At 59.9% G+C, this 405,609-nt stretch carries 329 protein-coding genes, 3 tRNA genes, 1 rRNA gene and 6 pseudogenes (1 of these 339 cut by a window edge); 163 read left to right on the top strand and 176 right to left on the bottom strand.

Annotated elements, in window-relative coordinates; genetic code table 11:
- The 8 genes from J4D25_RS12485 to glnE all read right to left on the bottom strand — a co-directional run.
- On the bottom strand, nt 1-777 hold the 5' portion of the coding sequence (locus J4D25_RS12485) for a lipopolysaccharide kinase InaA family protein (protein WP_057712285.1). It extends 675 nt beyond the left edge of the window; only the first 777 of its 1,452 coding nucleotides appear in the window; its start codon is at nt 775-777; its stop codon lies beyond the left edge, outside the window.
- On the bottom strand, nt 777-1,529 hold the full coding sequence (locus tag J4D25_RS12490) for a lipopolysaccharide kinase InaA family protein (protein WP_057712286.1): 753 nt from the start codon (nt 1,527-1,529) through the stop codon (nt 777-779). The genes J4D25_RS12485 and J4D25_RS12490 overlap by 1 nt, the downstream gene beginning before the upstream one ends.
- Nucleotides 1,526-2,260 (bottom strand): lipopolysaccharide kinase InaA family protein, encoded by a 735-nt coding sequence (locus J4D25_RS12495; RefSeq protein ID WP_057712287.1) that lies wholly within the window; start codon nt 2,258-2,260, stop codon nt 1,526-1,528. The genes J4D25_RS12490 and J4D25_RS12495 overlap by 4 nt, the downstream gene beginning before the upstream one ends.
- On the bottom strand, nt 2,260-3,066 hold the full coding sequence (gene rfaP / locus J4D25_RS12500) for a lipopolysaccharide core heptose(I) kinase RfaP (protein WP_057712288.1): 807 nt from the start codon (nt 3,064-3,066) through the stop codon (nt 2,260-2,262). The genes J4D25_RS12495 and rfaP overlap by 1 nt, the downstream gene beginning before the upstream one ends.
- Nucleotides 3,067-4,188, bottom strand: a complete 1,122-nt coding sequence (locus tag J4D25_RS12505) for a glycosyltransferase family 4 protein (protein ID WP_057712289.1) — start codon at nt 4,186-4,188, stop codon at nt 3,067-3,069.
- Complete coding sequence (gene waaC, locus J4D25_RS12510; protein ID WP_057712290.1) at nt 4,188-5,249, bottom strand: lipopolysaccharide heptosyltransferase I; 1,062 nt, start codon at nt 5,247-5,249, stop codon at nt 4,188-4,190. Before waaC ends, J4D25_RS12505 begins: the two co-directional genes overlap by 1 nt.
- Before the next feature lies 1 nt (nt 5,250).
- Nucleotides 5,251-6,285, bottom strand: a complete 1,035-nt coding sequence (waaF, locus tag J4D25_RS12515; protein ID WP_057712291.1) for a lipopolysaccharide heptosyltransferase II — start codon at nt 6,283-6,285, stop codon at nt 5,251-5,253.
- A gap of 216 nt (nt 6,286-6,501) precedes the next feature.
- The gene (gene glnE / locus J4D25_RS12520; protein WP_057712292.1) at nt 6,502-9,441 is read right to left on the bottom strand and encodes a bifunctional [glutamate--ammonia ligase]-adenylyl-L-tyrosine phosphorylase/[glutamate--ammonia-ligase] adenylyltransferase; all 2,940 of its coding nucleotides are present in this window, start codon (nt 9,439-9,441) and stop codon (nt 6,502-6,504) included.
- A 383-nt stretch (nt 9,442-9,824) separates the two neighbouring features.
- On the opposite strand from glnE, the gene aceE reads away from it, so the two are divergent.
- The 5 genes from aceE to msrA all read left to right on the top strand — a co-directional run bounded on the left by aceE (nt 9,825) and on the right by msrA (nt 19,914).
- Nucleotides 9,825-12,470: a pyruvate dehydrogenase (acetyl-transferring), homodimeric type gene (gene aceE / locus J4D25_RS12525; RefSeq protein ID WP_057712293.1), complete on the top strand. Its 2,646-nt coding sequence runs from the start codon at nt 9,825-9,827 to the stop codon at nt 12,468-12,470.
- 11 nt (nt 12,471-12,481) lie between these two features.
- On the top strand, nt 12,482-14,443 hold the full coding sequence (gene aceF, locus J4D25_RS12530; protein ID WP_057712294.1) for a dihydrolipoyllysine-residue acetyltransferase: 1,962 nt from the start codon (nt 12,482-12,484) through the stop codon (nt 14,441-14,443).
- A gap of 275 nt (nt 14,444-14,718) precedes the next feature.
- Complete coding sequence (locus J4D25_RS12535) at nt 14,719-16,113, top strand: alkaline phosphatase D family protein (protein ID WP_057712295.1); 1,395 nt, start codon at nt 14,719-14,721, stop codon at nt 16,111-16,113.
- A 234-nt stretch (nt 16,114-16,347) separates the two neighbouring features.
- Nucleotides 16,348-19,041: a bifunctional diguanylate cyclase/phosphodiesterase gene (locus J4D25_RS12540; RefSeq protein ID WP_057712296.1), complete on the top strand. Its 2,694-nt coding sequence runs from the start codon at nt 16,348-16,350 to the stop codon at nt 19,039-19,041.
- 222 nt (nt 19,042-19,263) lie between these two features.
- The gene (gene msrA, locus J4D25_RS12545; RefSeq protein WP_057712297.1) at nt 19,264-19,914 is read left to right on the top strand and encodes a peptide-methionine (S)-S-oxide reductase MsrA; all 651 of its coding nucleotides are present in this window, start codon (nt 19,264-19,266) and stop codon (nt 19,912-19,914) included.
- Nucleotides 19,915-20,023: 109 nt separating this feature from the next.
- Here the strand turns inward: msrA and J4D25_RS12550 are convergent, their stop codons facing one another.
- From J4D25_RS12550 to putP, 3 genes are all read right to left on the bottom strand, one after another.
- Entirely contained in the window at nt 20,024-20,863 is an 840-nt protein-coding gene (locus J4D25_RS12550; protein ID WP_057712298.1) for a 23S rRNA (adenine(2030)-N(6))-methyltransferase RlmJ, read from the bottom strand.
- 243 nt (nt 20,864-21,106) lie between these two features.
- Nucleotides 21,107-21,343: a hypothetical protein gene (locus J4D25_RS12555; protein ID WP_057712299.1), complete on the bottom strand. Its 237-nt coding sequence runs from the start codon at nt 21,341-21,343 to the stop codon at nt 21,107-21,109.
- Nucleotides 21,344-21,770: 427 nt separating this feature from the next.
- Nucleotides 21,771-23,255 (bottom strand): sodium/proline symporter PutP, encoded by a 1,485-nt coding sequence (gene putP / locus J4D25_RS12560; protein ID WP_057712300.1) that lies wholly within the window; start codon nt 23,253-23,255, stop codon nt 21,771-21,773.
- A 461-nt stretch (nt 23,256-23,716) separates the two neighbouring features.
- Between putP and putA the strand changes: the two genes are divergently transcribed.
- Nucleotides 23,717-27,667: a trifunctional transcriptional regulator/proline dehydrogenase/L-glutamate gamma-semialdehyde dehydrogenase gene (gene putA / locus J4D25_RS12565; protein ID WP_057712301.1), complete on the top strand. Its 3,951-nt coding sequence runs from the start codon at nt 23,717-23,719 to the stop codon at nt 27,665-27,667.
- Nucleotides 27,668-27,924: 257 nt separating this feature from the next.
- Nucleotides 27,925-29,727, top strand: coding sequence for an acyl-CoA dehydrogenase (locus J4D25_RS12570; protein WP_057712302.1), 1,803 nt, complete (start codon nt 27,925-27,927; stop codon nt 29,725-29,727).
- A gap of 142 nt (nt 29,728-29,869) precedes the next feature.
- Here J4D25_RS12570 and J4D25_RS27285 read toward each other — a convergent pair whose 3' ends face one another.
- The 4 genes and pseudogenes from J4D25_RS27285 to J4D25_RS12585 form a co-directional block, all read right to left on the bottom strand.
- Nucleotides 29,870-30,715, bottom strand: coding sequence for a methyl-accepting chemotaxis protein (locus J4D25_RS27285; RefSeq protein ID WP_373423038.1), 846 nt, complete (start codon nt 30,713-30,715; stop codon nt 29,870-29,872).
- 18 nt (nt 30,716-30,733) lie between these two features.
- A pseudogene (locus J4D25_RS27290) lies at nt 30,734-31,807 on the bottom strand (cache domain-containing protein); the annotation flags it as partial.
- 100 nt (nt 31,808-31,907) lie between these two features.
- Entirely contained in the window at nt 31,908-32,210 is a 303-nt protein-coding gene (locus J4D25_RS12580) for a cell division protein ZapA (protein ID WP_057712304.1), read from the bottom strand.
- Entirely contained in the window at nt 32,207-32,437 is a 231-nt protein-coding gene (locus J4D25_RS12585; RefSeq protein ID WP_057712305.1) for a hypothetical protein, read from the bottom strand. The genes J4D25_RS12580 and J4D25_RS12585 overlap by 4 nt, the downstream gene beginning before the upstream one ends.
- Before the next feature lie 401 nt (nt 32,438-32,838).
- Here J4D25_RS12585 and J4D25_RS27295 point away from each other — a divergent pair.
- From J4D25_RS27295 to trxC, 6 genes and pseudogenes are all read left to right on the top strand, one after another.
- A pseudogene (locus J4D25_RS27295) lies at nt 32,839-33,594 on the top strand (MCP four helix bundle domain-containing protein); the annotation flags it as partial.
- Nucleotides 33,586-34,449 carry a methyl-accepting chemotaxis protein gene (locus J4D25_RS27300; RefSeq protein ID WP_371318461.1) on the top strand — a complete coding sequence of 288 codons (864 nt, stop codon included), beginning with the start codon at nt 33,586-33,588 and terminating at the stop codon, nt 34,447-34,449. The pseudogene J4D25_RS27295 and the gene J4D25_RS27300, both read left to right, overlap by 9 nt.
- 180 nt (nt 34,450-34,629) lie before the next feature.
- Complete coding sequence (locus J4D25_RS12595; RefSeq protein WP_057712307.1) at nt 34,630-36,372, top strand: potassium/proton antiporter; 1,743 nt, start codon at nt 34,630-34,632, stop codon at nt 36,370-36,372.
- Nucleotides 36,373-36,406: 34 nt separating this feature from the next.
- The gene (gene mscK / locus J4D25_RS12600; RefSeq protein ID WP_057712308.1) at nt 36,407-39,775 is read left to right on the top strand and encodes a mechanosensitive channel MscK; all 3,369 of its coding nucleotides are present in this window, start codon (nt 36,407-36,409) and stop codon (nt 39,773-39,775) included.
- Nucleotides 39,776-39,823: 48 nt separating this feature from the next.
- On the top strand, nt 39,824-41,287 hold the full coding sequence (selO, locus tag J4D25_RS12605) for a protein adenylyltransferase SelO (RefSeq protein ID WP_057712309.1): 1,464 nt from the start codon (nt 39,824-39,826) through the stop codon (nt 41,285-41,287).
- Between the two features lie 73 nt (nt 41,288-41,360).
- Nucleotides 41,361-41,795, top strand: a complete 435-nt coding sequence (gene trxC, locus J4D25_RS12610; protein ID WP_057712310.1) for a thioredoxin TrxC — start codon at nt 41,361-41,363, stop codon at nt 41,793-41,795.
- 129 nt (nt 41,796-41,924) lie between these two features.
- Here trxC and J4D25_RS12615 read toward each other — a convergent pair whose 3' ends face one another.
- Nucleotides 41,925-42,695 carry a ParA family protein gene (locus tag J4D25_RS12615; RefSeq protein WP_015093167.1) on the bottom strand — a complete coding sequence of 257 codons (771 nt, stop codon included), beginning with the start codon at nt 42,693-42,695 and terminating at the stop codon, nt 41,925-41,927.
- 355 nt (nt 42,696-43,050) lie between these two features.
- Between J4D25_RS12615 and J4D25_RS12620 the strand changes: the two genes are divergently transcribed.
- Genes J4D25_RS12620 through J4D25_RS12715 form a run of 20 tightly spaced genes read left to right on the top strand, consistent with a single transcriptional unit; the run spans nt 43,051 to nt 61,263 of the window.
- Nucleotides 43,051-43,776 (top strand): beta-ketoacyl synthase chain length factor, encoded by a 726-nt coding sequence (locus J4D25_RS12620; protein ID WP_057712311.1) that lies wholly within the window; start codon nt 43,051-43,053, stop codon nt 43,774-43,776.
- On the top strand, nt 43,752-44,564 hold the full coding sequence (locus J4D25_RS12625; RefSeq protein WP_057712312.1) for a 1-acyl-sn-glycerol-3-phosphate acyltransferase: 813 nt from the start codon (nt 43,752-43,754) through the stop codon (nt 44,562-44,564). Before J4D25_RS12620 ends, J4D25_RS12625 begins: the two co-directional genes overlap by 25 nt.
- A complete protein-coding gene (locus J4D25_RS12630) occupies nt 44,542-44,817 on the top strand; it encodes a phosphopantetheine-binding protein (protein ID WP_057712313.1) in 276 nt (91 codons plus the stop codon). Before J4D25_RS12625 ends, J4D25_RS12630 begins: the two co-directional genes overlap by 23 nt.
- 9 nt (nt 44,818-44,826) lie before the next feature.
- Nucleotides 44,827-45,081 carry an acyl carrier protein gene (locus J4D25_RS12635; protein ID WP_007992314.1) on the top strand — a complete coding sequence of 85 codons (255 nt, stop codon included), beginning with the start codon at nt 44,827-44,829 and terminating at the stop codon, nt 45,079-45,081.
- Nucleotides 45,078-45,623 carry a hypothetical protein gene (locus J4D25_RS12640; RefSeq protein WP_057712314.1) on the top strand — a complete coding sequence of 182 codons (546 nt, stop codon included), beginning with the start codon at nt 45,078-45,080 and terminating at the stop codon, nt 45,621-45,623. The genes J4D25_RS12635 and J4D25_RS12640 overlap by 4 nt, the downstream gene beginning before the upstream one ends.
- Nucleotides 45,620-47,299, top strand: coding sequence for an acyl-CoA synthetase family protein (locus J4D25_RS12645; RefSeq protein WP_057712315.1), 1,680 nt, complete (start codon nt 45,620-45,622; stop codon nt 47,297-47,299). The genes J4D25_RS12640 and J4D25_RS12645 overlap by 4 nt, the downstream gene beginning before the upstream one ends.
- Nucleotides 47,292-48,026: a glycosyltransferase family 2 protein gene (locus tag J4D25_RS12650; protein ID WP_057712316.1), complete on the top strand. Its 735-nt coding sequence runs from the start codon at nt 47,292-47,294 to the stop codon at nt 48,024-48,026. The genes J4D25_RS12645 and J4D25_RS12650 overlap by 8 nt, the downstream gene beginning before the upstream one ends.
- Nucleotides 48,023-48,964 carry a glycosyl transferase gene (locus tag J4D25_RS12655; protein ID WP_057712317.1) on the top strand — a complete coding sequence of 314 codons (942 nt, stop codon included), beginning with the start codon at nt 48,023-48,025 and terminating at the stop codon, nt 48,962-48,964. The genes J4D25_RS12650 and J4D25_RS12655 overlap by 4 nt, the downstream gene beginning before the upstream one ends.
- Nucleotides 48,945-50,489, top strand: coding sequence for a histidine ammonia-lyase (gene hutH / locus J4D25_RS12660; RefSeq protein WP_057712318.1), 1,545 nt, complete (start codon nt 48,945-48,947; stop codon nt 50,487-50,489). The genes J4D25_RS12655 and hutH (J4D25_RS12660) overlap by 20 nt, the downstream gene beginning before the upstream one ends.
- Nucleotides 50,482-50,907, top strand: a complete 426-nt coding sequence (locus tag J4D25_RS12665; protein WP_057712319.1) for a thioesterase family protein — start codon at nt 50,482-50,484, stop codon at nt 50,905-50,907. The genes hutH (J4D25_RS12660) and J4D25_RS12665 overlap by 8 nt, the downstream gene beginning before the upstream one ends.
- Nucleotides 50,904-51,608 carry an outer membrane lipoprotein carrier protein LolA gene (locus J4D25_RS12670; RefSeq protein ID WP_057712320.1) on the top strand — a complete coding sequence of 235 codons (705 nt, stop codon included), beginning with the start codon at nt 50,904-50,906 and terminating at the stop codon, nt 51,606-51,608. Before J4D25_RS12665 ends, J4D25_RS12670 begins: the two co-directional genes overlap by 4 nt.
- Nucleotides 51,592-53,931, top strand: a complete 2,340-nt coding sequence (locus tag J4D25_RS12675) for an MMPL family transporter (protein ID WP_057712321.1) — start codon at nt 51,592-51,594, stop codon at nt 53,929-53,931. Before J4D25_RS12670 ends, J4D25_RS12675 begins: the two co-directional genes overlap by 17 nt.
- A complete protein-coding gene (locus tag J4D25_RS12680) occupies nt 53,928-55,088 on the top strand; it encodes a hypothetical protein (protein ID WP_057712322.1) in 1,161 nt (386 codons plus the stop codon). The genes J4D25_RS12675 and J4D25_RS12680 overlap by 4 nt, the downstream gene beginning before the upstream one ends.
- Entirely contained in the window at nt 55,075-56,322 is a 1,248-nt protein-coding gene (locus J4D25_RS12685) for an NAD(P)/FAD-dependent oxidoreductase (protein WP_057712323.1), read from the top strand. The genes J4D25_RS12680 and J4D25_RS12685 overlap by 14 nt, the downstream gene beginning before the upstream one ends.
- Complete coding sequence (locus tag J4D25_RS12690) at nt 56,319-57,044, top strand: class I SAM-dependent methyltransferase (RefSeq protein ID WP_057712324.1); 726 nt, start codon at nt 56,319-56,321, stop codon at nt 57,042-57,044. Before J4D25_RS12685 ends, J4D25_RS12690 begins: the two co-directional genes overlap by 4 nt.
- A complete protein-coding gene (locus tag J4D25_RS12695; RefSeq protein WP_079246681.1) occupies nt 57,044-57,661 on the top strand; it encodes a hypothetical protein in 618 nt (205 codons plus the stop codon). Before J4D25_RS12690 ends, J4D25_RS12695 begins: the two co-directional genes overlap by 1 nt.
- Nucleotides 57,658-58,854, top strand: a complete 1,197-nt coding sequence (locus tag J4D25_RS12700; protein ID WP_057712325.1) for a beta-ketoacyl-[acyl-carrier-protein] synthase family protein — start codon at nt 57,658-57,660, stop codon at nt 58,852-58,854. The genes J4D25_RS12695 and J4D25_RS12700 overlap by 4 nt, the downstream gene beginning before the upstream one ends.
- Nucleotides 58,851-59,309 carry a hotdog family protein gene (locus tag J4D25_RS12705; protein ID WP_057712326.1) on the top strand — a complete coding sequence of 153 codons (459 nt, stop codon included), beginning with the start codon at nt 58,851-58,853 and terminating at the stop codon, nt 59,307-59,309. Before J4D25_RS12700 ends, J4D25_RS12705 begins: the two co-directional genes overlap by 4 nt.
- Entirely contained in the window at nt 59,309-60,037 is a 729-nt protein-coding gene (fabG, locus tag J4D25_RS12710; protein ID WP_057712327.1) for a 3-oxoacyl-ACP reductase FabG, read from the top strand. Before J4D25_RS12705 ends, fabG begins: the two co-directional genes overlap by 1 nt.
- A complete protein-coding gene (locus J4D25_RS12715; RefSeq protein WP_057712328.1) occupies nt 60,037-61,263 on the top strand; it encodes a beta-ketoacyl-ACP synthase in 1,227 nt (408 codons plus the stop codon). The genes fabG and J4D25_RS12715 overlap by 1 nt, the downstream gene beginning before the upstream one ends.
- Nucleotides 61,264-61,384: 121 nt before the next feature.
- Here the strand turns inward: J4D25_RS12715 and J4D25_RS12720 are convergent, their stop codons facing one another.
- From J4D25_RS12720 to J4D25_RS12730, 3 genes are all read right to left on the bottom strand, one after another.
- The gene (locus J4D25_RS12720; protein ID WP_057712329.1) at nt 61,385-61,648 is read right to left on the bottom strand and encodes a DUF6124 family protein; all 264 of its coding nucleotides are present in this window, start codon (nt 61,646-61,648) and stop codon (nt 61,385-61,387) included.
- A gap of 680 nt (nt 61,649-62,328) precedes the next feature.
- A complete protein-coding gene (locus J4D25_RS12725) occupies nt 62,329-62,712 on the bottom strand; it encodes a type II toxin-antitoxin system PemK/MazF family toxin (protein ID WP_057712330.1) in 384 nt (127 codons plus the stop codon).
- Between the two features lie 98 nt (nt 62,713-62,810).
- Nucleotides 62,811-63,713 carry a LysR family transcriptional regulator gene (locus J4D25_RS12730; protein WP_057712331.1) on the bottom strand — a complete coding sequence of 301 codons (903 nt, stop codon included), beginning with the start codon at nt 63,711-63,713 and terminating at the stop codon, nt 62,811-62,813.
- A 118-nt stretch (nt 63,714-63,831) separates the two neighbouring features.
- Between J4D25_RS12730 and J4D25_RS12735 the strand changes: the two genes are divergently transcribed.
- On the top strand, nt 63,832-65,112 hold the full coding sequence (locus J4D25_RS12735) for an MFS transporter (protein WP_057712332.1): 1,281 nt from the start codon (nt 63,832-63,834) through the stop codon (nt 65,110-65,112).
- On the opposite strand, the gene gspM is transcribed toward J4D25_RS12735, so the two are convergent.
- The 24 genes from gspM to J4D25_RS12855 form a co-directional block, all read right to left on the bottom strand.
- Nucleotides 65,105-65,536, bottom strand: coding sequence for a type II secretion system protein GspM (gene gspM / locus J4D25_RS12740; RefSeq protein WP_057712333.1), 432 nt, complete (start codon nt 65,534-65,536; stop codon nt 65,105-65,107). The two genes, J4D25_RS12735 and gspM, sit on opposite strands and share 8 nt — an antisense overlap.
- Nucleotides 65,533-66,639 carry a type II secretion system protein GspL gene (gene gspL, locus J4D25_RS12745; protein WP_057712334.1) on the bottom strand — a complete coding sequence of 369 codons (1,107 nt, stop codon included), beginning with the start codon at nt 66,637-66,639 and terminating at the stop codon, nt 65,533-65,535. Before gspL ends, gspM begins: the two co-directional genes overlap by 4 nt.
- Nucleotides 66,636-67,487 (bottom strand): type II secretion system protein GspK, encoded by an 852-nt coding sequence (locus tag J4D25_RS12750; protein ID WP_057712335.1) that lies wholly within the window; start codon nt 67,485-67,487, stop codon nt 66,636-66,638. The genes gspL and J4D25_RS12750 overlap by 4 nt, the downstream gene beginning before the upstream one ends.
- The gene (locus J4D25_RS12755) at nt 67,484-68,026 is read right to left on the bottom strand and encodes a type II secretion system protein GspJ (protein ID WP_057712336.1); all 543 of its coding nucleotides are present in this window, start codon (nt 68,024-68,026) and stop codon (nt 67,484-67,486) included. The genes J4D25_RS12750 and J4D25_RS12755 overlap by 4 nt, the downstream gene beginning before the upstream one ends.
- The gene (gene gspI, locus J4D25_RS12760) at nt 68,019-68,402 is read right to left on the bottom strand and encodes a type II secretion system minor pseudopilin GspI (RefSeq protein WP_057712337.1); all 384 of its coding nucleotides are present in this window, start codon (nt 68,400-68,402) and stop codon (nt 68,019-68,021) included. The genes J4D25_RS12755 and gspI overlap by 8 nt, the downstream gene beginning before the upstream one ends.
- Entirely contained in the window at nt 68,395-68,862 is a 468-nt protein-coding gene (gspH, locus tag J4D25_RS12765; RefSeq protein ID WP_079246682.1) for a type II secretion system minor pseudopilin GspH, read from the bottom strand. Before gspH ends, gspI begins: the two co-directional genes overlap by 8 nt.
- A gap of 3 nt (nt 68,863-68,865) precedes the next feature.
- Nucleotides 68,866-69,321, bottom strand: a complete 456-nt coding sequence (gene gspG, locus J4D25_RS12770) for a type II secretion system major pseudopilin GspG (protein ID WP_057712339.1) — start codon at nt 69,319-69,321, stop codon at nt 68,866-68,868.
- A gap of 3 nt (nt 69,322-69,324) precedes the next feature.
- The gene (gene gspF / locus J4D25_RS12775; protein ID WP_057712340.1) at nt 69,325-70,530 is read right to left on the bottom strand and encodes a type II secretion system inner membrane protein GspF; all 1,206 of its coding nucleotides are present in this window, start codon (nt 70,528-70,530) and stop codon (nt 69,325-69,327) included.
- Between the two features lie 3 nt (nt 70,531-70,533).
- Nucleotides 70,534-72,006, bottom strand: coding sequence for a type II secretion system ATPase GspE (gene gspE, locus J4D25_RS12780; protein ID WP_057712341.1), 1,473 nt, complete (start codon nt 72,004-72,006; stop codon nt 70,534-70,536).
- A gap of 4 nt (nt 72,007-72,010) precedes the next feature.
- Nucleotides 72,011-73,930: a type II secretion system secretin GspD gene (gspD, locus tag J4D25_RS12785; protein ID WP_057712342.1), complete on the bottom strand. Its 1,920-nt coding sequence runs from the start codon at nt 73,928-73,930 to the stop codon at nt 72,011-72,013.
- Nucleotides 73,931-73,938: 8 nt separating this feature from the next.
- Nucleotides 73,939-74,481, bottom strand: a complete 543-nt coding sequence (locus J4D25_RS12790; RefSeq protein ID WP_057712343.1) for a hypothetical protein — start codon at nt 74,479-74,481, stop codon at nt 73,939-73,941.
- Between the two features lie 4 nt (nt 74,482-74,485).
- The gene (locus tag J4D25_RS12795) at nt 74,486-75,034 is read right to left on the bottom strand and encodes a cytochrome b (protein ID WP_057712344.1); all 549 of its coding nucleotides are present in this window, start codon (nt 75,032-75,034) and stop codon (nt 74,486-74,488) included.
- 77 nt (nt 75,035-75,111) lie between these two features.
- Nucleotides 75,112-76,578 carry an N-acetylglucosamine-binding protein GbpA gene (gene gbpA, locus J4D25_RS12800; RefSeq protein ID WP_057712345.1) on the bottom strand — a complete coding sequence of 489 codons (1,467 nt, stop codon included), beginning with the start codon at nt 76,576-76,578 and terminating at the stop codon, nt 75,112-75,114.
- 290 nt (nt 76,579-76,868) lie between these two features.
- Nucleotides 76,869-77,936: a uroporphyrinogen decarboxylase gene (gene hemE / locus J4D25_RS12805; protein ID WP_057712346.1), complete on the bottom strand. Its 1,068-nt coding sequence runs from the start codon at nt 77,934-77,936 to the stop codon at nt 76,869-76,871.
- A gap of 253 nt (nt 77,937-78,189) precedes the next feature.
- Complete coding sequence (locus J4D25_RS12810; RefSeq protein ID WP_007997363.1) at nt 78,190-79,608, bottom strand: FAD-dependent oxidoreductase; 1,419 nt, start codon at nt 79,606-79,608, stop codon at nt 78,190-78,192.
- A 32-nt stretch (nt 79,609-79,640) separates the two neighbouring features.
- Nucleotides 79,641-84,086 carry a glutamate synthase large subunit gene (gltB, locus tag J4D25_RS12815; protein WP_057712347.1) on the bottom strand — a complete coding sequence of 1,482 codons (4,446 nt, stop codon included), beginning with the start codon at nt 84,084-84,086 and terminating at the stop codon, nt 79,641-79,643.
- 349 nt (nt 84,087-84,435) lie between these two features.
- On the bottom strand, nt 84,436-86,037 hold the full coding sequence (locus J4D25_RS12820; RefSeq protein ID WP_057712348.1) for an AAA family ATPase: 1,602 nt from the start codon (nt 86,035-86,037) through the stop codon (nt 84,436-84,438).
- A gap of 10 nt (nt 86,038-86,047) precedes the next feature.
- Nucleotides 86,048-87,148 carry a 3-dehydroquinate synthase gene (aroB, locus tag J4D25_RS12825; protein ID WP_057712349.1) on the bottom strand — a complete coding sequence of 367 codons (1,101 nt, stop codon included), beginning with the start codon at nt 87,146-87,148 and terminating at the stop codon, nt 86,048-86,050.
- A 151-nt stretch (nt 87,149-87,299) separates the two neighbouring features.
- Nucleotides 87,300-87,818, bottom strand: a complete 519-nt coding sequence (gene aroK, locus J4D25_RS12830; RefSeq protein ID WP_057712350.1) for a shikimate kinase AroK — start codon at nt 87,816-87,818, stop codon at nt 87,300-87,302.
- A gap of 4 nt (nt 87,819-87,822) precedes the next feature.
- Nucleotides 87,823-89,892: a type IV pilus secretin PilQ gene (pilQ, locus tag J4D25_RS12835; RefSeq protein WP_057712351.1), complete on the bottom strand. Its 2,070-nt coding sequence runs from the start codon at nt 89,890-89,892 to the stop codon at nt 87,823-87,825.
- 13 nt (nt 89,893-89,905) lie between these two features.
- The gene (locus J4D25_RS12840) at nt 89,906-90,433 is read right to left on the bottom strand and encodes a pilus assembly protein PilP (protein WP_057712352.1); all 528 of its coding nucleotides are present in this window, start codon (nt 90,431-90,433) and stop codon (nt 89,906-89,908) included.
- Nucleotides 90,430-91,053, bottom strand: coding sequence for a type 4a pilus biogenesis protein PilO (locus tag J4D25_RS12845; protein ID WP_057712353.1), 624 nt, complete (start codon nt 91,051-91,053; stop codon nt 90,430-90,432). The genes J4D25_RS12840 and J4D25_RS12845 overlap by 4 nt, the downstream gene beginning before the upstream one ends.
- Entirely contained in the window at nt 91,050-91,616 is a 567-nt protein-coding gene (locus tag J4D25_RS12850; protein ID WP_057712354.1) for a PilN domain-containing protein, read from the bottom strand. Before J4D25_RS12850 ends, J4D25_RS12845 begins: the two co-directional genes overlap by 4 nt.
- Entirely contained in the window at nt 91,616-92,680 is a 1,065-nt protein-coding gene (locus tag J4D25_RS12855; protein ID WP_057712355.1) for a pilus assembly protein PilM, read from the bottom strand. The genes J4D25_RS12850 and J4D25_RS12855 overlap by 1 nt, the downstream gene beginning before the upstream one ends.
- A 217-nt stretch (nt 92,681-92,897) precedes the next feature.
- Here J4D25_RS12855 and J4D25_RS12860 point away from each other — a divergent pair, with 217 nt between their 5' ends.
- Nucleotides 92,898-95,336: a penicillin-binding protein 1A gene (locus J4D25_RS12860; RefSeq protein WP_373423039.1), complete on the top strand. Its 2,439-nt coding sequence runs from the start codon at nt 92,898-92,900 to the stop codon at nt 95,334-95,336.
- Nucleotides 95,337-95,566: 230 nt separating this feature from the next.
- Here J4D25_RS12860 and J4D25_RS12865 read toward each other — a convergent pair whose 3' ends face one another.
- The 3 genes from J4D25_RS12865 to rpmE all read right to left on the bottom strand — a co-directional run bounded on the left by J4D25_RS12865 (nt 95,567) and on the right by rpmE (nt 98,061).
- Nucleotides 95,567-96,835 carry a malic enzyme-like NAD(P)-binding protein gene (locus J4D25_RS12865; protein ID WP_008047852.1) on the bottom strand — a complete coding sequence of 423 codons (1,269 nt, stop codon included), beginning with the start codon at nt 96,833-96,835 and terminating at the stop codon, nt 95,567-95,569.
- A 183-nt stretch (nt 96,836-97,018) separates the two neighbouring features.
- Nucleotides 97,019-97,807: a thermonuclease family protein gene (locus tag J4D25_RS12870; protein ID WP_057712357.1), complete on the bottom strand. Its 789-nt coding sequence runs from the start codon at nt 97,805-97,807 to the stop codon at nt 97,019-97,021.
- A gap of 35 nt (nt 97,808-97,842) precedes the next feature.
- Nucleotides 97,843-98,061, bottom strand: coding sequence for a 50S ribosomal protein L31 (gene rpmE, locus J4D25_RS12875; RefSeq protein ID WP_008047849.1), 219 nt, complete (start codon nt 98,059-98,061; stop codon nt 97,843-97,845).
- Nucleotides 98,062-98,350: 289 nt separating this feature from the next.
- Between rpmE and J4D25_RS12880 the strand changes: the two genes are divergently transcribed.
- The 10 genes from J4D25_RS12880 (at nt 98,351) to J4D25_RS12925 (ending at nt 111,494) form a co-directional block, all read left to right on the top strand.
- Entirely contained in the window at nt 98,351-100,570 is a 2,220-nt protein-coding gene (locus tag J4D25_RS12880) for a primosomal protein N' (protein ID WP_057716529.1), read from the top strand.
- Nucleotides 100,571-100,821: 251 nt separating this feature from the next.
- Nucleotides 100,822-102,558: an arginine--tRNA ligase gene (gene argS, locus J4D25_RS12885; protein ID WP_057712358.1), complete on the top strand. Its 1,737-nt coding sequence runs from the start codon at nt 100,822-100,824 to the stop codon at nt 102,556-102,558.
- 1 nt (nt 102,559) lies between these two features.
- Entirely contained in the window at nt 102,560-103,273 is a 714-nt protein-coding gene (locus J4D25_RS12890) for an SPOR domain-containing protein (protein ID WP_057712359.1), read from the top strand.
- Nucleotides 103,274-103,557: 284 nt separating this feature from the next.
- Nucleotides 103,558-104,088 (top strand): ATP-dependent protease subunit HslV, encoded by a 531-nt coding sequence (gene hslV, locus J4D25_RS12895; protein WP_007975582.1) that lies wholly within the window; start codon nt 103,558-103,560, stop codon nt 104,086-104,088.
- A gap of 54 nt (nt 104,089-104,142) precedes the next feature.
- Entirely contained in the window at nt 104,143-105,480 is a 1,338-nt protein-coding gene (hslU, locus tag J4D25_RS12900) for an HslU--HslV peptidase ATPase subunit (protein WP_057712360.1), read from the top strand.
- Nucleotides 105,481-105,693: 213 nt separating this feature from the next.
- Complete coding sequence (locus tag J4D25_RS12905) at nt 105,694-106,065, top strand: gamma-butyrobetaine hydroxylase-like domain-containing protein (RefSeq protein WP_057712361.1); 372 nt, start codon at nt 105,694-105,696, stop codon at nt 106,063-106,065.
- Between the two features lie 259 nt (nt 106,066-106,324).
- Nucleotides 106,325-108,004, top strand: coding sequence for a class II poly(R)-hydroxyalkanoic acid synthase (phaC, locus tag J4D25_RS12910; RefSeq protein WP_057712362.1), 1,680 nt, complete (start codon nt 106,325-106,327; stop codon nt 108,002-108,004).
- A 157-nt stretch (nt 108,005-108,161) separates the two neighbouring features.
- Complete coding sequence (phaZ, locus tag J4D25_RS12915; protein ID WP_057712363.1) at nt 108,162-109,016, top strand: poly(3-hydroxyalkanoate) depolymerase; 855 nt, start codon at nt 108,162-108,164, stop codon at nt 109,014-109,016.
- Nucleotides 109,017-109,131: 115 nt separating this feature from the next.
- Nucleotides 109,132-110,814, top strand: a complete 1,683-nt coding sequence (phaC, locus tag J4D25_RS12920; protein WP_057712364.1) for a class II poly(R)-hydroxyalkanoic acid synthase — start codon at nt 109,132-109,134, stop codon at nt 110,812-110,814.
- A gap of 59 nt (nt 110,815-110,873) precedes the next feature.
- Entirely contained in the window at nt 110,874-111,494 is a 621-nt protein-coding gene (locus J4D25_RS12925; RefSeq protein WP_057712365.1) for a TetR/AcrR family transcriptional regulator, read from the top strand.
- A 192-nt stretch (nt 111,495-111,686) separates the two neighbouring features.
- Here the strand turns inward: J4D25_RS12925 and J4D25_RS12930 are convergent, their stop codons facing one another.
- From J4D25_RS12930 to J4D25_RS12940, 3 genes are all read right to left on the bottom strand, one after another.
- A complete protein-coding gene (locus J4D25_RS12930) occupies nt 111,687-112,523 on the bottom strand; it encodes a phasin family protein (protein ID WP_057712366.1) in 837 nt (278 codons plus the stop codon).
- A gap of 10 nt (nt 112,524-112,533) precedes the next feature.
- Nucleotides 112,534-112,956: a phasin family protein gene (locus J4D25_RS12935; RefSeq protein WP_057712367.1), complete on the bottom strand. Its 423-nt coding sequence runs from the start codon at nt 112,954-112,956 to the stop codon at nt 112,534-112,536.
- A 245-nt stretch (nt 112,957-113,201) separates the two neighbouring features.
- Nucleotides 113,202-113,477: a polyhydroxyalkanoic acid system family protein gene (locus tag J4D25_RS12940; protein WP_015093124.1), complete on the bottom strand. Its 276-nt coding sequence runs from the start codon at nt 113,475-113,477 to the stop codon at nt 113,202-113,204.
- A 155-nt stretch (nt 113,478-113,632) separates the two neighbouring features.
- Here J4D25_RS12940 and ubiE point away from each other — a divergent pair, with 155 nt between their 5' ends.
- The 12 genes and pseudogenes from ubiE (at nt 113,633) to J4D25_RS12995 (ending at nt 124,630) form a co-directional block, all read left to right on the top strand.
- On the top strand, nt 113,633-114,403 hold the full coding sequence (ubiE, locus tag J4D25_RS12945; protein WP_007975568.1) for a bifunctional demethylmenaquinone methyltransferase/2-methoxy-6-polyprenyl-1,4-benzoquinol methylase UbiE: 771 nt from the start codon (nt 113,633-113,635) through the stop codon (nt 114,401-114,403).
- Nucleotides 114,403-115,026, top strand: coding sequence for an SCP2 domain-containing protein (locus J4D25_RS12950; protein WP_057712368.1), 624 nt, complete (start codon nt 114,403-114,405; stop codon nt 115,024-115,026). Before ubiE ends, J4D25_RS12950 begins: the two co-directional genes overlap by 1 nt.
- Entirely contained in the window at nt 115,023-116,627 is a 1,605-nt protein-coding gene (gene ubiB, locus J4D25_RS12955; protein WP_057712369.1) for a ubiquinone biosynthesis regulatory protein kinase UbiB, read from the top strand. Before J4D25_RS12950 ends, ubiB begins: the two co-directional genes overlap by 4 nt.
- A gap of 81 nt (nt 116,628-116,708) precedes the next feature.
- Nucleotides 116,709-117,110: a phosphoribosyl-AMP cyclohydrolase gene (gene hisI / locus J4D25_RS12960; protein WP_007989281.1), complete on the top strand. Its 402-nt coding sequence runs from the start codon at nt 116,709-116,711 to the stop codon at nt 117,108-117,110.
- Nucleotides 117,103-117,435, top strand: a complete 333-nt coding sequence (locus J4D25_RS12965) for a phosphoribosyl-ATP diphosphatase (protein ID WP_007975564.1) — start codon at nt 117,103-117,105, stop codon at nt 117,433-117,435. The genes hisI and J4D25_RS12965 overlap by 8 nt, the downstream gene beginning before the upstream one ends.
- A gap of 25 nt (nt 117,436-117,460) precedes the next feature.
- Nucleotides 117,461-117,733: a twin-arginine translocase TatA/TatE family subunit gene (locus J4D25_RS12970; RefSeq protein ID WP_057712370.1), complete on the top strand. Its 273-nt coding sequence runs from the start codon at nt 117,461-117,463 to the stop codon at nt 117,731-117,733.
- Nucleotides 117,734-117,743: 10 nt separating this feature from the next.
- The gene (tatB, locus tag J4D25_RS12975; RefSeq protein ID WP_057712371.1) at nt 117,744-118,187 is read left to right on the top strand and encodes a Sec-independent protein translocase protein TatB; all 444 of its coding nucleotides are present in this window, start codon (nt 117,744-117,746) and stop codon (nt 118,185-118,187) included.
- Complete coding sequence (gene tatC, locus J4D25_RS12980) at nt 118,184-118,978, top strand: twin-arginine translocase subunit TatC (protein ID WP_057712372.1); 795 nt, start codon at nt 118,184-118,186, stop codon at nt 118,976-118,978. The genes tatB and tatC overlap by 4 nt, the downstream gene beginning before the upstream one ends.
- The gene (locus tag J4D25_RS12985; RefSeq protein ID WP_057712373.1) at nt 118,975-119,682 is read left to right on the top strand and encodes a 16S rRNA (uracil(1498)-N(3))-methyltransferase; all 708 of its coding nucleotides are present in this window, start codon (nt 118,975-118,977) and stop codon (nt 119,680-119,682) included. The genes tatC and J4D25_RS12985 overlap by 4 nt, the downstream gene beginning before the upstream one ends.
- 222 nt (nt 119,683-119,904) lie before the next feature.
- A pseudogene (locus J4D25_RS27305) lies at nt 119,905-120,966 on the top strand (methyl-accepting chemotaxis protein); the annotation flags it as partial.
- A gap of 141 nt (nt 120,967-121,107) precedes the next feature.
- A complete protein-coding gene (locus J4D25_RS27310) occupies nt 121,108-121,821 on the top strand; it encodes a methyl-accepting chemotaxis protein (RefSeq protein WP_373423040.1) in 714 nt (237 codons plus the stop codon).
- 217 nt (nt 121,822-122,038) lie between these two features.
- Complete coding sequence (locus J4D25_RS12995) at nt 122,039-124,630, top strand: fibronectin type III domain-containing protein (RefSeq protein ID WP_057712375.1); 2,592 nt, start codon at nt 122,039-122,041, stop codon at nt 124,628-124,630.
- A gap of 311 nt (nt 124,631-124,941) precedes the next feature.
- On the opposite strand, the gene mdoH is transcribed toward J4D25_RS12995, so the two are convergent.
- The 18 genes from mdoH to hutC all read right to left on the bottom strand — a co-directional run bounded on the left by mdoH (nt 124,942) and on the right by hutC (nt 148,199).
- The gene (gene mdoH / locus J4D25_RS13000) at nt 124,942-127,512 is read right to left on the bottom strand and encodes a glucans biosynthesis glucosyltransferase MdoH (RefSeq protein WP_057712376.1); all 2,571 of its coding nucleotides are present in this window, start codon (nt 127,510-127,512) and stop codon (nt 124,942-124,944) included.
- Nucleotides 127,505-129,319 (bottom strand): glucan biosynthesis protein G, encoded by a 1,815-nt coding sequence (locus J4D25_RS13005; protein ID WP_057712377.1) that lies wholly within the window; start codon nt 129,317-129,319, stop codon nt 127,505-127,507. Before J4D25_RS13005 ends, mdoH begins: the two co-directional genes overlap by 8 nt.
- Before the next feature lie 321 nt (nt 129,320-129,640).
- The gene (dtd, locus tag J4D25_RS13010) at nt 129,641-130,078 is read right to left on the bottom strand and encodes a D-aminoacyl-tRNA deacylase (protein ID WP_057712378.1); all 438 of its coding nucleotides are present in this window, start codon (nt 130,076-130,078) and stop codon (nt 129,641-129,643) included.
- Nucleotides 130,075-131,046 carry a prolyl aminopeptidase gene (pip, locus tag J4D25_RS13015; protein ID WP_057712379.1) on the bottom strand — a complete coding sequence of 324 codons (972 nt, stop codon included), beginning with the start codon at nt 131,044-131,046 and terminating at the stop codon, nt 130,075-130,077. Before pip ends, dtd begins: the two co-directional genes overlap by 4 nt.
- Nucleotides 131,047-131,150: 104 nt before the next feature.
- The gene (locus tag J4D25_RS13020) at nt 131,151-132,068 is read right to left on the bottom strand and encodes an alpha/beta hydrolase (protein ID WP_057712380.1); all 918 of its coding nucleotides are present in this window, start codon (nt 132,066-132,068) and stop codon (nt 131,151-131,153) included.
- 161 nt (nt 132,069-132,229) lie between these two features.
- Nucleotides 132,230-133,186, bottom strand: coding sequence for a choline ABC transporter substrate-binding protein (locus J4D25_RS13025; protein ID WP_057712381.1), 957 nt, complete (start codon nt 133,184-133,186; stop codon nt 132,230-132,232).
- 264 nt (nt 133,187-133,450) lie between these two features.
- The gene (gene hutG, locus J4D25_RS13030; RefSeq protein ID WP_057712382.1) at nt 133,451-134,254 is read right to left on the bottom strand and encodes an N-formylglutamate deformylase; all 804 of its coding nucleotides are present in this window, start codon (nt 134,252-134,254) and stop codon (nt 133,451-133,453) included.
- Between the two features lie 10 nt (nt 134,255-134,264).
- Nucleotides 134,265-135,470 (bottom strand): imidazolonepropionase, encoded by a 1,206-nt coding sequence (gene hutI, locus J4D25_RS13035; RefSeq protein ID WP_057712383.1) that lies wholly within the window; start codon nt 135,468-135,470, stop codon nt 134,265-134,267.
- A 17-nt stretch (nt 135,471-135,487) separates the two neighbouring features.
- Nucleotides 135,488-136,894 carry an amino acid permease gene (locus J4D25_RS13040; protein WP_057712384.1) on the bottom strand — a complete coding sequence of 469 codons (1,407 nt, stop codon included), beginning with the start codon at nt 136,892-136,894 and terminating at the stop codon, nt 135,488-135,490.
- Between the two features lie 109 nt (nt 136,895-137,003).
- Complete coding sequence (gene hutH / locus J4D25_RS13045; protein WP_057712385.1) at nt 137,004-138,536, bottom strand: histidine ammonia-lyase; 1,533 nt, start codon at nt 138,534-138,536, stop codon at nt 137,004-137,006.
- Between the two features lie 119 nt (nt 138,537-138,655).
- Nucleotides 138,656-140,179, bottom strand: coding sequence for a histidine ammonia-lyase (gene hutH, locus J4D25_RS13050; RefSeq protein ID WP_057712386.1), 1,524 nt, complete (start codon nt 140,177-140,179; stop codon nt 138,656-138,658).
- Between the two features lie 150 nt (nt 140,180-140,329).
- Nucleotides 140,330-141,160: a glycine betaine/L-proline ABC transporter ATP-binding protein gene (locus J4D25_RS13055; protein WP_052961897.1), complete on the bottom strand. Its 831-nt coding sequence runs from the start codon at nt 141,158-141,160 to the stop codon at nt 140,330-140,332.
- Nucleotides 141,157-142,008, bottom strand: a complete 852-nt coding sequence (locus J4D25_RS13060; RefSeq protein WP_057712387.1) for a proline/glycine betaine ABC transporter permease — start codon at nt 142,006-142,008, stop codon at nt 141,157-141,159. Before J4D25_RS13060 ends, J4D25_RS13055 begins: the two co-directional genes overlap by 4 nt.
- A 70-nt stretch (nt 142,009-142,078) precedes the next feature.
- Nucleotides 142,079-143,047, bottom strand: a complete 969-nt coding sequence (locus J4D25_RS13065; protein WP_057712388.1) for an ABC transporter substrate-binding protein — start codon at nt 143,045-143,047, stop codon at nt 142,079-142,081.
- Nucleotides 143,048-143,116: 69 nt separating this feature from the next.
- Nucleotides 143,117-144,586 carry a cytosine permease gene (locus tag J4D25_RS13070; protein WP_057712389.1) on the bottom strand — a complete coding sequence of 490 codons (1,470 nt, stop codon included), beginning with the start codon at nt 144,584-144,586 and terminating at the stop codon, nt 143,117-143,119.
- A 157-nt stretch (nt 144,587-144,743) separates the two neighbouring features.
- Nucleotides 144,744-146,426 carry a urocanate hydratase gene (hutU, locus tag J4D25_RS13075; protein ID WP_057712390.1) on the bottom strand — a complete coding sequence of 561 codons (1,683 nt, stop codon included), beginning with the start codon at nt 146,424-146,426 and terminating at the stop codon, nt 144,744-144,746.
- A 496-nt stretch (nt 146,427-146,922) separates the two neighbouring features.
- Nucleotides 146,923-147,492 (bottom strand): HutD family protein, encoded by a 570-nt coding sequence (locus J4D25_RS13080; RefSeq protein WP_057712391.1) that lies wholly within the window; start codon nt 147,490-147,492, stop codon nt 146,923-146,925.
- Nucleotides 147,489-148,199 carry a histidine utilization repressor gene (hutC, locus tag J4D25_RS13085; RefSeq protein WP_173677901.1) on the bottom strand — a complete coding sequence of 237 codons (711 nt, stop codon included), beginning with the start codon at nt 148,197-148,199 and terminating at the stop codon, nt 147,489-147,491. The genes J4D25_RS13080 and hutC overlap by 4 nt, the downstream gene beginning before the upstream one ends.
- Before the next feature lie 146 nt (nt 148,200-148,345).
- Between hutC and J4D25_RS13090 the strand changes: the two genes are divergently transcribed.
- Nucleotides 148,346-149,710, top strand: coding sequence for a formimidoylglutamate deiminase (locus J4D25_RS13090; protein ID WP_057712392.1), 1,365 nt, complete (start codon nt 148,346-148,348; stop codon nt 149,708-149,710).
- A 114-nt stretch (nt 149,711-149,824) separates the two neighbouring features.
- Here J4D25_RS13090 and J4D25_RS13095 read toward each other — a convergent pair whose 3' ends face one another.
- Both J4D25_RS13095 and J4D25_RS13100 read right to left on the bottom strand, forming a co-directional pair.
- Entirely contained in the window at nt 149,825-150,394 is a 570-nt protein-coding gene (locus J4D25_RS13095; protein WP_057712393.1) for a lipocalin family protein, read from the bottom strand.
- Between the two features lie 30 nt (nt 150,395-150,424).
- Nucleotides 150,425-150,679, bottom strand: a complete 255-nt coding sequence (locus J4D25_RS13100) for a hypothetical protein (RefSeq protein WP_007975531.1) — start codon at nt 150,677-150,679, stop codon at nt 150,425-150,427.
- A gap of 293 nt (nt 150,680-150,972) precedes the next feature.
- Here J4D25_RS13100 and J4D25_RS27315 point away from each other — a divergent pair.
- Both J4D25_RS27315 and J4D25_RS27320 read left to right on the top strand, forming a co-directional pair.
- Nucleotides 150,973-151,995 (top strand): annotated as a pseudogene (locus J4D25_RS27315) (cache domain-containing protein); the annotation flags it as partial.
- A gap of 93 nt (nt 151,996-152,088) precedes the next feature.
- On the top strand, nt 152,089-152,853 hold the full coding sequence (locus J4D25_RS27320; protein WP_371318464.1) for a methyl-accepting chemotaxis protein: 765 nt from the start codon (nt 152,089-152,091) through the stop codon (nt 152,851-152,853).
- Nucleotides 152,854-152,967: 114 nt separating this feature from the next.
- Here the strand turns inward: J4D25_RS27320 and J4D25_RS13110 are convergent, their stop codons facing one another.
- From J4D25_RS13110 to J4D25_RS13130, 5 genes are all read right to left on the bottom strand, one after another.
- Entirely contained in the window at nt 152,968-153,570 is a 603-nt protein-coding gene (locus J4D25_RS13110; RefSeq protein WP_057712395.1) for a DUF924 family protein, read from the bottom strand.
- Nucleotides 153,571-153,573: 3 nt separating this feature from the next.
- Nucleotides 153,574-154,584 (bottom strand): class 1 fructose-bisphosphatase, encoded by a 1,011-nt coding sequence (locus J4D25_RS13115; protein WP_007975526.1) that lies wholly within the window; start codon nt 154,582-154,584, stop codon nt 153,574-153,576.
- A 261-nt stretch (nt 154,585-154,845) separates the two neighbouring features.
- A complete protein-coding gene (locus tag J4D25_RS13120) occupies nt 154,846-156,219 on the bottom strand; it encodes a DUF3999 domain-containing protein (protein ID WP_057712396.1) in 1,374 nt (457 codons plus the stop codon).
- Nucleotides 156,216-159,422: a DUF2339 domain-containing protein gene (locus J4D25_RS13125; protein WP_057712397.1), complete on the bottom strand. Its 3,207-nt coding sequence runs from the start codon at nt 159,420-159,422 to the stop codon at nt 156,216-156,218. The genes J4D25_RS13120 and J4D25_RS13125 overlap by 4 nt, the downstream gene beginning before the upstream one ends.
- A 290-nt stretch (nt 159,423-159,712) precedes the next feature.
- A complete protein-coding gene (locus J4D25_RS13130) occupies nt 159,713-162,163 on the bottom strand; it encodes a glycogen/starch/alpha-glucan phosphorylase (protein WP_057712398.1) in 2,451 nt (816 codons plus the stop codon).
- Between the two features lie 255 nt (nt 162,164-162,418).
- Between J4D25_RS13130 and J4D25_RS13135 the strand changes: the two genes are divergently transcribed.
- Nucleotides 162,419-162,856, top strand: a complete 438-nt coding sequence (locus tag J4D25_RS13135) for a YkgJ family cysteine cluster protein (RefSeq protein WP_007970630.1) — start codon at nt 162,419-162,421, stop codon at nt 162,854-162,856.
- Nucleotides 162,857-163,075: 219 nt separating this feature from the next.
- Here J4D25_RS13135 and typA read toward each other — a convergent pair whose 3' ends face one another.
- Together typA and thiI are read right to left on the bottom strand one after the other, a co-directional pair.
- Entirely contained in the window at nt 163,076-164,896 is a 1,821-nt protein-coding gene (typA, locus tag J4D25_RS13140; protein WP_057712399.1) for a translational GTPase TypA, read from the bottom strand.
- Nucleotides 164,897-165,035: 139 nt separating this feature from the next.
- Nucleotides 165,036-166,490 carry a tRNA uracil 4-sulfurtransferase ThiI gene (gene thiI, locus J4D25_RS13145; protein ID WP_057712400.1) on the bottom strand — a complete coding sequence of 485 codons (1,455 nt, stop codon included), beginning with the start codon at nt 166,488-166,490 and terminating at the stop codon, nt 165,036-165,038.
- A 328-nt stretch (nt 166,491-166,818) separates the two neighbouring features.
- On the opposite strand from thiI, the gene glnA reads away from it, so the two are divergent.
- The 6 genes from glnA to ntrC all read left to right on the top strand — a co-directional run bounded on the left by glnA (nt 166,819) and on the right by ntrC (nt 172,730).
- Nucleotides 166,819-168,225 carry a type I glutamate--ammonia ligase gene (glnA, locus tag J4D25_RS13150; protein WP_008002929.1) on the top strand — a complete coding sequence of 469 codons (1,407 nt, stop codon included), beginning with the start codon at nt 166,819-166,821 and terminating at the stop codon, nt 168,223-168,225.
- A 178-nt stretch (nt 168,226-168,403) separates the two neighbouring features.
- Entirely contained in the window at nt 168,404-168,826 is a 423-nt protein-coding gene (locus tag J4D25_RS13155; RefSeq protein WP_057712401.1) for a cupin domain-containing protein, read from the top strand.
- Nucleotides 168,827-168,851: 25 nt separating this feature from the next.
- On the top strand, nt 168,852-169,367 hold the full coding sequence (locus J4D25_RS13160; protein ID WP_057712402.1) for a DUF4124 domain-containing protein: 516 nt from the start codon (nt 168,852-168,854) through the stop codon (nt 169,365-169,367).
- Nucleotides 169,364-169,984, top strand: a complete 621-nt coding sequence (locus tag J4D25_RS13165; RefSeq protein WP_057712403.1) for a DUF4124 domain-containing protein — start codon at nt 169,364-169,366, stop codon at nt 169,982-169,984. Before J4D25_RS13160 ends, J4D25_RS13165 begins: the two co-directional genes overlap by 4 nt.
- A gap of 227 nt (nt 169,985-170,211) precedes the next feature.
- On the top strand, nt 170,212-171,297 hold the full coding sequence (gene glnL, locus J4D25_RS13170) for a nitrogen regulation protein NR(II) (protein WP_057712404.1): 1,086 nt from the start codon (nt 170,212-170,214) through the stop codon (nt 171,295-171,297).
- On the top strand, nt 171,294-172,730 hold the full coding sequence (gene ntrC / locus J4D25_RS13175) for a nitrogen regulation protein NR(I) (protein WP_046040882.1): 1,437 nt from the start codon (nt 171,294-171,296) through the stop codon (nt 172,728-172,730). Before glnL ends, ntrC begins: the two co-directional genes overlap by 4 nt.
- Nucleotides 172,731-173,286: 556 nt before the next feature.
- Here ntrC and J4D25_RS13180 read toward each other — a convergent pair.
- On the bottom strand, nt 173,287-173,727 hold the full coding sequence (locus J4D25_RS13180; protein ID WP_057712405.1) for a hypothetical protein: 441 nt from the start codon (nt 173,725-173,727) through the stop codon (nt 173,287-173,289).
- Between J4D25_RS13180 and trmL the strand changes: the two genes are divergently transcribed.
- Entirely contained in the window at nt 173,726-174,181 is a 456-nt protein-coding gene (gene trmL, locus J4D25_RS13185; RefSeq protein WP_057712406.1) for a tRNA (uridine(34)/cytosine(34)/5-carboxymethylaminomethyluridine(34)-2'-O)-methyltransferase TrmL, read from the top strand. The two genes, J4D25_RS13180 and trmL, sit on opposite strands and share 2 nt — an antisense overlap.
- A 116-nt stretch (nt 174,182-174,297) precedes the next feature.
- Here trmL and secB read toward each other — a convergent pair whose 3' ends face one another.
- Genes secB through J4D25_RS13200 form a run of 3 tightly spaced genes read right to left on the bottom strand, consistent with a single transcriptional unit; the run spans nt 174,298 to nt 175,509 of the window.
- On the bottom strand, nt 174,298-174,783 hold the full coding sequence (secB, locus tag J4D25_RS13190) for a protein-export chaperone SecB (protein WP_057397192.1): 486 nt from the start codon (nt 174,781-174,783) through the stop codon (nt 174,298-174,300).
- A 56-nt stretch (nt 174,784-174,839) separates the two neighbouring features.
- Nucleotides 174,840-175,094 (bottom strand): glutaredoxin 3, encoded by a 255-nt coding sequence (grxC, locus tag J4D25_RS13195; RefSeq protein WP_008047737.1) that lies wholly within the window; start codon nt 175,092-175,094, stop codon nt 174,840-174,842.
- Between the two features lies 1 nt (nt 175,095).
- Nucleotides 175,096-175,509, bottom strand: a complete 414-nt coding sequence (locus J4D25_RS13200; RefSeq protein ID WP_008047735.1) for a rhodanese-like domain-containing protein — start codon at nt 175,507-175,509, stop codon at nt 175,096-175,098.
- Nucleotides 175,510-175,662: 153 nt separating this feature from the next.
- Here J4D25_RS13200 and gpmI point away from each other — a divergent pair, with 153 nt between their 5' ends.
- From gpmI to J4D25_RS13220, 4 genes are all read left to right on the top strand, one after another.
- Nucleotides 175,663-177,192 carry a 2,3-bisphosphoglycerate-independent phosphoglycerate mutase gene (gene gpmI, locus J4D25_RS13205; RefSeq protein ID WP_057712407.1) on the top strand — a complete coding sequence of 510 codons (1,530 nt, stop codon included), beginning with the start codon at nt 175,663-175,665 and terminating at the stop codon, nt 177,190-177,192.
- 253 nt (nt 177,193-177,445) lie between these two features.
- Entirely contained in the window at nt 177,446-178,741 is a 1,296-nt protein-coding gene (locus tag J4D25_RS13210) for a murein hydrolase activator EnvC (protein ID WP_057712408.1), read from the top strand.
- A 34-nt stretch (nt 178,742-178,775) separates the two neighbouring features.
- Nucleotides 178,776-180,095, top strand: coding sequence for a S41 family peptidase (locus J4D25_RS13215; protein ID WP_057712409.1), 1,320 nt, complete (start codon nt 178,776-178,778; stop codon nt 180,093-180,095).
- A 1-nt stretch (nt 180,096) separates the two neighbouring features.
- Nucleotides 180,097-180,873, top strand: a complete 777-nt coding sequence (locus J4D25_RS13220) for a divergent polysaccharide deacetylase family protein (RefSeq protein ID WP_057712410.1) — start codon at nt 180,097-180,099, stop codon at nt 180,871-180,873.
- 148 nt (nt 180,874-181,021) lie between these two features.
- Here J4D25_RS13220 and J4D25_RS13225 read toward each other — a convergent pair whose 3' ends face one another.
- The 7 genes from J4D25_RS13225 to J4D25_RS13255 all read right to left on the bottom strand — a co-directional run bounded on the left by J4D25_RS13225 (nt 181,022) and on the right by J4D25_RS13255 (nt 186,838).
- Nucleotides 181,022-181,777, bottom strand: a complete 756-nt coding sequence (locus J4D25_RS13225) for an ABC transporter substrate-binding protein (RefSeq protein ID WP_057712411.1) — start codon at nt 181,775-181,777, stop codon at nt 181,022-181,024.
- Between the two features lie 78 nt (nt 181,778-181,855).
- Nucleotides 181,856-182,626 (bottom strand): imidazole glycerol phosphate synthase subunit HisF, encoded by a 771-nt coding sequence (hisF, locus tag J4D25_RS13230; protein ID WP_007972752.1) that lies wholly within the window; start codon nt 182,624-182,626, stop codon nt 181,856-181,858.
- 9 nt (nt 182,627-182,635) lie between these two features.
- Nucleotides 182,636-183,373 carry a 1-(5-phosphoribosyl)-5-[(5-phosphoribosylamino)methylideneamino]imidazole-4-carboxamide isomerase gene (hisA, locus tag J4D25_RS13235; RefSeq protein ID WP_027617356.1) on the bottom strand — a complete coding sequence of 246 codons (738 nt, stop codon included), beginning with the start codon at nt 183,371-183,373 and terminating at the stop codon, nt 182,636-182,638.
- Nucleotides 183,374-183,415: 42 nt separating this feature from the next.
- Nucleotides 183,416-183,673, bottom strand: a complete 258-nt coding sequence (locus J4D25_RS13240; protein ID WP_007989200.1) for a DUF2164 domain-containing protein — start codon at nt 183,671-183,673, stop codon at nt 183,416-183,418.
- On the bottom strand, nt 183,674-184,312 hold the full coding sequence (hisH, locus tag J4D25_RS13245; protein WP_057712412.1) for an imidazole glycerol phosphate synthase subunit HisH: 639 nt from the start codon (nt 184,310-184,312) through the stop codon (nt 183,674-183,676).
- Complete coding sequence (gene hisB / locus J4D25_RS13250) at nt 184,312-184,905, bottom strand: imidazoleglycerol-phosphate dehydratase HisB (protein WP_003218037.1); 594 nt, start codon at nt 184,903-184,905, stop codon at nt 184,312-184,314. The genes hisH and hisB overlap by 1 nt, the downstream gene beginning before the upstream one ends.
- 268 nt (nt 184,906-185,173) lie before the next feature.
- Entirely contained in the window at nt 185,174-186,838 is a 1,665-nt protein-coding gene (locus J4D25_RS13255; RefSeq protein ID WP_057712413.1) for an OFA family MFS transporter, read from the bottom strand.
- Between the two features lie 229 nt (nt 186,839-187,067).
- Here J4D25_RS13255 and J4D25_RS13260 point away from each other — a divergent pair, with 229 nt between their 5' ends.
- The 7 genes from J4D25_RS13260 (at nt 187,068) to J4D25_RS13290 (ending at nt 193,570) form a co-directional block, all read left to right on the top strand.
- Nucleotides 187,068-187,472: an acetyl-CoA sensor PanZ family protein gene (locus J4D25_RS13260; RefSeq protein ID WP_057712414.1), complete on the top strand. Its 405-nt coding sequence runs from the start codon at nt 187,068-187,070 to the stop codon at nt 187,470-187,472.
- Nucleotides 187,473-187,550: 78 nt separating this feature from the next.
- Nucleotides 187,551-189,782, top strand: a complete 2,232-nt coding sequence (locus J4D25_RS13265) for an AsmA family protein (RefSeq protein ID WP_057712415.1) — start codon at nt 187,551-187,553, stop codon at nt 189,780-189,782.
- Nucleotides 189,779-190,846: an A/G-specific adenine glycosylase gene (gene mutY, locus J4D25_RS13270; RefSeq protein WP_057712416.1), complete on the top strand. Its 1,068-nt coding sequence runs from the start codon at nt 189,779-189,781 to the stop codon at nt 190,844-190,846. The genes J4D25_RS13265 and mutY overlap by 4 nt, the downstream gene beginning before the upstream one ends.
- On the top strand, nt 190,843-191,115 hold the full coding sequence (locus tag J4D25_RS13275) for an oxidative damage protection protein (RefSeq protein ID WP_057397205.1): 273 nt from the start codon (nt 190,843-190,845) through the stop codon (nt 191,113-191,115). Before mutY ends, J4D25_RS13275 begins: the two co-directional genes overlap by 4 nt.
- A 103-nt stretch (nt 191,116-191,218) precedes the next feature.
- Nucleotides 191,219-191,294 (top strand) — tRNA-Phe (locus tag J4D25_RS13280).
- A gap of 318 nt (nt 191,295-191,612) precedes the next feature.
- Nucleotides 191,613-192,692, top strand: coding sequence for a hypothetical protein (locus J4D25_RS13285; RefSeq protein ID WP_057712417.1), 1,080 nt, complete (start codon nt 191,613-191,615; stop codon nt 192,690-192,692).
- A gap of 71 nt (nt 192,693-192,763) precedes the next feature.
- Complete coding sequence (locus tag J4D25_RS13290) at nt 192,764-193,570, top strand: TSUP family transporter (RefSeq protein WP_057712418.1); 807 nt, start codon at nt 192,764-192,766, stop codon at nt 193,568-193,570.
- A 30-nt stretch (nt 193,571-193,600) separates the two neighbouring features.
- Here the strand turns inward: J4D25_RS13290 and J4D25_RS13295 are convergent, their stop codons facing one another.
- Nucleotides 193,601-194,050, bottom strand: coding sequence for a hypothetical protein (locus tag J4D25_RS13295; RefSeq protein ID WP_057712419.1), 450 nt, complete (start codon nt 194,048-194,050; stop codon nt 193,601-193,603).
- A 253-nt stretch (nt 194,051-194,303) separates the two neighbouring features.
- Here J4D25_RS13295 and J4D25_RS13300 point away from each other — a divergent pair, with 253 nt between their 5' ends.
- From J4D25_RS13300 to J4D25_RS13315, 4 genes are all read left to right on the top strand, one after another.
- Complete coding sequence (locus tag J4D25_RS13300) at nt 194,304-195,362, top strand: YhcG family protein (RefSeq protein ID WP_057712420.1); 1,059 nt, start codon at nt 194,304-194,306, stop codon at nt 195,360-195,362.
- A gap of 68 nt (nt 195,363-195,430) precedes the next feature.
- Nucleotides 195,431-196,405, top strand: a complete 975-nt coding sequence (locus J4D25_RS13305) for an alpha/beta fold hydrolase (RefSeq protein ID WP_057712421.1) — start codon at nt 195,431-195,433, stop codon at nt 196,403-196,405.
- A gap of 38 nt (nt 196,406-196,443) precedes the next feature.
- On the top strand, nt 196,444-196,866 hold the full coding sequence (locus J4D25_RS13310) for a hypothetical protein (RefSeq protein WP_057712422.1): 423 nt from the start codon (nt 196,444-196,446) through the stop codon (nt 196,864-196,866).
- A 6-nt stretch (nt 196,867-196,872) separates the two neighbouring features.
- Complete coding sequence (locus tag J4D25_RS13315) at nt 196,873-197,325, top strand: hypothetical protein (protein ID WP_057712423.1); 453 nt, start codon at nt 196,873-196,875, stop codon at nt 197,323-197,325.
- A 71-nt stretch (nt 197,326-197,396) separates the two neighbouring features.
- On the opposite strand, the gene gabP is transcribed toward J4D25_RS13315, so the two are convergent.
- The gene (gene gabP, locus J4D25_RS13320) at nt 197,397-198,788 is read right to left on the bottom strand and encodes a GABA permease (RefSeq protein WP_057712424.1); all 1,392 of its coding nucleotides are present in this window, start codon (nt 198,786-198,788) and stop codon (nt 197,397-197,399) included.
- Between the two features lie 564 nt (nt 198,789-199,352).
- On the opposite strand from gabP, the gene J4D25_RS13325 reads away from it, so the two are divergent.
- From J4D25_RS13325 to J4D25_RS13385, 13 genes are all read left to right on the top strand, one after another.
- Nucleotides 199,353-200,126 carry an ABC transporter ATP-binding protein gene (locus tag J4D25_RS13325; protein ID WP_007972784.1) on the top strand — a complete coding sequence of 258 codons (774 nt, stop codon included), beginning with the start codon at nt 199,353-199,355 and terminating at the stop codon, nt 200,124-200,126.
- A gap of 13 nt (nt 200,127-200,139) precedes the next feature.
- Nucleotides 200,140-200,889, top strand: a complete 750-nt coding sequence (locus J4D25_RS13330; protein WP_015093061.1) for an ABC transporter substrate-binding protein — start codon at nt 200,140-200,142, stop codon at nt 200,887-200,889.
- Nucleotides 200,890-200,961: 72 nt separating this feature from the next.
- Entirely contained in the window at nt 200,962-201,657 is a 696-nt protein-coding gene (locus J4D25_RS13335; RefSeq protein ID WP_057712425.1) for an ABC transporter permease, read from the top strand.
- Entirely contained in the window at nt 201,654-202,343 is a 690-nt protein-coding gene (locus J4D25_RS13340; RefSeq protein WP_057712426.1) for an ABC transporter permease, read from the top strand. Before J4D25_RS13335 ends, J4D25_RS13340 begins: the two co-directional genes overlap by 4 nt.
- Entirely contained in the window at nt 202,324-203,553 is a 1,230-nt protein-coding gene (locus J4D25_RS13345) for a methyltransferase (RefSeq protein ID WP_057712427.1), read from the top strand. Before J4D25_RS13340 ends, J4D25_RS13345 begins: the two co-directional genes overlap by 20 nt.
- 343 nt (nt 203,554-203,896) lie before the next feature.
- Nucleotides 203,897-204,721 carry an FkbM family methyltransferase gene (locus J4D25_RS13350; RefSeq protein WP_057712428.1) on the top strand — a complete coding sequence of 275 codons (825 nt, stop codon included), beginning with the start codon at nt 203,897-203,899 and terminating at the stop codon, nt 204,719-204,721.
- Between the two features lie 78 nt (nt 204,722-204,799).
- Nucleotides 204,800-204,875 (top strand) — tRNA-Thr (locus J4D25_RS13355).
- A 274-nt stretch (nt 204,876-205,149) separates the two neighbouring features.
- Complete coding sequence (locus J4D25_RS13360) at nt 205,150-206,187, top strand: Abi family protein (RefSeq protein WP_057712429.1); 1,038 nt, start codon at nt 205,150-205,152, stop codon at nt 206,185-206,187.
- Nucleotides 206,188-206,314: 127 nt separating this feature from the next.
- Nucleotides 206,315-206,731: a hypothetical protein gene (locus J4D25_RS13365; RefSeq protein WP_057712430.1), complete on the top strand. Its 417-nt coding sequence runs from the start codon at nt 206,315-206,317 to the stop codon at nt 206,729-206,731.
- Nucleotides 206,732-207,537: 806 nt separating this feature from the next.
- The gene (locus tag J4D25_RS13370; RefSeq protein ID WP_057712431.1) at nt 207,538-208,320 is read left to right on the top strand and encodes a transporter substrate-binding domain-containing protein; all 783 of its coding nucleotides are present in this window, start codon (nt 207,538-207,540) and stop codon (nt 208,318-208,320) included.
- 55 nt (nt 208,321-208,375) lie between these two features.
- Complete coding sequence (locus J4D25_RS13375) at nt 208,376-209,104, top strand: ABC transporter permease (protein WP_057712432.1); 729 nt, start codon at nt 208,376-208,378, stop codon at nt 209,102-209,104.
- Nucleotides 209,101-209,811, top strand: coding sequence for an ABC transporter permease (locus J4D25_RS13380; RefSeq protein WP_057712433.1), 711 nt, complete (start codon nt 209,101-209,103; stop codon nt 209,809-209,811). The genes J4D25_RS13375 and J4D25_RS13380 overlap by 4 nt, the downstream gene beginning before the upstream one ends.
- Nucleotides 209,812-209,827: 16 nt before the next feature.
- Nucleotides 209,828-210,592 (top strand): ABC transporter ATP-binding protein, encoded by a 765-nt coding sequence (locus J4D25_RS13385; protein ID WP_057712434.1) that lies wholly within the window; start codon nt 209,828-209,830, stop codon nt 210,590-210,592.
- A gap of 91 nt (nt 210,593-210,683) precedes the next feature.
- On the opposite strand, the gene J4D25_RS13390 is transcribed toward J4D25_RS13385, so the two are convergent.
- The 8 genes from J4D25_RS13390 to J4D25_RS13430 all read right to left on the bottom strand — a co-directional run bounded on the left by J4D25_RS13390 (nt 210,684) and on the right by J4D25_RS13430 (nt 216,743).
- On the bottom strand, nt 210,684-211,313 hold the full coding sequence (locus J4D25_RS13390; RefSeq protein WP_057712435.1) for a LysE family translocator: 630 nt from the start codon (nt 211,311-211,313) through the stop codon (nt 210,684-210,686).
- Between the two features lie 528 nt (nt 211,314-211,841).
- Complete coding sequence (locus J4D25_RS13400; protein WP_057712436.1) at nt 211,842-212,552, bottom strand: SDR family NAD(P)-dependent oxidoreductase; 711 nt, start codon at nt 212,550-212,552, stop codon at nt 211,842-211,844.
- A gap of 43 nt (nt 212,553-212,595) precedes the next feature.
- Nucleotides 212,596-213,252 (bottom strand): DsbA family oxidoreductase, encoded by a 657-nt coding sequence (locus J4D25_RS13405; RefSeq protein ID WP_057712437.1) that lies wholly within the window; start codon nt 213,250-213,252, stop codon nt 212,596-212,598.
- A complete protein-coding gene (locus J4D25_RS13410; protein ID WP_008003165.1) occupies nt 213,249-213,470 on the bottom strand; it encodes a 4-oxalocrotonate tautomerase family protein in 222 nt (73 codons plus the stop codon). Before J4D25_RS13410 ends, J4D25_RS13405 begins: the two co-directional genes overlap by 4 nt.
- Nucleotides 213,471-213,688: 218 nt before the next feature.
- A complete protein-coding gene (locus tag J4D25_RS13415) occupies nt 213,689-213,973 on the bottom strand; it encodes a DNA-binding transcriptional regulator (RefSeq protein WP_057399227.1) in 285 nt (94 codons plus the stop codon).
- Nucleotides 213,963-214,280 (bottom strand): hypothetical protein, encoded by a 318-nt coding sequence (locus tag J4D25_RS13420; RefSeq protein ID WP_046040827.1) that lies wholly within the window; start codon nt 214,278-214,280, stop codon nt 213,963-213,965. Before J4D25_RS13420 ends, J4D25_RS13415 begins: the two co-directional genes overlap by 11 nt.
- A gap of 243 nt (nt 214,281-214,523) precedes the next feature.
- A complete protein-coding gene (locus J4D25_RS13425; RefSeq protein WP_057712438.1) occupies nt 214,524-215,810 on the bottom strand; it encodes an OprD family porin in 1,287 nt (428 codons plus the stop codon).
- A gap of 261 nt (nt 215,811-216,071) precedes the next feature.
- Complete coding sequence (locus J4D25_RS13430) at nt 216,072-216,743, bottom strand: DsbA family protein (RefSeq protein WP_057712439.1); 672 nt, start codon at nt 216,741-216,743, stop codon at nt 216,072-216,074.
- Nucleotides 216,744-217,006: 263 nt separating this feature from the next.
- Here J4D25_RS13430 and J4D25_RS13435 point away from each other — a divergent pair, with 263 nt between their 5' ends.
- The gene (locus J4D25_RS13435) at nt 217,007-219,100 is read left to right on the top strand and encodes a TonB-dependent siderophore receptor (RefSeq protein WP_057712440.1); all 2,094 of its coding nucleotides are present in this window, start codon (nt 217,007-217,009) and stop codon (nt 219,098-219,100) included.
- Nucleotides 219,101-219,329: 229 nt separating this feature from the next.
- On the opposite strand, the gene J4D25_RS13440 is transcribed toward J4D25_RS13435, so the two are convergent.
- From J4D25_RS13440 to J4D25_RS13450, 3 genes are all read right to left on the bottom strand, one after another.
- On the bottom strand, nt 219,330-219,542 hold the full coding sequence (locus J4D25_RS13440) for a hypothetical protein (RefSeq protein WP_057712441.1): 213 nt from the start codon (nt 219,540-219,542) through the stop codon (nt 219,330-219,332).
- 242 nt (nt 219,543-219,784) lie between these two features.
- On the bottom strand, nt 219,785-220,891 hold the full coding sequence (aguA, locus tag J4D25_RS13445; RefSeq protein WP_057712442.1) for an agmatine deiminase: 1,107 nt from the start codon (nt 220,889-220,891) through the stop codon (nt 219,785-219,787).
- A 275-nt stretch (nt 220,892-221,166) separates the two neighbouring features.
- A complete protein-coding gene (locus J4D25_RS13450; protein ID WP_057712443.1) occupies nt 221,167-224,079 on the bottom strand; it encodes an aminotransferase in 2,913 nt (970 codons plus the stop codon).
- A gap of 191 nt (nt 224,080-224,270) precedes the next feature.
- Between J4D25_RS13450 and rfbC the strand changes: the two genes are divergently transcribed.
- From rfbC to J4D25_RS13470, 4 genes are all read left to right on the top strand, one after another.
- Entirely contained in the window at nt 224,271-224,816 is a 546-nt protein-coding gene (gene rfbC, locus J4D25_RS13455; protein WP_057712444.1) for a dTDP-4-dehydrorhamnose 3,5-epimerase, read from the top strand.
- Between the two features lie 106 nt (nt 224,817-224,922).
- Nucleotides 224,923-226,731 carry an ATP-binding protein gene (locus J4D25_RS13460; protein ID WP_057716530.1) on the top strand — a complete coding sequence of 603 codons (1,809 nt, stop codon included), beginning with the start codon at nt 224,923-224,925 and terminating at the stop codon, nt 226,729-226,731.
- Nucleotides 226,728-228,122 (top strand): sigma-54 dependent transcriptional regulator, encoded by a 1,395-nt coding sequence (locus J4D25_RS13465; RefSeq protein WP_057712445.1) that lies wholly within the window; start codon nt 226,728-226,730, stop codon nt 228,120-228,122. Before J4D25_RS13460 ends, J4D25_RS13465 begins: the two co-directional genes overlap by 4 nt.
- A gap of 40 nt (nt 228,123-228,162) precedes the next feature.
- Nucleotides 228,163-228,618, top strand: coding sequence for a YiiD C-terminal domain-containing protein (locus tag J4D25_RS13470; RefSeq protein ID WP_008003181.1), 456 nt, complete (start codon nt 228,163-228,165; stop codon nt 228,616-228,618).
- Between the two features lie 164 nt (nt 228,619-228,782).
- Here J4D25_RS13470 and cysQ read toward each other — a convergent pair whose 3' ends face one another.
- Nucleotides 228,783-229,610, bottom strand: coding sequence for a 3'(2'),5'-bisphosphate nucleotidase CysQ (cysQ, locus tag J4D25_RS13475; RefSeq protein ID WP_057712446.1), 828 nt, complete (start codon nt 229,608-229,610; stop codon nt 228,783-228,785).
- Nucleotides 229,607-230,173, bottom strand: coding sequence for an ADP compounds hydrolase NudE (gene nudE, locus J4D25_RS13480; protein WP_057712447.1), 567 nt, complete (start codon nt 230,171-230,173; stop codon nt 229,607-229,609). The genes cysQ and nudE overlap by 4 nt, the downstream gene beginning before the upstream one ends.
- Nucleotides 230,174-230,261: 88 nt before the next feature.
- Between nudE and yrfG the strand changes: the two genes are divergently transcribed.
- Nucleotides 230,262-230,924, top strand: coding sequence for a GMP/IMP nucleotidase (gene yrfG, locus J4D25_RS13485; protein WP_057712448.1), 663 nt, complete (start codon nt 230,262-230,264; stop codon nt 230,922-230,924).
- A gap of 127 nt (nt 230,925-231,051) precedes the next feature.
- Here the strand turns inward: yrfG and lysM are convergent, their stop codons facing one another.
- A complete protein-coding gene (gene lysM / locus J4D25_RS13490) occupies nt 231,052-231,492 on the bottom strand; it encodes a peptidoglycan-binding protein LysM (RefSeq protein WP_057712449.1) in 441 nt (146 codons plus the stop codon).
- Nucleotides 231,493-231,620: 128 nt separating this feature from the next.
- Here lysM and J4D25_RS13495 point away from each other — a divergent pair, with 128 nt between their 5' ends.
- The 4 genes from J4D25_RS13495 to J4D25_RS13510 all read left to right on the top strand — a co-directional run bounded on the left by J4D25_RS13495 (nt 231,621) and on the right by J4D25_RS13510 (nt 236,631).
- On the top strand, nt 231,621-232,508 hold the full coding sequence (locus tag J4D25_RS13495) for a LysR family transcriptional regulator (RefSeq protein ID WP_057712450.1): 888 nt from the start codon (nt 231,621-231,623) through the stop codon (nt 232,506-232,508).
- Nucleotides 232,509-232,600: 92 nt separating this feature from the next.
- Nucleotides 232,601-233,440 carry a formate dehydrogenase accessory sulfurtransferase FdhD gene (fdhD, locus tag J4D25_RS13500; protein ID WP_057712451.1) on the top strand — a complete coding sequence of 280 codons (840 nt, stop codon included), beginning with the start codon at nt 232,601-232,603 and terminating at the stop codon, nt 233,438-233,440.
- The gene (locus J4D25_RS13505; RefSeq protein ID WP_057712452.1) at nt 233,437-235,785 is read left to right on the top strand and encodes an FdhF/YdeP family oxidoreductase; all 2,349 of its coding nucleotides are present in this window, start codon (nt 233,437-233,439) and stop codon (nt 235,783-235,785) included. The genes fdhD and J4D25_RS13505 overlap by 4 nt, the downstream gene beginning before the upstream one ends.
- Before the next feature lie 354 nt (nt 235,786-236,139).
- The gene (locus J4D25_RS13510; RefSeq protein WP_057712453.1) at nt 236,140-236,631 is read left to right on the top strand and encodes a glycine zipper domain-containing protein; all 492 of its coding nucleotides are present in this window, start codon (nt 236,140-236,142) and stop codon (nt 236,629-236,631) included.
- Between the two features lie 66 nt (nt 236,632-236,697).
- Here J4D25_RS13510 and J4D25_RS13515 read toward each other — a convergent pair whose 3' ends face one another.
- From J4D25_RS13515 to J4D25_RS13525, 3 genes are all read right to left on the bottom strand, one after another.
- Nucleotides 236,698-237,120: a thioesterase family protein gene (locus tag J4D25_RS13515; protein WP_057712454.1), complete on the bottom strand. Its 423-nt coding sequence runs from the start codon at nt 237,118-237,120 to the stop codon at nt 236,698-236,700.
- A gap of 175 nt (nt 237,121-237,295) precedes the next feature.
- On the bottom strand, nt 237,296-238,522 hold the full coding sequence (locus tag J4D25_RS13520) for a 3-hydroxyacyl-CoA dehydrogenase (RefSeq protein WP_057712455.1): 1,227 nt from the start codon (nt 238,520-238,522) through the stop codon (nt 237,296-237,298).
- Between the two features lie 229 nt (nt 238,523-238,751).
- Nucleotides 238,752-240,686: an ATP-dependent DNA helicase RecQ gene (locus tag J4D25_RS13525; RefSeq protein ID WP_057712456.1), complete on the bottom strand. Its 1,935-nt coding sequence runs from the start codon at nt 240,684-240,686 to the stop codon at nt 238,752-238,754.
- A 448-nt stretch (nt 240,687-241,134) separates the two neighbouring features.
- Here J4D25_RS13525 and J4D25_RS13530 point away from each other — a divergent pair, with 448 nt between their 5' ends.
- The 6 genes and pseudogenes from J4D25_RS13530 to J4D25_RS13555 all read left to right on the top strand — a co-directional run bounded on the left by J4D25_RS13530 (nt 241,135) and on the right by J4D25_RS13555 (nt 247,660).
- On the top strand, nt 241,135-241,425 hold the full coding sequence (locus tag J4D25_RS13530) for a hypothetical protein (protein ID WP_057712457.1): 291 nt from the start codon (nt 241,135-241,137) through the stop codon (nt 241,423-241,425).
- Between the two features lie 433 nt (nt 241,426-241,858).
- Entirely contained in the window at nt 241,859-242,158 is a 300-nt protein-coding gene (locus J4D25_RS13535; RefSeq protein WP_057712458.1) for a hypothetical protein, read from the top strand.
- An 84-nt stretch (nt 242,159-242,242) separates the two neighbouring features.
- A pseudogene (locus J4D25_RS27325) lies at nt 242,243-242,546 on the top strand (helix-turn-helix domain-containing protein).
- A gap of 854 nt (nt 242,547-243,400) precedes the next feature.
- Entirely contained in the window at nt 243,401-244,666 is a 1,266-nt protein-coding gene (locus J4D25_RS13545; protein ID WP_057712460.1) for an ABC-three component system protein, read from the top strand.
- The gene (locus J4D25_RS13550; RefSeq protein ID WP_057712461.1) at nt 244,659-245,342 is read left to right on the top strand and encodes an ABC-three component system middle component 1; all 684 of its coding nucleotides are present in this window, start codon (nt 244,659-244,661) and stop codon (nt 245,340-245,342) included. Before J4D25_RS13545 ends, J4D25_RS13550 begins: the two co-directional genes overlap by 8 nt.
- A gap of 2 nt (nt 245,343-245,344) precedes the next feature.
- Nucleotides 245,345-247,660 carry an AAA family ATPase gene (locus J4D25_RS13555; protein ID WP_057712462.1) on the top strand — a complete coding sequence of 772 codons (2,316 nt, stop codon included), beginning with the start codon at nt 245,345-245,347 and terminating at the stop codon, nt 247,658-247,660.
- A gap of 59 nt (nt 247,661-247,719) precedes the next feature.
- Here the strand turns inward: J4D25_RS13555 and J4D25_RS13560 are convergent, their stop codons facing one another.
- The 3 genes from J4D25_RS13560 to J4D25_RS13570 form a co-directional block, all read right to left on the bottom strand.
- Nucleotides 247,720-249,261 carry a phosphoenolpyruvate carboxykinase gene (locus J4D25_RS13560; protein WP_057712463.1) on the bottom strand — a complete coding sequence of 514 codons (1,542 nt, stop codon included), beginning with the start codon at nt 249,259-249,261 and terminating at the stop codon, nt 247,720-247,722.
- Between the two features lie 180 nt (nt 249,262-249,441).
- Complete coding sequence (gene hslO / locus J4D25_RS13565) at nt 249,442-250,344, bottom strand: Hsp33 family molecular chaperone HslO (protein ID WP_057712464.1); 903 nt, start codon at nt 250,342-250,344, stop codon at nt 249,442-249,444.
- A 445-nt stretch (nt 250,345-250,789) separates the two neighbouring features.
- Nucleotides 250,790-251,197 carry an RNA-binding S4 domain-containing protein gene (locus tag J4D25_RS13570; protein WP_057712465.1) on the bottom strand — a complete coding sequence of 136 codons (408 nt, stop codon included), beginning with the start codon at nt 251,195-251,197 and terminating at the stop codon, nt 250,790-250,792.
- 234 nt (nt 251,198-251,431) lie between these two features.
- Between J4D25_RS13570 and J4D25_RS13575 the strand changes: the two genes are divergently transcribed.
- The gene (locus J4D25_RS13575) at nt 251,432-251,893 is read left to right on the top strand and encodes an ATP-dependent zinc protease (RefSeq protein WP_080925313.1); all 462 of its coding nucleotides are present in this window, start codon (nt 251,432-251,434) and stop codon (nt 251,891-251,893) included.
- A complete protein-coding gene (gene rimK, locus J4D25_RS13580; protein ID WP_007972871.1) occupies nt 251,890-252,795 on the top strand; it encodes a 30S ribosomal protein S6--L-glutamate ligase in 906 nt (301 codons plus the stop codon). Before J4D25_RS13575 ends, rimK begins: the two co-directional genes overlap by 4 nt.
- Nucleotides 252,796-252,925: 130 nt before the next feature.
- On the opposite strand, the gene J4D25_RS13585 is transcribed toward rimK, so the two are convergent.
- Both J4D25_RS13585 and ompR read right to left on the bottom strand, forming a co-directional pair.
- A complete protein-coding gene (locus J4D25_RS13585; RefSeq protein ID WP_057712466.1) occupies nt 252,926-254,239 on the bottom strand; it encodes an ATP-binding protein in 1,314 nt (437 codons plus the stop codon).
- 115 nt (nt 254,240-254,354) lie between these two features.
- Nucleotides 254,355-255,095 carry a two-component system response regulator OmpR gene (gene ompR, locus J4D25_RS13590; protein ID WP_007983158.1) on the bottom strand — a complete coding sequence of 247 codons (741 nt, stop codon included), beginning with the start codon at nt 255,093-255,095 and terminating at the stop codon, nt 254,355-254,357.
- A 361-nt stretch (nt 255,096-255,456) separates the two neighbouring features.
- Between ompR and J4D25_RS13595 the strand changes: the two genes are divergently transcribed.
- From J4D25_RS13595 to tauD, 7 genes are all read left to right on the top strand, one after another.
- A complete protein-coding gene (locus tag J4D25_RS13595) occupies nt 255,457-257,781 on the top strand; it encodes a Tex family protein (RefSeq protein ID WP_057712467.1) in 2,325 nt (774 codons plus the stop codon).
- The gene (locus J4D25_RS13600) at nt 257,781-258,164 is read left to right on the top strand and encodes a PaaI family thioesterase (RefSeq protein ID WP_007972875.1); all 384 of its coding nucleotides are present in this window, start codon (nt 257,781-257,783) and stop codon (nt 258,162-258,164) included. The genes J4D25_RS13595 and J4D25_RS13600 overlap by 1 nt, the downstream gene beginning before the upstream one ends.
- A 234-nt stretch (nt 258,165-258,398) precedes the next feature.
- Complete coding sequence (gene gshA, locus J4D25_RS13605; RefSeq protein WP_057712468.1) at nt 258,399-259,982, top strand: glutamate--cysteine ligase; 1,584 nt, start codon at nt 258,399-258,401, stop codon at nt 259,980-259,982.
- Between the two features lie 247 nt (nt 259,983-260,229).
- Nucleotides 260,230-261,207 (top strand): taurine ABC transporter substrate-binding protein, encoded by a 978-nt coding sequence (gene tauA, locus J4D25_RS13610; RefSeq protein WP_057712469.1) that lies wholly within the window; start codon nt 260,230-260,232, stop codon nt 261,205-261,207.
- Nucleotides 261,208-261,222: 15 nt separating this feature from the next.
- Nucleotides 261,223-262,017 carry a taurine ABC transporter ATP-binding subunit gene (gene tauB / locus J4D25_RS13615; protein ID WP_057712470.1) on the top strand — a complete coding sequence of 265 codons (795 nt, stop codon included), beginning with the start codon at nt 261,223-261,225 and terminating at the stop codon, nt 262,015-262,017.
- Nucleotides 262,014-262,847: a taurine ABC transporter permease TauC gene (tauC, locus tag J4D25_RS13620; RefSeq protein ID WP_057712471.1), complete on the top strand. Its 834-nt coding sequence runs from the start codon at nt 262,014-262,016 to the stop codon at nt 262,845-262,847. Before tauB ends, tauC begins: the two co-directional genes overlap by 4 nt.
- 145 nt (nt 262,848-262,992) lie before the next feature.
- On the top strand, nt 262,993-263,835 hold the full coding sequence (tauD, locus tag J4D25_RS13625) for a taurine dioxygenase (RefSeq protein ID WP_057712472.1): 843 nt from the start codon (nt 262,993-262,995) through the stop codon (nt 263,833-263,835).
- 146 nt (nt 263,836-263,981) lie between these two features.
- Here the strand turns inward: tauD and mgrA are convergent, their stop codons facing one another.
- Entirely contained in the window at nt 263,982-265,019 is a 1,038-nt protein-coding gene (mgrA, locus tag J4D25_RS13630) for an L-glyceraldehyde 3-phosphate reductase (protein WP_057712473.1), read from the bottom strand.
- Between the two features lie 133 nt (nt 265,020-265,152).
- The gene (locus J4D25_RS13635; protein ID WP_057712474.1) at nt 265,153-266,043 is read right to left on the bottom strand and encodes a LysR family transcriptional regulator; all 891 of its coding nucleotides are present in this window, start codon (nt 266,041-266,043) and stop codon (nt 265,153-265,155) included.
- 120 nt (nt 266,044-266,163) lie between these two features.
- Here J4D25_RS13635 and J4D25_RS13640 point away from each other — a divergent pair, with 120 nt between their 5' ends.
- Both J4D25_RS13640 and J4D25_RS13645 read left to right on the top strand, forming a co-directional pair.
- Nucleotides 266,164-266,904 carry an SDR family oxidoreductase gene (locus J4D25_RS13640; protein ID WP_057712475.1) on the top strand — a complete coding sequence of 247 codons (741 nt, stop codon included), beginning with the start codon at nt 266,164-266,166 and terminating at the stop codon, nt 266,902-266,904.
- A gap of 166 nt (nt 266,905-267,070) precedes the next feature.
- Nucleotides 267,071-267,331: a hypothetical protein gene (locus J4D25_RS13645; RefSeq protein ID WP_057712476.1), complete on the top strand. Its 261-nt coding sequence runs from the start codon at nt 267,071-267,073 to the stop codon at nt 267,329-267,331.
- Between the two features lie 9 nt (nt 267,332-267,340).
- Here the strand turns inward: J4D25_RS13645 and betT are convergent, their stop codons facing one another.
- Nucleotides 267,341-269,296 carry a choline transporter BetT gene (gene betT / locus J4D25_RS13650; RefSeq protein ID WP_191626061.1) on the bottom strand — a complete coding sequence of 652 codons (1,956 nt, stop codon included), beginning with the start codon at nt 269,294-269,296 and terminating at the stop codon, nt 267,341-267,343.
- 375 nt (nt 269,297-269,671) lie between these two features.
- Nucleotides 269,672-270,598 (bottom strand): serine O-acetyltransferase EpsC, encoded by a 927-nt coding sequence (gene epsC / locus J4D25_RS13655; RefSeq protein ID WP_057712478.1) that lies wholly within the window; start codon nt 270,596-270,598, stop codon nt 269,672-269,674.
- A gap of 190 nt (nt 270,599-270,788) precedes the next feature.
- On the opposite strand from epsC, the gene J4D25_RS13660 reads away from it, so the two are divergent.
- The 13 genes from J4D25_RS13660 to J4D25_RS13720 all read left to right on the top strand — a co-directional run bounded on the left by J4D25_RS13660 (nt 270,789) and on the right by J4D25_RS13720 (nt 283,915).
- Nucleotides 270,789-271,781 (top strand): D-cysteine desulfhydrase, encoded by a 993-nt coding sequence (locus tag J4D25_RS13660; RefSeq protein ID WP_057712479.1) that lies wholly within the window; start codon nt 270,789-270,791, stop codon nt 271,779-271,781.
- Nucleotides 271,782-272,083: 302 nt separating this feature from the next.
- Nucleotides 272,084-272,884: a cystine ABC transporter substrate-binding protein gene (gene tcyJ, locus J4D25_RS13665; RefSeq protein ID WP_057712480.1), complete on the top strand. Its 801-nt coding sequence runs from the start codon at nt 272,084-272,086 to the stop codon at nt 272,882-272,884.
- Nucleotides 272,884-273,549 (top strand): cystine ABC transporter permease, encoded by a 666-nt coding sequence (gene tcyL, locus J4D25_RS13670; RefSeq protein WP_007983131.1) that lies wholly within the window; start codon nt 272,884-272,886, stop codon nt 273,547-273,549. The genes tcyJ and tcyL overlap by 1 nt, the downstream gene beginning before the upstream one ends.
- Nucleotides 273,550-273,553: 4 nt before the next feature.
- Nucleotides 273,554-274,309 carry an L-cystine ABC transporter ATP-binding protein TcyN gene (tcyN, locus tag J4D25_RS13675; RefSeq protein ID WP_057712481.1) on the top strand — a complete coding sequence of 252 codons (756 nt, stop codon included), beginning with the start codon at nt 273,554-273,556 and terminating at the stop codon, nt 274,307-274,309.
- 483 nt (nt 274,310-274,792) lie between these two features.
- Nucleotides 274,793-275,557, top strand: coding sequence for a hypothetical protein (locus J4D25_RS13680; protein WP_057712482.1), 765 nt, complete (start codon nt 274,793-274,795; stop codon nt 275,555-275,557).
- A gap of 232 nt (nt 275,558-275,789) precedes the next feature.
- Nucleotides 275,790-277,022, top strand: coding sequence for an SfnB family sulfur acquisition oxidoreductase (locus tag J4D25_RS13685; protein ID WP_057712483.1), 1,233 nt, complete (start codon nt 275,790-275,792; stop codon nt 277,020-277,022).
- A gap of 23 nt (nt 277,023-277,045) precedes the next feature.
- Nucleotides 277,046-278,239 carry an SfnB family sulfur acquisition oxidoreductase gene (locus J4D25_RS13690; RefSeq protein WP_057712484.1) on the top strand — a complete coding sequence of 398 codons (1,194 nt, stop codon included), beginning with the start codon at nt 277,046-277,048 and terminating at the stop codon, nt 278,237-278,239.
- Nucleotides 278,239-279,597: an LLM class flavin-dependent oxidoreductase gene (locus J4D25_RS13695; RefSeq protein WP_057712485.1), complete on the top strand. Its 1,359-nt coding sequence runs from the start codon at nt 278,239-278,241 to the stop codon at nt 279,595-279,597. Before J4D25_RS13690 ends, J4D25_RS13695 begins: the two co-directional genes overlap by 1 nt.
- 129 nt (nt 279,598-279,726) lie before the next feature.
- A complete protein-coding gene (locus J4D25_RS13700) occupies nt 279,727-280,536 on the top strand; it encodes a MetQ/NlpA family ABC transporter substrate-binding protein (protein WP_057712486.1) in 810 nt (269 codons plus the stop codon).
- Nucleotides 280,537-280,538: 2 nt separating this feature from the next.
- Nucleotides 280,539-281,660, top strand: a complete 1,122-nt coding sequence (locus J4D25_RS13705) for a methionine ABC transporter ATP-binding protein (RefSeq protein WP_057712487.1) — start codon at nt 280,539-280,541, stop codon at nt 281,658-281,660.
- The gene (locus J4D25_RS13710; RefSeq protein ID WP_057712488.1) at nt 281,650-282,294 is read left to right on the top strand and encodes a methionine ABC transporter permease; all 645 of its coding nucleotides are present in this window, start codon (nt 281,650-281,652) and stop codon (nt 282,292-282,294) included. The genes J4D25_RS13705 and J4D25_RS13710 overlap by 11 nt, the downstream gene beginning before the upstream one ends.
- A gap of 467 nt (nt 282,295-282,761) precedes the next feature.
- Nucleotides 282,762-283,100: a DUF6124 family protein gene (locus J4D25_RS13715; protein WP_057712489.1), complete on the top strand. Its 339-nt coding sequence runs from the start codon at nt 282,762-282,764 to the stop codon at nt 283,098-283,100.
- A 185-nt stretch (nt 283,101-283,285) separates the two neighbouring features.
- A complete protein-coding gene (locus J4D25_RS13720) occupies nt 283,286-283,915 on the top strand; it encodes a bifunctional 2-polyprenyl-6-hydroxyphenol methylase/3-demethylubiquinol 3-O-methyltransferase UbiG (protein WP_057716531.1) in 630 nt (209 codons plus the stop codon).
- A 99-nt stretch (nt 283,916-284,014) separates the two neighbouring features.
- Here J4D25_RS13720 and J4D25_RS13725 read toward each other — a convergent pair whose 3' ends face one another.
- From J4D25_RS13725 to J4D25_RS13735, 3 genes are read right to left on the bottom strand one after another with little or no spacing between them, the layout of a single operon-like run.
- Entirely contained in the window at nt 284,015-287,065 is a 3,051-nt protein-coding gene (locus tag J4D25_RS13725) for an efflux RND transporter permease subunit (protein ID WP_057712490.1), read from the bottom strand.
- Entirely contained in the window at nt 287,062-288,126 is a 1,065-nt protein-coding gene (locus J4D25_RS13730; protein ID WP_057712491.1) for an efflux RND transporter periplasmic adaptor subunit, read from the bottom strand. The genes J4D25_RS13725 and J4D25_RS13730 overlap by 4 nt, the downstream gene beginning before the upstream one ends.
- Nucleotides 288,123-289,226 carry an efflux RND transporter periplasmic adaptor subunit gene (locus J4D25_RS13735; RefSeq protein ID WP_057712492.1) on the bottom strand — a complete coding sequence of 368 codons (1,104 nt, stop codon included), beginning with the start codon at nt 289,224-289,226 and terminating at the stop codon, nt 288,123-288,125. Before J4D25_RS13735 ends, J4D25_RS13730 begins: the two co-directional genes overlap by 4 nt.
- Before the next feature lie 177 nt (nt 289,227-289,403).
- Here J4D25_RS13735 and J4D25_RS13740 point away from each other — a divergent pair, with 177 nt between their 5' ends.
- A complete protein-coding gene (locus J4D25_RS13740) occupies nt 289,404-290,600 on the top strand; it encodes an AAA family ATPase (protein WP_057712493.1) in 1,197 nt (398 codons plus the stop codon).
- Between the two features lie 26 nt (nt 290,601-290,626).
- Here J4D25_RS13740 and J4D25_RS13745 read toward each other — a convergent pair whose 3' ends face one another.
- From J4D25_RS13745 to J4D25_RS13795, 11 genes are all read right to left on the bottom strand, one after another.
- Nucleotides 290,627-291,763, bottom strand: coding sequence for an RHS repeat-associated core domain-containing protein (locus J4D25_RS13745; protein ID WP_079246685.1), 1,137 nt, complete (start codon nt 291,761-291,763; stop codon nt 290,627-290,629).
- Nucleotides 291,764-292,293: 530 nt separating this feature from the next.
- Nucleotides 292,294-293,076, bottom strand: coding sequence for a MetQ/NlpA family ABC transporter substrate-binding protein (locus J4D25_RS13750; RefSeq protein WP_007972924.1), 783 nt, complete (start codon nt 293,074-293,076; stop codon nt 292,294-292,296).
- 178 nt (nt 293,077-293,254) lie between these two features.
- A complete protein-coding gene (locus J4D25_RS13755) occupies nt 293,255-297,949 on the bottom strand; it encodes an RHS repeat domain-containing protein (protein ID WP_198530226.1) in 4,695 nt (1,564 codons plus the stop codon).
- A gap of 44 nt (nt 297,950-297,993) precedes the next feature.
- Nucleotides 297,994-299,040 carry a hypothetical protein gene (locus J4D25_RS13760; RefSeq protein ID WP_131726840.1) on the bottom strand — a complete coding sequence of 349 codons (1,047 nt, stop codon included), beginning with the start codon at nt 299,038-299,040 and terminating at the stop codon, nt 297,994-297,996.
- A 214-nt stretch (nt 299,041-299,254) separates the two neighbouring features.
- On the bottom strand, nt 299,255-300,181 hold the full coding sequence (locus tag J4D25_RS13765; protein ID WP_057712498.1) for a sigma 54-interacting transcriptional regulator: 927 nt from the start codon (nt 300,179-300,181) through the stop codon (nt 299,255-299,257).
- A gap of 55 nt (nt 300,182-300,236) precedes the next feature.
- On the bottom strand, nt 300,237-300,818 hold the full coding sequence (locus J4D25_RS13770) for an alpha/beta hydrolase (protein WP_008045411.1): 582 nt from the start codon (nt 300,816-300,818) through the stop codon (nt 300,237-300,239).
- A gap of 290 nt (nt 300,819-301,108) precedes the next feature.
- The gene (locus J4D25_RS13775; RefSeq protein ID WP_008045412.1) at nt 301,109-301,510 is read right to left on the bottom strand and encodes a biopolymer transporter ExbD; all 402 of its coding nucleotides are present in this window, start codon (nt 301,508-301,510) and stop codon (nt 301,109-301,111) included.
- Between the two features lies 1 nt (nt 301,511).
- Nucleotides 301,512-302,237, bottom strand: a complete 726-nt coding sequence (locus J4D25_RS13780) for a MotA/TolQ/ExbB proton channel family protein (protein WP_057712499.1) — start codon at nt 302,235-302,237, stop codon at nt 301,512-301,514.
- A 44-nt stretch (nt 302,238-302,281) separates the two neighbouring features.
- Nucleotides 302,282-303,091: an energy transducer TonB gene (locus J4D25_RS13785; RefSeq protein WP_057712500.1), complete on the bottom strand. Its 810-nt coding sequence runs from the start codon at nt 303,089-303,091 to the stop codon at nt 302,282-302,284.
- A gap of 259 nt (nt 303,092-303,350) precedes the next feature.
- Nucleotides 303,351-305,711 carry a TonB-dependent receptor gene (locus J4D25_RS13790; protein WP_057712501.1) on the bottom strand — a complete coding sequence of 787 codons (2,361 nt, stop codon included), beginning with the start codon at nt 305,709-305,711 and terminating at the stop codon, nt 303,351-303,353.
- A gap of 134 nt (nt 305,712-305,845) precedes the next feature.
- Nucleotides 305,846-306,766, bottom strand: a complete 921-nt coding sequence (locus J4D25_RS13795; protein WP_057712502.1) for a TauD/TfdA family dioxygenase — start codon at nt 306,764-306,766, stop codon at nt 305,846-305,848.
- Nucleotides 306,767-306,949: 183 nt separating this feature from the next.
- Between J4D25_RS13795 and J4D25_RS13800 the strand changes: the two genes are divergently transcribed.
- A complete protein-coding gene (locus J4D25_RS13800) occupies nt 306,950-307,870 on the top strand; it encodes a LysR family transcriptional regulator (RefSeq protein WP_057712503.1) in 921 nt (306 codons plus the stop codon).
- A gap of 106 nt (nt 307,871-307,976) precedes the next feature.
- On the opposite strand, the gene J4D25_RS13805 is transcribed toward J4D25_RS13800, so the two are convergent.
- Nucleotides 307,977-308,990, bottom strand: a complete 1,014-nt coding sequence (locus J4D25_RS13805; protein ID WP_057712504.1) for an ABC transporter substrate-binding protein — start codon at nt 308,988-308,990, stop codon at nt 307,977-307,979.
- Between the two features lie 401 nt (nt 308,991-309,391).
- Between J4D25_RS13805 and J4D25_RS13810 the strand changes: the two genes are divergently transcribed.
- The 3 genes from J4D25_RS13810 to J4D25_RS13820 are packed head-to-tail and all read left to right on the top strand — an operon-like array spanning nt 309,392 to nt 313,428.
- Nucleotides 309,392-310,990, top strand: coding sequence for an ABC transporter permease (locus J4D25_RS13810; RefSeq protein WP_057712505.1), 1,599 nt, complete (start codon nt 309,392-309,394; stop codon nt 310,988-310,990).
- The gene (locus J4D25_RS13815; protein ID WP_057712506.1) at nt 310,987-311,802 is read left to right on the top strand and encodes an ABC transporter ATP-binding protein; all 816 of its coding nucleotides are present in this window, start codon (nt 310,987-310,989) and stop codon (nt 311,800-311,802) included. The genes J4D25_RS13810 and J4D25_RS13815 overlap by 4 nt, the downstream gene beginning before the upstream one ends.
- Before the next feature lie 15 nt (nt 311,803-311,817).
- Nucleotides 311,818-313,428: an arylsulfatase gene (locus J4D25_RS13820; protein ID WP_057712507.1), complete on the top strand. Its 1,611-nt coding sequence runs from the start codon at nt 311,818-311,820 to the stop codon at nt 313,426-313,428.
- A 130-nt stretch (nt 313,429-313,558) separates the two neighbouring features.
- Here J4D25_RS13820 and J4D25_RS13825 read toward each other — a convergent pair whose 3' ends face one another.
- The gene (locus J4D25_RS13825) at nt 313,559-314,632 is read right to left on the bottom strand and encodes a fatty acid desaturase (RefSeq protein ID WP_057712508.1); all 1,074 of its coding nucleotides are present in this window, start codon (nt 314,630-314,632) and stop codon (nt 313,559-313,561) included.
- A gap of 100 nt (nt 314,633-314,732) precedes the next feature.
- Here J4D25_RS13825 and J4D25_RS13830 point away from each other — a divergent pair, with 100 nt between their 5' ends.
- Nucleotides 314,733-315,737 carry an AraC family transcriptional regulator gene (locus J4D25_RS13830; RefSeq protein ID WP_057712509.1) on the top strand — a complete coding sequence of 335 codons (1,005 nt, stop codon included), beginning with the start codon at nt 314,733-314,735 and terminating at the stop codon, nt 315,735-315,737.
- A gap of 123 nt (nt 315,738-315,860) precedes the next feature.
- Here J4D25_RS13830 and J4D25_RS13835 read toward each other — a convergent pair whose 3' ends face one another.
- The gene (locus J4D25_RS13835; RefSeq protein WP_057712510.1) at nt 315,861-316,547 is read right to left on the bottom strand and encodes a Crp/Fnr family transcriptional regulator; all 687 of its coding nucleotides are present in this window, start codon (nt 316,545-316,547) and stop codon (nt 315,861-315,863) included.
- Between the two features lie 83 nt (nt 316,548-316,630).
- Here J4D25_RS13835 and J4D25_RS13840 point away from each other — a divergent pair, with 83 nt between their 5' ends.
- Nucleotides 316,631-317,155 carry a DUF962 domain-containing protein gene (locus J4D25_RS13840; RefSeq protein WP_057712511.1) on the top strand — a complete coding sequence of 175 codons (525 nt, stop codon included), beginning with the start codon at nt 316,631-316,633 and terminating at the stop codon, nt 317,153-317,155.
- Nucleotides 317,156-317,245: 90 nt separating this feature from the next.
- Here the strand turns inward: J4D25_RS13840 and J4D25_RS13845 are convergent, their stop codons facing one another.
- From J4D25_RS13845 to oscA, 5 genes are all read right to left on the bottom strand, one after another.
- Nucleotides 317,246-318,235 carry a sulfate/molybdate ABC transporter ATP-binding protein gene (locus J4D25_RS13845; RefSeq protein WP_057712512.1) on the bottom strand — a complete coding sequence of 330 codons (990 nt, stop codon included), beginning with the start codon at nt 318,233-318,235 and terminating at the stop codon, nt 317,246-317,248.
- Nucleotides 318,236-318,238: 3 nt separating this feature from the next.
- Nucleotides 318,239-319,108 carry a sulfate ABC transporter permease subunit CysW gene (gene cysW / locus J4D25_RS13850; protein WP_007972954.1) on the bottom strand — a complete coding sequence of 290 codons (870 nt, stop codon included), beginning with the start codon at nt 319,106-319,108 and terminating at the stop codon, nt 318,239-318,241.
- Between the two features lie 12 nt (nt 319,109-319,120).
- On the bottom strand, nt 319,121-319,939 hold the full coding sequence (cysT, locus tag J4D25_RS13855; RefSeq protein ID WP_007972956.1) for a sulfate ABC transporter permease subunit CysT: 819 nt from the start codon (nt 319,937-319,939) through the stop codon (nt 319,121-319,123).
- 69 nt (nt 319,940-320,008) lie between these two features.
- Complete coding sequence (locus tag J4D25_RS13860; RefSeq protein ID WP_057712513.1) at nt 320,009-321,022, bottom strand: sulfate ABC transporter substrate-binding protein; 1,014 nt, start codon at nt 321,020-321,022, stop codon at nt 320,009-320,011.
- Nucleotides 321,023-321,090: 68 nt separating this feature from the next.
- A complete protein-coding gene (gene oscA, locus J4D25_RS13865; protein WP_056726967.1) occupies nt 321,091-321,273 on the bottom strand; it encodes a sulfur starvation response protein OscA in 183 nt (60 codons plus the stop codon).
- 266 nt (nt 321,274-321,539) lie between these two features.
- Here oscA and J4D25_RS26995 point away from each other — a divergent pair, with 266 nt between their 5' ends.
- Nucleotides 321,540-321,845, top strand: a complete 306-nt coding sequence (locus J4D25_RS26995; protein WP_008047186.1) for an IS3 family transposase — start codon at nt 321,540-321,542, stop codon at nt 321,843-321,845.
- Complete coding sequence (locus J4D25_RS13870) at nt 321,842-322,678, top strand: IS3 family transposase (protein WP_057716268.1); 837 nt, start codon at nt 321,842-321,844, stop codon at nt 322,676-322,678. Before J4D25_RS26995 ends, J4D25_RS13870 begins: the two co-directional genes overlap by 4 nt.
- A gap of 127 nt (nt 322,679-322,805) precedes the next feature.
- On the opposite strand, the gene dibA is transcribed toward J4D25_RS13870, so the two are convergent.
- On the bottom strand, nt 322,806-324,725 hold the full coding sequence (dibA, locus tag J4D25_RS13875) for a phosphodiesterase DibA (RefSeq protein ID WP_057712515.1): 1,920 nt from the start codon (nt 324,723-324,725) through the stop codon (nt 322,806-322,808).
- Between the two features lie 146 nt (nt 324,726-324,871).
- On the opposite strand from dibA, the gene desA reads away from it, so the two are divergent.
- Both desA and J4D25_RS13885 read left to right on the top strand, forming a co-directional pair.
- Nucleotides 324,872-326,056 (top strand): delta-9 fatty acid desaturase DesA, encoded by a 1,185-nt coding sequence (desA, locus tag J4D25_RS13880; protein ID WP_057712516.1) that lies wholly within the window; start codon nt 324,872-324,874, stop codon nt 326,054-326,056.
- A gap of 202 nt (nt 326,057-326,258) precedes the next feature.
- Nucleotides 326,259-327,248 (top strand): sensor domain-containing diguanylate cyclase, encoded by a 990-nt coding sequence (locus J4D25_RS13885; protein WP_057712517.1) that lies wholly within the window; start codon nt 326,259-326,261, stop codon nt 327,246-327,248.
- A 125-nt stretch (nt 327,249-327,373) separates the two neighbouring features.
- On the opposite strand, the gene J4D25_RS13890 is transcribed toward J4D25_RS13885, so the two are convergent.
- The 3 genes from J4D25_RS13890 to gabD all read right to left on the bottom strand — a co-directional run bounded on the left by J4D25_RS13890 (nt 327,374) and on the right by gabD (nt 331,629).
- Nucleotides 327,374-328,588: a response regulator gene (locus J4D25_RS13890; RefSeq protein WP_057712518.1), complete on the bottom strand. Its 1,215-nt coding sequence runs from the start codon at nt 328,586-328,588 to the stop codon at nt 327,374-327,376.
- 136 nt (nt 328,589-328,724) lie between these two features.
- Nucleotides 328,725-330,002, bottom strand: coding sequence for a 4-aminobutyrate--2-oxoglutarate transaminase (gene gabT, locus J4D25_RS13895; protein ID WP_057712519.1), 1,278 nt, complete (start codon nt 330,000-330,002; stop codon nt 328,725-328,727).
- Nucleotides 330,003-330,186: 184 nt separating this feature from the next.
- Nucleotides 330,187-331,629, bottom strand: coding sequence for an NADP-dependent succinate-semialdehyde dehydrogenase (gene gabD, locus J4D25_RS13900; RefSeq protein ID WP_057712520.1), 1,443 nt, complete (start codon nt 331,627-331,629; stop codon nt 330,187-330,189).
- A 348-nt stretch (nt 331,630-331,977) separates the two neighbouring features.
- On the opposite strand from gabD, the gene J4D25_RS13905 reads away from it, so the two are divergent.
- The 3 genes from J4D25_RS13905 (at nt 331,978) to J4D25_RS13915 (ending at nt 336,283) form a co-directional block, all read left to right on the top strand.
- Nucleotides 331,978-332,054 (top strand) — tRNA-Arg (locus tag J4D25_RS13905).
- Nucleotides 332,055-332,868: 814 nt separating this feature from the next.
- The gene (locus J4D25_RS13910) at nt 332,869-333,135 is read left to right on the top strand and encodes a DUF3077 domain-containing protein (RefSeq protein WP_057712522.1); all 267 of its coding nucleotides are present in this window, start codon (nt 332,869-332,871) and stop codon (nt 333,133-333,135) included.
- A gap of 496 nt (nt 333,136-333,631) precedes the next feature.
- A complete protein-coding gene (locus tag J4D25_RS13915; protein WP_057712523.1) occupies nt 333,632-336,283 on the top strand; it encodes an AAA family ATPase in 2,652 nt (883 codons plus the stop codon).
- Between the two features lie 233 nt (nt 336,284-336,516).
- On the opposite strand, the gene J4D25_RS13920 is transcribed toward J4D25_RS13915, so the two are convergent.
- Nucleotides 336,517-336,807, bottom strand: coding sequence for a hypothetical protein (locus J4D25_RS13920; protein WP_223508440.1), 291 nt, complete (start codon nt 336,805-336,807; stop codon nt 336,517-336,519).
- A gap of 36 nt (nt 336,808-336,843) precedes the next feature.
- Nucleotides 336,844-337,404, bottom strand: a pseudogene (locus tag J4D25_RS13925) (YbhB/YbcL family Raf kinase inhibitor-like protein).
- 139 nt (nt 337,405-337,543) lie between these two features.
- On the opposite strand from J4D25_RS13925, the gene J4D25_RS13930 reads away from it, so the two are divergent.
- Nucleotides 337,544-339,073: an FAD-dependent oxidoreductase gene (locus tag J4D25_RS13930; protein WP_057712524.1), complete on the top strand. Its 1,530-nt coding sequence runs from the start codon at nt 337,544-337,546 to the stop codon at nt 339,071-339,073.
- Between the two features lie 71 nt (nt 339,074-339,144).
- On the opposite strand, the gene J4D25_RS13935 is transcribed toward J4D25_RS13930, so the two are convergent.
- The 11 genes from J4D25_RS13935 to J4D25_RS13985 form a co-directional block, all read right to left on the bottom strand.
- Nucleotides 339,145-340,650 (bottom strand): YdgA family protein, encoded by a 1,506-nt coding sequence (locus J4D25_RS13935; protein ID WP_057712525.1) that lies wholly within the window; start codon nt 340,648-340,650, stop codon nt 339,145-339,147.
- Between the two features lie 294 nt (nt 340,651-340,944).
- The gene (locus J4D25_RS13940; protein WP_057712526.1) at nt 340,945-341,580 is read right to left on the bottom strand and encodes a hypothetical protein; all 636 of its coding nucleotides are present in this window, start codon (nt 341,578-341,580) and stop codon (nt 340,945-340,947) included.
- Between the two features lie 94 nt (nt 341,581-341,674).
- Nucleotides 341,675-343,123 carry an efflux transporter outer membrane subunit gene (locus J4D25_RS13945; protein WP_057712527.1) on the bottom strand — a complete coding sequence of 483 codons (1,449 nt, stop codon included), beginning with the start codon at nt 343,121-343,123 and terminating at the stop codon, nt 341,675-341,677.
- Nucleotides 343,120-344,007 (bottom strand): HlyD family secretion protein, encoded by an 888-nt coding sequence (locus tag J4D25_RS13950; RefSeq protein ID WP_057712528.1) that lies wholly within the window; start codon nt 344,005-344,007, stop codon nt 343,120-343,122. Before J4D25_RS13950 ends, J4D25_RS13945 begins: the two co-directional genes overlap by 4 nt.
- On the bottom strand, nt 344,004-344,213 hold the full coding sequence (locus J4D25_RS13955; protein ID WP_007987399.1) for a DUF1656 domain-containing protein: 210 nt from the start codon (nt 344,211-344,213) through the stop codon (nt 344,004-344,006). The genes J4D25_RS13950 and J4D25_RS13955 overlap by 4 nt, the downstream gene beginning before the upstream one ends.
- A complete protein-coding gene (locus J4D25_RS13960) occupies nt 344,210-346,282 on the bottom strand; it encodes an FUSC family protein (RefSeq protein ID WP_057712529.1) in 2,073 nt (690 codons plus the stop codon). Before J4D25_RS13960 ends, J4D25_RS13955 begins: the two co-directional genes overlap by 4 nt.
- Complete coding sequence (locus J4D25_RS13965) at nt 346,279-346,707, bottom strand: MarR family winged helix-turn-helix transcriptional regulator (protein WP_046040691.1); 429 nt, start codon at nt 346,705-346,707, stop codon at nt 346,279-346,281. Before J4D25_RS13965 ends, J4D25_RS13960 begins: the two co-directional genes overlap by 4 nt.
- 132 nt (nt 346,708-346,839) lie before the next feature.
- Nucleotides 346,840-347,121, bottom strand: coding sequence for a type II toxin-antitoxin system RelE/ParE family toxin (locus J4D25_RS13970; RefSeq protein WP_057399135.1), 282 nt, complete (start codon nt 347,119-347,121; stop codon nt 346,840-346,842).
- On the bottom strand, nt 347,111-347,356 hold the full coding sequence (locus tag J4D25_RS13975) for a type II toxin-antitoxin system Phd/YefM family antitoxin (protein WP_079246689.1): 246 nt from the start codon (nt 347,354-347,356) through the stop codon (nt 347,111-347,113). Before J4D25_RS13975 ends, J4D25_RS13970 begins: the two co-directional genes overlap by 11 nt.
- An 82-nt stretch (nt 347,357-347,438) precedes the next feature.
- The gene (locus J4D25_RS13980; protein WP_015092958.1) at nt 347,439-347,684 is read right to left on the bottom strand and encodes a DUF2789 domain-containing protein; all 246 of its coding nucleotides are present in this window, start codon (nt 347,682-347,684) and stop codon (nt 347,439-347,441) included.
- Between the two features lie 130 nt (nt 347,685-347,814).
- Complete coding sequence (locus J4D25_RS13985) at nt 347,815-348,276, bottom strand: aminoacyl-tRNA deacylase (protein WP_007975646.1); 462 nt, start codon at nt 348,274-348,276, stop codon at nt 347,815-347,817.
- Between the two features lie 199 nt (nt 348,277-348,475).
- On the opposite strand from J4D25_RS13985, the gene J4D25_RS13990 reads away from it, so the two are divergent.
- Both J4D25_RS13990 and J4D25_RS13995 read left to right on the top strand, forming a co-directional pair.
- Entirely contained in the window at nt 348,476-349,009 is a 534-nt protein-coding gene (locus J4D25_RS13990; RefSeq protein WP_057712531.1) for an NfeD family protein, read from the top strand.
- A 2-nt stretch (nt 349,010-349,011) separates the two neighbouring features.
- Nucleotides 349,012-349,770, top strand: a complete 759-nt coding sequence (locus J4D25_RS13995) for a slipin family protein (RefSeq protein WP_057399130.1) — start codon at nt 349,012-349,014, stop codon at nt 349,768-349,770.
- A gap of 12 nt (nt 349,771-349,782) precedes the next feature.
- Here the strand turns inward: J4D25_RS13995 and cysC are convergent, their stop codons facing one another.
- The 4 genes from cysC to J4D25_RS14015 all read right to left on the bottom strand — a co-directional run bounded on the left by cysC (nt 349,783) and on the right by J4D25_RS14015 (nt 361,037).
- Nucleotides 349,783-350,388 (bottom strand): adenylyl-sulfate kinase, encoded by a 606-nt coding sequence (gene cysC / locus J4D25_RS14000; protein ID WP_057712532.1) that lies wholly within the window; start codon nt 350,386-350,388, stop codon nt 349,783-349,785.
- The gene (locus J4D25_RS14005; protein ID WP_057712533.1) at nt 350,372-351,886 is read right to left on the bottom strand and encodes a TolC family protein; all 1,515 of its coding nucleotides are present in this window, start codon (nt 351,884-351,886) and stop codon (nt 350,372-350,374) included. Before J4D25_RS14005 ends, cysC begins: the two co-directional genes overlap by 17 nt.
- 44 nt (nt 351,887-351,930) lie before the next feature.
- The gene (locus J4D25_RS14010) at nt 351,931-360,069 is read right to left on the bottom strand and encodes an Ig-like domain-containing protein (protein ID WP_373423031.1); all 8,139 of its coding nucleotides are present in this window, start codon (nt 360,067-360,069) and stop codon (nt 351,931-351,933) included.
- Between the two features lie 131 nt (nt 360,070-360,200).
- A complete protein-coding gene (locus J4D25_RS14015) occupies nt 360,201-361,037 on the bottom strand; it encodes a sulfotransferase (RefSeq protein ID WP_373423032.1) in 837 nt (278 codons plus the stop codon).
- 316 nt (nt 361,038-361,353) lie between these two features.
- Here J4D25_RS14015 and J4D25_RS14020 point away from each other — a divergent pair, with 316 nt between their 5' ends.
- Both J4D25_RS14020 and J4D25_RS14025 read left to right on the top strand, forming a co-directional pair.
- The gene (locus tag J4D25_RS14020; RefSeq protein ID WP_057712536.1) at nt 361,354-361,941 is read left to right on the top strand and encodes a phage tail protein; all 588 of its coding nucleotides are present in this window, start codon (nt 361,354-361,356) and stop codon (nt 361,939-361,941) included.
- Between the two features lie 54 nt (nt 361,942-361,995).
- A complete protein-coding gene (locus J4D25_RS14025; protein ID WP_057712537.1) occupies nt 361,996-362,307 on the top strand; it encodes a hypothetical protein in 312 nt (103 codons plus the stop codon).
- Nucleotides 362,308-362,330: 23 nt separating this feature from the next.
- Here the strand turns inward: J4D25_RS14025 and J4D25_RS14030 are convergent, their stop codons facing one another.
- From J4D25_RS14030 to J4D25_RS14065, 8 genes are all read right to left on the bottom strand, one after another.
- On the bottom strand, nt 362,331-362,828 hold the full coding sequence (locus J4D25_RS14030; RefSeq protein ID WP_057712538.1) for a GNAT family N-acetyltransferase: 498 nt from the start codon (nt 362,826-362,828) through the stop codon (nt 362,331-362,333).
- An 11-nt stretch (nt 362,829-362,839) separates the two neighbouring features.
- Nucleotides 362,840-364,936 carry an efflux RND transporter periplasmic adaptor subunit gene (locus J4D25_RS14035; RefSeq protein WP_057712539.1) on the bottom strand — a complete coding sequence of 699 codons (2,097 nt, stop codon included), beginning with the start codon at nt 364,934-364,936 and terminating at the stop codon, nt 362,840-362,842.
- The gene (locus J4D25_RS14040; RefSeq protein ID WP_057712540.1) at nt 364,937-366,256 is read right to left on the bottom strand and encodes an efflux RND transporter periplasmic adaptor subunit; all 1,320 of its coding nucleotides are present in this window, start codon (nt 366,254-366,256) and stop codon (nt 364,937-364,939) included.
- Nucleotides 366,253-367,032 (bottom strand): efflux RND transporter periplasmic adaptor subunit, encoded by a 780-nt coding sequence (locus tag J4D25_RS14045; RefSeq protein WP_057712541.1) that lies wholly within the window; start codon nt 367,030-367,032, stop codon nt 366,253-366,255. Before J4D25_RS14045 ends, J4D25_RS14040 begins: the two co-directional genes overlap by 4 nt.
- 79 nt (nt 367,033-367,111) lie before the next feature.
- The gene (locus J4D25_RS14050; RefSeq protein WP_057712542.1) at nt 367,112-368,689 is read right to left on the bottom strand and encodes an efflux transporter outer membrane subunit; all 1,578 of its coding nucleotides are present in this window, start codon (nt 368,687-368,689) and stop codon (nt 367,112-367,114) included.
- The gene (locus J4D25_RS14055) at nt 368,686-369,750 is read right to left on the bottom strand and encodes an HlyD family secretion protein (protein ID WP_057712543.1); all 1,065 of its coding nucleotides are present in this window, start codon (nt 369,748-369,750) and stop codon (nt 368,686-368,688) included. Before J4D25_RS14055 ends, J4D25_RS14050 begins: the two co-directional genes overlap by 4 nt.
- 26 nt (nt 369,751-369,776) lie before the next feature.
- Nucleotides 369,777-371,309 (bottom strand): MFS transporter, encoded by a 1,533-nt coding sequence (locus tag J4D25_RS14060; RefSeq protein WP_057712544.1) that lies wholly within the window; start codon nt 371,307-371,309, stop codon nt 369,777-369,779.
- Between the two features lie 207 nt (nt 371,310-371,516).
- On the bottom strand, nt 371,517-372,446 hold the full coding sequence (locus J4D25_RS14065) for a LysR family transcriptional regulator (RefSeq protein ID WP_057712545.1): 930 nt from the start codon (nt 372,444-372,446) through the stop codon (nt 371,517-371,519).
- A 242-nt stretch (nt 372,447-372,688) separates the two neighbouring features.
- On the opposite strand from J4D25_RS14065, the gene J4D25_RS14070 reads away from it, so the two are divergent.
- On the top strand, nt 372,689-373,699 hold the full coding sequence (locus J4D25_RS14070) for an RHS repeat-associated core domain-containing protein (protein ID WP_079246691.1): 1,011 nt from the start codon (nt 372,689-372,691) through the stop codon (nt 373,697-373,699).
- A 25-nt stretch (nt 373,700-373,724) separates the two neighbouring features.
- Here J4D25_RS14070 and J4D25_RS14075 read toward each other — a convergent pair whose 3' ends face one another.
- The 7 genes from J4D25_RS14075 to J4D25_RS14105 form a co-directional block, all read right to left on the bottom strand.
- The gene (locus J4D25_RS14075) at nt 373,725-374,591 is read right to left on the bottom strand and encodes an ABC transporter permease (protein WP_057712547.1); all 867 of its coding nucleotides are present in this window, start codon (nt 374,589-374,591) and stop codon (nt 373,725-373,727) included.
- 21 nt (nt 374,592-374,612) lie between these two features.
- On the bottom strand, nt 374,613-375,473 hold the full coding sequence (locus J4D25_RS14080) for an ABC transporter ATP-binding protein (RefSeq protein WP_057712548.1): 861 nt from the start codon (nt 375,471-375,473) through the stop codon (nt 374,613-374,615).
- Nucleotides 375,474-375,478: 5 nt separating this feature from the next.
- Entirely contained in the window at nt 375,479-376,504 is a 1,026-nt protein-coding gene (locus tag J4D25_RS14085; RefSeq protein ID WP_057712549.1) for an ABC transporter substrate-binding protein, read from the bottom strand.
- A gap of 18 nt (nt 376,505-376,522) precedes the next feature.
- Nucleotides 376,523-377,410 carry a TauD/TfdA family dioxygenase gene (locus tag J4D25_RS14090; RefSeq protein WP_057712550.1) on the bottom strand — a complete coding sequence of 296 codons (888 nt, stop codon included), beginning with the start codon at nt 377,408-377,410 and terminating at the stop codon, nt 376,523-376,525.
- A gap of 371 nt (nt 377,411-377,781) precedes the next feature.
- Nucleotides 377,782-379,146, bottom strand: a complete 1,365-nt coding sequence (locus J4D25_RS14095) for an HlyD family type I secretion periplasmic adaptor subunit (RefSeq protein WP_057712551.1) — start codon at nt 379,144-379,146, stop codon at nt 377,782-377,784.
- Entirely contained in the window at nt 379,136-381,292 is a 2,157-nt protein-coding gene (locus tag J4D25_RS14100; protein ID WP_057712552.1) for a type I secretion system permease/ATPase, read from the bottom strand. Before J4D25_RS14100 ends, J4D25_RS14095 begins: the two co-directional genes overlap by 11 nt.
- 42 nt (nt 381,293-381,334) lie before the next feature.
- Entirely contained in the window at nt 381,335-382,687 is a 1,353-nt protein-coding gene (locus J4D25_RS14105; RefSeq protein WP_057712553.1) for a TolC family outer membrane protein, read from the bottom strand.
- 361 nt (nt 382,688-383,048) lie between these two features.
- On the opposite strand from J4D25_RS14105, the gene J4D25_RS14110 reads away from it, so the two are divergent.
- A complete protein-coding gene (locus J4D25_RS14110) occupies nt 383,049-394,874 on the top strand; it encodes a retention module-containing protein (protein WP_207253305.1) in 11,826 nt (3,941 codons plus the stop codon).
- A gap of 146 nt (nt 394,875-395,020) precedes the next feature.
- The gene (locus J4D25_RS14115; protein WP_008022183.1) at nt 395,021-395,359 is read left to right on the top strand and encodes a hypothetical protein; all 339 of its coding nucleotides are present in this window, start codon (nt 395,021-395,023) and stop codon (nt 395,357-395,359) included.
- Nucleotides 395,360-395,415: 56 nt separating this feature from the next.
- Here J4D25_RS14115 and lapD read toward each other — a convergent pair whose 3' ends face one another.
- Together lapD and lapG are read right to left on the bottom strand one after the other, a co-directional pair.
- Complete coding sequence (gene lapD / locus J4D25_RS14120) at nt 395,416-397,362, bottom strand: cyclic di-GMP receptor LapD (protein WP_057712559.1); 1,947 nt, start codon at nt 397,360-397,362, stop codon at nt 395,416-395,418.
- Between the two features lie 14 nt (nt 397,363-397,376).
- On the bottom strand, nt 397,377-398,069 hold the full coding sequence (gene lapG, locus J4D25_RS14125) for a cysteine protease LapG (protein ID WP_057712560.1): 693 nt from the start codon (nt 398,067-398,069) through the stop codon (nt 397,377-397,379).
- 196 nt (nt 398,070-398,265) lie between these two features.
- Between lapG and J4D25_RS14130 the strand changes: the two genes are divergently transcribed.
- The 5 genes from J4D25_RS14130 (at nt 398,266) to J4D25_RS14150 (ending at nt 405,328) form a co-directional block, all read left to right on the top strand.
- A complete protein-coding gene (locus tag J4D25_RS14130) occupies nt 398,266-398,976 on the top strand; it encodes a GntR family transcriptional regulator (protein ID WP_057712561.1) in 711 nt (236 codons plus the stop codon).
- Nucleotides 398,977-399,702: 726 nt separating this feature from the next.
- A complete protein-coding gene (locus tag J4D25_RS14135; RefSeq protein ID WP_057712562.1) occupies nt 399,703-400,479 on the top strand; it encodes a DUF3050 domain-containing protein in 777 nt (258 codons plus the stop codon).
- Complete coding sequence (locus J4D25_RS14140; RefSeq protein ID WP_057712563.1) at nt 400,476-401,405, top strand: diiron oxygenase; 930 nt, start codon at nt 400,476-400,478, stop codon at nt 401,403-401,405. The genes J4D25_RS14135 and J4D25_RS14140 overlap by 4 nt, the downstream gene beginning before the upstream one ends.
- A 13-nt stretch (nt 401,406-401,418) precedes the next feature.
- Nucleotides 401,419-404,838 carry a non-ribosomal peptide synthetase gene (locus J4D25_RS14145; protein WP_057712564.1) on the top strand — a complete coding sequence of 1,140 codons (3,420 nt, stop codon included), beginning with the start codon at nt 401,419-401,421 and terminating at the stop codon, nt 404,836-404,838.
- Nucleotides 404,839-404,860: 22 nt separating this feature from the next.
- Complete coding sequence (locus J4D25_RS14150) at nt 404,861-405,328, top strand: SRPBCC family protein (RefSeq protein WP_057712565.1); 468 nt, start codon at nt 404,861-404,863, stop codon at nt 405,326-405,328.
- Between the two features lie 105 nt (nt 405,329-405,433).
- On the opposite strand, the gene rrf is transcribed toward J4D25_RS14150, so the two are convergent.
- Nucleotides 405,434-405,549: ribosomal RNA gene (gene rrf / locus J4D25_RS14155) — 5S ribosomal RNA — on the bottom strand.
- Between the last annotated feature and the right edge of the window lie 60 nt (nt 405,550-405,609).

A 405,609-nucleotide genomic window follows, 5' to 3' on the forward strand; every position in this document is an offset into this window, starting at 1 on the left:
TCCGCGCTGGACGCTGAACAGCGTGCACTCGCGGCCGACCTTGATCAGGAAGTCCTTGAGGCGCCAACTGCGGACCTTGTCGATCTGCTTCTGCAACGCCTCCATGGGTAAGGCGTGTTCGCCGTTGCTAAGCAGGTAATACACCAGCAACTCTTCAATGAAGGGTTCAATCGACTTCGGCAACTGGGCGAAGAACACCCCGAGGTTTTCCAGGACCTTCTGCCGGGACAGCGGCTGGCCAGGTGTCTCGCAGCAGATACCTGCGCCATCGATCAGGTACAGGCGACCGCCCTGGCGCAGCAAATTGTCCAGGTGCAGGTCTTCCTGCCACAGGCCCTTGCGATGCATCTGGCCGATCGCGCCCAACGCCTCGGCCAGCACCGCCCCTTGCCCATCGGACAGTACGGGCTGCTGCTCCACCTGTTTCCAGGTGTCGCCCAGGCTTTCGGCATGCTCAAGGAAATCAAACAGCAGCCAGCCACCCTCGCCGTCCTTCAGGCCATCGGCCAACAGCTGCGGCGTGGTCAGCCCCTGGGCAGAGAGCAGGCGCACGCCATCCAGTTCGCGCTGAAAATGCCGTGCAGCCTTGCTGCCGACCAGCAATTTGGCCAACACCGGCCGGCCACGCCAGACGCCGGCACCGACATAACGCTGCCCCGGCAACACCCGCAACAGGCTCAGCAGTTGCAGCTCGGCGGGGCCGGCGGCGTCGGCCAACGAAACGCTCAGCGGCAAAACGGGAGTGCGGCCTGCGGTCTTCAGTTCGGATAAACGCATCAGCGCGGCCTCTTTTGGCTACGCCGCGCAGTCAATCGCTGCAGCCAGCTATCGATCAGCGAGCTGTCCTGCGGCTGATCCAGATAGGCGGCCAGCAATTGTCGCAGTTGCGACTCGCCCCACTCGGGCGCACGGCGCGTCAGCGGCTCCAGGTCCTTGATTCGGTCACGCTGCCCGTACAGCAGCGGCCGGGTCTTTTCCAGGTCGATCAATTGAGCCTGATAGCCGTTGCCGGTGGCGCGCATGAAAATGTGCTTGGGATAGAAACACCCATGCACCTGGCGTGCGGCGTGCAGCTGCCGGGCCAGTTCGCCACTGGCCTTGAGGATTTCCGAGTGCTGCTCAGGGCTCAATTGAGTCCAGCGCTGCAACAGCGAGTCGAGGTCGTCCCAACCGTCCAGCGCACGGGTCAGCAGGATCGCGCGGACCTCGCCATTGACCTTGCGCTCCCCGTAGAACACCGCTTCGAGCGCCGGAATGCCCATCTTCCGGTAACGGGAGATGTTGCGAAACTCGCGAGCGAAACTCGGCTCGCCGAACGGTGCGCGCAAGGTGCGGGTCAGGTAGTTGCTTTGACGCTTGAGGTAGAAACCATGACCTTCCAGATCCAGCCGAAACACGCTGCTCCAGCCGCCGCCAACGGTGTTGGGTTCGTCCACCGCATCGAGCTGTTTGGTCCAGAGTGCCTCGAACGTGCCGAGGCCATGGCGCTCAAGCAGCGCACGGTCTTCAGCAGCCAGAAAGTCAGTCATTCGCGTCCCTCGAAAAATCTCACCACGTGCCGGATGCGTTTTTTGTCCGCAGCGTTGAGCCGGGTCCGGTTGCGGTATTGCAGGTAAAAGCGCAGGCGCTGTGTAGCCGACAATTGATATTTGGCGACCTTGTCCAGGCACGCCAGATCCTTGGTAATACGGTACTTGAGCCAGAAACCGCGCCAGAAATCGCCGTTGGGGCAATCGATCAAAAACACTCGAGCCTGATCGTCGATCAGTAGGTTGCGCCACTTCAAATCATTATGGGTGAAGCGGTGGTCGTGCATGGTCCGGGTGTATTGGGCCAGCTGACGACTGACGGTATCGACCCAGGCGCGGTCCGACAGCTTCGGGTCGTGGCGCTCGGCCAGTGCCGACAAGTCCTCGGTACCCGGCAGCTCCCGGGTAATCATCGCGCCGCGAGCGTAGGCCGCACCGCGCCGCTCCAGCCCCCAGGCCACCACTTCGGCAGTGGGGATACCCCACTTGGCAAAGCGCTTGAGGTTCTGCCATTCCATCTTCACCCGAGGCTTGCCCAGGTAACGTCGCAAGCCTTTGCCGGCGCCCACATACCGTTTGACGTAATAGTTGACGCCATGGCGCTCGACACGGATGACCTCCGAGAGCGCGTCACGGGTCAAACGCTCGCCTTGCAGCGCAAACACAGCCTCGAGGCTGCCGAAGTCATCGGCCAGCTCGCTGTAGGCCGGTTCCAGCTTCCAACCCGACATCAGAGCGCATCCCCGTATCGCTGTTTACGCTCGTAGAGCTTGTTGGCCTTGCCGTCGAGCCATGCCAGCAAAGCTGCCTCTTCACACAGGATCTGTCGTATCGGTTGCTGGAAATAGCCTTTGAGGAAACGCAGCTTGTCGCGGCGGGTCAGGCCGATGTCCAGCGCGGAAAAGTACAGGGCAGCCAGGTCCTTGTTGCGCCAGCGCAAGGTGATCGCCGGGCGGGTCTGGGCACGGTGCAAGTCGATCACCGAAAGTTTGAAGTCGTCGGCGGTCACCGGTTTGTCGGTGTGCAGCAGGAAATGGCAGATGTAGCAGTCGCGGTGGTTGACCCCGGCGCGGTGCATCATGCCGGTCATGCGCGCGACTTCGGCGATCAGTGCGCGCTTGAGTTTTGGCTCCGGTGGCTGCCGGGTCCAGTTGATGCTGAAATCTTCCAGGCTGACCGTCGGCGCCAGCTCTTCGGTGACGATGAACGAATGTTGATCGGCCGGGTTACGGCCCTTCTCGCCATACGCGACGGCGGTCATGGTCGGCACGCCGACTTCCTGCAGGCGCTGAATCGCCTTCCACTCCTGACCGGCACCCAGTACAGGAAGCTTGGCCGTCAGCAGGTTCTTGAATATTTCGCCCCAGCCGATGCCACGGTGGATTTTCACAAAAAAACCGTTGCCGTCGACTTCCGTGCGTAATGTCCGGCGTGCTTCCAGCTCGCGGTACACCTCGCCCTTGAGCCCCTCGACTTCGGCGAACGGGTCGCGTCCGGCCCAGAGGCTCTTGAACGGTTCAGCCAGCATCAACTTCATTTAAGCGTGCTCCGCCAGAATCACATCCGCCGCGTGCTGCGGCATGCTGTAGAGGTCGGCCGTTTCGGCGAAGGCCAGACCATTGCGGCTCCAGGCCGCCCTTGCTTGAGCGTCGTTCAACATGCCGGTCAGGTACTGCGTCAGCTGTGCCTGATCGAACGGTTCGTCCAGCACCAGGCCAGCATCGGCCTCGGCGATGTAATGGGCGTAACCGCACACCGCGCTCACCAGCACCGGCAAGCCGGCCACCAGGGCTTCGAGCAGCACGGTGCCGGTATTCTCGTTGTACGCCGGGTGGATCAACAGATCGGCACCCAACAGGAAACGCGGAATGTCACTGCGCCCTTTGAGGAACGTGACGTTGTCGCCCAGCCCCAAGGTCGCGCTCTGCATCTGGAATAACTTGGGGTCATCCTGGCCAATTACAAACAGCCGGGTGCGCTTCCTCAAATCGGCAGGTAATGCCGCCAGTGCCTTGAGGCTGCGATCGACACCCTTGGTCTTGAACCCGGAGCCGATCTGCACCAGCAGCAGTTCATCGTCCTTGAGATTGAATTCAGCGCGGAACCCGGCACGAATTTCATCGGCATCGGCCGGCCGACGACGATCCTGGGCGATACCCGGTGGCAGCAGGTGAAAGCGTTCCAGCGGCGTGTCGTAATGCTTGATGAACAGCGGTTGCTGGACCTCGGAAATCATCAGCACTTCGGTCTTCGCCTCTTTGGCGAACACCGCCCGCTCGTATTCGGCGAAGTGGCGATAGCGGCCCCAGCGGCGATACAGCGAGTTACGCAGGTTCTGCGCCTTGTCTTCGAAACAGCCGTCGGCGGCGTAGTAGACGTCCAGGCCCGGCATCTTGTTGAAGCCGATCAGGCGGTCGACCGGGCGCTTGGCCAGGTCCGCTTCCATCCATTCGCTGAGCTTTTCGTTGCGCCGATGGTTGAAGAACGCCTTGACCGGCGCCACCAGCACTTCGAAACCCGGCGGTACGTCACCTTCCCAAATCAGCGTGTAGACGCGAATCTGATGGCCGCGCTTCTGGCACTCCAGGGCGATTCGCATGAAATCGCGCTGTAAGCCGCCAAATGGAAAATACTTGTACAAGACAAATGCCAATTGCATCAGCGCAGCTCCTCAGCCATTAACAACGTGCTCAGTCGGCTCGCGACACGCTCGGGATTCAGACGCGTGAAGCACAACGGCCACTCGCGTTTCAGGTCAAACTGACGGGCATCTTCAGCCGTCGGTTGATAAGTGCATTTCTTTTGCAGGCACGGCGCACAAGGGAAGTCGCTGGCCAGGTGAATCTGCACCTTGCCATAGGCGCCGGTCAGGCCCGGATTGGTCGGGCCGAACAGCGACAGCGTCGGCACATCCAGCGCGGCGGCCAGATGACCCAGACCGGTGTCCACCGCCACGCAGGCCTGTGCGCCCGCCAGTACCTTGCCGACACCGGCCAGGTTCAGTTTGGGCAACACTTCGGCGTGTTTGAAACCGGCTGCGATGCGCTCGGCCCGGGCTTTCTCCAGCGCATTGCCCCACGGCAGTTTCACCCCTACGCCCAGGTAGCCGACCCGTTCGGTCAGCTCGCGCCAATAGGCTTCGGGCCAGTGTTTGGTGTCCCAGGTGGTGCCATGCAGAAACACCACGTACGGATTCTTGCGCGGCAATTCCACCAGGCGCTCGATATTCAGGCCGTAGTCACCCAGGCCTTTGGGCAAGTCATAGCCCAACGCGATGGCGAACAACTGACGCACTCGCTCCACCGCGTGCTGCCCGCGGGCAACGGCCAGGCGTCGATCGTAAAAGCGCGCAGCGATGGGCTCGCGTGCAGAGCTTTTATCGAGACCGGCCACCGGCGCCTTGACGTAACGGGTCAGCCAGGCGCTTTTCAGCAAGCCCTGGGCGTCGATCACCAAGTCATATTTCGTGGCGCGAACGCTTTGCTTGAAGCGCTTCCACTCACCGCTCTTGATGGTCTGCCAGATGTTTTTGCGCCAGCGACGTATCGCCACCGGAATCACCTTGCCCACCGCCGGATGCCAGGTCGGGATCTCGGCAAAGCCTTCTTCCACCACCCAGTCGAATTTGATGCCGGGGATCGCCCGCGCCGCGTCGGTCAACGCCGGCAACGCATGAATGACGTCGCCCAGCGAAGAAGTCTTGATCAACAGAACCCGCAAGCTATTTGACCTCGACCGGAGTGCCTTGCAACCGCTGCAGGGCTTCGTTCACCGCTTGCGGCATGAGTTGGCGCAAGCAGTTGTAATGGCCGAAACGGCAGGTGCGGTCGAAGCATGGACTGCACTCGATGCCCAGGCGAACGACTTCGACGTGCTCGGCCAACGGTGGCGTGAAACCTGGCGACGTCGAGCCGTAGACTGCCACCAATGGGCGATTCAGCGCGGCGGCAACGTGCATCAGGCCGGAGTCGTTGGACACCACCGCATCGGAGCAGGACATCAGGTCGATGGCTTCGGCCAGCGAGGTGCCGCCGCTGAGGTTGACCGATTCTTCACGCAGGCCGGGAATCAGCCGCGCGCGGATGTCTTCGCCCACGGCGTGGTCGTTTTTCGAACCGAACAGCCAGACTTGCCAGCCTTCGCGGATCTTCGCTTCGGCAACCTTGGCGTAATGTTCGGACGGCCAACGCTTGGACTCACCAAACTCGGCGCCGGGGCACAGGGCCAACACCGGGCGGTCGAGGGTCAGGCCGAACTTGGCAAGCGCCGCTTCGCGGGTAACCGGGTCGATCTGCAGGCTCGGACGTGGATACGGCTTTGGCAACTCAAAGCCCGGCTCATAAGCCAGGGCCATGAAGCGCTCGATCATCAGCGGATAACGATCCTTGTCCAGCGTGCGCACGTCATTGAGCAGGCCATAGCGAAACTCGCCACGCCAGCCGGTGCGCTTCGGGATGCCGGCAAAGAACGGCACCAGCGCCGACTTCAGGGAATTGGGTAACAGGATCGCCTGGTCGTACTGGCCAGCCAGGGATTTGCCGATGCGCCGACGCGTTGCCAGTTCCAGGACACCGTGACCGAGCGGAAAGCTCAAGGCCTGGCGAACTTCGGGCATGCGCTCAAGAATCGGCCGGCTCCACTCGGGGGCCAGCACGTCGATTTCGCATTGCGGGTGGCGTTGTTTCAGACACTGGAAAAGTGTCTGCGCCATCACCATGTCACCGACCCAACTGGGCCCAACGATCAGAATTTTCATGTGGTTTCCATAAACGAACCGGGGAGGCCTACGCCTCCCCGCCTCGAAAATTCTACAGAACAACGCAAATCTACTGTAGGAGCGAGCTTGCTCCGGGCGGCGATCCGACGATGAACCTGAAACCCCTCAGGGTGTCAGGCTCGCCGCGTTATCGTTAACGACCATCGCGAGCAAGCCCGCTCCTACAGGGAATATTGGCGTATCAAATATCCCGTTTCAGCTTAGCCCCAGCTCACGCCAGATCCGCATAACCTGCCGCCGTTCGTCCGCAAACTGATCGCCCGGGATCACCCCGGGGTCCTTCTGCAAGGCCTGCCGGTGGGCAGCGGAACGGTACGCTTTATACGCTTCACGCAACAGGCTGGCATCTTCGACGGGCATCAGCCCTTCATGCTCCAGCTCTTCCAGAATGCGGATGTTGTCCGTCCAGCGTAGCAATGGCGGGTGTGTTTCGGACCACGCCAGGGCCGCGTATTGCACCATAAATTCAATATCGACGATACCTCCGGCGTCCTGCTTGATATCGAACGGCGCCGTGGTTTCGAAGGCATTTGCCCCGGTGCCGGCCGCGGTGCTCTTGCTGCCGAGGTTATCGCGCATCTTGGCACGCATCTCGCTGACTTCCTGGCGCAGGGTCGGCAGATCACGTGTTTTACCCAATATCGCGGCACGGACTTTCTCGAAGGCCTGGCCGACATCCTGACTGCCCACCAACACCCGCGCGCGCACCAATGCCTGATGCTCCCAGGTCCAGGCCTCGTTTTCCTGATAGCGGGCAAACGCGCCCAGGGAACTCACCAGCAAGCCCGACGCCCCGGACGGTCGCAGACGCATGTCCACTTCATACAACTGCCCGGAGTTGGTCTGCGCCGTCAGCAAGTGAATGATCCGTTGCCCCAATCGGGTGAAAAATTGCGCGCCATCGATGGGTTTGATGCCATCGGTTTCAGCCTGCGGATCGCCGTCGTGGATGAATACCAGGTCCAGGTCCGAACCATGCCCGAGTTCCAGGCCGCCGACTTTCCCATAACCGACAATGATGAAGCCGGGATCGCACAAGGTGCCATCGGTGCGCAGCGGCGTGCCGTACTTGGCCACGGTTTGCCGCCAGGCCAGTGCCAGCACCTGCTCCAGGATCGCCTCGGCGAGCCAGGTCAGGTAATCGCTGACTTTCATCAGCGGCAGGCTGCCGGCGATTTCCGAGGCGGCCACTCGCAAGCGGTGCGCCAGCTTGAAATGGCGCAGAGCTTCCATTTGCTGTTCGAGGTCGTCCTCGGGAATCCGTGTCAGGCGCTCGCGTAACTCTGCCGCCAGTTCTGGCGCCAGTGGCGGTTTGAACAGCCGGCCTTCGTTGAGCAATTCGTCGAGCAGCAGCGGGAAGCGGGTGATTTGCTCGGCGATCCACGGGCTCGCCGCGCACAGCGTCAGCAAACGCCGCAACGCACTGGGGTTCTCGGTCAACAGCACCAGGTACGCGGAACGACGGGCCACGGCTTCGACCAGCGGCAGCACCCGTTCCAGTACCAGGTCCGGATTGTCATGTTCCACGGCCTGTGCCAGCAAACGCGGAATAAAAGCATCGAGACGCTCGCGACCCAGACGCTGCATCGCCCTCAATTGCGGGCTGCCGCGCAAGCCGGCCAGGGCTTTCAAGGCTTTTGGGGCATCCTTGAAACCACCCTCTTCCAGTTGACGGCAGGCGGCCTCATCGTCCTGGGCCTCTTCCCACAGCGGCAACCACTCACCGCCGACCACCACTTCGCTTTCGGCGCCCTGCTCTTCGTCGGGATCGGCGATCACCTGCCCGAAGTGCCAGGCCACTCGGCCGCGCCAATACATCAGTTGTTCGTGGAACGCCGTCCAGTTCGCGAAGCCCAGCATAAAGGCAATGCGCGCCTGATCCTGTTCGCCATCGGGCAACATTTGCGTCTGGCGATCGGCAATCGCCTGAATCGCGTGTTCGGTGTAACGCAGGAATTCGTAACCTTCACGCAGCTCGCTGATCACGTTCGGCGGCAGGTACCCCTGACCTTCCAGCGTGCTCAATACCTTTAATAGTGGGCGCTGCTGCAAGCTCAGATCGCGGCCGCCGTGGATCAACTGGAACGCCTGGGCAATAAACTCGACTTCGCGAATACCGCCGGAACCGAGCTTGATGTTGTCGGCCATGCCCTTGCGCCGCACTTCCTGCTGGATCAGCTGCTTCATGGTGCGCAGCGCTTCGATGGCCGAGAAGTCCAGGTAACGCCGGTAAACGAATGGCCGCAGCATCTCTTGCAGTTGCGCGCCGGCTACTTGATCCCCGGCCACCACCCGCGACTTGATCATCGCGTAGCGTTCCCAGTCGCGCCCCTGGTCCTGGTAATACTGCTCCAGCGCGTTGAAGCTCAGCACCAGCGCGCCCGCCGAACCGTAGGGACGCAAACGCATGTCGACGCGAAATACAAAGCCGTCGACGGTCATCGGGTCCAGGGCCTTGATCAGCCGCTGACCCAGACGGATGAAGAACTCCTGGTTATCCAGCGGGCGTTTGACGCCAACTGTTTCGCCACCCTCGGGATAGGCAAAAATCAGGTCGATGTCCGATGACAGGTTCAGCTCCACGGCACCGAGCTTGCCCATGCCGAGAATGACCATCTGCTGCGGCTCGCCGCTGCGCCGCCCGGTCGGCACGCCGAACTGCTGGCAATGCCGCACGTACAACCATTGATAGGCCTGATCGATGCTGGCATCGGCCATGTCCGAAAGGTCGCGGCAGGTCTGGATCAAATCGGCCTGGCGGGTCAGGTCGCGCCAGATGATCCGCACCTGATGGCGTGCACGCTGGCGGCGCAAGGCGCGGCCAAGCTGATCATCGGTCTCGGCCACGTTCGCGGCGGCCGCGATCTGCCCGCACAACTCACCGGGAGCGAAGCCGCGGTCCAGTTCGCCGGACTGCACCAGCCCCAGCAACATCAAAGGGTCACGAACACACTGTTCAATCACGAAATCGCTGGCGGCGGTGACGCGGGAAAATTGCGCCCAGCGTTCCGGCGTCCAGGCGGACAGCCCGTGGTCATCGTCCAGAGCGGCGACGGCAGCCCGGAACGACTGCTCGGCACGGGTGACAAACGGCAGGAGAATGGCGGGCAGTTCGGCAAGCGAAGGGAGGCTCATGGTCTATCCTTGATCGGCGTGCAACGGGCTGCATGTAGTGGTTTTCGAAAACCCACTACCTGAGGGAGCGTCGAACAAAAGTTAGAAATAGCTGAAATTTCTTTTATTTTGGCAGCCAGCATCAAGCTTTTACCTTTTGTAGTTGGAAAAAGACCAACCTTAACGATTATTCTCACAACGCAGCCGGGGGCCACAAGCCGCTCTTCTGTAGTTTTACTACTCGTATATACATTAGACGGGCTGAAATGCCGGATGATTTGTAGTAAAACTACACGCCGCCGGAACAACCTGTCGGCAATCCAAGAATTCATAACGTCTGCCCACAAGGCCAGTCGCTAACTCAGGCAACCGATTCTGGTAGCCTTTCCGCCCTGGAGCAAGCCATGCAAGACCTCGATCCCGTCGAAACCCAGGAATGGCTGGACGCCCTGGAATCGGTTCTCGACAAAGAAGGCGAAGACCGTGCTCACTATTTGATGACCCGTATGGGTGAACTGGCGACCCGCAGCGGTTCGCAGTTGCCTTACGCCATCACCACGCCTTACCGCAACACCATCCCGGTAACCCACGAAGCACGCATGCCTGGCGACCTGTTCATGGAACGCCGCATTCGCTCGCTGGTACGCTGGAACGCGATGGCCATGGTAATGCGTACGAACCTGAAGGATTCTGACCTCGGCGGTCACATCTCCAGCTTCGCCTCCAGTGCGACCCTGTATGACATCGGCTTCAACTACTTCTTCCAGGCCCCGACCGAAGAACACGGCGGCGACCTGATCTACTTCCAGGGCCACACCTCGCCAGGCGTTTACGCCCGCGCATTCATGGAAGGCCGCATCACCGAAGACCAGATGAACAACTTCCGCCAGGAAGTCGACGGTCAGGGCCTGTCGTCCTACCCGCACCCTTGGCTGATGCCTGACTTCTGGCAGTTCCCGACCGTATCCATGGGTCTGGGCCCGATCCAGGCGATCTACCAGGCACGCTTCATGAAGTACCTGGAGCACCGCGGCTTCATCCAGCCAGGCAAACAGAAAGTCTGGTGCTTCCTGGGCGACGGCGAGTGCGACGAGCCGGAATCCCTGGGCGCTATCTCCCTGGCCGGCCGCGAGAAGCTGGACAACCTGATCTTCGTCATCAACTGCAACCTGCAGCGCCTCGACGGCCCGGTTCGCGGCAACGGCAAGATCATTCAGGAACTCGAAGGCGTGTTCCGCGGTGCTCAGTGGAACGTGACCAAAGTCATCTGGGGCCGTTTCTGGGACCCACTGCTGGCCAAGGACGTCGACGGCATCCTGCAACGCCGCATGGACGAAGTCATCGACGGCGAGTACCAGAACTACAAAGCCAAAGACGGCGCGTTCGTACGTGAACACTTCTTCAACACGCCAGAACTCAAGGCGATGGTCGAAGATCTGTCCGACGACGAGATCTGGAAACTCAACCGTGGCGGCCACGACCCGTACAAGGTCTACGCGGCGTACCACGAAGCGGTCAACCACAAAGAACAACCGACCGTCATCCTGGCCAAGACCATCAAGGGTTATGGCACCGGTGCCGGCGAAGCGAAGAACACTGCGCACAACACCAAGAAAGTCGACGTCGACAGCCTGAAGTTGTTCCGCGACCGCTTCGACATCCCGGTCAAGGACGATGAACTGGAAAACCTGCCATTCTTCAAACCGGAAGAAGGCAGCGCCGAAGCCCGTTACCTGAGCGAGCGCCGTACCGCACTGGGCGGCTTCGTACCTCAGCGTCGCGCCAAGAGCTTCAACATCCCGACCCCGCCACTGGAAACCCTCAAGGCGATCCTGGACGGCTCGGGCGACCGCGAAATCTCCACCACCATGGCCTTCGTGCGGATCCTCGCGCAACTGGTCAAGGACAAGGAAATCGGTCCACGCATCGTACCGATCATCCCGGACGAAGCCCGTACCTTCGGTATGGAAGGCATGTTCCGTCAGCTGGGCATCTACTCCTCCGTCGGCCAGCTCTACGAGCCAGTCGATAAAGACCAGGTGATGTTCTACAAGGAAGACCAGAAGGGCCAGATCCTCGAAGAAGGCATCAACGAAGCGGGCGCCATGAGCTCCTTCATCGCTGCCGGTACTTCGTACTCCAGCCACAACCAGCCGATGCTGCCGTTCTACATCTTCTACTCGATGTTCGGCTTCCAGCGTATCGGCGACCTGGCCTGGGCCGCTGGCGACAGCCGCACCCGTGGCTTCCTGATCGGCGGCACCGCCGGCCGTACCACCCTGAACGGTGAAGGCCTGCAACACGAAGACGGTCACAGCCACCTGCTGGCCGCAACCATCCCGAACTGCCGCACCTACGATCCAACCTACGGCTACGAGCTGGCGGTGATCATTCAGGACGGCATGAAGAAGATGACCGAAGAGCAACAGGACGTCTTCTACTACATCACCGTGATGAACGAGTCGTACCAGCAGCCAGCCATGCCGGCCGGTGCCGAAGAAGGCATCAAGAAAGGCATGTACCTGCTCGAGGAAGACAACCGCGAAGCGGCGCACCACGTTCAGCTGATGGGCTCTGGCACCATCCTGCGTGAAGTCCGTGAAGCAGCGAAGATCCTGCGTGAACAGTTCAACGTCGGCGCCGACGTGTGGAGCGTTACCAGCTTCAACGAACTGCGTCGCGACGGCCTGGCCGTTGAGCGCACCAACCGTCTGCACCCTGGCCAGAAGCCTAAGCTGAGCTATGTGGAAGAGTGCCTGAACGGCCGTCAAGGTCCGGTCATTGCCTCTACCGACTACATGAAACTGTTCGCCGAGCAGATCCGTCAGTGGGTACCGTCCAAGGAATTCAAAGTCCTGGGCACCGACGGTTTCGGCCGCAGCGACAGCCGCAAGAAACTGCGTCATTTCTTCGAAGTCGACCGTCATTTCGTGGTGTTGGCAGCCCTGGAAGCACTGGCTGACCGTGGCGATATCGAACCTAAAGTGGTGGCTGAAGCCATCGCCAAGTTCGGGATCGACCCGGAAAAACGCAACCCACTGGACTGCTGAGGAGAGATTCTGTGAGCGAACTCATTCGCGTACCTGACATCGGCAGCGGTGAAGGTGAAGTAATTGAACTGTTTGTGAAGGTCGGCGACCGTATCGAAGCCGACCAGAGCATCCTGACACTTGAGTCGGACAAGGCGAGCATGGAAGTGCCTGCGCCGAAGGCCGGTATCATCAAGAGCCTGAAAGTGAAGCTGGGCGATCGCCTGAAAGAAGGCGACGAACTGCTGGAGCTGGAAGTCGAAGGTGCCGCTGCTGCGGCCCCTGCGGCTGCCGCACCGGCGGCCAAGGCTGAAGCCAAACCGGCTGCTGCACCTGCCGCCGCTCCTGCTCCTGCTGCGCCGGCCGCTGCCAGCGTTCAGCAAGTGCACGTGCCGGACATCGGTTCGTCGGGCAAGGCCCAGATCATCGAGATCCAGGTCAAGGTCGGCGACACCGTCGCGGCTGATCAGTCGCTGATCACCCTGGAATCCGACAAGGCGAGCATGGAAATCCCGTCGCCTGCCGCTGGCGTGGTCAAGGCCATCAGCGTCAAGCTCAACGACGAAGTCGGCACCGGCGACCTGATCCTGGATCTGGAAGTGGCGGGTGCTGCTGCACCGGCTGCTGCTCCGGCCCAGGCTGCCGCTCCGGCACCCGCCGCTGCACCTGCTGCTGCCGCAGCCCCGGCCGCTCCAGTGGCCGACAGCGTTCAGGACATCCATGTTCCGGACATCGGTTCGGCGGGCAAGGCCAAGATCATCGAAGTCCTGGTCAAGGCCGGCGACACCGTTGTTGCCGACCAGTCGCTGATCACCCTGGAATCCGACAAGGCGAGCATGGAAATCCCGTCGCCAGCCGCTGGCGTGGTGGAAAGCGTTTCCATCAAGCTCGACGACGAAGTCGGAACCGGCGACCTGATCCTGAAACTGAAAGTCAAAGGCGCCGCTCCTGCTGCACCTGTTGCTGCGACCGCACCTGCCGCTGCTGCTCCGAGCGCTCCAGCTCCAGCCGCTGCTGCTCCGGCTGCCGCTGCTCCTGCTGCTGCCCCGGTTGCTGCTCCAGCCAAGCCTGGTGCAAAAGTTCACGCCGGCCCTGCCGTGCGTCAACTGGCCCGCGAATTCGGCGTCGAGCTGAGCGCCGTTGGCGCCAGCGGCCCGCACGGTCGCATCCTGAAGGAAGACGTGCAGGTTTACGTCAAAGCCATGATGCAGAAGGCCAAGGAAGCACCGGCCGCTGCTGCTGGCGCAAGCGGTGGCGCGGGCATCCCGCCGATTCCGGTCGTGGACTTCAGCCGCTTCGGTGAAATCGAAGAAGTGCCGATGACCCGCCTGATGCAGGTCGGCGCCGCCAACCTGCATCGCAGCTGGCTGAACGTACCGCACGTGACGCAATTCGACTCGGCGGATATCACCGAGCTCGAAGCGTTCCGTGTTGCCCAGAAAGCCGTTGCAGAGAAGGCCGGCGTCAAGCTGACCATCCTGCCGTTGCTGCTCAAGACCTGCGCGCACCTGCTCAAGGAACTGCCGGACTTCAACAGCTCGCTGGCGCCAAGCGGCAAAGCGATCATCCGCAAGAAATACGTGAACATCGGCTTCGCCGTCGACACCCCGGATGGCCTGCTGGTACCGGTCATCAAGAACGTCGACCAGAAGAGCCTGCTGCAATTGGCCGCCGAGGCTGCTTCCCTGGCTGAAAAAGCCCGGACCAAGAAGCTCTCGTCGGACGAGATGCAAGGCGCCTGCTTCACCATTTCCAGCCTCGGCCACATTGGCGGCACCGGCTTCACGCCGATCGTCAACGCGCCGGAAGTGGCGATCCTCGGTGTTTCCAAGGCAACCATCCAGCCAGTCTGGGACGGCAAAGCCTTCCAGCCGAAACTGATGCTGCCGCTGTCGCTGTCCTACGATCACCGTGTGATCAACGGCGCTGCTGCTGCACGCTTCACCAAGCGTCTGAGCGATCTGCTGGGCGACATCCGCACCATGCTCCTGTAACACCGACCGGCCCTCCTTCTCCGGAGGGCCTGTTGCGTTCCACGTTTCCGAGCGCCACGCTCGTACCTCAACCCCGCCAATTTGGCGGGGCTTTTTTTTGCCTGAAGTTATTACTTAAAACGTCTTCCTACATTTGTGGCTGATACCGCCCACAACTCGAGTCCATTTCTGCCAGATATTTTTTCGGGCCAAATAACTAGTCTTGGCTGGAAGACTACTTATTACATCCGAAACAACCATCTGACTAATTCATTAGCAGCCGAATGGACTCAAACATGTTCAAACCCACTGTCGGCCCGATTATTGGCCACACCACAACTAATCACGCCCGTATTTTTTTACGCGGCGAACACAACAAAGACACCTTGGCATTTGCTGGCATTCGCTATAGACGACAAGGTGAAGATCACTGGTCAAAAGGTAACTTTGCGAAACTCGAACCCGAGCACGACATGTGCGAAGTTATCGTGCTGAACAACCTGTCCGCCGACTCCGACTATGAATATCAGGCCGGGTGGTTCAGCCTGACCAGCCCGTCGCACACCGTCGACACGGTGAAGGAACTGCCGCTGCAATGGTCGCGGCAGGTTTATCACTTGCGTACCCGTTCCAGCCAGGCCAACCAGCCAAGGGCCTACATTGTCGGCTCTTGCCGATACCTGCGCATGACCGCAGGCATAGCATCCGCCCCTCACTTGGGCGACAGAGTCTTTGCTTCAATTTCACGTTTGGTGGAGCAAGGCACTCCTCCCGTCAGCGCGCTGGTGATGACGGGGGACCAAATCTATGTCGATGACTTGAACATTATCGCCCCTGATCGGGAACTCAAGGAAATCCTCCATAAATATCGCGTGGCGTTTTCGCAGATAAATATCGCCAGGTTAATGTCCAATCTGCCCACTTACATGATCCTTGACGACCATGAAATAGAGGACAACTGGCCCGCCAACAAGAGCAAGTCCGATGAGTACTTATATGCAAACGCAATCAGGGCCTATGAGTTGTATCAGGCCAGTCATAGTCCTGCCCATGCACTAACTGATGATGGACTGACAAATAAACGACTGGACAAATACTGGTATCAATTTACTGAAGGTGATATCGAATGGTTTGTTACCGACAGTCGGACCCGACGCAATCTGTCGGCCACTGACCGACGCATTCTCGACGCAGCCCAGGAACAAGCCTTGTGCGACTGGCTGATCCACAGCCCGGCACGGGTCAAATTCGTGGTCACCAGTGTCATGTTCTACCCTGACCGCAAACGCACGGATGATGACGCTTGGCAGGCCTTTCCAGAACAACGGCTACGGTTGCTGGAGACCATTCGCACACACCGCATCAAGAATGTCTTCTTCATTTCCGGCGATGTCCACGGCTCGCTGACCAGTCGGCTGAGCCACAGCGAGGATGCGGACTTCGAGGTCCACACCATCGTCTCGTCACCGCTGTGCAACAGCAAAATGCTGCCCTATGCCACGACGGCCACATTCGTCCTCGATCACCCCCTGGTCCGCACCGCCGCAGGCGACTATCGACATGAACTGACCAGCAAGGTGATCAGCCAGGATAATTTTGCACACCTGGTCGTCGATGCAGGGCAGCTTCAGGTGAATTTCCACGACCGGGAGGGCAAGCATTTGCAGTCCATTGGCATCCCGATTCGCTGACCCGGAAGCAGATCGCAGTCACTGGCAATACTTGCAAAACTGCGATTTTTCAGCGACTGGCAATACTTTTTGCCACCGACTGAAGAAAACTTGTCGTCTGCCGACATATTCTTATAGCACTTGGCCTTCATCTCTCTTGTCAGTCGGTGTCGCAATGATGCAACCTTGCCGCAGGCAACAGTAAAGAGGGCGAGAGCCCAGCGCGTTCAGCATATTCGAAGCGAGTTTCCCTCCATGAAAAGCCAGCCCGATGCCGCCAGCCGTATGGTGGCCGAGGTAGTGACGCAGTTGCCTGTGCCCTCGCGGCTCGGCATGCTGCGTTTCGAACGGCTTAATGAACCCAGCTGGGCGCTGCTGTTTCTCGATCCCAATTGCGAACGCCAGTTCGGCCTGCCAGCCGTGGAACTGTGTGCGCTGGTGGGCTCGCCCTACGCCAGCCTGATGGAGCCGCTAGCGCGCTATCAACTGCACGACGCAGTCCAGCAACAGCTGACTGAAAGCCCGCACTACCTGATCCGCTATACCCTGCACACCGCCGCTGGCTCCCTGACTTTGCTGGAGCTGGGCGAAGCCTACAAACAACACAATCGACACCTGTTGCGCGGCTACCTGCTGGTCATCGACGGCCTGTTCGAGGATGACCCGCTGCAACCGGCCATGGACCTTGAAACCCAGAACTCGCGCCTGCAAATCGCCCTGGAACTCAATCAGCGTGCCCAGCAGGAGCAACTGCTGCATCTGGAGCGGGTGCGAGCCCAGCAGGATCTGATCCTGCTGCTCACCCGTCAACGCTACAGCAGCAACAACTCCTTGCGCGAAGCCGCCGAGCTGATCACCCGCAGCGCCTGCGACATCTACGAAATCGACAGTGCCAGCCTGTGGCACCTCGAAGGCTCGATGCTGGTGCCGATCTCGGCCTATCACCGCACGAATCAGGAATACCTGCTGCCGCAACCGATCGACGTCAGTCTTTTCCCCGATTACCTCGACGCCCTGCACACCGGCCGTGCCATCGACGCCCATAACGCCATGCGCGACCCACGCACCCGGGAGATGGCCGAAAGCCTGCGCCCGCGGGACGTCAACGCAATGCTCGACGCCAGTATCCGCGTCGATGGCCAGGTGGTCGGCGTTTTGTGCCTGGAGCAAACCGGGGCAACCCGCGCCTGGCAGTCGGATGAAATCGCGTTCGCCGGAGAACTGGCGGACCAGTTTGCCCAGGTCATCAGCAACCACAACCGGCGAACCGCCACCAGCGCCCTGCACCTGTTCCAGCGCGCGGTCGAACAAAGTGCCAACGCCTTTTTGCTGGTCAACTGCGATGGCGTGGTGGAATACGTCAACCCGAGCTTCACCGCGATCACCCAATATTCCACCGAAGAAGTGCATGGTCAGCGGCTGTCAGAACTACCGGCCCTGGAGAACCTCAGCGAACTGCTGTTCGATGCACCTTCGGCGCTGGCCAAGAGCAACAGTTGGCAAGGTGAATTCAAGAGCCGCCGGAAAAACCTCGAACCCTACTGGGGCCAATTGTCGATCTCCAAGGTTTACGGCGACAACCGCGAGCTGACCCACTACATCGGCATCTACGAAGACATCACCCAGACCAAGCTCGCCCAACAACGTATCGAGCGCCTGGCCTACACCGACAACCTGACCAACCTCGGCAACCGCCCGGCGTTCATCCGCAACCTCGATGAACGCTTCGCCCGGGACAGCGACGCGCCGATCAGCCTGTTGCTGGTGGACATCGACAACTTCAAGCGGATCAACGACAGCCTCGGCCACCAGACCGGCGACAAACTGCTGATCAGCCTGGCCCGGCGCCTGCGCAACAGCCTGATCCCGAGCGGCAGCCTGGCGCGATTCGCCAGTAACGAATTCGCCGTGTTGCTGGACAACAGCGACCTCACGACGGGCCAGCAAGTGGCCAACCAGTTGCTGGCGACCCTCGACAAACCGATGTTCGTCGACAACCAGTTGATCAGCGTCACCGGCTCCGTGGGCCTGGCCTGTGCGCCACTGCACGGGCGCGACCCGCAAACCCTGATGCGCAATGCCGGGCTGGCGCTGCACAAGGCCAAGGCCAACGGCAAACATCAGGTGCAGGTGTTCACCGAAGCGCTGAACGCCGAGGCCAGCTACAAGCTGTTCGTCGAAAACAACCTGCGCCGCGCCCTGACCCAGAACGAACTCGACGTGTTCTACCAGCCCAAGCTGTGCCTGCGCAGCGGTCGCCTGCTGGGGATGGAAGCCCTGCTGCGCTGGGACCATCCGGAAAAAGGCATGATCCGCCCGGATCAGTTCATCAGCGTCGCCGAGGAAACCGGGCTGATCATTCCGATCGGCAAATGGATCGCACGCCAGGCCTGCCGCATGAGCAAAGCGCTGACCGCCGCCGACCTGGGCAACCTGCAAGTGGCGATCAACCTGTCGCCCAAGCAGTTTTCCGACCCGGACCTGGTGGCCTCCATTGCCAACATCCTCAAGGAAGAAGCCCTGCCGGCTCATTTGCTGGAGCTGGAGCTGACCGAAGGCCTGCTGCTGGAGGCTACCGAAGACACCCACTTGCAGCTCGACCAGCTCAAGCGCCTGGGCCTGACCCTGGCCATGGACGACTTCGGCACCGGTTACTCGTCGCTCAGTTACTTGAAAAAATTCCCCATCGACATCATCAAGATCGATCGAAGCTTTATCCACGAAATCCCGGACAACCAGGACGACATGGAAATCACCTCCGCGGTGATCGCCATGGCCCACAACCTGAAACTCAAGGTCGTGGCTGAAGGCATCGAAACCGCCGAGCAGTTGTCGTTCCTGCGTCGTCATCGCTGCGACGTCGGCCAGGGCTACCTGTTCGACCGTCCGATCCCGGGCAATGAGCTGATCGACAAGCTCAAACGCTACCCGCGTGGCCCAATCGCCTGACAGACACAGAACCTGTGGCAGACATAAACTCTGAGGCAGGCAAAAAAAAGCCTGTGGGAGCGAGCTTGCTCGCGATAGCGGTGGACCAGTCATCCCCCCATGACACCGACACACCGCTATCGCGAGCAGACTCACCCCTACAGGGGTAGTGCGTATCGGGCAGGTATTGGGCACACTGACAGTCTGTTTATTTACAACCCAACCTGACTGAGAGGACTGATCATGGTTCTGCGCTCGGAAATTCTGGTGAACAAAAACGTGCTCCCTACTAAAGAACAAGCTCTGCCTGGCCGCGAAACCGCGATGACCCTGCCTGAAAAGCACTTTGTATTTAAAGACACCCCCTTGCTCGGCCCGTTCTTCGAAGATGTCGACTTCGCGATCTTCGGCCTCGGCTGCTTTTGGGGCGCGGAACGCCGCTTCTGGCAGCGTGAAGGCGTGGTCAGTACCGTGGTCGGCTACGCCGGCGGTTTCACACCGAACCCGACCTACGAAGAAGTCTGCTCGGGCCTGACCGGTCACGCCGAAGTGGTGCTGGTGGTGTATGACAAGGCCAAGGTCAGCTACGAAGAACTGCTGGCGATGTTCTGGGAACTGCACAACCCGACGCAAGGCATGCGCCAGGGCAATGACATCGGCACCCAGTACCGTTCGGTGATCTACGCCACTAGCCCGGAACAACTGGACGCGGCGCTCAAGAGCAAGGAAACCTACCAGGCCGAGCTGTCCAAGGCCGGTCTCGGTGAAATCAGCACCGAAATCGACCAGGCCCCGACCGTCTACTTTGCCGAGACGTATCACCAGCAATACCTGGCGAAAAACCCGGAAGGCTATTGCGGCATCGGCGGCACAGGCGTGACCTGCCCGATCTGACAACTGACTGTAGGAGCGAGCCCGCTCGCGAAAAACCAAAGGACGCCGCTGGGCATCCGGTTTACGCGTTAACGTTCACGACCTTCGCGAGCAAGCTCGCTCCTACAGATCAACTCTCGGCAATCAACCAATCCATCCGCCACCCACCCTGGGTCTGCCCAAGCTTCTCGGACAACCAAGGCAGCAGCTCACGCAATTCTTCCTCCAGCCCCCACGGCGGATTGGCGATCGCCAGCCCGGACCCGTTCAGGCTGTTGGGCGTATCCAATGGATGCACCAGCAACTCCACCCGCAACAACTTCGGCGCACCGGTACCGGCCAGGTCCTGATAGAAGCGGCGCAGCGCGCGCTGATCCTTCACCGGGTACCAGATTGCCGCCACTGTCTGACGCATCCGGCCAATCGCTTCCTTCAACGACGCGGCACAGCGCTGCATCTCGTCGAGCTTCTCGAACGGCGGATCGATCAACATCACCGCACGCTTCTCCGGCACCGGCAGCAAGGCCCGCGACACATGCCAGCCCTCACCCAAGTGAACCTTGACCCGACGATCACCGGCCATGTTGTCCTTGAGCAAAACGCCGTCTTCCGGATGTTTCTCGTTGAGCAACACACGGTCCTGAGGGCGGGTCAGACGCCGCGCCAGCTCCGGCGACCCCGGGTAATAGCGCAACTGGCCATCCGGGTTCATCTCGTGCAGCACCTGCATGTAATCAGCGGTCAGGATCGGCAGATCCGGCTGATCCCACAAACGCGCAATGCCTTCCAGGTACTCACCGGTACGATTGGCCTGATCACCCTGAAGGTCATACAGACCGATGCCGGCGTGGGTATCGAGATAGGCAAACGGCTGCTCCTTGCGCGACATCAGGGCGATGAGGCGGGTCAAGGTCAGGTGTTTGAACACATCGGCGTGATTGCCGGCATGGAAGGCGTGACGATAATTCATGGCTGCTCCTGCGAAGGCCGGGAAGTTTACCTTTTACCGGCCGGCAAGTCAGGGGTTGGCGGCTGAGCGGGTCAGTTGAGGCACTGCACACCCTTGTGGCGAGGGGGCTTGCCCCCGTTCGACTGCGAAGCAGTCGCAAGACCAAACCCTTCGGTGAATCTGACAAAACTGAAATGCCAGTTTCTTGGGGCCGCTCCGCGTCCCAACGGAGGCAAGCCCCCTCACCACAAAAACCGCTCGACGCTACTGCGAAGGCCGCGCCCTTAACTGCCGCCCAACCACATCCAGCACATCACAGCCATCGCGCAACGTAATTGCGCAGAGCAAGGCGAAATCGCTGAGGATGAAGGACTCGCACTCGATCGAGCCGCGCATGGACAGGGTGGGCATATCGGTGCAGTTGCTGGTCAATGCCATGAAGCGGTTGTCGGGATGGGGGATCGGCTTTTCGTAGGGCGGATCGGGGTGAATTGTTTTCACTTTCTAACCTCTGGTAGAAGTGGGGCTACCATCGGCCTTCCTACAGGCTTGGGTGGCAGCCATACGCGGGGTAGGAATATCGAGACCAGAGAACTCGACCACGCCGAAGCGTGCCCGCGCACAGCCGCCGCAACAGATCTTACGGGCGCACGTTAGTGGCCGCAAATCAGGTGTCGACGTCAAAGCGTTTCTGGTCTTAACGGGTTCCTACACCCCACCACTGAGTTGTCAGTGGCTACCGAAGACTATCGATGGATCTCCGGTCGCACCAGTTCATGAAAACCGCTACTTTTTGAAGGAAACGTCCGAGGACCCTGCCCGGAAAATTCGCACCACGGATATCGGAGAAGCAAAAAAAACGGCCCGCACTGTTAAAGCTGCGAGCCGTTCTTTTATCAGAGGCGGGAAGAGTTCAACCCATCACTCATCACTTGTTCAAACGATAGTCCGCCTCAGCAGCAGCAAAACGCTGGAACATGCCGGCAGTCGGCGTGCCCATTTTGCTGACGAAGTAGATCGCCAGGCTGGCGAAGATGAAACCAGGGATGATTTCGTACAGGCCCAGCAGTTCGAAGTGTTTCCAGACGATCACGGTGATCGCGCCGACCAGGATACCGGCCAGTGCGCCGTTGCGGGTCATGTCTTTCCAGATCACGGAGATCAGCACGACCGGACCGAATGCGGCACCGAAACCGGCCCAGGCGTAGCTCACCAGACCCAGTACACGGTTTTCCGGGTTGGACGCCAGGGCGATCGCCACCAGGGCAACCAACAACACCATGGCACGGCCGACCCAGACCAGTTCCAGCTGCGAAGCGGATTTACGCAGGAAGGTCTTGTAGAAGTCTTCGGTCAGGGCGCTCGAGCACACCAGCAACTGGCAACTCAGGGTGCTCATGACGGCAGCCAGAATGGCCGACAGCAGGATACCCGCGATCCATGGGTTGAACAGGATCTTGGCCAGTTCGATGAACACACGCTCGTGGTTCTCGGTGACTGCGCCAGCCACGTCCGGGTGCGCCGAGAAGTAGGCGATACCGAAGAAGCCGACTGCCACGGTGCCGCCCAGGCACAGGATCATCCAGGTCATGGAAATGCGACGGGCGTTGGCGATCGATTTAACCGAATCGGCAGCCATGAAACGCGCCAGGATATGCGGCTGGCCGAAGTAGCCCAGACCCCAACCCATCAGCGAGATGATGCCGATGAAGGTGGTGCCCTTGAGCATGTCGAAGTTGCTTGGATCTTGCGCTTCGATGGCCAGGAAAGTGGTGTCGACGCCGCCGGTGGCCAGCAACACGATAACCGGCGTCAGGATCAACGCAAAGATCATCAGGGTGGCTTGTACGGTATCGGTCCAGCTCACGGCCAGGAAACCACCGATAAAGGTGTAGGCAATCGTCGCCGCAGCACCGGCCCACAGCGCAGTCTCGTAGGACATGCCGAAGGTGCTTTCGAACAGACGGGCGCCGGCCACGATGCCGGAAGCACAGTAGATGGTGAAGAACACCAGGATCACGACCGCGGAGATGATCCGCAGCAGGCCGCTTTTGTCTTCGAAACGGCTGGCGAAGTAGTCCGGCAGGGTCAGTGCATCACCGTTGTGCTCGGTCTGCACACGCAGACGGCCGGCGACGAACAGCCAGTTCAGGTAGGCGCCGACGATCAGGCCGATGGCGATCCAGCTTTCGGACAGACCGGACATGTAGATCGCGCCGGGCAAGCCCATCAACAACCAGCCGCTCATGTCGGAGGCACCGGCGGACAGTGCGGTCACGACGCTGCCCAGGCTACGACCGCCCAGAATGTAGTCGGAAAGGTTGTTGGTGGAGCGATAGGCCATCAAGCCGATCAGCACCATTGCTGCGATGTAGATCACGAACGTGATCAGGGTTGGATTGCTTACGCTCATTAAGTTACGCCCTGGCTTTGTTTTTATGTAGCTGCGGCTGGTGAACCGCTCGCAAACGCATACGTTTGACAGACGATCCGGGTTCCCGCGCATTTATGACTGATGTTTCCCCAGGAAAGCCATCAGCCGGAGCACCCGGGTTTCGACCGGGTTGCACCTTGGGCGCGAATGCTATTCAACAAAGCAAATAAGGTGCAACCAGTTTCTTGAGAATAAGTTGCACCCAGTCGGAAATAAATTTCAAACCCGGTTTTTTGCTCCTTTTCGGAGCAAGAACTCGGGCCAACCACCCTAAAAAGCACCAAGCAAAGGCAGCACCGCCGTACCAGAATTTATTTCCTGACGAGCTGCGTAATATTCCGACAAAAAAAGGGTTGCACCCGGTTGCACCTCAACAGTCGCACGGCTAATCTTGCCGCCAGCTGATGCCACGCAGTCGTGGCAAACATGAGGATAAAAACATGGCTACCACCACCCTTGGGGTCAAACTTGACGACCCGACCCGCGAACGCCTCAAGGCCGCCGCGACCTCGATTGATCGCACGCCGCACTGGCTGATCAAGCAGGCAATCTTCAATTACCTGGAAAAACTCGAGGGTGGTGCAACCCTGTCCGAGCTGAACGGTTCGACCAAGGATTCCGACGACTCCGTCGACGCGCCTCTGGATCACGCCCACCAGTGTTTCCTCGAATTCGCCGAAAGCATCCTGCCGCAATCGGTACTGCGCGCCTCGATCACCGCCGCCTACCGTCGCCCTGAGCCGGAAGTCGTGCCGATGCTGATCGAGCAGGCTCGCCTGCCGGCACCGATGGCCGAAGCCACCAACAAACTCGCCGCCTCGATTGCTGAAAAACTGCGCAACCAGAAGAGCGCTGGCGGCCGTGCCGGCATCGTCCAGGGCCTGTTGCAGGAGTTCTCCCTGTCGTCCCAGGAAGGTGTGGCGCTGATGTGCCTGGCCGAAGCGCTGCTGCGCATCCCGGACAAAGGCACCCGCGACGCCCTGATCCGCGACAAGATCAGCACCGGCAACTGGCAGCCGCACCTGGGCAACAGCCCGTCGCTGTTCGTCAACGCCGCCACCTGGGGCCTGCTGCTGACCGGCAAACTGGTGTCGACCCACAACGAGGCTGGTTTGACGTCGTCCCTGAGCCGCATTATCGGCAAGAGCGGCGAGCCGATGATCCGCAAAGGCGTCGACATGGCCATGCGCCTGATGGGCGAGCAGTTCGTGACCGGCGAGACCATCGCCGAAGCCCTGGCCAACGCCAGCAAGTTCGAAACCAAAGGTTTCCGTTATTCCTACGACATGCTGGGTGAAGCCGCACTCACCGAGCACGACGCGCAGAAGTACCTGGCCTCGTACGAACAAGCCATCCACTCGATCGGCAAAGCCTCCCACGGTCGCGGGATTTATGAAGGCCCGGGCATCTCGATCAAGCTGTCCGCCCTGCACCCGCGTTACAGCCGCGCCCAGTACGAGCGCGTGATGGACGAGCTGTACCCGCGCCTGCTGTCGCTGACCCTGCTGGCCAAGCAATATGACATCGGCCTGAACATCGACGCCGAAGAGGCCGATCGCCTGGAGCTGTCACTGGATCTGCTCGAGCGCCTGTGCTTCGAGCCGCAACTGACTGGCTGGAACGGCATTGGTTTCGTGATCCAGGCTTACCAGAAGCGTTGCCCGTACGTGATCGACTACGTGATCGACCTGGCTCGCCGCAGCCGTCATCGCCTGATGATCCGCCTGGTAAAAGGCGCGTACTGGGACAGCGAAATCAAACGCGCCCAGGTCGAAGGCCTGGAAGGCTACCCGGTCTACACCCGCAAGGTGTACACCGACGTGTCCTACATCGCTTGCGCCCGCAAGCTGCTGTCGGTACCGGAAGTCATCTACCCGCAGTTCGCCACGCACAACGCCCACACCCTGTCGGCCATTTATCACATCGCCGGTCAGAACTATTACCCGGGCCAGTACGAGTTCCAGTGCCTGCACGGCATGGGTGAACCGCTGTACGAACAGGTTGTAGGCAAAGTTTCCGAAGGCAAGCTGAACCGTCCGTGCCGCGTGTACGCTCCAGTCGGCACCCACGAAACCCTGCTGGCCTACCTGGTGCGTCGCCTGCTGGAAAACGGCGCGAACACTTCGTTCGTCAACCGTATTGCCGACCAGTCGATTTCGATCCAGGAACTGGTGGCCGATCCGGTAGCCAGCATCGAGCAAATGGCGACCGTGGAAGGTGGTTTCGGCCTGCCGCACCCGCGCATTCCGCTGCCGCGTGACCTGTATGGTTCCGAGCGCGCCAACTCCAGCGGCATCGACATGGCCAACGAACATCGTTTGGCATCCCTGTCCTGCGCGCTTCTCGCAACCGCACACAACCACTGGAAAGCGGCGCCGATGCTCGGTTGCGCTTCCAGCAGCGAAGCCCCGGCACCGGTCTTGAACCCGTCCGATCTGCGTGACGTGGTCGGTCATGTGCAGGAAGCGACCGTCGAAGACGTCGACAACGCGATCCAGTGCGCCCTCAACGCTGCACCGATCTGGCAGGCCACGCCGCCCGCCGAGCGCGCCGCGATCCTGGAACGTGCCGCCGATCTGATGGAAGCCGAAATCCAGCCGCTGATGGGCCTGCTGGCCCGCGAAGCCGGCAAGACCTTCGCCAACGCCATCGCCGAAGTGCGTGAAGCCGTGGATTTCCTGCGTTATTACGCGGTGCAGGCACGCAACGATTTCACCAATGACGCTCACCGTCCGTTGGGCCCAGTCGTATGCATCAGCCCGTGGAACTTCCCGCTGGCGATCTTCAGTGGTCAGGTGGCTGCTGCATTGGCCGCCGGTAACCCGGTACTGGCCAAGCCTGCGGAACAAACGCCGCTGGTCGCCGCTCAGGCCGTGCGCCTGATGCTCGAAGCCGGCATCCCGGAAGGCGTGCTGCAACTGCTGCCGGGCCGTGGCGAAACCGTCGGTGCCGGCCTGGTCGGCGACGATCGCGTCAAAGGCGTGATGTTCACCGGCTCCACCGAAGTCGCGCGCTTGCTGCAACGCAACATCGCCGGCCGCCTGGACAGCCAGGGTCGTCCGATTCCGCTGATCGCCGAAACCGGTGGCCAGAACGCGATGATCGTCGACTCCTCGGCACTGACCGAACAGGTTGTGATCGACGTGGTGTCCTCGGCGTTCGACAGCGCCGGCCAGCGCTGCTCGGCTCTGCGTGTACTGTGCTTGCAGGAAGATTCCGCCGACCGCGTCATCGAAATGCTCAAGGGCGCGATGGCTGAAAGCCGTCTCGGCAACCCTGAGCGTCTGTCCGTGGACATCGGCCCGGTGATCGACGCCGAAGCCAAGGCTGGCATCGAGAAGCACATCCAGGCCATGCGCGACAAAGGTCGCAGCGTGTACCAGGTGGCCATCGCCGACGCCGAAGAAGTCAAACGCGGCACCTTCGTGATACCGACACTGATCGAACTGGAAAGCTTCGACGAACTGCAGCGGGAGATCTTCGGCCCGGTGCTGCACGTGGTTCGCTACAAGCGCAAGGACATCGATCAACTGATCGGTCAGATCAACGCTTCCGGCTACGGCCTGACCCTGGGCGTGCACACCCGCATCGACGAGACCATTGCCAAGGTGATCGACAACGTCAACGCCGGTAACGTCTACGTCAACCGCAACATTGTTGGCGCAGTAGTAGGCGTGCAGCCATTCGGCGGCGAAGGCCTGTCGGGTACCGGCCCGAAAGCCGGCGGCCCGCTGTACCTGTACCGCCTGCTGTCGACCCGCCCTGCGGATGCGATCGAACAATCCTTCGCTCGTGGCGATGCTGCCGCGGCACCGGACGTTCGTCTGCGCGATGCCATGAGCAAGCCGCTGACCGCCTTGAAAGCCTGGGCCGACAACCACAAGTTCGCCGACCTGAGCACCCTGTGCGTGCAGTTCGCCGCGCAATCGCAAAGCGGTATCACCCGCCTCCTGGCCGGCCCGACCGGCGAACGCAACAGCTATGCGATCCTGCCACGGGAACACGTGCTGTGCCTGGCGGAAGTCGAAGGCGACCTGCTGACGCAACTGGCGGCGGTATTGGCTGTCGGCGGTTCGGCGGTATGGCCGGAAGCTGACATGACCAAAGCCTTGTTCGCACGCCTGCCGAAGGACATTCAGGCGCGCATCAAGCTGGTTTCCGACTGGAACAAGGACGAAGTGGTGTTTGATGCGGTTCTGCATCACGGCCATTCCGACCAGTTGCGTGCGGTGTGCCAGCAGATTGCCAAGCGTGCCGGCGCCATCGTCGGTGTGCAGGGCCTGTCGCAGGGCGAAACCAACATTGCGCTGGAGCGCCTGGTGATTGAGCGTGCATTGAGCGTCAACACCGCTGCGGCGGGTGGTAATGCCAGTTTGATGACCATCGGCTAAAACCGATAAGCCGGGCTGCCGCATTGGCCGCCCGGTATGCAATCCCCCTGTGGGAGCGAGCTTGCTCGCGATAGCGATCCATCAGTCACCTTCCATATTGACTGATCTGCCGCCATCGCGAGCAAGCTCGCTCCCACAGTTGTTTTGTAGTGCCTGCTAAGGCTCTGCTCTGCCCCACCATCACGCTCATCAATCATGCTATTCAGCATAAATTCACAAGCCTAGACTCGGTCCACTCCAACAAAAGGTAGGCCGCCATGTCCGAGACGTTGCTCAGTTCCCGTAATCTGGCTTTCGAGCTGTATGAAGTCCTTGATGCCGAGGGCCTGACCCAGCGTGAGCGTTTCGCCGAGCACAACCGCGAAACCTTCGATGCCGCCATTGGCACCGCCCGCAACATCGCCGAGAAGTTCTTCGCCCCGCACAACCGCAAGGGCGACGAGAACGAGCCGCGCTACGAGAACGGTCAGGCGATTCTGATTCCGGAAGTGAAACTGGCGGTAGACGCCTTCCTCGAAGCCGGCTTCCTCAACGCCGCGCGCAGTTTCGACGCTGGCGGCATGCAGCTTCCTACGCTGCTGTCCCAGGCCTGCTTCGCGCACTTTCAATCGGCCAATGCTGCTTCGACGTCCTATCCGTTCCTGACCATGGGCGCGGCGAACCTGATCGAGAGCTTCGGCACTGAAGAGCAGAAGCGCCGCTTCCTGCAACCGATGATCGATGGCCGTTTCTTCGGCACCATGGCCCTGACCGAACCCCACGCGGGTTCGTCGCTGTCGGATATTCGTACACGCGCAGAACCTGCGTCCGACGGCACCTATCGCCTCAAGGGCAACAAGATTTTCATCTCTGGCGGCGATCATCCGCTGTCGGAAAACATCGTGCACATGGTGCTGGCCAAGCTGCCGGACGCACCGGCCGGGGTGAAGGGCATTTCGCTGTTTATCGTGCCCAAGTTCCTGGTTAACGATGATGGCAGCCTGGGCAAGCGCAATGACGTGCTGCTGGCCGGGTTGTTCCACAAGATGGGCTGGCGCGGCACCACCTCCACCGCACTGAATTTCGGCGATAACGGCGAGTGTGTCGGCTATCTGGTGGGCAAGCCGCACCATGGCTTGAGTTACATGTTCCAGATGATGAACGAGGCCCGGATCGGCGTCGGCATGGGCGCGGTGATGCTTGGTTACGCCGGCTATCTGTACTCGCTGGAATACGCCCGCGAGCGTCCGCAGGGCCGCGTGCCAGACAGCAAGGACCCGAACACTGCACCGGTGGCGATCATTCAGCATGCCGACGTGAAACGCATGCTGTTGACGCAAAAGGCTTACGTCGAAGGCTCGTTTGACTTGGGTCTCTATGCGGCGCGACTGTTCGATGACACCACCACGCTTGCGACCGAAGCCGAACGCAAACAGGCCCATGAACTGCTGGATTTACTGACACCGATCGTCAAATCCTGGCCATCGGAGTTCTGCCTGAAGGCCAACGAACTGGCGATCCAGATCCTCGGCGGCCACGGTTATACCCGTGAGTACCCGGTGGAGCAGTACTACCGCGACAACCGCCTGAACCCGATCCACGAAGGCACCCACGGTATTCAGTCGCTGGACCTTTTGGGCCGCAAACTGGCGCAGAACGGCGGCGCGGGGCTCAAGCAACTGATCCGCCTGATCGCCGACACTGGCGAGCGAGCACAGGCGTTTGATTCATTGACGCCGCTGCGCGAGCCGCTGGAAAAACTGGTGGCACGCCTGCAAACCGTGACCATCGGCCTCCTGACTGATCTGGCCCAAGGCAAGGTCAACAGCAGCCTGGCGAACTCGGCGCTGTACCTGAAAGTGTTTGGTCACACGGTGATCGGCTGGCGCTGGCTGGAACAGGCGATCCGCGCAGAAGAAGGCCTGGTGAAGGGGAATGCGGCGGATGTCAGCTTCTATAAAGGCAAGCTGCAGGCGGCGCGCTACTTCCTGACGTGGGAAGTGCCGGGTTGCCATCATGAGCTGGCAATTCTTGAGGCTCGGGATGATGTGTGCCTGGGCATGCAGAATGAGTGGTTCTGATCCAACCTTTGTGGTGTAGCTGAAAACCAATCGCGAGCAAGCTCGCTCCCACAGGAATCCCTGTTGGCCACAAATCTTGTGTTCAACACACAAACCCTGTGGGAGCGAGCTTGCTCGCGATGGCGTCAGTACTATCAATACATCAACTCAGCTTGAACCCCCCCATCTGCCGCGCCAAATCATCCGCCAACCGCTGCAACGTCTGGCAATCATCCCGACAAGCCCTGACCTCCCCCGCCGTCGCCCGCGCCAGGTCGGAGATGCCCTGAACGTTCCGGTTGATCTCATCGGTCACCGCCGATTGCTCTTCCGTCGCCGTCGCCACCTGATGGTTCATGTCGCTGATGCGTTCCACTTGCCCGGTAATCGCGGTCAACGACGCCCCGGTACGCTGGCTGGACTCGACACCCGTGCCGGTCGCGGCTTGCCCGGAATGCATCGACGACACCGCATTCTCCGCACCCTGCTTGAGGCTGCCGATCATCTGCTGGATTTCATCGGTAGATGCCTGCGTACGCCGCGCCAAAGTCCGCACTTCATCGGCCACCACGGCAAACCCGCGCCCCATGTCCCCGGCTCGCGCAGCTTCGATAGCGGCGTTGAGCGCCAGCAGGTTGGTCTGCTCGGAAATCCCCCGAATCACCGCCAGCACCTGGTCGATCGACGCCACTTGATGGGCCAGTTCACCCACCGCTGTGGCCGCGACGCCGATTTCGTCAGACATGCTTTCGATATGGCGGATCGAGCCACCCACCACTTCCCGTGCCTGCATTGCCTCATCCCGAGCCGTTTGTGATGCGAGCGCCGCATTACCGGCGTTATGGGCGATTTCCTGAACGGTCAGGCCCATTTCATGGACAGCGGTTGCCACCATGTCGGTCATTTCCTGTTGGCGGCCGGAGCGCTCAGCGGTGTTATCCACCACCCGCGCAACCTGACCGACAGCGGTGCGCAGTCGCTCGCTGGTGGTCAGCACCTCGCCGATCATGTCGCGCTGACTGTCGAGGAACCGATTGAAGCCACGCGCCAGATCGCCCAGCTCATCGGCGCGACTGGAATCTAACCGCTGGGTCAAATCTCCACCACCGCTACCAATGGCAACCAATGCCGCTGTTACCTGACGAATCGGGCGTACCAGCCCACGGGCCAGCACCACCACCAGCAACAGACACACAATCGCCACCGCCAGGCCGATACCGCTGCTCATCCACATGGCGCGCCGGGCTTCGGCGTAGATCTGCGATTGCGGCACTTCGGCCACCAGCGTCCAGCCGAGATCGCGCAAAGGCAGACTCAACGCGAGAAAGTCTTCGCCATCACGCTGGAAGCTGCTGTTGGTGGCAGTTTTTTGACCCATGACCGCTTGCGCGGCTGACTCGCCAATCTGTTCGGCCAAGGTGCGCTTGCCGCTGAATTGCGCCTCGGGATGAACCTGGATCAAACCGTCGGAACGCACGAGATAGACCTTGCCGCGCTCACCGAAGCTGAAGTTGTGGATCAGCTCCGACAGCTCTTTCATGCTCAGGCCAAGCCCGGCAACGCCCACGACTTTACCGGCCTGCTCGACTTTGAGGTCGATGAACAGCGCCAATTCTCCGGTGGCCGTGTCGTTGTCGATATTGAGGGTGCGCGGCTGGTTGCTGTCGAGGAACGAGTAGAACCAGGCGTCTTTGGGATTGGAACGACTGAGGGTGCGGTCCAGGCCTTTTTCGGTAATGTAATGGCTGGACGCGGTGCCGATGATCAGCGCGGTAAAGGCTTTGTGCTCGGCACGAATGCCTTCCAGATACTGCGCGAAGCTGGCGGTCTTGGCGCTGTCCTCACCCCCGGCCAGCCAGTCGCGCACCATGCTGTTGCTGGCGATGTCCTTGGCGGCGGTAAGGGGTTGGACGAGAATCCGCTCGATGTCGTTGCGCATCGCTTCGATGCTCGACGGCAAGGCTTGCTCGACCAGATAGCTCTGGGCGAGGCGGTTGACCACCAGGGTATAAATGCCAACCACGATCAGGATACTGACCAGCAGGGCGGTGCCCATGCTCAGGATCAACTGCCATTGAATACTGCGTCGCCAGAACTGCATGGAGCACCCCCAAAGAATAAGAGGCTGAAACACTGCAACAGCCGTGCCGATTGTATACAAGCCAATCGACAATTTATTCTTTGGTTGTGCGCAAAGCCGATCAGGCCTGATTGATCGTCTTGGAAATCACTTCAACCGTGGCGCTGACTTGCTCTTGGTAACGGTCAAGGTCGAGCTTGTGCTGCTTCTGCATTTCGATCTGCTGGGAGCACAGATTCATCGCCGCCAGCACCAGCAATCGGTCACCGATCAGCGTCGGGTACTTCCTCTTGGTTTCGGCCAGGGCTGCCTTCAACATCATCGCGGCGTCCAGCAGGGTCTGTTCTTCCCCGGCCGGTGCCTTGATCGAATAGTCCTCCCCCAGGATCGAGACGACTTTTACCCCTGCGGCGTTGTAACTCATGCGCTGACAGGGCCTGCGCTGACGCGCTCAACCAGGGCCTGGATGCGAGCCGCCGTGGCGCCTTGCTTCTCTTCCTGCTCCATCAGGCTCAGTTGCAGGCTTTCGTTTTCATCCTTGGCCTGGGCCAGTTCTGTGGTCAGGGTCTGGTTGGTGCCGAGCAACGTCTGGTTCTGTTGCACCAGGTCACTGACCAGTTGTTCCAATTGGCTTAGGGATGCTTCCAACATTTTGATTTTCCGGGCTTTTTCAAAGGGCGCGTACGATAAAGAAAAGTCACCCTGGATGCCAGGGTTATACAGGCGCAAAGCCTTGATTTTGCTGACGAGTGACCTTTCTCGCGAACTGTAGAGACTGTGATAGCCCGATCTGGTTCCTGCACTTCGTCGCCCGCCTATGTAGGAGCGAGCTTGTTCGCGATGGATGTGAACAATATCGCGCCCTGTCTGAATGATTGCGTTGCCCATGCGTTTTTCGCGAGCGGGCTCGCTCCTACAAGGTAACCACCCGGTCGCAGTAAAAACGCGCAAGGACTCAAGACTTCAGTCCGGCGACCGATAAGCCATCCATACAGCAGCCTCAGCCCCGCACGGATGCGCTCTTTTCGGTGATTGCCATGTCCCTTCGTAATATGAATATCGCCCCTCGGGCGTTCCTCAGCTTTGCCCTGATTGGCGGCTTGATGATGGTTCTGGGGGTGTTTGCCTTGAATCAGATGAGCAAGATCCGTGGCGCGGCCGAGAACATCACCAACAACAGTGTGCCGAGCATCAAGAGCCTGGACGACTTCACCCAACTCACCTTGCGCCTGCGCGTGCTGTCCTATCGCTTGCTGGTGAACCGCGAGCCTGATGTGCAGCAGAAAACCATGGAACTGCTGGAGACGCGCAACCAGCAGATTCGCACCGCCCAGGCAACCTACGAAAAGCTGATCGCCAGCCCGCAGGAACGTGCGACCTACGATCAATACGTACAGCTGCTGGGTCAATACCGCCAGATCGAAGACCGGATGAAGACCCTGTCGCGCAACAATCAGGTCGATGAATTGCGCAGCCTGCTCAACACCGATTTGCTCAACAACTCCGAAGCGGTCAACGCGGTGTTAAACAAACTGCTGGAGATCAACACCCAGCAGAGCCACGACACCAACCAGCAGTCGGCGGATCAATACGATTCGGCGTTCAACCTGGTAATCACCCTGTTGGTGATCGCCACCGCCTTGACGCTGCTGCTCGCCTGGTTGCTGACCAACAGCATCACCCAACCGATCGCCAATGCCCTGGGCGCCGCCGAACAGATTGCCGAAGGCAACCTGACGCGCCCGATCACCGTTGACGGCCAGGATGAAGCCGGCCGTTTGCTGCTGGCCATGTCGAAGATGCAGGAAAAACTGCGCGACACACTGCAGCGCATTTCCGGCTCGGCCACGCAACTTGCATCCGCTGCCGAAGAACTCAACAGCGTCACCGACGAAAGCGCCCGTGGCCTGACCCGGCAGAACAACGAAATCGAACAGGCTGCCACCGCAGTCAACGAAATGACCAGCGCCGTGGAAGAAGTCGCGCGTAACGCGGTCAGCACATCCGAGGCCTCGAAGAACGCCACCACATCTGCCGGTGACGGCCGCGACCTGGTGCAGGAAACCGTCAGCGCCATCGAACGCATGAGCGCCGACGTGCAGAGCACCGCGACCCTGATCGGCGACCTGGCCAACGAGTCCCGTGACATCGGCAAGGTACTGGATGTGATCCGTGGCCTGGCCGACCAGACCAACCTGCTGGCCTTGAACGCCGCCATCGAGGCCGCGCGCGCCGGTGAGGCCGGTCGTGGTTTTGCGGTGGTGGCCGACGAGGTACGTGCCCTGGCTCACCGCACCCAGCAGTCGACCAGCGAGATCGAACGCATGATCGGCAGCATCCAGAGCGGCACCGAGCACGCGGTGGATTCGATGCGCAACAGCACCGAACGCGCCGAATCGACCCTGAACATCGCCCGCGGCGCCGGGATGTCGCTGGACACCATCAACAGCGCCATCGTCGAAATCAACGAGCGCAACCTGGTGATCGCCAGCGCCGCTGAAGAACAGGCACAGGTGGCCCGTGAGGTGGATCGCAACCTGGTTAACATCCGTGACCTGTCGGTGCAGTCGGCCACCGGGGCGAATCAGACGAGTGCGGCGAGCAATGAACTGTCGCGCCTGGCGGTGGACCTGAACACCCTGGTTGGGCGGTTTAGCCTTTAACGAGCACCGCTGACTCTGTGGCGAGGGGGCAAGCCCCCTCGCCACAATGATTTCACCCGGCGTGAAGAATCGCCTGCAAAAAGCTTTTTGACAGCATCACATTTCAACAGGTTAGAATCGCTGGCACGCAGACTGCATGGTCAGTTTGCGCCCGCCTTTCAGCTTTCTGGAGTACTGCCTTTGAATGCGACGACCATCAACAGCCTGTTCTTGATCGGCGCGTTGCTGGTAGGTGCGAGCATTCTGGTGAGCTCACTTTCGTCCCGTCTCGGCATCCCGATTCTGGTGATCATCCTGGCCGTCGGCATGGCGGCCGGTGTCGATGGCGCCGGCATTCTTTTTGATAACTACCCCACGGCTTATCTGGTGGGCAACCTCGCGTTGGCGGTGATCCTGCTCGACGGCGGCCTGCGCACCCGGGTGTCGAGTTTCCGCGTGGCGTTATGGCCGGCGCTGTCGCTGGCGACGGTCGGGGTGTTGATTACCACCGGGCTGACCGGCATGGCGGCCGCGTGGCTGTTCGACTTGAACCTGATTCAAGGCCTGCTGATCGGCGCCATCGTCGGTTCTACCGACGCCGCCGCAGTGTTCTCGCTGCTTGGCGGCAAGGGCCTGAACGAACGGGTAACCGCCAGCCTCGAGATCGAATCCGGCAGCAACGACCCGATGGCAGTGTTTCTCACCGTCACCCTGATCGACATGCTTGCCAGCGGCCAGACCGGCCTGCACTGGAGCCTGCTGACCCACTTGCTGCGCGAATTCGGCATCGGCGGAGTCATCGGCCTGGGCGGTGGCTGGCTCATGCTGCAACTGGTCAATCGCATCAACCTGGCCACCGGCCTGTATCCGATCCTGGTGATTGCCGGCGGCCTGGTGGTGTTTGCGCTGACCAACGCCCTGCACGGCAGTGGCTTCCTGGCGGTATACATCTGCGGCCTGGTGATCGGCAACCGTCCGGTGCGCAGCCGCCACGGCATCCTGCACATGCTCGACGGCATGGCCTGGCTGGCGCAGATCGGCATGTTCCTGGTGCTGGGGCTGCTGGTGACGCCCCACGACCTGCTGCCTATCGCCTTGCCGGCACTGGCCCTGGCGCTGTGGATGATTCTGTTTGCCCGGCCACTGTCGGTGATAGTTGGCCTGCTGCCGTTCAAGGCGTTCCATGGTCGCGAGAAGGCATTCATCTCCTGGGTCGGCTTGCGCGGCGCGGTTCCGATCATTCTCGCGGTGTTCCCGCTGATGGCCGGCCTGCCCAACGCTCAGCTCTACTTCAACCTCGCGTTCTTTATCGTGCTGGTGTCGCTGCTGGTTCAGGGTACGAGCCTGCCGTGGGTCGCCAAGCTGCTGAAGGTGACGGTGCCCCCGGAGCCTGCACCCATCTCCCGCTCGGCCCTGGAAGTGCACGTCACCAGCGAGTGGGAACTGTTCGTCTATCGCCTGGGCGCGGAAAAATGGTGCATCGGTTCGCCCCTTCGCGAGCTGAATATGCCCGAAGGCACCCGTATCGCCGCCCTGTTTCGTGGCCAACAATTGCTCCATCCGTCGGGTAGTACAGTGCTGGAAGTCGATGATTTGTTGTGTGTTATCGGCCATGAACACAACCTGCCGGCCCTCGGAAAACTCTTCAGCCAGGCGCCACAACGGGGCCTCGATCTGCGCTTCTTCGGCGACTTCGTACTCGAAGGAGACGCCCAGCTGGCCGCGGTTGCGGCCCTCTATGGCCTGAAGGTCGAAGGCATCGATCCGGACATGTCCCTGGGCCACTTCATTGCCCAGAAGGTTGGCGGCGCGCCGGTGGTGGGTGACCAGGTGGAATGGAACAACACCATTTGGACCGTGGCCGTCATGGACGGGAACAAGATCGGTAAAGTGGGCGTCAGATTCCCCGAAGGAAGTCGCCCGGGTCCCGGACTCTTCCTCTAAACTGCTTCCACTATCACTTGCTTGACCGGTCTTTATGCCTAATCTGCGCTCCATTTTCGCCGTCGCCCTGCTGGGCTTGAGTCTCTCTGTCAGCACCCTTGGTTTATCGCAAGCGGCGCAAGCGGCCGAACCGCCTTCCAGCGAAGCCGTGCAAGCGAGCCTGGACAAGATCGCCGACCGCAAACTGCCGGAAGCCGATCTGAAGGCCCTGCAATCGGTCCTGCAAGGTACGCTGAGCCAGCTCAACAACAAGCGTGACTACGAGCAGAAGCTGGTCGCGCTCAAGCAGCAATTGAGCAATGCGCCCAAACAGACCATCGAGAACCAGCGTGAACTGACCCGCCTCAAGGCCAGTGCCGTGGTGCCGGTGGCGCAGCGTTTCGCCAAGGAACCGATCCAGCAGCTTGAACAATTGCTCACCGAGCGCTCCACCCAGCAAAGCGACCTGCAAAAGGCCCTGGCCGATGCCAACAGCCTGATCATCACCGCCCAGACCCGCCCCGAGCGCGCCCAGGCGGAGATATCCAGCAGCCAGACGCGCATTCAGCAGATAAATACCACCCTCAAGAACGGCAAGGACGCTGGCAAGACCCTGAGCGCCGAGCAGCGCGACCAGCTCAATGCCGAGTTGGCGGCGCTGAACGCCCTGATCCCGCTGCGGCGCCAGGAACTGGCCGGCAATACCCAATTGCAAGACCTCGGCAACAGCCAGCATGACCTGTTGTCGGAGCGATCCGACCGCCTGGATAAGGAAATCCAGGAACTGCAAACCCTGATCAACCAGAAGCGTCTGGCGCTGTCCCAGGAAACGGTCACCCAGCAATCCATCGAAGCGCAGAAGGCCGGCGGCAGCAGCCTTTTGGCCACCGAAAGCGCGGCCAACCTGAAGCTCTCGGACTACCTGCTCAAGAGCACCGACCGCCTCAACGAAGTCACCCAGCAGAACCTGCAGACCAAGCAGCAGCTGGACAGCCTGACCCAGAGCGATGCGGCCCTGGACGAGCAAATCAACGTGCTCAAAGGCAGCCTGCTGCTCTCGAAGATTCTCTACAAACAGAAACAGGCGCTGCCGCGCCTGCGGCTCGACCGCAACCTGGCCGATCAGATCGCCGACATTCGCCTGTATCAGTTCGAAGTCAGCCAGCAACGGGAATTGCTGAGCAATCCGACCACCTACGTCGAAAACCTGCTGTCGACCCAACCCCCCGAGCAAGTCACGGCGCAGTTGCGCAAAAGCCTGATGGAACTGGCCACCACCCGCGCCGACCTGCTGGAGCGACTGAACCGCGAACTGAGCGCGGTGCTCAATGAATCCATCACCCTGCAACTGAACCAGAAGCAATTGCTCAGCACCGCGCAAAGCCTGCGGGCGACCCTCGATGAACAGATGTTCTGGATTCCCAGCAACAAGCCGCTGGACCTGGAGTGGATTCACAGTGTGCCGGATCGCCTCCAGCGGCAAGTCGATACGCTGCCGGTACTTTCAAGCCTGAGCGAACTGACCGACGGCCTGACCCAGCGCCCGCTGCTGTTCCTGCCACTGGCCTTGCTGATCGGCGCACTGCTGTGGCGGCGCAAGAGTCTATACGCGCGACTGAACAAGGTTCACCAGGACATCGGTCACTTCAAACGCGATAGCCAGTGGCATACGCCGCAGGCAATTCTGATCAACATTCTCCTGGCGATGCCGGTTTCACTGGGCCTCGCATTGTGCGGGCTGGCCCTGCAAATCGACGCCCGTGGGCAGAACGCCAATATGGGCGCGGCGCTGCTGCAAATGGCCGGGGCCTGGCTGGTGTTCTACACCGCCTACCGGATCCTCGCGCCGGGTGGCGTGGCAGAACTGCATTTCCGCTGGGAAAAGCCCCAGGTGGAATTCCTGCGCAGATGGATCCGCCGCCTCGGCATCGTGGTCATGGCACTGGTGACCGTAGTCGCCGTTGCCGAACTGCAACCGGCGGCACTGGCCGATGACGTGCTCGGCATGCCGGTGGTGCTGATCTGCTACGCCTTGATGACCTTGCTGCTCAGCCGCCTGCTCATCAGCAGCCCGACCCACGAAAACGCTTCGCTGTTCCGCAAACTGGTGGGGATCCTGTTCACCGCCCTGCCCATCGCGTTGTTCGTGGCGGTGTGTTTCGGCTACTACTACACCGCGCTGAAACTCAGCGACCGCTTGATCAACACCCTGTACCTGCTGATGTTCTGGCTGGTGATCGAAGCCACCTTTGTGCGCGGCCTCAGTGTGGCGGCCCGGCGCCTGGCCTACCAGCGCGCCTTGGCCAAACGGCTGGCCGCCAAAGAGGCCGGCGATGGTGAAGCCGTGATCGAAGAACCGACGATGGACATCGAGAAGGTCAACGAACAGTCCCTGCGCCTGATCCGCCTGGCGCTGCTCGGCGGCTTCATGGCGGCACTGTATTGGGTCTGGGCCGACCTGATCACGGTGTTCTCGTATCTGGACAACGTCACCCTCTACGAATACACCAGCGGTACCGGCGCCAACATGAGCATGGTGCCGATCAGCATCGGCGACATGCTCGGCGCACTGATCATCATCGGCATCACCTTCGCCCTGGCGCGCAACCTGCCGGGCTTGCTCGAAGTGTTCGTGCTGTCGAAGCTCAACCTTGCCCAGGGCAGCGCCTACGCGACCACCACGTTGCTGTCCTACGTGATCGCCGGCGTCGGTTTTGTCTCGACGCTATCGACCCTCGGCGTAAGCTGGGACAAGTTGCAATGGCTGGTGGCAGCGTTGTCGGTCGGCCTCGGTTTCGGCATGCAGGAGATCTTCGCCAACTTCATTTCCGGCATCATGATCCTGTTCGAACGTCCGGTGCGGATCGGTGACACCATCACCATCGGCAACCTGTCGGGCACCGTGAGCAAGATCCGCATCCGCGCCACGACCATCACCGACTTCGATCGCAAGGACATCATCGTCCCGAACAAGACGTTCATTACCGGGCAACTGATCAACTGGTCGCTGACCGACACCATCACCCGGGTGACCCTCAAGCTCGGCGTCGACTACGGCTCGGACCTGGACCTGGTGAAAGAGCTGTTGCTCAAGGCCGCGCGCGAAAACCCGCGCGTGCTGAAAGACCCGGAGCCCCACGTGTACTTCCTGAATTTCGGCGAAAGCACCCTCGACCACGAGTTGCGCATGCACGTGCGCGACCTCGGCGACCGCAACCCGGTGCTCGACGAGGTCAACCGCTTCATCAACCGCGAGTTCAAGAAGCAGCACATCAACATCTCGTTCCGGCAGATGGAGGTCTACCTCAAGAACCTGCACGGCCAGGAATACAAGATGGTGCCGATCGAGCCGGAAGCGAAAACCATCGTGCCGATCGTCGACGGCAAGTCGTCGCAACAACCGCCGGCCGCCAAACTCGACTAACCAGCCATTCCCCAGCAGAATGCTCGGACATTCTGCTGGAGCCGGCCCTTGAAAGCCCTCGACGAACTCACTTTCGATAATCGCTTCGACCGCCTGGGCGATGCGTTTTCCGCCCATGTGCTGCCCGAGCCCATCGATAATCCACGCCTGGTCGTGGCCAGCCCCGCCGCCATGGCGCTGCTGGACCTCGACCCGAGCGTGGCCGAAACCCCGGAGTTCGCCGAACTGTTCAGCGGCCACAAGCTCTGGGCCGACGCAATCCCAAGGGCGATGGTCTATTCCGGACATCAGTTCGGTTCCTACAACCCGCAATTGGGCGACGGTCGCGGCCTGTTGCTCGGCGAGGTGTACAACGAGGCCGGCGAACACTGGGACCTGCACCTCAAGGGCGCCGGCCAGACGCCATTTTCACGCATGGGTGATGGCCGGGCGGTACTGCGCTCGTCGATCCGCGAATTCCTCGCCTCCGAAGCCCTGAACGCACTGAATATCCCGACCACCCGCGCCTTGTGCGTAATCGGCTCCGACACCCCGGTGTGGCGCGAAAAGCAGGAACGCGCAGCCATGATCCTGCGCCTGGCGCCGAGCCATGTGCGCTTCGGCCACTTCGAATATTTCTACTACACCAAGCGCCCCGAGCAACAGAAAGAGCTGGGTGATCACGTGTTGGCCATGCACTTCCCGCAGTGCCTGGAACAACCGGAGCCGTACCTGGCGATGTTCCGCGAAGTGGTGGAGCGCAACGCCGAACTGATCGCCAAATGGCAGGCCTATGGCTTCTGCCACGGGGTGATGAACACCGACAACATGTCGATCCTGGGCATCACCTTCGATTTCGGCCCATTCGCGTTCCTCGATGACTTCGACGCCAATTTCATCTGCAATCACTCAGATGACCAGGGCCGTTACTCCTTCAGCAACCAGGTGCCGATTGGCCAGTGGAACCTCAGCGCCCTGGCCCAGGCCCTGACACCGTTCATCAGCGTCGAGGCCCTGCGCGAAACCCTCGGCCTGTACCTGCCACTGTTCCAGGCCCATTACCTGGACCTGATGCGCCGCCGCCTCGGCCTGACCACCGCCGAGGATGACGACCAGAAACTGCTGGAGAACCTGCTACAACTGATGCAAAACAGCGGCGTCGACTACAGCCTGTTTTTCCGCCGTTTGGGTGATCAAGCGCCGGAACAGGCCATCACCCGCTTGCGTGAAGACTTCGTCGACCTCAAGGGCTTTGACGCCTGGGGCGAGCTCTACGTCGCCAGGGGTTCCCGTGAAGGCACGCTTGATCAAGAGCAGCGTCGCCAGCGGATGCACGCGGTCAACCCGTTGTACATCCTGCGCAACTACCTGGCGCAAAACGCCATCGATGCAGCGCAGAACGGCGACTACTCGGAAGTCCGTCGACTGCACGCGGTGCTGAGCAATCCGTTCGAGGAACAACCGGGGATGGAAAGCTACGCCGAGCGGCCACCGGAATGGGGCAAGCATCTGGAGATCAGTTGTTCATCGTGAGGCACTGCACGATTGAAAATCTGGAGTCATGTCTCCAGATATGGATCATTCGCTTTCGATTGGACGATTTGTCATGACCGACCCACTCCTCATCCCCTGCCCTCACTGCAACGGCCTCAACCGCATCCCGGCCGAGCGCCTCAACGACCACCCGAAATGCGGGCGCTGCAAGGCCGAAGTCCTGTTGAGCAAACCGTTTGAATTGAAGCAAGGCGACTACACCAGCCAGATCAAGGGCGATCTGCCGCTGCTGGTGGATGTGTGGGCGGACTGGTGCGGGCCGTGCAAGTCGTTCGCACCGGTGTTCGAGCAGGCAGCCGGGCAACTGGCGGGCAAGTGTCGCCTGGCCAAGCTGGACAGCGAGGCGAACCAGCAGTTGTCGGCGCAGTTGGGGATTCGCTCGATTCCGAGCCTGATCCTGTTCAAGAACGGCCGGGAAGTCGCCCGGCAGAGCGGGGCGTTCCCGTTACAGCAACTGATGAGCTGGTTGCGTAGTCAAGGCATCTGAAACAACACGGAACCATGTGGGAGCGAGCTTGCTCGCGAAGGCGGGCTGACATTCAAAAGAGGTGTCGCCTGATACACCGCTTTCGCGAGCAAGCCCGCTCCCACAGGGGTTCTGTGTTATCCGCCAGAATCAGGCGTTTTCCAGCAGGTTGTGCAGCTCGACAAACTGCTGGGTCAGCTTGTGCCGCGGGTCGAGATGGATCAGCGGCGTATTGGCCTGGTGGGATTCACGCATGCGTACCGAGCTGGCCAGGTACACCGGCAGCACCGGCAGGCCTTCGGCGATCAGCTCATCGAGAATTTGCTGGGGCAGGCTGGCGCGGGCCTGGAACTGGTTGACGACGATGCCTTCGACTTCCAGACCTTCGTTATGGTCGTCCTTCAACTCTTCGATTTCCGCCATCAGGCCGTACAGTGCCTGGCGTGAAAAACTGTCGCAATCGAAGGGAATCAGCACACGATCGGCGGCAATCAACGCTGAAACCGCATAAAAATTCAGTGCGGGCGGGGTATCGAGGTAAATCCGGTCGTAGTCTTCGCTCAGCTCTTCAAGCAACTTACGCAGCTTGTTGATCTTGTGCTTGGCTTCAAGCTTTGGCTGCAAGTCCGCCAGCTCGGCGGTGGCGGTAATGACATGGAGGTTATCGAACGGGGTTTCGTAGATGTCGACCTGATTCTTTTTGGAGAACGGCCCGGAAGACAGCGTCTGCTTGAAGAAATCGGCGATACCCATCGGAATATCGCTACCGGTGAGCCCCGTCAGGTACTGAGTGGAGTTGGCCTGGGCATCGAGGTCCACCAACAGGGTGCGAAAACCCTCGCTGGCACTGACCGCCGCCAGATTGCAGGCAATGCTGGATTTGCCAACGCCACCTTTCTGATTGAACACCACGCGCCGCATGTCAAAACCTCCGTGTATCAAAGAATGACCGAGTGTAGTGGTCCACGGTATGGCTACGCTACCTCACCAGTGCAAGGACTACACAGTCAGTTGCCTTCTCTTGCATGAAAAGCCCTGAGCGGCCCGGCGGTTCGACGCCAGAACCGACAGACGGGGTAATAATTCTGTGAATAGTTGCCAATCATTCAATTTTTGCGAACCAGCCGCTTCATCTTCTGAGCAAAATGTAACCAGCATTTGCTACACGTTCCCGGCACCGGGATAATGCGCGCCACTCGGCGCCAAACGCCACGCAGGGTAAATCTCGGCCCTCGGCCACTCCCCCGCGTCAAGTAAGCCCGTGAGGGTGGGATGAATGTCTGTGATCAACTTCAACATCGCCCAATGGCGCGCCTGGGCCCCGGGGCTTGATAGCGTGTCCGATTGGCAGGCCTGGTGCCGACAACCGGTCGTGCTGCCGGACAGCGATGCCGCTCCCGACGTTTCCTTTCTGCCGGCCATGCAGCGTCGACGGCTCAGCCGTCTGGCGCGCATGGCATTCAGTGTCGGCTGGCCTTTGGCCGAAGGTCGGCAGGATCTGCCATTGGTCTTTGTTTCCCGTCACGGCGAAACGCCCCGCACCGTCGATATTCTCAGTGATCTGGCCGCCGACCAGCCGCTGTCGCCGACCCGGTTCAGCTTGTCGGTGCATAACGCGATCATTGGCTTGTGGTCGATCATGCGGGGTGAAACCAGCGAAATGACCGCCCTGGCCGCCGCAGGCGATGGCCTGGAACACGGCATGCTTGAAGCTGCCACGCTGCTGGCTGAAGGCGCTCGCGCGGTACTGCTGGTGGTCACCGAAGAGAAGCCACCCGAGGCTTACTCGACCTGGATCGACGACGTGCCGTTCCCTTATGCCGTCGGCTTGCTGATCACACCCGGTACCGACTGGCAGTTGTCCCTGAACAGCCCCTCGGATGCGTTGTCCAAACCCCGCTGGCCTCACGCGCTGAATCTGCTGTGTGCGCTGCTCGGCCAGCAAACCACCTGCCAACATGCCTGGAAAAATCGTGTATGGACCTGGCAACGCAACCCATGACCGAGAAAAACCGCGACGCCTATTACTGGCGTTTGCTGGCCACCGCCGCGAGCTTCGCCCTGTTCGGGCTGGGCGGGCTGTGCCTGCGCCTGGTGATTTTCCCTGTACTGAACTGGCTGCCAGGCGACGCCCGGACCCATCGGCTGCGGGCCCGGCAAACGGTCAGCCGCTGTTTCTGGATTTTTGTGCGTTTCATGGCCCGTACCGGGGTACTGACCTATAACATTGAGGGTGCGGAGAAACTCGGTCGCCCCGGGCAAATGATCATTGCCAATCACCCATCGCTGATCGACGTGGTGTTTCTGATCGGCCTGGTGCGTCACGCCAACTGCGTGGTCAAGCAAAGCCTCTGGGAAAACCCTTTCACCCGCGGGCCGCTGCGCTGCACCGAATACATCAGCAACGACGGCAGCATGGACATGCTCGACGCGGCTGCCGACGCGCTGAAAGACGGTCAGACCCTGATCATTTTCCCGGAAGGTACGCGCACTCAGCCCGGCCAGCCGCCGGCCTTTCATCGGGGCGGCGCGGCAATCGCCCTGCGTGGTGCGAAAATCCTCACCCCGGTCATTATCAAGGTCAGCCCGACCACATTGACCAAGGCCGAACCCTGGTATCGCATCCCCAAGCGGCGCGTGCACTTCAGTTTCCGGGTCGGGGCCGATATAGACCCAAAGACCTTCGCCACGCAGGGGCCGGCTCCGCAGGCCTCGCGCAAGCTCAACGATTATTTGCATTCTTACTTCATCAAGGAGCTCGCCGAAGATGAGCGATCTGAACACCCCTAGCCTGGTGCTGGAAATCAAAGAACTGATCATCGACGCCCTGGGCCTCGAAGACATCAGCGCCCAAGACATCGGCAACGAGCAGACGCTGTTCGGCGAAGGCCTGGGCCTGGACTCGGTGGACGCCCTGGAACTGGGCCTGGCCATCCAGAAAAAGTACGGCATCAAAATCGACGCCGATGCCAAGGACACACGCAACCACTTCAGTAACGTGGCGAGCCTTGCGGCGTTCGTCAGCGCAAAACAGGCAGCTTGAGACCGGACCATGCAAACTCGTGACGACATTTTCAACACCCTGCGCGATGCCTTGGTCGAGCTTTTCGAACTGGACCCTGAGCGTGTGAGCCTGGAATCCAACCTGTATCAGGACCTGGAAATCGACAGCATCGACGCGGTCGACCTGATTGATCACATCAAACGTCAGACCGGCAAGAAAATCGCTGCCGAAGAATTCAAATCGGTGCGTACCGTCAGTGACGTGGTCGAGGCGGTCTACCGTCTGGTTCAACCCGCCGCATGAATCGACTGATTGGCCTCGGCCTGCTGCTGGTAGGCCTTTTGTATCCCTTTGCGGTGTATTTCGGCATGGAGCATTTCGCCCCGTGGCAGTTCGGGCTGTTGCTGGGCGGGCTGTGGCTGGCCCGGGCGCTGACCGGCAAACGACGGCCTGGCAGCCTGTGGATGGCCACGGTGGCCATTGTGTTCTGCCTGTTGCTGGCACTGTTCGACAGCCCGGCGCTGTTGCGCTGGTATCCGGTGTTGATCAGCAGCTTCATGTTGGTGCTGTTCGGATCGAGCCTGACATTCGGCCCACCGATCGTTGAACGCCTGGCCCGGGTACGCGAGCCGCAATTGCCGGCCGAGGGCATTCGCTATACCCGTCAGGTGACCATCGCCTGGAGCGTTTTTTTTCTTTGCAACGGTTTGTGTGCCGCCGCCCTGACCCTCTGGGCGCCGCTGAGCTGGTGGACGCTGTACACCGGCCTGATTTCCTACGGATTGATAGGCCTGATGTTTGCCATTGAATGGCTCATACGAATAAGGGTACGAGGCCACCCATGAATTGGATAAAACTTGAGCACCTGCTGCTCAAGGCTCAGCCGGAGCGCGCCGTAACCACTGCTCCGGCACTGGATCACGCCCGACTGTGCGAACAGGCGCTGCGCCTGGCCGCCGGCCTGCAAGCCCGGGGTGTCCGGCAGATGGCCGTGCACCTTGAGGATGCCGCCGACCTGGCGATTGCCCTGTTCGGCGCCTGGCGTGCCGGGGTCAGTGTGCTGCTGCCGTCCGACCTGCAACCGCAGACCCGCCAACGCTGGTCAGGTGATGTTGATCTGTGGCTGAGCGATCAGCCCGACGATGCGCACCTTGGCGACCTCCAACAACCGCCGCTTAGTGCCGCCGCGCTGGACCTGGATAACTGCCGACTCAGCCTGTGCACATCCGGCTCCAGCGGCGAACCCAAGCGCATCGAAAAAAACCTGCGCCAACTGGCCAATGAAGTCGAAGCCCTGGAGCAGCTGTGGGGCGCCGACCTGGGCCCGGCGTGCATCATTGGCAGCGTCGCCACCCAGCACATCTACGGCCTGCTGTTTCGGGTGCTTTGGCCACTGTGCGCCGGGCGCCCGTTCCTGCGTCGGCAGTTGGCCTTTCCGGAAGACCTGCAACGCGCCAGCCGCGAATACCCGGCCTTCACCTGGGTGGCCAGCCCGGCGCTGCTCAAGCGCATGGGCGACAACCTCGACTGGCCGGCCTTGAGCGCCGTACGCCGGGTGTTTTCCTCCGGCGGCGCATTGCCGGTCGAGGCCGCACAGAGCCTGCATGAGCGTCTGGGGCAATGGCCAACGGAAATCTTCGGCAGCTCGGAAACCGGCGGCATCGCCTGGCGTCAGGGCGCGGAACTGTGGCGCCCCTTTGCCGATGTCACGCTGACACAAGACAGTGAAGGTGCGCTGCTGATCGCTTCGCCCTACTTACCCGTCGGTCAAATCGAACACACGGCCGATTCAGCGCGCATCGCCATCGATGGTCGCTTCGAATTGCTCGGGCGACTGGACCGGATCGTCAAACTGGAAGAAAAACGCATCTCGCTGCCGATGCTGGAACAGGCGCTGACGACCCATGAATGGGTCATCGAAGCTCGGCTCGGCGTCGTTCAGGAAAACCGCGCCTCCCTGGGGGCGCTGTTGGTGCTGAGCGAGGCCGGTTTGCATGTGCTGCGCAATCACGGTCGACGCAGCCTCACCGAGCAATTGCGCCAGCACCTGAGCCAACACTGCGAAGCCCTGGCCCTGCCAAGACGCTGGCGCCTGCTGCGACAACTGCCACTGAACGCTCAGGGCAAACTGCCCCAGGCCGACGTCGACGCCCTGCTGTTGGCGCCGCGCCCCAAAGCGCCCGAGGTGCTGCAGCAAGTCGAAAGCAATGGCGAGTGGAGCCTGCAACTGGCCGTGCCACCGGACCTGGCCTATTTCAGCGGTCATTTCCCCAAGGCGCCGGTGTTGCCTGGCGTGGTGCAGGTGGACTGGGCGCTGAGCCTGGGCCAGCAACTGATGATCCTGCCGAAAAAATTCGCCGGCATGGAAGTCTTGAAGTTCCAGCAACTGGTGCGCCCGGGCGACGAAATCCAGCTGCATCTGCGCTACGACCCGGCGCGCGGCAAATTGTATTTCGCCTATCGCAACGAAACCGCCACCTGCTCAAGCGGGCGGATCTTGCTGGAGGCGGAGCATGCATAGCCCCTGCGCCGTCGTCCCCGTGTACAACCACGAAAGCGCCATCACCACGGTGGTCGATGCCCTGATCGCCAGCAACCTGCCGTGCATTCTGGTGGACGATGCCAGCAGCCCGAGCTGCGCCCGGGTGCTGGATCGCCTGGCCCAGCGTGAAATGGTTTACCTGATCCGGCTGGCCGAAAACCAGGGCAAGGGTGGCGCGGTCATGACCGGTTTGCGCGAAGCTTCGCGCCTGGGTTTCAGCCATGCCTTGCAGGTGGATGCAGATGGCCAGCACGATTTGCAGGACGTCAGGCGTTTCATCGAACAATCACGCCGCTACCCACGAGCGTTGATTTGCGGCTATCCGCAATATGACGCCAGCGTGCCGAAAGGCCGTTTGTATGCGCGCTACCTGACTCACGTCATGGTCTGGATCAACACCCTGTCATTGCAGATTCGCGACTCCATGTGCGGTTTCCGGGTTTACCCATTGCCGCCGGTCCTGGCGGTGATCGAGTCAGCGAAAATCGGCAAGCGCATGGACTTCGACTCGGACATCCTGGTGCGCCTGACCTGGCGCAATCAGCCGATGCAATGGCTGCAAACCAAAGTCCATTACCCGCTGGACGGCGTTTCGCATTTTCGGATGTTCCACGACAACGTCCTGATTTCCAGCATGCACACGCGGCTGTTCTTCGGCATGTTGCTGCGCGCGCCAGTGATCCTCTGGCGACGGTGGCGGGCATGAGTTCAGACAAGCAGCATTGGGCCGACCGCGAAGAACGGGGCAGTTTCTGGCTGATGAAGCTCACCGCGTTCGGTGCCAAAGTGCTGGGCCGTCGAGTACTGAGCCCAGTGTTGTACGGCATCGTGTTGTACTTTTTTTTGTTCGGCCGCAGCGCCCGACACAGCGCCTGGCAATACCAGCAACGCCTGGCCGACTGGAGCGGTCGCAGCGAATTGCGCCCGAGCCACTGGCGGGTGTTCGGCCAGTTCATGGCTTTCGCCGATTCCATGCTCGACAAACTCGACGTATGGAACGGCAAGCTGAGCATCGAACAAATCGAAATCATCGACCCGGCGCTGCTGCGCGACCAGTTGCGCGGCGCCCGCGGGCAGATGCTGGTGGGCGCGCACCTGGGCAATCTGGAAGTCTGCCGTGCACTGGCGGAGCTCGGCGAGAAAGTCACGATGAACGTGCTGGTGCACACCAAGCACGCCGAACAGTTCAACCGTTTGCTGGGCGAAGCCGGGGCGACCAATTTGCGCCTGATCCAGGTCAGCGAACTGGACCCCGGGATCATGCTGCAACTGAGCGAGCGCCTGGAGCGCGGCGAGTGGCTGGCGATTGCCGGCGACCGCGTGCCATTGCATGGCGGACGCTGCGCGACCGTGGACTTCCTCGGTCATCCGGCCAGGTTCCCCCAGGGCCCGTGGCTGCTGGCCGGCCTGCTGAAATGCCCGGTCAACCTGCTGCTGTGTTTGAAAAAGCCCGACGGCGACTATCGACTGACCATTGAACCCTTCGCTGACGCAATCACCTGGAAGCGCAGCGACCGTGAACAGGTCATTCATCAGTGGGCCTCCCGCTACGCCGAACGCTTGGGTCACTATTGCCTCGAAGCGCCCCAACAATGGTTCAACTTTTACCCTTTCTGGAAGACCGATGACGACGCCAACGCTTGAGCCGGTAACCTTCGGCGAACGCCCTTTGCGCATTGAAGATGTGCTGGCACTGGCCAACCGCAAGGTGCCGACGCAGTTGCAAAGCGACCCTGCCTACCGCGAGCGCATCGCCAAGGGCGCTCGTTTTCTGGACTCTCTGCTGGACAAGGAAGGCGTGATCTACGGCGTAACCACCGGTTATGGCGATTCCTGCGTGGTCGCGGTGCCGCTGCATCACGTCGAGGCGCTGCCCCGTCACCTGTACACCTTCCACGGCTGCGGCCTGGGCAAACTGCTCGACGCCCAGGCCACCCGCGCGGTACTGGCAGCGCGGTTGCAGTCGTTGTGCCACGGTGTTTCCGGGGTGCGCGTGGAGCTGCTGGAGCGCCTGCAGGCGTTCCTTGAACACGACATCCTGCCGCTGATTCCGGAGGAAGGTTCGGTGGGCGCCAGTGGTGACCTGACGCCGCTTTCGTACGTTGCCGCCACGCTGTCCGGCGAACGCGAGGTGATGTTCCGCGGCGAGCGTCGGCAGGCTGCCGATGTGCACCGCGAACTCGGCTGGCAGCCACTGGTGTTGCGTCCAAAAGAAGCCCTGGCGCTGATGAACGGCACCGCGGTGATGACCGGTCTGGCCTGCCTGGCGTACGCCCGCGCCGATTACCTGCTGCATCTGGCCACGCGCATCACCGCGCTGAACGTGGTCGCCCTGCAAGGCAACCCGGAGCACTTCGACGAGCGCCTGTTCGCGACCAAGCCACACCCGGGGCAGATGCAGGTCGCCGCGTGGTTGCGCAAAGACCTGGCCATCGACGCGCCGACCGCGCCACTGCATCGCCTGCAAGACCGTTATTCCCTGCGCTGCGCGCCCCATGTGCTGGGCGTACTGGCCGACAGCCTGAACTGGCTGCGTTCGTTCATCGAGATCGAGCTCAACAGCGCCAACGACAACCCGATCATCGACGCCGAGGCCGAGCGCGTGCTGCACGGTGGGCACTTCTACGGCGGGCACATCGCGTTCGCCATGGACAGCCTGAAAAACCTCGTGGCCAACGTCGCCGACCTGCTGGATCGGCAACTCGCGCTGCTGGTGGACGAGCGCTACAACCATGGCTTGCCGAGCAACCTGTCGGGCGCCACGGCCGACCGCGCCATGCTCAACCACGGCTTCAAGGCGGTGCAGATCGGCACCAGCGCCTGGACTGCCGAAGCGCTGAAGAACACCATGCCGGCCAGCGTCTTCTCGCGCTCCACCGAATGCCACAACCAGGACAAAGTGAGCATGGGCACCATCGCCGCCCGGGATGCGATCCGCGTGCTGGAACTCACCGAACAGGTGGCGGCCGCTACACTGCTGGCGGCCAATCAGGGCGTCTGGCTGCGCGGCCAGGCCGAAGATGCACGACCCCTGCCACCCGCGTTGGCCGCCATGCATGAAGCCTTGGCCAAGGACTTCCCACCGGTCATCGAAGACCGCGCGCTGGAAGGCGAATTGCGCCTGTGCCTGCAACGCATCGCCGAACAACACTGGAGGCTGCATGCGTAGCAAGGGATTTCTCTACACCGACACGGAAATCGTCGTACCGTTCTTTGACGTCGACAGCATGCACGTGGTCTGGCACGGCCATTACGTCAAATACCTGGAAGTCGCCCGCTGTGCGCTGCTGGACAAGATCGGCCACAACTACACGGCGATGAACGAATCCGGCTATGCGTGGCCGGTGATCGACCTGCAATTGCGCTACGTGCGCGGGGCGGTGTTCGGTCAGAAACTCAACGTGCGCGCCAACCTAGTGGAGTGGGAGAACCGCTTGAAGATCAACTACCTGATCAGCGACCTGCAAACCGGTGAGCGTCTGACCCGGGCCATGTCGGTGCAGGTCGCCGTCGACATTGCCAGCCGCGAGATGCAACTGGCCTCGCCGAAGGTCTTCACCGACGCTGTTGAGAAGGCCCTGCCATGATGTTCTGCCATCCCCGTTCCCCTGTAGGAGCGAGCCTGCTCGCGATGGTCGTTAACGATAACGCTGGGTATCTGACACCCCGTGGCGCCCTCAGGTTTTTCGCGAGCAAGCTCGCTCCTACAGTGTTCTGCGTGCTACTGGGCATTCCAGGGCTGGCCAGCGCCTTCGATCTGAAACAGCTCAGCGATCAACTGGCCAGACCCGAGGTGATCCACGGCAATTTCATCCAGGAAAAACACCTGCGCGCCCTGCCCCAGCCGCTGACCAGCAAGGGCACGTTCGTGCTGGCAAAAAACCACGGCCTGTTATGGCTGTTGAAAACGCCCTTGCAACAGGACTACCGCATCACCGCCAAAGGCATTGCCCGACGTGACGGCAGTGTTTGGCAAATGCTGCCGGGCAAAAGCGCCGGTGCCGAGCAGAACCGTTTGTTCCTCGCCGTGCTACAAGGCGATAGCAGTGGCCTGCAACGGGATTTCGAGCTGTCCCTGAGCGGCGACGCGCAGAACTGGAAGCTCACGCTGCTGCCACGCTCGATGCTGCTCAAGCAGGTGTTCAACCAGATCAACATTACCGGCGCAGAACTGGTACACAGCATCGAACTGCTCGAGACCCAGGGCGACAGCACGTTGTTGCGCATGCAGGACAGCACCAGCACCCAACCGTTAAGCGACGCGGAGCAGCATGACTTTGCCGAGTGAACGGTGGTTGCCACGGCTGTTTCTGATCCTGCTGCTGGCAGTACTGGCGCTCGCCGGTTGGCAATGGCGTGACGGCGCGCCGCTGTCGGCCAACCTGATGGATCTGGTGCCCGGCACAGCGCCCGATGCCCTGGAACTGCGCGCCGAACAACGCATGCAAGAACCCCTGAACCGCGAAATGCTGGTGCTGGTCGGCCACAGCGATCGCCAGCAGGCCGTCGCCATGGCGCAGACACTCGGCGAGCAATGGCAGGCCAGCGGCTTGTTCGAAAAGGTCCAGTGGACCCTGCAAGCCGACTTGCCGGCGCTGCGCACGCAGTTGCTGCAAGGTCGCCTGGCGATGCTCCAGGCGGCGGACCGACAACTTCTGATCGAGCACCCCGACACTTTTATCCAGCAGCGGGTGCAGGCGTTGTTCGACCCGTTCAACGGTTACAGCCTGGTGCCGAGCCAGGACGACTGGCTGGGCCTGACCGGGCGCATCCAGAACAGCCAGCCGCAACGTGGTTCGGTGCAACTGGACATCGGTAGCGGCGCTCTGGTCGCCGATGCCGATGGCAAGAGCTGGGTGCTGCTGCGCGCGCGCACCACCGGCAACGCCTTCGACATGAACCTGCCGCTGCAAGTGGCCGACCTGCTCAAGCACAGCCGCGAAGAAGCCGCCCGGCACGACGTGCAACTGCTCGCCGCCAGCGGCCTGTTGTACGCAGCCAGCGGGCAGCAGCAGGCCGCCCGGGAGATGACCTGGGTCGGCGGCGGTGCCACCGTGGGGATTTTGTTGCTGCTGCTGTTGGCCTTCCGGCGCTGGCGCGTTTTGCTGGCCTTCGTGCCGGTGCTGGTGGGCATGCTCTTCGGTGCGGTGGCCTGCGTTGCGTTGTTCGGCCATATGCACGTGATGACCCTAGTGCTGGGTTCGAGCCTGATTGGTGTCGCGGTCGACTACCCCCTGCATTACCTGTCCAAGAGCTGGAGCCTCAAACCCTGGCGCAGCTGGCCAGCCCTGCGCCTGACCCTGCCGGGCTTGACCCTGAGCCTGATCACCAGCGGCATCGGTTACCTGGCCCTGGCCTGGACCCCCTTCCCGGCGCTGACCCAGATTGCCGCGTTCTCTGCCGCAGGGTTGCTCGGCGCCTATTTGTCCGCCGTGTGCCTGCTGCCGGCATTGCTCAAGGGCGTAGACCTGCGCCCGGCGCACTGGCCATTGCGCGTTTGCGAGTTTTTGCTGGGTTGTCGTGAAGCGCTGCTCAAACAGCTGAAAACGCCAGTCTTGCTGGCGCTGCTGGTCGCCTTTTGCGTGGGCGGCCTGTTGCAGCTGAGCAGCAAAAACGACATCCGCCAGTGGATCAGCGCACCGCAACAATTGACCGACGAAGCCCAGGCCATTGCCCGAATCACCGGCTATCAACCCACCAGCCAGTTCTTCCTGATACGCGCCGCCAATCAGCAGCAACTGCTCGAACGCCAGACCGCTCTGAGAGAACGACTGGATCAATTGACAGGCCTGGAAAAGCTCCAGGGTTATCTGTCGCTCAATCAACTGGTCAGCCCGCCGAACGAACAGCAACAGGTGCGCGCAGCGTTGAGCAAACTGTCTTCGTTCTGGCAACCCTTGCTCGAAGTCGGCGTACCGGTCGAGGCGCTGCAAGCCGAGCTGACGAAGCTTCAGGCATTGCCGACCGTGGACATCGAAGCAGCGCTCAGCGGCCCGTTGGCAGAACCCTACCGGGCCCTGTGGCTGGGGCCGACCGAAGACGGCGTGGCGGCAATGGTCAGCCTGCAAGGCATCAACAACACGGCCCTGCTGCGGCTCCAGGGCGAGGATTTACCCGGCGTGACACTGGTGGATCGACTGGGCGAGTTGAACAACGTCTTCGCGGCCACCCAAATCAGTGCCGCGGAACTGAAACTCGCCTCCTGCGTGTTGATCGTGCTGGTGCTGATCCTGCCGTTCGGCCTGGGCGGTGCGTTGCGCATCGTATCCCTGCCCCTGCTGGCGGCGTTGTGCAGCCTGGCCAGCCTCGGCTGGCTAGGGCAGCCGCTGACCCTGTTCAGCCTGTTCGGCCTGCTGCTGGTGACGGCGATCAGCGTCGATTACGCGATCCTGATGCGCGAACAGGTCGGCGGCGCAGCCGTGAGCCTGCTGGGCACCCTGCTGGCGGCATTGACCACTTGGCTGTCGTTCGGCCTGCTGGCGGTATCGAGCACCCCGGCGGTGAGCAACTTCGGACTGTCGGTGAGCCTGGGCCTGATCTTCAGCTTCCTGCTCGCACCGTGGGCCGGTCGCCAGGTGCATGAGCCCACGGCCGTGGAGCGGGCAACATGATGGTCGTTCTGTTCTGGGCGATGGCACTGGTGTTGTTCGCCTTGGCGACCCGTGTCGGCCGGCATTTCGGCCTGATTCCCATCGTCAGCCAGTTGTTGCTGGCGACCCTCGGCTTGCCGCTGTTGATGTATTTCTGGATCGAGCCCCAATGGCAATTGAGCGGTGCGCAGCTGGTGTCGCCGGGCTGGCTGAAGCACCTCTACAGCCTGAGCTTTGCCCTGTTGCTGGGCTACATCCTCAGCGATGTGATCGACCTGCAACTGGATCGCCAAAGCCTGAAAATCGCCCTGCCCAGCTTTTGCATTCCGTTTGCCTGCGGCCTGGCCACGGCCGTCTGGTTGTTGCCGCCGCAACCGTGGATCAGTTCGCTGGCCGTCGGCCTGTTGTTCGCCATCACCGCGATTCCGGTGTTGTACCTGTACCTGCGGCACATCGATTACCCGCCCGCCGCCACCCGGCGACTGGTGCAAACCGCGATCCTCATCGACCTCGCCTGCTGGACCCTGTTCGGTATCGCCCAGGGCAGCCTGCACCTGAGCAGCCTGTTGCTGCCCCTGGCCGGCGCGTGCCTCCCGGTGCTGCTGCGGCTGCTGGGCCTGCGCCAGACGTGGCTCTACAGCCTGAGCTTTTTCGCCCTGCTGGTCGTCGCCGAACACTTCAAGCTCAATGCGCTGATTTTCGGCATCGGCTATGTATTGATCATGGCCGCGCTGAAAGCCCCGCTGGTCCTGCCGTTGCCGGCCATGTGGATGAGCCGCTTGCAGACGTACATCGCCATCCCGCTGATCCTCACGTTCGGCATCGTGCAGATCAACGTGCACAGCGCGATGGACAGCCTCGGCTGGATGCAACTGGTCGCCCTGCTGCTGTTGCCGATGCTGAGCAAACTGCTGGGCAACTGGCTCGGCCTCGGCTGGGCCGGGGCCTCGTTCCAGGGTGCCAGCCGCTGGCGGGAAAGTGTGCTGCTGAACATCCGTGGCTTGAGCGAGATCGTTTTTCTCAACCTGCTGCTGCAACAGCAACTCATCAGCCCGCCGCTGTACTTTGCCCTGATGCTGATGGGCCTGATCGCTACACTGCTGCCAGCCCTGACCGGCATGCATCGTATCCCCCTGAAAGCCGCTGTCCCCGCAAGGAGCCCCCATGCCAACCGTTGAGATGGAATGCCGCCAGGTCGTGATCATCGGCGCCGGACCTTCCGGCGCCATCGCCGCCGCGTTGCTCAAGCGCAAGGGACACGATGTGCTGGTGATCGAGCGGCAGCATTTTCCACGGTTTTCCATCGGTGAAAGCCTGTTGGCCCATTGCCTGGATTTCGTCGAAGAAGCGGGCATGCTCGACGCCGTCAACGCCGCCGGCTTCCAGCTGAAAACCGGTGCCGCGTTTGCCTGGGGCGAGCGCTACAGCGCCTTCGATTTCGGCGAGACGTTCAGCCACGGCAAATCGACGACGTTTCAGGTCCAGCGCGCCGATTTCGATAAGCTGCTGGCCGATCAGGCCGCGCTGCAAGGCGTGGAGATCCGCTATGGCGAAACAATCGTCAGCGTCGACATTGCCCCGGGGAAACCGCAGCTCGGCGTGCGCCGCGAAGACGGTAGCGAGTACCGCATCGAGGCTGACTTCCTGCTCGATGCGAGCGGTTACGGCCGCGTGCTGCCGCGCTTGCTCGACCTCGAGGCGCCGTCGAACTTCCCGGTGCGCCGAGCCGTGTTCACTCACGTCGAAGACCGTATCGACCTCCCGGCCTTCGACCGCAGCAAGATCCTGGTGACCACTCATCCGACCCAGCGCGATGTGTGGTTCTGGACCATCCCGTTCAGCAACGGGCGCTGCTCGGTCGGCGTGGTCGCCGCAGAGGAGCGTTTCGCAGGCCGCAGCGACAATCTGGACGAGTGCCTGCGCGGCTTTATCGCCGAGACGCCAAGCCTGGCCCGCGTGTTGCAAAATGCGCAGTGGGACACCGAGGCGCGAACCATCGGCGGTTACTCGGCCAACGTCAAAACCCTGCACGGCCCGGGCTTCGCGCTGCTGGGCAATGCCGCGGAATTCCTCGACCCGGTGTTTTCCTCCGGCGTGACCATCGCCATGCGTTCGGCGAGCATGGCCGCTGGGGTATTGCACCGTCAGCTGCAAGGCGAAGCCGTCGACTGGCAAACCGAGTTCGCCGAACCGCTCAAGCGCGGCGTCGACACGTTCCGCTGCTATGTCGAAGGCTGGTACGCGGGGACATTCCAGGACGTGATTTTCCATGAGAGCAGCTCACCGGAAATCCGCGGGATGATCAGTTCCATTCTTGCCGGATATGCCTGGGACCGACGCAATCCGTTCGTCAGCGAAGCCAGGCGCCGGTTGAAGGCGATTTCGGAGTTCTGTGCAAGGGATGCGTCATGAACTACTTGAGCGACAACTACGTCGAAGAAACCCGTTTCGGTTTGTGGTTCCTGCGCAGCCAGATCTGGCAACACTATGTACTGCGGTTGGCGATCAACGACTTGCACAACCTGTTCAGCGAAGCGCTGCCTGTCAGCCCGGTGCTGCTGGATGCCGGTTGCGGCCAGGGCAAGTCATTCCCGCTGCTGCGCCAGGCCTTTGCGCCCGGTCGTCTGATTGGCGTCGATGCTGATCCACAAAGCCTGATCCAGAGCCGCGAAGAAGCGGCCCGCCAGGGCATGGAAGTGGAGTTGATCGGCGGCGACTGCGCCAGCCTGAACCTGCCGGACGCCAGTATCGACCTGCTGTTCTGTCACCAGACCTTCCATCACCTGGTGGAGCAGGAACAGGCACTGGCGGAGTTCTACCGCGTACTCAAACCCGGCGGTTATCTGCTGTTCGCCGAATCCACCGAGGCTTACATTGATACCTGGGTGATCCGCTGGTTGTTTCGCCACCCCATGCACGTGCAGAAAAGCGCTGCGCAGTACCTGCAAATGATTCGTCGCCAGGGTTTCGAATTTACCGCGCAAAACGTGTCTTATCCGTATCTGTGGTGGAGTCGCGCCAAGGATTTCGGCCTGCTCGAATACTTGGGTGTGTGCAAGCCAAAACCCTTTGGCCAACGGGAAGAAACCCTGGTCAATGTGGTGGCGCGCAAACCGTTTGAAGGAACTGAGTGATGTTCATTGCCAACCGCTTGAAACACCAAACCTGTGGGAGCGAGCTCGCTCGCGATAGCGGTGGGTCAGTCAATATCAATGTTGAATGTATCGCCGCCATCGCGAGCAAGCTCGCTCCCACAGGGGTAACCGGCGTTATGCGATTTCTGTTACTTGCCGTAGCCCTGCTTTTGAGCGCCTGCGCCGGCCGGGCGCCACTGCCCGAGAAAAACCCGGATCTGCCGTTGCCGCTGCAATTGCACATCCAGCGCGGGCTGGCCGACGAACGCCAGGACTGGGTGCTGGTGATCCAGCGTGAAGAGACGGGTATTCGCTGGTCGATGATGGACCTGTTGGGCATTCCCCAGGCCCGCCAGAAATTGATCGATAAAACCTGGGAGTCCGATGGTTTCCTGCCGCCCAATCCGCAAGCCCGGGAACTGTTCGCGGCGCTACTGTTTGCGCTGACGCCGCAAGAAGAACTGGCGGCCAACTATCCCGGTGCCTGGCAGTACGGCAGACAACGGTCCCTGCCCGAGCGCTGGGACATTCGCTACGCACAACCGCAGAATTTTGAATTGAAGCTACCGCATGGTCCGAGCTATCAAGTCACGCCCCTGAGCGGTGAAACGCCATGACGGCTTACCTCAATGCCCTCGGACTGGTCTGCGCACTGGGCCGCGACAAACAGGAAGTCGCCCGCAACCTGTTTGCCGGCGACTGCGGCGGCATGCGCGAACAAACCGGGTGGGTGCCGCAACGCACACTGCCGGTCGGTGCGGTCCTGGGCAAACTGGCAAGCATTCCGGCCGACATGTCGCGCCATCACAGTCGCAACAATCAGTTGTTGCTGGAGGCCACGCTGCAGATCCGCGCGGACATCGACAGCGCGATCCAGACCTACGGCCGCGACCGCATCGGTGTCGTGCTGGGCACCAGCACCTCGGGTATCGACGAGGCCAGCCAGGGCCTGGCGCATTACCTGCGTGAAAAGCAGTTCCCTGCCGAGTACGACTATCAGCAACAGGAACTCGGGGCGCCGGCGAACTTCCTCGCCGAGTGGCTGCAATTGAGCGGGCCGACCTATGTCATTTCCACGGCCTGCACCTCCAGCGCCCGGGCCTTGATGAGCGCCCAGCGCCTGTTGGACCTTGGCATGTGCGACGCGGTGCTGTGTGGCGGTGTCGACACCTTGTGCAAGCTGACACTCAACGGTTTCTCGGCGCTCGAAGCGGTCTCGGAACAACGCTGCAATCCGTTTTCGGTGAACCGCAATGGCATCAACATTGGCGAAGCGGCGGTGCTGTTCCTGATGACCAGACGTGCAGCCGACAGCCAGGCGATTGCCTTGCTCGGCAGCGGCGCCAGTTCCGATGCGCATCACATCTCCGCCCCGGAGCCGAGCGGCCGTGGCGCCCTGCAAGCGATGCGCAAAGCCCTGGGCCGCGCCAACCTGCAACCGGAGCAGATCGCTTATCTGAACCTGCACGGCACCGCCACCCAGCACAACGACGCCATGGAAAGCCAGGCCGTGGCGACCCTGTTCCCGGCCGGCGTACCCTGTTCGTCGAGCAAACCCATGACCGGTCACACCCTCGGTGCCGCCGGGGCGCTGGAGGCGGCGTTCTGCTGGTTGAGCCTGAGCCCGGACAATCGCGAGCATGCCCTGCCGCCCCACGTCTGGGACGGACAGCCCGATCCCGAATTGCCGCCGCTGCAATGGGTGACCCCGACCACTCGCCTGACGTCCATTGCACCCCGCTATCTGATGAGCAATTCCTTTGCCTTCGGTGGCAACAACGTCAGCCTGATTATCGGAGACGCCCCATGATTGACTGGCCGATCGCCGAACTGCTGCCCCACGCGGGTGACATGATTCTTATCGATCAGATCCTGGCGTTCGATGAAGAGCAGATTCACACGCGCCTGACCGTCAAGCCCGATGGCCTGTTCAACCTCCCCGACGGCAGCCTGCCGGCCTGGGTCGGCATCGAACTGATGGCCCAGAGCGTGGCCGCCTTCGCCGGTTGCCATGCGCGCCAGCGCGGTGATGAGGTGGAATTGGGCTTCCTGCTCGGCAGCCGAAAATTCGAATGCAACGTCGAAAGTTTTCCGGCCGGCACCGAGTTGACCATCCACGGTATTCGCTCCCTGGAAGACGATAACGGCATGGGCGTGTTCGAATGCCACATCAACGCCCCCGGCATTCACGTTACCGCCCGTCTGAATGTGTTCCGCCCACCCCAGGCCGCTCAATATCTCCATGAACCCGAAGGAGTCCAGTGATGACTGAATCCGTACTGGTCACCGGTTCCAGCCGTGGCATCGGCCGCGCCATCGCCTTGCGCCTGGCCCAGGCCGGGCACGACATCGTGTTGCATTGCCGCAGCGGCCTGGCGGACGCCGAAGCCGTCAAGGCCGAAGTCGAGGCCTTGGGCCGTCGTGCGCGCATCCTGCAGTTCGACGTGGCCGACCGCGCCCGTTGCAAGGAAATTCTCGAAGCCGACGTGGAGGCCCACGGCGCCTATTACGGTGTGGTACTCAATGCCGGCCTGACCCGTGACGGTGCCTTTCCGGCCTTGAGCGAGGAAGACTGGGATGTGGTGATGCGCACCAACCTCGACGGTTTCTACAACGTGCTGCACCCGGTGATGATGCCGATGATCCGTCGTCGCGCCGCCGGGCGGATTGTCTGCATCACCTCGGTGTCGGGTTTGATCGGCAACCGTGGCCAGGTCAACTACAGTGCTTCCAAGGCCGGCTTGATCGGCGCGGCCAAGGCATTGGCGATCGAGTTGGGCAAGCGCAAAATCACCGTTAACTGTGTCGCACCCGGCCTGATCGACACAGCCATGCTCGACGAGAATGTGCCGGTGGAAGAACTGATGAAAATGATCCCCGCACAACGCATGGGCACCCCTGAAGAGGTGGCCGGCGCGGTGAATTTCCTGATGTCGGCGGAAGCCTCGTACATCACCCGGCAGGTTCTGGCCGTCAACGGAGGCCTGTGCTGATGAAGCGCGTCGTCGTCACCGGCATGGCCGGTATCACCTCACTGGGCAGCGACTGGGACACCATCGCCGGCAACTTCGCAGCCAACCGCAGCGGCATCCGCCGGATGGACGAGTGGGATCGTTTTACAGAACTCAACACGCGCCTGGCTGGCCCCATCGATGACTTCAAGGTGCCGAGCCACTGGACCCGCAAGCAACTGCGCAGCATGGGCCGGGTTTCGCGGCTTGCCGTGGGTGCGGCGGAGATGGCGCTGGCCGACGCCGGCCTGTTGGGCGACGAATCGATCAAGGACGGGCGCATGGGCATCGCCTGTGGCTCCTCCACCGGCAGCACCGACGAGATCAAGGCGTTCGGCAACATGCTGCTCAACTCAGTGGCCGAAGGCCTGAACGCCAACTCCTACGTGCGGATGATGCCGCACACCACCGCGGCCAATATCAGCATCTTCTTCGGCCTCACCGGTCGCCTGATTCCCACCTCCAGCGCCTGCACCAGCGGCAGCCAGGGCATCGGCTATGCCTACGAGGCGATCAAGTTCGGGCGCCTGCCGCTGATGCTCGCTGGCGGTGCCGAGGAACTGTGCCCGACCGAAGCCATGGTCTTCGACGCGCTCTACGCCACCAGCCTGAAGAACGACACCCCGCAACGCAGCCCGCGCCCCTACGACACCGCACGCGACGGCCTGGTGATCGGCGAAGGCGGCGGTATGCTGGTGCTCGAGGAACTGGAACACGCCCTGGCCCGTGGCGCACACATCCATGCCGAGATCGTCGGTTTCGGCAGCAACGCCGACGGCCAGCACACCACCCGTCCCGAACAAATCACCATGCGCCGGGCCATGGAACTGGCCCTGGAAGACGCCGGGCTGAAACCTTCGGACATCGGCTACGTCAACGGCCACGGCACCGCCACCGAACAGGGCGACATCGCCGAAACCCTGGCCACCAGTAGCCTGTTCGGCGAACACATGCCGATCAGCTCGCAGAAAAGCTTCCTCGGCCACACCCTCGGCGCCTGCGGTGCGCTGGAGTCGTGGTTCAGCATTGAAATGATGAACCGCGACCTGTACGCCCACACCTTCAACCTCGACGAAGTCGACCCGCACTGCGGCAAGCTCGACTACCTGCGCGGCGAGTTTCGGCAGATGAGCAACCGGTACGTGATGAACAACAACTTTGCGTTTGGCGGGGTTAATACGTCGCTGATTTTCAAGCGCTGGCCATAACCTGAAATATTTCCCCTGTAGGAGCGAGCCTGCTCGCGAAAAACGTCCGGGCAACGCGTTCATTCAGGCTGCCCGCGTTATCGTTAACGTCCATCGCGAGCAGGCTCGCTCCTACAGAGGTTTACGGTGGGTCGAGGTTATCCAGCACCCGATTCACCGCCAGCTCCCCCAGCATGATCGACTGCTGAATTCCCAACAGTGTGTGCCCCTCCGGCCCCTTCAGGTTTCTGGCGAAGTCGCTGGCCATGATATTGGCTGATGCCAGCGACACGCAGGCGTATTCCAGCAGGGTGTGGTTGTCGATATCGGGGGCGATGAGAAAAATTGGGCTGGGCTGATGTGGCGCGTCCGGATCGGTATCCGGTGGCTTTGGCGTATTGGTCATGATTCAGCGTCCTGAAAAAGAAGGGTGGCAGCTGTACGCAGGTTAGTAGACCGGTCCACATCAATCCGGCGCACCCGAAGGCGCCCTGCGCACAGCTACCGTCAAGGGCAGGTATAGAGATACCTGCCTATCAGGAGCGCCAATGCGCTAGATATGGAAAGCGGGCTACTAAACCCGACCACTGACAATCAGTGACGCGAATCAAGTTAGCGATGCCCCTCAAAGCGCACAAGCCGGCGGATTCTGGAGTAGTTGTAGGTAACGCCGCAAGGCGCTGTAGCCTGTCGGAAGCACTTCAGAAAAGTCCCACAAACAGTGGTGAAGCTTCTGATCTTCTGTAGGAGCGAGCTCGCTCGCGATGGTCGTTAACGATGACACGTGTTTCCTAGATGCACGCGGCGCTCTTTAGTCCATCGCGAGCAGGCTCGCTCCTACAGTGACTCACCTTCCTCGGATTCAACGTTTTCAGAAACACCAGAAACGACAAAGGGCGCCTTTCGGCGCCCCTTCACAAACAGGTCGGCTTGTCATCGCCCTGTACCTGCCTGGCTCTGCGATGGCTGGTTGCCCAGGATCCTCAGAGTCTCACAAGCCCCTTTCGGGAACATTGGCAGTATTGCCCGAATGGGCATCGTAGACAACAGGTGGCAACTCGCCTGTCTGTGTCAATTTCGTTGCCATCACAGTCCCAGCGCCCTGCGCACCGCGACTTTGATTGCGTGGAACTCATCTGTTTCAAGCTGTGAAATGACGTAAACACGATTTCCCCTTCGATCTCGACTCTTGATTCGGTCAAGCCTGGAGAGACTCACTGTCGCGACCATATCGCATTTTGCCCAACAGGTCGGGGACGCTCCTTGTAAATAACTGGGTAGCTCCAAATGGTGTTCAAGAATACAGTCCGGAGCGGTGGTACTCAGCGGCACGACCGTAACCAACAAGCTGTTGGTCCTGTGTTTGCGAATCACAATGACCGGTCTGATCTTGACCATTTCAGGAATCTCATAGCCCCTGAAATCACAAATCAGCACGCTGCCTTCCTTTGGTTGATATAGAAGTGGCATCCATGGCACTCGGCTAAAAAGATCGATTCTGCGCAAGTTTCCGGAAAACCACTAAGCTCGATCCATTACTTTAAATGTCCTGCGTAATGATCAGTTTCTCACGCCACCACGCCTTCAACCTTCCTCGTCAACAACTCCACAAACGCCCGCGCCATCGGCGACTTCTGATCCTTGCGCTGCACCAGCCACACCGCCGACACCGCCGCCGGATCCAGCAGCGGTCGATAGACCACGCCATCAATGCGCATCCGCTGATAAGACGCCGGCAGCACCGACACACCAAGCCCCGCCGCCACCAGCCCGATGATGGTCATCGCCTCGCCGGCCTCCTGGGCGAAGTGCGGGCTGAAGCCGGAGTCCCGGGCCAGGCTGAGCAACTGCGCATACAGGCCACTGCCGTAGCTGCGTGGAAAAAACACAAAGGGCTCAAGCGCCAGGGCAGACAGGAACAAGCCCTCCTCGCTGCCCTCGACCAGCGGATGCTTGGAACTGAGCACCGCGACCAACGGTTCGCGCATCAGCTCGACCACGCTGAGGCAGTCCGGCAGCCCGAGCGGGCGCATGATCCCGACTTCAATCGACTCGTCCACCAGCGCATCGGCCACCTGGGTGCTGCTCATTTCCCGCAGATTCAGGTGCACCGCCGGGAAGCGCTGGCGGAAAGAGAAAATCGCCTGGGGAATGGTCGAGTTGAAGGGTGCCGACGAGGTGAAGCCGATTTTCAGCTCACCCAACTCGCCCAGTTGCGCCCGTCGCGCGACATCCGCCGCTTTGTCGACCTGCGCCAGCACCAGCCGCGCCTCTTCCAGAAACAGCCGACCGGCCTCGCTCAGCTCGACCCGACGATTGGTACGTTCGAACAACCGGGCGCCGACTTCCTGTTCCAGCGCCTGAATTTGCTGGCTCAGCGGTGGTTGGGAGATACCCAGCACTTGTGCGGCGCGGCCGAAATGCAGTTCTTCGGCGACGGCGATGAAGTAGCGCAGATGACGCAATTCCATGGAACCCCCATTAGGTCGTAAAAGCTATCAAACAGGTCGAACAATATATTGGATTGAATCATTAGCCAGCTATATGCTTTTTTCACTGCCTGACCGGCTGCGCCCTCCGAGGTCCCACGTGAAAACTGCTGTCGCCCCACTCGCCCATGAAGTTTCACCTTCAGCGCCGGACGCTATCGCCGCTGAACTGGCGGAGATCTACATCGAAAAAGGCACCCCGGCCTTCATGCGCACGGTGCTGGCGTTGTTCTGCGGCGGCTTTGCGACTTTCGCCCTGCTCTACTGCGTGCAGCCGATGATGCCGCTGCTGTCCGACGAGTATTCCATCAACGCGGCGCAAAGCAGCCTGATCCTGTCTATCGCCACCGGCATGCTTGCCATCGGCCTGCTGATCACTGGCCCGATTTCCGACCGTATCGGACGTAAACCGGTGATGGTGGCAGCACTGTTCGCCGCTGCGCTGTGCACCATGGCCAGTGCGATGATGCCGAGCTGGCACGGTGTGCTGCTGATGCGTGCGCTGATCGGATTGTCGTTGAGCGGTCTGGCGGCGGTCGCCATGACCTACCTGAGCGAAGAGATCCACCCACAGCACATCGGCCTCGCCATGGGTTTGTACATCGGTGGCAACGCGATTGGCGGGATGAGCGGACGCTTGATCACCGGGGTATTGATCGACTTCGTCAGCTGGCACACGGCGATGCTGGTGATCGGTGGCCTGGCGCTGATTGCCGCGGCGGTGTTCTGGAAAATCCTCCCCGAATCGCGCAACTTCCGCGCCCGCTCACTGCACCCGCGCAGCCTGCTCGACGGTTTCACCATGCACTTTCGCGACGCCGGCCTGCCGCTGCTGTTTCTAGAAGCCTTTGTGCTGATGGGCGCGTTCGTCACGCTGTTCAACTACATCGGCTACCGCCTGCTGGCCGCGCCGTACCACATGGAACAGGCCTTCGTCGGGTTGCTGTCGGTGGTGTACCTGTCCGGCATCTACAGCTCAGCGAAAATCGGCTCGCTGGCCGACCAACTCGGCCGCCGCAAAGTGCTCTGGAGCACCATCGCGCTGATGATCGGTGGTCTCGCCCTGACGATGTTTACGCCATTGCCGCTGGTGATCATCGGCATGCTGATCTTTACCTTCGGCTTCTTCGGCGCCCACTCGGTGGCCAGCAGCTGGATCGGCCGCCGCGCCACCAGGGCCAAGGGGCAAGCATCGTCCTTGTACCTGTTCAGCTACTACGCCGGGGGAAGCATCGCCGGTACGGTGGGTGGCGTGTTCTGGCACCTGGGCGGCTGGAACGGGATCGGGTTGTTCATCGGCACGCTGCTGGTGATTGCGCTGCTGATCGCGTTGAAGCTGGCGAAGTTGCCGTTGTTACCGCAGAACACCTCGGCTACTTGAGCACCACCCGCGCCTCGAGGGCATCGTCACGCTTCTCCAGCGTCAGGGATTGTAGCGCGACGCCATCGCGCTCGATCCCATCGAGCCACTGCATCAAGGGTTGCGCGTTGCCATTGAGGGTCACGCGCAGCAGATCGCTTTCACTCTCCATCTGACGGATTTCCAGCCCCGCCGCCGTGGCGCTTTCGCTGATACGCAGTGACAGCGGTTGATCGGTGTCGACGGGGACATGGCTGCGCGGTAACGCCCGTTGCAGTTGCGCGGCCAGCACCGCCTGCTGTTGATGCTGTCGCTCGACTGTTTCCAGCCGCTGCCGGGTCGGTTGCCAGATCAGGCTGAAAGCCACAACCGCCAACAAAAAAGTCCCCGATACCTGCAACAGCCGCTGTTCGCGCACGGAAATGCGCCGCCATGCCTGCTTCATGCCTCGTCCTCCACGGTGAGGGTGGCGTGCACCCGGTCAGCGGCTTTGTTCGCGCTATCGAGCTTCACGGGCATGCCTTGTTGTCGTCCGCGCTCCCGCAACTGCTCCAGCTCGGTAAAGCCGCTGGCGGTCAGCTGGATTTTCCAGCCTTCGCCTGCTCGAAACTCGACGCGCTGGACCTCGACCGGGCTGGCGCCAATCACCTGCTCAATCAACCGGACCAGCCCGGCAATGCGGGTGTTTTGCGATTCGACAGGCTGGCTTTGCAGGGCCTTGAGTTGCGCGGCCATGTCGACGATGCGGCTTTGCTCCGGGTAGAGCGTCTTGAATCGCAGTTCATTCTGGACTGCGAGGCGGCTGGCTTCGCTGTCGAGGAAGCGAATCCGCGTTTCGCTGGCACCCCAGGTCAACAGCGCCAGCATCAACAGCGCCCACCCGCCGGCACGCCAGGGTAGACGCTTGCCCCGTGGGGCGAATGCGCCTTGCAGCAGGTTGATGGCCCGGGTCGGGCGCTGAGTCAGGCATTGGTCGATGACGGCGGGGGACTCACGCTCATCCAGCCATTGCATGTCGTTGGGCAATGACTGAGTGAGCAACTTCAGGTCGTCTTGCGACATCGCCAGGCGCGCCGACAGGCCTGCACCCAACAACCAGCGCCCGAACCACCAGGCGCCGCACGGCTGATCGCCGGACAACAGATCGGCATCGACGAACACCCCGCGCACCTCAATACCCGCCTCGCGCAGCAAGTCGAGCACGGCGGCCAACCGTTCGCGGCCAATGACCATGACCGGGTAGCAGCCGTCACGATCACGAGCGCCAACGCTCAGATGCACAACTTCCAGCGCTTCACTCAGTTGATCTTCCACGGCGTAGGCCATGGCCTGGGCTTCGGGCTTGCGTCGCGAAAGCCATGGCTCGCTGCGAACCCAACTACACAGTTCCATGGGCAGCAGCACATCAACCGCCTGCCCCTGCAATGCCGAGGCCGCCTGATTCAGTGGCATCGGCTGACGTTGACAGGTTGGCGACCACAGGACGCAGGGCCAGAGGCCGGATGGCGCGTCCTGCCCCTCGGCGGTCAGGTAAAGCCAAGTGTTCATCGCGGTCTCTCGTGGCTACTCATGGGAAGAAAACGTCGTTGCAGCACCGTCAGCTGTCGAGCCTTGGGGTCGTGCCCGACATCCGTGGCCAGGTGCAGTTCGCGCCCGTCCCGGGTCACCTGCACCCTTATCCGATACCAGCGGCTTTGGGTACCAAGCCCGTGATTGCTCAGGCCCTGCCCGGAGAGCAACGGGTCCTGGGTAAACGCCTGGACGCTCGCCCAGGGCGTGGTTGCCGCCTGACGCGCCAGCGCATCGGCGGTCGCGGCGTCCACTTCGCCGAGTGTTCTCAACAGCAGCGCCGGCGCGGTGTTGATGTTCAAGGCGGTGTCGGTGGGCAGCAGTGCCACCCAGGGTTCCAGCCGCTGCAGCAGGCGAGCGTCAATGCCAGGCAGCAAGCGCAGCTGGCTCAGTTCCCCCAGCGGCCCGACCTGGCTCAGTTGCAGAGGAGGCAGTTCAAGCAGTTCGAGCAGGCGCGCCCAACGGTTGAGGGTGACCTGATCCACCTGCCCCTGGCGTAACAACGCATTGAGATTGAAGCGCCCGGCGAGATCATCGATATCGATTCGGATCTGCGCATCTTCAACGTCGAAACCTGGCGCCATGGCCGTCCAGCCTTGAAACCGCTCGACGGGTTTTTCCGCGTCCTGTAACGCGTCGCGCAACAGCAACAACGCCCAGGTTTCCCCGTCCGATGCGAGCTGCCGCAGCTGCATCTGCAGCAACTGTTGCCCACTGCTTTGCAGCGAAAGGTGATGGCTGCGCAACAAGCCGCCGGTGATCAGCAGCGCCAGGCTCATGACCAGCAATACACTGATCAACGCAATGCCGCGTTGGCGCCCGTTCATGGCAATGCACCCGGCATCGGCAACACCCGACGAATCGATTTGAAGCGCCCGGCCGAGATTTGCACCTCCAGCGCCATGAGCGCCTTCGTATCCTGCCCGGCCGACCATTGAGCGACCCAGCCGGACTGGCTGTCGAACAGACGCCAGCGCAACTCACGAACACCTTCGAGCAGTCGTTGCCGTTGCACGAACTCCGTACCTTCGCCCTGGCTTTCGCGCCACAGCACGCTGCCTTCGAGTCGATAGGTCAGTATCTGGCGCTCACTGCGCGGTTGGTCCAGAGGATTGCGCCAGTGACTGCGCTGGAACTGAAAAAGCGGCGGTGCGAGCACCATCGGCTGCGCAGTGACGTGCAGCAGATCCCGCTCGATCACCGCCATCGCGCGTTGCAGGTTCCTCAGCTCTCGCTCGTGGGCCGCCGTGCCCTGTTGCACTCGCAGCACGCTATCGAACAAGCCCCAACTGGCCAGCCCCAGCACGGCGAAGATGGCCATGGCGATGACCAGCTCCAGCAAGGTGAACCCACGCTGCCTACTCATGGCTCGCGGGTATCCAGCCGCTGGCACGATACAACGCGTGCGCACTGTTCGCCGGGCTGACCTGAATGTCGACCTGGAGTAAACGCAGATCGCGGGTGACGCTGATGTGCTGTTGCAGCACCCAGTCGCGCTGATCCATGGACACGACCTGTTGTTGCTGGCCGGCCGTCAGGCCGGATTGCAGGCGTAGCTCGTTCAACCGGTTATCCGCCAGCCACGCCGCGAACAGCCGTGTCTCGACGGCGTTGCGCTGCTTCACCGCATATTGACTGGCCGACAGCACGGCTGCCGCCAGTGTCGCGAAGACCGCCAGGGCCACCATGATTTCCAGCAGCGTGAAGCCGCCCATGGACGACAAGGATGACCGGCTAGCCATCGATCGCCACCTCGCCGATGCCATCGCCGGACAGGCTCAACCAAGTCCTGTTGCCGGACTCGAATGTCAGCGTGAAGGCACTGGTTTCATCGTTGCTGAGCAACAGCAACTGCGGCGGGCCTTCTTCAGCGTCCAGCCCTACCGCATAGCCGTCCTGCTGCAAACGTACTCGCACGCTCAGGGGCCAGTCAGTCAGTTCCTTCACCGGCTCCCACCCACGAACTCCCAGATGCATCAGCCGGTAGCCACGGGCACTCAGCCGCAGGCCATATTCCTGGCCTTCGAACACCGCACGCTCACGCAACTGATGAATCACCTGAACCATCGCTTCGGCTTCCTGCCTGACCTCGCGCGCGGGACTGCCCCCACCGGCAAAGCTCACCATGCCCAGCAAGACGCCAACCACGACAATCACGATCATCAGCTCCAATAACGTAAACCCCCGACAGCGGTAGCCCACGGATCAATGGCCCCAATTGCCGATTTCGGCTGCAAACCCTTCGCCGCCCGCTACGCCATCGGCGCCCAGGGAATACAGGTCGTAAGTGCCGTCTACCGACCGCACACCCGGGTTGAGGTACTGATAAGGCGTATTCCACGGGTCGACCGGCATGCTCTTGAGGTAGCCCTGAGGGTTCCAGCCACGCGCCACGGGCAGTCCGGAGGGGCGCTTGACCAGCGCTTCCAGGCCTTGCTGAGTCGATGGGTAATGGGCGTTGTCGAGGCGATACATTTCCAGGGCTGTGGCGATGGCCTGGATATCGATTCTGGCGGCAGTGACCTTGGCTTGATCGGGGCGGCTCATGAATTGTGGCACCACGATAGCCCCCAGCACGCCGATGATGACTACCACCACCATGATTTCGATCAGGGTAAAACCGCGTTGCGCGCGGGAAAGGTTTTTGCGGACAGGTTGCATGGATCAATTCACCAATTGGTTGAGGCTGAGAATCGGGAGCAGGATGGCCATGACGATCAGCAGCACGACGCCGCCCATCAACACCAGCATGGCCGGCTCGAAGAGGCCCACCACCAGCGCAATGCGCGCGGCGAGGCTGTTTTCCTGTTGTTCGGCGGCCCGGGCCAGCATGCGGTCGAGTTCGCCGGCACGTTCGCCGCTGGCGATCATGTGCAGCATCATCGGCGGGATGTCACCGCTCAGCTCCAGGCCACGGGTCAGCGTTGCGCCTTCGCGGACCGAGCGGGCGACATCGACCATCCGCGCGCGGATGCTCAGGTTGCCGATGACCGCGGCAGCAATTTCCAGGGCGTCCACCAACGGCACGGCACTTTTGCCGAGGATTGCCAGGGTGCTGGCAAACCGTGCGGCTTCCATGGCACGCAGCACTTCACCGAGGACTGGCGCATTCAGCACCCAACGATGCCAGCGCAGGCGCCACTGCGGCTGCTGCCAGCTCCAGCGCCACAGGCCGAACAGCGTCGCCAGCACGCTCATCAACAACAGGAAATGGTTGCGCAGGCCGTTGCTCACGCCAATCAGCGCCCGGGTCAGCCAGGGCAACGGCTGGCCGCTGTCGACGAAGATCTTCACCACATCCGGTACCACATAACCAAGCAGAAAACCGACGATTGCCAAGCTGGCCAACATCAGGATCAACGGGTACACCAGGGCCATCTGGATCTTTTGCCGCGAGGCCTGGCGGGCCTGGGTGTAGGCCGCCAGTTGCTCCAGCACATGGCCCAGATGCCCCGAGCGTTCCCCGGCGGCCACGGTGGCGCGGAACAACTCGGGGAAGGCCCTGGGAAACTGCCCCAATGCCGAGGCCAGTGCGTGGCCTTCCATCACCCGGCTCCTGACCGCCCAGAGCAAGCTCGCAACCTTGCGCTTCGAGCTCTGCTTCGCCACCGCATCGAGCGCTTCCTCCAGGGGCAGTCCGGCCTGAACCAGCGTTGACAGTTGCAACGTCAACAACGCCAGATCAGCAGCACTCAGGCGTCCACCTCGCGACTGCTGACCCGCACCGCCGCCCCTGACCTCGGTCAAGACACGCGGCCACAAACCACGTTCACGCAACAACTGTCGCCCATGGCGGGGCCCATCGGCCTCCAGCCGTCCCTTGCAGGATCGTCCCTGGGCATCGCGGGCGCGGTAGTCGAAGGTCGGCACCGGTCAGTTCTCCTGGGTCACACGCAGCAACTCATCGAGACTGGTCAACCCTTCCAGCACCCGCTGGCGCCCGTCCTGGAACAGGCTGCGCGAGACCTTGCGCGTTTCGTCGACGAGGATTTGCTCGCTGGCGCCCTGATGGATCAGCGCCGAGACGGCGGGTGTGACGCTGATCAGTTCATAAATCCCGATGCGTCCGCGATAACCGTGCTGGCACTGTTCACAGCCCGAGGCCTTGAACAGGGTGTGCGGCGTGCTCGTGTCGAGCCCAAGACGCTGGCAGGCCGCCGCATCGGCGAGGTACGAAACCTTGCAATGGGGGCACAAGGTGCGCAACAGACGCTGGGCCAGAACGCCCACCAGCGAGGACGCCAGCAGATAGGCATCGACGCCCATGTCTACCAGCCGCGTGACCGCGCCGGCCGCGCTGTTGGTGTGCAAAGTCGAGAGCACCAGATGCCCGGTCAAGGACGCCTGGACAGCGATTTCGGCGGTTTCGCGGTCACGGATTTCGCCAACCATCACCACGTCCGGGTCCTGGCGCAAAATCGCCCGCAGGCCCCGGGCGAAGGTCATGTCGACCTTCGGATTGACCGGCATCTGGCCGACACCCGGCAGGTGGTATTCGATCGGGTCTTCGACCGTGAGGATGTTGCGGGTCTGGTCGTTCAGGCTGCTCAGGGCGGCGTACAGGCTGGTGGTCTTTCCGGAACCGGTCGGCCCGGTCACCAGCACAATACCGTGGGGCTTGCCCAACAGATGGCGCAGGGCCGCGAGGATATCGTCCGGCATGCCCAGCCGGTGCAGGTCCAGGCGTCCGGCCTGCTTGTCGAGCAAACGCAGCACCACCCGTTCACCGTGGGCCGAAGGCAGCGTCGAGACCCGCACATCGACTTCATGCCCGGCCAGGCGCAAGGCCATTCGCCCATCCTGGGGTACGCGTTTTTCCGCGATGTCCAGGCGCGCCATGACCTTGATCCGCGACACCAGCAGTGTCGCCAGTTCGCGCTTGGGCCTGAGCATTTCACGCAGTTGGCCATCCACCCGCATACGCACCGACAGGTACTGTTCGAAGGTTTCCAGGTGCACATCCGAGGCATGCTCACGCACCGCTTCACCGAGCAACGCGTTGATCAGGCGAATGATCGGCGCATCGCCCTGTTGCTCCAGCAGGTCGGCGGTTTGCGGGACCTGATCGACCAGGCTGAGCAAGTCCAGTTCTTCGTCCAGCCCTTGGGCAACTTGCTCCACCGCACTGCGCCCCTCGCGATAGGCCGCCGCCAGGCGCAAGGCGTACTCATCGGCCCCGACGATTTGAAACGGCAACGCCCGTCCGCACACCCGGCGCGCTTCCGCCAATGCGGTGAGCGGCGCATCACTACGCAGGGCAAGGCGCAGGTCGTCGCCGTCATGCTCCAGCAACACGCCAAAACGCCGGGCGAAGCCGAAGGGCAATTGCTCGCAGAGTTCGCTCATGGAATCACTGCGCCTTGCCGCGCAAATCGAACACTGGCGCGTCGGTGGCCGGTTCGAACAACCCGCGCGCCTCGGACGGCAGCAACAACGAGTTGTTTTCCCCCGCCCCTGATTTGCTCAAGTCACGCAGCGCGTTGTAACGCTGCTGGCTGACCTGGGACAGGTCTTCCTTACTGCGCACGATGGTCGGGCGCAAGAACACCATCAGGTTGCTTTTGGTCTGGGTGTCGCGACTCCAGCGGAAGATCGCGCCGAGGTAGGGAATGTCACGCAGCAGCGGCACGCCGCTTTTCTGGGTACGCACGCTGTCCCTGATCAGGCCGCCGATCACGATGATTTCGCCATCGTCGGCGAGGATGGTGCTCTTGAGCGCTCGCTTGTTGGTGATCAGGTCCGAGGAATCAATGCCCGACACCGAAGGCGCGATGTCCGACACCTCCTGCTCGACCTCCAGGCGTAACGTCGAGCCTTCGTTGATGTAAGGCTTGATCTTCAGGCTGATGCCGACGTCCTTGCGCTCGACGGTGGTGAACGGATTCTCCGCGCCGTTGCTGTTGGTGGCATAGGAGCCGGTCTTGAACGGCACGTTCTGGCCGACGATGATTTCGGCTTCCTGATTGTCCAGGGTCAACAGGCTTGGCGTGGACAGCAGGTTGCTGTGGGTGTTGCTGGCCAGGGCCGAAACCAGCGCACCGAAGCGGTCGCCGCCCAGTTGCAGGATCGCCCCTTCCGGCGCCGATCTTTTCTCGTCGAACTTCAACCCGCCGATGATCGGAATGTCGGTGCCGGGAAAGTTGATGAAGCCCTTGGCGTCACCCGTGTTGAGGTTCCACTGCACACCGACGGCCTCGGCGATGTCGCCGGAGATTTCGACGATGGCGGCATGGATCAACACCTGGGCCCGTGGCTGGTCCAGCTGACGCACGATGTTTTCGATGGTCCGCACCTGCGCGGGTTCGGCGATCAGCACCAGCGCGTTCTGGCTTTCGTCGGCCTTGATCATGAAGGCTGCACCGCCAGACGTGTCCTTGGCGCTGCCGACGGCGGAAGTCTGCTTTCTGCCCTGCCCCATCGACTCCAGAATCTCGGCCAACTGCTTGGCATCGCTGTGACGCAGGCGAATCACCCGGGCATTGTCGAGGGTCGTGGTGGCCGGCGTATCGAGACCTCGGGCCAGCTCGATCAAGCGCTGGCGGACGACCGGCGGACCGATGAAAATCAGGCGATTGGTCCTGGTGTCGGCCAGCACCTGTATGGCTGACTCGGCATTGCGCTTGCCCATGGAGGCCTCGATCACCGGCGCGACATCGCCCGCCAAGGCATGCTTGAGCTGGACCACCACGTGCAGGTTGTTCTGTCCGGAGTCCAGTTCGCGGATCACCCGGGCGATGCGCTTAACATTGGCGGCCGTATCGGTCAGCACCAACGCGTTGGCCGACACCGAGGGGCCGACATAACCATTGGCAGAGACCAATGGCCGCACCAACCCGGCAATATCGGTGGCGCTACCGGTGTTCAACGCGATGACCTCGGTCACGAACTGCGACGCCGTGGTGGTTTTTACCGTGCCCTGGCCGGCCCGGGTCTTGGCCTCGGCGACCGGGGTGATGAGGATCCGGTCGCCCTCATCGATCACCGTAAAGTTGTGAGCGTCGAGCACCGAATAGAACAACCGGCGCACCCCTTCACGATCGAGGGCCTGCCGGGACATGACGGTGATTCGACCGGAGACTTTGGGGTCCAGTACCACGGTGGTCCCGAGAATGTTGGAGATCTCTTCGACGATGTCGCGCAGCTCTGCGTTGTTCATCGCCAGTTGCCATTTTTCTTCCTCGGCCTGAAGTGTGCCGTGGGAAAGCGTTAGCGCCATGGCGGCGAAAAAAAGCACCGGTCGCAGTGCGCGTGCACCGAGAAAGCTATTCATGAAATTGATCACTCTGTCGGCCCGGCAAGCGGGCTAAAAAAACGCGGAGAAAGGTTCGGCACTTGCGGCTTGCCGTGGGGGGCGAGCCGTTGCAGGAAACCCGTGACGGGAGGCTGGAGCGTCAACAGTTCCTCTCGGCCCTTGCTCCACAACACCGCGTGATCGGGCTCAACGCGACGCAAGATGCTGCCACCGGGCAAGCGCTCGCCGACCTGGTAGATGCGCGCGCCTTGCGAGTCAGCCAGCAACACCCGGGACAAGCCGTGAGTGACGACGAAGCTTGCCTTCAAGGTCAGCGGTTCCGCGCTCGGCAGCAATTCGGCACCCGTCGTCAGACCGAGCACCGTTGCAACCGCCGTTGCGTCGAGCGCTTGACGGGGTGCGGGAGCGGTTCGCGAGGTTTCGACCGGTGCCGGCAGCACCAACTGTTCGCGATAGCCCCACTCCTGCCAGCCCAGGAACGCCCCATAGGCCAGCGGCACAACCAGCAGGCTCGCCTTGCTCAAAAGCAAGGCAAGTCCGGTCAAGCGTTCGCGCGAAAACATCACCATGGCCTCACTCAAGTCGCCCGGACCCAGGCTTGCCACACAGGCGCAAAGACATCCGTTGCAGCACCCGGTGGTTGCAGGCCTCATGCACGATGACGGCGCCGATGTGCGCGACCAGCAGCAGCGACAGCACCACACATACCCACGTGTGAACCGTGACGAACAGAGCGATCAGTTGTGGATCGCTTAACGGCTGACCGATCTCGATCACCCCGAATACATCGATCGGGCGATCCATCATCAACACGCCGGTCACCAGAACGGCACCGACGAAGAGGTAAATCAATGCGTGGGCAAACAATGCGAGCACTTCGACAAGCGACAACGACTTCATGCCCGAAAAACGGGTATGAGTGAAAAACAGAAACAGGCGCCACAGGTAAAACGGTATGAACACTGTCGTCAGCGAAACATTGAAGAACGCAACCGACTCCTTGATGTGCGCTGACACCTCGAAACCGGCCACAAGAAAACCAGACAGCAAGGTCCACAGGATCACCGCGGCAGACAACCAATGCAGCAGCACGCGCTGTCTGGAATAACCCGAAACAGTCATTTTCAACTCGATCAACGTCAGAAGAATAAAGCTTCAGGCGATCGGCTACCGATCGCCTGAAGTGCTACAAGGGGGACTTACAACTTGTTCCACGCCATGTGCCAGTGAGCACCGACACCTGGTTCAAAACCGTTGGCTGTGGGGCTGTACTGCTTGCAGTAACCCGACTCGGGGAATGGCTTGCACTCAAAGACTTCGTTGGTCTTCGGTTGCAGAACCTTGGTACCGGCGGTGTAGTCGCCGAGGCCTTCAGGGAACACGAAATCGTATTCGACGCCGGCGCCTTCGCCAGTCAGTTGGGTGGTCTGAGTGTCCTGACGGGTGGTGCGGCCATCCAGGGTGGTGCCGACCAGGGTCAGGGTGTGCGCACCCGGGTTGCTGCGTACATCCATGGACAGCCAGGTGGAGCCACTGGCCACTTGTGCCGACGTGGTGCCTACCGGTTTGTTGTTCTGGTCGAGCAAGGTCGCTTCGACGTTCATCGGACGGTTCGAGATCATGCTGAACTCGACCTTTGCCCGGCCTTTATCCAGAACGTATTCGGCTTGCTGCGAGGCCACCGACATGCGCGCTGCGGTGTCTTCCTTCATGTCCAGTTGCACTTCGTAGCGGGTTACACCGCTTTCTTTTTGTGCGTACAGCGTGTTGTTGCCCCGGATCGGCTCGATGTTGCCGTTTTCATCACGAATACCGGCGCGGATGAGCTTGTGGGTCGCGTTGATTTTTTCCGCCAGCTTGAAGGACCAGTCTTGCGGCGAGCCTTCCTCAGCGTTGTCGATGCTGATTTCGACGCTGTAATCCGGGTTCTCGCCATTGGCGGAGAATGCGCGGGCCTTGACCTTGTCGCCGACCAGCAGCTCGGTCGCGGCGGAAATACTGCCTACGGAAGACCAGCCACCCGGTAGCGCCGGTTCAGCGAGAATGTTCACGTCGGCGGCGTTATAAAACGCTGCATCGGTATCACCGACGGTCCAGATCGCCAGGATGACATGCTGGCCGGATTTATCTGCCGGGATAGTGCAGTTGTGCTTGTCGCTGTTAGACGGCATTTTATTGCCGCCATCGACGGTGCAGAACGGGGTACTTTCGAAGGTGGCGCGCTTGAGCGATTCGTTCGGATTCCAGCCGTTGCGGCTGATGAAGTACTCGTGTTTGGTGGCCGGATGAACTGCCTTGTAATGCCATTGGAAATCAATGTTGCGATCCTTGATTTCTGTCAGGTGCCAGCGAGTGGCGGACTGCGCATCCATGGCAGAGAACAGCGAGTGACCACCGCTGGCGATCTTGCCATCGACCGGTCCCTGCAAGGGAGCACCGCCGACGCCGGCCGGAAAGCCCTTGAAGGTTTCACCAACACTCTGCGGCTCGTACTGGGCGCCACCGCAGTTAGTGTTCAAGCCTTTCTGGCAAGCCAGCGCGCGCGAAGGCGGCACTTCCAGATAGCCATGGGCGGAAACGGTTTGAGAGGCCAGCATTGCCGATAACAGGATCATCGATGAAGTGCAGGCGGTTAAGGCACTTCTCTTTTCAAACTTGATTTTCATGATGTATTCCAGACTGCTTATCGAAAACAGGGCGCCTTGTGGGCGCCCCTGTTCGCTTCGTGATTGTTCGGCGATACGCCGGACAAGGGCCTGGAACCTTACGGGGATGGAAGAAAATTCTATGTAGGAGTAATCGCCGCACGAGGCAGGAACAGTCTCTCCATTCCTCGGTCCGACAAAGAAAGAAAACATTCTTACAACAAGTGATGCTTTATCGATTGAGCTTTTGAACGGCACAAAAAAACCTGTCCGGCACGAGGCGGGACAGGCTTTGTCGAAACGGGCAATCGCTATTCGTGATACTGCGCCGACAGCTCATGTACCGCGCGCAGGAACGCGCCAGCATGTTCCGGATCGACTTCCGGCGTGATGCCATGGCCGAGGTTGAACACGTGGCCGCTGCCTTTGCCGTAGCTGGCCAGGATACGTCCGACTTCCGCGCGAATCGCTTCCGGCTTGGCGTAGAGCACGGTCGGGTCCATGTTGCCTTGCAGTGCGACCTTGTCGCCGACACGGGCGCGGGCGCTGCCGATGTCGCAGGTCCAGTCCAGGCCCAGTGCATCAGCACCGGCGTCGGCGATGCTTTCCAGCCACAGACCGCCGCTCTTGGTGAACAGGATCACCGGCACCTTGCGGCCTTCGTGCTCGCGGATCAAGCCGCTGACGATTTTCTTCATGTAGGCCAGGGAGAACTCCTGGTACGCCGCCGCCGAGAGGGCGCCGCCCCAGCTGTCGAAGATCTGCACCGCTTGCGCACCGGCCATGATCTGGCCGTTGAGGTAGCTGGTGACCGTCTGCGCGAGCTTGTCCAGCAGCAGGTGCAGGGCTTGCGGATTGTCGTAGAGCATGGTTTTAGTCTTGCGGTAGTCTTTCGACGAACCGCCTTCGACCATGTAGGTGGCCAGTGTCCATGGGCTGCCGGAGAAGCCGATCAGCGGCACACGGCCGTTCAGTTCGCGGCGGATGGTGCTGACCGCGTCCATCACATAGCCAAGGTCTTTGTGCGGATCAGGAATCGGCAGGGCCTCGATGTCGGCCAGGGTGCTGACGACTTTCTTGAAGCGCGGACCTTCACCGGTTTCGAAGTACAGGCCCTGGCCCATGGCATCGGGGATGGTCAGGATGTCGGAGAAGAGAATCGCCGCGTCCAGTTGTGGATAGCGGTCGAGCGGCTGCATCGTGACTTCGCAAGCGAACGCCGGGTTCATGCACAGGCTCATGAAATCACCGGCCTTGGCACGGCTGGCGCGGTATTCAGGCAGGTAGCGACCGGCCTGACGCATCATCCACACGGGGGTGACGTCTACGGGTTGCTTGAGCAGGGCGCGCAGGAAACGGTCGTTCTTCAGGGCAGTCATGTCGGCATCCGGAAAAAAAGTGAGGGCATTTTCTCAGAGCCGGGCGCAAAAGGCACGGTTGCAGGTCAGCCTTTTGTCTATCGGGTCAATTTGTCGCAATGTAAACGCGGTATTCGTTACACCACGAAACAACTGTGGGAGCGAGCTTGCTCGCGATGGCGGTGTCACATTCAACATTTCTGTCGACTGATCCACCGCTATCGCGAGCAAGCTCGCTCCCACAGGGGGTATTACATTGAGTTCTGGGCCGGGGTCAGACGCCCAGGTAATCCAGGATCCCTTCAGCCGCATTGCGGCCTTCGAAGATCGCCGTCACTACCAGGTCAGAACCGCGAACCATGTCGCCACCGGCGAAGATTTTCGGATTGCTGGTCTGGTGCTTGTACTGACCTTGCTCAGGCGCCACCACGCGGCCCTGGCTGTCGGTCTGGATTTCGAACTGTTCGAACCACGGCGCCGGGCTCGGACGGAAACCGAAGGCGATAACCACGGCGTCGGCCGGGATGATCTCTTCGGAGCCCGGGATCGGCTCGGGGCTGCGACGGCCACGGGCATCCGGCTCGCCGAGACGGGTCTCGACCACCTTCACGCCTTCGACCTTGTCTTCACCGACAATGGCGATCGGCTGGCGGTTGTAGAGGAACTTCACGCCTTCTTCCTTGGCGTTCTTCACCTCTTTGCGCGAGCCCGGCATGTTCGCTTCGTCACGACGATAGGCGCAGGTCACCGACTTGGCGCCCTGACGAATCGAAGTACGGTTGCAGTCCATCGCCGTGTCGCCGCCGCCGAGTACCACAACCTTCTTGCCTTTCATGTCGACGAAATCTTCCGGCGACTTTTCAAAGCCAAGGTTGCGGTTGACGTTGGCGATCAGGAAGTCCAGCGCGTCGTACACGCCCGGCAGGTCTTCACCGGCAAAACCGCCCTTCATGTAGGTGTAGGTGCCCATGCCCATGAATACGGCATCGTATTCTTCGAGCAGTTGCTCCATGGTCACGTCCTTGCCCACCTCGGTGTTGAGGCGGAACTCGATGCCCATGCCGCTGAAAACTTCGCGACGATTGCTCAGCACGGTCTTTTCCAGCTTGAACTCGGGGATACCGAAGGTCAGCAGACCGCCGATTTCCGGGTTCTTGTCGAACACCACCGGGGTCACGCCACCGCGCACCAGCACGTCGGCACAGCCCAGGCCCGCCGGGCCCGCACCGATGATCGCGACACGCTTGCCGGTCGGCTTGACCTTGGACATGTCCGGGCGCCAGCCCATGGCGAACGCGGTGTCGGTGATGTACTTCTCCACCGAACCGATGGTCACCGCGCCGAAGCCGTCGTTGAGGGTGCAGGCACCCTCGCACAGACGGTCCTGCGGGCACACCCGGCCGCAGACTTCCGGCAGGGTGTTGGTCTGGTGCGACAGCTCGGCGGCCTGGAGGATGTTGCCCTCGGCCACCAGTTTCAGCCAGTTGGGAATGAAGTTGTGCACCGGGCACTTCCATTCGCAATACGGGTTACCGCAACCCAGGCAGCGGTGGGCCTGGTCGGCCGACTGCTGGGGTTTGAAGGGTTCGTAGATTTCCACGAACTCTTTCTTGCGTTGACGCAACAGTTTCTTCTTCGGATCCTTGCGCCCGACCTCGATGAACTGGAAGTCATTATTCAGACGTTCAGCCATTTTAAAACCTCATCAAACTCTTCAGGCGCATATCACTGCGGGTTGGCACGGGTGCTGGAAAGCAACGTTTTCAAGCTGGCAGCCTTCGGCTTGACCAACCAGAAACGGCGCAGGTAATCATCGAGGTTCTCGGCGAGTTCACGACCCCACTCGCTGTCGGTTTCCTCGACGTACTCGTTCAGCACGCGTTGCAGGTGGCTACGGTAGGCTTCCATCGCCTCGCCGCTGATCCGCTGGATTTCCACCAGTTCGTGGTTGACCCGGTCAACGAAGGTGTTGTCCTGGTCGAGCACGTAGGCGAAACCGCCGGTCATGCCAGAGCCGAAGTTGTAACCGGTCTTGCCCAATACGCAGACGAAACCACCGGTCATGTACTCGCAGCAGTGATCGCCAGTGCCTTCCACGACGGTGTGGGCACCGGAGTTACGCACGGCGAAACGCTCGCCCGCGGTGCCGGCGGCAAACAGCTTGCCGCCAGTGGCACCGTACAGGCAGGTGTTGCCGATGATGGCACTGTCCTGGGTGCGGTAGACACTGCCCTTCGGCGGAACGATCACCAGCTTGCCGCCGGTCATGCCCTTGCCGACGTAGTCGTTGGCATCGCCTTCAAGGTACATGTGCAGGCCGCCGGCGTTCCACACGCCGAAGCTCTGCCCGGCCGTGCCTTTGAAGCGGAACGTGACCGGCGCGTTGGCCATGCCCTGGTTGCCGTGCTTGCGCGCGATTTCGCCGGAGATCCGCGCGCCGATGGAACGGTCGCAGTTGCAGATATCCAGGGCGAATTCAGCGCCGCTCAAGTCGTTGATCGCCGAGGTGGCCATGTCGACCATTTTCTCGGCCAGCAGGCCCTTGTCGAACGGCGGGTTGCGTTCAACGCCACAGAACTGCGGCTTGTCCGCCGGCACGTGGTCGCTGCCCAGCAACGGGGTCAGGTCCAGGTGATGCTGCTTGGCGGTCTGGCCTTCGAGGACTTCCAGCAGATCGGTACGGCCGATCAGCTCTTCGAGGGAGCGCACGCCCAGCTTGGCCAGCCACTCACGGGTTTCTTCGGCGACGTAGGTGAAGAAATTCACCACCATGTCGACGGTACCGATGTAGTGATCCTTGCGCAGCTTCTCGTTCTGGGTCGCGACGCCGGTGGCGCAGTTGTTCAGGTGGCAGATGCGCAGGTATTTGCAGCCCAGGGCGATCATTGGCGCAGTGCCGAAGCCGAAGCTTTCAGCGCCGAGGATTGCCGCCTTGATCACGTCGAGGCCGGTTTTCAGGCCGCCGTCGGTCTGCACCCGCACTTTGCCGCGCAGGTCGTTGCCACGCAGGGTCTGGTGGGTTTCGGCCAGGCCGAGCTCCCACGGAGCGCCCGCATATTTGATCGAGGTCAGCGGCGATGCACCGGTACCGCCATCGTAGCCGGAGATGGTGATCAGGTCCGCATAGGCCTTGGCCACACCGGCGGCGATGGTACCAACGCCGGCTTCTGCTACCAGCTTCACCGAGACCAGCGCCTGCGGGTTGACTTGTTTCAGGTCGAAAATCAGCTGCGACAAGTCTTCGATCGAGTAGATGTCGTGGTGCGGCGGCGGCGAAATCAGGGTCACGCCTGGCACTGCGTAACGCAGCTTGGCGATCAGGCCGTTGACCTTGCCACCTGGCAGTTGACCGCCCTCGCCTGGCTTGGCGCCCTGGGCGACCTTGATCTGCAGCACTTCGGCATTGACCAGGTATTCCGGGGTTACACCGAAACGGCCGGTCGCCACCTGCTTGATTTTCGAGCTCTTGATGGTGCCGTAGCGCGCCGGGTCTTCGCCGCCTTCGCCGGAGTTGGAACGCGCACCGAGGCGGTTCATGGCTTCGGCCAGGGCTTCGTGAGCTTCCGGCGACAGGGCGCCCAGCGAGATACCGGCGGAGTCGAAGCGCTTGAGCACCGACTCCAGCGGTTCGATTTCGCTCATATCCAGTGGAGTGTCGAGGGTTTTGACTTTCAGCAGGTCGCGGATCATCGACACCGGACGGTTGTCCACCAGCGACGTGTATTCCTTGAACTTGCTGTAGTCGCCCTGCTGCACAGCGGCTTGCAGGGTGTTGACCACATCCGGGTTGTAGGCGTGGTACTCGCCACCGTGGACGAACTTCAGCAAACCACCCTGCTGGATCGGCTTGCGCGGGCTCCAGGCTTCGGTGGCCAGGGCTTTCTGCTCGGCTTCGATGTCGACGAAACGCGCACCCTTGATGCGGCTCGGCACGCCCTTGAAGCTCAGGTTGCAGACTTCCTCGGACAGGCCGATCGCTTCGAACAGTTGTGCTCCGCGATAGGAGGTGATGGTCGAGATGCCCATCTTCGACAGGATCTTGAGCAGGCCCTTGGTGATGCCTTTACGGTAGTTCTTGAACACCTCATAGAGGTCGCCCAGCACTTCACCGGTACGGATCAGGTCGCCCAGCACTTCGTAGGCCAGGAACGGGTAAACGGCAGAGGCGCCGAAACCGATCAACACGGCGAAGTGGTGCGGATCGCGAGCGGTCGCGGTTTCCACCAGGATGTTGGAATCGCAACGCAGGCCTTTTTCGGTCAGACGGTGGTGCACCGCGCCGGTAGCCAGAGAGGCGTGGATCGGCAACTTGCCCGGGGCGATGTGACGGTCACTCAGCACGACCTGGGTACGACCGGCGCGCACGGCTTCTTCAGCCTGATCGGCCACGTTGCGGATCGCCGCTTCGAGGCCGACGCTTTCGTCGTAGTTGAGGTCGATGATCGCGCGCTCGAAGCCCGGACGATCGAGGTTCATCAGCGAGCGCCACTTGGCCGGGGAAATGACCGGCGAGCTGAGGATCACGCGCGAAGCGTGTTCCGGCGACTCCTGGAAGATGTTGCGCTCGGCACCGAGGCAGATTTCCAGCGACATGACGATGGCTTCGCGCAGCGGGTCGATCGGCGGGTTGGTGACCTGCGCGAACTGCTGGCGGAAATAGTCGTACGGCGTGCGCACGCGCTGGGACAGCACGGCCATCGGCGTATCGTCGCCCATCGAGCCCACGGCTTCGTAGCCTTGCTCGCCGAGCGGACGCAGCACCTGGTCGCGCTCTTCGAACGTGACCTGGTACATCTTCATGTATTGCTTGAGCTGATCGACGTCGTAGAACGCCGAACCGTGGTCGTTGTCTTCCATGGTCGCCTGGATGCGCAGGGCATTCTTGCGCAGCCATTGCTTGTACGGGTGACGGGACTTCAGGCGGTTGTCGATCGCATCGGTGTCGAGGATCTGACCGGTTTCGGTGTCCACGGCAAAGATCTGGCCCGGGCCCACACGGCCCTTGGCGATCACGTCTTCAGGCTGGTAGTTCCAGACACCGATTTCCGAGGCCAGGGTGATGAAACCGTTCTTGGTGGTGACCCAACGCGCCGGACGCAGACCGTTACGGTCGAGCAGGCACACCGCGTAGCGACCGTCGGTCATTACCACGCCGGCCGGGCCGTCCCACGGTTCCATGTGCATCGAGTTGTATTCGTAGAACGCACGCAGGTCCGGGTCCATGGTCTCGACGTTCTGCCACGCAGGCGGAATGATCATCCGCACGCCACGGAACAGGTCGATGCCACCGGTGACCATCAACTCCAGCATGTTGTCCATGCTCGAGGAGTCGGAGCCGACGCGGTTGACCAGCGGGCCGAGTTCTTCCAGGTCCATCAAGTCGTTGGTGAACTTGGTGCGACGGGCCACGGCCCAGTTGCGGTTGCCGGTGATGGTATTGATCTCGCCGTTGTGCGCCAGGAAGCGGAACGGTTGAGCCAGTGGCCATTTCGGCAAGGTGTTGGTGGAGAAGCGCTGGTGGAACACGCAAATCGAGGTTTGCAGGCGCTCATCGCTCAGGTCCGGATAGAAGGCGGTCAAGTCCGCCGGCATCATCAGGCCTTTGTAAATGATGGTCTTGTGGGAAAAGCTGCAGACGTAGTGGTCGGTGTCGGCGGCATTGGCCACGGACGAGCGACGACGGGAGGTGAACAGCTTGACGGCCATGTCCTGATCGCTCAGGCCTTCACCACCGATGAACACTTGCTCGATCTGCGGCAGGCGCTCAAGGGCGAGGCGACCGAGGACGCTGGTGTCGATCGGCACTTTGCGCCAGCCAACCAGTTGCAGACCGGCGGCCAGGATCTCGCGGTTCATGTTCTCGCGAGCGGCTTCGGCCTTGACCGGATCCTGGTTGAAGAAAACCATGCCCACAGCGTATTGCTTGGGCATTTCGACGCCGAAGGTTTCCTGGGCGATGGCTCGCAGGAACACGTCCGGCTTTTGAATCAGCAGACCGCAACCGTCACCGGTCTTGCCGTCGGCATTAATCCCACCGCGGTGGGTCATGCAGGTCAGGGCCTCGATGGCCGTTTGCAAAAGGGTATGACTGGGCTCGCCCTGCATATGGGCAATCAGGCCGAAACCGCAGTTATCCTTGAATTCATCTGGTTGGTACAGACCTGCTTTCATAGACACTTTCTCACCAGGCTGCTTCTCGCGAAGCAAATTTCTTTTCAATTCAACCACTTACCAACCGCGCCGAACGTACGCCAGCTTTGCGGGGGCAAAAGGGAGGTCATTGTACACACCGACACAGAGGCTCACAAATTTGACGACGAAATGTCGCAAATCTATGTCGCATTTGTGAAAGGTTTAAAGCGATCTGCTGTGCTAGTCAAAACTTTTTTTAATTCTGACCGCAACGACTCAAAGACTACTGTGACGCAGACACCACAAGGCACGCAGCCCGGAAGGTTGCGCGCACTTGTAGAAATTTTGAGGTGCTTGGAGAGGCGGCCTGGGTAAGGCCGCCGAATCTTCAGCGAGTTGTTGCCAGTTCCTGTTGGACGCTGGCGACAGTGCGAGGCCAAGGTTTACCAGCCTGAACCTTCGCTGGCAAGGCCTTGATGGCGGAAACGGCTGCATCACGATTGGCGAAGTTGCCGTAGGTGATCACGTAGAGCGGCTTGCCATTGAGGACTTTCTTGAAATAACGGTACTCGCCGCCCTGCTCCTTGACGAAGCTTTGTGCGGCAGTTTCGGAGCTGGTGCCGAGGATTTGCACCACGTAGTTACCCGGTGCCTGACCGGCATACCAGGTGCCGCCAGCGGCCTTGGCCGCCGGAGCCGGTTTCTCGGCAGGCTTGGCCGCCGCGGCAACGGCTGGCTTGGCTGGCGCTGGTGCAGGCTTGGCCACTGGAGCAGGCGCTGGTACAGGCGCTGGCTTGGCGGTGGCGACCTGAGTCGGCGCAGGCGTCGGCTTGGCCGCTGGTGTCGGCGAAGGGCCGGCAGGAACGCCCACAGGCGGCGCAGTGGTGGTCACGGTCGGCGGAGTGGCGCTGGAGCCTTCAACCGGCACCCCGTCGTCACCTTCGGTAATGCCACCTGCCGCTTCAGCCAGCGGACCGCGCATCACCGGTTGCGAGTTACCGACCAACGGCAACGGCATCGGCTGCGTGTTGCCAGCGAATTCTACGGCCGGAGCGCCGCCATTCGCTGTTGGCTGACCCTGGCCAAGCGGCAGTTGCGCCTGTTCATTGGCCGGCGCACCGGCGGTCGGTGCCTTGTTGCGACCTGGAATCAACCAGGCGGCAGCTACCGCGACCACGACCACGGCGGAAATCGCCAACACGTGTTTCTTCGGCATATTGAACCCCATTTTTGGACGCTTGACCGCTGAGCGGCTGGCGATCATGGCTTCGATCATTGCATCGCGGGCGACCTGATTGATGCTGCCAGGCCAACCTTCGGAGCTTTCGTGAATATCAGAGATCTGATCCGCGGTGAAAAGTTCGATACCGCGACCAGCGCCTTCGAGCCTCTGCTCCAGATATTCGCGGGTTTCCTCTTCGGTGTAGGGCTGCAACTCGATGACGTGGAAACGCTCTTCCTCGAGATGCAAAGCCTCAAGCTGAGCAATCAGCGAGGTCTCACCGAACAGGAACACATGCGGGCGGCCTTCCGGCGCACCGGCAGCCAGGACCATCAGAGCCTCAAGGGCGGACTCGTCGAGTTGTTCGGCGTCATCGACCAGCAGATAGACTTCTTGCCCGGTCAGTGCAAGCTGCACCACCTGGGCCAGAATAGCGTCGCCATCAGCCTGGCCGACGTTCAACGCCTGGGCTACCTGACGCAATACCCCGGCCGCATCGCCGGCGCCGCGGGCAGAAACCACCACGCTTTGTACCGATTGCTTGTTGGTGCTGGCGACCAGAGCCTGACGCAACAGGGTCTTGCCACTGCCTTCTGGGCCAGTGACCACCAGCAGCAACTGACTGTAACGGGCCAGGTGATGCAGTTGTCCCAGCACGGGTTTGCGCTGGGCCGGGAAAAATTTGAAGCCAGGCACCCGTGGAGCAAAAGGGTCATGACTCAACTGGTAATGGCCGAGGAAGGCCTCGTCGGCATGCAAACTAGTCATTGTGTTCTTATTAACCTTTAAGCTGAGCCAGGGCGCGGTAGTCTGCCCCCAGCGTGGCCTGTAGAACCTCTTTCGGATAATCGTCGGTCACCACCGCTTCACCCATGTGGCGCAGCAGCACCAGGCGTAAACGACCGTCGATCACTTTTTTGTCAATGGACATATGTTCGAGGAAATCGGCTTCTGTCATTTCTTCCGGCGGAACGACCGGCAGCCCCGCACGCTGGAACAGACGAATGCCGCGATCGCGCTCCTGCTCGCTGATCCAGCCGAGGCGCGCGGACATTTCCAGCGCCATTACGGTGCCGGCAGCCACAGCCTCACCATGAAGCCACACACCATAGCCCATGTGGGTTTCAATGGCGTGGCCAAAAGTGTGGCCCAGGTTCAGGGTGGCACGCACGCCTGTCTCTTTCTCGTCGGCACCGACCACTGCCGCCTTGGCCGCACAGGAACGCTCGATGGCATAGGTCAGGGCTTGCTGGTCCAGATTACGCAGGCGATCGACGTTGTCTTCGAGCCAGGTCAGGAACGGCTCATCGCAGATCAGCCCGTACTTGATGACTTCGGCCAGCCCGGCGGACAGCTCGCGCGCCGGCAGGGTATTGAGGCTGGCGGTATCGATCAGCACCACGTTCGGCTGATAGAAGGCGCCGACCATGTTCTTGCCCAGCGGATGGTTGATCCCGGTCTTGCCGCCCACCGAGGAGTCGACCTGCGACAGCAGCGTGGTCGGAACCTGGATGAAATCGACGCCGCGCTGGTAGCAGGCGGCTGCAAAACCGGCCATGTCACCGATCACACCGCCGCCAAGGGCGATCACCGTGGTGCGGCGGTCATGCCGGGCGGTCAGCAGACCGTCGAAAATCAGTTGCAGGGTTTCCCAGGTCTTGAAGGCTTCGCCGTCGGGCAGTACCACGGATATCACCGAGAACTGGGCCAGGCTGCGGGTCAGACGCTCGAGATAGAGCGGCGCAACAGTCTCGTTGGAGATGATCGCTACTTGCCGTCCGCGAATGTGCGGGGCCAGCAGCTCGGGCTGATCCAACAAACCTTCGCCAATATGAATCGGGTAGCTGCGCTCGCCTAGATCGACCTTGAGTGTCTGCATGTGTCCCCACAGTGAAGATGGAATCAGGCGTACTGCCTTGAGTTAACGAATATCCACGGCCTCTGCTGGTGTGACGCCGTTCGGTAGCCATCCGCCACAACCTCGAACGGTCATGGCGGGACGCCGAGGATAGCGCATTTCGCGCGGCGCTTTAACGGGGTGGCAACTGCTGCAGACGCTCTAGAATGTCGAGTACGACCATTCGTGGCGGCCGCTCATCGGTTTCGACCACCAGGTCGGCAATTTCCCGATAAAGCGGATCGCGGATCGCCAGCAGATCCCGCAGGGTCTTGGCCGGATCGGCGGTGCGCAGCAATGGCCGATTGCGGTCGCGGGACGTGCGGCCGACCTGCTGCTCGACTGACGCATGCAGATAAACCACCCGCCCACCGGCATGCAGTGCCCGACGATTGGCTTCGCGCATGACCGCGCCCCCGCCTGTCGCCAGCACCACACCGTCGCAATCGCACAGCTCGGCAATCATTGCCTGCTCGCGATCACGAAAACCCGGTTCGCCTTCCTTATCGAAGATCCAAGGGATATTGGCGCCCGTGCGCAATTCAATTTCCTTATCGGAATCTTTGAATGGCAGGCGCAGCTCTTTGGCCAGCAACCGGCCGATGGTGCTTTTTCCAGCACCCATCGGTCCAACAAGAATCAAATTTCGCACAGAATCAATGACTCACAGCAATCGCCCGATTATTCATGATACGCGGAGTGAGGAATACCAACAGCTCGGATTTTTTCTCCGAAACCACATCACGCCGGAAAAGGCGGCCAAGATACGGCACATCGCCAAGAAATGGCACCTTATCTACAACCTTGCTCTGAGTATTTGAGAAAACACCACCAATGACGATGGTCTCGCCATCGTTGACCAGGACCTTGGCGTTGACTTCGTTTTTCTTGATGGGGGGTACATCCTGAACCTTGTTCAGGTAGTCCGGTTCGTCCTTGGTCACCTTGACTTCCATGATGATCCGGTTGTCGGGCGTGATCTGCGGCGTCACTTCCAGCGACAGCGAAGCCTCCTTGAACGACACCGAAGTCGCGCCACTGGAGCTGGCTTCCTGATAGGGAATTTCCGTGCCCTTGAGGATTTTGGCGGTTTCCTTGTCGGACGTGACCACCTTGGGCTGGGAGACGATTTCCCCGTTGCCGGTTTTCTCCATGGCCGTCAGCTCCAGGTCCAGCAAGACGTTATCGGTGATGAAGGCGATGCCGATTCCCGAGGTGTTGTTGGCTACGCCCATGTCGACGAACGGTGAGTTGGTGCTGGTACTGCCGGGCGTGCCAATGGTCGATGACCCATTGAGTCCATTGCTGACGCCGGAGGTGTTCCAGTTGCCCTTGTTCTGTATCGAACCACCCCAGCGCACCCCGAGGCTTTTGTCATAGTCGACGTTGGCTTCGACAATGCGCGCCTCGATCATCACCTGACGCACAGGGATATCCAGCTGCGTGACGATCCTGCGCAGCTCATCCAGCCGGTCCTGGGTCTGGTAGGCAATGATGTTGTTGGTGCGCTCATCGACGGTGATTGATCCCCGTTCGTCGGGTTTTGCTTCGGCACTGGTCACCGACTGGAAGAGCTTGGCGATATCCGCCGCCTTGGCGTAATTGACCTGCAACAGCTCCCGACGCAACGGCGCCAGATCGGCAATCTGCTTCTGCGATTCGAGCTCCTGACGCTCACGGGCAGCAATTTCATCAGCCGGCGCAACCAGTAGGACATTGCCGACCTTGCGCTTGTCCAGCCCCTTGGTTTTCAGCACCAGATCCAGCGCCTGATCCCACGGCACGTTCTGCAAGCGCAGGGTAATTCCCCCCTGGACCGTGTCGCTGGCCACCAGATTGAGGTTGGTGAAATCGGCGATCAGTTGCAGCACCGAGCGCACATCGATGTCCTGGAAGTTCAGCGATAGCTTCTCGCCACTGTAGGCCTGTTGCCCGGCATTGCGTTTTTGCAGTTCGTCGACCGTCGCCGGGCGAACGCTGACCGTGAGCTTATTGTCAGTCTGATAGGTCGAGTAATCGAACGTGCCGCCGGGCTCAATGCTGATGGTGGCTCGATCGCCGCTCGCGCTGGCATTGACGAACTGCACGGGCGTGGCGAAATCCTTCACGTCCAGACGCACGCGCAATCGCTCGGGCAATAAGGTCTTGGCAAATCCGACGATGATCCTGCCTTCGCGCTCTTGTATGTCGGGCGCAATCGATGGATCCGACAAGTCGATCACCACGTTGCCTTCGCCCTGGGTCCCCCTCTGGAAATCCACACCCCGAATGGCCTTGCCCGCCGTCGCGACGGCTCGTGCCGGAACCGGCGTTGCTGCGGCCGCTGGCCTGGATGTCGACGGTTTGACTCCCTGCCCGACTACAACCAGCAGATTGTTACCTTCTATTCGCGAGTCGTACGGGGCCGGCTGGGTCAGGTTGATGATCAATCGCGTACGGTCCCGGGCTTCCACCACCGTCGCACTTCGGGCATTTCCACTGCCCAGATCGTGAGTCTTGCTCGCCAGCTGACTGGCGACACCCGGCAAATCCAGGGCAATCCGGGCTGGCGAATCCGTCGTGTAGCCGTGGGGCACCGGGGGCGGCGCATCGAACGACAACTTCAACTCGACACGGTCATCCGGCAGCGCTGCGACATCCAGCGCCTTGAGATTGGCCGCTTGTACCATCGGCGACAACAACGCTATCCATAGCGAAAGGCCGACGGTGGAAAGAATCCTGTTCATTATTGGAGTTCCACTATGAGTGCTCTTTCAAAGGGATGGTCCGGGGACGCTCCAGCCACGCACCCTGACCATCAGGGACAATTTCAACCATTTCGACTTGAGAGCCACTGATCGCAACGATCCGTCCGTGGTTACGCCCCAGGTAATCGCCGACTTTCAGCCGGTGCACCCCACCCGCCCCGCGCAGCAGGGCATAGGAGCCCGTTGCATTGGAAAGGGTGCCGACCATTTCAAACTGCTCGATGTTGAAGCCTTCGAGGTATTGCTTGACCCGACCCGGGTCGGGTTTGACGTTACCCGAACCCCGCCGCCGGGCCGCCAGATCAGTGCTGATCTGCGGCGAAAACGGGCTGCGCAGATTCGCCGCGTTGTAAGTGAATGCAGGGTAAGACTGGAATACTGGCGTTGGTTCAATCTTCCCCGGCCCGTGCAGGCGCATTTCGTTCATGTACGCGTCCAGATCGGTGTAGTCATCCCCCCCGCCACAACCGGACAGGGCAGACAGCAACACCACCACCGAAAAACAACGTGCCGGGCTCATTGATGCTGCCCCTTGTCGTTGTAGCGGTAAGTCTTGGCGAGGATGGTCAAGCGCAGTTTCGGACCACCCTCAGGGCTAACAGGAGCAAGATCGAAATCGTGCAAGGTAACGATTCGCGGCAACCCGGCCACACCACTGACGAAGGTGGCCAGGTCGTGGTAATCCCCGGTGACCGTGATCTGGATCGGCAGCTCGATGTAGAACGGCTGGGCCACCTCCGGCAGCAACTTGATCTCTTCGAACTCCAGGCCACTGCCGAGGCCCGTACGCGTGATGTCTTCGAGCAAGCCGGGCACTTCGGTATCGCTGGGCAGTTGCCGCAACAGCACGACGAAGGTGTTCTCCATCTCTTTCAACTGCCGGGTATAGAGATCCAGGTTCGCCGCCATGCGGGCCTTGCTGGCGAACTGCTCCTTGAGTGTCGACTCTTCCTCGCGATTGAGATCGAGCTGGCTCACAAGGTCGCGGGTGGAAAAGTTATAGCTAAAGGCCAGCACCAGAAGCACAAGCAAAGCAGTCACCAGACACTTGATCGCCGGCGGCCAGGCGCCCATGTTGCTGGTATCCAGATCATTGATGTCGATCTTGCGCAGCCCTTCGAACCATTCGGACAGACTCATTTGCCCCCCTCCGGTGTTGCGGGTTGAGTCTGGCGGACGGTCAACTGGAAGACGTTTGCCTGCTCCAACTGGCCGGCAGCCGTGGCCTTGACTTCGCTCAGGCTCGGCGCCTCGAACCAGTCTGATGCCTCGAGGTTGCGCATCAATTCTGAAACGCGGTTGTTGGATTGCGCGGCACCGGTGATGGACAAAGTCTTTGCGGTCATTCTCACTTCGGTGAAATACACGCCGTTGGGCAGGGCTCGCGCCAACTGGTCAAATATTCGCCCGCTGATTTGGCGATTGCCTTGCAGGCCCTGGATGACACCCATGCGCTCGACCAATTGCTGACGGCGCGCCTTGAGATCATTGATCTGGCTGATTCGCTCATCGACCACGGCGACTTGCTTGCCGATGTAATTGTTACGGGCGACTTGCTGGTCGATGGCACCGCTAATGACCTGGTTCGCAACCAGCACCGCACCCATCGCGCCCACCATTGCCGCCACCAGGACCAGCAGGAAGCGCTTGCGGCGGACTTCACGCCGCTCCTCGCGCCAGGGTAAAAGGTTGATCCGTGCCATCAGTCGAAGCTCCTGAGGGCCAGACCGCAGGCGATCATCAACGCCGGGGCATCACTCGCCAGGGCAGCGCCATTGACCTTGCTGCCCAGAGTCATTTCGCAAAACGGGTTCGCGACCTGGGTCGGGGTGCCCAATTGCTGCTCGATCAAACGGTCCAGCCCCGGGATCGACGCCGTACCGCCGGCCAGCAGGACATGGTCGACGGCGCTGTACTGGCCGGAAGCAAGGAAGAAGTGCAACGAGCGCGACACCTGCTGCACCAGCGCCTCTCGAAATGGCTGCAAGACCTCAGCGGCATAGTCATCCGGCAACCCGCCCTTCTTTTGCGCCAGCCCCGCCTGCTCCAGCGTCAGGCCGTAGCGACGCTGGATTTCCTCGGTCAGTTGCCGACCGCCGAACAGTTGTTCGCGGGTGTAGATAATCCGCCCGTTGTGCAGCACGCTCAGGGTGGTCATGGTGGCGCCGATGTCCACCACTGCGACCGTCAAAGGTTTCTCGGAAACCGCGAGTCGACTGGCCAGAAGTTCGAATGAACGCTCCAGCGCGTAGGCCTCGACATCGACCACGCGGGCGGTCAGCCCCGCCAGGGCCAGGGCGGCCTCGCGGACTTCGACGTTTTCCTTGCGACAAGCGGCGAGCAGCACGTTGACGCGCTCGGGATTACGCCCGGAGGTGCCCTGGACTTCAAAGTCGATCGCGACTTCGTCCAGGGGATAAGGAATGTACTGGTCAGCTTCGATTTTCAGCTGGCTTTCCATTTCGTCTTCGCAAAGACCGGCATCCATCTCGATGGTCTTGGTGATCACCGCTGAGCCCGCCACGGCCACGGCCACGTTCTTGAGGGCGGTTCTGGCCTTGGCCAGCGCGCGAGTGAGGGCCAGCCCCACACCTTCGAGCTCGGCGATATTCTTTTCGATCACCGCGCCGACCGGCAATGGCTCGACCGCATAGGCCTCGACCCGGTAGCGCTCACCCTGACGGCTCAACTCAAGAAGTTTCACCGAGGTGGAACTGATGTCGATTCCCAGCAGCGTATTGGATTTTTTCTTGAAGAGTCCTGGCACTACCAATTCCCTATGACTTTCCGTGAGTTACGGACTCTGCAATGTCCATTGCGTTCAATCCACCCGTCTTGACAGCAGCGCCAGCCACGCTCCCGATCAGAAAAATGCTTATAATGCCCAGCGTTTTTTTCCGCTTTTGCTCAAGCGCGGGTCGTTCTCGTTTAGCCTGAACCCTGTTGCCCAATTCATTTTTTACCCTGGATATCCAATAGCCTTGATTCGTCTGCTGAAGTTTTTCGGTTGGTCCATCGTCGCGGTTTTCTGCGGACTCCTTCTGGGTCTGAGCGGGGCGTACCTTTACCTTAGTCCCGGACTACCGTCCGTGGAGGCGCTGAGAAGCATCCAGTTGCAGATCCCTTTGCGGGTCTACAGCAGCGATAACAAGTTGATCGCAGAATTTGGCGAAATGCGCCGTACACCGATCCGTTTCGCCGACATTCCCCCCAATTTCATCAATGCGTTACTAAGTGCTGAAGACGACAATTTCGCCAACCACTACGGCGTCGATCCGAGCAGCCTGATGCGTGCCGCGACCCAACTGGTCAAAAGCGGACACATCCAGTCCGGCGGCAGCACGATCACCATGCAGGTGGCGAAGAACTTCTTCCTGACCAGCGAACGCAGCTTTTCACGCAAGACCACCGAGATCCTGCTGGCCCTGCAGATCGAACAGCAGCTGACCAAGGACGAGATCCTCGAGCTGTACGTCAACAAGATCTATCTGGGTAACCGCGCCTACGGCATCGAGGCGGCGGCGCAGGTCTATTACGGCAAATCGATTCGCGATGTCAGCCTGGCGCAGATGGCGATGATCGCCGGCCTGCCCAAGGCGCCGTCGCGCTTCAACCCGCTGGCCAACCCGGCGCGCAGCAAGGAGCGTCGCGACTGGATCCTGGGGCGCATGTACAAGCTCGGAAAAATCAGCGAGGCCGACTACACCGCTGCAGTCAACGAGCCACTAAACGCCAGCTATCACGTGCCGACCCCGGAAGTGAACGCCCCGTACATCGCCGAAATGGCCCGTGCCGAAATGGTCGGGCGTTACGGTAGCGACGCGTATACCGAAGGCTTCCGCGTCACGACCACGGTACCGAGCGACCTCCAGGAGCTGGCCAACACCGCGGTCCACGAAGGCCTGATGACCTACGACCAGCGTCACGGCTATCGCGGGCCAGAGTCGCGGCTGCCGGGCAAGACCCGCGAGGCCTGGGCAACCGAGCTGACCAAACAACGCATCATCAGCGGCCTGGAACCGGCCATCGTGACCCAGGTCGACAAGACCGGCCTGCAGGTACTGACCCGCACCGGCCAGGAACACGTGAACTGGGACACCATGAAGTGGGCCCGGCCGTTCCTGAACACCAACAGCATGGGCGCCAACCCGAAACAACCCTCGGACGTGGCCCAGGTCGGCGATCTGATTCGCGTGCAGCGTCAGCCGGACAATTCGCTGAAGTTCAGCCAGATCCCGCAGGCCCAGGGCGCTCTGGTGTCCCTGGACCCACAGAACGGCGCCATTCGTTCGCTGGTGGGCGGCTTCGCCTTCGAACAGAGCAACTACAACCGCGCATTGCAGGCCAAGCGCCAGCCGGGCTCGAGCTTCAAACCGTTCGTCTACGCCGCAGCACTGGATAGCGGCTACACCGCCTCCAGCCTGGTGAACGACGCACCGATCGTGTTCGTCGACGAGTACCTGGACAAGGTCTGGCGCCCGAAGAACGACACCAACACCTTCCTCGGCCCGATTCGCCTGCGTGAAGCGCTGTACAAGTCGCGCAACCTGGTGTCGATCCGCTTGCTGCAAGCGATGGGCGTCGGCAAGACCATCGACTACATCACGCGCTTCGGCTTCAACAAACAGGACCTGCCACCCAACCTGTCCCTGGCGCTGGGCACTGCGACCCTGACGCCAATGGAAATCGCCACCGGCTGGAGCGCCTTCGCCAACGGCGGCTACAAGATCACCCCGTACATCATCGACAAGATCGAAAGCCGCAACGGCGACACGCTGTTCGTCGCCAACCCGCCGAGCGTGCCTCAGGGCGGCGCTGCCAGCGATGGCATTGCCGTGCCAACCGCCCAAGCCTTCACGGTCAACGCAACGCCGGGCGAGGCACCGGGCACTACGCCGACACCACAAGCACCCGCCGTGGCCGAACGCATCGTTGATGGGCGCACCACGTACATCCTCAACAGCATGCTTGAGGATGTGATCAAGCTCGGCACCGGTCGCCGCGCGCTCGCCCTGGGCCGCCCTGACATTGCCGGCAAGACCGGTACGACCAACGAATCCAAGGACGCCTGGTTCTCCGGCTACAACGCCGATTACGTGACGACCGTGTGGACCGGCTTCGATCAACCGGAAAGCCTGGGTCGCAAGGAATTCGGCGGCACCGTCGCGCTGCCGATCTGGATGAACTACATGGGCGCCGCGCTCAAAGGCAAACCACCGCATACTCAACCGGAGCCCGAAGGCATCCTCAGCCTGCGAGTCGATCCGATCAGCGGTCGCGCGGCCAGCCCGGGCACCCCGGGGGCCTACTTTGAACTGTTCAAGGTCGAAGATACGCCACCGTCCGGGAACGAACTGGGCAACGGTCTGGCACCTGGCAGCCCACTGCCGGCAGATGAAGCGGCGCCGATCGATTTGTTCTGATTGCAGGACCAACATAAAGCCCCGCTCTTCTGTAGAAGGCGGGGCTTTTTTGCATCCGGGTTTTCTGGCATATCGCCATCGCGAGCAAGCTCGCTCCCACAGGGGTACGCATTCCAATGTGGGAGCGGGCTTGCTCGCGAAGAGGCCATTAGAAACCCCACAAAACCTTCAGGCACAAAAAAGCCCCGACTCTCACAAGCCGGGGCTTTTCGTTGAAGCGCTACAACGGCTTAGCCGTTGAACACGTCATCCACGCTTTTGAGCGGGTAGTTCTTCGGATACGGCAGGGTCGCCACGCCGGTCTCGATGGCAGCTTTGGCCACGGCATCGGAGATCAGGGTGATCAGACGGGCATCCATTGGCTTCGGAATGATGTACTCACGACCGAATTCCAGCTTGATGCCGCCGTAGGCGTCGCACACTTCCTGGGGTACCGGCAGCTTGGCCAGTTCACGCAGGGCGTTGGCCGCAGCCACTTTCATTTCTTCGTTGATGCGCTTGGCGCGAACGTCCAGGGCACCGCGGAAGATGAACGGGAAGCCCAGTACGTTGTTGACCTGGTTCGGGTAGTCGGAACGACCGGTGGCCATGATCACGTCGCTACGGGTAGCGTGCGCCAGCTCCGGGGAGATTTCCGGATCAGGGTTCGAGCAGGCGAACACGATCGGGTTAGGCGCCATCGACAGCAGGCCTTCAGCACTCAGCAGGTTCGGGCCGGACAGACCAACGAACACATCAGCGCCTTGCAGGGCGTCAGCCAGGGTGCGCTTGTCGGTCGCGTGAGCGAACACAGCCTTGTACTGGTTCAGGTCGTCACGGCCGGAGTGGATCACGCCGGTGCGGTCGACCATGTAGATGTTTTCGATGTTGGCGCCCATGCTTACCAGCAACTTCATGCAGGAGATGGCGGCAGCGCCGGCACCCAGGCAGACGATCTTGGCTTCCGGCAGGGTTTTGCCAGCGATTTCCAGGGCGTTGATCATGCCGGCGGCGGTCACGATAGCGGTGCCGTGCTGGTCATCGTGGAATACCGGAATATCGCACTGCTCGATCAGAGCGCGCTCGATTTCAAAGCACTCTGGTGCCTTGATGTCTTCCAGGTTGATGCCACCGAAGGTGATGGAGATGCGCTTGACGGTGTCGATGAAGGCTTGCGGGCTTTCGGAGTCGACTTCGATGTCGAAAACGTCGATGCCGGCGAAGCGCTTGAACAGTACGCCTTTGCCTTCCATCACTGGCTTGGAAGCCAATGGGCCGAGGTTACCCAGACCGAGAATCGCGGTGCCATCGGAAATGACTGCAACCAGGTTGCCTTTGCCGGTGTACTTGTAGGCCAGTTCAGGATCGCGGGCGATCTCGCGTACTGGTTCGGCTACGCCCGGGCTGTAGGCCAGCGACAGGTCGCGAGCGGTAGCAGTGGCCTTGGTGAGCTCGACACTCAGCTTCCCTGGACGAGGATTGGCGTGATATTCGAGAGCGGCAGTTTTCAGATCAGACATTTTGGCATTCCGCTTTTTACTGTTGGACAGACTGGTCAGCGAGGATACGCGCCTCGCAAAGTCCCCACAAGACTGACTGGTCACCCCTGTCAAGCGCCCGGCCCTACGACTTTGGGCCAAGAGCCACGGCAGACAAGGGTTAGACTGTTCACAATCAGCGCAAAAAATGTCTACAATTTTTTATCACTGCACGACTTGAAACATCGCCGGGTCGGTCAAGGGCAACATCCAGCGCGCCTGACCTTCTTTCAGTCCGCCACGTCGCGAACGATCCAGCACCCAACCGCGCGCCTCGATCTGCTTGCCTTCGAGCCTTTCCAGCAAGGCCGTATCAAACCGCCCCAGCAGATTGGGTGCAACGCGCAATACAACCGAATCCTGTAACTCGATCCAAACCCCGCCACGATTGCGTTGAACCTTGCTCACACGACCGCTGAGCACGGCGAAACCGGAAGTGCTGATCTGCTCCGCCTTCAGTACAGGCGACTGGCGCCACACACCGAGCCCGGCCTGTCGAGCGCTGGTTTCTGCAGCTTGCTGACAGGCGACCAGATCGACATTTGGCGCCACGGCCACCTGAAAACCCAGGCCTTCGGCGAGCATTTGCGCTTCGAGGTTGACGCCATTGGCACCGTAGACATGAGCCAGGGTGCGGCCGTAATGGTCCTTGCCTTCTTTGCCAGGCAGCAAATCAACCTGCCCGTCGCTAGCCGCCACCAGGGCTTCGAGTCGCTTGCGCGCGACCACGGCGAACGGTTCGTCGGAACGGCCATTCTTGCCCAGCTCCGGCGTGTTCAAGCCGATCATGCGCACACTGCGGCCATCGCTCAGGCGCAGGGTGTCGCCATCCACCACCCGCTGCACCGCGACGGGCGCCAGGCCGCTGGGTGCCGGGCAAAATGCCTGGGCGCCGGATAGCCAAATCGCGGACATAAAAAAGGCGCCCGCGAGGGACGCCTTTTTCATCAGCATGGAAAAACCGGATCGGCTTCCCAAGTTGATTGGCCTTAGGCCTTTTTCGCGCCGAAAGCACCGAAACGGTCGGCGAAGCGCTGTACGCGGCCGCCAGTGTCCAGAGTCTTCTGCTTACCGGTGTAGAACGGGTGGCATTCGTTGCAAACGTCGATCGCCAGGGCTTTGCCGAAGGTCGAACGGGTTTCGAACTTGTTGCCGCAGCTGCAGGTAACAGCAACTGCTGGGTATTCTGGATGGATATCAGCTTTCATGGTGTCTTCCTCAGGCTAGCGTGCCGCCACCCAACACTATTGTTGAATACCGCACGTAATTAGGCCGCGGATTCTACCAGACAATGCCAATCACGCAAGCTGTCCCTGAGACCGACCGTCTGCTAGGCTCCCGGCCCAATACGCGATCCCTGTGGGAGCGAGCTTGCTCGCGATGAGGGTGTGTCATTCGGCATATGCGTTGCCTGACACGGCGCTATCGCGAGCAAGCTCGCTCCCACAGGGGGACATGCAACCCCGCTTTTATCTTCCGCTGATCGAGATCCCCCGCGTGCCCGACGCCATTTTGCGCCTCGCCCTGCCTTCGCCGCTGCGCCGCCTGTTCGACTACCGCGCTCCGGCTGGCGTTCTGCGCGCCCAGTTGCACCCCGGCATGCGCCTGCGGGTACCGTTCGGCCGACGGGAAATGATCGGTATTCTGGTGGAAGTCACCGACACCAGCGAAGTGCCGGTCGAGAAACTCAAGCCGGCCCTGGCCCTGCTCGACGCTACGCCACCGCTGCCGCCTGCGCTGTTCAAGCTGTGCCTGTGGACATCCCAGTATTACCAGCACAGCCTCGGCGACACCTTGAGCTGGGCGCTGCCGGTTTTGCTGCGCCAGGGTGAATTAGCCGAAGCACGCCAGGAGCGCTTCTGGTCCGCCGCGCCGGGGGCCAGCCTCGACGATCCGCGCATCGCCCGCGCCCCGCGCCAGCGTGAAGCCCTGGCCACGCTGGCCCAACATCCCCATGGCGTCGCCCATCAATTGCTGAGCAAACTGATGCTGAGCAAGGACAGCCTGGATTTGCTGCTGGCCAAGGACCTGGTGCAGGTCGAGATCCGCCGGCACGCCCCGGGCGCACGCCACGAACACTGGCTGGCGCAACCGGAACTCCCCCTAAACCCGGAGCAGCGCGCCGCCTATGAGGCGATTCGCGCCGGCTTCGACAGTTATCACGCGTTCCTGCTGGCCGGCGTCACCGGCAGCGGCAAGACCGAAGTCTATCTGCAGTTGATCCGCGAAACCCTCGAGGCCGGCAAGCAGGCGCTGGTGCTGATCCCGGAAATCAACCTCGGCCCGCAGACCCAGGCGCGCTTCGAACAGCGTTTCAATGCCCGTATCGCGCTGATCCATTCGGCGGTCAATGACCGCGAACGCCTCGAGGCCTGGCTGGCCGCGCGGGACGGTGAGGCCGACATCATTATCGGCACCCGCTCGGCCCTGTTCACACCGATGAAGAACCCCGGCCTGATCATCATCGACGAAGAGCACGACGGCTCCTATAAACAGCAGGAAGGTTTGCGCTACCACGCCCGTGATCTGGCATTGGTGCGGGCGCGACAGGAAAACATCCCGATTGTCCTCGGTTCCGCCACCCCTTCGCTGGAAAGCCTGCACAACGCCTACACCGGCCGCTACGGGCTACTGCGCTTGAACGAGCGAGCCGGCGGCGCCAAACAGCCGCGCTTCCTGCGTCTGGACGTGAAAAGCCGCCCGCTGGACAGCGGCATTTCCGGGCCGATGCAACAAGCCATTGGCCAGACTCTGGCCGCCGGACAGCAAGTCCTGGTGTTCCTCAACCGCCGCGGCTTCGCCCCGACCCTGCTGTGTCATGACTGTGGCTGGATGTCCGAGTGCCAGCGCTGTGACGCGCGAATGACCGTGCACCAGCGTTACGGCGAGTTGCGCTGCCACCATTGCGGCTACGTCGAACGCGTGCCGCGCCAGTGCCCGAAGTGCAACAAGGTCGATCTGCGCCCCGTTGGCGCCGGCACCGAACGGGCCGAGGAGCGCCTGGCGATTCTGTTCCCGGACTATCCGGTGCTGCGGGTCGACCGCGACAGCACATCGCGCAAGGATGCGATGAACCAGTTGTTCGCGACCATTCAAAAAGGCCAGCCGTGCATCCTGATCGGCACGCAGATGCTTGCCAAAGGTCACCACTTTCCACGGGTGACGCTGGTGTCGATCCTCGACGCCGACGGCGGCCTGTTCTCCGGCGACTTCCGCGCCAGCGAGCGCATGGCTCAATTGATCGTGCAGGTCGCCGGCCGCGCAGGTCGCGCCGAAGAGCCGGGCAAGGTGATTATCCAGACGCACCTGGCCGACCATCCACTGCTGGTGCAATTGACCGAGCAAGGCTATTTCGCCTTTGCCGAACAGGCCTTGAGCGAACGCCGCGCGGCCGGTCTGCCGCCGTTTGCGCACCTGGCGCTGCTGCGGGCCGAGGCGCATAAACCGGGTCAGGCCGAAGGCTTCCTGGATGAGGCTTGCAGCGAGGCGGAGCGATTGCTGGCCGAGCAGAATCTGACCGGGATCGAATTATTGGGACCGGTCCCGGCACCGATGGAGCGCCGGGCCGGGCGTTACCGTGCGCAACTGTTGGTACAGGCTACGGCGCGAGCACCCTTGCATCGATTGCTGGCCAGTTGGTTGCTGGTGCTGGAGCAGATGCCGAGCGGGCGGGCGGTGCGTTGGTCCTTGGATGTTGATCCGGTCGATTTGTATTAATTTGGAGATTGCCATCGCGAGCAAGCTCGCTCCCACAGTGGTTCTCTGGTGGAACTAAATTTTGTATCCACCTCAAAACCTGTGGGAGCGGCGGTGCGACGATTCGACTTGCTCGCGATGGGGCCCTAATTGTCACCACACATCCACATCCTGCCTGCTAAGGTTGGCAAGCCCGTCTTCGCAACGGATAATGCCCAGTTTTTCCACCAGCGCATGATGCGCCGCCGCGCCTGCGGTCGAAAGAGAAGACCATGAAAGACACCATTCGCCAGCTGATCCAACAAGCCATCACCCAACTCGTCAACGAAGGTGTGTTGCCTGAAGGCCTGTCGCCGGCGATCCAGGTGGAAAACTCCCGCGACAAGAAGAACGGCGATTTCGCCAGCAACATCGCCATGATGCTGGCCAAGCCCGCCGGCATGAAGCCCCGCGACCTGGCGGAAAAAATCATCGCCGCCCTGCCGGCTGACGAAAATGTCGCCAAGACCGAAATCGCCGGCCCGGGCTTCCTGAACTTCTTCCAGAACACCGACGCCCTGGCCTCGCGCCTGGACGCGGCCCTGGCCGACACCCACATCGGCGTACGCAAGGCCGGCCCGGTGCAGCGCACCGTGGTCGACCTGTCGGCACCGAACCTGGCCAAGGAGATGCACGTCGGTCACCTGCGCTCGACCATCATCGGCGACGGCGTGGCCCGCGTGCTGGAGTTCCTCGGCGACACCGTGATCCGTCAGAACCACGTCGGCGACTGGGGCACCCAGTTCGGCATGCTGATGGCTTACCTGCAGGAAAACCCGATCACCAGCGACGAGCTGTCGGACCTGGAGAACTTCTACCGTGCCGCCAAGCAACGCTTCGACGAATCCGAAGAGTTCGCCGACCGTGCCCGTGGCCTGGTGGTCAAGTTGCAGGCCGGCGACGCCGATTGCCTGGCCCTGTGGACCAAGTTCAAGGACATCTCGCTGTCCCACTGCCAGAAGATCTACGAACTGCTCAACGTTAAACTGACCATGGCCGACGTGATGGGCGAAAGCGCCTACAACGACGACCTGATCAACGTGGTCAACGACTTGAAGGCCGCAGGCATGCTGGTCGAGAGCAACGGCGCCCAGTGCGTGTTCCTCGACGAGTTCAAGAACGCCGACGGCGACCCGCTGCCGGTGATCATCGTCAAGGCTGACGGCGGCTACCTCTACGCCACCACCGACCTGGCGGCCGTGCGCTACCGCAGCGGCAAGCTCAAGGCCGATCGTGCACTGTACTTCGTCGACCAGCGTCAGGCCCTGCACTTCCAGCAAGTGTTCGCCGTGGCGCACAAGGCCGGTTTCGTGACCCATCCGATGGAAATGGAACACATGGGCTTCGGCACCATGAACGGCGCGGACGGTCGTCCGTTCAAAACCCGTGATGGCGGCACCGTGAAGCTGATCGACCTGCTGACCGAAGCCCAGGAACGCGCCTACACCCTAGTGAAAGACAAGAACCCGGAGCTGGCCGAAGCCGAGTTGCGCAACATCGCCAAGGTGGTGGGCATCGGCGCAGTGAAGTACGCCGACCTGTCCAAGCATCGCACCAGTGACTACAGCTTCAACTTCGACCTGATGCTCAACTTCGAAGGCAACACCGCGCCGTACCTGCTGTACGCCTACACCCGCGTGGCCGGTGTGTTCCGCAAGCTCGGCAAGGACTTCAGTGAAGTCGACGGCCAGATCGTCCTCGAAGCGGCACACGAACATGAACTGGCGGCGAAGCTCGCGCAGTTTGGCGAAATCCTGAACAACGTGTCCGAAAAAGGCACCCCGCACATCCTTTGCACTTACCTGTACGACGTCGCCGGCCTGTTCTCCAGCTTCTACGAGAACTGCCCGATCCTCGCCGCCGATACCCCGGCACAAATGCAGAGCCGCCTGCGCCTCGCCGCGCTGACCGGACGCACCCTCAAGCAAGGCCTGGAACTCTTGGGCCTGGAAACTCTGGAGCGTATGTAAGTTGGCTGCCAAGAAAAAACCTGCACCCAAGCGTGGCGCCAGCCGTTACCAAGCTCCTGCAAAGCAACCGATTCCGGGTTGGTTGTGGATGGTCATCGGCCTCACGGTCGGTGCGTTCCTTGTGTTTTTGATGAAACTGGAGCCGGGCAAGGGCAGCGACACGGTCAAGCGTGAAAAGGTCGAGCAACAGCAACAGCAGAAAGCCAGCAAGATCGCCGAGGCCAACAAGACCCCGCCGAGCCCGACGCAACCGGTGAAGCCGAAGTACGACTTCTACACCTTGCTGCCGGAATCGGAAGTCATCGTGCCGCCGGATGCCGTGCCGGAAAAAACCCTGCCGACGCCGCAAGTGCCTGCCATCCCGACCACGCCGGTCACCCCGGCCGAAGCGGCGAAGATCGACACCGCACGGGCCCAGGCTGCCTTGGCCGGGATTACTCCGCCTCCTGCACCACCGGTCAAGGCTGCGCCTGTGACGAAGTTTTTCCTGCAGGCTGGCTCGTTCCGCAAAGAGACTGATGCGGACAAGGTGCGGGCGCAGATCATCCTGCTGGGCCAGGCCGTGGCGGTTGAGTCCGGCACGGTGAAAGACGAAACCTGGTATCGGGTTCTGGTCGGGCCGTTCAGCAACCGCGAGCAACTGACCACCGCGCAGAAACAATTGGCGGGCGCAGGCTTCAGCAATTTGTTGTTACAACAACGCCAGAGCCGCTGATCCCTCCCTGTGGGCACCTTGCTTGAGGTTGCCCACAAACCCTGTGGCGAGGGGGCTTGCCCCCGCTGGGGTGCGAAGCGCCCCCAAACCCGGACACCACGTTGCTTCACAAATCCGGGATACCGGTTTTGCGGCCGCTGCGCGACCGAACGGGGGCGAGCCCCCTCACCACAGTTATTGCACGCCATTCGTCCCCCGCCGCTTCCTTCAGTTGAAATCCTCTCCACCACCCCCATATGAATGGGCATAAGGCATTTTCGCCCCGCTGCGTGGAGACTCTTCCCTTGACCACCATCGTTTCAGTTCGCCGCCACGGCAAAGTCGTCATGGGCGGCGACGGCCAGGTTTCCCTTGGTAATACCGTGATGAAAGGCAACGCGAAAAAAGTTCGCCGCCTGTACCACGGTCAGGTCATCGCCGGTTTTGCCGGTGCCACCGCCGACGCCTTTACCCTCTTCGAACGTTTCGAAGGCCAGCTTGAAAAACACCAGGGTCACCTGGTGCGCGCCGCGGTCGAACTCGCCAAAGAATGGCGCACCGACCGTTCCCTGAGCCGTCTTGAAGCCATGCTCGCGGTTGCCAACAAGGACGCCTCCCTGATCATCACCGGCAACGGCGATGTGGTTGAGCCCGAAGACGGCCTGATTGCCATGGGTTCCGGTGGCGCCTACGCCCAGGCCGCGGCCAGCGCGCTGCTGAAAAAGACCGACCTGTCAGCCCGGGAAATCGTCGAAACCGCCCTCGGTATCGCCGGCGACATCTGTGTATTCACCAACCACACCCAGACCATTGAGGAGCAGGACTGCGCCGAGTAAGCCCGTGCAGCCATCGCACCACGGCTCATTCTTGCTTGAGGTCCACTGAATATTATGTCCATGACTCCCCGTGAAATCGTCCACGAACTCAACCGCCACATCATCGGCCAGGACGATGCCAAGCGCGCCGTCGCCATTGCCCTGCGCAACCGCTGGCGCCGCATGCAACTGCCTGAAGAGCTGCGCGTTGAAGTAACGCCAAAGAACATCCTGATGATTGGCCCGACCGGTGTCGGTAAAACCGAGATCGCCCGTCGCCTGGCCAAACTGGCCAATGCGCCGTTCATCAAGGTCGAAGCGACCAAGTTCACTGAAGTCGGCTATGTCGGCCGCGACGTCGAATCGATCATTCGTGACCTGGCCGATGCCGCGATCAAGCTGCTGCGTGAACAGGAAATCGTCAAGGTTCGCCACCGCGCCGAAGACGCCGCCGAAGAGCGCATCCTCGATGCATTGCTGCCACCGGCGCGCATGGGCTTCAGCAGCGACGACGCCCCGACTGCCGATTCCAACACCCGCCAGCTGTTCCGCAAGCGCCTGCGTGAAGGTCAGCTGGATGACAAGGAGATCGAAATCGAGGTCGCCGAAATGGCCGGCGTCGATATCTCCGCGCCACCGGGCATGGAAGAAATGACCAACCAGTTGCAAAGCCTGTTTGCCAACATGGGCAAGGGCAAGAAGAAAGCCCGCAAGCTCAAGGTCAAGGAAGCGCTCAAGCTGGTGCGCGACGAAGAAGCCGGTCGCCTGGTCAACGATGAAGAGTTGAAGGCCAAGGCCCTGGAAGCGGTCGAGCAGCACGGTATCGTGTTCATCGACGAAATCGACAAGGTCGCCAAGCGTGGCAATTCCGGTGGCGTCGATGTGTCCCGCGAAGGCGTGCAGCGCGACCTGCTGCCGCTGATCGAAGGCTGCACCGTCAACACCAAGCTGGGCATGGTCAAGACCGACCACATCCTGTTCATTGCTTCGGGTGCGTTCCACCTGAGCAAGCCGAGCGACCTGGTGCCCGAGCTGCAAGGTCGTCTGCCGATCCGTGTCGAACTCAAGGCCCTGACCCCTGAGGATTTCGAACGCATCCTCAGCGAGCCTCACGCTTCGCTCACCGAGCAATACTGCGCTCTGCTGAAAACCGAAGGCCTGGGCATCGAGTTCCAGCCGAGCGGCATCAAGCGCATCGCGGAGATCGCCTGGCAGGTCAACGAGAAAACCGAAAACATCGGTGCCCGTCGCCTGCACACCCTGCTCGAGCGCCTGCTCGAAGAGGTGTCGTTCAGCGCCGGCGACCTGGCCAGCGCCCATGACGACAAGGTGATCCAGATCGACGCCGACTACGTCAACAGCCACCTGGGTGAATTGGCACAGAACGAAGACCTGTCCCGTTATATCCTGTAAGCCATACTTACAGCGATAGAGATCCTGTGGGAGCGAGCCTGTGGCGAGGGGGCTTGCCCCCGTTGGGGCGCGAAGCGCACCTAAAACCAGCCACCGCGATCCTGAATCAGAATGCGGTGATCGGTTTTACGACTGCTTCGCAGTCGAACGGGGGCAAGCCCCCTCGCCACAGGCTCGCTCCCACAAGGTTCTGCACAAGACGGACATCTGGCCATGATCCCCACCGACATCAAGCTGCACAAAGCCTCGAAAACCCTGACGCTCAAATACGCGTCCGGCGAGGAGTACACCCTGCCCGCCGAGTTCTTGCGCGTGCACTCTCCTTCCGCCGAGGTCCAGGGCCACGGCAAACCCATCCTGCAATTTGGCAAGATCAACGTAGGACTGACCAAGGTAGAACCCGCCGGTCAGTACGCACTGAAATTGACCTTCGATGACGGCCACGACAGCGGCTTGTTCACCTGGGAATATCTGTACGAGCTGGGGCGACGTTATGACGCACTCTGGGAAGATTATCTGGCCGAGCTAAAAGCCGCCGGAAAAACCCGCGATCCGAACGAATCCGTCGTCAGGCTGATGCTCTAATCCGAGCCTCTTGCTCTTTAGAGGGCATTTTCTAATTTCATCTGTTTGAATGCTCCGCTCCAGGGCCGCCGATTGGCCTGCTTGCGAAAAAAATTAAACTCGGGTAACCAATGGAACTGGCAAGTTCCCTGCAGTGCTCTCTGCATTAAAAAAGCAGCGATGCAGTATTAACGGTCACCCCGAGCAGTAGTACCTGGCATTGGCTGTGTGACTACACAGCAGGACCCGGTACTCGTCTCAGGACAATGGAGCGTCGTAGATGAGTAACAAGAATAACGATGACTTGAAGAGTCAAGCCTCGGAAAACACCTTGGGGCTAAATCCTGTCGTTGGACTGCGTGGAAAGGATCTACTGGCTTCTGCTCGAATGGTGCTCAGGCAGGCCATCAAGCAACCGATACACAGCGCCAGGCATGTCGCTCATTTCGGCCTTGAACTCAAGAACGTGCTGCTCGGCAAATCCGAGCTGCTGCCGACCAGCGATGACCGTCGCTTCGCGGATCCGGCCTGGAGCCAGAACCCGCTCTACAAACGTTATCTGCAAACCTACCTGGCGTGGCGCAAGGAACTCCACGACTGGATCGACGACAGTAACCTGCCGGCCAAGGACGTCAGCCGCGGGCACTTCGTGATCAACCTCATGACCGAGGCCTTCGCCCCGACCAACACGGCGGCCAACCCGGCGGCGGTCAAGCGCTTCTTCGAAACCGGCGGCAAGAGCCTGCTCGATGGCCTCTCGCACCTGGCCAAGGACCTGGTGCATAACGGCGGCATGCCGAGCCAGGTCAACATGGGTGCATTCGAGGTCGGCAAGACCCTTGGTGTGACCGAGGGCGCGGTGGTCTTTCGCAACGACGTGCTGGAGCTGATCCAGTACAAGCCGATCACCGAGCAGGTGCATGAACGCCCACTGCTGGTGGTACCGCCGCAGATCAACAAGTTCTACGTTTTCGACCTGAGCCCGGAAAAGAGCCTGGCGCGGTTCTGCCTGCGCAACAACATGCAGACCTTCATCGTCAGCTGGCGCAACCCGACCAAGGAGCAGCGCGAGTGGGGCCTGTCGACCTACATCGAAGCGCTCAAGGAAGCGGTTGATGTGGTCACCGCCATCACCGGCAGCAAAGACGTGAACATGCTCGGTGCCTGCTCCGGCGGCATCACCTGCACCGCGCTGCTGGGCCACTACGCGGCAATCGGCGAGAACAAGGTCAACGCCCTGACCCTGCTGGTCAGCGTGCTCGACACCACCCTGGACAGCGACGTGGCCCTGTTCGTCGACGAGCAAACCCTGGAAGCCGCCAAGCGCCAGTCGTACCAGGCCGGTGTACTCGAAGGCCGCGACATGGCGAAAGTCTTCGCCTGGATGCGCCCCAACGACCTGATCTGGAACTACTGGGTCAACAACTACCTGTTGGGCAACGAGCCGCCGGTATTCGACATTCTGTTCTGGAACAACGACACCACCCGGTTGCCCGCCGCGTTCCATGGCGACCTGATCGAGATGTTCAAAAGTAACCCGTTGACCCGTGCCGATGCACTGGAAGTGTGCGGTACGCCGATCGATCTGAAGAAGGTCACCGCCGACATCTTCTCGCTGGCCGGTACCAGCGACCACATTACCCCGTGGCGCTCCTGCTACAAGTCGGCGCAACTGTTCGGGGGCAACGTTGAATTCGTGCTGTCCAGCAGCGGACACATCCAGAGCATTCTGAACCCGCCGGGCAATCCGAAATCGCGCTACATGACCAGCACTGAAATGCCCGCCAATGCCGATGACTGGCAGGAAGAGTCGACCAAGCACGCCGACTCCTGGTGGCTGCACTGGCAGGCGTGGCAGGCACAGCGTTCGGGCAACCTGAAAAAAGCTCCGCTGAAATTGGGCAACAAGGCCTATCCCGCGGGTGAAGCCGCGCCAGGCACCTATGTGCATGAGCGCTAACTGACACACCTCGACTTCCCTGTGGGAGCGAGCTTGCTCGCGATGACGGTGGCAGGTTTGGCATATGCGCTGACTGACACTCCGCTATCGCGAGCAAGCTCGCTCCCACAAAGGGGTCAAGGAAGAATTTGAGAAAGCGACCCACAGGGCCAGAAGCATGCCGCAACCCTTCATATTCCGTACCGTCGATCTGGATGGCCAGACGCTCCGCACGGCGGTACGCCCCGGCAAGCCTCACTTGACGCCCCTGCTGATTTTCAACGGCATCGGCGCCAACCTGGAGCTGGTGTTCCCGTTCATCGCGGCACTGGACCCGGACCTGGAAGTCATCGCCTTCGACGTACCCGGCGTCGGCGGTTCGTCGACACCAAACCGGCCGTATCGCTTTCCGAGCCTTGCGAAGCTCACGGCGCGGATGCTCGACTATCTCGACTACGGGCAGGTCAACGTCATCGGCGTGTCCTGGGGGGGCGCCCTGGCCCAACAGTTCGCCTACGACTATCCGGAGCGCTGCAAGAAACTCGTGCTGGCGGCAACGGCGGCGGGTGCGGTGATGGTACCGGGCAAGCCGAAAGTGCTGTGGATGATGGCCAGCCCGCGACGCTACATCCAACCGTCCCACGTGATTCGCATTGCGCCGATGATCTACGGCGGCGCTTTCCGTCGCGACCCGACGCTGGCCGCGAGCCATGCGGCCAAGGTGCGTTCAGCGGGCAAGCTCGGATACTACTGGCAGCTGTTCGCCGGCCTCGGCTGGACCAGCATCCACTGGTTGCACAAGATCCGCCAGCCGACCCTGGTACTGGCCGGCGACGATGACCCGCTGATCCCGTTGGTCAACATGCGCTTGCTGGCCTGGCGGATCCCCAACGCCCAGTTGCACATCATCGATGACGGGCATTTGTTCCTGATTACCCGGGCCGAAGCGGTGGCCCCGATCATCATGAAATTCCTGGAAGAGGAGCGCCAGCGCGCGGTGATGCATCCGCGTCCGGCGCCATTGGGCAGCTAAACCGCTGCATCAGCGGCCGGCAGGACGCCACGCCGCGCAACAACCCGTTACAGCGTCTATGGTGTTCTGGTTCGGTGTGTTTGTTTTTAGCCTGAAGACGAAGGAGTGTTGACTCATGCGCGAGAAACCAGCGAGGGATTCCTTACCGACTCCCGCCGCGTTCATCAATGCACAGAGTGCGATTACCGGCCTGCGCGGTCGGGATCTGTTATCGACCCTGCGTAGTGTGGCCGCCCATGGCTTGCGCAATCCGGTGCACAGTGCCCGACATGCCCTCAAACTCGGCGGCCAGCTTGGTCGTGTGCTGCTGGGCGAAACCCTGCACCCGACCAACCCGCAGGACGCTCGCTTCACCGATCCGGCATGGAGCCTCAACCCGTTTTATCGGCGCAGCCTGCAGGCCTATCTTAGCTGGCAGAAACAGGTCAAGAGCTGGATCGACGAGAGCGACATGAGCCCGGACGACCGCGCCCGCGCCCACTTTGCGTTCACCTTGCTCAACGACGCCGTATCACCCTCCAACACCCTGCTCAATCCACTGGCGGTCAAGGAGCTCTTCAATTCCGGCGGTAACAGCCTGGTGCGTGGCATCAGCCATTTGGTGGACGATCTGCTGCACAACGACGGCCTGCCCCGGCAAGTCACCAAGCAAGCATTCGAGGTTGGCAAGACGGTCGCCACCTCCACCGGAGCCGTGGTGTTTCGCAACGAACTGCTGGAGTTGATCCAGTACAAACCGATGAGCGAAAAGCAGTATTCCAAGCCCCTGCTGGTGGTGCCGCCGCAAATCAACAAGTACTACATTTTCGACCTGAGCCCCCACAACAGCTTCGTCCAGTACGCGCTGAAAAACGGCCTGCAAACCTTCATGATCAGCTGGCGCAACCCGGATGTGCGTCACCGCGAATGGGGGCTGTCGACCTACGTGGAAGCGGTAGAAGAGGCCATGAATGTCTGCCGAGCGATCACCGGCGCACGGGAGGTCAACCTGATGGGCGCTTGCGCCGGCGGTCTGACCATTGCCGCGCTGCAAGGACACCTGCAGGCCAAACGGCAGCTGCGCAGGGTGTCCAGCGCAACTTACCTGGTGAGCCTGCTCGACAGTCAGATGGACAGCCCCGCGACGCTGTTCGCCGACGAACAGACTCTGGAAGCCGCCAAACGCCGCTCCTATCAGAAAGGTGTATTGGACGGCCGTGACATGGCCAAGGTCTTCGCCTGGATGCGCCCCAACGATTTGATCTGGAGCTACTTCGTCAACAACTACCTGTTGGGCAAGGAGCCACCGGCGTTCGACATTCTCTACTGGAACAACGACAACACGCGCCTGCCGGCCGCCCTGCATGGTGACCTGCTGGACTTTTTCAAGCACAACCCGCTGACTCATCCGGGCGGCCTGGAAGTGTGTGGCACGCCGATCGACTTGCAGAAGGTCACCGTCGACAGCTTCAGCGTCGCCGGCATCAACGATCACATCACGCCGTGGGACGCGGTGTATCGCTCGACGCTGTTGCTCGGTGGCGAGCGGCGCTTCGTGCTGTCCAACAGCGGCCATGTGCAGAGCATCCTCAACCCGCCGAGCAACCCGAAAGCCAACTACGTCGAGAACGGCAAATTCAGCAGCGACCCACGGGCCTGGTACTACGACGCCAAGCGTGTCGATGGCAGTTGGTGGACCCAATGGCTTGGCTGGATTCAGGAACGCTCCGGTGCGCAGAAGGAAACCCACATGGCGCTCGGCAACCAGAACTATCCACCGATGGAGGCAGCACCCGGTACTTACGTGCGCGTGCGCTGACGTTCAACGAGCCACGGCCACTGTCGGCCGTGGCAAGACCCGATCATTAAGAAGACTGGATGAAAACCCGCGACCGGATCCTGGAATGTGCCCTGCAGTTGTTCAATCAGAAGGGCGAACCGAATGTCTCCACCATGGAAGTTGCCAATGAGATGGGCATCAGCCCGGGCAACCTCTACTACCACTTCCACGGCAAGGAGCCTCTGATTCTCGGGCTGTTCGAGCGTTTCCAGGGCGAACTGGCCCCCTTGCTCGATCCACCGGCCGATGCCGAACTGGCACCCGAAGAATACTGGCTGTTCCTGCACCTGATCGTCGAACGCCTGTCCCACTACCGGTTCCTGTTCCAGGATCTGTCGAACCTCGCCGGGCGCCTGCCGAAACTGGCCAAGGGCATTCGCAACCTGCTCAATGCACTCAAGCGCACACTGGCGTCGCTGCTGGCACGGTTGAAGGCGCAAGGGCTGCTGGTCAGCGATACCCAGGCACTGGGGCAACTGGTGGAGCAGATCACCATGACGTTGCTTTTCTCACTGGACTATCAGCGGATTCTTGATCGTCAGGGCGAAGTGCGATTGGTGGTTTACCAGATCATGATGCTGGTGGCGCCGCACCTGCTGCCATCGATGAAGGCTGCGACCGAACAGATGGCGATGGAGTACCTGGAAGACCACGAATAACCCTGACACCCACCAACCCTGTGGGAGCGAGCTTGCTCGCGATGGCGGCGGATCAGCCAACATCAATGTTGAATGTGATGGCCTCATCGCGAGCAAGCTCGCTCCCACATTGGGCTTGTGTCGGTCAGAGATTCGCACACAAACAAAAACGCCCGACCTTCACAGGCCGGGCGTTTTCTTGAGCCCTGAAAATCAGGACTGACTGGTTGGCGTCGATGGAGCTGGCGCGACAGTCGGGGTGACCGCAGGGGTCGGTGCGGTAGCGGAGTTCGATGCGCTGACCGGAGCTGCCGGCGTTGCCGGTTTGGCAGCTGCCACTGCTGGTTTTGGCGCGGCGGCCTTTGGAGCTGCCGGCTTTTTCACCGCTGGTTTTTTCGCCGCAGCGGGTTTGGCCGCTGCAGTTTTCGCTGCAGGCTTGGCGGCCGGTTTAGCCGCTGGTTTGGCGGTGGCTTTTGCAGCCACCGGCTTGGCTGCAGGTTTGGCTGCGGCCGGTTTGGCGGCTGCAGTTTTAGCCGCAGGCTTGGCAGCAGGTTTAGCCGCTGCTTTTGCCAGTGGCTTGGCTGCGGTTTTGGCAGCAGGTTTGGCTGCCGCGGTTTTCGCCGCAACAGGCGCAACCTTGGCACCGGTCAGTTTTTCGATTTGCTTGGTCAGGGTTTCGACCTTGCTGTGCAGTGCCTTGACCTCGTTGCGGCTCGGTACGCCCAGACGCGAAATGGCGCTGTTCAGACGCTTGTCGAAAGCACCTTCCAGCTCATCCCACTTGCCCAGTGCGCGATCTTTCACGCCGCTGATGCGCGACTTGGCCGAAGAAGCGGAGTCCTTGGCGGCGTCGACAGTCTTGCCAACAGCGCTCTTGGTGAGCTTCTCGGCTTTCTCGCCGTCCTTAACCAATGCATCGAAGAGTTTGCTGCCGTCAGTGTCGATCTTCGAGTACACGCCTAAACCAGCCAGCCAGATTTTTCGGGAGTAATCTTCAACCTTCCCGATCCACGAGCTGCCTTCTTTTTCGGTTTTCTTTTTAACAGCCATCCCGTTCTCCTTAAGATTTACGCGCGACACGTTCGAGCAATGCCGTCAGCTCATCGAGCTTAGCAGAGAGTGTCTCAACGTCATGTTTAGACGGAATACCGATACGATTCAAGGTACTTGCGACACGCGTGTCGAACGCCTTCTCGACCTTGTCGAGTTGAACCTCGACCTTGCCTTTGAAAGTGCTGACTTCACTCTTGGCTTCATCGATCTCGGCATTGGCCGCTTCGAGCTTCTCAGCGACTACCTTTTTGCCTTTCTTTTCAACAACCTGACCAGCCTTGATCAGCTCCTGAAAGTACTCGCTGCCCTCTTGGCCGACCTTGGCGTAGGCACCCAGGCCTGCCAGCCAGATCTTGCGGGCATAGGATTTGACGTCGCCCAGCGTGCCGGTCGACGGGTCGATTTTTTTCTTCAAAATAACTTTGGCCATGGTGCACCTCACGCGCAGAAGGTTTGAGGAACTGCCCGGGAAAGTGTCGGGCTCTGGCACAAAGTAGGGAGAAAAATTAGAAACGGCACCCTAACAAATGACATAAACCTTTGAGAGCGCCACACAAAAAACTGTGGGAGCGAGCTTGCTCGCGATAGCGATTCATCAGTCAAAATTAATGTCGACTGACACTGCGCCATCGCGAGCAAGCTCGCTCCCACAGGGGATCTCAATACAGCTGGAGATCAGACCAACGCTTTATCCAGCGCCTTTTCGATTTCCGCTTTGATCATGCCGCTCATGGCCGACATCATCAGGCCCAGTTCCACGTCGACCTTGATCGAATCTTCACTGACATGCACCGCACCCTTCACACCCGAGCGCTTGAGGTTGAGGGTGTCGCCGGACCACTGCGGCTCCAGGCCATACTGATCGGAAAGTTTCTGCGCCAGCTTGTCGGCCTTCTCGCGAGCCGCTTCCTTACCCAGGCCATGGGCACGTTCAACACTAATACGGGCCATCAAATGACTCCTGCTTTATGGATGCTTTCCCGAGGCATCTTGACCTCTGCTGCGTCAAAACGTCCCGATGGTTGCCCATCTTACCTTCAGCCTTGCCAAGACAAAGCATGCCTTGGGGATTAGAATGTCGCGCATTCTCTTTTGGTGACAGCGATATGACTGATCAGCGCAAAGGCAGCGATGCCGAACCCACCACTCACTTCGGCTTCAAAAACGTTCCGGAAAGCCAGAAAGCGGAAAAAGTCGCTGAGGTTTTCCACTCGGTAGCCGCCAAGTACGACCTGATGAACGACCTTCTGTCGGGCGGCATGCACCGTCTGTGGAAGCGTTTCGCGATCGAACTGTCGGGCGTTCGTGCCGGTAACCGCGTGCTCGACATCGCCGGCGGCACTGGCGACCTGACCAGAAAATTCTCGCACCTGGTAGGCCCGACCGGCCAGGTCGTGTTGGCCGACATCAACGAATCCATGCTCAAGGTCGGTCGTGACCGCCTCCTGGACCTCGGTGTGGCCGGCAACGTCGAATTCGTCCAGGCCGACGCGGAAAAACTGCCGTTCCCGGACAACCATTTCGACTGCGTGACCATCGCCTTCGGCCTGCGCAACGTGACCCACAAGGAAGATGCCCTGCGCTCGATGCTGCGCGTGCTCAAGCCGGGCGGCCGCTTGTTGGTACTGGAGTTCTCCAAGCCGACCAACGCACTGATGTCCAAGGCCTACGATGCTTACTCGTTCGCCTTCATGCCGCTGATGGGCAAGCTGATCACCAACGACTCGGAAAGCTATCGCTACCTGGCCGAATCGATCCGCATGCACCCGAACCAGGAAACCCTGAAGTCGATGATGGTCGAGGCCGGTTTCGACCGCGTGACCTATCACAACATGACCGCAGGCATCGTTGCCCTGCACCGCGGCATCAAGCCCTGATGTTGCTCGCCGGCCTGCTCGCCAGCGTTGAACTCGGCCTGAACCGGGTGCTGCGTCTCGACAGCACGGCGCTGCCGCGGCTGGCGCATTTGACCGGCAAAGTGATTGCCGTCGATTGCCGCAGCCCGGTGCTGCAACTGTTCATCCTGCCTAGCGACGAAGGTCTGATGCTCGCCTCCCAGTGGGAAACCGGCGCCGACTGCACCTTGCGTGCACCGGCCTCGAGCCTGTTGAAACTGGCGATGAGCAAGGACAAGACCTCGGTCCTGCACGCCCCTGAAGTCGAACTCGACGGCGACAGCGGCGTGCTGCTGGAACTGGCGGCGATCCTCCAGGACCTGGAACTGGATTGGGAGTACGAACTCTCGCGCTGGCTGGGACCTGTGGCCACGCAACTGGTCGGCGGTCACCTGCGCAGCCGCGCCCGCTGGTATCAGCAAGGGTTCGCCAGCCTCAACCAGAACCTGGGCGAATACCTGGCCGAAGAATCGCGCACCCTCGTCGGCCAGCGCGAAGCCGAAGCCCGATTCAGTGAACTGGACCAGATCAAGCTCGATCTGGAACGTCTCGAGGCGCGTTTCGAGCGCCTTTCCCGATCCCTCGACCCAAGCGATAACGCATGAAGCTGCTTGCCGTCCGCCGTCTGTTGCGCATCCAGCGCGTCGTGATCCGCTACCGCCTCGATGACCTGCTGTTCGCCCTGCCGCTGCCCTGGTTCTTGCGGGCGCTGCGTTACGCCTTGCCGTGGCGCTGGTTCCCGCGCAAAACCCTGGACCTGAGCCGTGGCGCGCGCTTGCGCCTGGCGTTGCAGGACCTGGGGCCGATCTTCATCAAGTTCGGGCAGATCCTGTCCACTCGCCGCGACCTGTTGCCCGAGGACATCGCCGATGAACTGATGAAGCTGCAGGACCGCGTACCGCCATTCGACTCGCAAGTGTCGGTCAAGCTGATCGAAGAACAGCTGGGCAAGAAAATCAGCGAAGTCTTCAGCCGTTTCGACGTCGAACCGCTGGCCTCGGCCTCGGTGGCGCAGGTGCACGCCGCGCAACTGAAAACCGGTGAAGAAGTGGTGGTCAAGGTGATCCGCCCGGGCCTCAAACCGGTGATTGCCCAGGACCTGGCGTGGCTGTTCATCCTCGCCCGCGCCGCCGAAAAACTCTCGGCCGATGCGCGCCTGCTGCACCCGGTGGACGTGGTCAGCGATTATGAAAAAACCATCTACGACGAACTCGACCTGCTGCGCGAGGCGGCCAACGCCAGCCAGTTGAAGCGCAACTTCGACGGTTCGCCGCTGCTGTACGTACCGCAAGTCTATTGGGACTGGTGCCGGCCGAAAGTGCTGGTGATGGAACGCATCTACGGTATTCAGGTTACCGATCTGGCGACTCTGGCCGACCAGCGCACGGACATGAAAATGCTCGCCGAGCGTGGCGTGGAGATTTTCTTCACCCAGGTGTTCCGCGACAGTTTCTTCCACGCCGACATGCACCCCGGCAACATTTTCGTCAGCACCGTGAATCCGTGGAGCCCGCAGTACATTGCGATCGACTGCGGCATCGTCGGCAGCCTTACCCCGGAAGACCAGGATTACCTGGCACGCAACCTGTTCGCCTTCTTCAAGCGCGATTACCGTCGCGTGGCGCAGTTGCACATCGATTCGGGCTGGGTGCCGGCGGAAACCAAGCTCAACGAATTCGAAGCGGCGATCCGTACCGTGTGCGAGCCGATCTTCGAAAAACCGTTAAAAGATATTTCCTTCGGTCAGGTGCTGATGCGCCTGTTCCAGACTGCGCGCCGCTTCAACATGGAAGTGCAGCCACAGCTGGTCCTGCTGCAAAAAACCCTGTTGAACATCGAAGGCCTGGGCCGCCAGCTGTACCCGGACCTCGATCTATGGAACACCGCTCAGCCATTCCTCGAACGCTGGATGCGCGAGCGGGTCAGCCCCAAAGCCCTGCTCGGCAACGTGCACAGCCAATTCGAACAGATCCCGCACCTGGCCAACATGGCCCGCGACCTGCTCGAACGCATGTCCCAACCCCACGCCTACGACCCGCCGCCACCGTGGCGTCGACGCCGTGACGACTGGTTCCTGCGCCTGCTCGGTACGGCCCATCTGGCCGGTGGCGCCGTCCTTGCCGCTGGCGGACCGCTGAACCAGTTGGCCTATTGGCCGGCGGGAATCATGATGGCGGTCGGTTTGTATCTGGTCGTGCGCCGATAGCCAGTTGTGTGAACGACTGGCACACTGTTTGAACGCCTGAGCTCGGCTATTGAAGTGTCGAGCCCGCTGTCGGAGTCGAAGATGAAAAACTGGCTGGACGAGATCAAGTGGGACGCTGACGGCCTGGTGCCGGCCATTGCCCAGGATCACAAGACCGGGCGCGTCCTGATGATGGCCTGGATGAACCGCGAAGCACTGGAACTGACCGCTGCCGAGAACCGTGCCATTTACTGGTCACGTTCCCGTGGCAAGCTGTGGCGCAAGGGCGAAGAGTCCGGCCATGTGCAAACCCTGCACGAGATGCGCCTGGACTGCGACGCCGACGTCATCATCCTGATGGTCGAGCAGATCGGCGACATCGCCTGTCATACCGGCCGCCAGAGCTGCTTCTACCGCGTCTATGAGAACGGCGACTGGACAACCGTCGACCCGGTCCTGAAAGATCCGCACGCCATCTATTCCGCAGGGCACAAACATGAGTGACACTCTCACCCGCCTCGCCGAGGTACTGGAGGAGCGCAAAGGCGCCGCCGCCGACAGCTCGTATGTCGCCAGCCTGTACCACAAGGGCTTGAACAAGATTCTGGAAAAAGTCGGCGAAGAGTCGGTCGAAACCATCATCGCCGCCAAGGACGCCGCCGTCAGCGGCGACTGCAGCGATGTGATCTACGAAACCGCCGACCTGTGGTTCCACAGCATGGTCATGCTCGCCCAATTGGGGCAGCATCCACAGGCTGTACTCGATGAACTGGACCGTCGTTTCGGTCTCTCCGGACACGCCGAGAAAGCCTCGCGCCCGTCCGCCTGAATAACTATTAGAGAGGAGCAGCAGCATGGGCATTTTTGACTGGAAACACTGGGTCGTCATCCTGGTTGTCGTGGTACTGGTGTTCGGCACCAAGAAACTGAAAAACCTCGGCACTGACGTCGGCGAGTCGATCAAGGGCTTCCGCAAAGCCATGAACGACGATGAAAAACCGGCCGACCCGAACGCGACCCCGGCCCAACCGGTTCCTCCGGTTCAGCCACAGGCATCCGTGAACCAGCCGCACACCATCGACGTGCAGGCACAGAAAGTCGAAGAGCCGATCCGCAAAGACGTGTGAGCACTGACTAATGTTTGGTATCAGCTTCTCTGAACTGCTGCTCGTCGGCCTCGTCGCCCTGCTGGTGCTGGGTCCCGAGCGCTTGCCGGGCGCTGCGCGCACCGCCGGCCTGTGGGTCGGGCGCCTGAAGCGCAGCTTCAACGCAATCAAACAGGAAGTTGAACGTGAAATCGGTGCCGACGAGATTCGTCGGCAACTGCACAACGAGCACATCCTGTCGCTTGAGCAGGAGGCGCGGAAAATCTTCACGCCGACCCAGCAGGAGCCGACGCCGGTGGAACATGTGGGTACGCAGACGATTCTTGCGCCTGCCGCGGCTGTCGACCCGACACCTGCTCCGATGGCGGAACCTGCGCCTGTTGTGACAGCGATGCCGGTTGAACCCGTTGCTCCAGCCGCCGCGCCGACAACGCCAGCGCCCAATGACACCACTTTGCCGCCGCGAGCCCCATGAGCGATCTCCCTGAAAACGACCAGCACATGCCGCTGGTTTCGCACCTCACCGAGTTGCGTACCCGTCTGCTGCGCTGCGTAGCGGCGATCTTCATCATCTTTGCCGGGCTGTTTGCCTTTACCCAGCAGATCTACACCTTCGTCTCCACGCCGCTGCGCGCGTACCTGCCCGCTGGCGCGACGATGATTGCCACTGACGTGTCGTCGCCGTTCCTGACGCCACTGAAGCTGACGATGATGGTCTCGCTGTTCCTGGCCATTCCGGTGATCCTGCACCAGATCTGGGGTTTCATCGCCCCCGGCCTGTACAAGCATGAAAAGCGCATCGCCGTGCCCTTGCTGGTCTCCAGCATCTTTCTGTTCTACGCCGGCATGGCTTTCGCCTATTTCCTGGTGTTCCCGCTGATCTTCAAATTCTTCGCTGCCGCCACCCCGGCCGGCGTGGAAATGATGACCGACATCACTAGCTACCTCGATTTCGTCATGACGTTGTTCTTCGCCTTTGGCGTAGCGTTCGAGATTCCGGTGGCCGTGGTGCTGCTGGTGTGGATCGGCGTGGTCGATGTCAAATACCTGAAGAAAATCCGTCCGTACGTGATCATCGGCTGCTTCGTGGTCGGCATGATCCTGACACCACCGGACATCTTCTCGCAGACCCTGCTGGCCGTTCCGATGTGGCTGTTGTTCGAGATCGGCATCCTGTTCGGCAGCCTGATCAGCAAGCGCGGCGACCATCCGGAAGACCAACCGGCTGACGATCACAACGACCAGCCGCCAGCGACCCAAGCGTGAACCTGCTGCTCCTCGAAGAGGCCGATTTCATTGCGGCCGACCGCGCGATCCTGCGTGATCGCCGGTTGACCCACATGCAGGAAGTCCACCGCTGCGAAGTCGGTGACAGCATGCGCGTCGGGCGAATCGGCGGTTTGATGGGGTCGGCCGAAGTGCTGCGTCTGGACGCCGACGAAGCGGAATTGCGCGTCACCCTCGACCAGCAACCACCGGCCAAGCTGCCATTGACCCTGGTATTGGCCCTGCCACGGCCCAAGATGCTGCGCAGGGTGTTCCAGACCGTGGCGGCCATGGGTGTGCCACGGGTCGTGCTGGTCAACAGCTATCGCGTCGAGAAGAGCTTCTGGCAGACCCCGTTCCTGGAGCCAGAGGCGATTCGCGAGCAGTTAATCCTCGGCCTGGAACAGGCGCGGGACAGCGTGTTGCCGGAAGTCGTGATCGAGAAGCGCTTCAAGCCCTTCGTCGAAGACCGTCTGCCCGCGATCACCGAAGGCACCCTCGGCCTGGTGGGGCATCCGGGCAATTACCCGCCCTGCCCTCGCGCACTCAGCGAACCGGTGACCCTGGCCATCGGCCCCGAGGGTGGCTGGATTCCCTACGAGATCGACCTGCTGGGCAAATCCGGCCTGCAACCGGTGCAACTGGGCGAGCGCATCCTGCGGGTCGAAACCGCCGTGACCGCGTTGCTGGCACGCCTCTTTTAAATCCAGACACTGTCCCTGTGGGAGCGAGCTTGCTCGCGATAGCGGAGTAACAGTCGACATCCGTGTTGCCTGAAACAACGCCATCGCGAGCAAGCTCGCTCCCACAGGTCAACATTTGCCACAGATGATCACTTGCCCGTACATCGGGAGCCACCTACAGAATCCAGCCCTCCTGCCGATAAAGCCCCCATAAAACCATTGTTTGGTCCGGGGAGTTTCAGCATGTACCAATGGCTAGCCGAGAATCTGGGAAACGTCAGCGTCAAACGCAAGCTGGGGATCGGCTTCGGTCTGGTGCTGCTGCTGACCCTGCTGATCACCTTCACCGGCTGGAGCGGCCTGAGCGGCGTGACCAGCCGCGGCGATAAACTGGGGTTCATCGCCAGTCTCAACGACCTGACCAAGGACCTGCGCATTGCACGCCTGGATTACGAGATGCGTCGCGGCGAACAAGGTCCCGGCGCCGTCAACGATCTGTTAGGCAAACTCGAAAGCGGCCTGCAGACCGCCCGCGGCCTGATCGAGCAACCGGCCGATACGGCCATGGCGGATCAACAACTGGCCGCTGTCGCCGAATACCGCCGCGCCTTCAACGACATGACCCAGGCCGGCGCCCAGCGTGAAGACGCCCGCAGAAAGCTCGGCGCCACTGCCGACAATGCCGTGGCCCGCGTCGCCGAAGTGGAAAAATCCATGCTGCAAGGTGACAGCGTAGCGGCGTTCAACAGCGTGATCGACCTGAGCAAACTGATCCAGCAGGCGCGCTTCCAGGTTCGCGGCTACACCTACAGCGGCAAGAGCGAAGCCGAACAGCCAGCCCTCGACGCGATCGAAAACGCCCTGAAGAACCTCGAGAGCCTGCCGACCAAACTGCCTGAAGAACACATCGCCAACCTGCAACAGGCAACTGACTCGCTGAGGGCCTATCGCGCCGCCGTCAGCCAGTTCCGCGACTCCCAGGTGACCAGCGCCAAGGCCCTGGCACGCATGTCCACCCAAGGCGACATCCTGTTGGACATGAGCCAGAAACTCACCATCTCGCAAACCGTCGTGCGTGACACCGACGCCGCTCATGCCAAGAACATGCTGACCCTCGCCACCGTGCTGGCCATCGCCTTCGGCCTGCTGGCCGCCTGGGCGATCACCCGGCAGATCATCATTCCATTGAACCAGACCCTGATCGTGGCCCAGCGCGTCGCCAGTGGCGACCTGACCCACAACCTGACGTCGCAGCGCCGCGACGAACTCGGCCAGTTGCAGCGGGCCATGCAAAGCATGACCCAAGGGCTGCGCGAACTGATCGGCGGCATCAGCGATGGCGTTACGCAGATCGCCAGCGCCGCTGAAGAGCTGTCTGCCGTCACCGAGCAGACCAGCGCCGGGGTCAACAGTCAGAAGGTCGAAACCGATCAGGTCGCAACCGCCATGAACGAAATGGCCGCCACCGTGCAGGAAGTGGCGCGCAACGCCGAAGAAGCCTCCGAAGCCGCCGTCGCCGCCGATCAGCAGGCCCGGGAGGGCGACAAAGTCGTCGGCGAAGCCATCGCCCAGATCGAACGCCTGGCCGCGGAAGTCGGTCACTCCACCGAGGCCATGGGCGAACTCAAACGCGAAAGCGACAAGATCGGCAGCGTGCTCGACGTCATCAAGTCCGTGGCCCAGCAAACCAACCTGCTGGCGCTCAACGCGGCGATTGAAGCCGCCCGCGCCGGTGAAGCCGGGCGTGGTTTTGCCGTGGTGGCAGACGAAGTCCGCAGCCTGGCCCAGCGCACCCAGAAGTCCACCGAAGAGATCGAAGAGCTGATCGTCGGCCTGCAAAACGGCACCCAGCAAGTGGCGACCATCATGGACAACAGCCGCACCCTGACCGACAGCAGCGTCGAACTGACCCGCCGTGCCGGCGGTTCACTGGAAAGCATCACCCGCACGGTGTCGGCGATCCAGGCGATGAACCAGCAGATCGCCGCGGCTGCCGAACAGCAAAGCGCCGTGGCGGAGGAGATCAACCGCAGCGTGCTGAATGTGCGGGATGTGTCGGATCAGACCTTGGCAGCCAGTGAGGAGACGGCAGCGTCCAGCGTTGAGCTGGCGCGGTTGGGGACGCATTTGCAGATGTTGGTGGGGCGGTTCAAGGTTTGAGGTGAGCACGAAGCCCCCCGTAGATGAAAAAAGGCCGGTATCTCACATGCCGGCCGACCTGCGACTTCCAGCCCGAACAAAAGCATTAAGAAATTAATGACTTAAGCTTTAACACCAATACATTAGCTATGTCCGTACTACTATCAGTTCTGATAGTTATGTAAATTTTTTAAACAGCGCACTATTTAGCTCCTGCCCATTTTTCAGGAGCACAACCATGAGCAATGACCTGATCGACACTTCTGACACCTCAGAAACACCAACGCCTAACGACATCGTCCCCTACACCAACTACAGCCGCTGGATGACTGATATCGCTTCAGAGATCGCATTGCTCAAGCTGCACCAATTGGCAATTCCTGGCTCACACAACTCTGGCGCCGACAGAGCCGGGATGATCCCTATTGGAAAAGAATGGGCTGCCAATCAGGATAACACCTTCCCGCAGCAACTCGCCGCTGGGGCACGCTATCTTGACTTGCGCCTCTACGACAGTAGTTATAAAAAAACCATCGGCAATAAGTTTCCAACCTATAAATTCATTGAAATATTCGAATTCAAACACGGTCTTTCTGCAGGAAGACGCCTGGAACATTTAGTGCGTGATGTAAAAAACTTCGTGACCGCCAACCCTGGCGAAATTGTGATTCTTGACTTTTACAAATATGACCGAGGTAGAAATTACGCTTATAACAGCCTTCAACGCTGCTTACCGTACTTTACGCCAATCAAGGGGCTTTTGATTCCACCATCAGCCAGTGACTCCAACATTTACACCATCCGCAGTCAACACCCTGGGCGCAGCATTATTCTACACTTTCCCCATAACAACCCGAATGGCAACTGGCAAAGTGAATGGATCCAAAGAGAGCAGATATGGCAATCCTTTAACCGCCAATGGAGAGATGATGCCACGCCCGAAAACATAGAATCACTCGTTATCGACTCAATGGCTTCACCACCAACAATTCCTTATTGGATACTGGACGCATCCGTTTACGGCGTCGGCGGCCCCATGTACTTGAATAAAAATCACTCTATTCGGATAGAAACATTCAAAGAGGGTCATCTAAATGCCAAAATACTCCAGGTCGACTTCATTGAAAGGCCAGATACAAAGATTTCCGTTACCGACAACTGCATCGCCCTGAACAGGAGAAGAGCAAGGGACAATACGAAGCCGAGCGCCCCCTCCAACTTTAATGTCATTGCAAAAAACGAGACAGTGGTCGACGGACAATTTCAGAATACTCTACAGTTCAAATGGAATCCGGCAATCGATGACTTGGGCGTGCGTGAATATCACATCTATCGTAATGACGCGCATTTCGCGACAACCAGTCACGCCACTTACGAGCACCAAAATTTTGCCCTAAAGAATTACACCTTCAAAGTTAAAGCCATCGACAACCTAGATAATCACTCAGACTTTTCTCCGGCATTTGATCTTGTTCAAGACACTATACCGCCAACCATACCGGGACAAATTTTTGTTACCAGATTTGCGAGCTATAGCTGCATCATAAGCTGGGGCCACTCAATCGACGCAGCGGGAATACAAAGCTACGAACTATATCTAAACGGGACTCTCAAAGATATCATTCCATATAGAGACAGCCCTTATGCTTCCGTAACTTATGTCGACATCAACCTACACCAGCAGAACGAAGTTAAAATACGCGCCAAAGACAATAATGGATTTTATTCTGAATACACAACCAGCACACTTTACCCAAACCCCGTCTTATCAAACCCGACACACTACATAGTTGGGTACGACGAGGTAACGGAGAAATATGAAATCAAGGTCGTGTGGAACGTAACTGAACACGCCATTTTTTTCCCTGACCTCTCGTACGAAGCCGATGATACGGGTCAACCTTACTATCCAATTTCGGGAGAAGGGCCGTCTTTTAGCTACCAGGTCAGTGAAGGCCAATACATATCACATAGATGCCGCATGATAAATTCTGGAGAGTTTGACAGAGGTACTCCTTACGACTTTTATTTTTCCGGAATACGTCCAGAACCAGAGACCAACTTGACTATCACCTCTCGCACTCAATCAGGCACTTCCCTCTCCTGGACTCCGTCGACCAGCACGAATCTTAAAAATTATGCAATTTCGCTAAACGAGGAGCCGCCTATTCTCGTTGCAAGCGCTGAGACTACTTATGTATTTCAAGAGCTGCCACTAAACGAAAGCTACACGGTTGAAATGTGGGCCATTAATATATACGGCGCCTGCTCTATAACTGAATCGATCACAATTGAGCCTGTTGATGGTACGTCACCCGGCGCGCCCCGTAACTTCCGATTTACACCCTTTACCCCTAACATAGACTGGGATCCACCCTCTGGAACCGTGACCGGGTACAAAATCGTTGTAACCGACTCTCAGGGATGGTCAGACCATTACACTACCGACACCACAAGTCTAAAACCAACACTGCGAGCACTCGTTTCTTATCACGTTAGAATTACCGCTCAGAATAATGCAGGTGAATCACCGCCATTGACAGCGAACATCCCAGCGATACGTCCGCTCGCGCCAGGAAGACCAGCTAATTTCCGTTATCAACAGGCGCCTTTTTTTCCTGTTACCCTTCATTGGGATAAACCAACCGGAAATATCAGCTGGTACAAGATAATGTTGAGAGGTCCCGGTGGTGGTGAATGGGACTTTCAGACACCAGAGCCCAAGCTTAGTACGTATTTAATTCCAAGTGCCCGGTACGAAGTACGGATCATCGCGCACAACGACATAAGCGGATCGCCACCCTTATTCGCTGAACTAACCACATTGTAAGTGGTTTTATGTCAATACAACTAACACGGCATCTCACAAGCATGAAACTCAAACCGACACCGTGATTCGCTTACAAAACCTGCTTCAAAAACGCCTGCGGAGTTCTTCGGTGCCTCGAAGAACTCCGCAGGCGTGCCCTCCCCCAAGAATGTCCTTATCAAAGCCTAACTGCACCTGAAGCTTGGCGTCGTACAGATCGTTTCTGATCTTCGATGATCCGTTCCAACGCTCCGTATCTTTCGATACGGAGCGTTTTTAGGCTCTGCGTAGATTGCTAGGTTTTCACACAGTCTGTTTCGCGGTTTTTTTCATTACGCCAACTGAGGCTGTACGCTCAACGGCTTGAGCGGCAACAACGGTGCATGGGGGTCGGCCTTCACCGATTTGCGCCACGCGCCCAGCCACTCTGGATGGCCTTCGTTCCAGACCTGCTCATGCAGGCGGGCCAATGCCACCGGGTCGCTCAACAACTGCACACGCTCGTTGTTGGTCAGGCCTTCCGGTCCGACCTTCATAGCGTGGCGTACCCGCTCCACCCGCAGCCATTCAATTGGCTCGGCCTCGCGGTGACGGGAAGTCGCCAGCGAGCACGCCAGGGCGTTCTGCTGTGGATCGACCACCGAACGGACGAAGCCGTCGCTCAGCGCGTGCCAGCGGTTTTCGTGGGTGTACTGGTCGGTCGCCAGCAGTGCCTGCGGCGGATTGTATTCCTCAGGGATCAGGAACAGGTTCTCGTCACGGGACTTCAGGCCCAGGCCGACACGGCTGGAGATCACCGACACCGGGATCGACAGCATCAGCGAACCGACGATCGGCACCAGCCACCACAGGAAGCTCGGGTTCAGCCAGATCACCAGCAAGGCCCAGAAGAAGCCCAGCAAGGTTTGCGGACCGTGGCGCTTGACCGCCTCGCTCCATGGTGTGGAGTCGTCGTCACGCTGCGGGGAATTCCACGTTGCGGCCCAGCCGAGGAACGCGGCGAGGACGAAACGGGTGTGGAAGATCATCCGTACCGGCGCCAGCAGCATGGAGAACAGCATCTCCAGGAGCATCGACAGGGTCACCTTGAACTTGCCGCCGAACTCTTTCGCACCCTTGGCCCAGATCAGGATGATGCTCAACAGCTTCGGCAGGAACAGCAGCACGATGGTGGTCGAGAACAGCGCGATCGCCTTGTCCGGATGCCATTGTGGCCACAGCGGATAGAGCTGACGCGGCTCAAGGAAGTATTGCGGTTCCATCAGCGTGTTGACCGCCAGCAGCGCGGTCGACAGCACCAGGAAGAAGAACCACAACGGCGCCGACAGGTAGGACATCACGCCGGTCAGGAACACCGCGCGGTGCACCGGGTGCATGCCCTTGACCAGGAACAGGCGGAAGTTCATCAGGTTGCCATGGCACCAGCGACGGTCGCGCTTGAGTTCGTCCAGCAGGTTCGGCGGCAGTTCTTCATAGCTGCCCGGCAAATCGTAGGCAATCCACACGCCCCAGCCGGCACGACGCATGAGCGCGGCTTCGACGAAGTCGTGGGACAGAATCGCACCGGCGAATGCGCCTTTACCGGGCAATGGCGCCAGGGCGCAGTGCTCGATGAACGGCTTCATGCGGATGATCGCGTTGTGGCCCCAGTAGTGCGATTCGCCCAACTGCCAGAAGTGCAGGCCGGCAGTGAACAGCGGACCGTACACGCGGGTGGCGAACTGCTGCATGCGAGCATAAAGGGTGTCCATGCCCGACGCACGCGGCGCGGTCTGGATGATCCCGGCGTCCGGCGTGGCTTCCATCAGGCGTACCAGACTGGTCAGGCACTCACCGCTCATCACGGAGTCGGCGTCGAGTACGACCATGTACTTGTAGTCACCGCCCCAACGACGGCAGAAGTCGTCGAGGTTGCCGCTTTTACGTTTTACGCGACGACGGCGGCGGCGATAGAAAATCTTGCCGAAGCCCCCGGCTTCGCGGCAGACATCAAGCCAGGCCTGTTGCTCGGCGACGCAGATATCGGCGTCGTTACTGTCGCTGAGGACGAAGAAGTCGAAGCGGTCCAGGTCACCCGTGGCTGCAACCGACTCGAAGGTCGCCCGCAGGCCGGCGAATACCCGTGGCACGTCTTCGTTGCAGATCGGCATCACCAGCGCGGTGCGCGCATCCTTTGGAATCGGCTCGTTACCAGCACTTTTACCGGAGATGCGGTATTTATCGTGCCCGGTTAGCAACTCGAGAAAGCCCATCAGCGCGGTCCAGAAACCGGCCGAAACCCAGCAGAACAGGATCCCGAACAGGATCAGGATGCTGGTCTGCAATGCATATGGCAGCACTTGGGTGGCGGTTTGCAGTAACGGTTGGTGCAAGACTTCGTCGAGGTCGACGAATGACCAGCCCTGGTAAGGCATGAGGCCTTTCATGAACCAGCCGGCGACGATGGTCTGACCGAGCATCAGTACCAGCAGAATGTAGCGGCGGATCGAACCGACGGTGCGCCAGCGCGCGGCCGGCAGCACGTTCTCGTCTTTCGGCGGCTTCGGCGGATTGGTGCGACCGGTCAGACGCCGCCAGCCGCGCACCAGAATATTGGTGCGCCACGGCTCCGGCACGACCTTGGTCCGACGAATCGGTGGGGTCGCCTTAAGGCAGACGCGACCGCTGGCGTCGAGCACCAGCATTTCGGCGTCCTGCAATTCTTCGGCAGTGCTCAGGGTCAAGCGCTTGCCGACCGAAGCCTGGGCGGCCTCGGCTGGCGCGTCGAAAGTCGAGGACGACAGACGCTCATGCAGTTCACTGAAAGACCTGCAGCCCGCGAGTTCCGCGCGCTGCTGGTCGGTCATCGGCAGATGCGCCAGATACTCGGAAAGAGTTTCTGGCCGTACTTGAGAGTTACTCATCGGCAGGCAACTGATAGCTCCAGGTCTCGGTCAGGACTTCTTCAGTCGGGGCCGATTCCGGTGTGGCTGGGGCCGCGTCGGCAGCGACAGGCTGCTTGGCGTCTTTATTGGCCTTGTCCTTGGCATCTGCAACAGGCTTGGCTTCGGCCTGCTTGGCCTCCGCTTGCCTGGCTTCCTTGTCCGCTTTCTCTTGTTGCTTGGCGGCAACCTTGTCGGCCTTGGCAACCGACGAGTTCGACGACGGAATAGAAGTCTTGGCCAGGTCCGCCGGCACGATGTTCTGCACCAGCGCGGCACGCATCTCCGTGGACTTGCTCGGATCCTTGATCTTCAACCGCAAGGTCAGGCGCCAGCCTTTGGTTTCAGGATTATAGCGAACGCTGTTTTCCACCAGCTCGGCGTTGTCGCCGACGCTGACCTGGCTGCGAACGTCCGCTTCGGCCGGCAAAGCCGCCAGGGACGGGCCTTCAAAGTCCACCAGGTAGGCAACGCTGCCGTCCGGCTGACGAATCAGGTTGGACTGTTTGACGTCACCAGTGGAGCGCAGGGTCTGTTTGACCCAGGCGCTGTCCGGCGCGTGAATCGAGGCTTCATCCATGGTCCAGTGCATACGATAAGCGACATCGAGCGGCTGGCCAGGTTCCGGCAATTTTTCCGGATTCCAGAAAGCAACGATGTTGTCGTTGGTTTCATCGGCGGTCGGAATCTCGACCAGGTCGACCGTGCCCTTGCCCCAGTCACCCTTCGGCTCGATCCAGGCGCTTGGGCGCTTGTCGTAGCGGTCGTCGAGGTCTTCGTAGTGGCTGAAGTCGCGGCCACGTTGCAGCAGACCGAAGCCACGCGGGTTTTCAACGCTGAAGTTGCTCACGGCCAGGTGCTTCGGATTGTTCAGCGGACGCCAGATCCACTCGCCGTTGCCGGCATGGATCGCCAGGCCGCTGGAATCGTGCAGCTCGCGACGGTAGTTCAGTACTTTCGACGGTTGGTTGGCGCCGAACAGGAACATGCTGGTCAACGGGGCGATGCCCAGTTTGCCGACCTTGTCACGCAGGAACATCTGCGCTTTGACGTCGACGATGGTGTCGCTGCCCGGACGCAGGGTCAGGCGGTAGGCACCGGTGGCACGAGGGGAATCCAGCAGGGCGAAGATCACCAGGTGCTTGTCGCCCGGCTTGGGCTGCTGAATCCAGAACTCGCGGAAACGCGGGAATTCTTCGCCGGACGGCAATGCGGTATCAAGCGCCATGCCGCGAGCGGACAAACCATAGACATGACCCTTGCCGACGACGCGGAAGTAGCTCGCGCCAAGCATGGTCATGATTTCGTCTTGCTTGTCGGCCTTGTTGATCGGGTACAGCACACGGAAACCGGCATAACCCAGTTGTTCGGTGGCCTTTGGATCGAACTTCATATCGCCGAAGTCGAAACGACTCGGATCGTATTTGATCTCTTCGACGGTGTTCGCGGTGATTTCGTTGATTTTCACCGGCGTATCGAAATGCATGCCCTGGTGATAGAAGGACAGCTTGAACGGCGTCTTCTGGTCAGCCCACTCGGCTTTTTCCGTCAGAAAACGAATTTTCTGATAGTCCGCGAATTTCATGTCGCGGAACTCGTTCGGCAGGTTACTGCGCGGCGCTTCGAATTTCTGCGCGGCCAGTTCTTTTGCCTTGACCGATACATCATCCAGACTGAATGCCCAAAGCTGACCGGCGCTGAGCAGGCAGAGCAGTGCAGAGCCCGCTACCAGGGCGCTGCGTAACCGTTTGGCAGACAATTTTGGTGCGTTACAGGGACTAACAATCACGAGCAACCCTCGCCGAAAACAGATCAAAAAACCAACGGCCAGTTAAAGGGCCTGCACGGTGTACGGTATGAAAAAACCGCCCTTGCAAACCACTCTTGCCAAGTTGGCGAGCATTGTTCCGACTCCGCTGTGGCGAAATGATTCCCCAATCGGATCCGGACAAGTCTCTACCTAAGTCAAAATGGACCAACGAACGCTGATCCCCGTAGCGCGGGATTATCTAGTAGGCCGCGTTACAACGCATCAGGGGTAACAAAGTATTTATCGCGAAAAACCCCTGTTTTCAGTCGAAATGAGCGTAAAAACTTGTTTCAAGCGCTTTCAGGTCTGTAACAGGAAGGTTACCGGGCCATCATTGACCAGGTGCACCTGCATATCCGCGCCGAATCTACCTGATGCCACAGTGCCATGCACCTGTTTCGCTTTGCTTAATAGATAGTCGAACAGCTCCTCGCCCAACGCCGGAGGGGCCGCGGTCGAGAAACTCGGACGCAGCCCGTTTTTTGTATCGGCAGCCAGGGTGAACTGAGAGACCAGCAGCAGCCCACCGCCCACATCCGCCAAGGACAGATTCATCTTGCCCTCAGCGTCACTGAATACCCGATAGTTAAGCAGCTTATTAAGGAGTTTGTCAGCGCTGGCCCGCGTATCGTCGGGCTCGACGGCTACCAGGACCAGCAATCCCTGATCGACGGCACCCACGATCTCGCCCGCGACCTCGACCCGCGCGCCGCGTACCCGCTGCAGCAGGCCCTTCATGCTTCTTCAGGCGGCAGGTCGAGCAGACGCCGGGCCATCTGATTGGCGGCGCGTACCAGTGCGTCGGTGATGCCAGGCTCGGAAGCGGCATGACCGGCATCGCGGATGACCTGCAGTTCGCTGTTCGGCCAGGCTTGATGCAATTCCCAGGCGTTATCCAGCGGGCAGATCACGTCGTAGCGACCATGAATGATCACGCCGGGCAAATGGGCGATCTTGCCCATGTCGCGAATCAGCTGATTCTGCTCCAGGAAGGCGTGGTTGCTGAAGTAGTGGCATTCGATGCGGGCAATCGACAACGCACGTTGAGGCTCGGAGAAACGGTCGACTACCAGAGGGTTAGGGCGCAGGGTCGCGGTGCGGCCCTCCCAGGTCGACCAGGCCTTGGCCGCGTGCATCTGGGCGATCTGGTCGTTGCCGACCAGGCGTTTGTGGAACGCAGCGAGCAAATCGTCGCGCTCGTCCAGCGGGATCGGCGCGATGTAGTCCTGCCAGTAATCGGGGAACAGGCGGCTGGCGCCGGCCTGATAGAACCATTCGATTTCCTGCGGACGGCAGAGAAAGATCCCCCGCAGGATCAGGCCGTGTACCCGCTCAGGATGGGTTTGCGCGTAGGCCAGCGCCAGGGTCGAACCCCAGGAGCCACCAAACAGCACCCATTTGTCGATGCCCAGATGCTGGCGAATCCGCTCGAGGTCGGCGACCAGGTCCCAGGTGGTGTTGTTTTCCAGGCTGGCGTGGGGGGTCGAGCGACCACAACCGCGCTGGTCGAAGGTGACGATGCGATAAAGATTTGGATCGAAGTAGCACCGACTCTGGGCATCACATCCGGCACCGGGGCCGCCGTGGATGAACACCACCGGCAAACCTTCCGGTGAACCGCTTTCGTCGACATACAGCGTGTGGGTCTCGTCGACGGCCAGATCGTGCCGGGCGTGGGGTTTGATCTGCGGGTACAAAGTCTGCATTGCGCACTCCGTAAGGGGTCGAGGTCATCCCTGGGGGGACTTCTATTATTCTGCCGTTGGGCATCATAAACCCGAATTACGTCAATGAGCATGCCCGTGCGAAGTCAGAGTTTTTCCGCAAGATAACCAAACAGGGTTTCGTACAGCGCATCGACCTCGGGCACCTGCCCGCGGGCCCGTAAACAGCCATGGACCAAACCCTCGCCGACGTACAATGTGGCAGCAACGCCGGCAGTACTCAGTCGCTTGGCATACAGCACACCGTCATCACGCAACGGGTCCAATTGCGCCACGGCGATCCATGCCGGTGGCAGTCTGCTGAAATCCGTGGCGAGCAATGGCATGGCGTAGGCATTCGGATGGCGGGTGCCCTGCAGGTAAAGCGAGTGATAGCAATCGACGTCACTGCTGCTGAGTAACGGCGCGTCGATGCACTCACTGCGCGACGGCAGCCGGTGATCGCCGCCCAACCCCGGATAGATCAGGACCTGCGCGCACGGCACCGGCTCGCCGGCATCGCGCAGCGCCAGGCACAACGCTGCCGCGAGGTTGCCACCGGCGCTGTCGCCGGCCACCAGCGTACGCGCAGGGTCAAGTTTAAACGGCCCGGTACGCAGTGCTCGCCAGACTTTGAGGCAATCGTCGAAGGCCGCCGGAAACGGATGTTCCGGCGCCAGACGGTAATCGACGGCGATCACCAACACGCCGAGGGTCGAGGCCAGTTCCGCGCAAATGAAGTCGTGGGAATCCAGATCCCCCACCAGCCAGCCACCGCCATGTAGATAGACGATGCACGGCACGCCACCAGCAGAAGGTGAAACCGGCGGCTGATACGAACGAACGGCAACCCCCGCCAACTCGAAATCGACCACATACAACCCGGCGGGACGCGGCGGCGTGAATGCCCGGCACATCTCGCTGTAGGCCTGGCGCAGACCGTCGGGGCTGCCGTCAGTGCTGTTGAAACTGACGGTTTTCTCGACGAAAGCCGTCATCTGCTCGGAAAGTGGATAAGGAGCCATAAGACTGGTGCAAGCCTGTTCAGGTTTTTAAGACGTACTTATGACCTGTGGGAGCGAGCTTGCTCGCGATTGCGAACTGACAGGCAACATAGATGTTGAATGTGAGGGCGCCATCGCGAGCAAGCTCGCTCCCACAGGTTTTGCAAACATCTGGAAAGGTGTCAGTTCTTCAGACTGGCCTGAACCGTGGCCACGCCATCCTTGCCATCAAGACTGCTGACACCCGCCAGCCAGCGCTGGAGATCTTCCGGATGCTCGCGCAGCCATTTTTTCGCGACATCCTGAGCCGTTTGGCGCTCCATGATCGGCACCATCAACTGGCTTTCCTGGGCGGCGGTGAAGGTCAGGTTTTCCAGCAGTCGATTGACGTTCGGGCAGCGCTTGGCGTAATCCGGCGCGGTTACGGTGGAAACGGTCGCTGCACCTTCATTCGGGCCGTACACGTCTTCGCTGCCGGTCAGGTAGGCGATCTTCATGTTGATGTTCATCGGGTGTGGAGTCCAACCGACGAACACCACGAACTCCTTGCGATTCACGGCGCGCTGTACGGCGGCGAGCATGCCGGCTTCACCGGACTCGATCAGTTTGAAATCCTTCAGGCCGAAGTGATTGGTTTCGATCATGGTCTTGATCGTGGTGTTGGCGCCGCTGCCCGGCTCGATCCCGTAGATCTTGCCGCCAAGCTGATCCTTGAATCTGGCGATGTCGGAGAAGGTCTTCAGGCCCGCCGCTGCTACATAGTCAGGGACTGCAAGGGTGGCCTGGGCATCGGCCAGGCTCGGCTTGTCCATGACTTTGACTTGATTGGCGGCCAGGAACGGCGCGATGTTTTTGTCCATCGCCGGTTTCCAGTAACCAAGGAAAATGTCCAGGCGCTTGTCGCGGATCCCGGCGAAGATGATTTGCTGAACGGCGCTGGTCTGTTTGCTTTCGTAGCCGAGGCCATTGAGCAACACGTCGGCCATGCCGCTGGTGGCGATCACATCGGTCCAGTTGACCACGCCCATGCGCACTGTTTTGCAGGAGGCGTCGTCCGCGGCCAGGGCGCCGGTGCTCAGGAGAGCCGTGCCGCAGAGGATTGAGAGACAGCGGGCGAACAAACCTTTGGTGCTTGTCATAGAGAGCATCTCGTGCGGCAGCGATTATTGTGAGGTCGGTGTCTTTGTGCACCGTGGCCAGAACATTACGCAGCAGACGAGCGGTAAAAGCGACCTGTGGCGACCGTGTTTTGCACGGTGGCGACTGTTACGTCGCGCTTTCAAAATGAACACTTACCTGTGGGAGCGAGCTTGCTCGCGATGGCGGTGGATCAGTCGACATAGATGTAACAGACAGACCGCTATCGCGAGCAAGCTCGCTCCCACAGGGTTACGCGTCAGGCTTTAGCGCTTGTAGTGTTTTTCACCCCAGGCCAGCAAGCCTTGCAGCAACTCCTTGAGCACCAACCGCGTCGGTTCCGCCAGATCCGGGCGATAGCGGAACGGCTCGAACTCTTCCATGTAGGTGCACTGCCCCAACTCCAGTTGCACCGCGTGGATGTTCTCGGCCGGATTACCGTAATGGCGGGTGATGTGCCCGCCCTTGAAGCGCCCGTTGAGTACGTGGGTGTAGTTGTCGTGAAGCGCGCAGATCGCTTCCAGTCGGGTCGCAAGCTGTGGATCGCAACTGGCGCCGTTGAAGGTGCCGAGGTTGAAGTCCGGCAACTTGCCGTCGAACAGGTGCGGGATGATCGAGCGGATCGAGTGCGCATCGAACAGCAGCGCATAGCCGAACTCGGCCTTCAGTCGCGCCAGTTCCTGCTGCAAGGTGCTGTGGTATGGCGTCCAGATCTGCTCCAGATAGGTCGCGCGCTCTTCTTTCGAAGGCTCCAGCCCTTCGCGGAACAACGGAATGCCGTCGAACAGCGTCGCCGGGTACAGGCCGGTGGTCGCGCCCACGTACAAAGGCTTGTCGTCGGACGGTCGGTTAAGGTCGATGACGAACCGCGAGTACTCGGCCGCCAGGGTGCTTGCACCCAGTTCCGCGGCGAAGTCGTATAGCTGCGGGATGTGCCAGTCGGTGTCCGGCAGGCTTTTCGCGTCAGGGATCAACCCGGCTTCGACCGCAGGCGTCAGGCGCACACCAGCGTGGGGCATGCTGATCAGCAGCGGTACGCGGCCTTGTTTGAAGTTCAGAACCTTATCCACAACAGATCTCCTACAGACTTGATTCGACGCCGTGGCGCACGACGCGTTTTTCCAGGTCGCCGCCCAGCCAGTAACACAGGTCGGCCGGACGATCGATTTGCCAGGCGACAAAATCCGCGACCTTGCCGACCTCCAGCGAACCATGAGTATCGGCCATGCCCAGCGCGGTGGCGGCATGAATCGTCGCGCCGGCCAGGGCTTCTTCCGGGGTCATGCGGAAGCAGGTGCAAGCCATGTTCAGCATCAGGCGCAACGACAGCGCCGGTGAGGTGCCCGGGTTGAGGTCGCTGGCGATGGCGATTTTCACGCCGTGTTTGCGCAGGGCTTCCATCGGTGGCAATTGGGTTTCACGCAGGAAGTAAAAGGCGCCGGGCAACAGCACCGCGACCGTACCGGACTTGGCCATGGCGATGGCGTCGTCCTCGGTCATGAACTCCAGGTGATCGGCGGACAACGCGTGGTAACGCGCCGCCAGGCTCGAGCCATGCAGCGACGACAACTGCTCGGCGTGCAGCTTCACTGGCAGGCCCAGTGCCTGGGCGGTAATGAACACCCGCTCGACCTGCGCCGGGGAGAACGCCAGGTACTCGCAAAACGCATCCACGGCGTCGACCAGCCCTTCGGCAGCCAGGGCCGGGAGCATGTCGGCGCAGATGTGATCGATATAGTCGTCAGCGCGATCCTTGTACTCCGGCGGCAAGGCGTGAGCCGCCAGGCAGGTGCTGCGCACGCTGACCGGCAGTTCGGCGCCGAGGCGACGGGCCACACGCAGCATCTTGCGCTCGTTGGCCAGGTCCAGGCCGTAGCCGGACTTGATTTCGATGCTGGTAACGCCATCACGCATCAGGCTTTTCAGGCGCTTGGCGGCACTGGCGAACAGTTCATCTTCACTGGCTGCGCGGGTGGCGCGCACGGTGCTGGCGATGCCGCCACCGCTGGCGGCGATATCCGCGTAGCTGACGCCTTGCAGGCGCTGTTCGAATTCACCGCTGCGGTTACCGCCGAACACCGTGTGAGTGTGGCAGTCGATCAGGCCCGGCGTGACCCAGGCCCCGTTCAAATCATTGACGGCCGGGTACTCGCCCGCCGGCAACTCACCGCGCGGGCCGATCCACTCAATGTGCGCTCCTGACGTCACGATGGCCGCATCCTCGATGATCGAGTAGACGCCTTGTGCCATGGTTGCGACGTGACAGTGTTGCCAGAGAGTTTTCATCCTTGGCCTCCATTAGGTTATCGATGGGAAAAATTAGGATCCTGCGTCACCAGGGCTGCCTGGCCCGCCGCCGGTTTCACCCACGTCAGGTAAGCCAGCACCAGCAACACGATCCAGACCACGCCGACGATCAGCGCTGCCTGGGTGTCCGGGAAATAGCCCAGCACGCCGAAAATGAACAGCATGAAGGCAATCGCCGCCGCCGGCGCATAAGGCCAGAGCGGTACCGGGAACTTCAGTTGTGCAACCTGCTCGGCGCTCATGGACCGGCGCATGGCCACTTGGGTCACCAGAATCATCAACCAGACCCACACCGTGGCAAAGGTCGCGACGGAAGCGATCAGCAGGAACACGTTTTCCGGGATCAGGTAGTTCAGCAACACGCCCAGCAACAGCGCGGCACTCATCACCACCACCGTCATCCATGGCACGCCATTGCGCGACAGGCGGGCGAAGCCTTTGGGTGCATGCCCTTGCTGGGCCAGACCGAACATCATGCGGCCAGCGCCGAAGATGTCACTGTTGATCGCCGAAATCGCCGCCGTGATCACCACGATGTTGAGGATGGTGGCCGCCGAGCTGATCCCCAGCTTGTCGAAAATCTGCACGAACGGGCTGCCCTGGCTGCCGATCTGCTGCCATGGAAAGATCGACATCAGCACCAGCATCGTCAGCACATAGAACAGCAGGATCCGCAACGGTACAGCATTGATCGCCCGGGGCAGCACGTGCTGCGGGTCTTTGGCTTCACCTGCCGTTACACCGATGATTTCAATACCGCCAAACGCAAACATCACCACCGCGAACGAAGCAATCAGACCGCCCATGCCATTGGGCATGAAGCCGCCGTGGCTCCAGAGGTTGCTGATGTCGGTCGCTTGGCCGGGGGCCGAGCTGATGCCGAACCACATGATGCCGAAACCACCCAGGATCATCGCGACGATGGCGGCGACCTTGAGCAGCGACAGCCAGAACTCCATTTCACCGAAGACTTTGACGTTGCACAGGTTCAGGCCGCCAACGATGGAAACGACACCCAGCACCCAGATCCAGCGGGAAACCTCCGGAAACCAGAAGCCCATGTAGATACCGAATGCAGTGACATCGGCCATGCCGACGATGACCATTTCGAATGCGTAGGTCCAACCGAGGATGAAGCCCGCCATCGGCCCCAGGTAGGTGCTGGCGTACTGGCCGAAAGAGCCGGCCACCGGGTTGTGCACCGCCATCTCACCGAGGGCGCGCATGACCATGAACACCGCCGCGCCACCGATCAGGTAAGCGAGCAGCACCGCAGGACCGGCCATTTGAATGGCCGAGGCAGAACCATAAAACAGCCCGGTGCCGATTGCCGACCCCAGCGCCATGAAGCGAATATGTCGGGCAGAGAGCCCGCGTTTCAAACCTTTTTCTGGCTGTTGCATTTCTCGTCCCTAATTATTGTTATCCGACGCAAAATCGAATCGCGAGCGAGTTCGCTCCCACATTGGGTGGCATGCACCTGTGGGAGCGAGCCTGCTCGCGAAGGGGCAATTACAGGCTAGGCAGCAACTTCGCCGAAACCAGCTCGTTCAGGCAACGGGAAGCCAGCAACTCGCTCGCAGCGTTGATATCCGGTGCAAAGAAGCGGTCCTTCTCATAGAACGGCACTTCGTTACGCAGAATGGCACGGGCTTTTTCCAGTTTTGGCGAAGTCTTCAGACCATTGCGCAGGTCCAGGCCCTGGACTGCCGCCAGCCATTCCACCGCGAGAATCCCACGGGTGTTTTCGGCCATTTCCCACAGGCGCTTGCCAGCCGCCGGAGCCATCGACACGTGGTCTTCCTGGTTGGCGGAAGTCGGCAGGCTGTCCACCGAATGCGGATGGGACAACGCCTTGTTCTCGCTGGCCAATGCCGCCGCGGTCACCTGGGCGATCATGAAGCCGGAGTTCACACCGCCGTTGGCCACCAGGAACGGCGGCAGTTGCGACATGTGCTTGTCCATCATCAGCGAGATACGGCGCTCGCTCAGGGAACCGATTTCAGCGATGGCCAATGCCATGTTGTCAGCGGCCATGGCAACCGGCTCGGCGTGGAAGTTGCCACCGGAGATCACGTCACCTTCAGCGGCGAAAACCAACGGGTTGTCGGAAACGGCGTTGGATTCGATCGCCAATACTTCGGCCGCTTGACGGAACTGGGTCAGGCAGGCACCCATGACTTGTGGCTGGCAACGCAGGGAGTACGGGTCTTGTACCTTCTCGCAGTTTTCATGGGAGTCGGAGACTTCGCTGCGCTCGCCCAGCAGATCGCGATAAGCGGCGGCGGCGTCGATCTGGCCTTTCTGGCCACGGGCAGCATGGATACGGGCGTCGAACGGCGAACGCGAGCCCAGGACCGCTTCAACGGTCAGGCCGCCCAGTGCCAGGGCACCAGCAAACAGGTCTTCACCTTCGAACAGGCCACGCAGGGCAAATGCGGTGGACACCTGAGTGCCGTTGAGCAGTGCCAGGCCTTCTTTCGCGGCGAGGGTCAGCGGGGTCAGACCAGCAACTTTCAGCGCTTCGGTGGCTTCCATCCACTCGCCCTTGTAGCGAGCCTTGCCTTCACCCAGCAGCACCAGCGACATGTGGGCCAGAGGCGCCAGGTCACCGGAAGCACCGACCGAGCCTTTCAATGGAATGTGCGGGTAAACCTCGGCATTGATCAGGGCGATCAGCGCGTCGATCACCACACGACGGATGCCAGAGAAACCACGGCTCAGGCTGTTGACCTTGAGCACCATGATCAGACGCACCAGCTCATCGCTGATCGGCTGGCCGACACCGGCGGCGTGGGACAGCACCAGCGAGCGCTGCAGGTTTTCCAGGTCTTCGCTGGCAATGCGGGTCGAGGCCAGCAGGCCGAAACCGGTGTTGATACCGTAGGCGGTGCGGTTCTCGGCGAGGATCTGTTCCACGCAGGCAACGCTGGCTTCGATCTGGGCCGAGGCGCTGTTGTCGAGGGTCAGTTTCACCGGCTGCTGATAGACGTCACGCAGTTGGGCGAGGGTCAGTTGGCCGGGAATCAGATTTAGCGCAGTCATTTTTGTGCTCCTTTTGAGAGTTAGCTATTAACTAACCAGACGCTCCGGAGATGTCCGTTGTCCGTCGCTTCCCCCTTTTTGAGGGGGTGGCGCCTTGGCACGCTGGTTTTATAGGGAAATCAATTCAGATTCGGTAAGGTTTTTTGCAGCAAAACAGGGTCTTTCAGAACACTGGCAGCGGCGGCAATGTCTGGTGCCAGCCAACGGTCCTGGTCGTAGGCAGGAACTCGCTCACGCAGCAGACGCCAAGCGGTATCGGTGCCCGCACCAAAGCGTTGTTCCTTCAAGAATTCAAACGCCTGGGCCGCCAGCAAATACTCGATGGCGAGGATCTGCGTGCAGTTTTCCAGCGCGCGATGCAGCTTCAGCGCAGCGTTGGTGCCCAGGCTCAGGTGATCCTCCTGAAGACCGGAAGTGACGTAATTGTCGAGGACTGCCGGTTGCGCCAGTTGACGGTTCTCCGCGCACAGCGAAGCGGCCACGTATTGCACGATCATCATCCCGGAGTTCACGCCCGGGTTGGCCACCAGGAAAGCCGGCAGGCCGCTGACGTGCGGGTTGATCAAACGGTCTAGACGACGCTCGGCGATGGAGCCGATTTCCGCCATGGCGATCGCCAGCAGGTCCGCCGCCATTGCCACGGACTGGCCATGAGGGTTGGCCTGGGACACCACGCGGTAATTGTCCGCTGTGCCCAGCACCAGCGGGTTGTCGGTGGCGCCGTTGAGCTCGGTTTCGATCTGTTTGATCGCGTGCACCAGTTGATCGCGCGCAGCACCGTGCACCTGCGGGATCGAGCGAATGCTCAGGGCATCCTGGGTGCGAATGCCTTTGCTCTGGGCGATCACTTCGCTGCCGTCGAGCAAGGCCCGAAGGTTGATCCCGACCTGTTGCATGCCCGGGTGCGGCTTGAGCGCGATGATCTCCGCGTCGAACGCATCGATCTGCCCGCGCTGGGCTTCGAAGCTCATGGCGCCGATCACGTCGGCCCATTCCAGCAGGCGCGTGGCATCGGCAATCGCCAGGCAGCTCAGGCCGCTCATGCACGGCGTACCGTTGACCAGGCACAAACCGTCCTTGGCACCGAGCTTGACTGGTTGCAGACCTTCTTCGGCCAGCGCTTGCTGCGCGGAAACGATCTGCCCGCGATAGCTGACATTGCCCACGCCCAGCAGCGCGATGCCGATGTGCGCCATGTGAGTCAGATAACCCACCGAACCCTGGGACGGCACCTGCGGGGTGATGCCCCGGTTGAGCAACGCCAGCAGCGCTTCGACGACCTGACGGTGCAGGCCGGATTTGCCGTGGCTGTAGTTGACGATGGCCGCGCACATGATCGAGCGGGTCTGCTCGTCGGTCAGCGGTACACCCACGCCGCAAGCGTGGCTGAGCAAGGTGTTGCGCGACAACTGGCTGAGTTGTTCGTCCTGCAGCGAAACGTTGCACAGCGCGCCCAGGCCGGTGTTGATGCCGTAGGCACGTTCGCCGCTGGTGACGATGCGCTGGACGATGGCCTGTGCGTTTTCGATGCGCGCCCAGATCGGTGCCGACAGTTCAAGCTGTGCGCCATGACGAGCAACGGCGACCACATCCTGCCAACTGACCTGCGACTCGGTGATAACGATTTTTTCAGCCTGGGACATCTTCAACCTCTGCGTACAAACCTGAATATTGATGCATCTTTACCGGCCTCATCGCGAGCAAGCTCGCTCCCACAGGTTTTGTGAACACCGGGGATCCACTGTGGGAGCGAGCTTGCTCGCGATGGGGCCAGCACAGCCGGCACAAACCTTTTAAACCACCGCCGCCCGACGCTGCACAAAGCGGTCGACATACTCATCCGCCGGCGAATGCAGGATCTCTCTTGGCGTGCCGACCTGGATCAGGCGGCCGTCCTTGAGAATCGCGATGCGGTTGCCGATGCGCACAGCCTCGTCGAGGTCGTGGGTGATGAAGACGATGGTCTTGTGCAGGGTCTTTTGCAGTTCCAGCAACTGGTCCTGCATCTCCGCGCGGATCAGCGGGTCGAGGGCGCTGAACGCTTCGTCCATCAGGATGATGTCAGTGTCCGCCGCCAGGGCGCGGGCCAGGCCCACACGCTGACGCATGCCGCCGGATAGCTGGTGCGGGTATTTGTTTTCGTAGCCCTTGAGGCCCACGGTGTTGATCCAGTGCAGCGCACGCTCAGCGCACATGGCTTTGCTTTCGCCACGGATTTTCAGGCCGTAGGCGACGTTGTCCAGCACACTCTTGTGCGGCAACAGGCCAAAGCTCTGGAACACCATGCTGATCTTGCGCCGACGAAATTCGCGCAGGGCTTCCATGTCGTATTGCAGGATGTCCACGCCGTCCACCAGGATCGCGCCGCTGGTCGGGTCGATCAGGCGGTTGAAGTGGCGCACCAGGGTCGACTTGCCTGAGCCCGACAGGCCCATGATCACGAAGATCTCGCCGCTGCCGATGCTCAGCGACAGGTCGTTCACGCCGACCACGCAGCCGGTTTCGGCCAGGACCTGGTCCTTGGTCTTGCCCTGGCCGATCATGGCCAGCGCATCCTTGGAACGGTTGCCGAAAATCTTGAAGACGTTCTTGACTTCGATCTTGCTCACGGTTGCGTTGTTCATTTGCTCACCTCATGCCGTGCGCGACCGTACGCCTGTGTAATGCGGTCGATCACCACAGCCAGAATCACGATCGCCAGACCGGCTTCAAGGCCACGCCCGACGTTGAGGGTCTGAATCCCTACCAGCACGTCTTCACCCAGGCCACGGGCACCGATCATCGAGGCGATCACCACCATCGACAGGGCCATCATGGTGGTCTGGTTGATCCCGGCCATGATGCTCGGCAGGGCCAGTGGCAGTTGCACGCCGAACAGTTGCTGCCAGCGGTTGGCACCGAAGGCGTTGATCGCTTCCATCACTTCGCCGTCAACCTGGCGAATGCCCAGATCGGTCAGACGGATCAGCGGTGGTGCGGCGTAGATCACCGTGGCGAAAATCGCCGGGACCTTGCCCAGGCCAAACAGCATCAGAACCGGGATCAGGTACACGAAGCTCGGCATGGTCTGCATGATGTCCAGCAACGGCATCAGCACCGAACGCAGGCGGTTGCTGCGCGCCGAGAGAATGCCCAGCGGAATGCCGATCAACACCGAAATGATCGTCGCCACCATCATCAGCGCCAGGGTCTGCATCAGCTTGTCCCAGAGGCCGACCGCCCCCACCAGGAACAGCAAACCAACGATGACGGCAGTGGTCACGACCTTGCGGGTCGCGTGCCAGGCTACACCGGCCACGATGGCCAGCATCAGCCACCAGGGTGCAGCACGCAGCAGGCCTTCAAGATTGACGATGGCCCACAGCAAGGTGTCGGAGATGCTGCGGAAAACGTCGCCGTAGTTGGTAACCAGCGAATCGACCCAACCGTTGACCCAGTCGGCGATGGAAAAGGTAAAGCTTTCGGGAAACATAAGAGACTCTCAATCAAGGGGTTGCGATCAAGCGTCCGACTGCCGTTGCCGACAGCCGGAGAAGCCCAACCTACAAGGCCGCGTCGATTTTCTTGGCTGCGTCTTCGCTCACCCATGCGTGCCAGACTTCAGGATGTTCCTTCAGGAAGATCTTGGCCAGTTTTGGTGATTCGATCCGCTCTTTGGTCATGCGCCCAAGGTTCTGGTTCAGCAGGTCGATTGGCACGTTGACCTTTTCCAGCACGGCCACCAGTTCAGGCGCTTCGTCGTGGAACGTCTTGGACAAGCCGACCTTGATGGTCACTGTCTTGTTCACGCCTGGTTTCTCTTCGAGTTTCACCGCGTCGATCTGGCCCATCAAAGGCGTTGGCGACCAGTAGTAGAACAGGATCGGCTCGCCACGCTTGTAGCTCGACAGCACAGCGGCATCCAGCGCCGGGCCGGTGCCTGGGCGGAAGTTGGTGTAGGTGCTTTCCAGGCCGTAGCTTTTCAGCATTTCGCTGTTGTCCAGCTCACAGGTCCAGCCGGCCGGGCAGTTGTAGAAACGGCCCTTGGAAGGCTCTTCGGCGTCCTTGAACACCGCCGAGTATTTGCCCAGGTCAGCAATGTTTTTCAGGTCCGGAGCCTTGGCTTCCAGCTTACGCTTGGCGTCGCCTTCGATCACGTAGCGCGGCACGTACCAGCCTTCGATCGCGCCAACAACCGGGGCGCCGACACCGACGACTTTGCCGGCCTTCTCGGCCTTGTTCCAGACTTCGCTGCGGCCGACCCACTCTTCGGCAAACACTTGAATGTCGTTGCTGCTCAGGGCGTTTTCCATGGTGATGGAGTTGCCCGGCAGGCTGTCGGTCTTGCAGTCGTAGCCTTTCTCCAACACGACTTGCATCACGTCGGTCAGCAGCATGGCGCTTTCCCAGTTCAAACCGGCGAACTTCACCGGTTTGCCCGACTCGCACCAACCCGCCGCCTGAGTGGCGCCAGCGCTGGCCAGCAGGCCCATGGATAGCAATGCGGTCAGCAGGGTCTTGTTCGATTTCATTGTTATGACGCTCCTAATCATGAATTGGCTTACGGCAGTCAAGAGGCATCCAGCCCTGTCCACGTCCAATCAGGCCTGCGCCGCAGCGCGACCGACATTCAGCTTTTGTTCGGTGATCGCGCCCTGCTCGACCGGCAGGATCAAACGATCAGGCACTGTGCCGTGCCATTTTTTTGCACACAGGTAATACAGGGCGGCGGGAAGCACCAGGCCGATGACCCAGGAAATATCCACATCACCCAGGGCCGCCACCAGCGGACCGGTATAGAACTTAGTGGAGATGAACGGCAGCTGCACCAGCACACCGAACACATAGACGCTGATACCGAGGAGGTTCCAACGACCGTAGCGACCATTCGGATCGGCCAGAGCCGGTACGTCATAGCGCTCGCGGGTGATGCAGTAGTAGTCCACCAGATTGATCGCGCTCCAGGGGGTAAAGAACGCTAGCAAGAACAGGATGAAAGACTTGAACGCGCCGAGGAACGAGTGCTGACCGAGCAACGCCATCAGAGTCGCAGCACCGACGATGACCAGCACGAAGACCAGACGCTGCAAGTGCGTCACCTTCAGGTCACCACGGAAACCGCTGATGATGGTCGCAATGCACATGAAGCTACCGTAGGAGTTCAGCGTGGAGATGGTGACCTTGCCGAACGCGATGCTGAAGTACAGCAGCGCAGCAGTGGCACCGGTACCGCCCAGACCAACGATGTAGGCCACTTCGTGACCGGCGAATTGCCCGTTGGCCGAAGCGGCAGCGAACACGCCGAGGACCATCGCCACCTGTGCGCCAATGACCGAACCCGCACCTGCGGCGAAAAAGGTTTTCACCGAGGAGATATTGCTCGGCAGGTAGCGTGAGTAGTCAGCCACGTAAGGGCCGAACGCGATCTGCCAGGACGCCGCGAGCGACACCGCCAGCAGGAAGCTGCTCCAGCTGAAGTGACGGATTTGCAGGAGAGCGCCGACGTCGGTCTGGCTCATCAGGCGCCAGAACAGATAAACGAAGGCAATCACACCGATGACGCTGGCAACTCGGCCGATCCAATGGATCACCCGATAACCGAGCACCGTGACCAGCACGATGACACTGGCAAAAATGAGGATACCGACGCTGTCGCTGACGCCAAACAACTGGCCCAGCGCCTGGCCGGATAACACGGTTCCCGTTGCAGTGAAGCCCAGGTACATCAAGCAGACCAGCACGATCGGGATGGCCGCGCCGTACACGCCGAACTGTACCCGGCTGGAAATCATCTGCGGCAGGCCAAGCTTCGGGCCTTGCGCCGCATGCAGCGCCATTACGCCACCGCCGAGCAGTTGGCCGATCAACAGACCGATCAACGACCAGAACACATCACCGCCAAGCACCACCGCCAATGCACCAGTGACAATCGCGGTGATTTGCAGGTTGGCACCCATCCACAGGGTGAACTGGCTAAACAGACGACCGTGTCTTTCCGCTTCCGGGATGTAGTCGATCGAACGCTTCTCGATCAACGGTTTGTTGCCTGCACGTTCGCTGTTAACAGCCATGATTCAACCTCTGTGGATTGTTATAGGTATATCGGTTGTCGGTGTTGGCTTCTGTGGGAGCGAGCTTGCTCGCGATAGCAGTTTTACAGTCAACGAAGAGGTTGAATGTGCCGCCCTCATCGCGAGCAAGCTCGCTCCCACATAAAGCCGTACAGCGTTATTTGCCGGTAATCATCGGCAGGTTCAGCCCTTGTTCCTTGGCGCAGTCGATGGCGATCTGGTAACCGGCATCGGCGTGACGCATGACGCCAGTGGCCGGGTCGTTGTGCAGCACGCGAGCGATACGCTCGGCCGCTTCGTCAGTACCGTCGCAGACAATCACCATGCCCGAATGCTGGGAGAAGCCCATGCCGACGCCGCCGCCGTGGTGCAGGGACACCCAGGTCGCGCCGCTCGCGGTGTTGAGCAGAGCGTTGAGCAGTGGCCAGTCGGAAACGGCGTCGGAACCGTCCTGCATCGATTCGGTTTCGCGGTTCGGGCTCGATACCGAACCGGAGTCCAGGTGGTCGCGGCCGATCACGATTGGCGCGGACAACTCGCCGCTACGGACCATTTCGTTGAACGCCAGACCCAGCTTGGCGCGCAGGCCCAGGCCAACCCAGCAGATACGTGCCGGTAGACCCTGGAAGCTGATGCGCTCGCGGGCCATGTCCAGCCAGTTGTGCAGGTGGGCGTCGTCCGGGATCAGTTCCTTGACCTTGGCGTCGGTCTTGTAGATGTCTTCAGCGTTGCCCGACAGTGCAGCCCAACGGAACGGGCCGATGCCACGGCAGAACAGCGGACGGATGTAGGCCGGTACGAAGCCCGGGAAGTCGAATGCGTTTTCCACGCCTTCTTCTTGCGCCATCTGACGGATGTTGTTGCCGTAGTCGAAGGTCGGGATGCCTTGCTTCTGGAAGTCGAGCATCGCTTTAACGTGCACGGCCATCGATTGCTTGGCGGCTTTGATCACGGCAGCAGGTTCGGTCTTGGCGCGAGCGCGGTATTCGTCCCAGGTCCAGCCGGCTGGCAGGTAGCCATTGAGCGGGTCGTGGGCGCTGGTCTGGTCGGTGACCATGTCCGGGCGCACGCCGCGCTTGACCAGTTCAGGCAGGATTTCAGCCGCGTTGCCCAGCAGCGCGATGGAAATCGCTTTGCCTTCGGCGGTGTATTTGGCGATGCGGGCCAGTGCGTCGTCGAGGTCTTTGGCTTGCTCGTCGACGTAGCGGCTTTTCAGACGGAAATCGATGCTGACCTGCTGGCATTCGATGTTCAGCGAGCAAGCGCCAGCCAGGGTTGCAGCCAGAGGCTGAGCACCACCCATGCCGCCCAGGCCAGCGGTCAGTACCCACTTGCCGGTCAGGTTGTCGTTGTAGTGCTGGCGACCAGCTTCAACGAAGGTTTCGTAGGTGCCCTGGACGATGCCCTGGCTGCCGATGTAGATCCAGCTGCCGGCGGTCATCTGGCCGTACATGGCCAGGCCTTTGGCGTCCAGTTCGTTGAAGTGTTCCCAGCTCGCCCAGTGAGGAACCAGGTTGGAGTTGGCGATCAGTACGCGCGGGGCGTTGCTGTGGGTCTTGAACACGCCGACCGGCTTGCCGGATTGCACCAGCAGGGTCTCGTCGTCGTTCAGGTTGGTCAGGCTTTCGACGATCTTGTCGTAGCATTCCCAGTTACGTGCAGCGCGACCGATACCACCGTAAACCACCAGTTCTTTAGGGTTCTCGGCGACTTCCGGGTCGAGGTTGTTCATCAGCATGCGCAGCGGCGCTTCAGTCAGCCAGCTCTTGGCGGTCAGCTTGTTACCGCGTGCGGCACGGATTTCGACGTCGCGAAACTTGGTACGTTTATTCTCGGTCACGAAAAGAACTCCTCAGCAATCAATCCAAACCAACCCAGGCAGTGGGCGAGCAAGCCAATGGGCATCAGTGCACACCGGCGAATCAGTGGACGATGGTTGAGTCTTCGTGACTCATACGCATACGTCTTTACTTGTACATACAAGCATATGCAATCAAGCGGCCAACTTGTTGGATGAGCATTCAAGAAAAGTTCGGAAACAGCTGGAGAGCCCTTGGAACAAGGGTTTTGGCGTAGATGAAATTTTTCGAGGGGATTTTTTGGAGGATAGGCGGATTGTTACTTGAGCGTGGTTTTGCGCCACGCTGGGGCATTCGGTAACAAGTTGGTGCGCGGACGGAAACGGTCTGAGGGGTAGCACAACATCGCGGGCAAACATGGCCCCTGCAGGAGCCGAGCTTGCTCGCGATGGTCGTGAACGATAACGCGTAGAACCAGATGCCCAGCGGCGAATTTGGGTTATTCGCGAGCGAGCTCGCTCCTACAGGGATGGTGTATCAGCGTGCGACGAGTTCGATCACGCAGCAGGCGCCATTGCTGGAGACTTCCAGCAATCCGGTGTTACCGACCAGTTGCAGGCAATCATGGCGACCCAGTTGCGAAGCGCTGGTACCGACCTTCACTTCAAGCGCATCGCTGATACTGAAGACCAGCACAGTCCCCGCCTCACTGAAAAACCGCTGCTCGCCCGACAACCACTGCAACCGCGCGGCGTAACGCAGCGGTGCGTAAATGAGGTTGAAATCGCGAATCGCACCGCCGAGCAATGTGCAGGAAACCTTGCTTTCACCGCTGAAGGCAAATGGGTCCAGCGGTAACAGTGGCCGAGTATCCTGGCCATCCACCGTCAGGCTCATGCCGTCGCCCTGCAAAACAGTGATCACTCGCTCGTAACCGGCGAAGGTGGAAAACCCGCCCGATTCGCCAATGTCGGCAATCGACAGGCGCCAGCCAAAGCCATCCAGACCGGTGCCGGCATCGCGGGTGATTTCTTCGGTGCTGCCGCCGCCGTTTTTCCACGGCATGCGCGGGTAATCCTTGGCGCGTAAAACCTTTAACTGATTCATTTATGGAACCGACCTTCCAGACGATGACGGGAACCGGGGTGGATCAAGCGAGCGGCGGTCACCGGCTGACGGCCGGACCAGGTGCGGCGACGGATCAGCAGGCACGGCTCGCCCTTTTCAATCTGCAGCAACTTGCACTCGGACGACTCGGCCAGGATCGCCTCGACCACGTGCTCGCCTTCGGTCAGCGGCGCGACCTGGTTCAGGTAGGCGTAGGGCGTTTGCAGGGTGAAGTCCTGCTTGAGGTAGTCCGGCGCCACCAGCGCATTGACGAAACGGTCTTCGATTTGCACCGGAATATCGTTTTCGAAATGCACGATCAGCGAGTGGAACACCTTCTGCCCTTCGCGCATGTCCAGGGCCAGGGCGCGCTCGGAGCCGGCGGCCTCTTCTTCAAGGGTGATGACCTTGCAGGTGTGGCGATGACCGCGAGAGGCGATTTCGTCGGCGATGTTGTGCACTTCAAATAGGGCAGACTGGCTTTTCGGCTCGGCGACGAACGTGCCGACGCCTTGCATGCGCACCAGCAGGCCATCGGCGGTCATCTCGCGCAGGGCGCGGTTGATGGTCATGCGGCTGAAGCCCAACTGGCTGACCAGTTCGCTTTCCGACGGCACACGATAGTGCGGCGGCCAGTTTCCACTGTCGATTTGCTGGGTGATCATTTGTTTGACGCGGGCGTACAGGGGCGCCGGACTGTCGCCCATGTTCGCGGCCAACGGAGAGACTGGAGGCGGAGTCGGCACGGTTAATCCTTGGTCGTTTAGTAGATGTCGCTAGCTTGCCGGAGTTTACCGGGCAGGCAAACGTCTGTATATGTATATACAAATAACACACGATGGGGTGCTGAACCATGTCCGCCTTCTTTGCCGAACGCGCGCTGCTGCCTAGTGGATGGGCCAACAATGTACGTCTTGAGGTCAGCGCCGACGGCGTTTTGACCCATATCCAGGCCGATTCCAACGCAGATGGCGCCGAACGGCTAAGCGGTCCGCTGCTGCCGGGTATGCCGAATTTACACTCCCACGCCTTCCAGCGGGCCATGGCCGGGCTGGCGGAAGTGGCGGGAAATCCGAACGACAGTTTCTGGACCTGGCGCGACCTGATGTATCGCCTCGTCGGAAAAATCAGCCCGGAACAACTCGGCGTCATCGCCCGTCAGCTGTACATCGAAATGCTCAAGGCCGGTTACACATCGGTGGCGGAATTTCATTACGTACACCATGACATCAGTGGCCAGCCTTACGCGGACCCGGCCGAACTGGCCCTGCGTATCAGCCAGGCCGCAGGTTCCGCGGGTATCGGCCTGACCCTGCTGCCGGTGCTCTACAGCCACTCCGGTTTCGGCGGCCAGACTCCGAACGAAGGTCAGCGTCGCTTCATCAACAGCACCGAAAATTACCTCAAGCTGCAATCGCGCCTGCAACCGCTCCTGGCGCAGCAGCCGGCGCAGGCCCTGGGCCTGTGTTTCCACTCGCTGCGCGCGGTCACGCCGCAACAGATCAGCGAAGTGCTGGCCGCCAGCGACAAACAATGCCCGGTGCACATCCACATCGCCGAGCAGCAGAAGGAAGTCGACGACTGCCTGACCTGGAGCGGTCGTCGTCCGCTGCAATGGCTGTACGAAAACGTCGAAGTCGACCAGCGCTGGTGCCTGGTCCACGCGACCCACGCCAACCCGGAAGAAGTCACGTCGATGGCCAGGAGCCGCGCCATCGCCGGCCTGTGCCTGACCACCGAAGCGAACCTGGGCGACGGGATTTTCCCGGCGGTGGATTTCCTCGCCCAGGGCGGCCGCATGGGCATCGGTTCCGACAGCCATGTGTCGTTGAGCGTGGTGGAAGAATTGCGCTGGCTGGAATACGGCCAGCGTCTGCGTGATCAGCGGCGTAATCGTTTGTACGGCGCAGATCAGCCAATGGTCGGCCGCACGCTGTTTGATGCCGCGCTGGATGGTGGTGCCCAGGCGCTGGGTCAGCCGATTGGCGCCCTGGAAGTCGGCAAGCGCGCAGATTGGCTGGTGCTGGACGGCAACGATCCGTATCTGGCGACAGCCAATGGCGACGGGATTCTTAATCGCTGGCTGTTTGCCGGTGGCGATCGTCAGGTGCGGGACGTGTTGGTGAACGGCCAGTGGGTTGTGCGGGATGGACGGCATGCTGATGAGGAAGAAAGCAATCGCGCCTTCACTCAAGTCCTGCGCGAACTCCTGGGCTGACACAAAACAACTGTGGGAGCGAGCTTGCTCGCGATAGGGCCATCAGATTCAACATTGATGTTGTCTGACAGTCCGCTATCGCGAGCAAGCTCGCTCCCACAGTGTTATCTGTAATCAGTTGGACGTCTCGGCCATCTGCTTTTCCGAGGCCCGCCAGATCAGCCGCGTGGTGTCGTACCCCTGCTGACGTGCCTTGCTCAGCAACTCCTCACGCACCACACCGTTCACGGTCGGCGTGCGCGACAACAGCCACAGATACTTGCGGCTCGGGTCACCGACGATGGCGGTCTTGTAGTCATCGCTGACGTACAGCACCCAGTATTCGCCCTTCGCCGAACCCGGAATCAGCCTGGAAAACCAGGTATCGAACTCGACCCACAGCTTGTCGCTCTTGCCGGGCACCTGTGGATAAGCCGTGCCCTTGACCTCTTCCCATTGCCACTGCGCCGTCAGGCAGCGGTTCAGCACTGCGAGGTTGCCGTCGGGCTTGAGCGTGTAATGGGCTTCGGACTGCGCGCAGTCGCGCTGGAAGTACATCGGCATACGAGCCAGCTCGTACCAGGTGCCCTGGTAGCGCTTGAGGTTGACGCTATTGACCGTCTTGGGGGCCAATGGGTCCTGGCCAGACGTGGCACAGCCGGCCAACACCAGGCCGGCAAAAAGGATGATCAATAACCGCTTCATTATTTTTCTCCCGTGGGCGATCGCCCCGGTTTACTTCAGGCCTTGGCCGGAAAACATCAGCACTTTGTCACCGGCGAACTGCACGCTGATAAAGCTGTTCTTGTCGCCCCAGGTGCAGCTGGACATGCCGAGCGCGCCTGAACAATCGGCGGGTTTGCCCAACAGGGTCTCCACATCGGCCTTGGCCATGCCGGCGGAGAGCTTCGAGTAGTTTTCCTGATTGACCTTGCTGCAGGCAGCGAGCAATACGCAGAATGAAAGCAGGGCGATGGAACGCAACGACATGGTGAAACTCCGGGGGCGTAGGGGATTGGCATGGCTGCCAAGCTGAAGCTTAGAAGAGAAAACCCCTGTCAGGTTCCCTGCCCGGCAGGCTATTTATCGGGCCACTCGTCTACCTTTTGCCGAAAATCAGCCACTTTGCCTGTTTACCGGGCATTTCGTCGTTTTTCAGAGAATTCGCCTAATCTTTGGCGCCGCTCAGTCGACATAAATGCAACGCAAAGCCACGTCAGTGGCATTTGCTCCCCCATTTTGTAGAACAGCCCCTCTGCGGTAGCTCACCCATGACCAGAAACATGAAGTTCAGCCACAAGATATTGCTGGCTGCCGCCCTCGTGGTGGCCGTCGCATTCGCTTGTTTCATCCTGTTCAACGACTATCGCCAACGCGAAACCTTGCGCAACAGTACCGAAGCCTCGATGCAGGAACTCGGCAGCCTGACCACCAGCAACATCCAGACCTGGCTGGAAAGCCGCATGCAATTGCTGCAGTCGATGGCCCAACAGATCAACGCCGACGGCAATGCTCCCGCTGGCCTGAAACGAATCATCGACCTGCCCGCCTACACCGGCAACTTCCAGCTGAGTTACTTCGGTGGCGCCGACGGCGTGATGTTCTCGGTCCCGGCGGGCAACCGCGCGGCGGACTACGATCCGCGCGCCCGTGGCTGGTACAAGGCGGCCAATAGTGCGCAACAGACCATCGTCACCGAACCCTACATCGCCGCCTCCTCTGGCAAGCTGGTGATCACAGTCGCCACCCCGGTGCAGCACCTGGGCCAGATGATCGGTGTCGCCGGCGCCGACATCGACCTGTCCAGCGTCAGCGCGATCATCAACTCGCTGAACTTCGGCGGTCACGGCCATGCGTTCATCGTCGGTGCCGACGGCAAGATCCTGATTCACCCGGACAGTAAGCTGGTGCTCAAGAACCTGACCGAGGCCTACCCCAACGGCGCGCCGAAAGTCAGCCCGGGCATGAAGGAAGTCGAGATCGACGGCAAGCGTCAGTTCATCTCTTTCACCCACGTCAACGGCGTGCCATCGGCGGACTGGTACGTAGCGCTGGTGCTCGACCAGGAAACCGCGTTCTCGATGCTCAGCGAATTCCGCACCTCGGCGATCATCGCCATGGTCATTGCGGTGGTGATCATCATCGCCCTACTGGGCATGCTGATCAGCCTGTTGATGCAACCGTTGCTGACCATGGGTCGCGCTATGCATGACATCGCCGAAGGCGAAGGTGACTTGACCAAGCGCCTGACCATTCACGGCCACGACGAATTCGGCGCGCTGGGGCTGTCGTTCAACCGTTTCGTCGAGCGCATCCATACCTCGATCATCGAAGTATCCTCGGCCACCGGCCAGGTCAACGAAGTGGCGCTGCGGGTAGTCGCCGCCTCGAACTCGTCGATGTTCAATTCCGACCAGCAAGCCTCGCGCACCAGCAGCGTGGCCGCTGCGATCAACCAGCTCGGTGCCGCCGCCCAGGAAATCGCCCAGAACGCCGCCCTCGCCTCGCAACATTCCAGCGATGCCCGCAGCCTGGCCGAAGACGGTCAACAGGTGGTGGATAAAACCATCGCGGCGATGCAGCAACTGTCGGCCAAGATCAGCGACTCGTGCGGCAACATCGAGACCCTCAACAGCAACACGGTCAACATCGGGCAGATCCTGGAAGTGATCACCAGCATTTCCCAGCAAACCAACTTGCTGGCGCTCAACGCCGCCATTGAAGCGGCCCGCGCTGGCGAGGCCGGCCGTGGTTTTGCCGTGGTGGCCGATGAGGTGCGCAATCTCGCTCACCGCACCCAGGACTCGGCGCAGCAAGTGCAGACGATGATCGAAGAGCTGCAAGTCGGTGCCCGGGCAGCGGTGGGCATCATGACCGACAGCCAGCGCCAGAGCGAAAGCAGCGTCGGCATCGCCAACCAGGCGGGCGAACGTCTGGGCAGCGTGACCCAGCGCATCGGGGAGATCGATGGCATGAACCAGTCGGTGGCCACCGCGACCGAGGAACAGACCGCCGTGGTGGAGTCGATCAACGTCGACATCACCGAAATCAACACGCTGAACCAGGAAGGCGTGGAGAACCTGCAGTCGACCTTGCGTGCGTGTGCCGATCTTGAGCAGCAGGCGGCGCGGTTGAAGCAGCTGGTGGGTAGTTTCAGGATCTGAGGCAACCTCACCGGCCTCATCGCGAGCAAGCTCGCTCCCACAGGGATCTTTGTCGCACTGGAGATCTACTGTGGGAGCGAGCTTGCTCGCGATGGCGGCATCAGCAACAAAAAACTAGAACCTGGAGCCCGGCTTTGAGAGAAACGCCAACTCCTCAGCCGTAGACTCCCGCCCCAACACCGCATTGCGATGGGGAAACCGCCCAAACTGCGCAATTACCCTCTGATGCCGCTCGGCGTAATCCAGGTAATCGGCAAACAGCGTTCGGTCACCTTCAGGCTGCTGCGCCACCAGTTCGATATAGCGCGAGACACCTTCGTTTTGCACCGCGAGGTTTTCGCTGTGCTCGAACACCAGATAGATGAACACCCGCTGAATCGGCTGCAACTGCCGATCGAAATCCGCCGCAATACCTTGGGCTACCAATTTCTGTGCGCGGGAATCGCCGGAGAATGCTTTGGGAGTATCGCGAAAGATCATTCGCGGGATTTGATCGAGCAGCAGCACCAGGGCCAGCCAACCTTCGGGACATTGCATCCACTCGGTCAATCCGCCGGCCAGTGCCTGCTCGGCCTGGCCCCCGAAACGCTCGCGCGCTTCGAGGTCCTGGCTGTCGCGCTTGCCAAACCACAACTTGCCCTTCTGCGCCGCCACTTCCTTCGCTGACCCGAAACTTCCGAACCACCAATCAAGCAACGGCTGCCAGGGCGCGGTCATGGTTTATTCCTTGTGGTAAGCCGTAACGCGGGCAACTTCTTCTTTCGAACCGAGGAACACCGCAACACGCTGGTGCAGGCCTTCCGGCTGGATGTCGAGGATGCGCTGGTGGCCGTCGGTGGACGCGCCGCCTGCCTGTTCCACCAGGAACGACATCGGGTTGGCTTCGTACATCAGGCGCAGTTTGCCCGGCTTCGACGGCTCGCGGCTGTCGCGTGGGTACATGAACAGACCGCCACGGGTCAGGATGCGGTGCACGTCAGCCACCATCGCGGCAACCCAACGCATGTTGTAGTTCTTTTTCAGCGGGCCTTCATCGCCGGCCAGCAATTCGCTGACGTAGCGCTGTACCGGTGCTTCCCAGTGACGCTGGTTGGAAGCGTTGATGGCGAATTCCTGGGTGGCTTCAGGAATGGTGATGTTTTCGTGAGTCAGTACGAAGCTGCCCATTTCACGGTCCAGGGTGAAGCCTTTCACGCCGTCGCCCAGGGTCAGGATCAGCATGGTCTGCGGGCCGTAGATCGCGTAACCGGCGGCCACTTGCTGGGTGCCTGGCTGCAGGAAAGCCTTTTCATTCAAGGGCTCGTTCTGGCTCAAGTATTCGTTCGGGCAACGCAGTACCGAGAAGATGGTGCCGACCGGGGCGTTGATGTCGATGTTCGACGAACCGTCCAGCGGGTCGAATACCAGCAGGTACGCGCCTTTCGGGTATTTGCCCGGGATCTGGTAGGCGTTATCCATTTCTTCGGACGCCATGCCGGCCAGGTGACCGCCCCATTCGTTGGCTTCGAGCAGGATCTCGTTGGAGATCACGTCGAGCTTTTTCTGCACTTCGCCCTGGACGTTTTCAGTGCCCATGCTGCCCAGAACGCCACCCAGGGCGCCTTTGGACACGGCGTGGTTGATCTCCTTGCAGGCACGCGCCACCACTTCGATCAGGAAGCGCAGATCGGCAGGAGTGTTGTTGCTGCGGGTCTGCTCAATCAAATAGCGACTCAAGGTAACGCGGGACATGGAAGGCTCCGGTGGAATGGGGGGGCTAAAAACCCGCGCAGTTTAACGCGAGTCGGGGCGCATTTCCTCCTATCAGACGTGATCGGCCAAAGAGAGTTCATGTGCGGGGATGAGCGTAGTAGGAAATGGACTGGATGTGAGCCTGGGAACTGCGGTCATTTCGGTATTTTTCAGTGACTGAACGAACGCTTTCGCGAGCAGGCTCGCCCCCACAGGGGGTGGGAGCGAGCCTGCTCGCGATTGGGTGCGCAGCATCCATTGTCAGGATTTGACAGAGGGCTTTCGCAGCAAACTGAACGCCATCGCCGCCAGGAACAGGACACTGAGCAACAACACCGCCCACAAGCCGAACTTCTTCCAAGGGATGTCCGTCGTCGCCAGCGTTTTCTCTGTCGATGCATTCGAAACCACCGCCCCGACATCCACAATGGCCCTGCCCAAGGTCGCGAGCTTCGCCGGGCTGTAATCCGGAATCAGCGTCGACAGCGGCAAGTTCGCCGCCTTCGCCGTCGAATTCCCCACGACCAGCGTGTAAGGCCCAGGCCCGCGCGCCAGGAACACCAGTTGTGTGGCACGCACGGCATACTTCAGCGTCGGCGCCCGATCACCCAGGCCGCCACCGCGTTCGTCCACGGTCAGCTTCAATTGCTGGACGATCTGCCCGGACAACTGCAATTCGTTTTGCACCACATCCTGACCGTTCTGGGCCAGGCGATAGAGCAAACCGCTGCCCAACGACTGCCAAGGCAGACTGCTGTCGCGACGGCCGGCCAGGCTCACTGGCGCCAGGCTGTTGGGCTGGCTCAACTCGACCTGCACCCGCTCGACATTCAGCCCCATCGGCAACTGCCAGGTGTATTCACCCGCCTTCACGCTGCTGCCGGTCAACCCTTGGGACCAGACCAACGGCAGCGGCAGGCTGCGGGTACTGGCGCTCTGTAGTTGTGCCGAAGTCAGTGTCGGTGCCGAATGCGGCGTGATCCACAGTAACCGCAGGTAGCGTGCCGACTGGCCCGGCAGGTTGACTTCATGCTGTTCGACCCGCTCGTCGGAAAAGGTCAGACGCGCCACCTGCCCTTCGCCCCAGGACTGCCAATGCTGCAAATCGTTGCTGGCTTCGATGGTGAAACGCTGGAAGCCGTCGCGCTCGCTGCTCCAGTCCAGAACCAACTGCTGCAACGGCGCCTTGATAGCCGAAGCGTCGAGCAACCAGCCGCGCAGCTCTTCCTCACCCGCCTCCAACTGACTGGAGGGCTGCACCTCGACCAATGTGCCGTTGGTGCTCGATTGCACCCGCACGCTCGGCGCGGTTTCAGTGGCGTCCACCGAGTTGTACAGCGGAAACCATTTCACCTCGGTCAAGGTGCGCGCTTCATTGCTCCGCGCCGATTCCCGGGCCAAGGCATAAGCCTGAACTTCGCCCGCCGCATTGAACACACGCACATCGCTCAGGTCGGCCTGCCGTGCGTTCAGTTGTACGTTCAGGGGCAGCTCAAGGCGATACCAGGGCCCTTCGCCCGTCACCGACAAAGGCACTTGGGTGGTGAAGTCCGCCGGTTTTTCCTGGGCAACCGCCGACAACACTACGCCCATGGCAACAGCGCCCAACCAACCCAGGTTCAGCTTCTGACTCAAGACGACACTCCTTCGGATTCCGGGACCGGTTTCTCGACATCCGGCACAGCTTCGGCACGCTTGGGCGGCAGCGGGGCGAAATAGCCCACCACCAGCAGCAACACGCCGACACCGATAAACGACACGATCCGCGCCAGCCCGCCGCGATTACTCAATTCGACAAAGAACAGCTTAGCCACGACCACACCTATCAAGGCGGCGCCGATCAACCAGACTTCGCGGTGGCGACGCAAATGGCCACCGATCATCAGGCTCAGGGCCATCAAGGTCCAGACGATGGACAACCCGGCTTGCACCCGCATCGACGCCAACAACAGATCCAGCTCGAACGGCACCCCGCTCCAATGGTGTGCCGTACGCATTACCAATGCCGTAAAGAACACGAACAGCGAGGCACCTGCGACCCCTTGCGTGGCGATGGCGGCGTAATCCTTGTACAGCGCCAGTTGTGTCATGGCGCTGCGGGACCAGACATAGATGCCGAACAGCGCGAACAACAGGCCCAGCTCCAGCGGGTTGATCAATGGCACGTAGGGCAGTGGCTCGGCGTTGCCGTCACTGGCGACATTCGCCAGCCAGAACCAGCCGAGCATCAGCAACGCCAGCGGCGCGGCGGCGTATACACGGTATTCCCTCGAGTACGCCGCCACCGGCCACGGCCACGCGCGAGGCGCCGCCATCAGAACCAGATACAGACTTGGCAGAATCGCCCAACCCAACCAGCGCCAAGCGTTGTATTGCTCGGACAACACCAGCAAGCCATAACGCAGCTCCAGCGCCAGCACCCCCATCAACAGCCAACAGCCGAGCACATGGGCGACACTCGTCACGCGTGCTGGCAGCATGGGCGCCAGGCGTCGCAGGGACATGAAATGCACCACGAACACGGCGGCCCACGCCAGCCAGCCGACGTTGGCCGCCGGGTGGTAACGCGAGTGCCAGGCCGCCAGCAGCACCAGCGCCGCCGCGGGAATCAACACCGTACCGAGCACCCCCAGTGACGGCCATTTCAGGCGCAGCGCCAACACCGTCCACAGCGCAACACTCACAGCTGCGATGCTCAACAACAAAGTCGCCTGCATCGGCAGCGACGCAAAATGCAGCACTTCGATGACCCAGGCCAACGCCCACCAGCCTGCGCCCCACACCAGCAACGCCTGGGACAATCGCAACAGGCTCAGCCCTTCGAATGCTTCGGGCGAATGCCCCATCTGCAAACGCCAGGCCCCGACCATCGCTGCCAGCCCCAACACCAGCGGCGCCCAGAATCCGGCATGAGCCAGGGGACTCAGCCCTTCACTGAACAGCGGCCCCGTCGCCAGGAACAGTGCACCACCCAACAGTTGCACAGCGAGCGCGGTGAACACGAATGTGCGCGATGGCAGGCGCAAGCCAACCAACAACGTCAACGCCCCGGCCAAGGCCCAACTGATCACCGTGCCGTGGCTGAAGAAAAACAACGGCGCCAGCAAATAGAGAAACGCCAGCCCGAGGCACGCCAGGACTGGCAGACCTTTTAGCTCCCAAGGCCTGATCTGCTCCGGCAAGGCTTTACGCAACTGGTAGAAGCTGAACAACAACGCAACGCCCAGTAACAGTGCGCCTAGCGGTACACCACCGAGCAGGCTGCTCTCGCTGTTGTGCAGCTCGCTGAGAAACACCAGCGCCGAGCCCAGTTGCAGGAGCAAGGCAAACGCCCGGGCCAGGGGCCTTTGCTGGCGAAGGCCGAGCCAGAAGATCCCCGCGCCCTCCACCGCCCACGCCGCTGTCGTCCAGCGTGCATCGAGCCCCAGCGGAATCGCCAGGCTGGTGAAGATCACGCCCAAGGCCAGGCAGGTTTCCCCCAGCAACAGCGTGCGCCCGTCCATCAGCCAACGGGCAAGTCCCATGTAAATCATGCCCAGCGCCAATGCACTGAACGCCGCAGCGAACTCCAGATGCTGCACCAGTGCGAACTGCAAGCCGAAACCCACCAGCGGCGGACCGAACAGCAGCGTGCCGTCGACGTAGTCGCCCTTGCGCGCCGACCATTGCAGCAGCGATTCGCGACTGCTCTCTGCCGGTGCATCGCTCATTTCCAGCAGCCTGCGCCGGGCGAACAGCAGACCAATGGCCAGGTACATCAGGAAAAACAAAATCAGAAACGGCTCGGTGCTCCACAACTGCTCCGGCGAGTAGGAACGCAGGCCCCAGGCGAAACCGATGCCGAAGGTGCCGCTGAACCCGATGACATTCAACAGCCGCCAGGCCTTGAACCAGGCGATGGCGAAGATGCCGGCGTTGAGCAGGGCAAAGTAGCTGAACAGCGCGACGTGGCTGCCGGCGCCGGTGGAGGCCAGCAGCGGCGCGGCGAATCCGCCCAGTGCGGCAGCGGCGGCCAACCCCAGGGAGTCCTGGGTAATGGCGAGAATCGCCGAACAGACTGTCACCGCCACCAGCAGGCCAAACCCCGCTGTGGGATCGAGCAGCGGATGCAGGCGCATCGCGGCAAACACCGTCAGGTACAACACTGCGATCCCGGCCCCTTGCAGGATCAACGCATAACTGCTGTTGCGCGCCCGTAACCACCAGCCCAGCCCGAGCAACCCCAAGGCTGCCGCCGCAACGCCTGCGTACCGCAACTCAACCGGCACCACCACGCCTTCGGTGGCATAGCGCAGCAAAAAGGCCAGGCCGAGGAACAACAGCACCACGCCGACCCGCAACACGGTATTGCCGCCGAACAACCAGGCTCGGGCACGGCTGATGGCGCGATCGATAAGGTTCGGGCCGCGCGGAGGGACAGGTGGTTGTGCCTGACGAGCGATCGGCTCGGGCTTCCAGGCATCGGCGGGCTGCGAACGGTTGGTTTCGGTGGCCGCTGCGGCGATCGGCTCGAGTTCGGGCGGCAGCTCCCAGACCAACTCCGGGGCTGCGGCAGGTGCTTCATCGAGGATGGTTTCAGGTGAGACAAGTGGCTCGCGGGTTTCCGGCGCCTTGACGCCCGATGCTTCGAGCAGCGCCAGCCGTTGCTCGACCGCCTGCAGCGCTACCTGCGCCTGTTCCAGCAAACGCTGCTGCTCGACTGCCTGCGAGTCCATGCGAGCCATGCGAAGGGCCTGGCCGATACCCAATCCGAATAACGCGCCCAGCAGCGCATCGCTGAATGACTCGTCGAGTATCCAGCCGAGCACCAGCCCTATCAGCATGAACATCCATTGCATGGTCGATATCCCTAAGCGGCCCCATCATGAGGCAAGTCCAAGCGGTACAGTGTCTGATCAGTCTAGTGCGAAAACACCACAACCCCCTGTAGGAGCGAGCTTGCTCGCGATGAGGCCATAACATTCAGCATTAATGTTGAATGTCAGTGCGCTATCGCGAGCAAGCTCGCTCCCACAAGGGATTGTGGTGTGTTCAGAATCTGATCAACCCTGCCGCCCGGTAATCCAGCGCCTAGTATATCGACCCCGCCCGTCAACAACCGGGCCTTGCTCGCAGTTCTGGCTGAAAACTACTCCAGTGCCTTCCAGATTTCCGTGGCGTACTCTCGAATGGTCCGGTCCGACGAGAACCAGCCCATCCGCGCCGTGTTCAACACCGCCGAGCGCCACCACTCCTTCGAATCGTGCCAATGGGCTTCGACGCGCATCTGGGCGTGCCAGTAGGAATCGAAGTCGGCGCAGACCATGAAGCGGTCGTAGTCCACCAGCGAATCGATCAATCCGGCGTAACGGGACGGATCGTCCGGCGAGAACACCCCACCACGAATCGCTTGCAGCACATCGTTCAGACGATGGGACGCGGCGATATCCGGCACCGCGCTGAACTCATGATTCTGTTTGCGCGCCTCCACCTGCTGCGCGCTGAGACCAAAGATAAACATGTGCTCGGTGCCGATGCGCTCGCTCATTTCCACGTTGGCCCCATCCAGGGTACCGATAGTCAGCGCGCCGTTCAGTCCGAATTTCATGTTGCTGGTGCCAGAGGCTTCGAACCCGGCGGTGGAGATCTGCTCGGACAAATCCGCCGCCGGAATGATGCTCTCCGCCAGGCTGACGTTGTAGTTGGGCAGGAACACCACTTTGAGCAAGCCGCGCACGGTCGGGTCGTTGTTCACCACCCGGGCGATGTCGTTGGTCAGCTTGATGATCAGTTTGGCCTGGTGATAGCTCGCGGCTGCCTTGCCGGCGAAGATTTTCACCCGCGGCACCCAGTCGATTTCAGGCTCCGCGCGAATCGCCTGGTACAACGCCACGGTGTGCATCAGGTTGAGCAACTGGCGTTTGTACTCGTGGATTCGCTTGACCTGCACGTCGAACATCGCCGCCGGGTTGACCGCCACGCCCAGTCGCTCATGAATCAGGTACGCCAGGGCTTTCTTGCTGTGCAGGCGTTGCTCGGCAAACGCCTTGCGGAATGCACTTTTCTCAGCGAACGGTTCAAGGGCGAGCAAACGCTCTTCCGGGTTGTCCAGCACCTCGGGGCCAAGGGCATCGACCAGCATCGAAGTCAGCTCGGGGTTGGCCTGATACAACCAGCGGCGGAAGGTGATGCCGTTGGTTTTGTTGTTGATCCGCTCCGGGTAGAGTTTGTGCAGTTCGGAGAACACCGTTTGACGCATCAGCTGCGTATGTAGCCCGGACACACCGTTGATGCTGTGGGACCCGAGAAACGCCAGGTTGCCCATGCGCACCCGGCGACCGTTGTCTTCCTCGATCAGCGACACCGCGCGCAGTACGTCGAAGTCGTGAATGCCTTTGGCCCGCAGGGAGTCGATGTGGTGGGCGTTGATCAGGTAAATGATCTGCATGTGCCGCGGCAACATGCGTTCCATCAAGCCGACCGGCCAGGTTTCCAGCGCTTCGGGCAGCAATGTGTGGTTGGTATAGGACAGCGTATCGACGGTGACCTGCCACGCGGCATCCCACGCCACGTCATACACGTCGACCAGTTGCCGCATCAGTTCAGCCACGGCAATCGAGGGGTGAGTGTCGTTGAGCTGGATAGAGGCGTGATCGCCCAGGGTCAGTACCGAGGTGTGCATGTTGCGATGGCGGCGCAGCAGATCCTGCAACGAGGCGGCGACGAAGAAGTACTCTTGGCGCAGGCGCAACTCCTGGCCGGCCTCGGTGCTGTCCGCCGGGTACAGCACCCGGGAGATGCTTTCGGCCCGGGCCACTTCGGCCACGGCGCCCAGGTGGTCGCCGGCGTTGAAACGCTCCAGGTGCAGATCTTCCATCGCCCGGGCACGCCACAGGCGCAGCGTGTTGACGCTCGCCCCGCGCCAGCCGACCACCGGCGTGTCGTAGGCAATCGCCCGCACGGTTTCCGCCGGGGACCAGACTTGTCGGGATTTGCCGGTGTCGTCGGTCAGGGTCTCGACACCGCCGCCGAAACCGATGGTGTAAGCCACTTCCGGCCGCTCGAACTCCCACGGGTTGCCGAAATCCAGCCAGTGTTCGGTCTGCTCCTGCTGCCAGCCATCGACAATCGCCTGGCGGAACAACCCGTGCTCATAGCGGATGCCGTAGCCATGACCGGCGATGCCGAGGGTCGACATGCTTTCCAGGAAACACGCCGCCAGACGCCCGAGGCCGCCGTTGCCCAGGGCCGCATCGGGCTCCAGCATGCGAATGCGCTCAAGGTCGACGCCGAGTTCGGTCAGGGCTTCGCGGGCCACGTCGAGCAGGCCGAGATTGCTCAGGCTGTCGAACAACAGCCGACCGATGAGAAATTCCAGGGAGAGGTAATAGACGCGCTTCTGACCTTTGCGGTAGATCTGCCGCGTGTGGTCCATCCAGTGCTCGACCATGTGATCCCGCGCGGCCAGGGCAATGGCTTCGAACCAGTCGTGGTCGAAGGCGTGATCCGGGTCTTTACCCACTGCATAAGTGAGTTTGGTCAAGACGGCGTCGCGGAATGCGGCCACCTCTGCTTCGCGAACAAGTGGTTCTTGAGTCATCGATAGGACCTCGAGCGAGCTTGGAGTTGTCTGAGCCTAGACGGTCTGACAGGCGGTAGAGGCTCTGGTTCGGCAGTTTTTCCTGTAGGGGCGAATCGGGTCGGCAATACATTGTCGTGTACCTGATTCAATGCAGGGGCCGTGCCGGATTAGCGGTTTATTGGTCGGCCGTGAAAAAATCTGGCGAAAGGTTGTTCAAAAATCCACCAGTCCCGGTATGATCGCGCGCCCTGATGCACACGCTGGTAACAAACGATGATGAAGCCGAACCTGATCGCTGCCGCAGAGATCGACCGCCTCGATACCTGGGCCAAGTACTCTGCCCCGATGTGCGGCTCGTGCATGTCCAGCTGCTGCACCCTGCCCGTCGAGGTCAAGATCAAGGATCTGATCCGCATCGGCGTGGTCGATGAATTCGAGCTGGGTGATCCGCCGAAGAACATCGCCAAGCGCCTGCAAAAGGAAGGCTTGGTCGAACGCTTCAATCAGAAATCAGGAATCTTTACCCTCCAGCGCATGAGCAACAACGATTGCCTGTACCTGGATCGTAAGAGCCGTCTGTGCACTATTTATGATAAGCGCCCGGATACTTGCCGCAATCACCCGAAAATCGGCCCGCGGCCAGGGTATTGCGCGTACAAGCCAAAAGAAGTGGAGCGCGAGCGGAATTCGCGGTCGATTGAGCGGTTCTGATATTTCCTGAAACCCGTGGCGGCTGATCGGCCGCCATCGCGAGCAAGCTCGCTCCCACAGGGGTTCTGTGGTGTTCACACAATTTGTGGTTCACCTCGAACACTGTGGGAGCGAGCTTGCTCGCGATGAGGCCGGCACAAACACCGCACAAACCGCAGACAAACAAAAACGCCCCCGGTCTCTCGACCGGGGGCGTTTTCGTTCAGCCGGGGCTAAATCTTATGCCTTGGCTTTCTTGGCAGCGCGGGTACGCTCGCTTTCGTCCAGGATCTTCTTGCGAAGACGGATGGACTTAGGAGTTACTTCACACAGCTCGTCGTCCTGGATGAATTCCAGAGCCTGTTCCAGGGTGAAGCGAACAGGTGGAACCAGAGCGATGGTTTCGTCTTTACCCGAAGCACGCATGTTGTCGAGCTTCTTGCCCTTGGTAGGGTTAACGCCCAGGTCGTTGTCACGGCTGTTCAGACCAACGATCTGACCGTTGTAGATTTCCTGACCGTGTTCTACGAACAGCTTGCCACGCGCCTGCAGGGTTTCCAGGGAGTAGGTCAGTGCCTTGCCGGTTTCAACCGAAACCAGAACGCCGTTCTGACGGCCGGACATGTCGCCGGACTTCATCACGTCGTAACGGTCGAAGATCGAGGTCAGGATGCCAGCACCGTTGGTCAGGGTCAGGAACTGGTTACGGAAACCGATCAGACCGCGAGCAGGGATGTTGTATTCCAGACGTACACGGCCCTTGCCATCCGGCACCATGTTGGTCAGGTCGCCCTTACGCAGGCCCATCTCTTCCATCACCTTGCCCTGGGATTCTTCCGGCAGGTCGATGGTGACGTTTTCGAACGGTTCGTGCTTCACGCCGTCAACCAGACGGATGATCACTTCCGGACGGCCTACAGCCATTTCGAAGCCTTCGCGACGCATGGTTTCGATCAGTACCGAGAGGTGCAGTTCGCCACGGCCGGAAACCTTGAACTTGTCAGCCGAGTCGCCTTCTTCAACGCGCAGTGCAACGTTGTACAGCAGCTCTTTGTCCAGACGTTCCTTGATGTTACGGGAAGTCACGAACTTGCCTTCTTTACCGCAGAATGGCGAGTCGTTTACCTGGAAGGTCATGGAAACGGTTGGCTCGTCGACGGTCAGCGGCTTCATCGCTTCGACCGTGTCCGGGTGGCACAGGGTGTCGGAGATGAACAGCGAGTCCATACCGCTGATGCACACGATATCGCCTGCTGCAGCTTCTTCAACGTCGATGCGGTGCAGACCGTGGTGACCCATCAGCTTCAGGATACGACCGTTACGCTTCTTGCCGTCGGCACCGATAGCCACAACCGGGGTGTTCGGCTTGACGCGACCACGAGCGATACGGCCAACACCGATAACACCCAGGAAGCTGTTGTAGTCCAGTGCGGAGATCTGCATCTGGAACGGACCTTCACGGTCAACAGCCGGCGCCGGTACGTTGTCGACGATCGACTGGTACAGCGGGGTCATGTCTTCAGCCATTTCGGTGTGGTCCAGACCGGCAATACCGTTCAGGGCCGAGGCGTAGACGACTTTGAAGTCCAGCTGTTCTTCGGTGGCACCCAGGTTGTCGAACAGGTCGAAGATCTGGTCCAGAACCCAGTCCGGACGCGCGCCTGGACGGTCAACCTTGTTGATGCACACGATCGGACGCAGGCCGGCTTCGAAAGCCTTCTTGGTCACGAAACGGGTTTGCGGCATAGGGCCGTCTTGAGCGTCAACCAGCAGCAGAACGGAGTCGACCATCGACATTACGCGTTCAACTTCGCCGCCGAAGTCGGCGTGGCCCGGGGTGTCCACGATGTTGATGTGGTAGCCGTTCCAGTTGATGGCGGTGTTTTTCGCCAGAATGGTAATACCGCGCTCTTTCTCCTGGTCGTTGGAGTCCATCACGCGCTCGTCGTTGAGCTCGTTGCGCTCCAGGGTGCCGGATTGACGCAGGAGTTTGTCTACCAGGGTGGTCTTACCATGGTCAACGTGGGCAATGATGGCGATGTTGCGTAGATTTTCGATCACTTGTGTATCTCGATCAGAGGATTCGGTGTGCTGACAAGTCTTGGCAGCGATTAACAGTAGCGTCCGTGAAAGCCGTTACAGCTTGACGGTGGCATCGGGGGGCCGGTGACGCAGGCCACAGGCAAACAGCCCCGGGCACTTAGCTCGGTCGATAAACGCGCACATTGGCATGCCCCTCACTGAGCAAATGGTGGGCATGCAGGCGACTCATCACGCCTTTGTCGCAATACAGCAGGTACTGGCGAGTAGGGTCCAGTTCCTTGAAACGAGCGTTCACTGCATAAAACGGCATCGTTTGTACCTCGATGCCAGCGAGATCCAGCGGGTCGTCTTCAGCGGCATCCGGGTGACGGATGTCGATGACGATCTGACCGGCCAGCGCTTCGCTGACTTCTTCAATCTGCAAGTCCTGGCCCAGTTCATCGATCACGCGATCGATCGGCACCAGCTTGGCGTTTTCGAGCGCACGCTCGAGTACCGCCATATCGAATTCTTTCTCTTCATGCTCGACGCGATAGCGCTTGGCCGCGGTCTTCGGATTGACCGAGATGACGCCGCAGTATTCCGGCATGTGCCGGGCGAAATCGGCGGTGCCGATTTCGATTGCCGTGTCGATAATGTCCTGCTTGTGACTGGCGATCAGCGGGCGCAGTACCAGCTTTTCGGTCACGCAGTCGATCACTGACAGGTTCGGCAGCGTCTGGCTCGACACCTGGGAGATCGCCTCACCGGTGACCAGTGCGTCGATGTGCAGTCGATCGGCAATTTGGGAGGAAGCGCGCAACATCATACGCTTCAATACTACGCCCATATGACTGTTATCGACTTTGCCGAGAATTTCGCCCAGCACTTCTTCGAACGGCACACTGACAAATAGCACGCGCTGGGAGCTGCCGTACTTCTTCCAGATGAAATGCGCGACTTCCATGACGCCCAGTTCGTGGGCACGTCCGCCCAGATTGAAGAAGCAGAAATGCGCCATCAGGCCGCGGCGCATGATCTGGTAGGCCGCCACGGTGGAGTCGAAGCCACCGGACATCAGCACCAGGGTCTGCTCCAGCGCGCCCAGCGGATATCCGCCGATGCCGTTGTGCTGGCTGTGGATCACGAACAACCGTTGGTCGCGAACTTCGATCCGGACTTCGATTTCCGGCGCTTTCAGGTCGATCCCGGCTGCGCCGCACTCGCGACGCAGCTTGCTGCCGACGTATTTTTCGACGTCCATCGAGCTGAACGTGTGCTTGCCCGCACGCTTGCAGCGCACCGAGAAAATTTTCCCGGCCAGCGCATCGCCGTAGTGCTGCCTGCACTTTTCGGTGATGTCGTCGAAGTCGCCCAGCGGGTACTCGTCGATCTGCAGAAAGTGCGCGATGCCCGGCATGCAGGTCAGGCGTTCACCCATCTCTTTCAAGGCTTTCGGGTCGGTAACACGGGTTTCCAGCTCGAGATTGTCCCACACGCCGTTCACCACCACGGCCGGGTCCAGATCACGGAGCACGGCGCGGATGTTTTTGGCCAACTGGCGGATAAATTTCGTCCGGACAGGTCGACTCTTGATGGTGATCTCGGGGAAGACTTTTACGATTAATTTCATGGAAACAGCGCGCGCATGGCCTGCCGAAAAAGGGGGGCGCGGATTATAGCGGAAATTGCTCAAGGTTTAACCAGTTAATGTGCAGAAGGTTTTGCATGCACCAAAACAGGTCACTTATTGGATATGGCGCCACATTACAGGGCGAGCTTTTCTGCTTTAAAGGGCAAAACGCCCTCTCAAGCGTGATTTTGGGGCAAAAAATCCATGCTAGGGCACTGGCATGCAATTTGCTCCCTTGTGAGGCAGGTTGCCTTGGCAGAGTATTCGCGCCGGCATCACAAACATTTAAGGGCATCCACTACCAGCCCTAATACACCCGGAGGACACTATGTCGAAGTCGGTTCAACTCATCAAAGATCATGACGTCAAGTGGATTGATCTGCGCTTCACGGACACCAAAGGCACTCAGCACCACGTGACCATGCCGGCTCGCGATGCGCTGGATGACGACTTCTTCGAAGTCGGCAAAATGTTCGACGGCTCCTCCATCGCCGGCTGGAAAGGCATCGAAGCCTCCGACATGATCCTGATGCCGGACGACTCCACCGCTGTTCTGGATCCGTTCACCGAAGAACCGACCCTGATCCTGGTCTGCGACATCATCGAGCCTTCGAGCATGCAAGGCTACGACCGCGACCCACGTGCGATCGCCAAGCGCGCCGAAGAGCACCTGAAAGCCACCGCTATCGGTGACACCGTATACGCAGGTCCTGAGCCAGAGTTCTTCATCTTCGACCAGGTGAAGTTCAAGTCCGACATTTCCGGCTCCATGTTCAAGATCTACTCTGAACAAGGTTCGTGGATGTCCGACCAGGACATCGAAGGCGGCAACAAAGGCCACCGTCCAGGCGTCAAAGGCGGCTATTTCCCGGTTCCGCCGTTCGACCACGACCACGAAATCCGTACCTCCATGTGCAACGCACTGGAAGAAATGGGCCTGACCGTCGAAGTTCACCACCACGAAGTGGCGACTGCCGGCCAGAACGAAATCGGCGTCAAGTTCAACACCCTGGTGAAGAAAGCCGACGAAACCCAAACCCTGAAGTACGTCGTGCACAACGTTGCCGATGCCTACGGCCGCACCGCGACCTTCATGCCTAAGCCTCTGTACGGCGACAACGGCTCGGGTATGCACGTACACATGTCCATCTGGAAAGATGGCAAGAACACCTTCGCTGGCGAAGGCTATGCCGGCCTGTCCGACACCGCCCTGTACTTCATCGGCGGCATCATCAAGCACGGTAAGGCCCTGAACGGCTTCACCAACCCGGCGACCAACTCCTACAAGCGTCTGGTTCCAGGCTTCGAAGCTCCAGTGATGCTGGCCTACTCGGCTCGCAACCGTTCCGCTTCGATCCGTATTCCTTACGTGTCGAGCCCGAAAGCCCGCCGTATCGAAGCACGCTTCCCGGATCCGGCTGCCAACCCGTACCTGTGCTTCGCCGCACTGTTGATGGCTGGCCTGGACGGCATCCAGAACAAGATCCACCCTGGCGACGCCGCTGACAAAAACCTGTACGACCTGCCGCCTGAAGAGGCCAAAGAGATCCCACAAGTTTGCGGCAGCCTGAAAGAAGCCCTGGAAGAGCTGGACAAAGGTCGTGCGTTCCTGACCAAAGGCGGCGTTTTCAGCGACGACTTCATCGACGCTTACATCGCCCTGAAAAGCGAAGAAGAAATCAAGGTACGTACCTTCGTACACCCACTGGAATACGAGCTGTACTACAGCTGCTGATCCGGTAGCGCCGCGGCACGCGGCGTGACAAAAAGAGGCCTCCTTCGGGAGGCCTTTTTTGTAGGCAACTTCCGACAATAAAGTTAGACATCTCTTCGGGCACACACAGCATCGTCCGGCATCAACCCATCTGAATGACTCGTAGGCTGTTCTCTACCTGCAATCAACGGATGGAATGATGAAAATTTTCCCACTCAAGACGCTACTGGCCGCTCTCACCGCCCTCGCCCTTCTAGGCTGCACCACAAATTCCCCATCGACAGACATCGAACGGGAAATCCTGCTTCAAAGCAGCAAGTCGTGGGATGGCACACCTTACATTCGCTACCCGGATGCCGTGCCCGAGCTGACAGTGCTCAAGCTCACGATACCTGCCAATACCAAACTCCCCTGGCACACCCATCCCATTCCCAACGCGGGCTACATCCTCTCAGGCGAGCTAATGATCGAGGACAGGAACAGCGGCCAGACCAGACGCGTCAAACAAGGCGAAGCACTGGCCGAAATGGTCAATATCACTCATCGCGGAGTCACCGGCGATGAACCGGTAGAACTTGTTGTGTTCTATGCTGGCAGCGAAGGTATTCCATTGGCGGAGTAGTCTTTGCTTCACACAGGGAGTCCGAATGCGGCCACTTTTATTACTTCTACTGCTGTCCTTCATTTCTCCTGTGATGGCCCAAATCTACAAATACACCGATGCCGCCGGCAATACCGCCTACAGCAATCAACCGCCCGATGGCGTTGACGCCCGGGCGGTTGATTTGCCACCGATCAACAGCATCGAGCGTCAACCGCCCGTCGATCCTGCACAACCTCTGGCAGGCAATAACACCGAGCCGACCCACCGAGCCTACGAAAAACTGGAACTCACCGGCCTGCCCACCACAGAAGCGTTACGTGCCAACAATGGCACCTTCACGATTAACGTACTGATCAAACCGCGCCTGCAAGCCACCCACCTGTTACGTCTGCTGCTGGACGGTCAGCCCTACGGCCAGCCAGGCAATGTGCCGATCCTGCAACTGGTGAACATCGATCGCGGCGAACACCGCCTCGCCGTGCAAGTGATCGATGGCGAAAACGTTGTGCAGCAGAGCCCTGCGGTGACATTCACCGTACAGCGGGTGCACAAACCTTGAAGGTCTGGCTACTGATTGCCTGCCTGATCGCCCAGCCCGCCTCGGCAGAGGTCTTCATGTATGTCGATGTTCAGGGCAACCGGGTTTTCACCGACCAGCCAAAACCCGGCGACGCCCGGCGTGTACCGCTGACAAAGAGCAATCGAATAGCGGCCAACCCCACCAGCGTAGGACCGTTGATCGCCGAGGGCAGTCCTGAAGTACAGGCGCTGTTCCACTATGAGGTGCTGCGTATCCTGATCCCGGAACCCGACGCAACCATCCGCAGCAACACTGGCGAAGTCATTGTCAGCGCCACCAACGAACCGGCCCTGCAACCCGGTCACCACTACCGGTTGCTGCTCGACGGCCAGCCCACCGCCGAACCTGGCCTGAGCCCGGTGTTCCCGCTGAGCAACATCGATCGCGGCAGCCATACCCTGTCCGTGGAAATCCTCGACGAACAGGGGCGCATCGTCGAACGCACCGCCAACCAACCTTTCCACATGCAGCGCACGTCTCTCGCCCAGAAGCGCAGGATCAAACCCTGCACTCTCGAAGACTACGGCCAGCGGCCGGAATGCCCGCTCAGCGACAGACCAGGCGAAGAAAAAAATCCTTTCTTGAGACTCTTTTAACCTCGTTCAGGCTTGCGCACTATATTGGTGCAATTGTTTGCACCGTACTCACACTCCAACCCATTTTGGTTCGAAAGTACCCGCGATAGCTGGCAGAACGCCACGTAAACGAGCGTCAAACGCCTGTTTCAGGCGCTGAACGCTTCTTTTCGGAGCCTTGGTTTGGTTTTTGCATTTTGCCCGTATCAGCATTTTTTTACGCACGCTCTGCCCTAAAAGAGGTCCCGATGACCATTAGCGACGCACTCCACCGTTTGCTACTCGACAACCTCACCACTGCCACCATCCTGCTCGACGCCGAACTGCGCCTCGAGTACATGAACCCGGCGGCGGAGATGCTGCTGGCCATCAGCGGTCAGCGCAGCCATGGGCAGTTCATCAGTGAGTTGTTTACCGAATCGACCGAAGCGCTGAACTCGTTGCGCCAGGCCGTCGAGCAGGCGCACCCGTTCACCAAGCGCGAAGCCATGCTCACCGCCCTCACCGGTCAGACCCTGACCGTCGACTACGCAGTAACACCGATTCTGAGCAACGGCGACACGATGCTGCTGCTCGAAGTCCACCCCCGTGACCGCCTGCTGCGGATCACCAAAGAAGAAGCACAACTGTCGAAACAGGAAACCAGCAAGATGCTGGTGCGCGGCCTTGCCCATGAAATCAAGAACCCCTTGGGCGGGATTCGCGGCGCGGCACAATTGCTGGCCCGGGAACTGCCGGAAGAGAGCCTGCGCGACTACACCAACGTCATCATCGAAGAAGCCGACCGCCTGCGTAATCTGGTGGATCGCATGCTCGGTTCCAACAAACTGCCGTCGCTGGCCATGTGCAATGTCCATGAAGTGCTTGAGCGTGTCTGCCATCTGGTGGAGGCTGAAAGCCAGGGCTGCATCACCTTGGTGCGCGACTACGATCCAAGCATCCCCGACGTCCTGATCGATCGCGAACAAATGATTCAGGCCGTGCTGAACATCGTGCGCAATGCGATGCAGGCCATCAGCAGCCAGAACGAACTGCGCCTGGGGCGCATCAGCCTGCGCACCCGCGCCATGCGCCAGTTCACCATCGGCCACGTGCGCCATCGTCTGGTGACCAAGATCGAAATCATCGACAACGGTCCGGGCATCCCGGCAGAACTTCAGGAAACCATTTTTTTCCCTATGGTCAGCGGTCGCCCGGACGGTACCGGGCTGGGCCTGGCCATTACCCAGAACATCATCAGCCAGCACCAGGGCCTGATCGAATGTGACAGCCACCCCGGCCACACCACCTTCTCGATCTTTCTGCCACTGGAACAAGGAGCCACATCGACATGAGCCGTAGTGAAACCGTGTGGATCGTCGATGACGACCGTTCTATCCGTTGGGTCCTGGAAAAAGCCTTGCAACAGGAAGGCATGACCACGCAAAGCTTCGACAGCGCCGATGGCGTGATGAGCCGTCTGGCGCGCCAGCAACCGGACGTGATCATTTCCGACATCCGCATGCCCGGCGCCAGCGGTCTGGAGCTTCTGGCGCGGATTCGCGAACAGCACCCGCGGCTGCCAGTGATCATCATGACCGCGCACTCCGATCTGGACAGCGCTGTCGCGTCCTATCAGGGCGGCGCCTTCGAGTACCTGCCCAAGCCGTTCGACGTCGACGAGGCGGTTTCCCTGGTCAAGCGCGCCAACCAGCACGCTCAGGAACAACAAGGCCTGGAAGTTGCCCCGACCCTGACCCGCACCCCGGAAATCATCGGCGAAGCGCCGGCGATGCAGGAAGTGTTTCGCGCCATCGGACGCTTGAGCCACTCCAACATCACCGTGCTGATCAATGGTGAATCGGGTACCGGTAAAGAACTGGTGGCCCATGCGCTGCATCGCCACAGCCCGCGCGCCGCTTCGCCGTTCATTGCGCTGAACATGGCGGCGATCCCCAAAGACCTGATGGAATCCGAACTGTTCGGCCACGAGAAAGGCGCGTTCACGGGCGCGGCCAACCTGCGTCGCGGGCGTTTCGAGCAAGCCGACGGCGGTACGCTGTTCCTCGACGAAATCGGTGACATGCCCGCTGACACCCAGACCCGCTTGCTACGGGTACTGGCCGACGGCGAGTTCTACCGCGTCGGCGGTCACGTGCCGGTGAAGGTCGATGTGCGCATCATCGCCGCGACTCACCAGAATCTGGAAACCCTGGTGCACGCCGGGAAATTCCGTGAGGACTTGTTCCATCGCCTCAACGTGATCCGCATCCATATCCCGCGCCTGTCGGATCGCCGCGAAGATATCCCGACCCTGGCCAAGCACTTCCTCGGCCGCGCCGCCCAGGAACTGGCAGTCGAACCGAAGCTGCTGAAAAGCGAAACCGAGGAATACCTGAAGAACTTGCCATGGCCCGGCAACGTGCGGCAGTTGGAGAATACCTGCCGCTGGATCACGGTGATGGCTTCGGGTCGCGAAGTGCACATCGGTGACCTGCCGCCGGAGCTGCTGAGCCTGCCTCAGGACTCGGCGCCCGTGACCAACTGGGAGCAGGCCCTGCGCCAGTGGGCCGACCAGGCGCTGGCCCGTGGTCAGTCAAGCCTGCTCGACAGCGCCGTACCGGCCTTCGAGCGGATCATGATCGAGACCGCCCTCAAGCACACCGCCGGTCGCCGCCGCGATGCCGCCGTCTTGCTGGGTTGGGGACGCAACACCCTGACTCGCAAGATCAAGGAATTGGGGATGAAGGTTGATGGCGGGGATGATGATGAGGGGGATGAGGGCTAAACAGCCTTTAGTACTTCGCTGATCTTTAGGCCCAATCGCGAGCAAGCTCGCTCCTACAGTGGATTTTCGGTGTTTTCACGATCGTGCAGACACCATCGAACCCTGTGGGAGCGAGCTTGCTCGCGATGCTTTTAGAGCCATCAATGCACCGACTGAATGCACCGTGAACCGCAATCGCGCACAACCACTGTCCTGAAACCTCGCCATAAAACCCGATACTACCCGCCACCCAAAAACACAAAAGCCCCGGATCTCGGGGGTTTCAGCGCTTCAAAGCGATTTTTTGTTCCAAGCTGTTATAACCTGGCATGCCCCCTGCAATAACCCTTTCAAGTGAATCAGTTCACCTACCCGGTTTCGGGGACCTTGGTACAGGCAGGCCGGGGATTCCCCTCTTTACATCGGGCTCACACCGCACCCGCGACGAGCCCAGCCGTTTTGGGGCCCTTGATACAGGCAGGTCAGGGGTTCCTTCTTTACACCAGGCTCACACCGCACTCGCGACGAGCCTCCCGTTTCGGGAACCTTGGTACAGGCAGGCCGGGGATTCCCTCTTTTATTGCTCCCGGAGATGGATCTCCAGCCGCCAGCGGTCATCAACCTCGCTACCGACCCATTCGCCCCGCAGGGGCCGGGCCGCTACCAGTGTCAGCAACAACCCTCCATCGCTCAAACGTACCCGCCAGTTCACGTCCTTGCCGCCGAGCTTGAGCTGACCTTTCTGCGCCTTGCCCTCGGCGCCAAACAGCAGCGCGACACTGCCGTCCACAATTTCGCCGTGGGTCTTGGGTTCATTGTTGAACCACACCACCAGCCCGTCGTTCGTCACTTCCACCTGCTGCAACTGACTGGGGTCTGGCGTGGTCAGGCGACCGATCATCATCCCGACCATCACCCCGACAATCGCCAGCGAGCCCATTACCCGCAGGAATAGTTTCGAACGCACGCCTTCTGGCGGCGTAGAATGCGCGTCATCTTTGCCTTCGGAGCCGTGCATGTTTCACGTCATCCTTTTCCAACCAGAAATTCCGCCGAATACCGGCAACGTTATCAGGCTGTGCGCCAACAGTGGCTGCCACCTGCATTTGATCGAACCGCTGGGCTTCGAGATGGACGACAAGCGCCTGCGCCGGGCCGGCCTCGATTACCACGAGTATGCCACCCTGCAACGCCACGCGGACCTTGCCAGCTGCCTGGAGAGCCTCGACCATCCACGACTGTTCGCCTTCACCACCAAGGGTTCGCGGCCGTTCCATGATGCCAGCTTCGCCCCGGGCGACGCATTCCTGTTCGGCCCGGAAAGCCGTGGCTTGCCCGCCGAAGTGCTGGATGCCCTGCCCGGCGAGCAACGCCTGCGCCTGCCGATGCGCGAGGGCTGCCGCAGCCTGAATCTGTCCAATACCGTGGCGGTGGCCGTTTACGAAGCCTGGCGCCAGAACGACTTCAAATAACATCCAAAAAAATGTGGGAGCAAGCTTGCTCGCGATGGCGGTGCATCAGTCAACACGGATGTTGAAGCTGGTGACCTCATCGCGAGCAAGCTCGCTCCCACAGTATTGATACGCTTTTACTGAACGGTCGGAGTCTCGCCAGCAGCCTGCATGCGTTGCAGCTCTTGCGCGTACAGCGCATCGAAGTTCACCGGAGCCAGCATCAGTGCCGGGAACGAACCGCGGGTCACCAGGCTATCCAGGGTTTCGCGAGCGTACGGGAACAGGATGTTCGGGCAGAACGCACCCAGGGTGTGGCTCATCGAAGCGTCATCCAGGTTCTTGATCAGGAAGATCCCGGCCTGTTGCACTTCAGCGATGAACGCCACTTCGTCACCGTTTTTCACGGTAACCGACAGGGTCAGCACGACTTCGTGGAAGTCGGCTTCCAGCGTCTTCTGACGGGTGTTCAGATCCAGAGCGACGCTCGGCTCCCACTGCTGGCGGAAGATCGCCGGGCTTTTCGGAGCTTCGAAGGACAGGTCACGCACATAAATGCGCTGCAAGGAGAATTGCGGTGCAGTTTCTTCTTCGTTCGCAGCAGTGTTCTGTTGGTCAGTCATCGCAGATCCTTCTTGATCCAGGGTTCTTTTAGGTTTGCTTGTTTGGGGTATTGCCGTCAGGCCCTGAGCAGCGCGTCGAGCTTGCCGGCACGCTCCAGGGCGAACAGATCATCACAACCGCCCACGTGGGTGCTGCCGATCCAGATTTGCGGCACGGACGTACGCCCGGCCTTCTGGGCCATCGCAGCGCGCACCTGCGGCTTGCCATCGACCTTGATCTCTTCGAAGGCCACACCTTTGTTCTCGAGCAGGTACTTGGCTCGCGAGCAGTAAGGGCAGTAATCGCTGGAATAGACGACGACGCTACTCATATCACTTCACCAGCGGCAGATTGTCGGCTTTCCAGCTGGAGATACCGCCGGACAGCTTGGCGGCGGTGAAGCCGGATTTCATCAATTCGCGGGCGTGGGTGCCGGCGGTCTGGCCCATGGCGTCGACCAGGATGATGGTCTTGGCCTTGTGCTTTTCCAGCTCACCTACACGAGCGGTCAGTTTGTCCTGAGGGATGTTCAGCGCGCCGACAATGTGACCGGCGGCGAAATCCTTGGTCGGACGAATGTCGATCACTACACCTGCGTCCTTGTTGACCAGCCCGGTCAGTTCGCCGGTGCTCAGGCTACGGCCGCCGCCCTGCATTTGATAGGCAATCAGCAACGCCAGCAGTACGACGAAGATACCGACGAGAATGTAGTGGTTAGTGGCGAATTGAATCAGGTTAGCAACCATCGAAGGAGGTTCCAGGGCGTTAAAATGTCGGCCAGTATACACAGCCACTATGGTGGGCCAAACCCCGTCCGGCGGTGACGCGGCCGGAACTTCGCTTTAAACTGCCACTCCCTTTTCCATTGCTCCTTTTTATCTCAGCCACGAGTGGATTCCATGACTACCACGCCTAAACCTTTGGTCCTGATGATTCTCGACGGCTTCGGTCACAGTGACAGCCCTGAATCCAACGCTATCTTCGCCGCGAAGAAGCCCGTACTGGACCGCCTGTGGGCCACCGTGCCGAACGGTCTGATCTCGGGCAGCGGCATGGATGTCGGCCTGCCGGACGGCCAGATGGGCAACTCCGAAGTCGGCCACATGAACCTGGGCGCCGGTCGCGTGGTGTATCAGGACTTCACTCGCGTCACCAAATCGATCCGCGACGGCGAGTTCTTCGAGAATCCGACCATCTGCGCTGCCGTGGACAAAGCGGTCGCCGCCGGCAAAGCCGTGCACTTCATGGGCCTGCTGTCCGATGGCGGCGTACACAGCCACCAGGATCACCTGGTTGCCATGGCCGAACTGGCCTTCAAGCGCGGCGCTCAAAACATCTACCTGCACGCTTTCCTCGACGGCCGCGATACTCCGCCGAAAAGCGCGCAGTCGTCGATCGAACTGCTCGACGCGACCTTCCAGGCCCTGGGCAAAGGCCGGATCGCCAGCATCATCGGCCGCTACTACGCCATGGACCGCGACAACCGTTGGGACCGCGTGTCCCAGGCCTACAACCTGATTGTCGATGGCCAGGGCGAATTCAACGCCGCCACCGCTCAGGAAGGCCTGCAGGCGGCATACGAGCGTGGCGAGAGCGACGAATTCGTCAAGGCCACCTCCATCGGTGAGCCGGTAAAAGTCGAAGACGGCGATGCCGTGGTGTTCATGAACTTCCGCGCCGACCGTGCCCGCGAGCTGACCCGCGTGTTCGTCGAAGACGACTTCAGTGAGTTCGAGCGTGCCCGCCAGCCGAAACTGGCCGGTTTCGTCATGCTGACCCAATACGCCGCCAGCATTCCTGCGCCGTCGGCTTTCGCGGCCGGCAGCCTGGAAAACGTGCTGGGCGACTACCTGGCGAAAAACGGCAAGACCCAGCTGCGCATCGCCGAAACCGAAAAATATGCCCACGTGACCTTCTTCTTCTCCGGCGGCCGCGAAGAACCGTTCCCGGGCGAAGAACGCATCCTGATTCCGTCGCCAAAAGTCGCCACCTATGACTTGCAGCCGGAAATGAGTGCACCGGAAGTCACCGACCGCATCGTCGACGCCATCGAAAACCAGCGTTACGACGTGATCGTGGTCAACTACGCCAACGGCGACATGGTTGGCCACAGCGGCGTGTTCGAAGCGGCGGTCAAGGCCGTTGAATGCCTGGACCTGTGCGTGGGTCGCATCGTCGATGCCCTGGAAAAAGTCGGCGGCGAAGCCTTGATCACCGCTGACCATGGCAACGTCGAGCAAATGTCCGATGAAACCACCGGCCAGGCGCACACTGCGCACACCACCGAGCCGGTACCGTTCATCTATGTCGGCAAGCGCGACCTGAAGGTGCGCGAAGGCGGCGTGCTGGCGGACGTGGCGCCGACCATGCTGAAGTTGCTGGGCCTTGAGCAACCGGCGGAAATGACCGGGACTTCGATTCTGGTGTAACCGGGATATCCCGAACACTGAAAAACCCTGTGGGAGCGAGCTTGCTCGCGATAGCAATCTGACAGCCAACATCTATGTTGAATGATCGGACGCCATCGCGAGCAAGCTCGCTCCCACAATGGTTTATGGAGTTTTCGAAATGGAATTCAGTCTGTCGCTCGCTCCAGTCATCACACAGTCAGAAATGGGCATTTTTTTTGCTGCCCATGGCGGGCATACTAGGCCGTCCCTTTCCCTGGTGCCGCCCGCCCCTATGCTTCGCGTCCTGATAGCCCTAGCTCTGACATGCCTGCTCCAACCGGCCTTTGCTGACGAGCGCGCAGATACCCAACAACAGTTGGACGCCACGCGTCAGGACATTGCCGAGCTGAAGAAGCTGCTGGGCAAGCTGCAGGAAGAAAAGTCCGGTGTGCAGAAAGAGCTCAAGGGCACCGAAACCGAAATGGGCAAGCTCGAGAAGCAGGTCGAAGCCCTGCAAAAAGAGCTGAAGAAAAGCGAAGCCGAGCTGCAGCGACTCGATGCAGAGAAAAAAAAACTCCAGAGCGCGCGCATTGAACAGCAACGACTGATCGCCATTCAGGCCCGGGCGGCCTACCAGAACGGTCGCCAGGAATACCTCAAGCTGCTGCTCAACCAGCAGAATCCTGAAAGATTTGCCCGTACCCTCACCTATTACGATTACCTGAGCCAGGCTCGCCTGGAGCAGTTGAAGAATTTCAACGAAACCCTGCGCCAACTGTCCAATGTCGAGAAAGACATCGCCATGCAGCAGGCGCAACTGCTGGTGCAGCAAAGCAGCCTCGACACCCAGCGTGATGAGCTCGAGAAAGTCCGCAAGGAGCGCCAGCAAGTCCTGGCCAAGCTCAATGACGACGTAAAGGCCCGCGATCAGAAACTGGCGGCGCGCGAGCAGGATCAGGCAGACCTGTCTAAAGTCCTTAAAACCATTGAAGAAACTCTGGCACGCCAGGCCCGTGAGGCAGAAGAAGCGCGACAAAAAGCGCTGATTGCCCAGCAGGAAGCCGAAAAAAAGCGTTTACGTGAGGCCCAGGCGCAGGCAGATGCCAGCGACGATGCCCCACGCAAACCGGTCAGATCGACACCTGGCGCACTGGTTTCCAGTTCCGGCGAAACCTTTGGCGGTCCGTTTGCGTCAACCCGCGGCAAACTTCCCTGGCCTGTCGATGGTCGACTGCTGGCGCGCTACGGTGAAAGCCGAGGCGACGATGCCCGGACCAAGTGGGATGGCGTGATGATCGGCGCGTCTGCCGGCAGTGCGGTGCGTGCCGTACACGGTGGTCGCGTGGTGTTCGCCGACTGGTTGCGCGGCGCCGGGCTGCTGGTGATCCTCGACCACGGCAATGGTTATTTGAGTCTGTACGGTCACAACCAGACGCTGCTCAAGTCTGCCGGTGACGTTGTAAAAGCCGGTGAGCCTATTTCCACTGTCGGTAGCAGTGGCGGGCAGGACACACCAGCGCTGTATTTCGCAATTCGTCAGCAGGGTCACCCGAGTGACCCTGCGCAATGGTGCCACGCGCAAGGATAGGCGTAGAGTCACCTACATTAGGAGTTCGTTCGACATGCTGCATTTGTCCCGCCTTACCTCGCTGGCCCTGACGATCGCCCTGGTGATCGGCGCGCCTCTGGCGTTTGCCGCTCAACCAGCGCCGGTGGTTGCGCCTGCGGGCACTGCCGCGACCACCAAGGCGCCGCTGCCGCTGGATGAGTTGCGCACCTTTGCCGAGGTGATGGACCGGATCAAGGCCGCTTATGTCGAACCGGTGGACGACAAGACCCTGCTGGAAAACGCCATCAAGGGCATGCTCAGCAACCTCGATCCGCATTCCGCCTACCTGGGTCCTGAAGATTTCGCCGAGCTGCAGGAAAGCACCAGCGGTGAATTCGGCGGCCTGGGCATTGAAGTCGGCGCCGAAGACGGCTTCATCAAGGTGGTGTCACCGATTGACGACACTCCGGCCTCCAAGGCCGGTATTCAGGCCGGCGACTTCATCGTCAAGATCGACGGCCAGCCGACTCGCGGCCAGAGCATGACCGAAGCCGTGGACAAGATGCGCGGCAAGATCGGCCAGAAAATCACCCTGACTCTGGTGCGCGATGGCGGCACGCCGTTCGACGTGACCCTGACCCGCGCCGTCATCCAGGTCAAGAGCGTGAAGAGCCAGTTGCTGGAATCGGGCTACGGCTACATCCGCATCACCCAGTTCCAGGTCAAGACCGGTGAAGAGGTTTCCAAGGCCCTGGCCAAGCTGCGCAAAGACAACGGCAAGAAGCTCAAGGGCATCATTCTCGACCTGCGCAACAACCCGGGCGGGGTGTTGCAGGCGGCGGTGGAGGTGGTCGACCACTTCATCACCAAGGGCCTGATCGTTTACACCAAGGGGCGTATCGCCAACTCCGAGCTGCGTTTCTCTGCCACCGGCAAGGACGAAAGCGAAGCCGTGCCAATGGTCGTGTTGATCAACGGCGGCAGCGCCTCGGCTTCGGAAATTGTCGCCGGCGCCCTGCAGGACCAGAAACGCGCCGTGCTGATGGGCACCACCAGTTTCGGCAAGGGCTCGGTGCAAACCGTGCTGCCGCTGAACAATGAACGCGCATTGAAGATCACCACAGCGTTGTATTACACGCCGAACGGCCGCTCCATCCAGGCCCAGGGCATCGTCCCGGACATCGAAGTGCGCAAGGCCAAGATCACCAGCGAGCAGGACAGCGATTACTTCAAGGAAGCGGATTTGCAGGGTCACCTGGGCAACGGCAACGGCGGTGTCGACAAACCGACCGGTTCCAGCGGCAAAGCCAAGCCGATGCCGCAGGACGATGATTACCAACTGGCCCAGGCCCTGAGCCTGCTCAAAGGGCTGAGCATCACGTCCGGCCGTTGAGATGTTTCTGCGGTTGCTGATCGGTCTGCTGTGTTGTCTGGCGGGTGTTGTTCATGCAGAACCCGCCGGATCGACGTCCCACAAAGCCTACCTGAGCCTGATCATCGATGACCTGGGGCAGAACCTGCCCCGGGATCGCCGCGTGCTGGCCCTGCCCGGCCCGGTGACTGCGGCGATCATGCCCGATACACCCCACGCCACCGAATTCGCCCGCGAAGCCCATCGCGCCGGCAAGATCGTCATTCTGCACATGCCCATGGATCCGGCCACCGGACCGTTCGCCTGGCATCCCGAACTGCCCGTCGATGAGCTGGAAAAACGCCTGAACGCCGCGTTCAAAATGGTCCCGTACACCAGCGGCATCAACAACCACATGGGCAGCCGCATGACCGCACAACCAACGGCCATGGCCTGGCTGATGGCGGCCTTGCAGCGACGGCACAAATTCTTCGTCGACAGCCGCACCAGCGCCCAGACCGTAGCCGCTGCCCAAGCGCAGAAGATCGGTTTGGCGAGCGTTTCACGGGATGTATTTCTCGACGATGAGCGTACCGAAGCAGCGATTTTGACCCAGTTGCAAACCGCGATCAGCCTCGCGCACAAGCAGGGTTCGGCGGTGATGATCGGGCATCCGTATCCACAGACGCTGGCGGTACTGGAACGCGAACTGCCCAAGCTCAAGGCTCAGGGGATCGAGTGGATTGATATCCGGCAGATGATCAGCGTGCGCGGAAACCGGGCGACGGCGGCGCATGGCAAGGATGGGGTGTACCGCTGAGTCTGCGGCACCACAAAACTACCGTGGGAGCGAGCTTGCTCGCGATGGCGCCATCAAATTCAACATCTCTATCGACTGGCAGACCGTCATCGCGAGCAAGCTCGCTCCCACAGTGGTCCGGGCATGGCTAACGGGTTGGTATTGAATCCTACAGATACTGCGCCATTATCTCGTCCACCCGACCTTCCTTGCGCATCTGATCCAGCGCCGCCTGGAGCTTGGCAACCGTCTCGTCCGGCACGTCCTTGTTCAGTGCCAGGTACAGTTCAGCACTGTTGAAACGCAATACGGTTTTCAACCCGCTAACCCCTTCCTGGCGCGCCAGATAGCGCCCGGCCGGGTCACCAGTGGCCCACAGGTCGATCTGCCCGTTGACCAGTTTTTTCGCGTTGTCCTGGTCGCGCAGTACAACAATCGGATTGAGTCCCTGCTTGGCCAGCGTCTCGGCAATGGCGTCGCCCTTGTAGGCGCCGATCTTGTATTTGCGCGCGTCATTCAAGGTTTCGAGGGTGATCTTGCTGTCAGCCTTGGCCAGCATGATCCAGTCGTCCGGGCCAATCGGGCCGACCCATTTGAAGAGTTTTTCGCGATCGGGCAGGCGCGCCATGACGAATACGCCGTAACCGGGTTTTTCCAGGGTGAGTTTGTAGATTCGCTCCCAAGGGAAACGCAGCGTCAGGCTGTAGGTAATGTCGGCGCGCTTGAATATCTCGCGGACGATATCGGTGGCGATGCCATCGATGTTCTCGTCCTGAGCGAAGTTCTTGCCGTTCTTCGCCATGTTGTACGGCGGGAAGTTTTCCGTCAGCAACACCAGGTCGGTATCGGGACTGTCTTTAGCGTTTGCTCCATTGATCAACAACAGAGAAGCGCTGGCAAGGACGAGAAGAAAGCGTTTAAGCATGTCTGGCTACCGAAATCCATGGCGTACCCAAGAGTGCCTTGGGTACGCCATGGTGTCCACTGGCCTGTACCGGTTTGTTTAACGCATCACGATTCCGCGATGGGCCATATAGGCCTTGGCTTCCTGCACGGTGTATTCGCCGAAGTGGAAAATACTCGCCGCCAGTACCGCGCTGGCGTGGCCTTCGATAATGCCGTCGGCCAGGTGTTGCAGGTTACCGACACCGCCAGAGGCGATCACCGGAATGCCCAGTGCATCACTGATGGCGCGGGTGACGCCCAGGTCAAAGCCGTTTTTCATGCCGTCCTGATCCATGCTGGTCAGCAGGATTTCGCCGGCACCCAGGCCTTCCATTTTCTTCGCCCACTCAACGGCGTCGAGACCGGTTGGTTTGCGACCGCCATGGGTGAAGATTTCCCAGCGCGGGGTTTCGCCCGGTCCGGAAACCTTCTTCGCGTCGATAGCCACAACGATGCATTGCGAACCGAAATGCTGCGCGGCTTCGCCGACAAATTCCGGGTTGAACACTGCGGCGGTGTTTATCGAGACCTTGTCCGCGCCGGCATTGAGCAGGTTGCGGATGTCCTGCACGGTGCGCACGCCGCCGCCCACGGTCAGCGGGATGAACACCTGGCTGGCCATGCGCTCGACGGTGTGCAGCGTGGTGTCGCGGCCATCGACGCTGGCGGTGATGTCGAGAAAGGTAATCTCGTCGGCGCCCTGCTCGTCGTAGCGACGAGCAATTTCCACCGGGTCACCGGCGTCGCGGATGTTTTCGAATTTCACACCCTTGACCACCCGGCCGTTGTCCACGTCCAGGCAAGGGATGATGCGTTTGGCCAGCGCCATGATCAGTCCTCAGCCTTTGTATGAATCGCAGAAAGCTTGCGCTTCAGCAACATCGAGGGTGCCTTCGTAGATCGCACGGCCTGTGATCGCACCGATGATGCCTGGCGCCTTGGCGTCGAGCAGGGTCTTGATGTCACCCAGGTTGTGGATGCCGCCGGAAGCGATCACCGGGATCTTTGTTGCAGCAGCCAGTGCCGCGGTGAACGGTACGTTGCAGCCCTGCATCATGCCGTCTTTGGCGATGTCGGTATAAACGATCGAAGACACGCCGTCGGCTTCAAACTGCTTGGCCAGGTCGATCACCTGGATGGTGCTGATTTCAGCCCAGCCGTCAGTGGCGACAAAACCGTCTTTGGCATCCAGACCCACGATGATTTTGCCCGGGAACGCGCGGCAGGCTTCTGCAACAAAGGCCGGATCTTTCACGGCCTTGGTGCCAATGATCACGTAGCTAACGCCCGCTTTCACGTAGTGTTCGATGGTTTCCAGGGAGCGGATACCGCCGCCGATCTGGATCGGCAGGTTCGGATAACGCTTGGCGATGGCAGTGACCACTTCGCCGTTGACCGGCTGGCCTTCGAAGGCGCCGTTCAGGTCGACCAGATGCAGACGACGGCAACCGCCCTCCACCCACTTGGCAGCCATGCTCACCGGGTCATCGGAGAACACTGTGGAATCTTCCATGCGGCCCTGGCGCAGACGGACACAGGCACCGTCTTTAAGATCGATAGCGGGAATAATCAGCATCTGGCAAACCTTCAAATTCGAATGTTCAGCTTGGCTCGGAAATCAGTTTTTCTCGAGCGCCCACAGGTCGCTTTCAATGCTTTCGAACCTCTCTTTGAGGTGCGCCTGCACATCGAAAATCGCCCTGTTGTAATAGTGCGGAGCAATTTCACGGGTAAACAGCTCAAGAATCTCCGCCGCCTCGAACGAGCCGAGGTCGAGCTCAAAGCGGTCTTCCATGAAACGCTTGATCTTGCGATTGGCCTCGCTCTCCTGTTCGGGAGTGAGGGTCAGAATCGGCGGCTTCTTCTTGACGGCCATTTACCAGCGACCGTCCCACGCGGCGAAGTTCTGCAGCAACTGCAGGCCATGGGTATGGCTTTTCTCCGGGTGGAACTGCACGGCGAAACGCGAACCTTCGGCCAGCGCTGCGGCGAAATCGACACCGTAGTGACCGCCACCCACCACCTGCCGCGCGTTGGCGGCAGCGATGTAGTAGCTGTGCACGAAGTAAAACCGCGCCAGGTCCGGAATGTCGTGCCACAGCGGGTGACTGACCTTCTGCTTCACTTCGTTCCAGCCCATGTGCGGGACTTTCAGGTGTTCGCCGTCTTCATGCAGGTCTTTGCCGAAGAACTTGACCGCGCCCGGGAACAGGCCGATGCAGTCGACACCATCGTTCTCTTCGCTGGTGTCGAGCAAGGCTTGCATGCCCACGCAGATGCCAAGGAACGGACGGTCCTGGCTGACTTCACGCACCAGCGAATCGAAGCCGAGGCGACGGATCTCCGCCATGCAATCGCGAATCGCGCCGACGCCGGGGAAAACCACCCGGTCGGCTTCGCGAATCACGTTGGCATCGCTGGTGATCAAAACCTTGCCGGCACCGACGTGCTCGAGGGCCTTGGCCACCGAGTGCAGGTTGCCCATGCCGTAATCGATAACCGCGACTGTCTGCATTACAGGACGCCCTTGGTCGATGGCATTTGTCCGGCCATGCGGTCATCGAGCTCGACGGCCATGCGCAGAGCGCGGCCGAAAGCCTTGAACACGGTTTCGATCTGGTGGTGGGTGTTGGTGCCACGCAGGTTGTCGATGTGCAGGCTGACCAATGCATGGTTGACGAAGCCCTGGAAGAATTCCTGGAACAGGTCAACGTCGAAGCCGCCGACGGTGGCGCGGGTGTACGGAACATGCATCTGCAGGCCTGGACGGCCGGAGAAGTCGATCACAACCCGCGACAGCGCTTCATCGAGCGGCACGTAGGCGTGGCCGTAGCGACGGATGCCTTTTTTGTCGCCGATGGCTTTGGCAAACGCCTGGCCGAGGGTGATACCGACGTCTTCCACCGTGTGGTGGTCATCGATATGCAGGTCGCCCTTGCTGACAATATCCAGGTCGATCAGCCCGTGACGGGCGATCTGGTCCAGCATGTGCTCAAGAAAAGGAACACCGATATCGAATCGGGCCTTTCCGGTGCCATCGAGGTTGATCGAGGCTTTGATCTGGGTTTCCAGAGTGTCGCGCTCGACAGACGCCTTACGTTCGGCCATCACCAGCTCCGCAAAATCATTGGGCGAAAAAGGCAGCCATTATAGGCGTGCGGGGCCGAAACAGAAACACGAGAGGTGATATCCCTGACGGAGTGAATTCGGGGGTGCCGGCGATGTACATGTCCATACAAGCCATTTGGCACACCACAAAACAAAATGTGGGAGCGAGCTTGCTCGCGATAGGGCCATCACATTCAACATTTTTGCTGACTGTCAGACCGCTATCGCGAGCAAGCTCGCTCCCACAGGTTTCGGGTTGAAACTGGTGTTAGTGAAACAGCACCGCCGTCTTCTGCAAGGTCACCCAGACACCCCACGCCAGCGGAATGCCCACCACCAGCCACGCCGCAACCGCCAGCGGCTTGGTGCCCGGCGCGGCTTTCCACTCCAGCACGGTGCTGCTGTCGGCGCCTTTGTCATGGCCCAGCGCCTGTTCGGCGGCCAGTTCGGCGTCGGTCATGAAGTACTTGTCCGCCACCGGACGCACCAGCAGGTTGCACAGGAAACCCAGCACCAGCAGGCCGGCGAGGATGTACAGGGTGATGTCATAAGCCGCCGCACGCTCGACGCCGATGCTTAGTTGATATTCACGCAGATAGTTCACCAGCACCGGACCGAGCACACCGGCAGCAGCCCACGCCGTCAGCAGACGACCGTGAATCGCACCGACCATTTGCGTACCGAACAGGTCCGCCAGATACGCCGGAACAGTCGCGAAGCCACCGCCATACATCGACAGGATGATGCAGAACGCCGCCACGAACAGCGCGATGCTGCCCAGGTGACCCAGGTTCGGAATCAGTCCGTACAGGGCAAAGCCCAGGGCGAAGAACACGAAGTAAGTGTTTTTGCGGCCCAGGTAATCCGAGAACGAAGCCCAGAAGAAGCGCCCACCGATGTTGAACAGGCTGAGCAAACCGGTGAAGCCGGCAGCGATGGCGGCGATCGAAGCCAGTTGCGAAGCGTCGAGTTGGCCGAACGCCAGGTCATTGCCCAGCAACTTGCCAGCGAACACTTCCTGCAACAGCGGCGACGCCATGCCGAGGATGCCGATTCCAGCCGATACGTTCAGACACAGCACCAGCCACACCAGACGGAACTGCGGCGTCTTCCAGGCCACATTCACGTGAACATGACGATGAGTGATCATCGCGTTCGAGGCTTTTTTCGCCGGGGCCGTCCAGCCTTCTGGCTTCCAGCCGGTTGGCGGAACGCGGTAGGACAGTGCGCCACCGATCATGAACACGAAGTAGATGGCAGCCATCACCAGGAAGCTCTGCCAGACGCCGACGCTGGTTGACGAGGCGAAATGCCCCATCAGAGCCGCCGCCAGCGGGGCGCCGACCATTGCGCCGCCGCCGAAGCCCATGATCGCCATGCCGGTCGCCATTCCACGCTTGTCCGGGAACCATTTGATCAGGGTCGACACCGGCGAAATGTAGCCCAGGCCCAGGCCGATACCGCCAATGACCCCGGAGCCGATCCACATCAGCCAGATCTGGTGGGTATACACCCCCAGCGCCGAAATCAGCAGGCCGCCACACCAGCACAGCGCCGATACGACACCGGCCTTGCGCGGTCCGGCATGCTCCAGCCAGCCACCCCAGATGGCGGCCGAGCAACCCAGGAAGATGAAGAACAGGGTGTAGATCCAGCCGAGCATCGAGATCGGCCAGTCACACTGGGACGAAAAGACTTGTGCGATAAAACTCATGTCCGGTGCGCAGGCCACTGGAGCGGAGATGCCCAGCGCCTTGGACAGCGGCAACCAGAACACCGAAAAACCGTAGGCCATGCCGATGCACAAGTGGATGGCCAACGCGGCCGGTGGCACCAGCCAACGGTTGAAACCGGGCTTGGCGATGATCCGCTCCTTGGACAGGAACGCAGGCTGGTCGGCGCTGAAGCCGTCCGCCGTGATGCTCGTGGTCATTGTGTATCCCCCAATTATTTGTATGGTTCGCCAGCCACAGCTCACTCCCGGCCTTTATGCACGCAGGCATGACCGTTTTTTGTAGAGCACCTTGTTGTGCGACAACAGGTCGCAGAAGGACGGACGAACGGGCAAAGGTTACCATTTGCAAGTGACAGAAAAACCAAACTGACATCACCTTTTGTACGTCATCTGATCTCTATCGCTTCATGACCTCACAGGAATCACCATGCCGATCATTGTCGAGCCGCTGAACCAAGCCACTGCCCAGGATCGACAGGATCTGCAGAAGATCTACTGCGACGCCCCGGACTGGCTGTTCGCCCCTTTTTCCGGGGCCGCGCAGTTGATCGAAGACTGTTTGCGCGACGGCACACTGATCGCCGGACGCTTCAACGATCGCCTGCTGGGCGCGGCCCGGTTGCAAAGGCACCAAGACGCCTGGCACTTGTCCCAAATATGTGTTCGAAAAATTACCCGTCGCCGTGGTGTTGCCGAGCGTCTGGTTGCCGAAGCCCAGAAAATGGCCGCGCAATCGGGCATGCCCCTGCGCCTGCTGGCGCCTGCCGGGCATCTGGAGGCTCAGGCGCTGGCCGCCAAGCTGAAACTGCCACTGGATGTGCTGCCGGCGTGATCACTGACCGGTCGTCTGTTCGGGGGCGCTATACTCCTCGGCTAAATTTTGAATTCGACTAATTACAAGGACTCGCCCATGAAAGCGTTCGGCAAAATCCTGGGTCTGGTACTTCTCGGGCTGTTGCTGATCATTGTGGCGCTGGGCTTTGCCCTGACCCACCTCTTCGATCCCAACGACTACAAAGACGAGATCCGCCAGATTGCCCGCGACAAGGCCCACATCGAGCTGACGCTCAATGGCGATATCGGCTGGAGCCTGTTCCCGTGGCTGGGCCTGGAACTGCACGACGCCAGTGTCGCGACCATGGTCAAACCGACCGAACCGTTTGCCGACTTGCAGATGCTAGGCCTGTCGGTACGCGTACTGCCGCTGCTGCGCCGTGAAGTGCAGATGAGCGACGTACGTGTCGAGGGCCTGAACCTGCGCCTGAACCGTGACAAGGACGGCCACGGCAATTGGGAAGACGTCGGCAAGCTGCCGGTACCGGCCAACACCGGCGCGACCAGCACCCCGCCAGCCGCTGGCGAACCGGCGCCCGAAGCCAGCGTCGCGGCGGAAAAACCGCCTCAGCCGATCCGCCTGGACATCGACAGCCTGACCGTAAACAACGCACGGGTCGAGTACACCGACGAACGAACCGGCAAGAGCTTCAGCGCCGAAAGTATTCAGTTGAGCACCGGTGCGGTTCACGACTCCGTCAACATTCCGCTCAAGCTCACGGCTTTCCTGTCAGCCAACCAGCCGGCATTGCGAGTGCGCACCGAGCTCAATGGTGAGGTGCGTATCGCACGCGCTCTGCAGCGCTATCAGCTCGAAGACATGAAATTGTCCGGTGAAGTGACCGGCGACCCGCTGCAAGGCAAGACCATGACGTTCTCCGCCCAGGGCCAGTTGGTGCTGGACAAGGCCGCCAATGTCGCCGAATGGACCGGCATCAAGATCTCCGCCAACCAGCTGCGGGCACTGGGTGAACTGAAGGTCAACGACCTCGACAAGACCCCACAAGTCAGTGGCGGCATCTCGATCGCCCAGTTCGACCTGGCGAAATTCGTCGATAGCATCGGCCAGAAACTCCCCGCCATGACCGAAGGCAGCCTGAGCAAGGTCGAACTGGTCAGCCGTCTGGCAGCAACACCCACCAGCCTGGCGCTCGACAACATCAACCTGAAAGTCGACGACAGCACCTTCAGCGGCCGCATTGCCGTCGAAGATTTCGCCAAGCAATCGCTGCGCGCAGCACTCAAGGCCGACACCTTCAACGTCGACCGCTACCTGCCGCCGAAATCCGCCGAGGCCAATAGCGCGACACAAGTGCGCCAGGCCGAAGTCGCCAGCACCGAAGCCGATGCCATGGCCGGCGCCGGCAGCACTCCGTTGCCACCCGCGCCGACCAAGGACGCCTGGAGCAGCGACCGCCTGTTGCCCGTGGAACGCTTGAGCAAGCTCGATGTGGACGCCGACCTGACCTTCGGCCAGTTGACCCTGCAAAAATTGCCGATTCATAACGCTGCGCTCAAGGCCACCGGCCAGGGTGGCCTGCTGACACTGGCCAACCTGCGCGGCGACCTGTACGAGGGCAACTTCGAAACCACCGGCACGCTCGATGTGCGCCAGCCAGTGCCGGCGCTGAACCTGCAGACGAAGATCAGCCGGGTACCGGCGGAAAAAATCCTCGAAAGCCAGGGCAAGAACCCGCCCGTCAAAGGTCTGGTCACGCTCAACAGCAGCCTGACCGGCAGCGGCAACAGCCAGAAAGCGTTGATCGATACCCTCAACGGCAATGCCAGTTTCATCATCAACAATGGCGTGCTGCTCAACGCCAACCTTGAGCAACAGCTGTGCAAAGGCATCGCCACGCTCAACCGCAAAACCCTCAACGGCGAGCCCCGGGGCAAGGACACACCGTTCCAGGAGCTCAAGGGCAACCTGACCTTGCGTAACGGCGTGGCCAGCAACCCGGACCTGAAAGTGCGCATCCCGGGCATGACCGTCAACGGTGACGGTGACATCGATCTGCGAGTGTTGGGCATGGACTACCGCGTCGGCATCATCGTCGAAGGCGATACCAGCGCCATGCCGGACCCTGCTTGCCAGGTGGGCGACAAGTTTGTCGGCATCGAGTGGCCGCTGCGCTGCCGCGGCCCGCTGGAGCTGGGCGCCAAGGCTTGCCGTTTGGATAACGACCGCATGGGCCAGGTCGCGGCCAAACAGGCTGGCGACAGGATCAGCGAAAAAATCGAGGAGAAATGGGGCGACAAAGTCGACCCGAAACTGAAAGACGCGCTCAAGGAAATGTTCAAGCGATGAGAGCCGAGCAGTTTTCAACGGCGGTGCTGGACTGGTTCGACCGCCACGGCCGTCACGATTTGCCCTGGCAGCAGGACATCAACCCGTATCGGGTGTGGGTCTCGGAAATCATGTTGCAGCAGACCCAGGTCAGCACCGTGCTGAATTACTTCGACCGCTTCATGGCCTCGTTGCCGACGGTCCAGGCGCTGGCGTGCGCGCCGGAAGACGAAGTGCTGCACCTGTGGACGGGCCTTGGTTACTACACCCGTGCGCGCAATTTGCAGAAGACCGCGAAGATCGTCGTCGAGCAGTACGGCGGCGAATTTCCCCGGGACGTGGAAAAACTCACTGATCTGCCGGGGATCGGCCTGTCCACCGCCGGCGCCATTGCCAGCATCAGCATGGGCCTGCGCGCGCCGATCCTCGACGGCAACGTCAAACGGGTGCTGGCGCGCTTTACCGCGCAAGAGGGCTACCCCGGCGAGCCAAAGGTCGCCAAACAGCTCTGGGCCAACGCTGAGCGCTTTACGCCGCAGACCCGCGTCAACGCCTACACCCAAGCGATGATGGACCTGGGGGCGACGCTCTGCACCCGCAGCAAACCGAGTTGCCTGCTGTGCCCGCTGGAAAAGGGCTGCGAGGCGCACATGCTCGGCCTGGAAACCCGCTACCCGATCCCCAAGCCGCGCAAAGCCATCCCGCAGAAGCGCACGCTGATGCCGATGCTCGCCAACGCCGAAGGCGCGATCCTGCTTTACCGTCGCCCGTCCACGGGCCTGTGGGGCGGTTTGTGGAGCCTGCCGGAACTCGACGACCTCGATGACCTGCCGCACCTGGCATCGCAGCACTCGCTGGAACTGGGCACACAACAGGCATTGCCAAGCCTGGTGCACACCTTCAGCCATTTTCAGTTATCCATCGAACCCTGGCTGGTTCAGGTCCAGGAGAGCGGCCATCACGTGGCCGAGGCTGACTGGCTCTGGTATAACCTCGCCACCCCGCCGCGCCTGGGCCTTGCCGCCCCGGTCAAAACCTTGCTCGAACGCGCGGCCGCCGTATTGAACGCAGGAGAGTCGTCATGACCCGCACCATCATGTGCCGCAAGTACAAAGAAGAATTGCCTGCCCTGGAGCGCGCACCGTTCCCGGGCGCCAAAGGCCAGGACATTTTTGACCACGTCTCGGCCAAGGCCTGGGCAGATTGGCAAAAGCACCAGACCCTGCTGATCAACGAAAAACGCCTGAACATGATGAACGCCGAAGATCGCAAATATCTTCAGGGCGAGATGGACAAGTACTTCTCCGGCGAGGATTACGCCAAGGCCGAAGGCTACGTGCCGCCGTCGGAATAACCCCGATTTATCGGGGGCCGGAACGTAAGCGACGGTAATAATTAAAATTTTTTTGAAAACTTGCTTGACGACCCCCTGAAAAACCCGTTTAATGCGCCCCGTTGCCCAGATAGCTCAGTCGGTAGAGCAGGGGATTGAAAATCCCCGTGTCGGCGGTTCGATTCCGTCTCTGGGCACCAAATACCGAAAACCCTGAATCGCAAGATTCAGGGTTTTTTTATGCCTTGGATTTGATGAAGCACCGATCCCGTCACCCTCGAAACAACAATTCCCACCTCCTGTTACCACGCCAGCCAGTACCCGTAATGGTTGCCGGGGCTAAGTCCCGAAAGCTTCAGACATTGGTTATCGGTCCTTCCTGGCAGTCTCTCGGGTCTGTCGGAACACTCCGTATGCTCTAACGGAAATGGATGACATACGCTGAAAATGAAATTGAGCAGAATCGGGGGAGGAGCTGCCGCATAACCGGGAGCAGATACACAACAGGGATATAGACAATGACTGAGGTGATTCAACCAGACGTCGAAACTGCTGAGTTTTTTACTGAACAAGAAATCAGGACTTTCAGCTTTGATATCCACCAGTCAGCATTGCTGCACAAGTTGGCCAAAGAGCTGACCGCCATCGGCGGGCCTCAAGCACCAGGAGCCAGGTCCAAAGCCTCTCTGGCAGCCACCGAATTAACGTTCCTGTTTTCGAAAGACCAATGCGAACTGCTGGATGCCTATTCCGAAGGCCTTGTTTGCGTGTTGATCTTTGAAGGGCTGCAAAAAATCTCAGACGCCATCCCTCCAGATGCACTACCAGACCAGACATCCCTGGAAAACCGATACGACGTCCTTTGCCTGGCCGCCCGTAATCAGATCTTGTTGAAACTGGTGGGTAACAGTGCCTTTGCCTACGACATGGACAATGAAGGAAAACTGGTTCGACTGGTGGCCAACTTCAAGGGCGGCGGGCTGACCAGAATCCCTGCCGAGCCGGACATCAAGGAACTGAGTTCCCATTCCGGCCTCGCGCTTGGCCCGCATACAGAGGCGCCTTACTGGTGCGCCGTGAACGCGAAAGACGGGCACTCGCCCTCTCCATCGTCGCTCATACTATCCGCCTTGTGGAACCCGAGCATTGAGCCTACGCGAGTCATTCCACTACCTCCCATACTCGAAAAAATTGGCGTCACCAACTGCCTCGCACTAACCACGGGTAACTTCCAGTTCACTCGTAGTGACTCCTTTGTCAGTGGCAAAGGGGAAGATGGCCGCAACGTTTCGATTCTGGAGTTCGACGACAAGGCAGGGTTCGCAGCCCGCTTTAACACGTATCGTTTTTCGGTCAATGACAACGCCTCGACCTTTGTGAAAGCGGCTTACACTGCCCTTTGCCAAGGTGTGGGTGAAGCAACTCCGGTCGAGTACACGCTGAACCAGGAATCGGCCATGGTCATCAATAACATCCGGGCTCTGCACTGTCGCGATGTCATCAAAGACAACAGACGGGTCTTGGTTCGTATTTTCGGACTTTCAAAATTTTCTTGCCCCATCGTTGTTTCCGAAGACCCGCTAGTGCTGCAGGGCTGATTTTTTATATCACCAGCTGTTGAACGACCAGTCATGTGATTACCGGCCAATAACCATAAAGAGAGAATGCAATGTCTTGGGATGTAATTGGCATGTTGGCGCTCGTCGCTTTTTTCGCCGGTTTTTTTGATGCGATTGCCGGTGGTGGCGGTTTGATCACCTTGCCTGCATTGTTCCTGGCAGGTGTAGATCCGATCAGTGCAATTGCCACGAACAAGTTCCAGGCCGCTTCGGCAACAGTTTCAGCAACGGTAACCTTTGCTCGCAAAGGAATGATCGAGTGGCGCGAAGGCCGTTTCCTGGTTATCTGCGGATTTGTTGGCGGCGCCAGTGGTGCCTTGCTGGTCAGCACTATTGATAAGCGCTATCTGGAAGTTTGCGTGCCTATCATGCTAATTCTGGTAGCCATCTATTTTGCGCTCTCTCCAAAGCTGGCCAATGAAGATCGACGCAAGAGAATCAGTGTTCTGTTTTTTTCGTTTAGCGTTGCGCCGATCCTGGGTTTTTACGACGGTATATTTGGCCCCGGTGTGGGCTCTTTCTTTATTGTCGGATTTGTACTGCTCTGCGGCTTGGGCATGATGCGGGCCATGAGCTTTACCAAGCTTGCCAACGCCTCATGTAATCTCGGCTCTCTGTCGGTCTTTATCACTAAAGGTGTGATTATCTGGCCGATCGCCATAGCCATGGCTTTGGCGGCCTTCATCGGCGCTCAATTGGGTGCACGGGCCGCTGTCCGGGTCGGACCACGGTTGATCAAACCCATGTTGATCGTGGTCTGCTGCGCTTTGGCCATCAAGCTGCTGAGCGTAGAAACCAACCCTTTACGCGTTGCACTCATCCAAGCGTATGCAGGTGTTAATCACGATAAACCCTGAGTCGCAGGACTCAGGGTTCAGAGCCTCTCGTTAACTTGCATCATTCCAGTGGAAAACCAGGTTACGGGCTGCACCATTGCCAACATCGGCAACGTCCTGCCGTGTTTCGCCGTTACGCGTCGCAATGACCGTATATTTACCGGCAGGCAGTTTCACGTAAACCAGCGGACCGGCGTCATTGAGCGTCAGTACGGTCTGCCCCGGGGCTTTCTGAATAACTACATTCACGTCAGAAGTGTATTCATTTCCCGTCCCGACAGAGAACGTCATGTGCAGGTTGTAGCCAGTGGTCTGCTGGATGGCCTTGGACTCATCCTCGCCGATACCGCCGGACAGGTAGGTGATGCCGTTTTGCTCCTGGCTTTGCACCTGCACCCCCTGGCTATCGATGGGCTCAAGGCTGGCGGCAGGTGTCATCGCTGGAAACATCAGCATGCCTGCAGCGGTGAGGGGCAACAGGAGTGTATGGAGGTATTTCATGATGACGACTCCCGGGTTCTGCGGAACCCAATCGTTACATCCTTTGGATTTCCAGTCGCAGGGAGGGGTTTTAGATTGATTTGGCCTGAGTACGAAACGTACTACGCCATTTGTTCCTCAGCCCTCGCCCGGATTTAGACCCGTCCTGCCGAAGAGCCCGGTATTTCCTGCCTGTTTCTCAGCAACTCCCGGCATCTTCGAAGGGGCTCTCTTGTCATTCTCTTTCGCTGTTCAACCTGCTGCGGAAGACCTCATGACGGCCCCCACCCCCAACGACACTCACGACCCTTATCTCGCATCACTGCTTGGCAACCTTGGCAAATTGATCCTTCAGGCACGCCAGAAAGTGCTTCGGGCGGCCGACACCGTGCAAGTGCAAACCTGTTGGCAAACTGGTCGGCACATCGTTGAGTTCGAACAGAACGGCGCGCGACGGGTCAGGTATGGCAAAGAGTTACCGTCGACCTTGGCCAAAACGCTAACTGCGGAGTTCGGAAAGGGATTTGACGCTTCCAACCTTCGGTACATGCGTCTGTTCTATCAAGCCTTTCCAATTCGTGACGCACTGCGTCACGAATTGAGCTGGACCCACTACCGCCACCTGCTTCGGGTCGACAACGACAGCGCTCGTCTTTGGTACATGAACGAATCAGCCACCCAAAACTGGTCAAGCCGAGCGCTGGAGCGCCAGATCAATACGTTGTATTACGAACGCCTGCTGGCGAGCCGCGATCGCGGCAGCGTCAAGCAAGAGGCCGCCACCCACATTCAAAACATGAAGGCCAGCCCTCGGGATTTCATCCGTGATCCGGTGGTACTGGAGTTTCTTGGTTTACCCAATGCCGGCAAGCTTCAGGAAAGCGAGATCGAACAAGCGCTGATCGAACAATTGCAGGGCTTCTTGCTGGAACTGGGCAAGGGTTTCGCATTCATTGCCCGCCAACAACGCATCAGCACCGACAGCAAAGACTTCTACATCGACCTGGTGTTCTACAACTACCTGCTCAAGTGCTTCGTCATCTTCGATATCAAGCGCGGTGAACTGACCCATCAGGACCTGGGGCAGATGGACATGTACGTGAGTATGTACGACGACCTGAAACGCAGCGCGCAGGACAGCCCCACCGTCGGCATCATTCTCTGTGCGCAAAAGGATGAATCCGTGGTGCATTACTCAGTGCAGGAAGGAAACGAGCAACTGCTCGCCAGCAAGTACAAGCTTGTCCTGCCGAGCGAAGAGGAACTCCGTAATGCACTGGATCGGGAGCGGATGGCACTTGAAGAACGACGGCTCGACCAACCACTGCGTTGAGGCCAATGGATTGTTCATCAACGACATCAAGACTATTGTTGGCAGCTACCCGCAAAGGTCCGACGCCGATGAATTTGCAGGAAACGCCTTCACTCGTCCCAACTCAAATCGAGTTGCCATTGCAACGCGTTGCGTCCGGTGAACCGTTCAAGGAAACCGCTGCAGACGGCTTTGTCCTCGGCGGCTTCACCTGGCGACACCCTTCTCGGGACGCCGCTCGTCCGGTCGTGATCATCAATGCCGCCACCTCGGTCCGTTGTCGCCACTATTCGCGCTTCGCCGACTACCTGTTCGCCCACGGCTTCAATGTCATCACCTATGACTACCGCGGCATCGGCGAGTCGCGGCCGGCATCGCTCAAGGGTCTTCAAGCCTCGTGGACCGATTGGGGAGCGCTGGATTTCGAGGCGATGCTCAAGCGCGCACAGCGTGAGTTCCCCCAACAGCCTATCGATGTGGTCGGCCACAGCTTTGGCGGCTGTGCAGCGGGCCTGGGGGCGTCCGGGCACCTGATCCGGCGCCTGGTGACGGTCGGCGCGCAATTCGCCTACTGGCGCGACTATGCGCCCGCTCATCGCTGGCGGATGTTCGGCAAGTGGCATGTGGTGATGCCGCTGGTGACGATGCTGTGCGGCTACTTTCCGGGCAAACGCCTTGGCTGGCTGGAAGACACACCCGCCGGCGTGGTCCGTGACTGGAGCCTCTCCACTGCCCGCTACGAGAAACGCTCCAGCGGCCGCACAATCAGCAAAACCGCCGGGCAGCTGCCCTTTGCCGACGTCACCGCGCAAACCCTGGCCATCAGCATCAGCGACGATCCCTACGGCACGGTCCCGGCCATCGAACGCCTGCTCGGCTACTTCACCGGCAGCACAAACTCCCACCTACGTATCCATCCCGAAGACATCGGCGAAGAAGAAGTCGGACATTTCGCCTTTTTTCGCAGCGCATACCAAGCCACACTATGGCCCATTGCATTGGCCTGGTTGCAAAACGGCGAACTGGTCCCCGGCACACCCGGGCGAACGGTGCCACGCAGCTGAGCCACCCGCCCCTTTCAACGAATTACGGAACGACACCCATGGCCTCCGCCAACAAACAGCAAAAACGCGCCTCCCGCGCCAAGGCCAAGGCCAAGGCCAAGCAGAACCGCACCCAGCGAGCTGCCGCGCCGGTGGAACTGGACCCGAACGACGATCGCATCGACTTCGAATCGGTGGACCTGACCGAACTATTCAAGAAAATGATCGACGCCGAAAAGATCAGCCAGCAAGCCCTGTGCACGGCCTTCCTCGAAGATCCGTTGCTGGAACTGGTGTACGAGCAGGAAGGCGAGGAAGGCGCGATGGACTTCATCCTTGCCGCGCTGATCGAATATCGCCAATGGTCGACTGAAACCGACGAAGCCGGCGCCCTGGCGTGGATCGAATCACCGGCCTTTCAGGCCGACTACGTGGCGGCGTCCGACGCCATTGCCGCGCAAACCCAACAGAAACCGAACTGAGTTCCCATGGCCTCCCTGAACAAGCAACAGAAACGCGCCAAGCGCGCAAAAGCCAAAGCCAAGCAGATCAATATCCACGGCCGCAAACCCGCCGCGCTGGACGATGACCTTGGCCACCTCGCCGAGCCGATCCCGGAATACACCCTGGCGATGTTCAGCAAAATGCGCGACGCGGAAGCCGTCAGCCGCAGCGAAATGCTCTCGGTGCTGCTGACGAACCTGGCCTTTATCATCATCGACCATCCAGAACTGCTGGACATGGAAAACGCCGACGACGAAGGCATGGCCGCCACCCACCTGGCCGCCGACATGCTGATCGACTACCGCATGTGGGCCGACGGCATGGACCGCGAGACCGCCCAGGCGTGGCTGAGCGAACCGCAGTTCATTGCTGACTTCGGTGACGCACTGGATGTCTACCGCGAGTCGCTGGAAGCGCCGGAAGAAAAAGCCGAGTAAGGGTTACGACTCAAACAAAAACGGCCGCTTGTCATCACTGACAGCGGCCGTTTTGCGTTACGTGGTATGGATCAGTTCAGCACTACCGCGCCACGCTTTTCCAGTTTGCGACGGCGAGCCACCAGCAAGCCGGCCGCTACCACCAGAGCACTGAGCAAGCCGGTCGCGAGAATTTCCACACGATGGGCTTCCTGGAACAGCATGATGGTCAGGGCCGCGACGATGAAGACGATCACCGCGTAGGTCAGGCCCGGGAACAGCCACATGCTGAAGGCAATTTTCTCCCCGCGCGCTATACGCTGCTTGCGCATGCGCAGTTGCGAAATCGCAATCACCAGGTACACCAGCAATGCGATGGCGCCGGAGCTGGCCAGCAGGAATTCGAACACCGCAGCCGGAGCCACGTAGTTGGCGAATGTTGCCAGGAACGCTGCGCCAGTGGACAGCATCACCGCCCAGTATGGCGTGCCACTTTTGTTGGTGCGGGTGGACATGGCCGGCGCATCGCCGCGCTTGCCCAGAGAGAACAACATCCGCGACGAGGTGTAGAGCGCCGAGTTCAGGCAGCTGGTCACAGCGACCAGCACCACGATGTCGACGATCATCTTGGCGTTAGGGATGCCCATGCGCTCAAGTACAGTCTGGTAGGAGCCCAGGCTTGCCAGTACCGGGTCGTTCCAAGGCACCAGAGCCACGACGATGAAGATCGACACGAGGTAGAACAAGCCGATCCGCCAGATAACCGAGTTGGTGGCCTTGGAGATTTGCTTGCCAGGGTTCTTCGATTCCGCGGCCGCGATGGTCACGATCTCGGTGCCCATGAAGGAGAACATGGTGGTCAGGATGGCACCCAACACCGCGCCCATGCCGTTTGGCAGGAAGCCCTGGGTGTCGAACAGATGGGAAACGCCGCTGACCTGGCTGCCCGGCAGGAAGCCGAAGATCGCCATGAGGCCCAGAACAATGAAACCGATGATGGCCAACACTTTGATCAGGGCAAACCAGAACTCGAATTCACCGTAGTTCTTCACGCTGAACAGGTTGGTCACGGTCAACAGCATCGTGATGACCAGGGCGAATGCCCAGATGTCCACGCCAGGGAACCAGGCATGCAAGATGGTCGCGGCAGCGTTGGCTTCCAACGGGATCACCAGAACCCAGAACCACCAGTACAACCAGCCGATGGTGAAGCCGGCCCAGTGACCGATCGCGCGGTCGGCGTAAGTCGAAAACGAACCGGTGTCCGGCGAGGCAACGGCCATTTCGCCGAGCATGCGCATCACCAGCACCACCAACATGCCGGCGGCGGCGTAAGCCAACAGAACAGCCGGACCTGCAGCGGCGATGGCGTGACCCGAGCCAACGAACAAGCCGGCGCCGATAACCCCGGCAATCGACAGCATGGTCACGTGGCGCGGTTTGAGCCCCTGTTCGAGGCCATTAGAGCTTTGGGTACTGCTCATTAAAACTACCTTTGTAAGGAGAAGCGAATGCGTGCATCCCGTTCGGCGGACCTTCTCGTAAAAAGAAGCCAACAGGGCGTTCTGGATTCTGCACGCAATAATTGCGCCAAAATATTTCAAAACCCTCTAGCCCGGCGATCTCGCCTCGACCGGACGGTCATCGCAACCCTTTGAATTTAATGGCACTTTGCCAAAGCGTTACCCTGCGCCCCACTTTTGCGGTTACATCAGCGCACCGGAAACACACCTGAAAAGTGCTCCGCGCACATTAAAAGTGCACAAGCGGTGCATTTGGCCGGATAGCGCTTCCAACACCCTGTCAAAGCTGGCAACATCGCGCCTTTTTTTGCGGCAGCCACCGCGCTTTTTATCGACAGGCAAGGTTCAAACGGCTGTTCGGTTGTTGATGGGGCGACAGTCTGCTGCGTCGATGCGACAACCTGCCACACACCAGCCGATTACCGTCCGTAGCGCTGTTGGCTGCCATTGAAACGCTATGCTAGGTTGGCCGCCTCGCCAGGAAGGCCGCCAACAGCAGGAGCGCAACATATATGAGGAACGCACATGGCTGAGGCCACGCCCGCGCTTGAAATCCGCAACTTGCACAAACGCTACGGTTCGCTGGAGGTGCTCAAAGGCATCTCGCTGACCGCCCGCGACGGCGATGTGATCTCGATCCTGGGTTCCTCCGGCTCCGGCAAGTCCACGTTCCTGCGGTGCATCAACCTGCTGGAGAACCCGCACCAGGGCCAGATCCTGGTCGCCGGCGAAGAACTCAAGCTCAAGGCCGCGAAGAACGGTGAACTGGTGGCCGCCGACGGCAAGCAGATCAATCGCCTGCGCAGCGAAATCGGTTTTGTATTTCAAAACTTTAACCTGTGGCCGCACATGAGTGTGCTCGACAACATCATCGAAGCCCCGCGCCGCGTGCTCGGCCAGAGCAAGGCCGAAGCCATCGAAGTGGCCGAAGCCCTGCTGGCCAAGGTCGGCATCGCCGACAAGCGCCATGCCTACCCGGCGCAGTTGTCCGGCGGCCAGCAACAACGCGCGGCCATCGCCCGCACCCTGGCCATGCAGCCCAAGGTCATCCTGTTCGACGAGCCCACCTCGGCGCTTGACCCGGAAATGGTCCAGGAAGTACTTAATGTCATCCGCGCACTGGCCGAAGAAGGCCGCACCATGCTGCTCGTGACCCACGAAATGGGCTTCGCCCGTCAGGTCTCCAGTGAAGTGGTGTTCCTCCACCAGGGCCTGGTAGAAGAGCAAGGATCGCCACAGCAGGTGTTTGAAAACCCGCTTTCGGCGCGCTGCAAACAATTCATGTCCAGCAACCGCTAACGGAGCTACCCACATGCAGAACTACAAAAAGGTCTTCCTGGCTGCCGCCGTCACCCTGGCGTTCAGCGCCGGTGCCATGGCCGAAACCCTGAAGATGGGCATCGAAGCGGCTTACCCGCCGTTCAACAATAAAGATGCCAGTGGCAATGTCGTCGGCTTCGACAAAGAGATCGGCGACGCTCTGTGCGCCAAGATGAAAGTCGAGTGCACCGTCGTGACCTCCGACTGGGACGGCATCATCCCGGCCCTGAACGCCAAGAAGTTCGACTTCCTGATCTCCTCGATGTCGATCACCGACGAGCGCAAGCAAGCGGTGGACTTCACCGACCCGTACTACTCCAACAAGCTGCAGTTCATCGCCAAGAAAGACATCGACTTCAAAACCGACAAGGCCGCGCTCAAAGGCAAGATCATCGGCGCCCAGCGCGCGACCCTGGCCGGCACCTTCCTGGAAGACAACTATGGTGACGACATCACCATCAAGCTCTACGACACCCAGGAAAACGCCTACCTCGACCTGACTTCCGGCCGCCTGGACGGCATCCTGGCCGACAAGTACGTCAACTACGAATGGCTGAAAAGCGACGCTGGCCGTAGCTACGAGTTCAAGGGTGACCCGGTGGAAGAGAGCGACAAGATCGGTATTGCCGTGCGCAAGAAAGACCCGATCCGCGAGAAGCTGAACACCGCGCTGAAAGAAATCGTCGCTGACGGCACCTACAAGAAGATCAACGACAAGTACTTCCCGTTCAGCATCTATTGATACTGACCTGCCTGACCGGCGCCTGATGGCGCCGGTTCTCGGCCTTGCCTGCCGCGATTTGAAAAGAAATCCATGATTATCGACCTCTACGGATTCGGCCCGGCGCTCGCCGCTGGCGCGCTGATGACTGTGAAACTGGCACTCTCGGCCTTGTGCCTGGGGCTGGTACTCGGTCTGCTCGGCGCCTTGGCCAAGACTTCCCCGTACAAGCCGCTGCAATGGCTTGGCGGCACTTATTCGACCCTGGTTCGCGGTATCCCGGAATTGCTCTGGGTGCTGTTGATCTACTTCGGCACGGTCAACCTGATGCGTGCCCTGGGCGAGTTCTTCGGCAACCCCGACCTTGAACTCAACGCCTTCGCCGCTGGCGTGATTGCGTTGGGCCTGTGCTTCGGCGCCTACGCCACGGAAGTGTTTCGCGGTGCGATCCTCGCCATCCCCAAAGGCCATCGTGAAGCCGGCGTGGCCCTGGGCCTGTCGAAATGGCGCATCTTCACCAAGCTGATCATGCCGCAGATGTGGCGCATTGCCCTGCCGGGCCTGGGCAACCTGTTCATGATCCTGATGAAGGACACCGCGCTGGTGTCGGTGATCGGCCTGGAAGAAATCATGCGTCATGCGCAAATCGGCGTGACCGTCTCCAAGCAACCGTTCACCTTCTATATGGTGGCCGCGTTCATGTACCTGAGCCTGACGGTGCTGGCGATGACCGGCATGCACTTCCTGGAAAAACGTGCCGCTCGCGGCTTCGCGAGGAGCACCCAATGAACTGGGAAGTCATCATCAAGTGGCTGCCGAAACTGGCCCAGGGCGCAACCCTGACCCTGGAACTGGTGGCCATCGCCGTGATCGCCGGTTTGCTGCTGGCCATTCCACTGGGTATCGCCCGCTCGTCGCGCCTGTGGTGGGTGCGGGCATTTCCCTACGGCTACATCTTCTTTTTCCGTGGCACGCCGTTGCTGGTTCAGCTGTTCCTGGTCTACTACGGCCTGGCGCAGTTCGACGCGATCCGTAACAGTTCGATGTGGCCGTACCTGCGCGATCCGTTCTGGTGCGCCACGGCGACCATGACCTTGCACACCGCGGCCTACATTGCGGAAATCCTGCGGGGCGCCATCCAGGCGATTCCACCGGGCGAGATCGAAGCGGCACGGGCACTGGGCATGTCCAAACCAAAAGCGCTGTTCTACATCATGCTGCCGCGCGCCGCGCGCATCGGCCTGCCGGCCTACAGCAACGAAGTGATCCTGATGCTCAAGGCCAGCGCCCTGGCCAGCACCGTGACCCTGCTGGAATTGACCGGCATGGCCCGCACCATCATTGCCCGGACCTACCTGCCGGTGGAGATCTTCTTCGCCGCGGGCATGTTCTATCTGGTAATGGCTTACGTGCTGGTGCGTGGCTTCAAGCTGCTGGAGCGCTGGTTGCGCGTCGATGCCTGCCAAGGGCGTTGATAGCGGCGTGTTGACGGGCGAGGCCCTGCTCGCCCGTTTCACCGCGCTGGATGCTTTTCTGACAGAGCATCAGGCACTGTGGAAACCCCGACCGTTCACTCATCGGCATCTTCCCTGGGAAGCGTCCTACCCGGAGCTGGCCGCATGGCTACGCAAGCGGTCGCTGGAAGACGCGGAAAACGCTCACAACCAACCTGCCCTTCTGAATGCACCGGAGCCCTTTGCTTCCCTGGCAACAATGTCCGCGGCCTTGAGTGCCGTGGATGAGTTGCCGACTCGCACACTCGAGGCGGCGGGCCATCGGTTGAACGTCGATGTACCGGGGCGCAAATGGCAACAGATCGAAGCCTTCGCCAGTCGGTTGCAGTTTTCCGAAGCACCGCAGCATTGGATGGACTGGTGCTCGGGTAAAGGACATCTGGGCCGCCGCCTACTGCAACCGGGGCAACAACTGACGTGCCTGGAATACGACCCGGCACTGGTAACCAGCGGCCAGGCACTCAGCCAGCGCCATCACCTGCATGCGCTGCATATCGAACAAGATGTGCTCGCGGCAGACGCAGCTTGTTTACTGGGTGCGTATCACACGCCCGTCGCGCTTCACGCCTGCGGTGATTTGCATGTGCGGCTGATTCAACTCGCCAGCGTCACAGGCTGCAAACAGCTCGCCATCGCGCCGTGTTGCTACAACCGGATCAGTCTTGCCCAATACTCACCGATTTCCTCGGCCGCCCAAGGCTCCGGCTTACAGCTTTCCCTCGACGACCTCGCGTTGCCCATGAGCGAAACCGTTACCGCCGGTGCCCGCGTGCGACGTCAACGCGACACCTCCATGGCCCGGCGCCTGGGCTTCGACTTGCTGCAACGGCAACTACGCGGCATTGACGAGTACCTGCCAACCCCTTCCCTGCCCAGCGCCTGGCTGGACAAACCCTTCGCCGATTACTGCCATCATCTGGCCACTCTCAAAGAGTTATCCACAATCGGCCCGCAAGATTGGCCAGCCCTCGAAGCCGCCGGTTGGCAGCGACTGGCCGAAGTGCGCAACCTTGAACTACTACGCGGACTTTTCCGACGCCCACTGGAGCTTTGGCTGGTCCTTGACCGGGCACTTTTCCTCACCGAGCAGGGCTACAGCGCCCGTGTCGGCACCTTCTGCGAAACTCCGCTCACGCCGCGTAATTTCCTGCTCCTGGCCGAACGCGCTTAAATACATCCGACCTGTGGATAACTCTGTTGATGAAATAATCGTGGATCCAATATCCACGCCTGTTTCAGGGCTAAATCCACACTGTTCATTTTTTATACACTCGCATAAAAAATCGAAAAAACAGGTATTTGCGAACAAACGAGAACGGATCCACAATTTCGACCTAAACCCAGTGCGCTGCCAATGGCATTGTGCATAAGCATTTAATCAAAACGACATAAATGCCTAATCCCGGATCGCAGACAGGGGAAATTGCACCCTTTCATTACTCTTGATATACACACACGCAAGGGCGCCGGCAGCGCGGCCACGAACAAGAACATTCCTCCGACAGGATGCGCCAGTGACGTTCATTTCCTACGCACAGAATTTCGAAGACATACGCCTGTGGCGCGCCCTCAAAACCGTCGAGAACGGCTTCTACATCGACGTCGGGGCAAACGATCCCACCCATGACTCCGTCACCAAGGCGTTCTACGACAACGGCTGGACCGGCATCAACGTCGAACCGATGCCCAACTATTTCGAAGCCCTGAGCCAGCAACGCCCCAAAGACACCAACCTGCAGTGTGCGGCCGGGGAAAGTGCTGACGAACTGACCTTCTACGGCATCGCCGGCACCGGCCTTTCGACCCTGGACCCGGCCATGGCCAAACTGCACCGAGACGCCGGCATGGACGTGCGCAGCCAAACGATCAAGTCCCGCACCCTGGCCTCCATCTGCGAAGAACACGCCCAGGGCCGCGCCATTCACTTCCTGAAAATCGATGTCGAAGGCCACGAAGAAACCGTCCTGCGCGGCATGGACTTCAGCCAATGGCGGCCATGGGTGATCCTTATCGAAACCCCCTGGGCCCGCGACCAGGCCTGGGAAAACCTCGTCACCGACGCCGGCTACCACTCCATCCTGTTCGACGGCATCAACACCTACTACCTCGCCGAAGAACACCTGAACCTCAAACCCGCCTTCGACATCCCGCCGTGCAACCTGGACGAGTTCCAGTTCTGCAAAGGCCACAATTTCAGCCACCCTGTCGGCGACACCGAACACCAACTCGCCGCCGCCCTGCAACGCGCCGAACAGGCCGAAGCACAGCTGCGCGCGATGCAAAACAGTCGAACCTGGCAAGCCATCCAGAAACTCAAGAAAACCCTGCTGCGAGCCTGACCTGAAGCCCGAACAAAAATAGTCAAAATTCAGGGGTTTACAGAAGCCAACCAATCGCTATAATCGTCGCCCTGACACGCCGGTATAGCTCAGATGGTAGAGCAACTGACTTGTAATCAGTAGGTCCCGGGTTCGATTCCTGGTGCCGGCACCATACAAAACGAAGCCCTTGCAGAAATGCGAGGGCTTTGTTGTTTCTGGCATCCGGAAATCCAACTGCTACCCCCCCTGTAAATACCGCATTACCCCTTACCGACAGCCTGCACCAAAATCTACCTGCACACCTACCCGTTACAATTTCACTTCGGGATGACGTTGACGACCTTCTCCAGCTACCTATAATGCACCCCAACACACCCGCCAAGCCTAGGTTGACCCAGTCAGCAAGCTCAAATCGTGCGGGTTTTTTTTGCCTGGAGAAAACTACAATGAGGCCCTTCGACAAGCCGGCCCTCAGCGTAGAACAGCAATTGGAACTGCTAAAGCAACGAGGCCTGCACGTCGCCAACGACGATCGGGCCATGCGCTTTCTCGAAGTGGTCACGCTGTTTCGACTGAGTCCCTACATGCGCCCCTTCCAGGAGCCAGACCCTGAACACACCTTCAAACCCGGCAGCACTCTGAAAGCAGTCGTCGACATCTACCGCTTCGATGGTTCGTTGCGACGCATAACCATGGATGCCATCGAACGTGTCGAAGTCGCCGTACGAGCGACTATCAGCAATCACATGTGCCCTAAGTATGGGCCTGACTGGATAGCTGACGCGTCAGTCTTCTCCTCGTCATACCCACACCTCGAGCTGTTGCGTCCACTGCGAGAGCAATTGAACAAGGAGCGCAATAAACTCAGACGTGATATTGAGCGCATCAAAAATGGCCGACAGGCCGATGGGCTCCAGCAACAGCGGATCGAAAACCGCATGCGCGATAACTACTTCCGATACTACGGAGCGACCTATGCCCACCCTGAGCTGCCGCCCGCTTGGGCGGTCCTGGAAGAACTCAGCCTTGGGACGGTATCTACCCTCTTCAATGCCATAGGCAGAAGTGCCGATAAAAAAGCTATCGCCGCCAGATTCAATCTGCCCTTCGATGTATTGGCCTCCTGGCTACACACCCTGACTTTCATTCGAAACTGCTGCGCCCATCACTCACGGCTATGGAACCGAGAGCTCTCGATTCGACCAGCCTTACCCAAAGAATGGGTCATCCCAACTGCACCTGCCGACCGGCCTCAACCCAAGCAGCGGCTATACATCGTATTGACGATGCTGGCCTACCTAACCGACTTGATCAGTCCAGACAGCCAGTGGAAGCTTCGCTTGGCCGAAATCATGGATCAGCAAGAACCGGGTTATTTGAGACTCATGGGATTTCCAAATGACTGGAAACGTCAGCAGCAATGGTGCTTGGAACAGGGAAGCCAGAAACTGCAGGTATCGCCTCCACCATTCCCCCCAACCTAAATATCCGAAAATAAATCCGTCCCCTTTTCGCAGTCCCTTTTCGCACGCTTTTCGCAAGTCCATAGAGCGTTATGTTGGCAGCCCTCAGGCCTTTGAACGAATCAGTGAATTTTTTGAGCATTGCAATGTGCTACAAGAAGCACCAATACTCGATTTAATCGATCACTTAATAGAGATCCCTGAGATCGATGTTGGCAAGCAGGCCCTCTTCCTCCACGCCAAAGATAATCACGATAAAAAGTTTGATTACTTCATGTTGACTGGTGACAAGAGAGCTCTGCGAGCAATCTGCGCCTATGATCAGCTTGATGCCTTTGAGTTCCTTCGAACCAAGGTGGTGTGCTTAGAATCGTGCATGATGGACATCATCGACTATGCCGGCTTCGATTACATAAACAAAAAAATCTCAGCTGCTCGCCCTCAAATTGCTGAAGAAAAATATGACAAAGTCTTGCGGGCAGCCTTTGGGAAAGAGCGAAATCAAGAGCACTGCGTTGATTGCCTTAGGCATTATTGCAGTGACATCCGTTGGTTGCTTTCTTAATTAAAGCTAATAAAACTCAACGAATACTCTCACCGAAATTGATGTTCACTTAGAACTTTGGACTTCGTAGCCTCAAATTTCACCACTTAGTTGAAATTGGCAAAATTTTCACATGTACAGAGCCAAAAAAGCCGCCTCAAGGGCGGCTTTTTCGTTGGGTGCGATTGTTACCAGTTGAAGTAGATCAGCTCATTGGCCTGCTTACCGCCTTGCTCCCCACCATATGCCGGAATGGCACTTCCTTCAGGCGAAGCCCCGAGAACACCTCCCGGATCTGCGGATGATCGTTGATTGAGATGACCATGTGGCCCTTGATCGATGCTGCCAGCTCTCCTCAAGCACCTGACACATCCAACTGGTCAGGTGGAATGCAAATGGGTGGGCGAGTCGACGGAATTATCAGCCGCACGTCGCTCCGTAGTGTCAGGGCTTCGGCAGTACCAGGATGCGATTTTCGCGTCCGCGAAAATGGAAGCTACCTCATGCTAATCACCCTGTGTGCCCCTGCTCAAAAGTTGAACGGGAACAGTTGAACACCTGGGGCAGTTTTCGGTCAGCGGCAGCACGCCAAATCATCACATAGTCAGTATTGATCGTCATAATGACCATTAATTCGTTAAATCAACGCACTTTTCGTCTTATCGTCGCACTCGCTTGCTTCTAGACTACTTTCCCCCACGGGCTCTGCCTTCTTGTTCACCAGGAGCGCGACCTGTCGAGTGTTACTTCTTCCATAGTGTCATACGAGCTCCATAACAGTACTCATGTGTCACAAGCGCTCATGTTGGTCCTTAGGAATAAAAACAATGAAAAGAAAATTTCTGACCCTTTCTGCGTTGGCTTTGTGTGTAGCTGCCGGTTCCGCGCTGGCCAAGGAGTACAAGGAGTTGCGCTTCGGCGTTGACCCCTCTTATGCGCCGTTCGAATCCAAGGCCGCCGATGGCAGCCTGGTGGGCTTCGATATCGACCTGGGCAACGCGATCTGCGCTGAGCTGAAGGTCAAGTGCAAGTGGGTTGAAAGCGACTTCGACGGCATGATTCCCGGCCTCAAGGCCAACAAGTTCGATGGCGTGATCTCTTCCATGACGGTCACGCCGGCACGTGAGAAAGTCATCGATTTCTCGAGCGAGCTGTTCTCTGGCCCGACCGCGCTGGTATTCAAGAAAGGCACGGCCGTCGGCACCGATCCGGCTTCCCTCAAGGGCAAGAAAGTCGGCTACGAGCAAGGCACCATCCAGGAAGCCTACGCCAAGGCCGTGCTGGACAAGGCTGGGGTAGAGACGCAGGCCTACGCCAACCAGGACCAGGTGTACGCCGACCTGATCTCCGGCCGCCTCGATGCCTCGATCCAGGACATGCTGCAAGCCGAACTGGGCTTCCTGAAGTCGCCGCCAGGCGCCGACTTCCAAATCAGCGAACCGGTCGAAAGCCCCCTTCTGCCAGCCAAAACCGCCGTGGGCCTCACCAAAGGCAACGCCGAGCTCCAGGCCTTGCTGAACAAAGGCATCAAGGCACTGCACGACAATGGCACCTATGCGGCCGTCCAGCAGAAGCACTTTGGCGATCTGAATCTCTACAGCGGCCAATAATGACCCTGCGCCCATTTCCGGATGGGCGCTTTCTGGATTGACGTAGGGCTGCCCAATGTTCGAAAACCTGTTGATGATCCTGGGGCTGTCAGGCTTCAGCCTCAAGGGCTTTGGCCCGCTGTTGCTGCAAGGTTCCTGGATGACTGTCAAATTATCCTTTCTGTGCTTGCTGGTGAGCGTTGGTCTGGGCCTGATCGGCGCCAGCGCCAAGCTTTCGAAATCGGCACTGCTGCGCGTCCCTGCGCAGGCCTACACCACGCTGATCCGCGGGGTGCCGGACCTGGTGCTGATGCTGTTGATCTTCTACAGCCTGCAAACCTGGCTGACCAGCCTGACCGAAGCACTGGGCTGGGACTATATCGAAATCAACCCCTTTAGCGCCGGGGTCATTACCCTGGGCTTCATCTACGGGGCGTATTTCACCGAAACCTTCCGTGGCGCCATCCTTGCCGTACCCCGAGGGCAGATGGAAGCGGCTACTGCCTACGGCCTGACCCGCGCCCAGCGCTTTCGCCTGGTGGTGTTCCCGCAAATGATGCGTTTTGCCCTGCCGGGCATCGGTAATAACTGGATGGTGATCCTCAAGGCCACCGCGCTGGTGTCGATCATTGGCCTGGCAGATCTGGTCAAGGTGGCCCAGGACGCGGGCAAGAGCTCCTATCAGCTGTTCTTCTTCCTGATACTGGCCGCCTTGATCTATCTGGTGATCACCACCGTTTCGAACTACGTCTTGCGCCGGATGGAAATCTTCTACGCCGCAGGCACCCGGGAGGCCGTGCGATGATCGAGCTACTGCAGGAATACTGGAAACCGTTCCTGTTCCAGGACGGCACTCACATCACCGGGCTGGCCATGACCCTCTGGCTGCTCAGTGCCTCGATCTTCTTCGGCTTCGTGATGTCGATCCCGCTGTCTATAGCCCGGGTCTCGACCAATGTCTGGGTGCGCTGGCCGGTGCAGTTCTACACCTACCTGTTCCGTGGCACACCGCTGTATATCCAGTTGCTGATTTGCTACACGGGAATATACAGCCTGGCCGCGGTACGAGCTCAGCCAGTGCTGGATGCGTTCTTTCGCGATGCGATGAACTGCACCATCCTGGCGTTCGCCCTGAACACCTGCGCTTACACCACGGAGATCTTCGCCGGGGCGATTCGCAGCATGGCCCATGGTGAAGTCGAAGCGGCCAAGGCCTACGGCCTGACCGGCTGGAAGCTGTACACCTACGTGATCATGCCGTCCGCCCTGCGTCGCTCGCTGCCTTATTACAGCAACGAAGTGATTCTGATGCTGCACTCGACCACCGTGGCCTTCACCGCGACCATCCCGGACATTCTGAAAGTCGCGCGGGACGCCAACTCGGCGACCTTCCTGACCTTCCAGTCGTTCGGCATCGCCGCGTTGATCTACCTGGCAGTCACTTTCTCCCTGGTCGGCCTGTTCCGCCTGGCTGAACGCCGTTGGTTGTCCTTCCTCGGCCCGGCTCACTAATTCAGGATGCTTGTTCATGTACAAACTGACCGTTGAAAACCTGCACAAAAGTTACGGCAACCATGAAGTCCTCAAGGGCGTTTCGCTAAACGCCAGGACCGGTGATGTGATCAGCCTGATTGGCGCCAGTGGTTCGGGCAAGAGCACCTTTCTGCGTTGCATCAACTTCCTGGAAACGCCCAACGACGGCGCCATGAGCCTGGACAGCCAGCCGATTAAAATGGTCCATGACCACCACGGCATGCGCGTGGCCGACGCCAATGAACTGCAACGCATCCGCACTCGCCTGGCGATGGTGTTCCAGCACTTCAACCTGTGGAGCCACATGACCGTGCTCGACAACATCACCATGGCCCCGCGCCGGGTGCTGGGCGTCAGCAAGAAGGACGCGGAGGATCGCGCCCGGCGCTACCTGGACAAGGTCGGTTTACCGGCACGGGTTGCCGATCAATACCCGGCGTTTCTCTCGGGCGGTCAGCAGCAACGGGTCGCCATTGCCCGTGCCCTGAGCATGGAACCGGAGATCATGCTGTTCGACGAGCCGACTTCGGCCCTGGACCCGGAACTGGTGGGCGAAGTACTCAAGGTGATCCAGGGCCTGGCCGAAGAAGGCCGCACCATGATCATGGTGACCCACGAAATGAGCTTTGCGCGCAAAGTGTCGAACCAGGTGCTGTTCCTGCACCAGGGACGGGTCGAAGAACAGGGTGCGCCCGAGGACGTATTAGGCAACCCCAAAAGCGAGCGCCTGAAGCAGTTTCTAAGCGGCAACCTGAAGTAAGTCCAATAAGCAGACATATCGTCTCGGTCACGGTGTTCGATAGCGCGTATCAGCAAGGAAAAATTGTGCCGAGCCGATATGTCTCGCTCCTTCAAAATGGTCGATCAAGTAGAAGCAACCGTGCCGCCAGAGCTGTCATCACCGCAGCGAAGCTATAGGCACCAAGGCGTTTAGAGATCATGCCTTCGCGAAAGCGCACATGCAGCTGTCCGGCGCAAAATCCGAGCAGGGAATGGAAGATCAATGCGATCAGCGCAAGCAACAAACCCAAGAACATTAATTGCGAGGTGACACTACTGGTACCTACGGTGACGAACTGCGGTAGGAATACCATGAAGAACAACAGCGCCTTGGGGTTTAACAAACTGTTGAGCGTGGCTCGGACAAAGATCTTCTTCAGCGAGGCCTGTGTGGCTTGAGACTCAGTATCCGAAGTAGAAGTCTTCAATGCCTGCCACGCCAGCAACATCAGATAACAAGCCCCGGCCCAGCGCAGCAAGTCAAACGCCGGCGCCCAACTCATCACCAACACACCGAGGCCTGCGCTAACCATGACGGTCATCAGCACATCGGCCAGGGTTATTCCCAGTGCTGCAGCGAGGCCGGCACGCCATCCATGAGCAACCGCATGGCTGCTGACGATAGCCATGTTAGGGCCAGGAACGATCAACAACAGCAAGGCGGCAACAATGAACAGGTAAAGGTTAGTGGTATCCGGCATAGAGCATAAGTCCGTGAGTGAGGAGTAATGCTAACCAGTAGTAAATAGGCAGGAGCAGATACAGTGCGGATGGATTTGGCCGCAACAGTCTGGTTTGGACAGGAAAAATAATCTGGTCGACGGCATGGTAAAGCAGGTGCGGTTGGCCGCTTCTGGCTGTGGATTCAACCGGTCGACGCAACAGATTGGCTAAATCGTTCAGCGGGTGTTTCGTAGTTTAGTGTTTTTCGAGGGCGGCTATTTAGCTGCCTTGCTACTTCATTGAGTGTGGCGTACGAATGAAACGGCCGCATAGGCAAAAGCGTCGACAAAAAAGCGATCGCTAGCAGATTCAATCTGCCCTTCGAAGTATTGGCTTCCAGGCTCCACACCCTGACCTTCATCCGAAACTGCTGCGCCCACCACTCACGGTTATGGAACCGAGAGCTCTCAATTCGACCATCCTTACCAAAAAGAATGGGTTATTCCAAACAAAACCCTCGTAGCAATACGAGGGCTTTGTTGTTTCAGGGGTTTGAAAAAACGCTTTCAGTGTCCCGCGCTCTGACCACCGTCCACGTGCAGGATTTCGCCAGTGACGAACTTGGCGCCGTCCAGATACACGACCGCTTGCGCAATATCATCGATCTCGCCCATGTGCCCGACCGGGTGCAGATTGCCCAGTGCGGCATGGGTTTCTTCGCCATGCATGGGGGTCTTGATGATGCCCGGGCTGACTGCGTTCACCCGGATCCCGCGCTTGGCGTATTCGATGGCCAGGGATTTGGTTGCCGCGTTGAGGCCGCCCTTGGTCAGTGAAGCCAACACCGATGGCACGCCGTCGATGGCGTGGTCCACCAGGCTGGTGGTGATGTTGACGACGTGGCCGCTGCCCTGCTTTTCCATCTCGGCGATGGCGAGTTGGGTGATGTAGAAGAAGCCATTGACGTTCACCGACAACACATTGGCGTAGTCCTCTGCGGTATACGCGGTGAACGGCTTGGCGATGAAGATCCCGGCGTTGTTGACCAGGGTATCGATGCGACCGAAACGGGAGATCGCTTCACGGATGACGCGCTGGGCGGTTTCCGGCTCGCCGATGTCACCGGCCACGGTGAGAATGTCCGGATCGGTGGACGGCTTGATCGAACGCGAAGTGGCGACGATCCGGTAACCGAGTTCACGAAAAGCTTTGACCATACCGTCGCCGAGACCCTGGGATGCGCCGGTGATAACGATGACTTTTTTCGAAATGCTCATGATGAAGACCTCTGACAATTAAAAGTGGGGTAGAAATCTGTAATCAGGCTTCGGCCGGGGCGTTCACCATTTGTCTCAACATCTGTTCGTAGTACTCGACCGATTGCGAACCGGACACCAGGTGGCGACCGTTCAGCACCATGGCCGGAACCGAGTTGATGCCGTGCTGGCGGTAATACATTTCAAGCTCACGCACTTCGCTGGCGAATGCGTCGGACGCCAGCACCTCTCTCGCCCCTGTCGCATCCAGCCCCGCTTCAGTCGCCAGACGCACCAGCGTCGATTGATCGCTCGGGTTCTGGCCTTCGCTGAAATAGGCCCGTAGCAGCACCCTCTTCAGCTCGACTTGTCGCCCTTCCTGCAACGCCCACAGCAACAATCGGTGCGCATCGAAGGTGTTGTAGAAATGCGTGCGCTTCTCCAGATCGAACTTGAAACCAATGGCCTCGCCGCGAGCGATTTGCATGGCCTTGCCGGCGGCGACGTCGTCGGCTGTTCTCCCGTACTTGCGCATCAGGTGCTCGACCGCTTGCTCACCTTCGGCCGGCATGTCCGGGTTCAACTCGAACGGCTTGTAGGTCAGCTCGACCGAGACTTCCCCGGCCACGTTCTCGATCGCCTGCTCCAGCGCCGTCGCCCCCAGCGCGCACCAGGGGCACACCACATCGGAGATGAAATCGATGGTGACGGAGGACGTCATGACTGCCCTTCCGCCTCGGCCAGTTGCTTGCGGTACTGGGTGGTGGTGATGCCGGCGTAACCCCAGTTATCGGTGTCGACTTCCTCGATCACGATGTGGGTCAGGTCAGGGCGTTTGTTGAGGACGCGCTCCAGTGTTTCAGTGATCTCGGCAATCACCTGAGCTTTCTGCTCAGTGGTAACGCCATCTCGGGTGATGCGTACGGATACGAAAGGCATGAGGGAAACTCCAGTGACCTTCCCGTCGGGATGATGGGAGAGGCGTTGGAGCTCAATTTATGGAGTTTGCTGGAAGGGATAAAGGTGGGAGCGGGAACTTCATTAGTTACGTAGTGTAATGAGTTAAAAAGAGGGCATACAAAATACTCGCGCCCATCGAACGACTTGGCGACTTCTCAATTTCGGCGATGTGTTGAGCAGAAAGTTTGCCTTCTTGACTAAATCGCTTGAAGGTCACGCAGTGCCTCAGGATGCTGACTCGCCACGCGCAACAGCGTCTGCGCCGCTCCCGTCGGTTGCCGTCGCCCCTGCTCCCAATCCTGCAGCGTTCGCAAACTGACTCCAATCAGCTCGGCGAATGCACTTTGAGACACACCCACTTTGGCCCGTGCTTCAGCAGCCGCAGACAGCGGCACCTCAGTCACCCGAGCAGCTTTGCCTGCTTTCATTTGACGCACAGAGTCCAGCAAGTCCTGCTGGAATTGCTCCAGTTCATTGACCATTGCTGATTTCCTCCTTCAGTTGCTTGAGGAAGGCTGCGGGTAAATTGTCGAACTTCGCCTTGGTGTAGGCGATTAACAACCAGATTGAGCCTTCAGAAAGCGTGTTGTAGTAAATGACACGGGTACCGCCTCGTTTGCCCATCCCGCTACGGGACCAACGAACCTTGCGCAGACCGCCGCTACCAGGAACCACATCGCCCGCCAACGGATTAGCCGCCAGCCAGGTAATGAATTCATGACGTTCGCCATCGTCCCAGATGGATTCAGCATAACGCTTGAAAATTTCGGTTTCGATAATCGTGAACATGGGCATGACTATACGGCATTGCCGTATAGTCGAGCAATCGATTTGAAGTGCTAAGACGTGTCGCAATTTTCCACTTTTTGCGACACGTCCTCCGAACATTTCGCCGCGGACGACACGTTCTCAAGACGTGTTGCCAAAATCGTGTTTCGGCGACATGAGCAAATCGACAACAAAAAAGCCCCGAACCAGTTGGGGCTTTTCCTTTCTCAGCCCTTCATCAGGCCTCGAAACCGCAACCGCTCATCAGAAGATGTTGATCGGGTAATCCACAAACACACGCACTTCGTTGCCGCTGACGTTGTACTCGCTCGACTTCTGCGACACACGCAGGACCGAGCTGCGCAGTTTCACGCTGAGGTCTTTGGCCGGGCCGCTTTGGACGACGTATTTGATCTGGTTGAAGATCTCGCGCTCGGTGCCGCCTTCGCTGGTGGAGGTAGTGATGTTGTCACCGCGCACATAGGCCACGTTGTAACTCAGGCCCGGTACACCGAAGGTGCTGAAGTCCAGGCCGTAGCCCACTTGCCAGCTGCGTTCGTCTTCAGCGTTGAAGTCGGACCAGTAGGAGTTCGCCAGGTAGATGGTGTTGCCACCGTCGCCGACGCGACCTTGATCTTTCTGGTAGCCGCCGTAGGCGTAGCCCAGGTTGCTGTCGCCGGTGCTGCGCTGGTGTGCGAGGGTGAACGAGTGCGGGCCGGTGATGAAGGTGGCCGCCAGGCTCCAGATCTTGTTGTCGTCGCCAGTGATACCGTTTTCGCGGACGTAGGAATCTTCCAGCTTGGTGCGGTAGCCGTTGAAGTCCAGGGTCAGGGACTGATCCTTGTCGATCGGGAACACGTAGTTGGCGTTCACGTATTGTTTCTTCAGCACGTCTTCGACGTCGGAAGCGTAGAGCGCGGCCTTGAATTGCTCGGTGAACTGGTAGCTACCGCCCAAGACGTTGATCGACTTCAAGCCACCGCTGTCACGGCCTTCGGCGCTTTTGCGCGATTCGGCGGTGAAGCGGCCGGCGTCCAGTTGCAGCCCTTTGATCTCCTTGGAGGTGATCAGGGTGCCGGTGTAGCTTTCCGGCAGCAGGCGCGAATTGTCGTAGTTCAGTACCGGCAGGGCCGGCATCTGGTCGCCGTAGGTCAGGGTGGTGCTGGACAGGCGGAACTTGATCGCTGCGCCGCCCTTGGACAGATCGTCAGCCGGCTGGCCGCTGTCGCCCTTTTTGAAGAAATCGATGCCTTGCGCGCCGCTACGGTCTTCGTTGCGCTCCAGGTTCAGAGCGTATAACCCGAAAGCGTCCACACCCACGCCCACGGTGCCTTGGGTGAAGCCGGACGAGAACGTGCCGATGGCCGCCTGGCCCCACTCGGATTTATCCGGGTTGCCGTCTTTGTAGTCACGATTGATGTAAGCATTGCGCAGCAGCACTTTGAGGCTGCTGTCTTCAACAAAACCCTTGGATTCGGCCTGGTCGTTCGCCATGGCCTGTGTCGCACTCAACATCCCCAGAGCGATCAGGCTGATTCGCTTGTTCAACATTTTGTTCTTTTCCTTATTTCCGGTTGATACGCGCTGTGCCGAACGGCCGAAACGGCGCTATCGCGCTCTTTTTTCATGACGAAAACAAAAAGGCCCGCCCACGATTTCTCGCGGCGGGCCTTTTTATAATTTTTGATCGTGGCGGTTGGCCACAGGCGTTGGGCCGAATCGTAGCTGCGCCCTTAACGATGTGTCAATTTCATGAATCCTCTAAAAATAGGCGAAAACCGTCTAAGAAATTGCTTTACGCAGCAGGAATGTTCAATTGCTGCAGCCATCGAGGCCGCAGGCTGCTACGGAAATGGATGATCCCTGATCGGGCAGCGACTGACTCAGCCACTGCGCAAATGCCTGGGGTTTGCCCAGCCACGGCCCGATATCGATCAGGGTGAATTGTTCATTGTGCTCAAGCGCCAGGGTCGGAAAGCCCTGCCCACCGACCTTGGCCAAAAGCGCCCGGCTGTTCCTGATATGGCCTTCGGTGTCGGCCGCCCTGAAGGCTCTTTCGAAGGTTTGACGGTCCAGCCCCATGCCGTGGGCCAGTTCAATCAGTACCGATTCGTCGGCGATGCGGCGCCCCTCCACGTAGTGAGCACTTTGCAAACGCCCCAACAACTCCAGCCCGCGACCTCCCATTTGCTCGGCAGCCAGCACCGCAGCGATGGGTGGCGCCGAGTCGAACACGGCGGTGTGATCACGCAACAAACCTTCGAAATAGTCTTCACCGAACGGCTGCCCGCTGTATTCGGCGATGCGCCGGTCATGGGGCATGACATAACTGCGCAGTTGTGGCGATACCTTTTGCCGATTGGCCCCCGTCATCATGCCGCCGCCGTGGGCAATCACGGGCAGCACAGCCTGGGCGGCCTGCACCAGCGGTTTGGCGCCGTAGCACCAGCCGCACAATGGGTCGTAGATGTAATGCAGGATCATGGGAAGGCTCCGACAGAAATTCAGGAAAATTCGATGTCGGCAGGTTAGTGCTCCAGCGGCTCCGGAAAAACGCCGGATTGGCTTTCAGTCTGTTGCTTGAATCGGTCGAATGGTTGCGCAAGTCCTCTGTATCAACTCAGACACAACTCGAAACAATCAAATGATATAGATTCTCAATTACATCTAACAACGGCAAATGACAAGCATTACTATTCGCACCCCTTGCACGCTTCAACCTGAAAATTCTACGGATGCGCTTTTCAATGCCTGCCCCTTTTCGTCTTGCGCCCTACAGCTTTGGGCTCTCTGCCTTGTTGTCTGCCGGTTTTTCCTACGCTGCACCGACCACCCTACCTGCCACATCGATCAGCGCCGAAGCTGAAGCCGACGACCCGCGCGTAACCCAAACCAGTACAGCAACCCGGACCGCGACACCGGTGCGCTACGTGCCACAAGCCATCGACTCGATCAAAACTTCGAACGTCATGGATTACGGCACCAACGACTTGGGCACGGCGCTCAGCGGTATCCCCAACGTCAGCAGCGGCGCCGACACTCGTTTCGACAGCCTGCGCATCCGCGGTTTCGACGCCAGCAACGACTTCTATCTCGATGGCATCCGCGACGACAGCCAGTACGTTCGCGACCTGCACAACATCGAACGCATCGACGTTTTGAAAGGCCCCGCCGCTGTGCTGTATGGCCGTGGCAGCCAGGGCGGCATCGTCAACCGGGTGAGCAAGCTGCCCGAGTTCGGTCGCCGCTCGACCATTGAAGCCCAGGGCGGCAGCGAGGATTTGCGCAGCCTGTATGCCGACCTCAGCACCGACCCGTCCGAGAACATCAGCCTGCGCCTGAACATGGGCAACATGGACGAGAACAGCTTTCGTGATGGTGTGAGTGGCAATCGCCAGTTGTTCGCGCCCTCGATGAGCTGGCAGCTGACACCCGATCTGAACTGGTTGGTGCAGTACGAATACAGCCGCTACAACCGCACGCCGGATCGTGGCATCCCCGGTGTAAACGGTCGCCCGGCAGACGTGGGGCGCGATACAACCTACGGCAGCGAAAACGATTTCATCGACGACAAGGCACAGTCCCTGCGCTCGAAACTCACGTATGAACTGAGCGACAACTGGCAACTGCGCCAGACCCTGGGTGTTTTCAAGCTCGACAGCGATTTCGACAATACTTACTTGACCGGCTATGTCCCGGCCACCAACAAGGTTACGCGCCAGCACTGGCAGCAGGACCTGAACACTCGCAATGTCTACAACAACGTCGAGCTGGAAGGTGGTTTCGATACCTTCGGCCTGGAGCACCGCTTGCTCACCGGCATCGAAATCGGCAGCCAGCGCCGCGACCCACTGCTGTACACCGCCGCCACTTCCGGCCCGGGCAGTTCACCGGTGCCGGCGCTGGACCTGAACAACCCGGACCGCAATTTGCGTCATACCGGGCGCATGGTGGTGTCGAGCAACACCCACACCGAGGTCGAGAGCCGTGCGGTGTATGTACAGGATCAATTGCGCCTGAACGATCAATGGCAATTGCTCGCCGGCCTGCGTTACGACACGTTCGATATCGAGTCGACCAACAAGGTGCGCAACATTTCCGAAGACAGTGACAGTCATAGCACCAGCCCTCGCGTTGGCGTGGTCTGGACGCCGCTGCAAAATCACTCCTTCTACGCCTCCTGGAGCAAGACGTTCTCGCCGGTCGGCGGTGGCTTGATCGGCATCACCCCGGGCGCGGCAGGTAACAGCAATGACCTGAGCCCGGAGCGGACCAGGCAAAAGGAAATCGGGGTGAAGAGCGACTGGCTCGACGATCGCCTAAGCACCACGCTGGCCATCTATGAGCTGGAGCTCTACAACCGTCGCACCAGCGACCCGAACAACCCGACCATTACCCTGCTTTCAGGGCTGCAACGCTCTCGCGGGATCGAGCTGACCGCCGCTGGCAGAATTGCCGGCAACTGGTACATGCGCGGTGGCGTGGGTCTGCAGGACGCAACCATCGAAAAGGACAACAACGGCTTGGAAGGCAAGCGCATCAACAACGTGGCCAAGCACAACGGCAGCCTGTTCCTGACCTGGAAACCGGAAATGGGCTGGTACGCCGAAACCGGCTTGACCTTGGTTGGCGACCGCTATGCCGACAACCTCAACACCACCGTGTTGCCAGGTTATGGCCGCTGGGACGCCTTGGCAGGCTTCCGCCAGAAGGATTGGGATTTGCGCGCGGCGCTGAACAATATCAGCGACAAGACGTATTACGAATCGGCAACCAGTGCATTCCAGATCCAGCCGGGGGCACCGCGTAGCCTGGTGGTGACGGGCACCTACAGTTTCTAAACACCACTTATCCCTGTGTGAACCAATAACACTGGTTCGCACTATTCCCTTGTGGGAGCGAGCTTGCTCGCGATAGCGGTGGGTCAGTCGATATAAACGCTGACTGGCCGGGCGCCATCGCGAGCAAGCTCGCTCCCACAGGGGATCGTAGTGATTGCATGAATCTGCGCGCAAAAAAAACGCTGCCATCCCGGCAGCGTTTTTTTTGTTCAATCCGTTGTTGTTCTTCTTATCCTTCCATCACATCCCACAACGCATCCAGTTCCGCCTCGCTGAATAAACCAGCAGGGTAACGCTCGATCATTGTCCGGCGCGGATCAGTATCGCTGATCTGACGCATTCCATTGGACTTGAACCAGTGCGCCAGGATCTGGAGCGATTCGCTATTTACTGCCAGGGGATGCAACGCCTTGTCGCTCACTACGTTCACTTCGGCGTTCATTTCAGCGCTCTCTCCCGGTTTGTGAGCGGCTAACTTATCCAAGGTTTATGACAGAACATAGAAGTCCTCCCTCCCCCGAGTTACAACAGCGGAGATACAAGAGCTGTGCCAAGGTTTCTGAATGTGGCCTGGCAGATACAAAAAAGCCCGCAGGCCTGTAGGGCCGCGGGCTCCGTGCATTGCGGGAGGCTGATCGACAGCCTGAGGGATTTCGTAATCAACTCAAGCTGTTACGACCTCACTCACTCCTTGTGCGGCGCGGGTTGTTGCTGGGTAAGACAGTGAATATTGCCGCCCCCCAGTAACAGTTCGCGACCAGGCACCATTACCACTTCATGCTGTGGGAACAGGTTCTGCAAGATTTCCTTTGCCGGACCATCCTGCGGGTCGTCAAAGCTCGGCGCGATGATGCCGCCGTTGACGATCAGGAAGTTCACGTAGGAACCGGCCAGACGAACAGTAGGATTACGTTCCTGCGTACCATCAACCGGATCGACACCGGCACACTCTTCCTCGGTCGCAAACAGCGGACCCGGGATCGGCATCTTGTGCACCGTGAACGGGCGCCCCTTGGCATCGGTGCTGCTTTGCAGCGCTTTCATCGCCGCCTGACAGCGCGGGTAGTTCGGGTCCTGCGGATCATCGGTCCAGGCCAGCAGCACTTCACCCGGGCGCACGTAGCAGCAGAAGTTATCCACATGGCCATCGGTTTCGTCGTTGAACAAGCCATCCGGCAGCCAGATGATCTTATCCACAGCCAGGTTTGCACTCAGGACCGCTTCGATTTCCGCTCGATTCATGTGCGGGTTGCGATTGCGGTTGAGCAGGCATTCTTCGGTGGTGATCAGGGTGCCTTCGCCGTCGACGTGAATCGAACCGCCTTCCAGCACGAAGCCTTCGGTGCGATAACGGGGGCTGCGCTCGATCTCGAGGATCTTGCCACCAACCTGCGAGTCACGGTTCCACGGCGAATACAGGCCGCCGTCAAAACCGCCCCAGGCATTGAAGTCCCAGTTCACACCACGGACTTCGCCACTATTGTTGATGACGAAGGTAGGACCGGAGTCGCGAACCCAGGCGTCGTCGCTGGACATTTCCACCACACGAATATTCGGCACGTCCAGACGGGCACGGGCGTTTTCGTACTGGCCGGCGGAAACCGCCACGGTCACCGGTTCGAAACGGGCGATAGCCTTGGCCACTGCCACGTGAGCGGCTTGTGCCGGCTTGCCACCCAGGCGCCAGTTGTCCGGGCGCTCGGGCCAGATCATCCAGGTCTGGGTTTGTGGTGCCCATTCGGCTGGCATATAGAAGCCGTCGGCGCGAGGGGTGCTGTTCAACGTGGTCATGGCTCAGGACTCCGGAGTGACATTGATACCTGACAGAAATGGAAGCGTATGTGTAAACGCCGTGGGCTGTGGCGACTTTATATCCGATAAATATCGGCTTTTAAAGCACCTTACATCCACCGTTACAAAAACAATCGATTAAAAGCCGATATCAATCGAACTAAAATTCTCCCCCTGTGGGAGCGAGCTTGCTCGCGATAGCGGTCTTTCAGTCGAAAAATCTGTGACTGGAATGGCCTCATCGCGAGCAAGCTAGCTTCCACAGGGGGATGTGTTTACAGCCCTTCTGCGAGCACCTTCGACAGCATGTCCACGAAGAAATCCACGCTCTGGCGCGAAGTGACCATCGGCGGCTTGATCTTGAGGATGTTCAGGTAATCGCCGGTCGGTTGCATGAAGATCCCCAGCTCACGCAAGCGATCGCACAGTGCGGTGGTTTCTTCGGTGGCCGGCTCCAGGGTTTCACGGTTGCGGATCAACTCGACGCCCAGGTAGAAACCGGAACCGTGCACCGCGCCCACTAACGGATGAATATCGATCAACGCTTCGAGGCGCTCCTTGAAGTGCCCGCCAACGACCTGGGCGTTCTCCCAGAGTTTTTCCTCTTGCATCACATCCAGCACAGCCATGCCGACCTGGCAACTGACCGGGCTGCCGCCGGCGGAAGAGAAGAAATAACCCTCGGCCTCCAGCGCCTCGGCAATCTCCCGGCGGGTGATGACCGCGCCCAGTGGCTGGCCGTTGCCCATGCCCTTGGCCATGGTGATGATGTCCGGCACAACGCCCTGCTCTTCGAAGCCCCAGAAGAAATCGCCCATGCGCCCGTAGCCGACCTGCACTTCGTCGGCGATGCACACACCGCCCCTGGCCCGGACCATGGCATAGACTTGTTTCAAATAACCTGGTGGCAGCGAGATACCGCCGGCATTGCCGTACACCGGTTCGCAGATGAAACCGGCCAGTTGGCGTTTCTGCTCGGCGATTTTCGCCAGGTTGTGTTCGACGCTGCGCACATAATCCGGCGCACTGTCTGGGCCACGGAACTCACCGCGATAGGTGTTTGGCGCGGTCACCGGGTGCACCCAGTCCGGGCGGCTACTCAAGGCCTTGGGGTTGTCGGCGATCGAGGTCGACACCGAATCCGCGCCCACCGTCCAGCCGTGATAGGCCTCCAGCACGCTGAGCATGTCGCGACCGCCGCTGTAGGCCCACGCCAGACGAATCGCCAGGTCGTTGGCCTCGCTGCCGCTGTTGACCAGGAACACGCGGTCCATGCCGTCAGGGGACAGCTTCAGCAAACGTTCGGAGAACTCGGCCACGGCTGCGTAGTTGAAGCGCGAGTTGGTGTTGAGCAACGACCACTGGCGGCTGGCGACTGCCGCCATGCGTGGATGGCCGTGGCCCAATACCGCTACGTTGTTGAGCATGTCGAGGTAGGAGCGACCCTGCATGTCGATCAAATGGTTGCGCCAGCCGCGTTCGATGCGCGGTGGATCAACGTAATAGTGTTTTTGTGTGCGGGCGAAGCTGGCATCGCGCCGGGCCAGCAAGGTCGCTCCGTCGAGCTCGGCTTCGGCGTCACAGGCCAAACCCAGCAGCGCCGCAGGTGACGGGCACAACGCCTGCCAGGCGGCGGCGCGTGATGGCGTGCAGAACAACGGCGCATCGATCGACGCGCCACGGCACAACTGCACGATCAATAGCCCGCTGACCGAACCCAGCACCTGGCCTTTGACCAGGGCCGCGCCGCTGTGCAGCGACGGCGTGACACCCCAAAGCCGCACACTCAGTTGCGGGCCATCCAGATGCAGCACGCCCGCCGATGGCTGGTGCACCACCCCGGCAAACGGCGCTTCGACCGCCGTGCCTTGAGGCACACGCAACTCGACGTGCAGCGGGCACGTGTCCGGTTCAGCGGCGCTGTCCGGGCGGGTGTGGGACAGGCGGTATTGCCCGTAACGACTGGCCGCCAAGCCATGTGCCGCGGCCGCTTCATCCAGCAGGCGCTGATCGACACCCTCCTGCTCCCAGTTCCCGGCCTCGAAATGCGGGCTGAGCACACCGAGGTCGATCAAGGCGAACTCACGTCCCACCAGGCTCGGTAACAGCGGCGCGAAGCCTTCGCTGCCGATGGTGGGCAGGTTCTGGCCGACGGCAGTGAGGATCGCTGCTTCCATCAGCGCCAACGGCACCGACGTGGCCACACGGAAGATTTCCCATTCATGGACAAGGTTGTCGCGGCTGTAGGCATTGCCCGGATCGATGCTGACCTGCTGTTCGCCGCTGAGCACCAACACCGCCGCGCGGGCGACGATCAGCGGCCACAACGCCAGCAGCTCTTCGTGTTGCAACGGGTTGACCGCGTGATACGCCTGGATTGCCGGCAAAATGCAGAACGGATCGCCCTCGCCATGATGCAGCAAAGCGGCACAGGTCACCGACAGATCGGTAATGCGCCAGGTGCGCACCAGGTCGCCGAAATCGATCACGCCTTGCAGCTGCCAATGGCGCTGCGCATCGCGCTGCCACACCACGTTGTCATCGGTGATGTCCATGTGTATGGCCTGCACCGGCAGTTTGTCCTGCAGTGGCTGCAAATGCCGCTCGGCTTGCCCGGACGCTTCGACGATCAGTTTGCGCTGGGCTTCATCCTTGATCACCGGCAGCAAATGCGCGATCAGGGCGTGCGCATGGCGGGCGTCCCATTGCAGGGTTCGCACCAGCCCCGGATGGTCGAAATCCGCCAGGGCCAAGTCCATTTCACCGCACAGGCGGCCGAAGCCTGACACCACCGTCGGGTTGAAATGGCCGAGGCTCGTCAGTGGCTGGCCTTCGATGTAGTCGAGCAAGCGCACGTGCACCGCCTGGCCACCCACGTCCAGCGACAGCAGGTCTGCACCGTTTTTCGCCGCGATAACACGCGGCACATTTACATCGGGGTGCTCGCCCAGATGCTTGAGCCCGGCGTGTTGCGCCTGAAGCTCCAGTACCGAGTAGTCGCCACGGCAGATTTTCAGGACGAAACGTCCCCGCTCGCTGTCGACGCGGTAGTTCAGGTCTTGCTGGCTGCCAAGGGCCTGCAACCTGCCGCTGAACCCGTAATGTTCTTCCAGCAGCCCTAGCGCTTGCTCCGCAGACACCTGCGGGCTGGGCAAACTGGCGCGATGAATCAACGTGGCGAGCGGCATACAACAACCCCTGAAATTTTATTAGGCGCCTATATCGCCACTGGTTCGGGCGATACGCAACCCCCCAGGAACCGGTAATGGTCATTTGCAGGGGCTGGAACAGGCCGGTAGATTTTTACTTGAGCACTCGCCCCGGTCGGCGCTTTGCGCAAGAATGGCGGCCATTAAACGCACGATGCTGGAGAGCCGCCATGAATGTAGTGACCACCGACCTGCCCGGTGTTCTGATCCTCGAACCCAAGGTCTTTGGTGACGAACGTGGTTTCTTCTATGAGAGCTTCAACGCCAGGGCTTTCAAAGAGGCCACCGGACTAGACACTGAATTCGTTCAAGACAACCACTCCCGTTCGCAGAAGGGCGTGCTGCGCGGTCTGCATTACCAACTGGAAAATACCCAGGGAAAACTGGTTCGCGTCACGGTCGGTGAAGTGCTGGACGTCGCCGTAGACATCCGTCGCAGCTCACCGCACTTCGGTAAATGGGTCGCTGTGCGCCTGTCTGCCGACAATCATCGCCAACTCTGGGTTCCGGAAGGTTTCGCCCACGGGTTCGTGGTCTTGAGCGAGTTTGCCGAGTTCCTTTACAAAACCACCGACTACTACACGCCCTCCGCCGAGCGCAGCATTCGCTGGGACGACCCGGACCTGGCCATCGACTGGCAACTGCAAGGCACGCCGCAGCTGTCGGCAAAGGACCAGGCCGCTGTATTCCTCAAGGATGCCGAAGTCTTCGCCTGAAAACCCGGCGCAAGATTCAGCGCAAAAACGCACCTGGCCTACAGTGCGCAGACTGCGCCCGCAAGCCTAGGCATAATGCGCCTGTACCCACAGGCGCATGCTGCTCATGAAACCGACCCTCCCTCCCAGACCCCGTTGGCGCAGCCTGGCCCTGCTGGCACTGTGCCTGGCGCCGCTGCTGTGGCCGCTGGAACATCTCGCCGAGCGTTACTACCGCAGCGAGCTGGCCAGTCAGAATCGTCAGACCCTCGACCTCTACGTCGCCAACCTGCTGGGTACCCTGCATCGCTATGAAGTGTTGCCGCAGATCCTCGGCGACCTGCCGGCCCTGCGCGCCGTGCTCGGCGCACCGGACGATGGCGTCACCCAAGGCAACGCCAACCGCCTGCTGAAAAACATCGCCGCCCAGACCGGTGCCGAAGTCATGTACCTGATGGACACCACCGGCAAGACCCTGGCCGCCTCCAACTGGGACAAACACGACAGTTTCGTCGGGCGCAATTTTTCCTTCCGGCCGTATTTCAGCGAAGCCATGGCCGGGCGGCTCGGGCGCTTTTTCGGCCTGGGCACGACCTCGGCCAAGCGCGGTTACTTCTTCGCCGCTGGCGTGCGCGACGGTGAAAAAATCGTGGGTGTGCTGGTGGTCAAGGTCGACCTCGACCACACCGAAAGCCTGTGGGGCAAAACCCCGGAACAACTGCTGCTGACCGACCACAACGGCGTCGTCATTCTCACCTCGCGACCGGAGTGGCGATTCCGCTCGACCCGCCCGTTGAGCGAGGAAGAAAGCAAGGCCATCACTGCGATCCAGCCCTATCCAACCCGCGATCCAAAACCGCTGAAGCTCAACCCGGACGCCTGGCTGACCCAGACCCAGCAGATCGCCGAAACCGGCTGGGACGTCAGCATCCTCGCCCCGCGCACCTTGATCGACCGCCCGGTACGTACGGTGGTGGCCATCGGTGGCGCAGCGCTGCTGGTGTTGATGCTGCTGCTTGGCCTGATGATGCAGCGCCGCCGCCATTACCTCGAGCGCATTGCTTTCGAAGCCAAGGCCCGCCGCGAACTGGAAGGCCGGGTTGCCGAGCGCACCAGCGATCTCGAAGGCCTGAACCGGCGCCTGAAACAGGAAGTGCTGGAACGCGAACAGGCCCAGCAGGAGCTGGTACGCGCCCAGGATGATCTGGTGCAGGCCGGCAAATTGTCGGCACTGGGCACCATGTCGGCGAGCATCAGCCACGAACTCAATCAGCCGCTGGCAGCAATTCGCAGCTACGCGGAAAACGCCGAAGTGTTGCTCGATCACCAGCGCACCGACGATGCCCGTGGCAACCTCAAGCTGATCAGCGAATTGACCGGTCGCATGGCCTCGATCATCGCCCACCTGCGCGCCTTTGCCCGGCGCGACCGGCATGCCCCGGAAAGCGTCGCCCTGCAACCGGCGCTGGACGATGCCCTGGCCTTGCTGGCCAAGCGTCGACGCAGCATGGAAGTCGAGCTGATCCGCGACTTGCCCGCCGCCACCCTGTGGGTCGAAGCCGGGGAAACCCGCCTGCGCCAGGTACTCGGCAATCTGCTGGCCAACGCCCTGGATGCCCTGACGGAAAAAGGCCCGCCACGTAAACTCTGGCTCAGTGCCCAATCCACGGCCGATGGCGTCAACCTGTACATTCGCGACAACGGCCCCGGCTTTTGCATGGAAGCCCTCGGGCGCGCCAGCGAGCCGTTCTACACCACCAAGACCCGCACCCAGGGCCTCGGTTTGGGGCTGGCGATTTGCGAAACCCTGATGCGCGCCTTCGGCGGTGAACTGTCGTTCGCCAACCACAAGGAGGGCGGCGCCCTGATTACCCTGAAGCTGCGCGCAGGCGCACCGGGCGTGAGCCTGCAACCGTCCGAGGACCGAAGTGCATGACCATCGACAACCGCATTCAGGTCGTGTTGATCGACGACGACCCTCATTTGCGCCAGGCCTTGAGCCAGACGCTGGATCTGGCCGGCCTGAAAATCCTGCCGCTGGCCGAAGCCAAGGGCCTGGCCGCGCAACTTGAACGTGATTGGCCAGGGGTGGTGGTCAGTGACATCCGCATGCCCGGCATGGACGGTCTTGAGCTGTTGACCGAACTGCACGCCCAGGACCCTGAGCTACCGGTGCTGTTGATCACCGGCCATGGCGATGTGCCGCTGGCGGTGCAGGCCATGCGCGCCGGAGCCTATGACTTTCTGGAGAAACCCTTCGCCAGCGACGCCCTGCTCGAAAGCGTGCGCCGCGCATTGGCCCTGCGCCAGCTGGTGCTGGACAACCGCAGCCTGCGATTGGCCTTGAGCGACCGCAACGAGCTAAGCACGCGGCTGGTTGGCCACTCACCTTCGATGCTGCGCCTGCGCGAGCAGATCGGTGCCCTGGCGGCAACCAGGGCCGACGTGCTGATCCTCGGCGAAACCGGCGCCGGCAAAGAAGTCGTGGCCCGGGCGCTGCACGATTTATCCAGCCGTCGCAACGGTCCGTTCGTGGCGATCAACGCCGGTGCACTGGCCGAATCAGTGGTCGAAAGCGAGTTGTTCGGCCACGAGCCCGGCGCCTTCACCGGCGCGCAGAAACGCCGCATCGGCAAGTTCGAATTCGCCAATGGCGGCACGCTGTTCCTCGATGAAATCGAAAGCATGAGCCTGGATGTGCAGGTCAAATTGCTGCGTTTGCTGCAAGAGCGGGTGGTCGAACGCCTGGGCGGCAATCAACTGATCCCGCTGGACATCCGCATCATCGCCGCCACCAAGGAAGACCTGCGCCAGGCAGCGGATCAAGGGCGTTTCCGTGCCGACCTGTATTACCGCCTGAACGTTGCGCCGCTGCGGATTCCACCGCTGCGCGAACGGGGCGAAGATGCGCTGATGCTGTTCCAGTATTTTGCCGATGAAGCCAGTGCCCGCCACGGCTTGCCGCCCCATGAACTGCAACCGGGGCAACGTGCCTTGCTGCTGCGCCACACCTGGCCCGGCAACGTGCGCGAGCTGCAAAATGCGGCCGAACGTTTTGCCCTCGGGCTGGAACTGGCCCTCGACAACAGCACGCCGGAAGGCAGCGCTGGCAACAGGGTCGAAGTCGTCAACGGCGGTTTGAGCGAGCAAGTGGAGAACTTCGAAAAAACACTCATCGCCGCCGAACTGGCACGTTCGCACAGCTCCGTGCGCAGCGTCGCCGAAGCCCTCGGCATTCCGCGCAAGACCCTGCACGACAAACTGCGCAAGCACGGTCTGAGTTTCGCCGACAGTGGCGCCTCGGCCCACCCTGACGATCTCGACTGAGCTACCGTCCAATCATCCACTTCAAGCGAGAGGCCCCTGAATGAGCCGCGACAGTCGACAACTGGAATCCGTTCTCCATCACGACATTCCCCTCACCAGGGACATGGGCCTCAAAGTGCTCGACTGGCATGACCAGCAACTGCGCCTGCACTTGCCGCTGGAAGCCAACGTCAACCACAAGAGCACCATGTTCGGCGGCAGCCTGTATTGCGGCGCGGTCCTGGCCGGTTGGGGCTGGCTGCATTTGCGCCTCAAGGAAGAAGGCATTACCGACGGGCACATCGTGATTCAGGAAGGGCAGATCAGCTATCCGCTGCCGGTGACGGGGGATGCCAACGCCATTTGCCAGGCGCCGGACCCGGTGATCTGGAAGAAATTCCTGACCACCTTCCAGCGATACAGCCGAGCTCGGTTGACGCTGCATACACGGGTGGTCAACGAAGGTCGTGATGAAGATGCGGTGAGGTTTGTCGGACAGTACGTGCTGCACCGATGAACCGGTTGACACAACACTTGTGGCGAGGGGGCTTGCCCCCGTTGGGCTGCGCAGCGGCCCCAAACCCGACCATTGCGCATTTTCAGCTAAATCTCTTTGCCTGATTGGCGACTGCTGTGCAGTCGAACGGGGGCAAGCCCCCTCGCCACAAAGTAAAGGTGAGCTCAGGACCGTGCCAATTCCAGCAGTTTCTCCCGCCAGGCCGCCTTCGCCGGCAATGCCAGGAAGAACGCATTCAACAGCGACGCCCGCGCCGGATAGCTGAACGGCTCGCCGCTCAATTCCAGCACTTCCCCGCCCGCACCTTCCAACACACCTTGCGCCGCCGCCGTGTCCCACTGGGAAGTCGGTGCCAGGCGCGGATAGCAATCCGCCGCCCCTTCGGCCAGCAGGCAAAACTTCAGCGAACTGCCGATATTGGCCAGTTGCAGCTCGCCAAGGCTGGCGCTCAACCCGGCCAGCAATCGCTCTTGCTCCGGACTCGAATGACGACGGCTGGCCACCACGGTGAACGACTCGCCGGGCGCTAACGCATCACGCACCTTGATCGCCACGGGCGTGCCACCTTTATCGCCACGCCAGGCGCCGAGTCCCGCACCACCGACGTAAAAACGCCCGTTGGTCGGCATCGACACCACACCGAACACCACCCGACCGTTTTCGATCAGGGCGATGTTGACGGTGAACTCTTCGCTGCCGCTGATGAACTCCTTGGTGCCATCCAGCGGATCGACCAGCCACCAGCGCTGCCATCCGGCCCGCACGTCTTGGGGAATGTTGGCGTCTTCCTCGGAAAGCACCGGGATGCTCGGATCAAGCGCCGTCAACCCGGCCAGAATCAAGTGGTGCGCAGCCAGGTCGGCAGCGGTCACCGGCGAGTCATCAGCCTTCGCCGTGACGGCCGTGCCTGTGCGCCAGAACGGCAGGATCGCCTCACCGGCCTGCAAGGCCAGCTCAATGACCGGCGCCATCAACGGATGCGGGAAATTCATGGCTGGAACGCTCCGCGCTGAGTCAACAGGTCTCGGGCCAGGTACAGCGCCGCCAAGGCGCGGCCTTCGGTAAATTGCGGGTTTTGCGCCAGCGCCGAGAGCTCACGCAGATTGACCCTGTCCACCCGCATCGACTCTGGCTCGTCGCCTTCCAGACGCTCTTCGTAGAGGTCGGTAGCCAGCACTACTTGGATCTTCTGGCTCATGTAGCCGGGGGACAGCGACAACTCGGTCAGGTGCTCCAGTTGCCGCGCGCCAAAACCGGCCTCTTCCTTGAGCTCGCGCTCGGCCGCCGCCAGCACGTCTTCGCCCGGCTCGATCAAACCCTTGGGCAATGACATTTCATATTCATCCGTGCCGCCGCAATACTCCTCGACCAGCACCGCATGCTCGGCATCGAGCATCGCCACGATCATCACCGCGCCGTACCCGGCACCCTTGCCGACCAGGCGTTCATACGTGCGCTCCACGCCATTGGAAAAGCGCAGCTTCAGCTCTTCCACGCAGAACAATCGACTGGTGGCGACAATTTCGCGGGCGAGTATGGTGGGTTTCTGGCGCATGCAAAGCTCCTTGGCGTGAACGCGCTACTATAACGCGGCTTTCCCGATTGTTTACGCCAGAAATCTTTCTACTGCCCGAGACGTTGCCATGCCTTCATTACCCTGGTCCGACATCGATACCGTTCTGCTGGACATGGACGGCACGCTGCTGGACCTGCATTTCGACAACCACTTCTGGATGGAGCACCTGCCCCAGCGCTACGCCGAACTGCACGGGGTCAGCCGGGCCATGGCCGAGATGGAATTGCAGCCGTTGTTCGAGCGCAATGCCGGCCAGTTGCAGTGGTACTGCCTGGACTTCTGGAGCGCCGAACTGAAACTGTCGGTGCGCGACCTGAAACTGGAAACCGCGCATCTGATAGCCCTGCGCCCGGATGCCGACACCTTTCTGTCGGCGATCAAACGGGCCGGCAAGCGCGTGGTGCTGATCACCAATGCCCATCGGGATGCGCTGTCGTTGAAGCTGGAAAAAATCGAACTGGCGCCCTACTTCGAGCGTTTGATCAGCTCCCATGACTACGGCTTTCCCAAGGAAAATCCGCAGTTCTGGGATGCGCTGCAAGCCGATATCGATTTCGATCCGGCGCGCAGCCTGTTCATTGACGACACCTTGCCGATCCTGCGCAGTGCACGGGACTTTGGCGTGGCGCATTTGCTGGCAGTGCGAGAGCCGGATAGCCGCAAGGGACCGAAGGATACGGCGGAGTTCGCGGCGGTTGGGGATTATCGGGATTTGATTGCAGGGCTCTAGACCGAGTTGCCTGCTATCGCGAGCAAGCTCGCTCCCACAGGATCTGCGTCGTTCGCAACCTTCGTGATCGACTCAGGTCCTGTGGGAGCGTGGCTTGCCCGCGATGGCCATCACGCGGTTTGACGACTTACTCAGGAATCCGCAATGACTGCCCCGGATAGATCTTGTCCGGGTGCGACAGCATCGGTTTGTTGGCTTCGAAAATCTTGTTGTACTTGTTGGCGTCGCCGTACACGCGCTTGGAAATCGCGCTGAGGGTATCGCCCTTCACCACGGTGACAAACACTGCCGCCTTCACTACCGGTCCGGTCACGGTGATCTGATCATCCACGCTGCCCACCCCGGCGATGTTGCCCACCGCCAGCAGGATCTTTTCCTTCTCTTCCTGACTGGCGACTTCACCGGTCACCGTGACCTTGTCGCCATCGACCGTCGCCTGCACATTCGGGTTGCCCAGGCCGACCTTGCTGATGTGCGCCTTCAACTGCTCACTGGCATTGGCGTTACCTGGCGTCAGCAAATCCAGCAATTTTTCGCCTGCTTCCTTCACAAAGCTCAAAAGACTCATGGTGCACTCTCCTTGGGTTTCGGGTTCCAGACATCAGAGCCTAGACCACGGTCGTCACCTACGAATCCAACCCGACCAATGACCCCGCTTGCGATAGAATCCACACCTTCCCAACCCCTGGAGCGCAGATGGACATCAAGCAGCTGAAATTCCTCATCGCGCTCGACGAAACCCGCCATTTCGGCCAGGCCGCCGCACGCTGCCACATCACCCAGCCGACCCTGTCCATGCGCCTGCGCAGTCTCGAAGAAGAACTCGACCTGCCGCTGGTCAATCGCGGCCAACGCTTCGAAGGCTTCACCGCACCGGGCGAACGGGTGCTGGCCTGGGCGCGCACCGTACTGGCGGCCTATGACGGCTTGTACGCCGAGGCGGCCGCCTGTCGCGGCAATCTGGTCGGCACCTTGCGCCTGGGCGTAGTGCCGTTGTCGAGCTTCGATCCGCTGCCACTGATGCAACGCCTGCACGCCGAACACCCGAACCTGCGCTTCGAACTCTCGGCCCTGAGTTCCGAACAGATCCTCGAGCAACTGGCGAACAATCGCCTGGATCTGGGCGTGTCATACCTGGAACGCCTGGATGCCGAACACTTCGACTCCCTGGCCTTCAGCGAAACCCGCATGGGTCTGCTCTACGATCAACGCTTCTTCACCTTTGGCGAAGCGCCATTGAGTTGGGAATCGTTGATCGAACTGCCGCTGGGCATGCTCACCAGTGGCATGCACTTTCGCCAGTCCATCGACCATAACTTCCACAGCCGTGGCTTGACCCCGCAGCCGTTGTTGCAGACCGATGCCGTGCACCAACTGTTACAAGCCGTGCACGGCGGCTTGTGTTGCGCCGTGATGCCATTGGACGGCGGCCTCGAAGGCCTGACCGAGCATTTGCGCCTGCAGCCGATCGAGAACGCCCAGACCCTTGGCCGCCTGGGACTGATCATGCGTCGCAGCGCACCGCGCTCGGCGCTGGCAGAAGCCTGTTTTGCCCTCTATCAGCAATCGCTGATTGGCGGTTGATCGACGGCATCTATCGGCAGATCAGTATTAGCGATTAGACGCGACAAGTTGCCGCGCCTAGTCTTAAAGCTGATCAAACCGTCGGTGATGCCATGAACACCAAGCGCCCTGCATGCGCGGCGCCTGCCCTCGAAACGCCCGCGCCCGCCGCAAGCCAGACGTACAGCTATAGCAATCTCGAATACTCCGAATCGGCCAGCACCGCGCTGGCAGAGGAAGTCGCGCTGGCGATTGCCTTCAACGGCATCAGCCAGGCGGTCATGCTGGTCACGCCCACGGACCTGGAAGATTTCATCGTCGGCTTCAGCCTGGGCAGCGGCATCATCCAGGACGCCACGGACATCTACGACCTGCAACTCAGCGGCTCGGGGTCGGCGCAATACGCGCAAGTGACCATCGCCAACCGCGCGTTCTGGAACCTCAAGCAGCAGCGCCGACAACTGGCAGGCACCAGCGGTTGCGGGTTGTGCGGCGTGGAAGCGGTCGAGCAGGCGTTGCCGGACCTTCAGGTATTGCCTGGCGCCCCGTTGCCGCCGATCGAATGGCTTGATGGCCTGCGCGAGCGCATCGGCGCCTTCCAGCCCTTGGGCCAGCATTGCGGCGCGGTGCATGCGGCAGTGTTCATGAACGACAAGGGTGAGTTGTTGCTGGGCCGCGAAGACATCGGCCGGCACAACGCCCTCGACAAACTGATCGGCGGATTGATCCGCCAGAAAATCCCCACCGCTGGCGGGCTGGCGATTGTCACCAGCCGCTGCAGCCTCGAATTGATCCAGAAAGTATTGCGCGCAGGCATCCAGACCCTGGTCAGCCTGTCGTCGCCCACGGGCCTTGCCGTGCAATGGGCCCGTCGCCACAACCTCAATCTCATCCATCTGCCACAGAAGAATGCGCCGCGGGTCTACAGCCCAACGTTGGAGAATCAAGCGTGAGTCAACACCGTCAAGCCGACCAGAAACCCGTCCCTCGCTTCAAGCCCTACAAAGGCCCGGCCGGTGGCTGGGGGGCACTGATCAGCGTGGCCCAGGCCTGGTTGACCAGCGACAACGCGCTGAAAAACCTGCGCATCATGCTCAAGACCAACCAGAACGGTGGCTTCGACTGCCCGGGTTGCGCCTGGGGCGATTCTCCGGAAAAGGGCATGGTGATGTTCTGCGAGAACGGCGCCAAGGCGGTGAACTGGGAAGCGACCAAACGCCGTGTCGATGCCAGATTCTTCGCCAAACACAGCGTCACTTCTCTGCTGGAACAAAGTGACTATTGGCTCGAATACCAGGGCCGCCTGACCGAGCCGATGAGCTACGACGCCGAGACTGATCGCTACAAGCCGATCAGTTGGGACGACGCATTCGCCCTGATCGCCAGGCATCTGAACGGCCTGTCGAGCCCCGATCAGGCCGAGTTCTACACCTCGGGCCGGGCGAGTAACGAAGCGGCATACCTCTATCAACTGTTCGTGCGCGCCTACGGTACCAACAACTTCCCCGACTGCTCGAACATGTGCCACGAGGCCAGCGGTGTCGCGTTGTCGCAAAGCGTCGGGGTCGGCAAAGGCACCGTGACCTTCGACGACTTCGAACACGCCGATGCAATTTTCGTCTGGGGTCAGAACCCCGGCACCAACCACCCACGGATGCTCGAACCACTGCGCGAAGCGGTGAAACGCGGCGCTCAAGTGGTGTGCATCAACCCGCTCAAGGAGCGGGGCCTGGAGCGCTTCCAGCATCCACAGCACCCGATCGAAATGCTGATAAACGGCTCCGAGCCGACCAATACCGCGTTCTTCCGCCCGGCCCTGGGCGGCGACATGGCGATCATGCGCGGCATGGCGAAATTCCTCCTGCTGTGGGAGCGCGACGCGCAGAAAACCGGCGACCCGGCGGTGTTCGACCACGACTTCCTCAACGAGCACAGCGTCAACGTGCTGGATTACCTGGCCGTCATCGACGACACCCCGTGGGAGCAGATCGTCGAGCAGTCCGGCCTGAGCCTGGTAGAAATCGAGCAAGCGGCGCGCATGTACGTCAAGGGCAAGAACGTCATCATGTGCTGGGCCATGGGCATCACCCAGCATCGTCATTCGGTGGCGACCATCCAGGAAATCGCCAACTTGATGCTGCTGCGCGGCAACATCGGCCGGCCGGGTGCAGGCCTGTGCCCGGTCCGTGGCCACAGCAACGTGCAGGGTGACCGGACCATGGGCATCAACGAACGCCCTCCTGTCGCGTTCCTCGATGCCCTGGAGCGTCGCTTCCAGTTCAAGGTGCCACGCGGCAACGGCCACAACGTGGTCGAAGCGATTCATGCGATGGCTGAAGGCCGGGCTAAAATCTTCATCGGCCTGGGCGGCAACTTCGCTCAGGCCACGCCGGACAGCGCGCGCACGTTCCAGGCCCTGCAAAACTGCGACCTGACCGTGCAGATCAGCACCAAGCTCAACCGCAGCCATTTGACCCATGGCAAGGACGCGCTGATCCTGCCCTGCCTGGGCCGCACCGACATCGATATCCAGACCCAAGGCCCGCAAGCGATAACCGTCGAAGACTCGTTCAGCATGGTCCACGCCTCCAATGGCCAGCTGCAGGCGCTGTCGAACCAGATGCGCTCGGAACCGGCGATCCTGGCCGGCATCGCCGCCGCAACCCTGGGCAGCCACCCGGTGGACTGGAACTGGCTGGTGGCCGACTACAGCCGCATCCGCGACCTGATCGCCGAGACCATTCCCGGCTTCAAGGACTTCAACGAGAAGATCAAGAACCCTGGCGGTTTCTACCTGGGCAACAGTGCCGGCGCACGCAAGTGGAACACCGCTTCGGGCCGGGCCAATTTCCGCTCGAACGCGCTGCCCAAAGACCTGGTGCACGAACGCACCCGCGCCACCGGAGTACTGCCGGACCTGATCATGCAATCGATGCGTTCCCACGATCAGTACAACACCACTATCTATGGCCTCAACGACCGTTATCGCGGTGTGAAGGGTCAGCGGGATGTGTTGTTCGTCAACGAAGCCGACCTCATTCGCCTGGGCTTCAAGCCGGGGCAAAAGGCGGACATCGTTTCGCTCTGGGACGATGGCGTTGAACGTCGGGTAAAAGGTTTCACGCTGCTGGCGTTTGATATCCCGGCCGGGCAAGCGGCGGCCTACTATCCGGAAGTGAACCCGTTGGTGCCGCTGGAAAGCACCGGCGATGACAGCCATACGCCGACATCCAAATTTGTGGCGATCCGGTTGGAAGCGGCGAGTGAGACCGGGTTGATCATGGCCAGGTCGGCGTAATACGTTGTCTGAACTGGCCCCATCGCGAGCAAGCTCGCTCCCTCAGTTTTTTTCTGCTGTTCACATAATCTGCGTTCGACTGAAATCCCTGTGGGAGCGAGCTTGCTCGCGATGAGGCCAGACCAATGACCAAAAACTCCGGATCCAGCACTTTCCAATCGCCCACAAAAAAGGCCGTTTCCTCATGAAAACGGCCTTTGCGAAGTAGTAAAAGACCGGCAAAAAAACGTTAAGTTCCGTCCAAAAAACAGTAACTTGCAATATTGTATACAGGTCGTGTTATTCGTCGGATTTCGATTGTCACGCCCATTCCAGAGCCTCAGGATCGCGCCGTCATCCCCTTGAGGTTCCTCCATGAAGTTCTCCTCGATTCTCTTGTTGTCCCTTGGCCTGGTCAGCGGTATCGCATCTGCTGGCGGCACCACCGAAGCCGGTGTAGGCGGCGCATTGGGCGGGGTTCTAGGCTCGGTCGTCGGTCAGTCGTTAGGCGGCAGCACAGGTTCCACCATCGGCGCGGCCCTGGGTGGCGCGGGTGGTAGCGCCGTCGGCGCAAACAAACACAGCCGTGGCGAAGCAGCCCTTGGCGGTGCGTTGGGCGCAGCAGGCGGTAACGTGGTCGGCCGCAGCATGGGCGGCACCACCGGCAGCTTGATCGGCGCTGCAGCAGGCGGCGGCGCCGGTGGCGCGCTGGGTAACTACATGGGCAAAGAGTACGATCATGATGACGACGACGATCGTCGTTCGTATCGCGGTCATGGTGATCGTCGTTACTACCGTGACGGCCATCCGGGTCGTGGTCATGCCTATGGCCATCGCAAGAAGCACCACAAGTACTACCGCGACTAAGGCCTCGAGCGCCTCGCTGGTAAGTACAACAAAAATCGCAGCCCAAGGGCTGCGATTTTTTTTGCCTTACTGAACCACCAGACGCTCCAGCGCCCCGCGCAACCCTGCAGGAATCGCCACAGGTTGATTCGACGCACGATCGACAAACACATGCACGAAGCGCCCCGCCGCACAGGCCTCGTCTTCCCCTTGCTTGAACACGGCCAGTTCGTATTGCACCGAGCTGTTGCCCAACTTGCCCACCCGCAGACCGATCTCGATGCGGTCCGGGAAAGCAATGGAAGCAAAGTAATCACAGGAGGAGCTCACCACGAACCCCACCACCTCACCGTCATGGATATCCAGGCCGCCGACTTCGATCAGGTAAGTGTTCACCGCCGTATCGAAGAAGCTGTAGTAGGTAACGTTGTTGACGTGACCGTAAGTGTCGTTGTCGTGCCAGCGGGTAGTGATGGGCTGGAAGTGCGGATAGTCGGTGCGTTGGGGCATCAGCGTTGATTCCTGGAGTGGGTTCGCCAGTCTAAGGCGAAAACCGCGTTATCGTTCTTCGCGAGCAAGCCCGCTCCCACATTCGATCTTCGGTGAACACAGATTTTGTGTACAACCGATATCCAATGTGGGAGCGGGCTTGCTCGCGAAGGCGCCCTTGCAGGCGCCGCATCAATCACTTGTCAGCGAAGCCTTTACCAGCCGCCGCCAGCTCCCCAATCACCCGCGCCGGATTCCAGTGATCACCCTGACGCGTCTCAAGGTCGATCAAGCGCCGGTGAATGTCCGCCAACCCTTGCTGATCCGCCCAGGCCATCGGCCCGCCCTTGTCCGCCGGGAAACCGTATCCGTTGAGGTAGACCAGATCGATATCGTGAGCCGACCCGGCGATGCCTTCCTGAAGGATCTTCGCGCCTTCGTTGACCAGTGCCAGCAAGCAGCGCTCGAGAATCTCCTCCGGGCCAATCTCGCGGCGCTGGAACCCCAGCTCCTCACTGACTTGAAGCACCAGTGCGTCGACCTGCGGATCGTGTTCGGCCTGACGACTGCCCGGTTCATAGTGGTAAAAGCCGTTGCCACTCTTCTGGCCGAAACGTCCCTGCTCACACAAACGGTTATCCACCTGGACCTCCGGAGCATCCTGCCCGATGCCGGATAACTGGCGCGAGCGCCATTGCAGGTCGACGCCCACCACGTCGAACATGCGGAACGGCCCCATGGCAAAACCGAAGGCTTGCAGCGCTGCGTCCACCTGGTAGGGATAAGCGCCTTCGAGCAGCATTTTTCGCGCTTCGAGCACATAGGTATTGAGCATGCGGTTGCCGATGAAACCGTCGCAATTGCCCGACACCACACTGACCTTGCCCATGCGTTGGCCGAGCGCCAGTGCCGCGTCGAGCACCGCTGGTGCAGTCTGCGCGCCACGGACGATTTCCAGCAGTTTCATGATATGCGCCGGGCTGAAGAAGTGCAGGCCCAGCACTTGCTGCGGCCGGCGTGTGACCGCGGCGATGGCATCGATGTCCAGCGCCGAAGTATTGCTGGCCAGAATCGCCTCAGGTTTGAGCAGGCCATCGAGCTCGCGGAAAATTTTCTGCTTGAGCTCAAGGTTTTCGTACACCGCTTCGATGACCAGGTCGACATCGCGGATGGCCACATAACCATCCGCCGCCGTAACGCGCGCGATACGGGCATCGGCTTCGCCCTGATCAATGCGGCCCTGACGCACGCTGTGGGCATAGGTGTCCGCCACGGTGGCCAGCGCTTGCTCCAGCATTTGCGGATTGTTGTCGACCCACTGCACGGTCACTCCGGCGTTGGCCAGGCACATGACAATGCCACGGCCCATGGTGCCCGCGCCGATGACGGCGGCGCGCTGAATATTCGACGGTGTCTGGCTCATGTTTTGTTCTCTTGTTGGCGATCCGAAGACAGCCACCACCATAGTCAGCCACCGGCTTTTTTTGAAATTTATTCCTGTGATGAGCAACATTCAGCGGATGGATGTAGCCCTGCCAGGTACTGAGTTCCCTATGGGAGCGAGCTTGCTCGCGATGGCGGTGTGTCAGTCGCCATCAATGGTGAATGTGCCAGCCTCATCGCGAGCAAGCTCGCTCCCACAGGTTTTTGGTTCAGCCGGCAAGATGTTGCTCTGCCCAACTGCGCACCCCGGCATACGGATAATCTTCCAGCGCCGCAAACCCGGGAATCGACCGCGCCTTGAGCTTGGTGAACAACGGCACGCTGATCCCGCACAGAAACCGTGTTACGCGTTCAGCCGAGGGCACGTTGCCCGTGTGCTGCTCGTGCCTGTGGATAAAACCGCCACACAGCGCCTCGAAATTCTTATCCACAAGCGCCGGCAACGCCGGTGGTGCCGGTAGCCGCGCCACCTGCCCATGACACACCGAACAATGTCCACATTGCTGCGGGGCATTGTGGTCACCGAAATACTCGGCCAGGCGATAACCCAGGCAACGGTCGGTGGCGAACAGATCCAGCATCGCGTGAATCCGCGCGATCTCGGTGCACTCATGCCGAGTGAAATAGCCGTGCAGTTCCTCGCTCAACGCGACGCTGTCGAACCCGCTTTGCAGTACGCTGTAGACCTCGGTCATCTGCTTGCTTTCGAGCTCCACCCAACCTTTCTCCTGGAAGTAATCCAGCGCCTTGACTACCCGACTGCGCTCGGCCTGATGCTGCTCGTACAGCGCCTCGAAATTCACCGTGGCCCAGGTCCGGGCGCGGCTGGAGGTCTGGATGATCGCAGCGACAAAATCCCTGCGCTCGCCTTCGAAACGCGCCAATAGCACCTCGGGCTCCTGCACATACTTGAAACGGTACTCGGCGTAGTACGCGTAGCGCGGGGCGATCAACCCGCGCAATTCGAGTTGCACCAGTAAGGTCTTGAGCGGCAACTGGCGAATATTGCTCTGGTCTGCCAACGGCCCCAGCAGAAACTCCCACTGCCCTTCGGTGGCGGCGGCATGCATCTCGTCAAGCACGCAACGGATGCCATCCAGCTCGGGTGTGTCGCCGTAGACGAAGTTCTCCAGCACGTTGAGGCTGTCGCGGTTGGCCAATACCAGGCAGTCCGACGGCTGCCCGTCACGCCCGGCGCGGCCGATTTCTTGGCTGTAGTTTTCGATGGATTTGGGCAGGTCGAAATGCACCACGTTGCGGATGTCGCTTTTGTCGATGCCCATGCCGAAAGCGATGGTGGCGACGATGCAATTGGACTGCCCGCCCATGAAGCGACGCTGGATCGCTTCCCGTTGCTCATGGGGCAACCCGGCGTGATAAGCCTCGGCCTGAATGCCGTTGCGGTTCAGGTGTTCGGCGATGTGCTCGGCGGTTTTCTGCAAAGTGACATAGACGATGCTCGGCTGGTCCGGACGCTGGCTCATCCATTCGACAAGACGTCGGCGCTTGTCCGCTCCGCGAACCGGCTCCACCAGCAAATTGAGGTTCGGGCGATAGAAACCGGTGGTCACCACATCGTCGGCGGCGATGGCGAATTTCGCCTGCATGTCAGCGATGACCTTGGGCGTCGCCGTTGCGGTCAACAGCAACACCTGCGGGATGTTGAACTGGCGTTGATAGTCGGGAAGCTTGAGGTAGTCCGGGCGAAAGTTATGCCCCCATTCGGAAATGCAGTGCGCCTCGTCCACCACCAGCAGCGAGATCGGTACTTGCTGCAAAAAATGCCGGAAGCGCTCGTTCTTCAGGCGCTCCACGGAGATCATCAAAATCTTCAGTTCGCCGGATTTTGCCCGGGCCATGACGTCGCTGGCGTCATCGCGGCTCTGGGCCGAATCGATACTGCCCGCCGAGATGCCGTGGCGTTGCAGGAACGCCAGTTGATCCTGCATCAACGCCAGCAAGGGGGAGACCACCAGCGTCAGGTGCGGCAGCAACAACGCCGGTAATTGGTAGCAAAGGGATTTGCCAGAACCGGTGGGGAAAATCGCTGCCGCCGAGCGCCCGGCCAGCACGGCACTGACGGCCGCCTCCTGACCGGGTCGAAATTGTGGATAACCGAAAACCTGCTCCAGGGTGTTGTGCATAAGCTGTCACTCCGTTGACTGCTGCGGAGTCAAAAGCCTAGCCGGCGATCGCAGCGAGTCGAGAAAAGGTCGGGGGCAAAAACGATACCGGATGATACAGCGGATGGCTGGAAGGGCTTGAGATCGCTTTCGCGAGCAGGCTCGCGAAGAGGCCAGCACACCCACCGCAAAACTCGAAATACCCGACAGCTTCCAAAGCCCTCTCTGCCGATACTTGCTAAACAGCGACTGACAACCCCGTAGGCATTTTTACCGGCAGCGGCTACGGCGCACAAACCTCCGAAAATGTGTAAGCCTTTTCCTCGGAACACGATAAATACCCTACAACGCCTGTCCATTTCAGCCATCTTGTCCTGCAACGCCAGGTCCTCCTATAGTTTCCGGCGCGGCTGAAAACAGTGTCTCGGCCTGCCGGGAACACTTGCCGATTTCGCACAGGACCCACTCGATGAAGAAAGCCGACACGCCGACAGCCCGCTATCACCCGCTCAAGAGCCGCTACAGCGAAACCCCAGTGCTGGTCATCGATACCGAGGCCGACCCCTACGAGATCCTCGACGCCGCCCGACAACGCATACGCGCCGCCAGCGACCTGCTCGAAACCCTTTATTGCACGTGTTTCAAACAGGCCGAAGCGAGCGACATCCCCAAGATCGTCGGCGCCCTGTACCTGCTGACCCAGGACGGCAACGACCTGCTCGACATCGCCCGGCAGCGCCTGCCGAAATTCACCGACTGAAGCCCCACCACAATCTCCTGTGGGAGCGAGCTTGCTCGCGATGAACGATAACGCGGTCCTTCTGAGGACAAGCACATTCTGGAAATCTCGCTGTGGATAACTCCGTCAGCAACGACCTATGAAAGCTTCGGCAAGGTCCTACAAAACAAGACACCTTGTCGGCTATCGATACCCAGTGACTCACTCCTATAGTCCGGAGTGTCGCTGCCAAATCAGCGACTCGGGCTTGGTCACCCGATGGAACACATAAACGCGTCCGTTGTATGCTGCCGGCACTCAAGTGTCTGCACGTTTTATGGTGGCTGTGTTTGGGACGCCTTCGAGCGTGCCGGTTTTGTGTGTTCTCCCGGTTGACCAACCCGAACACAGTCCGCCTCCCATCGCTTGGTCACGATGGCGGTGGTTTCATCTAAAACATTTGAGAATACATAAAATGAACAAATGGAACCCGTTCACCAACGAACGCTATCTACCACTCCACACCAATCTCACCGATTCCCAGCCCCTGATCATCGACACAGAAGCCAACCCCCAAGACATCCTCGACGCCGCCCTCCAGCGCATCCGGGCCTCCAGCGAATTGCTGCAAACCCTGCACTGCCAATGCTTCAAACACGGCGACCTCAAAGACATCCCGCACATCACCCACGCGCTCTACCTGCTGACCCAGGACGGCTGCGACCTGCTCAAAGTCGCCCAGCAACGCATGCTGAACTGGAAAGCCCCAGTCTAACGTCGAGTGAAGAGTTCGTTCTCACGTTCTACGTGAGAACGATCAAACATCAGTTAATGCCGTCATCGAACACTGAAGATAACCATGAGCAAGTTTTTTGATGAACTGATGGAAAGCGTGCAACAGATGGACGAGATCGTACGGGGTGAGCATCGGCCTTCCCGCGATTTCCATGCTGATGCGTTGCAAATCAAAGAAATTCGTAAGGTAACCGGTTTGACTAAGGCCAAGTTCGCAGCGCTAATCCACGTCCAACTCGACAACTCTGCGCAACTGGGAGTAAAGCCGTCGCGAACCGACAAGGCCGGCCAAAATTCTGCTGAAAGCTATAAAGATCGCTCCCACGCCCTGCATGGGCCAGTCAAGCATTCGTAGCTCGAGACAATAGTGTTGACTGAATTAACATTCAATCATACACAAGCTCAATGCGAAAAGTTCCGCCGCTCAAATTACATGGCCAGCCTACATCTCGCAGGATTCGAAACCTAACCGGCAGACCTCGACAAACCACGTCCTACACGAGAAGCGGCGCTCGCCAAGTACCGACACGTCAAACTGCCAAAATCTGTTCCCGCCTTTCTCCCCAAGCCTAGTGAACAATAAGATCCATCCAAGCCCAGTCAGACAACCCCACGATGAGCCTCGCCCCAATTTCCCAGACGACCAAGCCACGCACCTGCTCATGCAGCTGATACATGAAGAGATCTGTGTGCCAGAACGCAAAACCATTAGCCACGTCACCTCGATCAATTTTGATACGGGCTGCGACCCCGCTGATGCCCGGCAGTTGATGGAAGCACTCTAGGCACCAGCTCTCTCGATCCAAACGACCTAACTCACTCAGACGTCCAAAAATTGACGCACCATCTCATACCAAATTCTTAGGGTGGTGTATCTGCGCGACGTGGTGGCATAGTGACGCCATTACGGTCTACTCTCTTGCTTTGTGAAAGCACGGTACGTAAGTAATTGTTTCGCTGATGAAGGACGAGTAACCAGCCCCGATGAAAGATCTAAAGCAAGTTCCGACACACCAAACAATGTTAAACACTTTCATAGACTTCAGATATTCAACAACCCCAGATTATTTTCAGTCGAAATTGTCAATCGACGAATGGGGAACTTAGAATATTTATTAAACAGAACCTTACAACAATCAAAGCGGAAAAAGCCATTCCAAGTCAGTATCGATAGCGTGGATTTCAAATAAAAACTTGCGTACGTAACAAAAGGGACATAGGCATGACTACAGTAAATTTAAACGACGAACACACTGCAATAACAACTTGGAGTGGCTTTGTTTACCAGGGAAAGATCGCTACCTACCACTGCTTACACATCTTAAATAAAAACATCAATCAAGATGGAGCATCTCTTCAGCTAGATTATTTCGAAGATTTTTCAATAGTAGATAAAAACGGTAAAGCAATCTCTCTTCACCAGGTAAAAGCTCTGAAGTCAAAATCATATGGTACGTATACCGACGCGTTCGACCAACTAATAGAAAAACAAAAAAAACATGGTAAAGCAACCGCATATTTCCATCTTGCACAGAAAATAAATAATAAAACCAACAAAGAAATCGAGGACTCTCACCCCCCAATAAAAATATATTTGTACGACACCGAAAGCTGCGCCCCCTTAAAAAAAATTGACGAACTAATTGAAGAACAAATAAAAAGCTTCTATGAAACCCATCTATCATTCGAGCATTTTAAAACCACAGAGGAGTACCTGAAAACAACTAGAGTTTTCATCGACCAACTTGTTCTAAAAAAGACACTATTAATACATGCAGCTGTTCACGCCAGTACAACCACAGCAAAAAAAGGAGCAAAAGAGCAGACAATAGAGCTCTCAGAGTTCCTCAACATTCTATCTAGCGATTTAAATACAGTTGGCAAAACCAAAGAATATTATTTATTCCTATTAAAGCAAGATCTATACCGTTATCACGAGCAATTTTGTTATGAAAATGAAAATTGCACAGCAGAGGAGCTAGAAAAAATATCACACTGTCTACTGAAAATTACATCACTAGATGAAGCTTGCACTATACGTTTTTTGAGACAATTACTACCAGATAGAGAGTTCAAAATAGATTCTTTAACTGACTATAAAGACAACACATTAACTCAAGATGGAGTTCGCGATTCTTTTCTTAAAATGCTCCGTCTTTTGAGAACTCCTGACTTCGATAACGAAAAGTTTATAAGATGGGAAGCAAACTCTAAAATTTTTACCCCTACAACCATTCATCATGGCGCCAGCAGCAAAGAAGTAATTTGCGAAAGAATAATTAAGAACGCGTTAGATACTGACTTGGAACTAATGTTCGAAGGCGGATCATTAATAACTTCAGATATAGAAACAGACTCAATTTGCGCTGAAGCCCCAGAAATTATCGACTCAGAGGACTACGACGAAAGCAAGGAAAATATAATAACAAAATGGAAGAAAATATCTCTGACAACTATAAAAAACGCCGTGAGCGAAATCAATGATTAACATCATAAACTCCATATTCATTTCCAGTAATTTTAGATCGACCGAATGTAGAAACGGCACCATTTATACATTGTCGGAAGACGAAAAAAAATCCTTCTGGCTAGTCGTTACAGCGAAAAATATAGATGCAATCCTGGAACATCAAGCCAAATATTTCGAGGACTGCAAAGAAGTTGTATCGGATTCTGCTCTCGAAAAAAATCTATCACTGCTAATTTTGCACGAGACAAAAAATCTACTAAATTCATCGTTAAAACAAAAAACTCTAGAAATCGAAGAAAACCCATATTTTTTTAAAAAATACGTACTTTACTTCACGCCAACTGAACTGAGTTCCTTATTAAGCACAAGTACGTCTATAGATATGAATTTTTTAGGGATTCAAATCTCATCCAAAAAAACATTTGCAGCTTATAAAGAAAATTTAAACAACGAAACTTGGCAATCTCTTCTATATCGACTAGCGATTAAGGTGCCATTCGTAAAATTAAACTTAGGTTTCGCAGATAGTTTAGAGGACCTTCACTCAAAAAATCTGCACGCACTATCTGAGTCTAAGAGCTCAGCATTCAATGATGACTTTTTTAAGATCATGTCCAACAAATCAATTACCGAAATAAAAAACACAAAAGCACTGGACTTACTTGAGCGCCTTTCAGTTGCAATTGAGGATTAAACATGCAAGTTAGCATTATCAAGGTCTTCATTCAAAATTTTAAAATATTCGACAAAATCGAAGTCGACTTTGGAAATCCAAACTTAGTCGTTTTCGATGGGCCTAATGGCTTCGGAAAAACTTCGTTCTACGATGCCATCGAGTTACTACTAACCGGTCAAATAAGGCGTTACAAAAGTCTTAGCGAAACCGCAATCGACAATCGTGAAAGCTACAAAGAGAACCCATATTTAAATATCGGCTCAAAACATAATGAGCTTATAATCAAAGCAGAGCTTTTAGTAAATAATGAAACAATATGCATACTCAGGAAATACACCGACACTAAATTACCGCTAGAAAGTCTATCTGACTTTAAACCAAAACTATATAGAGCCGACACATTCCAAAGCGAAGCCCACACGCTAATTGAGGACGAAGGTTCTTTTCTCGAAAATCTTCTCGGCCGAAACTATTTGAGTAACTTTGAATTCTTAAACTATGTAGAACAAGGAGATAGTACGTATATTTTGCGTAAAAAAGGTAAAGAGCGAAAAACCGCTATTAGTCATCTTTTCAACACAAGTTCATTCGACAATCAGATAGAGATGTTGACTGAAACCTCGAAACGAGTCGGAACACTTTGCGACAAAGCTGCGCAAGCGTCACATAAATTATTACAGGCCGAGTTAGATCTCCTGAAAGACTCAGTCCTACCTGAAGTCCCCTACAAAAAATTATTTGATATCTCTCCAGAGTGGGACCTAGAGAATCTTGAATTTAAAAATGGAGAGTATACAAAGTGGCTAGCTAACTCAGGCGACATACCTACACTCAAAGAGCTAATTACAAACAAGACACAATTTCTGGAATTCTTAAAAAACAAAGAACTAAACAATATCATCGAAAATAAAGCATTAATTCAAAAAACCTTATTAACCTTTAATTTTCTTGAGCATCATGAAAACCTTAAACTTCAAAGTCAAAAAACTGAAGCATTAGAAAAAGTAGCAGATTCTATTGAAGTTGGACTGATATCAGCTATCGATGCAGGCCACCTTAATTTAGAGAACTCGCTCAAGGAAGTGCTAGAAGACGCAATTGACACGATCCAATATCAAGACAGTCTCGAATCAATTAAAACTTTAATTTCAACAACTGACAATCTAAGCAATATCCTTAATAAATTAAAAGAGACTCGCGAAACATTAATTGGCCACTTCAACTCCTACGAAAATGCAACTACCCCCTCAGATGAATGCCCATTATGCGGTCACACCTGGGGGACAAGCGATGAGCTACACCAACAAATCGAAGTGCAGTCGAAGGGAATAGAAGCCATTCTGATTCAAACAAACGACAAACTTACTGCTGAGCTTGTAGTATTTTCTACAGAACAGATACCGATAGTCACATCCATCATTAGTGACTACATCACTAATCACAAACCAAATTCGACCCTCCTTACTGAACTCAGCAAATCTAATTTCACCGAAACTGACCTACGAAACAACTTTACTTCAATACTTAAATTTATCCCAGATGGAGAAGCCTATCTGAATAACTCCTCAACTAAAGACTATGCGGACAGGGCATCAGAGATTATAGAAAAACTCAAAGCTTTACTCATACCAGCTGATCAACTCAACATAACAAGCACACATCACAACGCCTTCATAAGCATACTTAAAGAGGATACTAGCAAACTCGATAACTTGAGTGAGGAAGCACTATCAGAAAAAACCTCTTATATTGAATGGATGCACTCACTTTATCAGAGCACCTCTTATCAAACAAAAAAAATAGAAGTAGATAATAGCACTCACACAATAACCAAGGCCAAAAAATTAAAAGAAAAACTTGACGCGGTAAAAAAGACCTACGAAAAATCCTTAAAAGAGTATCAGACCGACATCATTCAAAACATTGAAATTCTCTTTCATATTTACTCAGCTCGTATCGTGCAAGACACACAGGGAGGGCTGGGGCTGTTCATAAACGCTGATAAAGATGGAATTCGCTTTTTAGATGACCCTAAAAAGCAATACGACGCTGCTTTTTCAATGAGCTCCGGGCAACTTTCGGCGCTCGTAATATCCTTCACCCTTGCGCTACACAAAAGATATTCTCACAACAAACTTTTGTTAATTGATGATCCAGTTCAGACAATGGATGACCTTAATGTTGCAGGCTTAATCGACTTACTACGACAAGAATTTAGCGACAGACAGATATTCATCGCGACACATGAACATATGATGTCTGCATATATGAGATATAAATTTCAAAAACACGGGCTCCAGACAAAGCAAATCAACTTTAAAACAGCCAATGTCTAAATCTTGCTCCTAAAAAAGCCGCCCAATGGGGCGGCTTTTTCATTACTTCAATCCAACACTTACAGCTTTGGACCAGCAGCCTTGATCGCGTCGCTCACTTCGAACTTCTTGAAGTTCTCGATGAACAGGCCGGCCAGTGCTTTGGCGGCTTCGTCGTAGGCGGCTACGTCGGCCCAGGTGTTGCGTGGGTTCAGCAGGCCAGTCTCAACGCCCGGTACGGCCACTGGCACGTCGAGGTTGATGGTGTCCAGGTGCTCGGTCTCGGTACCGATCAGCGCGCCGCTCTGGATCGCTGCGATCACGGCACGAGTGGTCGGGATGTTGAAGCGTTTGCCGACGCCGTAGCCACCGCCGGTCCAGCCGGTGTTGACCAGGTAGACCTTGGAGCCGAAGCCGCGGATGCGCTTGATCAGCAGCTCAGCGTATTCGCCGGCTGGACGCGGGAAGAACGGCGCGCCGAAGCAGGTGGAGAAGGTCGACTTGATGCCGCTGCCCGAACCCATTTCGGTCGAACCGACCAGGGCGGTGTAACCGGACAGGAAGTGGTAAGCCGCTTGTTCTTCGTTGAGGATCGACACTGGCGGCAGTACGCCGGTCAGGTCGCAGGTCAGGAAGATCACAGCGTTCGGCTCGCCACCGAGGTTCTTCTCGGAGCGCTTGGCAACGTGCTCCAGCGGGTAGGCGGCGCGGCTGTTCTGGGTCAGGCTGACATCGGCGTAGTCGGCGTGCTTGGCGTCGTCGATAACGACGTTTTCCAGTACCGCGCCGTGCTTGATGGCTTTCCAGATAACCGGCTCGTTCTTCTCGGACAGGTCGATGCACTTGGCATAGCAACCGCCTTCGATGTTGAACACAACGCCTTCGCCCCAGCCGTGCTCGTCGTCACCGATCAGGTAACGGCTTTCGTCGGCCGACAGGGTGGTTTTACCAGTGCCGGACAGACCGAAGAACAGGGTCACGTCGCCTTCTTCGCCGATGTTGGCGGCGCAGTGCATTGGCAGTACGTCGGCAGCCGGCAGCAGGAAGTTCTGCACCGAGAACATGGCTTTCTTCATTTCACCGGCGTAACGCATGCCGGCGATCAGCACTTTCTTCTGTGCGAAGTTGATGATCACGCAGCCGTCGGAGTTGGTGCCGTCACGCTCTGGCACGCACTCGAAGTTGGCAACGTTCAGGACCTGCCACTCGTCACGACCCGCCGGGTTGTACTGAGCCGGGTTGATGAACAGGCAACGGCCGAACAGGTTCTGCCAGGCAGTCTGGGTGGTCATCTTCACGGCCAGGTAGTGCTCGGAAGCCGCACCGACATGCACGTGGGAAACGAAATGCTCTTGCGCGTTGTTGAATGCCTCAACGCGAGCCCACAGGGCGTCGAACTTGTCGGCCGGGAACTTGCGGTTGATCGGGCCCCAGGCAATGGCAGCCTGGGTGCTTGGCTCTTCAACGATGAAACGGTCGACTGGCGAACGGCCGGTACGGTGACCGGTACGAACAACCAGCGCGCCGGTATCGGCAAGCTCGCCTTCACCGCGATTGAGGGCTTCTTTAACCAGATCATCAACACTCAGATCGGTGTACACGGCATTGTTGGCTTGCGTCATGAGGTTCCCCGTCGGCCAGTGGCCGAGTGCTCCAAACGTTTTTGTAGTAGAAAGTCGTGCACTACTACCGCGAAAAAAGTGGGCCGGATTATGCCAGAAAAGCCCAAAAAGAGTAGGCCCCTCCTGTCGTAACGGCGTTAATCCGGCGCAAGGCAGTGAATTTACCTGCGCTGAACCGTTTTAGTGACGGGTATCTGACGGCGTCTCGATACCCGCGCCTGCGAACAATTGAGTGACATCGGCCGCGTCAAACAGGTAGCGCTGGTTGCAGAACTGGCAATCGATTTCGATGTTGCCACCGTGTTCCTCCACCAATTGCTGCGCGTCTTCCATACCCAGACTGACCAGCGCATTGGCCGAACGTTCGCGCGAGCAACTGCAACGGAAGCGCAGCTTCTGCACATCGAACAGACGCACCTGCTCGTCGTGGTACAGGCGATGCAGCACGGTTTCGTTGTCCAGGCTCAACAGCTCATCGGCGGTCAGCGTACCGCCCAGGGTGGTGATGTGCTGCCAGCTGGCGGCGCGTTCGTCTTCGTCTTTCAAACGATCGGCCGGCAGTTGTTGCAGCAACAGGCCACGGGCACGACGACCATCGGCGTACAGCCAGAAACGCGTGCCGACTTGCTGGGACATGACGAAATAGTTGGTGAAGCATTCGGACAGGGTGGCGCCGTCGAGGTCGACGATGCCCTGGTAGCGCTGGCCCTGTTTCGGGTCGATGGTCAATGCCAGGACGCCTTCAGGCATCAGGTCGGCCAGGGTGGCATCGGGAGCGATGCGATCCGCGTCGTAACGGGCCAGGCCACGGATGTCGCGCTCGCTGGAGCACTCGATCATCAGCAGCGGAATCGGCCCTTCGGAGCGGGCTTGCAGAATCAGCAAGCCATCGAACTTCATCGTGCCGACCAGCAACGATGCGGCCGCCATCAGTTCGCCGAGCAGTTGCGCGACCGGCTGCGGGTAGGCGTGTTTGGCCAGGACTTCGGCGTAGCTGAGCTCCAACGAAACCAGCTCGCCACGGGTGTCGCTGTCATCGAAGATGAAGCGTTGTGTGAAGTCGTTATCCGCGTGATCGGTCATAGGTCTGGGTATCTGAAGTAGTGAAAATGGTTACAGGAAACAAGAAATTTACCTTGCGCGACCACTCGGGTGCGCAACGTTCAGCCATGAAAGGCATTTTATGAACAATCCGGGCCTGATCCAAGCAGGTGGAACAAGCGCTGATGGGTTCCGGGTCGTTTCCCGCCCTGCACTGCTGGCAATGTGGTTATGGCCTACAGATCAGAGATCTGTGTGTGATTTTCGACGAGCGGCGATATCGTCCATGCGATGCACTGCTGGCCAGGCACAGATATGGATGCGCACCGGGTCAATTGCAAGTCTTGGCCTGAAGGCACGGCGAAACCTGGCGAGTGTCGCGCACTCGATCGTGGGCAATCCACGCCCCCACAGAAATGACACAAACCCTTGTGGGAACGGGCTTGTCCGCGATAGCGGCCTGGCAGTCGCCCGAGAAATATCTGTATTAGTCGTCGTTACTGCTGCCACGAAACTTGAACAAATCCCGCCGCTGTTTCTTGCTCGGCTTACCGTCGGTGCTCACGCCCAGGGCTCCGGCCTTTCTTTGCGCCGCGGCCTCTTCGCGCTTGGCGATGCTGGTCAGGGTCTCGGCATACAAGGTCTGCGCCTGCGGCGCGCCGCGGCGAACGATCGATAACGCCTGGACCACCACTGTGCGCTCCTCGAAACCGGTGCGAATCACGAACTCATCGCCGATTCGTGGCTCTTTACCCGGCTTGCAGCGTTCACCCCGGCAATGCACCTTGCCGCTTTCAATCGCTGCCTTGGCCAGGGCGCGGGTTTTGTAGAATCGTGCAGCCCACAACCATTTATCGAGGCGGACTTTGTCGTCCTCTTCGTTTTTTTGTGCCATGGAATTTCCTCATTCTGAAATATTGGTGAACTGTACTACCGTTTCTGACGTACCAAGAATTTCACCGTCTCGGATTACAATGCTGACATTCCATAACCTCCTTGCGAGGCTGGAAATCCGGGCCGTAGATATCTGTCGCCTTTTAATCATTATTCTGCGTGAATACCGCGAATCCGGCCGCGTGCGGCCCGAGCGGTTTCTACCGGTTGAGCACTATTGAAGACATTTGACCATTTGACCGTTGTCGGTCTGCGCGAGTGGGTGGCACTCCCGGATTTGGGAGTCGCCGGCCTTCGGGCAAAAATCGACACCGGTGCCAGCACCTCAAGCCTCCACGCCACCGAAATCGAGCCGTTCGAGCGCGATGGTGAGCAGTGGGTGCGTTTTACCGCCCACCTGGGTTCCGTCGTACAACTGCGCCACCGACGCTGCGAAGCACCGCTGGTGACGATGAAAACCATTAAAAGCTCAAACGGTCACGCGCAGGTGCGATACGTGATCAGCACTACCCTGGCCCTTGGTGATCGGGTCTGGCGGGTCGAGTTCACGCTCGCCTGCCGCAAGTCCATGCGTTATCGCCTGCTGCTCGGCTCCAAAGCCCTGATTCACGGCCAGTTGGTGGTCAATCCGGGCATCAAGTACGTACAAGACAAGCCGGTGTTCCCGGTATCTACCTCCTCCACAGGTGTTGCATGAAGATCGCTGTGCTGTCGCGGAATCCGCGTCTGTATTCCACCCGTCGTCTGGTCGAAGCCGGTACCGAGCGTGGCCATGAAATGGTGGTGGTCGACACTTTGCGCGCCTACATGAACATCGCCAGCCACAAGCCACAGATCCACTACCGCGGCAAACCGCTGGAGGGTTTCGATGCGGTGATTCCACGGATCGGTGCATCCGTGACCTTTTATGGCTGCGCAGTGCTGCGCCAGTTCGAAATGATGGGGGTATTTCCGCTCAACGAATCGGTGGCCATTGCCCGTTCGCGGGACAAGCTGCGTTCGCTGCAATTGTTGTCCCGTCGCGGGATCGGCTTGCCGGTGACCGGGTTTGCCCACTCCCCCGATGACATTCCCGACCTGATCGAAATGGTCAACGGTGCGCCGTTGGTGATCAAGGTGCTGGAAGGCACCCAGGGCATCGGCGTAGTGCTGTGCGAAACCGCCACGGCCGCGGAATCGGTGATCGAGGCGTTCATGGGCCTCAAGCAGAACATCATGGTTCAGGAGTACATCAAGGAAGCCGGTGGTGCGGACATTCGCTGCTTCGTCGTCGGCGACAAGGTGATTGCAGCGATGAAGCGCCAGGCCAAGCCCGGCGAATTTCGCTCCAACCTGCATCGCGGTGGCAGCGCGAGCCTGATCAAGATCACCCCGGAAGAGCGCATGACGGCGTTACGTGCGGCGAAGGTCATGGGGCTGGCGGTGGCAGGCGTCGACATCCTGCGCTCCAACCACGGGCCGTTGGTGATGGAAGTTAACTCGTCGCCGGGTCTGGAGGGAATTGAGACCACCACCGGGAAGAATGTGGCGGGGATCATCATTGAGCATCTGGAGAAGAATGGTGGGCCGAATATGACTCGGACCAAAGGGAAGGGTTAAACCTCAAGCCTTGTGGCGGCAGGGATGCCGCCATCGCGAGCAAGCTCGCTCCCACAGGGTTTTAGCCAAAATCACTGTGGGAGCGGGCTTGCCCGCGAAGGGGCCGTCAGCTCCACTGAAAAATCAGGCCTTAAACGGCATCCCGCGGCAGCAGCAACCCCAACGGCAACCGCACCCGCGCTTCCAGCCCACCGCCCGAGCGGTTACGCAGCTCAACGTTGCCGCCATGCATCGAGGCAATCCGCTTCACGATCGCCAACCCCAACCCGGTGCCCTTGCCACCCCGGGCACGGTCACCGCGGGTGAACGGGTTGAAAATCGCCTCCAGCTCCGAAGGATCGATCCCGGCACCACGGTCCATGACACTCAGCACTACATACGGTGCGCTGGTATCCCCGGATACATACGCCGCCACCTCCACACCGCTGCCGGCATGATGCAGCGCGTTGCCGATCAGGTTGTTCAACAGTCGCTTCATCGATACCCGACGCAGCGGAAACGGCTGGATAGGCTCCAGGCGCAGCCGCACTTTTTCTTCGCTCTGGTTATACGGCGCGGCAACTTCACGGACCAGGTCGCTCAGGTCGACCTCTTCCACCGACTCGTCGCGCCCGTCACGAATGAACGCCAGGAACTGATCGAGAATCGCATCCATGTCTTCGATGTCACGCACCATGTCGTCGGTCAGGTCCGTGTGATCGCCCATCAGCTCCAGGGACAGACGCAATCGCGTCAACGGCGTGCGCAAATCATGGGAAACCCCGGCCAGCATCAGTTCACGCTCGCGACCGGCCTGTTCGACGTCTTCAGCCATCTGGTTGAAGGCGCGGTAAACCTCGGTCATCTCGCTCGGCGTATCGCTGATTGGCAGGCGCACACTGCGGCCCTGGCCAAGTTGCCGCGCGGCATACACCAGACGCTTCAAAGGTTGATTGAGCTGGCTGACGAAGATCCAGGCCGAAGCGGTGGACAGCAGGCCAATAGCGAGGAACCAGCCCAGCACGTTCCAGATTTTCTGGCCGCGCAACGGATGGGGATAAAGCGGTACTTTCAGCCAGCCATCACCCAGGCTTGGCGCCCGGACCCACAGCGCCGGTGGCGAATGCATGCGCAGCCGGACCTCAGTGTCGGCACCCAGCTCCGCCTGCATCTGCCGCTGGTAGATCTCGCTGTAAGGCCAGTGCTGTTCGCCTTCCGGCACGCCGGCACCCACCACCCGGATCAAGGTCGCGGCCTCGGCGATCTTGCCGCGGTTTTCTTCATCGGCAGCCCAATAGGCGCGCAGCGTCAGGGCGACACCGTGGCTGTACTGGCGGTCCACCAGCACGTCTTCGTTCATCAGCAGATAAACCAGGGTCAGCGCCTTGGAGAAGAGTACGACGATGAGCACCAGCCAAAGGGTGCGGGAGAAGAAGCTCTGGGGAAACCAAACGGGGGTTTTCATGGATAACCGTTAAACACTTGCAGGAGCGAGCGATGCTCGCATATTGCGGATCGCGAGTCTGCGGACAGGATCGATTGATCCGATGTCCGCGTGACCCGCTCCTACAAATCGCCAATCACTTGGTGGCGGTACCATCCGGTACAAACACGTAACCCACGCCCCAGACAGTCTGGATGTAACGCGGTTTGGACGGATCGGGCTCGATCATCCGGCGCAGACGGGAAATCTGCACATCGATGGAACGCTCCAGGGCATCCCACTCGCGGCCACGGGCCAGGTTCATCAATTTGTCGCGGGTCAGCGGTTGACGCGCGTTCATCACCAGGGCCTTGAGTACAGCGAACTCACCGGTGGTGAGCATGTGCACTTCTTCGCCGCGCTTGAGCTCGCGGGTGGCCAGGGACAATTCATAGTCACCGAAAGTCACGCTTTCGTCTTCGCTGCCTGGCGCGCCCGGCACCGGAGCCGACTGGCGACGCAGGACCGCTTTGACGCGTGCCATCAGCTCATCGGGGTTGAACGGCTTGGCCAGGTAATCGTCGGCACCCAGCTCCAGGCCCTTGATGCGGCTCAGCTCGTCGCCCTTGGCGGTCAGCATGATGATCGGAATCTGGTTGTTCGCGCCGCGCAGACGGCGGCAGGCGGTCAAACCGTCTTCACCGGGCAGCATCAGGTCGAGTACGACCAGGTTGAACACTTCGCGCGCCAGCAGGCGATCCATTTGCTCAGTGTTCGGTACGGCGCGGGCGCGGTAGCCCTTGCTGACGAAAAAACGCTCCAGCAGGCTGCTGAGCCCAGGATCGTCGTCAACAATAAGAATTTTTTCGCCTTCAGCAGTTTGTGCAGTGCTGCTCATTGGATGCTCCTTTGATCTCGGCGCGCATTATGGCGTAGCTGCCGTTATACGCACCGTGTGCATTGTTAGCAGATTTTTCCTTTAGTGCCAGAAAACCGGCCATTTCACCTGCAACCCGCGATGTCCCCGAATGCCGGAACGCTGGTTATAATGCGCGGCCTTTTGTGTCAGGCAACATCAGACAGGTACTACAGACGGACACCATTTTTTTTCATGGCGCCGGCAGTAATTGTTCGATTTCACGGGTCAACGGGATACCTTTTGATCCAGGTAGCGGCGCAGGCCAGGCCGCTCAACCAGACTCGCCCAGGCCCTATCTCTGCGCCTGCGAGCCTGCTTTCACAATTTGTCAGGTGGTTTTATGGACAGCATCAACAGCCGCATCGCCGAGGAACTCGGTGTACGCCCACAACAGGTCGAAGCGGCCGTCGCGCTACTCGATGAAGGCTCTACCGTTCCCTTCATCGCCCGTTACCGGAAAGAAGTGACCGGCAGCCTCGACGATACGCAATTGCGTCATCTGGAAGAGCGCCTGCGCTACCTGCGAGAACTCGACGAACGGCGTATCAGCATCCTCGCCAGCATCCAGGAGCAGGGTAAGCTGACCCCGCAACTTGAACGCGACATCAAGCTCGCCGACACCAAGACCCGTCTCGAAGACTTGTACCTGCCGTACAAGCAGAAGCGCCGCACCAAGGGCCAGATCGCCCTGGAAGCAGGCCTGGGCGAGCTGGCCGACGGCCTGTTCAACGACCCGTCCCTGAGCCCGGAAACCGAAGCCGCACGTTTCATCGACGCGGAAAAAGGCGTGGCCGATGTGAAGGCTGCCCTCGAAGGCGCCAAGTACATCCTGATGGAACGCTTCGCCGAAGATGCCGGCCTGCTGGACAAGCTGCGCAGCTACCTCAAGCAGGAAGCCACTCTCAGTGCCCGCGTGATTGCCGGCAAGGAAGAGGAAGGCGCCAAGTTCCGCGATTACTTCGAACACGACGAACCGCTCAAAAGCATGCCGTCGCACCGCGCGCTGGCGATTTTCCGTGGCCGTAACGAAGGCATCCTCAGCTCCGCGCTGAAAGTCGGCGACGAACTGCCGGGCACCATGCACCCGTGCGAGGGCATGATCGGCCAGCAATTCGGCATCCAGAACCAGAACCGCGCCGCCGACAAATGGCTGGGTGAAGTGGTGCGCTGGACCTGGAAGGTCAAGCTCTACACCCACCTGGAGACTGACCTGTTGGGTGAGCTGCGCGATGGCGCGGAAACCGAAGCGATCAACGTATTCGCCCACAACCTGCACGACCTGCTGCTGTCGGCCCCAGCCGGCCCGCGCGCCACTTTGGGTCTCGACCCGGGCCTGCGCACCGGTTGCAAGGTCGCCGTGGTCGACTCGACCGGCAAGCTGCTGGATCACGCCACGGTTTACCCGCACGTGCCGCACAACAAGTGGGACCAGACCCTCGCCGTGCTCGCCGCCCTGTGCGCCAAGCACTCGGTGGACCTGATCGCCATCGGCAACGGTACCGCCAGCCGCGAAACCGACAAGCTGGCCGCTGAACTGATCAAAAAATACCCAGCCATGAAAATGACCAAGGTCATGGTTTCCGAGGCCGGCGCATCGGTTTACTCCGCCTCGGAACTGGCTTCCAAGGAATTCCCGGACCTGGACGTGTCGATCCGTGGCGCCGTGTCGATTGCCCGTCGCCTGCAAGACCCATTGGCCGAGCTGGTGAAGATCGATCCGAAATCCATCGGTGTTGGCCAGTACCAGCACGACGTGTCGCAGCTGAAACTGGCCCGTGGCCTGGATGCAGTGGTCGAGGACTGTGTGAACGCCGTCGGCGTCGACGTAAACACGGCTTCCGTGGCACTGCTGGCGCGGATCTCCGGCCTCAACGCGACCCTGGCGCAGAACATCGTCAGCCACCGCGATGAGCACGGCGCATTCAAGACTCGCGCAGCCTTGAAGAAAGTCGCGCGCCTGGGTGAAAAAACCTTCGAACAGGCCGCAGGATTCCTGCGCGTCATGAACGGCGAAAACCCGTTGGACTCGTCGGCGGTTCACCCGGAAGCCTATCCGCTGGTTCAGCGCATCGCCGCCGAAACCGACCGTGACATCCGCTCGCTGATTGGCGATGCCACGTTCCTCAAGCGTCTCGATCCGAAGAAGTACACCGATGAAACCTTCGGTTTGCCGACCGTGACCGACATCCTCCAGGAACTGGAAAAGCCCGGCCGCGACCCGCGCCCCGAGTTCAAGACCGCCGAGTTCCAGGAAGGCGTCGAAGACCTCAAGGACCTGCAACTGGGCATGATCCTAGAAGGCGTCGTCACCAACGTGACCAACTTCGGTGCCTTCGTCGATATCGGCGTGCATCAGGACGGTTTGGTGCACATCTCTGCGCTTTCGGAGAAGTTCATCAAGGATCCACGAGAAGCGGTGAAGGCCGGTGACGTGGTGAAAGTGAAGGTCATGGAAGTCGACATCCCGCGCAAACGCGTGGGCCTGTCGATGCGCATGAGCGACACTCCGGGCGAGAAAATCGACGGTGCCCGCGGCGCACGTCCGGGTTCGGCGCCACGCCAATCCCAGAACACCGCACCGCGCAAGGAAACCACGGCAGCGGCCCCGAGCAACAACGCCATGGCTTCACTGTTCGCCAATGCCAAGCAGTTGAAGAAACGTTGATGGACATTCCCGCCGGGCTGACCGAAAGCGCGTTTTTCAAGCTGCTGGGCTGCCGCTTGCACAGCCTGGAAACCGGGGTGGCGCAAGTCGCCCTGGCGCTGGAACCGGAACTGCGCAATCGCGGCGGCAAGCTGCACGGCGGGGCCTTGTTCAGCCTGGTGGACATTGCCATGGGGCTGGCCTGTTCCAGCACCCACGGCTTTGACCAGCAGAGCGCGACCATCGAGTGCAAGATCAACTACATTCGCGCCGTCTCTGACGGCGAGGTGATGTGCACGGCACGGGTGATTCATCCGGGCCGCCGCACGTTGGTGGTTGAAGCCGATGTGATGCAGGGCGACAAACTGGTCGCAAAAGCACAAGGCACGTTCGCTGTCCTGTAGCTAGTCGTCATCAATTTGAGTTAATTTCAGCGCAATACATCCTGTAGGAGCGAGCTTGCTCGCGATGGACGTTAACGATGACGCGTGTTCTCTGAATGAACGCGCCGCCCTCAGGCTCTTCGCGAGCAAGCTCGCTCCTACAAAACCAGGCGAAAACGCCAGTTTTAACTTCACCCTTGTAGACCGTCTTGCCCACCCCCATATTGGGGCGACTGACGCGTGAAGGAATCCAACTTGAGCGAACTTCTCAACCGCCGCCTGGCCCTGCTCGGCGAGCGCGCTAACCTCTCTCTGCTCGAACAGTGCCTTCACGGCATCGAACGTGAATGCCTGCGCGTGACCGATGAAGGTCGCCTGGCGCAAACGCCGCACCCGGAAGAATTGGGTTCCGCGCTGACCAATGAACAGATCACCACCGACTATTCCGAGTCGCTGTTGGAGTTCATCACCCCGGCCCTGCCCGATCCTGCCGATACGCTGGCGAGCCTGGACAGCATTCACCGCTTTGCCTACAGCAAGCTCGGCAACGAGTATCTGTGGAGCCCATCGATGCCGTGCCCGTTGCCGGCCGAGGAAGATATCCCGATCGCCTATTACGGCACGTCCAATATCGGGCAGCTCAAGTACGTCTACCGCAAGGGTCTGGCCCTGCGTTACGGCAAGACCATGCAATGCATTGCCGGCATCCACTACAACTTTTCCCTGCCGGAAAAACTCTGGCCGTTGCTCAAGCAGGCCGAAGGCTTTGTCGGCACCGACCGCGACTTCCAGTCGTCGTCCTATATCGCGCTGATCCGCAACTTCCGCCGCTACAGCTGGCTACTGATGTACCTGTTCGGCGCCTCGCCGGCACTGGACACCGGGTTCCTGCGTGGTCGTTCGCACCAGTTGGAACAACTGGACCCGCAGACCTTGTACCTGCCGTACGCCACCAGCCTGCGCATGAGCGACCTGGGTTACCAGAGCAACGCCCAGGCCGGCCTGACGCCGTGCTACAACGATCTGAACAGTTACACCGACAGCCTGCGCAAAGCGGTGGCCACGCCGTATGCGCCGTACGTCGAAGTCGGCACCCACCAGGATGGCGAGTGGGTACAGCTCAACACCAACATCCTGCAGATCGAAAACGAGTACTACTCCAACATCCGCCCCAAACGCGTGACCTACACCGGCGAGCGCCCTATCCAGGCACTGATGGCCCGTGGCATCCAGTACGTCGAAGTACGCTGCCTGGACATCAACCCGTTCCTGCCGATGGGCATCGACCTTACCGAGTCACGCTTCCTCGATGCGTTCCTGCTGTACTGCGCGCTCAACGACAGCCCGCTGCTCACCAGCACCAGTTGCGGCAACGCGACTTCGAACTTCCTCAGCGTGGTCAAGGAAGGTCGTCGTCCGGGCCTGCAACTGCAACGGGATGGCCAGCCGGTTGACCTGAAGGAATGGGCCGGCGAGCTGCTGGAAAAAATCGCCCCTCTGGCGGCGATGCTCGACCAGAGCCATGGCAGCGATGCCCACAGCAAGGCGCTGGACGCCCAGATGGCCAAGGTCCAGGACCCGTCCCTGACACCGTCGGCCCAGGTATTGGCGGCGATGGCCGAACACAAGGAAAGCTTTGCCCAGTTCTCCCTGCGCCAGAGCCAGGCCCATGCCGAGTTCTTCCGCAGCGAGCCGTTGCCGGCTGAGGAACAGGCGCAGTTTGAAGAGCGGGCGCGTTCGTCGCTGGCTCAGCAGGCTGAGCTGGAGCAGAACGAAGTCGGTGATTTCGATGTGTTTGTCGGGGCGTATCAGGCGAGCATTCTGGCGATCAGTAACTAACCTTCGAAGGTCCTGCGGACCTTATCGCGAGCAAGCTCGCTCCCACAGTGGATTCTCGGTGTGACCACAATCGTGCAAACACCATTAAACCCTGTGGGAGCGAGCTTGCTCGCGATGACCGCGTAGCGGTCGCTCCTCAAGTTGTCCTCTCATAAGCTAATTCTAAAAAGTTATTTATTTTCTAATTCTTAGATCATTTAGTCTCTTTCTCACGCCGACACTCGGTCGCCTGACAAGGAGCTTTCTGATGAAACTGACTTTCCCTCTACGCTTGCTGGCGGCCGCGTCCTTGGCTACCGCGAGTTTTTTTGCCCAGGCGGCCGACTTCACCGTCGCCTACCAGACCACCGTTGACCCGGCGAAAGTCGCCCAGGCTGACGGCGCCTACGAAAAGGCCACCAAGGCCGATATCAGCTGGCGCAAATTCGACAACGGTGCCGATATCATCGCCGCCATCGCCTCTGGTGACGTGCAGATCGGCTACCTCGGTTCCAGCCCCCTGACCGCCGCCATCACTCGCAAAGTCCCGGTAGAAACCTTCCTCATCGCCACCCAGATCGGCGCCGCCGAAGCCTTGGTCGCCCGCGACGGTTCCGGGATCAAGACCCCGCAAGACCTGATCGGCAAGAAAATCGCCGTGCCGTTTATATCCACCGGCCACTACAGCCTGCTCGCCGCGCTGAAGCACTGGAACATCGACCCGTCGAAAATCACCGTTCTCAACCTGGCTCCACCCGCGATCATTGCCGCCTGGAAACGCGGTGACATCGACGCCACGTACGTTTGGGATCCGGCCCTCGGTGTCGCCAAGGAAAACGGCAAAGTGCTAATCACCTCCGGCGAGCTGGCCAAGTTCGGCGCACCGACTTTCGATGCCTGGATCGTGCGCAAGGATTTCGCCGAGAAGCACCCGGAGATCGTCACCGCGTTCGCCAAAGTGACCCTGGACGCCTACGCCGATTACCGCAAAGACCCGCAAGCCTGGCTCGCCAATCAGGGCAACGTCGACAAGCTGGTAAAACTGTCTGGTGCCAAGGCCAGTGACATTCCATTGCTGCTGCAAGGCAACGTCTACCCGCTGGCGGCTGACCAGGTGCTCACCCTCGGCGCGCCGACCACCAAAGCCATCACCGACACCGCGGCGTTCCTCAAGGAACAAGGCAAGGTCGAGGCCGTGCTGCCGGACTACGCGCCGTACGTCAGCGCCAAGTTCATCACCAACTGATCGGGAGTCAACGCGATGGCCTTGCTACAGCTGGAGCGCATCAGCGCACAGTACCCCGGCAACCCGGAACCGGTGTTGGCGGATATCTCCCTGAGCCTGGGGCCCCGGCAATTGCTGGTCGCCCTCGGCCCGTCCGGCAGTGGCAAGACTTCGCTGTTGAACCTGATTGCCGGTTTCGTCGAACCCAGCGCCGGGCGCATCACCCTCGACGGCGCGCCCGTCAAAGGCCCGAGTGCCGAGCGCGGCGTAGTGTTCCAGGACGACGCGCTGCTGCCATGGCAAGACGTGCTGGCCAACGTCGGGTTCGGCCTGGAGCTGGCCGGTATCGCCCGGGAAAAACGCGAAGCTCGCGCCAGGGAAATGCTCGCCCTGGTCGATCTGTCCGGTTTTGAACAGCGCCGCATCTGGCAGCTTTCGGGCGGCCAGAAGCAGCGTGTCGGCCTGGCTCGCGCCCTCGCCGCCGACCCGCGCGTGTTGCTGATGGACGAACCTTTCGGCGCCCTCGACGCCTTTACCCGCGAGCAGATGCAGGAGCTGTTGCTGCAAGTCTGGCAACGCACCGCCAAGCCGGTGTTCCTGATCACCCACGACATCGAAGAAGCCGTGTTCCTCGCCACCGACCTGATTCTGTTGGCGCCCAACCCGGGGCAAATCGTCGAACGCCTGAGCCTCGATTTTGGTCAGCGTTATGCCGCCGGTGAGTCGGCCCGCTCGATCAAGTCCGACCCGCGTTTTATCGAAACCCGCGAACACGTACTCGCCAAAGTGTTCTCCCAACGTAGCGCCGCCCAGCGGCAGGAGCGCGCATGAGCAGTTACGAAATTCCCGTCGCGGCGATAACGCCAGGCTCAGCCGTAGTTCCGGCAAGTCGCCGTTTGAGCACTCGCTGGATCAGTGTGCTGACGCTGGTCGTTCTCGTTGCCATATGGTGGGCCGTGACGGCGACCGGTTTGATCGAGCCGCTGTTCCTGCCACCACCTTCCGCCGTGCTGCAAAAAGGCTGGCTACTGGCGACCTCGGGTTATATGGATTCAACCCTGTGGCAGCACCTGGGCGCGAGTCTGAGCCGCATCGGTCTGGGCCTCGGCTTTGCGATTCTCACCGCCGTGCCGGTAGGAATCGCCATCGGCGCCAACCGTATCGCCCGTGGTGTGCTCGACCCGCTGATCGAGTTCTACCGGCCGATTCCTCCGTTGGCTTATCTGCCACTGATCGTGATCTGGTGCGGCATCGGTGAATTGTCGAAAGTGCTGCTGATCTACCTGGCAATCTTCGCCCCGATTGCCATTGCCACCGCCACCGGTGTGCGCACGGTCGACCCGGCCAAACTGCGTGCCGCGCAGTCGCTCGGCGCAACGCGCGTGCAGTTGATTCGCCACGTCATTTTGCCGAGTGCCTTGCCGGATATCCTGACCGGTGTGCGCATTGGCCTCGGCGTGGGTTGGTCGACGCTGGTCGCCGCCGAACTGATCGCCGCCACCAGTGGACTGGGCTTCATGGTGCAATCGGCCGCACAGTTTTTGGTCACCGATGTGGTGGTACTGGGGATTCTGGTGATCGCACTGATCGCCTTCGCAATGGAGCTCGGCCTGCGTGCCCTGCAACGCAAACTGGTGCCGTGGCATGGTCAGGTTCACTGAATGATTACCCTGTAAGAAACCCTGTGGGAGCGAGCTTGCTCGCGATTGCAGAGTGTCAGACACCACTGTTGTGACTGACATATCGCTATCGCGAGCAAGCTCGCTCCCACAGTAATCAACACCCCCGAATTTCAAGAGAATCACCATGAGTGACTTGACCATCGTCCCCCTAAGCTCTGCCCTCGGCGCACAGATCAGCGGCATCGACATCAGTCAGCCGCTGAACGTTGAACAGCGCGATGCCATCGAACAGGCCCTGCTCAAGCATCAGGTGCTGTTCTTCCGCGACCAGCCGATCACGCCACAGCAACAGGCGCGATTCGCCGCGAATTTCGGCGACCTGCACATTCACCCGATCTACCCCAATGTGCCGGAACAACCGGAAGTGCTGATCCTCGACACCGCCGTCACCGACGTGCGCGACAACGCGATCTGGCACACCGACGTGACCTTCCTGCCGACCCCGGCCATGGGCGCGGTGCTCAGTGCCAAGCTGCTGCCGGAGTTTGGTGGCGACACGTTATGGGCCAGCGGAATTGCCGCCTATAAAGCCCTGTCGACGCCGCTGAAAACCTTGCTCGAAGGTCTGACCGCCACCCATGACTTCACCCGTTCGTTCCCGCTGGAGCGCTATGGCAACACGCCCGAGGCACTGGCCCAGTGGGAAGAAGCACGGCGCAAGAATCCGCCGCTGTCGCACCCGGTGATCCGCACGCACCCGGTAAGCGGGCGCCGCTCGCTGTTCGTCAACGAAGGTTTCACTTCGAAGATCAACGAGCTGTCGGAAACCGAGAGTGAGGCGATTCTGAAGTTCCTGTTCGCCCATTCAACGCGGCCGGAATTCACCATTCGCTGGCGCTGGCAGAAAGACGACATCGCATTCTGGGATAACCGCGTGACCCAGCATTACGCGGTGGATGACTACCGGCCTGCGCGGCGGGTGATGCAGCGGGCGACGGTGTTGGGGGATGTACCTTTCTTTCGGTGAACAGCCAGTTTTTGTACTGACCTTGATGGCCCCATCGCGAGCAAGCTCGCTCCCACAGGTTCGGCGGTGTTCACAGGCTTTGTGTACGACACGGACACTGTGGGAGCGAGCTTGCTCGCGATGGGGACGGAACTGACGCCGACAAGTTACTCCGCCGTCGAAGGCTTCTCCCAAAGATTGATCCCGCCTTCCTGGGCAAACCGGTCAATCTCCGCCAGTTCCTCTGCACTAAAGCTCAGGTTCTTCAACGCCCCGACGTTTTCGATGATCTGCTCCGGCCGGCTCGCGCCAATCAAGGCCGAAGTGATCCGAGGATCGCGCAGGGTCCAGGCCAGCGCCAGTTGCGCCAGGCTCTGGCCACGACGCCTGGCGATTTCGTTGAGTGCCCGCACCTGGGCGATGTTGGCCTCGGACAAGTGCGACGCCTGCAACGAACCACCCCCCGGACGATTGACCCGTGCATCCGTCGGCACGCCGTTGAGGTATTTGTCGGTCAGCAATCCCTGCGCCAGCGGCGTGAAGGCAATCACGCCAGTGCCGAGTTCGTCGGTGGTATCGAGCAGGTCTTTTTCCACCCAGCGATTGAGCAGGTTGTAGGCCGGCTGGTGAATCAGCAGCGGCACTTTCCACTCTTTGAGCAACGCCGCCATTTCGCGGGTTTTCACCCCGGAATAGGACGAAATGCCGATGTACAGCGCCTTGCCCTGCTGCACCGCAGTGGCCAGTGCGCTGGCGGTTTCTTCCAGCGGGGTGTCCGGATCGAAGCGGTGGGAATAAAAGATGTCGACGTAGTCCACGCCCAGGCGTTGCAGGCTCTGGTCGAGGCTGGCCAGCACGTACTTGCGCGAACCGCCGCCCTGACCGTAAGGGCCGGGCCACATGTCCCAACCGGCCTTGCTGGAAATGATCAGCTCGTCGCGGTACTGCTTGAAGTCTTCGCGCAGTAAACGGCCGAAGTTGATCTCGGCGCTGCCATACGGCGGGCCGTAGTTGTTGGCCAGGTCGAAATGGTTGATGCCCAGATCGAATGCCGTGCGCAACAACGCGCGCTGGGTATCGATCGGCGTGCTGTCGCCGAAGTTGTGCCACAGGCCCAACGACAGCGCCGGCAGCACCAGGCCGCTGCGGCCCACGCGGCGGTAAGGGATGGAGTCGTAGCGGTTTTCGGCAGCGGTGTAAGTCATCGAATCCTCTCTTGTCTGTCTTGAATCTGGTATCGACTGCTTTGCCAGTCGCCCAGCATACGCCCGGACAGACGCCAGAAAACCCCGGATTCGACTAATGGCTGAAACGTTTCACATGCTCCCCATTTACCAGCTACCGGGCCTGCGCAAACACCTCTCCCAACCAATCCACAAATACCCGAACCCGTGGCGACATGTGTCGATTGTGTGGATAAAGCACTGACACCGGCATTGGCGGCGGCGGTGTCTCGGTGAGGATTTCCTTCACCAGCCCCTGGGCGATCTGCGTTTCCATCCGGTAATGCGGGCACTGGATCAAGCCCAGTCCGGCGATGGCCGAGGCTGCGTAGATTTCGGCGCCGAACACCGAAACGGCGCCATCGATGGTCACTTCCCTGAGTTCGCCGTCCACCATGAATTCGAACGGGAACAACTTGGCGGTGGTGCGTGAGACGTAGTTCACCGCGCGGTGGTTCCTCAGGTCGTCGAGGCTTTTTGGCTCGCCGTTTTTACGCAGATAGGCAGGGCTGGCGCAGGTGATCTGGCGTAGGTTGGCGACACGTTTTCCGATCAGCGCGGAGTCGCTCAAAGTGCCGGCGCGCAGCACACAGTCGACGCCTTCGGCGATCAGGTCGACAAAGCGGTCAGCCTCGCTGATGGACAGCTCGATGTCGGGATAACGCGCCATGAATTGTGGCAAAGCCGGGATCACGAAGTGCTTGGCCAATGTCCCGTGCAAGTCCACCCGCAACCGCCCCTTCGGTGCCACACCGCGAAACGCCAATTCCGCTTCTTCCAGCTCTGCCAGCAGTTGCACGCAACGCAGGTAGTACGCCTCGCCATCCAGCGTCGGACGCACTTTACGCGTGCTGCGCTCCAACAAACGCGTACCCAGCCAGGCCTCGAACTGATTCAAGGTGTGGGTCAGCGTCGCGCGTGGCAGGTTCAGGTCATCGGCAGCCTGCGTGAAGCTGCTGCGCTCGTAGATCCGCACAAAAACCTTCATCGCTTTGACTTGGTCCACAGCTCACTCCAGGCACTCGATTGTTGGCGATTATTGAACAGTCAAGGCAACTCTCGTGCATTTATCGCCCTGAGTAAACATGTGAAATTGGCTTCACACCCCATCAACAGGAACACCAACATGGCTCATCAAACTCCGAAAGTTGCCATCGTGACCGGCGCCTCCCGCGGCATTGGCGCGGTCATCGCCAAACAACTGGCCAGCGAAGGTTTCGCCGTTGCCATCAACTACGCCAGCAGCGCCACCGAAGCGTCGAAACTGGTGGTGGAGCTGCGTCAGGCCGGTTACCAGGCCCTGGCGATCAAGGCCGATGTAGCCAACGCCGACGACGTACGCCGGATGTTCGACGAGGTTGAAACCCAGTTCGGCAAGGTCGATGTGTTGGTGAACAACGCCGGAACCCTCAAAGTGCTGCCGCTGGCGCAACATAGCGACGAACTGTTCGAGCAGAACTTCAACATCCACGCTCGCGGCACCTTCAATACCCTGCGTGAAGCGGCAACCCGCCTGAACAGCGGTGGCCGGATCATCAACTTCTCCAGCAGCACCGTCGGCATGAACCTGCCGGGCTACGCGGTGTACATCGCCAGCAAAGCGGCAGTGGAATCTCTGACCCAGGTATTCGCCAAGGAAATGCGCAGGCGCAACATCACCGTCAACGCGGTGGCTCCCGGGCCGGTGGCGACTGAGCTGTTTTTGCACGGCAAGAGTGAGGAGCAGATTCAGAGTTTTGCGGAGATGGCGCCGCTGGAGCGTCTGGGGCAGCCGGAGGACATTTCCCGTGTCGTGTCGTTTCTGGCGGGGCCGGATTCGGGTTGGGTCAATGGGCAGATTTTGCGGGTGAATGGCGGGTTGGTTTAACTGAGTTCACACTGAGACCGCAGCGTCCCCAATCGCGAGCAAGCTCGCTCCCACAGGGGATCTCCTTTGAGCACAAATTTTGTGAGCAACCAAGATCAATGTGGGAGCGAGCTTGCTCGCGATGGCTGCCTCCAAAGCAATGCACATCTGAAGGGCGGGACAGTTCATGCACACCACCATCATCATCACCTTCGGCCTGATTCTCCTGGCGCTGATGCTCTACATCGGCGAGAAAGTCGGCTTCACCCGCCAGACCCTGGCCTACGGTTTTATCCTGCTGTGGCTGGCGCTGACGCTGATCAATGGCGCAGTCGGCATAGTGCATGCCGGCCAGCCATTGAGCAGCGAACTGGTGGTCGGTAGCGCCGTGTTCGGTGTCCCGGTGGCGGCGCTGGTGTTGTTCATGGTGTTGACCTCCGAAACGTGAAGGCCTTGATCAACGCACCAGATGCAGGAACTGCATGTGCCGTTCGTACTGGTCGAGGATGTCGTTGATGATCTGTTCCTTGGAGTAACCCACCAGATCGTAATCCTGACTGCCCTCGCTCAAATGCACTTCGGCCCGGTAGTAACGGCGATTGTTGAGTTGCTTGGAACCCATGCCGCCACGGGCAAACGATGGCGTGAAATAGCCGCGCATCTGCACCTGATAAACGAACGGATGCTGGTCGCCATGGCCGATTTCCAGGCTGACGCTGTCATTGGCCGGGTCCGGGTGTGTCGCTACGTGCAAACCCTTTTCGGTGAACACGGCAGACACTTCTTCAATCGCCGGACGCACCGTCGTATCGAGGAAACGGTAGACCTCATCCCGCGACGGGAAATGCACCGCCTGACTCAGGCGCTGGCGCCAACCGCCCCGCCGTGAACCGGACACCGGTGCCAAGGAATGCATCTGCGCAATCTGCTTCTGCGATTCCAGATAAAACGCCTTGTGCAGCCCCCACATCATCAACAGCAAGATCAGCGAGAACGGCAACGAGGTCAGGACCACCGCCGACTTCAACGCATCGATACTGCCGGAAAACAGCAGCGCGCTGGTCACCAATGCGGTCATCGCGCCCCAGAAAACCCGCAGCCATTTCGGCCCGTCTTCATCAGGATTGCCGCCCTTGGCGGACAGCGTCGACAGCACCACGGTGCCGGAGTCGGCGGAGGTGACGAAAAACACGAAGCTGATGAACACCGTGACCGCAATGACGGTTTTGCTCCACGGGTAGGTTTCCAGCAACAGGTAGAGCGTCATCGACGGATTGTCGATGGCCGACATGCCGAGAGCGCTCATGCCGTGGTTGAGCACTTGATCGATGGCGCTGTTGCCGAAGATCGACATCCACGCCAGGGTGAAGCCGAGCGGAATCAACAGCACGCCGAAGACGAACTCGCGGATGGTGCGACCACGGGAAATCCGAGCGATGAACAGGCCCACGAACGGTGACCATGCTATCCACCAGGCCCAGTAGAACACTGTCCAGCCGCCCAGCCAGTCGCTGGGTTTGTCGTAGGCGTAGAGGTCGAAACTCTTCATCGGCAAGGCGCCGAGGTAATCGCCAAGGTTCTGGATCAGGGTGTTGAGCAGGTGCTGCGTGGGGCCGGCGAACAACACGAACAGCAGCAGCGCACAGGCCAGCAGCATGTTGATGTCGGACATGACCCGCACACCCTTGTCGACGCCGGATACGGCAACGATGATCGCAGCGCCCATCATCAAGGTGATCAGGCCGACCTGAACCCATTGGGTGTGGGCGATGCCGAACAGGTAGTCCAGGCCCGAGTTGAGGTGCAACACACCGAAGCCCATATCGGCACCTAGGCCGAACACCGTGGCGATGATGCCGAAGCCATCCACCGCGTAGCCGATGGGGCCATTGATGCGCTTGCCGATCAACGGATACAGCGCCGAGCGCAGGGCCAGTGGCAGGTTATGCCGGTAGGCAAAGTAGGCCAGCGCCATGCCGACAAAGGCGAACACGCCCCAGCCATGCAGGCCCCAGTGCAGAAACAGAATCTGCATCGCCTGGCGCGCAGCATCTGCCGTACCGGCCTCGCCCTGGGGCGGTTGCAGCATGTGGGTCAGCGGCTCGGACACACAGAAGAAAAACAGGGTGATGCTGATCCCGGCGGCGAACAGCATGCCGGCCCAGGACAAATAACTGAATTCGGGTTCGTCGTGGTCGGCACCGAGCTTGATCTTGCCGTAGCCGGACAAGGCGGTGACCACCACGAAGACCAGATACAGGGTCATCGCCAGCAGGTAATACCAGCCGACCGTGTTGGCCGCCCAGTTTTGCGCCGCCAGCAACCAGGCACCGGCCTGCTCGGGCATGGCGATGACAACGACACCAAACAACAGAATGAAGCTTGCCGAGAACCAGAACACCGGCGGATTCATGCGGATCAGGCCGCTTGGAGGGATGGACGATGCACTCATGTTCGGTGCACCTCGAAGGGGTAAAACGTGGCTGTAGAAATCGGACTCAGCAAAGGCAAGCCTCCTGTTGTGAGCGGGCAGCGAACCGCCGGTTTAACTTGAATGAACGTTCAAGTTAAACATGGATAGGGGGCTAAGGACTAATCGCAGGGCTCGGCGGTACTGGTATTACGCTAGCTCAAGGGAGGGTTCGGCGCAGGATCAGATCAGGGCCACTGGCTCGATTCGGCTTGAAATCCAATCGCGAGCAAGCTCGCTCCCACAGTTGACCGCGTCCCCCTGTGGGAGCGAGCTTGCTCGCGATGAGGCCTGAGAAATCAGTGGAGATTTAGAGGCCTACTTCTGCGCCCCATCATCATGCTGCAGATTCGCCTGGGTCAGGTTGCTGCCCGCCGGCACGCTGCGGGTCAGCCAGACGTTGCCGCCGATGGTCGAACCCTGGCCGATGGTGATCCGCCCAAGAATCGTCGCCCCGGCATAAATCACCACGTCATCCTCGACTATCGGGTGTCGTGGCTGGCCTTTCTGCAACTGACCGTCTTCGTCCGCCGGGAAGCGCTTGGCGCCCAAAGTCACCGCCTGATAGATCCGCACGCGCTCGCCGATGATCGCGGTTTCGCCAATCACCACGCCGGTACCGTGGTCGATGAAGAAACTGCGGCCGATCTGCGCTCCAGGGTGAATGTCGATGCCGGTGGCCGAGTGAGCGATTTCCGCGCTGATCCGCGCCAGCAGCGGCAACCCGGCGCGATACAAATGGTGGGCCAGACGATGGTGAATCACCGCCAGAATCCCCGGGTAGCACAACAGCACTTCATCGACACTGCGCGCCGCCGGGTCACCGTGATAGGCAGCCAATACGTCAGTGTCCAACAAGCTGCGCAACCCTGGCAACGCGAGGGCGAAGTCCTGAATGATCTGGATGGTTTTGGTTTCGACTTCAGTCTCGGCCTGGGCACTGTGGCGCGCGGCGTAGCGCAATTCGAGCCGCGCTTGGGCCAACAGTGCATTCAGCGCCACATCGAGGGTGTGGCCGACGTAGAAATCTTCGCTCTCTTCGCGCAGGTCAACCGGCCCCAGGCGCATCGGGAACAACGCACCGCACAGCGCTTCGAGAATCTCCGCCATGGCTGCGCGGGACGGCAATTCGCGACCGCCCTGCTCGCCGCTGGCCCGGCCGTTTTGTACACGCCACTGTTCACGTGCCGTGCGCAGCTGGCTGACGATGGTCTGCAATTGCCAATGGCTGGAACGCTCACTCACGGTAAAAACTCCTCACGGGCGGCCGGACTGTCTGGCCGCACTGACGGCGATTACTTTACGGCAAGGGTCGCGAGGCAAATTAAGAACCAATAGTGCTGTGCTCAGTTCGATTGGCTATAAGCGATTGACGGTTGCCCCGGCTTTTGGGCGTGCCTATAGTCCTGAGATCTTCAACCGCCAGTACGGACTCATGATCAAACAACAGCTCGCCCGCTTTAACCGCCTCGACCTGCTCGGTCAGCCCACCGCCCTGGAAAAACTCGAACGCCTGTCGACCTGGCTGGGCCGCGACCTGTACGTCAAGCGCGATGACCTGACGCCGCTGGCGATGGGCGGCAACAAGCTGCGCAAACTCGAATACCTGGCCGCCGATGCCTTGGCCCAGGGTGCCGACACCTTGATCACGGCGGGGGCGCTGCAATCGAACCACGTGCGCCAGACAGCCGCCATTGCCGCAAAGTTGGGTCTGGGCTGCGTAGCCCTTCTGGAAAATCCTCTGGGCACTGACGACAGCAATTACACCGGCAACGGCAACCGCCTGCTGCTCGACCTGTTCGATGCCAAAGTCGAACTGGTGGAAAACCTCGACAACGCCGACGAGCAACTGCAAGCCCTGGCCAACCGACTGTGCAGCAACGGCAAGAAGCCGTACCTGGTGCCGATCGGTGGTTCCAATGCCTTGGGCGCCCTGGGTTACGTACGCGCCGGGCTGGAACTGGCCGAGCAGATCAAGGACACCGGCCTGAAGTTCGCCGCTGTGGTCCTGGCCTCGGGCAGCGCCGGTACCCACAGCGGCCTGGCACTGGCCTTGAGTGAAGCGCTGCCGGATCTGCCAGTGATTGGCGTGACGGTTTCGCGCAGCGATGAAGATCAGCGACCAAAGGTTCAAGGCCTGGCCGAACGCACCGCCGAGTTGCTGGGCGTCAGCCTGCCGGAGGCTTTCAAGGTCGAGTTGTGGGATGAGTATTTCGCCCCGCGTTATGGCGAGCCGAATGCCGGCACACTGGCAGCGGTGAAACTGCTGGCGAGTCAGGAAGGCTTGCTGCTGGACCCGGTCTACACTGGCAAGGCCATGGCGGGCTTGCTGGACGGGATCGGCCGTCAGCGTTTCAACGAGGGGCCGATTATCTTCCTGCACACCGGCGGGGCACCGGCGCTGTTTGCCTACAAGGATTTCCTGTAGGAGCGAGCTTGCTCGCGATGGTCGTCAACGATAACGCTGGCAACCTGACACCCCGCGGTGCCCTGTCGTCCATCGCGTGCAAGCACGCTCCTACAGTAAAAACGCTAGTAATTCCAAAATGGAATAACCAGAAGATTAATTATTATTTTCCAATCTAAAAACGCCATCATATAGTCATGCTACAGGCGAATTTCCCGAGAGACGCATACGCTGCTTTAAGGCAGGATAGCGCTGTCGCTTAATTCCCGATTTCGCCAAATTTTCGCAAAAGCGTCTTCCATAAGAAAACACAGGGGCTTGTCATGAATTTTTCCACACTACGTCGCAATCTGCTGGTGGGTTCGCTGGGCCTGGCACTGAGCGCCGGCCTGATTGGCCAGGCGGTTGCCGGTGAGCAACTGCAACAAATCAAGGACAAAGGCGTAATCAACGTCGGCCTGGAAGGCACCTACCCACCGTTCAGTTTCGTCGACGCCGACGGCAAACTGGCCGGCTTCGAAGTCGAGTTCTCCGAAGCCCTGGCCAAAGAGCTGGGCGTGAAGGTCAAGCTGCAACCGACCAAATGGGACGGCATCCTCGCGGCCCTGGAATCCAAGCGTCTGGACGCAGTGATCAACCAGGTGACCATCTCCGAAGAGCGCAAGAAGAAGTATGACTTCTCCGAGCCGTACACCGTTTCCGGTATTCAGGCGCTGGTGCTGACGAAGAAGGTCGCCGAGCTGAACATCAAGTCCGCCGCTGACCTGTCTGGCAAGAAAGTCGGCGTAGGCCTGGGCACCAACTACGAGCAGTGGGTGAAAGAAAATGTGCCTAAGGCTGACGTCCGCACCTACGAAGATGATCCGACCAAGTTCCAGGACCTGCGTGTCGGCCGCATCGACGCCATTCTGATCGACCGCCTGGCCGCGCTCGAATACGCCAAGAAAGCCAAGGACACCACCGCCGCCGGTGATGCGTTCTCCCGTCAGGAAGCCGGTATTGCCCTGCGCAAAGGCGAGCCTGAGCTGCTGGCAGCTGTGAACAAAGCCATCGACAAGCTGCGCGCCGACGGTACGCTGAAAAAGCTTTCGGAAAAATACTTCAGCGCTGACGTCACTCAATAATGGAAGAAGCTTTTCAACTCGCACTGGACTCCGCGCCCTTTCTGCTCAAGGGCGCGTATTACACGGTCATCCTCAGCCTGGGCGGGATGTTTTTCGGCCTGGTGATGGGGTTCGGTCTGGCGCTGATGCGCCTGTCGCGCTTCAAACTGGTGAGCTGGATCGCCCGCATCTACGTGTCGTTCTTTCGCGGCACGCCGTTGCTGGTGCAACTGTTCGTGATCTATTACGGCTTGCCGCAATTGGGTCTGGAACTGGATCCGCTGCCAGCGGCCCTGATCGGCTTCTCGCTGAACATGGCCGCCTACGCCTGTGAAATCCTGCGTGCCGCGATCAGCTCCATCGAGCGCGGCCAGTGGGAAGCGGCTGCCAGTATCGGCATGACCCGCGCGCAGACCCTGCGCCGGGCCATCCTGCCGCAGGCGATGCGCACCGCATTGCCGCCGCTGGGCAACAGCTTCATTTCGCTGGTCAAGGACACCGCGCTGGCCGCGACCATCCAGGTGCCGGAACTGTTCCGTCAGGCGCAGCTGATCACCGCCCGCACCTTTGAAATCTTCACCATGTATCTTGCCGCCGCACTGATCTACTGGGTCCTGGCCACGGTGCTGTCGCACCTGCAGAACCAGCTGGAAGCGCGGGTCAATCGGCACGACCAGGAGTCCTGACCCGATGATTGTCGTGGAAAAACTGACAAAGCAGTTCAAGGGTCAAATCGTGCTCAACGGCATCGATCTTGAGGTCAAGGAAGGCGAGGTGGTCGCGATCATCGGCCCTAGCGGTTCGGGCAAGACCACCTTCCTGCGCTGCCTGAATTTTCTGGAAGAACCCACCAGCGGCCGGATCAAGGTCGGCGATATCGAGGTCGATACCAGCCGTCCCCTGAACCAGCAGCAGAGCCTGGTGCGGCGTTTGCGCCAGCACGTAGGTTTCGTGTTCCAGAACTTCAACCTGTTCCCCCATCGCACCGCCCTGGAAAACGTCATCGAAGGCCCGATCGTGGTCAAGAAGACCCCACATGCCGACGCCGTTGCCCTGGGTAAGAAGCTCTTGGCCAAGGTCGGCCTGGCGGGCAAGGAGGACGCTTACCCGCGTCGCCTCTCCGGTGGCCAGCAACAGCGCGTGGCGATTGCCCGGGCGCTGGCGATGGAGCCGGAAGTGATCCTGTTCGATGAGCCGACATCGGCCCTCGACCCGGAGCTGGTGGGCGAGGTATTGGCGACCATCCGCGGCCTGGCCGAAGAGAAACGCACCATGGTGATCGTTACCCACGAAATGGGCTTTGCCCGGGACGTGGCCAACCGTGTGGTGTTTTTCGACAAGGGTGTGATCGTCGAGCAAGGCGAAGCGAAGGCATTGTTTGCCAACCCGAAAGAGGAGCGGACAAAACAGTTTCTCAGCAAGTTCCTGAATAACGCCCACAACTAACAACCCTGCTCAATAATGGTCATCTTCCATGGACGGAAGTGACACCTCCGAAAAAAAACACCTCATCAATACCAAACTAAACCCATCTATTCCATATACATATTTTGTACGCGCACGCGGTACATATATATGCGCCGCAACAATTAACCCCCCCTATCTCCACCATGTTCCTTTCGCAGCACCTGGCCAACAACGCCCGCCTAGCCGCCCGACTTCAGCCACTTTCAGCGGACAAATTCGACGCAGCAGCATGGTTTACTTACTTTGCGCCGTAGGAACTTTCTGAATAACATCGTGCATCACCCACAACTAATAAATCTTATTGACACTTGCTCCCCCTGACTCTTATCTAGTCTCCGATCAACATCACTCTTCACGCCAAACTCATTATTTCAATTAAAAATAATGAATGGTTTTGCTGTTCGATATTTAGTTTTTGAATTCCCAGAAACGGACTTCGCTGCAAGACTTCAAGGAGACTTCATGAAAAGCACCTCGAACAAATCCGCGCTTGTGGCCCCGACCCTGGCGCAATCCAACAAGACCGGCATCAACGTCACTTGCGCGGCGCACCTGCTGATCGATGTGGCGCCCTACCCCGCCATGGACGAAGGTGACCTGATCGAACTGTTCTGGGACAACTGCTACGTGGCCTCCCGCGTGCTGACGGCCAGCGATGTCGGCCAACCGGTGCAGTTGCGGGTGCCTGAAAGTTTTGTCGCCAACGGGACCTCGCACATTCACTACCGGGTCATGCAGGTGGGTCGAAACCCGGTGATTTCGGCCAGCCGAAACGTGCAGATCAAACTCGACTGCCCAGGCGGCCAACCCTCCGCACTGTGCGGCGATGAAAACCAGTGCCTGGCACCGGTGAGCATTCCCGAGGCGATTCGCCGTCAGGGGGTCAATCCGAGCCAGGTCAAGCGCGGTGTTCCCTTGACCATCGAGCCGTACCTGAACATGGCCGTCGACGACGAAATCACCCTGCGCTGGGGCGATGTGCGCATGGATCTGCCACGGCTCAAGGCCGCCGATGTGGGTCAGCCGATTCAGGTCTGGATACCGCCGGCCATCATCCTCGAAGCCGGCGAAGACCTGCGGCTGGAAGTGACGTACTGCATTCTCGACCGGGTGGGAAACAACTCTCGCTGGGCGCCGGCCCGTACGCTGAAAATCGGTTGCGCCAATCCTTATCTGAAAGTCCCCCCGAAAAAAGTGCTCAAGGCAGCCGAACCCCGCAGGCAATGAACACAGGGGTCAGCTCACAGCAGTGGAATCATCCTTCTATTTATATTCCTAAAAGTTAGTTCATAAAATATTTATACACGTTTAGGGTATATACACCGGACCACCGGACATCCTTGTTTTCATGCGCTGCCACAAGCGGCGCTTCCATAAGATGTGAGGTAGGTATGGTCCGGAACACAATCACCCCAGTGCAGATCGCCAGGGCATTGCGTGCAGCCAAGGAGCGGCACTGATGTCCAGTCTGGCAGATGCAATCGTCCAGAGTGACCTGGACATCGCCCCGCTGTTGTTGCCCGCACAAATCTTGCGCAACGACGCTCAAGCCATCAAGGCGGCCCACGAACTGGCGCAAGTCGCCCGCCAGCAAGCAGCCAAACGAGACCAGCAGCGCAAGCTCCCATGGTCGGAAATCGAGCAGTTCACCCGCAGCGGCCTGGGCAGTATTTCCATCCCCCGCGAGTACGGTGGCCCGCAGGTTTCGTTCGTCACCCTGGCCGAGGTCTTCGCGATCATTTCCGCCGCCGACCCGGCGCTTGGGCAGATCCCGCAAAACCAGTTCGGCATTCTTAACCTGGTGCTCGGCAGCGCCACCGAAGCGCAGAAACAACAACTGTTCAAAAGCGTCCTGGAAGGCTGGCGCATCGGCAATGCCGGGCCGGAACGCGGCACCAAAAACACCCTGGAACTGAAGGCGCGCATCACCGCTGACGGCGTCCTCAATGGCCAGAAGTTCTATTCCACCGGCGCACTGTTCGCTCATTGGGTCGCGGTCAAAGCGCTGAACGACGATGGCAAGCAGGTGCTGGCGTTCATCCGTCGTGGCACACCGGGATTGCGCATTGTCGATGACTGGTCCGGTTTTGGTCAGCGCACCACCGCCAGCGGCACGATTTTGCTCAACAACGTGCAGGCCGATCCCGAACTGGTGGTGGATAACTGGCGGATCAACGACACGCCGAACATCCAGGGTGCCGTCTCGCAGCTGATTCAAGCGGCCATCGATGCCGGCATCGCCCGAGGCGCCATCGACGACGCCATCGACTTCGTGAAAACCCGCGCCCGGCCATGGATCGACGCCAAGGTCGAGCGGGCCAGTGATGACCTGTACGTGATCGCCGATATCGGCAGGTTAAAAATCGAACTGCACGCCGCCGAAGCGCTGCTGCGCAAGGCCGGGCAAGTGCTCGATGACGTCAGCGCCGCACCACTCACCGCCGAGTCCGCCGCCCGCGCCTCGATTGCCGTGGCCGAAGCCAAAGTGCTGACCACCGAGATTTCGTTGCTGGCCAGCGAAAAGCTGCTCGAACTGGCCGGCAGCCGCGCGACCCTCGCCGAATTCAACCTCGACCGCCACTGGCGCAACGCCCGGGTGCACACCCTGCACGACCCGGTGCGCTGGAAGTATCACGCGGTCGGCGCCTATCGCCTCAACGGCACGCTGCCTAATCGCCATTCCTGGATCTGACGACCAGACATCTGGAGAAACATATGACAAGTTCTCACCACGTCGCGGTCATCGCCAGCGATGAACAAGCTCTGATCGTCGCCAGCGACCTCGCCGAAGACTTCAAACGCGACAGCGCCACACGCGACCGCGAGCGCCGCTTGCCACACCCGGAACTGGAAGTGTTTTCCCGATCGGGCCTGTGGGGCATCAGCGTGCCAAAAGAGTATGGCGGCGCCGGCGTTTCCAACGTCACCCTGGCCAAGGTCATCGCCTTGATCGCCCGGGCCGACGGCTCCCTGGGGCAGATCCCGCAAAACCATTTCTATGCCCTCGAAGTATTGCGGGTGAACGGCAGCCACGAGCAGAAGCAACGCCTGTACGCCGAAGTTTTGGCCGGTCAACGCTTCGGCAATGCGTTGGCCGAACTCGGCACTAAAACCGCACACGATCGCGTCACGAGCCTGACTCGCGACGCCAGCGGCTATCGCATCAATGGTCGCAAGTTCTACGCCACGGGCGCGATCTACGCCCAGCGCATTCCCACCTCGGTGGTGGATGAAAACGGCGTGCAGCAACTGGCGTTCGTCCCACGCAACAGCAAGGGCCTGAGCGTGATCGACGACTGGAGCGGCTTTGGCCAACGCACCACCGGCAGCGGTTCGGTGGTGTTCGAAGATGTCTACGTCGCAGCCGAAGATGTGATCCCCTTTCAAAGCGCTTTCGAGCGCCCGACTCCGGTCGGCCCGCTGGCGCAGATTCTCCATGCCGCCATCGACACCGGCATCGCCCGCGCCGCGTATGAAGATGCGCTGCATTTCGTGCGCACGAAAACCCGGCCCTGGATCGACGCCACCCACGAAAAAGCCACGGACGATCCGCTGACCCTCAAGAGCTTCGGCCACCTGAGCATTCGCCTGCACGCCGCCGAGGCGCTGCTGGAACGTGCCGGTGAATTCCTCGACAAGGCCCAGGCCGACACGCAGGCCGAGACCGTCGCGGCCGCCTCGATTGCCGTCGCCGAAGCACGCGCCCTCAGCACCGAAATCTCCCTGGCCGCCGGCAGCACACTGTTCGAACTGGCCGGCAGCCAGGCGACCCTGATTGAGCACAGCCTGGATCGCCACTGGCGCAACGCCCGGGTGCACACCCTGCACGACCCGGTGCGCTGGAAGTACCACGCTGTCGGCAATTACTACCTCAACGATGAAAACCCGCCACTGCGGGGGACCATTTGATGACCGCCGCGAAAAAGAAGATCCTGCTCAACGCGTTCAACATGAACTGCATCGGGCACATCAACCACGGTTTGTGGACGCACCCACGCGATACATCAACCCGCTACAACACCCTCGAGTACTGGACCGAACTGGCGCAACTGCTGGAGCGCGGGCTGTTCGACGGCCTGTTCATCGCCGACATCGTCGGGGTCTACGACGTTTACCAGAGCTCGGTGGACGTGCCGTTGAAAGAGTCGATCCAGTTGCCGGTCAACGATCCGCTGCTGCTGGTCTCGGCCATGGCGGCGGTGACGAAAAACCTCGGTTTCGGCCTGACCGCCAACCTCACCTACGAAGCGCCGTATCTGTTCGCCCGCCGCCTGTCGACCCTGGATCACCTGAGCCGTGGGCGGGTCGGCTGGAACATCGTCACCGGCTATCTCGACAGCGCCGCCAAGGCCATGGGCCTGAGCGAACAGGTCGAGCATGACCGTCGTTATGACCAGGCCGATGAGTACCTGGAGGTGCTTTACAAACTCTTGGAAGGCAGTTGGGAAAACGGCGCGGTGCTCAACGATCCACGGCAACGGATCTACGCGCAGCCGGACAAAGTGCACAAGGTCGAGCACAAGGGCGAGTTCTATCAGGTCGAGGGTTATCACCTGTGTGAACCCTCGCCCCAGCGCACGCCGGTGCTGTTCCAGGCCGGCAGCTCGGATCGCGGTTTGCTGTTCGCCGGGCGACATGCCGAGTGCGTGTTCATCAGTGGCCAGACCAAGGCATCGACCAAGGCGCAGGTGGACAAGGTGCGCGCCAGCGCCGTCGAAGCCGGGCGCAATCCCGAGGACATCAAGGTGTTCATGGGCCTGAATGTGATCGTCGGCGCCACCGAGGAGCTGGCCTGGGCCAAGCACGCCGAGTACCTGAGCTACGCCAGTGCGGAGGCCGGCGTGGCGCACTTCTCGGCATCCACCGGGATCGATTTTTCTCAGTACGAAATCGACGAGCCAATCCAGTACGTGAAAAGCAACGCCATCCAGTCTGCCACCAAGCATCTGCAAAACAACGACTGGACCCGACGCAAATTACTCGAACAACACGCCCTCGGCGGTCGCTACATCACCGTGGTCGGTTCACCGCAGCAAGTGGCGGATGAACTGGAATCGTGGATCGCCGAGACCGGGCTGGATGGCTTCAACCTGACCCGCATCGTCACGCCGGAAAGCTATGAGGACTTCATCGAGCTGGTGATCCCCGAGTTGCAACGGCGGGGCTCTTACAAGACCGCGTACGACGACGGGACCTTGCGCGAAAAGCTGTTTCAGCGGGAGGCGCATCTGCCTGAGCAACATACCGGCTCGACTTACCGACGCTAAAAGCATCGCGAGCAAGCTCGCTCCCACAGGGATTGTGTGAACACCCGAGATCCACTGTGGGAGCGAGCTTGCTCGCGATGAGGCCCGAACAGACACCACAAACTTAATGCACTGACTGGATAATTCATCATGAAAAAGAACTACCTCTCCCACCCAGTCAAAGCACTGGCCCTGGCCCTCGGCCTGTTCAGCTCGGTGACCTTCGCCGCCGACGCCCCGCTGAAAATCGGCACTACCGCCGCCTTCGCCATCCCCCTGGAAGCAGCGGTCGAAGAAGCCGGCAAACAAGGCCTGAAGGTCGAACTGGTGGAGTTCACCGACTGGATCGCGCCGAACGTCAGCCTCGCCGCTGGCGACATCGACGTGAACTACTTCCAGCACATCCCGTTCCTGGAAAATGCCAAGGCCGCTTCGGGTTTCGACCTGGTGCCCTTCGCGCCGGGGATCATCAACAACGTCGGCCTCTACTCGAAGAAATACAAAAGCTTCGACGAACTGCCCCAAGGCGCCAGCGTGGCCATCGCCAACGATCCGATCAACAGCGGTCGTGGCTTGCAGCTGCTGGCCAAGGCCGGGCTGATCACCCTCAAGCCCGGCGTCGGCTACAAGGCCACCGAAGAAGACATCATCGCCAACCCGAAGCACATCAAGATCCTCCAGGTCGAAGCCGTGCAACTGGTACGTGCCTATGACGATGCCGATCTGGTGCAGGGCTACCCGGCCTACATTCGCTTGTCGAAAACCTTCGACGCGGGCTCCGCGCTGCTGTTCGATGGCCTCGATCACAAGGAATACGTGATTCAGTTCGTGATCCAGCCCAAGAGCAAAACCGACCCGCGCCTGATCAAGTTCGTCGACATCTACCAGCACTCACCGGCTGTGCGCGCCGCACTGGATAAAGCCCACGGCAAGCTCTATCAAGCCGGCTGGGAAAGCTGAGCATGACCGCCGCCATCCAACGGCGACTGGAGATTCCAGAGCCGCAAAGCGCAGAGCGCACTGAGCTGCATCCAGAACTCAACCATGCCCACGTACGCTTCATCGGCCTGGGTAAAACCTACAACGGCCAGCAAGGACCGGTGGCCGCGTTGCACGGCATCGACCTGGCGATCCAGCGCGGCGAAGTGTTCGGCATCATCGGCCGCAGCGGCGCCGGCAAGTCGTCGCTGATCCGCACCATCAATCGCCTGGAACAGCCGAGCAGCGGTCGGGTGCTGATCGATCAAGTGGACATCGGCGAGTTCGATGAAGACCGACTGGTGGCGCTGCGACGGCGCATCGGCATGATCTTCCAGCACTTCAATCTGATGTCGGCCAAGACCGTTTGGCAGAACGTCGAACTGCCTTTGAAAGTCGCTGGTGTGCCCAAGGAACAACGCGAGCGCAAAGTCCGTGAACTGCTGGAACTGGTCGGCTTGCAGGCCAAACACAAGGCTTACCCGGCGCAGTTGTCCGGCGGGCAGAAACAGCGCGTGGGCATTGCCCGGGCGCTGGTGCATGACCCGCAAATCCTGCTGTGTGACGAAGCCACCTCGGCACTGGACCCGGAGACTACGCAGTCGATTCTCGGCCTGCTGCGCGAGATCAATCAACGCCTGGGCCTGACCATTGTGCTGATCACCCACGAGATGGCGGTGATCCGTGAAATCTGTGATCGGGTGGTGGTGCTGGAGCACGGGAGAATCGTCGAGCAAGGCCCGGTCTGGGAAGTGTTCGGCAATCCACAACATGAGGTCAGCAAGACATTGCTGGCGCCGTTGCAACACGCATTGCCGCAAGAACTGCAAAGCCGTCTGTTGGCGCAATCGAGTGCCTGCGACGCCGCTGTGGTTCTGCGCTTGCAGTTCACCGGCAGCCAACGCGACGAACCGGATCTGGCGGCACTGTTCAGCGCCCTCGGAGGCCGCGTGCGATTGTTGCAAGGCGGCGTGGAACGGATTCAGGGCCATGCGCTTGGGCAACTGCTGCTGGCGGTGACCGGCTCGTCCCTCGATGCCGAGGAGTTGTGTCAGCGCGCCTCTCATTGGGCGCAACAGGTGGAGGTACTGGGTTATGTGGTTTGATCGCCTGCTGCAGGGCTTTATCGACACCTTCCTGATGGTCGGCGTGTCGTCATTGATCGCGCTGTTGGCGGGCATTCCGCTGGCAGTGATCCTGGTCACCAGTTCCAAGGGCGGCATCTACGAAGCGCCAGCGCTGAACCGCGCTTTGGGCGCATTCGTGAACTTGTTCCGCTCGGTGCCTTTCCTGATCCTGATGGTCGCTTTGATTCCGTTCACCCGGCTCATCGTCGGCACCACTTACGGCGTGTGGGCCGCGGTGGTGCCGTTGACCATCGCCGCTACGCCTTTCTTTGCGCGCATTGCCGAAGTCAGCTTGCGCGAGGTCGACCACGGCTTGGTCGAAGCGGCGCAAGCCATGGGCTGCCGGCGCTGGCACATCGTCTGGCATGTGTTGTTGCCGGAAGCGCTGCCGGGGATTGTTGGCGGGTTCACCATCACCCTGGTGACGATGATCAACTCCTCGGCCATGGCCGGGGCGATTGGCGCCGGTGGACTGGGGGACATTGCCTATCGGTATGGGTATCAGCGGTTTGATAGCCAGATCATGTTGACGGTGATTGTGTTGCTGGTGGCGTTGGTGGCGGTGATTCAGCTCGGTGGGGATCGGTTGGCGCGGGGCCTCAACAAGCGGTAGCCCTGTAGGAGCGAGCCTGCTCGCGATGGAGGTCAACGATAACGCGGGAAACCAGATTCCCCGTGGCGCCCTCAGGTTTTTCGCGAGCAAGCTCGCTCCTACACGAGTGGCGATCCTGGCGATATTTCGTACAAAGAAATCAGCGTTTCCGAAGGCCCGTTCTCTTTCCTTTGCAGGACATTTCCTAGATCATTTCGCTCGCTTGCGCCTGCCAAATCCGGTGGCTAGTCTCGGTCCGTCACTGCTCATCAGTGATCGGGTTTAGTAGCCCGGAACAATAGGCGCATAGCGATTCCATGCTCATGTCCGGCGACTTTGCCGCATGCAGAATATGGTGGCTGTGCGTGGGGCATCTTCGGGTGCACCGGTTTTCCTATTGACCGGCCTACTAACCTGCGTACAGCCGCCACCCAATCGTTTAGTAGGCGATAAGTGATGGCTCCCATGCAGCAATAGGAGTGACACTCATGGAAAAATCCGTACCCGATCCACCTCCGGAAACATCCACCGACGAAACCAGGGATCGATCAGCGCTCTACCGTGCGATTGATTTTTACCTGACCGGCGATCAACCCACCCGCCCCGATGAACTGCGCTTCTACAACGTCAGCAAAGACGTGAGCTTCGAAGACACCCAGCTCTATGTTGCCGATCTGCTGCGTTGCGCTTCAGTCACGGCGTATCAGTGTGGCGATCAACTCAAGGGCGCCGACCGTGCGATGGTGTACTCGATCTGGCATTTGCTGGAGATTGCCAAGGCAATGGTTGATCACTCCATTAAATGTTTGGGGATGAAAAAGGGCTGAACCATCTGTTGTCAGTACCAACGCCATCGCGAGCAAGCTCGCTCCCACAGTTGATCCTCAGTGCAGGCCAAATTTGTGCACGGCGCGAATCATTGTGGGAGCGAGCTTGCTCGCGATGGGCTGCGAAGCAGCCCCCGGCATGATGGCGTATATTCGACCCATCCCACTTGCCCGCGCAGCCGACCATGAAGCAAACACCCGACGACCTCGAACAGATCACCGCCACCACCCTGGGCCATTACAACGCAGTGGCCGAAGACTTCCGTGAAGGCACCCGCGATCACGACGTCAGCCAGAACATCGATGCCCTGCTGCGGCACATTCAGGGCGAGGCGCCTTTCGACATTCTCGATTTCGGCTGCGGGCCGGGTCGGGATTTGCAAACCTTCACCCGTATGGGCCACAAGGCTGTCGGCCTCGACGGTTCGGAAAAACTCGCGCAGATGGCCCGTGAGGACAGTGGTTGCGAGGTCTGGCAGCAGGACTTTTTGAAGCTTGATCTGCCGGCCGAGCGTTTCGACGGGATCTTTGCCAACGCGGTGCTGTTTCATGTTCCGCGTCAGGAGTTGCCACGGGTGTTGAAGCAGTTGTGGGGAGCGCTGAAACCGGGTGGGGTGTTGTTCAGTTCCAATCCCCGTGGCGAGAATCAGGAAGGCTGGAACGGGCCGCGTTATGGGTCGTATCACGACCTGGCGGCCTGGCAGCATTTGTTGATCGAGGCGGGGTTTGTGGAGCTGGAGCATTACTACCGGCCGACAGGGCTGCCGCGGGAGCAACAGCCTTGGTTGGCGAGTGTCTGGCGTAAAGCTGTGTAGCCCATTCGGACGCCATCGCGAGCAAGCTCGCTCCCACAGTGGATTGCGGTCAACCTGTGGGAGCGAGCTTGCTCGCGATGAGCGCGAAGCGCTCGCTTTTTAAACAGCGTCTTTCTTCGGCTCGCGAATCTTGTACCAGGCCACATACAGCGCCGGCAAAAACAGCAGCGTCAGCAAGGTGGCGATGACGATCCCGCCGATCATCGCGTAGGCCATCGGCCCCCAGAACACTTCCCGGGCAATCGGGATCATCCCCATGCTCGCCGCCGCTGCGGTCAGCAGGATCGGACGGCGCCGATGTTCGGTGGCCTGCACCACTGCATCCCACGGCGCATAGCCCTTCAGTTCGTATTCCTCGATCTGGGTCACCAGGATCACCGAGTTGCGAATGATGATACCGATCAGCGCCAGAATCCCGAGGATCGCCACGAAGCCCATGGGCGTGCCTGTCGGCACCAGCGCGATCACCACGCCGATCAGCCCCAGCGGCGCAACGCTGGCCACCAGGAACAGCTTCTGCACGCTGTGCAGCTGGATCATCAGGAAGGTCGCCATCAAGAACAGCATCAGCGGCACAACCTTGGCAATCGGTCCCTGGGCCTTGCCGCTTTCCTCCACCGTACCACCGGTGGCGACCTTGTAGCCCGCCGGCAATTTGGCAGCGAAATCGTCGATGGACGGCTTGAGGATTTTCACCAGGTCCGTCGGCTGGATCTCGTCGCGTATCGCCGCCTTGATGGTGATGGTCGGCAGGCGATCGCGACGCCACACCAGCGGCTGCTCCAGTTCGTAGCGCACCGTGGCGAACGCCAGCAGCGGTATCGACGTGCCGCTTGGCGTGACGATTTGCAGGTTCTGCAGGGTTTCCGGCGTACCGCGTTCGGAATCCACCGCGCGACCGACCACGTTGATCAGGTAAATGTCGTCATCGACCTGGGTCACCGACTGGCCGCTGACGATGCCGTTCATCAGGTTGGCCACATCCTCCGAAGACAACCCCAACTGCCGCGCCTTGTCCTGGGCGATGTCGATCCGCAGCACTTTGCCCGGTTCGTTCCAGTCGTAGATGATCTCGCCAATGTGCGGGTTCTTGTCCAGCTCAGTGGCCAGGTCGATGGCATGTCGGCGCACCTGGTCGACGTCCTTGCCGCTGACCCGGTACTGGATCGGACGCCCTACCGGCGGGCCCATTTCCAGTGCCTGGACATAACTGCCGATGCCGACGAAGTCGTTGCGCAAGCGCTCGCGAAGCTTCTGCATCATGGCTTCACGGGTATGGCCTTTGCTGACGATCACCAACTGCGCGTAGAACGGGTTTTGCAGTTGCTGGTCCAGTGGCAGATAGAAGCGGATGGCACCCTGGCCGACGTAGGTGCTCCAGCGCACGATGTCCGGATCGTCCTTGAGCGTGGCTTCAAGGCGATCGACGGCCCGGCGGGTTTCGTCGATCGAGGCGTTTTGCGGCAGGTTCAGGTCCACCAGGATTTCCGGCCGATCCGAAGACGGGAAGAACTGGTTCTGCACGTAGCGCATGCTGAACACCGCCAGTACAAAGCACAGTACGGTGATGCCAATGGCCCACCAGCGATTGCGCATGCACCACAGCAGCCCGCCGTTGAACGCCTTGCCGATACGCCCGGGTTCGCCTTCATGGGGTTTCACGTTGGTACTGAGAATGTGCACGCCGATCACCGGCGCAAACAATACCGCCACCACCCACGACACCAGCATCGCGCAGGCAATCACCGCAAACAGGGTGTAGGTGTATTCACCGGCCGAGCTGGCGTTCAAGCCGATCGGCACGAAGCCCGCCACCGTCACCAGCGTACCGGTGAGCATCGGGAACGCCGTGGAGGTGTAGGCGAAGGTCGCCGCCTGCTCCTTGGTCTCACCCAACTCCAGACGCGTAACCATCATTTCCACGGTGATCATCGCATCGTCCACCAGCAGGCCGAGGGCGATGATCAGTGCACCGAGGGAAATCCGCTGCATGGTGATGCCGCTGTATTCCATGAACACGAACACCATCGCCAGCACCAACGGGATCGAGCAAGCCACCACCAGCCCGGCACGCACGCCAAGGCTGACGAAGCTGACCAACAGTACGATCACCACGGCCTCGAACAACGCGCTGGTAAAGCCGCCAACGGCCTCCTCCACCACCACGGCCTGGTCGGAGACGTTGTCAATGCCGACACCGACCGGCAGGTCGGCGGTCAACTGGTCAATACGGGTGTGCAGGGCCTTGCCGAACGCCTGGACGTTGCCACCCTTCTGCATGGCAATCGCCAGGCCGATGGCCGGTTTGCCGTTGAAGCGGAATTCCGGCGAGGCCGGATCGACGTAGCCGCGGCTGATTTCGGCAATATCGGCCAGACGATAGAAGCGGTCATTGAGCTTGAGGTTGACCTCGGCCAGGTCTTTCTCCGAAGCGAACTGCCCCGAAGTGCGCACCGAAATCCGCTCCGGCCCGGCCTCGATGACACCCGCCGGGGTCACGGAGTTCTGGGTTTGCAGGCTCTGCACCACCTGACGCTGATCGATGCCCAGCGCAGCGAGTTTGCGTGTGGAGAAGTTCAGGTACAGCACTTCGTCCTGCTGGCCGACCATTTCGATCTTGCCCAGCCCCGGCACGCCGCGAATTTCCATGCGGGCCTGTTCCACGTAGTCGCGCAACTGACGCATGGTCAGGCCGTCGGCGGTGAAGGCGTAGATCGACCCGAAGACGTCACCGAACTCGTCGTTGAACGACGGCCCCTGTATGCCTTGCGGGAATTGGTATTTGATGTCGTTGATCTTCTTGCGCACCTGGTACCAGATTTCCGGGATGTCCTTGGCACTGGTGGTGTCGCGCAGGTTCACGTACACCGTCGATTCGCCGGGGCGCGTGTAGCTTTTCACATAGTCGAGGGAGTCGAGCTCCTCGAGCTTCTTCTCGATCCGGTCAGTGATCTGTTCGAGGGTTTCCTCCTGGGTCGCCCCCGGCCATTTGCTCTGGATCACCATGGTCTTGATGGTGAACGAAGGGTCTTCTTCGCGCCCCAGGTTGAAATACGAGAACACACCCATCAACAACGCGACGAACATCAGATACCAGATGAACGACTGATGCTTGAGGGCCCATTCCGAGAGGTTGAAAGGCCCTTTCATTGACTGTCCTCGTCGATTTTCACTTGTTGCCCCGGCTTGAGGCTGTTCACACCGGCACTGACCACCCGCTCGCCGTTCTTCACGCCGCCAGCCAGCACCACGGTGCTGTCGGTACGGCTGATCACGGTGATGTCACGGGGGGAGACGGTTTTACTCTGTGCATCAATCACCCAGATGCGTGGCTTGCCATCGACCTCCTGCAGCGCGGTGACAGGCAACTCGATACGCGGCTTGATCGCCGAGCTCAGGGTGACGCTGATGGCTGTGCCGAGGCGAAAGCCATCTGGTGTTTCAGCCAGGCTCAGGCGGGCGCGACGGGTGCGTGTGGCGCTTTGAGCCTGAGGTTCGATTTCACGGATGATGGCGGTGGTGTTGATGCTCGGATCCAGCTGCGCAGCGACCAGAAACACCACATCGCTGGGCAGTTGATCGACCAGGGTATCGGGCAGGTCGATCACCGCTTCCTTGATGTCCGGTTGCGCCAGAGTCACCACTTGCTGACCGGCCGTTACCACTTGCCCGGCCTCGGCGCTCCATTGGGTGACCACGGCTTTATGGTCGGCGCGCAGCTCGGTGTAGCCCAGTTGGTCCTTGCTCTGGTTGACGGCCGCCCGGGCCTGATCGAGGGAGGCCTGGGTGGTTTTGAGGTCCGTGTTGGCCTCGTCGAGTTGCGCTTGCGCGCCGACCCCACGATCAAACAGGGCTTGCTGGCGCAGGGCACTGGCCTTGGCATTGATCAGTTGCGCCTGAATTTTCGACAGGTCGCCCTGGGCCGAACGCAATTGGTTCTGCTGGTCGGAAGGGTCGAGGGTGGCGAGCAGCGTACCCTTCTCCACCTCGGCGCCGACATCGACGTTACGGCTGGCGATTCGCCCGTCCACGCGGAAGCCGGTATTGCTTTCATAGCGCGCCTGGATGCTGCCGGCGAAGCGGCCCAGGTCCTCTTCGCTCAAGGTCTGGACCTTGATCGACAACACCGGCCGTACCGGCGCCGGCGGCGGTTCGTTTTTGGAACAGGCGCTCAGCACCAGCCCGATGGACAACGCCCATAAAGGCTTCATGGCTTGGCTCCCCACGTCAGATCCTTGTAAGTGTTTTCGGCAATTTCGACTTCCATGTCCGGGTGCAAGAGTTGTCCGCCGGCGATGATGACTTTGTCCCCGTCCTTCAACCCGCCGCTGATGATGACCTTGCCGGTCAGGTAGCGGCCGACCGTGACTGAATGCAATTGGGCCTTGCCCTTGTCGTCGACAATCCAGACAGCGGGGGCACTGATGTTTTTGGTCAGCGCCGACCACGGCAACTCGATGACCGACTTGCCCGATCCGCTGGCCGTGGCACTCACCACCGAACCCAACTGCATGCCGTCGGGCAGTTTGTCGAGGCCGACCTTGACCTGCACGGTTCCGGATTGCGCCGACACCGCCGGGGTGATTTCGCGTACGGTGCCAGTGGTTTTGATCGCAGGGTTATCGACCAGGCTGAGGACAATGGTGTGATCTCTCGGCTTCTCGGCCAGCAGCGATTCATAGACGTTGAACACCGCATCCCGGTCGCCGTCACGGGCCAGGCTGAAGATCGGCATCGTCGCCTGCACCACCTGGCCGACTTCCGCCTGGCGCTCGGTAATGATCCCCGGTGCATCGGCGATCAGCGCCGTATAGCTCAACTGATCCTTGGCATTGGCCAACTGCGCCTTGGCAGCGCTCAGGGCGCTCTGGCTGCTGTGCAAGGTTGCCTGGGCCGAGTCGTATTCGCTCTGGCTGGTGTAACCCTTGGGCAGCAATTTTTGCTGACGCACGAACGCCGCCGCACTTTGCGTCACCCGCGCCTGTTCGGCGACGACTTGCGCCTGGGCCGAATCGACATTGGTCTGCAAATCCTTGGGGTCGAGCCGGGCCAGCACTTGCTTGGCGGTCACTCGATCACCGACGTCGACCGAGCGCTGGATGATCTTGCCACCCACGCGGAAAGACAGCTCCGTCTGTACCCGGGCCTGGATATCACCGGTGAGGGTAACCGGGACCGCGTAATCGGCCGGCTTGACGACTTGCACGAACACCCGTGGCAGGTATTCCTGCACGGGTTTTTTCTCGTCGCAAGCCGTCAGCAGGGTGACGACACTCAAGGCCATGACTACTTTAAATCCGGGAACCACCATGCAAACTCCTTGGCCTTTTCCATGTACAACTCGACAGAGAGCTTAGAACAGGATTGGAACCTTGCACGAGCGTCTTATGAAGAAAAAGCTCACACTCTTTCAGCCGTGAAACACTTGCCATAGACGCCTGTACATGCCTGACAATGAGCCCCGGTCGATCCTCCCTCAGGAACCCAAATGCTCAAGACCCTCGCGGTGGCCAATTACCGTTCGATCAACAAACTGGTGATCCCGCTGGGACGGCTGAATCTGATCACCGGCCCCAACGGCAGCGGCAAGTCCAACCTGTACCGTGCGCTGCGCCTGCTGGCGGAAACCGCCCACGGCGGGGTGGTCAATGCCCTGGCCCGTGAAGGTGGCCTGGATTCGACCTTCTGGGCCGGCCCGGAAACCATCTCCCGGCGCATGCGCACTGGCGAAGTCGCCATCGAGCCCACCGTGCGCCAGGGCGTCAAACGCCTGCGCCTGGGGTTTGCGGGAGAGGATTTCGGCTACTCGATCAGCCTCGGCCTGCCCGATTCCAATGGCCATTTCATGCTGCCCGGACGCAGCACGCCGATACCGTCTTATTTCAGCCTCGACCCGCAGATCAAACGCGAATGCCTGTGGGCCGGAGCGTTCTATCGCCCGGCCAGTCTGCTGGTCGATCGTGATGGCCCGATGATCCGTGCCCGCGCCGATCGAAAGTGGGATGTATTGGCGCAGCACACGCCGACTTTCGACAGCCTGTTCGATCAGGTCGGCAGCCTGCGCAGTTCGCCGGAAGTGCTGGAGATGCGCGAGTTCATCCGCCGCTGGCGCTTTTACGATCACTTTCGCAGCGATGCCGACGCCCCGGCGCGGCAACCGCAACTGGGCACCCGCACGCCGGTGCTGCACCACGACGGACGCGATCTGGCGGCGGCCTTGCAGACGATCATCGAAATTGGCGACCCCGAGGCCTTGCGGGCGGCGATCAGCGACGCTTTCCCCGGTGCACGACTGAACATCGAACCTCTGCCGGGTGGGCGCTTCGCCATCGAGTTCTTTCAGGAAGGTTTGTTGCGGCCGCTGTCGGCCGCCGAGTTGTCGGACGGAACGTTGCGTTACCTGCTGCTGGTCGCAGCGCTGCTGACGCCACGGCCGCCGACATTGATGGTATTGAACGAACCGGAAACCAGCCTGCACCCGGATCTGCTGCCGGCGCTGGCGCGCTTGATCATCCGCGCTTCAGAGCAGTGCCAGGTATGGGTGGTGTCCCACGCCCGACGTTTGATTTCGGCGTTGCAGGAGGACCCGGAGTGCAATTGCATCGTGCTGGAGAAGAATCTCGGACAGACCGGGATTGTCGGGCAACGGATGCTGGATGAGCCGGCGTGGTATTGGCCGGAGTGAATCACCGCCACTCCGGCTCCGCTCTATCAGGAGTGACGACGGATATTTTTGGCATTCCTGAAGATGTCGAGCTGTCTGTTGAGTTGGTCATTCAAAAAATTGACTGTACGACCTGTATTGACGGGAAACTCAAAACCCTCGAAGCCCACTGGTCTTGGAGTCGGAAAGGGAGCCGATGGTTGAGGCGTACCTGGGGGCGAAGGGGTCAGAGGAGGTGCTGAAGGATCCGGGAAAACTTGTTGATCTACATCAGATACAGAAAGAGTAACCGGACGCTTGCGACTTTCCACAAAACTCTTCAAGGCAGGGACAGTCTTGGGATCACGCGCAGCCCAGTAAACAGTCGCTCTCGATACCACCGTAAGTCCCGCTAACCCTAATGCAATAAATCCGAGCGCTTTAGCTGACTCAGAATCCCCAGTAATACCCGCAACAGCACTGGCAACGCCCGTCAGAGCTGAAGCCATCGTCGCCACTCCCGCCACAGTCGAGCCTGCTGCACCGAGGGTGTATTTGTAGGCTAACCGACCTGCTGCACCCCATTGCAAAGCATCCTTGGCCAACTTGAAGGGAATGGCGGGCGACATGGTAATTCGAGCATTGGCCACGCTGAACAGGCTCGTGATCAACCTGGCAAACCGCCCCGTCGGATCACTGAAATTCACCGGGTCCCCCAGACAATACGCATACGCATTCAGTCCTCCCCGACCAAACGGGCTCAAGCTGTCCGGTCTGTTGAAGCGCATCAGCACCGGGTTGAACGCCCGATGCCCGTTACCCAGCAGATAATGGCCGGTGGCCGGATCGACCACTTCGCCGGTGAATCCGAGCAAACCACCGGGACCATTCTCGACCCGCCGATGACCGTAGGGCGCGTAGACCTGACGCACACCTCCGTCGGGGCCGGTCATCTGCATTACCGAGCGTTGCTGATCAGTGACCAGCAACAGACTATTGCGCTCGGCACCGTCCAACGATTGCACTGCCAGCAGTTGCCTGTCGTGTTGAAGCACGCTGTACGCATCCTGTCCTTTCAGTTGCGTCACCAGGTGTTCGCCGCGGTAGAACCGGGTCAATTTTTCCAGCTCCAACGGCTCCAGTTCGACCAGCCGATCCAGAGCATCATAGCGGTAGCGATTGAGGGGGCGAGTCGTTGGGCTCATGAGGGTCAACTCCCGGCGAAGGAAGCAGTTTGCACCCGCTTGAATGCGCCGGCACCTAGTAGAACTGTTAGTGCCGGGAGAAAGCTGTCGCCCGGGTTTGCCCAGGCAAGAGAGGACAGCTACTTTCCATTACGCCGTAGGAAGGATCTTTTTTTCGAAACACAGCTCCAGGGACGAACCACTTTTGGCCAGACTCCCGGCCAAAATCTCACAAGGACGAGAACATGGCAGACGTACAAACGCCGCAACGGCTGGATCCGCAGGACATGCTTAAATTATTGGTGGCGTTGCGCCGGGCATTGGAGGCCAGGCCGGCCTGAGCAATTCAGAGTCAACTGGCTCCCCTGTGGCGAGGGGGCTTGCCCCCGTTGGGCTGCGAAGCGGCCCCAAACAGATCTCCCGCGCTCCCCTGGGCGAATGCTGCGGCCCGACAAGCCCCCTCGCCACAGTTAAATCGAGCACCCATAAAAAAACGCCGACGCTAAATCAGCCGTCGGCGTTTGAAACCTTGAAGGGGTTTGCTTCGCGAATCAGAACGCAGGCAGTACCGCGCCGCTGTACTTCTTCTCGATGAAGGCTTTCACTTCCGGGCTGGTCAGGGCCTTGGCCAGTTTCTGGATGGCAACGCTGTCCTTGTTGTCCGGACGAGCCACCAGGAAGTTCACATAAGGCGAATCGGCACCTTCGATCACCAGGGCGTCTTTAGCCGGGTTCAGACCCGCTTCCAGCGCGTAGTTGGTGTTGATCATGTCCAGGTCGACCTGATCCAGCACGCGCGGCAACATCGCGGACTCGAGCTCCTTGAACTTGAAGTTGTGCGGGTTCTTGGCGATGTCTTTCGGCGTGGCCAGGGCGTTTTTCGGGTCTTTCAACTCGATCAGGCCAGCCTTCTGCAGCAGGATCAGGGCACGGCCGCTGTTGCTGCCTTCGTTCGGGATGGCGATGGTCGCGCCGTCTTTCAGTTCAGCCAGGGTTTTGACTTTCTTCGAGTAGCCGCCGAAGGGTTCAACGTGAACACCGATCACGGTTTCCAGGTGAGTGCCTTTGCCTTCGTTGAAGCTCTTCAGGTACGGCAGGGTCTGGAAGTAGTTGGCGTCCAGACGCTTCTGATCGACCTGCACGTTCGGCTGAACGTAGTCGGTGAAGACTTTGATTTCCAGGTCCACGCCTTCTTTGGCGAGGGTTGGCTTGATCAGCTCGAGAATCTCGGCGTGTGGAACCGGGGTCGCGGCAACCACCAGTTTCTCGCCAGCCTGGGCCAGGCCCGCGGTCAGGGCAGCCGCCAGTGCGGTGAACAACAGAACCTTTTTCATGCAGTGTCCTTATCGAAAATCACAGTCGCTTGTGGCGACGGCTTGAACATGAGAGTGCCAGTGAAGTGCTATCGCTGGCGTGAAGCGGACAATACCGGGATTTTTTATTCCCGAACAATAACTTTTATTCAAGTTGATATTCCATTTTGAAATAATCTAGATCTCTGCTCATCGTTGTTCAAACACCGCGCAGCTTGATGATCTGCTCGCCAATCTCATGGGTGAATGACTCCAGAGCGTCCAGCGCATCGCTTCGAAATTTCTGGGCACTGAAACCCTCAGTCAGTGATGGCCAGTAGTCTTGAAGCAATGCGTCGGCTTTGGCAGCGTACTTTTCCGAATTCGCGACCACGAATGCTGATTTGGCAGCGATACCCACCCCACTGGTGACCGTTTTTGCCGTCAACACGTTGTTTAGCCGGCTTTGTAATTTGACCGTGCTTCTCAATGCCTCATTTGCCGTGGAAACAGCGCCGTGTAGACGCCGCCCCACCGCCACCCGCGCTGCCCCTCGCTGTGCAGCCACCACGTCTGCCAGGGAGCCGACACTTTTCGTCAACGCAAAGCCAATGCCTTTACTGCCAATTTTTGCAACCGCGGTGGCCCCCAACGACACCACTCCCAGCGCCAGCGACGAGTAGGTCAATATCTGGGCGCCAAGGCTATCCGGGGCCAGTTCATCGACAACCGCGGAGGCAATTGAAACTGTCGCGGAAATGACCTCCAGGGTTAAAAAGGCCAAGGCGTTGGCCGAGATCGGCACGAGTGGTGCGGTTGCGCCCATGGTCACGACGGTGAGGGCAATCGCGGCGGCGGCCAGGGCGGCAGTCACTCCGATTTTCACCCATCCCAGGGTCGGGATATGCCCGGTGGGATCCTTGAGATTGACCGGATCCCCCAGACAATAGGCATAGGCATTGAGGCCGCCACCCTCAAAGGGGCTCCAACTGTCGGGGCTGTGAAATCGCATCAATCGGGGGTTGTAGGCCCGATACCCCCTGCCGAGCAGGTAACACCCGGTTGAAGGGTCCAGTCGCTCACCCTGAAACCCCAGCAGGGCGCCAAGTCCGCTCGATGCGGGGCGATCACCATAAGGAAGGCAGGACAAAACAGATTCGTCTTGAGATCCAAGGCGAGCAAGGGCGGTGCCCTGACCATCCGTGACAAACAAGACAACATCGTCACCTTGCTGCTCGGCCAAGTACTTGCCGTCGCCTGACAACAGACTGCGTCGATGGTTACCCGCCACTTCGCTGCACAGCGCATGTTCGCTATGGAAAAGCCTGATCAACTCTGCGGATTCGGCAGCCACCGCATGCAATTGATCTTCGCCGTCGAATTGATAGTGCGTGCGACCGCCAGCGCTGGCGACACTCTCGAGCCGACTCAGCGTGTCATACCTGAACGTGCGCCCCTGGTTATCATTGAGCAGATTACCGTTGGCATCGTATTCGAAACTCACTTGCCCGGGCTGATAGTGCGCGTGACTGTGAGTCATTGAACTCAACTGGGTTTTGTCAGGACGATCGTAGGAAAACCTGCACAGGTTCTCCTCCCCATCGAACCCCGTACGCACCGTCAACAGGTTGTCGAGGTAGTCGTAGGTGAACGCCTGAAAATCAATGCGTTTTCCCCAGGCATCGATCGGTGCCTGCGTGCCTTCACAGTCATAGCGCGTCAGACGCCCGCGGCTGTCGTAGGCGAAGGTTTCTGTACGTGACTGTGCACCGGACACCAGCGATCGTTGCTGAAGTTTGTCATCGGCCCCAAACGCTTGAATGACCTCCAGGCGAGATCCGTCGCCGAACTGCGAAATACGCTGAATCTCACGACCGAACTCATCGTGAACCAAGGTGGTCGTCAGCGAACGCTTCGAGGCGGTGTCCTCGACACTCAATGTCAGCAACTGGCCCTGGGCACCGTAGGCGTACTTCGCCAGAACCGGTCCCTGCCGTATTTCCACGGGCCGCGCCGCAGCGTCATGGATGTAAGTGGTTTCTACATCGTTGACATCGATAAAGCTGATGGGCAGCCCATTCAATGAACGGGTAGTGGCAGTGCCGAAGCGGCCTTCGCTGGAGATCCACTCCCGGGACTTTTCTTTGCCCGACCTGGAGTACTCAAACCGGCGCTGAATGGCAGGGCTGGAAGTTTCGACGAGTTGCCCGGTCAATGGATCAAATCGATGCCTGGCTGATTCAGCGTGGCCGCCCATCCGCGCGGTCACTGCCCCGTTGAGCATGGGATCAAGGGCGAACCTGAAAACATCGCCCGCCGCCGTCACTTGCTGCAAAGCTTGAGCACCACCCCCCTCATAGGTCCTGGTTTCGGTTCTGCCGCCGACGGTCGTACGAGTGACACGCAACAAACCGTCGTAAGTCCGGGTGCCCAATACGTAGTCATCGGCACTGATTTCGATTGGATGATCACCCGTGCTCAGGGGGTCATACTTTTTTTTTATCGAAGTGCCATCCGGCAGAATCGTCTCGATCAGACGCCCGTAAAGGTCATAACGGAAGCTCGTTTCGAATCCCGCCTCGTTGGTTTGCGTCAGGCAACGCCCAAGTCCGTCGTAGGTAAAAGTCGCGGTGATAGTGACCGCACCTTCGGAGTCGATGCGTTCTTCCCGGTCCGGCTTACCGAACACGTTCAATACAGAACGGGTTTTTCCAGCGCCGTCGAGCCAGCAAGTTCGAGTCAATGAAACCGGGTCAAACACATCGTTTACCGGGACACCGTCAGGACCTACCGTTCTGCATACGCGCCCCCAGCCGTCGTGGCTGTAGGTCGTGGTTGACTCGGTGGCCTTGCCCTCGGACCAGTCCTGGCTGACTTCGCTCACCAGTCGCCCAAAATTGTCGTAGTGGGCCTCATAGGTCAGACGTAATGGTCTGTCGGCTGAATCGAAATCCTGAACCTTGACCTTGGTCGTGCGCCCGACCCCGTCGAGCCAAATCTTGCTCAGCACTCCCCGTATGTTGGTGATGCCGATGGTTGCGCCGTCCTCTGACTGGCTTTCGCCGTAGAATTCAGTGATGCGTGACGCGATATCCGTTCCATCGAATGCCGCTGTCTCGCGAACGACACGGTTCAGATTGTCGTACTTCTTCAACAACTCATTGCCGCCCCCATCCCGAAGCTTGACTTCCTGTCCGATAAATCGGTCATGCCAGACATTGCGATCATGCCTTTCACTACCCACGAACAATCGTTGAAGGGTTTTTACCCAATCTCCATCAATTGAATATTTGAATTCGAGACGGCGGTGACCGTTGTGCCCGGTTTGCGAGCGACTCTTGAGGCGTCCGTAAAATGCATCGCTGGCATCATCGATGTACTCGAATCGAGTATCCACGCATGGCTTGTTGTTCCCGCCTTCAAACAACCTTTCGCTTTGAGGCAACAAAAACCGATGACCGCCTTCGCGCAAGGAGGGCAAGTCGATGTAGGAAAAACGGACAATGACTGTCGGCGCCGGGGCAAAATCAGGTGAAGGCGTGACCGATCGCTCCTTCAATGCCGTGATGAAGCCCAGTGAATTGGGGGGGCAACCCTCGGCACCTTCGGCCGGATAATAGACGTAGTCCTCCCGGGCTCCGCTCGGATTGATCTGGGTTAGCAGATTGCCGAATTCATCATAGGTCGTATGGGTAGTTTCGGTTCGGCGCGTGGCGCTCGCGGAAATATCGACATAACTGACGATAGCTGTTTTCTGCAGTTGGAAATGGGCGGGCTGACCGGAGAAGTCCAGACCGTCAACATCGTGATAAACAACCGTTTTTTGCTGAACCTTGCCGTTGGAAATGGATTTTTCCGAGATCATCAGGTGAAAGCGGTTGTAGGTTCTTTCGATGCGACTCAGTTCAACCGCATTAACACCCTCCCCCGCAACCAGGCGTTCGGTGCAGGAGTAGGTGTAAGGTCCTTTGTGCCCGTGCAGATGGTCCCCGTCCTGCACCCAACGAAGTCCCGATTGATAGCCGAGGAAATTTTTGTCGGAGTATTCATAGACACGGGTGATCGTCGGCAACCCTGTACCCGGCACCAGAACACTGCGCCGCACCGCCGGCAAGGCATTGATCGGCGCCCCGAGCGGCAACCGATGCTTCTGAGGAGCGTACTCGATACGCTCGACACTGCCGCCCGGCGCGCGGACGTCCGTCATGACCAGAAAACCATCGAGTAACTGGTAATTGAATGACCATGCAAGGTGCTCGGCAGAACCGTGATCAAGGGTTATCTGCCGAAGCCAACCATCACGAACCCGCAAAACAAATTTCAAGCGTCTTGGCGGATGATCAGGCCATACGGTAATGCTGGCGGGTTGATCTTTCGTTTCATGATTCAGGGCCACGACGCGTTGTTGCTGATCGTGAATTTCGTGCAGGACGCGACGGCCCCGTACCAACATGTATTTCAGGTTGATCGAGCGCCCTTCGTTGGAGAAGACATGTTCGGGCAACCATTCATCATAAGTTTCATCCGGCCTGACCAACCTCTCGATCAGACCGTTTTTATGGCTGACAACCAGGTTGTCGCCATCGAGCGTGACCCGAGTGTCTTGAAGCTTTTTATCCCGGACGATGAGCTGCCCTCTGCTGATGTAGACACGGTAAGAAACACCGCTTGCAAGGGTCAGCTTACGGGTCTTTCGATTGTAGGAGCTCAAGCCCAATGACCAACCGCGTCCCCAACCGAAATCCGTTGTGCGGAAACTATCGAATGAAATACTGAAGGGTATCAGCGGACCGTTGATATTGTTGGCCACCCACCCCGCGAGATTAATGCTGGTACTATAAGAGCCGGTACGGACGTCCACTCCAGACTGTATAAATTCAGAAAAATTGAACGCACTGGATTCCACTTCTGGCATAGCTGTACTCATCATCATTCCTTGACGCTGCAGATACAGTAAAATTAAACAACTTCGATCATCGAAGGGCTTTGGGTGTTCATTGCGACGTCGACTTCATGCCCGTTCCCATACATATCCCGAACAAACATCTTCACCGACAATTGATCGTAGCGAACTGTGGACGCTCCGCCTTTTCTGGCAAAGTGCATCAAAAAAGTGACTTTGCCTTGCTCATCATGGTAGGTCGCAATTTTATCGGCTGTTTCCCACAATGCCTCCGCGCCGTCATTAGACTTGAGCCCATTAAAATAGCCAACGGCGTAATACCCGAGATAGTCAGGATGTTCACTGCGTGCATGCAATACGCCGGCAATCGAGCAATCGACGAATTTTATATGGTGCTGGTCCACTAACAGGTCCAGGACATATCGATCAACCTTGGCAACGTTCTCTGTCGGTTTCCAGTTGGCGGACAGGTGTTTGACCCTGAACTGTTCTTTTCGATAGATCGGCGGTGGCACGGTCCTCAGGCTTATTTCACCGAATTCCGAGGTTTCTTCCGAATAGAACACCTTACCGTCCGAACGGGTAATGGCCGCAATCAGCTTGACGGGGTCGGGTGAGTTGCTGCTGACGTAGAACTCCTTGAGAAAGATGCCTTTCCCCCGCACAACCGGGCCATGCAGTTCACCCGTGTGAGGAAACGGCGCGTACGGCAAGCGTCGCTCCAGCATGCACTTCCACACCGGTTCCTCGCCGTCTCGAATGGTGTCTATCGGCAGGGTTTTTCCGGAATAGGCATCCAGCAATTGAATGCTGTCGAGCTCGCTTTCGGAGATTCCAACTACCTTTTGCCCTTCGTCGACAGCTTGTACAACTACCATCAATCTCAACTGCTGGTATCCGTTGGCGTAAATTATGTTTCCGCCCGAAGTCGAGAAAACCTGAAGTCGTTTGAGGTCTATCCACTCAGGAGAATCAGCCTCTTGAAAAGACTGGGGCGCCATCTCCGGGTCAGCAGGCATATAACCATCGACAAGGAGATTGATATCTTTCAACTCATCGTCGACACCTGGAGCTATCGCAGCATTATTTCCAACAAACTTCACAGAAAAATCCTTTTTCATATGATATTTAACAATGACGGATATCAATGTATCCAGGGAGAAATAAGAAGATATGTCAAAACCTATCAACCCACAAAACAGAAAATTGTTACAGCTACACTGCAAATAGTACAAAATATAACAGCAAGAATCAGCGCCCATAAAAAACCAGGCAACCATCAATTGCCCGGCTTCGTTATAACGCCAACAAACGTGCTTATATATTGATGCTTGTGAAATATTCTTTCAGCGCCCGGACTTCAGCGACATCTCCTTGTTGAATAAGTTGATCTATCCATCCTCGTACAAGAACCGCAGATGGACGGACAACCGGCAAATTCAAATGCTCCGGCAAGATCTCGTCGCCGGTACTCACCAACAGCGCAAAGTGGATGACGTTTTCCAGTTCCCGGGTATTGCCCGGCCAACTGTGGCGTTCCAGCACAAGCTGCGCCGCTTCGCTGATCAACGGCACTGGCAAGTCGAGACGCTGGCTGTAGATACCGAGGAAGTATTCGGCCAGCGGCAGGATGTCACCTGTGCGTTCGCGCAGTGCCGGCAATTCGAGTTGGCCTTCGCTGAGGTAGTGATAAAGGCGTTCATGGAATTTTCCGGCGGCAACCGCCTGGGCCAGATCGATGCTGGTGGCCGCCACCAAACGCACATCCACCGGGCTCGGCTGAAGGGCTCCGACGCGGGTGACTTCGTGGTTCTCCAGGGCAGCGAGCAATTTGGTCTGGATCGGCAGCGGCAGGTCGCCGATTTCGTCCAAGTATAGCGTGCCGCCATTGGCCGAACCGAACCACCCGGCGCGGCTGCTCGCCGAGCCGCTGTAGCTGCCCGCCGCATAGCCGAACAATTCGGCGTCAGCGTAGGTCGGGCTGATGGCGCCGCAGTTAACCGACACGAATAACCCGCCGCGATCACTGGCGCGGTGGATATGGCGGGCCAGCAACTCCTTGCCGGTGCCGGTTTCGCCACGGATAAGCACTGACACTGAACGCGTGGCCAGTTGCTCAAGGTCTTCACGTAATTGTCGTGAACGCGGATCGACAAACACCAGCGCCTTGGCGCGGATACTCAGGGGACTTTTTTCCGCATCGGGAAAGGTCAGCAGCGGCTGGCCGAAGGTTTCAAAACTCATGGCAGACTCCCGCCCAAAACCGCCGGGAGACGGGGGCGTTAAATAAAGAAAGTGTTCAAGCGCGGCGCAGGGCGTGGTGTTCCATGCGGTTTTGCAGTCGATAGAGGTAGGCAAAACCTTGCTCCCAACGCTGGTGACCGGACTTCACGTTGATGTGCCCTGCCCCCGCCAGAATCCCCGCCTCGGCGCCCCAGTTACGCGCCAGCTCCAGGGCCCGCGGTGCACTGACGGCGCTGTCGTTGTCGGAGCTGACAACTTGGCTGGGGAACGGCAGCAGATCCGTCGGTATCGGTGCGAAGTTGCGCAACGCCGGCGCGCAAGCCGGGCGTTCGACATCTGCCGGTGCGACGAGCAAGGCGCCGCGCACTTGACGCAAAAACTGCACGGGGGCACTCGCGGCCCAATGGGCGACGGTGATGCAACCCAGGCTGTGGGCAATGAGAATCACCGGCGTGCTGTCGGCGGCAATCGCCTCGGCCAGCGCCGCGACCCAGTCTTCACGGCGCGGCGTCAACCAGTCGGCCTGTTCCACCCGTGCGCTATTCGGCAGGCTGTTCTGCCAGTGGCTTTGCCAATGATCTTCTGGCGATCCTTGCCAGCCCGGCACAATCAGGTAGCGAATTGATTCGTTGCGCATGGGGGAGCTCTCCTGCTGCGTGTCTGTTCCAGGTCGAGTATAGGGAGAGGATTTATATTCGTTAAGGAATAAGAAGCTATTTATTAAGACCTATATCGAATATAAAAAACTTACCCTGTGGGAGCGAGCTTGCTCGCGATAGGGTCCGGACATTCAACATCGATGTCGTTTGATCCACCGCCATCGCGAGCAAGCTCGCTCCCACAGGGGTACCGCGGCGTTGCGAAAATCGAGGCATAAAAAAAGGGCCGCACCCTGCCAAGGAGACGGCCCCGGAAAACGAAAATCCGTTATCGCGCAGTAATCACCGACAGCCTGGTAATCCCTGCCCGTTCAATCGACGCCATGGCCCGTGCCACTTCGCCGTAATTCACCCCATCGTCCGCCTGCAACTGCACGCGCACCTCGGGGTCCTTGGCCTTCGCCGACTTGAGGTTGAACTCCAGCAAGTCCGGCTGTATCTCGTCCTTGTTGATAAACAGTTTGCCGGCACCGTCGATGCTCACCACCAACGGGTCTTTCTGCTCCACCGGCGCCACCGCTTCGGTCTTGGGCAGGTTGATCGGAATGGCGTTGGTCAGCAGCGGTGCGGTGACGATGAACACCACCAGCAACACCAGCATCACATCCACCAGCGGCGTCACGTTGATCTCACTGAGCACCTCATCGGTGTCTTGCGTGGAGAAGGCCATATCAGGACGCCTCCTTCACTTTCTGCACGCTGCCCTGGGCCGCCACTTTGTGCGCCGTCGGGTGGATCAGCACACGGAACGAACTCTTCTGCGCCAGGCTGTAGAAGTCGTGGGCGAAGTCATCCAGGTCCGCCGCCGTCAGTTTCAAACGACGCAAAAAATAGTTGTAAACCAGCACCGCCGGCACCGCGACGGCGATCCCTACGCCGGTGGCGACCAGTGCCGCGCCAATCGGCCCGGCGACCGTTTCAAGGCTTGCCGAGCCCGCCGCGCTGATGCCTTTCAACGCTTCCATGATTCCCCACACCGTGCCGAACAAACCAATGAACGGCGAGGTGCTGCCAATGCTCGCGAGTACCGCCAACCCGGTTTCCAGCGACCGGCGCTCGCGCACGATCTGCTGTCGCAAGGCACGCTCCAGACGATCCTGATGATTGATCGCCTGGCTCAAGTCCGCCGCCTGCGGCGCCTCGCCCACCTGGATGGCCGCATAACCGGCCTGTGCAACCCGGGCTGCCGCTCCGGGCCGGGTTTCGCTCAGCTCGGCCGCCGAGTCGAGACTCGAAGCGGCCCAGAACTGTTGATGAAACTTTCGATCCTGTGCCTTGAGGCGACCGAACTGCACGCCCTTGAGCAATGCCAGACCCCAGGTCGCGACGGAAAAAACCACCAGCAGCCAGATCACCGCGCTTTCGATGGATTCAAGTGGAGATGCCAGTAACGTCATGATGTATTCCTCGTGTAAACGTTTCGCGCGAATTTGGTTTCGGTTTAATGAATCTTGAAATCGATGGGCACGCTGACCCAACCGTCCTGGGCGACATCACCCTGCTTGGCCGGTACGAAACTCCAGCGCTTCACTGCGTTCAGAGCGGCTTCGTCCAGTGCATCGCGGCCGCTGCTTTTCTGGATCTGGACTTCGCCGGGCTTGCCGCTGGCCAGCACATGTACGCGCAACAGCACCGTGCCTTCCCAGCCACGACGCTGGGCCAGCGAGGGATATTCCGGTGCCGGGTTTTTCAAGTAGCCCGCGTTCGCTGAAGCAGGTGTCACGGGAGCTGGGGCCGGGGGAGCTGGTGGCGCAGGAGCCGCTACGGGCGCTGCCGGTTTCGGCGGCGCGGGTGGTTGCTCAACGGCCTTGGGCGCCGGTTTCGGTATCGGCTTGGCAACCGGCTTGGGCTTGGGAACCGGCTTCGGTGGCGGCGGCTTCACAGCCAGTTCGTCTTCCACGGGCGCAGGCGGCTCAACCACTGGCTGGACAGGTTGCGGTGGCGGCGGCTCGACCACCGGTGGCGCCGGACGCGAGAACTCGATGGTCATCGGCGGAATCTGCGGTGGCACGATGGGCAGCACGGTGGTCGGTTGCTGATTGACCCAATAGATCACCGCGCCATGCACCAGCAACGCCAGCAAGCCCAGCACGATCGTTTCCCGTCGGCGAAGGACGCCTTTTGGCGCGCGCTGCAAACGCAACTGGCCCAAGGGCACCCGGTGCGGTCGGCCGAGGTCGACCAGCTCACCACCGGGTGCCTGGCGCCACAGCACTTCATGTGCACCGGCGGCGGTCTGGACATTGCCCATTGTTTAACTCCCTGCGGTCTCTTTGCGGATTACCGGAACGTCGTGCTGAACATCCCCCGACGACGTCCTGGTAGAGCAATCATTGGCTTGAACGCTTAGCGCTGAAAGTAATGTTTAAACTTATGTTTAGACCTTTAGCGAATATATAAAACCATCAACCCACCGCCAGAGCCCGCCGTTCAAGGGCTCCGGCGTAGTGGAAAAAAACCGATGCCTTGCCCGCATTGAAAGTATTCATCCAAGGCATGGTTTTTCGCCGTCAGAAGTCGTATCGACCGGTCACGCCCAGCGTCCGCGGTGTGCCGAGCAGGCCTTCATAACCGCCATTGGCGGCCGTCCACAGCGTCGTGTAGTAGGTTTTGTCGAAGGCGTTTTTCAGCCACAGCGAAACGTCCCACTGCCCCTGGTTGAAGTCGCCGCGAAGGCCGGTGGACAGGTTGACCACCGCATAACTCGGGATCTGCCCGAAGTCGGAATCTTCCACCGTGCCCACCGCTTTGGAGCGGAACGCATAGCTGGCGGTGACGTACTCTTCGAAGCCGTTGCTCAGGTTCCATTTGTATTCGCCATTGGCGTTGCCGATCCATTTCGAAGCACCGACCACTTGATGACCGCTGAGGTCGCAGGACGCTGGAGCGCCCGGCGCCAGGCTGACTTCCGGTGGGCAAGGCGCGTCCTTGTAGGAGAGGTAGCTGACGTCGTTGTACGAGCCGTTGATGTTCAGCGTCAGGCCACGCAGCGGGATCAAGGTGCTTTCGAACTCCACGCCACGGGAGCGCACGGAGCCGGCGTTCGTCAGGTATTGCACACGATTGACGGCGTCGTAGGCGTTGGTCTGATAGCCGTTGACCTGGGTCCAGAACAGGTTGGCATTGAGTTGCAGGCGACGGTCCCACAGGGTGCTCTTGAAACCGAGCTCGGCGTTATTGGCGCGCTCGGTGCCGATCAGCAGCGAGTCGGCGCCGGCAACCGCTGCCGTGCCTACCGCCAGATTGACCCCGCCGGACTTTTCGCCATGGGACAAGGTGGCGTATGTGAGCAGGTCGTCGGTGATGCGGTAGCTGAGGTTCAACAGACCCGAAGGGCTGGAGCTGTACTGATTCAGATCGCCGGAATCGAAAGCCCCGGCACGACCGCGCCGTGCTGCGGCGGCCGCACCGGTTACCGCAACGCCACCGACCGGTGCCTCGCGCGTGACATTGGCGTTTTTCTCTTCATAGGTGCCACGTAGCCCGGCGGTGAAATCCAGGCGTTCGGTCAAGTGCCAGGTGCCTTGGGCGAACAGCGCAAAGCTGTTGGTTTCGATATGCCCGTTGCCGACGCTGTCGATGTTGTTCAGCGCACCGTTAGGTGTACCGCTCCAAATGTCCGCTTGCGGTCCGTAGAAGGTGAAGGATTTGTTGTCCAGGTCGGAACCGAAGTAGTAGGCGCCGAGCACGTAATCGAAGAATCCACCGGTAGGCGACGCCAGGCGAAACTCCTGAGAGTACTGCTTATCCTCCACCGAAACGCCAGCGTTGTGGAAGGCGGATACGTTCAGACCATCATCGTTGCGCGGGGTGAAATTCCACCAGCGATAGGAGCTGATAGAGGTCAGGGTGAAGTCGCTTGGCAGCGTCCAGTTGGCCTCGACCGAAGTACCGCCCTGATGCACGGTGACGTGCTGTTCGTTGTTCAGGTTGACCTTGCGGTGCGTGCCGTCGACCAGTGTCGCGCCCGCCGCGTTGGCCCGGGTCTGATACAGGTTGGTGCCATTGATGGTTGGGCCGGTGTTGTACAACACACGGGTGCCGGCGCTGGAATCTTCCTCGTTGTAGTCGCCGATCCAGCGCAAGTTGAACGACTCGTTAGGCTTGAACAGCAACTGCCCACGGAAGCCTTCGCGGGAGCCACCGTTCAAATCGTGGCCGTCGAATTCATTCTTGATGTCACCGTCGCTGCGGGTGCGATACGCGGAAAAACGTCCCGCCAGTTCGTCATTCAGCGGGCCGGAAATCGTGCCCTTGGTCTGGAAGTAGCCATCCTCGCCCACCGAAGATTCGATGCTGCGTTCAGGGGTAAAGGTCGGCGCGCGAGTGCTGATGTTGATCACGCCGGCGGTGGTGTTCTTGCCGAACAAGGTGCCTTGCGGGCCACGCAGCACTTCGAGCTGCTCGATGTCCATCAGGTCGAATACAGCCATGCCGGGGCGGCCGAGGTAAACGTTGTCGATGTACAGGCCGACACTGCCTTCCAGGCCATCGCTGGCCGGGTTGTTGCCCAGGCCACGGATCGACACGCTGGATTGGCGCGCATGCATGTAGGCGACGTTGACGCTCGGCACCAGTTGCTGCAGATCCTGGATGCGATAGACCCGCTGGGTTTCCAGAGTCTGGCCACTGACCACGCTCATTGGCGTCGGCACATCCTGAGAACTTTCTTCGCGGCGGCGAGTGGTGACCGTCACGGTTTCCAATTGCGCGCTGTCGGCCGTGCCGGCCTTGGCCGGAATGGATTCCGGGGTGGCGCTGTCGGCTGCATAGCCTTGGGTCCAACTGGCGCTGCCTGCCAGCAACAAGGCCAGTGGCAGGCGTTTGAGCCGTTGGGGTGAAGAGGTTGAAGCGAGGTGCAACGGACTCATAAGACGGGGTTCCCGATCAAAGTAAATGCTTTGTTGCTTGCCAGGCCGCCATCGCGAGCAAGCTCGCTCCCACACTGATCCTGTGAACTCCGAAGATCCCCTGTGGGAGCGAGCTTGCTCGCGATAGCGTCAGTTCAGACGCCGTCGATATCCGGCCCTTTCACCGTCTGGCTGACCTGCCCGTTCACCCCCACCGGCACTTCGCCCTTGAGCGTCACCCGGCGCACGATGCGATCCTGGGTCCCGTAGTCATCCACTGCGTAATGCTGGGTGGAGCGGTTGTCCCAGATCGCCACATCACCGGCCTTCCAGCGCCAGCGCACGATGTTTTCCTGGCGGATCACATGGCTCTGCAACAGACCGAACAGGTGCGCCGAATCGGCCTGGGAATAACCCTTGATGCGTTTGACGAAATGCCCCAGCAGCAGGCTTTTCTCGCCGCTGATCGGGTGCACGCGAACCACCGGGTGTTCGGTCTCGTACACGGTCGAAGTGAAAATCTTGCGATAGCGCTCCAGCTTCTCGGCCGAGACGTCAGGCCTGGTGCCGGCGTAGTCGTATTCGTTGCTGTGCACGGCGACCAGCTTGTCGGCCAGCTCACGCAGCTCCACCGACAACCCGTCATAGGCAGTGGCGGTGTTGGCCCACAGGGTGTCGCCGCCGAAAGCCGGGGCCACCACCGAGCGCAGGATCGAGGCTTTTGGGTAGGCTTCGACGAAGGTCACGTCGGTGTGCCAGGAGCTGGCACGCTGGCCCTCGGCACCGTCCAGCTCCAGCAGAAAGCGCGTGCCTTCGCGCACCGGTACGGTCGGGTGCGCCACCGGTTCGCCGAGCAGGTGGGCGAACGCCTCCTGGCGTTGGTCGTCGAGCTGGGTCTGCTCGCGGAAGAAGATCACTTTGTATTGCAGCAGTGCCTGTTGAATGGCTTCAACAGTGGCGGCATCCAGCTCGCCCGAAAGCTGTACGCCACGGATTTCGGCACCGATGCGACCGGCCACCGGATGGATTTCAAGCGCGTGAACAGCGGGTTGTACTGCGAAAGCGGCATTGCTCATGGGTAGACCCTCATCAGACTGCTTGCGGTTGAACCGGCCGCGAAACACTGCTCTATCTATATTCTATTTAGATCTAATAGATATCTACATGCTTCGTTGACGGAATAAGAGGTTGCATTTAAAACCTCAGTCAACCCTCGTCGCAAATGCCTTCGAGCTATTTTTAGGATGCCGGAAAAGCATATGGATCTTCGCCAGTTGCGTTACTTCATCGCCCTCGACGAACACCGCAGTTTCGTGCGCGCGGCCGAGGCCATGGGCATTACCCAGCCGGCCTTCAGCCGTAGCATTCAGGGGCTCGAACACGAGTTCGGCTGCGTCCTGGTGGACCGTGGCAACAAGGATTTGCGCCCCACCCCTGAAGGCCTGGTGGTGCTGCAACATGCCCGCAGCCTGGTGCAGGGTGCGGCGTTGCTCAGTTGCGAAGTGACGCAGATGACCAAGCTCGATGCCGGTGAACTGCGCTTCGGTTGCGGCCCGGCGCCGGCGGTGAAACTGGTGCCGGATGCGGTGGCGCAGTTCATCAAAGCGCACCCGAAAGTGCGCACCTGTTTCGAGGTGGATAACTGGGAGAAACTCAGCCGCGCCCTGAGCCGTGAAGAGATCGAATTCTTCATCGCCGACATCCGCCATTTCGAGTCCGATCCGAACTTCCAGACCCAGGCTCTGACGCCCAAGCGCGGCGTGTTTTTCTGCCGGCCAGGGCATCCGCTGCTGGCCAAGGAGAGCCTGTCGACCAACGACATGTTCGATTACCCGCTGGCGACCACGATGATCCCGCCGGGCATTCGCAAACTGCTGGCGAACCTCAGTGGGCGGGTGGATTTTTCACCGACCATCGAGACCGAACATTTTCCGGCGCTGGTGAAAGTGGTGCTGCAATCCAACGCCATCGGCGTGGGGACTGAAGAAGCGTTTGTTGAAGACATTGCCCAGGGCTCGCTGGTGCTGCTGCACTGGCGCAACCTGCCGCAGAACATAGAGAGCATGAACGCACGGTGCGGGATCGTCAGCCGCACCGGGTTCCGGTTGTCACCGGCGGCGCGGGCGATGATCGAGACGTTGGTGGCGGTGGACAGGCAGCAGATGCCCGTTGCGGTTTAGGGCCTCATCGCGAGCAAGCTCGCTCCCACAGGGGACCTCCAGTGTTCACACTGGTCAGTGTGGGAGCGAGCTTGCTCGCGATGAGGCCAATGAATTCACTAAAGATTCAGAGCTTCGCAGCAGCCAACTCCGGCGCCACCCAATCACTGACCTTGAACGACTTGCGAATCAGCTTCTGCTGCGAAGCCAGGTCCACGGCATCCTGCAATTTGCCGAGGAACACCGGGTCAAGCGTCGAGGGGAACACCTCGCTCAGTTTCTGATCCTTCAGGTCCTGTGTGAGGATCACCGCCGGATAACTCGCCAGCCCCGACACCAACTGAATGTAGGCGTCCTTGTTGCTGTCCTGGGTCAGCCACTCCACGGCCTGCTGTTGGGCCTTGAGCAATTTCGCCACCGCCTCCGGATGCGCATCGACAAACTTTCCAGTCCCTATCAGCACCGCCTGCACGCTGCCCGCACCGCCCAGGTCCTTGGTATTTAGCGGTAACTCGGCCAGCCCCTTGGCTTGCAACGCCGTCAGCCCGGAACCGCCCCACGAGGCATCGATCTGCTTCGCCGCCAGCGCCGCGACCGCCGCGTTGAAGTCGAGGTTGATGACTTTCACATCCTTCTCGCTCAACCCCTGGCTAGTCAGCGCCGCGTCAAAGGACAGCTGGCTGGCGGTGCCACGGAAGATGGCCACGCGTTTGCCCTTGAGGTCCTGCAGGGTCTTGATCCCTGAACCCGGCACCACGCCGAGGTAATGCTTCACCCCGCGCGCCGAGGCGCTGAGCAGTCGCGTATCCAGACCATTGGACTTGCCGACGATGGCCGCCAGATCGCCGAGGTAGGCCAGGTCCACTTGACCGTTGGCGAACGCCTCGTTGATCACCGGGCCTGCGCCCTTGAAGAAGCTCCACTGAATCTTGATGCCTTGATCGGCGAAAGCCTTTTCGAAGATCTGTTGATCACGCAGCACATCCACGACCCCGCCACCACTGTGCTGGGTACCGGCACTGAGGTCCGGCACGGCGATGCGGATTTCCTTGAGTTCACCAGCGTTGGCCGTGAAAGCCAGCAGGCTCGCCAGGGCCGGTGCGGCGAACAGACTGATGACACGCTTGAAGGGAAGGTTCATGGGTGCGGCTCCTTGAGGCAACGGGCGTTGAGGAGTCGAAAGTAGGCCCAAGTAGAACCAACACTTAAATACTATAAATTCACATTTTTAGACCATTTAGATCTATATCAACGCCTGCGGACCTCTCCGTGGCGTATGCCTTGGCAGCATCAAAAATATTCTTCGAATGCATTGGATGCAGTGGCTTATGGAGGCCTTAAATGGTCTCGCTTATCTCTCAATAGCATTGATTTAAATTTTTATAGATCAATTTTGCATACACCTTGAACCCTGTGGGAGCGAGCTTGCTCGCGATAGCGGTGTGTCATCCAGCACATAAGTCGCCTGACACGCCCTCATCGCGAGCAAGCTCGCTCCCACAAAAGGCAGCCAGTTTTGCAACCCGACAACGGAGGTCGTTCATGGCCCGTGTTTCCCTTCTCAGCCTGCCACTGGCCGCGCCGTCACTTAAAAACAGGCAACGCTGGCCAAGCCTGGGCCATCGTTTTTTGCCCTGGTTGTTGCCCACTGCCCTTTTCACGCTCTGGTGGCTCGCCAGCCGCAATCACTGGATGAGCGAGCAGATCCTGCCGGCGCCGAGCCTGGTCTGGAGCAGCGCACTGGAACTGTCCCAAGGCGAGTTGTGGAGCCATTTGTGGATCAGCCTGCAACGCTTGTTCTGGGGGCTGCTGGCGGGGATCAGCGCAGGTGCGGTTTTGGGTGCGGCACTGGGCCTCAGTCGTCGACTGGAGCGTCTGGTATTTCCAACCTTCGCCGGGTTGGCCCAAGTCCCGACCCTGGCCTGGATTCCATTGTTCATGGTGTTTTTCGGCATCGGTGAAGTGCTGAAACTGGTGGTGTTGATCAAGGCCATCGTGGTGCCGGTGACCCTGCACACACTGGTCGGTGTGCGCGATGCACAACCAAAACTGCGCGAAGCCGCCGCCGTGTTGCGCCTGCCCAGGCACCTGTTGATCCGACGCCTGGTGCTGCCTGCCGCACTGCCGGCATTCATGGCCGGTGTGCGCCTCGCACTGGCCGCCGGCTGGACTTCACTGCTCGCTGTTGAACTGCTCGCTTCCAGTGAAGGCATCGGCTACCTGATGGTCTGGGCGCGGCAGCTGTTCATGCTCGACATCGTGTTCGTGTGCATTGTGGTGATCGGTTTGATCGGTGTGGCGATGGATCGCGGCATCGGTTTGCTGGACAGGAAACTGGTGCACTGGCCGCACCCGGCCACGGCCGAAATCCGTCGCGGGCCGCGTTATCAAGGTTGGCAGCGATTGCAACCGTGGCTGCTGCCACTGGCGCTTCTGGCGTTGTGGCAACTGACCTCGGATCAGCAATGGATCGACGCGAACATTCTGGTCAGCCCGCTGGCCGTCCTGCAGACCACTCGGGATGGTTTGCTCGACGGCACATTGCTTGGTGGCATGGCCCTGAGCCTGGGCCGAACCCTTGGCGGGTTGCTGCTCGGTGGCGGGCTCGGGTTTGCCTTGGGGTTGCTGCTGGGGTTGTCGCGCACCAGTGAACGCGTGCTCGGCCCAACCCTCGCCGCCATCCGTCAGATCGCCATATTCGCCTGGGTGCCGCTGCTCACCGCGTGGTTCGGCCTGGGGGAATTGGCCAAGTGGGTGTTCGTCGCGCTCGCCGCCTTTTTCCCGCTGTTTATCGCCACCCAACGCAGCGTCGCCCACCTCTCGCCGCAACTGAACGAGGCCGCGCAGGTGTTGCGCCTGAATCTGCGCCAGCGCCTGGTTCGACTGGTACTACCGGGCGCGGCGCCAGGGATTTTTGCAGGGCTTCGGCTGAGCCTTATCTACGCCTGGCTCGGCACCATTGGCGCTGAATACTTCATGCCATCCAACGGCGGCATAGGCAGCCAGATGATCGGCGCCCAGCAACTGCTGCGCATGGATCTGATCATGGCCGGCATGCTGCTGGTGGGCCTGACCGGCGCCCTGCTCAACCTCATTGGCCAACGCCTGGAAATCCGCGCCACTCGCTGGAGACACGCATGAACGCACCGATTGTCAGCTTCAATCACGTGGGCAAAACCTTCGACGTCGACGGCTTCACACTTGAGGCCATTCGCGAATTCAACCTGGACATCGCCGAGGGCGAGTTCGTCGCCATTGTCGGCTCCAGCGGTTGCGGCAAATCCACTTTGCTGCGGCTGCTGGTGGGCCTCGATACGCAGTTTCGCGGGCAAATCAGCGTGGACGGAAAAGCCGTCACCGGCATCGGCGGCGAGCGCGGCATCGTCTTTCAGGAACACCGCTTGTTCCCGTGGCTGAGCGTGGCCGACAACATCGGCCTGGGCCTGGTCAACGAGCCATTGAGCGCTGCGCAAAAGCACAGGCGCATCCACGATTTCATCGAACTGGTGGGCCTGGGCGACTTCGCCCGCGCCTATCCGCACCAGCTCTCCGGCGGCATGGCCCAGCGCGTGGCCATTGCTCGCGGACTGGTGGCCAGCCCACGGATTCTGCTGCTGGACGAACCCTTCGGCGCCCTCGATGCACTGACCCGCCAGCAGATGCAGGACGAACTGTTGGCGATCCGCGCCCGGGCAAAAATCACCACCGTGCTGGTCACCCACGATGTCGAGGAAGCGATCTTCCTCGCCGACCGTGTCGTGGTGATGGAGCCGCGTCCGGGGCGGATCAAACAAGTGGTCGACATTGCCCTGCCCCATCCGCGCCAGCGCAGCAGTTTCGACTTCCACCAGTTACGCGAGGAACTGCTTCACGAACTCACCAGCGACGATCACTACCAGCCCCCCGTGCCGGTGCAGGTCCGCGATCTGCCGTTGTCCTTCATTGCCTACTGAAAAAGGAAATTCTTGATGCCGCAACGTCCCAACTTTTTAGTGATCCTGGCCGATGACCTGGGCTTTTCCGACATCGGCGCCTTCGGTGGCGAAATCAACACGCCGAACCTCGATGCACTGGCCAACAATGGCCTGCGCCTGACTGACTTCCACACCGCGCCGACCTGCTCGCCGACCCGCTCGATGCTGCTCACCGGTACTGACCACCACATCGCCGGCATCGGCACCATGGCCGAAGCACTGACCCCGGACCTGATCGGCAAACCGGGCTACGAAGGACACCTGAACGACCGCGTGGTCGCCCTGCCCGAACTGCTGCGCGAGGCCGGTTACCAGACCTTGATGAGCGGCAAATGGCACCTGGGCCTGACCGCAGAGCTGGCGCCTCACGCCCGGGGTTTCGAGCGTTCGTTTTCGCTGTTGCCCGGCGCGGCCAACCATTACGGCTTCGAGCCGACCTACGATGAAACGACGCCACGGCTGCTGAAATCCACCCCGGCGCTGTACATCGAAGACGACCAATTCATCGATGAACTGCCGAAGGATTTCTATTCATCCGATGCCTTTGGCGACAAGCTGCTGCAATACCTCAAGGAGCGCGACCAGACCCGGCCGTTCTTCGCCTACCTGCCGTTTTCCGCGCCCCACTGGCCGCTGCAGGCACCGGCCGAGGTGGTGGAAAAATACCGCGGGCGCTATGACGCCGGCCCTGAAGTACTGCGACTAGAGCGTCTGGAAAAACTCAAAAAGCTGGGGCTGATCGAGGCCGATGTCGAGCCGCATCCTTTGATCCAGTTGACTGCACAGTGGGATGCCCTGAGCGACGAGCAACGGCAGATCTCCGCGCGGGCCATGGAGGTTTATGCGGCGATGGTCGAGCGCATGGACTGGAACATCGGGCGGGTTGTCGATTACTTGCGCCAGCAAGGGCAACTGGACAACACCTTCATCCTGTTCATGTCCGATAACGGTGCCGAAGGGGCGTTGCTGGAGGCCTTTCCGAAATTCGGCCCGCAGTTGCTGACCTATCTCAACCAGCATTACGACAACAGCCTGGACAACATCGGTCGCGCCAACTCCTACGTCTGGTACGGGCCGAACTGGGCGCAAGTGGCGACCGCGCCGTCGCGGCTGTTCAAAGCCTTCACGACCGAAGGCGGGATCCGTGTTCCGGCGCTGGTGCACTACCCGCAGCTGCCGCTCAAGGGCCAGATCAGCCATGGGTTTGGCACGGTGATGGACATCACGCCGACCATTCTTGATCTGGCCGGCGTGCGTCATCCGGGCAAGCAGTGGCACGGCAAACCCGTGGCGGAAGTTCGAGGCAAGTCGTGGCTTGGGTTCTTGTCGGGCGAGACGGCGCAAGTGCATGACGAGCACACCGTCACCGGTTGGGAATTGTTCGGACGACGGGCGATTCGGCAAGGGCAATGGAAGGCGGTCTACATCCCGGGACCGGTGGGGCCGGCGACCTGGCAGCTGTATGACCTGGGCAATGATCCGGGGGAGATTCATGACCTGGCGTCGAGCCAACCGCAGAAGCTCAGTGCCTTGATCGCACATTGGCAGCGGTATGTGGATGAGACAGGGGTGATCTTGAGTGAGTCGCCGTTTCAGCCGGATTGATTCAACCTGAACCACCGCTATCGCGAGCAAGCTCGCTCCCACACTGGCCGATGTGATGCAAAGATCGCATTCACACCGACACACCCTGTGGGAGCGAGCTTGCTCGCGATGAGGCCTTAACAAACAACCATCAAGCCCGAGCCGTACGCACCTTATCCCCGACCAATTCGTCCTTGCGCTCAAACCGGTTGGCCCGCGCAAACGTGCCGAAATCATTGAACCGCACACCCATCTCGCGCATCACCTTGTGTCCCACCGGCACGGTGAGCTGCCGGATGTAGAACGGTTCCTTCACCACAAAGTGATGGATCCCGTGGCTGCTGCCGAAGTTGAAGCAGAACGCCTGCAACGGCCACAGCCACCACGCGTTCAGCACTTGCGTCTGCTGCATCACGTTGCCCGGCTCCACATCACCGTAGTAGTGCATGTTCGAGCTGATGAAGTGCAGGCAGAACGTGCGCAACACGTTCGGGCCGATGATCACCACTGCCGCGATGTCGATCACCTGCATCACCGACAACGTGGTCGCCGACCACTCGATCGGTGCACCCATCAGATGTGCAACGCCGTTCGCTGCGTGGAAACCGAGAAACACGTACCAGGCGCCCCAATGCATCAGCGCCAGCGGTGCGTAGACCTTCAGGGTGCGCTGGACGATGCTGATCTTTTGCGCCCAGGTCTTGGCCCGCAGCATGCGGATGAACGACGACATCATGTTGTCGCCAATCATCAAGAATCGCGCGATGCCCCATGGTTCGCCGTTGGTAATGGCGCGTTCTTCCATATCGGTTTCAGAGCCCGACACCTTGTGGTGATTGAGGTGCAGATGGCGGCGAATCCACGGATTGATAGTGCTCGGCCGCGCCAGCCACACCAGCCCCATCATCAGGTTGTGCGGCACCTTCTGCTTGCGGAAGTACATGCTGTGGATCAGGTCGTGCTCCAGCTCATGGGTCAACGAGGCAAAAAACGCGTTGAGCAGCAGGCACGCCCACCACGCCATGTGCCCGCTCATGTAGAGCGCCGCTGAGCCGACCATACCAGCGATGGCGAAGGTCAGAATGCCTGCGCCGAGGGCGTCCTGATGCTTGAGAATCGGGTATTGCTCGCGCAGCTCGACGCCTCTGGCCAGCACCACTTCGCGGATATGGGCCGATCGTTGGGCTGCATTCAGTCGTTGGGGGCTTGCAGAAGTACCGCTCATGCTTCCATCCTCTGGTTATTGATGGTTGCATCCTGCCTTGGAAACCTCTGCAAGGCGGTAGCCGAGAACGCCAACCTGTTGACCGGAAGCGCCAATCAGCATGACTGAACCGACCTCCCTCGCCAGCTGGACCCGCGCCCTGCGCAAGCAACTCGATGCCCTGGGCATCGACAGCACCGCCCTGTGCCAGCAAGCGGGGCTCGACCCGCAACTGATGGACGACCCGAACGCGCGCTATCCGCTGTCGGGCACCACGCACCTGTGGAATCTGGCGGTGCAGACCAGCGGTGACCCGGCGATCGGTTTGCGGGTTTCGCGTTTCGTCAGCCCGACCACCTTCCATGCGCTGGGTTATGCGCTGGTGGCCAGCGGCAGCCTGCGGGAAGTGTTCGAGCGCATCGTGCGTTATCACCAGGTGGTCAGTGACGCCCTGGAACTGGAACTGACCCGTGCCGAGGATCGCTACCGTTTCAGCCTGAAAATCCCGGCCGGTAACCCCGCCCCGGCCTTCGAAGCCATCGATGCGTTCATGGCGATTTACGTGCGCACCTGCCGCAATCGCCTGGGTCGCGACTACGCGCCACTGGCGACCTACCTGCGTCGCCCGGAGCCGACGGACGCGCACCAATGGCATAAGGTCTTCCGCTCGCCCATGTACTTCGGCGCCGACGAAGACCGGCTGGAGTTCGCCCTCGTCGACTTCGACAGCCACCTGGATGACGCCAACCCGGAACTGGCCGAACACAATGAAACCGTGCTCAAGCGCACCCTGGCGCAACTCAAGCCGCTGACCTGGGAGCGCAAGGTTCGCGATGCCATTGAAGAACAACTGCCCGAAGGCGAACCCAGCGCCGAACACATCGCCAAGGCCCTGCACCTGAGCCTGCGCAGCCTGCAACGGCACCTGGCCGATGAAGGCTGCCGGTTCGACACGTTGCTCAACGAAAGCCGCGAGAACCTCGCGCTGCTGCACCTGCGTGACCCGCAGGTGTCGCTGAGCGAAATCAGTTATCTGCTCGGGTTTGCCGACACCAGCAGCTTCAGCCGCGCATTCAAGCGCTGGACGGGGATGACGCCGGGGCAGTTTCGGGATGGGTTGCGATGAATGATCCGGATCCCCTGTGGGAGCGAGCTTGCTCGCGATAGCGGACGGTCAGTCGACACACCTGGAGACTGACACACCGTCATCGCGAGCAAGCTCGCTCCCACAATAGGCCTGCGTAAACAGTTAAATCGAGGCCAGCTCCCGCAATCGCTCGGCATCGAGGATTTCAATTTCGCCGTAACTCAGCCCGATGATCCCCTGCCCCTGCAACTCCTTGAGAATCTGGTTGGTGGTCTGGCGCGACAGCGACAACATTGAAGCAAGCTGCTCCTGGGGCAGTTGCAGGACGCGGCGCGCAGGGATGGTCTCGCCATAGCCTTCGGCGATCATCAACAAGCGGTGCGCCAACCGTGCCGGGGCCGGCAACAGGCTCAATTGTTCGAGGTTGATGAAGGTCATGCGCAATTTCTGGCTCATCAGCAACGCCAGTTGCCGCCAGTGCTGCGGATGCTCGTCGAGCAGCGCCAGCAAGGTGTTCTGGGGAATGTGCAGCAGCGTGCACTGGCCCACGCCGTACGCATCGTGGGTGCGTGGCTGGCCATCGAACAGGCAGATTTCACCAAACCAGTGCGGCGGTTCCACTAGGCTCAGCAACGCTTCCTTGCCTTGCTCGCTGACGGCACCGACGCGCACCGCGCCTTCAAGCACCGCGTACAGGCCACAGGGCGGATCGCCACGCTTGAACAGCCGCTGGCCCGGCGACAGGCGCCGCAGCCTGGCCGCCGACAGCAGGCTATCCTGTAGGGAAACAGGCAAATGGCTGAACCACTGACCGCTCATCAGGCGTGGACGCCAGACCTGCATATCCATGAAAACTCCTAGAGATTGTCGCCTGGCTGACAGAGCGGGAAATGGCCCCGGGGCATGATCAATCACCCTACAGGAGAACAAAAATGAAAAGCCTCGTCGACCACCTCAGTCAATACGCTGCCTACCACCGTGACCCGCGCAACATTGCCTCGCACTTTATCGGCATTCCGCTGATCGTGGTCGCCGTCGCGGTGTTGCTGTCCCGGCCGGAGTGGTCGCTGGGCGGCGTGTGGATCTCACCGGCGGTGCTCGTCTCGCTGGCATCGGCGTGGTTTTACCTGCGCCTGGAGTTGCGCCTGGGCGTGTTGATGACCGTGTTGCTCGGGCTGTCCGTGTGGGCCGGTCATGCGCTGGCGCAGCAAAGCACGCTGGTCTGGCTGGGCAGCGGCGTGGCGATGTTCGTGATCGGTTGGGCGATTCAGTTTGTCGGCCATCACTACGAAGGGCGCAAACCGGCGTTCGTCGATGATGTGACGGGGTTGATTGTCGGGCCGTTGTTTGTGGTGGCCGAGCTGGCGTTCATGCTGGGGATGCGGCATGAGCTGAAAGAGCAGATCGAGGCGCGGGCGGGAGGTGTGCGGGTCAATCCGAAACGTGCTGCTGTCTAGATCGCAATCGCGAGCAAGCTCGCTCCCACAGAGGATCTATGGTGCACATAGAACCCCTGTGGGAGCGAGCTTGCTCGCGATGCTTTTGCTTTAGATATTCGCGAGTTTCTGCCAGACCTTCGGCTTGAAGAACAACGTCTCGCCCTTCGCCAACCCGATCAGGCTGTCGTGATCCTTGACCACTTCGGCCTCGATCAGATCGCTCTGCCCTTCAACCTTCAGCGTCACCCGTGTTGTCGCGCCCAGCGGACGAATGTCCCGCACTTCCGCCGCGTGGTGGTCTTCCAGTTCATGGCGTGACAGCGACACTTCGTGCGGGCGGAACAGCACGTGCCTGTCTTCGCCCAGGTGCAGTCGGTTCGAATCACCGAGGAAGTGATAGACGAAATCGCTGGCCGGGTTTTCGTAGACGTCGCCTGGTGAACCGATCTGCTCGATCACCCCCTTGTTCATCACCACGATACGGTCGGCGACTTCCATCGCTTCTTCCTGGTCGTGGGTGACGAACACCGAGGTCAGGTTGATGTCTTCGTGCAACCGCGCCAGCCAGCGGCGCAGTTCCTTGCGAACCTTGGCGTCGAGGGCGCCGAAAGGTTCGTCGAGCAGCAGCACTTTCGGCTCCACCGCCAGGGCGCGGGCCAGTGCAATGCGCTGACGCTGTCCGCCGGAGAGTTGTTCCGGGTAGCGATCCGACAACCAGTCCAGTTGCACCATGTTCAGCAGTTCGTGGACTTTGGTTGCGATCTGGCTTTCGCTCGGGCGCTGGTTTTTCGGCTTCATGCGCAGGCCGAACGCGACGTTGTCGAACACCGTCATGTGGCGGAACAGGGCGTAGTGCTGGAACACGAAACCGACGTTGCGATCACGCACGTCATGCCCGGAAACGTCTTCACCGTGGAACACGATGTTGCCCTGGTCGGGAGTCTCCAGGCCGGCGATGATTCGCAGCAGCGTGGTCTTGCCGCAGCCCGACGGACCGAGCAACGCGACGAGCTCGCCGCTCTGGATGTCCAGGCTGATGTTGTCCAGCGCCTTGAACGCGTGGAAGTTCTTGCTGACATTACGCACTTCGATCGACATGAATTATTCCTCCGCGGCGCTGGCGCGCAGGCGGTTAATACGGTTTTCGCTCCACTGCTTGAGCAGCAGGATGAAGAGCGCCAGGATCAGCAACAGGCTCGCCACGGCGAACGCGGCCACGTGGTTGTATTCGTTGTAGAGGATCTCAACGTGCAACGGCAGGGTGTTGGTCACCCCGCGAATGTGCCCGGAAACCACCGACACCGCACCGAACTCCCCCATGGCCCGCGCGGTACACAACACCACGCCGTAGATCAGGCCCCATTTGATGTTGGGCACGGTGACGTGCCAGAACATCTGCCAGCCGTTGGCCCCGAGCAGGCGCGCGGCCTCCTCTTCCTGGGTACCTTGCTCCTGCATCAGCGGGATCAGTTCACGGGCCACGAACGGCACGGTGACGAAGATCGTCGCCAGCACGATGCCCGGCAGGGCGAAGACGATCTGGATGTCGTGGTCCTGCAACCATGGACCGAACAGGCCTTGGGCGCCGAACATCAGCACATAGACCAGACCAGCGATCACCGGCGACACCGAGAACGGCAGGTCGATCAGTGTCACCAGCATGCTCTTGCCACGGAACGAGTACTTGCTCACGCACCACGCGGCACTGACACCAAACACCAGGTTCAGCGGCACCGAAATCAACACGGCGATGACCGTGAGTTTCAGGGCCGACAGCGCGTCCGGCTCAAAGATCGCGGTGAAGAACGCACCGAGGCCGAGCTTCAGGCCTTGGGACACCACGATGAACAGCGGCAGCAACAGGAACAGCGCAAAAATCAGCCAGCCAAGGCCGATCAGGATTCGCCGCGAGGTCGCACTGCCACGGCGGGCAGCGTTCGAGGAAGCGGCAGCAATAGACGATTGGGACATGGGTGCGCCTCCTTATGGGGTTTCGATGCGCCGCTGCAACAAGTTGATCAGCAGCAACAGGACGAAGGAAACCACCAGCATCAGTACACCAATGGAGGTAGCACCGGTGTAATCGTATTGGTCGAGCTTGACCATGATCAGCAGCGGCAGAATCTCGGTTTTCATCGGCATGTTGCCGGCGATGAAAATCACCGAACCGTACTCGCCGACCCCGCGGGCAAAGGCCAAAGCGAAACCGGTAAGCCATGCCGGAAGCAGTGCCGGCAGCAGGATATGGCGGAAAACCTGCAAGGGTTTTGCACCCAGGCACGCCGCCGCTTCCTCGACTTCACGAGGAATATCCGCCAATACTGGCTGTACGGTACGTACTACGAATGGAAGTGTCACAAAAGTGAGGGCAAGGGTGATGCCCAGAGGGGTGTAGGCGATCTTGAAACCCAGATCCGCCGCAAACTGACCGACCAGACCGGTAGGGGTGTACAACGCCGTCAGCGCAATACCGGCCACCGCCGTGGGCAATGCGAACGGCAAGTCGATCATTGCATCGATCACTTTTCGCCCAGGGAAGGTATAGCGCACTAATACCCAGGCCAGCAGCGTGCCAATGATGCCGTTGATGATCGCGGCACACAGGGCGGTGCCGAAGCTGAGCTTCAACGCGGCCAGCACCCGTGGCGCCGAGATGATTGCCCAGAACTGATCCCAGGTGAGTTGAGCGGCATGCACGAACATCGCCGCCAGTGGTATGAGCACAATCAGGCTGAGGTACACCAAGGTGTAGCCCAGCGTCAGCCCGAAGCCGGGTATGACGGGGGAAATACGACGCGACATAAAAGTCCTTGGTTGAGAACGCACTGAGCCCCGGAGGTGAATCCGGGGCTCGTTGATGGCTATTTAAGATTACTGCGCCTGATAGATCTGGTCGAACACCCCTCCATCGTTGAAGAATTTCGGCTGTGCGGTTTTCCAGCCGCCGAAGTCCTTGTCGATGCTCACCAGCTCCAGTTTCGGGAACTGCTGGGCGTACTTGGCAGCCACGTCCTTGTCACGTGGACGATAGAAGTTCTTCGCCGCGATTTCCTGGCCGGCCGGGCTGTACAGGTGCTTGAGGTAGGCTTCGGCGATCTGCTCGTTGCCCTTTTTCTCGGCATTTTTGTCGACTACCGCCACCGGCGGCTCAGCGAGGATCGACAGCGAAGGCACGACGATGTCGAACTTGTCGGCGCCACCCTCTTCTTTCAGGGCCAGGAAGGCTTCGTTTTCCCAGGCCAGCAATACGTCGCCCTGGCCGTTGTTGACGAAGGTAATGGTCGAGCCGCGGGCGCCGGTATCCAGCACTGGCACGTGCTTGAACAGGGTTTGCACGTATTCCTTGGCCTTGGCTTCGTCGCCGCCATTGGCTTTCAGGCCATAGGCCCAGGCCGCGAGGAAGTTCCAGCGCGCACCGCCGGAGGTTTTCGGATTCGGTGTGATCACCGAGACATCATTCTTGATCAGGTCGCCCCAGTCCTTGATGCCTTTAGGGTTGCCCTTGCGCACCAGGAACACGATGGTCGAGGTGTAAGGCGTGCTGGCGTCCGGCAGGCGCTTTTGCCAGTCCGCCGACAGGGACTTGCCAAGCTTGGCGATTTCGTCGATATCGCCGGCCAGGGCCAGGGTCACGACGTCGGCACGCAGGCCATCGATCACCGCCCGACCCTGCTTGCCCGAACCGCCGTGGGATTGCTGGATTTTCACGGAGTCACCGGCGTGGTCCTTTTGCCAGAACTTGATGAATTCGGCGTTGTAGTCCTGATACAGCTCGCGGGTCGGGTCGTATGACACGTTGAGCAGCTCATAGTCCTTGGCAACGGCGGAACCGGCAAAAAGGGCGCTGGCCAGGGCGGCCAAAGCGAAATGACGAATCGACGACATGGTGAAAGCTCCTGGAATTCTTGGTTTGTTGGCTTTTTCTTATGGGATATCGCGTTGCCTGATTCGCCTCAGCCCGACTTGTTGCCCGGCTGCTGCAAACGGAATTTTTCCTTGCGCTCGATCTGCACCACCTGGGCGTTGTGCACAGTGATTTCCACGGCGCCAAAGCGCAGATCGCGCAGGGCACTCTGGATTTCACGCAGGATGGTGGCTTCGTCTTGACCGTCGACGCTACGCAGGGATGCGCTCATATTGCTGCTCCTTCAACTGAGAGGTTGCCTCGCAGTGTCGGCACTGCTTGCGGCTTGAGAGCAATACTAGAGAGGTGTAGATATTCTTAAAAAGACTATTTAAGAATGTTTATATAACCAGAAGAGATTAACTGTGGAGACAAGAGCTTGAGGTGAATCACCCTCTTTCAGGCACACCAAAAAACCCTGTAGGAGCGAGCCTGAACTGGCCTAATAATTCCGGACACCTCTTAAGGGCGATATGATTTCGCCAACTTGGAGGTTCCATGAACGAAAGAAAGGTCTATACACGCGAGTTCAAGCTGCATGCTGCCAGCATGGTGCTTGATGATAACTGCCCGGTTCCAGACGTTTGTGCATCGCTGGATATCGGGCCCACCGCTTTACGGCGTTGGGTCGATCAGGTTCGCAAGGAGCGCGAGGGGCAGCCAGTCAAAGGCACCAAGGCGATTACCGAAGATCAGCGCCAGATCCAGGAACTAAAGGCCAAGATCAAGCGCATGGAAATGGAAGCCGAGATCTTAAAAAAGGCTACCGCTCTCTTGATGTCGGATCCCGATCGTTTTCGATGATTGCGGAACTAAGAGAGTCGTTCCCGACAGCTGTCGTGTGTCGTGTTTTCGATGTGAAGCGCAGCAGCTTTTACGAGTGGCTTCAGCGGCGAGCCCAACCGCGGATCAGGCGCGAAGAGCTCAAGCTCAAAGTGGTTGAACTGCACAGCGAAAGCCGCGAAGCCATGGGTTCCAGAATGATCAGCAAGGGCCTGAAGTCCCAAAACATCGCGATCGGAAGAGGCCTTGTCCGAGCGCTGATGAGGGAGGCCAACATTGTCAGTAAACAACGCCAGCCGCACCCATTCAGATCCAAGGGAGTGGAAGCGTTTGTCGCGCCCAATCGGCTCAAGCGCAACTTCAAACCGGCTGCAGTCGATCAGGTCTGGTGTGGTGACGTGACCAGCTTGATGGTGGGCGAGCGCTGGGTTCATCTGGCCATCGTCATCGATTTGTTTGCTCGCCGGGTCATCGGTTGGGCATTTTCGCTGGTCAATGACGCCAACTTGGTCAGCAAGGCGCTACGCATGGCGACAGAGGTTCGAACGTGCCCTGCGGGACTGATGTTTCACTCGGATCAGGGCTGTCAGTACACCAGCCGCAAGTTTCAGGAAGAACTGAAGCGTCGTGACATATTGCAAAGCATGAGCCATCGCGGGCAGTGCTGGGACAACGCTCCAACAGAGCGATTTTTCGGCACGCTGAAATCAGAATGGGTGCCTCGTAGTGGCTACAGCAAGATCGAGGAAGCCAAAACCGATATGGTGCGCTTCTTCATGTACTACAACCGCACCAGGCTCCACAGCTACAACAACTATCTGTCGCCAATAGCCATGGAGCAAAAAGCGGCATAAACACCGTAACCGGTGTCCGGGATTACTTGACCAGTTCAGCTTGCTCGCGATGAGGGAGTTTCATTCACCAGAAATGTCGACTGATATTCCGCTATCGCGAGCAAGCTCGCTCCCACAGGTTTTGCTTCTACACGATCACCGGCTCATGCATCCAGTCAAGCTGCTCCGCCGGTACCGGCCGCCCGAACCAGTAGCCCTGACCCAGATCGCAATCGTGTTCGAGCAGAAATTCCGCCTGCTCAGCCTGTTCGATCCCCTCGGCATGCACCTGCATGCCCATGCTCTGGGCCAGCGCAATGATCACCCGTGAAATCGCCGCATCATCCTCATCCCACGGCAACCCGGCGACGAAGCCCTGGTCGATTTTCAACTTCTGCACCGGCAGACGCTTGAGCCGCAGCAGCGATGAGTAACCCGTGCCGAAGTCGTCGATGGCCAGGCGCACACCCAGCTCGCGCAGGCGATGCATCTGCTCCAGCGCGACTTCCGGGTCTTCCATCACCGCGCTTTCAGTGACTTCCAGCTCGAGAAACGCCGGCTCCAGCCCGGTTTCGCGCAGGACCTGCGCCACCTGCTGATACAGCTCACGACGGGCGAACAGACGCGAAGAAACGTTGACCGCGACGAACGACAGCACCACCCCGTCCTGTTGCCACTGGCACATCTGCCGGCACGCCTGCGCCATGACCCAGGCGTCGATTTCTGCAATCAGACCGGTTCGCTCGGCGACCGGAATGAATTCCGCCGGCGACACCAGGCCCCGCTGCGGGTGCTGCCAACGCACCAGCGCCTCGACGCCGATCAGGCGACGGCTCTTGAGGTCGTGAACCGGCTGGTAATAGACCCGCAACTCTTGTCGGTCCAGGGCTCGGCGCAATTCGAAGGCGATCTCGACCCGTTGCTGGGCGTGGGCCGTCAGCTCTTCGGTGTACAGGGCATAATCATTGCGCCCCGCGCTCTTGGCCTTGAACAGTGCAGAGTCGGCATTGCGCAGCAGTTGCTCGACGCTCAACGCATCGCTGGGGAACAGGCTGATGCCGATGCTGGTGTTTATGGACAGCTGGTGCCCATCAATAAGGAACGGCTCTTTAAGGCCCTCGATGATCCGCTGGGCCAACGCAGCGGCCTGAACCAGTTGCGGACAGCTTTCGGCAAGTATGGCGAACTCATCCCCGCCCAACCGCGCCAGGGTGACGCCCGGACCGAACATGGCCCCCAGGCGCTCGGCCACAGCCTTGAGCAACTGGTCGCCAATGGTATGCCCGAGGCTGTCGTTGATCATCTTGAAGTGATCGAGATCGATCATCAGCAGCGCGCAGCCACGCTTGTGGACCTGTGCCGAGGCCAGGGCCTGTTCGGCGCGGTCGGTGAACAGCAGGCGGTTCGGCAGGTCGGTCAGCGGATCGTGGTGCGCCAGGTGCATCAGTTCGTGTTCTGAATTCTTGATTGCACTGATGTCGGAAAACACCGCCACATATTGGCTCGGCTGGCCGTAGTCGTCGTGGATCAGGCGGATCGTTTGCCATTGCGGGTAAATCTCGCCGCTTTTGCGCCGGTTCCAGATTTCTCCACTCCACTCCCCGACACTGGCGAGCGTGGCAAACATCACCTGATAGAACTCAGGAGAGTGTCGCCCGGACTTGAACAGGTTGGGCCGCTGCCCCAGCACGTCCTCACACCCGTAACCGGTGATTTCCATGAACGCCCGGTTCACATGGACGATCAGACCTTCCCGATTGGTGACCAGCACGCCTTCGCGGGTGCAGTCGAACACGGCTGCCGCCTGGCGCAAGCGCATGCGGTCGGCGTCGCGCTCACGCAGTTTGGCGCCGATACCCAGACACCGCAGCAGCCGCGCCCGGGCAATGAAGATCAACCCGGCACTGAACAGCACCCAGACATAACCGTTGATCAGTTGCCATCGCAATCGCTCGGCAGAGCTATCGAAGAAACTGTTTAATAAATAGCCACTGATCTGCAGCCAAACCACAGAAAGCAGCAGATAGAGCAGCGCTGCACGCAAGGCATCGCGATAGGTGGCAGACATCCGGCGATCCATGTCCCTACAAAAAGGTTGGAATTATAGTTTAAAGACACATCCAGCCACTCTTATCTGAAAGGGTGACTGGTTTTCTGTGTGGGCTTAGTGATAATGCAACGGCTGTTTTTTCTTTATCGAGGGCCCTACAGCCTATGTGGTACGAAGGTTTTCTTGGCTTGTCGCCCTGGTCGCTGGTAGCAGTCACCCTGCTGATGACCCACGTCACGATCATCGCCGTCACGGTCTATCTGCATCGTTACTCGGCTCATCGCTCCTTGGAGCTGAATGGCGGCCTTAAGCATTTCTTCCGTTTCTGGCTGTGGCTGACCACGGCGCAGAACACCCGCGAGTGGACTGCCATCCACCGTAAGCATCACGCCAAATGCGAAACCGTCGATGACCCGCACAGCCCGGTCATCAAGGGTTTGTCCACGGTGCTGCGCAAAGGCGCCGAGCTGTACCGCGCCGAAGCGGAAAACCCCGAGACGCTGCGCATCTACGGCAAGAACTGCCCCGAAGACTGGATCGAGCGCAACCTCTACAGCCGCTTCCCGCTGCTGGGCATCGCGATCATGGGCGTTATCGACCTGCTGCTGTTCGGCACCATCGGCATCACCATCTGGGCCATCCAGATGATGTGGATCCCGGTGTGGGCCGCCGGCGTGGTCAATGGCCTGGGCCATGCCATCGGCTACCGCAACTTCGAATGCCGCGATGCGGCGACCAACCTGGTGCCTTGGGGCATCCTGATTGGCGGCGAAGAACTGCATAACAACCATCACACCTACCCTAACTCGGCAAAACTGTCGGTGAAGAAGTGGGAATTCGACCTGGGCTGGGCGTGGATTCAAGTCTTCAGCTTCCTGCGCCTGGCCAAGGTTCAACGGGTTGCGCCGATTGCCCATCGCGTCGAAGGCAAGGGCAACCTGGACATGGACACCGCCATGGCGATCCTCAACAACCGCTTCCAGATCATGGCCCAGTACCGCAAATTGGTGATCGGCCCGCTGGTCAAGCAAGAGCTGGAAAAAGTCGATCACTCGGTACGTCACCAGTTCCACCGGGCCAAACGCCTGCTTTCGCGGGAGACCAGCCTGCTGGATGACAAACACCATGTACGCATCCAGAACATGCTCGAGCACAGTCAGGCGCTGAAGGTAATTTACGAAAAACGCCTGGCCCTGCAACAGATCTGGGTCAAGACCAGCTCAAATGGTCACGACATGCTGGCGGCCATCAAGGACTGGGTACACGAAGCCGAAGCCAGCGGGATTCAATCCCTGCGCGACTTCGCCGATCAGTTGAAGACCTACTCCCTGCGCCCTGCCGCCGTCTGAAAAAACCTGTGGGAGCGGGCTTGCTCGCTCCCACATGGTTATGTGGCGTGCCATCAGTACCGCCCGGCGGGAGCCAGCTTCCTCGCCACACAAGGCGGGAACTTCATCTAAAAAGCCCTATCTCAAAGACACTTCGCCATTCCCGGCAGGCTTGGTGTTGGCCGCTATCGAACACGCGGCATGCCCTTTGAGATTTGTGTCGATGGCCCCAAAAAACCTGCAAGACTCATCTCCGTCGCATTGGCCCGAGGCCGCGCAGCCCCTGATAGCGCTGATGCATGCCCAACGCGAAGTCGCACGCCTGAGCGAACGTGAACAGTTGTTCAGCACCTTGCTGATGAGCGTCAATGCAGTGCTGTGGGCATTCGATTGGGAAACCCGCAAGGTGCTTTACGTCAGCCCCGCCTATGAACGGATCTTTGGCCGTTCGGCCGATCTACTGCTGGCCGACTGCAATCAATGGTGCGACAGCATTCACCCTGACGACCTGGACTATGCCGAACGCAGCCTTGCCGAAGTGCTGGACAAAGGCGCCGTCGAAGACCGCGAGTATCGAGTCATCGCCGCCGAGGGCCAGGTGCGCTGGCTAAGCGACAAATGCTACATCAACCGCCAGGCCGAGCCGGGGCAACCGGTGATCATCGTCGGCATCGCCGAAGACATCACCGACAAGAAGCAGATGGAAACCGAGCTGCATCGCCTGGCCACCATCGATGCGCTGACCCAGAGCAGCAACCGCCGTCATTTCTTCGAATGCGCCCACCGCGCGTTCGCACACACCCGGCAACAGGGCGAGCCGCTGTCGTTTCTGATGCTGGACATTGATAACTTCAAGACGATCAACGACACCTACGGTCACCAGGAAGGCGACAACGTGTTGCAACGCATTGCCGAAAGCGGCCGCGCAGCGTTGCGTCGTCGCGACCTGTTCGGGCGCATTGGCGGTGAGGAGTTCGCCGCGGTGTTTCCCGGATGCACGCCGCAAATGGCCCTGCAAGTGGCTGAACGCTTGCAACGGCAGATTCAGCAATTGAGTTTCAACCATGAGGGCCAGACGTTCGGCATCACCGTCAGCCAGGGCCTGACCAGCCTGACCGCCGCGGACGAAAACGTGGAAAACCTGTTTTCCCGGGCCGATGCGGCGATGTATCAGGCCAAGCGCGAGGGAAAGAACCGGATTGTCACTGCCTGACAGGATCACCACAGAACCCTGTGGGAGCGAGCTTGCTCGCGATGGCGGACTATCAGTCGACATTGATGTTGTATGTCAGCCCCTCATCGCGAGCAAGCTCGCTCCCACAGGGGTTGGGGGTGTACTTACTTTCTGCGCAAACGCATCAACTCCGGCAGGCCGATCTTGAGCAACCTCGCCGTCCGGCTCTTCGCCAGCGCCTCGATGCCCTCATGCTCGGTCAAGCGTGCCATCTGCGCCGCCATGTTCATCACCAGCGCTTCGCGCGAGTAAACCCCGCCACCGAGCTGGTAGGCCGCCGCAATCAGCTCGCGCAACTCCAGTGGCAGACGCCAGCGCGTGCGCAGGGCCGAGCCATAGGCCGCGCCAAATTCAACCAGCGCTTCGCCCACTTCCTCCTGCTCGTCCAGTTCGCCACCGGCCTGTTTCCATTCCTGCAAACACCGCAGCAACGCCAGATCGCCGAGACGATGCAACATGCCGGCGCAATAGCAGCGCTCCTGATCCAGATCGAGCAAGCGCGCCAGGGTTCTCGCGTATTCGGCGGTGTGCAGGGACAGATCCCAGTAACGCTCGGCATAGTCGACCAATTGCGGATCGCTGAGCCGGGCACTGCGCTTGAGCGCCAACCCGAGAATCAGGTTCATGCTCTGCCCGGTGCCCAGGCGATGCAGCGCCTGAGACAGGGTTTGCACAGCGGTGCCGTGGTGCTGGGCCGCGCTGTTGGCGGCGGCGATCAGCACAGCGGTAACCTGCGGATCGGTGCGGATTTCGTCTTCCAGCACCGTCAAATCGAGGCCATTGGGGTTGAGGCTGCGTTTGACCGCCACTTGCACGTCGGTCATCAGCGGCGCACCGTCAGCCAATTCCCGTCGACGCTCCAGAAACACCGACAACGTCATGCCCGGCGCCAGCGATGGCACCTCGCACAAGACTTCTTCGCCAGCGTTCAGCAGCACTCCCTGCAACCGATGGGTCAGGCTTTGCATATTCAGGGGTTTGGTCAGGTACGCGGCCGGCGCCAGTGGCAATGCCTCGCGCACGCTGGCACTGTCGTTGCGACTGCTCATCAGAATGAACGGCATGGGCGGATTGCGTTTGCGCTGACGGATGCTGCGCAGGACGTTAAGGCCATCGACGCCGGGCAACTCCCAGTCGGCGATCACCAGGTCATAGGGGTTGGCGGCCAACAGTTCCAGCGCTTGCTGACCATCGGCGCACAAATCCAGCTGTGCATCGCAGCGTACGTTCAACAACACTTCCTTGAGCAGATCCCGGGACCAAGGGTCGGCCTCGGCGATCAGGACTCTTGGAACGGCGGGTAAAATGACGGTTGTCATACAGCTCTCCCTGGCAATGCGCAAACCTTAGCCAATGCTGGCCATTCGATACAGCGCTAATGGGCGGGATGTGTTTCAAGGGGCATGAAAAAACCCGCCGAAGCGGGTTTTTTGTGGATCAGGTCACACTGGGTGATCAGAGCTCGGAGAAGCACTCTTCGATGATCGCCAGGCCTTTGTCCAGTTGCTCGTCCGGCGAGGTCAGCGGTACCAGAACGCGCAGAACGTTGCCGTAGGTGCCGCAGGACAGCAGGATCAGACCCTTGTCACGAGCCTTGGCCACAACGGACGCCACGGCTGCAGCGTTCGGCTTGTGGCTGTCGCCGTTTTCGAACAGCTCGACCGCGATCATCGCGCCCAGGGCACGGACTTCACCGATCACCGGGTACTTGGCCTGGATGGCCTTCAGGCCGGTTACCAGACGCTCGCCAACAGCCTTGCAACGATCCAGCAGGTGTTCTTCTTCGAACACTTCCATCACGGCCAGGGCCGCGGCGCAAGCGATCGGGCTACCGGCGTAGGTGCCGCCCAGGCCGCCTGGAGCGATGGCGTCCATGTATTCGGCCTTGCCGCACACACCGGCCAGCGGGAAGCCGCCAGCGATGGATTTGGCGAAGGTGGTCAGGTCGGCGGCAACGCCCATCTGTTCCATCGCGAAGAATGTGCCGGTACGGCCAGCGCCAGTCTGTACTTCGTCAGCGATCAGCAGGATGCCGTGCTGGTCGCACAGGGCACGCAGACGCTTCATGAATTCTTTCGGAGCGACATAGAAACCACCTTCGCCCTGAACCGGCTCGATGATGATCGCGGCGATGTCTTTCGGCTCGGCGTCGTTCTTGAAGATGCGTTCGATGGAAGCGATCGAATCGTCGATGCTCACGCCGTGCAGTTCGTTCGGGTATAGCGCGCGGAAGATGCCGCCTGGCATCAGGCCCATGCCGGCCGAGTAAGGCACGACTTTACCGGTCAGGCCCAGGGTCATCATCGTGCGACCGTGGTAAGCGCCGGTGAAGGCGATCACGCCGGCGCGGCCAGTGGCGGCACGGGCGATCTTGATGGAGTTTTCCACGGCTTCGGAACCGGTGGTCACCAGCAGGGTTTTCTTGGCGAAATCACCTGGCACCTTGGCGTTGATTTTTTCGCACACTTCTACGTACGGCTCGTAGGCCAGTACCTGGAAGCAGGTGTGGGTCAGCTTGTTCAGTTGCTCGGTCACGGCGGCGATGACTTTCGGGTGCACGTGGCCGGTGTTCAGTACGGCGATACCGCCGGCGAAGTCGATGAATTCACGACCTTCAACGTCGGTTACGGTCGCGTTCTTCGCGGAATCGGCGAAGATCGGGTGAATCTGGCCAACACCACGTGGAACAGCAGCGGTACGGCGGGCCATCAAAGAAGCGTTAGTCTTGCTCATACATTCCTCATTCACCGCTCATCGGGCGGCGTGGTTCAAGGATAAAGCGACGGGGAGCAACGGCGGCAGCATGCGATGATCGACTGCCACTGCGTTCCCGGCCACCGAGAAAATTCCGGTTTGAAGCGGCGCAAAGGGACAGCGCTCTCGTGCCCTTTGCGCTTGAAGCAATGCTCTTCCGGGGTTAGATGCCCAGGCAGAGGTATTTGATTTCCAGGTAATCTTCGATGCCGTACTTGGAGCCTTCACGGCCCAGGCCCGAGGCCTTGATGCCGCCGAACGGCGCGACTTCGTTGGAGATCAACCCGGTGTTGACGCCGACCATGCCGTATTCCAGGGCTTCAGCCACACGGAACACACGGCCCAGATCACGAGCATAGAAGTACGAGGCCAGACCGAACTCGGTGTCGTTGGACATCGCGATCACGTCGGCTTCGTCTTTGAAACGGAACAGTGGAGCCAATGGACCGAAGGTTTCTTCCTTGGCCACGGCAGCGTTGTTCGGCACGTTGGTCAGGATAGTCGGCTCGAAGAAGTTGCCTTCCATCGGCTTGCCACCCGCCAGCACGGTCGCGCCTTTGCTCAAGGCATCGGCGATGTGTTCTTGCACCTTGGCCACGGCTTTTTCGTCGATCAGCGGGCCAGTGGTAGTGCCTGCTTCCAGACCGTTGCCGATCTTCAGTTTGGCGACAGCCACTTTCAACTTCTCGGCGAATGCGTCGTAAACACCGTCCTGGATGTACAGGCGGTTGGCGCAGACGCAGGTCTGGCCGTTGTTGCGGTATTTGGAAATGATCGCGCCTTCGACGGCCTTATCCAGGTCCGCGTCGTCGAACACGATGAACGGCGCGTTGCCGCCCAACTCCAGGGACACTTTCTTGATGTCCTTGGCGCATTCCGACATCAGTTGACGACCGATTTCGGTCGAACCAGTGAAGGACAGCTTGCGCACGATCGGGTTGCTGGTCAGCTCGCTGCCGATGTCGCCAGCGCTGCCGGAAACAACGCTGAACACGCCAGCCGGGATGCCGGCACGCTGGGCCAGTTCGGCCAGGGCGAATGCAGAGAACGGAGTTTGCGAAGCAGGCTTGAGCACCATTGTGCAACCGGCGGCCAGGGCTGGACCGGCTTTACGGGTGATCATCGCAGCCGGGAAGTTCCACGGGGTGATCGCAGCGGTCACGCCGATTGGCTGCTTGATCACGATCAGGCGCTTGTCTGGCTGGTGGCCCGGAATCACGTCACCGTAGATGCGCTTGGCTTCTTCGGCGAACCACTCGATGAAGGAAGCGGCGTAAACGATTTCGCCCTTGGCTTCGGCCAATGGCTTGCCTTGTTCCAGGGTCATCAGACGAGCCAGGTCATCCTGGTTCTCGATGATCAGCTCGTACCAGCGACGCAGCTTGGTCGCACGTTCTTTGGCAGTCAGTGCACGCCAGGCCGGCAGCGCTTTGTCGGCAGCTTCGATCGCACGGCGGGTTTCGGCAGCGCCCATTTTCGGCACGGTGCCCAGAATTTCGCCCGTTGCCGGGTTGTTGACCTTGATCGTCTGACCATTGTCCGCATCGACCCACGCGCCATCGATGAAGGCTTGCTGGCGGAACAACTGGGTGTCTTTAAGCTGCATGTCGGCTTTCCTTAACAGCACCGCAACGAATGCGGAGCAAATTATGATTGTAGAAAGGCGCCTCGATAGGCTGCCGTCAGGGAAATCATTCACCGGGCTGAAGCACATAAATAGCGCACTGATTGAACTCGTGCGGTTCAGCACCCAGACAAGAGCGTTTGAAATCTCAAACGAATCCTAGGATCAAAGGGGGTAAAGGACAATAGCCTGTTCGAAAAAAAGAACGAAAACGACGCTTTTGCCTATTTTTTCTGATCAACGTAGCAACCGCGCGTTACAGCTTCAAAAAACACAGGCGATTCAGCAGCATGGACGCCTTCAACGCATATGAGTATCATGGCGCCCGCTGCACCAGTAGCTCAGCTGGATAGAGTACTGCCCTCCGAAGGCAGGGGTCGTGGGTTCGAATCCCGCCTGGTGCACCATGAATAGATATGAGAAAGCCTCAGGTCCTATGGGTCTGGGGCTTTTTTGTGGGTGTTGTTTTTAGGAAATCAAACCGACTCCGTTGGCGTCGGGCGAGCGGTAGCAGACCATTGGCAAAACATCGGCGTGAGTTCCATGGCGTAGCCGATGGCATGCGGGCTGAGGAGTCAGTTGTCAACTTAAAGTTGACAACTCCAGCACTCGGCGAGCGGTAGGGGGGAAATCCAGACAATCCCCCCAGAGTTCTAGCAGTAACCTTGGCTATCTACCGAAAGGAGCCTGTTGCTGGTGATCGCATGGGGTGATGGTACGAAGCAACCGTCAAGGACAACTTGACAGTTCGATTTGATTACATGCGTCAGCGTCAGTCGCATGCAGTACTTCGTAGTTTCTTGGGTAGTCAGCGGCAGCTCACGTCCCCCAACAGATGTTATCCCACTCCCCCACTTCCAAGGTTGCAGGAGATCAGCCTGCACGATACCCTTCCGCCGTCGCTGCCAATTCAGCGACCGGGCTTGGTAACCCGAGAGTTAAGCGCAACAGCGCCCCATTCGAATTGCAGGCGTTTTTTTTCGCCCGTAATTTTGAGTTATGGCGGCTGTGCGTGGGACGTCTTCGGGCGTGCCGGATTCCTTGACTCCCGGTTTACCAACCTGCGCACAGCTGCCACCCATTCGCTTGGTAACGAAAAAGTGGCAGTTCCTCGTCAAGGAGCTAGACCATGCGCAATACAAATCCGTACGAAATCCCGCTTTTCCCTCAACGCGATTTCAAGTCGCGCCCTCAAAGCATCTCCGTCAATGGAGGTGGCAAATGACTGTATATACAGAAGCAAAAACCATCGGTTTGACTCCCTGCATCTATTGCCCGGACGAACCGCTGTTCCATGTCAGCGGCGGCGTGCCTATTAGCAAAGCACTCGCACAGGCATCCGACCTGCTGTTCCTGGCCAAGTCGTTCGCCGAGGATGCGGCCTACGCAAAAGACACCGACCGCCACGCGTGGGCCGCACACTATCTGACTGCGATGAGTAAGGCTGTGATCGATGATGTGGTTAAAGTGCTGACGCGACCGACATAAGCTCGCTAGCAACAAGCTGCAGAATAGTGGCGACTCACCCTTGAAATGCGCCCCGAATTCTCGGGGCCTCCAAAACGGCCAGAGCTCAACTGAAAGAGTTTGATTGATTCGTACGTACATCAGAAGTAGGCAAATCACTTCACTTCTACGTACAGCCTTAAGGCAAGAAATGAAAACGGCGCGCGCAGTTGTCCCCCCCCCCCGCCACACCTGCGGTCTAAATATGTCGTTTTTTCTGCCCCCCCTGCACCTATGGAGCGTCAACGCTCTACTGGCTCGGAGGCAGCTTTTTTGAGGAACTGCGTCCCCTTGCAAATCCCTGCAACTCCCTACCTCATTACGCCCAGAAAAAACCGGTCGGTAACAAAGGCCCCCAACATCTGCTTCTGAGCAAACTTGCAGGCGTTCTTGGCTAGTCTTAAGCGGTCTCGTGACATCTAGACGGCAGACCTCGCTACGCGTAAAACCTATCAAAAAGCCACTACAGGGAATGTGCATGAACTCGTATCAAGCAATTGTGGAATGGGCGGCAAAAGACTTACCCGAATGGGAAGCAGACCTTGTTCGTCGCCTTTTACAAGACCCAGCGTTAGGTCCGGACCAGCTCAAACAAATAGCGAAGAACGCGCTTTGCGCCTTCGGGATTAACGACCAAAGCGAAAACAAGGAATGTTCGTCACCCGTATATGAACTAGACGGACTGAATACCGAGACCACCGATGATCCTATAAAACTTTGTAGTATCGACCTTGTAGAAAATATTAATGCTATTCACCCAGAAACTAAGCTACCCTTTGGGCACTCTGGGATTACATTGATATACGGAGAAAACGGCTCAGGAAAATCAGGATACAGCCGCATATTAAAAAACGCTTGCTTTGCAAAACATGTAGAACCAACCCTTCTTAGCAATATTTATAAGCCAAAAACTTCCAAGCAGTCCGCCCGCATAAGTTTTTTGAAAAATGGCAACAGGGAAGAATGGACCTGGACTCCAGGAAAAAACCATGCGGGACTAGCTTCAATTAATGTATTTGACACCGACTGCGGAAAAACCTTACTTGACAGCAATAACCGCGTGACATACAAGCCACGAGGCGCGGATATTTTTGATCATGTATCTCAAGCAATAGAAAGCGTCAAAAACACGATTCAATTAAAACTACGAGACGCGAAGAAGCCTACTATTAACGGATTGGAGGACAACACAGAAGTTCAAACTTGGATAAATCGTCTATCGGACAAAACTAACAGTGCCGACGTAAAAATCAGTCTCACCTGGAGTGAACAAGACGCAACTGATCTAGCGAGCTTAACAAGCACCATTGCCGACTACGAAAATGGTACCACCGTAAAAACCATAGCGAAATTAACAAAAATCTCAGCGGAGAGACTACCCCGAGCGATTCAAAAGTTGACCGCCGATGCAAAAATATTAACCGAAACAAAACCAGAAGAAATTACAAGCTTACAAACTTCTGAAGTCGCTGCAAAAAAAGCCTACGACCTATCCCTCTCCACCTTAGACAAGACAGATCCATTAGAGGGAGTCCACTCCGATCCTTGGAAAATTCTTTTCAACGCAGCCAGAGAATTCTCTACTTCTCATGCGTACATCAACAGCGAATTTCCGAATACTAGTGAGGACGCTTTGTGTGTTCTTTGCATGCAACCACTTGACGACCATGCAAAAGAACGTCTTGAGCGCTTCGAGCGATTCATGCAAGACAAAAGCAAAGTAACTTACGACCAAGCTTTCACCAATTTAAACTACAAAAAAGATGAAATTATCAATCTGGCTTTACCCGAGCCAGAAGCGTACGAACCTTTATGTAATGAGCTAGTGGAGATCCTAGGCTCAGACTTTGGACTGGCTGAAGCCTTTCGCACTCTGAAGACCAGACAAGATTTTTTCAAGTCAGACCAAGCTCTTAACGCACCGTATAACAAAAGCAACATTTCCGCTGAATCTATAAAAAATAATATTACGGAAAACCTTCAGAACAAGTTGAAAGAGCTTCAAGAAAATATCGCCCCCGAAAAATATGAGTTAGATAAAGAAAACCTTAAAAAGAAAGCCAATAAAAAACTTCTATCAGACGCTTCCGAAAAAATTACTAACTACATAGACAACCTTAAGCACAACAAGAATGTAGAAAGTGCCATCAACTCTCTCCGGCAGACAAAAACGCGCTTTTCTGGCAAAGCCAAATCAATAATCGCTCAACTGGTCACACCAGATTTTATTACTAATTTTAAAGCAGAGCTGGAAGAATTTGGTATCGAACTAGAAGTTGAAATAGCTCCGATCGTTAAAGATAGTGATACTTCCCACAGTTTCTCAATAGGGGCGCAAAAACCAGGAAAGGTTCTCAGTGAAGGCGAGCAAAAAGTTGTTTCGCTGGCTGCTCACCTCGCTGAAATAAAAACATTTGCAAATTCGTCACCCATCGTTTTTGATGATCCAGTTAGTTCTCTTGATCACGTATATCGCGAAAAAATTGCCTCCCGCCTATGCCAGGAAGCGTTATCTAGACAATTAATAATTTTTACCCACGATCTGGCACTTATAATGGAGATTGATGGCAAGTGCACCGAAATGGCTTTGAGTCAGAGCGCACGCCCTGCCGTTTCGTCATTTACGGTCAGAAGAAATGGAAAGGATTCTGGATTCTGCCATATAGAAGCGCCTTGGAGAGGAATGAACACAAGTAGTAGAGCGCATAATTTGGAGCAGGAATTAAATTCTTTCAAGGATCTATATGATACAGACATCTCAAATTATAACAAAAAATCTGCAATGCTCTACTGCCTATTGAGGGAGGCCTGGGAGGCTTCGATTGAGCAAGATCTTTTCTTTGATATAGTTAGCCGCGGAAGAAATAGCGTACAAACTACGAGACTAGGCCAAATCACAATCGAGCCTTCAGATGCTAGCCGAGTAACAACCAATATGTCCCTCGCTAGTAGTTGGATGTACGGCCACGATAAATCTCGGGCTCTTTCAGAGAACAGGCCAACGCCAGCAGAGATAAAAATTCATATTAACGAGTTGAGAACATTTGCTAGCGACATTGCTACTCGTAGGAAAGCTGCCGAAAAAGCATTCAAAGCCCAGACCCAGGCGCCCGTCAGCACCTTCGGATAAAGGGTGAGCAGCACGCCGATGCAGGGAGTCCCTGCTTCGGCGTATCCCTTCGTGTATCCCCAACATCGTACGCAAATTAAAAAACTTTAAAATTCATATACGGAAACGAGAAAGCCTCAGACCTGATGGGTCGGGGGTCTTTTTGTGTGCGTTTTCATCAAAGATCTTGAGCTGCAGTTGTTCGGTTTACCCGAACAACTGCCAATGACAAAAAACCGCCGAAGCGGTTTTTTTCATTCTGTAGTCCAGTCGAACTCGTCGTACTCATCATCGTCCTCGTCGTCCTCGAAAAACTCCTCTTCAAGGTCGTCGTCTTCAACAACATCCTCTTCCGGCTGATTCAGCAGAAAATCCTTGCGACTCTCGGTAATCGCTCGCCGCAGTTCTTCACCCTTTTGCGGGCAGTTGAGCATTTGGGCGATGCGGTCGATTTTTTTTGCCACGGCATCCTCCAACGCATCGGCTATAGCGCTGATAGTGCGCGCTTTCGGGGGTGGATGCCAAATCCCCGGAATGCCGCGCACTTCAGTTTTCTGCAAATCCGCTGGGGCGATCAGCCCTTAGCGGTGATAGCGCCGCACCACGCTGCTGTTTTTCAGGACGTGGCCTTTGATTTTTTCCAGCAACTGCGCACGGGTCAGGCCGGCGGGCAAGGCGTCCGGGGGCAGGTCCAGGGCGTAGATCTGGATGATGTAGTGGTGCGCGTTGTCGCCAACGGGCGGGCAAGGGCCGACATAGCCGGTGGTTGCCTTGCTGTTGGTACCGGCGACGCCCTCGAGGCCGGGTTTGCTCCCGGCACCGGCCGGGATCTGGTGGGTGCCGGCCTTGATGCCGTAATGCACCCACTGATCGATGCCCTAGCCCTGCTGGCCGTCAGGGTCGTGCATGACGATGGCGTAGCTTTGGGTGGCTGCCGGGCCGGTGTTCCAGTTCAATGCCGGGGAAATGTTATGCCCGCCACAGCCCGCGGAGTCGCTGGCGGCGGCCGACGTGAACAGGCGGTCATCGGAGACTCCAGGAATGTTCAGGGTGAAACGTTCCTGGGCCTGCGCCGGGAACTGCACGCAAAGGGCGACTGCCAAGGCCGCGAGCCAAGGGTTCATTGAGGTCAATCGGGGCATACCGGAGCACCTTGTACGTGTTGGGCCGTCGTCGGCGTGCAAACTATAGCCGGACCGTTCACGCCGTGGCAGGGGCAATTGGCTGAACCTCGCGATAAGTACCAGACTCATAAGTGAAACGTCTGTCTGGAGAGCAATCATGACTCTGCATCGCGTTGCGCGTGTCGCCAATGTGCCCGAAGACCGGGGTCTGGAAGTGCAGGTCCAGGACAGCAAGATTCTGCTGTTGCGGGCCGGCGAACAACTGCGCGCTTATCAGGCCGAATGCCCGCATGCCGGAGCCCCGCTGGCGGACGGCGCGATATGCCACGGGCGCCTGACGTGCCCATGGCACAAGGCGCAGTTTCGGGTCGAGGATGGCGGGCTGTGCGAACCCCCAGCCCTGGACAGCCTCAAGCGCTATCCCCTTGAAGTCCGTGACGGCGACATCTGGGTCGGCGACCAGCCGATGCCGGACGCCCACGCGCCACCGGCCGACGATCCACGAACCTTCATCATTGTCGGCGCCGGCGCGGCAGGCACGGCGGCGGCAGCATGTTTACGCGAGAAAGGTTTCGGCGGCCGGTTACTGTTGATCGACCGCGAAGCCGATGCCGGATACGACCGCACGGCGCTAAGCAAATACGTGATCGCCGGGGAGATGCCGCTGCACGAAGTCCCGCCGCTACGCGATGAGGATTTTTACCGCGAGCAGCGGATCGAGCGCCTGCGAGGCGAAGTGGCAAGCCTGGACGCGCAAAACCGGACGCTGCGGCTGACTGACGGCCAATCACTGACATACGACGCCGCGCTGCTGGCCACCGGCGGCGTGCCCAACCCGCTGACGCTGCCCGGCGCCGACCTGCCGCAAGTGTTCGTCCTGCGCTCCAAAGCCCATGCGCAGCAGATTCTGGACAGCGCCAGCGCCGGCCAGCGGGTGGTGATCATCGGCGACAGCTTTATTGCCATGGAATCCGCCTCGTCCCTGCGCCAGCTTGGCCTGCACGTGACCGTATTGGCCCGCCACGAGGTGCCGCTTGCCAAACAGTTCGGCGACACGGTCGGCAAGGCCATTCGCGCACGACATGAAGCCCATGGCGTCGTGTTTCATACCCAGGGCAATGCGGTACAGATCGAAGGGACGGACAAGGTCGAAGCCGTGCGCCTGGACAACGACCAACGCCTGGCGGCCGATCTGGTGCTGGTCGGCATCGGCGTGACGCCAGCCACGGCGGCCTTTACCGGGTTACCGAAGGAGCAGGATCACTCGCTGCATGTCGATGGCGCAATGCGCGTGGCCGACGGCCTCTGGGCGGCTGGCGATATCGCAACGTTCCCGCTGAACAACCAATACCTGCGCATCGAACACTGGCGACTGGCCCAACAACAGGCGCGGATCGCCGCGGCCAATATGCTGGGCGGTGACGAGCATTACCTCGACGTGCCGTTTTTCTGGACCTGGCATTTCGGTAAAACCTATGACTACCTCGGCCACTCCGAGGCCTGGGACGAAGTCGAGTTCAAGGGCGACCCTTACAACCCGCCGTTCATAGGCCTGTTCGGAAAAAACGGCGTGGTGTCGGCGGCGGTAGCCTGCGAGATGGACCGGGCAATGGCGATGCTCGCCGAACGGATGAAACAACCGCTGCCATGGGAAGAGGCATGGCGCCTGATCCGTGACGTTCCCTAGAGATGCCAGACAGCAAAACGCCCGGCGCCTGCGCGATGCAGAGGCCGGGCGTTGCAGGGTAAACGGCGCCGTTATTCGGTGGCGCCAGCATCCGCAAACTTGCTCATCACAAAACCGGCAAACTCTTCGACGGTCATTTTCTGGCCGTTGAAGTCCACCTGATTGTTGGCGTAACGCAGGTTGGTGACGATGTTATTGCCGTCCAGTTTTGCCAGTTGGCTGCCGACCGCCATGCTGCTGAACATGTCCGCGGTGGCGGTGGCCTGATCGGCAATCAGCTTGGCGTCGGTCTGACCGTCGATTTGCGATTGCACGGTGAGCACATCGATCAGCATGGGTTTGGACACTTGCAGCTTGAAGTCCAGCAGCGCGATCAGCTGTCTGACCAACTGATCGGTCGGCAGATCGATAGCTTGTGGCTTGGTCAGGTCGAGCACCATGTTGGCGCGGCTCTCACCATTGGCGGTGTTGAACGACAGGTTTTCCAGGGCCACTTGTGGTCCGGCCGCCAGCAGTTTTTCCAGGCTGGACTTGAGCAGCGCCTCTTCGGCTTCGGTCAGTTTCAGCTCCGGTGCCGGCAGACCGGCCGCCGTTGCTTCGGCCACCGCCCTTTCATACGGCTGCAGTTTGCTCTGGTAAATCTGCATCAACGACAGGGTCGCCGGAATGTCGAGGTTCTTCAAGCTCATGGCCAGCGAACCGGAACCAATGGTCTTGCCGTTCAGGGACACTTCGCCAACCTTGTAATCGGCACGCCCTGAGGCGTTGCTGCCCTTTTCTTCAGTCAGGTTCTTCATTTCGAATTTCTTGAAGTCCAGCACCGACTGCTTGACGCCAAAAGTCGATTTGCCGCTGACCAGTTCAACGACGTTTTCGCCGGTGTAGAAACCGTAGGTACTTTTTGTCAGGTTGCTGGCCAGGGTCAGGCCATTGAATTCAACCTGCACCGGCGTCTGGTCTTCGGACACGGTGGTCACCTTCAGGCTGTCCATGTAGCCGTTGGCCTTGACCTTCTGCGCCTTGGCGCTGGCGTCGACGTCCATTTTCAAGCCGGAGAACTTCATGCTCGACTTGTCATCCAGTGCCATTTCCAGCGGCTGCAACTCGAAGGTGCCATTGGTAGCGTTGTCATAGCCGATATTGACCACGCCGGTCAGCGGGGACTTGTCCTTGGCGGCGGCAAACCACTTCTCGGTGAACGGGGTCTTTTCCAGCTCGTAGTGACTGGTCGCCAGGACCGGCAGCCACTTGAGCGACATCAGGCGCGAGAATGGCAACGGGCCGTGTTCGATGTGATCGACAAACAGCAACTCGACCGGCGCTTCGCCGAACATTTCGCCTTCGCCCTTGAGGCGATAGTGCGCGGTGCTGCTGAACACATGACGCTCCAGCGACACCAGCTCCAGCGACGCCGTGCCGTTGGAACCAACCATCGCCGCCTGCAGTTCCTTGTTGGCATCGGCTATCGAGGTGTTCAGCACACCTTCGATCCTGGTGCTGGTGAACCAGGCCCCGCCTGCGCTGATGGCACCGATTGCGACAACAATTCCCAGTAGCACGCCTGCTGATTTATTCATGTATGACCCGTTCAGTGTCCGTTGTTGAAAGTGAGGTCGTCTTCCCTGAACCCATGACGGGTTGCGGCTCGACTGTGCTGAAAGTGGAAAGCAGATTAGCACCAGGGGCGACGAACGGCCCAATGATTAAAGGTGAAAGAGTGTCTTGGGGGGGACGCAGGATTCGAGATCTTCGCAATCCATTCGATCGCTATCGTCGGAACGCCGCCCGGAGCAAGCTCGCTCCCACAGGGATCACGCTATACCTGTGGGAGCGGGCTTGCCCGCGATGGCGGCATAACAGCCACCACAAAATCAGGAATACTGGACTTCAATCTCATCCAGCTGATGATCAAAGCTTTTGAGCCGCGCAGTCCAGGTGTACACCAGCACTTCGAAGTCACGGTTGATCACCGCCCCGCCCGTCACTTCCGCGCGCGGGTCGCAGACGTCCAGTTGATAGCGTTCGCGGGCCATGGCCGTGGCGACATCGGCCAGTTCGCGGGCATTGCTGAGCCAGTGCCGGCCGTCGTCAGCTACCTGCCGGTCCAGCGCCAGGCACTGTTTTTTCAGGCTCTCGAGGCTTTTTTCCAGCGGCGTGCCGGTCAATTCGCCCATGACTTCCTGAAAGGTGCGCCCCGGTTGCCAGTAACTGCCCCAGAAATAGCGGTCGAACACCGTTTCGACACGACGCAACGCCACCTTGGTGTCCCAGATCAGGACCAGGGTCTTGCCCTGTTCGAGTTGTCTTTTCTTGATGCGTTGATTCTGGACCGAGGCCCAGGCCACCACAGCAATGGACATCACGGCAATCAGCGCGGCGGCACTGTCGAGGAACGCCATAGCCTTGTCGATCTGGTGGGCCAGCATGATGCCGTAGAAATAGGTGGCCGACAGCAGCACCAACGCCACGATGGCGCACCAGAAGCCGAGAGCATAAGGGTTTTTCATTATTGGTTTCCCCCTGACCTGCGCGAGCCTTGTGCGAAGAAAGGGCGCTTTTGCACCGGGCGCCCCTCCAACACTTCAAAGCATAGCAACGGCCTCAGGGTTTGCCGGAGTTCGACGCTTGCGTTCGTCCGCTTTCCCAACCGCCGCCCAAGGCGAGGAACAAATCGATCTGGCTGGCGGCAACCTGGGTGTTAGCGGCCGCCAGCTGCGCCGTGACGTCGATGTAGGTGCGGGTGGCTTGCAGGTCGGCCAGGAACGAGGCGCGGCCGGCCTGGAAGAAGCGGTGGGTCTGGTCGGCCGCCAGTTTTGCCGATTGCTCGGCATCGGCCAGTGCATCGCGGCGTTGCAGCAATGCCGTGTACTGGGCAAGACCGGTCTGGGTCTCGCGAATGGCGTTGAGCACCACCCCGTCGAAATGCGCCAGTGTCGCCTGGGTCACCGCTTCGGCTTCGCGGATGCGCGCCCGGGCGCCGTTGGTCGGCACGTTCCAGGTCAGCGACGGACCGAAGCCCCAGCGGTTGGTAGACGGGTCGCCGAGATCGTCCAGGATACCGACGGTACCGATGGTCGCGCCGATGCTGATGTTCGGGTACAGCTCGCCCGTGGCGACGCCGATACCGGCCGTCGCGGCCGCCAGCCGACGCTCGGCCTGCCGCACATCGGGACGACGCTTGAGCAACGCGGCGCCATCGCCCACCGGTACCAGTTGCGCGATTTTTGGCAGCTCGTCGCAGGTGGCGGTGCCGGCCGGCAGTTGGTCCACCGGCTTGGCCAGCAACATCGACAGGCGGTACAGCCCGGCCTGGCGCGACGCTTCATAGCGCGGCATGTCGGCGCGCAGGGATTTGAATTGGGTCTGCGAGCGGGTGACCTGGGTTTCGTCGCCACGCCCGGCATCGCGCAAGCGCTGGATCAGCGTGGTGCTCTGGGCTTGCAGGTCGAGGGAATGCTGGGCGATTTCCCGCTCTTCATTGGCTGCACACACCTGGGTGTAGGCGCGAACCACGTCGGCCACCACGGTGATGCGTGCAGTATCGGCAGCTGCCTGTGTCGCATCGGCATTGGCCTTGGCCGCTTCGATACCGCGTTGCAAGGTGCCGAACAGGTCGAACTGGTACGACGCGCTGATGCCGATATCGCCGATGTTGGCCACTGGCACTTTTTCCGGTATCAAGAACGCTTGGCCAGACTCCTGCAAGCGCTGGGCGCCCATCTGCACGCCGCCGCTCCAGCCGCCCGCCGCTTCGGCCTCATCAACCTGCGCACGAGACCGCGACAGGCTGGCCGCCGCCACACGCAAATCGGTGTTGGAGGCCATGGCCTGCTGCACCAACTGGTCGAGTCGCGGGTCCTCGTACAGGCGCCACCAATCGGCCGGCACCGGCGCGGACACCACCGTTTTACCGTCGACTGCCAGATCGCCCTGGAAGTCTGGACGATGGACAGCCGCCTCTTCGGGCAGATGATAATCCGGCCCGACCACCTGACACGCCGACAGCAGCAAACCTAATCCGGTGACCGCCAAACCCGAGGCCTTGCTCATTGCGCCGGCTCCAGTTGCTGATCGTCGATGATCGATACCGTGGCGGTGCGCCCGGCGATCATGCGGAAATCATCCGGCACGTCATCGAAGGCGATCCGCACCGGAATCCGCTGGGCCAGCCGCACCCAGCTGAAGGCCGGGTTGACGTTGGGCAGCAGGTTATTGCCGCTGGTGCGGTCGCGGTCTTCGATACCAGCGACGATGCTCTCCACATGCCCGCGCAGGCGCGCATTGTCGCCGATCACCCGGATGTCGACGCTCTGCCCGATATGAATGCCGTTCAGTTTGGTTTCTTCGAAATAGCCGTCGATGTGGAACGAGTTGCTGTCGACCACCGACAACACGGGCCGCCCGGCGCTGACGAACTCCTGGGGCCGTGGCGCGCGGTCGTTGACGTAGCCGTCCACCGGGCTGCGGATCACCGAGCGGTCGAGGTTGAGCTGCGCGCTGTCCACCGCCACCTGGGCTTCCATCAACGCCACTTGGGCACGAGCCACTTTCGATTGGCTTTCTTCCAGCTGCTCACCCGGCACCAGGTTGCCAAGACCCTTGTTCCGCTTGGCCTCGCGCTGGGCCTGGGCCAGGTTTTCTTCACGGTCGGCGACTGCCGCTTTCGCCTGGCGCAGGGCCAGCTTGAAGCGGTCCGGATCGATGCTGAACAGCACCTGGCCGCGCTTGACCAACTGGTTGTCGCGCACCTCCACTTGCTGGATCAGCCCGGAGACATCCGGCGCGATTTGCACGATGTCGGCGCGGATGTGCCCATCGCGGGTCCAGGGCGCGAACATGTAATACATCACCATGCGCCAGACCACGACCACGGCGAAGCTCACGATCAGCAGGGTCAACACCACGCGACCCAGGGTTAGAAACGGTTTTTTCATGTCATCAGGTATCGACTGAGTGAGTCCACGGCGCCAAGCAGCAAGGCGTAGAGGGCCACGTTGAACAATGCCCGGTGCCAGACCAGACGGTAAAAGTGCAGGCGCGTCAGCACCCCGTGCACCAACAGGTACAACACATACGTAATGCCCATCAGCACCAGCAGCGTGGGCAGGAATACCCCGCTCAGATCCAGGTCACCGATCATAAGGGCGCTCCATCAATGCCATGGGGAAGCGGTTCTTCGGGCTCGGCGGAACCGACGAATTCGACGCCGGGCAACAGTGCCAGGCGCAGGCCGCTCAGGGCGTGCAGCAGATGCCGACGGGTTTCATCATCGCCGGCACCGCTGAGGGCGCGACGCGTGCGGTCGAGGGTCATCAGCAACGGGCTCGGTGCCTGCAAGCGCTCACCGGCCTTGAGACAGGCCTTGAAGTACTCGCCAACCTCGGCCACCACCTGGCGCAGCAGCACCTGCGGCACACCAAGGACCCGCGGCGTATAAGCGAGCAGGTCCAACAGATTCAGCGCCACCCGCACTTCCCGCAGCGCCACGCCGGAGTCCTGGCCGGTCATGGCCAGGCGCGGCAGGTGCTGCATCAGTCGATCGAGCATCCGTATGCCCAGAAGCCGATGCTCAGACAACGTGGCCGGCTCGGAGAGGCCGACAATGTCACGCCAGCTGAAACGGGTCAGGCGCTTGGCTGCCAGTTCGGCACCGAACGGCCGGGCGATCAGGGTCCAGATGAACGCGAACAGCAACCCCATGGGGCCGGCCAGGTTGGAGTTGGCGAAGCTGAGGAAGTCCGCGTCGTAAGCGCCCTGAATGCTGATGAAGGACGAGGTGTTGACCAGGGTCAGCAGCATGCCCAGGTAAAATTGCGGCTTGACCGTCAGGGTGCCGACACAAATGAACGGCACGGCAAACGCCAGTACCAGCATCGGAAAGTCATGCAGGTTGGGCAGCACCAGAAACAGATAAAGGCTGGCGAACACCACCGACATCGCCGTCCAGAAAAAGAACCGGTAAATCTGCGGCGCGGGGTCGTCCATCGAGGCAAAGAAACTACACGCCACCGCCGCCAGGATCACTGCGCTGCCGCCATCGGTCCAGCCGAGCAGAATCCACAGCACCGAAGCGACGATTATCGCGGTGACGGTGGAAGCAGCGGAATAAAACATCAGGCCGCGATCCAGAAACGGGGACAGTCGCCCCAGCCGCCAATGCCGATACACCGCGCGCCAATTGTCCTGGCTTTCGCACTGGATGGCGTATTGCAGGCTGCGGCAGTCCTGCCACAAATCGATCCACTCGCCGAGACGGTAAATCGCGTTGGAGAACAGCAGTTGCTTGCGGTCGTCCAGCGCTTCGGGAGCCGGTTGCAGGGCCTCGAGTTTATCCTTCAGTGCCTGCCAGCGGGCGAGGTCGGCATCCTTGTGCTCGAGCCACTCGGTGGTGGCCGTCAGCAATGGCGCGAACTTGTCCACAAGCTCGGGGGTGCGCCGTTCCAGGGCGTAAAGCGCATCGTCGAGGGCATCGATCACTGGCAGCAGGTGAATCATCCGTCCGCGCAATTCCTTGGTGTTGCGCACCGTCTGCGGACGCGAGCCTTCGTGGGGCAACTGGCCGATCATCAACTCCAGGGAGTTGAAGGTAGCGACCATCGATGCCCGCAACGCGCTGACCTCTTCAGGCTGCACGTTACGGCTGAGGAAGCGCAGGCTGTAGGTCGATGCATCGGTAAACCATTTGCTCACCGAATCATTGAACACCGGCGCCAGGCGCCGGGGCCAGAACATGGCGCCCACTACCGCCGCCACGGCGATGCCCAGAAAGATTTCTTCGGTCCGCGCTTCGGCCACGTCCCACACCCCCAGCGGGTTGTTCACCACCGGCAGGGCGATCAGCGGCAAGGTGTAACCGGCGAGCATCAAGGCGTAGTTGTTGGCCGTGCGCAAATGCAGGGACAGAAACAGCAGCGTCCCGGTCCACAGCGCAATCACCACCACCAGCACGTAGGGGCTCTGCACGAACATCGGCACGAACAAAACCGCCGCAGCAGCGCCGATAAAGGTGCCGACCGCCCGGTACAGCGCCTTGGAACTGGTAGGACCGAGAAACGGACTGGAAACGATGTACACCGTAGCCATCGCCCAATACGGACGCGGCATTTGCATGAGCAGGGCGATGTACAGTGCGATCATCGATGCGGCGAAGGTGCGGACTCCGTAGAACCAGTCCCGCGCCGGGGGCATGCCAGAGAAAAATCCGCTCAAGAGTTGGCCACCGATGGCGGCGTGGCCGCTTCAAATGCTCTCAGTACCCGCAGCGTAGCTTCCAGATCACTCTGGTCAATGCCTTCAAGGACTTCGTGGCGCAAGCGCACCAGTTCCACTTCGACCGCCTGCACCAGCTCCCGACCGGTTTCGGTCAGGCTCAGGCATTTGGCGCGGCGGTCCTGTGCATCTTCGGTGCGGCAGACGTAGCCGCCATGGCACAACTGATCGAGCAGGCGCACCAGCGACGGGCTCTCCATCCCTGCTGCCTGGGCCACCGTCACCTGGCGCACACCCTCGCCCAGCCGCCCGATCATCAACAACGGAACGGCGCAGGCTTCGGAGATTCCATAGTTGGCCAGCGTGGTCTGGCAGATTTTGCGCCAGTGCCTGGCGGCCACCACCATGGCGCTGCTGATGTTCATCTGGAGAATGGCAAGGTTATTCGGCACGAGGGAAAATACACACTGTTAGTTTGCTAACTATCAATATCGCATTGGAGGGGATTTTCCGTCAAGTTTTGAAACAATTACGTAACAGCGACCTGCCGAGAACCATCAACGTTTCCTGGCACGCTCGTACACTTCACTCCGTTCCCGCTTTCCTACTGCAACGACAGAAACGACAACGCGCTCATCTATCACCTCGTAGACGAGTCGGTAGCCAGATGACTTCAATTTGATTTTGTAGCAGTCGGGCATGCCATGGAGTGAGTCAGACGGGATTCGAGGCATTTCGAGTCGTTCGGCCAACTTCTTTTTGAATTGCTCACGCAACGTATGCCCCAGCTTGTCCCACTCTTTGCGTGCAGATGGCAGAAACTCGAGCTTATAGGTCATCCAGCGTTACCGGAATTGGCGTTTCATGACGACGAGAACGCACGATTTCCGCCAACTCCAAATCGTCGAGACGCTCCACCATGGCCTCGAAAACATCTGCCGGGACCATGTAGCCCATGACACGATTGTGATTGAGCACTGCGACGGGCCCTCCATGGGCGCCATTCAAAACGGCAGAGGGGTTTTTCTTCAGTTCAGACACGCTGACAGCCATATCAGCCAAAACACTTTGCATAATTAAGACCTCAAATAAGGTCTTAATTCTGGTCAATTATTGTGATCAGAGCAACCTCGGCGGACCGCCGCCTATCAGTTATTTACACCCCCCGCCCCTTCCTCAACATCACATCCAGTTGATCCACCACCTCGGCCCAATCCGCGTCATCGAGAATCTCCTCCCGCAGAAGTTCCGCCTGGCTCGGGCTCCAGAAAAACGCATCCGCAAGGTGCAGCTCCGGTTTGAGCGGTGAATGGGTGGCGATGAATTTATCGATGCTTTCGGCGTCGTCCGGCAGGCCGAGTTGTTTGAACAGGGATGGAAGGTTGTGGGTCGGGCTTTCCATGTCGAACTCCTGGGGACCAATTCAAGGACCGCTGCGCGGTCATCGCGAGCAAGCTCGCTCCCACAGGTTAATCGCAGTTCCTGTGGGAGCGGGCTTGCCCGTGATGACGTCAGCATTGACGAAACAAAACTCAATGACTCAATTCCCGCACCTCGGCATGCGGCACCATTTTCAGAAACTCGGGCATGTCCATGCGCACCAGGTTGACGTGGTTTCCAGCCTCCAGATAGATGTCTTTTTGCCGGGTCAGCAGCGGATCGATGACCACCTCCAACCCATAGGACTCACCCAGCGCCGGTACTGCACCGCGCTCGCAATCATCGAACAGGTGCGCGAGGTTGCTTTCGCGGGAAACCTGCCACTCACCGCTGCTGCGGACTTTGCTCAGGTCAAGGTGGCGGCTGGCGGGCAGCACGGCCATCAGGTAATGCCCATGGTGATCGTCGAGGATCACCGATTTGGCCACCCGTTCGGCAGGAATACCTGCGACCCGCGCCGTTTCAAGGCTGCTGGCCGAGTGTGGGTGGCTGACGATGTCATATTCGCATTGAGCCTTTTCCAGGCTTCGCTGCACGGTTCTTGCCATACGCATGATGCACCTCGGTGTCCGCCATGATCGCTTGCGGACGATGATTAAAGCTTGGCTTGCGTAGTAAAAGTCTAGGCCCGTCAGCGCGTTCCGGTGGGAAATCCGCTCATCGGCTGCCGACGGTAATTGAGCAAAATTCATACCGGCCGAGGCTCAACTAAACTGTATTCAGAGCCACTCCACGACTCTCCCGGAGGGTCAAGTGAACATGCGGTGCTGTGCAGTTGCGTTGCTATTGGCGTTGAGCGGATCGGCCTGCGCCACCGACACAGTTGTGTTGCTGGTGCCCAACCCCATCGGGATCTGGCTGATCACCTTCGGCCTAGCGTTCCTGATCGCCGAGGCGGCCCTGCCCAATTACGGCGTGATCGGCCTGGGCGGCATCGTGATGTTCGTGATCGGCGCGGTGATCCTGTCCAATACCGAAGTGCCCGTGCCGTTGATGATCGGCCTGGGACTGGTCAGCGCGCTGTTGCTGATCTACCTGGTGATTCACGCCATGAAGACACGACCGCGCGACATCGTCAGCGGTGATGCCGGGCTGCTCGGCAGCGTGACGGCGGTGACGTCATTGCAGACCGGTAACGCCTATGGCGGCTGGATTCATCTGCAAGGAGAACGATGGCAAGTGCTTAGCGCGACGCCGCTGCAACCCGGGCAGCGGGTGCGGGTGGTGGGGCGCAAGGGTTTGCTGCTGCAAGTGGCCGCGGCTGACGCGGCACCGGGCGGAGAATAGTCATGGGTTTGCAATTGGGTCTTGTCGCGCTGCTATTGTTGATCATCGCACTGGCAGGGGCGACGTTCCGCATCCTGCGCGAATACGAGCGCGGCGTGGTGTTCCAGCTCGGGCGCTTCTGGCAGGTCAAGGGCCCTGGCCTGATCCTGCTGATTCCGGTTGTTCAGCAAATGGTAAGGGTCGATTTGCGCACCGTGGTGCTGGACGTGCCGCCGCAAGACGTGATCACCCGCGACAACGTGTCAGTCAAGGTCAACGCAGTGCTGTATTTCCGCGTGCTCGATCCGCAAAAGGCGATCATCCAGGTCGAAGACTTTCTGATGGCCACCAGCCAATTGGCGCAAACCACGCTGCGGGCGGTGCTGGGTAAACACGAACTGGACGAACTGCTGGCCGAACGCGAACGCTTGAACCTGGACATCCAGCAAGTGCTCGACGCCCAGACCGACGCCTGGGGCATCAAAGTCGCCAACGTCGAGATCAAGCACGTGGACCTCAACGAATCGATGATCCGCGCCATCGCCAAGCAGGCCGAAGCCGAACGGGAACGGCGAGCCAAGGTGATCCACGCCGAAGGCGAATTGCAGGCCTCGGAAAAACTCATGCAAGCCGCCGAAATGCTGGGCCGTCAACCGGGGGCCATGCAGCTGCGCTACATGCAGACCCTGAGTTCGATTGCCGGCGACAAGAGCTCGACCATCGTCTTTCCACTGCCGATCGAGTTGCTCAAGGGCATGGCGGACTTGTCGTCGAAACCTTGAACACCAACCGGTTCAAGGTCGGGGCAGCACCGCGGATTCACCGAGCCAGGTCAACAGTCGATCAAGACAGGCCTCCACAGACTGTATCCCGGTGTCGAGCACCAGCGCCGCATCGACCGGTGCCTGATACGGTGCGGACACCCCGGTAAACCCGGTCAATTCGCCGCGTCGGGCGCGGGCATAGTGACCTTTTGGATCACGTTGCTCGCACACCGCCAGGGTCGCACTGCACCAGACTTCGCGATAATCGTCACCGAGCCGCCGGGCGAACACATCGCGCAACTCCACCAGGGGCGCGATCATCGCCAGGATCACGATTTGTCCGTTCTCCACCAGCAACGATGCCAGTTCGCTGGCGCGACGGATGTTCTCCTGACGATCGCTGTCGCTGAAGCCCAGATCTCGATTGAGCCCCACCCGCAGCCCGTCACCATCGAGCACCACGCTCTGCAGTCCGCGAGCAAACAACTCGGCATGCAGCGCTTGCGCAAGGGTCGACTTGCCCGCCGCCGGCAGGCCGGTCAGCAGTATCGCCGCGCCGCGATGACCGTTGCGCCGCTCCCGCTGAGCTCGGCTGATGCTGGCGGTCGGGGCCTTCACATCAACGTGCTGGGGCATGGGTCACCGGCACCGTAATATCACCTGCCGCCCAGGCTGCTTCACGATTGGCCAGGGCCGTGGCGATGGACTGGACCTGTGTCGATTGCACCTGATCCGGCAACGGATCGAGGCCGGCGCTGGCGAAAATTTGCCCGTAGGCATTGCGCAGGTCGGCGTAGGACAGGTCGCGACGCAGATCGGCCTGCAAGGTATTGAGTTCGCCCTGGATCAGATCCAGTTCACCGATGCCATCCGCCTGGTGGCGGTTGCGCAACTGACCTACGATTTGCCCGTCGATGTCCGACAATTGCTGGTTGGTCTTGAACTGGCGCAAGGCCTCGCGGTAGTTGGCATTGGCCACATACAACTGCGCCAGCACCGCAATCGACATCGCCTGACGGCGCGCGGTGGCGACTTCCTCACCGGCCTTGGCCACGTCGATCGCCGCAGGCGCCGAGATCACATTGAACAGGTTCCAGGTGACCTTGACGCCGTAATCGGCCCAGCCCTGCTCCACCAGGAACGAGTTGCTGTCGTAATGTCCGCCAGCGGAGAACTCCAGGCCCGGCAGCAGGCGCAACATGGCTTTGCGGGTCTCGGCAGCGCTGATGCGGGTCTGATAATCCTGTTCGCGCAGTTCCGGTCGGCTGGTCAGGGCTTCCTGTTCAAGACTGGCCAGATCGACCTTGAGTTCGGGAATCTCATAACCGTTATCGGTCGCCAGGGTCAGCTCCGTGCCCATCGGCAGGTTGATCAGAGTCGCCAGTTCGGTCTTCGCCAGTGACAACGCACGGCGTTGCTCTTCCAGTTGGCGGGTCGCTTCGATCAGCGAGCGTTGATAACCGAGGGCTTGCACCGGATCGCCAATGCGTTGCTGGCTCATGCTCTGGCTGTCGTTGCGCGCGGTTTCCACCCGTGCCATCAGGCTGTCGATCTGCGTGAGCAGGCGTTCGGCGGCCATCGCCCGCCAATACGCCGAGCGTACGTCCTGGACGATGGTGTTGATCACCTTGCGTCGGCGCTCCTGAACGATCAGGCGCTGGTCGCCCTGCTGCTTTGCACTGATGTAACTGACACCGAAATCGAGCACGTTCCAGACCATCGTCAGGTCCGCTACATCACGGTCGCGGTCCTGGGAGGTCGAAGGCTCCAGGGACTGCGTGCCGGTCCGCACGCTCTGGCTACTGGAGGCGTTGACGTTGTTGCGGCCCACGTATCCGGCGTCCAGCGCCATGCGCGGCAGCATGTCGAAACTGGCGAGGTCGAGCTGACGCTTGGCCAGGGCCTCCTCCATGATTTTCAACCGGCCTTCGAGGTTGTACTTCACCGCACGGGCCATGGCCTGGTGCAGGGTCAATGGGCCGCCAAGAGGTTCCTGCCCCTTGTACATGCTTTGCAGGTCACTTTTGGCCCGCTGCTCACTGACACTGCGTTCGATCGGCTCACTGGTGACTGCGCATCCGCTGATCGCCAGTGCCAGCAGGCTGGCGCCGAATAACTTATGACTTCTATTCATCCTTGCATCGCCCCTGGGTACCGCATCACAAGTGGAGGTTTTCATCAGGCCTGCATTTCGCTGATGCCGGCCAGTTTCAAAGCGGCGGCCAGGTTATCCACCTGCTGCTGCTCGTTGTCTTTGAGCTGTTGCAATTGCTGGCCCAGGGTCGGTGCGCCAAACACCCCGCGCAGGCCCTGGGAAACATCGCCGGACTTGATCGACTGACTGCCAAAGGCGTTCAACGAATCGCGTTCGCTACTGCTGTCCTGATTGAACAGGCTCGATAGCGTGCTGGTACTGAACACACCGCCATCCCCGCCGCCGAAACCGAGGAAACCATGCCCCGAGCCATCGCCTCCGCTGTCATTGCTGCTGAAAACCTGTGCGATGAAACTCGGGGCCAATGCACCGTGGTTCATGAAAATATCGCCCAACGGCCGGATACCGTTGCCGATCACCCGTTGTTCGAACAACGGCTGGAAGGTCAATGGTGAGCTGAGGTTGCCCGTCGGAGGCGTGAAAATGGTCGGTTGCAGCGGCACGTTGGGCACATCGGTCAGCGTCACCGGGGGGTTGCTGCGCAAATCCGGGTCTGCCGACACGAAAACGACCGAGGAAGTTGGCACCGTGTTGATGACAAAATTGTCGGAATAGCTCACGCCGCTGCCACTGTTGCCGGCCATGTCGCTGATACCGGCATAGTCGATGCTGATCACGTTGCTGGCGATATTGACGTTGGCGGTCGGTGTCAGGGTCGCGGTCCAGGTCTTGCCGCCATCGCTGCTGCTCAGGTCGGACAAGGTGCCGTTGGCAATACTGATGTCGGACAAATCAAAACCACTGACCGCTTCGTTGAAGGTGATGGTTACCTGCGAAGTCTGACCCACGCCCAGGTTCGGATTGGCGACCACGACGGTGGCGCTCGGCAGTTCGCTGTCGAGGGTGTAATTGTTCGACACCGCCACCGTGTTGCCAGTGTTGCCCACCAGATCTGTGACGTTGCGGGTGTCCAGGGCGATGAAGTTGCTTGGGTCGGTGACATTGGCCGTCGGCGTGAACGTCGCCGTCCAGGTCTTGCCGCCATCGCTGCTGCCGAGATTGCTCAGGTCGCCGTTGGTCACGCTCAGATCGGACAGGTCGAAGTGGCTGACGGCTTCGCTGAAGGTGAAGGTCACCGTAGTGGTCTGGCCGATACCGAGGTTCGGGTTGACAACCACGATGTTCACCGTTGGCCGGGTCGCATCAAGCGCGTAATTGTTGGAGATGGCGATACTTGCGCCGAAGTTGCCGGCAACGTCCTGCACGCGACCGGTGTCGAGCACGATCAGGTTGGTTGTGTCGTTGATATTGGCGGTCGGCGTCAGGGTCGCGGTCCAGGTCACGCCGCCATCGCTGCTGCTCAGGTTCGACAACACACCATTGGCAACGCTGATGTCCGACACATCGAAACCGCTCACCGCTTCGCTGAAGGTGATGGTCACCGTGGTGGTTTCACCGATGCCAAGTTGCGTGTCTGCAACCACGATGGAGGCGGTCGGCAGCGCGGTGTCGATGGCAAAATTGTTTGAGTCGGTAGTGCCCGTCCCCGCGTTGCCCGATGCATTGGCCACGCCGCTATTGTCGAGCGTGATCAGGTTGCCGGCGTCGGTAACGTTCGAGGTTGGCGTAAAGGCCGCTGTCCAGGTAATGCCGCCATCGCTGCTGCTGACGTTGCTCAATGTACCGTTGGCGATGGTTAGGTCGGCGTTGCTGAAACCGGTCACCGCCTCGCTGAACGTGATGGTCACCAGGGTCGTTTCGCCAGCCTTGAGCGCCGTGTCGGCGATCACGATGCTGGCGGTCGGCACACTGGTTTGCACCAGGTAATTCGCCGAGTTGGTCACCCCGCTTCCGGCGTTGCCAGCCGCATCGGTGACACCGGTGTTGTCCAGGGTGATCAGGTTGGTGGTGTCGGTGATGCTGGCGGTCGGCGTGAAAGTCGCCGTCCAGGTGACGCCGCCGTCGCTGCTGCTCAACCCGTTCAGAGTGCCGTTGGCGACGCTCAGATCGGAACTGTCCAGACCACTGACCGCTTCGCTGAAGGTAATGGTCACCAGGGTCGTTTCGCCGGGACGCAGGTCGGTGTCGGCCATGACAATGGTCGCGGTCGGGCGTTGGCTGTCGATCGCGTAGTTGTTCGAATCCGTGGCCCCGATGCCGGCATTGCCTGCTGCATCCTGAACACCGCTGTTATCGAGTTGGATGAGGTTGCCGGTGTCGGCGATACCCGCCAACGGTGTCAGAATGGCCGTCCAGGTGATCCCGCCGTCGCTGCTGCTCACCGCACTCAAGGTGCCATTATCGATGGTCAGGTCGGCGTTGGTGAAACCCGTCACCGCCTCGGAGAAAGTGATGGTCACCAGCGAGGTTTCGCCGACGCTCAGAGCCGTGTCGGCGACCACGATGGTGGCGGTCGGACGCTCGGTGTCGATGGCGTAGTTGTTGGAATCGGCGGTGCCGCTGCCCGCATTGCCGGAGGCGTTCTGCACGCCGCTGTTGTCCAGAGTGATCAGGTTGGAGCTGTCAGCGATGTTGGTGGTCGGCGTGAAGGTTGCCGTCCAGGTGACGCCGCCATCGCTGCTGCTCACCGCGCTCAGGGTACCGTTGGCGATGCTCAGGTCGGCGTTGCTGAAACCGCTCACGGCCTCGCTGAAGGTGATGGTCACCAGCGAGGTTTCGCCGACGCTCAAGGCAGTGTCGGCGACCACGATGGTGGCGGTCGGCAACACGGTGTCGATGGTGAAATTCGCGGAATTGGTCGTACCCGTACCGACGTTGCCTGCCAGGTCCGCGACACCGGAGTTGTCCAGGGTGATCAGGTTGGTCGTGTCGTTGACCGCGACGGTCGGCGTGAACGTCGCCGTCCAGGTGATGCCGCCGTCGCTGCTGCTCACCGCACTCAACGTGCCGTTGGGAACGGACAGGTCATCGTTGCTGAAACCGCTCACAGCCTCGGAGAAGGTGATGGTTACCAGCGAGGTTTCACCGGCGCTCAGCGTCGGGTCGGATAGCACAATGGTTGCGCTCGGGCGCTGGCTGTCGATCGAAAAGTTGTTCGAATCGGTGGTGCCGCTGCCGGCGTTGCCCGACCCGTCGACCACACCGCTGTTGTCCAGGGTGATCAGGTTGGTGGCGTCGGTGATGCCAGCCGTCGGAGTAAATGTCGCGGTGTAAGTGATGTTATCGCTGGTGCTGAGATTGCTCAGAGTACCGTTGCTCACCGTCAGATCGGCCGTGGTAAAGCCAGTGACCGCCTCGGAGAACGTGATGGTCACCACCGATGTCTGACCCACCGCCAGCGCCGAGTCCGCGACCACAATGGTGGCTGTCGGGCGCACGGTGTCGATCACGTAGTTGTTGGAGTCGGTGGTGCCGCTACCGGCGTTGCCCGAGCCGTTTTGCACACCGCTGTTATCCAGGGTGATGACGTTACTGGTGTCGGAGATGGCATTGGTCGGCGTAAAGGTTGCGGTCCAGGTGATGCCACCATCACCGCTGGTCACGGAGCTCAAGGTGCCGTTGGCGATGGTCAGGTCGGCGTTGGTGAAACCCGTCACCGCCTCGGAGAAGGTGATGGTCACCAGCGAGGTTTCACCGACGCTCAACGCACCATCGGCCACGACGATAGTGGCCGTCGGCAGCACCGTATCGATGGTGTAGTTACCGGAGTTGGTAGTGCCGCTGCCGGTGTTGCCCGCCAGATCGCTGACTCCGGTGTTGTTCAGGGTGATCACGTTGCTCGAGTCATTCACGCCGACGGTTGGGGTGAAGGTCGCGGTCCAGGTGATGCCACCGTCGCTGCTATTCACCGAGGTCAAGGTGCCGTTGGCGATGCTCAGGTCAGCGTTGGTGAAACCCGTCACTGCCTCGGAGAAGGTAATGGTCACCAGCGAGGTTTCGCCGGCACTCAGGGTGGCGTCGGCCAGGACAATGGTCGCAGTGGGTCGGACCGTGTCGATAGCGTAGTTGTTGGAATCGGTGGTGCCGCTGCCGGCGTTCCCCCTCAGATCAGCCACGCCGGTGTTGTCCAGGGTGATCAGGTTTGTGGTGTCGTTGATGCTCGCCGAAGGCGTGAAGGTTGCCGTCCAGGTGATGCCACCGTCGCTGCTGCTCACCGCTGTGAGCGTACCGTTGGCGATGGTCAGGTCGGCATTGGTGAAACCACTCACCGCTTCGCTGAAGGTGATCGTGACCAGCGAGGTTTCGCCGATTCTCAGTGCCGTGTCCGCGACCACAATGGTTGCCGTCGGGCGCACGGTGTCGATGGCGTAGTTGTTGGAGTCGGTCGTGCCGATGCCCACGTTACCGCTGGCGACAGCCTGCACACCGGTGTTGTCCAGCGTGATCAGGTTGGTCGTGTCGGTGATGCTGGCAGTCGGGGTGAATGTCGCGGTCCAGGTGATGCCGCCGTCGCTGCTGCTCACCGCTGTGAGTGTACCGTTGGCGATGGTCAGGTCGGCGTTGGAGAACCCACTGACGGCTTCGCTGAAAGTAATGGTCACCAGCGACGTTTCACCGATTTTCAACGCATTGTCGGCGACCACGATGGTCGCCGTCGGCAGCACCGTATCGATGGTGTAGTTGCCGGAGTTGGTAGTGCCGCTGCCGGTGTTGCCCGCCAGATCGCTGACTCCGGTGTTGTTCAGAGTGATCACATTGCTCGAGTCATTCACGCCAACGGTAGGGGTGAAGGTCGCCGTCCAGGTGATGCCACCGTCGCTGCTGCTGACGGAGGTCAAGGTGCCGTTGGCAATCGTCAGGTCGGCGTTGGTGAAACCGCTCACCGCCTCGGAGAAGGTGATGGTCACCAGCGAGGTTTCGCCCGCGGTCAGCGTTGGATCGGCCAGCACAATCGTGGCAGTCGGACGAACAGTATCGATGGCGTAGTTGTTCGAATCGGTGGTGCCACTGCCGGTGTTGCCCGCCAGATCGCTGACCCCGGTGTTGTTCAGGGTGATCAGGTTGGTCGTGTCGTTGATGCTCGCGGAGGGCGTGAAGGTCGCCGTCCAGGTGATGCCGCCGTCGCTGCTGCTCACCGCAGTGAGCGTACCGTTGGCGATGGTCAGGTCGGCGTTGGTGAACCCGCTCACCGCCTCGCTGAAGGTGATGGTCACCAGCGAGGTTTCACCGATTCTCAGCGCCGTATCCGCGACCACGATGCTGGCCGTCGGGCGCACGGTGTCGATCGCGTAGTTGTTGGAGTCGGTGGTGCCGCTGCCGGCGTTGCCCGACAGATCGCTGACCCCGGTATTGTCCAGAGTGATCAGGTTGGTCGTGTCGGTGATGCTGGCGGACGGGGTGAAGGTCGCCGTCCAGGTGATACCGCCATCACTGCTGCTCACCGCAGTGAGCGTACCGTTGGCGATGGTCAGATCAGCGTTGGTGAACCCGCTCACCGCCTCGCTGAAGGTGATGGTCACCAGCGAGGTTTCGCCGATTCTCAGCGCCGTGTCCGCCACCACGATGGTCGCGGTCGGACGAAGCGTATCTATCGCATAGTTGTTCGAATCAGTGGTGCCGCTACCGGCGTTGCCCGCCAGATCGCTGACCCCGGTGTTGTTCAGGGTGATCAGGTTGGTCGTGTCATTGACGCTGGCCGTCGGGGTGAAGGTCGCGGTCCAGGTGATGCCGCCATCGCTGCTGCTCACCGCCGTGAGCGTTCCGTTGGCAATCGTCAGGTCAGCATTGGTGAACCCGCTGACCGCTTCGCTGAAGGTAATGGTCACCAGTGAGGTTTCACCGATTTTCAGCGCCGTGTCCGTAACGACGATGGTGGCCGTCGGGCGCACAGTGTCGATCGCGTAGTTGTTCGAGTCGGTGGTGCCGCTCCCGGCATTGCCCGCCAGGTCGCTGACCCCGGTGTTGTCCAGGGTGATCAGGTTGGTCGTGTCGGTGATGCTGGCGGTTGGGGTGAAGGTCCCCGTCCAGGTGATGCCGCCATCGCTGCTGCTCACCGCCGTGAGCGTACCGTTGGCGATGGTCAGGTCGGCGTTGGTCAAACCGGTCACGGCCTGATCGAAGGTGATGGTCACCAGCGAAGTTTCGCCGACTCTCAGCGCATTGTCTGCCACTACGATGGTCGCGGTCGGGCGTACGGTGTCGACCGTGTAGTTATTAGAGTTGGTGGTGCCGACGCCGGCGGTGCCCAGACCGTTTATCACCCCGGTGTTGTCCAGGGTAATGACGTTGGTCGTATCGGAAATACTGGCGGTCGGCGTGAACGTTGCCGTCCAGGTGATGCCGCCATCGCTGCTGCTCACCGCAGTGAGCGTACCGTTGGCGATGGTCAGGTCCGCATTGGTGAAACCGGTCACGGCCTCGGAAAAAGTGATCGTCACCAAGGACGTTTCGCCGATGCTCAGTGTGGTGTCAGCAACCACGATGGTCGCGGTCGGTGGTGGCGCATACGCGGTGTTGAGTACACCCCCGTCGTTGTAGATGGTCGCGAAGGAGGTCGGCGAGGTGCCGGTTGTACCTCCGCCCTGCGCGGTACCGCCTGCACCACTGGCCGCGGCATTACCGGCCAGGGCGGCGAAGTTGGCGGCCGTCATCAGCAGCGTGCCTTTGTTCCAGATCGCACCGACGCCCCGGCCGCCCAGGCCGCCATTGCTGGCATTGCTGCCTTGGCCACCGCCACCGCCACCGCCGCCACCGGCGCCGATGTTGTTGCTGATGGTCGACGTGCCGATGACGGTGATGGTGCCGCTACTGGCGTTGTAGATCCCGCCCACCGCGTTGCCGCCGGCGCCACCCACCTTGTCCCAACCGGCCCCGCCGCCGCCACCACCAATGGAAATCGTGCCATTGGTGGCCGTCGCACCGTTACCACCGTTGCTGTAATAGGAAACGCCCAGCCCGCCGGCCCCGCCAGTGGTGGTACCGCCACGACCGCCCATGTGGGTGGCGTCATAACCGCCGCCGTAACCACCGACGCCACCGCTGCCCGCCTGGCCGCCCAACGTGCCGGTGCCCGGCCCTGCCGAACCGCCATGCCCGCCGCCCTGGCCGCCCAGACCGCCGCCGCCACCGCCGCCGCCGCCGTAAAAAGCGCCCGTGACACCGCCGCCGCCACCGCCACCGGAAGCCCCGTTGGAGGTCACGGTAACGTTGTTCAGGGTCAGAATCCCGGCGTTGAAAATACCCCCGGCCATCGCGCCCGTGGCACCGTAGCCACCGTTGCCACCATTGCCCGACACCAGGCCACGGGTGATCACCAGGCCATCGAGCGTGACGATACTGCCTGAGCTCACTTCAATCACTCGGGTCCTGTACTGACCATCGAGAATCACATCCGCCGCACCGTCGTTGTTCAAGTCGCCATCAACGGTGACGTTCTTGTTGATCAGCAATTCGGAGGTCAACTGCACCGTCATGCCACTGCTGAAGGTGACGATATCGCCGTTCTGCGCCGAGGCGAGGGCGGCACGCAACGAGCCGACGCCCGTATTGGCGTTGTTGGTGGCGGTCCAGGTGGCCAGGCCCCACTGATAGTCGCTCATGGCTGTGGTCGAGAGCACGTTGGCGCTTTCGATGTTGCCGGTGGCGATTTCCAGATTCCAGTCGCCGCCCACGCCGGTACGGTTGCTCGAAGCCGCTACATCGCGGCCGGTCATTTGCGCCAGCGAGTCGACAAAGCTCAGGCCACGCTCGCCTTCGGCGGTGTAGCAGCCGTAGATCAGGATGTCACCGCCAGCGTTGATGTCCTTGCCGATTTCCGCCAGCACCGCGCTGCGAGCGGCGACGTTGTCAGCCGACAGATAGCTGTCGCCCAGCCACAGGTCGCCAGCGTTGCCGTGGGCGATGATCTGCACCGAGCTGATGCCCTGATGCTGATCGAGGTAGTCGGCAATTTGTTGCAGTCCATCCTTGCCCGTGTCCAGCTTCACGATCTGGGTCCCGGGGGCGACGCCCCGGAGCAGGCTGTCGGCATCTTTCACCCGAGAGTCGACGAACACCACGCTCTGCCCTGGCACCGCAACCGGGCTGACAGCCGGCGCGGCATCGGTCTGGCCGTGGGTGTCCTTGCTGATCGTCGGGTGATCGGCAGTCGGTGTCTTGGCGGCATCGGCTGTGGAATGGCTATCGGCCTGGGCCGCGGTATCGGCCACCGTGGCGGCGACGGCGCCGTCGAACAGCATGCGTGGTTCAAGGGACATGATCATGGGCGCCGCTGGCGTCCGTTGACCTTCGGTTGCCCGTGACGTTGCCTTTACCCCGCCAAAAATGGTCCACCACATGCTGCTCACCCGGATTCGAACGAATATACGTAAGGCATCAATGAAAAACGCCGCGATCAAATGTTCGCGGCGTCGGACTTCATACGAATGACATTGGCGGCGCTGGCAGAGCCATCGAGCCAAAAGGACAAGTCTGAGTATTGCTTGAACAGATCCGGCGGCAGGATGGTGCGCCGTGCCTGCACGGCAATTTTGGGTCTGACCTTGTGCAGGCCGGCCACCCCGAGGGCTTGATCGAATTCCGGGGCGTCGTACGCCAGGTGTTCGAAGTCGTGCTCGAACCAGGGTTCGTCGATAAAGTCGTAGACCAGCCGCAGCACCCGCTCCGGAGCCTGGGTCAGCAAGTCATAGTCGATGATCAGCAAGGAGTCGGCATGCTCGCCGTAATAGGCTTCCTTGAGCGCCGCCCAGGCAAAACCCACCAGGCGATTGCGCTGGGCCAGGGTTTCGCAACGGCTGTAGACGGTGTTGCGCTCGACGGCATCGCCGAAGAGTTTGGTGTTTTCATAGGGATTGGCGCGGTACAGACGCTCGATGCTGTCCATGACCCAGGCGACGTTGCGCACGCAGGCAATGACCTTGGCCTTGGGAAACAGATCGCTGATGGCCGGCAGGCGCGAACTCCACAACCGATTGGTGTCGAACACCACCGATTTGTCGGCCTTGTCGGCGTAAAAGGAATCAAACAGGCCGCGCAACAGGCGACGGCGCATATCGGTGTCGATAACGGCACCAAACTCGCTGCCGGCGCTGCACTGCTCCAGAACACCGGAAAACAGGGAACCGACGGGGCTGGTCATTCCGGCATGGAAACGCGGATTCTGCAACAGGATTGCAGAAAGCAGGGTCGACCCCGAGCGCGGCAAACCGGAAATGAAATGAAAATGGTGCAAGTCCATTCACCGTATTTGATAGTCCTTTTGTAGGACAAAGCGTAGTCGATCGATAAAACTTCGACTAGTGGTCTTTTGATATCAATTTGAAGCTAAATCGACTTGATACCGAGCTTTTCGTAAACAGTGAAGGACATTAGCGACGACAGCGTGGGAAGCGCGTCCATCGGACAAACACAACCTCGCCACGACACCCACAATCTACGTCTACGCTGTGGCGTGGCGTGACCTTGCCACGTAAAGAAAAGGAGTCGACACCCCCAGGTGTCTGGCAGCCGCGTGGCGCGCCAACCACCAACCTGAAGGATAAGGATTAATGGAAGTATTTATCGGCACTATCCAGCCTTTCGCCTTTGATTTCGCCCCCCAGAACTGGGCCCTTTGCAATGGCCAGACGTTAAGCATTTCGCAATGGAGTGCATTGTTCTCGCTGATTGGCGTGAACTACGGCGGTAACGGCCAGACCACCTTCATGCTACCCAACCTGCAAGGTCGATTACCGATGGCCCAGGGCACCGGCACCAATCTCAGCCCGCGCACCATCGGCGAGATTTCCGGTACCGAAAACGTCACCGCGACCATCGGCAACATGCCCAACCACACCCACCAGATGTCCGGACTGACCGCCACCACCACCCTGCAACTGGCCAACCCGCCGAGCAATCCCGTAAACGTGCCAACGGCAACCAACGCCTTCATCGGCGCTTCGAGCGGCGGACCGGGGACGGCGAACATCTACTCCGATCAACAAGGGGCAACGGCGGTGGCGCTCCAGGGCGTGAGCACCACCGTCACCGGAGAGATTGCCTCCACTGGCGGGACCCAGCCCATGAGCGTGATGAACCCGTTCCTGGTCATCAACTTCAGCATCGCCCTGCAAGGGTATTTTCCATCGCGTGGCTGAAGGTTCGCCGGGGGCCGCGCGCCCCCGGCACTGTTCACTTTTCGGAGGCAGATCATGTTGCAAGCGGTTCAAAGTCATCATTTCCAGACCCTGCTGGGCCAGACCGTTGTCCTTCGCCTGCCCGACGGCAGCGAATTGCCGGTGCAGTTCGAACACCTCGAAGACTCACCCCGCGCCCGCATGCGCAACAGTGAGCGCATGCCATTCAGTGTAGAGTTCAACAGCCTGGTCCCGACCGATTTTGTGGACGGTTTATGCACGCTGCAATTGCCGGAACTGGGCAAAGTGGAAAACATTTTCGTTTCCCGGGTGCCGTCGATGGGACGTGATCCGCAACGAGGCTACTTCTACATCGCCTTCAACTGACCCTTTTCTGGCTCGCAGTGCCCTCAGCCTTGCGGATACCACACCAGCCTTTGTGCCGCGACGTTGTACTCCTGCACTGCAAAGCCCAGCGCCAGGTAATGTTCAAGCGCATGGGGATTGCTGGCCCAGACCACCGTCGCCACCGGGCAACGAATCTGTTGGGCGGCCTTCTGCACCCCCTGCAATACCGCCCGCCCATACCCCTGCCCCCGCGCCGCCGGGATGAAGGCCAGATACAGCACGCGAATCTCATTCGGTCCGAAATCAGTGCTCAACGCGCCGATCGCAGTGCCGAGTTTCTCAACCACGTAATGCATGGCATTGGGGAAGTTTTCACCCAGTCCTTGCTCCTGTACCTGGAATTGCTGGGCCACAATCTGCTCGACCACCTCCACGCTGTCGTCGATCCATTGCAGGTCCGGTCGGGCCGATTGATACAGGCGCTGCAAAAAAGGCCCATCGCTTGCTCGCGAAGGCCGCACCACCAAACCTTCGGCTGCCACAGCACTGCTGTTCGCCATCGTCGCACTCCTTAAAAACCGCTTTCCCTGACCCCCAGCGCCGCCATGCGTCGCCAGGCGACCCCCAATAACGACTCGCCGCTGCCCTGCAACACCACCACGCCGCGCAACGGCTGCACCGGCGTCGGCGCCGGTTCGAGGGTACTCAATCGCGCGCCATACTGCGCCTGTACCGGCTCGGCTCGTTGATACTGATCGCGACGCACGGCAATCGGTCCGTGGTGATCGGAGGTCAGTGCCTCCTGATCGACAAACGCCACACCGTTGGTGTCGATTTCGCTCAGTTGCACCGCAATCGCCGGATGCATCGGATCATCGGCGATAAACCGTCCAGTGGCGCCCGGCGCCACGCGCCAGAGTTCTGCCTCGGCCAGATAGCCACGCAAGCGCACGCCGTCCTCGACCACCCGCGCCAGCGGTTCCCGGGTCGACAGCCAGCGCCCCACCGCCCATTGCGGCAGCAGATCTCGAACGGTGCCGGCATGGGGGGCGCGCAATAGCAATCGCTCGCGCTGAGCCGCCAGCCCCCGGTACTCGGCGACCGCTTCGGCCAGGCGCTGCTCGACGATTGAGGCATCGGAGGCCGTTTCGCTGCGGCTGGCCTGACGGCGCATTTGCAATTGCTGAATCTCGATTTCCCGGCGCGCAATGGTCTGGCGCGAATCGAGATCCGGGGACTCCAGTTCGATCAGGACATCACCCTGCGCCACCGACTGCCCGTCATGCACCTTCACGGCTTTGATCCGTGCCGCCACCGGCGCATGCAAGGTGTTGACCCGGCCCGCTTCCAGCATGGCCGGCACCTCGACGGCACTGCGCCACGGCAGGATGAGCACCAGCAACAGCCCGAGCAATGCCAGGCTGCTGAGCAGCACCCGCGGTCCATGCGCCTGCTCGCGGCGGCCCCACCACTGGTGCCACTCACTCATGATGGGCAGAAAGATGAACCAGACCAGCTCCACCAGCATCAGGAAAATCCCCAACACCTTGAAGAACAGGTGATAGACCGCCAGAGCGATCCCGAAAAACAATGCCGCGCGCCATAACCACGAGCCATACCCCCAGATCAGCAAACGCCGTTGCATTGTCGGCGACCAAGGCTCCGGCGCCGCTGCGCCGTAGCCGAACAAAAACTCGCGCAGGCGCCAGCGGCACAGGGCAAACGCCCGACCTTGCAGGTTATCGACCTGCCAGAAATCGCTGAGCAAAAAATAACCGTCAAAACGCATGAATGGGTTGAGATTGACCACCAGTGTGGTGATCCACGTAGCACTGGCGAGCATGAACGCGGCGGTGCGGGCGGGACCGTCGGGCAACAACGACCAGGCCAGCAAGGCAATGCACGCCAACAGCAACTCCGCCAGCACGCCGCCAGCGCCAATCAGCAACCGGGCCTTGCGATCATTGACCCGCCAGGCATCGCTGACATCGGTATAAAACATCGGCAGCAGCACCATGAACGCCACGCCCATGCTCTGTACCCGGCACCCGGCGCGCTTGGCCATGAACGCGTGACCGAATTCGTGGCAGAGCTTGGCGAAGAACAGGGCCACGCCAAACGCCATTGCGCCGCCAAGGCTGAACAGATGCGGAAACGTCGCGATAAATCGCTGCCAGTCCCGCGACACCAGAAACACCCCCACCCCCAGCACGGCGGGTAATCCGTAGCGCAGCGCTCGCGGACCGAAGCGCTCCAGCCAAGGCCAGACACGGTTGAGAAAACGCTCAGGGCGCCACAACGGAATTCGAAAAAACAGGTACTGATGCAGCAACACTTGCCACAGGCTCCGGCGCTGGGCATCCGCTTTAACGCTGTAGCTGGCACGCTGCTGGGGGTCGAGGGCGGTAATCAGGTCGTGGCTGCGCAAAAAAACCAGCAATTGCTCCAGATCCGTACCGTCCAGCGCCAGTCCCGGCTCACGATTGGCCGCTTGCAGGACCTGCTCGGGTTCACCCAGCGACCAGTGACGTAACAAACGCATCGCCGTCGTACCGAGCTTGAAGTAATGCCCTCGCACCGGGTCGGCCAGCGTCCAGCTGGGCGCACCGTCCAGCGCCGGCGCTGCCGGGGACAGTTGCAGGTCGGCACGCAGGCCGGGCAGGCTCATTTACAAGCCCACGCTCTGACGCAAACCGGCCAACGGTCGACGCAGCAGGTACAACCCCAGCGGCGCCCGGTCACCGAAGATTTTCGCCGTGCCGCGCAATCCGATGCGCGGAGGTGGCGCATCGAAATTCGCATCCAGCCGATAAGCCAATTGCCCGCCCGCCGTAGGTTGCGCTTCATAAGCCGAACGTTCGAGTCTGGCCAGATGCCGTTGCAGCGGGTCACTGTCGAGAAACAAGGCGACTTCAGCGCCGGGCTCCAGGGATATCGCGTCCCCCACAGCCAGCTCGATACGCAATTGCGCCTGGGTCGGATCGGCGATCTCCATCAGCCGCTCGCCGGTCTGCACCGGCTTGCCGGTCCAGCGTTCGGCATCGGCAAACACCGCAATACCATCGCGCTCGGCGCGCACTTCGCTACGCTTGAGCAGTTCACGGGCGTAGTCGCGCTCGGCGCGTTTCTGTTCAACCCGGGCGGCCAGCAAATCCAGTTTCGAACTGGACTCGGCATCGGCGAACGAACGCTGAGAGTTGGCCTTGAGTTCCGCCTCGGCAACCCCGAGGGCGCGTTCGGCGACATCGGCCTGAGCCTTGAGCGTGGTGCTTTCGAAGCGCAGCAGCAATTCGCCGGTCTTCACCGTCTGATTGGGCTTGACCAGGAACTCGGCAATGACACCGTCCAGCGGTGCCGCCACCACCCGACCGCCCAGCGGCACCACTTCAGCCGGTGCCAATACGGACTGGCGCACCGGGATCAACAGCCCGAGCAATAGCACTGCAACCAGCAAGCCCCGGCGTTTGCGGGTCCAACGCAGACGCCAGGGCTTGCGCGGTTGCAACGCCTGCCAGGCGTGGCTGTAGGTATCACCCAGTTGCGCCAGCAGCACCTGTTCGGCAGGGTTCCACGCAACGTCCCGGGCCAGCCACAACCCACCGAACACCTTGCCCTGACGATCGACCAGCGGCAGCCAGAACACCTGCGCCGCCGACAGGCTTTGCCATTCAGCCCGCAGCGACTCACCGAGGACATCGGCGGCAACGACCCGCGCCTGCTGCAATTGTTCGCGTTTGAACAACTGAGCCACCGCCTGCTCGACGAACGCTACAAAGGGTGAGTTCGGCTCCACCGTACTGACACCGGTCACGGCCTGCACCTTCCCGGCGATTAACAGTGCCGCATGGCGAAAGCCAAACAATGCCTGTCCATCATTGACCAGGCTGTAAGCCAATTGGGCGGACGTTTGGGCTGCGCGGGTCTGGCGCTCAAGATCAAGAAAACGTGCGAATACCTGTTCGGCACCGCCGCTCACCGGCGCGTTCACTTGAACTCCGCGAAATGCGCAGTGCCGCTCATGCCCGCCAGCAACCCGCTGGCGTCGGGCACGCTGGCCACCAGCAGCAGGGTCTGGCTGCCTTCATCGATTCGTGCGCCCAGGCGTTTGACTGTCGCATCCAGCGGCTTGCCGGTTTCATCGGGGACAAAACTGAAGGTCTGGCCGGGCTTGAGTCGGGCCATCCAGCGCGAGGGCACCAGCAAATGGATTTCCAGGGTGCGATTATCGACCACGTCCAGCAAGGGTGCGCCGGCAGGTACGCTTTCATAGCGCTGTACCTTGCGCTCGACGACCTGGCCATCGAACGGCGCCTGCACGCTGCAACGCTTGACCTGCACTTGATACACCTGGGACTGCGCCTGGGTTTCGCTGACCTTGGCCTCGGCACGTGCCACTTCGAAACGCCCGACCGAATTCAGCGCGGCCAGTCGCCGGTTGTGCGCCAGTTCTTCACCCGCGCCACGGCTGGCCGCTTGAGCGGCATTGAGCTGCGCCTGATAGGCCGAGCAATCGAACCGCGCCAGGGTATCGCCCTTCTTGAACGATTCTCCCTCACTGAACGGCAATTCGACTATCCGCCCGGGCACCTCACTGGCCAGTACTGCCTGATCCCGGGCCCGCAGTACACCGCGGGCCTCGGCGCTGGTCGCAGTACTGGCGCCTGCATCCATTTGCGCAAGCGGGTCGTCTGCCCCAGGCGTTTGCGCCTGGACAGCGCTCGCGACGAGGACCGATCCCAACCCCAACACACAGAAAATCCGCATGACCGCACTCCCTTTCGGATCAACCGAGTCTACGGCAGCGGTGACTAGCGTCAAGCAGATGGCCATCATTGCCTGCGTATTAACGCTGCGCCGTCACGGCCAACGGATACACCGACTCCCAACCCCCACCCAACGCCTTGTACAACCCGACGGCCGCCAGCGACACGCCGGTCGAGCTCTCGACCCACTGCTCCTGCGTCGCCAGCAACGCTCCTTGCACGGTGAGCACCGTGACGAAATCCACCACGCCCTCAACGTACTGCTGTTGCGCGGTGTCCAGCGCAATGCGGTTCTGACGTACGGCTTCGGCCAGACTGTCGCGGCGCAACTGGCTGGCGTTGTAGGTGGTCAGTTGGTCATCGATTTCATGCCAGGCGCGCAACACGGTTTGCTGATAGATGATAGCGGCTTCCTGTTGTTGTGCTTCGCGCAACTCGAGCACGCCACGCAAGCGTCCGCCGTCGAACAACGGCAAGCTGAACTGCGGGCCGATCCCGAACGAACGCGAACCCCAGGAACCGAAATCGCTCAATTGCATGGCCTGGGAACCGATGTTCCCCGACAGGGTGATTCGCGGATAGAAATCGCCCTTGGCCACGCCAATACTCGCGGTCGCGGCATGCAGCCGTGCTTCGGCCTGGCGAATGTCCGGCCTGCGTTCAGCCAGTTGCGAGGGCAAGCCAATGGCGACCTGGCGCGGCGTTTGTGGCACCGGTGCGTCTGTGGATAACTCCGCCGTCAATGCCTGGGGCGCTTCGCCCATCAACAGACTCAAGGCGTTGATCAGTTGCCACTGGCGCTGCTCCAGTGCGGGCAGACGTGATTCGATGGCCGCCACCTGCGCGGCGGCTTCAGCGACATCCAGATCCGTCGCGACGCCGTCGGCCAGGCGCAATTGCGAAAGCTTCAGGCTATGGCGGGCGACGTCGAGGTTCTGTTCGGTGACGAGCCGGGTGCTCTGCACGCCACGCAGTTGAATGTAGTCCTGGGCGGTTTCGGCCAGCACCGACAACAGCACACCGCGTCGGTCGTTCTCGGCGACTTCCAGGTTGGCGTCGGCCGCTTCGGTTTCCCGACGCACACGCCCCCAGAAATCCAGCTCCCAGGCGGCGGAAAAGCCGGCATCCCACAGGTTGAACGCGGATTGGCCGTTGTGCCCTGACGGGTCGCTCAGGCCTTCACCACTATTACGTTTTCGGGCGTAACTTCCCGTGGCGGCGGTATTCGGATAGCGGTTGGCGGTGATCACCTGGCGAACGGCACGGCTTTGCTGCAAACGGCTGCTGGCCTGCTTCAGGTCGAGGTTGTCGTTCAGGGCGCGTTGCGTGAGGGCCGAGAGTTTCGGGTCGTTGAACACCTCCCACCAGCGCTCGTTCATCGTTTCGGCGATGGCTTGGCTGGCGGCTACCTTTGATGGTTTCGACCACTCGGTGATTTGTGTGGGCTGAGGTTTGTGAAAGTCCGGGCCGACGGTGCAGGCAGATAGGCTCAGCATAAGCAAGGCAGAAAAAGTCAGGCGAGGCTGATAACCTCTTCGCGAGCAAGCCCGCTCCCACAATGGACTTTCTGTGATGCGAAAATCTTGTACTTCGCGCATAACCCTTGTGGGAGCGAGCTTGCTCGCGATGGCGTCCGCACCGTCAACACAGGTTTTCATCGCTGAGTCACCTCACGCGAGACACCACTGCCGGTATCGATGCTCGCCTCCACCGACATCCCCACCCGCAAGCGCTCGGCCAGCGACTGTCCCGGCTCCAGCACGATTTTCACCGGTATCCGCTGTACCACCTTGGTGAAGTTGCCGGTGGCGTTGTCCGGTTTGACCGCGGCAAACGTCACCCCGGTGGCCGGTGCAATGCTTTCGACACGACCGTTCAGTGCCGCACCGCCCAGACTGTCAACGCGCACTTGCACAGCCTGCCCAGGCTGCACATCCGTCAGTTGGGTTTCCTGGAAATTGGCCATCACATAAGCCTGCGCCAACGGCACCACGGCGAGGATTTTGCTGCCCGGTGTGACGTAGGCGCCGACCCGCACCGCGCGTTCGCCGACCATGCCGTCCTGTGGCGCGACGATCCTTGTATAGGACAACTCGTAGCTGGCCATTTCCAGCTTCGCTTGCGCCCGTTTCAGCCCCCCTTCGGCTGCATCGCGCTGGGCCGTGAGGATCTCCACTTGCTTGCGCTCCGCCGCCAGTACCGCCGTGGCATTGGCCAGCCGCGCGGAGGCCTGGTCGATGCGCGTTTGCGCCTGTTGCGCGTTTTGCACCGTGCCAGCGCCCACACCGGCGAGGTGGTTGTAGCGGTTCAGTTCATGCTCGGCAAACGCCATTTCCGCCTTGGCCGAAACCACCGAGGATTGCGCCTGGGCAATCACCGACGCCTGACGCTCGAGGGTCGCCCGGGCGTTTTGCAGTTGCGCCCTGGCCACCAGCGTTTCGGCATCGGCGGCCTCGGCGGCGGCGCGTAGATCCCGGTCATCGATCAGTGCCAGCAACTGCCCGGCCTTGACCTGCTGGTTGTCCTCGACCAGCACTTGCTTGATAAACCCGGCAACCCGCGGCACGACCAAGGTGAAATCCGCCGAGACATAAGCATCATTGGTGTTCTGCTGCGTACGCTTGCCGAACAGGCCGGGCATCGCCAGGTACAGCAACACGCCGACGGCCAATGCGGCGGCCATGGCAACCGCGACTTTCTGCTTTGCTTGAGTGTTCATAAAAACCTTCTGTATCAGTGGAGCAATCAGGTCGGTGCGCGCGGTGGATAAATCCGCGTCGGCAGCCAGAAAATCAGCAGGATCAAGATCACCGCGATACCCGCCATGCACAGGTAAAGATCAGAGGAAGTGAGCACCACCGCTTGCTCATGCAGCCGATGAGCGAGGCTTGTGCTGTCGCGCTCGGCCAGCGGTGAGTTGCCGAGACGGTCGACCAGCATGGTCGAGTGGAAATGCAGGCGTGCCGTGGTCAACGCCTCGATCACCCCGGTGGCGATGACCGCCGACAGGCCTTTGACGGTGTTGAACCAGGCCGATGCGAACGGCCCTTCCATCGGGTTGATGCTGCCGGTGGACAGCATCAGCAATGGCAACACCGCCATGGGCTGACCGAAAATCTGCAGCCATTGCAGCACATAGAAATCGTCGCGAATCCACGCGGACGTCAATTGCGAGCCGCCGACGCACGACAGCGCCAGCATGCTCAGGCCAATGCCCAACACCCAGCGGCAATCGACCCAGCGAAAGTTGCACAGCGCCGCCACCAACGGCAGCGCAATCAATTGCGGCAGCGCCGCCAGCAGCATGATCGGCGCGGTCTGCACCGGGCGATAACCCTGGACCTGCGCCAGGTAGCTGGACGGAATAATGATCACCGCCTGCAACACCACCAGCACGCCCGCCAGGGTCAGCAGGGCGAAAGACAGGTTACGGATGCCGAGCATCTGCATCTTGAAAAACGGAATCGGCTGCGACCACTCGCCGGCCAAAAACAGCACCAGCAACAACAGCCCGCCGCCGAGCAATCCACAGATCAGGTTCGACTCGAACCAGTCCAGGCGATTGCCCTGCAGGATGCCGATCACCAGCATGCAGATGGCGGGAAAGCCCAGCAGTACACCGCGCCAGTTGAAGGACTTGAAGCGCTCCAGGCGCAGGGGGTCCTGGGGTAAGCCATACGCCACTGCGGCCATGGCAATCAGGCAAGGCGCGATGATTTGCCAGAAGGTCCATTGCCAGCCGACATACTCGGTCCACAACCCCGCCAGCGGCGTGCCCAGACCCGGGCCGAACGTCGCCGTCAGGGCATAACCGGCCAGGCCATACAACTTCACATTGGCCGGCAGAAAGCGCAGGGCCACGGTCATCAGCATGGGTGGCAATGCACCGCCCGCCAGGCCTTGCAAGGTGCGTAGCAACAACAGACTTTCGTAATTCGGGGCGAAGGGGCACAACACGCCCAGCAGGGTGAACAGGCTGATGGCGCACAGGGTGAAACGCCGCAACGAGAACGTCACCGCACACCACGGCGCGAACGCCATGGCCGCCACCGAAGTCGCGGTATAACAGGCGACCAGCCAGGTGCCTTCGTCGTAGCCGATGGCCAACGCACCACGGATATCGGCCAGGGCGACTTTGGTCACCATCTCGTTCAGGCCCGATATCAGCACCGCCACTAATACGCCAACCAGGCCGATAATGATCCGCGGACCGAAGACAGGTGGAGCGGCTGCCGTGCTGGCCGCAGCAACAGGTGCCGTGACCGTAAGGGAAGTCATGTACTGCAAGCTCCGGCGTGGAAAGACCGAAGCATTCTAAGAAGCGTAATGCCTGACGAAAATCAACTTATTGGAAGGTTATAAGTGCGCCAAACGCAATAGTACAAAACTCTGTGGGAGCGAGCTTGCTCGCGATAGCGGCAGGTCAGCCAATAAAGATGTCGAGGCTGCCGGCCTCATCGCGAGCAAGCTCGCTCCCACAGGGGTTCAGCGGTGACTTTCAGGTTGCGCGGCCAACCACGTTTCATCGCAGCAGGTTTTCAGCGTTTCACGCAGCCAGCGGTGGGCCGGATCCTTGTCGAATCGCGGATGCCAGGCCTGTGTCAGCATCAAGGTCGGCAACGGAATCGGCAGGTCGAACGAGCGCAGCTTCAGTCCGAGCCGCCGCACACTCAGCAAGGCTTCCTTGGGCACCGGTAGAATCAGGTCCGAATCGGGCAAGGCAAACATCGCCGCATGAAAGCTTGGCGCAATCACCGCCACCCGCCGCTCCAGCCCCAGGGCATTGAGCGCGGTATCGATCGGACCTCGGGCAATGCCGCGCCGGGACATGCTGATATGCGAGAACCCCGCGTAACGCTCCGCCGTGATCTCTTCGTCGAACAGCGGATGATCCTCGCGCACCAGGCCGACAAAGTGGGTGGAAAACAGGTTCTGAATCTTCACTTCCGGGGTCAACGGCCGGGTGTTGCTGACGCTCAGATCGATCCGCCCTTCGCGCAATGCCTCATCATCGCCATCGCCTTCCGGGACGAAACGCAATTCGCAGTGCGGCGCCTGCCGGTCAAGGGTGTCGAACAGCTTGCCGCCGTAGACGCCGACAAAGAAGTCGTTGGCCCGAATACTGAAACGCCGCCGCAGCGAACTCAGCTCCACCATATCGGCCGAACGAAACAGCAAACCGGCCTGCTCCACCACGCTGCGAACCTGTTCGCGCAATTCCAGTGCCTTGGGGGTCGGTACCAGGCCACGGCCGGCGCGCACCAGGATCGGATCGCCAATGGCCTCGCGAATGCGCGTCAACGTCCGGCTCATGGCCGCCGGGCTGAGGTTCATCCGCCGCGCGGCGCCCACCACACTGCCCTCGTCGAGCAGGGCGTCGAGGGCGACCAACAGGTTCATGTCTGGGAGCTGCATCGTGAGCACTCGTGTTTGATCTGAAATGATTCAGACGCAATGCTAGCAAACAAACTGCCGAATCATGTGTTGGCAGCACCGACCTCTTCGCGAGCCTGCTCGCGAAAGCGGTGGAACCGTCACCACATCCATTCGCGCTAACCCATAGATACAACTCACACCACTATCAGTTCTGATAGTTCGCAAACCTGGCTCAAGCGAGTAAAACTCAAAGCCTGCCCCGTTTCCGCGAAGATCCCGGCATGAGCCAACCTGTTGATCGAGACAACCGCAGCCGGCCACGCGTAGTACTGCTGGCAACCGACCGCAGCCAATCCATCATTGGCGAAATCGTCGATGGCCTGACCAAAACCATCGACTACTCAGCGTACGGCGAGCAGTCCGCGCAGCAGAGAGTCGAGACACGGCTGGGGTTCAATGGCCAGTTACGTGAAGCGAATATCGGTTGGTATTTGCTGGGTAATGGTTACCGCGCCTACAACCCTCGGTTGATGCGTTTTCACAGTCCGGACAGCTGGAGTCCGTTTGGGCAGGGTGGGTTGAATGCTTATATGTATTGCGCGGGGGACCCGATCAATCGGGCGGATCCTACGGGGCATTGGGGAGTGGTATCTATACTTTCCGCCACTAGAGAGCTTGGGATCATCGGTTACCTGACTTCTTCAGTAGGAACGGGATTGAATATTGGCTCTTTAGTAATAAGTCGCGGACAAGCTACCCTCGCAAATGGTTTAGGCACGATATCCGGGCTGACAGGGATGGCTGCAGGACTTTCAAACATGTTTGATATTGCTCCTCAGGCATCTCAATTGCTTTCCGCTACAAGTTTGGTATCGGGCGCAGCCTCGACTTATCTTGGCTATCGGTCAATGCGGGCAAACTTCAGGCATCTTGGGTGGTACGAGGCGCCTTTCAGCAGACCGCCAGGCAGCCCTCCTGCGTACTTCGATATTAACCCACTGACTGGCGCCTCCAGAGCCAAGCCGTCAATGCCCCCCGTCTACCCCCTCAATCGCTCAACTCTAATTGATGTATCAGCAGGCGAAATACCACCAGCTTATTCACGACAAGATCCTGATTTGTTCTCGAGACCATTGCTTGACGCAGATAATCGCCGGGCGCTTTCAACGTTTCTAGAACCGATAGGAGTCCATGGAACACCATCGCCCCTGCGTCAAGTTCGACTTCGTAGAGAGCGCTTGAATCGGCTAGACGGGATATCCACTGCACAGACAATACGGCAGAGGAGATGAAGACCAACAATGGACGGTGTCACACTCACCGCACCATCCCCCACCGCCTGACCGTCACCCGCTCCAGCGAATCGAACACCAGATTCTCCACCAGCAATCCAATCAGAATCACCACCGCCAACCCGGCAAATACCTTGTCCGTGTACAGCTCATTGCGATTCTGAAAGATGTACCACCCCAACCCACCTTTGCCGCTGGTCGCACCAAACACCAACTCGGCGGCAATCAAGGTCCGCCAGGCAAACGCCCAGCCGATTTTCAGCCCGGCGAGGATTGACGGCAGTGCCGCCGGAATCAGGATGAACAGCACGAAGCGCATGCCCTTGAGGCCGTAGTTGCGCCCGGCCATGCGCAGGGTTTCCGAGACGCCGAGGAAGCCGGCGTAGGTGTTCAGCGCCAGAGCCCAGAGCACCGAATGCACCAGCACGAAAATCAGGCTGTTTTGCCCTAAGCCAAACCACAACAGCGCCAGCGGCAACAGCGCGATGGCCGGCAACGGGTTGAACATTGAAGTCAGAGTGCTCAGCAGGTCACGACCGAACTGGGTCGACACCGCCAGCGTGGTCAGGGCAAACGCCAGAACGATGCCGATCAGGTAGCCCTTGAGCAGCACCACCAAAGAAATCCACACCTTGCCCAGCAACTCGCCGCTGAGCAGGCCGTCGTAAAGCGCGTGAGCGGTTTGCACAAAACTCGGCAGCAGCAGGTCGTTGTTTTGATACCTGGCAACCGCTTCCCATAGCACGGCAAGCAAAATCAGGATCAGGCTTTTGCGCAGCCAGCCCTGTTGCCACAGGCGTTGGCCGAGGGGCAGTTCGCGCTCCAGCGGCACGCTGGTCAGTGGCGGCAATACGGTTTCGAATTCTTCACGCGGGGATGATAAATGGCTCATCGGGCCCTCCTTTCAACTGGCTCAATAAGCGATGCGGATATCAGCGAAATCCAGTTCATGCTCGGCTTGCGGTGATTGACCTTCGTCGAACAACAGTCGATGAATACGTCGCGCCGATTCCTGAAACGCCACACCGCCGAGGCTGTGCAAATCGTACTGGTGGCTGTGGACTTCCGCCCTCACCCGTCCGGGATGGGGTGACAGCAACAGAATGCGATTGCCCACCACCAGTGCCTCTTCGATAGAGTGCGTGACGAACAGCAGCGTGAAACGCACCTCCTCCCAGAGCAGCAGCAATTCTTCCTGCATCTTGCGTCGGGTCAGGGCATCGAGCGCGGCAAAGGGTTCGTCCATCAACAGGATTTTCGGCTGCATCGCCAGCGCCCGGGCGATGGCGACCCGTGCCTTCATCCCGCCTGACAAGGTGTGCGGATAAGCATCGGCAAACGCCGCCAGGCCGACCTTTTCCAGATAGTGCAGCGCTCGCTCTTCGGCCTCCCTGCGCTTGAGGGTTTTCGAAGCCAGAAGCGGAAACATCACGTTCTGTTTGACGGTTTTCCACGGCGGCAGTTGATCGAACTCCTGAAACACCACGATCCGGTCCGGTCCCGGCGCATCGACGCGCTGACCTTGCAGACGGATCTCGCCTTCCACTGGCTGGATGAAGCCGGCGGCGGCTTTGAGCAAGGTCGACTTGCCGCATCCGGACGGACCGAGCAGGACAAAGCGGTCTGCCGGATCGATCTCGAAACTGACTTGATGGGTCGCCCGCACCACGCGCTGCGGAGTGCGGTATTCGAGGCTGACGTTATCGACCGACAGCAGCGCCTGGGCTGCCGCGATCGGTTTGCTGACCGTGTGGCCTTGCAAAGGAGCGTTCATTTCGGTCAGCTCCCTTGCAGTGGTTTGGTGTCCTGGAAGAAGTAGTCCTTCCACGAATCCGGTTTGTTTTTGATCGCGCCAACGCGGTACAGGAACTCGGCCAACGGGTAGGTATTTTTCGGCGTGACGCTGAACTCGAACTGCGGGTTGTCGATGATTTTCAGCAACGCCGCACGATCGATTTTGACCTTGGTAACGCGGATGTAAGTGTCCGCCGCTGCGCCTTTGTCGTTCTGGGCAAACGTGGCCGCTTCGGTCAGCGCGTCGATGAATGCCTTGTAGGTTTTCGGGTTCTCATTGCGGAATTTCTCGGTGGCGAACAGCACCGTCGGCGAGTTCGGACCGAGCAGGTCATAGGTGTTCAGTACCACGTGCACGTTGGGATTTTCCAGCGCCTGATCCTGGAATGGCGGGTTGGAAAAGTGCCCGGTCAACTCGGTTCCGCCAGCGATCAGCGCAGCCGTGGCATCAGGATGTGGAACAGCGATGGTGTACTTGTCGAGGCGATTGAAGTCCTTGTCACCCCACTGTTTGGCCGCCGCGTATTGCAGGAAGCGCGACTGCACCGACACGCCCACCGCCGGCACTGCGATTCGGTCTTTCTCGGTGAAGTCGGCAATGGTTTTGACCTTGGGATTATTGCTCACCAGGTAGTACGGGAAGTTGCCCAGGGAAGCCACGGCCTTGACGTTCTGCTTGCCGTGGGTGCGATCCCAGATGGTCAGCAGCGGGCCAACACCAGCGCCGGCAATGTCGATAGAGCCCGACAGCAACGCGTCGTTGACCGCTGCACCGCCGGAGAGCTGGGTCCAGTCGACCTTGATGTCGATGCCTTCCTGCTTGCCGTACTTCTCGATCAGGTTCTGATCGCGCACCACGTTCAGCAGCAAGTAAACGATGCCGAACTGTTCGGCAATGCGGATTTCACCTTCGGCGTGGGCCACGGTCGGTGCCACCAGGCTGCCGGCGATCAGGCTGAAACCCAGACCGATGGCCGCGGCCAGAGGTGCGAATGGAAGACGTTTGGACATGATCAGATCTCCGACAAATCAGAAAGGCGCGTCGCCCTGGATGGTGGTGCGATATAGCTTGCGGCGCAGATGGCTGGGGCATCCGGCGGCGAGGTGGATCAGCGAACGGTTGTCCCAGAACACCGGGTCATGGGGCTGCCATTGATGGCGATAGATGTTTTGTGGCAGCACGCTGTGGGCGTAGAGTTCGGTCAGCAGTTGCTGGCTCTCGTCTTCAGGCAGGCCAACGATGCGAGTGGTGAACCCCTCGCTGACGAACAACGCCTTGCGACCGTTTTCCGGGTGGGTACGCACGACCGGGTGGACGACTTCGGCGACCTGGGCGAGTTGCTCCGGGGTCAGGGTAGGGCGCCAGTTGCCTTCGAATTTGGTCTCGCTGTAACGCGCGGTGTAGGAGTGCGCGGCCGAGCGACCTTCAACGGCATTGCGCAACGCGAGTGGCAGGTTGTCCCAGGCTTTGTGCATGTCGGCGAACAATGTGTCACCGCCTTCTGACGGCAACTCCTGGGCATGCAGCATCGAGCCCAGGCTCGGCAGTTCTTTGTAGGAGAGATCGGAATGCCAGAACTTGCCGGCGTCACCCAGGCCGATGTTCTGGCCGTTTTCGACGATGTTGGAGACGATCAGGATTTCCGGATGCCCTGCCAGCAGGAACTGCTTGAGCACATGGATCTGCAACACCCCAAAACGACGGCTGAAATCGATCTGTTGCTCAGGGGTTATGCGCTGGTCGCGGAACACCACCACGTGATGATCCAGGTGCGCGCGGTGAATACGGGCGAAGTCCTGATCATTGATCGGGCGGGACAGGTCGAGACCGATGATCTCGACGCCCACCGCTCCGCTGAACGGGCGGACTTCAAAGAATTGTGGCGCGATGCTTGGCGAAGCTGAAGCTGCAGACATAAATCACTCCCACGCACGGCACGCTCAAAGGCGCGCGCGTCGATCAGAAACTCACGGAGGTCCCGTGTTGGTTCGTGTCGTGCGGCGCGCCGATTGGTCGACAGGTACGCAGGAGACTGACTTTATAGATATAAGAATTGAAATTTAAATACCGTTAACGAATAACGATATGGCGATTGCTAAGGGAGTGGAGGAATCGTGGTGTGACGTTATTTGTCACTTTCTGACAGGATTGTGGTGTTTTGGCGGACGCTATCGCGAGCAAGCTCGCTCCCACAGGGGTCAGTGGAAACACAAAAAATTGCGTTTCAATTCAGATCCATTGTGGGAGCGAGCTTGCTCGCGATGGGGCCAGTGGCCCCAAAGGTGGATTACCGCTCGTGCAGCGCCTCGGCACGAGCGCGGATGATCGGCTTGAGCAGGTAGCTCAGCACGGTCTTCTTGCCGGTGATGATGTCCACGGAAGCCACCATCCCCGGAATGATCAGCAATGGTTTTTCGTCGGTGCCCAAGTGGCTGCGGTCGGTGCGCAGCTTGATGATGTAGTAGGTGGTCTTCTTGTCTTCATCGGTGATGGTGTCGGCACCGATCTGCTCCAGCTTGGCCTTCATCCCGCCGTAGATGGTGTAGTCATAGGCGGTAAATTTCACCGTCGCTTCCTGGCCCGGGTGCAGGAACGCGATGTCCTGCGGGCGGATCTTCGCCTCGACCAGCAAGGTGTCGTCCAGCGGTACGATTTCCACCAGGTCGCTGCCCGGCTGGATAACCCCGCCGATGGTATTGACCAGCAACTTGTTGACGATGCCACGCACTGGCGAAGTGACCAGCGTCCGGCTGACCCGGTCTTCCAGGGCCTTGCCGGTGGCCTGGGCCTTGTTCAGGTCGGTGCGTGCTTCATTGAGTTGGGTCAGGGCTTCGCTACGGAACTTGCCACGGGTTTCATCGACCTTGCGCTGCACTTCCTTGATTGCCGATTCGGCTCGTGGAATTGCCAGCGTGGTGGCGTCGAGCTGACCACGGGTCTCCGCTTCGGCACGCCTGAGGCGCAGGACTTCCACCGGTGATACCGCGCCTTGGGCCACCAACGGCTCGGACATGCTGATTTCCTGACGCTGGAAGCCCAATTGCTGGCGATACTGCGCCTGTTTGGAGGTGAATTCGCGCAGCTCTTGCTGGCGCTGGATCAGCTGCTCCTGCAAGCCACCAATCTCATCGTGCAACTGTTGGCGACGACTGATATAGAGCGACTCTTCACTCTTGGCCTGACCCGGCACGGCCTTGAGCACATCCTCGGGGAAGTTCAGCGGACGCTCTTCGACCTCGGCGCTCAGGCGCTCGACCCGCAGCAGCATCGACAACCGATCGGCCTCGGTTTCACCGACGTTCGAAGCAAATCGCGTGTCGTCCAGGCGAATCAGCGGTGCGCCGGCTTCGACAATCTGACCTTCCTTGACGAACAGCTCGGCAACGATACCGCCTTCAAGGTTCTGGATCTTCTGGATCTTCGACGATGGAATCGCCTTGCCGTCGCCCTTGGTCACCTCGTCGATCACCGCGAAGTTGGCCCAGAGCATCAGGAACACAAAGAACGCGATGATCGCCCAGATCGTCAGCCGCACCACGCGGGGCGCATCCTCGATCAGCGCCTTGTTGACCTCCGGCAGCGGCTGCCCCTGAAGTGAAGCAGAGCCTTTGAAGTAGCGAAGGATCGAACCCTTACCCGACTTAAGCAACACTGATCTGCCCCTTCTTCAACGCTTCCATCACTGCGGCTTTCGGGCCGTCGGCGAGTATCTGCCCGCGGTCGACCACGATCAAGCGATCCACCAGCGACAACAGCGATGCCCGGTGCGTTACCAGCACCATGGTCTTGTTTTCGATCACCGCTGCCAGGCGCTGCTTGAGGCGCTCTTCGCCAGTGTTGTCCATGGCGCTGGTCGGCTCGTCGAGCAGCAGGATCGGCGGGTTGAGCAGTAATGCACGGGCCAGGGCGACGTTTTGCCGTTGACCGCCGGAGAGGTTCTGCCCGCGCTCGCCGACTTGCAGCTCATAACCCTGCGGATGCAGGCGCGCATACTCGTGGACGCCGGCCAGTTCTGCGGCTTGCAGCACCAGTTCGTCCTCGACATACCGCGCACCGGAAACCAGGTTGTCGCGCAAGGTGCCGGCGAGCAACTGAATGTCCTGGGGCACGTAGCCGATGTTGTAGCGCAGCTCGCTGACGTCGATCTGGCGGATATCCACACCATCGACCAACAACGCGCCGTCATCCGGCTGGTACAGCCCCACCAGCAACTTCGCCAGCGAGCTCTTGCCCGAGCCGCTTCGGCCAATGATGCCGACCTTCTCGCCGGGACTGATCGACAGGTTGATGTTCTTCAGCGCCAGGTTCTGCTGTTGCGGGTAGGTGAAGTTGAGCTGGCGGCACTCAATGCCGCCCTGCAGCACCTTGCGGCTGAGCGGACGCTCTTCGAAATTGCGCTCCTGGGGCAGCTCCATCATCTGGTCGACCGAGGTCATGGTCACCCGCGCCTGCTGATAACGAGTCAGCAACCCGGACAGTGACGCCAGCGGGCTGAGCGCACGACCACTGAGCATGTAGCAGGCAATCAGGCCGCCCATACTCAGGTGACCGTCGATGATCTGGTACACGCCGAAGACGATCATGATCACGCCGGCCAGTTGCTGGATCAGCAAGGTGATATTCATCGCCAGGCCGGAAAGCATTTTCACCCGCAACTCAAGGCGACTGAGGGTGCCGATGGTCTGCTCCCACTGATACTGGCGTTCGCTTTCGGCGTTGTTGACCTTCACCGCATCCAGGCCGGCCAGGGTCTCGATCAGGCTCGACTGACGCTCGGCCCCCAGCGCCATGGTCCGTTCCATGGTCGCCACCAGGGGTTTCTGCAAGGCATAGCCAATGGCCAGGGCGATCGGGAATGCCAGCACCGGTATCCAAACCAGATGCCCGCCAAGGATCGCGATGACGATAAAGATCAGAATCGTGAACGGCAGGTCAATCAGGCTGGTCAGTGTCAGCGAGGCGAGGAAGTCCCGCAGGCTCTGGAACTCATGGATGTTCTGGGCAAAGCTGCCGACCCGCGCCGGCCGGTATTTCATGGCCATGCCAACGATGCGCTCGAACAGCGTGGCCGAGATAATCAGGTCGGTTTTCTTGCCGGCCAGATCCAGGCACAGGCTACGCAGGCTTTTCAGGATCAGGTCGAACAGGTAGGCGCCCGTGATGCCGAGTGCCAGCACCCAGAGCGTCGCTTCGGCCTGGTTTGGCACGACACGGTCGTAGACGTTCATCACGAACAACGGCGCGGCCATGGCAATGATGTTGATCAGAAAACTGGCGGCGATGGCATCGGCGTACAACCAGCGCGAACGCTTGAGAGTGTCGCGGAACCACGAGCGCGCACGCGGAATCAGCGTGCCGTGATTGACGTCGAACTTGTGCTGCGGCTGGGCGAAAAAGACTTTGCCGGTGTAGTCATCGGCCAGCAGGTCACGGCTGACCAGGGACTCACCGCCGTCGCTTTCGCTGAGCAGCACCCGTACCTGATCTTCGCCTTGCCAGCCGAGCAGGACGGCACTTCGACCGTCCCTGAGCAACAACAATGCTGGCATCGCGATCGCCGGAATATCTTCCAGCTTGCGTTGCAGCACCCGACCTTGCAGCCCCGCGCGAGCGGCCGCACGAGGCAGTAACTCGACACTCAAGCGTTGCTCGGGCAGCGGCAGGCCGGTGGTCAGCATTGCCGCGCTGGCAGGTTTCTGGTGCAGCATGCAAAGAGCGAGCAGACCATCCAGCAACGGATCGTCATGCAACGCGCGCGGATCATGGATGAGTTGAACCCGACTGACTTCTGATTCCACGCTCGGCACTCTTGGCTAACAATTGAACAATGAAGGTCCTGCTTAATTCATACCGGGCAATTGGACCTTGGGCTTCATGTCGTTCTGCACAACGGATGCCAATGGTGCGACCACTCCCTGGCTCTTGAGCAATTCGCCCATGGTCGCCTTGATTCGGTACTGAGTAAATAACTGAATGTTCTTGATCTCCGCCAGACGGCGGGAGGAGGAAAACAGTTCGTTCTCACTGTCGAGCAAATCGAGCAGGGTGCGCTCGCCGAGACTGAACTGACGCTGGTAAGCGGTACGCACGGCGGTGCTGTGGTCGACGTATTGCTGAGCGATCGGCACTTGCGCGTTGGCGTTGTTCAGGGCGTTCCAGGCCAGGCCCAGCTCTTCATTCAATTGGCGCAGGGCGTTGTTGCGGATGTCCAGCGCCTGGTTCGACAGGTAGGACTTGGATTCCAGATCGGCCTTGTTGCTGCCGCCGGCATACAGATTGAAGCGCATGCGCAGCATGGCCTGCCATTCGTTGTTGTGGCCGTTCTGACCATCAATGTCGTTGTCCGCGGAGCGACCCAACTCAGCATCGAAGCGCGGGTAGAACGTCGACTTGGCCGTGTCGTACTGCTTCTCGGCAGCGGCGATATCGGATTCGGCCGAACGCAGGATCGGGCTGTTTTCCAGCATCTGCGCACGGGCTTCATTCAGGTTGGCCGGCATCAGCGCCATGAAACTCGCCGGGCGTTCCAGTTGATCGGGCATCTGGCCAACAGCGGAGAGGTAGTTGGTTTCGGCGTCAGCCAGGTTGGTCTGCTCGGTGATCAGGTTGTTGCGCGCCTGGGCCATCCGCGCCTCCGCCTGATCAAGGTCGGCGCCACTGCCGACGCCACGCTGGGTGCGCAGTTGGATCTGGTCGTAAATGCGCTGGTGGCTCTTGAGGTTGTCCTCGGCCAGACGTACGAATTCGCGACGAGTCAGCACGTCGAGATAGACCTGAGCCACGGTCAGCCCGGTACGCTCGGAAGTACTCAGCAGCGAGTAAGCGCGGGAGTTGACAGTGGCTTGTTGACGCCCTACTTCGCTGGACGTCGCAAAACCGTCAAAAACCATTTGGGTCAGACGTAAATTTGACTCACTGCGATTCAGGGTTTGCCAGTGATTGTTGCTGCCGTCCGTTCGCGTCGTCACGCTATCGGTGCCTTCACGACCATAACCGCCCAGCAGGTCGACCCGTGGCAAATATCCACCTTTTGCAGCCTTCAACTGATAATCCGCAGCCAACCGACTGTTGACACCCGCCTGAACTTCCGGATGGACATCCAGCGCTTGTTGCATGGCTTCTGGTAAGGACTGCGCCTGCACAAAAGACGCGGCGAGGACGAAAGGTATTGCCATGAACAAAGGCGAACGCATTGTAGGAATTTCCCAGAACTTCTTGTCTTGAATCACAGCAAAAGAACGCGCTGCGTCGAAAGATGGCAAGCGGAATGACCGTATGTCGGAAAGTTCAAAAAGCGGAACTGGATCACATACCGAGGACGAGTCACAGCTGAAATATCAATGTGACATTACTGGGACGATTGTTTAGGATGGCTCGAAGAAGGTCAATAGTTTGGCATAAAGTTAATAACGAAAAAATATAGCCAATATATTGACGATTTGATGCGTCAAATTTGTGCATCTATTTTGCAATGTACGTCCAGACTGGTCGGCACAGACAGATGCCATCAGGTCCATGGAAGTCAACTGAACGTGACACCCCGGAGAGTCTTCAATGAGCAGTGTTGTTGCCATCGTCAAAAGCATTGTTGGTCAGGTTTTCGTGGTGTCCCCCGAGGGCATCCGCCGCGTTCTCGTTGAAGGCGACAAACTGTTTGCCGGCGACCAGATCGACACTGGCCTTTCCGGCGCCGTGTCCCTGGAACTGGCCGATGGCCGCACCCTGGATCTGGGTCGTGACACCCAGTGGAGCGCTGACGCTCCAGACTCCAGCACTGACCTGGCAGCCGCCACCGCGCAAGCCGCGCCTTCGGTAGAAGAGCTGCAACAGGCCATTGCTGCCGGTGCCGACCCGACAAAAGACCTTGAAGCCACCGCTGCCGGCCCGGTTGCCGCAAGTTCTGGCGGTACCGTCGGTGGTGGCCACAGCTCCGTGATGCTCGACGCCACCGCTGGCCGCGTCGATCCGACCATCGGCTTCCCGACTGCGGGTATCAACACTGCCGGGCAAACGACTCTGGAAATCCCGGGTGGCCAGGCCACCAACGCCAACATCAACGCTAATACCAACGCCAATACCCCGAGTGAGTCAGCCCTCAGCCTCAGTGCCACGCCGACCATCACCGAGGCCGGTGGCGTGCTGGTGTACACCGCGACCCTGACCCAAGCACCACTGACCGACCTGACTGTCACGCTGTCCAACGGCGCCGTGATCGTGATTCCCGCAGGCGCGACCACCGGCACCGTCAACGTGCCATTGGCTGCGAACGACACTGTCTATAACGACGCGACCCAGATCGATGTAACTGTCACCGGCACCAGCGGCGGCAGCGGCATCACTGTGACGCCGCCGACGACCCCGGCCGTGACCCAGGTCACCGATACCCTCGACACCACCACGGTCACCCTGACGGCCGGTAACACCGTCACCGAAGGCGGCCAGATCACCTACACCGCGACCCTGACCAATCCAGCACAGACGCCAGTAACCGTCACTCTGTCCAACGGCTCGACCATCACCATCGCCTCCGGCCAGACCAGCGGCTCCGTGAACGTGCCGACCTCGGCCAATGACGTCTTTAACAACGGCAGCACCGTCAGCACCACGATCACCGGCACCACCGGCGGCAACTTCGAAAACCTAGTGCCCAACACCACGCCAGCCGTGACCACCATCACCGATTCCGTGGACAACACAGGGCTGACCCTCACCGCCACCGGCAACATCACCGAAGGCGGCCAGATCACCTACACCGCGACCCTGACCAACCCGGCTGGTACGCCGATGACCGTGACTTTGAGCAACGGCTCGGTCATTACCATCGACGCGGGCCAGACCAGCGGCAGCGTGAACGTGCCGACTGCGGCCAATGATGTTTATGTCAACGGCAGCACCGTCAGCACCACCATCACCAGTACCACCGGCGGCAACTTCGAGAACCTGGTGCCGAACACCACGCCGGCCGTGACCACCATCACCGATTCCGTGGACAACACCGGCCTGACCCTCACCGCCACCGGCAACATCACCGAAGGCGGTCAGATCACCTACACGGCGACCCTGAGCAACCCGGCCGGCACGCCGATGACCGTGACCTTGAGCAATGGCTCAGTCATTACCATCGACGCGGGCCAGACCAGCGGCAGCGTGAATGTCCCGACTGCGGCCAATGATGTTTATGTCAACGGCAGCACCGTCAGCACCACCATCACCAGTACCACCGGCGGCAACTTCGAGAACCTGGTGCCGAACACCACGCCGGCCGTGACCACCATCACCGATTCCGTGGACAACACCGGCCTGACCCTCACCGCCACCGGCAACATCACCGAAGGCGGTCAGATCACCTACACGGCGACCCTGAGCAATCCGGCCGGCACACCGATGACCGTGACCTTGAGCAATGGCTCAGTCATTACCATCGACGCGGGCCAGACCAGCGGCAGCGTCAACGTCCCGACTGCGGCCAACGACATCTATAACAACGGCAGCACCGTCAGCACCACCATCACCGGCACCACCGGCGGCAACTTCGAAAACCTGGTGCCGAACACCACGCCAGCCGTGACCACCATCACCGATTCCGTGGACAACACCGGGCTGACCCTCACCGCCACCGGCAACATCACCGAAGGCGGCCAGATCACCTACACGGCGACCCTGACCAATCCGGCCGGCACACCGATGACCGTGACCTTGAGCAATGGCTCGGTCATTACCATCGAGGCGGGCCAGACCAGCGGCACCGTGAACGTGCCGACTGCGGCCAACGACGTCTATAACAACGGCAGCACCGTCAGCACCACCATCACCAGTACCACCGGCGGCAACTTCGAGAACCTGGTGCCGAACACCACGCCGGCTGTGACCACCATCACTGACTCGATTGACACCACCACGGTGACCTTGACCGCGACCCCTAGCGTGGACGAAAACGGCACCATCACTTACACCGCGACCTTGACCGATGCCCAGGGCAAGCCGGTCACCGCGCAGAACGGTCCGGTCACCGTGACGTTGGACAGCGGCAAGGTGATCACCATCGCCGAAGGCCAGAGTTCCGGCACCCTGCCGGTGACGGTCGGCAACGACGTCTACAAAGGTCCGGCCACCGTCACCGAATCCATCAAGGACGCGGTAGGCGGCAACCTCGAAGCGATCAACCCGATCAAGACCCCGGTGGAAACCACGGTTACCGATGTCAACGACACCACCACGGTGACCCTGACCGCCACCCCGAGCGTGGACGAAAACGGCACCATCACTTACACCGCGACCTTGACCGATGCCCAGGGCAAACCGGTCACCGCACAAAACGGTCCGGTCACCGTGACGTTGGACAGCGGCAAGGTCATCACCATCGCCGAAGGCCAGAGTTCCGGCACCCTGCCGGTGACGGTCGGCAACGACCTCTACAAGGGTCCGGCCACCGTCACTGAATCCATCAAGGACGCGGTGGGTGGCAACCTCGAGTCCATCGATCCGATCAAGGCCCCGGTCAGCACCACGGTTACCGACGTCAACGACACCACCACCGTGACCTTGACCGCCACCCCGAGCGTGGACGAAAACGGCACCATCACCTACACCGCCACGCTGACCGATGCCCAAGGCAAACCGGTCACCGCGCAGAACGGTCCGGTGACCGTGACCCTCGACAGCGGCAAGGTCATCACCATCGCCGAAGGCCAGAGTTCCGGCACCCTGCCGGTGACGGTCGGCAACGACCTCTACAAAGGTCCGACCACCGTCACTGAATCCATCAAGGACGCGGTGGGCGGCAACCTGGAATTGGTGTCACCAAATACAACGCCAGTAACCACCACGGTCAATGACGTCAACGACACCTCCACCGTGACCTTGACCGCCACCCCGAGCGTGGACGAAAACGGCACCATCACTTACACCGCCACGCTGACCGATGCCCAAGGCAAACCGGTCACCGCGCAGAACGGTCCGGTCACCGTGACGTTGGACAGCGGCAAGGTCATCACCATTGCCGAAGGCCAGAGCTCCGGCACCCTACCGGTGACGGTGGGCAACGACGTTTACAAAGGTCCAACCACCGTCACTGAATCCATCAAGGACGCGGTGGGTGGCAACCTGGAATTGGTGTCGCCAAACACAACGCCAGTAACCACCACGGTCAATGACGTCAACGACACCACCACCGTGACCTTGACCGCGACCCCGAGCGTGGATGAGAACGGCACCATCACCTACACCGCGACCTTGACCGATGCCCAGGGCAAACCGGTCACCGCGCAGAACGGTCCGGTCACCGTGACCCTCGACAGCGGCAAGGTCATCACCATCGCCGCAGGCCAGAGCTCCGGCACCCTGCCGGTGACGGTCGGCAACGACCTCTACAAGGGTCCGGCCACCGTCACTGAATCCATCAAGGACGCGGTGGGCGGCAACCTGGAATTGGTGTCGCCAAACACAACGCCAGTAACCACCACGGTCAATGACGTCAACGACACCACCACCGTGACCTTGACCGCCACCCCGAGCGTGGATGAGAACGGCACCATCACCTACACCGCCACGTTGACCGATGCCCAGGGCAAACCGGTCAGCGCACAAAACGGTCCGGTCACCGTGACGTTGGACAGCGGCAAGGTCATCACCATCGCCGAAGGCCAGAGCTCCGGCAGCTTGCCGGTCATCGTGGGCAACGACGTTTACAAAGGTCCGACCACCGTGACCGAGTCGATTAAATCGGCTGACGGCGGCAACCTCGAAGCGATCAACCCGATCAAGACCCCCGTGGAAACCACGGTTACCGATGTCAACGACACCACTACGGTGACCTTGACCGCGACCCCTAGCGTGGACGAAAACGGCACCATCACCTACACCGCCACGCTGACCGATGCCCAAGGCAAACCGGTCACCGCGCAAAACGGTCCGGTGACCGTGACCCTCGACAGCGGCAAGGTGATTACCATCGCCGAAGGCCAGAGCTCCGGCACCCTGCCGGTGACGGTGGGCAACGACGTCTACAAAGGTCCGACCACCGTCACCGAATCCATCAAGGACGCGGTGGGTGGCAACCTCGAGTCCATCGATCCGATCAAGGCCCCGGTCAGCACCACGGTTACCGACGTCAACGACACCACCACCGTGACCTTGACCGCCACCCCGAGCGTGGACGAAAACGGCACCATCACCTACACCGCCACGCTGACCGATGCCCAAGGCAAACCGGTCACCGCGCAGAACGGTCCGGTGACCGTGACCCTCGACAGCGGCAAGGTCATCACCATCGCCGAAGGCCAGAGCTCCGGCACCCTGCCGGTGACGGTCGGCAACGACGTCTACAAAGGTCCGACCACCGTGACCGAGTCGATTAAGTCGGCCGACGGTGGCAACCTGGAGCTGGTGTCACCAAACACAACGCCAGTAACCACCACGGTCAATGACGTCAACGACACCTCCACCGTGACCTTGACCGCCACCCCGAGCGTGGACGAAAACGGCACCATCACTTACACCGCCACGCTGACCGATGCCCAAGGCAAACCGGTCACCGCGCAAAACGGTCCGGTCACCGTGACCCTCGACAGCGGTAAGGTCATCACCATTGCCGAAGGCCAGAGCTCCGGCACCCTGCCGGTGACGGTCGGCAACGACGTTTACAAAGGTCCAACCACCGTCACTGAATCCATCAAGGACGCGGTGGGCGGCAACCTGGAATTGGTGTCACCAAATACAACGCCAGTAACCACCACGGTCAATGACGTCAACGACACCACCACCGTGACCTTGACCGCCACCCCGAGCGTGGACGAAAACGGCACCATCACCTACACCGCCACGTTGACCGATGCCCAAGGCAAACCGGTCACCGCGCAAAACGGTCCGGTGACCGTGACCCTCGACAGCGGCAAGGTCATCACCATCGCCGAAGGCCAGAGTTCCGGCACCCTGCCGGTGACGGTGGGCAACGACGTCTACAAAGGTCCGACCACCGTCACCGAATCCATCAAGGACGCGGTGGGCGGCAACCTGGAATTGGTGTCGCCAAACACAACGCCAGTAACCATCACGGTCAATGACGTCAACGACACCACCACCGTGACCCTGACCGCGACCCCGAGCGTGGATGAGAACGGCACCATCACCTACACCGCCACGTTGACCGATGCCCAGGGCAAACCGGTCACCGCACAAAACGGTCCGGTCACCGTGACGTTGGACAGCGGCAAGGTCATCACCATCGCCGAAGGCCAGAGCTCCGGCAGCTTGCCGGTCATCGTGGGCAACGACGTTTACAAAGGTCCGACCACCGTCACTGAATCCATCAAGGACGCGGTGGGCGGCAACCTGGAATTGGTGTCACCAAATACAACGCCAGTAACCACCACGGTCAATGACGTCAACGACACCACCACCGTGACCTTGACCGCCACCCCGAGCGTGGACGAAAACGGCACCATCACCTACACCGCCACGTTGACCGATGCCCAGGGCAAACCGGTCACCGCGCAGAACGGTCCGGTCACCGTGACGTTGGACAGCGGCAAGGTCATCACCATCGCCGAAGGCCAGAGTTCCGGCACCCTGCCGGTGACGGTGGGCAACGACGTCTACAAAGGTCCGACCACCGTCACCGAATCCATCAAGGACGCGGTGGGCGGCAACCTGGAATTGGTGTCGCCAAACACAACGCCAGTAACCATCACGGTCAATGACGTCAACGACACCACCACCGTGACCCTGACCGCGACCCCGAGCGTGGATGAGAACGGCACCATCACTTACACCGCGACCTTGACCGATGCCCAGGGCAAACCGGTCACCGCGCAGAACGGTCCGGTCACCGTGACGTTGGACAGCGGCAAGGTCATCACCATCGCCGAAGGCCAGAGCTCCGGCAGCTTGCCGGTGACGGTGGGCAACGACCTCTACAAGGGCCCGACCACCGTCACCGAATCCATCAAGAACGCGGTGGGCGGCAACCTCGAGTCCATCGATCCGATCAAGACCCCCGTGGAAACCACGGTTACCGATGTCAACGACACCACTACGGTGACCTTGACCGCGACCCCGAGCGTGGATGAGAACGGCACCATCACTTACACCGCGACCTTGACCGATGCCCAAGGCAAACCGGTCACCGCGCAAAACGGTCCGGTGACTGTGACCCTCGACAGCGGCAAGGTCATCACCATCGCCGAAGGCCAGAGCTCCGGCACCCTGCCGGTGACGGTGGGCAACGACCTCTACAAGGGCCCGACCACCGTCACCGAATCCATCAAGGACGCGGTGGGCGGCAACCTCGAGTCCATCGATCCGATCAAGGCCCCCGTGGAAACCACGGTTACCGATGTCAACGACACCACTACGGTGACCTTGACCGCGACCCCGAGCGTGGATGAGAACGGCACCATCACTTACACCGCGACCTTGACCGATGCCCAGGGCAAACCGGTCACCGCGCAAAACGGTCCGGTCACCGTGACCCTCGACAGCGGCAAGGTCATCACCATCGCTGAAGGTCAGAGCTCCGGCACCCTGCCGGTGACGGTGGGCAACGACCTCTACAAGGGCCCGACCACCGTCACCGAATCCATCAAGGACGCGGTGGGCGGCAACCTCGAGTCCATCGATCCGATCAAGGCCCCCGTGGAAACCACGGTTACCGATGTCAACGACACCACTACGGTGACCTTGACCGCGACCCCTAGCGTGGACGAAAACGGCACCATCACTTACACCGCGACCTTGACCGATGCCCAGGGCAAGCCGGTCACCGCGCAGAACGGTCCGGTCACCGTGACGTTGGACAGCGGCAAGGTGATCACCATCGCCGAAGGCCAGAGTTCCGGCACCCTGCCGGTGACGGTCGGCAACGACGTCTACAAAGGTCCGGCCACCGTCACCGAATCCATCAAGGACGCGGTAGGCGGCAACCTCGAAGCGATCAACCCGATCAAGACCCCGGTGGAAACCACGGTTACCGATGTCAACGACACCACCACGGTGACCCTGACCGCCACCCCGAGCGTGGACGAAAACGGCACCATCACTTACACCGCGACCTTGACCGATGCCCAGGGCAAACCGGTCACCGCACAAAACGGTCCGGTCACCGTGACGTTGGACAGCGGCAAGGTCATCACCATCGCCGAAGGCCAGAGTTCCGGCACCCTGCCGGTGACGGTCGGCAACGACCTCTACAAGGGTCCGGCCACCGTCACTGAATCCATCAAGGACGCTGTGGGTGGCAACCTGGAATTGATGTCGCCAAACACAACGCCAGTAACCACCACGGTCAATGACGTCAACGACACCACCACCGTGACCTTGACCGCCACTCCAAGCGTGAATGAGAACGGCACCATCACCTACACCGCCACGCTGTCCGATGCCCAGGGCAAGCCGGTCACCGCGCAGAACGGTCCGGTCACCGTGACGTTGGACAGCGGCAAGGTCATCACCATCGCCGAAGGCCAGAGCTCCGGCACCCTGCCGGTGACGGTCGGCAACGACGTCTACATCGGCGCGCCAACCGTTAGCGAATCCATCAAGACCGCCAGCGGCGGCAACCTTGAAGCCATCGGCACGGATAAGACTCCCGCGTCGACCAGCGTCAGTGACTTCCAGGACACCACCACTGTCAGCATCAGCGGCAGCACCTCGGTAACCGAAGGCCAGACCGCCAGTTACACCGTCAGCCTGACTCACCCGGCCCAGACCGAAGTGACGCTGAATATCGTCTACAGCGGTACCGCCGCCGACGGTTCTGACTTCACTGGTGTGTACACCGTGAAGATCCCGGCGGGTGTCAGCAGCGTGCCGTTCGACATTTCGACCATCGATGGCAAGATCACCGAAGGCACCGAAAACTTCGTGGTCAAGATCGACTCGGCCACCGGTGGCAACTTCGAGAGCCTGGCGATCAGCGCGTCCAACGGCAGCGTCAGCACTTCGATCATCGACAACGATGCACCACCATTACTGGACCTCGACGCCAACAACTCCAGTGGCGCCACCGGGGCCGACTACAAGGTGACGCTCACCGAAAACACTGCCGGCCCTGGCGTGTCGATCGGCGATACCGACCTGAGCATCGCCGACCCGGACAGCACCTTGCTGACCGGCGCGACCATCGTGCTGACCAATCGTCAGGACGGCGATGCGCTGAACCTGGGCAACAGCGTCAACGGCATCACCATCAATGCCAACAGCACCAATGGCACCGTCACGCTGACCTTGTCGGGTAGCGCAACGCTGGCCGACTACATGCAGCAGATCAAGAACATCACCTTCACCAACAACAGTGAAGATCCGAGCACAGTGCCGCGCATCATCACCGTGACGGTGACCGATGGCAGCAACTACTCCAACACCGCGACCACCACGGTCAACGTGGTGGCGGTCAATGACGCACCGGTCGCAGCACCGGTCAACGTCACCGGCACCGAAGACACGCCACTGATCCTCGGCTGGTCGACCTTCGGCGTCAGCGACGTCGACAGCCCGGCCACCAGCCAGGGCGTGAAAATCACCCAGCTGCCGGGCGAGGGTAAACTGCAGTACCTGGACGGCTCGACCTGGAAAGATGTCGCCGCCGACCAGACCTTCAGCAAAGCCGACATCGACGCTGGCAAACTGCGCTTCATGCCGGATGCCAACGAATCGGGCGTGGACGGATACGGTGGTACCAACCTGGGCAACAACCAGGCCGACTACGCACAGATCAAGTTCCAGCCAACCGACGGCCAGGCGCTGGGCAACACCGGCACGATCAAGATCGACATCGCCCCAGTGGCGGATGCCCCGACCCTGAGCGTTGCCGACAACAGCGTGAGGTCCACCGGGCTGATCAAGGAAGTCTGGACCGGTCTGTCGGGCCTGGGTACCAGCGGCAACGGCGCGGACTCGACCACGCTGAAAAATGTGATCGACGCCGCTGGCACACCGAACTCCAAAGGCACCGTCACCAACGTGCAGTCCGACGGTAGCGTGACCGCCGGTACGGCGTCGAAAACCTCCGGCCTGATCTACCTCGAAGCCGGCAAGACCTATACCTTCAGCGGTGTTGGCGATGACAGCCTGCTGGTGACTCTCGGAGGCAAGAACGTGGCCGCGATCACGTGGGGCGCGGGCGGCAACCTCAATGGTTCGTACACCCCGACCACCAGCGGCTACTACACCCTGGACATCTACCACCACAACCAGAGCGGCCCAGGCAGCTATGACGTCAACCTGTCGGTCAATGGCAGCACGCCGATCGACCTGAGCAGTGCCGGCGTACCGATTTACACTAGCGTGTCAGATCTGGTGAATGCCGGCGTGACCGTGTCCGACTTGCACGGCTCCAATGGCGAAGGCTACTACGACGGTTACAAACTCAACACCGGCGCCGAAGGCACCAGTGTGAAATTGTCCGCCATCACCACCGCGCTGACCGACACCGACGGCTCGGAAAGCCTGAGCCTGAAGATCAGCGGCATGCCGGTCGGCTCGATGCTCACCGACGGCGCGGGACATACCTTCACGGTCACCGCGACCAATGGCGAGGCCAACGTGACGGGCTGGAGCCTCGGCTCTCTGACTGTCACTCCACCACCGTACTACAACGGCCAGTTCAACCTGACCGTGACCTCGACCTCCACCGAGGCCCTGGGTGGTTCGGCCAGCAGCACTTCGCAGATCCCCGTGACTGTGTACCCGGCGGTCTACAACGCCGTCACCGCCACGGCGGCCGATGACACCATCACCGGCACCGACGGCAATGACATCATCGTCGCCGACATCGGCGGCCTGACCGTGGTGCCGGGCACCAACTACAACATCGCGTTCATGGTCGACAGCTCCGGCAGTATGAGTTCCTCGTCGATCAACTCGGCCAAGGACCAACTGACGTCGGTGTTCAACACCCTCAAGCAAAGCCTGGGCAGCAACTCGGGTACGGTGAACATCTTCCTGGTGGACTTCGACACCCAGGTCAACAAGTCGGTATCGGTGAACCTCAAAGACCCGAATGCGCTGACTCAGTTGAAGGCGACTCTGGACTCGATGTCATCCGGTGGCGGCACCAACTACGAGGACGTGTTCAAAACCACGGCCAACTGGTTCCAGAGTGCGGACGCCGTGGCCAACATCGGGGCGAAGAACCTCACGTATTTCATTACTGACGGCAAGCCGACTTACTACCAGAGCGGCGAGTCGACCAACCCGACTCTGTATGGCAGCACAACACTCGATAGCCTGATCACCACCAGCAACTATCAGCTGGGCACAGCGATCAGCCTGTTCCCCGACAGCACGCACCAGATCGACATTACCGCCTCGGGCTATGTGACGGTCTGGACCAAGAGCAGCAACGGCAACAACGGCAACGGCAACGGCAATGGCAATGGCAACGGAAACGGAAGTAGCTGGTCATCCAAGGACTTCGGCTATCTGCATGCCCAGGGTGACGGTACCTACGAGTTCTCGGGGCGTGACGGCGACGGCAACAGCACCGACGGGGACACCACCAGCAACTCCACCGGCAGCTTTACGTTGCTGAGCAACCTGTCGAATGTCGAGGCGATTGGCCTCAACAGCGGAGTGAGCCTCAACGACCTGAAGCCGTACGACTCGAATCAATCGCCACAAACCAACATTGATCCGAAGGACCTGGCCAACTCGATCATCGGCCACACTGAAGCGACGATGCCGGGTCACGATACCGTCAGCGGTGGCGACGGCAACGACCTTCTGTTCGGCGATCTGGTGAGCTTCAACGGCATTGCCGGCGAGGGTTACCAGGCAATGCAAGCCTTCGTGGCGCAGCAATCCGGTGTGGACGTCAGCAACGTCACCACCAGCAATGTGCACCAGTACATCACCGAGCATTACAACGCGTTCGATGTGTCCGGTGCCCATGACGGCAACGACACCCTGCTGGGCGGGGCGGGCAATGACATCCTGTTCGGTTTGGGCGGTAACGACACCCTCGACGGAGGCAAGGGCAATGACATCCTGCTCGGCGGCACCGGCAACGACACGCTGATGGGCGGACAGGGCAACGACATCCTGATCGGTGGTTCCGGTGGCGACACCTTCGTCTGGAAAGCGGGCGACACCGGCAGCGACGTGATCAAGGACTTCAAGGCCAGCGAAGGTGACCGCATCGACCTGCGCGATCTGCTGCAGGGCGAAACCGGCAGCACCATCGACAACTTCCTGAAGATCACCACGGTCGATGGCGTGTCGTCGCTGCAAGTCAGCTCGACCGGCCAGTTCAACTCAGGCAACGCCGCAGCGGCTACGCCGGACGTGACGATCAAGCTGGAGGGCAATAACTGGTCAAGCGCCAACCTGCACAACCTGATTGCCGGTAGCGACCCGACCATCAAAATCGATCACAACAACAGCTGACGCACGAAAACGGCCGTCCCTTATGGGGCGGCCGTCACGTTTGCGTCCACTGCCCGGTGACGATTTCGTCGCTGCGCCACATACTGGCATGCGGTTGACCTATGCTGCTGACAGCACGACGCTGGTTCAATTCTGAGGGATGCTCAATGTTTTACGTGCAACGCGATGCGCAGGGCCTGTTGGTACGCGTGGAACCCGCCGCCTACGCCGAGGCCACGGAAACGCTGCCGGCCGACAATCATGAAATCCAGACCTGGTTTGCCAACGCGGCGGTGGAGAACAGCCTCAAACAGCTCAAGCAAAGTGACCTGGAAATGATCCGGGTACTCGATGACTTGATTCAGGTGCTGACCCAGAAAGGCGTGATCCGCGTCACCGACTTACCAACGGCGGCACAGGCTAAACTCATGGACCGAAACCAGGCCCGTGAAGCCTTGGGTGGCTTGAGCCAATTGATCGATGATGAAGAGACCGGGCTGATCTGATCATTGATCTTCAGTGACTGTTCCAACCTCATCGCGGGCAAGCCAGCTCTAAAGAATTACTTCCACGGCTTGGGCTCGCCGAACAACTGGCCCTGCACGCCGTATAGCCCCATCTCGCGAATCACCGACAACTCCCCTTCTGTCTCGACCCGCTCGGCAATCAGGGGCAAGTCAATGCTGTGCGCCGCTCGCTGGATCGCCTCGATGAACAGGCGTTTGTCACTCTCCAGATCAATCGACCGAATGTAGCTGCCATCGATTTTCAGGTACGCCAGACCCAACCGGGCCAGGTTGCCGATCATGCTGAAGCGGCCACCGAAACGTTGCAGGCTCAGGGAGAACCCCAGTTCGCGCAGGCGCCGGGTCAACTGCTCCAGCACCGCCTGGTCAGGCAATTGCTCTTCGCCAATCTCCAGGGTTAGACGCGGGCCGAGGTTAGAATGCGCACGCAGTATTTCGAAGATCCTGTTTTGCGCCTGCGGGTCGCCCAAGGTAGCCGACGACAGATTCAGCGCCAGCGACTCCTCATGCTCGCTCATTTGCGCCAACACCCGTTCGAGCATCAGCCGATCCAGACGCGCCGTCCAGCCGAAGCGCTCCAGCCAAGGCAGAAAACGCCCGGCGGGGATGGTCTGGCCGTGTTCGTCGAGCAGTCGCGACAACACTTTGTAATGCAGTACCAGTTGCGTGTCCTGGGCAGCCACCACCGGCTGGAAATACAGCTCGAAGCGCCGCTGTGTCAGCGCCTGGTCGAGCATGCGATGCCAGGCGTGGTGATCGTCGCCGACACTGGCCGAGAGGCTGTGCTCGATACAGGCCCAGTTCTGCTCGCCCTGGCCTTCGGCCTGCGCCAGCGCCTGATCACCGAGGCTGAGCACGGTTTGCGGCGAATCGCCGTGAACAAAGGGCGCCAGGCCGATAGAGGCCACGGCAGCCACATCGGTGGCGCCGGTAGCGTGCAGACTGGCCAAGGCGCTGTCGAGGTTTTGTGCCAGTTGCAGCGCTTCTTCGCGCACCAGCCCCGGCGCCAGCACGGCAAATTCGCCACCGCGGATACGCGTGACCAAGTTCTGGGTTTCCGGGTATTTGGCGCACTCGCGAGACAGTTGTTCACCGACGGCCTTGAGCACGTCATCGGTGCGCTGGCCACCGAGACGCTGGTTGAGACCGGCCAGATCCTTGACCCGCAATAGCAGCAGGTAACCGGAACTGGCCTGCTCCGGGTTGCTCACCCGCGCATTCAGTTGCATCTCGAAATAACGCCGGTTGGCCAACCCGGTCAACGAGTCCTGATAGGACTCGACCCGCAATTTTTCACTGCGCTCCGCCTGCTCCTGAAACAGCGCCTTGAGCTTCTCGACCATCTGGTTCATGGCCTGCACTACCCGGCGAAGTTCGGGGGTGCGCGGCAGTTCTGGCAGGCTGAGGAATTCCCGCCGGGCGATAGCGTGGGATTGCTTGACCATGTAATCCAGCGGTCTCAATTGCTGACGCAGCAACAATGCGCCCAGTACCGCACTGACCGCGCCACACAGCAGCAACCAGCCCAGGCTGCCCAAAGCGCTTTGCCATAGCTTGGCCAGCGCGAACATCGGGTGGCTGACCACCTCGACCCGGGCAGCCTGCTCCCAGCCACGGCTGACGATCGCATCACCACCGGCGGGCTCCAGGCCGATCAGTTTGACGAACCAGTCCGGAACATTGTTGACCGCCGGAATGCCCGTGCGCTCGACCAGGGTCTGATTGGTCTTCACATCGACCACGCGGATGCTCGCGTAGTAACCGCTGTCGAAAATCGAGCTGACCAGCAACTCGACCATCGCCGGGTCGTCGATGTTCGGTGTCAGGGACAGCGCCAGCGCCGTCGCGGCGTCCTGGGCATGGGAGCGCAACTGGTTGACGTACTGAGTACGCGAGCTCTCCAGACTGACCATGAAACTGCCGGTGAAGGCGACCACCAGGAACAGACAGATAGCAATCAACAGCTGTTTGAACAAAGACATCTGAGCACGTGCTCCTAGTTAGTCGTCTCGACCGGGAATCCTTCGGCCTGCATTTTTTTCAACACATCCTGCCAACGCGAAAGGCGTTTGGTATCGCCAACCTTTTTATTGCCCTTGGCACCCGGTAACCACATCCCTTCCGCGTTGAAAGAGTAGACCGGCAGCAAATCCTTTCGCTGGCTGGCCGGCTTGATTGCATCAATCAGGCTGTCGAGCACCAGGGGCTCGGCCTCCGGACTCGAGTAGTAGGTCAGCACCATGTGCGCACGGTTCTGGGTCAGTGCCTTGACATAGGTGATACGCAGCTTTTCACTGGCTACACCGAGGTGTCGCAGGCTGAAGTACTTGGCAATAGCGTAGTCTTCACAGTCGCCGGCGCCTTTCCAGAGGGCTTCGATCGGGGTTTCCCAGTAGTCGACTTCATGCCACAGATCCATGTCTTCGACGTATCGCAGCTGTTTGTTGAAGAAGCGATTGACCACATTGAGTTGTTCCAGCTCGCCGATCTGTTTCTGGCTGGTCAACAAGTATTGCCAATCATTAATGCGCTGCTGACCTTCTCCCAAAGGTCCGTACAATGCCTGCGCTCGCCGGCTGATCAGGGAAAAATCCCAATCGGCGCTCAAGCTGCCCAGCATCACGCCAGTCAGCAGCAATGCGCTGCACAGCCAGCGTAAAACCCGGGGGATCGTTAAACTTGCCACCAATGCGAGGCATCCTGGATAGGCAGGAGGGAGTCGTTCGAATGGTGAAGGTTAGCCCGGAAAAAGACAATGGCACGGTGAGATCACTGGCGGCGCGCTAAACTGCAAGAAAGGCACTCCAGAGCTTGTTTGACAAGCAGTCAGCCAGTCACTAGTGTCATTTGGATCCAAAAATATTCCATCAATCAGGGTGCGTTTAGTGACACAAAAGCCCAACCCTCTCAGCAGTATCAAGGTCAACGGGCCGATTCCTGCACACATGGCACGCTCGGTGATCGAAGAAACCCTGCGCGCGGCCATACTCGACGGGCGCATTCCTTGCGGTGCGGCCTTGCGCCAGCAAGACCTCGCCGACCTGTTCGGCGTCAGCCGCATGCCTGTACGCGAAGCCTTGCGCCAACTCGAAGCACAATCGTTGCTCAATGTGGTTGCCCATAAGGGCGCCGTGGTCGCGCCACTGGTACAGGGCGATGCCGTGGAAACCTATGCGCTGCGCATCCTGCTGGAATCCGAAGCCCTGCGTCTCTCGGTACCACTGCTCCAGGACGAAGATCTCGAACAGGCTGCCCGCTACATCGATGCACTGGAAACGGAAAGCGACTACACCGAAATCGGTCGGCTCAATCGCCTGTTCCACATGGCGCTTTACACCCGGGCGCCGAATCGCCGGCTGTTGAAACTGGTCGAAGACGGCCTGATCGAAGAAGAACGGTTCCTGCGTTTCAACCTGGAAGCCATGGGCCTTGGCAAACTCTCCCAGGATGACCACAAGGCACTGTTGCAGGCAGCCGAAGCCCGGGACGTCGAACACTCCGTGCAGCTGCTCGAGCATCACCTGAACCGAGGGGTCGAGGTCATTACGCGCTACCTCAACAGCCCTGAAGTACAGGCCAGGAACAAGTCGAAGTAGCCTGCGGCGGCGAGCCCGGGGAATGTACCGAAGGGTTTTCCTCGCTTGCCGCGCATTCCCCCCCCAAATGCTCCGCGGATGATTTGATTACAAATCCCCCGCCCCCATACCACACCGCCCTTGCGGCGCCATACCGCGCCCCAACGCCCCGCCGCCTTAAAACCCGACCATTGCAACGTTTGCGTGATGCCTCAGTAATGGCGGCCACCTCGATTTACGCCCACTCTGGATAACCAGGACAAAAAACGGGTGACGCTCCGTGCGAATGGAGCAGTCTCTGCCCCCAGAAGCGAAGGAAGGAGCCTCATCACGGGAACGGAAGGATCGGCATCACTCGCGACCCGCTTCCACCCCCTCAGACACCCACAACGACGCCCGTAAAAAGTTACTTCGAGTGAGGCATTCACTCTTTATTTAATTCTGACTTACATAAGCCGGAAGGAGTAACTACGCCAAAATAAAACCAATATAAAAAGTTTTACTGGAACTTGTCATCTTCGAAAAAGTTGAATATTGAAATAATAACAAAACAACTTGATCAACACTTTATATGTGTATTAGTTTTTCTTCGCCGCCAACCACAAACGGCAGTAACACCTCAGCTACTCGGCATCAATAGCACTGAAAAAGATCAATACGTTTGAGGTACCCGTTCGCCAGGAGAAAACTTCCAGCGAACTTCAGTGCTTGATTACTTCTCACCCCGGATCATTTACAGGCTCATCCATGAAACCAACTAAAGAACGTCTGCTTCAAAAAAAATCAGAACTTGGCGAACACCCGATCTTCTCTGAAATACATTCGCTGCCGGTCCTGCGACGCTTCATGGAAACCCACGTGTTTGCCGTATGGGACTTCATGTCGCTGACCAAGCGCCTGCAACAGGAATTGACCTGCGTGCGACTGCCCTGGCTGCCACCGCAGGATCCCCAGGCCGCGCGGTTGATCAACGAGATCGTACTGGGTGAGGAGTCGGATGATCGTCCGGCCCGGGGTCATTACAGCCACTTCGAGTTGTACCTGGATGCAATGCGCGAGGTCGGCGCCTGTACCGTTGCCATCGAACGCTTCGTGGCCCTGCAGCAAGAGGGTGTGAGCTACGACGTGGCCTTGCAGAGCATCAAGGTCGATCCGGCGGCCGCGGATTTCGTTCGCCATACGCTACACACCGCACTGCATGCACCGGGTCACAGTGTGGCGTCGGCGTTTCTGCACGGTCGCGAGAGCGTTATCCCGCAGATGTTCCAGCGCATCCTCGACGATTGGGGCATCGGCATCGAGCAGGCGCCGACCTTCCGTTACTACCTCGAACGGCACATTGAGGTCGATTCCGAGGACCACGGCCCGGCAGCGGAAAAGCTCCTGTCGCGACTGGTCGATAGCGACCCGCAACGGCAGGAAGACGTGTACGCCAGCGCTATCGCAGCCGTGGAAAGTCGTATCGCCCTGTGGGACGGGTTGCGCCTGAGCATGAACGTATCCGTCACGGAGGTGAGCGCATGAACGCTGCAGACTACCAATCCTTCGCTGATGCCTGGGAGAGCCGCGCGACCATCCGCACCCGCCCGCGCCGTGTGCTGGAAAACGACGACAAACTGATCTACCCGTTGAGCCGCCAACCGCTGGTGCTGAGCGAAACCTTTGTGCGCCAATGCCCGGAACAGTGCGACTTCGCCCTGGTGCAGACCCTCTACAAGTTCATCAACGATGTGGTGATCTTCGAAACCGAGATCGTCGACAAAACCGCCCGCAGCATCGCCAAGAATCGCTTCGCGGTCGAGTTCCCGTTCGCCTGCCGCTACGACGCCATGACTGTCGTGGTGGACGAGGATTATCACGCACTGGTGGCGATGGATTTCATGCAACAGACCATCGCGTTGACCGGCATCACCCCCATTGAATTGCCGGATGAAATCGAACTGAGCCGAGCAATACCGGCGGCCGTGGCGCTCGCACCTGAGCACCTGCGTAGTGCTGTAGAACTGATCTGCGTGGCCATCGCCGAAAACACGGTGACCGGTGATGTCGCCGCGTTTGCCAAGGACGACACGGTCAAACAATCGATCAAGGGCCTGATGGCCGATCACTTGCTGGACGAGGGGCGTCACTCCGGTTTTTGGGCACGGCTGGTACGCATCTACTGGCATACCGCAAGTGCAGACGACCGCCAGTGCATCGCGCAGATCTTGCCGGTGTTCATTGCTCATTACCTGACCAACGACATCCAGAAATCCTTCGACTTCTGCCTGATCGACGCACTGCAGATCAACGACTCGGCGCGCCACGCCCTCAGGAACGAAGTATCGGCACTGGCCTTCCCGATAAGTCGCCATCACCCGCTGGTGGCCAACATTGTGCGGTTTTTCCACAGCAGTTCGTTGCTCGATTCGCCGTGCGTACAAACCGCCCTCAGCGACTACCTGGTTTGACGAGGAGCCCATCATGAGACGTCTCGACATCTTGCTCATCGGACAAAGCCAGGCACTGACCGAGCTGGCATTGGAACTCGAACAACACGGTCACTCACTGACGCGGATATCCGCACGCGACGAAATGCCGGGGCCGGTGGGGCTGGTGGATCTGCTGATCGACGATGGCACGTCGCTTCAGTTCACTGCTCAGGCGCCACGGCTGACATTGCAATTGGGGCTCGGCTTGCCGCAGGCGTCCGGCCTGCCTTCGCTGGACCTGTTGTGCAGCCATGGCTCAACGCTGCTGACCCGTGTACCCATCGCCGATGAGCCGTCGGGTAACGGCCAGGCGTTGCGTAGGCAGGCCATGACAGCACTGGTTGACCACGTGGCGCTGCTGGTCAGCCGCTACTCGCGCGATGTCGACTATTTTCGGTTCGCCGAACCCGCCGAACCTGTTCGCTTCGAGCGCATCGAGAGTTTGCGGTTCCTTGACAGCCTCGCGTTCGTGCATCGCCTCAATGCCACCGCCGACCCACGACTGCAGCAACTTGCGCAAACGCCGATGATCGAAAGGCTGGAGCAACAGTGCATCCAGAATGCTGACCGTCCGGCCTTGAGCATCGATGGCACCACCCTCGACTATCGCCAGTTGCACGCCCACAGCCGCGCCATCCAGCAACGCCTTCGACCGCTGCTGGATCAGCATCAAGGCCCGATAGTCGTCGGGATCTGCCTGCCCAAATGCAGCGCGCTGTATGCGGGAATCCTGGCGATCCTGGGCAGCGGCGCGGTGTACTTGCCGCTGGAGCCGAGCCATCCGTTGCAACGTCAGCAGTACATCCTGTCGAATGCCGGCGCGGTGTTGTTGCTGCATGACGGCGAGCATCCCCTGGCGAACGAGATGCCAGGGCTGGACATCAGCAACATCGACGCCCATGCAGCAGATCTCTCTCAACCGTTGATGCGCCAACGCCCCGACCTCGATACGCCATGCATGGCCCTCTACACCTCGGGCACCACCGGCCATCCGAAGGGCGTGCTGCTCAGCCAGGCCAACCTCGCGCACTTCACCCACTGGTACGCCGACTATGTTCAGCTGACCAGCCAGAGCCGGGTGCTGCAGTTTTCTTCGTTGAGCTTCGACTCATCGCTGATCGACATCTTCCCGACCCTGCTGCAAGGCGCCGAGCTGATCGTGCCCGACGAGGACCAACGTCGCGATCCGCTGCAACTGGTGGAGCTGATTCGTCATCGGCAGCTGAGCCACGCCTTTTTACCGCCCGCCTTGTTGAGCATCCTGCCGCTGGAGCAGTTGCAATGTCTGGACCGTGTGATGACCGGCGGCGATGTCTGCGAACCGTGGGTCATCGAGCAGCTGAGCCGTCAGGGCAAGCTCTACAATCTCTACGGGCCCACCGAGGCCACGGTGCTGATTACCGCGCGCAAACTCCAGCCAGGCGACCACAACCGCTCGCTGGGCGCTCCAATCGCCAACAGCCAGGTGTTGATTCTCGATGACGATTTTCAACCGGTGGCCGAACAGACCGTCGGCGAGTTGTACATTGCCGGCCCGGGCGTGTGCCTGGGATACCTGAACAACCCGCAGCAAACCGCTGAGCGTTATCTGGAACTGAACTTGCCTGATGGCCGGACCCTGCGCGCCTATCGCACCGGGGACATGGCGAAGTGGACGGCTAAAGGGATCGAGCTGTGCGGTCGGCGTGATAATCAGGTGAAGATTCGCGGCTTCCGGGTCGAGCCGGAAGAGATTGAGCGCTGCCTGCGCGACAGCCAGTTGTATCGCCAGGTTGCCGTGATCATCGATAGCCAGCGGCGGATTCTGGCTTTCCTTGCCCAGCCCCGAGAGGACCTTCCCGGCAGCGCTCGCCAGGCGTTGAGGGCCCACGCGACACAGCACCTGCCGGACTACATGCGCCCTGTTGCATGGACCGAGCTGGCAAGCATGCCTTACGCCAGCAATGGCAAGGTCGACCGCAAGGCGTTGCTGGATCTGCCGGTGAGCGTCACCGAGAACCCTTCAAGGCGCCTGCCCGTCAACGCCGATGAGGCCCTGCTGCTGGAAATCTGGGCGCAGTTGCTGGAGCTGCCGGCGAGCGACATTTCCACCGACGAAAGCTTCTTCAATCTGGGCGGGCACTCGATCCTCCTGTCGCGCATGCTCCTGCGACTGCGCGAGGAGTTCGGGCGCAGCATCTCGATCAACCGCTTCATCGAAATGCCCACCCTCGAGAAACTGGCGACACTGGTACGCGGCTTCGGCAGCGAAGAAGTGCTGAGCGAACAGGCCATGCGCGATGCCTTCCGCGAACTGGATATTCAGCCAATGCCCGTCAGCCGCATGGGCGATGTGCACAAGGTGATCGTCACCGGTGCCAACAGTTTTGTCGGTGTACACATCGTTGAGGCATTGCTGGCCTGGGGCGCCAGTGAAGTCGCCTGTCTGGTTCGCGACGGCAACGGGCAATCGGCGAACGAGCGCTTTGCCCAAGCGTTACGGGAGAACCGTCTGGAGCATCTGGATATGAGCCGGGTGCGGGTTTACACGGCAGACGTCACACGGCCGGAACTCGGTTTGGCGCCCGAGGTTTACCAGCGGCTGGATCAGGAGTTTGGCGCTCTGGTGCACAACGCGGCCAACGTCAATCACGTCCTCGATTACGAGTCGCTCGCCCGGGACAACGTCGAGCCGATTTTCGAATGTTTGCGCCTGTGCGAAGGACGCAGCAAAAAAATCTTCAACTTCGTCTCGACGCTCTCGGCCTCCAGCACGATATCCGCCGATGGCCGAGTGCTCGAGTTGCCGGCCGCACTCACACCACCGATCTACATCAAGAACGGCTACAACCTGTCCAAATGGGTCGGCGAGCGAATCCTCGAAAGGGCACGGGAGCTTGGTGTGCGGGTCAATCTCTACCGTCCCGGCAACATCAGCTTCAACAGCCTCACGGGCGTGTGTCAGCCGCACAAGAATCGCCTGATGCTGATGCTCAAGGGCTCGATCCAGCTTGGCCAAGTACCGGAGTTCGCCTTGAATTTCGACTTGATGCCGGTGGACTTTCTCGCCCGATTCATCGCCTTCCACGCCAGTCGTTATCAACCGGAACAAGCGGTATTCAACCTGCACAACCCCGAGCCCTTGAGCTGGGACAACTACGTGGCGTCCTTCCGCGAGGCAGGCCGCGAATTCACGATGGTCAGCATCGCCGACTGGCAACAGCAACTGGGTCGGGTCGACAGCGACAACGCGTTGTTCGGCGTGCTGGGGTTCTACCTCAACGGTTTCGAGGAGGACATCGGCGATATCTCGATGATCGGCCACGACAACGCCCAGGCCGGTGTTCGGCTAATGGGCGCGCACTACCCGCAAAAGTCCCCGGCGCTGCTGCGTCGCGGCTGCGATTACCTCAAAGAAATCAATTTCATCTGACGCAACCAAACGGAGCAAAACCATGAGTATTCTGCAACCCGACACCCTGATCAAAAATCCTCAAGGCTGCCACGTGGTGTCCTCGGTGGACGTGCCCGCCGATGCCACTCGGGTATGGGCCGTAGTCGGTAACTTTGCCGGCTTCGATCGCTTCATCCCGGCACTGTCGCATATAGAGATGACCGGCGAAGGCGTGTCATCGCTACGCAAAAAGTTTTTCAAGGACGGCAACCTGGTGGTCGAGCAGCTCAACTCCCGGGACGACCAGGCACGGCACATAACCTGGACCACTATCTACAACACCCTGGGTGTGGCCAATCTGTGGGCCGCGATGAGCGTTGAACCACTGGATGCGGACAAGTCCAGAGCCACCTGGACCATCATCGCCGAACCGGCGCAGGGCACCGCCGAGGCACTGCCGGGCTTCAAGGACTTCGTACAGGGTTTTGCCGATGATGCGATGAACAATGTGCTGAAGCTGTTTGCGTAAGACGTGAAAAAGCCCGTTGTGGAGAGGCTCCACAACGGGCTTTTCAGTACCCCTGAAACGACAAAACCCCTGTCTGCGTTAGCAGACAGGGGTTTCGGAGTTCAATCTTGACGATGACCTACTCTCACATGGGGAAACCCCACACTACCATCGGCGATGCATCGTTTCACTTCTGAGTTCGGGATGGGATCAGGTGGTTCCAACGCTCTATGGTCGTCAAGAAATTCTGTAACCAGCCCGTTAGAACTTTAACGTGCCAGTGAAAACTGGTGACTTCTACT

Origin of the sequence: Pseudomonas sp. GW456-L13, from assembly GCF_017350115.1 — a bacterium.
Taxonomy (GTDB): domain Bacteria; phylum Pseudomonadota; class Gammaproteobacteria; order Pseudomonadales; family Pseudomonadaceae; genus Aquipseudomonas; species Aquipseudomonas jessenii.

Coding starts and splice junctions, on each gene's coding strand:
- grxC (WP_008047737.1), bottom strand. CDS start 175,094: ATGAGTAGCGTCGTCGTCTATTCCAGCGATTACTGCCCTTACTGCTCG.
- J4D25_RS13345 (WP_057712427.1), top strand. CDS start 202,324: ATGCCTGCCAAGGGCGTTGATAGCGGCGTGTTGACGGGCGAGGCCCTG.
- J4D25_RS14140 (WP_057712563.1), top strand. CDS start 400,476: ATGAACGCTGCAGACTACCAATCCTTCGCTGATGCCTGGGAGAGCCGC.
- J4D25_RS13210 (WP_057712408.1), top strand. CDS start 177,446: ATGCTTCGCGTCCTGATAGCCCTAGCTCTGACATGCCTGCTCCAACCG.
- J4D25_RS12685 (WP_057712323.1), top strand. CDS start 55,075: ATGCCAACCGTTGAGATGGAATGCCGCCAGGTCGTGATCATCGGCGCC.
- phaC (WP_057712362.1), top strand. CDS start 106,325: ATGAGTAACAAGAATAACGATGACTTGAAGAGTCAAGCCTCGGAAAAC.
- J4D25_RS13470 (WP_008003181.1), top strand. CDS start 228,163: ATGAGCCGCGACAGTCGACAACTGGAATCCGTTCTCCATCACGACATT.
- J4D25_RS13520 (WP_057712455.1), bottom strand. CDS start 238,522: ATGAGCCAGACACCGTCGAATATTCAGCGCGCCGCCGTCATCGGCGCG.
- gbpA (WP_057712345.1), bottom strand. CDS start 76,578: ATGAAAATCAAGTTTGAAAAGAGAAGTGCCTTAACCGCCTGCACTTCA.
- J4D25_RS12505 (WP_057712289.1), bottom strand. CDS start 4,188: ATGCAATTGGCATTTGTCTTGTACAAGTATTTTCCATTTGGCGGCTTA.
- J4D25_RS14005 (WP_057712533.1), bottom strand. CDS start 351,886: ATGAATAGAAGTCATAAGTTATTCGGCGCCAGCCTGCTGGCACTGGCG.
- J4D25_RS14060 (WP_057712544.1), bottom strand. CDS start 371,309: ATGACTTCCCTTACGGTCACGGCACCTGTTGCTGCGGCCAGCACGGCA.
- J4D25_RS13040 (WP_057712384.1), bottom strand. CDS start 136,894: ATGCAACAGCCAGAAAAAGGTTTGAAACGCGGGCTCTCTGCCCGACAT.
- J4D25_RS12970 (WP_057712370.1), top strand. CDS start 117,461: ATGGGCATTTTTGACTGGAAACACTGGGTCGTCATCCTGGTTGTCGTG.
- J4D25_RS27320 (WP_371318464.1), top strand. CDS start 152,089: ATGTTCAATTCCGACCAGCAAGCCTCGCGCACCAGCAGCGTGGCCGCT.
- J4D25_RS14055 (WP_057712543.1), bottom strand. CDS start 369,750: ATGAACACTCAAGCAAAGCAGAAAGTCGCGGTTGCCATGGCCGCCGCA.
- J4D25_RS13980 (WP_015092958.1), bottom strand. CDS start 347,684: ATGGAAAGCCCGACCCACAACCTTCCATCCCTGTTCAAACAACTCGGC.
- thiI (WP_057712400.1), bottom strand. CDS start 166,490: ATGAAATTAATCGTAAAAGTCTTCCCCGAGATCACCATCAAGAGTCGA.
- J4D25_RS13360 (WP_057712429.1), top strand. CDS start 205,150: ATGAGGCCCTTCGACAAGCCGGCCCTCAGCGTAGAACAGCAATTGGAA.
- putA (WP_057712301.1), top strand. CDS start 23,717: ATGGCTACCACCACCCTTGGGGTCAAACTTGACGACCCGACCCGCGAA.
- J4D25_RS13405 (WP_057712437.1), bottom strand. CDS start 213,252: ATGACGTCCTCCGTCACCATCGATTTCATCTCCGATGTGGTGTGCCCC.
- hisH (WP_057712412.1), bottom strand. CDS start 184,312: ATGCAGACAGTCGCGGTTATCGATTACGGCATGGGCAACCTGCACTCG.
- tauA (WP_057712469.1), top strand. CDS start 260,230: ATGAAACTGACTTTCCCTCTACGCTTGCTGGCGGCCGCGTCCTTGGCT.
- J4D25_RS12495 (WP_057712287.1), bottom strand. CDS start 2,260: ATGTCGGGTTGGAAGCTGGAACCGGCCTACAGCGAGCTGGCCGATGAC.
- J4D25_RS12640 (WP_057712314.1), top strand. CDS start 45,078: ATGAATCGACTGATTGGCCTCGGCCTGCTGCTGGTAGGCCTTTTGTAT.
- J4D25_RS13110 (WP_057712395.1), bottom strand. CDS start 153,570: ATGACCGCGCCCTGGCAGCCGTTGCTTGATTGGTGGTTCGGAAGTTTC.
- J4D25_RS13775 (WP_008045412.1), bottom strand. CDS start 301,510: ATGGCCTTCTCCACGCAAGACACCGATGAGGTGCTCAGTGAGATCAAC.
- J4D25_RS12935 (WP_057712367.1), bottom strand. CDS start 112,956: ATGGCCAAAGTTATTTTGAAGAAAAAAATCGACCCGTCGACCGGCACG.
- J4D25_RS13530 (WP_057712457.1), top strand. CDS start 241,135: ATGAAGAAAGCCGACACGCCGACAGCCCGCTATCACCCGCTCAAGAGC.
- J4D25_RS13950 (WP_057712528.1), bottom strand. CDS start 344,007: ATGAAAAAACCGTTTCTAACCCTGGGTCGCGTGGTGTTGACCCTGCTG.
- lysM (WP_057712449.1), bottom strand. CDS start 231,492: ATGAGTCTTTTGAGCTTTGTGAAGGAAGCAGGCGAAAAATTGCTGGAT.
- J4D25_RS13510 (WP_057712453.1), top strand. CDS start 236,140: ATGAAGTTCTCCTCGATTCTCTTGTTGTCCCTTGGCCTGGTCAGCGGT.
- J4D25_RS14035 (WP_057712539.1), bottom strand. CDS start 364,936: ATGAGCCTGCCCGGCCTGCGTGCCGACCTGCAACTGTCCCCGGCAGCG.
- J4D25_RS13965 (WP_046040691.1), bottom strand. CDS start 346,707: ATGAACATCAGCAGCGCCATGGTGGTGGCCGCCAGGCACTGGCGCAAA.
- J4D25_RS12870 (WP_057712357.1), bottom strand. CDS start 97,807: ATGCTGATGAAAAAGGCGTCCCTCGCGGGCGCCTTTTTTATGTCCGCG.
- J4D25_RS14030 (WP_057712538.1), bottom strand. CDS start 362,828: ATGGCGAACAGCAGTGCTGTGGCAGCCGAAGGTTTGGTGGTGCGGCCT.
- hisI (WP_007989281.1), top strand. CDS start 116,709: ATGAAAAACTGGCTGGACGAGATCAAGTGGGACGCTGACGGCCTGGTG.
- J4D25_RS13755 (WP_198530226.1), bottom strand. CDS start 297,949: ATGCCAGAAGTGGAATCCAGTGCGTTCAATTTTTCTGAATTTATACAG.
- J4D25_RS13495 (WP_057712450.1), top strand. CDS start 231,621: ATGGACATCAAGCAGCTGAAATTCCTCATCGCGCTCGACGAAACCCGC.
- J4D25_RS13770 (WP_008045411.1), bottom strand. CDS start 300,818: ATGCGCAACGAATCAATTCGCTACCTGATTGTGCCGGGCTGGCAAGGA.
- J4D25_RS13815 (WP_057712506.1), top strand. CDS start 310,987: ATGAACGCACCGATTGTCAGCTTCAATCACGTGGGCAAAACCTTCGAC.
- J4D25_RS13380 (WP_057712433.1), top strand. CDS start 209,101: ATGATCGAGCTACTGCAGGAATACTGGAAACCGTTCCTGTTCCAGGAC.
- J4D25_RS12630 (WP_057712313.1), top strand. CDS start 44,542: ATGAGCGATCTGAACACCCCTAGCCTGGTGCTGGAAATCAAAGAACTG.
- J4D25_RS12665 (WP_057712319.1), top strand. CDS start 50,482: ATGCGTAGCAAGGGATTTCTCTACACCGACACGGAAATCGTCGTACCG.
- J4D25_RS13860 (WP_057712513.1), bottom strand. CDS start 321,022: ATGTCGTCGATTCGTCATTTCGCTTTGGCCGCCCTGGCCAGCGCCCTT.
- tcyN (WP_057712481.1), top strand. CDS start 273,554: ATGATTGTCGTGGAAAAACTGACAAAGCAGTTCAAGGGTCAAATCGTG.
- hutH (WP_057712386.1), bottom strand. CDS start 140,179: ATGTCCCAGGCTGAAAAAATCGTTATCACCGAGTCGCAGGTCAGTTGG.
- J4D25_RS13450 (WP_057712443.1), bottom strand. CDS start 224,079: ATGCCGCTCGCCACGTTGATTCATCGCGCCAGTTTGCCCAGCCCGCAG.
- tcyJ (WP_057712480.1), top strand. CDS start 272,084: ATGAATTTTTCCACACTACGTCGCAATCTGCTGGTGGGTTCGCTGGGC.
- J4D25_RS14050 (WP_057712542.1), bottom strand. CDS start 368,689: ATGAAAACCTGTGTTGACGGTGCGGACGCCATCGCGAGCAAGCTCGCT.
- J4D25_RS13370 (WP_057712431.1), top strand. CDS start 207,538: ATGAAAAGAAAATTTCTGACCCTTTCTGCGTTGGCTTTGTGTGTAGCT.
- J4D25_RS13135 (WP_007970630.1), top strand. CDS start 162,419: ATGATGAAGCCGAACCTGATCGCTGCCGCAGAGATCGACCGCCTCGAT.
- J4D25_RS13685 (WP_057712483.1), top strand. CDS start 275,790: ATGTCCAGTCTGGCAGATGCAATCGTCCAGAGTGACCTGGACATCGCC.
- hslO (WP_057712464.1), bottom strand. CDS start 250,344: ATGACCGATCACGCGGATAACGACTTCACACAACGCTTCATCTTCGAT.
- J4D25_RS14150 (WP_057712565.1), top strand. CDS start 404,861: ATGAGTATTCTGCAACCCGACACCCTGATCAAAAATCCTCAAGGCTGC.
- J4D25_RS13955 (WP_007987399.1), bottom strand. CDS start 344,213: ATGATCGGTGACCTGGATCTGAGCGGGGTATTCCTGCCCACGCTGCTG.
- mgrA (WP_057712473.1), bottom strand. CDS start 265,019: ATGACTTACACCGCTGCCGAAAACCGCTACGACTCCATCCCTTACCGC.
- J4D25_RS13870 (WP_057716268.1), top strand. CDS start 321,842: ATGATTGCGGAACTAAGAGAGTCGTTCCCGACAGCTGTCGTGTGTCGT.
- lapD (WP_057712559.1), bottom strand. CDS start 397,362: ATGTCTTTGTTCAAACAGCTGTTGATTGCTATCTGTCTGTTCCTGGTG.
- hutI (WP_057712383.1), bottom strand. CDS start 135,470: ATGAAAACTCTCTGGCAACACTGTCACGTCGCAACCATGGCACAAGGC.
- J4D25_RS13915 (WP_057712523.1), top strand. CDS start 333,632: ATGAACTCGTATCAAGCAATTGTGGAATGGGCGGCAAAAGACTTACCC.
- gspM (WP_057712333.1), bottom strand. CDS start 65,536: ATGAAGCAGGCATGGCGGCGCATTTCCGTGCGCGAACAGCGGCTGTTG.
- J4D25_RS13750 (WP_007972924.1), bottom strand. CDS start 293,076: ATGAAAAAGGTTCTGTTGTTCACCGCACTGGCGGCTGCCCTGACCGCG.
- J4D25_RS12965 (WP_007975564.1), top strand. CDS start 117,103: ATGAGTGACACTCTCACCCGCCTCGCCGAGGTACTGGAGGAGCGCAAA.
- J4D25_RS13200 (WP_008047735.1), bottom strand. CDS start 175,509: ATGGTTGCTAACCTGATTCAATTCGCCACTAACCACTACATTCTCGTC.
- J4D25_RS12570 (WP_057712302.1), top strand. CDS start 27,925: ATGTCCGAGACGTTGCTCAGTTCCCGTAATCTGGCTTTCGAGCTGTAT.
- hutH (WP_057712318.1), top strand. CDS start 48,945: ATGACGACGCCAACGCTTGAGCCGGTAACCTTCGGCGAACGCCCTTTG.
- J4D25_RS12700 (WP_057712325.1), top strand. CDS start 57,658: ATGACGGCTTACCTCAATGCCCTCGGACTGGTCTGCGCACTGGGCCGC.
- J4D25_RS13435 (WP_057712440.1), top strand. CDS start 217,007: ATGCCTGCCCCTTTTCGTCTTGCGCCCTACAGCTTTGGGCTCTCTGCC.
- J4D25_RS13555 (WP_057712462.1), top strand. CDS start 245,345: ATGCAAGTTAGCATTATCAAGGTCTTCATTCAAAATTTTAAAATATTC.
- cysW (WP_007972954.1), bottom strand. CDS start 319,108: ATGTCCCAATCGTCTATTGCTGCCGCTTCCTCGAACGCTGCCCGCCGT.
- cysT (WP_007972956.1), bottom strand. CDS start 319,939: ATGTCGCGTCGTATTTCCCCCGTCATACCCGGCTTCGGGCTGACGCTG.
- J4D25_RS13930 (WP_057712524.1), top strand. CDS start 337,544: ATGACTCTGCATCGCGTTGCGCGTGTCGCCAATGTGCCCGAAGACCGG.
- J4D25_RS14135 (WP_057712562.1), top strand. CDS start 399,703: ATGAAACCAACTAAAGAACGTCTGCTTCAAAAAAAATCAGAACTTGGC.
- oscA (WP_056726967.1), bottom strand. CDS start 321,273: ATGAGCGCATCCCTGCGTAGCGTCGACGGTCAAGACGAAGCCACCATC.
- hutH (WP_057712385.1), bottom strand. CDS start 138,536: ATGACTGCGCTAAATCTGATTCCCGGCCAACTGACCCTCGCCCAACTG.
- J4D25_RS13240 (WP_007989200.1), bottom strand. CDS start 183,673: ATGGCCGTCAAGAAGAAGCCGCCGATTCTGACCCTCACTCCCGAACAG.
- J4D25_RS13765 (WP_057712498.1), bottom strand. CDS start 300,181: ATGAGTTTTGAAACCTTCGGCCAGCCGCTGCTGACCTTTCCCGATGCG.
- J4D25_RS12705 (WP_057712326.1), top strand. CDS start 58,851: ATGATTGACTGGCCGATCGCCGAACTGCTGCCCCACGCGGGTGACATG.
- J4D25_RS13130 (WP_057712398.1), bottom strand. CDS start 162,163: ATGACTCAAGAACCACTTGTTCGCGAAGCAGAGGTGGCCGCATTCCGC.
- J4D25_RS13430 (WP_057712439.1), bottom strand. CDS start 216,743: ATGATCCTGCATTACATCTACGACCCATTGTGCGGCTGGTGCTACGGC.
- dibA (WP_057712515.1), bottom strand. CDS start 324,725: ATGTCTGCCACCTATCGCGATGCCTTGCGTGCAGCGCTGCTCTATCTG.
- nudE (WP_057712447.1), bottom strand. CDS start 230,173: ATGCGCCAGAAACCCACCATACTCGCCCGCGAAATTGTCGCCACCAGT.
- msrA (WP_057712297.1), top strand. CDS start 19,264: ATGGTTCTGCGCTCGGAAATTCTGGTGAACAAAAACGTGCTCCCTACT.
- J4D25_RS13715 (WP_057712489.1), top strand. CDS start 282,762: ATGGAAAAATCCGTACCCGATCCACCTCCGGAAACATCCACCGACGAA.
- J4D25_RS12680 (WP_057712322.1), top strand. CDS start 53,928: ATGATGGTCGTTCTGTTCTGGGCGATGGCACTGGTGTTGTTCGCCTTG.
- J4D25_RS12840 (WP_057712352.1), bottom strand. CDS start 90,433: ATGAGCCCGGCACGTTGTTTTTCGGTGGTGGTGTTGCTGTCTGCCCTG.
- J4D25_RS13800 (WP_057712503.1), top strand. CDS start 306,950: ATGGATCTTCGCCAGTTGCGTTACTTCATCGCCCTCGACGAACACCGC.
- J4D25_RS12645 (WP_057712315.1), top strand. CDS start 45,620: ATGAATTGGATAAAACTTGAGCACCTGCTGCTCAAGGCTCAGCCGGAG.
- gabT (WP_057712519.1), bottom strand. CDS start 330,002: ATGAGCAAGACTAACGCTTCTTTGATGGCCCGCCGTACCGCTGCTGTT.
- rpmE (WP_008047849.1), bottom strand. CDS start 98,061: ATGAAAGCTGATATCCATCCAGAATACCCAGCAGTTGCTGTTACCTGC.
- betT (WP_191626061.1), bottom strand. CDS start 269,296: ATGAATCCGCCGGTGTTCTGGTTCTCGGCAAGCTTCATTCTGTTGTTT.
- rfaP (WP_057712288.1), bottom strand. CDS start 3,066: ATGAAGTTGATGCTGGCTGAACCGTTCAAGAGCCTCTGGGCCGGACGC.
- J4D25_RS13095 (WP_057712393.1), bottom strand. CDS start 150,394: ATGAAGCGGTTATTGATCATCCTTTTTGCCGGCCTGGTGTTGGCCGGC.
- J4D25_RS14115 (WP_008022183.1), top strand. CDS start 395,021: ATGTTTTACGTGCAACGCGATGCGCAGGGCCTGTTGGTACGCGTGGAA.
- tauB (WP_057712470.1), top strand. CDS start 261,223: ATGGCCTTGCTACAGCTGGAGCGCATCAGCGCACAGTACCCCGGCAAC.
- J4D25_RS13305 (WP_057712421.1), top strand. CDS start 195,431: ATGAATTTGCAGGAAACGCCTTCACTCGTCCCAACTCAAATCGAGTTG.
- tatB (WP_057712371.1), top strand. CDS start 117,744: ATGTTTGGTATCAGCTTCTCTGAACTGCTGCTCGTCGGCCTCGTCGCC.
- J4D25_RS13255 (WP_057712413.1), bottom strand. CDS start 186,838: ATGACCACGAGCATCACGGCGGACGGCTTCAGCGCCGACCAGCCTGCG.
- tauC (WP_057712471.1), top strand. CDS start 262,014: ATGAGCAGTTACGAAATTCCCGTCGCGGCGATAACGCCAGGCTCAGCC.
- J4D25_RS14110 (WP_207253305.1), top strand. CDS start 383,049: ATGAGCAGTGTTGTTGCCATCGTCAAAAGCATTGTTGGTCAGGTTTTC.
- J4D25_RS13180 (WP_057712405.1), bottom strand. CDS start 173,727: ATGCACGGCTCCGAAGGCAAAGATGACGCGCATTCTACGCCGCCAGAA.
- J4D25_RS13600 (WP_007972875.1), top strand. CDS start 257,781: ATGGACATTCCCGCCGGGCTGACCGAAAGCGCGTTTTTCAAGCTGCTG.
- tauD (WP_057712472.1), top strand. CDS start 262,993: ATGAGTGACTTGACCATCGTCCCCCTAAGCTCTGCCCTCGGCGCACAG.
- J4D25_RS13275 (WP_057397205.1), top strand. CDS start 190,843: ATGACCCGCACCATCATGTGCCGCAAGTACAAAGAAGAATTGCCTGCC.
- J4D25_RS13680 (WP_057712482.1), top strand. CDS start 274,793: ATGAAAAGCACCTCGAACAAATCCGCGCTTGTGGCCCCGACCCTGGCG.
- J4D25_RS13945 (WP_057712527.1), bottom strand. CDS start 343,123: ATGAGCAAGGCCTCGGGTTTGGCGGTCACCGGATTAGGTTTGCTGCTG.
- J4D25_RS12670 (WP_057712320.1), top strand. CDS start 50,904: ATGATGTTCTGCCATCCCCGTTCCCCTGTAGGAGCGAGCCTGCTCGCG.
- J4D25_RS13060 (WP_057712387.1), bottom strand. CDS start 142,008: ATGTTTCCCGAAAGCTTTACCTTTTCCATCGCCGACTGGGTCAACGGT.
- J4D25_RS27310 (WP_373423040.1), top strand. CDS start 121,108: ATGAACGAAATGGCCGCCACCGTGCAGGAAGTGGCGCGCAACGCCGAA.
- ntrC (WP_046040882.1), top strand. CDS start 171,294: ATGAGCCGTAGTGAAACCGTGTGGATCGTCGATGACGACCGTTCTATC.
- J4D25_RS12715 (WP_057712328.1), top strand. CDS start 60,037: ATGAAGCGCGTCGTCGTCACCGGCATGGCCGGTATCACCTCACTGGGC.
- trmL (WP_057712406.1), top strand. CDS start 173,726: ATGTTTCACGTCATCCTTTTCCAACCAGAAATTCCGCCGAATACCGGC.
- J4D25_RS13720 (WP_057716531.1), top strand. CDS start 283,286: ATGAAGCAAACACCCGACGACCTCGAACAGATCACCGCCACCACCCTG.
- gspE (WP_057712341.1), bottom strand. CDS start 72,006: ATGAGCGAACTCTGCGAGCAATTGCCCTTCGGCTTCGCCCGGCGTTTT.
- argS (WP_057712358.1), top strand. CDS start 100,822: ATGAAAGACACCATTCGCCAGCTGATCCAACAAGCCATCACCCAACTC.
- J4D25_RS13315 (WP_057712423.1), top strand. CDS start 196,873: ATGGCCTCCCTGAACAAGCAACAGAAACGCGCCAAGCGCGCAAAAGCC.
- J4D25_RS13115 (WP_007975526.1), bottom strand. CDS start 154,584: ATGTCCCGCGTTACCTTGAGTCGCTATTTGATTGAGCAGACCCGCAGC.
- J4D25_RS12690 (WP_057712324.1), top strand. CDS start 56,319: ATGAACTACTTGAGCGACAACTACGTCGAAGAAACCCGTTTCGGTTTG.
- gspI (WP_057712337.1), bottom strand. CDS start 68,402: ATGGCTAGCCGGTCATCCTTGTCGTCCATGGGCGGCTTCACGCTGCTG.
- gspL (WP_057712334.1), bottom strand. CDS start 66,639: ATGAACACTTGGCTTTACCTGACCGCCGAGGGGCAGGACGCGCCATCC.
- J4D25_RS12905 (WP_057712361.1), top strand. CDS start 105,694: ATGATCCCCACCGACATCAAGCTGCACAAAGCCTCGAAAACCCTGACG.
- J4D25_RS13645 (WP_057712476.1), top strand. CDS start 267,071: ATGCACACCACCATCATCATCACCTTCGGCCTGATTCTCCTGGCGCTG.
- tcyL (WP_007983131.1), top strand. CDS start 272,884: ATGGAAGAAGCTTTTCAACTCGCACTGGACTCCGCGCCCTTTCTGCTC.
- J4D25_RS13545 (WP_057712460.1), top strand. CDS start 243,401: ATGACTACAGTAAATTTAAACGACGAACACACTGCAATAACAACTTGG.
- aroB (WP_057712349.1), bottom strand. CDS start 87,148: ATGCAGACACTCAAGGTCGATCTAGGCGAGCGCAGCTACCCGATTCAT.
- J4D25_RS13730 (WP_057712491.1), bottom strand. CDS start 288,126: ATGAAGCCTTTATGGGCGTTGTCCATCGGGCTGGTGCTGAGCGCCTGT.
- J4D25_RS13560 (WP_057712463.1), bottom strand. CDS start 249,261: ATGACGCAAGCCAACAATGCCGTGTACACCGATCTGAGTGTTGATGAT.
- J4D25_RS13985 (WP_007975646.1), bottom strand. CDS start 348,276: ATGCGTATGGCAAGAACCGTGCAGCGAAGCCTGGAAAAGGCTCAATGC.
- J4D25_RS13310 (WP_057712422.1), top strand. CDS start 196,444: ATGGCCTCCGCCAACAAACAGCAAAAACGCGCCTCCCGCGCCAAGGCC.
- J4D25_RS13845 (WP_057712512.1), bottom strand. CDS start 318,235: ATGTCGATCGAAGTGCGTAATGTCAGCAAGAACTTCCACGCGTTCAAG.
- J4D25_RS14075 (WP_057712547.1), bottom strand. CDS start 374,591: ATGAGCCATTTATCATCCCCGCGTGAAGAATTCGAAACCGTATTGCCG.
- cysQ (WP_057712446.1), bottom strand. CDS start 229,610: ATGAATTTCCCGCATCCGTTGATGGCGCCGGTCATTGAGCTGGCCTTG.
- J4D25_RS13220 (WP_057712410.1), top strand. CDS start 180,097: ATGTTTCTGCGGTTGCTGATCGGTCTGCTGTGTTGTCTGGCGGGTGTT.
- J4D25_RS13390 (WP_057712435.1), bottom strand. CDS start 211,313: ATGCCGGATACCACTAACCTTTACCTGTTCATTGTTGCCGCCTTGCTG.
- J4D25_RS12790 (WP_057712343.1), bottom strand. CDS start 74,481: ATGGTGATGTTTTCGCGCGAACGCTTGACCGGACTTGCCTTGCTTTTG.
- hemE (WP_057712346.1), bottom strand. CDS start 77,936: ATGACTGCCCTGAAGAACGACCGTTTCCTGCGCGCCCTGCTCAAGCAA.
- J4D25_RS14105 (WP_057712553.1), bottom strand. CDS start 382,687: ATGCGTTCGCCTTTGTTCATGGCAATACCTTTCGTCCTCGCCGCGTCT.
- fabG (WP_057712327.1), top strand. CDS start 59,309: ATGACTGAATCCGTACTGGTCACCGGTTCCAGCCGTGGCATCGGCCGC.
- waaF (WP_057712291.1), bottom strand. CDS start 6,285: ATGAAAATTCTGATCGTTGGGCCCAGTTGGGTCGGTGACATGGTGATG.
- J4D25_RS13820 (WP_057712507.1), top strand. CDS start 311,818: ATGCCGCAACGTCCCAACTTTTTAGTGATCCTGGCCGATGACCTGGGC.
- J4D25_RS12925 (WP_057712365.1), top strand. CDS start 110,874: ATGAAAACCCGCGACCGGATCCTGGAATGTGCCCTGCAGTTGTTCAAT.
- J4D25_RS13690 (WP_057712484.1), top strand. CDS start 277,046: ATGACAAGTTCTCACCACGTCGCGGTCATCGCCAGCGATGAACAAGCT.
- mscK (WP_057712308.1), top strand. CDS start 36,407: ATGCCTAATCTGCGCTCCATTTTCGCCGTCGCCCTGCTGGGCTTGAGT.
- J4D25_RS13440 (WP_057712441.1), bottom strand. CDS start 219,542: ATGAACGCCGAAGTGAACGTAGTGAGCGACAAGGCGTTGCATCCCCTG.
- J4D25_RS13840 (WP_057712511.1), top strand. CDS start 316,631: ATGAAAAGCCTCGTCGACCACCTCAGTCAATACGCTGCCTACCACCGT.
- hslU (WP_057712360.1), top strand. CDS start 104,143: ATGTCCATGACTCCCCGTGAAATCGTCCACGAACTCAACCGCCACATC.
- J4D25_RS13740 (WP_057712493.1), top strand. CDS start 289,404: ATGCTCAAGACCCTCGCGGTGGCCAATTACCGTTCGATCAACAAACTG.
- J4D25_RS14070 (WP_079246691.1), top strand. CDS start 372,689: ATGAGCCAACCTGTTGATCGAGACAACCGCAGCCGGCCACGCGTAGTA.
- J4D25_RS13020 (WP_057712380.1), bottom strand. CDS start 132,068: ATGGCTCCTTATCCACTTTCCGAGCAGATGACGGCTTTCGTCGAGAAA.
- J4D25_RS13940 (WP_057712526.1), bottom strand. CDS start 341,580: ATGAAAAACCCTTATGCTCTCGGCTTCTGGTGCGCCATCGTGGCGTTG.
- J4D25_RS13260 (WP_057712414.1), top strand. CDS start 187,068: ATGCCGATCATTGTCGAGCCGCTGAACCAAGCCACTGCCCAGGATCGA.
- J4D25_RS13465 (WP_057712445.1), top strand. CDS start 226,728: ATGACCATCGACAACCGCATTCAGGTCGTGTTGATCGACGACGACCCT.
- J4D25_RS13780 (WP_057712499.1), bottom strand. CDS start 302,237: ATGACGTTACTGGCATCTCCACTTGAATCCATCGAAAGCGCGGTGATC.
- pip (WP_057712379.1), bottom strand. CDS start 131,046: ATGCAGACTTTGTACCCGCAGATCAAACCCCACGCCCGGCACGATCTG.
- J4D25_RS12795 (WP_057712344.1), bottom strand. CDS start 75,034: ATGACTGTTTCGGGTTATTCCAGACAGCGCGTGCTGCTGCATTGGTTG.
- rimK (WP_007972871.1), top strand. CDS start 251,890: ATGAAGATCGCTGTGCTGTCGCGGAATCCGCGTCTGTATTCCACCCGT.
- J4D25_RS13420 (WP_046040827.1), bottom strand. CDS start 214,280: ATGTTCACGATTATCGAAACCGAAATTTTCAAGCGTTATGCTGAATCC.
- gpmI (WP_057712407.1), top strand. CDS start 175,663: ATGACTACCACGCCTAAACCTTTGGTCCTGATGATTCTCGACGGCTTC.
- J4D25_RS13515 (WP_057712454.1), bottom strand. CDS start 237,120: ATGCCCCAACGCACCGACTATCCGCACTTCCAGCCCATCACTACCCGC.
- J4D25_RS13335 (WP_057712425.1), top strand. CDS start 200,962: ATGATTATCGACCTCTACGGATTCGGCCCGGCGCTCGCCGCTGGCGCG.
- tatC (WP_057712372.1), top strand. CDS start 118,184: ATGAGCGATCTCCCTGAAAACGACCAGCACATGCCGCTGGTTTCGCAC.
- J4D25_RS13425 (WP_057712438.1), bottom strand. CDS start 215,810: ATGTTGAACAAGCGAATCAGCCTGATCGCTCTGGGGATGTTGAGTGCG.
- J4D25_RS12655 (WP_057712317.1), top strand. CDS start 48,023: ATGAGTTCAGACAAGCAGCATTGGGCCGACCGCGAAGAACGGGGCAGT.
- J4D25_RS13285 (WP_057712417.1), top strand. CDS start 191,613: ATGACTGAGGTGATTCAACCAGACGTCGAAACTGCTGAGTTTTTTACT.
- J4D25_RS12940 (WP_015093124.1), bottom strand. CDS start 113,477: ATGGCCCGTATTAGTGTTGAACGTGCCCATGGCCTGGGTAAGGAAGCG.
- J4D25_RS26995 (WP_008047186.1), top strand. CDS start 321,540: ATGAACGAAAGAAAGGTCTATACACGCGAGTTCAAGCTGCATGCTGCC.
- J4D25_RS13525 (WP_057712456.1), bottom strand. CDS start 240,686: ATGCACAACACCCTGGAGCAGGTTTTCGGTTATCCACAATTTCGACCC.
- J4D25_RS13300 (WP_057712420.1), top strand. CDS start 194,304: ATGACGGCCCCCACCCCCAACGACACTCACGACCCTTATCTCGCATCA.
- J4D25_RS13065 (WP_057712388.1), bottom strand. CDS start 143,047: ATGAAATCGAACAAGACCCTGCTGACCGCATTGCTATCCATGGGCCTG.
- J4D25_RS12625 (WP_057712312.1), top strand. CDS start 43,752: ATGGACCTGGCAACGCAACCCATGACCGAGAAAAACCGCGACGCCTAT.
- J4D25_RS13265 (WP_057712415.1), top strand. CDS start 187,551: ATGAAAGCGTTCGGCAAAATCCTGGGTCTGGTACTTCTCGGGCTGTTG.
- J4D25_RS12550 (WP_057712298.1), bottom strand. CDS start 20,863: ATGAATTATCGTCACGCCTTCCATGCCGGCAATCACGCCGATGTGTTC.
- J4D25_RS13125 (WP_057712397.1), bottom strand. CDS start 159,422: ATGCAATGGATGTTCATGCTGATAGGGCTGGTGCTCGGCTGGATACTC.
- J4D25_RS12850 (WP_057712354.1), bottom strand. CDS start 91,616: ATGGCACGGATCAACCTTTTACCCTGGCGCGAGGAGCGGCGTGAAGTC.
- J4D25_RS13725 (WP_057712490.1), bottom strand. CDS start 287,065: ATGAAAGGGCCTTTCAACCTCTCGGAATGGGCCCTCAAGCATCAGTCG.
- glnL (WP_057712404.1), top strand. CDS start 170,212: ATGACCATTAGCGACGCACTCCACCGTTTGCTACTCGACAACCTCACC.
- J4D25_RS14080 (WP_057712548.1), bottom strand. CDS start 375,473: ATGAACGCTCCTTTGCAAGGCCACACGGTCAGCAAACCGATCGCGGCA.
- J4D25_RS13460 (WP_057716530.1), top strand. CDS start 224,923: ATGAAACCGACCCTCCCTCCCAGACCCCGTTGGCGCAGCCTGGCCCTG.
- J4D25_RS12720 (WP_057712329.1), bottom strand. CDS start 61,648: ATGACCAATACGCCAAAGCCACCGGATACCGATCCGGACGCGCCACAT.
- hisA (WP_027617356.1), bottom strand. CDS start 183,373: ATGCTGATTATTCCCGCTATCGATCTTAAAGACGGTGCCTGTGTCCGT.
- J4D25_RS12675 (WP_057712321.1), top strand. CDS start 51,592: ATGACTTTGCCGAGTGAACGGTGGTTGCCACGGCTGTTTCTGATCCTG.
- J4D25_RS13810 (WP_057712505.1), top strand. CDS start 309,392: ATGGCCCGTGTTTCCCTTCTCAGCCTGCCACTGGCCGCGCCGTCACTT.
- J4D25_RS13090 (WP_057712392.1), top strand. CDS start 148,346: ATGTCCGCCTTCTTTGCCGAACGCGCGCTGCTGCCTAGTGGATGGGCC.
- glnE (WP_057712292.1), bottom strand. CDS start 9,441: ATGAGCCTCCCTTCGCTTGCCGAACTGCCCGCCATTCTCCTGCCGTTT.
- J4D25_RS12930 (WP_057712366.1), bottom strand. CDS start 112,523: ATGGCTGTTAAAAAGAAAACCGAAAAAGAAGGCAGCTCGTGGATCGGG.
- J4D25_RS12750 (WP_057712335.1), bottom strand. CDS start 67,487: ATGAACGGGCGCCAACGCGGCATTGCGTTGATCAGTGTATTGCTGGTC.
- J4D25_RS13640 (WP_057712475.1), top strand. CDS start 266,164: ATGGCTCATCAAACTCCGAAAGTTGCCATCGTGACCGGCGCCTCCCGC.
- J4D25_RS13080 (WP_057712391.1), bottom strand. CDS start 147,492: ATGAATCAGTTAAAGGTTTTACGCGCCAAGGATTACCCGCGCATGCCG.
- J4D25_RS12755 (WP_057712336.1), bottom strand. CDS start 68,026: ATGAGTAGGCAGCGTGGGTTCACCTTGCTGGAGCTGGTCATCGCCATG.
- secB (WP_057397192.1), bottom strand. CDS start 174,783: ATGACTGACCAACAGAACACTGCTGCGAACGAAGAAGAAACTGCACCG.
- J4D25_RS13835 (WP_057712510.1), bottom strand. CDS start 316,547: ATGGATATGCAGGTCTGGCGTCCACGCCTGATGAGCGGTCAGTGGTTC.
- J4D25_RS12730 (WP_057712331.1), bottom strand. CDS start 63,713: ATGGAATTGCGTCATCTGCGCTACTTCATCGCCGTCGCCGAAGAACTG.
- rfbC (WP_057712444.1), top strand. CDS start 224,271: ATGAATGTAGTGACCACCGACCTGCCCGGTGTTCTGATCCTCGAACCC.
- J4D25_RS13825 (WP_057712508.1), bottom strand. CDS start 314,632: ATGAGCGGTACTTCTGCAAGCCCCCAACGACTGAATGCAGCCCAACGA.
- aceE (WP_057712293.1), top strand. CDS start 9,825: ATGCAAGACCTCGATCCCGTCGAAACCCAGGAATGGCTGGACGCCCTG.
- J4D25_RS13585 (WP_057712466.1), bottom strand. CDS start 254,239: ATGAAAACCCCCGTTTGGTTTCCCCAGAGCTTCTTCTCCCGCACCCTT.
- J4D25_RS14020 (WP_057712536.1), top strand. CDS start 361,354: ATGGAAGTATTTATCGGCACTATCCAGCCTTTCGCCTTTGATTTCGCC.
- desA (WP_057712516.1), top strand. CDS start 324,872: ATGTGGTACGAAGGTTTTCTTGGCTTGTCGCCCTGGTCGCTGGTAGCA.
- phaZ (WP_057712363.1), top strand. CDS start 108,162: ATGCCGCAACCCTTCATATTCCGTACCGTCGATCTGGATGGCCAGACG.
- J4D25_RS13415 (WP_057399227.1), bottom strand. CDS start 213,973: ATGGTCAATGAACTGGAGCAATTCCAGCAGGACTTGCTGGACTCTGTG.
- phaC (WP_057712364.1), top strand. CDS start 109,132: ATGCGCGAGAAACCAGCGAGGGATTCCTTACCGACTCCCGCCGCGTTC.
- J4D25_RS13595 (WP_057712467.1), top strand. CDS start 255,457: ATGGACAGCATCAACAGCCGCATCGCCGAGGAACTCGGTGTACGCCCA.
- J4D25_RS13225 (WP_057712411.1), bottom strand. CDS start 181,777: ATGCTTAAACGCTTTCTTCTCGTCCTTGCCAGCGCTTCTCTGTTGTTG.
- J4D25_RS13805 (WP_057712504.1), bottom strand. CDS start 308,990: ATGAACCTTCCCTTCAAGCGTGTCATCAGTCTGTTCGCCGCACCGGCC.
- J4D25_RS12540 (WP_057712296.1), top strand. CDS start 16,348: ATGAAAAGCCAGCCCGATGCCGCCAGCCGTATGGTGGCCGAGGTAGTG.
- J4D25_RS13290 (WP_057712418.1), top strand. CDS start 192,764: ATGTCTTGGGATGTAATTGGCATGTTGGCGCTCGTCGCTTTTTTCGCC.
- mutY (WP_057712416.1), top strand. CDS start 189,779: ATGAGAGCCGAGCAGTTTTCAACGGCGGTGCTGGACTGGTTCGACCGC.
- glnA (WP_008002929.1), top strand. CDS start 166,819: ATGTCGAAGTCGGTTCAACTCATCAAAGATCATGACGTCAAGTGGATT.
- J4D25_RS27285 (WP_373423038.1), bottom strand. CDS start 30,715: ATGATCGGCGAGGTGCTGACCACCAGCGAGCGACTGCGCACCGCTGTC.
- trxC (WP_057712310.1), top strand. CDS start 41,361: ATGACCGACCCACTCCTCATCCCCTGCCCTCACTGCAACGGCCTCAAC.
- J4D25_RS14025 (WP_057712537.1), top strand. CDS start 361,996: ATGTTGCAAGCGGTTCAAAGTCATCATTTCCAGACCCTGCTGGGCCAG.
- J4D25_RS13790 (WP_057712501.1), bottom strand. CDS start 305,711: ATGAGTCCGTTGCACCTCGCTTCAACCTCTTCACCCCAACGGCTCAAA.
- J4D25_RS12620 (WP_057712311.1), top strand. CDS start 43,051: ATGTCTGTGATCAACTTCAACATCGCCCAATGGCGCGCCTGGGCCCCG.
- J4D25_RS12580 (WP_057712304.1), bottom strand. CDS start 32,210: ATGAGTTACAACGCCGCAGGGGTAAAAGTCGTCTCGATCCTGGGGGAG.
- J4D25_RS13330 (WP_015093061.1), top strand. CDS start 200,140: ATGCAGAACTACAAAAAGGTCTTCCTGGCTGCCGCCGTCACCCTGGCG.
- J4D25_RS12810 (WP_007997363.1), bottom strand. CDS start 79,608: ATGGCTGAACGTCTGAATAATGACTTCCAGTTCATCGAGGTCGGGCGC.
- J4D25_RS13975 (WP_079246689.1), bottom strand. CDS start 347,356: ATGCAAAGTGTTTTGGCTGATATGGCTGTCAGCGTGTCTGAACTGAAG.
- J4D25_RS13385 (WP_057712434.1), top strand. CDS start 209,828: ATGTACAAACTGACCGTTGAAAACCTGCACAAAAGTTACGGCAACCAT.
- J4D25_RS12950 (WP_057712368.1), top strand. CDS start 114,403: ATGTTGCTCGCCGGCCTGCTCGCCAGCGTTGAACTCGGCCTGAACCGG.
- J4D25_RS13700 (WP_057712486.1), top strand. CDS start 279,727: ATGAAAAAGAACTACCTCTCCCACCCAGTCAAAGCACTGGCCCTGGCC.
- J4D25_RS12535 (WP_057712295.1), top strand. CDS start 14,719: ATGTTCAAACCCACTGTCGGCCCGATTATTGGCCACACCACAACTAAT.
- J4D25_RS13795 (WP_057712502.1), bottom strand. CDS start 306,766: ATGAGCAATGCCGCTTTCGCAGTACAACCCGCTGTTCACGCGCTTGAA.
- J4D25_RS14090 (WP_057712550.1), bottom strand. CDS start 377,410: ATGTCTGCAGCTTCAGCTTCGCCAAGCATCGCGCCACAATTCTTTGAA.
- gspG (WP_057712339.1), bottom strand. CDS start 69,321: ATGCAACCTGTCCGCAAAAACCTTTCCCGCGCGCAACGCGGTTTTACC.
- ubiB (WP_057712369.1), top strand. CDS start 115,023: ATGAAGCTGCTTGCCGTCCGCCGTCTGTTGCGCATCCAGCGCGTCGTG.
- J4D25_RS13215 (WP_057712409.1), top strand. CDS start 178,776: ATGCTGCATTTGTCCCGCCTTACCTCGCTGGCCCTGACGATCGCCCTG.
- J4D25_RS13735 (WP_057712492.1), bottom strand. CDS start 289,226: ATGGTGGTTCCCGGATTTAAAGTAGTCATGGCCTTGAGTGTCGTCACC.
- J4D25_RS13410 (WP_008003165.1), bottom strand. CDS start 213,470: ATGCCTTTCGTATCCGTACGCATCACCCGAGATGGCGTTACCACTGAG.
- J4D25_RS13785 (WP_057712500.1), bottom strand. CDS start 303,091: ATGGGCAATGTCCAGACCGCCGCCGGTGCACATGAAGTGCTGTGGCGC.
- J4D25_RS13295 (WP_057712419.1), bottom strand. CDS start 194,050: ATGAAATACCTCCATACACTCCTGTTGCCCCTCACCGCTGCAGGCATG.
- gabP (WP_057712424.1), bottom strand. CDS start 198,788: ATGAGCAGTACCCAAAGCTCTAATGGCCTCGAACAGGGGCTCAAACCG.
- J4D25_RS13745 (WP_079246685.1), bottom strand. CDS start 291,763: ATGAGCCCAACGACTCGCCCCCTCAATCGCTACCGCTATGATGCTCTG.
- J4D25_RS13340 (WP_057712426.1), top strand. CDS start 201,654: ATGAACTGGGAAGTCATCATCAAGTGGCTGCCGAAACTGGCCCAGGGC.
- putP (WP_057712300.1), bottom strand. CDS start 23,255: ATGAGCGTAAGCAATCCAACCCTGATCACGTTCGTGATCTACATCGCA.
- ubiE (WP_007975568.1), top strand. CDS start 113,633: ATGACTGATCAGCGCAAAGGCAGCGATGCCGAACCCACCACTCACTTC.
- J4D25_RS12585 (WP_057712305.1), bottom strand. CDS start 32,437: ATGTTGGAAGCATCCCTAAGCCAATTGGAACAACTGGTCAGTGACCTG.
- J4D25_RS12845 (WP_057712353.1), bottom strand. CDS start 91,053: ATGAGTCTGTCCGAATGGTTCGAAGGGCTGCGCAAGATCGACATCAAT.
- hutC (WP_173677901.1), bottom strand. CDS start 148,199: ATGGGCGACAGTCCGGCGCCCCTGTACGCCCGCGTCAAACAAATGATC.
- J4D25_RS13025 (WP_057712381.1), bottom strand. CDS start 133,186: ATGACAAGCACCAAAGGTTTGTTCGCCCGCTGTCTCTCAATCCTCTGC.
- J4D25_RS13710 (WP_057712488.1), top strand. CDS start 281,650: ATGTGGTTTGATCGCCTGCTGCAGGGCTTTATCGACACCTTCCTGATG.
- J4D25_RS14010 (WP_373423031.1), bottom strand. CDS start 360,069: ATGATCATGTCCCTTGAACCACGCATGCTGTTCGACGGCGCCGTCGCC.
- J4D25_RS12650 (WP_057712316.1), top strand. CDS start 47,292: ATGCATAGCCCCTGCGCCGTCGTCCCCGTGTACAACCACGAAAGCGCC.
- J4D25_RS13535 (WP_057712458.1), top strand. CDS start 241,859: ATGAACAAATGGAACCCGTTCACCAACGAACGCTATCTACCACTCCAC.
- J4D25_RS13570 (WP_057712465.1), bottom strand. CDS start 251,197: ATGGCACAAAAAAACGAAGAGGACGACAAAGTCCGCCTCGATAAATGG.
- J4D25_RS13325 (WP_007972784.1), top strand. CDS start 199,353: ATGGCTGAGGCCACGCCCGCGCTTGAAATCCGCAACTTGCACAAACGC.
- J4D25_RS13375 (WP_057712432.1), top strand. CDS start 208,376: ATGTTCGAAAACCTGTTGATGATCCTGGGGCTGTCAGGCTTCAGCCTC.
- J4D25_RS12635 (WP_007992314.1), top strand. CDS start 44,827: ATGCAAACTCGTGACGACATTTTCAACACCCTGCGCGATGCCTTGGTC.
- J4D25_RS14145 (WP_057712564.1), top strand. CDS start 401,419: ATGAGACGTCTCGACATCTTGCTCATCGGACAAAGCCAGGCACTGACC.
- J4D25_RS14085 (WP_057712549.1), bottom strand. CDS start 376,504: ATGTCCAAACGTCTTCCATTCGCACCTCTGGCCGCGGCCATCGGTCTG.
- J4D25_RS13070 (WP_057712389.1), bottom strand. CDS start 144,586: ATGGCTGTTAACAGCGAACGTGCAGGCAACAAACCGTTGATCGAGAAG.
- J4D25_RS13705 (WP_057712487.1), top strand. CDS start 280,539: ATGACCGCCGCCATCCAACGGCGACTGGAGATTCCAGAGCCGCAAAGC.
- J4D25_RS13155 (WP_057712401.1), top strand. CDS start 168,404: ATGAAAATTTTCCCACTCAAGACGCTACTGGCCGCTCTCACCGCCCTC.
- aguA (WP_057712442.1), bottom strand. CDS start 220,891: ATGACCACGTTGAACAGCACCCCTCGCGCCGACGGCTTCTATATGCCA.
- yrfG (WP_057712448.1), top strand. CDS start 230,262: ATGCCTTCATTACCCTGGTCCGACATCGATACCGTTCTGCTGGACATG.
- J4D25_RS13910 (WP_057712522.1), top strand. CDS start 332,869: ATGACTGTATATACAGAAGCAAAAACCATCGGTTTGACTCCCTGCATC.
- J4D25_RS13885 (WP_057712517.1), top strand. CDS start 326,259: ATGGCCCCAAAAAACCTGCAAGACTCATCTCCGTCGCATTGGCCCGAG.
- J4D25_RS13995 (WP_057399130.1), top strand. CDS start 349,012: ATGGGTTTGCAATTGGGTCTTGTCGCGCTGCTATTGTTGATCATCGCA.
- J4D25_RS12695 (WP_079246681.1), top strand. CDS start 57,044: ATGTTCATTGCCAACCGCTTGAAACACCAAACCTGTGGGAGCGAGCTC.
- gspD (WP_057712342.1), bottom strand. CDS start 73,930: ATGAATAGCTTTCTCGGTGCACGCGCACTGCGACCGGTGCTTTTTTTC.
- J4D25_RS13550 (WP_057712461.1), top strand. CDS start 244,659: ATGATTAACATCATAAACTCCATATTCATTTCCAGTAATTTTAGATCG.
- gabD (WP_057712520.1), bottom strand. CDS start 331,629: ATGCAGCTTAAAGACACCCAGTTGTTCCGCCAGCAAGCCTTCATCGAT.
- J4D25_RS13400 (WP_057712436.1), bottom strand. CDS start 212,552: ATGAGCATTTCGAAAAAAGTCATCGTTATCACCGGCGCATCCCAGGGT.
- J4D25_RS13055 (WP_052961897.1), bottom strand. CDS start 141,160: ATGAACAACGCAACCGTGAGCAAGATCGAAGTCAAGAACGTCTTCAAG.
- J4D25_RS27300 (WP_371318461.1), top strand. CDS start 33,586: ATGCAGGAAAAACTGCGCGACACACTGCAGCGCATTTCCGGCTCGGCC.
- J4D25_RS12725 (WP_057712330.1), bottom strand. CDS start 62,712: ATGCCACTTCTATATCAACCAAAGGAAGGCAGCGTGCTGATTTGTGAT.
- J4D25_RS13660 (WP_057712479.1), top strand. CDS start 270,789: ATGATCAAACAACAGCTCGCCCGCTTTAACCGCCTCGACCTGCTCGGT.
- dtd (WP_057712378.1), bottom strand. CDS start 130,078: ATGAAGGGCCTGCTGCAGCGGGTACGCGGCGCGCGGGTCGAGGTCGCG.
- mdoH (WP_057712376.1), bottom strand. CDS start 127,512: ATGAGTAACTCTCAAGTACGGCCAGAAACTCTTTCCGAGTATCTGGCG.
- J4D25_RS12820 (WP_057712348.1), bottom strand. CDS start 86,037: ATGACTAGTTTGCATGCCGACGAGGCCTTCCTCGGCCATTACCAGTTG.
- J4D25_RS13890 (WP_057712518.1), bottom strand. CDS start 328,588: ATGACAACCGTCATTTTACCCGCCGTTCCAAGAGTCCTGATCGCCGAG.
- J4D25_RS14045 (WP_057712541.1), bottom strand. CDS start 367,032: ATGCGGATTTTCTGTGTGTTGGGGTTGGGATCGGTCCTCGTCGCGAGC.
- ompR (WP_007983158.1), bottom strand. CDS start 255,095: ATGAGCAGCACTGCACAAACTGCTGAAGGCGAAAAAATTCTTATTGTT.
- J4D25_RS12995 (WP_057712375.1), top strand. CDS start 122,039: ATGAGCAATGACCTGATCGACACTTCTGACACCTCAGAAACACCAACG.
- hisF (WP_007972752.1), bottom strand. CDS start 182,626: ATGGCGCTGGCCAAACGCATCATCCCTTGCCTGGACGTGGACAACGGC.
- J4D25_RS13935 (WP_057712525.1), bottom strand. CDS start 340,650: ATGAATAAATCAGCAGGCGTGCTACTGGGAATTGTTGTCGCAATCGGT.
- J4D25_RS12490 (WP_057712286.1), bottom strand. CDS start 1,529: ATGACTGACTTTCTGGCTGCTGAAGACCGTGCGCTGCTTGAGCGCCAT.
- J4D25_RS13970 (WP_057399135.1), bottom strand. CDS start 347,121: ATGACCTATAAGCTCGAGTTTCTGCCATCTGCACGCAAAGAGTGGGAC.
- gltB (WP_057712347.1), bottom strand. CDS start 84,086: ATGAAAGCAGGTCTGTACCAACCAGATGAATTCAAGGATAACTGCGGT.
- fdhD (WP_057712451.1), top strand. CDS start 232,601: ATGAACACCAAGCGCCCTGCATGCGCGGCGCCTGCCCTCGAAACGCCC.
- J4D25_RS13830 (WP_057712509.1), top strand. CDS start 314,733: ATGACTGAACCGACCTCCCTCGCCAGCTGGACCCGCGCCCTGCGCAAG.
- J4D25_RS12865 (WP_008047852.1), bottom strand. CDS start 96,835: ATGTCTGATCTGAAAACTGCCGCTCTCGAATATCACGCCAATCCTCGT.
- J4D25_RS13695 (WP_057712485.1), top strand. CDS start 278,239: ATGACCGCCGCGAAAAAGAAGATCCTGCTCAACGCGTTCAACATGAAC.
- J4D25_RS13160 (WP_057712402.1), top strand. CDS start 168,852: ATGCGGCCACTTTTATTACTTCTACTGCTGTCCTTCATTTCTCCTGTG.
- J4D25_RS12615 (WP_015093167.1), bottom strand. CDS start 42,695: ATGCGGCGCGTGGTGTTCAATCAGAAAGGTGGCGTTGGCAAATCCAGC.
- J4D25_RS13100 (WP_007975531.1), bottom strand. CDS start 150,679: ATGTCGTTGCGTTCCATCGCCCTGCTTTCATTCTGCGTATTGCTCGCT.
- cysC (WP_057712532.1), bottom strand. CDS start 350,388: ATGCCCCAGCACGTTGATGTGAAGGCCCCGACCGCCAGCATCAGCCGA.
- J4D25_RS14065 (WP_057712545.1), bottom strand. CDS start 372,446: ATGCAGCTCCCAGACATGAACCTGTTGGTCGCCCTCGACGCCCTGCTC.
- hisB (WP_003218037.1), bottom strand. CDS start 184,905: ATGGCCGAACGTAAGGCGTCTGTCGAGCGCGACACTCTGGAAACCCAG.
- pilQ (WP_057712351.1), bottom strand. CDS start 89,892: ATGAACAGGATTCTTTCCACCGTCGGCCTTTCGCTATGGATAGCGTTG.